Genomic DNA, 461373 nt, shown 5'->3' with positions numbered 1-461373 from the left:
ACTGGCGGAGTCCTTCTTTGAAGCTGCTTGCGCCTACGGGCATGATCATGAATTCCTGAACGTCTACAGTGTTCGCTGCATGTGCGCCGCCGTTTAAAATATTCATCATAGGCACCGGAAGTCTGTTGCTGTTAACACCGCCGAGGAAACGATAAAGCGGAATATCGAGTGCAATAGCTGCTGCTCTCGCACATGCAATAGAAACGGCCAGTATAGCGTTGGCTCCAAGCTTAGACTTATCATTCGTACCGTCCGCCTTTATCATTGCTGCATCTACTCCATAGATGTCAGAAGCATCCATCCCCTTTAAAGTATCATTAATTACCGTATTGATATTATGTACCGCCTTAAGAACGCCCTTTCCTCCAAAACGGTTCTTGTCTGCGTCGCGCAGCTCCAGCGCCTCAAACTCTCCGGTGGAAGCCCCACTGGGCGCTGCCCCTCTGCCCACGGTGCCGTCAAACAGATGAACCTCTGCTTCTACGGTGGGATTTCCTCTTGAGTCGATGATTTCGCGTCCGATTACTTTTTCAATTTCCAAATAATTCATACTTAATAACCATTCCTTTCCCTTGGAGGGATTCCCCCTTTTGCCTCTGCGACTATGCTTATAAGGTTTCAAATAATATAGATAAGGCAAAAGGAGTTGTCCATGATTTATTCGCAATTAGTTAGCGAGAACTAACCACTTACACTATTATAACAACTACTTTAAAAAATTACAAGATGGTACGAAATATTTTTACAGAAAATAATTCTCAATATCTATAAGCTACATTTGGTTCAACAGACCGGAAATGCCCTGCTCTTTAAAAATTTCCTTATAATAGCCGATTTCATCCCGAATCAATCCATCGATTACGCTCATTCCAAGCAGCTCCACCGGAGCCTTATCGTCGGTCAGAAGATATTCTCCCTTTTCATAAGCCGTAAGTCCTGCGTCTACAATCCTTATCATAGCCGCCAGCTCTTCGTTGTTAATTTCAGCGACATAGTCTTTATTATGTTCAGAATTTACATCGGCACTCATTTTCAAATACTCCGCCGCATCCTCATTTAATGTGGCAAAAAGCTCTCTGTTAGTAGCACCCTTAACATTTACCGTGAATACATGGGGGAAGACGTTCGCGATAGTATCCGAAAGATAATCATTAATATTACCTTTTTCTTCAGAATGCATATTCATATTTACCACCATCACTCCGTTATCCTTTAAATGCTCCTTTACCATAGTAAAAAACTCTATGGAAGACATCTGGAAGGGAATCGTAATATCCTGATAGGCGTCTACCATGATGACATCATATTTATCGTCTATTGCTTGAAGGTAAGCGCGGCCGTCGTAAGTCGTCACGTTGACCGCATCGGGCAATTCAAAATATTCTCTCGCCAAATCCGTAATCTTTTGGTCGATTTCCACACCTTCCACGTTTATGTTATCAAAATACTTCATACACTGTTTGGCATATGTTCCCGTACCCATCCCAAGAATAAGTATATCCCCTTCTCCGCGCTCGGCAATGCCTGCCATGACGGGTGCGGCAAGAGCATAATCGTAATACATCCCGGTGAGGGAGTCGTCTTTTTTCATGATCGACTGCACCCCGAATAATACGTTCGTGGAAAGGATAACACTGTCATCGGTTTCCTTCACCTGCAAATAGTTGTAAATGGATTCCCCCTCGTAAACCAGATTCTTTTCCCAAAAGGCGAAACTGTCCGAGTTCCCGAAGATGCCGCATAGTACAAAAAGCACAGTTGCTGCAGCACAGGCCTTCCCTTTTTTCTTCTTGCTAAAGAAATATACCAGTCCGAGAACAAGCAGGATACCCGAGAAAATCAAAAAGGTAATGGAGGTTCCAACCGCCGGAATGGTGACAAAGGTTGGCATGAAGGTTCCGATAATACTTCCGATAGTGTTGAAGGCGCCTAAGGTTCCTACAGTCTTGCCGCTGTCATCCAAGCTCTCCACCGTATATTTCACTAGTGACGGCGTTACCGTTCCGAGTAAAAAAAGCGGAAAAACGAATATGACCATACAGGCAATGAAGCCCGCCAGAATCAAAAAGTTATTATTGACCGTAAATACCAGCACCGCAGATATTCCCAGTATAATATATTTGCCAACAAGAGGAATCGCTGCAATCCAAATAGCGGCAATAATTAATCTCATATACAGCTTGTCCGGATCCGGATTCCTATCTGCACTCCGGCCTCCCCATATATTTCCTAAAGCCATGGCGATCATAATAGTGCCTATGATAATTGTCCATACGATCTGGGAAGAACTGAAATAAGGCGCTAACAGCCTGCTGGCGCCCAGCTCTACTGCCATTACTGCCGTTCCCGCAAAGAATTCCGTCATATAAAGATAATACTTGTTTTTCAAAATGTTTCTTGTTCCCATGCTGTCTCCTGCTTCTTCTTTTTCCCCTTTATTTCTTTTGTCTGCGCCTTAATTTATGATGCATTATCTTATCTTCCGGGACAATTCAATTAATCATATCACGTATGTCCCTATAGAGCAAACATTAATAATTCACCGTTATATTATGGGTCAGCAGTACTTTCCCGCCTGAAAGCTCTTCCGCCTGGACATCCACTTGGCAGGAGGACGCATTCAGCTCCGATAGAACTTGGTTCATATAAGCATCGGCATATACCCCGCTGTTATAAGCGTCATAGCATTGCTGCCATAAATCGGCGCTGTCCACTACGTTCTGGAACTGAACGGAACCGCCGCTTTGCATAATATTGTTATAGCAGTTCTGATAATAATCCTCCAGACCGGTAAGCACTGCATCTGAGGAAAATCCGATATCATCCAGACTCCTCCTGCTGTCCGATGCGCTCTGCGCTTCGTTTTCCTGCGCTTGGTACTTTTGTCCGTTACAAGCGGGCAAATACACTGATAAGTCCTCCCTGACGTGAGTGACAGCAAAATATCCGTCTGTTTTATTGAAATAATCATAAGTATTAGGATCCGTATCGTTCCAGGTGGAATCCACGTTATAGAACTCCCCATCCAGCTTGATGATATTCCAAGCGTGATTTTGGCCGGCATAGCCCGTACAATAATAACAAGGTACCCCAAGCTGCTCCATTAAATACTGAAAAGCCCGTGCATAACCCGCACATACCGTTTGTTCGTTTACTAATGCACTGTAGGCTGTCTGATTAAGAGGCGCGGCCATATTATACTGAATCCTGTCCAGTAAGGCATCGTGAACATATACCTCTTTTTCATAGTCGCTCCCCATATTTCGTGCACCGCTTAAAATTTCCTCGGCAGCTTCTTCGAACTCGGCTTTAGATGCCGATAGGTTATCTGCGGTCTGGTTAAACTGCAGAACGATTTGCATACAGATGCCTCCTGCCGAAAACCTGCCCCGGTACGCAGAGTCCATCCAGAAAATTTCAGGATGGTCATTGAACACTGCCATAAAAACGTTCCTAAGCTGTTGTATCCCTACCTTCTCTACCGGAGTGAATATTCCGTTTAAAGCCATTGCGTTGGCATATATCTGACGGTAGAGCTTTTGCAGCGGCGCGTCCAGCATACCATAATAAGGATAAAGTTCCGTATTGAAGGTCAGGCCGTCGCCGGTTTCACCATAAGCAAGCTGGTTCTCTAAATCCTGCGCTTCGTTATCATCAACCTGCTCGTTTGTATCCTGAACGGGAACATATCCGCTTTTATCAGCAACCTCTTCCGGAACTTCTACTACAGATTTTTCCGGAGGAATGTAGGAGCCGTCTTCCGGCAAATCATCTTTTCCGATTTCCGAAATATCACTTAGTAGTTCATCAGAAGTATAAGCATGCGTATCTCCCGCAGCATCCGATACCGACAGTTCCTTAGGGACTTCTATTTCCTCCTGGAGGGTTTCCTGAGGTAAAATGTCATGAGAATACAAAAAATCCGAGAGCCTATCCGAAAAATCCGGATTAAACGCACTTATAATTATGATTAAGTTTAAAAGAGAAAGTATTCCTAGAAATAAATATAGCAGTTTTTTTACATATTTCATCCTTTTTCTCCGCAACCTTTTTGCTTCAGGCATTGTATTTCTTCCGTTGTCAATTCCCGATATTCTCCCGGCCTTAATCCTTCGTCTAACCTCAGGCTTCCCATAACGACCCTCTTTAAATACAAGACGTTGTTGCCCACCGCATTCAGCATACGCTTTACCTGATGGAATTTTCCTTCTGTAATCGTCAGATGAATACATTGATCAGGCAAAATCTCCACCCGGGCGGGAAGCGTATATTTCTCTTCTCCGATGTCCACCCCCTGTTCCAGCAGACGTACGTCCTCCTCCGTAAGGGCTCGCTCCAACCTTGCAAAGTAAACCTTTTTCACATGTTTTTTAGGAGAAAGCAGATCGTGAGCCAGCGCCCCGTCATTGGTCATGAGCAAAAGACCTTCCGTATCCTTGTCCAGCCGTCCTACCGGAAATAAATCCATATAGCCGGTATCCTTCAAAAGTTCCGTTACCGTGACGTTTAAGTTATCTTTAGTGGCGGATACTATGTCCTGCGGCTTATTCAGCATATAATATACATACCTTCTGTAGCGGCAGGATGCTCCCTTAAAAGCAACCTCATCTTTATTCTCATCCACCTTCGTTTCGGGTTTGGTTATGATCTCGCCGTTTACCGTCACTAAGCCCTGCTTTAAATAAAGCTTCACCTGACTTCGGCTGCCGATATTCATTTCGCACAAAAATTTATCCAAACGCAACATTCCCTCAGCCTTTCTTCCATTCTTATTTCCTGTACCCGCACATATAACTGTAATATACTTCATTTTCGATCTGCGGTGATATTTTTGAAGAAAAATCTAAAAACTTTTTTGCTCACAGTTTTTTTCTTTTTTTTAACGCTATTACTTTTGACTTTTCCTGCGGAAAGTCTTTCCTACTCCTTTATCGGCTTGCAGCTATGGTTCAACAGAATGATACCTACACTCCTGCCGTTTATGATTTTGACAGGAATTATGATCCGCTTGAATCTGACGGAAAGTTTCGTGCGTGTGTTAACCCCTATTCTTAAGCCATTGCTGTCCATCAGCCCTAACGGTATTTATACGCTGGTCATCGGCTTCTTATGTGGCTTTCCCATGGGAGCGAAGGTTATCGCTGATTTGCTTTCCAGAGGTAAGCTGTCGCAAGAAGAAGCCCAGTTTCTGCTGGCTTTTTGCAACAATATCGGCCCCATCTATTTTATGAGCTTCGTACTTCCTGTTCTCGGCCTGCAAAAAAGGGTTCCCTATGTACTTGGGATGTATGGACTTCCTTTTTTATATGGTATCCTGTTAAGGTATACCCTCTATAAAAACATGAATCCTGTAGGGAAGCGGGCACCGATGATGCTGTCCGCTGCTGAAACAAAGCAAACGGACACTCTTTTGGACGCGCTGGACGATTCCATCATGTCCGGCCTGTACGGCATCTCAAAGCTGGGAGGATATATGGTCCTGTTCAACCTGTTAAATCTAATTCCACAGTTTTTTCTGTATAACAAATACTTGTTCGGTATACATCTCTGTGCACTTATAAACTGTCTGCTGGAAATCACAAGTGGAATAAGCCGTATGGGAAGTTCTGCGCCTCTGGTCATCCTGCTCATTCTGCCCTTCGGAGGCTTTTCCTGCATCGCCCAGACTTACAGCATGATTAAGGATACTGGGCTGTCTTTAAAAAGCTATATTTTGCATAAGCTGGCGCTGAGTGCTATTACAGCGGTGTACTACGGAATGTGGTTTTTATTTTCTCCGTCTTCTTTTCTTCTTTGAGCGTGCGGAAATCAAAATCATGGCAAAGGAAAAGAGCACGAATAAAATGGCAATACAGATCAAGATCACTTGAAGGAAATAGATTACTGTTATTTCTTTTTCTTCCTTCGGAGCCTTTTCCTTCAAGTTGTTATCCTGCTGTTCTTCCGGCGCTTCTATAGAGCCGAGCTCCTCTTCGCCTGCGGATGAGCCTGCATTCATATTGCTCGCCTCTACGGCTTCTTCCGTTTCAGGTTCGCCATAAATTAAGGAAGAAAGGTGTATATGGTTGCTCTCGGTGAACTTGTCGAAGCCATTATACGCATTCACCACGATTTCAGGAAGCGTGCCGGAAGGCACGTTCATAGTAAAGCTTATGGTATCCTCTCCCTCTTCCCACTTCTGCAAATCGGAAAAGGTCAATCCTCCGTCATAGCTATAGGAATAATAGAGCATATAGCTGTCATAATCTTGTGCCGAGAGGCTTACGGTAACGTCACCGTTCTCCTCGTTCACATCCTTCACATCGATGATGCAGATATCCGGTTTTGTATCGTCCGGCTTTACGGGAGAGGCAGGAACGGGTATCTCTACATTTTGATAACTGCTGTAGTCTACGCCAAGGATATCCGATTTCAGTCCATAATATCTAGCTACTGCAGTAGCGTCTAAAATACCGAACTTCTCCAGCTTCTCCTGAGAGTTATAAAATTCTTTATCGTTTTCCTGATCCAGATGGCAGTGTTCAATGAGCGCCGCCGGAAGGTCATTTTCCGTAGCGTGGCGAAGAATCCCATAATAATCCGAACCTTCGTCGTTTAATTTCGTCTTAATTCCTCTGGAATAAAGTCCCAGTTCCGTCAACATATCCATTTCTGCACTGGCGAATGTATAGCCCTTTTGATATTCATTATCGAATGCGGAAATCCACACCTCCGCTCCGAACAGATCGTGTTTCACAGACATATTGAAATGCAGGCAGAATAAAAAATCTGCATTCACGGACTTGGCAAAGTCTACCCTCTCTTCGAGGGTCATATCTTTATCCCCTTCTCTCGTCAGATAAACAGTGATTCCTTCATATTTTTCAAGCTCTGCCTTCATGGACTTCGCCACCGTCATGGTCATATACTTTTCTGTATACGCCTCGTATTCTGCTCCCAGATTCTCTCCGCCGTGCCCTGGATCCAGCACTACTACAATAGGAGGCGCCTCCTCCTGCGCGATCTCAGCCGATTGTGCAGTTTCCGTATCCTGCTGGCCCAGCTGTGCGCCGTGGACATTCAGGCTTCCGCCAAAGAACATCAAAATTCCCGCTAAAACATATACCGCTGTCTTTCTCATAACCCTCCTCGTTTCTTACCGTTTCCTCCATATATAAAACCGGCTCCGTCAAAGGCGAAGCCGGTTCAAATAGATCGTTGTTTTCACTTCAGCAAATCGAGATTCAGAGATTCCGCTTCGGCATCTCCTACACCTTCCTTCAATAAATCATCCTCTTCCTGAGGATTTAACTCCGCTCTGTTCGCCCTCACGATTTCAGCATAACTGTTTAGGTTATTGACAAAACTCTCATAATGTGCGGTAGTCATGTTGGCTGTCTGTGCGATTAAGTTCTCAAGATTCGCTAACATCTCATCCGCATACTGCATTACCGCGGACCGAATGTTGTTGGCTTCTATTGTAGCATTGTCCAAAATCTCCTGCGCCTGATGTGACGCCAGCGTAACCACCTCATTAGCCTGCGCATATGCCTGCTGCATAATTTCGTGCTCATTAATAAGTTCGTTAGTATGCATTGTGGCTTCGTTAATCAGGGCCTCCGCTTTGGAACGTGCATCGTTCAAAATGGCTTCCTTGTTGCTTATGATTTTCTGATAGCGCTTGATTTCATCGGGAGTTTTCATGCGAAGCTCTCTGAGCAATTCGTCAATTTCCTCTTTGTTTACAATTATTTTCGTATTGGATAAAGGTTGATATTTACAACTGTCAATATATTCCTCTATCTCGTCTATCAATTGTTCGATTCTACTGCTCATATACAAATCTCCTATTGCGGTCAGCCGCGCATGACAATTTTATTCTCTTATAAATCCATATTTTGCATAGACAAGCTTAGCGATGAATTCCGGCACACACATGGATATATCTCCGTTGAAGCTGGCAATTTCCTTTACACTGCTGGAGCTTAAGTAAGCATATTCCAGACTGGTGGTCAAAAACATTGTATCCAACTGGCCCCCTGAAAGTTTATGGTTCGTCTGGGCAATCTGTAACTCATATTCAAAATCGGTGATGGCACGAAGTCCTCTTACCGCTACATGTACACCTTTTTTCTTCGCATAATCGATCAGCAAACCACTAAAAGAATCTATCTTTATATTAGGGATGTCCTTCGTCGCTTCCTGTAATATCTTAACACGTTCTTCCACAGAAAACAACGGAGTCTTTAAGTGATTATCCAACACACTTACCGTTAATTCGTCAAAAATATTCGCCGTACGCTTTATTACATCCAGATGTCCGAAGGTCACCGGGTCAAAGCTTCCCGGATATATCGCAGATTTCATTTATTTGTCCCTTCTTTTATTATAAATACGTGTTTATTCGTTTTATAATTTTTCGTTTTCCAAATCTTTAATCCAAAATCTTCCAAACTGTTCAAATATGAAAAATCTGTTTCCAACGTTGCTTCCACAACGATCAAAGTGTTTTCCGTCACATAAGGCTTGTCCGACAGTGCCAGCAACACTTCCTTCTCTGCGCCGGAGGCATAAGGCGGATCCATGAAAATAATGTCCGCTTCTTTTTCAGAAAACATGGACAGGGCAGTCAGAACATCCTGCTTTAAAAGCACCGCCTTATCCTCAAAACCGGTAAAACTTACGTTATGAGTAATACAGGAAAAAGCATCCTTTCCGCTTTCCACAAAATAAGCTTTTTGGGCTCCGCGGCTTAAAGCCTCTATCCCGATTCCACCGCTTCCGCTGAACAGATCGATAAAAATGCTGTCCGCTACATATGGTTGTAACATATTAAATAAGGTCTCTTTTATTCTGTCGGTAGTCGGTCTTGTATTCAGCCCATCGACAGTCTTCAATCTCAGGCTTCTCGCCGTTCCTGCTATTACTCTCATATATACCTCCATATTAATCGTTTCAAGGCTTGCGGTCAATCTTTTTGCGAAATATTATATACGAATTTTAATGCCCTTCGTATCTCTCTTTCCCATCTTCAGCTTGTTCAGCTCCACCTTTTTATTCTTGTATTCTACCGAGTTTTCTCCGGTTCCCAGCGTATAATAAACTGCTTCCACGCTGTCTTCCTCGCCGAGCTTCATTCCGCGTACTCCTACCGCGCCTTTCTTCTTTTCAGGAATCTCTTCCACCGGAAAGCGGAGAAAAAATCCGGCTGTGGTCTGAAGAACGATGCTTTTCTGTCCGTCAAAAATCTCCACACTCACTACCTCGTCTCCGTCCAGAAGCTTGGTCGCCGCCACTGTGCGCTTCGTGACATCAAATTCTCCTCCGTCTACGACTTTTAACATAGACAGTTTGGTGGAAAAGATAATCCGGTAGAGATTAAGCTGGGACTGACTGGTAACTAATATGATTTCTTCCTTTCCCGAATTGTAGTTGCTCACATTGTCCACCGGAACGCCCTTGTCCCTGAATTTTCCAAACGGAAGATCCATTACCTTGATCGTATGTAGCTGTCCTTTATTTGTGAAAAGGCAGATGCGCCCCACGTTTTTGCAGGGGAATACAAATCGGTTTTCCGCATCCGCTGCCTCCTTGTTTCTTTCGTAGGTAGGAATATCTATTGTTTTTAAATAGCCGAAGCGGTCCATTAGGCACATAACTTCCATCTCTTCCAGCTTCTTGTCTTCGTATACCGCTTCTGTACCGTTTTCGACCACGGTCCTTCTGGGACGTCCATATTCCTTCTTGATGGAATCCAGCTCGTTCATGATAACCTGCGCCATGGAATCCCTGCGGTCGAGAATATCTTCGTACCGGTAAATATTTGCCATGGTTTCCTCGTGCTGGCTGATTAACGCCTCTATTTCCAGACCGATCAACCGATAGAGACGCATATCCAGAATAGCGTCCGCCTGCTTTTCGGAGAACATGAGCTGTGCCGCCATGATTTTGGATTCCTTAGACCGGAACTTGATTCCGTCCACCACACCATCTATCAGGCAGGCCTTTGCCATGGCCCGGTCCTTGCTCCCGCGCAATATCTCTATGATCAAATCGATAACGTTGCACGCCTTGATAAGTCCTTCTTGTATTTCTTTACGTTCCAGTTCCTTTTGAAGGAGGGTCTCATACTTCCTTTTTGCAACTTCGAACTGAAAATCGACGCTCGCTTTAATAATTTGCTTTAATCCCAAAATCTCAGGTCTGCCGTCTGCAATAGCAAGCATATTGACCCCGAAGGTGTCTTCCAGTCTCGTCTTCTTATAGAGCATATTCGTAAAATTCTCTACATCGGCATCCTTCCTAAGCTCAATGACTATGCGGATGCCTTCCTTGGAAGACTGGTTGGAAATATCCACGATATCCTGGGTCTTCTTCGTCTCCGCGAGGCTTGCCACGTCGGAAAGGAACTTGGAAATGCCCTGACCTATCATCGGATAGGGGATTTGCGTAATGACCAGATTGGTCTTGCCTCCCTTGCCCTTTTCGATCTCGACCTTTCCGCGGACCTTGATCTTGCCGGCTCCGGTCTCATAGATTTCCAGAAGTTCATCCTTATTGATCACGATGCCTCCCGTAGGGAAATCGGGGCCCTTCATGTATTTTATCAACTCTCTTACGGTGATGTTCTCATCCTTCATATAGGCTCTGGTGGCATCGATGACCTCGGAAAGATTGTGAGGCGGAATGCTTGTCGCCATACCTACAGCAATACCTTCTGAGCCGTTCACTAAAAGGTTGGGAATCTTAACCGGCAGCACGGAAGGCTCCTTTTCCGTTTCATCGAAGTTCGGAATGAAGTCCACCACACCCTTGTCGAGATCGGCAAGAAATGCCTCCTGTGTTATCTTCTGAAGCCTCGCCTCCGTATACCTCATGGCCGCGGCTCCGTCTCCTTCGATATTGCCGAAATTACCGTGTCCGTCCACTAAAGGTAATCCCTTCTTAAAGTCCTGCGTCATGACAACGAGGGCCTCATAAATGGAACTGTCCCCGTGGGGATGGTACTTACCCATGGTATCGCCCACGATACGGGCGCTCTTGCGATAGGGCCTGTCGTATTTCATTCCAAGCTCATGCATATCGAACAATGTCCTTCTCTGCACCGGCTTAAGCCCGTCCCTTACATCGGGAAGCGCTCTGGCAATGATAACGCTCATTGCGTAATCGATATATGATTTTTGCATAACCTCCGAATACTCGGTCTTAATAATTCTGCTGTCGTCCATGTTCTACCCCTCTGATTCCTTCTTACACATCCAGCTCTGCATCGGCTGCATGCTCGTAAATAAATGCTTTTCTGGGAGGAACCTCCGTTCCCATCAGCATTTCCGTCACCTCAGAAGCCATTCTCGCATCCTCGATTTCCACCAGCTTCAAAAGTCTGGTCTCGGGATCAAGGGTCGTCTCCCAAAGCTGATCGGCATCCATTTCACCGAGTCCCTTATACCTTTGCAGAGTAAATGGGCCCTTGTGATGCTTCCTGTATTTTTCCAGTGCCTTGTCGTCGTAGAGGTATTCCTCTTTCCCCTTAGCGGGCATGGCTTTATATAAGGGCGGCATAGCGAGATATACGTGCCCTTCAAAGATGAGCTCCGGCATGAATCGGTAAAACAACGTCAATAAAAGAGTGGAGATATGGGCTCCGTCTACGTCGGCATCGGCCATAATGATAATCTTATCGTACCGCAGCTTGGAAATATCGAAATCATTGCCGTAGCCCTCGGAAAAACCGCATCCGAAGGCGTTTATCATCGTCTTAATTTCCGCATTTGCAAGTATTTTGTCAATACTGGCCTTTTCTACGTTAAGAATCTTGCCTCGAATGGGCAAAATCGCCTGAAATGCACGATTTCTTGCAGTTTTAGCACTTCCTCCCGCAGAATCTCCCTCAACTATAAATATCTCGCAGCGGGAAGCGTCTCTGGATTCGCAGTTGGCAAGCTTTCCGTTGGAATCGAAGGAAAATTTCTGTTTGGTGAGCATATTCGTCTTCGCTTTCTCCTCCGACTTTCGGATTTTGGCCGCTTTCTCCGCGCATCCGATAATACTCTTCAAGGTCTCCAGATTGCGGTCGAAGTAATGGACAATCTCATCCCCTGTCACCTTGCTCACCACCTTGGCAGCATCCTGATTGTCCAGCTTCGTTTTCGTCTGTCCTTCGAATCTGGGATCCGGGTGTTTAATGGATACTACCGCCGTCATTCCGTTTCGCACATCGGCTCCGGTGAAGTTTACATCTTTTTCCTTCAGTATATTAAGCTCTCTAGCATAATTATTAATCGCGTTAGTGAACATGGTTTTAAAGCCGGTCAGATGAGTGCCGCCTTCCGCATTGTATATATTATTGCAAAAACCAAGTACATTTTCGTGAAATTCATTCACATACTGAAAGGCCACCTCGACGGATATGCCCTCACTTTCTCCGCTGAAGTAAATGACGTCGTGTATACTCTCCTTCGTCTTATTCATATCGCGGATGAAGCCCACAATGCCTTCGGGCTCGTGATATTCGATATATTCGGCTTCAGCCTTTCTTTTATCCTCATATATAATCGTAAGGGCCGGATTCAAATACGCCGTCTCATGAAGGCGGCTTTTCACTTCATCCTCCTTAAAACGCGTCTTATCGAAAATCGTGTCATCCGGAAGGAAGTTCACCCTTGTTCCCGTCGCCTTGGATTTACCGATAACAGGAAGCAGCCCGTTTTGCAGCTCGATGACCGGATTGCCTCTTTCATATTTATCCTCATAAATAAATCCGCCGTTTTTTACCTGAACCGTCAGATATGCAGACAAAGCGTTTACGACAGAAGAACCCACTCCGTGAAGCCCTCCGCTGGTCTTATAAGCGGAATCGTCGAATTTACCGCCTGCATGCAGAGTGGTAAAGACAAGGCGCTCCGCACTCACTCCCTTTTCGTGCATGCCTACCGGAATACCTCGTCCGTTATCGTCTACGGTAGCAGAACCATCCTCCTCCAGTGTTACCCTTATTGTATCGCAATAGCCGGCAAGATGCTCGTCCACCGCATTGTCCACAATTTCATATATCAGATGATTCAAGCCTTTGGTTGAAACGCTTCCTATGTACATTCCCGGCCTTTTTCTGACCGCTTCCAATCCTTCCAAAACTGTGATGCTCGAAGCGTCGTAGGTACCCTCTCTAGCCATTTACTACACCCTCTCTCATAATTGTATATAAAAACACACAATGTAGTATACCATATACTTTGTACATTGAAAAGTGAAAAAATACTGTATATAGTGTATTATATTAAAAATGCGGCTGCCCGGACAAATACCGGACACGCCGCTTACAAAGCCGTATATTATTTATTTTTCTTACAGCAGGCGACAGCCAAAGCACCCGGCCCGATATGGCAAGCTACGCTAAGAGACAGAGGCGCCACATGTACATCAAAATCCGGAAACGTTTTAAACAGTTCCTCTTTAAATGTAAGTGCTGCTTCATCGTTGTAGGTATAAGCAATCTGAAGCCATATATTATCTCTGTCAGCACCGCCCAAACGGTTGTTCATATCGTTTCTGATCGCCGTAGTCATAACAGATTTGCCCTGTGCGGTAGTTCTCGCTTTCGCAAAGGCATCCAACTTCTCGCCCTGAATCTGAAGCACCGGCTTCAACTTGAGCAGAGTGCCGAGAGCCGCAGCAGCCGGGGTGATCCTTCCGCCCTTTTTCAGATAATACAAGGTGTCCAGCATAATATAAATACTGGAATTATATTTGTCGGCCTCGAGAAAATCTTTGATTTCCTGCCCGCTCTTTCCTTCTTCCGCCAGATTCTTAGCATCTATTGCCGACTGCCTCTGGGTAACCGAAATCCTTTGATTATTGACAACGTGCACCCTCCCATCGTATTCCCTCGCAAGCATCAGTGCGCTCTGACAGGATCCGGAAAGGCCGCTGGACATAGGTATATGCACGACCTCATCGAAATCTTTCAGTAAATTGTTCCATAGATTCATAACAGCCTCCGGGGAAGGCTGGCTGGTGACTACGCTGTCTCCCGCCGCAAGCCTTTCATAGAACTGTCCCTGAGACAAATCGATATCTTCAAAATAAGTCACATCATTAATCATAAAAGGCATAGGCAATACATATATTCCCAGTTCCTTAGCCTGTGCCTGTGTAATTCCGCTGTTACTGTCCGTTACAATTGCAATATTTGCCAATTTCATTTCCGGTATCCTCATGCATAAGATTCATGCAGTGAACACCTCTCCTTCCGCCCTTATGTTTTCTTATTATATATTACTGTCAGATTGTCCTAAAGTCAACTGAATTTAACGCTTCATACATATACCGCTTAAGCGGCAGATGCTTGTCCATCGCCAGCTCTTCATCCTCCAGAAGCAAGGAATCTACGCTTTCCTTCGCCCTTTTTAGGACATCGGTATCCTGATATACGTCTCCTATTTTAAAATCCATGATCCCGCTTTGCCTGATACCGAACAGATCGCCCGGCCCCCTAAGCTTCAGGTCTTCTCCCGCAATAAAAAAGCCGTCGTTAGAATGATTCAGTATATCCAGGCGCTCCATCGTCTGTTTTTTATCGGAACCGCTTACGAAAATACAATAGGACTGATGTTCACCTCTTCCTACTCGTCCGCGAAGCTGGTGAAGCTGAGCCAGCCCGAAACGTTCCGCATTTTCCACCATCATCACTGTCGCATTAGGAACATTGATGCCGACCTCGATAACAGTGGTGGATACCAGTACGTCTATATTGCGCTTCGCAAATTCCTCCATCACCTGATTCTTATCCGCAGGACGCATTTTACCATGAAGGTATGCTGTCTGTATCTTGGAAGAAAGGACGCTTTTCAATTTCTCCGTGTAAGAAATGACATTCTCCGCACCTTCCAGTTCCCCCTCCTCCACCATCGGACAAATCACATAGACCTGACGGCCCGCTTGCACTTCTTTTTCAATAAAGCGGTATGCCTTTTCCCTGTAATCCGTGGGAACCACACAGTTTTTAATGGGAAGCCTGTTAGCAGGAAGCTCGTCCACAATAGAAATATCCAGGTCGCCGTATAAAATAATAGCGAGGGTACGGGGGATTGGCGTTGCACTCATTACGATTACATGTACGTTTTCTCCCTTTCCGGCAAGTGTTTCTCTCTGTCTGACACCGAAGCGATGCTGTTCATCCGTTATCACGAGAGCCAGATTTTTATAGTCCGCCTTTTCCTGAATCAATGCATGGGTACCGATAATGAGATTGGCATGTCCGCATTTTATTTCCTCATAAGCTTCTCTCTTTTCCTTTGCGCTCATAGAACCGGTCAGAAGTACAGGAACAAAAGGCAGCTTATATTTTGCGGTCAATTCTGAGGCTGCTTCGAAATGCTGCCTCGCCAGCACCTCGGTAGGAGCCATCATCGCGCCCTGATAACCGTTGGATACGCACATTAAAAGGGAAAGAAAAGCGAGAATCGTCTTACCCGAACCAACATCGCCCTGAATCAAACGATTCATTACCTTTTCTCCCTGCAAATCCTGCCGAATTTCTTCCCATACCCTTCTCTGAGCACCTGTCAGCGCATAGGGGAGCGCTTCAATGAGCCGCTTTGTCTCTGCTACCTCAAGCATGGGATAGATATTTTGAAGCACCTCGTTGTGCTCTTTACACTTGCGAAGGGCAAGAAGAAACAAGAAGAATTCGTCGAATACAAGCCGTTTCCTCGCTGTGAGCATTTCTTCAAAATCCTTAGGAAAATGAATATCTTCTATGGCATGTTCATAGGAAATGAGCTGTTGTGTCTTTCTTATCTCCTCAGGCAGATAGTCTTCTCCGAAGCGATAATGCGCCAGCGCCTGCTTTACGGCTTTTGTTGCCATATTGTTGGTAAGTCCCGCCGTAAGAGAATATCTGGGCTGCATAACTCCGGTAAGTTTAAAATATTCCTCCGGCTTGTATATTTTCGCCTGTTCCATCACAAGCCGTCCGCCCTTTTTCAAGGGAATCCCTCTAAAAATATAAAATAACCCCTTTTTCAATATGTTTTTCACATAAGGAGTGTTGAAATAGGTCATGAAGATCTGCCCGCTTGCGTCCCTTATCTCAAAATTCAAAATCGTCAGGTTGCGCACCTTTTTTGCGGAGATATTGCCCGCAAGGCATGCCCTTACGGAGCAGACCTCTCCTGCCGGAGCATCGCTTATCATTACCGGTTCCTTAAAAGTCTCATAATCCCTCGGATAATTGTGTAAAAGCCCGCCCACATCGTTAATATTCAGTTTGCCAAAAAGCTTCGCTGTTTTTTCACCGATGCCCTTAATGTCAATAATGTTCGTGCTATCGTTCATAACCATACCATCTGTCTAAAAAAGGACGGCATACGCATCCGTCCTTTACCGTTGTTCTCAATTATTCTGCCGAAACAATATAGTAGTAAATGGGCTGTCCGCCGTACTGCAGTTCTATATCACATTTCGGATAACGGGCTTCTACCCTCGCCTTCAACGCTTCCGCAGTCTCTTCAGAAATCTCTTTTCCATAATAGATGCTGATGAGCTCCTTGTCGTCCTCCATCATATCCTCTATCATCCGGAAGGTGATTTCTATCATATCGGTGCCATTGGATAAAATACCGCCGTCTCCAATTCCCATGTAATCACCGGCTTTGATTTCCTTATCGTCGATAACCGTATCGCGAACCGCATAAGTTACCTGACCGGTACTGACCGCTTTAATCTCTTCGTTCATCGTCTCCGTATTCTCTTCGATGGAAAGATCAGGCACATAATTGATTACAGCCGTAATTCCCTGAGGTACGGTCTTGGTGGGAATTACCACGATGTTTTTGCCCTCCGCCATATGTGTTGCCTGCTCTGCAGCCAAAATGATGTTTTTATTATTGGGCAGGATGAAAATAGTATCTGCATTCACTTTATCGATTGCATTAAGCATATCCTCGGTGCTGGGGTTCATCGTCTGCCCCCCTTCGATGATATAATCCACTCCTAATCCGGTAAAAATCTCGTTAATTCCTTCGCCTACGGAAACCGCAATAAATCCGACTTCTTTTCTTGGCATATCGGAAGATGAGAGTTCCTGATTCTTTTCAGACATCTGGAACAGCTTCTCCTGATGCTCCAATCTCATATTGTCTATTTTCAAATTGGACAGAGCGCCATACTTCAAAGCCTTTTGAATCGCAAGTCCCGGATCATTGGTATGTACATGCACCTTTACCACATCGTCATCCGCAACTACTACAATGGAATCTCCGATGGATTCTAAATATTCCTTAAAGTCCATCTCCTGCTTGATGTTAAAATTCCTGCTGAGCATAATAATGAATTCCGTACAGTAACCAAACTTAATTTCGGCCTGAACCTGGGCCTCCATATTCGTCGTCACTACATAGGAAGCAGCCGGCTTAGCGTCCGGTATCGTAAGGTCTAATTCTTTACCGAGGAAAGCGTCATAAGCTCCCTTTAACACTTGCATAAGACCCTGACCACCAGAGTCAACAACTCCTGCCTGCTTTAATACCGGAAGCATATCCGGGGTCTTGTCAAGGACCTCATCCGCATAACGGATTATTTCGCCGAAATAAATCTCCAAATCCTCTTCGCCGTTATCCACAAGCTCTCTCGCTTTCTGCGCGCCTCCCTTGGCAACGGTAAGAATCGTACCCTCTTTGGGCTTCATAACTGCTTTATACGCGGTCTCCACCGCCTTATCAAAGGCATCGGCAAGGATAGCTGCATCCAGCTCATCGTATTCCCTTACAACCTTTGTAAATCCACGAAACAACTGTGAAAGAATAACTCCGGAATTACCTCTCGCTCCTCTCAGGGAGCCTGAAGAAATCGCCTTGCAAAGCGAAGACATATCAGGATTTTCCATAAGTGAAACTTCTTTTGCCGCAGACATAATGGTCAATGTCATGTTCGTACCCGTATCGCCATCCGGCACCGGGAATACGTTCAATTCATTGATCCATTCCTTTTTTGCCTCCAAATTTTTTGCACCAGCCAAGAACATCTTAGAAAGCATCTTAGCGTTGATTGTATTAGCCACAACAAAATCCTCCTTAATCAATCACTCTTACACCTTCTACAAAGATGTTGATTTTCTCAATTTCAATACCTGTAAATTCTTCCACTTTGTATTTCACGTTACTGAGCAGATTATCAGAAACAGCTAAGATGCTCACCCCATAAGAGACGATTACGTGAAAATCGAGTATCAGCTTGTTATTATCGAGCGCTACTTTAATGCCTCTCGTCATACTATCCATTTTTAAAAGTTTTACAAGACCATCTTTCATATTAACACTGGCCATTCCGACTATGCCGAAGCATTCCATGGCCACCGAACCGGCGTACTGTGCAATTACTTCATTATCAATAGAAATATTTCCCATATGGGTATCCATAGAAGAAGCTTTCATAACATACCTCCTTATTCTTTAATCATAGACATATATATTGTATTATAACCGCTCTTTATCAAAAAAGAAACTACTAATAATAAAAAAATTAGGACATTGAAAATTTGGGCTTGCATTCCCTATTATTTTCTGATATTATACAAATGTTGTGAGTATAAATTCGAGGAGGTGCAAGACGATGGCTAAATGTGATATCTGCAGTAAAGGCGCTCATTTTGGTAATAATGTAAGCCATTCTAATAGAAAAACTAACAGAATCTGGAATTCTAATGTGAAGAATGTAAAATGCAAAGTGAATGGTGCAGCCAAAAAATTACATGTTTGTACGAGCTGCTTAAAGTCCGGAAGAGTTGAAAGAGCTTAAATTTATCGGATTATCTTAATGAAAACGTATCGAAAAAACAGCCTGATCGGCTGTTTTTTTAGTGTAATAGGAATACCGTCCACTGCACAACTCTTATTATATTCTATGCTTGCTTTCCTACATCATACGCCCTTCGCAGCTCTTCGTATTCCCGATTAATAATCTGTACCATTTCGTGGTCTCCTGCCACATTATCAGGATGAAACATCTTGATCAAGTCCTTGTACCTCTTTTTTAATGCGAGACGGCTGTTCACACCCTTAAAGAGCATTCCAGCCAAATCTGAGCGCCCAAAAAATGACGGCCCGTCCTCATACACTTCCTTCTTCGCTTCAAACTTGTCCTTCTCCTTTTGGAATTTATGCCGATCCTCTTCCAGCTGTTCGAACCCTCTTTGAAGAATCTTCATCTTCTGATCGAAAAAAGCGTTTTCCTGCTGCAACCGTTTTTGATCTATTTCCATGGAATGGCTGAGCGTGCGCATCTCATCTTGAAACTGCTTCTTCTCTCCCTCGAACCTATCCTGAAGATCTGATATTTCCCTTTTTAAATTCTCCATTCGCACATGTTCTTTGAAAAGCCAGACTTTTAATTCGTTAAGTTCATCGCCGGAACCATTTTTCAGTATCTCCTCCAAATCGAAGAAAGACTCCCTTTCCTCCTGCAAACTCATCCTGCTACCCTCATCCTGCCGCTTTATAAAGCCATACTAATAACTACACCTTTTCCTGTTAGTCGCAATAATAAAAATTATAACCAACTAACAAAAGCAGTGCGCAAATAATCAAACCGAGAAACCTGCTGGTAAAAAAAAGCATAAGTAACATGCCTACCGCAATCCAAAAAGCGATAAAACCAATCATCTTTTTCATGCAACCATCTCCGCTTATGCCTTTTAATATATCTTATGCAATTTCCCCATAATAGATACCATTACTCCGTTCCCTCGGGAAACGCAATATCTACCGCAGTATCGTCTGCAATCATCTCTTCCTTATCGGAAGAAGAAGTGAACTTATCTACGATATCGGGTATCATGTCAAGAATCTTCGTAACCGTATCCTGATTCTTTATATTGACCAGTTTGGTGGTACCATTCTTGATAACTAATACCGCGCTGGGCGTCATCTTACCGGTAAAGCCTCCTGCTCCTCCGTTTTTATTATCCTTGGAGCTGGCTCCTGCCCCTACACCGAAGGTGACGTCTACAAGGGGAAGGATGATAGTATCTCCAACCTGCGTTGCCTCTCCCACTACTGTCTTCGTCGAAAGCACGGAATCAATGCCCTTCATCAAAGATTCTATTACTCCGGAAAAATTATTATCTGCCATTTAAGAGTCCTCCCTTTTTAATAAATTCAGCAATTGCCTGATATTCTTATCCCGATACAGCCGAAAGGCTGCGATAAGAAGCGTGAAAGCGGTAACCCTGCCCCTTATATCCAAGCTGCCTTCTAGTATCATATTTTCAAAATCCGCCTGTACAATAACATTATTCCCGATGAAGGGATATAACATTCCGTAAATAGCGAGTATCTGTCCCGTACTTGCCGGATCACCGGTGCCTACCGTCAGGTGGACGTCACACTTCCTCGGCCGGACGTTTCTGATAATACGAAAAAGTTGTTTTTTCGAAATTCCAAAGGCTTCCTTAAAAACTTCTCCCTGCAAAAGCTCCGTATAATATCCTATGTTCTCAATAATCTTTTTTATTTTATCACACATAGCTGCTATTGTGTACTCAATATTTCTTATTATTTCCAAAAATTTCTGAAAGAAATCTATTAATTTTCGAAAAAAAGCTATTACCTTAAAATAAAATGCTCTCAGTTTTTTTAAGAGCCCGCTCTCTTCTCCGCATTCTACATTGTCCCCGATGCTGGCATCTGTTTTATCCTTATCTTCGAATACGGTATCTTTTATCACAGAATCATTTCCGATCGTATTATTTCCAGCAGCTTCCTCCGGCTCTTTCTTCTCCGCTGAAGGACCGGGCGGCAGTTCTTCCGTAACCGCTTGGGGTTCTGCCTGCTCTGCCTGCACTTTCTGCTTTTCTTTCTTTGCTTTAGGCTTCTTTTCAATTTTTTCTTTCTTCTCTTTCTTCGGTCTGGAGGAATCGAAAAGAGTGAAAAAGAATATCCGTATCCTAACTCTCACCGCCTTTGAGTAGGTCATAAGAGCGTTTAGGATGTGAAAAAGCCACGTTACTTTGATCCTCACACGAAGAGGCTCGTCCTCTCCCAGCTTTCCGTCTGCTTGAATACGATATCTGACCGGAACAAACAACGCCAGACAGATCATTAGAAGCAAGACGCCCAAGAGGATTGCCAGAGTCACTCCTATTATTTTCAGTATCAGTAATACGATATGCAGCATATATACCTCGCAATCACGTTTCTAAGGAAATAAGAACTTTTTAATATCAGGGCTTCCGCTGGCCTGCAGCGCCTCTTGAACAATTTTTACCACAATGTCCACGGCTTCCTCATAGCCGCTACTGATGCCTATAATATAAGGAGGATGCTTTCCGTAATATTTCTGACGCAAAAAACCGCTGTGATATATCTCCAACTGGTCTCTTCCTTTCGAAAGGACAATCACATATATCGTCGGCTGTACGGAACCAAGGCGCAGCTTCCACTTCACTTTATTCGGATTTTTTATAGTATCACCTACATAGAGATTTTTATAAAATTTCATTCATACACCTATCCGTCCTCTTTTTTGCATACCATCGTTACTATTCAGCGGCCGCCTGAATAGTAATATTATAGCATACTTCACTCAAAAAAACATTGACATTCTTTAGCCATAAATTATACTGAAATTACAAGGTTACTGTTCATACAGCAGCTTAACAGCAAGTGTTAAGCTGCGTAAGGACGTGATTCAGGAGATGATTTCTGCTTCGCGAAGCGAATTCAAATGCAAAAAGTTTGCATTGCAGAACATCATGTGTTGCTGTGAACGGAGTGAACAGTAACATTACAAGAAAACATGTTACCCACCAACAGGAGGGATCCGCTTATGATTAATATTGCCAGCATTGCCCTAAAATCCGGAATGGAAATCGGTGAAGATGTTTTTAATTACAAAAATGAGCTTCTTGTGCCTGCCGGTACGATTATTGAGGACAACCATATCAAGAAGATCGTCCGCCACTGCGTGATGAGCGTCGTCGTGAAAGAAGCTATCGACTACGCAACTACACGTTTTGAAAAGGTGCGATTGAGCGAAGGTTTCAAGAAATTCGATGCCGTTTACAGCGAATACCTTCTTTATTACAAAGAACTTATGGTAGACTTCGTTACAAAGGGCATTCCCTTTCAAATCGACCACCTCATGGACATTTATCGTGCAATTATCCCTTATGCTCAAAGCGGCGAACTTTTATTGGACTACCTTTATCATCAGCTTCCCAGCGAAGACAACATGACTCACGCTCATTGCCTGAATTCCGCTTTAATTGCCGGTGTATTCGCGAAATGGCTCAATCTTTCGCAGGAGGATACTGATATCCTGATTAAATGCGGATTTTTCTATGATATTGGTAAATTAAAGCTTCCCGATGAATTGATATGGAAGTCGGAAAAGCTTACAGACCTCGAGTTCGCTCAAATAAAGACGCACACCCTGGCGGGTTTCGATTTGCTCAAGGATCTCGATTTGAATCCTCATATCATCAATGCTACACTCATGCACCACGAGCGCTGTGACGGTTCCGGCTATCCCTCCGGACTCAGATGTGATAAAATAGACCGTTTTGCAAAATACATAGCGATTATCGATACCTATGAAGCTATGACTTCTTCCAGAATGTACCGCCAGTCCTACCATCCGTTCCAAATCATCGCCGGTTTCGAAAAGGCGGGATTCATCATCTATGAAGAAGCTATATTGCGCCCGATTCTGTCTCATATCGCTGCATATCAGGTGGGGAATGACGTACGTCTGAGCGACGGTCGCGTGGCGGAGGTCGTCTTAATCAACCAAAGGTGTTTATCCAGACCGCTTCTCCGCTCGCCGGAAGGACTCATCGATTTATCGACGGAACCACAGTTACAGATAGAAGCTATTTATTAGGCTACGGCTCCGTACACAGACGAAACCGTAACAAGTTATGTCCGGTTACAAAGCGACTCTCAGGCGCCAAAATATGCGTCGAATATTCTCTTTGCTATAGGAACCGCATAATCGCCGCCGGAACCTGCTCCTTCTATAATGATAGTTACACAGATCTCCGGCTCTTCCACCGGTGCGAAGCCAGTAAACCACGCATGAGAATCTTCTTTTACATTGTTATATTCTGCGGAGCCGGTCTTCCCCGCCGCGGTGTAGGACAAGCCCTTTAGCCTGCTGGCAGTTCCTTCCTCCACTACTCCAGTCATCAATCCGGTCAGAATATCAGATTCTTCTTCAGTCATCAGTCTGCGATAGGAAGACGGTGCAAACTGTTTGATTACCGTTTTTGCACTGTTCTCCACTCGATCGATCATATAGGGCTGCATCACTATACCACCATCTGCAATGGCACTGGTAATCATATTTAGATGAATAGGCGTCATGCCGGTGGTTCCCTGACCGATTGCGGTCTGCATCATGTCTGCGTTAGTGGAGTCTTCATTTACCGTTATTCTGCTTTTGCTGTAATTCATCTTCAGAGGAAGTTCATCGTTAAACATCAAATTCTCTAACGTATCGTCGAATTGGCTCTTATCTAATTTAAGCCCTATATTGGCGAAGGAGGAGTTGCATGATTTTGCGAAAGACAATGCAAAGTCTTCGTTTCCATGGCTTTGTCCATGGTAACAATTGATTCTGTCGGTCCCGTCTGAGAAGCTTCCGGTACAATTAAATGTATAGTTTTTATAGGAATCGGGATTCTCTCTTATATATTCCAGCGCCGTAACGATCTTAAAGGTTGAGCCGGGCGGATACAAACCTTGTGTCGTGCGGTTAAGCAGAATGCTGTTATCCTCATCCACCACCAAATCGTCCCAAATGGCATCTATTTGATTCGGATCGAAATCAGGCTTGGAAACCATGGCAAGAATCTTTCCCGTGGAGGGCTGAGTCACAATGATTGCGCCTCTGTATACTCCGAGCGCATTATATGCCACCTCCTGAAGGTTTACATCCAGCGTGGTATATATATCGTCTCCCGGATATTTTTCGCCTGATACATCGTAGGCCACCTTGTCCGACAAAGGGGCATTGGAATTGATCAAATAATAATTGCCTAAGGCTTCCACACCGGCTCTGCCGTTGGTGGAATAGCCCACCGCGTGGGAAAACAGATTCGCATAAGGGTACTGTCTCGTCTCTTCCCCGTCACTGTCTGTTGCCGTCTCTGCCAACACATCGCCATCCTTGGAATATATGGTCCCCCTGATGTTTTTTGCTATGAGCATTTTCTGCCTGCTGTTATAGCTGTTGTTAATCAGCTCCTGTTTATTAGTTATGGAGTAAAAGCAGATGTATCCCATCATTCCCACAAAAGCACCCACAAATAAAAAGGTCACTATCGCAATCTGAATATTTATTTTTTTTCTGTTATTATCTGCCTTATTCTTCATCGCTCTCATCAAAATCCTCAATGTAAGTTATTTCTCTTTGTTTCTGATTTTTCAGCTTCTTCAACTTCCTTTTTTCTGCCCGAAGCATTTCTTTTTCCTCGTCCTTGCGAATCATACAAAGCCCTTCGATAATGGCGAACATGATGAGTGTCGTAAGGACGGAGCTTCCCCCGTAGCTGATGAGCGGTAAGGTCACTCCGGTAAGAGGAATGAATTTGCTGCCGCCGCCAATGGTGAGGAATACCTGAAATATATAGGTTACTCCTAAACCAAAGGCTATGAGCTGATAAAAGCGATCGTTCAGCTTCATGGAGATATTCATGAACATGATGAAGCAGCTGATACATACGAGAATCATGCACATGGAAAATATGATTCCAAGCTCTTCCGCAATCGCTGAAAATATAAAGTCCGCCTCTACGAACGGAATGGATTCCGGCGTCCCCTGAAAAAGGCCCAAGCCAAACCATCCTCCGCTGCTTATGGCAAACAGCGACTGGGTAATCTGATATCCTGCCGAGTCAATTTGACTCCACGGGTCACTCCATGCCTGAACCCTTACCTGAACATGAGCAAACACCCTATAGGCGATGATTGCCGCACCGGATCCTCCCGCTGCTCCGGCAATCAGATATAGGGGATTCTTCGTGGCTATAAACACCATAAAAATATATACGATAAAAAAGATCAAAGCGCTGCCAAGGTCTTTGGAAATGACCAATATGACCACATGTATTCCCGCTACCACAGCCGTAGTGAAAACTTCGAAAAACGAAGTGGATTGATACAGTGCGCTGGCCACAAAAAATACGAAGATTATTTTGACGAATTCCGAGGGCTGAAAGGTCACTCCTCCAATGGAATAAGATATCTTCGAACCATAGGTCGCCGTTCCCAGAATGAGCACTATTGCCAAAGCCCCGGCTCCCACCAGTGCATAAACCCATGTCAGACTCTTTAAAAATTTAAGTCTGTGTACAAAAAAAGGAATCACCATGGTTATGGCGATGGAAAATGCCACGATGACGAATTGTTTCACGGCTTTTTCATAAGAAATCCTCGTAAGGACTACAAAGCCGATGCTCAAAAGCATACACATATTGTTTACAATCAATCGATTTGCCCGCGGATATATTACATGGAAGAGCACCACTGTTGCGAACAGAACAATTTGCTGGAACGCATAAAAAAACAGATAGCTCATCTCTCCCGTTTCAAAACAAATCACCATAAAACAAGAAAAATGTATCAAAAGCATTAAAATATTCTGCCTTGTGTAAATACCGCTTCTATCCTCTTCGTCCCGGTATCTGAATACCGCGAAACATTCGCAGGCATACAATACCATAAATAAGGTTATAACATATTTCGATAGTTCCGTAATATATAATTCCATAATTCACCCGTACACTTTTTAAGCGTAAATTTATTCTACTCCCCTATTTAAATGCGCGTTTGTATATTCTGCGAATGGAGGCTTTGCTTCGTCTTTCCCGGTATTTTTTATCCTGTTCTCATAGAAGGATATGATATCCTGTACATCCTTCCCCTTTTCCATAGTAAAATCCAGACGAAATGTTGAGACCCCCAGCTTCATCATTTTATAAAGGCTCTGATGCAGCGACAAAGGAACCGAATTATAAATAATATTATAGCAATGTCTGCAATTCAAATATACCGGGAACCTTTTTCGGTACCGATCCGTCAAAAAGGGGGTTCCGCTTATACTTTCTGCTTCCTTGTTTTCCTTCGTTTTCCTGCAAAATCCCATGGTCTTGGAAATGCAGTTGGCAGTTACCATCATTGGTATTCTTCCGTAGGCGATTTGAGACAGAGCATTGCTGCCCACAGCTTCCATCAGTCTGGCAATTTCCTTGAAATTAAGCTCGTGGGGAAGATACCTTTCCACACACTCATCCTTATAAGCCTCATAGGCTTCCTTGTTCCAAATATAGAGATTGGAATCAGTGACAATGTCCTTACTATAGGAAAATTTCTTGAGCCATTGCAGTTCTTCCTGGTTGCGGATCAATACTCCGGAAAACAACTCGCCCTCCAGCAGCGCCTTCATTTTGTCCAAAAATATTTTATCATAATCTCTTATGATATGGGGCATTGCAAGGTAAAAATTTATATCCTTTTTATTATTTCTTAAGGTGGTCTCTATGGCACCGGATGTTTCCAACAAATCAGAGGAAATATAGATTCTTGAAATATTGCTTTTTAGCGCTATGCCAAGCTGTTCCTCGGTCTGTATGGATGCATGCAGCGTTATTTTATTTATCGGGCTGATGGTTGCCGGCTTTCCTGTATTTGAACTCGCCCCTGCTGTTTCTTTGCGCCCCGGATAGGCCAGGCCATTGTTCGCGATTATTTTTTCCGCCAGAGCATCACACGCTATGCGGCGCAGATCGTTCAGTGCCTTTACGGGAATGAAAATATCGGATTCCATATCAATTTCAATACTATCTAAATTAAATGCCGTATTTCCGCTTTTTGAAAGCTGTTTGCGAATGCTTTCCTCATTCATTGGCTGCTTCAAGGCTTCTTCCACAATATTTCCATATACGGCAGCTGTTATATTTTTATAAACAAGGGCAAAATAGGCCGGACTGTTTTTATATAGTCTCGTTTTTCCCGTCACAGCCAAACGATGGTCACCTTGCAGATATTCCTCTCTGATTCTTTGGGACAGGATCTCGTCCCGTCCGCCGTAGCTTGGATTATCCAGCGTTATCATATCGCTGCCATTATGCTTATGATAATATCCTTCACTTATTTCGCTTCGGATATACAAGGAGCGAAGCTCCTCCATGTCCTCTTTTTTAACGAGATATCCTGCGCCCCCGTCATCATAATATTTATCTATATACTTCCGGTAAAGAGCGGTCACCCCCGAAACATACTCGGGGCTTTTCATCCTTCCTTCGATTTTAAAGGAATCAATTCCGGCTTCGATCAGCTCGGGAATCAGTTCTATTGTACACATATCCTTTAGGCTGAGGGGATAGTTTTCCTTCTTGCCTTCCACCGAATAAGGAAGACGGCACGGCTGTGCACACCTTCCTCTGTTGCCGCTTCTGCCTCCGATGATGCTGCTGAACAAGCATTGCCCGGAATAACAATAGCAGACAGCGCCATGAACGAAGGCCTCTATTTCAATATCCACTTCACTTTTTATATTTCTGATTTCCGCAAGAGAAAGCTCTCTGGCCGGTACGATGCGCGTAGCTCCTAAGCCTTTTACATACGCCGCTCCATAAGAGCCCGTCACGGTCATCTGTGTACTGATATGGCGCTCCAATCCGGGAAACCATTTTCCGACTGCGCAAAACACTCCCATATCCTGAATGATGACACCGTCCAGCCCCGCTTGGTAGAAGGGCTGCAAATAATCGTAAATCTCCGCAAATTCGCTTTCCTTTACAAGAGTATTCAGCGTTAAATATATTTTTCTTCCATATATGTGAGCATGCTTTACAGCGTTTATAATTTCTTCTTCCGAAAAGTTGTCCGCATATGCCCGTGCTCCAAATTTGTTTCCACCCAGATAAACGGCATCTGCCCCGGCATGCACTGCACCCAGAAAGCATTCATAATTTCCCGCAGGTGCAAGAAGTTCTACTTTTTTCATCTTTATAACAATGCTCCCTTCAAAGCCTGGAGACTTAGTGCGGGTGTGCCTGCACACCTTAAGCACAAATCTCCGGTTGAAAGAATATTATTCTTTCAACCTCTTACCTTCGATTAGAAAAAGCTGCCTTTTCCTAAGACAGCCCACTTTCTATAATTCCTTTATATTACTTTTTCGCATCCTTCAGTTCCATTTCCATGCGAATCATTTTCTTCGCGTTTTCATTTATCTCCGTCTGTAGACTTTTTACACTTTTCTCCGTATTTTCCAGCTTAATCTGGGAAGTAATCAACTCATGTTTCAAATCGTACAATTCCTTTTCTTTGCTCTGGATATCTTCTTCTAAAAGGCTTATCTGTTTCTTTGCCTTAAAATAATCGTCGGCAATGTTAAGCTGCAGCAGGACGTTCTGGGTGTCCAGAGGCTGCCTTCTAAAGCTGTCGACTTTGCCGTACTCCGTCATCTTATTGTTAATATAAGACGCGACTCTCTGTAGATACTCTTCGCTTTCGTAACCGCTCAAAGTGAATACTTTACCGCCAATGATAACTTCCGTATCTGTCTTCGCCGACATTCCCTCACCCCTTAACACAAAATATGCCCTAATACATTCATAATTTACACAATATTTATTATATAGATATTAAGAGGGAATTTCAAGTCCTAAATGATGATATGCCAAATCTGTAGCTGTTCTTCCTTTCGGTGTACGGTTTAAAAACCCGTTTTTCAAAAGGTAAGGCTCATATACATCCTCCAGGGTGCCCGCATCCTCACCGATGGATGCCGCCAGTGTGTCCAGTCCCACCGGCCCCCCCTTGAACTTATCGATTATAGTAATCAATATGTTCCTGTCTATATAATCCAGTCCCATTCTGTCCACGTCCATAAGATCCAAAGCTGTCTTAGCCACTTCTTCCGTGATGATTCCGTCGTACTTTATCTGTGCATAATCTCTTACCCGCTTAAGCATCCGGTTAGCCAGCCGCGGCGTTCCCCTGCTCCTCCTCGCCAGCTCCTCCGCTCCCTGTTCTTCGATCGCCACCTTCAAAACCCGGGCGGAATGCAGGATAATAACCTTAAGTTCATCCACGGAGTAGAATTCCAACCGGTGAATTACGCCGAAACGGTCTCTCAGGGGAGCTGTCAATAGTCCCGCTCTTGTAGTCGCTCCCACCAGAGTGAACTTTGGAAGCTCCAAACGGATAGACCGTGCCGCGGCGCCCTTTCCTATTATAATATCTATGGCGTAATCTTCCATCGCAGGGTAGAGAACTTCCTCCACCTGTCTGTTCAGACGGTGGATCTCATCCACAAACAATAAATCACCCGGCTGTAAATTATTTAGAATTGCAGCCATTTCTCCTGGCTTCTCGATGGCAGGACCGCTGGTAACCTTCATATTCACGCCCATCTCCGATGCTATGATGCCGGCCAGGGTAGTCTTTCCAAGACCAGGAGGCCCATAGAACAATACGTGATCCAGGGAATCGTTTCTAAGCTTGGCTGCGTCTATATATACCTTCAGATTTTCTTTCACCTTTGTCTGTCCGATATAATCTGCAAGGCACTGGGGTCTGAGAGAGCCTTCGATCTTAATGTCTTCTTCCGTCAGGTTTGTTTCTATCATTCTTCTTGCCATTTATATAACCATTTTCCTTTCAAAGTAAGAGCCTAAACGGTAATTTCTCCGGCACGAATGCCCGGTGACTCCTGCTTCAATACATCTTCTTAAGCGCCTGCTTCAAGATATCCTCGGTATCCATATCCTCCATAACTGTAACCTGCTTTACAGCCTTCAACGCCTCGGAGGCAGAGTAACCCAATGCAGTAAGCGCTTCAATCGCTTCGTTTTTAATGTTTGCATCGCCGGACGATACATCGCCAAGATCGTCGCCCATGCTTTTATTCACAAAGGTATCTTCTATAGAAACCTTATCCCGAAGGTCGAGAATAACCCTCTCGGCTGTCTTCTTTCCAATTCCGGGAGCTTTGGAAATTTCCTTCACATCCCCTGAGATGATAGCAAACCGCAGGCTGTCCGCACTCATTACAGACAAGATTGCAAGGCCGCCCTTAGGGCCGATTCCGTTTACCGTAATCAGCTTCTTAAATATATCCAGATCATCCTTTGTAAGAAAGCCGTACAGAAGAAAAGCATCCTCTCTCACACAGGTATAGGTATATATCTTCACTTCCTCTCCGATTCCCGGCAGCATCCCTGCCGTGCCTGAGGATATTTTAATATTATATCCGATGCTGTTCGCTTCCAAAATAAGATTATCCTCTGTAATATCTGCGATTTCACCCTTTAAATATGCTATCATATCCGCTTCTCCTGTTTTTTGTTTCTTATTTCATATTTATGAAATCAAGTATATCACGACGAACATATGTTTGCAACATTATCCTTCCATAATCTGCAGGGCGCGGATATGCGGATCCTTTATTTTCTCCATAATGTACATCGTATGATTTTCCAAAAAATTGTCCTCACCTACTGTAAGTCCCTGTGAGATAAGTTCCTGAAGCACCAGATTACATATGGCTTCCACGATAATGATTCTTTGATCCTTCGTATTCAGCGCATATAAGTAGTCCTGTGCCCTTGTATTTCCCCAGGCTTCTGCCTGTTCTTCCGTCATGACGAGGAGATTTAGTATATCACCGATTTCGGATAATATGGGAAGTTCCTTCATCCCGCGGTGCATCCATTTATAAAAAGGCGTATATTTCTTATTCAGAAGATATACCATAGAAATCGTACTTTTTGTAAATTCGTCCAGAGAAAGCTGTGCTGCCACATGCTCTCCCCTTTTCATGGCCCTTGCATAGTTATATTGTCCGGCCTGAGCCATAACAGCCGCTCTTGCAGCTATTTTCTTGAGTCTTACATCCTCCGGATAAAATGCCAGCAGTTCATTTCGTATCCGGCTGAATTCCCCCAAGGGATCCATAAACACCTTACCGTTTACCGCACTGCAAAGCCCAGACTCCGGTATCCGCAGCCATTCCATATTGCTTTCGGGAGTATCTTCACAACCAATAAGCCCATAATAAAAATCAGGAATGGAGTGTACCCCCACTCTGCCTTTGCCGTGAGCGCTCACTATTCTTCCTTGCACGCCGCCGAAATCCGCCGGAAGCCTTTCATATTCCCGAGCTACTTTCCCGCCATATTCCTCATAATCTTCTTTGGTCAGCCATATGCAAAAGGATGGGCCGTAATCGTGATCCATGGAAATCTCGTCATCGAAGCCGAGGCATTCTGAACCTTGTCCCACCAATCCAATGGCTGCCCGTTTTGCGACCTCGGGAAATTTTTCTTCTAACATTTTTTTACCATGTACAAGGTAATATTTTTCCGATAACTCTAAACCTTTCATTGCTGCAATCCAATTCTGCTATAAATTTCTTCCACATTCTTTCTATAATATTCAGCTTTTTCCTTGTCCTTCAAGCATTCGCACACTGCAGCGCAATTCTCGCATAGTATGCCATAGCTTTGATTCTCCCCAAAATGCTTTTTTACCTCAGACAGAGCCTTCTCATAGGAGAGCAGGGAATTCTCATAATCTCCTATACGGAAATATGCTTCCCCCACTCCTGCAAGAGCCGCACTGTAATGGGCATCCGTCTGCTCCCCTCCGGTAGCTTCGAATAGTCCCAGCGCTTCTTCCAAAGCTTTTGAAGCCTCTCCCGGCTTATTCATCTTGAAATACAAAAGTGCGAGATTCGTTAAAGTCGTCGCCTGTTCCGCTTCGCTGTTTTCCAAAACACATACGATAGAGAGCGCCTTCTTAGAAAGCTCCGCCGCTTTTTCGTTCTCATTCATCTGCTCTAACAAAATGCTCATATTGTTGTAAAGTCCGGCGAACCGGTAATCGTCTTTTGGAAGCAGTCCCTCGTATATCTGAAGCACCTGCAAGTAATATTTATATGCCGGTCCTAACTCGCCAGCCGCACGATAAGCCGTCGCCGCATTCAGAAGTGTTGTGGCGAAGTGTTCGCTGTTTTCCAGCTGTAATTCTTCTAAAAGTAAAAGGACGTCCTCCGCGATATCGAAGGCTTTTTTGAATTGAGAGACGCTGCGGTAAAAGCCGATCATCTCATTGCCGATTACGATATATGCGGGATAATCTTCTGCTTCCTTGGCTTTTTCCAGTTCCCCCAGCAGATAGGGCTCTACTTTATCTATTTCGTTTCTTTGAAACAGGTTGTCCAGATGTCCCCAAAATTGTTCGGTATTCATTTATGATTTTACTCCTTTTTCATGCATGATCTATTTACAATCGATATTTTAACATACTTTGGGGGATATGGGAAGAAGCCGGAAGTTCAACTCATCCTTGTTGATTTCTCCTATTTGTAGTATAATGCCCTTGTCAAACGACGGTAATGAGACGGTATGCGAATGGCATAATATTTTACTAATATTTTTACTAACATACGAAAGGATAAACATTATGAAAATTATTTTTATCAGACACGGAGATCCGGATTATGCGAACGATATTTTGACACAAAAGGGCTGGCGGGAAGCAAAGCTCCTTGCGAAGAGGGTAAGCAGCTGGAACGTAAAGGATTTTTACTGCTCTCCCCTTGGACGGGCACAGGAGACTGCTTCCTGCAGTTTAAATATCATGAATAGGCAGGCCGTTACTTATGATTGGCTTAGGGAGTTTTATTATCCGATTACCGATCCTACTACCGGAAGACACGGCGTGCCTTGGGATTTCATGCCTTCTTACTGGACGAAGGAGCCGTTGTTCTATGATAAGGACCATTGGCATGAAGCGGATGTTTTGAGGAGCAATAGTGATCTGAAGCCCGCATTCGATGAAGTATGCAGCGGGCTTGACAGTATCCTGGCAAAATACGGTTATGTGAGGGACGGCATGATATACCGCACCGGAATAACGAAGGAGGAGACAGGTGTCTCTTCTCTTACTCCCGATTCAGGAAAGGATGCCGGTACGTCAAAGCTCTTGAAGTCTTACAGCGATGATACTATCGTCATCTTCTGCCATCTGGGCGTTACCTTTGCAATGATGTCATATCTGTTAGGAATCGCGCCTACTTTATTGTGGCAGAATTTCTTCATTGCTCCTGCTTCAGTTACTGTTCTCATTTCGGAAGAAAGGATACCCGGCGAGGCGTATTTCCGTGGCCAGGTGGTAGGGGATACCTCGCATCTGCGGGATGGCAACGAACCGGTTTCACAAGCGGGATATTTTGCAGAGCCGTTTCAGCTATAAAAGTTCTATCTATTGTTAATGTAATTAATCAACCCTTCCGAAGCTATGATCTTCTGCATGAACTCAGGAAAAGCCTGACCTTGGAATGCTGTCCCCTTCGTCAGATTGGTAATAACACCGGTATCGAAGTTCACTTCAACTTCATCTCCAGCCTCAATTCCCTTGGAAGCCTCGGGACACTCGATAATGGGAAGTCCGATATTGATCGCATTGCGGTAAAAGATTCTTGCGAAGGTCTCCGCGATTACGCAGCTTATCCCAGCTGCTTTTATCGCTATCGGAGCATGTTCTCTGGAGGAACCGCAGCCGAAATTTTTGTCCGCCACGATGATATCTCCTTTTTTTATATTCTTAATAAACTCCTTGTCGATATCCTCCATACAGTGTGTTGCAAGCTCGGACGGATCGGAAGAGTTCAGATATCTTGCCGGAATGATAACATCCGTATCCACATTGTCTCCATATTTAAAAACTGTTCCTTTTGCTGATTTCATATATTCCTCCATTCTGCCTTTCGGCAGCTTTTTAATCTTCTATCAATAAACCTTTTACTGCAAACGGCATGGATAGGAAATCTTACCTTCAATCGCGCTGGCTGCCGCCACCGCAGGGCTCGCAAGATAGATTTCCGACTTCACATGTCCCATGCGGCCTACGAAATTACGATTTGTAGTGGAAACACACCTCTCGTCCTCCGCAAGGATTCCCATGTAACCGCCAAGGCAAGGACCGCAGGTAGGGGTACTGACAACTGCTCCCGCCTCAATAAAAGTTTTCAAAAGCCCTTCCTCCATAGCCTGCATATAAATAGCCTGCGTCGCGGGAATGATAATACAGCGCATTCCCTTTTTCACATGTCTTCCCTCGAACACTTCCGCCGCAATGCGCAGATCATCTAATCTACCGTTAGTGCAGGACCCAATGACTACCTGATCGATTGCAATATCCTCTTTAATATCGTCGATAGTCTTTGTGTTTTCGGGAAGATGGGGAAACGCAATGGTAGGTCTTAAGACGCTTAAGTCGATAGTATATTCTTCATCATAAACCGCATCCTCATCCGCTTCATAAATAGTATACGGCTTTTTAGAATGCTCCTTGATATATGCGATTGCAAGATCGTCGACAGGAAAGATTCCATTCTTACCACCCGCTTCGATTGCCATGTTCGCAATTGTAAATCTATCGTCCATAGAAAGATTCGCAATACCCTCTCCTGTAAATTCCATGGACTTATAAAGTGCGCCGTCTACGCCGATCATCCCTATAATATGTAAGATAACATCCTTGCCGCTGACCCACTTGGACATTTTACCAATTACATGGAACCTGATTGCCGATGGAACTTTAAACCACGCTTTTCCGGTAGCCATACCTGCCGCCATATCCGTACTTCCCACACCTGTGGAAAATGCGCCGAGAGCGCCGTAGGTACACGTATGAGAGTCAGCGCCGATAATAACATCTCCGGCAACGGTAAGTCCTTTTTCCGGCAAAAGCGCATGTTCGATGCCCATCTCTCCTACTTCAAAGTAATTCGTAATGTCATTGCGGTATGCGAATTCCCTCACGCACTTACAATGCTCCGCAGATTTAATATCCTTGTTAGGCACGAAGTGGTCCGGCACCAGCGCAATTTTATCCTTATCAAAAACGCCGTTTACTTTCATTTTTTCCATTTCTTTAATTGCAACAGGACTCGTAATGTCGTTGCCGAGCACCAAATCCAAATCAGCCTCTATCAGTTGCCCGGCTTCCACTTTATCGAGTCCAGCATGTGCTGCCAGAATCTTCTGGGTCATCGTCATTCCCATCGTATCATTCCTCCTAAAAATAATCTATTATTGTAATAATTCTACCATGAATATTCTATTTTGAAAAATAGTATATATTCATAGTTTTAATAACTTGTGGTTATACTAATGCAATGTTATAATTACTATTATTCATTCTTTTGTATTAGTAATCCGATGGCACAAAAAAGAAAGGTACTATCGCATATTATGGAGCAAAATCTCAATTTATATCAAATATTTTATGAAGTAGCCAATTGCCGCAACTTCTCAGTTGCCGCCAAAAAATTATATATCAGCCAGCCGGCTATCAGCAAGTCCATCTCCAAACTTGAGGAAGGCTTAAATGTGATGCTTTTTCATCGCTCCTCCCGAGGCGTGACCCTGACGGCTGAAGGAGAAATACTTTATAAACACGTAGAAAATGCCATGCTCGCTCTGCACTCGGGTGAGGAAATGCTGCGCTCATCCACCTCACAGGGTATCAGCCCTCTTTCCATCGGAGTCAGTACTACTCTTTGCAAATACATCCTCCTTCCCCTTTTGAAGGATTTTATTGCAGGAAATCCTAATATAAAAATTACCATCTCCTGCCAGTCCACCTTCGAGACGATTTCCGAGTTGAAAAGCGGAGCAATAGATATCGGACTTGTGGGCATCCCTCCTAAAGAAATATCTAATTCGTCCATGGTCTCCTATCTTCCCGTCAAAACGATAGAAGATATTTTCGTCGCTACAGACACCTATTTAGCGCCATATTCTTATAAAAACAAAGGGGAGTCCTATGAAAATGAGAAACTTTTTAAAGAAGCTTCTTTTATCATGCTTGATAAAGAGAACATATCGAGAAAGCACGCAGATACCTTTTTATCTGAACAAAGGCTTACACTTAAAAACATCATCGAAGTGAACAATATGGACTTGTCCATCGAATTTGCCAGAGCCGGACTGGGTATCGCCTGCGTTATCGGAGATTTCGTAAAAGAAGATTTAAAAAACGGAACCTTGCGCGAATTAAAGCTGGGGCACAAAGTTCCGAAACGTCAAATCGGCTTCGCTTATCCTTCCAAAATACCGATGACAAATACAATGAATACATTGATTCAGTATTATCAGGTGCTTTTGTAAGGATAAGCCCGACCATTTGACTTAATTAATAACTATCAATTAATTATTGATGAGCTTGCTGCTTTCATTGTTCCAGCTGTACAGCTTGCGGATATCCTTACCTACTGTCTCTGCCGGATGCTCAGCAGCTAACTTCCTCATAGCCTTGAAGTGCGCCTGTCCGCCTGCCTGTGACATATCTAACAAGAAGTCCTTGGCAAAGGTTCCGTCCTGAATATCTGAAAGAATTTTCTTCATAGCTTTTTTCGTGTCTTCCGTAATAATCTTAGGACCTGTAATATAATCACCATATTCGGCCGTATTGGAGATGGAATATCTCATTCCTTCGAAACCGGACTGGTAAATAAGGTCTACAATCAGCTTCATTTCGTGGATACATTCGAAGTAAGCGTTTCTTTCATCATATCCAGCTTCTATCAGCGTCTCAAAGCCTGCCTGCATCAAAGCACATACGCCGCCGCAGAGGACTGCCTGCTCGCCGAAAAGGTCTGTTTCTGTTTCCGTTCTGAAGGTCGTCTCCAGAACGCCCGCTCTCGCGCCGCCGATCGCCAAAGCATAAGCTAAAGCCATATCCAGAGCTTTTCCTGTAGCATCCTGATGTACCGCTACAAGGCAAGGAACGCCTTTGCCTTCCTGATATTCGCTTCTTACCGTATGTCCCGGTCCCTTAGGTGCGATCATGGTAACATCCACATCCTTAGGTGCAACAATCTGCCCGAAATGAATGTTGAAACCGTGTGCGAACATGAGCATATTGCCCGCCTCCAAATTGGGCTCGATGGACTCTTTGTACATCTTAGCCTGAAGCTCATCATTGATGAGAATCATGATAATGTCTGCTTTTTTAGCAGCTTCAGCTGCTGTATATACCTGAAAACCCTGAGCTTCTGCCTTTGCCCAAGATTTTGAACCTTCATAAAGGCCGATAATGACATTGCATCCCGATTCTTTCGCATTGAGTGCGTGTGCATGTCCTTGGCTGCCATAACCGATAACAGCAATTGTTTTTCCATCCAGCATGGAAAGGTTACAATCTTCCTGATAATAGATATTTGCCATTTCTTTTTCCTCCACTAAATTAATATTGTTATTTATAACTGAAAGGGTCATTCCCTAAGAGCTAACATATTATGAGTGTCCTTACTCAATTTAAGAGTGTCTTTTGCTCATTAATCCACTAAATAGGTAACATTATGAGAACCTCTCCCCAAACCGGTAATCCCCGTTTTGGCAAGTTCCAGAATCTCGTAGCCGTCCAGCAGACTGATAAATGCTTCTATCTTCGACTGTGCACCCGTTAATTCGATAATCAGGCTTTCCGCAGCAACATCGATAATCTTCGCCCTAAATACATCCGCTACCGCAATAATTGCCTGACGCTCTTTGGCGGCTGCTTTTACCTTAATCAACACCAGTTCCCTGTATACACTGTCGTCGGGTTCCAGCACCTTTATATCCCTGACATCTACTAATTTTGCTACCTGCTTCTCTATCTGGTCCAGTATCTCGTCGTCTCCCGATGCCACAATCGTAATTCTTGTAAATCTCGGATCAGCGGTAACTCCCGCCGTAATGCTTTCAATATTATAGCCCCGTCTGGAAAACAATCCCGATATTCTGCTCAAAACACCGGCAGTATTATCGACCAGGAGCTGGAATACTTTCTTACGCATGGTACTCCTCCATTCTCAATCGTTGCGTTCGACATTTATTTTAGCAACACTAATAGTAAAAGTCAATAAGAATACTTTAATTCTCTAAGACTTTAACTCGTTGAATTGCATTATTTTTGATTCCCGGAGTGTTCAACTCTCCATATCCTTACATTTCTGAAGCGCCAGAGTACCTGTTCTGGCAACCTCTACAATACTGATAGATTTCAGCATGTTGATAAACAGCTGAATCCTCTCGGGAATGTCACACACCTGAATGATCATCATGTTCTTGGACATATCTACGATCTGTGCCTTCATAATATCACAGTTCTCCATAATATCACGGCGATTGTTCTTATTATACTTTACCTTAATGAGCATAAGCTCTCTGCTGATACTGGCGCTTTCATCAAAAGTCTTAACCTTTATGACATCTAGCTTCTTATTAAGCTGCTTTTCTATCTGTTCTATGGTCCTCTCATCGCCGCTGCTCACTATGGTCATGCAGGATACTGCAGAATCATCGGTTTCTCCCACTGCAAGAGAGTCGATATTAAAGCACCTTCTGGAAAAAAGTCCCGCCACTTTACAGAGAACGCCCGATCGGTTTTCTACTAATACGGAATATATTCTTTTCATTTCACTCATCCTCCCATTACCAAATCCATCGGATTTATCAGGCATTCTAACAGCATGGAATTATCCTCTTTTAAAAACCGATCGATAACCTCATCCGCCTTCTCCATATTGTATAAGCGGAGAAAGTCAATATCATAAGCGGCTGCCAGCTTTTCCAAGTCCGGGCTGCCGGATATGTCAACTGCGGAATACTTGTCTTTGTAGGTATAATGCTGGTATTCACGCACCATGCCCAGATAGTTATTTTTTAAGACAACGATTTTAACCGGTACATCATGCTGTTTCATCGTCGCCAATTCCATCATGGACATCTGGAAGGAACCATCGCCGCATACTGCAACTACCTGCTTCTTCTCATCCGCAAGCTTAGCGCCTATTGCCGCAGGAATGGAATATCCCATGGTTCCCATACCTCCGGAAGTCAGAAAGCGGCCATTCTTTACGATATGATAGCTGCAGGACCAAATCTGGTTCTGGCCTACGTCCGCAACATAAATACCGTCGTCCTCCATCTTTCTTGAAAGCTTTGTGATGAACTGGGCAGGATCCACGTAATTCTTATCAGGACTGCGCTTTACCGCCATCGTCGTTTTGTATTCGCTAAGTGCCTTCAACCACTCTTCGTGCTCGCAAGAGATTTCCTGCGCACCCAAATCCTTGAAGATATGTCCCGCATCGCCTACGAGAGGGATATGAGAGCCTACATTCTTGCCGATTTCTACCGGGTCCACGTCGATATGTACGAGCACCTTGTAATTTGTTATCATATTCGGATGGCTGACAGCCCTATCCGCCACTCTGGCTCCTACCATGATCAGCAAATCGGATTCCTTCATGGCACGGTTGGCGCAGGGTGCACCGTTATTTCCGACCATTCCGTAAAACATAGGATGTTCACTCGGCATAACTCCGATTCCCATCATCGTGGAGACAACCGGAATATCGTATTTTTCCGAGAATTCACGAATCTCCTTTTCCGCACTGCTTAAAAGCACTCCTCCGCCAACGCAGATAAGGGGCTTCTTTGCCTTTTCAAGCTCTTTTGCTACTTTTTTGATCTGAACCATATTTCCCTTTACCGTAGGCTTGTAGGTTCTCATATTTACTTTTTCCGGATAATTGAACTTCGAAATAGCTGCATTTTGTATATCGAGCGGCACATCGATGAGCACCGGCCCTTTTCTTCCTGTATTGGCGATATGAAACGCCTCTTTAAATATCCGGGGGATTTCGTTTGCATCCTTAATGAGATAGCTGTATTTTACAAAAGATTCCACAGCTCCCGTTATATCTGCCTCTTGAAAGGCATCGCTACCGATCAGATCGCTCTCTACCTGACCGGTAATACATATAAGCGGGATGCTGTCGGCAAAAGCCGTAGCTATTCCCGTAATAATATTGGTTGCCCCGGGACCTGATGTAACGACACAGACGCCAGGCTCTCCCGATACGCGAGCAAGTCCGTTCGCTGCATGAGCCGCACTCTGTTCCGTCCGAACGAGAATCGTGCGGATATCCGTATCCAGGATACTGTCATAAAAAGGACAAATTGCTGCTCCCGGATAACCGAAAATTATCTTTACGCCTTCTTCCTCCAGACACTTTACCATTGCATCTGCACCAATCATATTTTATACCTCGTCTTTCCATTCAATAATATATTTACTGAATTGCATTGTTATTTTACCGTTTTATCACCATTATTATTCTTCTATGTTCAGAATATGTTTCGTCAGCCTGACCGCATCCGCGGCATCCTTGGAATAGCCGTCAGCACCTATTTCATCCGCATAATCCTGAGTAATGACCGCTCCGCCGATAATGACCTTAGCCGTAACCCCCTGCTCTCTCGCATATGAGATGACTCGCCGCATTTCCTGCATCGTCGTCGTCATAAGGGCAGAAAGAGCTATAACACTGGCATCGTTCTCAATTGCCGCCTGAATAATTTTCTCCTTAGGCACGTCCTTCCCAAGGTCGATGACTCGGAAACCGTAATTTTTCAGCATCAGTGCCACCAGATTCTTCCCGATGTCGTGAATATCTCCCTCCACTGTCGCTATTATGATCGCCGGCATCTCTTTCTCTCCGCTTGCCTCTTTCAGAAGCGGTTCCAAATATTCGATAGCCGTTTTCATCGCTTCCGCACTTGCGATAAGCTGGGGAAGGAAGTATTTTCCTTTATCGAAGAGGTCGCCCACCTCGTTGATAGCCGGAAGGAGTGCATCGTTCAGAATTTCCTGAGGTGCTCGTCCCTCCTCTAATGCCGTTATGGTATAGTCGGTGATTTTTTTCTTATTTCCCTTTAATACGGCTTCGTTTATTGTGGTGAGTATTTTGTACCCATCTATAACAGATGCTTGTGCATCCCTGCTGGTTTTTACATTATCCGTCCCCGAAGGGGGGACGTTCCCGCCTTCCTGAGATTTCTTTTTTGCCTCTATGCCGCCTATCAATTCAATATAGCGAATATCGGCTTCCTCCTTGTTAAGAAGCAAATCGGAAGCGAAGGCGCTGCTTACTAACAATTCCTGTGAGGGATTGGCAATCGCCATTGTAAGGCCATCTTTGATTGCCATCGTCAGGAAGGCCGTATTGATATATCCTCTCTGGGGAAGGCCGAAAGAAATATTGGATAATCCACAAATGGTTGCATAGCCGTTTTCCTTGCAGTAACGTATAGTTTCCAAGGTCTCCAAGGCCGCCCTTTTGTCGGCACCCACGGTAGCCACCAATCCGTCTACGACGATATCCGATTTATTCATGCCCAGTTCCCTTGCCCTAAGCGTGATCTTTTCAATAATGTCCTTTTTTTCCTCTAAACTTTTGGGAAGTCCCGCGTCCGATAAAGGGAGCAGGATGAACATCGCTCCATACTTCCTTACGATGGGCAGCAAATGATTGAATTTCATCTTTTCATAAGAGACGGAATTGATGAGCGCACGTCCTGGATAGCGCCTGAGGGCAGCCTCCAGGACGTCTATATGGCTGGAATCGATAGATAAAGGAATGGAGGTTACTCCTGCTACCTCCTCCAAAGCTCTTAGCATAAGCTCCTTCTCATCCACTCCGCTCATTCCCATATTCACATCCAGAATACCCGCTCCGCAAGCCTCCTGTTCCTGAGCGAATTCAGCTACCATATCCATGTTTCCGGCTCTGAGCTGTTCCTGAAGCTTCTTTTTACCTGTTGGATTGATACGTTCGCCCACAATAATGAAATTATCGTCCAAGCCAAATTCCACCGTCTTACGCTCCGAAGTCAGGTAACGCTTTACAGGCTCCTGCCGCTTTACAAGGCTCATATGAGCGGTACGGTTTTTCAGTTTTTCTATATATTCCGGTGTCGTACCGCAGCAGCCGCCTAAAATGGACGCTCCTGCTTCCACCAGCTTTGCCATACCTTCAGCAAAATCCTTGCTGTTCATATCATAAACGGTATTGCCGTCTTTATCCAGATAGGGCAGACCGGCGTTGGGCTTTGCAATGATCGGTACGGAGGTCACCTCCGCCATTGTTCTTATAATATCCGCCATCTTGTCCGGTCCTGTGGAGCAATTAGCCCCCACAGCATCAGCTCCAAGACTTTGAAGTACTATTGCTGCCGTCTTGGCATCCGTTCCATAAAGAGTCCTGCCATCGGACTCGAAGGTCATGGTTACCATTACCGGCAAATCACAGATTTCCTTGGCGGCGATAAGAGCCGCCCGGCTCTCTTGCAGGCTCATCATCGTTTCTATTACCAGGAGGTCCACATCTCCTCGCACAAGATAGCCTATCTGCTCTTTATAAATATTGATCAAATCCTCGAAATCCATGGTTCCCATGGGGGAAAGCTGCTCTCCCGTCATGGTGAGATCGCCTGCGACAAGGCAACGGCCTCCTGCCGCATCCCTGGAAACTGCAACTAATTCCATGTTCATCGCTTCGATGTCGTTTTCCAGACCGTATTCCGTAAGCTTTACAGAATTGGCCGAAAAGGTTGGGGCATAGACAATATTACTTCCCGCTTCTATAAACTCCTTCTGTAATGCGATTAATGTACTTTTATTTTCTAAAATCCATTTCTCCGGGCAGACGCCCACCGGCATTCCTCTTTTCAGCAAATTGGAGCCTGTAGCACCGTCCAAATAAATTGGATGTTCTTTTATAAAACTTCTGAATTCGTTCTTTGTCATATCTATTTTCCTGCGCCTCCCGGTGAATAAAATAGCCGTACGAAGATTGGTTTAAATCACATGCTACCATATATTTTAAAAAACTACAATATTTGATGTATGTATTCTTAGTTATGGCGGGGAAATCGTTACTCAGAACAGAGTGAGCAGTAACGTGAAATCGGATGATGATCTCAGTTCCAGTATTTATAAGATATATAGAAATATCCGGCAAACATTTGTTCTTTTTCTGCTGGATATTTTTTAGCGGATGTATTATAATGATAATACATCGCCAGAACACGCATTCGAAAGGAGTAGATAAATGGAACTTAACCGAGAAAAGATTAAAAGTGTATTAGAAAAAGAGAAACTCATTTATCTGGCAACAACAAATAGTAAATATCCGGATAACTCTGCTGTTTGTTTTGCATATGATGAAAAATTGCATTTATTTTTTGGCAGTTATTCAGATACGCTGAAATGTAGAAATATATCGCGAAATCCATATGTGGCGATCTCTGTCGGAACATTGCAGATTCATGGGGTTGCAAAAATCGTTCCATATGGGAGTGAAGAATATAGGAGCAAAAGAGAAATATACGATAAACGATTTCCACAGTATGCCTCTGTATTTGAGAAAGTTGATAACGAGTTATATGAAATACTTCCTCTTGTAATATGGAACTACAATCCGTCATTTGGTGAAATGAATAGAGATGAATTAATAATTGATTTAGAGTACTATAAATCAATCTCCCCATACATATTTCACAAATACAATGACCGTTCAGTTTAGTGCATTCTTGCTTTAATTACTGAATAGTAACTTGCTTTCACACACTATATATGGTAACTTATTTTATGGATATCTACAGTTACGGAGGGGATAATGTGAGCAGGAAATTTGTATATATATTTCTTTTTTCCTTTATTGTTCTTTTTTTTGCAGGATGTGGCAGCAAGAAGGAATTGGAAGAATATAAAAATAACATGGATACTTTTTATTCGGACATTTCCGAATATGACAATATTATAAATTCTATAGACGCGGATTCCGAGACCTGTGTTCAGGAGCTCTTATCTGCATTAGACGGCATCGGTGAACGCTTTTCGTGGATGGCTTCTCTTACCGTTCCCGAAGAGTTCTCTTCGGTAGAGGCCCTTTCCGCAGAGGCGAATGAATCTATGACAAATGCCGTCTCTCTTTATCATCAGGCATTTGAAAGTGAGACTTTCGATTCCGATGCCGCAGCCAGCGCGAAGGATTATTACAATAAAGCCAATCAAAACGTACGTGAGATTCTGTCCATTCTGCATGGAAACATTCCGGACGGGGGCGAGGATTATTCCGATTCCGCCGAAAAAATAGACGGAATGGAACCCATTCCCGAATAAGAAAAAATACTTAACAATTCCCTTCATACACATACTTCAAATGCTCTCTTGCCGTTTTTGCAAGAGAATAAACCGTTTCTATCCCGGTAGCCTCTTTGTCCTTCATCTCCCACATGGGAAAAAAGCGGGAAACATGGTAAGGTATATTTTCATCGATAGAAGCCAGCCACGACACGGCCTGCTTAATCTCCTTCACATCATCGTTTTCTCCCGGTATTATAAGCGTCGTAACCTCCACATGGCTTTCCTTCGCTGCTCTTTCAATAAAAGCCTTTACCATGGACAAGCTTCCCCCCACATTCTTATAAAAATGTTCGGTAAAGCCTTTTAAATCTATATTAAAGGCATCCGTATAGGGCAAAAGCTCCTCCAATACCTCAAGCTCTGCGCAGCCATTAGTGACGATTACATTCTTTAGCCCGTTTTTTCTTGCAAGCTTCGCACAGTCTCTCACATACTCATAACCAATGAGTGGTTCATTGTAGGTATAAGCAATTCCAATATTTCCTTTTTCCGTGTAAGCAAGGGCTTCGTTCACGAGTTCCTCCGGCATAAGTATTCCGTAATCAGCCTCTTCCTCCTTTACCATGGAAATACCATGATTTTGGCAAAAGCCACAGGATAAATTACAGCCGTAGCTTCCCACGGAGAGGATTTTACTCCCGGGAAAAAAGCGCCTAAGAGGCTTTTTCTCGATCGGATCGAGAGCATAGGATGTGATTTTTCCATAATTTGTACAGACAATTCTGCCATTTTCATTGCTTCTCGCTCTACAAAGCCCTGTCTTTCCTTCTTCTATTGTACAATGGTGCATGCACACCGGACAAACTGTTTTCATTAATAATGTCTCACCACCTCAAAACGTTCCAGCAAACATTTACCTTCTCTGTAATCCTTTTCGTCAATTCCTGCCTTCTTTAACGAAATACCTATCTGTTCCTCTACCGTTTCTACACCTTCCAGATTCGGAAGCAGAAGTCCTCTCCGGCCTCCCATCGATATGATCACGCCGTATTTTTTTACATCCAGTTCCTCTGCGGATGTAACCGGTTCCGGGGCAGACAGGACATCTACCGTACAAATAATATGGCCCAGTTCCGTCGCCTCCACTTGCGGGAATCTCGGGTCCCACAACCCGGCATTTACCGCATTCTCAATAACTTCCTCCGCCACGCAGTTTTTCGTTTCCTGTATGGTTCCTATACAGCCTCTTAAATTGCCATATTTCTTTAAAGAAACAAATGCTCCCGCCTTTTTCTTAAGCAGCTCTTCGGGCAGTCCGGCCGGCACTGGAAGATTAATACCTTTTCTCAGATAATATTCCAAAGCTTCTCTGGCTAAAGACACATAGGCATCCTGAAAGGCCGCTACCGCATATCCAACTCCAAATGGTCCTTCATAGGATAGAAGTTCCGCCTTAAGAGGCATCCCGTCCATACATCCTGCCATAATAGAAATAGAACGATGTCCGCATTCCCCCGCTTTCCCGCAGAAATCATCCGAAAAATCGAGCGCTTTGGATAAATTGCCCTCCGCAAGGATATCCGTAATTCTCCTGTCATATTCCGGTCCTTCCTTGGCATATTCATATGGTCCGCTATCCAATAAACGATGGGACAGATCCCCGCTGGCAACCACGACAATCCGCCGCCCTGCTTTTTCTGCGGCTTCCCTTATCGTTTTTCCCAAGCGATAGTGTTCGGATAAAGGAAGACCGGATAAGCCTATTCTTACTATTTTAAACTTTTTCGCGTAAGCTTCCTTTATAAAACGAAGGGGTATCATCGTTCCGTGATCCAATTCTTTCTCTCTTTCACCTTCCGTTCCTGCCTGAATTTTATTACAGTGTGCCTTCCTTTCAATCTCTGCCACAAGCTCCGTATCATAATCTGCTTCCAATATGATTTCAGGATAACCGTAACGCGAGAAATTCCCTGACGCATGAACGCCCGGTGAAATATGAAAATAGTCTCTATACATAACAGAATGGGGCGAAATAATCACAATCGTCTCGGGCTGCATCACCTTGATTCTTTTTGCAACATCCTTATATGAATCGATTGTCTTTTGTATTCTGAATTGTTCTCCGTGCCCGATTTCCGGAAAAATAAGAGGCGGATGGGGAACTACAAATGCTCCAGCGATTGGCATAATATACCTCCTGTCACTATGATCTATATATTAGTTTCTAAAATTTGCTTGATGTCGGGAATGCTTTTTCCCTTTTCCCTCAGCTCTTTGATCTCTGCTATTCTTCGCAGTGTCTTTTCCCTTGGGAATCTGCGGGTCAGATTCTCTTCCTCCTGCTCAAAATAAAGCAAACCTTCTTCCGTATAAAATTTCAGCGTGCTATATCGGCATCCCGTAATCCTCACAAGCTCTCCGATCGATACATATTCCGATACCATAATTTTTTCCATTGTTCTCTGTCTGGACATATTTCACCTACCTGTATACCGGCAAAAGCTCTACTCCCTGAATAGGTACTTTGCAGCTGCGGGTAGAAGGCCATATTCTGTAATATGCGTTATCAATTTTTACCATTGTTTCGCTTTCTATCCGTAATTCTTCGCAGGAATGACCGTTTTCACGCAAAAATTGCATTGCTGTCTGCCGCCTATCCCGTACCGTTGTTCCTAAAATAACCATATCGATAAAAATTGCCTGCCTTCTGTCAAAAAAAGGAAAAAGAAGGTTTACCCCCTCTAAATAAGGATTCTTAAAAATATTACTCTTAAAATTAAGAAATTTTAAATAAGTCCGTCTTACTCCGCTATGAAATTCCTGCTCCAGAATAACTTTATATAATTGACTTTCTGCCGAAATCTCTATGAGTCGCGACTCTATTTTCTTCTGTTCTTCTATGGAAAAAATATCATGGAAACATCCGCATTCACGAAAAAGCCAGAGAACGGCTACTGTTTCCTCCGGAACTTCTCCCGGCTCCAATATGACAGCTCTTACGCTTTCTATTATTCTCTGATACGTGCCTTCGTCGGTTTTATATTCCCTCATGGTTACATTCGCCGTATAATAGTTCATATCACATCCCAGCAGATTCGGTACTTCTTCAAGGACCTTTTCGGCTTTTAACATGGACACTGTTTCTTTTTCCAGACTCCGTCTCTGTTTGCCGTTCATTTTTTTGATTTTTTCCAACTGATGGCAAAAACGATTCTTAAACTCATTCACATTTTTTTGCGCATCCTCCACAAGCAAGGTCTGTAAAACACTTGCTGCCGCAATTCCTATAACTGCGGCTTTCTTTGCCGCCGTATTGTGTATGCTGTCCTGACCATCCAGGGCTACCAATGCAAACTGCTCCATTATCGTATAATCCATAATAATACCTTCTTTCAGCTTTGATATATGAGTTTTACTTATTACTTACTACTTATCACTTACTACTTATTATGAATCATAATTCAAAAATAGTCAACTAAAAGTATAAATGATTAGAGCAAGTGCACAGGATATACTCTCAAATGATAAAAGCCATGACGGCCGTCACATTTTATGCAAGTGACTGTCATGACTTTCATTTTTTGTACTATTCTATTTCTATTTTACTATCGCCTTACTGAGCTGGAAGGAATAACTGATATCGTCTCCGGCATTTATACGATAAGCTTCTTCCACATCCGCACCCCAGCTATCGATTCCTCCAACGCCTCTTACCGCTCCCAGAATGGATACTACTGTTCTTCTCGCAGGGGGCAGTTCTTCATGATGAGCAGCGTTTTCAAGCTCCAGCGGAGTGTATGGAATACAGGAAAATGCAAACTCATTCCCCTCTTCCATGGCAGAAAATTTAAGTCCGAAGATCTTATTGTTCTGATCTGCATTGTTTAAAGTCGTATTCCTATATACTTCCAGCCATTTGGTCTTCATATGGACATTACAATCCTGAGGAACCAGATATTTCGTTACCGGCAGCCCTTTTATGTCGTAAATACCGGGAATCCCACCGGCCATCCTATCGGGATAGGTCTCACCGGACAATCCTTCGTACCGGTATCCTATCGCCTTTGTCGGCATAACGAACCGCATTCCGAATACGGGCAGCTCCGGCAGCTTATCATTTCCGTGATACTGCACATGGACATTTATTTTGCCGTCAGCACATACTTCATAAGCAACTTCTGCTTTTGTGGAAGGAACAGTTATTGTTTCATAAAAAAATTTCAGTTGTACTTTTTTAGCACGTTCATTTCCCGTATATTTATTATTTTCCGGCGCGATTGGCAAAGGGATCTCTCTTCCGTCTACCATAACCTCTCCTCCGACACAGGAAATAAAAGAATCGGCTCCCATCCACATTCCAGAACGGAGCGGAAAATCGTTCCCTCTGTCATTATCTGTTACAGCGCGCCAAAAAGCAGGCCCCGGCGTGCGATACAGCCACTCCTTCCCATCGATTACCAAGGATTCCAATCCGCCCTTCACATAGGAAAACAGATAACTGAAGCCCTCTCCATGAAGTCCAAGCACAATATCTCCATATACGATGTGCAGCGTTTCATCGATGTGTTCTTCTTTATTCATATAATCCATAATAGTATCTTACCTCCTGCATCGCGGGTTTTTCCATTCTATCGGCAAATACGATTCCATTGCCGGAAAACTCATAATCGGACGGACGGTCGTCGAAGTCTCCGCCATAGCGCAGCACCTTTTCCCCGCTTACCTCATCCTGAACAAAAAGAGCCTGATCGATATAATCCCATATAAATCCACCCTGATACATAGGATATTTCTCAAGTAAATCGATGTAGGATTTCATTCCTCCGAGAGAATTACCCATATCATGCATATATTCGCATAGGACAAACGGCTTTTTCGGATCGTTTTCCAGGTATTCCTTTATTTGAGCGGGAGACGCATACATACGGCTCTCCATATCAGATATAGTATCTTCATAAGCTCTGTTATGTACCACACCTTCATAATGCACCAATCTGCTTCCATCCGTCTCCTTATAAAAACGGTTCATACTTTCTATTCCATCTCCCGCATAGGACTCATTGCCTAATGACCAGAATAATATGGAAGTATGGTTCTTGAACACTTCGAAATTCGTCTTCGCCCTGTCCATTACCGCCTGCTCCCAGGCCGGAAGGCTTCCCGGCACATTCCAAGAAGGCTCCACTTTCCCCAGCTTCTGCCAGGAACCATGAGATTCCAGATTCGTTTCCGCCATCATATATATTCCATTTTCATCGCACATGCCATACCACGAAAGCTGATTAGGATAATGGCAGGTTCTGACCGCATTGATATTGTTATTTTTCATAACCTGGATATCCCATTCCATTTCTCGCCTGCCGATGCAGCGTCCGCCTTCAGCACTCCATTCATGGCGGTTTACTCCATTTATAATCAGCCGCTTTCCGTTTAACAACATCAGATTATCCTTGATTTCAATGCGACGGAAACCCACTTTATAAGGAACGAATTCCACTTCCTTACCGTTTTCATCTTCTAAGCTTATGGTCAGCTCATATAAATAAGGATCTTTATTGCTCCATGCGTTAATGTTCTTTAACTCCTCCGGCTCCATATGGATATTAGCATTTATGATAGGAAGCCTTTTCTCCAGGCAGACCCTATTCTCCTTATCCATCAGCTTTATCGCCGCAGTTCCGGCCAGTTCATTTCCGGACAGTTTTACATCCAGAGCAAAAGTCCCCGACACATTATCTTCCTTAAGTGTCGGCTTTGCCCATATATCCTCTGCATGCATCTTAGGAAGGGCATACAGCGTTACATTTCTATATACACCAAAGAAGCGGAAAAAATCCTGATCCTCCAAATAAGCTGCCGTGCTCCGCTTATGTACCTCAATAGCAAGCACATTGCCCTTTTCCTTAATGAAAGGGGTCAGATCGAACTCTGAAGGAGTAAAGCTGTCCTCCGCATAGCCTACAAACCTTCCGTTTAACCAAACATACATCGCCTGCTCCACACCCTCGAAGAAAACGACTACTCTCTTGCCTCTAAGGCCCTCCTCCAAATCAAAACGCTTGATATAGGAGCCTACCGGATTATAATCCGCCCTGCTGAAGCTGCCCTTCGCATCATCTTCCTTATGCAGGGCATGGGCCGGTCTTCGAAACATATGCCCTTCCCACGGATACATCGTATTGATATAATGAATCTTATCGTAGCCTGCAATCTCGATATGGCACGGTACCTTTATATCGCCAAATCCCTCTTCTGGATAATCTTCCTCAAAAAAATCTATCGGCCGTTCCATGGCATTCACGGAGTAGCGGAATCTCCAGTCTCCGTTTAACGATTGAGCCAAAGAATTCTTCCCATGCAAAAACTCTTCTCTGTCAGAATAAAATTCATGATCACTATGCGCCGGCAATTGGTTCACGCTGAAAACCTCCGGTTGATCCAACCATGTAATATCTGCTTTCATAAAGCCTCCTCCTTGTGTAATGATGGGTATCAATGATCATTCCTTTACGGCGCCCGCCGCTACTCCTGCCAGTATATACCTCTGAAAAAACACATAAATCACTATGGTAGGTATCATAATAATGATGATACCGGCAGCTAATGTCTGCCATGAACCTAATTGTGCGTTAGCATAATCCATCAAAAAGGTCGTAAGAGTGCGCAGTTTGTTCTTAGGCATATATAAATAAGGGATATACATGTCATTAATAATATTAATGGCCTTTATAATACATACGGTAGCGGTAGCCGGAGCCAGCAGCGGGAATATAATCTTAACGAAAAGCCCGAAATAACTGCATCCGTCAATTAACGCCGCCTCATCGAGAGAAACGGACAGGCCGGAAATAAACTGCCTGTAAATATAAAGCTGCATCAAATCGGAAGCCACATATATGACTATGGGCGCTCCCAGCGTATTATATAAACCGAGGCCTTGAATTACCTGGAAACGGGCAATTTCCGTAACGAAGGTGGGTATCAGCATACCGATAAAAAATAAGGATACTACCAGTTTTTTCCCTCTGAACTCAAATCGCTCTATAATAAATGCAGTTATCGTTCCGAACATAACATTAAAGAATATCGACACCATTAATATAATACCTGTATTTTTAAAACCAATCAATAAATATTTATCGGACAGCACATCTTTGAAATTATCGAAGGTAACTCTCCCCCATTCCGGCAACAATAAAGGCGAAGTAGTAACCATATCCGCCTTCGTTTTAAGCGCGGCAAATAAAGTGAGGATAATGGGTGCCATAACGATCACTACCATACTTGCACAAAGGATCTGTTTAACGATTTGTGTTGAAATTCTCTTTACCATCTTATTTCCTCCTGTCCCTAAGTATCAAGCTGTGGATGATTTTATTCTGAATAACATAAATAAAGACAATCATAATCATAATTGCAACTGCCATCGTGGAGGCCAGACCGAAATTCGAATAAGTAAAGGCCGTTTTTATCGTATACAGCGTAAATGTAGAGGAAGCGTATCCCGGTCCTCCTGCAGTAATTACGAAAGGTATGTCGAACACCTGAAGCGAGCCCCTGATATTGTCGAACAAAACAAAATCAACCATAAGCATAATTCCCGGAACCTGAATATATTTGAATAGCTGCCATGCATTAGCACCATCCACCTTTGCCGCCTCCGCCACATCCTGAGGGATCGACTGCAATGCGGCCATAAAGAGAATTACGTGATACCCGCTGAACCGCCACACCGAGACAAATGACAGCACATAATTTACTATTTTAGGGTCTGACAGCCAGTTCCTGATCAAGAATTCCAGATTCAATGCACCCAAAACGGCATCGAAAGCACCATTGATCGGGGAAAAGAAATAGGAAAAGGCATAGGATACCGCAACACCATTGATAATGTACGGCATAAACACCATCGTCTTATAGAACTTTGCCGCCCGCAGCCTGCCGGTAAGGATAACGGCAAAGCCCAGCTCTACCGCAATCATAAAGAAATGAATGACAAAATAAACAGCATTGTTTTTCAATGACAACCATAAATCCTTATTTTTCAACATAGAAATATAATTGGTAAAGCCTACGATGTCACTCTCTTTTGAATATCCATCCCAATTGGTAAAGCTCATGCGAAATAAATCCGCCGCAGGTATAACAACAAATACAATCAGCAATATAACAGGCACCACTAACGCCGTTATAACGAACTGCATCCTTTTCTTTCTCAATTTACTCATACAAATAACCAAGCCTTTCTTTACTGCCTGCAACCTTTCACACGCAGGTGTAGGGTATAATAGCTTTCCTGAATTTTTATTTTTGAAAATATGAGGACTGCCAAAAGCAGTCCTCATAGACCTTAATCTTACTGAATTTGCAGTTTGCTTCTCGCATCCGCCCATTTTGCATTCAATTCATCCAATGAGGCATTCAGATCAAAGCCATCCGTCATCATCTGAGCGCCAAGTTTTTTATAATCAAAGGTCGTTTCGTTCTGTATTGCAGTAAAATCATCACCGCCGCCATCATACATTACAAGAGTCTTGTCGGGTGTGAGTTCATCTGCCTGAGCCAGCACCGGGTCCTTCTCCTTGGGGAAATTCGTCATGGATGATGCGGAGGATACATAATTGATGTAATCCGGATACCATGCATCCGAGTAAAACCATTCCACAAAAGCAACCGCAGCCTCCTGATTTTTGGAATGAGTGGTCACTCCCATAAAAGAGTCACCCTGTACGATTACGTTATACGGATCCGCCTGCGTGTTTCTTGTAGGTAGATAAAAGGTTCCTAACTGAGAAATATCATCCGTACCATTTTGAATATTCTGAAGCCCCCAGTCTCCCAGAGCGATAATTGCTGCACTTTTTGCTGCGAACAATGAAGTTACCTGATCGTTTCCAAGTCCTAACGGATCCTTGCCCAGTACGCCGGATGTGAACAGATTGTATACCTTTTGATATGCCTTATTGATGTCGCTTCCTTCCGCAAAGGGCGCATCCTGGCTTGCCATGGTATTCCAGTTCTGCCCATTCCCCGATTCCAGTGCAGGCATGAATTCCATATAAGGATAGTCCGGCCATTCATCCTTAAGGCCGCAGGCAATCGCCATAAAATCCGGATTATCTTTTCCATAATAATCTTGCAGCGTCTTTGCTGCCGCTTCGAATTCCAGCCATGTAGTAGGAACTTCAACTCCCGCTTCCTCAAACATATCTTTCCAATAGAATACATATTCGTATCCGGAGGTCATAGGAATACCTAAAACCTTTCCGTCAATGGCATAGCCCGACGCCAGATCGTTGTTTGCACTAGCCTGCGTTCCCGACAAATCCACAAGGTAATCCTTAAATCTGGATAGAGTAAAAGGCTTGTTAAACATAATATCCGGCAATTGGTTCGCCGAAGCTCTCATCTTCATCGCATTCCAATATTCGCTGTCATCCTTGATTTTCTCTACTTCAATATCAATATTAGGATATTGTTCTTGAAACTTTCCTACCATATCGTTATCTTCGATGAATTCATTTAAATTGTTGTCCCAAATGGCAAAAGTAAGTGTTCCGCTTAAATCCTTATCTGAAGCGTTTGCCGCTTCGGTATTTTCGGCTCCTTCCTCCGCATTTCCCGTTTCTGCAGATGTGCCTTGCGTATCCTTTGTTTCCGCTGAGCCCGTGCTTGTGCACCCTGCAAGCAAAGATGCCGTCATCACACAAGTTAATAATGTTGCTAATACTTTTCTTTTCATTGAGCAATTCCTCCCTTTCTTTTTGTGGCTTCAGCATAGCAGTCTATAGAAAATGTTACCATCTCTTATATTCACTTTTATTGACTTTTTTTCAGATTCGGTTTTTTTGCTTTCTTGTTATTTGTAAAGATTTTTTGATTAATCGTAAGAAAAACCATGCATTTTACATGGTTTTTCTATACTGCGAAGGGCTAATCCCATTTATTTTCTTAAACATCCTGTTAAAGTGCTCTGCATTTTGATATCCAGTCATCTCGGCAATTTCGTACACCTTAAAGCTTGTGGTCTTCAATAATTCTCTCGCCTTCTGCATTCTAAGCCCCGTCAAATATGAGGAGAAATTCTCTCCTGCCTCCTTGGTGAAACGGTTTGTAAAATATTTCTCGTTCAGCCCCACATACTCCGCAACCATCCCCAGCGTAAGCTCCGTTTCCTCGTAATGAGCCGTAATATAACGCTTGGCTCTCACTACCATATCCGTCTCTGAAACCTTCAGCTTAGAGGCAGAATAATCCATAATCCATGCAAAATAATTAGTAAGCCATATTTTCAGACTTCTCACGTCTTCTATACGACGAAATTTCTCCACATAGTCATATTGTTTTCCAAATACCTCGGTAAAATTAGAATTATCTTCACTGAACCTGTTTCCTATCGCTAAGACCACCGAACAGGCCAACTGATAAAGCTCTCCCATGCCACGATTAGGAAACATCTCGAATAGTCGCTCCTTTTCCTCCACCATGTTTTTTTCATCCGCAATATAGAGTGCTCCGGCCAGCCTTTCATACTCTCTGGAAAGGATGATAATCTTCTCCCACTGAGAGCTTTCCTCGCTCACATCGATAACCGCGCATTCTCCTTTCAAATGGCGCAGGCACATTTTGCTTCGTATATCCTCGATCCGGTGCCTAAAATCTCCGCAGCCGAAGGCTTCGCGCCCGATAAGGGCACAAATTCCTGCACCAAACTCCGCCTTTGCGGCTTTTTGTAAATCCTGCACCATTTTTTTTATTCCGGATACATAATCCTCTTCCGTAATCCTGTAAAATATAAAAAAGAAATCGGAACGTTCCATGTAGAGGAGGCATCTTGAGGCAAAACGTGGATTGCGTTCAAAGCTATAGGTCAATCGAGAAGTGCCTTTTGTCCCATCCTCTTCCCCATGATAGCCATATACAAAGAAGCCCAATATCGCATAGCGCTCAGCAAAAAATTCAGCAAAGCTTGTATTCACCTCCTCAGGCGTCATTTCTTCTTTAAGCATTGCTGCCAGGTAATCCTTCGGACTCCGCTTCGCACTCCTCACTTTATCCTCGTATTCCTCAATTAATGCATTCAGCCGCCTTACCATGGCATTGAACTGATGAATCATAGTTCTGATTTCAAACTGACCGCTGGGAGATATATGGACTTCCAGATTCCCTTCCTCTACTTGCCGTAAGCCACTGCTGATTTCCTCCACCGGCTTTACAATACTTCTTAAAAAATACCGGGAAAAATATGCCGCAAGTGCCAGAATCAACACCGCCGCCAAAAGAATGAACACTGCATTCTTCCAATAATCGGCAGTAAGCTGCGAAGTTTTGATATAGCTTTCGATATACCACACAGTATCATTGAACTCAATCGGAGTTCTCACGCACGTATATTTTCCTTCCGGAATCTGCTCCGCCTCCTCTTGTGTGGAAAATATGACCTGTCCTTCTTCGTCTGTGATCTGTGCGATTCCAAGCTTGTTCTTTCCTGCCAGATAGTTCGTATTATATTTCCTGATTCGTTCCGCCGCCGCAGTGGAATGATAGAATGTCACCATCTCTATCCTTTGAGAACGGTCCGTGGTCACATCGGGAGCAAGCGCGAACACCAAAACAAGCATATCTTTTTTACCTCCGGTAAAAAGATCATTTAACGAGTTCGTATCATATGAGCCTACAAATACTCTATTAGGATTTTCCAGCGCTGCCTGATACCATTTCGTCTGTTTGATTTCCTCCTCCGAGCGGTGAATATCATTTTTTATATAAGTCTCCCTGCCGCTCTTCATGTAAAAACCAACAGAAACTATATCTTTTACCGGTTCCAGCGCCAGATTACCTGTTTGCGCCAGCTTCTGCGCATTCTCATATCTGATTTCCCACTGCGCCGTATCCGTACCTGCCGCGTAAGCCAATATTTCATTATTGTTAGTATAAATCAAATGAGACAATCGCATGGACATAACGCTTATATCCGATAGTAGTTCCGCGATAACTGTTTGCTGCGCCTGTTCTATGTTCTCCATCGCCTGATTCTTGAACTGCTGGTTCAAAATCAAAAGCGACACCAGCAAAACAATCAGTATAGGAATCATAATAAAAAGAAGAAAAAGCATATTATATATGGTTTTTAAAGGAAGCGTCTTCATTTTTTGTTTTTTAATCATCGCCGTTCTCCACATAATGATCGTGTCTTCAATGTTATTCCTGTTATTCTTGCGTTAAAAATTATATCATAATTGACTTGTAAGCACTATATTAAACAAATACATTTATCTTTTCATACATACCAAAAAGATTTCTTATTATTTTTCATATAGTGGCAGAAAAGCTTTATACTTCATTTGATGCAGCAATTCTGCATCATCTACTGTTGCCAATATTAATTTAATTTTACCATTCATTATTTGCCTCCGTCTCATACAAAAAATCGCATCAAGCATTCTATATGCCTGATGCGATAAGTATAATACAAAATGCAAATATATAAAGAGTAAGCTCACATTTTCATCTACGCACAGACATATAAGACCTATTGCTTACAACCGTGCATCCGATGTGTTTCAGTTATAAGCAAATACGTCTATCATGCATGTACATATATCTAACTATCGAGTTTTTCCCAGTGCAAATAATTCTCCTTGTACTATGTCATTCCATCCAGACATCCTTTCTTGCTTGGAAACGAGAGTTGCCTTGCCGGCACATCCATAAAAGATATCCCATGCCTGAATATACTTAGGATTGGTAATTATTATCCTTAGTTTTGCATAAACACAATGCTGTGATATTAAGGATAATAGTAATTATTACAAGGATAACCGACGCCGCAGAGGTTGCACCAATTGTGTCCATAATAGCAGAGAAATCTTCAATAATCACTCGATGTCTTATTTCAAACAATTGAAAAACCAATGCTATGGCACAGCAAGAGAAACTATAAATCGAAAAACCTGCCAACTTGTATCCTTTGCGATATCGATTAATTGCAACGATTGGAATAATCCAGGACATAATTCCCAAAACAAAACTTCCCAAATTAAAGAATGCCGACATAAACATATCTCCTTTTCAAATGTGACAAATATAAACAATATATAACGTATTTATTCTCGATTAAGAGCTGATTAAACATAAATAGGATGTTGGAACGGCTTCATATTATGCTCATTTAATGCATTTGAAATAGGCGATTGATTGCTCATTGAACAATTCTACTTTAGAATATAGGCCATGTAATACATTTTCTAATTCTTCAAAGGTTTGAAAAGGAGGTGTAAACCATCCCTTTTTTGAAAGAAATGAGCGTACCACAAAATCACTTATCTTATTTTCTCCTTTTATATAAAAGCAACCACAAAAGATACCGCCGTGTTTAAGAACTCTTGTTGTTTCAGAAAAGGCTTTTCCTTTGTCTGGAAATGCATGAAATCCATTCATTGAAAGAAGAATATCAAAGGTGTTGTCCTCAAATTCCAGATTTCCAACATCACCCTGCATACATGTAATATTTGATAATCCCATATCTTCAAAGCGTTTACTGGCCAATGACAGCATATCATCAGAATAATCCAAGCAGGTAATGTCTGCAGAATTTAACATTTTGTATTTTGAGAGTGTAAATACTGCAGTACCAACCGGAACATCTAATATTTTCCCGTTAAAATTATCCGGTATCATTTTTAAAATTCGATTGGCAATCTCAGTATCATCTACGCCGCCCCAAAACATAGAAATGTATAGCTTCGACCACCACTTTTTCTGTGTTAGTGTATCATCATAGATGCTTTTTGATGATTTATAAGCCGTTTTTATATCTCCCATAATGACTCCTTTGTATAGATAGTTTTGTATATTTTATAAATGATTTGATTTTATTATATTGCCTTTGTAAAAAACATTTCCATAGGTTGCTTAAACTTGGAAACATTAACAATCAATCCTCCGGAATCTTGATACCCTATTTTTCTATAAAAATGCTGTGCCTCTTCATCTACCTGAGTCGATGTCATAATCATTTCATAGCCTGCTGACTTCATGTTTTCTTCCCAAAATTTAATAAGTTTTCTGCCATATCCCTTGTGCTGATATTCTTGCTTGACATAAATCATTGTCAAAAAAGGGGTATTATCCCAAAACAGATTGTATCTTAATAGAGCAATAGGAACATTATTCTCTAGGAGTACATATCCCATTTTGTCTCTGATTTTCTTTTCAAACTCACATTGCGATAAGTGTTTATCTAATTTAAACCAGAATTCATTATCTTCTTCTTGTACATATCTAATACTTAGCATATTATTATCTCCATCAATTCCCATGTTTCTATTTTATCCACATTTTCATAACCTTCGTAAATATAGCGGACATGCCCTTCGGAACGTAGTGAAAAGCATATTGTTGCTGCAATGTTCAATCAAATTACCTTGCCTGTCATATAAAAAGTCCTTCTGCTCCGTCTATACAACATTCCCAAACAAAGAAATGCGGCAGATAGTCCTATGTATACCGCGCACATTGGGATATTTGAGCTTAGAGCATTTATCACAGCGCTTGTTGCCCATAATATGGCACAAACAAAATATAATACAGCAGCTAATTTACTCCTTCTCATATTCAAACCTCGCCTAATATAAATAATTCGCCCTTTAAACTGTCAGATAAATTGGAATTTTAGCGTTCTGCAATTTCTTTGGACAATTTACTTATTTTCAGCTCATTATTTATAATTAATTTAATTAGTGTTTTGGAGTTCCTGTAGGAAAGTCTAACAACAAAATAATTTACCTGTTCTACAATAGCAAACAACAAAATAAATAATCCTTTTTTCATCCCTCGCTACCCCCATACAAATTCCCGTTATTATGGAACTTCACGTTATATAAAAATAGGAATATCCCAATACCCGGTTAAATCGGTTACCTTCGTAAAATAATTCCAATAATTACCCGTCCCATGATGAAACAGCTCTGCCAAGTATGTTTGGACAGGGATGAGCAGTAACATCCCAAACAACAGCGGGACGAGCAATTTTAAGACACGCTCTTTCAAATAGGCGCCGCCCGATCGCTTCTGCAGTGCATAGGCTGAGCTCATACCCGCGACGGTGAACAAGACCGGCATCATCCAAGGCCATAGCTCATAAAGTATTCTGCTTAATCCATCTATTTCATTCTCATGAATATAAAAGCTCTCAAAATTATTATAAATCATAAATATATGATAGGGGAAAAGCAACAATACGACCATCCAACGTAGATTGTCAATATATATTTTTCTCATTTTATCCACCACCCTGCTTTAAATATTATATAAATAATTAGATATTCATACTAAGTATAGATCCTTACTCAAATAAATCATATCCACTAATTGAATACCGTTATCAAACATTGGGTGGTCATAATTGTCTATAAAAAAATCCTTAATCCTATGCGAAACCATAAAACCGTTTTTTTCGTAAAACCGTAATATCCATGGGCTGTCACCTGTTCCCACAATCATAGTCATGTACTTGCCTTTGTAATGTAAAAAAATGTAATGCAAAAGTTTGCTGCCATACCCGTTACCATGCCATTTTTCATAAGTGGCTATGTTTTTTAGCTCACATACATCATCACTTTCCCGTGTAACTATGCACACGCTTTTCAAGTCACCATCATATAAGGCAAAAAGATCCCCTCGCTCTAAATATTTATCTATCATGGATTCTTGTTCATCAGCTAACAAGAGTAAATCCAGAAACTGTTTTTTATTTTCGCAAATACTTTTAATCTCCAAAATGCACCATCCAATCTTTTGCCATTAGCAATCGCATCATTCATAGAAATGAAGGTTCCGGCATTTGCTTATTTAATATGTTTTATCGGATGTCTAAGAATTGTCTTGCGTTTTTCCGGAGCACACTTGCGGGCATCGCTTAAATATATTTCATGGTGAAATCTCTCATCATTGATATCAATTTCATACCCTTGTTCCTCCGCATATTTCTCCATCAATTTCACGGTAGCCGGCTCATCATCATACGAACCGATATGCATACATTGCACACACATTCCTTCTTCATAAGTAAAAAATTCTACTTTTGAAAAATCGATTTTTTTCTTTTGTGTTGCTTCCTGCACTGCCCAGTCGAAATCATCCTTCGTAACAAAATCCGGCAATCTGATCAGAGAAATCCACTGAAAAGTTTCTTTATGTTCATAATCAACACCTATAACGTTCTCCTGCCACCAAAAGCCCTCCAGCGGCGGCACGACATAATCAAAAAAGCCTTTAATTTCATGCGTTCCCTTATAGCTCATTTTAATGGTAAATGCAATTCCATAGAGCAAATTTAGTGCTTTTTTATATTCTCCATCTTCCTCGTTCGGATTTCCCTTTCCTCTAACTGCGACAAAATTCATCCTTGGTATCTGTACGATGGCCGGTTTTTTCGCTGGTGCATAATATTCTTTATATTCCTTTTTATAATCAAATGCCATTGCAATCACTCTCCGTTCTAAGAATTTCAAATCCCTTTTTCATTATCTGCTGAATATCTGTAAACAACATTGGAAATTCATTTGTTCGATCCCCCTGATCGGTAAGATACTCAACAATGATATCCTTAATCCTTGAAATGATAATTGCGCCTTCACTAAAAGTGCCGGAAGCCTTCATCATTTTTAAATCCTTATATTCCTCGCCTAACGCCTCCAGTACAACAGAAATCTTGTCAAATCCACCACCAAATTCTACGTCATCCTCTTCGTTGATTCCCTGTAATGCATTTGGTACCGTTGGAACCGTACCAAAAAACTGTACCATATTAAACAGTAAATTATTGTAATCCTCTTTTGAAAGTTCTGTTTTCCAGTTTGGCAGATCCTTTATAAGTTTGTCAAGGCCGCGATAACCGATAAATCCCACAGGAGGATTTAAAAATAAATCACACTTTTTTGAAAGTGCTTCTTTTGCGATTTCATATTTGTCCCTCATACTGCGCATTCTGATTGTACATACTGTATTCGGTTTTGAAAGTCCTGGATAGGAACAGTCCCATGCCAGCCGAAGTTCATCATAGGCTAGCACTTGTGTCTCTTTCTTACCGCAATCATTAATATAGACGCATTGTGCCTCATCATCATATCCAATCATCATGACATAATGAAACGGTATGCTTTTTCCATGATAAAGTTTTGGGTAATATTGTAAGTAATACATATCAAGTGCACCGAGTATACAAGGAAATCCATCATTAATTTCCGCTTTTGCTCTAGTTAATGCTTTCTTAAATGTCTTGAATTCGTGATGTTTGAAGTCAAAGCCGACAATTGGTGCAAGAAATGCATACATTTGTTTTGTACGTCCATCGCCAAGTGCAACCATACGCTTTAACTCTGAATGGTTTGTCTTCATATAGCAAAACGAACCAAATGATGCCAGAGAAAAGAAAAACTTCGGCGGTAAATTTTCATGGGTGTCACGAATATATAAGTCTTCAATTCCATTCCACATACACACATAATCATCAACACGATGCGAAATATTCAGCATTTGTTTCATAAAGTATTCATCCTTTCAAATTCTCTTTACTAAAGAAAGGATAAACCCTTGTATCGTACGAGAGTCAACTACTTTTTTCACAAACCGGAAAACAAAGCTCTGTTACGAACTGATCCTCTGACTGACTTTCCCTTGGAGAATTATAATAGATGGAAAATGCTTTATCACATATTTCATAATGGTTTGTTTCCAGCCATCTCGCAACAAATGTATTGATTCTTCCAATCTGTGAATAGCTTCCTTTGAATATAATGGATGCAACCTGACGTTCAGGCAATTTCCTGAATTTTAAATTTCCACAAGCTTTTTGTTCTTTGTTCGTAGATAGTAATACCTCTACATCTATTTCATTTTTCTGACTGCTAATCATATGCTGTATTGCCATAGCAACAGAATTTGTGTTCACTGCTATATGATATATCTCACACTCTTTCGTGAGTTCTCCCCATAAGCGTCCCTCCTCACTGAATTCTAAAATGGTATCACGATAGCTTACCATATGCATTTCAGGCATTGTCTTCAACACGATGGAAAGTGCATATTCCTCAGCATTTTGTTGTAACAGAATCGTCTTCTCCAAGGTATCGATCTGGTGTTTTAGTATTTTTGCTTCCAGTATTTTACTTTGCAGCTTTTCATTCAAAAGTGCTTCTAATTCCTCCTGCGTCATAGCAAGCGCATTCTTTATTTCTTCTAAACCAAATCCCAGATTCTTCATTGACACGATTTGATTCGCCTGCACCAATTGTTCAATATTATAATAACGGTAGCCGTTGTTTACATCTACATACTGTGGACAGAGCATACCAATCTTATCATAATGACGCAGCATATAAATGCTGATAGAAGATAACGATGCAAATTCTCCAATTTTTAGCATAAGTGAGGATCCCTTTCTAATTAAAGTTCTTATACTTCTATCTTCCTTCGCTTCATAAACATAAACTGTAAAAATCTATAATCTCAAAAAAAGCATCTAAAAGAGAAGAACTCTTCTGAAATCTAACTTATAAAAGAACTAATGTAATTCAAATTATGATTATAATCCTCCTAACAAATTAACATTTCCCTTCATAATATTGGTTAAATTTTTTTGGACGATATCATCATCCCAATTCCACCATTGCAGTTTGATTAATTTTGCTATTACTTCTTCGGAAAAGCGTTTTCTAATTTGTTTTGCTGGTGTTCCGCCTACAATTGTATATGGTGGAACATCCTTTGTTACAACCGATCTTGTTCCTATTATTGCCCCATCCCCTATATGAATTCCTTGCATGATTACTGCTTCATAACCAATCCAAACATCATTTCCTATTAAGATATCACCATTATTGTTCCATGCATCTATTATATTACTACTATTTAATCCCCAATCCTCATAAAATATTGGAAATGGATAAGTTGAAAGTGAGGTCATATTATGGTTTCCAGCTGTAAACATAAATTTAGCACCACATGCTATAGAACAATACTTCCCTATAATTAACTTATCATTATTAACTGGATAATGGTATATAATATTATTTTTTTCAAATTGTGTTGGATCATTTACAAAATCATTATACATAGTATAATCCCCAACAATTATATTGGGTTTTGTAATAGTAGATTTTAAATACACTGTTTCTTTATCGCCCGTTCTTGGATAGACTTTCTTACTATTCATAACTTCCTCCTATATATTTAAAAAATCGTTTAGCATTATTATAAAATAAATCCTCAATCTCTGTTCCGCTAAACGTATTTATTAACTTTTCTTCAAAATCATCATACCTTCTATAACTATCTTCACCAAATACAACAGCATCAGAGCCAAAAAGAATTTTCTTACTTCCACAACACCTAATCGCTTTAATTACATCATCAATTTTTACCATAGTAGTATCTCCATATAAGTTTGAGCATTCTTTTATGTATTGCATTGCACACTGATGGTTTGTCCCCATTTCCATATGTATTGCAATAAAATTGATATCGGAATATTGTTTTGCAACATTATAGACATATTCAATATTTGAAAATCCATCATTCTGTGTATGGATGCAAAATGGTAGTGCTAGTTTCTTACATAATTCTAAATATGTATGGTAATTTTCAAGTGAAAATTTTAAATTCGAACATCGTGGATGAACTTTTAAGCCAACAAACCATTCTCTATTCACTTCCAAGTAGTTTTCTAATTGTCTATCTGCCACTTCCGAATGAGGTCTTATCCAAAATAGTGCTTTTAGTCTTCCTTTATATTTTTTTATCTCTTGCAGCATATCATGATTGATTCTTATTTGGCCTTTATCTGAATTCACTAAATTTAGCTCATAATCATATTCATTTCCGCTTATAGTTGATACAATTCCTTGACTTACTCCAAACTTTCTCATACAGGTCATTAAGGTTTCACACGAACAGTTCCATTGCCCAAATTGCCCAATGTGAGTATGCGTATCTATTATTTCCACTTTGCTCACCCCTTTGATTATATAAATTTGATTCAAAACCTAATCGCAAGTTCACTGCTGATATTACCGTCCAAGTGTCCATTAATCAACTCTGGTTTCACAGTTTTCGCCACTTAAAACCCGTTCATTTTCCATAAATAAATTCAATGCTTCCTTAGAAATCGAACTTGAATCAAAGGTGTTCCATTTTTCTAAGTCTCCGACAAATTCTTTGCCGAAAAGTATATTTGACAGGCCATTGATAATCAGGAATGCTGCATATGGATGTGCCAGGGAGTTATCATTTTTTGATTGATTAATATAAGTTTCTAATTTGTTAAAAGTATCAGGATGGTAAATTAGCTCTACAAGTTTTGCTCGATATTCTAATCCTGACCCATCCAGATTTGGATACTTGGCATAATCACTTAGATGCTGAGCCTCATGTTTCAGAAACCAAACCTGAAAATCAGCAGAATGTGTGTCTATTTTCTTATTGTCAGCATTCACATAATAAATCCCTTCTTCTTTCGCCCAGCCACCTGTGTGATGCTTTCCAAAAGTTGCAAAATGCAACCAACTCAACATTATAAACTCGGAAATAAAAAACACCGTTACCTTTTGGATACCACATGGTAATTCCACTAAAAAGTCTTCTTTATTTGTTGTTTTCCAGATATAAGGGCCTCTATAAGGTGACGTTTTGCCGCCTAAAAAGCAATAACCTTTTTCTCCAAAGATACTCTCCAATCTTGCTTCAATTTCATCTAAATCTTTGTACTCATTCATCATAAGAGTCTTTGCCAAACCGACAATCAGCTGTTTTTCGCACTCTTGTACATCATGATTCGTTAATACAGATATATAGTATTTATAATAACACTTCAAGACTTCTTCAATCCAAGGGTCTTCTGAGTCTATTTTGAGAACTTCATCTTGAGTTATAAATCTATGTAAATACTTTTGTTTCAATTCAAGAATATCTTCATTATTGTTTTCAAAAGACTCCAAATAATTAATGGCTTCAAGAACATTTCCCTGAAAGCACTTTGAATAGAATTTTTTGATATCCATATTTTTCCTCCCATATTGTTATGTTTATAATACAGCACACAATTGAGATAGTAAATCTAATTACTACACCATAAAAGCTAACGCTATAAGTATATAAGAGTACTTAAAATTACGATCCAACAGTAAATATATCACACCATAAATCAATGAAAATGTCATAACTACTATCCCAACATGAAGACTTCCTTGTGACAGAATATGTATTGCACCCCATGTAATGCATAAAATAATACCTCCCCACGGAATTAATCTTATCTTACCCGTCAAAACTTCACCAAATTTTTGACCAAACGCAAGAATTAGAACCACCAATACTACCTCAAATAAATAATAAACATACTGAAACAAAAATAGCAATAATCCTTTACTCTGAAATTCCGCAACCACTTTTAGGACTCCCCAATCAAATGCATTGATCACAATACAAGCAATAGTCAATAGTATACTTATAATGATACCATTTCTAGTAGGTTTTTCTGCCAATATAACGTCAAAATCCAACTTTTTCTTTGAACATTTAATAAGGGAAAACGATATAACGCCCCAACATATTATTGTAAGAATCCAATGAATTATCCGTTGTAAGGATGTATAATCACTGCTACTCACCCCGCCAAATAATATTGGTTCTAACAAGACTATCAGTAATAATTCTATTCCTAAACCGGCAAATGCATATAAAGCATACCATAAGTAATCCCAAATAACTTTTTTCTCTTTCAATATTTTTTTCCTCCAATAGTTTTATATAGGCACATTAAATCCAGACTTTCCTCTATTTCAATATCTCATTAACTTCTTTTACACTGATTTGGATTTATATTATAAAAATGGACAGCTCATGTCCACATGTAAAACCGAAAATCTGTTTTGTTGTGGGGATTCCAAAGGAACTTGACCCTTGGCACACGAATTTGCGGCAGGGAAAGTCGCAAAGGACAGTCCGATTTCAGCAGCGACAGGGCGTATATGAATGCTCAAAAAATCTCTGTTTAGCGATGCTTTAAGATTAATTATACATGATTTTCCTTGCCTTCACAATCTTTTCAATCTCTTTTGCCGTCTCATCATCCACATAATACCTGCCACACATATACTAACTGCCCATAGAGAGACGTCAGCCGCCACTTCATAGTATGTTGATTTCCATAAGAGGGGAAAGACAATTCATTTTACAAAAATACTGATAAAACTCAAGTGCTGCTTCCTTCTGTTCTGTATTTCCAACCAACTGTGTTATTTCGGACAGTATGCGATTCATTACAGTGCCGGAACAATACTTAAATGCCGTATTTCCCCATCTTGGCAGGGTGTCCTGATCTAAATATTCCCAAAACAATAGTGGAGCCTCAGACGGAACCATCATTCGATACCTAGGGTGTCCTTCAATGAGTCCGTTATATACATCCTCACCAAAGAAATCTTCTCCGACCATGAATGCACCTATAATTCGCCGTTCTTGTTCTGTCTGCCCACGCCTGCGTTCAGTCATCAGGCATACTGAATTGGGCTTCAGTCTCTCTACAATTCTTGGCTGTCCTTTGGACGCCCCGCTTAAATATTGTCCCGTCGAAACTATATATGTCTTACAGACATGTTCCACTTGTTCCGGTATAATGTTAAAAACAGCGTGTGAATTGGCCGCTATGGAAAAATTGAGTAATTTTTGCTTTCTCTCCCGTTCTGTTTGCTTTGCCTGACGCAATCGATTTATTTCAGCTTCTTTTTTATCGATTTGTGCTATCATATGCCGCTGCATATTCTTATCCTTCAAAACCAAATACTCTCTGAATGCATCCGGATATACAAACTTTTTCTCTCCTTCCTAGTGTGAAAAGAACTTCTAATCCTGACCTGAAAACCAGATATGGAAGTCCTTTTTAAAAATGTGATGAATAAAAGATTATTGCTCTGTTTTCTCATCAACACGTTTTTTATCACTGTTGCGCAGGACAATATTACCTGCATCGGCTTGTAGTTCGATTTTATCGCTTTGAAATTCCGGGATATTTCCAATTGTAAGTATTGTCCCAATCGGCATATTCTCAAGATTGACCGTAACGGTATCGAGTAGATATTCCGGTTCAGCTGCATGAGGAATCTGCATCTGCTCCAAAACTCCGGACACTTTTTCCTTCTACCTGGATATTCACCTTGCTTCCTATGTGCTTGGTTCGCAGGAGTTGTCTGGCCGTACTCTAATCAATCTGGACGGAGAGCGATTCCTTCAATCCTACACCACAAATAATGCGTCGCGCTTTTGTGTCAAAATATTATTCATCTTAACTCATCCTATTGTTGAAAAATTGATGTCTTATAAAAAAGAAGGGCTTTTCATAGTACGCAAATCAGCGCAATATCAAAAGCCCTTCTCAAAGACGGTTCTTTTATATTTAACTTTCTTAAGCATAACATAGCATTGAGAAAAAAGCAAATCTGTAAGGCATGTATATATAAGACCATATATAAAATTTAAAATTCTACACCCTATAGATCAAACGAAATCTCTATATTTTGATTTTTGTTATTTTCAACATTTATTATTCCTATAATGCAACTATCATGGATTACACTTTTTACAAGGAACATATCCTTGTCCAATAATCTCATCCCGACTCAGAGTTGAATCGCTCCTATTTGTAGTTGGTAAATAACTGCAGCTCGGCAAATGAAATTTCATTGTTTTTACGTTTAACACATAGGTAAGTGAATTGGTATCCTGCTGCACTTCCTGCTTTGGTTCTTCAACAGCCGGTGTGGATTCCTGCTGTTTCGTTTCAGCCTTTGGTACTGCGGCTGCACTGGATTTATTACTATTTGATTTTATATTACTCGCTTTCGTAGGCTCTCCCGCTTTCCATGTTTCGGAAGGGGCTGCATTCCAGGTAATCTTTTTCCCATCGGAAGTAGCGATTAATGATCCTTGTTCATCCGTACGGAATACTTTTACGTTTAAAGCTCTTAAGGTATTCAGCGTTGCTGCATCGGGATTCCCATATTCATTATTTTCTCCGCAGCTTATCACTGCATATTCCGGATCAATGGCTTCTACAAAATCTTGTGTGGAAGATGTTTTACTGCCATGATGCCCTGCTTTATAGACATCGGCGGATATATCGATTCCATTATCGAGAATATCCCCCTCGGCCTCTTCCTCTGCATCACCGGTAAATAGAAACTTTTTATCTCCATGGGAAAGCAAGATACCAACAGAATAATTATTGGCTGCATCCCCATAATCTTCTTTATTCGGAGCAATTATCGTAAATTCTGAATCACCCAGCTCATAGGTGTCACCGACAACCGGATCAGTCACTTTATACCGCTTATTATCCATTGCCTTTATTACATCACGATAGGTGGCTGTATCTTTTGCATAATTGGGCATAATGACCTTACCAATGTCATATTTGGTTATGATAACATCTGCCCCGCCGCAATGGTCTGAATCAGGATGTGTGACAATCAAATAATCGAGACTTTTTACTCCCTGCTTCTTAATATAATTCTGTACCAGAGTCCCTTTATCATCTCCCCCGGCATCTATGAGCATGGACGAATCACCACACTTAATTAATGTGGCATCCCCTTGCCCAACATCAATATAATGGACTTCCAGTTTATCAATTTGAGTTACTTTATTATTTGTTTGGGTTTTTGCTTCAGATGTACTGCCATACAAAGATATTGATATTAAAAGTGCCGACAATAGCACTAGAAATTTTTTCATTATGAAATTCCCCCCTTTTATATTTGGTAATATAATATCATATTTTGATAAAATATACTATTACCATTATTTATCGTTGGCATGCTTTTTGGATTGTTACATTAAACAGTAGAGGCACAAACAGAGAATAGCCGCCCTGCTCTGACATAGTTAGGCGGCTGTCCCTGATAGTTATCATATAATTTGTAAATATCCATCATCAAGATTTACTTGATCGAAAAATACTGCAAGTGATTATCGAGTCTTTCCGCATAATTACTCAACTTTACAGCCATAGATTCTACTTCATCAATATTTTTGCTTAATTCAATAACTGCTTTTTGTGTATGCAGCGTAGATTCAACACTTTCTTCCGACACATTTCTCAGGCCTTCAATATTTTCTATGATTTTATCTTTTTCGACATTGCATACTTGCGTGCGTTCCCGTATTTCAGATATTTCTTGCAACGAATCTTCAATTCCTTCATTTACTTTTTCAAAGTGCTTTTGTGTTTCTAAAAGCTTTGTTTTTTGTTTTTCCACATCAGTTAATACTTCATCCATAATCACGAGCATTTTCCCCGATTCTGTCGAAAGATCTCCAACAATTTCATCAATCTGCTTTGTTGATTCGCTGGATTGGCTTGCCAACTTACTAATTTCTTCCGCAACTACCGAAAATCCTGCACCGTGTTCTCCTGCTCTCGCTGCCTCTATACTGGCATTTAACGCCAATAATCCCGTCTGTTTTGAAATGCCTGCGATCATTTGAAGTACAGAATTAATCTGAGCAGCAGCTTCATATGTTAGATCAACCTGTTGACTGATTCGTTCAATCGCATAATTCGTTCTCTTATTTGATTCATCAAGATCATTCATATTTTTCACAGATTGCCTTCCATCTTCTTTCATTCCTCCCGAGGTTTCTTCCAAGTGTTGTATACTTCTCAGAATATTGTCGATCATGCTGCCTATTTCATCAATATGTACGGATGCCTTATTCATGTTATCACTTTGCTTTTTGGTATCACCGGTAATTCTTTTCATAGCAGAGCCTATCTGTTCTGTAGCTATATTCGTTTCCTCTACTGTCTTTCCCAATACTGCTTCTGAACTAATCAGCTTTTCCGAAATCAGTTGAATATCCGTCATGGAATTATTTAGTTTTTGGCTCAGCGCCATCATCGATTCAAACATAACGCCAATTTCATCTTCTCGTTTGCTTATCTTCTTGTCCACCTCAATATTAAGATCTCCGTCAGACAACTGCAGCATATACTCTTCAATTTTCCGCAAAGGTCCTACAATATTTCTCGTAACCAATGCCAGCTGAATAACACCTACAAACAATATAAAAGCAATTATATTAGCAATCAGCATTTCATTAAACCCATTCATCGCTAATACGGAAACAGATGTTGACATCGCAAGCAATGGACACAATGCAGTTGCAATGATCTGATTTCTAATACTTTTTTTGACCCTCCTGGGCCGCTTCTTATTTTTAACTCTTTCTGCCATAAAACCACCTCTCCAGATATTAATAAATAATTATTGTTCTTACTTAACTTAAATTTTCAAAACTTATGTGCCTTATTTCCCAATCCAACATAGAATAAATCGCTTTGGCCATAAAGCAGAAAACTGCCAATATCAAACCTAACCAAATGATATTTCTTTTTTTCATTTTCTCCTCCTTCCATCTACTGCGTTCTCTCTATATAATCTCTGACAGGCGCAGTAAGCAATATTCTATATAATTGTTTGAGTGTATTATATTTATTTATTATTTAAAAATTATTTATGAATTGTTTAAGAAATATTAATTGTCCTTTCCTCTAGAAATTGTGCATAGAACAAAAATATTGGAATTCGGAGCAGGAGTCTTTTTGTTTTGAGCATATTGACTTGAGACGTTTGCAAAAGGACCTTTTGACACCCTAATACTATAAGATAAAAAACGTCCGGATTTCTCCGAACGTTTTATTCTATATTTTTCATTTAACACTGCATATTTATTATTATCTTTTGTTTCTTATGATATTAACTGTTGTGACTACCATAATTACCATAACTGCCGCAGCTATAATCTTACTCAACATACTTTCACCTCTCCTTTGTTATTCCGCCTTTTACCGCATATACCGCTGTTCTTATTCCAATCCTTTTATGAAGGGTATTAAGCAAAGCAGCGCTGCAATTCCAACAATACCTATTGCAATTCCCAATATCAGATTACTCCATACCATAACGAGGCACATCCCAATTCCCAACAATAACGCTCCGATAATACCTATAAGCAGTCCGCCTATTATCTTTCCTGACAGCCTTATCGGTTCTTTATTTTCCATCCGTCTCCATATCAATATTGTAATTAATAGTACAATGACACCTATAATTCCTACAATAAGCCCTTGCTTAAAAGCATTCCATTCCAATATCAGGCACATGCACATTCCAAGTGCAAACAAAATACCTCCTATTGTTCCTAAAATCATTGCTACAAAATTACTTTTTTTCATTTGACATTCCTCTCTCCCTCTTCTAATGGGTTATTATTTATTTGATAAGGAAAGAATACTGTCTAAATATTTAAGCTGTATTTAAGTATTGTTTCTAAAATATTAATTGTTTTTTGAATGAGTTACCAAGTCTGTACAAAAAAACAGGGTTCCCCAAGCCGGACTATGGCTTGAGAAACCCTGTAAATCAACTATTTGATTAGAACTTGCCAGCTGTAGCTGCTTCCTCGATGGAAACCGCAACAGCAACCGTCATACCAACCATCGGGTTGTTACCTGCTCCGATAAGCCCCATCATTTCTACGTGAGCCGGTACGGAAGAAGAACCGGCGAACTGTGCGTCAGAGTGCATACGTCCCATAGTATCAGTCATACCATAAGAAGCAGGACCTGCCGCCATGTTGTCCGGGTGAAGTGTACGTCCTGTACCGCCGCCGGATGCAACGGAGAAGTATTTCTTACCCTGTTCGATACATTCTTTTTTGTATGTACCTGCAACCGGATGCTGGAATCTTGTCGGATTGGTTGAGTTACCTGTAATGGAAACATCAACACCCTCTTTGTGCATGATAGCAACACCTTCGCATACATCGTTAGCTCCATAGCAGTTAACTTTCGCACGAAGTCCTTCGGAATAAGATTTTCTATATACTTCCTTAACCGTATTGGTGTAAGGATCATACTCTGTTTCAACAAAGGTAAAGCCGTTAATTCTGGAAATTACCTGAGCAGCATCTTTTCCAAGTCCGTTAAGAATAACTCTTAAGGGGTTCTTACGTACCTTATTAGCCTTTTCAGCGATACCGATAGCACCCTCTGCAGCTGCAAAGGACTCATGTCCTGCAAGGAAACAGAAACATTCTGTCTCTTCTTCCAATAACATCTTACCTAAGTTGCCGTGACCAAGACCTACCACACGGGTATCCGCAACGGAGCCGGGAATACAGAAAGCCTGAAGACCTTCACCGATTGCAGCAGCAGCATCCGCTGCTTTTCTGCAGTCCTTTTTGATTGCGATTGCGGCACCTACGATGTAAGCCCAGCAAGCGTTCTCAAAACAAATAGGCTGAATGCCCTTTACCTGATCATATACGTTAAGACCTGCGTCTTTTGTGATTTTTTCCGCTTCTTCGATAGAAGAGATTCCATAGCTGTTCAATACGGAATTAATTTTATCAATTCTTCTTTCATAAGATTCAAATAATGCCATTTTTTATGTCCTCCTATTCTTCTCTCGGATCGATAATCTTAACAGCATCAGCAACACGTCCATACTGGCCCTTTGCCTTCTCCCAAGCTGTGTTCGGATCATCGCCCTTTTTGATGAAATCTGTCATTTTGCCAAGGCTTACAAACTGATAACCGATAATCTGGTCTTCCGCATCGAGCGCGATGCCCGTTACGTAGCCTTCTGCCATTTCAAGATAACGAGGACCTTTCTCTAAAGTACCGTACATAGTACCAACCTGACTTCTAAGTCCTTTTCCTAAGTCTTCAAGACCTGCACCAACCGGAAGTCCGTCTTCTGAAAATGCGCTCTGGGTTCTTCCGTAAACGATCTGTAAGAATAATTCTCTCATAGCAGTATTGATAGCATCGCATACGAGGTCCGTATTCAACGCTTCCATAACTGTTCTGCCCGGTAAAATTTCAGCTGCCATAGCTGCGGAGTGAGTCATTCCTGAACATCCGATAGTCTCTATCAGAGCTTCCTGAACAATACCTTCCTTAACATTAAGTGTGAGCTTGCAAGCGCCCTGCTGAGGAGCACACCAGCCTACACCGTGTGTCAAACCGGAAATATCCTTTACATCTTTCGCCTTAACCCATTTTGCTTCTTCTGGGATAGGAGCACAGCCGTGATTTACGCCTTGTGCTACCGTACACATTTCTTCAACTTCCTTTGAATAAATCATGTGAAAACTCCTTTCAATATGTAACTCGTGAATATTTTGTCATAATCGCAACTACTATTCTCGCATACTTTCTACAAAAAATCCAGTACATTTTCAAATAACACCATATTTTTTATTCTGAAACAGACGGCCAAAATTTTCATCTCTTTAAAGCTTGCTTAATATCGTATATATAAATGATGTCTTTCTCTTTTTCATACCTCGAAGTCCCTCTGCTATGCTGGCCATAACATTTTTGGGAACTTTTACAGATTCCTTATAATGACCTCGCCCTTATCTTTATAAATGCTGTCCGGAGGAATATAACCCCTCACAGAGGAGGTTGGATATATGCTGGAATTTTTCCCTATCACCGTTCCCGGATTCAGTACAGAATTACAGCCTACCTCTACCATATCGCCCAACATCGCTCCGAACTTCTTAAGGCCGGTCTCGATACAGCCGTTCTCAGCTTTTGCCACCACCAGCGTCTTATCGCTTTTTACGTTGGAGGTGATAGAACCGGCTCCCATATGTGCCTTGAACCCAAGTACGCTGTCGCCCACATAATTGTAGTGAGGCACCTGAACCTTATTAAAAAGAATAACATTTTTCAGTTCCGTAGAGTTTCCCACTACCGAGCCTTTGCCCACGATGGCATTTCCTCTGATAAATGCACAGTGACGTACCTCCGCATCCTCATCGATAATTGCAGGACCGGCAATGTAAGCGCTTTGAAAAACGGTTGCTGATTTTGCGATCCAGACGTTTTCCCCTCTTTTCTCATACTTATCTTCGGGCAGAGAATTTCCCAGCTTCACGATAAAGTCTTTGATTTTGGGCAATACCTCCCACGGATAGATGACTCCTTCAAAAATCTCCGAAGCAATTGTCTCCGAAAGCGTATACAAATTTTCAATCTTAAATTGTTCCATCGCATTTCCTCCTCTTTTTTGCCTTTCTTAAAACGAAGTTTACTTCACCTTGTGAAACATATTGCGCCCTGTGGGCAAACTTCACTTTTTATAGTTCTTTGCCGCTATATCGAACTGCATATAAAGTGTGGACTGGTTTTCCATCTGCTTTACGCTGTTCGTCCTTCGTGTTACGAAATCATCAAGCTTACGCATATATTCATCTTCCGTAATGCTTCCTTCCGACACAAGTGTCAGTCCCTTTTCCCAGCTGGCGGTAAGGGCCGGGTCTAGCAACGGCCTTATGGCCCCCGCCACAACATCGTATATCATCTCACCCATCAGGGTGGGGGTAATGATCTGAGTCTTTTTATTCAGTGACAAATATTTAATATTTACCAATTTCTTCAGTATCTCGGCCCGCGTAGCGGAAGTTCCGATGCCGCTTCCCTTTATCTGGGCGCGCAGTTCTTCGTCCTCGATGAACTGGCCTGCATTTTCCATGGTAAGTATCATCGTTCCGGAGTTATAGCGTTTGGGCGGAGATGTCTCTCCTTCCTTGATTTCAAATCCCTTTAAGGACAGCTCATCACCTTTTTTCAGCCGCCTGAGCATGGCCATGAATTCAGGATCTTTCGTATCGTTTCCTTCCTCTTGGCCTTCCCCTTCTTCCGCACCCGCTTCTTTATTCTCTGCATCCTTGCGTTCCGGAGCTTTACTGCTCTCCTCCTTCTTCTTAGCGAAGGAGAATTCCGCCGCCCTTAAATATCCCGGGTCAGCTAATACCTTGAAACTGGCAAAGAATCTCTCTTCCTTCATTCCTATGGTCAAAGCAATTTTTTGATACACGGCCGCCGGATAAAAAATACAGAGAAAACGTCTGACGATAATTTCATAGACCTTAGCTGCTGTAGGGCTTAAGCTTCCCAGATTTCCAAGCCCCTGCCCGGTGGGAATGATAGCATAGTGATCGGTGATCTGCTTATCGTTCACATATCTGGTCTTGGCGATGTTCTTATAGGTACCCTTTTGAAGCACCTCTTCAGCAAGCTCTGCTGTCTGGGAATAGCCTTTGAGTCCGCTTATATTCTTGTATATCTCTTTTGCCACCGCAGTCGACAATACTCTGGCGTCTGTTCTCGGATAAGTGGCCATCTTTTTTTCGTATAGCTCCTGTACGACGCGCAGCGTTTCGTCGGGGCTTATTTTGAAATATTTGGAGCAGTCGTTTTGAAGCTCCGCCAGATTATACAAGAGAGGTGGATTTTTCGTCTCCTTTTTCTTCTCTACAGCTTCTATGACCGGTACTGCCCTGAGAGTCTCCTCCAATGCATTAATGAGCTCCTGAGCGGTCTTTTTTTCCTTGAAGCCATTTTCCTTATAAAGAAGCGGCGAATTAAAATATTTCGTCCCTTCAACCGCTTTCCATTCGCAATCGAAGCTCCTTCCCTCCGTCTCCACTCCGGCTATAACCCGATAGAAGGAGGTCTTCACAAAGTTGCGGATTTCCCGCTCTCTGTTGACTACCATACCCAGGACACAAGTCATGACTCTTCCTACGGAAACCACCGCCTTGTCCGTTTTCAGATACGACTTAATGGAATTGCTGTATTTCAAAGTGAGCACCCGCGAGAAATTGATTCCCATGAGATAATCCTCCTTCGCCCGAAGGTAGGCTGCAGAGCAAAGATTATCATAGGCAGACAAATCCTTCGCCTCCCGTATGCCGCGCAATATTTCCTCTTCCGTCTGGGAATCGATCCACACACGCTTCCTTTGTTTTCCGCTTACTCCTGCCTGTTTCTCCACCAGACGATATATGTACTCTCCCTCCCGCCCGGAGTCAGTGCAGACATAAATGGTGTCCACCTCCGTGCGGTTCAAAAGCCCGCTTACGATCGTAAATTGCTTTTTGACATTTTCAATGACTTCGTACTTAAACTCTCCGGGAATAAAAGGCAGTGTAGCCAAAGACCATCTCTTGTATTTCTCGTCATAAACCTCAGGATAACTCATGGTTACTAAATGACCTACACACCATGTTACGATCGCTTCCTCCGATTCCATGTAGCCGTCCCTGTTGCTCATATTCAATTTTAACGCTTTCGCGAACTCTCTCGCCACGCTGGGCTTCTCCGCAATATATAAACTTTTTCCCATGAAATATTAAAAAACTATCCTCTCTTGCAACAAGCCCTTGCCATAAAAATGACAGGGCTTGCTATAAACAATTTTTATACCGCAGTGTATTTAAGTAATTCCTCAACCTCGTCAGAGGGCATCGGCTTTCCTAAAAAGAATCCTTGAATGTTATCGCACTCAATGGATTTCAAATATTCAAACTGCTCCTTCGTCTCCACACCTTCGGCCACCGTTTCAAAGCCTAGTTTCTTGACCATATAAATAATGGACTCCGTAATTATCTTCGTATTATCGTCAGAGACCACCGTGTCGATAAACGACTTGTCTATTTTCAACGTGTCGATGGGAAGTCCTTTCAAATAAGAAAGGGAGGAATACCCCGTTCCGAAATCATCTAAAGAAATACGGATTCCATAGCTTCTTAAAGTGACGAGCTTGTTCGTAATCTCTCCAAAATCATCAATTAACACACTCTCAGTAATCTCCAGCTCCACCTCTGTAGGCCTCACATCGTATTTTTTCAAGATCTTCATCAATTTACTTACAAAATCCGATTTTCTGTACTGAATAGCCGATATATTCAAGGAAAGAATCAATTCTGACTTATATTTCTTCTTCCACTGGGAATAGATACGAATGCTCTCCTCAATTACCCAGGTGCCTATGGGAATGATTGTCCCGTTTTTCTCCGCAATCGGTATGAATACGGAGGGGCTTATCATATGCCCGTCATCGTCTCTCCAGCGAATCAGCGCCTCCACGCCCCGAAGCTTCTTATCCTTGGCATGGTACTGGGGCTGAAAATACATCATGAAATTCTGATTGAAGGCAGCCTCTTTCAACTTATTTTCAATGATTACATTCTGCAGAAAATCATTCAGTATAGGCGCATCGAAGTATTGTATAGAGTCCTTACCCGTGCTCTTAGCCTTAAACATTACGATTTCAGCACAGTTGATAAGCTCAAGCGTAGTCTTCGCCGCTTCGGGATATTCCGCAACTCCCATACTTACCGTAACGCTCACTTCCATCCCGTTACTAAGGGCAAAAGGCTTATGCAGGCGCTCATGTATCATGCGGAATATATGCTCTACACTTCTGGCTCCGCAAGGATCGTAAATGGCGATACAGTAAATATCGCTGTTAAAATGAGACACAATTACGTTATTATTCTTAAAGGTAGACAGAAACTGGCCAAACTGCTGAACAATTTCATCCCCTATTACAATTCCCAGACCATCGTTGATCTTGCGAAAATCGTCGATGTCTATGAACATGACCGCTACCGCAGCGCGTTCCTCTTCCGCTTTTCTTACATAATCTCCCAAAAGACGTATGAAATAATTCCGGTTGTAGAGCCCGGTCAATACGTCATAGTACGCCATATACATCAATTCTTCATTTTGATTTTTGAACTTCGTAATGTTTTTAAACCGGATTACTTTCTCCTTCGGGTTCTCGTTCTCATCATATGTGACTGCGGTCTCGCATTCCACCCAGACGCCGTCCTTCATGCGGATTACAGCACTTTCGCTTTTTCGCCCCTTTTTTTCAATAAATAAAAGCTCTCTAAGCTGAAGAACATATTTGTCATCTATGAAATCATAAATGCCCGAAATGTCCCTTACTTCATGAATACTCACCTTAAAGAAAAATTTCCAATTGCCAAACGTCCTTACGATATCGTCCTCGAAGCTGTAATATAAAAATGCGCTGCTCGATGTATTACAGAGCATTTGAAACATTTTCTCATCGATGCTTAATTTCTGATTCATCGCATTAAGCAGTTCAAATTGATACTGTAATTCATCCATTTGCTGTCACCCTTCTCAATACATTTTTTCTCCATCTTCCATATTGATTACGTCAATATTATGATTACATCAATATTAATCACTTCACTGCTGAAGATATGCTATACCCCGTATTTATCATATTTCCCACAAAATACAATAAATATTTATCATTATCTTATTTTTTTGTAATATAACCCTGTGCCTTCAAAAGCTCTGCGCAAAGCACCGCCCCACCGGCAGCTCCGCGAACCGTATTGTGTGACAGTCCCACAAACTTCCAATCGTATACGTTATCCTCTCTTAAACGTCCTACGCTCACACCCATTCCCTTTTCGTAATCCACGTCCGCAGTCACCTGAGGACGGTTATCCTCCTTCAGATATTGGATAAACTGCTTAGGTGCGCTGGGAAGCTCAAGCTCCTGAGGTTCTCCTTTGAAGTTAATCAGCTTCTCAATAAGCTGTTCTTTAGTAGCTTTTTTCTTAAGTTTTACGAAAACAGCCGCCGTATGTCCATTCAAAACAGGAACGCGGATACACTGGCAGGTAATGACGGGTGAAACCGCGGGAACGATTTCTCCGTCCTTGATTTCTCCCCATATTCTAAGGGGCTCTTTTTCGCTCTTTTCTTCTTCTCCGCCGATATAAGGAATGATATTGCCTTCCATCTCAGGCCAGTCTTTGAAGTTCTTGCCTGCTCCGGAAATTGCCTGATAAGTGGTGGCAACCACCTCGTAGGGCTCGAATTCCTTCCATGCGGTAAGCACAGGCGCATAGCTTTGGATGGAGCAGTTGGGCTTTACCGCGATAAAACCTCTCGTCGTGCCAAGTCTCTTCTTCTGGAAATCGATAACTTTCATATGCTCAGGATTGATTTCCGGCACTACCATCGGCACATCAGGAGTCCATCTGTGAGCACTATTATTAGAAACTACGGGAGTCTCCGTCTTAGCATATTCTTCTTCGATCTTCTTAATTTCATCCTTCGTCATATCTACGGCACTGAACACAAAGTCTACTCCCGCCGCAACCTTTTCTACTTCATTTACGTTCATTACAACAATATTTTTTACGGCTTCCGGCATAGGCGTAGTCATTTTCCATCTGTCGCCTACCGCCTCCGCATAAGTCTTTCCTGCAGATCTGGGACTTGCCGCAATTACTGTCACCTCAAACCATGGATGGTTATCTAGCAAAGAGATAAATCTCTGCCCAACCATACCGGTTCCGCCTAAAATACCTACCTTTAACCTATCGCTCATTTTCCATTCTCCTCATCTTTCTATATAATAATTTCATATCTTTCATATATTATGATGTCGGGGTCAAAAAGTATTTACCCCTGATACTTACAGATTGTTACGCACTTTATACTCCACATTATGAATTATCTCTTGTCTCCTGCATCCAACTATTTTTTAAAAATTCCATGTTGATAGCAATAACCTCTTTCATCGCTCTCTGTCCCGGAGCGCCGATCGTCAGACGCTTTTCCACACAGGTCTTTAAACTCACCGCATCGAAGACATCTTCCTCGAACACCGGGCTGATTTCTTTCAGCTGTTCTATACTGAGAGCATCGATGCATGTGTTCTTGTCTATACAGTAAAGCACCAGTCTGCCTACGATTTCATGGGCATCTCTAAACGGAACTCCCTTGCCTACCAGATAATCCGCTGCGTCCGTCGCATTGGTAAAGCCGTTCATCGCACTGACGGCCATGACCTCCTCATTAAACTTCATCGTTCTTAGCATTCCGTTAAACAAAGCGAGGCAGCCTTTCACCGTGTCGATAGCATCGAAGGTCAGTTCCTTATCCTCCTGCATATCTTTATTATAGGCAAGCGGTATTCCTTTCATTACGGTCAAAATGGAGATTAAAGCCCCATACACCCTGCCTGTCTTTCCTCTTACTAACTCCGCAATATCAGGATTCTTCTTCTGGGGCATAATGCTGCTTCCTGTAGAATACGCATCATCTATTTCAACAAAACGATATTCGTTAGAATTCCAAATAATGATTTCTTCACAAAAACGACTAAGATGCATCATAATCGTGGACAGCGCGGATAAAAATTCAATCACATAATCTCTGTCTGAAACGGAATCCATGCTGTTGAAGGTCGGACCTTCAAAGCCCATCAGTGCCGCCGTATATCCTCTATCGAGAGGATAGGTGGTCCCCGCCAAAGCTCCCGCTCCTAACGGACAGTAGTTCATCCTTGCATAAATATCCTTGAGCCTGAGACTATCCCTTTTGAACATCTCGAAATATGCTCCCATATGATGTGCCAGCGTAATCGGCTGCGCCTTTTGTAAGTGAGTAAATCCGGGCATGTAAGTGTCCAGATTATTTTCCATAATAGTAAGCAGGGTAGAGAGAAGCTCCTGAATCTCCTCCGCCACATGCAAGACCTCCGCTCTCGTATACAACCTCATATCTAACGCCACCTGATCATTGCGGCTTCTTCCTGTATGCAGCTTCTTTCCTGCTTCTCCTATCCGGTCTATCAGATTAGCTTCCACAAAGCTGTGGATATCCTCATATTCCTCCGTAATGACGAGCTTTCCGCTCTTTACATCCTGCCGGATGCCGGTGAGTCCTTTTACAATGGCATTTTTCTCTTCTTCAGTGAGAATATTCTGCTTCTCCAGCATTACTACGTGCGCAATGCTTCCTTCTATATCTTCTTCAAAGAATTTTCTATCAAAAGAAATGGATGCATTGAAATTATATACAAGCTTATCCGTCTCTTTCGTAAAACGTCCGCCCCAAAGCTGTGCCATGGTATTCTCCTCCACAATATCTAAACCTTGTTTCTGATACTAACATATTTCAACGGGTTTTTCAATCTTTTCCGTTTCTGCCTCTGCATAAAAATTACATACTTTGTCAAATTTCAACGGTATACTGCACACCGTTTTTTACTCCTTCATATAATAGGGTATATATAACAGGAGGATTTCTATGGATAAGCCAATACTGGAATTAAAGGATATTTCTTATTCTTATCATAATTTAAAGGGTGAAACCCCCGCCCTGTCACATATATCGTTTCAGGTGGAGAAAGGCGAGTTCGTCGCTATCGCAGGCCCAAGCGGATGCGGAAAATCCACATTATTATCAATCATCTTTGGTCTGCTCGTTCCGGAAAGCGGGGAGATACTCTTTCATATCACCCAAGGAGAAATGCAGGCCTCCAGACATCAGACGGCTGGGCTATGCCCTAAAATGGGCTACATGCTCCAGCACGACCATTTGTTTGAATGGAGGACTGTTTACCAGAACGTTTTGTTAGGTCTGGAGATCAACCGTCAGTTGACCGAAGACAAAATAGACCAGGCAGTAAAGCTGCTAAAGGATTACGACTTATATAAGTTTAAAGACAAAAAGCCAAGCGAGCTGTCCGGCGGTATGAAACAGCGTGCAGCCCTCATCCGTACCCTCGTCCTGGACCCGGAAATTCTGCTTTTGGATGAACCCTTCAGCGCCCTCGACTATCAGACCAGACTTTCTGTCTCTTCAGATATATGCAACATCATCCGCTCCACCGGAAAAACTGCTATCTTAATTACTCATGACTTATCCGAAGCGATTAGCCTTTCCGACCGGATACTCGTCATGTCCAAGCGTCCTGCTACGATCAAATGCGATATTCCCATCCATCTGACAATTTCAGAGGACTCGCCTCTGGCATCCAGAAACGCGCCGGAATATCAAAGTTACTTCAATCAATTATGGAAGGAGATTTCTGATGAAAACTACATCCAAAGTTCCGCAGCTCTTAAGTAATCAGGAAAAATATGAGCGTTCCCATCGCAGACAACAGTACCTCATCACTGCCGCCCGCTTATTAATCCTCGTTTTCTTTCTCGCCCTGTGGGAGTTTTCCGCACGTAAGGGATATATCGATACTTTCTTTTTCAGCAGTCCCAGCAAAGTGGCGGCCTGCTTCATCGGTATGGTGAAGGATTTATCGTTTTTTTCCAATACTGGTATCACCCTGCTGGAAACAATTATAAGCTTTGCCCTCGTCTTTATGATAGGTATGGTTTCCGCCACGATTTTATGGTATTCCAAGAAATGCTCGGAGATTTTAGAGCCTTACCTTGTCATTTTGAACAGCCTGCCCAAATCAGCTCTTGCCCCTTTATTTATCGTATGGCTGGGGACTGGTATCAATACCATTATTGTAGCCGGCATTTCCGTCGCCATCTTCGGCTCTATCATCAATCTTTATACCGGCTTTAAGCAAGTGGACGAGGAAAAGATAAAATTGATTTATACCCTGGGCGGAGGAAAAAAAGACGCATTTATGAAGGTAGTCCTTCCCGGCTCCGTCCCTACTATTCTGAGTAATATGAAGGTGAACATCGGCCTCGCTCTCGTAGGCGTCATCATAGGTGAATTTCTCGCCGCCAGAAGAGGGCTTGGGTATCTGATCATTTACGGCTCTCAGGTTTTTCAACTGAATCTCGTCATTACCTCTATCATCATTCTGTGCCTTATCGCCATGGGCTTGTATCAGATGATTCAGGCTTTGGAATATTATTATAAGAAAAAAATATAATTTAAACCAAAAATATATTGACAAACAAACACGTAAAGAGTATGTTAATAGTACGTCTGAAAATTTACGAATTAATAAAACTTGGAAAGGAGGAAGAAATTATGACGAATATATATGCTTTTGATTTTGATAAAGACAACAGCCTTCAATTGAATAGCCGTTTTAATGGAATTGCCTCCGGTGACAGGAATAATTGATTCGATATATTACTTTATATATCTTGTTTACTGATGCGGTCCGATTTATTTGACCGCATTTTTTATTCGCTTTGCGTCAAAATTTAAAGCCGCGGCACTTTCTGCCGCGGCTTTTTATATTAAAATCAGAAAAGTCCGCATCGCGTTCTTTTCCTGATTGATTAAACTGGGGAGGGACCTTATGAAAACGAATTATCCAACAAAAAAGCTATCGGCCTACATATTCGAGCATAAATTTACTTATATTTTTGCTATCTTGGCCATGATTATCAGCGTTTCGCTGGATCTGATAGCTCCGCAGCTCACCAAGCGCATCATCGATGATGTCATCGTGGGCGGACAGACCGATAAGCTTATGTATCTCTTAGGCGGTATCCTTATCGTCGGCATCGGACGGTGTATTTTCCAATATCTCAAGGAATACTCTTTCGACGTCGCCGGTATAAAAATCACTGCAAAAATGCGCCGCAACCTCTTCGATCACATTCAATCGCTGAGTGCGGATTTCTTCGAACGGACCAACACCGGAGAGCTGATGGCTCGCATCAAGGACGATATCGACAGGATCGGTGACGGTCTTACCTTTGTAGGAATGCTGATGATCGAAGTCGTTATCCATACTTCCATCGTGCTCTTTTGCATGTTCAGTCTGGATGCGAGGCTGGCGCTTCTTCCTACTGCATTCATGATCATCGCCGGCAGCATTGCTATTATAATGGAAAGAAAGCTGGACTCCGTATACGAAGCGATCAGTGAGGAAAATGCTGTTTTAAATACGGTGGCGGAAGAAAACCTGGCCGGCGTGCGTACCGTTAAAGCTTTTGCGCGGGAAAAGTTTGAAATCAGCAAATTTTTATCCCATAACAAAAAGTATTACGAGCTCAATATGAGACAGTCCAGGATTTTTGTAACCTACTATCCGTATCTTTCCTTTATCACGAAATTGCTTCCCCTCCTTGTTCTGTTATTCGGAGGTGTCCTCGTGATGAAAAAGGAGCTTACCTTAGGCTCCCTCAGTGCTTTCGTTGAATATTCCATGAACATCGTATGGCCTATGGAAATGCTGGGGTGGCTGACTAACAGCTTTTCTTCCGCTGTGGCTTCTAACAGAAAGCTGAACAAGATTTATAAGGAAACTCCGACCATCGTCGAGAAGGAAGAGCCGATTCTTCTTGAACAGGTAAAGGGCGGAATAGAATTTTCCCACGTTTCCTTCAGCAAGACGGATGCCGGCACCACCGCCAAAGTATCCATCCTGAACGATGTCTCCTTCCGTGTGGAAGCAGGCAAGACCATTGGCATCATGGGGGCTACCGGAGCAGGAAAAAGTTCTATCATTCATCTTCTGCAGCGCTTTTATGACGTTACAGACGGCTCTATCCGCATCGACGGCATAAATATAGAAGATATGAGTTTAAAACAGCTAAGAGGAAACATTTCTCTGGTAATGCAGGATGTATTCCTATTTTCAGATACGATAAACGAGAACGTAAAGCTAGGCAAAAGGGATTACCTGGATACCGCCGCTGTAAAGCTGGCTTCTTTCGAAGCCCAGGCCAGCAACTTCATCGAGCGGATGGATAACCAGTATGAAACGGTTATCGGAGAACGTGGCGTAGGTCTTTCCGGCGGTCAGAAGCAGCGGATCAGCATAGCCCGCGCTCTGGCCAAACGCAATCCTATTCTCGTGCTGGATGACTCTACCTCTGCTTTGGATATGGAGACGGAGCAGATGATACAGCAGACCCTGCGCGAGCTGGAACAAACCACAAAAATAATTATTGCACACCGTATCAGTTCCGTAATAAACGCGGACGAAATCATCGTTCTGGATAACGGTGCTATTGCGGAACGCGGGACACACGAAACGCTGCTTAAAAAGGGCGGGCTTTACTATGCCACTTACGCAGCTCAATACGAGGGAGGTGAACAACATGCCAATTAACTCATTTAAGGACGACGAGCAGACGATAGAAGTCAGCAAGCTAAAGACTCTGCTCAGACTCCTCTCCTATCTTTTAACATACAAGAAAGAAATACTGGGGGTGCTTGCCATTATGGCCTTCTGCGTATTCGTTTCCCTTTTGAATCCGCTGATTATGGAATCTGCTGTGGATGATTATATTTCCAAGGGCAATGTCGCAGGACTGTTCAAACTCATAGGCTTTGCCCTCTCGCTTAATATCCTCATGGTCATCGGCATCAAAATCCGTATGTACGTCATGGCTAAGGTATGTAACAATATACTCGTTACCATACGTCAGGATCTATACAGCCACATACAGACCTTGGACTTTCACTTTTTCGACAGCCGTCCTACGGGAAAGATTCTCGCCCGCATCATCGGAGATATCAACTCCTTAAAAGACGTGCTCTCTAACTGTGTTACGACGCTGATTCCCGATTTCATTACGATATGCGCCGTAGTAATCATTATGTTTATTAAAAATCCGGTACTGGCGGCAGCTTCCTTGATCAGTACTCCGCTCATGGCAATATGCCTCTTTCTTATTCAGGTATATTCCCATAAAAGATGGCAGATATTCAGGAAGAAGTCTTCTAATCTAAACGCCTTTGTGCATGAAGACTTTTCCGGCATACGTATCATTCAAAGCTTTACTGCAGAGGAAGAAACGAAGCAGACCTTCCGGGGGCTGGTGAAGGAACACAGGGATTCCTTTATCTCTGCCATCCGTCTAAACGACGCCTTCGGTTCAGTCATCGACTTCTGCTGGGGTATCGGTACCGTCATGCTCTATTATACAGGCATTATGATACTGGGTACTGATAAGGTATCCGTAGGTATCCTCATCGCTTTCGGTACTTATATTTCCATGTTCTGGCATCCGATTATGAACCTGAGTAACTTTTATACGCAGCTCATTACGAATATAAGCGGCGCAGAGCGCGTCTTCGAGATCATGGACACCAACGCGGAAATTACCGATGCAGATATGGTTATCGACATCCCCCCCATCGAAGGAAAAGTATGCTTCGAGCATGTCACCTTTTCCTATGACGGAACTACAAAGGTGTTGGATGATGTGAGCTTTACGGTCGAACCGGGCGAAACCATCGCTCTCGTAGGGCCTACCGGTGCCGGTAAGACGACCATAGTCAATCTGATCAGCCGCTTCTACGATGTGCAGCAAGGCAATGTATATGTGGACGGTCACGATGTGAAGACAGTTTCCATCGAAAGCCTTCGTAAGCAGATGGGCATTATGACGCAGGATAACTTCCTTTTTTCAGGTACTATAAAGGACAATATTCTCTACGGTAAGCTGGATGCGTCCGACGAGGAAATCGTAACGGCATCAAAAACCGTTCATGCCGACAGCTTCATTTCTAAAATGGAAAAAGGCTATGATTCGGAGCTTTCCGAGCGCGGCGGCGGCTTGTCCGGCGGACAGAAACAGCTCCTCGCCTTTGCCAGAACCATGGTGTCTATGCCCAAGATACTTATACTGGACGAAGCCACTTCCAGTATCGATACGCAGACGGAACTTCTCGTCCAAGCAGGCATCGAAAGCCTGCTGAAGGGACGTACCTCTTTTGTGGTAGCCCACCGTCTGTCTACCATACAGAAAGCCGATCGTATCTTCTATATCGATAACGGCCGCATTATCGAGGAGGGTTCTCCCTCAGAGTTAATGAAAAAAAGAGGCTTCTACTACAATTTATATATGTCTCAGTTTTATTGCTGATTTTTCGGTACATTTTTTTGAGTGCCCATAAGGAATTTACTTATTACTGTTCACTCCGTTCACAGCAACCCATGATTTCCGCATTTCAATTCGCTTCCCGAAGCAGAAATCATCTCCTGAATCATATTCTCTGTGTGAACAGTAATATTTATTTCTTATATGGGCGCTTTTTAGTATTTTTATATATTCTTATAAGCATTTCTCCTTATTTTAATGAGCATTTTTACTATTTTTTCGTTGACTTTTCCCCTTAATTCATGTATTATTTACTTTATTGGCGCATTGCGTTAAAGCGCGAAAAATTATTAATAACTATTATTTATTGCATACGGAGAAATATTAAAATGCCTATCATTAATCTATTGGAAAAAAACTGTAAGAAATTCGGAGAAGATATCTGTCTTGTCGAGATCAATCCCGAGGTGAAGGAAAACCGCCGGGTCACATGGAAGGAATATGAGTTGATGGAGCCGAATCCCCTTTCTCACTACCGCAGGGAGATCACATGGAACGTCTTCAACGAAAAGGCCAATCGCTTCGCCAATCTTCTGCTTGGCAGAAACGTAAGGAAGGGTGATAAAGTGGCAATTCTTCTTATGAATTGCCTGGAATGGCTTCCCATCTATTTCGGAATTCTAAAGACCGGTGCCTTGGCAGTCCCCCTCAACTTCCGCTATACTTCCGAGGAAATCCAGTACTGCGTGGATCTCGCCGAAGCGGACGTCTTGATTTTCGGTCCTGAATTCATCGGCCGTGTGGAGGAGAATGCCGATTCCGTCAGCAAGAACCGCCTTTTGTTCTATGTGGGAGAAAATTGCCCCAGCTTCGCCGAGGACTATAATTCGCTGACCGCCAATTGCTCCAGTCAATCTCCTGTAATTCCCCTGACAGACGAAGATGACGCCGCCATCTATTTTTCTTCTGGAACCACAGGATTTCCAAAGGCTATTTTACATAACCACGAAAGTCTGATGCACTCCTGTCTCACGGAGCAAAACCATCACGGGCAGACAAAAGATGACGTTTTCTTATGTATTCCTCCGCTTTATCATACCGGGGCGAAAATGCACTGGTTCGGTTCCCTGCTTTCCGGCGGGAAAGCCGTCCTGCTTAAAGGAACGAAGCCTGAATACATATTGGATGCGGTATCCAAAGAAAAATGCACTATCGTATGGCTTCTCGTTCCGTGGGCTCAGGATATTCTGGAGGCCTTGGACTGCGGAAGAATCTTCCTTGGGGACTACGATTTATCGGGATGGAGGCTTATGCACATCGGCGCTCAGCCTGTTCCGCCCAGCCTTATCAAGCATTGGAAGAACTATTTTCCCCATCATGCCTACGATACCAACTACGGCTTAAGCGAGTCCATCGGCCCCGGCTGCGTACATTTGGGTGTGGAAAATATTCATAAGGTAGGGGCCATCGGCAAAGCCGGTTATGGCTGGGAAATTAAAATCGTGGATGAGAACCGCTGCACGGTCACTCACGGTGAAGTTGGTGAGCTTGCAGTAAAGGGGCCCGGTGTCATGACCTGCTATTACAACGACAAAAAGGCCACGAAGGAAGTACTCTCCGATGACGGATGGCTATTTACCGGAGATATGGCCCAGGAGGATGCGGACGGTTTCATCTTTCTCGTAGACAGGAAAAAGGATGTCATAATCAGCGGAGGAGAAAATATCTATCCGGTACAAATCGAGGATTTTCTGCGCGCTCACAAGGCCATTCACGACGTTGCAGTCATCGGTCTGCCGGACAAGCGTCTCGGAGAAATTACGGCGGCCATTATCGACCTAAAGCCGGGCACAGAATGCACGAAGGAAGAAATCGATGAGTTCTGTCACAAGCTTCCCCGCTACAAAAGGCCGCACAAGGTTATCTTCGCAGATATACCGCGCAATCCTACCGGCAAGATCGAAAAGCCCAGGCTTCGGGAGAGATATTGCGGCGAAAACCTTGTAGCAGCTCAAAACCGCGGTTAAAAATATACGAACAATTCATATTCATGTAACTTATGAATTCATATCACTTATGAGAGGGTAAAACTATGATTATAAAGTTATCGATGTTAATATTATTCTTTGCAATTATGATAGGCATCGGCTTTTATTGCAGAAAGCATGCCACCGATGTCAATGGCTTCGTTTTGGGAGGAAGGAATGTAGGGCCATGGCTTTCCGCTTTCGCCTACGGAACTTCCTATTTCTCCGCCGTTATCTTTGTCGGCTATGCCGGACAATTTGGCTGGAAATACGGCATTTCTGCCACATGGATCGGCATCGGCAACGCTCTGTTAGGCTCCATGCTCGCATGGGTAGTCTTAGGCCGCCGAACCCGTATTATAACTCAGCATCTGAACAGCGCTACCATGCCCGAATTTTTCGGCAGGCGCTTTCATAGCGACCGTCTGAAGATTTGTGCTTCAGCCATCGTATTCATCTTTTTGATTCCTTATACCGCATCCTTGTACAACGGGCTTTCCAGATTGTTTGGAATGGCGTTCAACATCGATTATACGGTTTGTATCATTATTATGGCTGTACTCACCGGTATCTACGTGATCGCCGGTGGCTATATGGCTACTGCCATTACCGATTTCGTTCAAGGCATTATCATGCTTTTTGGAATCACAGCGGTCATTGCTGCAATCTTAAAAAACAACGGAGGCTTTTCTGAAGCCATTAACAGCCTCGCTGCTCTTACCGATGAAACAGTATCCTCCCAGCCGGGAGTGTTCGCCTCCTTCTTCGGTCCGGATCCGTTAAACCTTCTTGGGGTGGTGATTCTGACCTCCCTGGGCACTTGGGGACTTCCTCAGATGGTTCAGAAATTCTATTCCATTAAAAGCGAAGCTTCCATCAAAAAAGGAACTATTATATCTACACTTTTCGCTATCGTCATTTCCGGCGGCTGCTATTTCCTCGGCAGCTTCGGACGCTTGTACTCGGACCGCAGCAATATTGCAGCAGAGGGTTACGATTCCATCGTTCCTACCATGATTTCCAGTCTTTCGCCTGCACTTATGGGATTAGTTATCATATTGGTGCTCTCCGCTTCCATGTCCACGCTGTCCTCTCTTGTCATGGCTTCCAGTTCCACATTGACAATTGACTTTATAAAGGATAATATTATTAAAAACATGAGCGAAAAAAAGCAGCTTTTAAGCATACGTATCCTTATTGTAGTGTTCATCGCCATCTCCGTGGTGATCGCCGTCATACAGTACAAGCAGAACATCACGTTTATTGCCCAGCTCATGGGCGTATCATGGGGTGCTTTGGCAGGATCATTCCTCGCGCCCTTCCTCTACGGCTTATATTGGAAGAGAACCACTGCTGCGTCCGTATGGACCGCGTTCATCTTTGGTTCAGGATTTATGATATGCAACCTGCTCTTGCGCAGCTACTTTCCCGCCATTTTACAATCGCCCATCAATGCCGGTGCGTTCGCCATGGTGGCAGGGCTTATCCTTGTACCCGTTGTCAGCTTGTTTACGCCTAAGCTGGAGGCTTCCTTCATAAACGCCTCTTTCTCCTGCTATGACAAAACGACTCAGGTGCCCGTAAAGGAAGATTTAGGAAAATAAAAGTTCGCAGGCTATAAGAAAGGCATGAGAAATAATATGAAGAAAAAACGCGTTCAGGATTCTATAACAGAACAGATTCACTTCTTGAAATATGAAGATATCAACGGAGAAGGCCGTCTTTTCGGCGGTCAGCTCGTTTCCTGGATCGATGAAGTAGCAGGAACCGTGGCTAAGCGCCATGCCGGTACCCAGATCACCACCGCCTCCATCGATAACCTTCAATTCAAAAGCGCCGCCTATCTTAACGATTTGGTTGTTATCATCGGCCATGTTACCTATGTAGGCAATACTTCCATGGAGGTAAGAGTGGATTCTTACGTGGAAGGCATCGACGGAATGCGCCGCCCGATCAACCGGGCCTTTTTAACTTTAGTCGCCCTCGACGATGACCAGCGGCCCATACCGATTCCCTATGGACTCTTAATTGAAAGCGAAGTACAGCAGTTGGAATGGGATAATGCGAAGAAACGTATCGACTTGCGTAAATACAGACAAAAAGAAGCGTTTTAAAAAACGCTTCTTTTTTTAACCGACATAGTATAGGAACTTTCTACAAAACGTATTTTCTCTTACGCCCACGAAACAATAAGAAGCAGCATTCCCTCTTCTACGGTTATCACACCCTCTTCACCTATGAATTCATTGCTGATGCCAATAGGGTAATCATTGGTTACCGTGGCTTCCCTTAACGGATATTTCATTCCGTCTATCGTAACGCCTCTCGCCTTTTCTCCAAGCGAAAATAACGATAGGAATCCGTTCATTCCTTTATCAAACTTTATGGATTCGCTTTTTATTACGGTCATCATTACATTGGCATCCATGATATATGCTTTCCTGCCGTTATTTTTCAAGAAGCTAAGGCATTGAATATTAGCGATGGTATGCTCCAGCCTTCCGCCCATGGCCCCATATATGCGAAAGTCCTTATACCCCCTTTCCATACCGATGCGCAGGGCTGCCAGGGTATCCGTATCATCCTTTTCAGGGTTTAGCATGATAACTTTTTCAGGATTTTCTTCCTTCATCGCCTCTATTTCCGGCCTGATGTTCTCATCTATGGAATCCATGTCGCCGATGAGCAGATCAACTGCAAGCCCTACCAGCTTGCAATACAAATATCCGCCATCCACCGCGATGCAGAAATCTCCTTCTTTTTTATTGATTTCTATGGGGGTAAAATCTCCTGCCCCGACTACGATACACTTTCCTTCACCCAATCCAGACACTCCTTTAATATGTTTTCTCCCACTGGTAAGGTCCGCCCCAGTCACCGATCATGTCCGTCGTCATTCCTTCCTCCGTCCACGTTCTCGTCTCGAAATGATAATTCATCTCCGCCTCGAAAGAATTCTCCTTCTGTACATTGCTGTACATATAGCTGATGACGTACTGCGTATGAGGGAAATAGCTTTCTCCTTCCTTAGCCGGTTCGTAGGCAATACAGGATCGTTGAATTCCTTCGTCTGTCATCTTATTTCCCCATACCGTTATTATTCCCGCTGTGGTTTCATCGTCCTCGAATTCCGGGAACCGGAAGGTCCATGTTCCGTCTGTTTGTTTCAGGATCACCGTCTCACGGCTTACCGGTATATAGGTTTCTCCGCTCCAGTATTCCATCGTGCCGTTAATGAACGCATCCCGAATCTGTGTATAGTCTTCTGAAACGACAAAATCCTTAGCCGCCTCATAATTTCCGGCATCAAATGAGGCAAATATATCCGCAAAGACGCTTTGAACCGATTCTTCCTTATTCAGGCAGGAAAGCAGCCTGTTTACAGCTTCATTCTCTCCCAGTGCCGATACCTTCTCTAAAAGGCTACGATAAGCTTCCGCATGTGTTCTGCTTATCTTTAGTTCGGGAACATCTATAAGGGCATATCTGAAAATAATATTCTTCACATCTTCAGAAGAACTTGTCCCGTAAATGTCAAATAATTTATCCATTATCTGCTGATAAAGGAGAAACTGGCAGGCCTCCTGTCCATTCACATCATAAAAAAAGTCTGTGTCATTTTTCTCCTGAAATCCCAGAATAACACGTTCGTAAGCGGTGTTCATAAGCTCCAGTGCATCCGTATTATTCTCATCCATCTCAAGTGCACTCAAGATCTTCCGGACAGTCTCCAAGGTGCAGGCACCGTCGTTTATCTCCGCCACCGCTTCGTTCAAAATAGTGGTACAATAATACTTAAGCAGGCCTTCGTCCTGTGTATTCTGCCAGCCCTCAAGAAGTACCTTCGTTGCCTGTTGACTGTCTTCCTTGCTAAAATATGCGTTCGCCATATAGCGGTATGCTTTGACGGAAGTGGAATCTATCTTCAATGCTTCTTCGTAATATGCGATTGCTTCATCGAAAGCTTCCTCCTGAGTGTATTCCTCTCCTGCCTTTAACTCTCTGTCCAGTTTAAGCGCCGGCAGATTCCAGATAAGAGCAAAGCAGCCCCCTGCGGCCGCAAGTACCAATATGACAGCAAAGATTCTTTGAAGAAGGACTATCCTGCGTCTCACTCTTCTCCTTCTCTCCCTTTTTTCGCCTCTGGAAGTCTCTATCCCGTTCGTTTTTTTATTCTTATTTTCATTTCCCATATTTATACCTATGCTTCTTTCAAAGTCTGGAGACTTTGTGCGTAACACAAATCTCAGGTTGAAGGAAAAATATTCTTTCAACCTTATAACCTCAAAAACAATTTTTACACAATTTTCATACTACCATAGAAAAGTAAGCTTGACAATGCTATAATGCTTTTTATGAGCGATATGATTTTATTAAAAAACAAAAAAAATATGACAGTGCAAGCCGACTATGAAGTATTCCGAAGCAAGCGCAAGACCTACTCCATCTCTCTTAACGAAAACGGAATTCTGACGATAAGGGTTCCTCTTTACGTCAGTGACGGCGAAGTGGAGCAGATATTGCGCGGGAAGCAGTTCTGGATTACGGATAGGCTGGCTGAATATGAAGTGCGAAAGAGCAGACGGCCGGCCTTCGAATATACACAGACCCAGCGCCTCGCTCTCGAAAAGCGTTACAAAGAAGCCGCCAGAGAATATATTCCTAAGCGCGCCGACTATTATCTTGCCGCTTATCCTGACTTGTTCCCCCGTTGCTATTCCCGCATTTCCGTGAGGGAACAGAAAACCCGCTGGGGAAGCTGCAGCAGCAAGGGAACCTTATCCTTTAACTGGAAGCTGATGCTGGCCCCTCCTGCTATTTTGGATTATGTCATTGTACATGAGCTCTGCCATTTGGCCCATATGAATCATTCCGAAAGATTCTGGAGCTGTGTAGCGACCATTCTTCCAGATTACAAAGAAAGAAGAAAATGGTTAAAAGAACATGGAAATGAATTAACGCTGTCCTGATAGCTCGGGACAGCGTTAATTATTGTTGCTCATAATTTATATGGCTTCTCTTCTGCTTTTCTTGCTTTTTTCTCTTCCTTTGAAGATTTCCGGTGCTTCTCTGTCTTTGCGGACTCTTTTGTCGTTATTTTTATCCGTGAAACGTTTCTCGCTAAAGCCCTTATCCTTGCTTCTGTCTTTACCGCCACCGTATCTCTTACCATCGTATTTCTTCCCGTCGTCTCTCCTGCGTCCTTCGCCGCCTCGCACGCCCAGACCGGAACCCTTGCCTTTGCCTTTACCGAAGCCGCGGTCTCTCGGACCGTACTTCTCAATTTTGATGTCCTTGATATCGTCGCCCATCTTCAACTTCATAAAGGCCGCCGCAAGCTCCAATGCGGTGTAATCGCTTTCGGCCAGCTTATTTTCAAGAAATTCTATGGTCTTATCCATTTTCTTATTCTGCATCACTTCCAGAACTTCGCTTAGAACTTTCTCCTCTTTTACAGAAGTAATATCCGCTGCAGAAGGGACACTTTTCTCTTTTATCGTAGTGTGGCATATTCTCTCGATTTCACGCAGCTTGAAGACCTCTCTGCCCACCACCAGAGTGAAGGAGCGCCCCGTCTTGCCTGCACGTCCGGTACGTCCGATACGATGAACATAATATTCAATATCATCCGGCACGTCGAAGTTAAATACCGCTTCCACGTTATCAACATCAATTCCTCTGGCAGCCACATCCGTAGCGATAAGGATATCAGTCCTTCCGCTTCTGAAAAGATTCATTACGGTGTCTCTCTGGTTCTGGCTCAAATCACCATGCAATCCTTCCGCCTGATAGCCTCTGTCTTTTAAATGCTCTGTCAGTTCATCCACCATTCGTTTTGTATTACAGAAAATGAGAGAACGCTTAGGATGATAGTAATCCATAAGACGGCAAAGAACTTCTTCCTTATCCTTGCGCTGTATCTGATAATATGCCTGCTTAACTAATGGTATCGTCACTTCCTTCGGCGTCATCTTCAAATATTCTGCATCCGCCTTCTGATATTCTCTCGTAATATCCAGTATCGGCTTGGGCATCGTCGCTGAGAAAAGTGCAGTCTGCCTTTCTGTTGGCATATCCTTAAGTATCGTCTCTATATCCTCACGAAATCCCATGTTCAACATCTCATCTGCTTCATCCAGGACGATAATTTTCATCTGCCCCGTCCTTATTGTATGGCGGCGCATATGGTCCATGACCCTTCCAGGGGTTCCTACTACAATCTGTGTGCCGCCGCTAAGCGCCCGAATCTGTCTGGAAATATCCTGACCGCCATATACGGGAAGCACCTTAACTCCGTGCATATATTTGGCAAATCGCCTCATCTCCTCCGCCGCCTGAATAGCCAGCTCTCTCGTAGGGCAAAGAACAATCGCCTGTAATGCTTTATTATTCACATCGATGCTCTGAATAACGGGTATTCCAAACGCCGCGGTCTTACCGGTTCCCGTCTGCGCCTGCCCTATAATATCTCTGCCCTCCAGCATAACGGGTATTGCCTGCGCTTGAATAGGCGTCATATTCTCGAATCCCATTTCTTCTACCGCTCGAATAATTCTCTCATCAATTGCCGATTCTTTATAACTAATCTGATTTTCTGTACTGCTCATCTAACTCCTGTTCTGTCCGTCAAACGGACTTTTTAATCACATTTCCATCATTACTTTCTCTCGCAAAAAAAGACAACACTCGTTTCAAAAGTGCTGTCTTTCATTTACGAACTTATTCAGTATAACGTGGTTTATTGATAAAGTCAAGACCTATTCTCATTTATATCTTTATATTTTTATTTATAGAAATTACACGAAAAAAAGGTTAAAAAGTTGCCTCCCCGTCCTGCGATATGAGCGAAACATTGTTAGTGTACTCAAGTGCATTTACTTCTCTAATACACTGCGCTTCTTCTTTTATTCGCACCTCGACCACCATGTTCAGGCACTCTGCGTTCATGTTCCTCGATTTTACGCGCACATGAGGGCTGTATTTCCTGACTACTTCCATAATATCCTCTTCTGCCTCTATATTATCGGAATCCACTACCAGCATCATGGATGTCTTCGCCACGGGCATTTTATCCAAAAAGATGATGATAGCCGTCAATACCAACGAAGTGACAATAGCAATTTCAAACAAGCCGGCACCGCAAATAATTCCCACGCTGATCGACCAAAACAGAAAGACCAGATCCATAGGCTCCTTAATTGCCGTACGAAACCGGACAATGGACAGTGCTCCTACCATTCCGAGGGATATTACCACACTGGATTGTATGGAGAGAATAATCGCCGTTGTGATGACCGCCAGGGCTACCAGCGATATATTGAAGTTCTTGTTATAAAAGGAATTCCTTGTCATCACCCTATATATGGTAAAAATATACACCGCAATCAGGCAGGCCACCCCTATCGACAGCAAAACGTCTCCTCTGCTCATGCTGTCTGCCGTAATCTGTAAAAAAGATTTTTTTAATACATCATTAAAACCCATTGCTTATCATTCCTCCTATATTGTATTTTCTGCATAAATAATATTTTGAAAATGTTGTCCGGCGCAGATTCTCCAACTGAAGGCTTCTATAAATATGATCCGGCAAATACTCGTCATATTTTACCTCCAGCAAATGTTGTCCTACCGGCATAATTGGTCTGGAATAAACCCTGTCGTCGAAAAAGCTTTCTTTTCTATTGGAGGAACGGATATTCCTGTCAAAAGTAATTCTAACATTCCCGTTTTTACATACGTAGGGCTCTCTTTCGTATTCCACGATGACCTTCGGTTCCAACAACCGGCTTTTTTGCTGAAGGCAGAATTTCTGAAGGACTGGCGGATCTTCCTTTTTGCAGGACAGCAGCTTGGCGTGTATGACAGCTTCGCACTGTTCCTTCGTTAATATGCAGGAATCCTTATGTATCTTCCCACGTTCTTTACGCTTAAGTTCCAGACGGATCCTCTTGCTGTCTCCGTTATAAATACGAATTCTAAACTTCTCCCGTGGACTGGTCCCCTCCTCATTTTCATAATAGTTTGTATTTCTATAATCATCCAGATAAACGCTTCGGATACTATACATCCCATCTCCGCCTGCATGCTTATCCAATTCCATAAAAGGGCGTATCCGGCTTTTAAGGCATACCATCTGCGCCTCAGACACTACATACTTAAGTTCATTTCTATAGTAAAGAGCCATTTGCTATCCCCTTTCCTCCTGCCATTTTCCCGAGGTCAGGTTTTTGCGGTATACACCGTCTGTCATACCCAAACTTGGAATCTTTATCTTCTCTTGGACACCGCCTCCGGAACACCCCAGAATTACTTCTTCTCCCTTTTTCAGGTTGAAATTCACATTCATAAAGGAATCCTCTCCGGCATAATTCTTACATCCTATCAAAAGGCTTTCTCCCGGAGTCAATACTGTTTCCTCCAGATAATTCATATGGGAGACACTTTCCTTATCCATAATAAAGTATCCCCTCGTGTCAATTTCCTCCTCCGAAACATTGGTCAGAACGATATAATCTTCCTTCCCATTCGACTTGATTTCACTGATTATCAGCCCGTCACCCGCAGCCTCCGTATATAAGGTCACATACACCGAACCGTCAAGAAGCATCCCCTCATCGATGTGCAGCTCCTCCTCCATATAGGTTTCGCCGTTTACTTCCCAGTAAGAGAAAACTCTTCCCTCCGGTACTATGGCGGTAAGCACAGTATCGCATCCGGTAAGATATGTTCCCGTGAATTCCGGCTCGCTTACTTCCAGAGAGTTGACTTTCATCCCTTCACCCGAAAGACATGACGTATACAGAGAATAGGAATCGCCTAACTGCCAAAGCTGTCTTATCCCCTCTAATAAATTATCAGGAGTCACCTCGGCCCAAGCTCTTATACAATCCATCTGCATATCCAAATAGGTTTGGCTGATTTCGGGCAAATCGGAGTTTATAACACTTTCTTCTATATATTCCTGCATCTCGTTCTCCCGCAGGGCATTAAGCTCTTCCAGTACTTCGTTTACATTCTCCTGCGAAAAAGCGCCGTTCATCAAATCACAAATATACGAAGCAAAATATTTCCGGCAATCTTCGCGTTCCATCAATGCAGTGAATAAAGGTGCATAATTCCTTTCCCACAACATCACCAGAGTATCAAAGCTCTGAGACTCATCCAACGTGTCTCTTACCGAGCCGAGTCCCATGGTAGTGTCCACATCGAACAGAAGATAACGGTATCTTCCGTCAAATACCGAATCCTGCTCATATGCTTCGTCCTCCGAAACATAGCGGTAAGCCTTTAAATTGTTATACGGCCAGTCTCTGTTCGCCAGATACACCTCTACGGCAAAATATTGCAAATAGTTCTCCGTATCGATATAATCATTCAATTCTTCAAATACGGCATCCTTCGTCAAATCCTCAGTACTGTACTTATTATAGATTACCGTATATTCCTTCGAGCACTCTACCTCCAGAGCATCTGAAGCGTCCTGCATATTTGTCTCACCGTCGCCGATGACCACCATTTCCCCTTCGTATTCACCGTATTTCTCCTCGAAATATTCTTGGTCATAGGTAGAATGCAACCAGTAAAGCCCCTGATAGACTCCATTGATATATACACTGAGGGGACGGACACTCTGCGTATCGGGAAATCCTGCTTCCTTCGCAAGTGTCATTCCAAGCTCGTCCCGTATAAAGCCCTCCGAGCGGTCATTGCCAGTATTTCTTATTTTCAAGGTCTTATACTTTCCTATTACGCTTCCGTCCACCTCTGAAATTAAGTCTTCAAAAAAAGCAAAGCGGAACTTGTTCTCTTCGTCGTACTCGCTCCTGGCATACAGCTTGAAGGATTTCTGCTCCGATTGCCTTGTGAAGTTACCCGATATGCGAATTCCTCCGTTTTGGGAAATAATACGACTGCCGTCCTGTTCGAAAATTTCTATATGGACGTCCCGCTCGCTTTCCCTTCCGCGCACATTGTAATTTGCCGGAGTATCATAAGTAAGAGCCTCCTCCGGATGCTCGCTAAGCCAGTCCGCACGAAGCTTCCCTTCCACGAAGATCCCGTTCTCATAGCCGTACAGATCTTCCTCTTCTGCGGTGAGGCTCATTACCAGCGTATCGTAGCGCATATCTATATTTTTACCCAAGAAATAAGTATTCGTATATGTTTCAGACTGTGTTCCGTCCTCATAAACAGCTTTATATTTCAAAACGTTAACCGTTTCTTCCTCTCCGGCGGTTAACTCAATCGCTTCCTCATATAAATAGGTATCGTCACTATCTTCTTCCGGCTCCGAACCGTTCAGTGTATACAAAATATGCCCCGGTCTCTTCATATTCACCGTAAGCACAACATCTTCGCTATAAAATCCGCTTTCTGCAGACAATACAATATCCCCGGCATTTACTTCTTCTAATTCATCGAAGGCTTCTTTTTCCGGTGTCTGTCTTTCGCTGTTTAAATCCTCTCGCACAAAAAGAATCAGGACCAGAATCAAAGCTGCAGAGAATACGGCTATCAATCCTTTTCCAGTAATTGTAAAAACCTCTTTTCTTTACAAATATGGTAAATATGCCCTTATATTCTATTAATCTTTTTTCATTAATTCAAGCAAATATCCATTTTTTTAGTGTTGGGATATAATTTTTAATAATTATTTTACTTATTTTTTACGTTTTTTTTATAAAATATATAGTTTGTCCAATATAAAAGCTTATCATACAAATCTGAAAATACCTGCATAACTTTTACACACGGCATCATCAAACATCTATTTGCCCTGCCCGGTACATCATCATATCAGCGCAGGCACTTGAGTTTCCGTAAAATGTAATTTTTAAAAAATATAACTTCTCCTAAAGTACCAATCTGTCTTTTTTTTGAAAAATAAAAGGACAATACTTCGAATAGAGTCACCGAAACAAGCCCCGTGGGAACCGGACTTTGGGAGAAATATTATGTTATCTATTTATGCGATCAGCTTAAAGCAAAGTTGACGGTATGCAGGACGTTTTGTTCTGAACCAAAGCCTGACACCTTCTTTTGCATACGACAGTATACCAGAGATACCTTTCGCTAATCGGTAATAGCAGAATTGAACTTTTTCCTTTATAGGAGCTGCTGTCTGTATGATTGAAACTTTTAGGGCATTTGTTTCTGCTTTCATTGAAACCAGCGCAAGAAATGCCATACACATGGTAATGTAAAAATTTAGAGCATTGATTGCTTTCAGTTTCCGAACTCGGAAGTTTTCGAACTGGAAGACCTGTTTCTTGCAGCGGAAATATTCCTCGATGCGCCAGCGGGAGAAATAAAGTCTTGCAATCCGGATTACATCATCTCTGGATTTTAATTCTTTGTTCGTTGCGAGCATCATCGGATACTCTGTGATGCCATAGACAAGAACCAGAAAAATGTCTTTTCTGGATGCGGTGATCTGAACCTTCACATGGGATAGATAAGCCTCCCGTTTTTTACCTTTATAGAATACAGGTGTCGTGATTTTACCTTTCCGACGATTTCGAAGTTCTGTGGCAGCTACCCATTTGTTATGGAAAAGGAGCTTTCTTTTAGCAGTAAGCCGAATCACATAGTCCTGTTTTAATTCATCAAGCTTAAGGAACATCTTATTATCATCATAGCCCCGGTCCATAACAAAAGTAGCTTTTCCAAACATTGCTTTTCCACGCTCCATGGCATCGAAGGTAACGCTATTGACAGAGGTGAAGGTCTTTTCTTTTGAAGAATGGATTTTGGAGTAAATGCTGACAGGATGATTGTCTTTTGTCATGACACAGGCCTCTGTTACATGGTAGCCTTTCTCGTAGACATTTTTTGTTTTAGTACTTTTGGAACCATCCCTTACCATACCAAGAGCCTCAAACTTATATCCGTCAGGCTTGATGACGTCACTGTCATCGATATGGATTACCGGATCATCGGGCACCCATTTACGAACAGTTTGAAGATAAGAAAGTAAGGCTTGTTTGGAAGTCCCTTTATTTAAATGTCTGGTAAGGCGCTCAACACTGTTGACCTTTTTAGAGTCTTCGTGAAGTTGATCTGCAATATCAGTCAGAAGACAACTACCAGAAGCTAACATGCCATAGGTCATGTCCGAAGTAAACTTTTTGTCCGGTTTGGAAAGCTTACGGGATATTTTGTTTGAAAAAGATAAAATTTCACGTTTCAAAGTGTAGGTTTTTGTAGTAGAATTAAGCATGAGGAATCCCTTTCTTTATTGTTTAGTGTAGATTTTGTTTCGCAACTTAATTCTACTACAAAAGGACTGGTGATTCCTTATATTTTGGGCATTTTCTGAAAGTTGTTCATTGCATTACTAGTGAAACAAGGGGTTTGTGGATAAAACTACGAAAACTCAAGAGCGCAGGCAGCATTGACATCGAAATAGCTCTATGATAAATTTAAAACAATAACTTTGAGGAGGATCAAATGACAACAAATGAAATTCAAGTTTTAATCTCCATGGTACTTTATATGCTATGTATTATCAGTATCGGTCTTTTTTTTATGAAAAAAGCCAACAAGAACAGTGAAAATTATTTTCTTGGAGGCCGTTCTCTCGGTCCATGGGTCGCTGCAATGAGCGCAGAGGCTTCCGATATGAGCGGCTGGCTTCTTATGGGACTCCCCGGCGTCGCATATTTCAGCGGTGTAGCCGACGCTGCATGGACTGCAATCGGACTGGCTGCCGGAACCTATATCAACTGGCTCATCGTTGCCAAAAGGCTGAGACGCTACTCCGCCGTGGCCAACGATGCAATAACCATTCCTGATTTTTTCAGTTTTCGCTATCATGAGGAAAAGAAGATCATCATGATGATCGCCTCGCTTTTTATCCTCATTTTCTTTACCGTTTATGCCGCAAGCTGCTTTGTGACCTGCGGTAAATTATTCTCCAAGCTCTTCGGCGCTTCTTACCACTCCATGATGATTCTTGGGGCGTTATTCGTTATCATATATACATTTCTCGGCGGATTCCTTGCAGAAAGCGCTTCCGACTTCATTCAGGCTGTAGTAATGATATGTGCTCTGAGTACGGTACTTATTCTTGGTACGGTGAATGCGGGAGGCGTGGCTGCGGTCATTTCCAATGCGCAAAACATCGAAGGGTTTTTCAGTTTCTTCACGACGGCTTCACCTTCGTTAAATCCGGACGGAGTCCAGCAGGTTTCGGATGGAATAGCTTTATTCGGCCCTCCTGCCGCTTACGGCTTTTTGACTATAATATCCACGATGTCGTGGGGGCTCGGTTACTTCGGCATGCCTCAGGTACTTCTCCGCTTCATGGCTATCCGCAAAGTGGAGGAGCTTAAGAAATCCAGGCGAATTGCTACTACATGGGTATTGATATCTCTTTTCTGCGCTGTTTCTATCGGTGTTATAGGAAGGGTACTCTATCCTACGGAAGAAGCGCTGTTAACCAGCAGCGGCGCGGAAAGTGTATTTGTCGTATTGTCGCAGAGTATGCTTCCGCCTCTCCTGGCAGGTATCGTTATGGCGGGGATTCTTGCCGCTACTATCAGCTCTTCGGATTCCTATTTGTTAATTGCCGCTTCGGCTTTTTCTAAGAATATTTATCAGAGTATTATCAAAAAGGATGCTACAGACAAACAAGTAATGAAAATATCCCGCATTATTTTGATTGTGATATCTGTTATAGGTATTATAATTGCATTGGATGAGGCAAGCATTATATTCAAGGTGGTTTCTTTTGCCTGGGCAGGCTTTGGCGCGACCTTTGGACCGTTGCTTTTATTCAGTCTTTTCTGGAAACGCACGACAAGAGAAGGCGCTGTAGCTGGTATGCTGTCAGGCGGAATTATGGTATTTTTCTGGAATCTGGTGGTTAAGCCGTTTGGGAAGTCGCTTGGAGGACCGTTTGGAGAGGTATTAGGAATTTATGAACTGTTGCCGGCATTTTTGATTTCCTGCTTGTTTATCATAGTATTTTCACTTATGAGTAAACAGCCTTCGGACGAAATCATAAAAGAATTTGAATTGGCAAAAGCGCAAAGCCGGGGGTAACCGCAAAAACAAGGATTAATTGTAATTATATATAAATATAAAAAAGAACATTCGCTGGAATTAGATGGCCGGATGTTCTTTTTTTAACTTATGAATTCTTCCTCTTAATACTCATATACATTAAGTTAAAAAAGTACATGAACTTCATAATAATTATAAAGTTAGACGCATATAGATAACATCATCCATAGGATTATCATAATAAGGCAGGATTTCTTCAAAACCGTACTTCTGATATAGGTGAATGGCACTTTAGAAAGGTTTTATGGTGTCTAGGACAATTTCCCGATAGCCGTCTTTTCGTGCCTGATCTATGAGGGTTTCAATCAGTTTCTGACCAGTTTGCTCTTTCCTGTATTCCGGCTTCACATACAGTCTCTTCATTTCACAGCGCACAGCGTTATGCCTATGAAAAGCAATACAGCCTATCACTTCATCTTCGTCAGTAACAGCTGCAAAAAGCCGCCCATTTTCCCCTGTATACTTTTCTTCCAGATCTGATAACTCTTCGTCCAAATGCTGGAACTTCAAGTCACGGTTCAGGGAGTTTGTGTATTCTATAATAAGAGACTTGATTTCTTCTATGCAGCTACTTCCTTCCATTATTTTCATGTCATTAACCTTTCTTATTCAAAACATCATTTTCCAATTATTATAAACCATAGAAAAACCCGTTTCAATTAGTCATTTAAACTAAGTGAAACGGGTTTTGAGTTATACATAATTATTTGTAATTTACGATTTTTCCGAAGTCAGGCTTCAAAGCTGCGCCGCCAACTAAACCACCGTCGATATCCGGCTGTGCGAATAACTCGGCTGCGCTGGAAGCGGATACAGAACCGCCATACTGGATGCGGATTGCTGCTGCGGTAGCGTCATCATAAATTTCTGCGATGCAGTCACGGATAGCCTTGCATACTTCCTGAGCCTGTTCCGTAGTCGCAACCTTACCGGTGCCGATTGCCCAGATAGGTTCGTAAGCGATAACAGAGGAAGCTGCCTGAGCTGCCGTTACGTTTAAGAAAGCGATCTTAATCTGTTGGCGGATCCAATCGATAGTGATACCCTGCTCTCTCTGCGTCAAGCTCTCTCCGCAGCAAACGATAGGCGTAATACCATGCTCAAATGCTTTCAATACTTTTTTATTTACAGTTTCATCTGTTTCAGCAAAATATTCTCTTCTTTCGGAATGTCCGATGATTACATACTTCACACCTACATCCGTCAGCATCTTCGGAGAAATCTCTCCCGTATAAGCGCCGCTTTCTTCATAGTACATATTCTCAGCGCCGATATGGATGTTGGAGCCTTTTGCGGCCTCCATAGCGGGAATGATATCGATAGCCGGTACGCAGAATACTACGTCAGCATCTTCCGTAGCTACCAAAGGTTTCAATGTGTTTACTAATTCTACAGCTTCACTGGGAGTCATGTTCATTTTCCAGTTGCCGGCGATAATTTTTTTTCTTGCCATTTTTGTTAGTCTCCTGATTTTTTATTTGTCATTTGCTGCTGCAACACCCGGAAGTTCTTTTCCTTCGAGGAATTCTAAGGATGCGCCGCCGCCAGTGGAAATGTGAGTCATCTTGCTGCCAAAGCCAAGTTGATTAACTGCCGCTGCAGAATCGCCGCCGCCGATAATCGTGGTCGCATCTGTCTCTGCAAGAGATTTCGCTACCGCAATCGTGCCTTTTGCAAGGACAGGATTCTCGAATACGCCCATAGGTCCGTTCCAAACAACAGTTTTAGCAGATTTAACAGCCTCTGCATAGGTTACCGCTGTCTTTGTTCCGATATCAAGGCCTTCTTTATCTGCAGGAATATCTTCGGAATCCACTACGGATACTTCAATTTCAGCATCGATAGGATTCGGGAAAGAAGCTGCAATTGTGGTATCTTCAGGAAGAAGAAGTTTCTTACCAAGCTTCTGCGCTTTTTCCATCATCTCTTTACAGTAATCGAGCTTCTCGAGATCCACTAAAGAATTACCTACTTCGTAGCCCTTCGCCTTTAAGAAAGTAAATGCCATACCACCGCCGATAATAAGGGTATCGCATTTCTCTAACAGGTTAGAGATAACATTGAGTTTGTCGGCAACCTTTGCACCGCCGAGAATAGCTACGAAAGGTCTTTGCGGATTCTCAACAGCATTTCCTAAGAATTCGATTTCTTTCTGCATTAAGTAACCAACTACCGCTGTATCTACCAGGCTTGCTACGCCAACATTGGAGCAGTGTGCTCTATGAGCGGTACCAAAAGCATCGTTTACGAAAACATCACAAATAGAAGCCAGTTCCTTGGAGAAAGCTTCTCCATTCTTCGTCTCTTCCGCTCTGTAACGGGTATTCTCAAGAAGGATTACATCTCCGTCCTTCATCGCTTCTACAGCTGCTTTTGCGTTAGGACCAACCACTTCGGGATCCGCCGCAAATTTTACTTCCTGACCGAGCAATTCGGATAATTTTATAGCAACCGGTGCCAGGGATAATTCCGGCTTCGGTTCTCCCTTAGGTTTTCCAAGATGTGAACAAAGAATAACCTTTCCGCCATCAGCAATTAATTTCTTAATGGTAGGAAGCGCTGCTGTCAAACGGTTTATATCCGTAATAGCGCCTTCCTTGAGCGGAACATTGAAATCGCATCTGCAAAGAACACGTTTGCCATTAACGTTGATATCATCCACCGATTTTTTGTTTAATCCCATAATGATTTCCTCCATTTAATATAATTATTAAAGGTCCGGTCCATAAGACCGGACCCTTATAGGTCTTTAAATACAGTTCACCGCTATATAATTAGCCTAATTCAGCGAAGTATTTGATTGTACGAACCATCTGAGATACATAGCTGTTCTCATTGTCATACCAAGCTACAACCTGAACAAGATTGTCGGAACCAACCATCGTCTGAGTAGCATCGAAGATAGAACCGAATGTGCTGCCGATAACATCGCTGGATACGATTTCATCTGTATTATAGGCAAAGGACTCAGTAGCTGCTGCTTTCATAGCTGCATTGATTTCATCTTTCGTTACGGACTTCTCTACAGTTGCAACTAAGATTGTAGTAGAACCTGTAGGGGTGGGTACACGCTGCGCAGAACCGATCAATTTACCGTTCAAATCAGGAATAACCAAACCGATGGCTTTTGCTGCACCAGTAGAGTTGGGAACGATATTGCAAGCGCCTGCACGGCTTCTTCTCTTATCGCCTTTTCTCTGAGGTCCGTCGAGGATCATCTGGTCGCCGGTGTAAGCATGAACAGTTGTCATGATACCGGATTTGATTGTAGCAAGGTCATTTAACGCTTTTGCCATAGGAGCTAAGCAGTTCGTTGTACAAGAAGCTGCGGAAATAACCGTATCTTCTTTTGTCAATGACTCGTGGTTTACATTGTAAACGACTGTAGGAAGGTCGTTTCCTGCCGGAGCAGAGATAACAACTTTCTTAGCACCTGCTGTAAGATGAGCGGATGCTTTGTCTTTGGAAGTATAGAAACCTGTACACTCAAGAACTACGTCTACGTCCAATTCTCCCCAAGGAAGTTCTGCTGCATTAGCCTTTGCATAGATTGTAATTTTCTTTCCGTTTACGGAAATGGAATCCTCACCGTACTCTACAGCGCTTGCATATTTGTAATTACCCTGAGCTGTATCATATTTCAATAAATGAGCGAGCATTTCAGGACTTGTTAAGTCATTGATTGCTACCACTTCATAACCTTCTGCATCGAACATCTGTCTGAATGCAAGACGGCCAATACGACCAAAACCATTAATTGCTACTTTTACTGCCATTTTAGATTCCTCCTAAAAATGTATTTGTTTATATTATTTTGCAATCTAACTAACTGATTGTCAAAATTTTATCAGCACGTCTATTTTACCTAATTTGTCCCAATAATTCAAGTCGTAATTAGAAAATATTTCTTTTTTGTTTGTTTTTTAATAGTTTACTTACATTTCTTAGGTATAATTGGAGGAAATGCTAAATATAATTCCGGCGTTGCCTTTTCCTTCCATTTCCATTAAACTCTACTTATAGACATAAATTTTCCACCAAGCACAAACTATTAAGAAAGGATCTGCATATGGCTGTTTTATCCGATTATCATTTACACTCCTCTTTCTCAGGGGATTCCGATGCACCCATGGAAGCCATGATAGAAAGGGCTGTCTCTCTGGGCATGAAAAACATGTGCTTTACAGAGCATATGGACATAGATTACGTCTATGTAAAAGAAGAGGATACCGGCATGTTCGACTTAAATACCGATTCCTATCTGTTCGACCTGATTAAATACAAAGAAAAATACGCAGACAAAATCAATATATATTTCGGCGTAGAGCTTGGCCTGCAGTCCCATTTGGCGAGGGACTTGTCCAAATATGTGAAGGAATACGATTTTGATTTCGTAATAGGCTCCTCACACCTTTGTAACAGAAAGGACCCTTATTTTCCCTACTTCTACGAAGGCAGGCCCGAGGAAGAGGCTTACCGCGAGTATTTTTCTTCTATACTGGATAACCTGAAAGTATTCCAGAACTTCGATGTGTACGGTCACCTGGATTACGTTGTCCGCTACGGTCCTAACCGGGACAATGATTATTCCTATGAAAAATATAAAGATGTCCTGGATTCCATCCTCAAAAAACTGATCGATATGGAAAAAGGTATCGAAATCAACACCGGCGGCGTTTCCTATGGGTTGAAGGAATTAAATCCCTGCACCGGCGTTCTTAAGCGTTATAGGGAGCTTGGAGGAGAAATCATCACCATAGGCTCCGACGCACATTCTCCCGACCGCATCCTGAAGGATTTTGACCGCGCCGCAGACATCTTAAAGGCCTGCGGATACAAATACTATACTGTTTTTGCGAAACGGATGCCCGAATACGTAAGGCTATAAACACTATCAGATGATAGTGCCTCCGCCAAGAACATAGTCCTCTTCATAGAACACCACAGCCTGTCCCGGCGTCACAGCCCGGACGGGCTCCTCAAAGCTGCATTTTATTTCATCCTCCCCGATCCTTTCTATAAAACAGGGAGCGCCTTTATGAGCATATCTGATCTTCGCCGTCACTCTTCTTCCTTCCGGTAAAGCCTCCATTCCCATATAATTAATATGATTACAGATCAATTCCTTCGAAAAAACATCCTCATGTTCTCCGATGATTACCTCTCCCGTCTCCGGCAATATCTTCGTTACAAATACCGGATGACCCATAGCGAGATTAAGTCCCTTTCTCTGTCCCACTGTATAATGGGTAATTCCTTTATGCTGTCCTAAAACTTCCCCTTTTACCGAGATGAAATTACCCGGTTCAGGGACTCTGTCTTTCGCTTCTCTGTCGATGAAGCCTGCATAGTCGTTATCCGGGATAAAGCATATCTCCTGACTGTCCGGCTTATGTGCAACCGGCAGTCCCAATTGCTGTGCAATCTGCCTGATTTCATCCTTTGCATAGGCCCCCACCGGCATAAGCGTATGAGCCAGCTGATACTGGGTAAGGTTATAAAGAGCATAGGTCTGGTCCTTGGCCGCCGTCACTGAATTACAGATAGCAAATCTGCCGTTTGCAAGCTTCGCTATCTGTGCATAATGCCCGGTGGCTATATAGTCCGCTCCGATATCCATGCTTCTTTTTAGAAGAGATTCCCATTTTACATAACGATTGCATGCAATACAAGGGTTAGGTGTTCTTCCATGAAGATATTCCTCCACAAAATAATCGGTGACCTTCTCCTTGAACTCCTGCTTAAAATTCATTACATAATAAGGAATCCCGAGAAACTGGGCCACTCTTCTCGCATCATCTACCGCGGTCAGCCCGCAGCAGCCGCCATTTTCCTCCCGCTCTCCTTCTTCTTCATCCTGCCATATCTGCATAGTCACGCCGATGACATCATACCCTTCTTCTTTTAACAAATAGGCAGCCACGGAGGAGTCCACACCTCCCGACATGCCTACCACTACTTTCTTTTTCATGGATTAATATTCTTCCTCTTCCGCTTCTTCCCCTTCGTGGATATCGGATTTGGGCTTTACTAAGCCATCGATCACAATACCGTGCTTCCCTGCGTAATCCCAGAGTGCAGCATGAATTGCCTCCTCTGCAAGCAAAGAACAATGTACCTTAACCGGCGGCAGTCCGTCAAGCGCTTCCATTACCGCTTTGTTCGTTACAAGCAAGGCTTCCTGTACGCTCTTTCCCTTTACTAACTCAGTCGCCATACTGCTGGTCGCAACAGCGGCGCCGCAGCCGAAAGTCTTGAACTTACAGTCTTTTATGATTCCGTCGTCGTCGATGTCCAGATACATACGCATGATATCTCCGCACTTCGCGTTTCCTACCGTGCCGACACCGCTGGCATTTTCTATTTCACCCACGTTGCGCGGATGCTCAAAATGGTCCATTACCTTTTCCGTATACATACTTATTCCTCCAAAATTTATCTTACTTCTTCTGCTTCTTTATGAAGTCTTCATATAGAGGCGACATTTTTCTCAATTTATCTACAATTTCCTTTATCGCATCTATTACCGCATCCATCTCTTCTATAGTGTTCTCCTCGCTCACCGTTAACCTGAGAGAGCCGTGGGCAATCTCATGAGGCAAACCAATAGCCAAAAGCACGTGTGAGGGGTCCAAAGAGCCGGAGGTACATGCCGAACCGCTGGAAGCGCAGATTCCCTTCATATCCAGCATGATAAGAAGAGACTCGCCTTCGATAAACTGGAAACTGTAATTCACATTATTAGGCAGACGTCTTACACCGTCACCGTTCAGTCTGCAATGAGGGACTTCCTCTTTAATTCTCTTTATCAAATAATCGCGAAGCTCCCTTTGCTTTGCCGCACTTTCCTCCATGCGCAAAAAAGACAGCTCCACAGCCTTACCCATTCCTACTATACCCGTTACGTTCTCCGTTCCTGCACGTCTGCCCCGTTCCTGTTGACCGCCGTGGATAAAAGAACGAATCTTGATGCCCGTGCGGATATAGAGAAAGCCGATTCCTTTCGGCCCATGAAATTTATGACCGCTGGCACTGAGCATATCAATGTTCATCTCGTCCACATCGATGGGCACATGCGCATATGCCTGCACTGCATCCGTATGAAAAAGAACGCCATGAGCCTTGGCGATTGCACCTATTTCCTTAATGGGCTGTATCGTCCCAATCTCGTTATTGGCAAACATGACGGAAATCAAAACCGTATCCGGCCTTATCGCTTTTTCCAGTTCATCCAGCTTGACGATTCCGTTTTCATCCACGTCAACATAGGTTATCTCATAACCCTGCTTTTCCAGATAGCTGCATGTATGCAGTACGGCATGGTGCTCTATCTTGGAGGTAATAATATGTTTTCCCTTCGCCTCATAGGTCTGAGCAGTGGCAATGAGCGCCCAGTTGTCCGATTCTGAGCCGCCGCCGGTAAAATAAATCTCATTGTTCTTCGCACCCAGACTGGAGGCTATGCGTTCTCTCACCTTCGTTACAGCCTCCTTGGCCGTTGCTCCGATGGAATAGATACTGCTGGGATTCCCGTAATTCTCTGTAAAATAAGGCAGCATCTCGTTTACTACCTCGGATGCTGTTTTGGTCGTGGCAGCATTATCTAAATATATCAATTTTTGCATATTTTTCGCTCCTCATTTAATTCCTACTAACCCGCTACGGATTCAGTAATTTCACTATATCACTCCTCTTATGTTCTGTCAATAAATCAAATTGCATATAATTATAAACAAACCTCCCCTTTAAGGTAATACATGAAGAAAAAGAATCCTCTCATCGCCGGAACCATCATCCTGACGGTCACCGGCTTCGCCAGCCGGTTCATCGGTTTTTTTTACCGTATTTTTCTATCCCGCGTGTTTGGAGCAGAAGGCATGGGACTCTATCAGCTGATTTCCCCTGTGCTGGCACTTACCTTTTCTGTTACGGTATCCGGCATGCAGACTGCGATATCCAAGTTCGTAGCCAGTGAAACATCCACCCGGGATTATAAGTATACCTTCCGAATCTTATTAGTGGGATTTTCCATCGCTATGTTTTTATCCTTTGGATGTACCTTATATATATACACTTTTTCCGAAATGATTGCTGCCAGGTTTTTATTTGAGCCGCGCACGGCACCTTTGCTGCGTATCATTTCTCTTTCAATCCCCATGGCGACGGTCCATTCCTGCATAAACGGCTATTTCTACGGCATCCGTAAGACTGCCATACCGGCTGCCACCCAGCTGGCAGAGCAAATCGTCCGCGTAGGAAGCATTTTCTTTCTCTATGAAATTATTAAGGCACAGGGCGGTGTCCCTACCATCAGTTTCGCAGTAGTCGGACTCGTTATTGGCGAAAGCGCTTCCATGTTAGTTTCTTTGCTTGCCATTTATCATCGATTTTATACGCTTACTAACTCTCATTGTATGCTGGCTAAGGTAAAGCAGTCTCTTAACGTGTACTTAAAAGACACAAAACAGCTTCTCAGCCTTGCTGTACCGCTTTCCGTAAACCGTACCCTGATCAACTTCCTGCAAAGCATAGAGGCTATTTATATCCCGCAAAGATTGCAGCTATACGGCTACGACAACGCTACAGCACTGAGCGTATACGGTGTTCTAACGGGAATGGCGCTGCCTCTCATTCTCTTCCCCTCCGCCATTACCAATTCCATCTCCGTCCTGCTCCTTCCCTTAGTATCGGAAGCGGAAGCAGTAAATAATCAAAGTGCCATTAGAAAAGCCGTCCGTAAATCCATCAAGTATTGCTTTATTCTCGGTTTTCTATGCACCGGACTCTTTCTAGTCTTCGGAAGGTATACGGGTATGCTTCTTTACAACAGCAGCCTCGCGGGCAGTTTTATCATTACCTTAAGCTTTATCTGCCCCTTCATGTACGTGGCAAGCACCTTGAACAGCATATTGAACGGCCTCGGAAAAACCGGGCAAACCTTCGCCTACAGCATGATAAGTCTTGGCTTCCGCCTGCTGTTCGTCTTCTTCGCCCTTCCGGTTTTCGGCATTCAGGGCTATTTGTGGGGGCTGCTCGTCAGCCAGCTTGTCCAGACCTCGCTTTGTGTTTTTGCAGTGAGAACGTATTTAAAATAAAGGAATGTATAATACTTCATAAAGATTATAACAATCGCACCTCCTCGTTGTCTATTATTGCTGTTGCCTAAATATTTTTATTATATTATAATTAAAATGTTTTATTTGTATATTTATAAAAATATTAAAATCAACAGCATTGGAGGTATCTGAAATGTCATTTGAATTTGTACAAAAGCTGCCCACTCCGGACGAGATACGTGAACAGTTTCCCGTTCCGGCAAAATTGAGCGAGCTGAAAAAAGAAAGAGATGCCGAAATCCGCGATGTCATTACCGGAAAGAGTAACAAGCTCCTCGTTATTATAGGGCCCTGCTCCGCGGACAACGAAGATGCCGTATGCGAATATGTAAGCCGCTTGGCGAAGGTAAACGAAAAGGTCAAGGACAAGCTCCTCCTCATACCGAGGATTTATACGAATAAACCGCGCACCACCGGAGAAGGCTACAAAGGAATCATCCATCAGCCCGACCCGGAGAAGAAGCCTGATTTTCTCGCCGGTCTCATCGCCATGAGGAAGATGCAGATTCGGGCGTTCGAAGAATCAGGACTGACTGCAGCCGACGAAATGCTTTATCCGGAAAACTGGCGCTATCTCTCGGATATTCTCTCCTATGTCGCCATAGGCGCCCGCTCCGTGGAGGACCAGCAGCACAGACTTACCGTCAGTGGATTCGATGTTCCCGCAGGCATGAAAAATCCTACCAGCGGCGACTTCTCGGTTATGCTGAACTCGGTTTACGCTTCGCAGCATCCGCACTCTTTCATTTACAGGGGCTGGGAGGTGAACACCTCCGGCAATGAGCTGACTCATACTGTTTTACGCGGTGCTGTCAATAAATACGGCCGCAGCCTTCCGAACTATCATTACGAGGACCTGAACACGCTTCTTACATTATATAATGAACGCGATTTAAAAAATCCCGCCTGTGTCATCGATGCCAACCACAACAACTCCAACAAGCAGTTTATAGAGCAGGTAAGAATCGTAAAGGAAGTGATGCACAACCGCAAGGTAAACAAGGATATTTACCAATTAGTAAAAGGCGTAATGATCGAAAGTTATCTGGAAGAGGGCTGCCAGAAAATCGGCGAAGGCATCTATGGAAAATCCATTACCGATCCCTGCCTAGGCTGGAAGGACTCGGAGAATCTCATTTACGATATTGCCGAATATGAATAAGATATACCTATTTAATATGGGCTGCTGTACTTGTGTAAAAGTACGGCAGCCTAATGTTTTTAATATTTAATGGATATAAATACACAAGCATTTACTCTCATCCACGCGGATGTGCTTTTGCATATACCTCTCTGATGCGGTTATGATTCATATTCGCATAAACTTGCGTCGTAGAAATGTCAGAATGCCCAAGCATTTCCTGAACGCTTCTTAAATCAGCTCCGTTTTCTACCAAATGTGCCGCAAAGGAATGCCTCAGCGTATGTGGAGTAATATCTGCCGTTATCCCCGCTTTCTTCGCATAATGCTTTATCAGCTTCCAAAAACCCTGTCTGCTCATCGGTTGTCCGGAGCAATTGGTAAAGAGAATATCCGAGTCCGAGCCATGGATCATCGTATTCCTCGCATTCTCCAGATAACGAAGCAGAGCACTTCTCGCCTCTGCGCCAAAGGGAATGACTCTCTCCTTATTCGAATCCCTGCACATGATAAAACCCATTTGAAGATTTACATCATGAACCTTCAGCGAGATCAATTCCGTAACTCTTATTCCAGTAGCATAAAGAAGCTCAAGCATCGCCTTATCCCTGATTTCCTTTGAAGAACTTCCCCGTGGTTGTTCCAAAAGGCGTACTACCTCTTCCGTGGACATAATCTCAGGCAGCTTCTTCTCTATCTTCGGCGCTTTCAAAGCCTCGGATATATCCTCCTTCACGATCCCTTCTTTATGCATGAAATGATAAAAGGCTTTTATCGACGCGATATTTCTCGAAACGGTAGCCGCCTTAAAGTTGTTTTTCTCCAAATACAAAACATAAGAATTTAAATTTGTAACAGTTATTTTCTGTACATCCACAACTCCCTGCTCTTCCATAAAATTCTTTACCTTTGCCAGATCTCTCTTATAAGACATCTCGGTATTCTCAGAAGTTTTCTTTACGTTATGTAAATACAAAATGAATGACGCAATTTCTTTTTCCATCTAATATATAACCCTTCCCCATGCCATTTTATGTCAATCCCCGAGCTGTATAAAGTTCATTATAATAAGAATATGAGAGAAAAGCAAATGGTATTTTTGGCGTTTTTACGCACTTTTCGATAGGTATTTGCACAAAGCACAACATATCGGCAAACACATTTTTACGTCATACCACATGTAGAAAATTTGGTTTAAAATATTTTTAGAAAACGTGAAATCAGAATTGGATTAACATAACTTTCTATCATGCTTCCGATTATGACAACCATCACGATAACAAAAAGCTGTACTATTTTTTTCATATAGTACTGTCTTTTCATTCCATATCCATCCTCATATACCTTATGAGGATAATAGAGACCCGTGCATAGCTGATAGCACCAATTCATAAGCATAATATAAGCAGGAACGAGCAGAAGATACTGGGGCATAACTCCTGCCAATATGAGAAAGATTCCCCTAAGTCCATAACGCATAGCCGCTACGGATAAAAAGATTCCCGCCATCATCCCCATCCATGCTGCATACAGCGCAATCGTCACTGTACCCACATAAGTGGTGGCAAGCAGGCAGAGTATGACAAGAGTTCCTATCCTCTCTCTCAATATGTAAGCGAGAAAGGAGTTTCCGTTGATATCCAGATATTTCAGACGGCTTAAGGAGGCCGCACTCAGCAAATCCATCTCTCCAAAAAAAGTGTTCCTCCAAATATTGATTGATAGTATTCCTATCAGAAAGCCTCCTAAAAATAAATACAGCCAGCTAATATGCCGGCTGTTTGTACCATTTCCTTTATACATCCGCTTTGAAGCACCGCCATATACAAGTTTATACAATATATGTTCCGTGCCTTCCATGAATGACATTCATTGCTATTTATTACAATATTTATCTTTATAGGTCATAACAGCTGAAATCGTCTTCGCATCCTCTATCCTGCCGCTGTAAATCATCCGGCATAGTTCATCGACCTCATAGGCTTCCACATTGATGAATTCGTCTTCATCCAGATTCTGCTCACTCTTTATCAAATGCTTCGCTACATAAATATCGATTTTTTCATTGCAGAAAGCAACTGTCGTACGAATCGTGATCAGCAGTTCCAAATCAGCCGATCGGTAACCGGTCTCCTCTTCCAGCTCCCTCGCCGCCGCCCCTTTTGTCGGTTCATCCGGGGTGTTCAACCCTCCTGCTGGAATTTCAACAGTATAACGATCCAAAGCATTTCGGTACTGCCGTACCATTAACAGCTTGCCGTCATCCATTACCGGAATGACCGCCGCTGCTCCTTTATGCCCGATAAAATCCCATTTTACCACGTTTCCATTGGGAACCTGAACGGTATCCTTATAAAAATCAACAATAGTACCGTGATATACAAGTTCTCTGTCCAGCCGTTTAAACTCGTTAGCCATATACACTCTACCTCATTCTCAAACGGCACATTTTTCTGTTTGAACAGAATCCAGCAGCTTTTCTGTGCTGACCAGCTTTACACATAATACAAACAAATCAGCCGCCTCACACAGCTCTTCTAACGCAGGGAAGGTAGGCGCAATACGTATGTTGCTATCTTGCGGATCACAGCCGTAGGGGAACGCAGCTCCCGCACCGGTGAGCACTACTCCCGCTTCCTTGCATTTCGCCACAATTTTCTTCGCACAGCCGTCCATAGCCTCCAAAGAAATGAAGTAGCCTCCCTTAGGTGTAGTCCACTGAGCGATTTCCAAACCGCCGAGCTCGCCGTCCAATATCTGTAACACCGCTTCGAATTTGGGCCGCATAATATTGGCATGCTTCTTCATATGAGCGATCATGCCATCTAAGTTCCTGAAATATCTCACATGGCGCAGTTGATTGATTTTATCATAACCAATGGTCTGCATGGTCATCGCACTCCGCATAGCGTCCAGATTGGCTTTCGAGGATGCAATAGCCGCAATGCCGGCTCCCGGAAAGCTTACCTTAGAGGTAGAAGCGAATTCATATACCATGTTCGGATTGCCCGCTTTCTCACATTCGCTTATTATATCGAGGATTTTATCCTGAGCATCGTCATATAAATGATGAATCACATAAGCGTTATCCCAGAAAATCCTGAAATCCTCTGCCGCAGGCTTAAGCGCCGCAAATCTCTTCACGGTTTCATCCGAATAAGAATAGCCCTGAGGATTGGAATACTTGGGTACACACCAGATTCCTTTAATCGAAACATCTTCACTTACCAACTTCTCCACCATATCCATATCCGGCCCCTGAGAAGTCATAGGTACAATAATCATCTCTATTCCAAAGTGTTCAGTGACAGAAAAATGTCTGTCATATCCCGGAGCCGGACATAAAAATTTCACCTTATCCAGCTTGCACCACGGTGTACTCCCAAGTACTCCATGAGTCATGGAACGGGAAACCGTATCGTACATAATAGCGAGACTGGCATTTCCGCATACGATAACGTTATCCGCACTACTTACTCCCATCATTTCAGCCATCAATTTCTTCGCTTCGGGAATGCCGTCAACAATGCCGTAATTCCTGCAATCCATTCCCGCATCCGTATTATAATCGGAAGAGGACGTAAGAACATCCATAATGTCCATTTCCACATCCAATTGGGTGGCTGCCGGCTTTCCTCTCGACATGTCGAGCTTCAATCCCTTACCTTTTGCATCTTCGTATTCTGCTTCAAGTTTTGCGTGCAGCTGCAATAATTCTTCTCTACTTAAATCTTTGTACGACTTCATCTTTTCACCATCCTATTAATTATCCGGATACTATAATTCATACATTTATCCACTTCATATTGGGATTGGATAATCGTATACAATCATACATATCCCGTTTATTCTACTACAAGGAATACGATAGCACAAGGACTTTTTTATAAAAGTTCATATAAATAGAAAAACCGTCATAAACTTTACGTTTATAACGGTTTCTTATTTTAGACTTCGTCGAAAAAATTACTTCGCATAGTCTATCACTCTTGACTCTCTGATTACATTGACTTTGATTTGACCCGGATATTCCAGTTCAGATTCAATCTGCTTAGAAATATCTCTGGCCAATAATACCATATCTGCGTCAGTGATTTGATCAGGAACTACCATTACTCGAATCTCTCTACCCGCCTGTATAGCAAAAGATTTGTCAACACCTTTGAAATTGTTTGTGATATCTTCTAATTGTTTCAGTCTGCTTGTATACGTCTCTAACGTTTCTCTTCTCGCACCCGGTCTTGCTGCCGAAATAGTATCCGAAGCTTGTACCAGACATGCAATCAAGGATTGTGGTTCTACATCCCCGTGATGTGATTCTACCGCATTAATTACAGTGGCTGATTCTTTGTATTTCTTACAAAGCTCAACACCCAGTTGAATATGAGAACCTTCCATTTCATGGTCTACCGCCTTACCTATATCATGCAGTAAGCCTGCACGCTTCGCCATTCTCACGTCAAGCCCCATCTCCGCAGCTAAAAGCCCGGATAATTGAGCCACCTCAATCGAATGCTTCAACGCGTTCTGACCATAACTGGTTCTGAATTTCATTTTACCAAGTAATTTTACAAGTTCAGGATGAATGCCATGAACGCCCACTTCAAGCGTAGCAGCTTCACCTTCTTCTTTTATCATCACTTCGACTTCTTTTTGTGCCTTTTCAACCATCTCCTCGATTCTTGCCGGATGGATACGCCCATCCACTATCAATTTTTCGAGTGCAATTCTTGCGACTTCACGTCGAATCGGATCAAAGCCCGATAAAATAACCGCTTCCGGCGTATCATCAATAATGAGATCAACGCCCGTCATCGTTTCAAGGGTTCTAATATTCCTTCCCTCTCTACCGATGATTCTGCCCTTCATTTCGTCGTTAGGAAGCTGTACCACAGATATCGTAGTCTCGGACACATGATCCGCCGCACATTTCTGAATGGCGGTAACCACATATTCCTTGGCTTTCTTGTCTGCTTCTTCCTTCGCTCTGAGTTCCATTTCCTTAATCATTACAGCAGATTCATGTTTTACTTCATCTTCAACAATTTTCAATAAATAATCTTTTGCCTGTTCGGAGGTAAGACCCGAGATTCTTTCCAGTTCCTGTAATCTCTGTTCGTTGAGTTTCGCAACTTCTTCACGCTGTTTGGCTAAAGATTCCTCTCTCACTGTCAAACTCGTTTCCTTTTTCTCAATGGCCTCTGCTTTTTTATCGATGTTCTCTTCCTTCTGCTGAACTCTGCGTTCATAACGCTGCGCTTCGGCTCTCCGCTCTTTGATCTCTTTATCCAGCTCATTCTTTGTACGAATGGACTCTTCTTTGACCTCGAGCAGCGATTCGCGCTTTTTCGTCTCGGCAGCTTTCAAAGCTTCATCAATAATTTCCCTTGCCTTGTCTTCCGCATTTCCAATTTTAGATTCGACAATCTTCTTGCGATAAGTCGTCGCCAAAATTGCGGAAACCGGCACAGAAATAACCAGAGTTGCGAGTACTGCTACAACATACAACATGTACAGGAGCACCTCCTTATTTAATTTTCATTGTACTATTATCTATTTTAGAATGTAACAAACTTAACACATTCTAACAAGCGATTTTACAATAGTTAAATTTTAAACTTAAATTGAAGTTATGTCAAGTAAAAGTACTCTTCTTATTGTATCAGCACCGAATCCTTTTCTGTATAAAAGTGCCGCAAACCGTCTTTTTTCCTCGATAGTTGCCGTATTTGCGTCATATTTTTTCTTTCGCATAAGCTCTGCCGCCATGGAAAATTCGTCCGGTTCGTTTCCGTCTTCCCTCATTCTTTCGAAGGCCTCGAATATAACATTTTTATTGATTCCCTTCTTTAGAAGATCCTGTTCCATCCGTTTCAGGCTCTTATTCTCCATATTATATGCGATGAAGTCATCACAATACCGCTTATCGTCCACATAACCATAAGATTTCACATATTCCAAAGCTATTTCTATGAGTTCCTGTGTATACTCTCCCTGCTTTAATTTATCACGAAGCTGTCTTTCCGTATAGGATTTAGATTTTAAAAGGTTCATGCAGCGAAGCTTCGCCCGTTTAGGAAGCACCTCGGACATCAGGTCATTGTATACCTTCGCATCGACTTCTTCCTTTTCCTTTAAACCGTATAGACGCAATTCGCCTTTGTATACTACAAAGGCGAATTCATCATCGATATATACCTTAACTCTTTTCTTATCCAACTCTTCTATCTTTGTTACAACCATATTTTCATACTCAACTTTTTATTCCGCTTTTTTCTTCTCCGAAGTTTTCTTCTTTTCCGACGTCTCATCCGCCTTTTCTATCGAATCGCTGCTTAAGCCGAAATGCTCCCGCACCTTCTTCTCGATCTCCGCACACACCGCCGGATTGTCCTTCAGATACTGCTTCGCATTCTCTCGGCCCTGTCCCACCTTATTTCCCTCGTAAGCGTACCATGCTCCGCTTTTATTGACAATATTGACTTCCGATGCCAAATCCAGCACATCGCCAGCAAAAGAGATTCCTTCTCCGAACATAATATCAAATTCCGCTTCTTTAAACGGAGGGGCTATTTTATTTTTAACAACCTTTACCCTCGTTCTATTTCCAACAATTTCTCCGCTCTGCTTCAGCGATTCGATTCTTCTTACGTCAAGGCGGACGGAGGAGTAGAATTTAAGTGCGCGTCCGCCGGTAGTTGTCTCCGGATTCCCGAACATAACACCTACTTTCTCACGAAGCTGATTGATAAATATTACCGTACAATTGGATTTGCTGATTACCGCCGTCAGCTTTCTAAGGGCCTGCGACATCAAACGCGCCTGAAGTCCCACATGACTGTCGCCCATATCGCCGTCTATTTCTGCTTTAGGCACAAGTGCTGCCACCGAGTCCACTACAACGATATCAATTGCCCCGGAACGCACCATCGTCTCTGTGATTTCCAGCGCCTGCTCACCGTTATCAGGCTGGGAAATATACAAGTTGTCTACATCCACCCCGATATTCTTCGCATAGGCAGGGTCCAGCGCGTGCTCTGCATCGATGAAACCAGCTATCCCGCCTCTCTTCTGTACTTCTGCAATCATATGTAAGGTAACTGTGGTCTTACCGCTGGATTCCGGCCCGTATATCTCCACGACTCTTCCCTTGGGTATTCCGCCCAGGCCCAACGCGATATCGAGACTTAAGGCCCCCGTAGGAATGGTTTCCACATTCATCTGTGCGCTGGAATCTCCCAGCTTCATAACCGCACCCTTTCCGTACTGCTTTTCTATCTGTACCAGTGCCGCATCAAGCGCTTTCAATCTTTCTTCTCTTTCCATCTCTTTTCTCCTTAACCTATAATTAAAACACAACCCTGTGTTTATATGACACAATCAGAACATAGGTTCTTTCTATAAAAATAATAAAACAAATGTTCGATTTTGTCAATGTGTTTTCACTCTTTTATCATAAAATATTAAGAGTTCCTTCCTCATCCCTTTTCCAACATTATCTCAATATTCTTCGCATCTTTATGGAACCTTTGGCTGAAACGCCGGATTTGCATTCTAATATCGCTATAGTTTTCATGAACAGTTCTCCTTTAATTTATCATATCTTTCTCTAAATAACAATACCGGAAGCTTTTATCTTCCGGTAATTATTAATAATTTTATTTCAATATTTCTCCATATAAGGCTTATAATCATCAAAGGTAACCGTAATGAAACCGTCGTCATAATTCATCCCCACCTCCATGCCGAGAGGGGTATAGAAGATGATCGTACTTCCTTCCGTTAAATGATACATGAGCTCCTGATCCGACATTTCATCCAGTGCACCACCGTTCTGGACTTCGCTCTTGTTCCTGAAAGCCTGCAGGAATTCATCATTGACTCTAAGAATGCTGCCGTTATCAATGACCACTCCGTTCTCCATATCTATATTGATGCAATATAGTTGATAGTCCTGCCAGTAGTCCGTATAAATCTCCTCACTGAACACCACGCTCATGATTTCCTCATCCATGTAGGTGACGTAACCGCCGGCATATACATAAAAGTACTCATTGCTTAGCATATACTTTGAATATTCTCTTATATACTCCTCGAAATATACTTTCTCATCCTCAATAATACCATTCAGAATATCCTTGTTCGGCGCATCCCCTTTAATTATAGGATAATCAATTTCAATACTGATATTTCCGTCGTTCTCTTCATAACTATAATTTTCCCACAAAATGGAATAATCAAGATCAGTGCGTATGGCATCCTCTAATTCCATATAGTAATCCAAAGAACCTCCGCTCTCCCACTCCGGATAAGCAAAGTCGGAATACGGTTCATCTTCCATATACGGTATGTTTTCCTGTATATCGACGCCGCTTCGTTCCTGCATTTCCTTTCGCCCGGATATGTCATCAATAAGAAATACCGTCAGTAAAAAAGCTGCAAGCAGCATGATCACTGCCGCCGACACGGAAAGTATAAGCACCGAATAGTCTGTCTTATCTTTCCCGTAATTTGGCATTCGAGGAAAAGGATTTCGAGAATAATTACTTTGTGAATAATTTCTATCAATAACAGGTCTCCCGGATATCGCTTTCTGAGTAAAAGATTTTTCAGGCAAAGGCTTTTCAGGCAGAAAATTCTTCGTATTATCCTGATAATAGCTTCCTGAATAATTATTCCTATTATAATTATGTAAAGGCGGTGTATACGGCTGGCCTTGGTCATTATTCCGCACTCCGCTGAACACCCCGTTCTCGTACTTTCTATTGCTGCCGTCTTCTAAACCCGGTTGTTCCATAATCCATCCTCCCCATGATGTTCTTATTTCTTACCGAAAGCAATCTCTTCATCATGCTCCAAGATACACTGTCTCATGAGAATCAATGCGTTAGACACCGTCGTTTCCCTTATCTTAGCTCGATTTCCACTAAAATGGTATCGCTTTACCGTCACCCTGCCGCACACGTTACATGCGATATATACAAGGCCTACCGGCTTCTCCTTTGTTCCGCCGTCCGGTCCTGCAATTCCTGTAACCGCCACCGCCACGTCAGCTTTTGAAATTCCTGCCGCTCCTTTTGCCATAGCCTCCGCCGTCTCTTCGCTAACTGCACCTTTTTTCTCAAGCAAAGACTTCTTCACGCCGAGGACCTTTCTTTTGGCCTTATTGGAATAAGTGATATATCCTGATTTATAAGTGTTGGATACGCCGGGGACGTTGATAAGCCTTGCCGCCAGCATCCCTCCCGTGCAGGACTCCGCCGTGCTCACACTCAGATGCCTTTCCTCAAGCAGATCGACTACCGCTTTTTCTAAGGTTACATCCGTATCCATAGTATAGATAGTATTTCCGAACCGTCTCGTCAGCTCCTCGAGCATAGGCATAAGGAACATCTGTGCCTCCTCTTCATCCGCAGCACTGGCCGTAACACGAAGGTGTACCTCGCTGTTTTTCGCATAAGGGGCGATGGTCGGGTTGCTCTGCCCGTCGATTAAATCCTTTACCACCGTCTCCACCTTACTCTCCCCGACACCGCAGATTTTTACCGTCCGAGAATAAATGGTCCCATTTTTTTCACCAGATAAATAAGGTATAATACTTTTTTCGAACATCGGTATCAATTCGTTCGGAGGGCCGGGAAGAAGAATTACTTTCTTGCTTTTCCCTTCTATGATCACTCCGGGAGCTGTACCATTCTCATTGTCTACAGCAATGGCTCCCTCCGGTATCAGTGCCTGCTTCCAGTTATTTTCTGTCAGCTCCAGATTTCTCCTCAGGAAAAATTCCTCGATAGACTTTCTGGAAGGCTCGTGCATCTCTAATTTTCTGCCCATCACCTTCGCCGCAGTCTCTTTTGTCAAATCGTCCGCCGTGGGTCCTAATCCACCGGAAAGTATGACGATGTCCGAACGCTCAAGTGCGGTTTTTATTACATTCGCCAGACGATCCTCATTGTCCCCGACCACGCTCTGATAAAAGCAGGACAATCCCAAATCTGCACATCTTTCGGCAAGATAAGCAGCATTAGTATTTATTATATTGCCGAGCAATAACTCCGTTCCTACCGCAATTAATTCCACTACCATCTTTCTCATCCTCTTTGCAGCCTGCATTGGCCACTATTTCACATCTATCATTATTTCTTTATTCTTTACGATATAATCTACCAGAGAAACTATTGTCAATATGAGCGCAACCCACATAACGATAGTCGTAAGCAGATTTAAAGGCTCCAGATCTGCAATCATAAGGCAAATCATTATCATTTGGAAGGTGGTCTTAAATTTCCCCCAATAACTGGCCGCAATAACCACACCATTATCGGAAGCCACCAAGCGGAAACCGCTGATAATAAACTCACGGGCGATGATAACGATGACGATCCAGGACGGAATGCTCTTAAGTTCCACCAGACAGATGAGTGCCGAGCATACGAGCAGCTTATCTGCAAGGGGATCCATAAATTTCCCGAAATTTGTTACGAGATCATTCTTCCTCGCAAGATATCCATCCAGCCAATCCGTAAGGCTTGCTATAATAAATATGGCCAAGGCTATCCATTTACTCGCCTCTCCTGCAACGGGAACCAATGTGAAAAACACAAAAAAAGGAATCATAATTACTCTGAAAATAGTTAACTTATTCGGTAAATTCATCATATATCTCTCCTATCAAATCATATTCATAAGAACCAGTCACTCTCACCTTTACGAAATCTCCGCTCATCAAAGTCTTATCCGTATTGATGAACAAATAGCCATCCACATTAGGTGCATCCTTATAAGTTCTGGCAACATATGCGTCCTCATCCGCCACCTTACCCTCTATCATGGCATACAGCACCTTCCCTACCATATTTTCTGCCGCCTCATAAGCGATATCCTGTTGCAGCTCCATAAGCTGTGCTTTTCTGTCTTCCTTGACTTCCTCCGGTATCTGGTCCTCCATCTCAGCCGCCGGCGTATCTTCCTCCGGCGAATAGGTAAATACCCCCAAACGGTCGAATTTCATCTCCTCAACAAATTCTAACAGTGTCTCGTGGTCTGCCTCCGTTTCTCCCGGGAAACCGGTAATTAACGTCGTCCGCAAGCATATATCGGGAATGCTGCTTCGCAGCTTCATAACAATATCCCTTATTTCCTGCCTGTCCGTCCTTCTCCCCATGAGCCGTAAGATAGTATCTGAGCCATGCTGGATGGGAATATCCAGATAATTACAGATTTTCTTTTCCTGCTTTATGGTTTCTATCAATTCGTCCGTGATCTCTTCCGGATAACAGTACAGAATACGGATCCAGTAAATCCCCGAAACCTCACAAAGCATGCGGAGTAATTGAGACAGTTTCTTTTCTCCGTACAGATCCTTGCCATAAAGAGTTGTCTCCTGGGCTACCAGCACGAGCTCCTTCACACCGCCCGCCGCCAGCTTCTCTGCCTCGGATACGAGCTTTTCCATGGGAACGCTTCGGTAACTACCTCTCACCTTGGGAATGATGCAGTAAGTACAATGCTTTTCGCACCCTTCTGCGATTTTCAGATAAGCATAATGCCCGCCCGTAGTCACAACGCGCTTTTTATCTCCAAGGGGCTCTGAATCCAAAGGTTCAATATGATTCTCACCCTTTCCTGCCAGTACCGATTCTACGGTTTCCACGATCTTATCGATGGCCGACGTGCCGATAATTGCGTCCACTTCCGCTATTTCTTCCTGAATCTCCTTCTGGTAACGCTGTGCCAAACAGCCCGTCACAATTAAGGCCTTTAATTGTCCGGTCTTTTTTAACTCCGCCATCTCCAGAATCGTATTGATGCTTTCCTCCTTCGCATCGCCGATAAAACAGCATGTGTTGACCACAATAATGTCGGCCTGCGCCTCATCGTCCGTAAAAGAGTACCCCTTTTCCGACAGCATCCCCAGCATCACCTCGGAATCAACCAGATTTTTATCACATCCCAGTGATACGAATAAAATTTTCATATGTGCTCCTCAAAATGAATATGCCCGCATAATTCACGGGCACAAAATTTACAATCGGTTATTTTTCAGACTGAGCTTCGTCCTCGCTCAAAATCTTTATTTTCCCCTGATTTAATTCTTCTACCGCAACAGACAGAGGTTTCTTCCCTTCGTCGTCTACCAAAGCATCTTCGCCCGCAATCAACTGTCTCGCACGCTTAGAAGTCGCCATAACAATGGAATATCTACTGTTAACTACCGGAGCCTCTCCCGGCTCTACCTCGCTATTTACTACTTTCATTAAATCAGAATAAGATGGATGTAACATTATTTTTCTCCTTTCACAAGCGCCTGAAGCTCTTGTCTCATATTTTCTATAAATTCTTTATTTCTAATGGGGGCATCATGTGCTGCCGTAATCAAATTATGCAATTGCCTCGTACATGATTCCAAATCATCGTTAACTACGATAAAATCATATTTTTCTATTCCCTGTGCCTCTTCCGTCGCCCTGCTTAAGCGCTTTTCGATTACCTCCGGCGGCTCCGTCCCCCGCTTAGTCAGACGATTTTCCAATTCCTTCGCCGACGGCGGCATAACGAACAATAAAAGGGCCGTGGGAAATTTCTCCTTTATCTTAAGAGCTCCCTGAATCTCTATCTCCAGAATAACGTCCTTGCCCATATTGAGCTGCTCTTCCACATACTTTCTGGGCGTGCCGTAGTAGTTCTCGCAGTAGGTCGCGTATTCGATCAGCCCGTCCTGCTTTATCTCTCCCTCGAAACTTTCCTTCGTCACGAAAAAATATTCTCTGCCCTCCTGCTCCTTCGGCCTCGGCGCACGGGTCGTCATCGATATGGATAATGAATAATTATCATATGTCTTAAGAAGCTGCTCCATCAAGGTTCCTTTGCCGGCCCCCGAAAAGCCCGACACTACCACCAAAATTCCTTTACGTTTCATCTGTCTCTCCACTTTCTGCCTGTGCCCTGTTCGCAATTGTCTCCGGCAGAAGCGCCGATAATACCAACTGATTATTCTCCATAACAAGCACCGCTTTCGTTTTTCTCCCCTGCGTTGCATCAATTGCCATTCCAGATTCCTTGGCATTTTGCACCATACGCTTTACAGGCGCAGAATCCGGACTGACGATTGCAATTATCTTACCGGTATTTACTATATTCCCAAAACCAATATGAATCAACTTATTCATGGTATTTTATCCTACTCTATATTCTGTATTTGTTCACGGACTTTTTCTATTTCCGTCTTCAATTCGATAGCACGGTTAGAAATCTCCAAATCGTTGGCTTTCGACAGTATCGTATTGGCCTCTCTGTTCATCTCCTGCGCGATAAAATCCAACTTTCTTCCAATGCTTCCGCCCTCGATCAACGTGCTCTTTGTAGTCTCAATATGGCTCTTTAAACGCACCAGTTCTTCATCCACACATACCTTATCCGCAAAAAGAGTAACCTCCATAAGGAGTCTGTTCTCATCCATCTGCGTATCCTCTAAAAGTTCCTTTACTTTTTCACGGAGCTTGTCCTTATATTCGGCAACCAGCTGAGGGGAACGCTCAGTAATAAATTCCACGTGGGAAAGCATTACATTTAGTTTACTGATCAAGTCTTCCCTGAGATTTTCGCCCTCTTTTATCCTGGTCTCTACAAAATTCTCCGAAGCCCCTTTAATCGCCTTATCCAGAACCTTCCATATTTCCTCTTCATCAGGGCTCTGCTCTTCCATCGCCAGCACCTCAGGATATCTGGAAAGAGCGGAAACGCGAATGTCGTTATCCAGATGAAAATCCTCCGCCATCTGCTCTAAGTATCCCATATATTCGGCAGCAATGTCCTTATTATATTTAATGCAGACGTTGTTTTCCGTAAAGTCCTCATACGTAATGAAAATGTCGACTTTTCCTCTCTGGATATAATTTTTCAGCTCAGCGCGGATTGCCGCCTCGAAAAAGTTGAGCTTTTTGGGCATCTTAATATTTACATCCAAATATCTGTGATTAACGGATTTCATCTCTACCGTAATCTTGCGGTCTGCCTCCGCCGCTTCGTATCTCCCGAAGCCAGTCATGCTCTTGATCATCGATTTACCCTCTCCAACTGCACGCTCTATGCGTACTTCATATTATTATAGAATACCAATTCCGCCTCGTCAAGATGAACCCGCCGAAAAACACGCACATTCAGTTGAAATACAATGCAAAATATTGTAGAATCAAAGCCGTAGCACTATTTTATTTAATTGAAAAGAGAGGTACTCATATGGCATTCGATGGAATTACCATTGCAAATATTGTAAAGGATTTAAATGACAGCCTTATAGGAGGGCGCATATATAAAATCGCACAGCCGGAAAACGACGAACTGCTTCTTACCATAAAGGTCAGCGGCGGTCAGAAAAGATTATTCATTTCAGCAGGTGCTTCCCTCCCTCTGATTTATTTGACGGATAGCAACAAGCAAAGTCCCATGACCGCACCGGGCTTTTGCATGCTTCTTAGGAAACATATTCAAAACGGCAGAATAATCAGCGTTACCCAGCCGGGACTGGAACGAATCGTTCAAATAGAAATTGAACATCTAAACGAGCTGGGCGATTTATGCACAAAGAAACTTATCGTTGAGATTATGGGAAAGCACAGCAATATCATTTTTGTTAATGACGAAAATATAATCATCGACAGCATAAAGCATATTTCGGGCATGGTCAGCAGTGTGAGGGAAGTACTTCCCGGCAGGCATTATTTTATACCGGAGACCATGGACAAGGCTGATCCGCTTACAGCATCCGAGGAAGATTTCACTCGTCAAATCAGTAAAAAAAGTATGCCTGTATACAAAGCCATTTACAGTACCTATACCGGATTTTCGCCGACGATTTCCCATGAGCTTTGCTGCCTCGCGAAAATTGACGGGGATTATCCCGTAGCTTCTCTTTCTCCCGAACGCATGCACACCCTTTATGCAGAGTTCTCCGCTCTTATCTGTGCTGTGAAAAATGGTGATTTCTTTCCTAACATCATCTATGATAACAAAACTCCGGTGGAATTCGCATCCGTTCCGTTGACCATGTACGGGGAAAGCCAAAGGGTTCTCTGCGATTCCATAAGCCATGTACTGGAGGAATATTACGCCCGGAAAAATGCGGTTACAAGAATCCGTCAAAAATCTGTGGACCTGCGCAAGATTGTGCAGACTGCGCTGGAGAGAAATATCAAAAAGTATGATTTACAGCTACGTCAAATGAAAGATACCGAAAAGAGGGAAAAATACAAGGTGTACGGAGAACTTCTGAACACTTACGGCTATGAAGTGAAACCTGGCGCAGAATCCATGGTTGCATTGAATTACTATACCAACGAAGAAATCACAATTCCTCTGGATCCTACTTTAACTGCCACGGAAAACGCGAAAAAATATTTCGAAAAATATAACAAATTGAAACGGACCTTTGAAGCCTTGTCTGAATTGACACTTGAAGTAAAGGCGGAAATCGAACATCTGGAATCCATCAGTACCGCACTGGATATCGCCCTCCTGGAGGAGGACCTCGTTCAGATCAAGGAGGAGCTGATCGAGAACGGTTATGTCCGCAGAAAGGGCAGCGCAAAAAAAGAAAAGATCACGAGCAAACCATTCCATTATATGAGCAGCGACGGCTTCCATATTTATGTAGGAAAGAATAATTATCAGAATGAAGAAATCACCTTTAAGCTGGCTTCAGGAAACGACTGGTGGTTTCATGCCAAGGGCATTCCCGGCTCCCATGTCATTGTAAAAACAGGCGGTGCAAAGCTGCCCGACCGTACCTTTGAAGAGGCATCCAGGCTTGCCGCCCACTATTCCAAGGCTAAGGGGCAGGATAAGGTGGAAATCGATTATACGGAAAAGAAAAATATTAAGAAGCCTAATGGGGGAAAACCCGGTTTTGTCATATATTATACTAACTATTCCATGGTAATCGATTCGGATATCAGTTCTTTGCAGCCTGTAAACGAATAGATGAATATTTCCGTAAAGATTGGCGCGAGAATAAAAAAAGAGTTCAAGGAGTTGTATGTAATGGTAAATAATAGAGAAAATTCAGTAATTAAGAAATTAACCAGGGAAGAATTGATTTCCGTATATACTACACATTCTGTGAGACATTTTCCGGCAGATGAGAGGAAGCCTGTTTCTTCCATTAGCCGGATGGCTGAGGAGGGTATTTATGCCGGCTATGGGTTATATAAGGAAACGGATACCGAGCTATTGTGTTATGCTTTCTTTACAGTTCTTCCCGGATGCCGAAATATCTTGTTAGATTATTTTGCAGTAATGGAACAATACCGCAGCGAAGGAATCGGTTCTTATTTTCTTGAGAAAATGAAACACTCTCTTCCGAATTGCGACGGTATATTGATCGAGACAGAAAACCCAGATTATGCAAAAGATGAAAGCGAACGGCTTGTCAGAGATAAACGAATTTCTTTTTATGAGAGAAACGGGGCTTATTCTGCGGGTATTCTAGCGGAAATATTCGGCGTGCATTATAGAATTCTTTTTCTTCCGGTTCTGAAATCTCCCGCACAGGGCACTTTACTTTCGGATTTCGATTCCATTTACAGATATATGGTACCGCCGGAATATTATAAGAAGTATATTCATATCTCCGATATATAGTTATGTAAAAACGGCGTCGCTTACCGCATACGCCGTTTTGAATTAATAATAAGTTTTATAAAACTCCGCTGGTAAATAAGGTTTTTACATGCTCTACTTCTTCCTGTGTTGCCTTGGAAGCCGGTACGTAGTATGATTTTTCTCTTGCAATCTGATATAATTCTTCCTGCGACTGTTCGCATGTGTTCCTGAATTGCTTTAATGTCTGCTTCAGTTCCTTGTTTTCCGTCTGAGGAATCATCTCGCCGAAACGAACGAGTTCTCCGTTAATACCTGCCAAGGTATCCGCTACCATTGTTTTTTCCTGCATTCTCTCACCCTCCTACTGCAAAAATTTCATAAGCTGCTGTTTATTGTCCATCGCCGATTGCGCGCCTTTTTCAAAAAATTGTTTCACATTGGAGTCGGTGGCGCATTCCGCATATTCTGTCAGCTTGCAGTGAGTAGTGTCATACCCGCCAATTAAATGACGAAGATTCTGTAAGTCTAATTCAGATAAATTAGTCATGATCTTGTGTAACCTCCTAATAAAATATTTTCATTCCTATTATTACCAGAGGGTTCATTTCTATACATGTAATTCTTTCTATTCTTAATAAAGTTCACCTTTTAAATTTAGAATATTCCAATATGCTCTGCTAAAATCTTTATCCCCAGCAATATCAGTACTGCGCCTCCCGCGATTTCCGACTTTGCCTTATATTTCATCCCGAATCGGTTCCCTGCTTTCACGCCCGCCATGGATAAAATAAATGTAACTGTACCGATAACGACTATTGCCGTAAAAATATTCACATCCAAAAAAGCAAAGGTAATTCCTACCGCCAGCGCATCGACACTTGTAGCCGCTGCAAGAATGAACATTTCCTTGGGCGCAAGGGAATCATTGCTCTCTTCCGTTTTCCCCCATATTGCCTCTCTAATCATATTGGCACCAATTAACAATAGTAAAAGGAATGAGATCCAATGATCCACTGCCGCAATTTCATCCCGGAACCGTATTCCCAGCATATATCCGACGGCGGGCATTAATGCCTGAAAGCTTCCAAACCATCCAGCTACTGCCGCCGCTTTTTTTATCGTCATCCTCTGCATAGCGAGTCCCTTACAGACAGCTACTGCAAAAGCGTCCATGGATAAGCCTGCGGCAAGCGTAAATAATGTAATCAAATCCATTTTTCTTTTGCCTCCGCCGTTTACTACCTGTAAATAATATAGTATAATTTTTCTTATAACTTTTAAATTTGAAACGAAACAAATTTGAATAATATGGGGGAACATACATGGAAACAATTAACGCAGACATACAAAAAGAAATAAGTCTACCAAGATTACTTTGCTATATTTTTATTCCTACTTCGTTACTGACCGCAGTTTATATTTTTATAGGATTTTTGCAAAATAAAATCCCTTCACTTTTATTGTTCTTTCTCTTGGCAGTCTTTATCTTATTTCCAATTGAATTAGGTATTGTTCTATATTCAAGTAAAAAAGAATATGGCAGTTATTCATTAAAAAGCTCGTTTTTATTTCATAACAGAATGAGCTGGTGGAAAATACTTCTATATGGTTTTTTCCTATTCGCTTTTGCAGGCATTATGTCTGTAACCATAGCTCCTTTGGAAAATCTCCTGTTCGCTCCGGTATCCAATCGTCTGGCACCACTTATTCCCGTATATTTTGATTGGACTAATATCGAATATCTCAAGCAATATCCTAATGATATATTAATATTAACTTGTATTGGATATTTTATTCTCAATGTTATAGTTGGCCCGATTATTGAAGAGCTCTTTTTCAGAGGCTACCTCACATCAAAAATAAGAAGATTTGGGGCTTTTGCACCATTGATAATTACTATGCTGTTTTCCTTATATCATCTATGGCTTCCCTTCAATAATCTATTTAGAATTTTTGTATTTCTGCCTGCCTCATTTATTGCTTGGAAGAAGAAAAACATCTATATATCAATAACATTTCATTGTATGTGCAACTTGTTTTCAACTATATCCTTTATTACTGCAGTATATTCTATATAAAGCACATTAGGATGACGCTGACCAAGCTATTGTTAATGCTGTTCATATAAGGAGAATTACGTGTGAATTTATATCATTATTTTGAAAAGGAAAAAGGACCATTTGTCAATCTTTCAGAATTACCGTTGGATGAAGCTCAGAAAATTCAAGATAACTTACAAAATGAGGGGAAAGTCTTTGCGACAAGAAGAAATCCACAGTACCTCTCCCGCAGAAGATATTTAGAACAACTGACTCGAAAAATGTTCATCGAAAAGGGGGGACTTCCTATCAGACAAACTCCATATTATATGGTTGTTGAAGAATGTCTCTGGCTGAATACATGGTATAAAACCGCGGATCATATTAGAATTCCAATAAGTGAATTTGACTTAAAAACCTTATCGTTTACTTACGGAGATACTTTTCCTACGTTCAGCCCTAAAGTTACGGATCACTTGGAATTCAGAAAAACTGTTTATACTTATGATGAAATACTAAAAGTTATCAACAAATATGGGCTCCCTCAAAATGATTGGAAGGAGCCCATATTTGCACAACCTGCTTACGTTGAAGTTCAGGTATGGTCCGACTGGCCCATCGCGCAATATCGATCGCAGGAGTAATTTATCGCTTTTATCTGACTCTTTTTGCGATTTTTCAAAAATTTATCCATTCGTTGATAAGGCCTTCATGGTCATTCATCCAACTATGTGCCGCATCCAGCGGTTCACCGTCATATTCTTCGATCACACCCATAAGATCACCAAGTTCAGCCTCTGTCATTTTAAAATTCTTTAGAAATGCCGTAACCTCCGGCATATCTTCTTCCAGACCTTTTCTGGAATATTTATGAATATTCTCAACCTCACCAAATACACCTTTGGGATCCTCCAGCACTTTTAAATCCCACTTTGCAAACATCCAATGAGGTGCCCATCCGGTAACTACAATAGAGCTGTTTGCATCAATTGCTTTTCCTAATGCGGCCGTCATGGTCGGTCCGCTGCCGGTCAGGAGTTTATAATCCAGAGCATATTCCTCTACCGCCTTTTCTGCAGCTGCCATCAAACCTGCGCCTGCGTCTATTCCTATGATCTCGCCGCCAAACATACCTTTATTTTCATTAAGCTCTTCAATACTGTCTATTTCAACATATGAAGGTACGATTAATCCCAGAAGCGCGTTTTCATATGATATACCCAAATCCACCATATCATCCCCATATTTTTCAATATAGCTTTCATGAGTTACCGGGAGCCAGACATCCAGGAAAGCATCGGTATTTCCGCTTGATACAGAAGTGAATACAGGAGCAGCATCAGCCATAGTCAGCTCAACCTCATATCCCATTTTCTCCTCGAGCACAGCTGCCGCAAGGTTCGTCATTGCGATACCCTCCGCCCAATTGACATATGCCAGTTTAACAGTTCCTTTCGTGTCCTTATCTTCTGTTCTGCCACACCCTGTTGCGGCCACGGCTATTAATAACACTGATATAAGCATTAAAGTTATTTTTTTTAACATAATATCCTCCTGATTTCTTGGCTTGATTTATTGTAAGGTCATTTACCCAGTAATTTTTTTATGAACTCTTTTCCCGACTTTTGTGGTGTTGAGCCGAGACATTGTGTAATACGGTCAAGCAGCATAGCCATGATGACTACAGCCAGCCCCCCTTCAAAGCCTTTCCCGATATTCATTTGTGTTATGCCTTCATAGACGGTTCTGCCAAGACCGTCGGCTCCAATCATAGCCGATATGACTACCATGGAAAGAGAAAGCATGATAGTTTGATTCAGCCCTGCCATAATAGTAGGAACCGCAAGAGGGATCCGAACTTTAAAAAGCAGCTGTGCAGGGGTCGAGCCAAATGATTTAGCCGCTTCCACTACATCCGCAGGCACCTGACGGATTCCGAGGTTTGTCAAGCGTACGATAGGCGGCATGGCAAATATGATGGTTGCTACCGCACCGGGGACAGTACCCAGATCAAAGAAATATACCGCCGGAATTAAGTACACAAAGGCCGGCATCGTTTGCATAAAATCCAATATCGGCCGTATGATCTTGTTTGCTGCATCGCTTTTCGACATAAGAATACCAAGAGGCAAACCGATAAGCAAAGCAATCAAAGTTGAGGCGCCGACTAAGGCCAGCGTTTGCATGGTCTTATCCCAAAGGTTAAGATTATATATGAGAGAAAGACCAATTCCGGCAAAAATCGCAAGCCCCTTTCCTGCAATCCACCACGCGAAAAGAACGACCAGAATTATAAAAACAAAAGCCGGTATAATGGTAAGAAGCCAGCTTGTGCCATCAATAACTCCGGAGAGAGCTTCCTTTATCGAGGTAAAGAATCCACTAAAATTTTGTGTCATCCAGTCAATGCCTTTTTCCACGAAACTACCCACTGGAAGTTTTTCACTAAACATAGTAAGGTTCCCTCCCTTCTCCTGCAATACCGGCAAGCACAGTAGACTTAAAAATAATTCCTTTTAACTTTTTATCTGTGTCCACCACCGCAACGGGATAATTTGAATACAAAAACAACGGGATAATTTCATCAATTGACGATTCGGGGCCTACTGTTTTAATGTTGTCATCAATAATAGATGCCAGATCCTCCTTACCTTCCTTTATCAGCGAAGACACCTGTTCAATTGTGACGATTCCCAGCAGCATATTGCTTTTATCTGTTACAAAAAGGCTTGAAATGCCTAAATCTTTCATTTTGCGAACAGCCATGCGAATTCCCGATTTTTCGAGAACCAGTGCTTCAGCATCACGCATGATTGCAGAGGCTGTAATAATCTTTGCCCGGTTTACATCCTGTGTGAATTCACGGACATAATCATCCGCAGGACTTTGAAGAATTTCTTCAGCGGTACCGATTTGAACAATATTGCCATCCTTCATAATTGCAATTCTGTCTCCGATTTTCAGCGCTTCGTCCAAATCGTGTGTTATAAATATTATTGTTTTTTTCAATTTATGCTGCAAGGACAGAAGTTCATTCTGCATGTCCTTACGAATCAACGGGTCAAGGGCACTGAATGCTTCATCCATCAGAAGAATGTCTGCTTTTGTTGCGAGAGCTCTTGCAAGTCCCACCCTTTGCTGCATGCCGCCCGACAATTCATTTGGTTTTGCATTTCCATATCCTTTTAACCCTACAGTTTCCAACATTTCCTGCGCTTTTTGTTTACGTATTTCCGCTTTTACATCTTGTATTTCCAATCCAAATGCCACATTTTCCAGTACGGTTTTATGCGGCAAAAGTGCAAAGTTCTGAAAAACCATCGCGATTTTTTTTCTCCGCACTTCTCGAAGATGTGCGGCAGATACTTTCGTAATATCTTGATCATCAATGAAAACACTACCTCCCGTGGGCTCTATTAAACGATTTAAACAACGTATAAGCGTCGACTTTCCGCTGCCTGATAAGCCCATAACAACAAATATTTCTCCTTCTTCAACCGTGAAGGAAGCATTATTCACACCAACACTATGCTTGTGCTTTTTTAAAATATTGGCTTTATCCGCACCGTCTTGCAACATAGTTATGACTTGTCTTGGCGTCGGACCAAATATTTTGTATAGCCCTTTGATTTCAACTTTTGGCATACATCTCCTCCTTATTTTTTCAAAGTAACAACACTATATTATTTTCAAGTTGTTTCTTTAATGCTAACATAAATAAAAATATGTGTCAAATTTAAAGCATATACAAAATAAGTAAGATTTCAGCACTATAAATATCATTTAGACAAAAAAGCAGATTCTCCGTTATGGAAAATCTGCTTGATATACCAGTTATTTATTTTGAATACAAAAAATTCTTCACTCTCTCATGACAGTTTTCATCACCGACGTAATAAAGGATATCTCCCTCTGTGATTACCGCATATGGTCCGGGGGATATAATAATTTGTTCTCCGCGCCGTATCGCAATGACAGTTGCCGCAGTATTATGCCAAAAATTACTTTCCGAAAGGTTTTGACCTATATAAGATGCCTGTTCCGTAATAGCAATTTCAAAAGGTGAAAATGGATTCACTACACGAAAACGTTCTGTTTTGTACATCAACTCGGTAACCATCGTTTTTAACTCGGTGCTTTGCGTAATTTGTTGCTCTATACTGTTTAGAATATGCTTTTTCAGCTCACTCATCTGACTGACTGAATCAAACTTATTAATGAAATCCATGGCTAGTTTTCTGGACTTAATAAGAACTCCGCTGCCCTTTGTAATTTCCACAATTTTCATATCCGACAGCACGCATACTGCACGCCTGGCCGTTTCGGAGGAAACTCCATATTGGCTTGCTAAAGAGGAGCGAACATATATCTTTTCGCCTTCCGAATAATCACCATAAGCGATCTTGGCTGCGATATCTGCAGCAATCTGCTGATATTTTGGAATGTCAATTTTCATGTTAAACCTCAGTTATTAGTAAATAATTATGGAAGCGATAATACAGTCTGTATCGTTATCGATATATAGTATAAAACAATCCATGTGATTTTACAAGATATAAAATATTTGCTGATTTCAATTTCTCATATTGTTTTATAAGGCCTGTTGATTCATTATTTTATCCATAAATCTAAATACAGAAAAATGTTGCAAAACAATAGCATAACAAGGTAATATATTTAGATAAATAATATGAAAGGTGAAGAATTATGGGAAAAGTAAAGTTGACTGTTGTTAGCAGTAAATGCAGATGTGGATATAGTAAAACGGGAGACGAATATATCATCGATGACATCTGCCCGCCCCTATGCCACGAGCTTTGGAACTGTGCTTATCCAATGGTGTATGCACTCAAAAACGGTGCTTCTCTCGATTATGGTAATCAAACAGCTAAAATGTTTGATGTAAAATGCCCGGACAACGGCAGAGTCGTTCTGCACGGGGAAGCGATTGAATAATTAAAAATGACATTTCGTCTCCCTTATTGCGGCAGCGGCGCGTCTTTAAAATCATATAGAACACCGTCTGCGATTTTCTGTATGGCAGCCCACTGCTCCTTTGACGCTTCATCAAACACTCCATATACAACCATTCCAGCTAGCTTAGCACTCTGAATCGCCTGCAAAATATCCTCGAATACCACACATTCCTTAGGCGCTGCACCAAGTTTATCCGCAGTGTACAGAAACACCTCGGGACTGGACTTGCCCAAACCCACCTCATCTGTGGAACAAACGACATCAAACATCTCTATAATACCGTGCCCTCGAAGCGACGGTTCGTAAAGAGCTGCAGGCAGACTGGTAGCTATGCCAAGTTTAACGCCTCTCTCTTTGACTGCAGTAAGAAACTCCCTGGCATACGGCTTTAGCGCAACGGTATGACCGTATGCATGTACCGCCATAGCATTCCATGCTTTCAGCAGTTCATCTACGCTAACCGGAAGGCCGAACCTCTCAATAGTATATGCTGCGGTCTCCTGAAAGCTGAGTGCGCAGACAGCACTAATATAATCAGGCGGCATCTCTATTCCTCGTTTGGTCAGAAATTCCGCATCAATCTGCTCCCATACGCCCATGGAATCCAGCAGGGTACCGTCCAGATCGAATATATATGCCTTCATGCCCTGCTCCTCCCTTTAAGGAATAAGTTTTTCAGCTCGTGTGCCGCACCTGCCGTATCCTCTTGGGAAACAATGGCAGAAACTACTGCCAGCCCGTCGATACCTATGCCATGAAAAAGCGGTATCGTTTCTTTGTTAATTCCCCCAATCACGACAATGGGAAGCCGAACCTCCTCCCGTATGCGCCTCAGTACCTGTATAGGAGTAATATTGGCATCCGTTTTCGTTCCCGTAGCGAACATGGCACCTACTCCCAGATAGTCTGCACCTGCATCAGCGGCGGAAATCGCCTCGGTAAGACTGCCCGCCGATACCCCGACGATCCGATCCGGCCCGACCATTTTCCGTATTACATCGACAGGAATATCCCCCTGTCCCACATGCACTCCGTCCGCCTCCACTGCGAGAGCAATATCCGCCCTATCATTAATGATAAGCGGCACATCCAGCCGGGATGTTACCTTTCGTACTCTTACAGCCGTTTCATAAAACTCCCGGGAGGATACCCTTTTCTCCCTAAGCTGCACTAATGTGCAGCCGCCTCTGACTGCCTCCTCCACCGATTCCTCTATGGTTTCCTGGACCATAAGTTCTCTGTCTGTAACAAGATATAGGGTATAGTCGATATCAGGCTTCATATAGCCTTGCCCTCCTTCCAAGAGTTTCCCCATCCAATTTGCTCACTGCGTCATGCAAAGCCGCATGAAAGCTGCCGTTACCGTTATGCCCTGCCCGTTCAAAGGCGAGCTCTCCGGCAATACCCATAGAAAGCAAGGCCGTGACCGCAGCCTCTAACGGAGATTCCGGGGCCGCTCCGCAAAAGGAGCCTATCAGCGAAGAACACATGCAGCCGGTTCCCGTGAGATTTGCCAGCATGGAATGACCGTTTTCTATACAGACACTTCTCCCCCCATCCGATACCACATCTACTGCTCCGGTAATCGCAACCACACAGCCTGACCGGACTGCCATTGTCTTTGCCACAGATATGGCATCCTCTATATTTTGCAGATCGGCTTCGTCCGCATCCACACCTTTTGTTTCCGCATGCAAGCCCGCGAGAAACCGTACTTCTGAAATATTGCCGCGCAGGACGTTGATTTTCATCTCCCGCAAAATTCTGACAGCCGTTTCATTGCGAAGTTTAGAAGCCCCGGCTCCTACCGGATCGAATACAACCGGAACTCCCGCCTCGTTTGCCGCCCTGCCTGCCGTGATCATTGCGGGAATGGTGCGCTCATTAAGCGTCCCCATGTTCAGCACAACTGCCGAGGCTATGCCGGCAATATCCGCGGCCTCCTCCAGCGCATCGGCCATGATGGGCGATGCTCCGATATCCAGCGTAATGTTTGCGCAGTCATTTACCGTAACGTAATTTGTAATATGGTGTACCAACGGCTTTTTCATGCGTACCTGCCCCACAAGATCCATGTATATTTTTCTCATGTAATATCCTCCCTCCAGTTTTTCACATCTGATAATCCATGTTGAAACAAATCGTAAAAATGGTGCGTCGGTCCGTTGCCCCGCCCGATTTCCAGAGCATTGGCAATAGCCGTAGTAACATACTTCTTAGACCGTGCGACAGCTTGCCGTATCGGCAGCTCCAATGCAAGATTAGAGGCAATAGCCGAAGAATAGGTGCAACCGGTACCATGGGTGTTTTTGGTTGGGATACGCGGAGAGGAAAAACTGTAAAACTCGCTGCCGTCAAATAAGATATCCGTAGCGTCACCCTCACTGTGTCCTCCCTTCACCAGTACCGCCCTGCAACCCATATCATGGATGATCCGAGCCGCTTTCCTCATATCCTTCTGCGTATAAATGCGTATTCCAGCCATCTTCTCTGCCTCGGGAATGTTAGGAGTAATTACATCGGCAAGCGGCACCACCTCGGCAATCAATGTATCTATGGAATCCGGGTCCATGAGCGCACAACCGTTTTTTGCGTACATTACCGGGTCAATAACCACATTGGACGGCTTCCATTCACGAAGCTTGCCTGCCACCGCCAGCATACCTTCCTTACATGACAGCATACCGATTTTCAGCGCATCGGGCGGAATGTCCTCGAAAACAGCATCGATTTGTTTCTCGATGATATCGGGCCGTATGTCCTGATATTCAATAACCCGAAAGGTGTTCTCCGCAACCACCGAGGCAATGACTGTCATGCCAAACACTCCATGGGCGGAAAAGGTCTTTAAATCAGCCTGGATGCCGGCACCGCCGCTGCAATCCGAGCCTGCAATACTCAATACCTTTTTCATATTCAATCTCCTATATTTTTTGATATTAAAAAGAGGTGCTTTTGCCGAAACAAAAAACACCCCTATATGTAAAAAGGACGCTTCGCGTATACACAAAGCGTCCGAATCACCCAAAAGATGATTTGCTTCCCTACGTCGGTATTAACCAACAGGTTCAAAGGGTCAGGTTCTGCCTTCTCAACTCCAAAGAGTCCCCCCGCAAACTTGTATGCTATTCAATTATAATATAGCAGTTTACATCGTTTTATCCAAAAAAGCAAGCTCATTCGCGCAAATTTAATTCACATCCATGCTTTCAAAGCCAGAAACTCGTCGATAAAAATACAATGAGCCAAAGTGCCGTCTCGCATAGCGGCGAGGCATTTTTCGTAATCCATCCATACCACAGACTCGATCTCCTCTTTTTGCAAGTGAAAAGAGGAAACCGGAATATCCAAAGATAAGACATAGACAGCGCTGAACTCATGGTTGTGGAAGGGATTGCCATAAAATGAGGTCACGACTTCTCCGTCGTGATAGCCGATAAGCTTTAAGTCTTCGGGCAACGCAGTAATTCCCAGCTCTTCTTCCAGTTCCCGTAAGGCGGATTCCAGATAATCCATTCCTGCAGGAATGTGCCCTGCGGAGGAAATATCGAAGCAGCCGGGAAAGGAGTCCTTGTCGAATGCTCGTTTCTGCAAAAGCACATCGAAGCTGCCTCTTTCGTTCCTGCGAACGATCCATACGTGGGCAGTTCGGTGCAAATCGCCGTAACGGTGAACAAGAGAACGTTCCCTCACCCGTCCAGTAGGGATCCCATTTTCATCTACAATGTCGAAAAGCTCCATCTCTTTGCCGTTTAGAACGGCTCCCTTTAATATATTATCTATATAGTGTAACTTCAAGGAAAAGAAGGGAACATTTTCCTCCAGGAGCCGGAAAAAAATAAGATCACCCTCCCATAAATTCAAAGATGGGATTCTATCCTTCGCTACCCACTCTAACGTTCCTTCATTACAGCTTTTCAAATCTCCTTCAAAGCCATCGGCAGTGTATATGAATATATAATAATCCGTAATGTCGTCGCACAGAAAAGTCAGGACTCCGCGAAGCCGATAAGAGGTGAGTGTCAGCCCGGTCTCCTCCTTCGCTTCCCGGACTACGCAGTCGTCCGGACTTTCATCGGCTTCAAAATGGCCGCCGATACCGATCCATTTATCCTTGTTAATGTCATGTTCCTTTTTGATACGATGGAGCATAAGATAGGAGTCATCTTTTTCTATGTAACAAAGAGTTGTCAATGTCATAATAATCAACAGAGCCTTTCTAAAAAAGTTATGATTTTTCCGCAAGCTTTATATTATCATCCAATAACCTTATATTTCAAGCGAATATAGGAATCTTCAAGAACATCACATGCTTCGAGCTTTAGAATCCCCAACTGCTCAAGCTCCTCAGACTTAGAAAGAGAAACTCCGTCTACCAGAGAGGCAGTTTCCTTTCCGCCGATGAGAACAGGCGGTATAACAATATCTATATAATCAAAAAGCTTCTCACGGAGAAACAGCCCATTGAGAGTTCCTCCCGTCTGTATGGTAATTCTGTCACAATTATATGATTCTTTCAATATTTCTAACATTTCCTTCAGATTCAGCTTCTCTTGCAGGATAATATGCAGATTATCTTCCTTCAGGGAGAATGCCGGATGCTCTTTATTTGTCGTTACAAGTACAAACGCCTTCGACAGCGAACAAAAATAACGAACACCATGCTTCGTCAGGTGCTTGTTATCTATTACTACAAAAGAAACGGGAGTCTTATCAGGAAACTCTTTCCGGTTCACTCCTATTTTTTCTTGTACACGCCCGGAATTCAACGACCATAGATCTGTTGTCCGCTCTATTTCATAGTATTGGTGGAGTCCTTCCCTGACACCTTTCAGTTTGGGAAAGTCACAGTCAACATCTAAAATATCCGATGATCCCGTACTAATTTTTCCATCTACAGAACTAAGCATAAATAATGTTGTAACAGGTCGCTGCTTCATCGATATATCCTCCTGCGCATTATAAAAACAGATAGTTTACATAACTTTAATGTTTTGCTTGTTTCACTGATATTCTACTATATTTTCAAACCTTTGGGAATCGCTTTCTTTATTTTATCCCTGACCCCGAAAAAAAAGAGACAGCCACCGGGACACTGATGTTCCCGGCATTTGCCTCCATATAAATTCATATCTTATTTGTGTCATCTATAACAACCGCAGCTTCTTTGCGGCTTTCACTAATAAATGTCCTTTGGGAAGCCCCTTCAGATCCTTCTCCTTTACCGCCTTTAGTTTAATAATCAACACGAAATAAATAGGAACTGCAGACCCTATCGTTATGATCAAAGCGATTAAATTGATAAAATATAAGGAAGACATAAACATCTCCAAAAGGTACGAAGCCCCTTCATAAATCCCAAATGCCGCCGCACCCATAATCAGTGAGGAAAACATAGGTCTTGCAAAGGTCTTATCGAATTCCTGCTTATAATCCAAATATTTTCGCAAAGATATGCTATTTAATATGCACATCATGAGCGAATACATCATCGTGGCCAGCATCACACCGTAAATCCCTAAGTCCGTAAACCATATGACGGGAACTAACATCGCTGTTTGCAAAATGAGAGCGATCGCCGCATTGATGACCGGAGTGTTCACTCTACCAATCCCTTGTAATACCGCATTAGTCAGCGTAGATAATCCATAAAAAATAACCGTTACCGAAAGTCCTGTCAACAGCCTGGACGCCAGTTCTAAAGACTCTAACTGGGGAAACAATGCCAAAACCAAGGGCTTTGACAACACGCCGATTCCCACCGCCGCCGGTATTGAAATCAGCATCGTCACCTTTATTGCGGAAGCGGTCTTCTTCTTCGCCTGCTTAAATGCCCCCTGCGCATAGACCGAAGCTATGGTCGGTATGATCGCCGAAGACATGGCAGAAGCCAGAGCGATGGGAATATTGGAAATCGTCACCGCCTTTTGAGCCAGAATTCCATAACTCGTGGATGCCTCTGAAAAGTCCATATCCTTTAAATGCACCATAAATCTCAGGTAAATGGTCTGATCCAGTGCCGTTACCAAATTGTAGATACAGGTACCCAGAATAAAAGGCGTCACTACCGAGGTTATGGTCTTAAATATTTCCTTATAGGATTCCTCATCCGTTGTCATATCACGCTCAATGCGTTTGCCTATCGTCTTACGGTTCATTGCATATACCGCGGCCATGAATAAAAGGGCAATCAACACGCCGCTGCCGGTCCCCAGCGCACTGCCGATAGCTCCGTACATAGCCTGCTCGCTTCCGTCCTTCCCGGAAGCACTTGCCGCCCACATAAGAAAATATGCCGCCCCCATGCTCACCGCCGCATTGAGTATCTGCTCTAATATCTGGGATACGGAGGTCTGCATCATCGTCCTGTGAGCCTGAAAATATCCTCTGAGAACTCCCAGCAGTCCATAGAAAAAAATAGTTGGCGCAAAAATGCGAAGCACCGGAACTGAGTGTCCCATAACGATATATGGCGCACAGATAAACAATATGAGACTTGCAGCCCCTCCGACTACCATAACATATAGCACAGAGCACTTAAAGATTCTCTGTGCGTTACGGTATTCTTTCAGCGCAAGTCTCTGTGCGAGCACCTTTGCAATTGCCGACGGAATGCTGTAAGATGAAACCAGAAGGATAATCGTATAATATGTATACGCCGTCGCGTAATAGCCGTTGCCTTCGTCTCCGATAATGGCTGTCAGCGGACTCTTATAAAGCAAACCAATAATTCTGCATATTATGGACGCTGCAGCGAGTATTCCCGCCTGCATAATAAATCCGTCTTTTTTCTTATTGTCAGACATAATGGTATCCGTCCTCTATCCTATCAGCCAATCATACATTTCCTGATATTTTTTCGCAGATACGTGCCAAGAAAAGTCTGCCGCCATTCCTCTGTCGATAATCTTATTCCACTCACGTTTCCTATCGTAATAAATACGCTCCGCATAGCGAATCGTCGCCAGCATCTCATGGGCATTATAGTTGGAAAAGGAAAATCCGGTTCCTTCGCTCTCGTATTCGTTATAAGGTTCTACTGTATCCTTCAATCCGCCGGTCTCCCTTACAATCGGTACCGTTCCGTAGCGAAGCGCCATGAGCTGGCTGAGTCCGCAGGGCTCGAACAAGGACGGCATGAGAAAAGCGTCACACGCCGCATAAATCTTATGGGACAGCGCCTCGGAGTAAAAGATATTGGCAGAAACCTTATTGTTATATTTCCAGTCAAAATGACGGAACATATTTTCATATTGCTCCTCACCGGTTCCTAATATCACGATTTGAACCGCATCCTGACACATTTCTTCCATCATATAGCTGATCAGGTCAAAACCCTTCTGGTCCGTCAGTCTGGATACGATGCCAATCAGCATCTTCTTATCATCCTGCTCCAAACCGAGTTCCGCCTGAAGTGCGCGTTTATTCTTAATTTTTTCCTTTCGGAAATTCACCGCATTGTAATTATGTTCAATATATTTATCGGTCTCGGGATTGAAATCATCGTAATCAATACCATTTACGATTCCCCGCAGGTCCTTTTCTTTCGCACGAAGGAGTCCGTCCATGCCTTCCCCGTAAAAAGGAGTCTTAATTTCCTCCGCATAAGTATCGCTTACCGTAGTTATTGCGTCCGCATATACGATACCTCCCTTTAGTAGATTCGCATCCTTATATGCTTCCAGCTTATCCGGCGTGAAAAAATAATCCGGCAATCCGGTAATTGACTTTACGGTCTTCACATCCCATTTCCCTTGGAACTTCAAATTGTGAATAGTCATTACGGACTTTATTCCGCGGAAAAATTCGCTCCCCTGAAAACGCTCTTTTAAATATACCGGAACGAGTCCTGTCTGCCAATCATGACAATGAATCACATCCGGTCTGAAATCGATGAGCGGAAGGGCAGATAACGCAGCCTTGGAAAAGAAGGAAAACTTGGTGACCTCCTCCAAAACATTGTCACTATATGGCCTAAATCCTGAAAACATGGTTTCATTGTCGATGAAATAATAAGTTACTCCATCCTCCTTCGCCTCCATGATTCCCACATATTCATTCTTCCAATTAAAATCCATATGAAAGTAAGTCTTAAACGTCATTTTTTCTTTCATTTCTTCCGTTATACAGCTATATTTGGGAATCATGACTCTGACGTCAAAATACTCTTTATCTATACATTTCGGCAAAGAACCGACCACATCAGCCAAACCGCCGGTCTTAATGAAGGGTACACCCTCCGACGCCATAAATAAAATTTTCTTCATAGCCTAACCTCCAATATACTTAGAGTCATTATACATCATATCGGAGTGCTTTGAAAGTATTAAAAACACTAATTTCTGTTATTTCATCAGTTTTTGTACTGCAAACGAATTTTATCTGCAATCAGCGCAATGAACTCCGAATTAGTCGGTTTTCCTTTACCCGTATTGATTGTATAGCCGAACAGTGCATCCAAGGTTTCCATTCTTCCCCTGCTCCATGCTACTTCAATGGCGTGTCTGATTGCTCTTTCCACGCGGCTGGAAGTAGTCTGATATTTTTTCGCAATGGAGGGATAAAGTACCTTAGTAATGGAATTGAGCATCTCCGTGTCCTCCACCGACATCATGATAGCTTCCCTTAAATACTGATAGCCTTTAATATGGGCCGGAACGCCTATTTCGTGAATCATTTCAGTAACATCCTTCTCCAGGTCCCTCTCCGTATTAATGCTTTTCACAACTGTCTCCTGCCCTGCCATGGAGGAGTCTTTATGACCGGACGGTACCGTTATCATAATCTGAAATTCCTTATCCATATTCATCAGGTCACCAAGTATTTTGTATACCCTTTCATTATCCTTTGTTGCTGTTAGATTCAGTTGCTCCATATCAAACCTCCGACTTTTTTCTTTGCTAATATCTGAAAATCCAATTCAAATGATATTTATTTCCAAATATTGCTAGTGTCTATTATAAAGGAACACTATTTGATGATTCAACAGTAAAGCATCGCACAAAAGATAGAAAAGCTTCCATTTCCGCATATATATGCGGTCTGGAAGCTTTTTTAATTCTTATTTTTTTTAATGCAGCAGCATATTTTCAATAAAAATGCCGTATCCGCTGGTCGCGTCCTGAACAAGTACATGGGTTACCGCTCCGATTATTTTTCCATTCTGCACAATGGGCGACCCGCTCATTCCCTGTATAATTCCTCCTGTTAAAGAAAGCAGTTCCTGATCCGTAATTCGAAGGACGATACCTCTGTTTATATTGTCATTATTCAGATGCACCTCCAATATTTCTATATCATAATACTTTGGCTGTCCCTCGATACTGCAAATGATTTGTGCCGGCCCTTTTTTTATCTCCTGTTTCAAGCCGATGGGGAGCTCCCCGAAGGGCACCTGCGCCTTTATCTGCTCATTGCAGTAGCCGAATATGCCCTCCGATGTATTCTCGGTTATCTCCCCTATAATCTTAGAATCATCGTATTCGATATATCCTGTCAATTCTCCGGGAGAACCGTTGCTCCCTCTCGTAATGCCCACAATTTCAGTCTGATACAGCTTGCCCTCCTCCAGATTCATAAGTGTGCTCGTATCTACATCGTTTATTCCGTGTCCCAATGCGCCGAAGCCGGAGCCTTCATTTAAGTAGGTCATCGTTCCTACCCCCTGCGCGTTATCTCTGATCCATACCCCAATTTTATAATCTCCGGCTTGATTCGTCTCAGGCTTTACCTTTAACGTGAGTATCTCTTCTTCTCTCTTTACTGTAAGAACCATCTCCTGTCCCTCGGAATGCTTTACTATATCCACGAAGGTTGTCTTACTCGTTATCTTCTCCTCATTGACCTGCGTAATATAGTCTCCCGATTGCAAAATATATTGGGAAGGAGAATACTTCTGTCCGTCCTCCCCAATGAATTCCCCTACGCCGATTACCAAAACTCCTTCTGTCTTCACATAAATGCCAATGGGTATTCCTGCCGGGATCAACGTCTTATCCTGAATCACCTGAATATCCACCGTCTTAAGCGGGATGATTCCAAACAGCTTCAAATCCAGTACATATTTATTGATTTCATTGGCTTTAATTGTTACCGGCTTGGCTAAATCTATGTGAATACTGTCTCTGGGAATATTGGATGCCGTAAGCCCGCTCACCTCTATGGCATCCTTATACAGATCCCCCGAAGCGGGAAGCTGTAAATCCAACGTTTGATCTACTCCGGCCTTTATTTTGATATTGGAAGGCACCATTTTCCATAAGGTAAAATAGCAGGTGCATATGAGTGCGGCCGTGCTGCAAAACAGCGCAAGGTACAGAAATATTCTATAATTATCGATTCTGTCTCTCTTTTTATCTTTTATGCTCTTCAAGTCCTCACATCCTTTCGTCGTTCGCAGCCAAACGATAAATGATTTTTAAACAAACGAGGGATGCAGCCTATATGAAATTCCTTCCGGAATTCCATATGACATACATCCCTCTTAGTATGTGATAAACTTGCACATTTTACTTTAGTATTGTTTTGTATTTCTTGCCAAATCTTTCATTTCTTTTGCATTTTGAAGCGCCGCCTCCGTAAGTCTGTCGCCTCCCAGCATTCTGGCAAGTTCTTTCAGGCTATCCTGCCCTGTAATTTTATTTATAGTAGTAACCGTCCGCTCTTCTTTTTCATTTTTTTCTATTAAAAAATGAACATCCGCTCTTGCTGCAATCTGCGGAAGATGAGTAATGCAAATGACCTGATGGGACATTCCCAAGATTCCCAGTTTTTCGGAAACCTTCCATGCAGTCTTCCCACTGATTCCTGTGTCTATCTCGTCAAAAATCAATGTCTGAATATCGTCCTTATCTGCGAGAACAGTCTTAAGCGCCAACATGATTCTGGATAGCTCGCCGCCGCTGGCCACCTGACTTAAGGGTTTCATTGCCTCTCCTCTGTTGGTAGATATCATGAACTCCACATCGTCATAGCCATCCGCCGCCATATTCTCGGTATCAGGCCTGATCTGTATATCAAACTCCACATTTTCAAAATTTAAATCTAACAGAGCTTTTTTAAGGCTTCCGGTAAGCTCTTTCGCATATTTTATGCGGACAGCAGATGCTTTTCCACATAAAACAGTCAGTTCTTCCTTTGTTTTTTCGTATTCGATAAGCTTCCCTTCACAGTAAGCTTCGTAATTTTCCAATACACTTAGCTTTTCTTCTCCGGCATCTTTATATGCAAGTATTTCTTTTATATTATTTCCATATTTTGACTTCAAATGATTAATTAAATTCAGACGGCTTTCCGTATGTACGAAGTCCTCCTCGTCGAACTCCAAATCCTCCAAATAGTCTTTTACGGTACGGTTGAAATCATTCAAAATGCCGTCTATATCCTGAAGCTGCTCTTCCATACCGGACAGCGCCTCGTCATAACCTGATATATTCCTTATTTCCTTTAGAGCCCTTCCTATATTTTCCCCCGCACTTTCTTCTTCATCATAGCCGGTCAGTCGATAGACAAAAGAAACCGATTCCTTTATTTTACGGCCGTTAGTCATCAGGCGGTACTGCTTTTCCAGCCGCACATCCTCATCTTCTAAAAGCGAGGCATCCTCAATTTCCTTTATTTCGAAACGAAGTAAAGAGGTCTCTTTTTCTCTTGCGGTTTCATCAGAATTCAGCGCCTTTAGTTCCCTTCCGATTTGCTGATAGTCATTATATTTCCCCCTGATGTTATTTTTAAGCTTCGAAAGAGAATCTCCTGCATAACCGTCTAAAATTTCTTTATGCTTTTTCGTCTGAAGAAGGGACTGGTGTTCGTGTTGCCCGTGGATATCCAAGAGGAGGCCTGCGATTTCCTGAAGCTGCTTCGTCCCTGTCGTTTCTCCGCACACCTTGCACACGCTTCTGCCTGCCATTATCTTCCTCTGAATGAGCAGAATGCCGTCTTCCTCAGGGAAAATATCCATTTTCTTTAATTCTTCTTTTTGTTCATCATCCAGTTTAAACGTCAATTCAATCAAAGCGTACTCGGCTCCCGTACGAATCAAGTCCTTATCTGCCTTGGCTCCCAGTGCAAGGTTCACAGAACCGATAATAATCGATTTACCCGCTCCGGTCTCGCCGGTCAGAATATTAAGACCTTCCTCGAAGCAGATCTCCTCTTCATCGATCAAAGCCAGATTTTTTACATGTAAACTTACTAACATCTTCCTACTCCTTATTTGATTGGGGCAAACATCATAACATACGAACATTTTAAGCCGGCGGCTAATTCCCTATCATCTTTCGGATTTTGTCCATCACGATAGCCGTATCGTCCACAGTCCTTATGGCCATCATAATCGTATCGTCGCCCGCGATAGAGCCTACGATTTCTTTCATCTTCATGGCGTCAATAGCAGCAGCGACTGCCATTGCCATGCCGGAGACCGTCTTGATGACGAGAATATTCTGTGCCATGTCCATGGAAACAAAGCCGTCTCGCAGCACTCTGATAAATTTCTCGCCCAGATGACTGTCATCCTGTCTGAACACTACATATTTTTGTTTTCCGTCTCCCGTAGGGATTTTCGATAGTTTCAGTTCCCTTATGTCCCTCGAAACGGTAGCCTGCGTCACCGCAAATCCGGCCTCCTTCAGCTTGTCTGCGAGCTCATCCTGCGTCTCTATATTATAATGCTCGATGATCTCGACAATTTTACCATGTCTGCTCTTTTTCATACCTTTTATCCTCCCCTTTTAAGCCAAACAGTCTATACTGCCCATGCACTTTAATCGCTCATTTTCTTATGCAATACTTCTAAAAAGCTGACCTTGCTCAATTTCACAATACCGGTCGTCTTCGCCGCTCTTTTTATTTTTACTCTGTCTCCGGTATATAAAGTAAGCTTGTGGCTTCCGTCAAAGTTCACTTCTACCTGCTGGACGGAATCCTCTCTGCCGGACACGATTTCTATCTCTATCTCATCCTCGGGCGCTAAAACTATGCTTCTCGTATTCAGGGTATGGGGACAAATAGGCGTCACCAGCAGAAGCTTCGCCTTAGGCTCCACGATCGGCCCCCCTGCAGACATATTGTAACCGGTAGAGCCCGTAGGCGTTGCAACGATCACTCCATCCGCATTATACCGGTTTAAAAACTGTCCGTTCACATAGAGATTAAACTTAATGATCTGCAGACTACCGCTCCTCGTAATGACAATATCGTTCAGGGCATAGGAATCATTCCTGTCATAATCCAGGATCCCCTTTTCCTGATGGAGGTTTTCGTGGAATTCGTTCCTTTTTACGCTTCCGCTTAGCATCATTCGTTGTTCGATTCCGTATTCGCCCTTTAAGAGCTGTTCTAAGGCCGCCTCCAGCCCGGCTTCCTCTACCTCCGCTAAATAACCGAGAGTTCCAAGATTGATCCCAAGAAGGGGCGTATCCCTATCGATCATATCTCTGGCCGCCTGAAGGAGCGTCCCATCGCCTCCCAGCACGAGCACACAGTCCGCATTCTCGGGTATCCCGTCCCCGCCTATGCCGGTCCTTTTACCATGGGCTTCCAGATATGTCCTTATATAATTCGTCTTCTCCAAATTACAGTCTTTATGATTGTTCGCAATAATATAAAAATATTCCATACCTTCCATACTCTCTACAATTCCCGGTGCGCTTCCCTTACCGTTTCTGCAATTCTTTCTTTTTCTTCCTGCACAGTCTCAGACTTCTCTTCCTCTTTTTCGATATACAGCAGATATTCTATATTACCCTCCGGTCCCTTGACCGGCGAATATTGAAGTCCCAGAATGTGAAAACCCACAGACATTGCATAATCCATCACCTTCTCGATTACCTCTTCGTGAATCTCCGGTTCCCTGACGACTCCTTTTTTCCCAACTTTCTCTTTACCCGCTTCGAACTGGGGTTTTATCAGGCATACCATCCGTCCGTTCGTTTTTAGCAAATCCCTGGCAGGAATCAGTATCTTCGTCAGGGAGATGAAGGATACGTCCACCGATGCAAAATCGAGAATGTCCCCGATATCCTCCGGTTTCACATAGCGGAAGTTGGTCTTTTCCATGCACACTACCCGTTCGTCGTTTCTAAGCCTCCAATCCAGCTGTCCGTGGCCTACGTCTACAGAATATACCTTTACTGCGCCGTTTTGCAGCATACAGTCGGTAAAACCGCCCGTAGAAGCCCCAATATCCATGCAAATCATGCCCTCTAATGAAATATCGAAGGACTGAATCGCCTTTTCCAGCTTCAGACCTCCTCTGCTCACATACTTGAGTGCACTACCTTTTACCTCGATAACCGATTTAGCCTCTTCGAAAGAGGTGCCGGCCTTGTCCTCTCTCTGCCCATTTACGAAGACATTTCCGGCCATAATGATCGCCTTCGCCTTTTCTCTGGATTGGGCATATCCTAATTTGACCAGAAGAACATCCAAACGTTCTTTCATCCTTTGCCCTTCCTCATTCCATTATTTACTTCAGCACTGCATATTCCGTAATGATACGTTTTACGACAGAATCTTCGTCTATACCGATTTCCTGCCTCAAAAGATCCACATTGCCATGCTCCACATACTCATCTGGAATTGTCACCGTAAGCAGCGTCTTGCCAATTTCCTTCCGGTCCATGAATTCTCTGACCTTCTCTCCGAAGCCGCCGCTGGCTACATTCTCCTCCAGCGTTACAAAAAGCTTATGCCCCGTCGCCGCCTCTTCTATCAGTTCCTCATCGATAGGCTTTACAAATCTGGCATTAACCAAGGAACAGGAATATCCCTTCTCCTTTAATTCCTTCCTCACCTGTTCCGCCACCTTCACCATACTGCCTACCGCAAGAAGGCAGATATCCTCTTCTTCATAGATATATTCGCCCTTTCCGTATACGATAGGCGCCCGGTATTCCTTCAGACCGTCATAGGCCTCTCCTCTCGGATAACGCAAAGCAATAGGAGCTTCAAAGTCGACCGCGAACTTCATCATATCGGACAGCTCCCACTTATTCTTAGGAGCCATAATATGCATATTGGGTATGGATGAAAGGTAGGACAGATCAAAAATCCCCTGATGTGTCTCTCCATCGCTTCCTACCAGTCCCGCCCTGTCGATAGCAAAAACTACCGGCAAATTCTGTATGCAGACATCGTGCAGTACCTGGTCGTAAGCCCTCTGCAAAAAGGAGGAATAAATAGCCACGATAGGCTTAAGCCCGCCCGCCGCCAAACCCGCCGCAAAGGTAACGGCATGCGCCTCGGCAATTCCCACGTCAAAAAAGCGGTCGGGGTACATATTTTTGAACCGTTTCAGTCCGGTTCCGTCAGGCATAGCGGCTGTAATCGCAACTACCTTTTCATCCCGCTGTCCCAGCTTTGTCATTACCGTAGAGAAAATATCCGTATAATTTGCCTTCGTCCGCGAACGAAGGGGAAGTCCCGTCTCCACATCGAAAGGCTCCGCTCCATGAAATCTCGCCGGATGCCGCTCCGCAGGCTTATATCCCTTTCCTTTCTCGGTAATCACATGAATCAGTACGGACTTCTTTATCTTCTTCGCTTCCTGAAATACGCGCACCATCTGGCCGATATTGTGTCCATCCACGGGGCCTAAATAAGTAATTCCCATGTCCTCAAAAAACATCCCCGGAATGACCAGCTGCTTGAAGCTGTTTTTTGCCCTTCGGATGAACTTCACCATCTGTTCTCCGTATTTAGGCATGTCTTTTAACGTATTATATACACCATCTCTCAAATCCAGATAGCTTCCCGCAGTCCGAATGTTGTTCAGGTACTTAGACACTCCTCCAACATTTTCAGAAATTGACATGTTATTATCGTTTAATATTATCATGAAATTGGTTTCCTGCCTGGCGGCGTTGTTCAGCGCCTCATAGGCCATTCCTCCCGTTAAGGAACCGTCCCCAATAACGGAAACCACAGTATGTTTCTCACCGTTTAAGTCTCTGGCCTTTACCAACCCCAGTCCTGCCGATATGGAGGTAGAGCTGTGCCCCGTATCGAAACTGTCACAGTTACTCTCCTTGCGTTTGGGAAAACCGCTCATTCCGCCGTATTTGCGCAGGGTTTCAAAGCCGTCTCTTCTTCCGGTCAATAATTTATGGGTATAGGATTGATGACCTACGTCCCATATGATCTTATCATCGGGAAGCTTTAACGCCAGATGCAGTGCCATAGTAAGCTCTACGGCTCCCAGATTGGAGCCCAGATGACCGCCCGTCACGCTTATCTTCTCTATAAGAAATTCCCTTATTTCCCCGGCTAGCGCCGGATAATCCTTTTCATCGATATTTTTAATATCATTAACTTTTTGAATATTGTCTAACAGCATGTCTGCACCTCATCTATTTTTCTCTGGTAATCAACTGTTTTATCAGAGCTTCCAAAAATTCATTTCTGTTATCAAACGAACTTAAGATACCTGCGGCTTCCACCGAAAGACTTTCCACCTCCGCCTTCGCCCGTTCCATCCCCTTCAGCGCAACATATGTTGACTTATGATTCTTCTCATCGCTTCCAGTCTGCTTACCTAATACCTCAAGACTGCTCGTGATATCCAGAATATCATCCTGGATCTGAAATGCGATGCCTACGTTATAAGCACATGTTTCGATCTTAAAAAGCTCCTCGTCCGAGGCTCCGGCTAACGTTGCCCCTATCATCATCGCACTCTGAATAAGAGCCGCCGTCTTATATCCGTAAATGAACAGAAGCTGATCCTGTGTCACCTCACCACCCATATTCTCCGCTTCAATATCCGCAGTCTGCCCGCCGATCATTCCGTATATGCCTGCCTTGCCTGCCAAAATGGAAAGTGCCCTGTACACCCTTTCCATCTCCTGCGCATTCTTCGTCCTTGAAAACGCTGAAACCGCCGTCTCAAAAGCGAAATTCAAAAGTGCGTCCCCCGCCAGCACCGCCATGCCCTCTCCATAAACGGCATGGGTCGTCTTCCTTCCTCTCCGGTACTCATCATCGTCCATACACGGCAAATCGTCGTGTACCAGGGAATAGGTATGTATCATCTCCAGAGCAGCCATAAAAGGCTCCTCCAGGCCTTCTTCCCCATTGAACATTTTATAAGTTTCCTGTAAAAGCATAGGACGAAGTCTTTTTCCGCCGGCCAGAATACTATAGTTCATAGCCTCTATCACCGTCTTCTGATATCCCTTTTCTTCCGGCAGAAAGCGACGAACAATTTTTTCTATCTGACCGGTTTTCTGTGCCATCTCATCTTTAAAATTCATTCACTTCACCATCTTCATTTATCTGAAGAACCTTTTTTTCCACTTTGTCAATCTTGTCGTTGCAGTATTTCAGTATGTTCATCCCTTCCTTATACACGAAGAAGGAGTCCTCCAATGAGATATCTTCAGATTCCAGCTTAGCCACGGCTTCCTCCAGCTCGGAAAATGCTTCCTCTAATGTCAGTTCTTTTTTTTCTTCTCCCATACAACACTCTCCTTATCTACTGCTTTCGCTTTGATCAGTCCGTTTTTCACGTGGACATGCAGCATATCGCCAATTTCCACGCTGTGAATATCCGTCACAGTTCTGCCTGTTTCATCTGAAACGTAGGAAAATCCCTGATTCAGCTTGTCCAAGGGCGACAGCCCCTTCAGTCTCTCTATATAGACCTCCAGTCTATGCCTCTTTTTGGATACTTTACCGCGCATAGCTTCTTCCAGCCGCTCCTCCAGCTTAAGTGCGAGAGTTCGTTTTTCCCGAATCTGCCCTGCGGGACTCAAGTATCTCAATTTTATTTTTAAATTGTCCAGCCTGCCCTTGTATAAGTTAAGCCTATTCCTAAGCAGGCGCTTCAATGTATAATCATAATCTCTAAGTGTTTCTTCATATTTCCTATATTCATATACTGCCAGCTCCGCTGCCGCAGAAGGCGTTGGCGCACGCAAATCCGCCACGTAATCTGCAATCGTCGTATCCGTCTCGTGGCCTACCGCAGAAATGACCGGCACACTGCAGTCGAAAATCGCCTGTGCCACCGTCTCTTCGTTGAATGCCCATAAATCTTCTATGGAGCCTCCTCCGCGTCCTGCGATAATCACATCCACACCATAGTGCTCAAGCGTCCTTATTCCCTTCACTATGGAGGAAGCAGCCTGTTCTCCTTGTACGATTGCGGGATATACCACGATCTGCACGTATGGATTTCGTCTGGATGCGATGTTGATTATGTCTCTTACCGCAGCTCCGGTAGATGCCGTAACCACTCCCAACATTTTTATATATTTAGGAATCGGCTGCTTATAAGAGCTATCGAACATCCCTCTTTCTTCCAACTCCCTTTTTAACCTCTCAAATCTTTCGTACAAAAGCCCTGCGCCGTCTAATACGATCTGTTTGGCATAAAGCTGATACTTTCCGTCCCTTTCGTATATATCTATCGTTCCGCCGGCAACTACCGACTGTCCTTCCTGCATCCGAAAAGCAAGACCGGAACGGTTTCCTGCAAACATAACACAGGAAATCGTTCCTTTCTCATCCTTTAACGTAAAATAAATATGCCCCGAAGAATGATATTTGCAATTGCTCACTTCGCCTCTGACGAATACCGATTGCAGCATAAAATCCTGCGTAAACATATTTTTAATATATGAATTTATTTGTGCTACAGTATACACATTCTGCATAACTATCCCGCCTAAGCAAATTTAGCAAGTACTCCGTTAATAAATCCGGGAGAATTATCCTGCCCAAACTTTTTTGCCAATTCTACAGCTTCATTGATCGCCACTCCCGTAGGAATTTCGTCATCATATTTTATTTCATAAACAGCAAGACGAATAAGAGTCAGATCTACCTTCCCCATACGGGAAGTATCCCACCCTTTCGTTTCTTTATTAATCATCTCGTCAATGATGTCAAGCCTGGAAACAATATCTTCATACTTCTTCAAAATATAGCGTTCGCTTTCTTCATCCGCCGTATTCTCATCTTCAAAAAACAGCTTTTCCTGCTCCGGCATATCCTCTCTCGCATTGAATTCGACGCGAAAGAGCAACTTGAAAATCTGTTCCCGCAGTTCTCTTCTTCCCATGGGTATACTCTTCCTATCTGTCTTTTTGCATATTCACGCCTGCGATGCGGATGTTCACGCTGGATACCTCGAGTCCTGTCATATTTTCAATGGCATTCTTCACCTTCTCCTGAACCTTACGGCTGGTTACGGGAATATTGAATCCGTATTCCATGATAAGCGCCAAATCGACTTCTACAACCTTATCAAGAACATCGACCTTTACACCCTTCTTCATATTTTTCACGCCGACCATGCTCATCAGCTCGTTGGTCGCATTTCCCGCCATAGACGCAACACCTTCTACCTCCGTAGCCGCGATTCCTGCTATCATGGCAACCACATCATCCGCTATTTTAACTGCCCCGGTGCTTTCATCATCCTGTAATACATACGTGCTTCTATCTAATTCCTTTTCCATTTAAACGACCTCCATTCAGTGCGAAACTTAATTCTGATTAAATATATCTATTTGTATAATATACCAAAATTTACGACTTTTGCATAGACCTTTCTTTCGCGGCAAACGGGTAAAACCGCAAGCTTTTTACAGCCAAAAGCTTAGGCTTAGCTGTTCCTTGTTGTCTGCATAGGCGATAACTCCGTCCGGGCTGTCCAGATATTCGAAAATCTCCTGCTCTTCGATCAACGCCTCCTCCATCTCCTCGTACACTGTCTTGTCGCTGCACTTTAACGTGACGTAGGTGCTCCCCTCTTCGTATTCTTTTATGAAGAGCTCTTTTAGCTTGTCCCTATCCACGGAAGAAAAATACGCCCCTTCCCGCACATAATAATTCGCAAGCATGGAATTGCATTCCGGCAGGGCTACCACATTTTCTATGGTATGTGTTTTGCTTAACTGTTCGGTGGTAACGCACAGGTAGTCGTAATTGATAGTCGGCAGATGCTCTTTCTCATATCCCGCGTCACCCTGTGCCTCCTCCATCTGATAAGAGGCATCCCCCCACGTAGGGTCTACATAATAATAATTTCCGTCTATCATTACCAGATTCCATGCATGGCCTTCCCCGTCGGAGACCCTTCCGATTACCAACGTAGAAAAAATATCCAGACGCCCAAGCAGATATTGCATAGCCTTCGCATAACCCTGACACACCGACTCTCCGTATAAAAAGACGGAACAGATATTCTGATTATCGGCAGCCTGCGAATTATATTCAGTGGCACCTATGATATATTCATAAATATACTTCACTTTTTCGTATTCATCCGAATCTGCTGGAAGTCCCGCCAGACATTTCTCCGCATAAGCATCGATGAGTTTCTGTCTGCGCTTCGCCTCTTCCTCATCGATGTGATAGGTCCCGGTAAACGTAATCTTTTTCAATTCCTCGCCCAGTGTATATTTGGTAAAGGTATACCCATCTACATAGAAAATTTCAGGATGGTCGTTTAAGACACACTGAAAAACTTTATCTATGCTGCCCGTATCCATGCTGGAAATGAGCACATCCTCTCCCCGACCCGAAAGCACCTGAAATATTTCCGTATAAATAATTTGCTCTTCTTCGGTAAGCCTTTCGAAATTGTAATTTCCTTTTTGTGCGGCAATAAGTCCCGGCATTTCTTCTTCCGTAAGGCCAAGCGCAGCCCGGACAGCATTATCGTCCTTCTCCGACTCCCCTAAGGTCTGAGGGGCCTTTGAGCTTTCCTCATTTGTCTCTTCCCCGCGTGTTTTGTACTCATTTTCTTCCGCATTTTTTTCTTCAGCCGTCGTTACGGGCGCTTTTTCTGGCGATTTCACTTCCGGAGCGCATCCCATGAGCAGAAGAAATACTAGTAAAAAGGCAATCCGATTCTTTTTCATCATTTAATCACGTCCAAATTCAGATAATATTAATCCTTCATTTCTGTCGAGTGTCATACCGATACTCCATTGATTGATAAAGAGAAGCAAGGGATTCCCCTTCATATCCTTCACCTTTTTCATATCGGAAGTTCCCGTCAGCTTTACCATATCGATATCTTTATTCTCTACCCAGCGAATGTATTCATAGGGAAGATTCTCAAGCCTTATTTCCACATTATATTCTTTTTCCAACCGGTATTTTAAGACCTCGAACTGCAGTACTCCTACCACGCCTACTATGATTTCCTCCATACCGGTATTAAATTCCTGAAAAATCTGAATTGCGCCTTCCTGCGCAATCTGTGTAATCCCTTTTACGAACTGCTTACGCTTCATCGTATCCATCTGGCGTACCCTCGCGAAATGCTCCGGTGCAAAGGTAGGTATTCCTTCATACTGAAATTGTTCCTTAGGCATGCAGAGTGTATCTCCAATGGAGAAAATTCCCGGATCAAACACTCCGATAATATCTCCGGCATATGCCTCATCCAATATCTTCCTCTCGCTTGCCATGATCTGCTGAGGCTGAGACAGGCGCATGATCTTCCCGCCCTGAATATGCTTCACTTCCATGCTTGCTTCGTATTTCCCGGAGCAGATTCTCATGAATGCGATTCTGTCCCGATGGGCCTTATTCATATTTGCCTGAATCTTGAATACAAATGCGGAAAAGTCGTTCTCCACCGGATGTATCAATCCTATATCCGCCTTTCTCGGAAGCGGTGTAGTCGTCATCTTAAGGAAATACTGCAAAAATATCTCCACACCGAAGTTCGTCAAGGCGGAGCCAAAAAATACAGGAGTCAATTCACCGGCCTGCACTACCTCCAGGTCGAACTGCGCACTGGCTCCGTCTAAAAGCTCGACTTCCTCTAAAAACTGCCCCTTCAAGTCCCCTCCTATATACTTGGAAAGCTCGTCCTCTTTCTCAATAGGGATTACAGTAATCTCCCCTTCCTTCGTCCCTTTTTGCGTATCCGCATACATGACTACGTTTTTTTCTCCTCTGTCATAAACACCTTTAAAGTTCTTGCCGGAGCCTATCGGCCAATTGATCGGACATGTGGCGATACCAAGCTCCCGCTCTATTTCATCCAAAAGTTCAAACATATCACCGGCGTCCCTGTCCATCTTATTAATAAAGGTAAAGATGGGAATTTTCCGCATGACACATACCTTAAAAAGCTTTCTCGTCTGAGCTTCTACACCCTTGGAAGCGTCGATGACCATAACTGCGGAATCCGCCGCCATCAGGGTACGATAAGTGTCCTCGGAAAAATCCTGATGTCCCGGGGTATCCAATATATTAATACAATAACCATCATATTCAAATTGCAGAACGCTGGAAGTAACGGAAATACCTCTCTCCTTTTCTATCTCCATCCAGTCGGAAACCGCATGCCTCGCGGTAGCCTTTCCCTTTACACTTCCGGCCAGATTGATTGCTCCTCCATAGAGCAGAAATTTCTCCGTCAAAGTGGTTTTTCCCGCATCGGGATGCGAAATAATCGCAAAAGTCCTCCGCTTGTTTATTTCCTCTGCATAGTTGCTCACATTTTTATCCTCCTGTTTCTCTTTTACGTTACTGTTCACTCCGTTCACAGCAACGCATGATTTCTGCATTTAAATTCGCTCTGCGAAGCAGAAATCATCTCTTGAGTCACGTTCTTACGCAGCTTAACAGCAAGTGTTAAGCTACTGTGTGAACAGTAACTCTTTTACAGCATCGTTTTTCCGTCAAACTGAGGCTCTATTTCAAAATAATCGAGTACCGTTGCACCGATATCCGCAAAAGTGTCTCTCGTACCCATGTTCTTCGGTTCTATATTTTTTCCGTACATAAGAAACGGCGTATGCTCCCTCGAATGATCCGTCGATACCGTATAGCCCGGATCGCATCCGTGGTCCGCCGTAATCATAAGCGCATCCTCAGGCCTCATTTTGCGAAGAATCTCAGGCAGTCTCGTGTCAAAGTAGGTGAGAGCCTTTGCATACCCATCGATGTCGTTTCTATGTCCGTACAGCATATCGTAGTCTACCAGATTGATGAAGCACAGTCCACAAAAATCTTTTTCCATCATTTCCAGCGTTTTATCGATTCCATCCTCATTGCTTTTCGTATAGGTGAATTCCGTGATTCCCTTTCCTGCAAAAATATCATTTATCTTTCCTACGGCAATAACGTCTCTGCCTTCCGCCTTAAGCTGGTCCAGCATGGTAACTGCCGGCGGCTCCAGAGAATAGTCATGTCTTCCCGAAGTGCGCACATAATTGCCGCTAACTCCGGCAAAAGGTCTGGCGATCACTCTTCCTACCCCGTGTTTTCCGGCAAGCAGCTTTCTTGCTATGGCGCAGTATCCATATAAGGTTGCAAGGGGAACGACATCTTCATGGGCAGCGATTTGAAATACGCTATCCGCAGAAGTATATATGATGAGCTTTCCGGTTTTCACATGCTCATCGCCGTAATCCTTTATTACCTCCGTGCCAGAATATGGCTTGTTACACAGTATCTCTTTTCCCGTCAGGGCTACGAATTCATCGATGACCTCCCCCGGAAATCCGTCGGGATAGGTGGGAAGCGGCTCCTTCGACAGGACTCCTGCGATCTCCCAATGTCCGATCGTCGTATCTTTTCCCTTAGATGCCTCTTTCATACGGGCAATTCTGGCCGCCGGATTCTCAGTCCTCTCCCCGCAGGTAACTCCATCTATGTTGAATAATCCCATGTCTCTCATATTAGGCATGGAAAAATAAGGACTGGATGCGGCAGAAGACAGGGTATTGGTACCTTCATCCCCATATTCCTTCGCATCCTCCATCGCTCCAATTCCTACACTATCGAGTACAATTAAAAATATACGTTTCATAAGTACACCTCTCTGCTTCTCTTTGCATGGCGCATCCGCCTGCCGGATGCGTCCAAATTACTGACTAGCGTTACATATTATAGCACATCTTTTCTCTCAAATAAACTCTTATATTTTTGCCGAAAAGCTCTCTTACAGACGGAAGCTTATTTTCTTATTTTGACTTCCTAATTACTCTGCTTATTCTGCCGCGGTCGTGCTTATAATAATCGTTTCAGGCGCTACTCCGGTTTTGCGGATAATGATGTCTTCGATCTGAGCGCGCTGCGCCTCTGACAACTCTGTCGCATTCACTACTACGTCCACGCCGGTGTCGCTGATGCTCACTACTACATCGGAAAAGCCTTTTGCTTCCAAAAGAATCTCGGCAGCGGTCTCTTTTTCCGCAATATCCGTAAGGGCTATCATATTATCAACGGCTTCCTGTTTCTGGCTCTCAGTAATATTGGCGTTGTTGATGATTTCCAATAATGTTTCTTTATTTTTTGCCCTTGTTTGTTCCTTTAACAGCTTAGCACCGGAAAGCGAGCTCGTGCTGGCGGTGGAAGTAAATACAGCTTCACCCGGCACTCCACTATCAGCAGGAGTGGTTTCATCTACGTTCTCCGCCATTCCTTCATCGAGATAATCAGCAACAACTACATCCCCATCGGAATCGAGGCTCTCAATATCTCCATAGGCGGAATCCAAAGCCGCATCTTCATCAGAAATATCAAAGAGCGAAGCAACATCCGTATCCACCGTATCGGAGTCAGCGCTATCTGCATTCAAACCGTTATCGTCGCTGACCACCGTGTCGCTTTCTACTGTCATTATATCCTCTTCTGTAACCTTCGTACCTGCAAAATTCAGGTAACCTGCAACAGCAATCATAATTGCAAGTGCAGTAATCATAATCTGGTTCTTTTTAAGCATATTTTTCACGCGATTCTCCCCTTTTCTTTATTCGGTTTCCTTATTCGGATTTCATTTTAATTATTTTAATTTTATGTGACTCTATATCAAATAATGCCACAATTGCTTCAGTAATATTTTTCCTTACCTCAGGTTTGTCACCTCCCTGAACTACGACCACTACACCTTCTATTTCGGGCTGTAAGGTTTTCACTACATAAGGTGTGCTGCTTCCGTCGCTTTCTTTCACATATACTGTTTCTTCCTGAATATCGGATGCTTCTATATTTCTGCTTCCGCCCCCTGCATCGTTTTCTGCCGTAGTACTCTTCGTCTCCGGAATATCCTTCTCCACAACGGCCTCCTTCGAGGTACCCGCCGTTATTGCCACCTTTGCTTTTCCAGCCCCCTCCATTGAGGAAATTACCTGTTCTAATTTATTCTCCATATATTGCTCATATGCCTCAGCGTCTCCTTTTATGGATGCCGGGGCATATATTTCTTCGTTATTAATATTTTCTTCCGACTCTGCGTTCTGCGTTACTTTCATTTTATCCGAATCCATGCTCCATATTCCTGAGTCCTTAGAATTTTTTTCCGAGGTCTGGGCGGTGGGAAGCGCAATGATAATAAGCAGGATTCCTGCAAGAATAAAAATAACGAACTGATCCTTCCCCGGCCGTTTTCCCTCTTTAATTTTTTTCCATATGCCGATTTTATTTTCTCCTTCCACCAGAGCCTCCTATTCCACGATTATTTCCACGTATGATTCATCCGTTCCCAAACGGCTGCAGAATTCTTTTTTCATTTCTGCTATTTCTCCTGCCTCTTCGCCTTCTGCATTCATATATGATCCTTCTGCTTCTTTTTTATCTCCATTCGAATATGTTTCTGTTTCTTCCGAAAGAGAATCTGAAACTTTCACGTCAATCTTCACCTCATCTACCATATCAATACCATAGCCACTGCCTTTTTCTACACCAGCAACTCCTACATATCCACTCTTTTCATGAAATATCTTTACCTTAAGTTTAGGCGGCTCTTCATATAAAAAGACCTCTCTTACCCCATATCCATAATTTTCCGCGATCTCCTCCAGATTCTTTTTGATTTCTTCCTGAAGTGCCTGCGTAAGTTCTCCATCTTCCTCTTCTTCATATACGATTTCGGCATCCTCCATCGCCTTATCCATTTCTATTTGAAATTCCTCTATGGCCGACCATATTTCTCCGTTGTCTGCCCCTAAAAGCAATGCTCTTACAGGAACAATAAACTGTGCCAATATCATGATACCGACCAAAATTTTCACATACCTTTCATAGGATTTCTCTGCCGCAAAGTGCAGAATGCTCTGTGCACATATAATAAAAATTCCTATACGTTTCATGAATTCCAAAAAAGAATATCCCACAGTTACATCCCCTTACCCGTCGTATATGCAACGACCGCTATTGTAATGATAAACAGTGCCACCGATGTAAATGTCGTGCGAAACAGCAAAAAACTTCCGTCCCCCACCCTGTCCGTACATCCCGTAATTCTCTTATCGCTTACAATTCCAACTAACGCCGCACTTCCTTTCATAATGCAGGCAATGATAAACAGCTTTGCCAAGGGAATAAGGCAAATAGCGAGAAGCAGGAGCAGCATGAGAATGCCGATGCTGTTTTTTATAAGTACGGCAGAACCTATGAGCATTTCTGTTACTCCCTCCGCAAGATTTCCAATTCCCGGTATGGCAGATACCGCTTTCTTCACTGCTGTCGCTCTAAGCGAATCTATAACAGGTGTTATCATTGATTGAAATAAGCTCAAACCCGTGATTGCTCCCATTGCCACTTTAAGCCCCAGCACAATTCCTTTTTTTAAAAACTCCAGCATAAGGGTAAGCCGTTCCTCCGCCCATATTCCATTCATCAAGGCTAGCAGCACGTAGCTGTATATAAGAGGCATCATAATACATAACAGTAGTTTTTCTACTCCATATACCAAGAATAACGTAAATTGGTAATATACTGCAGCTGTTGCCGCTCCGGTAGCCGCTCCGATTGCCATGAAATAAGTGGGAATGAACATCTTGATGAACAGCACAATATTTTCCACTGCCCCGGAAGCAATTTCAGCCGCAGCCAGAAATGACTTCATTAGCACCGCCATCAGCAGTAAGTAGAGAAAGTAAAAGCCGATATCCGCTATCTGATGACTTTTGAACATATCGGAGAAATTGGAGAAAAGTGCTGAAATAATGCCCAGAATTAAAATGGACACGAAGATGTTTCTCATTCCGGCCAGCTCGTTAAAGAGCATTCCCTTTACTCCGTCCCAAAGCAGTTTGATAGCGTTCCATATATCCCCCTTCAATATACTGGACAAGACCTCTTGTACGTCAAATTCGTAATTGGGCAGTATCCGGTCCAGATTATCAGATATTTCATCCATTCCATATTCTCCCCATATATTGGAAAAATCCACCGCGGCCTCCGCGGCATATACAGGCCTGTCCATGAAAAAAGAAAGAGCTAACACGAGCACTGCGCTGAGCAATATTTTTTTCATTATCCTCTTCCTATTTTTATTCATCCTGCAATCTCCTGAATACTTTTAATAATTGCCAGCAGAATCGGCATACCTGCAATAAGTACCGATAGCTTTCCAAAGATTTCCACCTGCCCGGCTATGGAAGAATATCCTGCATCTTTGCATATTCCTGAACAAAACTCACAAATATAAGTGATGCCTATTACCTTAAGCAAGATCTGGAAATATGTATTATTGGCGTTCATATATTGCTTCAGTTCTCCCATACTATTAAGCAATGAGCTAAGCCCCAGGACCGCCGCGGAAAAAATAATCAGGCACACGGCAAAGCCGATATATAGGCCGTATTCCTGCTTGTTCGATTTGAATTGCAAAGCAATCATAACACCTGCTATCCCTAACATTCCTACCTTTAGCACATCCATAGAAATACCATTCCTTTCTACTATAATTCGAACAGATTTTGAATCATGGTAAACAAATCGTAAATGTATGGAACGATCCATGTCAAAACGAGTATTAAGCCGGCCAGACTTATCAAAAAGGCATGCTCTTCCCTGCCGCTGTGCTTTAATATCTGGCTCAAAATGGTTATCAATATTCCTACTGCCGCAATTTTAAATATTAGACTAACGCCCATATTTCCCCCTTATGTACCGGTCATATTAGTATAATGGCGACAAGCAGACCGCCCATTACGCTTAAACTCATAATTACCTTGCTTTTATTTATCATATCTTCTTCCAGCTTCTTCACCGACAGCTCCAGGCGATGTAAATACTGCTCAATTGCTTCCGCCTGCATCTTCCCGTCCATATATCCGGCACAGTCTGCAAAGTCCAGACACACTCGCTTCTCTTCTTCAGACAGTGCCGTCCCTTTTAAACACTTTTTCATGCATTCCTTCCATATTTCAGAGAAAGAACACCCGCTATTTAATAGCATCTTTTCGTATATATCATGAAAAGCTCTTCCGTAAGGCTCTTTTATCCTGCTCCCTATTCTCCGGCAAGCTTCCGGCAAAGGTGCCTTGCTGTATGTAATTTCATTTTGCAGCATCTTGAATATCTGCTGTACCTGATATAATGCATTTAGATTATCTTTCATCCGGTTTTTCATAGATAGGCCGAGCCCAAAGCTTCCACCCACCAAAAATATGATTCCTATCAACCGTAACATAATTCGAAACTCCTGTTATAAATGGCTTTTATGCCACATCTTCCACCTACTTTTTCAAGCAATATGTAGCGCCCGAAACTTTTATTTTTCTTTAAATCGAATAAAAAACTCTTATTCATTACATCCTCCAAAGAATCCCCGTGTATAGTAGCTATTACTTTGCTCCCGCACTGCATGACCTGATATACCGCTTTCATGTCCTCCTCACATCCCAGCTCGTCTACTGCTACCGCCTGAGGGGACATAGATCTGATCAGCATCATCATTCCCAGGACCTTCGGGCAGGCGTCCAAAATATCCGTTCTCATCCCAATGTCGTTTTGAGGTCTTCCAAGATAACTGCCTGCAATTTCCGAGCGCTCGTCCACTACCCCCACCGCCATCCCTTTTCCATAGAGGTTCCCGTCGGATATCTGCCTTATCATATCCCGAAGCAGTGTGGTCTTTCCACAGCCTGGCGGAGAAATGAGTAAAGCATTAAGCAGTCTTCCCTCTTCGTATATATATGGAAGCAGCATATCTGCCGCTCCTTTGATTTCATGGGAAATACGTATGTTCATATAGCTTATATGCTTCATATTTCGTATAATATTGTTTTCCTGCAATATAACTTGTCCGGCAAGTCCGATTCTATGCCCTCCGGGTATAGTAAGAAATCCTTGTTTTATTTCATCAGCAAAAGCATACACAGAATATTCGCATATGTGATTCAATATAGCTTCCATATCCCTTTCTGACATGAGGCATGCACCCTCCTGCTGTCTCGTGACCTGTCCATCCTCCGATAGATACCATTCCTCATTTTGAAGAATAACGATGACTTCTCTGCCGATTCTAAGCCTTATTTCCTGCAGATTATCGGCTTGCTTTATAACGATTCCCCACTTGTCCCTCATATAATCGGGAAATATATGCAGAATTTCTTCTCCCTTTGCCACGCGCCTTCGCCTCCGTCCTCTTATCTCAATATATGAAATGTTGTCCAAGTTATTCCAAATTTTTTGTATCAAAAAAAATACATCCATTTTTTGAATTTCCATAGACAATATCATTTGCAGGTGATATGATTATCACATAAAACAGTAACGATTATTATTATCAAAACATATAAATAGAAAGAGAGGTATTTTTTATGACAAACTCATCTCAAATTGATAACTTAGTAAGCTTATTGGACGGCTATGCAGAAAAAGGCGGTCACCACCTGAATGTCAATGTATTGAATAAAGATACGCTCCTGGATGCTCAGAAGCATCCGGAAAAATATCCTCAGCTGACTATCCGCGTCAGCGGCTATGCGGTTAATTTTATTAAATTAACGCCCGAGCAGCAAAACGACGTTATAAGCAGAACCTTCCATGAAATCATCTAATTCTCCTCTATGCGATAGAATTACAGAAAAGTCTGCCGTACTGAATTTGTACGACAGACTTTTATTGTTGAAATCACCTTCAAGTGTGCAATTGATCAAATAATGCCGGAAGATTGTTAAACGGTGCGGAACAAACACCGTTATGACACAAGTAATACGTCGTTCCAGTTTCCGGAATCGGATAGCTTGACGTAAAAGGGGCTGCACGTTCCAATTCATCCTTATTTTCATTTGTTTTAATGAGTAATGACAAATTGGGTAAAGGTGTTCTTTTCAAACAGGTGACTAATTCCTTTGGAACATTTTTTTCCGAAGTTACACAGACAAGTTCAAAAGAAGAATAAACTGCCTGAGAGACCGCAAGCAACGCCATGCTGTGTCCGGCAGGATAATCCTGTATTGCCCCGGCTAAAAAGCAAAATTGCCGGTAACTCATTTGCTGCCACTTTGTATCACCTGTCAATTTTGAAAGGCATTCCAGCACAACTGCCGCTACCGAATTGCCGGATGGCATCGCCCCGTCATAAGTTTCTTTCGGACAACTGACCAACTGCTCACTATCTTTGGAATAGAGGAAAAATCCGCCTCGTTCCTGATCCCAGAATAGATCGGTCATCCGTTCTGAAATGTTGATAGCCTGCTGTAGATATTCAATTTCAAACGTGGCTTTATACAATTCAAGTAAGGCATAGGCATAAAACGCATAATCATCCAACTGACCGTCATGTGCCGCCTCACCTTCACGCCAACGAACCTTTAATTCACCATTCCCATCAGTCAGAGTATTTTGCAGAAAGTACTGCCCTTCCTTTGCTCTTTGTATATATTCCGGTCTGCCAAACAGCCACCCCGCTTTTGCCAAAGCTGCGATCATAAGTGCATTCCACGAAGTAAGCACCTTATCATCTTTATGCAGCTTAGTACGGTTCAGTCGGTAAGTGTACAGCTTATGAGAAAGTTCTTTTATACAGGAATCCTCCTCGGTATATTTAGGATTGTCCAGTAAATTTAAAATGTTCATTCCTTCGAAATTCCCATGCTCAGTGATCCCATACCATAAGCAGAAAATGTCTCCGTCCTGTTCACCCAATATATTAAATACTTCCCGTTTTGTAAATACATAATATTTACCCTCGACACCATCGCTGTCTGCATCTTGTCCGCAATAAAACCCACCTTTTTCATCATGCAGTTCGCGCATCACATAATCCAGAGTACGTTCTGCTACCATTTGAAAAAATATATCATTGGTGATATGGTATGCATCCAAATAGGCAAGCGTGAGCAAGGCATTGTCATAGAGCATTTTTTCGAAATGAGGTATAAGCCATTTTTCATCGGTGGAATAGCGGGAGAAACCGCAGCCAAGGTGGTCGAATATACCGCCGCGGAACATTTGAGTAAGCGAGTGCTTTACCATTTCTAACGCAGAAGAGTCTTTCTCCAGCAGAGAATAACGTAAAAGGAATAACAGATTGTGCGGTGCCGGGAATTTGGGGGCTGTTCCGAATCCTCCCCACTGCGTATCATATATTCTCTTAAATTGTTCAGCCGCTTTTGCCAAAAGAGCTTTATCAGGTTCCATGTTCTTTCCGAGGATTCCCTGCTGTTCATTTAATAAGGCTGTAACTTGTTCTCCCTTTGAAAGAAGCATCTTCCGGTCCGTTTCCCACAACTGTTTGACCGCTGTTAATAGTTCCATAAGTCCCATTCTGCCATAGGCTGCCGTTTTAGGCAAATAGGTTCCGGCCCAGAATGGTTTTTGCGCCGGCGTCATGATAACAGTAAGGGGCCAGCCGCCTGATCCGGTGAGCATTTGACATGCCGCCATATAGACTGCATCAATATCAGGACGTTCCTCTCGATCTACCTTGATACAGATATAATCGCCGTTAAGGACTGCCGCTACATCGGCATCCTCAAAGGATTCATGCGCCATGACATGACACCAGTGGCAGGTACTGTATCCAATACTTAAAAAAACAGGTTTGTCTTCTCGTGCTGCCCGCTCAAAGGCCTCCGGCTTCCAAGGAAACCAGTTTACAGGATTCGCGGCATGCTGGAGCAGATAGGGGGATTTTTCTTTACCTAATTTATTCAAACTGATTCCTCCGATAACTTTTTATTCCACCACGTGAAAAGGTGTTATGTGAATATACAAATCTATTTATTTTCAGTATTCATATTATATCAGTTCTTATACACTATTTATCAATAATAATATTTTTTTAATCTCATTAATCCATCTGGAAATATAGCTGCTAAGGCACAGAAATCCAGGATTATTTCTTTTGTTATTTGAGTCCGTTAAAAATATATATTTATTCAAAAAGTCTGCCGCACTTAAATTTGTACGGCAGACTTTTGAACTTAGAATGGTAAATCAAATCTGACAGAGACACCGATTTTAGACATAAAATCAATACCTCTTCTTAATCTCTAGATAGTTCCAACAATTGTTCCTTCATATGTTGCATTCGTAGATTTAGGAAAATGTGGCCAAATATCATAATTATACATCTTTAAATATAATGTACCACTCATATTAGTATTCCAGTCACTCTCATAGCCAGAATAACTAAATGTTGCAGGTGGAGTAATATGCCCTTCATATGAAATCATGTACGTCTTAGTCTTTGAAACTACAATAAATGGAGTAATCTCATTGAGATACAATCATTGTTGCCTTTTTACAATCTCTTGTTTCAATGATTTCAAAGAGGTCACGGCACTTATCCATGCTTAGTTCCATAAGACCGAAATCATCAATTACCAGCAAGTCATAAGCTGCCATCTGATTTGTATAATCGTAGGCATGACCAAGTTGACGTGCCTTTTCACTTTCTAGAAGAAGTGCATTGGCTCTGATATATTTTACTGTTCGTAGCTGTTGTAAAGCGGTAATGCATAGTGCATTCGCGATATAAGTTTTGCCTGCCCCAGCGCTACCAGTAATCAATAGATTTTTAGGTTCGTCAATCCATTCACATTTTTGTAGTAACTCAATGGTGTGAGTATCCAGCATACGATCTGATTCGTAAAGACCAGAATCAAAGTCTGCAGTCGGATATTTCAAGGACGCTTTCTTAAGTAGCTTGTTGAACTTTGTGTTCTGACGCTGATCCCATTCATAGTGAATAATCTCAGATATACGGGTATGAAAGTCCTCGAGTGCCGTGTTGGGGTTAAGGAACTGCTTCTCCAATGCCTCCGACATGTGGGACAGGCGGAGTTTAAATAGTTTGTCCAATAACAGATTTTCATCAGTGCTTAGCTTGTCATTGTATGTATAGTTTTTTTGTGTATAAGCCATAATTCTCACCTTACTTATAGAAGCCCTTTCCTCGGATGTTTTCGTGTTCAGGAAGAACTCCTGGACTAATCGGATTGCTTTGCATTCGACTTAATACCTGCTTAAATGTTTTGTAACGGCAGGAGTTCATTTGAATACACTGACGTGCTGTTTCTTCTACGATTCCATGCGGCATTTCTTTTACCGTATGAAGAAGCCCAGCACACGCATTATAGGCTTGTTCCTCGTGTTTAGAAGCTTTCAGTAGCCTATCAATGCATTCTTCCATGTTAGGTCCGAATACTGAAGCCCAGCGCCTATAGTAAGCACCATCCTTTTCATTGACTTCCTTGTAGTAAAGGTGTTCCGGTCTCATATGACTATCTTCTGTGATGTATTTGGGAAAGTCCTTGTAAGACCGTTTGTGTTTGCAGATCAATCTGTTGTATCCATCGCAGATACGGATTTCTGATGCTGTTGCCTTTATAATTGCAGGTTTTCCACAATGGGTATACACTACTGAATAGTAGTGATCGTCATACTCGATGTGGTAATTATCAGGAATTCTTGTGACTGTTTTGTAATCGCATACCGTGAAGCATCCGCCTGGCAGTGGTTTCATACACGGTTTGTCGTACTTTACAAATGCGTCGGCTCTTGAGTAATTCTTGTTTTGAAATTTCCTAGAGTTGAGGGTCGCTACTATTTTTTGTATGTCAGCGTTCAACTCTTCCAAAGAGATATAAATGTTCTCTTTGAGTTTTTCTACAAGATGGGTTTCAAGATAGCGCACGTGATTCTCCACGGTAGGTTTCCCTTTCGGTTTTCGAGGCGGTGGAGGGAGTACGATCGTATCGTAGAAATCTTCCAGATCAGAATAAGCAGACTGTAAAATCAGCTCATCCTTGGTATGCTTTGTAACAGCAGCTTTTAAATTGTCAGGAACAAGATACTTAGGTATCCCTTCATAGAATTGAAGTGCATGAACCGTTCCTGTCGAGAAGCTTTGCAACTTTTCATCTAAGAATGCTTCCGCATAGATATAGCTGCTAAGTCCCATCGTGGTTACGAATAAATGTACCTTCCGTATTTCGCCGGTTTCTGGATCCATTAATAGCTCTGGTTGGTCACCGACCCAATCGATGTACATTTTTTCTCCGGGAACGCGTTCCACTGCCATCTTGACATCACGCTTTCCAAAGTTTTGTTCTACGAAGCGGTTATAAAGTTCGTAGAACTGGGATTGTTCGTATCCATCAGGATGTTCCTGTTTGTATTCCATCCAACAGTAAGATACATTCACCTTACTTCCTTTGGAATGAATACGATTGAAATAGTGCTGGAATTCTGGTAGTTGGATGTCTTTGCGTTGTAGGTTCTCGGGTGGATAAAACAGCATCTCAACCTCAGGTGGTTCCATGGATTTTAGTTGCTCCAGGGCGAAACCCGAAGCATTGTAACGTTTTAGAATAAGCTGCACCGTTCCGGAGCCGATATGATATCGGTCTTGGATCACACTGATTGAGCACTTATTCTGGCGCATTTGAATCACGCAAATAATAGTGTTGTAGTCTTGCATTTGCATGCCTCCTTTCGTAGTTTGTTTTATGACTACGAAAGAACTATAACACGTTGAAAATATTTATGCAGTTAAAGCGGAAAGGCGTGCAGAACCGGTCGGAAGTGCCATGCAGTTGCTATCGGAATCGGCATGCAGATTGACCGGAATATGCAGAAAAACAAATAAATTATTTAAAAGTAATTATATTTTTTAGATTGAATCCTCTTGCAAAGTCTCATCAAGCCCCAAAAAGCAGAATTTCGCATTGTAAATTCTAGTAAAATGTTTATGACCCAGAAAGTCAATACCATAATCCTCGAAAACTCAAAAATATTAAAGAGATATAATATTATTAAAAAAATGATTATTCCTACCAAGTTTGCCCAAAAAATATTCTTCATTTCCCAACGATACCCATGAATATATTTTGTAATATAAGCTTTAAAAAAATAATATAAAACCAAATAACCTGGTATGATAAAAACCAGACCAAACATATATTTTCCAAATGATAAATGTAAATTTCCTCTTCCATACAGACCACTGCCAAGACATAAGTAATATGCCAATAGGTACGATACACCGATTATACATATATCTACAAAGGGATATATTATACTAAATTTCTTATAATTATCCTCTTTTTTTTCATCCAGATCTTCATAAGAATTTATAATGTCCTCTGCTATTTGTTTGACATTGCCCAAACTATAAACGGCATTTTCTTCCGTCATACCATTTTCCATTTTATCCAAAATTATTTCTTCATAGTCATTAATGCTCTTTTTTCTCTCATCTTTCGTCAAACGCTTTAGTTCATGATTCAATTCCTTTAAAAATTGATTCTTCATTTTTATTTGCCTACTTCCCAATAAAATCTAAAATTTTAATTATTTGCTCCCTTTCTTGACGAAACATACCTAAATATATATGACCCTTATCCGTTAAATGAAAATATTTACGCAACCGATGGTTATGTTCTACCATATATGAGATTACATTATTCCCTGCTTCCATTCTCCGTAATATAGTATACAAGGTTGCCTCTGAAATCTCGATATGACACGATATATCCTTTATAATTTGATATCCATAAGAATCTTGCTTTTCCAAAACAGCCAAAACACAAAATTCCAAAAATCCTTTTCTTAGTTGTGCATCCATATAATACCTTCTTATACATAATACTATATATTACATAGTATAATCTGTCAATATATTTTATAATATATGTTTAATAAAAAGGAAGCTTTATACATCAAAGCTTCCTCTTGTCATATTTATTGCTATCTCTTCAATTATACCTGAGCTACGTCCTTCATAGAAAAGCTGAGTCTTCCCATCTTATCCTTGCCAAGGCATACTACCGTCACCTTGTCTCCGAGAGACAGTACATCCTCCACACGATTGATTCTTTCTTTTGCAATCTTGGAAATATGAACCATTCCTTCTTTACCCGGCGCAAATTCAACAAATGCTCCGAAATCCTTTATGCTGACAACCGTCCCTTTGAAAATCTGTCCTTCTTCGAAGTCAGTCGTGATGATTTTAACAATTTCCACCGCTTTATCCATCATCTCGGCATCTGTACCGCAGATAGATACTTTTCCATCATCGGTAATATCGATCTTAACACCGGTGCGCGCAATAATTTCATTAATGGTCTTGCCGCGCTGTCCTACCACATCACCGATTTTCTCCGGATCGATCTGAACAGAAATAATCTTAGGTGCATACGGTCCCACTTCTTTTCTGGGTTCCGCGATAGCGGGAGTCATGATCTCATTAAGAATATACTCTCTCGCTTCCTTCGTCTTTTGAATCGCTTCCTCTACGATAGGTCTGGTCAAACCGTGAATCTTAATATCCATCTGAATGGCAGTAATTCCATCATGAGTACCCGCTACCTTGAAGTCCATATCTCCAAAGAAATCTTCCAAGCCCTGAATATCCGTAAGCACGATATAGTCATCGTCGCCTTCTCCCGTCACAAGACCGCAGGAAATACCTGCAACCGGTCTGCGAATGGGAACTCCGGCAGCCATAAGGGACATGGTGGATGCACAGACAGACGCCTGAGAGGTAGAGCCATTGGATTCAAACGTCTCAGATACCGTACGGATCGCATACGGGAATTCCTCTTCCGTAGGAAGTACCGGAATGAGAGCCTTCTCCGCCAGTGCTCCGTGTCCTATTTCCCGGCGTCCGGGCCCTCTGCTGGGCTTCGTCTCTCCTACGGAATAGGACGGAAAATTATAATGATGCATATATCTTTTATTTACTTCATTTTCATCCAAACCGTCAATTCTCTGCATATCAGACAGGGGTGCCAGCGTCGTCACCGTACAAATCTGTGTCTGGCCGCGCGTAAACATCGCTGAACCATGCACTCTGGGAATCAAATCGATTTCGGCAGCAAGATGTCTGATCTGCGTAATAGCACGACCGTCCGGACGCTTATGGTCCTTTAAAATCATCTTACGCACTGTCTTCTTCTCATACTGATAAATAGCTTCACCTAAAATAGCAAGCCACTCTTCGTTCTCCGCAAAGGCCTCTTCTAATTTTGCCGTAATCTTTCTTATATTCTCTTCACGCACCTGTTTCTCGTCCGTGAATACTGCTTCTTCCATTTCTTCAGGAGTTACTATTTTCTTCATCTCCTCGAACATTTCCGCCGGTACTGCACAGCTTGTATATTCGTGCTTCGCTTTTCCTACTTCGTCAACGATCTTGTTGATGAATGCGATCAGCGTCTGATTGATTTCATGGGCCATATAAATCGCTTCAATCATCTTACCTTCGGGTACCTCGTTAGCACCCGCCTCAATCATAATAACTTTTTCGGCGGTAGAAGCTACGGTAAGATTTAGATCACCGATTTTCCACTCCTCTTGGGAAGGGTTGATGACGAACTCACCGTCTATCATGCCTATCTGTGTCGTTGCGCACGGTCCGTCAAAGGGAATGTCTGAAATACATGTTGCAACTGCGGAACCGATCATAGCTACCAATTCAGGACGGCAGGTCGGATCTACAGACATTACCATATTGTTGAGAGTGACATCATTTCTGTAATCCTTAGGGAAAAGAGGTCTCATCGGTCTGTCGATAACGCGGCTCGTCAAAATGGCGTTCTCAGAAGCCTTACCCTCTCTTTTATTAAAGCCACCGGGAATCTTTCCTACTGCGTATAATTTTTCTTCATATTCTACGCTTAAAGGGAAGAAATCGATTCCTTCTCTCGGCTTCTCAGAAGCCGTAGCCGTGCAAAGCACGGTAGTCTCACCATACTGCATGAACGCGCAGCCGTTTGCCTGCTTGCCGACTCTGTCTATATCGATGCTCAGAGTTCTGCCAGCAAGATCCATTGTAAAAGTTTTGTAATTTTTTTCCATTTACTCTTTTTCTCCTTTTTTATACTTAAAAGGCAAGAGATACCGAAACTACTGATGTACTCTCGAAGCAGAAAACATTTTAAGTTCGAGCTCACATCAGTGGTCTCGGAGTATCCCCTCCGCCTTTTATTAACATATCCTATTTACGCATAAAAAGACGGACACTGCAACCTATCAGTCTGTATCCGCCTTTTTTCCATTTAATAATTACTTTCTGATTCCAAGTCTTTCAATTAAAGAACGGTATCTCTCAATGTCGGTTTTCTTCAAATAACCGAGAAGACCACGTCTCTGTCCAACCATTTTGAGAAGCCCTCTTCTTGAGTGATGATCCTTCGAATTGCTCTTCAAATGCTCTGTAAGCTCCTGAATTCTCGCTGTAAGTACCGCAATCTGTACCTCCGGTGAACCGGTATCGCCTTCTGTTCTGGCGTATTCCTGAATAATCGATGTTTTCTTTTCCTTTGAAATCATTTGATTTCCTCCTTCTTGTCTTAACGCCGTATACTAAGATGGGGTCGGAGTCGTCCCTAATCTGAGTATCGGTTCCATATCATACTTTGTCATTTTAACACATTTTATTCTTCATGTAAACACTACAAATCAATCTTTTGGCAAAACCCGTACTATTTTTGCAGGAGTTCTATAATTATATTGGGAAATCTTGATTCCCGTCTTAGGACTGCTGGCATGCACCACCTGCCCCCCGCCGATATACAACGCTACATGATTGATGCTGCCGCCCTTCGCATAGAAAATCAAATCACCGGGCTGCGCTTCAGAAATGGATATTTTCGTTCCTGTCCCCGCCTGTGACCCTGAATTTCTAGGCAGAGAGATACCAAAATTCTTAAATACGCTGAGCACAAAACCGGAACAATCCGCGCCCTTGGTCAGGCTGGTTCCGCCCCACACATAAGGATTCCCTACAAACTGCTTTGCATATTGGCACAAATCCACACGAACATTGGACACACCCTGCCCATATAACAACTCAGTCATCGTAATAGCATTTGCAAGCTTCTCCTCTACGCTGACATATTCTGCCGCAACATAATTCTCCTCATCGTCGATTAAAATCTTAACCCAGTCGCCTTCTACTGCTACTACGTCAAGTTCCTCTCCTTTAGGAACCATGGTAATCACTTCACAGTCCGTATTCGGCTTTTCCCTGACCTTTAAGCTGTCGCTATTGACTACTGCAACTACGGCCATAGCTTCGTTGGCACGCTTTTTTGCATTCCAGCCATTCAATAGGAATTCGCTCTTCACATAGCCCTCTACCTTTCCGGACTTGATAAGCGTCCACTCACCTTCGTTCTTTATTATTTCACATGCCGCATTCTTCGGAAGCTTCCCTACCAGTTTTCCGTCATCTGCAGGCGTTTGTCTTATATTTAAATTATTGTCCACATTGGAAATACCGAGATTCGTATATCCCCAGAGCGCGCCCTGAGCCTCATCTGCCGCAGCGATATATTCTTCCTGCGTCTTTTCCGTTTCCAGCAAGGCCGCTGCTCCTACCGGCTGTGCTATGGATTCCTTTATAGGCTCCGTGACCGCAATCGCTTTCGGCTTGAACACACTGGCCGTAGTAATGCCTTCGGCTATGGAATAATTCGTTCCCAGTTCATTGTTTGCAACAGTGGAAACCTCTTTCGACAAAAACAGCTTCTCCAGCGCTTCACTGCCTTCTATTGCATGTACCGGAGTATTCTGCAGTAAGATCATTCCCGTTATGCACATACTGGCAATGCCCGTCATTTTATATTTCATGAAAACCTCCGCGATATATTACAGAATTATTAAATATATTACAGGGTTATTATAGCAACAGAGCATACTGCTGTCAAATAAAAAAAAGCGGGAAACTTTGGAAGTTTTCGCGCTTTTTCTACATTATTCTGCATTGCGTCCTTACGCCTTGCTCTCCCCGCTGACACGAGATTCACTATCCGAAATGAAATGCCTTTCCTTCTTCGATATCTTTTATCATCTGCTCCTTTAAAGCAGCTTTACCGTCAAATTTTTCCTCCGGCCTCTTATAGGAAAGCAGTCTTACCGTCATCTCTTCTCCGTAAATATCCTCATCGAATTCATAAATAAAGGTTTCCACACCCATTTGCTTTATATCGCTTACTGTGGGCTTGTAACCGATATTCGTTATCCCGGCATATCGCATTTCTTTTATGAATACCTCGGAATAATAGACCCCTCTTGGAGGCAATAGCTTAGTCTCAGAAGGCAGAAGATTAGCCGTAGGCATTCCGATTGTTCTGCCAAAACGGTTTCCATGGACTACCGTCTCACTTATGCCATAAGGGGCTCCCAGCAGTTTTGCCACAGTTTCCATATTGCCTTTTTCCAATTCTTCACGCACGTAGGTGGAACTGATTTCCCGTCCATTAAAATAAATCTTATCAATAATCTCCACCTGATATCCAAAATGCTTTGCCATAGAACGCAAGAGCATGTAATTTCCTGCCCCTTTATCGCCGAAGGACACGTCGGCTCCCGCTGCTATGTATTCGGCACGAAGCCTCTTTACCAGAATATCCTCGATGAAATCCTCGGGCAAAGTGGCTGCAGTCTGCGCTGTCAGCGGGAATTCTATGAGTACATCAATTCCCATCCGATCAAAGGCCGTTCTTTTCTCCTTTTTCGTCATCAGTTCCCTATCGTCCGCTCTTCCAAAAAGTACGGAGGGCGGCGGATCGAAAGTGAATACAACCGCTTTCTGACCTTGTTCTTTTTGCTCCAATATATTGCCAAGCAATTTCTGATGCCCCAAATGGATACCGTCGAATTTACCTATGGAAACCGCACTCTTTTCGCTTAACTCGAATTCTGTCGTTCCTTGAATAATTTGCATTTTATTTCTCCAAAAACATTTTCACAGGAGTAAACCGCTCGTCCCGCGAACAATATTCATATATGCCGTAAAACTTTCCTTCACAGCCGTACACCCGCACCGGTTCTTCATCCCCGTATGCGCCCGTCTCCGTCAGCATACCGGCATAAAAGGAATTCCCGTTGTCGATAAGTTTCTTAAACTTTTCCTCTACCATTACCGCTTTATAATCCTTAAATACCGCATCCACCGGAAGTATGTATTTACCTACAGTGCCCTGCACTGCAGCTTTCTCTATATCGCCGAGTGTCATGGAATCCGCTAAAACGAATCCGCCTGCACGGGTCCTCTCCAAATGTGTCATCACGGCTCCGCAGCCTGACTTTTGACCGATATCATGGCATAGTGTCCGGATATAGGTACCCTTTGAACAGCCTACCGTCATTGCAACTTTAGGAAGTTCTATACTATTTATCGTTATATAATCAATGTGTACCGACCTTGCCTTCCGCTCTATTTCCCTGCCTTCGCGCGCAAGCTGGTACAGCTTTTTTCCGTCTACTTTAATTGCAGAATACATGGGCGGGACCTGATCATAGGCTCCAACGAAGGACAAGACAGCCTCCTGCACCTGTAATGCAGTAACGTCTACCTCTCTTTCTGAAAGAACCTTACCCGAAATATCCTGCGTATCCGTTATCTTTCCAAGCAGAAACTCCGTCCGGTATTCCTTGCTCTTATCCGTAAGCATATCGCACAGCTTAGTAGCACTTCCAAGACAGACCGGGAGCACTCCTACCGCATCCGGATCCAGCGTCCCCGTATGCCCTATCTTCTTCTGCTTCAATATTCCACGAAGCTTCGCCACCACGTCATGAGAGGTAAAGCCTGCTTCTTTATATACATTGATAATTCCGTTATACATCTTACCTCTCCATAATCTTTTGCATGTTTTATCTCATATTCTTCTGAAGTTCTTTTTCAATATGCAGAGATAGATTATTCACTACGTCGTGGAAGGTGCCGTTCATTGTACAGCCTGCCGCACGTACATGCCCTCCGCCGCCGAAAAATACGGCAATCTGCGCCACGTCTACCATTCCCTTGGAGCGCAGGCTTACCTTGTATTCCATCGTTCCCGTCTGATACATGAAAATGGTGCACTCCACGCCCTCTGTATGATTAAGCTGACTTACGATGCCCTCCAAATCCTTAGAATCCGCATGATAAAAAGCCAGAGTTCTCTGATGTATCGCACTAACAATACATTTTCCGTCCATAAATGTGATACTTTCCAAAAGCGCACGCCCCAGCAGAAGGTTCTGCACATATGACTTTTCATAAAAGGTCTTTTCTATGATTTCGGAAAAATCAAAACCGAAAGAAATCAGCTTAGATGCTATTGCAAGCGCATCCGGGGTGGTATTGGAATAATTGAATACTCCCGTATCGTGTATGATGCCGATATAAATTGCCTTAGCGATTTCTTCATCCAGCTTTTCTTCGTCTAATACCTTGTAAATCAGCTCGCTGGTGGAGCTGGCCTGCGCATCGATATAGTTCGTGCCACCGCAGCCTTTATTGCTGATGTGGTGGTCGATATTTATCTTCTTACCCGCATTGTCAAAAAACTTCTCCGCTTCTCCCATACGCTCTTTCACCGTGTCGAGGGCAATAAAAGCATCGAAGCGTTGAAGCTCCGTTTTAAAATCGGTCCGTATTTCTTTTATGTCCTTGATACAGTTAAAAACCTCAGGAGGCTGCTCCAGGAACACTTCCACCTGCGCCTCGGGAAATTCCTTTTTTAAATACAAATATAAAGCCATACAGGAGCCGACGCAATCTCCGTCAGGTCTGATATGTCCGCTGATGCCAATGGTCTGCGCCCCTTTTAATTCTTCTGAAATTTTCATCGTCCGCCCCCTTTCTCCGCCTAAAAAGGCGGAAGTCAAACATTTACCCCTACTCCTCTTCTTTACCGCCTTCCTTATTCACTTCGTCGATCAGTTTGGACATGTTCACCCCATAAGCGATGGACTGGTCCATAATAAAAGTGATTTCCGGCGTATTTCTTAGATTGATTTCTTTTGCCAGCTGGTTCTTAATATAGCCGCTCGCGCTTCTTAAGCCTGCCAGCGTGCTCTTTAGGGCATCTTCTTCTCCCAGCACGCTGATCCATGCCTTGCATGTCTTTAAGTCCGGAGACACCTCTACCGATACCACCGAGGTGAGAGGGCTGATACGCGGATCCTTGATTCCTCCACGTATGATCTCAGCCAAAGCTCTCTGTACTTCCCCGTTGATGCGTGTATTCTTTAAACTATTTTTTCTCATATCATCATCCATTTCTTTCAAGGCCGTACCAGAAGCCATAGACTCCTTAGCGAGGTACCTCTACCATAATATAAGCCTCTACGACATCCAGCTCCTGCATCTGATCAAAGCCTTCAAATACAAGGCCGCACTCGAATCCGGCTTTTACTTCTTTGACGTCGTCCTTGAATCTCTTAAGAGAAGCCAGCTCGCCTTCGAAGATCTGCTCGCCCTCTCTCGTAACGCGAACCTTGCAGTCTTTTCTGAACATACCGTCCAGTACATAAGATCCGGCAATGTTGCCGATCGCAGATGCCTTGAATATCTGACGCACCTCCGCATGACCGATTACCTTCTCTTCGAATACGGGATCTAACATACCCTTCATCGCTGCCTCTATATCCTCTATCGCCTGATAGATGACTTTATAAAGCCTGATATCTACGCCTTCCCTCTCGGAAATGGTCTTGGCCATCGCATCCGGTCTGACGTTGAAGCCGATAATAATCGCCTGCGAAGCCGATGCCAGCGATACGTCCGACTCGTTGATAGCACCTACTCCTCCATGAATACATTTTACTACCACCTCGTCGTTGGAAAGCTTGAGAAGGCTTTGCTTTACCGCCTCAACGCTTCCCTGTACGTCGGCCTTTACAATCAGATTAAGTTCCTTCAAATTGCCTGCCTGAATCTTTGTAAAGAGATCGTCAAGAGACATCTTGGCTTTAGTATCTTCAAGCATCTTTTCTTTATTCTGAGAGAGATAGGTTTCTGCATAAGTTTTTGCAGTCTTGTCATTTTCATGTGCAATAAACACTTCGCCTGCACTGGGTACATCGGAAAGTCCCAGAATTTCTACCGGCGTAGAAGGAAGCGCTTCTTTTACCCGTCTTCCCTTATCATCGATCATAGCTCTTACCTTACCGTGACATGCGCCTGCCGAAATAAAGTCTCCTACATGAAGCGTACCCTTTTGTACCAGTACAGTGGCAACCGGACCTCTTCCCTTATCCAATTCAGCCTCGATGACGAGACCTCTTGCGCGTCTTTCAGGATTTGCCTTAAGCTCCAGAATTTCTGCCGTAAGCAAAATGGTCTCTAACAGTGTATCGATGCCTTCTCCTGACTTTGCAGAAACAGGTACGAACTCTGTCGTTCCGCCCCAATCAACAGGAATCAGCTCATATTCTGTCATTTCCTGTTTTACCCGATCCATATTGGCACTGGGTTTATCTATCTTGTTGACAGCCACGATAATTTCGATGCCTGCCGCCTTAGCATGGTTGATTGCTTCTACCGTCTGAGGCATTACTCCGTCATCCGCCGCAACTACGAGAATAGCGATATCCGTGGAGTTCGCTCCGCGCATACGCATTGCTGTAAAGGCCTCATGACCTGGTGTATCGAGAAACGTAATCTTCTGACCGTTAACATTTACCGTATAAGCACCGATATGCTGCGTAATGCCGCCGGCTTCCTTATCGATGACGTTGGTTTTACGAATAGCGTCTAACAGTGAAGTTTTCCCGTGATCGACGTGACCCATAACGCATATAACCGGAGGTCTCGTAGCCAGTTCTTCTTCGTTTTCGTCCTCTTCCTTTAACAGTTCCTCGATGACGTCAACCTTAACTTCTTTTTCACAGATAATATCGTATTCAATCGCGATATTTTCCGCCTCTTCAAAGGAAAGCTCGGAATTCACCGTTACAATCTGACCCTGAAGAAACAGCTTTTTAATGATGGCAGAAGGCTGCAACTTCATTTTATCCGCAAAATCTTTAATCGTGATAGATTCAGGCACTGTAATTACTTTAATCTGCTCTTCCTTCGCATCTTCCACTCTCTTTTCCGGTTTGATAAACCTCCCGGCCTTATTTTTGTTCAGCGTTTTTGTATCTTCTTCATAAATAAAATCTTTTTTGGAACGCTTATCCTTTTCCTGACTGATTCTGCGCTTTTCTTCATCTCTGTGCTTTTCAGTGTCCTTTACCGGACTTTCCGGTACGAAGCCTTTGGAAGACGCAGGTTTTCTGAACCTATTGTCCGCCCCTGCATTGCCTCTGCCACCGCCTTCATTATTGTTAAAAGGCCTATTGCCCCTTGTATTAGAAGAATAATTACGCCTATCGCCTTGATTCTCCTGATTGCCGCCATAAGGAGGGCGATTCGTTCCTCGGTTATCATTTCTATTGTCACTCCGATTTTCATTTCTGTTATTGTCGGGCCTGTTGTTATTATATGGTCTGTTTCCGCCATCAGGTCTGTTGTTATTATACGGTCTGCTTCCGCCGTCGGGCCTGTTATTATTGTTATTATACGGCCTGTTTCCGCCGTCAGGCCTGTTGTTATTATACGGTCTGCTTCCGCCGTCGGGCCTGTTATTATTGTTATTATACGGCCTGTTTCCGCCGTCAGGCCTGTTGTTATTATACGGCCTGTTTCCGCCGTCGGGCCTGTTGTTATTATACGGTCTGCTCCCACCGTCAGGCCTGTTGTTATTATACGGCCTGTTTCCGCCGTCGGGCCTGTTGTTATTATACGGTCTGCTTCCGCCGTCATTTCTATTATTATCGGTTCTTCTTTGAGACTCCGTATTGCCGCTGCGGTTATCAGAATAGCTTCTTCTTTCAGAAGTATCCCTTTCCGTCGGTCTTGCTGCCGCTGTCTGTGTCTCAATTACAGAATCTGCTTCCTGCATCGATTTCGTCTCTTTTTTAGGTGTACCGGCAGGCGATACCATCGTCACGGGAGGTGTAGGCGAGGGTGGTGTCAACGGTTTTACCGGACGATATGGCTCTGCAGCCTTTTTCTGATTCGAATTCGTCGAATTGCTATTACCAGGAGCCGAGGTTGCTTTTCTCTCTCCGCCCTGCTGCTGGGGCTTTTGTCCCGGCATCTTGCTGTTGTGAGGATTGCTCACAAAAATAATCTTCTTCTTTTTCTTAGGTATATCTGCTGTCTCCTGCTCTGCTTTTACAACTTCCTGCTTCGTCGTCTCAGCCCTCTCTTTCCCAAATTGTTTTCTTATAAGAGCTACCGAATCGTCCTCGATGGAGCTTTGCGGCGCCTTTGCCTCTATTCCCTTTTCTTGTAGAAAAGAGATAATATCTTTACTCTGTTTATCTAATTCTTTCGCAAGCTCATGTACTTTCATTTTCGCCATGCTCACTACCTCCGTTTTATTCTTCTGATGCTTCCAAATGCTTCTTTATGGACTGTGCAAATCCATTATCTGTTACTGCTAATGAAGAGCGCATTTCTTTACCCATGGCGTGCCCCAGTTCCTCTTTCGTTCCATATTGAAAAAACGGCACATTATAAAAGTCACACATATTGCGAAACATTTTTATGGTATTATCGGAAGCGTCCTTACTGACTATTACCAATACCGCGCTTCCCGTCTTCACTGCTTTTTCTGTTGCTATCTCTCCGCTCACTACATTTCTGGATCTGGCAGCGAGGCCGAGTAATGAATATATCTTATTCATTCTCCTCTAAACTCCTTCTCCAGCTTTTCATAAACCTCGTCTGGAATACTCATTTTAAAAGACCGCTCAAGCCCTTTATTCTTCCTTGCCTTTTTCAGGCACTCCTCAGAAATACAAACATAAGCACCCCTTCCATTCTTTTTGCCTGTTACGTCGAGAATAATGTCGTTTTCCGCTGTTTTTAAAACCCGCATCATTTCCTTCTTGCTCTTCATCTCACCACAGCCCACGCATTGTCTCAAAGGGATTTTCTTTGCCATATCATGCCCTTTCTAAGCTTATCGTATCAATTTGATACAAAAGCCCTCTATTCTTCTGCCGGAATTTCTTCCAAACTATCCTCTTCTACATACTCGCCGTCATACTCTTCATCATATTCCTCGTCATACTCGTCATATTCATCCGCGTAATCCTCATAACGGAAGCCCGGCGAATCCTTCGCCTGCGTCTCACTCTTGATGTCTATCTTATATCCGGTCAGTCTCGCTGCGAGCCTTGCATTCTGTCCTTCCTTACCGATCGCCAGAGAAAGCTGATAATCCGGTACTACGACCTTTGCCGTCTTTTCATCAGGATCTGCGAATACCGCAACGATTTTTGCCGGAGACAAAGCATTCTGAATGAGATTGCCGGGGTTTTCGTCCCAGTTAATAATGTCGATTTTTTCTCCGCGCAGCTCCTCCACAATGGAATTCACTCGCGCGCCATTTAAACCGACACATGCACCTACAGCATCCACATTGGGATTATTGGACCAAACAGCCATTTTAGTTCTGCTCCCCGATTCCCTGGCAATGCTTTTGATTTCAACCGTGCCGTCCTTGATCTCCGTAACCTCGGACTCAAACAGCCTCTTTACCAGTTCGGGATGGGTACGGCTAACGAGAATCCTCGGTCCCTTAGGCGTGTTCTTCACTTCCAAAATATAAACCTTAACCCGTTCCGTAGGTTTGAAAACTTCACCCTTTACCTGCTCGGTCTCATTCAATATTCCGTCCGCTTTCCCTAAGTTTATGCTAATGTTCTTTCCTACATAACGTTGTACGATTCCGGTTACCACATCTTTTTCTTTTTCATAATACTGATTATAGATAACGCTTCTTTCTTCTTCTCTTATTTTCTGCAGGATAACATTCTTCGCATTCTGTGTTGCAATGCGTCCGAATTCCTTGGATTTGATTTCTACGTGAAGAAGGTCTCCAAGCTGCGCCTTTTGCGAAAGCTCTTTTGCATCCGCAAGCGTAATCTGACAGCAGTCGTCCTCTACTTCCTCCACTACTTCTTTCTCCGCATAGCATAGAAAATCGCAGGTCTCTCTGTTAATTTCAACTTTGATATTATCCGATTTTCCAAAATGATTTTTGCAGGCTGTAATCAATGAATTCTCAATGGCATCAAACAATGTTTCTTTGCTGATTTCCTTTTCCTTCTCCAGAATATCTAATGCTTCCATCAATTCTTTGTTCATTTTTCTCTTTTCCTTTCTGCTATCTCGTACCGAGATTATCCTCTCTAAAAATCAAGTGCTAATCTGATTAATGCGATATCTGTTCTTTCAAAAACCAGTTCCTTCTCAGCCTCTATCGTTACGGATTTCTCATCGTATGCTTTCAATACGCCTTTGAACTCCTTACACTTGTCTATCTGCTTATATGTTTTAATTTCTACTTCTTCTCCGATACTTTTCTCCAAATGCTTATCTTTTTTCAATGTTCTTCCAAGCCCCGGACTGCTCACTTCCAAAATGTAGGCATCGCTTATAAAGTCTTTCTCATCTAACGCATCCGACAGCGCACGGCTCACCGCCTCGCAGTCATTAATATTCACTCCCTCCGGCTTATCGATATAAGCACGAAGATAAAAATCGCTCCCCTCTTTTACATATTCCACATCGTAAATCTCTACGCCAGCTTCCTGCACTATCGGCCGAAGCAGCTCCTCTGTCCTGTTTTCATATGTTTCTTTTCTGGACATCTATTCACCCGTTCCTTTCTCAATTTCTGATAGAAAATTTCTATCAGAAATTCCCGTCAGAAAATCATTACCCGCAAAAAGAGTGGACTCGCAAGTCCACTCTAATTAACAGTAACATATATTCTTCCTATACTATAGCACTACATCACACTAATTGCAAGGATTTTCGAAAAAATAATTAAAGCAGCTCGTAGGGGAATCGAACCCCTGATTCCGCCGTGAGAGGGCGGCGTCTTAACCGCTTGACCAACGAGCCAGAACGAATACAAACCGAACATTTTTTCCTGTTCATTTGCCGACTTGCTTATTTTATTATAAAACGACTAATAATGCAAGCACTTTTTTTTAAAATTTTGTATTTGTTCTGTCTTTTTAATTTCCCCTCCATTTATCGGTCATTTCGCGCCTTATTTCATCGCTCCAACAAGCGGTTTACCGCTTCGATTACATGTTCCGCCTCGAAAGGCTTGGTAATGAAATCGGCAGCACCTTCCTTAATTGCCTTGACCATCTTCTCCTTCTGCCCGGCGGCGGTAATCATAATAACCTTCACCTTCTTGTCCTCCTCGATCAAGTGTTCAAGCGCCTCCAAACCGTTCATCACCGGCATGGTAATATCCAAGGTCACTAAGTCCGGCTTCAATTCTCTATATAAACCGACTCCTTCTTCTCCGTTCGCAGCCTCACCAACCACCTTATGTCCTGCGCTCTCCAACACTTCCTTCAAAATCTTTCGGGATGTCCTCGAATCGTCTATAATCAAAATACTTGCCATAATTATGTCCTCCTATTGATATATATCTATGTTATACGGAAACGTTAAGGTTTGTGTCCATCGCAATAAAAACTTCTATCTTGCTGTTCTTAATGTATAAAGGGATAACGAGCGCTTTCCCGTCAACTTTTATTCTTCCCTTCTGATAAAACATGGGAGGAACCATATCCACTGAAACTCCCTCTACACTCAACGCGGAAGCATACAGCCCGTTTACACAGTTAATGAACTCACATACCGAGTCGAAAGCATACAGATCCATCTCGGTAAACTCTTCCTTCGCAAAAGCGCTGGCGATTGCAAGCAGACTGTTCTCTTCTCCCGAAAGCCCTAGAGTTATATTGTACTCCCCCTTTACGTCCTGTAAAGCTATATCTTTGAATTCATAATCTTCGACTTCCTCGGAGGGGCCGATTGCTATTCTGGAATCTATCAGGCGGATCACCGTGCGGATAGCTACTCCCGCAAGCGCCTGCGCCCGCTCATCGTCGCTCCTTATGAAAAGAGGTACGATACGATCCGCATCGCCGCTCTTCAAATCCTCGATATCGGTAGCCGTAAATCCAGTCTCTTTCCGGTACAGCTCCATCGCTTTCTCTATTTCCTCAAGCGTCATAATGCCATTCTCCGTCATCGACTGTACGAACACCAGATAAGGATTACCCTGAAGCTTTAAAAGCCTCTCTACCTGATTCTCAGTCAGGTAACCCTGTTCTACCGCAATATCGCCGAAGCGCTTATCTTCCCCTGCCTGCCTTTTATTAATTTTTTCCGCTTCTTCTTCGGTTAAAAGCTTCTCGGAAACAGCGATAAGCCCCATTTTTACGCGGACCTTCTGCTGATATTCCAATGCCTTTTCCAGCTTACTCGCCGAAATCAAGTTTTTTCCCACTAAATATCTCCCAAAAATCTGACTAAACATATGTACCCTCCATCTGACGTCTTATGTACTACCAAAACTTCCCTTTTATTATATAATATTTAGGATACAAAATCAAATAAACTTATTTGATTCGACTCCGGAAGATTACCTAACAAATTCAAGGTGTCCATCAGCTCGATGACCGTTTTGGAGACCTTCGTTCTCTGTCTGAAATCGTCCTTCGACAAAAAAGCGCCGTCCTTAGCAGCCTCTACAATGGCGTCCGCCGCCTTCTCTCCCAAACCATCTATGCTATTTAGCGACGGCATGAGCTTGCCGCCCACGACTTGGAACAGGCGGGACTGTGCGGAAAAAATATCGATAGGAACGAATTCAAATCCCCTGGCGTACATCTCCTGAACAACCTTCATATCACGGAATGAGTCCTGCTCCTTTTTTGACAGCGTATCACTTCTGCGCTTATAATCCGTCATCATTTTCTCCAAGTGATCCCTGCCCTGACACATCAGCTCATAGGAAAAGGCAGAGGCACGGATGCTGAAAAAGGCCGCATAAAAAGCAAGGGGATAATTGATCTTACAATAGGCGATGCGCCAAGCCATCATAACATATGCCGCCGCATGGGCTTTCGGGAACATATACTTGATCTTCTTGCACGACCATATATACCAGTCGGGCACATCCGCAGCCACCATGGCTTCCTCCATCTGAGCGGTCAGGCCCTTTCCTTTCCGCACGCTCTCCATTATGTTAAACGCCAGAGAGCTCTCCACTCCCATACCGATCAAATAGACCATGATATCGTCTCTTGTACAGATTGCCGTGGAAATAGTCGCCTTTCCTTCCTGAATGAGCGTCTGTGCATTTCCAAGCCATACGTCCGTACCGTGAGCCAGCCCCGCAATTCTGACCAAATCGGAAAAAGCCTGAGGCTTCGTATCGATCAACATCTGCATGGCGAATTCCGTACCGAACTCCGGTATTCCCAAAGCTCCCAGCTTACAGCCCCCGATCTGGTCGGGCGTAATTCCAAGTGCCTCCGTATTCTTAAACAGAGACATGACCTGTTTATCGTCCAAAGGAATCTTTACCGGATCGATTCCTGTCAAATCTTGAAGCATACGAATCATGGTAGGATCGTCGTGCCCAAGAATATCCAGCTTCAATAGGTTATGGTCTATGGAGTGGTAATCGAAATGGGTCGTTACGGTATCCGTGGTCATATCATTAGCCGGATGCTGCACAGGCGTAAAAGAGTTGATATCCTCACCCAAAGGCAATACGATAATGCCTCCCGGATGCTGGCCAGTACTTCTTCGAATTCCTGTGCACCCTACGACAATGCGGTTGATTTCGCAGGTACGCTTTCTCCATCCGCGCTCTTCGAAATAATTCTTCACATAGCCGAAGGCGGTCTTATCCGCCAGGGTACCTATCGTCCCGGCCCTGTATGTCTGCCCCGCTCCGAAGATAACCTCCGTATATTTATGTGCCTTACTCTGGTATTCACCGGAAAAGTTAAGGTCAATGTCCGGCTCCTTGTCTCCCTTAAAACCGAGGAAGGTTTCAAAAGGGATATCGAAGCCGTCCTTCTTAAGCGGCGCACCGCAGACCGGACATGCCTTATCCGGCATATCACAGCCCGCCCGCCCCGCATAAGCCTTTACCTCTTCGGAATAGAAATCATTATAATGGCATTCTGAGCAATAATAGTGCGGGCTTAATGGATTTACCTCCGTGATACCTGCCATAGTCGCCACAAAAGAGGAGCCTACCGATCCTCTGGAGCCTACCAGATACCCATCCTCCACCGATTTCCAAACAAGCTTTTGGGCAATGATATACATTACTGCGAAGCCGTTGGTTATAATGGAATGAAGTTCCCTCTCCAATCTTTTTTCCACGATATCCGGCAACATATCCCCGTATATTTCATGTGCCTTATTATAGCAAATATCCGTCAGCGTCTTGTCGCTGTCAGGAATGATGGGTGCGCATTTATCCGGTCTTACCGGAGACATGGTTTCCACCATATCCGCAATCAGATTCGTATTGGTAATGACTACCTCCTGCGCTTTATCGCTTCCCAGATATTCGAACTCCTCCAACATCTCCTCCGTAGTGCGAAGGTAGAGCGGAGCCTGATCATCCGAATCGGAAAACCCCTTTCCCGCCATAATGATACGTCGGTAAACCTCATCCTCCGGATCGAGGAAATGCACATCGCAGGTCGCTACCACCGGCTTTCCAAACTGCTCTCCAAGCTCCACGATTTTCTTATTGATGTCCATAATATCATCCATGGAGTTGATATTCCTTACCTTCTCCGACTCGATCATAAACTTGTTGTTGCCAAGAGGCTGTATCTCCAAATAATCATAGAAATTAACAAGCCTTGCAATTTCTGCATCCGCCTTGCCGTCTAGCAGAGCCCGATAAAGCTCTCCCGCTTCGCACGCACTGCCAAGAATCAAGCCTTCTCTATATTTGAGAAGCAAGCTCTTTGGAACCCTCGGCCTCTTACTATAAAAAGTTAAATGAGATTCCGAAACAAGACGATATAAATTAACCCGTCCCGTATCGTTCTTGGCAAGAATGATCGCATGGTAGGTGGGAAGCTTCTTTACAATATCCGGGCTGGAGGCTCCGAGAGCGTTAACTTTCTTTAACGTATCGGCGCCTTCTTCTTTAAGCATCGGAATGAACTTTACAAATATTTCTGCGGTAGCTTCCGCATCATCCACTGCACGATGATGGTTTTCAAGGGATATTCCCAGTGTTTTTGCCACCGCGTCCAACGTATGTCTGGCCTGATGCGGCAGAAGTATTCTCGCGATGCCTACCGTATCCACGTAAGTAAATTCCTTCTCCAAGCCTAACCTTCTGGCATTTTCTATAATAAAACTCATATCGAAATTCGCGTTATGGGCTACCAGCACTGCATCCTCACAGAAATCAAAAAATTGCGGCAAAATCACATCGATCATAGGAGAATCCATAACCATCTCGTCGTTGATACCCGTCAGTTTCTCTATTTCGAAGGGAATCGGCACATCCGGATTCACAAAGGCAGAATATCTGTCCGCAATCTGTCCGTCAATTACCTTCACTGCGCCAATTTCTATAATTCTGTTATGTACCGGAGAAAAGCCCGTAGTCTCGATATCGAATACAACAAAGGTGCTGCTGAAATCCTGCCCCTTATCACCCGTCACGATTTCCTTCAAATCATCTACCAGATAGGCTTCCATTCCGTAAATAACCTTGAAGAAGTCCTGCTTATCGGGATTCTTATCTCCTGCCTCCTTCCGTTTCGCCTTCTCTGCCTTCCACAAATCCTCCCATACGTGATTGGCATCGGGAAAGGACTGCACGACTCCATGGTCCGTAATGGCGATAGCCGGATGTCCCCACTTATAGGCACGCTTAACAATATCCTTCGCCTCAGAAACGCCGTCCATATCACTCATTTTGGTATGACAATGAAGCTCCACTCTCTTTCTGGCACTGTTATCCGACCGTGAAGAGGTGAAATCCGGTATTCTCTTTACTCCACTAATAGAGCCTATGGTCAATTCGTTATCGAACTTATCGATGACAGCCATACCTTTAAGCTTCACGAACGCCCCAGGCCTCATTCCTTCCGTTATTTCCGCCACCTGCTCGTTGCCCGCAAACAGTTTTACCGTCAGAGTATCCGAAAAGTCCGTAATATCATAAAAAAGAATAGTCTTCTCATTCTTTATCTCACGCTTATCCATGTTGATGATCTTGCCGCGGATCGTCACCTCTCCCATTTCGCCAATGATGTCTTCTATAGGCATGGCTTCTTCGTCAAAGTCCCTGCCGTACAAGACGTCCGGATTATCAGAGCGCTTTACCGCCCTCCTGAAGTCACTCTTATCACCGTCTTTTCTTCCGGTGCGGAAACTTCCCCTCATTCCAGACTCGATCGGCTTCGTCACACCGCCTGACTTAGGTTCCGCAGGTGAATTAGCCTCTGCCTCCGATTCATTCTGCGCATCCTCGCCGGGAGATAATCCTCCTACTCTAGCCGCAATATCCGCAACCTGCCTTGCAATCTTCAGATCATCTTCTTCTTTATATTTTCCAGATTTCCCTTCCTTATAGTCTACGGAAATATCTACCTGAAATTCGAACCTCTCATTATATATCTTATCCAAGATACGGAGCAGCTCCTCAGACTTGCTTCTCGCCGGTACGGAATCCTCTATGGTAAGTCTGATTTTATTTTCCGAAGGATATTCAATGTCTGCATTCTTGAAGATATTGTATTCCACCGGACTATATTCTCTAAGTTCCAGCAAAATACTATCCTTATATATATGCATGAACTTCTCTGGGTTATATTGTGCCGACAGATGATATTTTTCATATATCTTTATTGTCATGGAAAAGCTGGGGAAGAGCTGTTTTTTTATTGACTCCTCCACCTTCATAACATATTCCTTGCGAATAAGTCTGTCGCTGGAAATATAGATACGCAAAAAATCCTTTCGCTTAGTAGCAGAGATTCTTTCCACCTCCACCTGACCGAACAAATCCTGCAGCTTATCCTCCAATTGTAACGACGGGAAAACCTCAAAAAACTTTTTCAACTCTCATCAACCCTATTCTTTGTTCCAATTTAACAGTTCTTCCTTTAATACGGAAAGAAGCTGATCCTCCGGTACCTTTTTTACGATTTTGCCCTTTTTGATTAACAGCCCTTCTCCGGTACCGCCCGCAATACCGATATCTGCCTCTCTCGCTTCTCCGGGGCCATTTACCGCACAGCCCATCACTGCTACCTTGATGTCTAACGGTATATCCTGGACCATCTGTTCCACCTCATTGGCAAGCTGGATCAGATCGATTTTCGTTCTGCCGCAGGTAGGGCAGGAAACTACCTCTATCCCACCTTTTCTAAGCCCCAGCGTGCGCAGAATCAGTTTCGCCGATTTGATTTCCTCCACCGGATCACCGGTCAGGGACACCCTGATTGTATCACCAATCCCCTGATATAAAATGATGCCAAGCCCCACTCCCGATTTGATATTTCCTCCTAAGAGCGTTCCCGACTCTGTAATTCCTACGTGAAGCGGGTAACCGGTCTCCTTAGCCAATATCTCATGGGCCTTTACGCACATAAGCACATCGGAGGATTTGATACTGATCACCAGATGATCATAGCCCAGCTCCTCTATCATCTTCACCTTATCCAGCGCACTTTCCACGATTCCCTGTGCGGTGACACCGCCGTATTTTTCAATCAGATCCTTTTCCAAAGAGCCGCTGTTTACACCGACGCGAATGGGGATATTCCGCTCCTTCGCCACCGTTACGACAGCGGCGACATTTTCCTTTTTCCCGATATTTCCCGGATTGATTCTTATCTTATCCGCACCGTTTTCCATTGCTGCAATCGCCATCCGGTAATCGAAATGAATATCGGCTACTAAAGGTATGGATATTTGCTTTTTAATCTCTTTTATAGCAAGCGCCGCCTCCATAGTAGGCACCGTGCATCGAATGATTTCGCAGCCCGCCTGCTCCAGCCTGTGTATCTGCGTAACTGTGGCTTCCACATCCTCTGTCCTCGTATTTGTCATAGACTGGATCAGAATGGGATTCCCACCGCCAATCACCCTATTTCCTATATGTACAACCTTCGTATTATCTCTATACATGAATACCTCCCTGCCGGAGTTCTCCGACAAACTGTACCATCGATTGACAAGATCTTACACGCCCTGAACCATGAGTTTTGCATGAGTCAATCGATGGTATGATAACTTGAAGTCTATCATACCCCTATTTTAGTGTCAAGGTGCGGGAAATTTCAAGTAAAAAGTTCTGCTTCTTTCGTCCTTTGTATCAAGCTCGGTACAAATAAGAGTAAGCTCGTATTCTTTCCCGCCTTCAAAACTGTCCGCCGGTACTTCTAATTTCATATCTCCCGGGGGACTGTACACAGTATCATACCGGATGATTAACTTCTGTCCCTTTTCGTTCCGGATGACTACAGGGAAGATCTCATCCTTTTCAGAAGCCATACAAGGGGCCGCCAGAAGAAAGGAAGCCATTACGATACAAAAAATCATCATAAGCCCTCTGTTCTTTTTAGCGGAAAGGTAAACAGACTTTATCTGCCTTACCTTTTTGCACGGCCCCGCTCTCCTGCTTCCAAGTACCGTTTTTATAAGGCAAAGAGCAATAATAACTCCCGCTGTAACTTCCACTTTCCATTCATTGCCGATAAGCCTCTCTTCTCCATATCTTATATATAACTCCCACAAGTTCAAAAATATACCCCCTGCGATAAGCAATAATATATAATAAATAACGCCTGCCACTGCATACATCCACTTCCGCCTCTTGTCTGCCCCATTCTGCTTCTTTAGCGCTTCCTCCATTTGTGCTATGTTCTGATACCGTCTCTCCCTCTCCTTCTCTGTTGCCTTCTTAATTACTTTTTCCAGTCCGGGTGACAATGCTGCATTGTAAAATCGAAGGGGCTGTATCAGAAAAGGAGGCAGAGATGGATCGCTTCCCGTAAGCATATAGTGAAGGGTTGCTCCCAGACCATAGACATCACTCCTCTCATCCACAACCGATCCCGCACTTCTTCCAAACTGCTCCGGCGCCGCATAGCCGTAGGTACCCGTGCATATCTGTTCCTGCCTCTCCTCATATTTAAAATATGCGCTGCCAAAATCGATAAGCTTGGCTTCGCCCCTATCGTTTATCATCACATTAGAAGGCTTCATATCCCGATAGATTACCGGTTCACCTCGCCCATGCAGATAATGGAGAACCTGCGCAAGTTCACCTGCCCACACGAGTGCCTGCTTTTGACAGATAGGTCCAAATTTCTTCACATAGCTTTCAAGGGTCACCCCTTCTATGTATTCCATGACAAGATATTTCTTCTCTCCCGCCACTATATAATCAAAAATATCAGGAAGCGCCTGGTGTTTCAATTTCTTGAGCAGTTCGATTTCTTTTCTTGCATATTTGCCACCGTGAAATTCCTTCACTGCCACGGTACGTCCTAAGCGTTCATCCTGTGCCTTATATACGATTCCGCTTCCCCCTTTTCCGATTTCTTCTTGTATACGATATTTTTCTATCAGAAATTCTTCTATCTTACATTTTCCTATTTGCAATCCTTCCATCTGATATTTTTCTTCCGGTATTTCCTCCAAATTTCCTAATTCATTTTCCACGACATTGTCCTCCTTTACCCGGTTTTGATAACTATGGCAGAAATATTATCCTTCTCTCCCCGCCTTTTGGAATAATCAGCAATTTCCTTTATTCTGCGTCCTATTTGTTCTTTCGAGGTGAGATGGGACGGGAGCAGCGTCTCTGTTAGCTTTTCCTCTGAGATTACATGCCGGAAACCATCGGAACAGAGCAAAAAGGTGTTTTTTTTCTTTATTCTTCCTATATGGCTGTCCGGTTCCTTCCACACGAAGCTTCCAATACATTTCGTTAAGATATGCTCATCTGCCGAGTGATCTCTGGTCAGGCGTTTTAGAACTCCTTGGGAATTCATTCTTTCGTCTTTACTTGTTTTAATCATTTTCCTTTTCAGGGAAATGCGGTAGGCTCTTGTATCCCCGCTGTGCCAGAGCAAGTAATGTTTCTTGTAAAAAATCATCATGGTGATTGTTGTTCCAAATTGTATCTGCTCCTGAGATGCAAATTTTCTCATTTCTTCGTTACAGGCATATAGGCTTCGTATTCCTGCCCGCTTTATTTTTTTCATTTTTTTGTATCGTGCCATCATAGGGAGTGCCTCTGCGTAAAACCATTCGGTCATTCGCTCCGACACAAAGCCGCTGGCCTGCTCTCCTCTACATAATCCGCCAATACCATCACATATGAGGGCGAATACTGCGCGTTCGCCTTTTATATACACTTCCTGGAGGGATAGGGAATCTTCATTTGAGGGGCGGAAACCGGTATTCCAGTATAGCTCGGTGAGGTAGTACATTTTTTCTCCTTTCCAAAAGTTACGGGTTTCGCAAATGCACATGACAATAGGGAATGCGGTGAGCGTACATCTGCAAATACAGATAAGTTGACAGCAAAATGCATCCATGTGCCCTGCCGGGTTATGAAATGACAAGTGAAGTTTCCTGCTTTTTTAGGATAAAAATCTACAGAAATTGTAGGATTGCAAGAGGCTTTGACTCAGACTCTCACATCAGATAATTTACTTTGATTTCTGAAGGTCGAACACAACCTTCGATATGGTTTATTATATAGAGCTTTAAACAAAGAAACAAGTATGCAATATGCACAAATTTTTTGATGCAGCATTAAGGCCGCATAGTACATGAAAGTACTTTGCGGCCGGCTCGGTTATCTCCACACCTCAACTGCTACGAAAACAACCGCGAAATATCATTAAACAGCACAAATACCATAAGTATCATAAGCGCGGCCATTCCCGCCAAATGTACTATTCCTTCTTTTTCCGGCGGAACCGGCTTCCCTCTAATTGCTTCTATCAAAAGAAATACCAGCCTTCCACCATCCAGAGCCGGGAAAGGAAGAAGGTTCAATATACCTAAGTTAACGGAAAGAAGAATCGCAATGTTCATCATGGAGAATACGACAGAACTAATTCCATAAGGCTTTACCTCTTCATAGGTCTCTCCTACTATCTGCGCTATTCCCACAGGACCTGCCATATCGTCCTTCGTTACCTGACCCGTAAACAGCATTCCCAAGCTCTTGAATGTAGCCCTTACCCAATATTCCAACTCATAATAGCTGTATTGGAACACTTGAAGGGCATTGCATTTGAAATATTCTCCCGCTCCCGTTAAGCCGATGTAATAGCGGCCTGCCGAACTGTCGTAAATGGGAGTAAGGGTAACGCTGTATTTCTCTCCGTCACGCACAAAATCGATGTTTAAATCCTCCCCATGGTTCAGCGCAGAAATGAGATTTACCTGCCTGTATAAATGAATTTTTTCTCCGTTTATCTTTGTGATTAAATCTCCGGCTTCCATTCCCGCCGTCTGTGCCGCTCCGCCTGGAGTTATCTCTTGGATCACCGGTCTGTCCGAACCGGTGAACGCCACAATGATGAGCGCTAAAAGAAAAGCCAAAAGAAAATTGAACAGCGGCCCTGCGGCAACCGAAGAAATTCTGGCCCAAACGCTTGCCGACAAGAAAGAGCCTTCATCCTTTTCTCCGTTCTCTGACTTAACTCCATCTTCACCGTCGAATATACACGCTCCTCCGATCGGGAAAATCTTAAGACTATAAACCGTCTCTCCCCTTTTAAAGTGAAACAGCGTCGGCCCCATACCAATTGCGAATTCCACCACCCTGATTCCGTTCTTTTTCGCCAGTAAAAAGTGACCCAGCTCATGGGATATTACGATGATACCAAAAATGATTAGAAATAAAATTATCGTTATTGTCAATTTACCACCTGCTTTATATATTCATAAGTTTCTGCTTCTGCTCGAAGTATCTCTTCCACCTTGGGGTTCTCGATGGGCTTATGCCTTTCCATAGAGGCTGCTATCAGCTCAGGGATATGCATGAACCCTATTTTCCGATCCAGAAACAAGCTGACGGCTTTTTCATTCGCCGCATTGTATACAGTAGGCATGCTGCCGCCGCGATTCGCCGCGTCGAATGCCAGCTTCAGCCCTTGGAAGGTTTCCAAATCCGGCTTCTCGAAGGTAAGTTGCTTTAAGTCGAAAAAGTTTACTCTTTTTCCATCCATAGGACGTCTATCCGGATAAAAAAGCGCATAAGCAATTGGAAGCTTCATATCCGGTGTGCCCAGCTGAGCAATTACTGCACCGTCGGCATATTCCACCATCGAGTGAATGATGCTCTGAGGATGAACTACCACCTCGATCTGAGAAAGCTCAGCGCCGAAGAGCCACTTGGCTTCTATCACTTCCAAGCCCTTGTTTACCATAGTTGCAGAATCTATGGTAATTTTTCGTCCCATCGCCCAGTTGGGATGCTTCAAGGCATCCTCCACTCTCATATCCCTTAGCTGCTCCTTCGTCTTTCCTCGAAACGGGCCGCCGGAGGCCGTTAAAAATATTTTGCTCATGCGTCTTTTGTTTTCGCCGTTCATGGATTGGAAAATCGCGCTGTGCTCGCTGTCTACCGGTAGGATATCCACATGATGTTTGGCGGCTAACGGCATAATAATGTGCCCTGCCGTTACCAGCGTCTCCTTGTTAGCCAGTGCGATAGTCTTTCCATTTTCTATCGCAGCTATGGTGGGCTTAATACCAATCATTCCCACAATCGCTGTAACCAATACATCCGCTTCCTCCATGACAGCTATCTGGAGAAGTCCCTCCATGCCGCTAAGCACTTTTACCGGAGTATCCGCTACTCTTATCTTCAATTCCTCACAGGCTGTCTCGCTCCACATCGCAGCTATGGACGGAGAAAATTCCCGAATCTGCTTTTCCATCAATTCCACGTTACTGCCGGCGGCCAAAGCCACTACCTGTAAATCATCATTGCTTCTTATAATTTCCAAGGTCTGCGTTCCGATGGAACCCGTGGACCCTAAAATTGCTATCTTCTTCATATCGTTAACCATGCCTCTTCTTTATCGTACCAAATACATGTGAAAAATTTATGTTCTCTTGCCTTCTATATCTGCTTTATCAAGAGCACCGCCAAAGCATATATCATCGGTGCGGTAAAGATAACACTGTCGAAGCGGTCCATGATTCCTCCATGTCCCGGAATCAGGCGTCCATAGTCCTTGATCTCATGATTTCTCTTGATTGCGGAAGCCGCCAAATCTCCTATTTGGGATATTACCGCCCCCATCATGCTGATAATCACGAATATCCAAGTGATTTCTTGCCCTTCCACTACTTTTTCCACAACGAAATATCCGTACAAGCCTCCCACCAACCCGGAGCCAAGTATTCCTCCCACAGAACCCTCTATCGATTTCTTCGGGCTTAGTTTCGGTGCCAGTTTATGCTTTCCAAAAAGCATTCCGCTTACATAAGCGCAAGTGTCACAGATCCACGAGCCTACAAAAATCATCCATACGATATATACGCCATTAGGAAGTTCCCTCGTCAAATAAATAAAGGAGAACATTACCGGCGCGTATACGAAACTAAAAAACGCGGACATAATTTCCCCTGCCTGATACTTCGGAAAGGAAAATACGTATACAAACATATATGCCACAAGAACGAATAAAATACAAAGGAGCTGGAATACCGCCTCTTTTGCAAATACTACCGTCCCGTAATAGCATATGATTCCGGCGTATCCTATCACAAGAGGAGCCTTGATCTTCTGCCCCTCCTCACATATCTTACAAGCTCTGCATAATTCATAATAGGCCACAAGAGATATGAATAAAAGAATGGCTGCTAGCAGATAACCTCCCTGCAAAAGAGTAATGAGCGCAATAATAACGAGCACTGCACTGCTGAACAAACGTGTCATAAACATACATCATTCCTCCTTAAGCAAGCCATATCGTCTGTCTCTCATAGTATATGCTTCGACGGCTTTTACCAATTCTTCTTTTGTAAAATCCGGCCAGGGAACAGGCGTAAAGTAAAGCTCCGTATAAGCCAGCTGCCATAGCAGGAAATTGGAAATCCTCTGCTCGTTGCAGGTTCGGATCAATAGATCCGGCTCAGGAAGCTCTTTCGTATCCAGCGCTGCACTTAATGTTTCTTCCTCAATATCCTGCACCTTAAGTGCTCCGCTTTGCACTCCGCGTGCGATTTCCCTTACCGCCCGCAGGATCTCATCCCTGCCGCCGTAATTCAGCGCTATCTGAAAATGCAAGCCGTCATTATCCTTCGTTGCAGACTCCAACTCGTCGATCCTCTTTCGGATATCTTCGTCCAGCCTCGACTTATCGCCCAGAATCCTGACGCACATTCTATTTTTCTCCGCAGTCTTTAAGCAGGTCTTCAAATAATTGCGCAGAAGCTTCATCAAGGCATCTACCTCATCCTTAGGCCGGTTCCAGTTCTCCGTGGAAAAGGCATAAACGGTAAGATATTGTATTCCCATCTTATATGCTTCCTCACAAATGATCTCCACCGCCTTCGCGCCCTGAACATGTCCATAATTTCTGGGCATTCCCTTGCTCTTCGCCCAGCGTCCGTTTCCATCCAGAATAATCGCTACATGTTTTGGAATTTTCAAATCCGTCTGATTCTTGTTCTCCTGCATTTCCTGCTCCTATTTCTTCTCACGAACGAATGCTTCTCTCGTGATACCTACAAAAGGGACAATGCGATTTCTATCGACTGTCCCTCTTCATTTTATATTATTATACTTTAAGGATTTCCTTGGACTTTTCATCGATCAGCTTATCGATATCCTTAATGAACTTATCCGTCATCTTCTGCAGTTCATCCTCAAGCTGCTTTATCTCATCCTCTGAAACATCGCCCTTTCCTAACTTCTTGAAGGCTTCGTTCCCGTCTCTTCTTATATTGCGGATTGCGACCTTGCCGTCCTCACCCTTTTTCTTAACATCCTTTACCAGCTCTTTTCTGCGTTCCTCCGTAAGCTCGGGGAAAACGAGACGAATGCTTATGCCGTCATTACTAGGCGTAATTCCTACATCAGAAGCCATAATCGCCTTTTCGATATTTTTAATAAGGGATTTTTCCCATGGAGCGATCTGAATAATTCTCGGTTCAGGCACCGTAACGTTACCCACCTGTTGAATCGGAGTAGGTGTTCCGTAATAGTCTACCCTGATCTTATCCAACACATGGGGATTTGCACGTCCTGCGCGAATGGAAGCATAGTCCGCTTCTAAAAATTCGAATGCTTTTTTCATTTTCGCATCATAAATTTGTAATTTCTCGTTCATATGTCAACCTCCGTAAATGATTCTGCTTTTTCTGCTATCTCTATTATTTCTATAACCTCTATCTATACCGTTACCTTTGTTCCGTTAAAATTTCCCTTCACAGTATTTACAATACTGTTTTCCTCATTCAAACCAAACACCCACATAGGCATCTTATTATCTCTCGCTAAAATAGAAGCGGTCATATCCACCACCTGAAGGTTCTTGGCGATTACCTCGTCGATAGTCACTTCCCCGTATTTTTTCGCATCCGGATTCTTCCTCGGATCGTCATTATAAACGCCATCCACCGCCTTTGCGAGCAGAATGACCTCGGCCTCCACCTCTACCGCACGAAGAACCACTCCCGTATCCGTGGAGAAATAAGGATGACCCGTTCCTCCAGCGAAAAACACTACCTTTCCCTGTGAAAAATATTTATTGGCCCTGTCCTTCGAAAAAAGCTTCGTAAAGGAACCGCATTCAAAGGGAGTAAGTATCTCCGTATTCATTCCGGCAGAACGAAAAATTTCGGAGGTATATATACAGTTCATCACTGTAGCCAGCATACCTATCTGATCCGCCTTTGTTCGGTCGATATTTTCGCTGGAGCGTCCCCTCCAAAAGTTACCTCCTCCGATCACGATTCCGACCTGAATACCGTCCTCTACAAGTTGCTTAACCTGCAATGCCACTTTTCTGACCGTTTCTTCATCAAACCCCGTTTTCTTATCGCCGGCAAGAGCTTCACCGCTGAGCTTTAATAAAATTTTTTTCATGTTATTTCTTCCCTTTATTGAATTCTTCGAAGAAGTTCGCCGGAATTATATCGGAATAGCACTGCGAACACATACCCTCGATAACCGCTCCGTTGTTGATCTGCACCGACTTCGAACGGATATTGCCCATGACAATCGCTGAAGAATCCAAAAGCACTGGACCGTGTACATCGATGTCTCCCTTTACTGCTCCAGCGATTACCGCGCTGGTCGCAAAAATATTACCTATAACGACAGAGCTGTTTCCTATCTTCACGCTTCCCTGACTGTTAATCTCCCCTGTCACCTTGGCATTTTCAGCATAAATTTCTGAAGCCCTGGAATCGCCTTGTATACACCCCGTAACGTTCAGCTTTCCGAGCACCTCTATGTTACCGATGACCGTTCCGACCAAGTCCATGGAACCCTCCGAAGAAATGTCACCTCTTACCGTCATTCCTGCGGTTATTATAGCTACTTCATCCGACACTTTTCTCTCTGTCGTGTCCGGCTCTGGCGTATGATAATTTACCGTATCCGGCTTTGGTTGGATATCCGACGATTCGTTTAAATCCGTCATGCCAAACTGCCCTTTCGAATTCTCCGCTTCAGTCTGCGTAGTCACAATTTCCGGCTTGACAGGCTCATCGGGAGCCTTTCCATCCGCCGGCATCAGCTCGTTCACAGCCTGCGATAAATCATCTTTTAAATCCGTAAAAAAACCCATACCATTCTCCTCCATCTGTTCCGGATACTTCTTTCGTCATTGCTTTACACAATTCTAATATATTGTATCACATCTATTCTTTAGTGGAAAGAGAGAAAATGAAAAAAGAATGCCTAAGCATGCGGAAGTCTCATAATCATCTCCGTGCCTTCTCCCTGCACGCTGTCGATATCCAATCTTCCCCCTATTTTCTCAAGTCCGCCCACTACGGCATCAAGCCCTACTCCTCTACCAGAATATTCCGTCACCTTCTCCTTTGTGGTAAAGCCCGGATAGGTAAGGAACCGGTAGATTTCCTTGTCCGTATATTCGTTAATATCCTTATGTACAAGTCCCTTTCGGCCGGCCTTATCGAATATTATCCTCTTATCGATACCCCTTCCATCGTCCCTCACACAAATAGAGAGAATGCCGTCATCTAACTTTGCATCTATAGAAATCCTGCCTTTTTCTGTCTTCCCCGCCTGCGAACGCTCGTCCGGTCCTTCAATTCCATGATCAGCAGCATTGCGCACCAGATGAATCAGCGAGTCGGAAATGCACACGATCGTTTTTCTGTCAACCTCCAGATCCTCACCCGAAACGCTTAGCTCTATCTCCTTGTCCAGCTTTCTGGAAACGTCGTATACGAGTCTGTTCATTCTGCGAAAGGTTCCTGCAAGGGAGGTCCTTCTCATCTGGATTACCGTATCCTCCAGCTCATCCGTTATTTTCAAGAGCTTTTCTTTCATTTCCTGCCAATCCGATTCCTCCGGCGTATTTTTCTCGGCCTCCATCAGGTTTTCCACAAGCCTTGTCAGCCTATCCAGTTTTCCTTCGCTGACACCTATGATAGTTTCTTCCTTTTGTACGCTGTTTTTGATTACATAATCTCCCGGACTTGGCTCCACCCCCAGATCGATGATAGAAGGCAGTTTATCCGAGCGTTCTTCGGCGGGAGCTATATAGAACTGGCTGGGTTCCACATACACGTTTTCAGGAGGAAGTTCCCCTCCCTCTTTCCGTATTTTCGCCTTCCATTTCACTAAAAACATATCGATACATTTTATGATCTCTTCCGGATCTCCATCCGGATTTCTCACTTCCTTTATCTTTATCAGCTCTTCTTCGATGAAATCCGATACCATAAAGATGTATTTCGTCAGCTCCTTTGCCGCTATCTCCTCCGAATAGGCCTCCCTTAAGTAATAAAAAACATCCTCCAGTTTGTGCGCCGCAGCCGCTATATTATCGTACATCATAATGCCGGAAGTACCTTTTATCGTATGCATGATCCTGAAAATTTCCTGAACGCTCTCTTCATCCAGAAACTCTTCGTTCTTTTCCAGAAGGACTATCGTCTCCATCTGTTCCAGCAATTGAAAACTTTCATATAAATACATATCGAGCATTCCGTCGGAACCATAGCTTCCTTCCATTGTCTTCCTCCTCCAGTAAGAATGTTCTATGTGATCAAGCCTATTTTCTTCAAAAGAAGCTCAAATTTCTCCGTGTCGACAGGCTTTCCTGAATAAGCGGTGCAGTTCATGTTAAAGGCCTTCTTTACGTTTTTTTCCTCATTTAACGCTGTGGTCATAATGATTTTAACAGCTTTGTCTCCTTTTATCCCTTTCTCTTTTTCAATTTCCCTAATTTTACAAAGAGCCTGATAACCGTCCATTTCCGGCATCATAACATCCAGACAAATAAGCTGATAAGGGTCTCCTTCGGCGAGACCCATTTGAAAAGCCTCCAATGCCTCTAGCCCGTTTACTGTGATGTCACAGTCTCCGTAACGGCTCAAATATTTGTACATAAACTTTCTGCTGGCAAAGTCGTCTTCCGCTAATAGTATCTTCATTATTTTCCCCCCTCTTCTACTCCAACAGGCTATAAATCTTGTGGGCTATATCACATAAAGGCAACTGGTATCTCACCGCACCAATATCATAGGCTACTCTAGGCATCCCGTATACCACGCTGGTCGCCTCGTCCTGTCCTATGGTGACAGCTCCGCTGTTTTTCATTGACTTCATGCCTTTGGAACCGTCACCTCCCATGCCTGTCAGTATGATACCGATGGAATCTGCTCCCGCCGTCTTCGCTACCGAATCGAACAGCACGTCCACCGACGGACAGTGTCCACTGACTTTTTGCTCTTTTTTACATTCCACACAGTATTCTGAGCCGGATTTCACAAGGCGCATCTGATAGCCGCCCGGAGCGATAAGCACTTGTCCTCTTTTCACCGCATCTCCATCCTTGGCCTCCTTTACCTCCACCACGCACTGATTATTCATTCTGGCTGCATACATCTCAGTAAAGCCCGCGGGCATATGTTGAACAATAACCACTCCCGGAATATCTTTATGAAAATGCTTTATAATATCATAAATAGCCTCAGTCCCTCCGGTAGAAGCTCCAATAGCTATGATACAGTTTCTATTGCTCAGCCTGTCCCATCTGACCGGCCTGCTCACTTCCGCTCGATGCAGTTTTCTCACATCTACGGAGGCGGCAATTTTTATTTTGGCAATCAGCTCCTGCCTTATGAACTCATTGACAGTGGTTCTCGACATGTTCACCGGTTTGTGAGCGAAATCCACCGCTCCCGCTTCCATTGCATCGAATACCTTATCGTCCATGCCGCTTAGCATGATTACCGGCATTGGATACTGAGGCATCATCTTTCGAAGAAATTCAATCCCGTTCATCTTGGGCATTTCGATATCAAGAGTCATAACATCCGGTTTACACTGCGGGATGAGGTCCTTGGCCTCAAAAGGATCTCCCGCCACGCCAACTACATCTATATTTGGATCTTCATTCAGTCCTTGTACCAAAAGATTCCGAAATACAACGGAATCCTCAACAATCAATACTTTTATCTGACGCATATCCTGTCCTTTCTTCTGCCTGAAAATATGTGGTGCCGCCGATTAATTATGACGCAGCTGCTTATGTACCTTCATAAATATGTCCACAATGTGGGGGTCGAAATAGATTCCCTTGCATTCTTCAATAATCTTAAGGCTTTCCTCTATCGTATATGCTATTTTATAACACCGCTCACCCGTCAGCGTGTCAAAAATATCGATGAGCGAAACAATTCTTGCGCAGAGGGGAATATCCTTTCCCTTAAGACCTTCGGGATAACCAGTGCCATCCCACTTTTCATGATGATACTTTGCGATATTGATCGCCATCGGAAGAAAATCATTCTTCTCCGCATTCTCATGAATTTCCTCCAATATATGAGCGCCGATTTCCGCATGCTGTTTAATGACCTTACGTTCCTCGCGATTGAGCTGCCCGGGTTTTAAGAGCACCTCGTCGGGGATTTGTACTTTTCCGATGTCGTGAAGCATCGCCGCAACACCTATCTTTTCGATGAACCCTGCTGTGATCTCCTTCTCGAAAAGGGGACTAAACTGAAGGCTCTGCGCTAAAATCCGGCTGTTGTACCTGATGTTTTCCAGATGATTGGTTATGGAATTGTCTCTTCCCTCCGTAACCTTGGCAAGAGCATACAAAATATTCTTCTGCTCTGCTTCTATCCTCTTCATCTGCTCGTTCACCAGACAATTGAGCTTATAATTATAGGCTTTCATTTCCTCCTGAAGCTTGTACATCTTCAGGTGATTCTCAATTCGCATGGTAACCTCTAAGGGTTCAAAAGGCTTTACGATAAAATCTACCGCCCCCGCTTTAAAGCCTCTGATTTTGCTTTCACTGGAATCCATCGCAGAAATGAATATAACCGGAATATCTCTGGTCTTCTTATTTTTCTTCAATATCTCACATACTTCATAGCCGCTCATCTCCGGCATGGCAATATCCATCAGGATAACCTGGGGAGAGGATGATCTGACAATTTGCAGCGCTTCCTTCCCGTTGGCGGCCAAAAGCGGCTCATGACCCATCTTCCTTATGATTTTTTCAAGAAAAAGGATGTTCATCTTTAAATCGTCGACTACGAGTATCTGCGCATTTTTCTGATTCTTCATTTCAACATCCATAGTGCATCTCTCCGGTTCTCTCCAAAATCAGCCGTTCCAGATCTTCATAGAGCAGCATACTCTTATCGTAATCTTCTTTTCTGACTGCCATTTCCAGCTTAAGAGCGGCCCTTTTTACATCCGTATCTGCGTTTTTAAGCAGCTTGGACAGTTCTCCCGCCCAGAATTCCGCTTTTTCCCACGCCCCCAGCTCAATGCAGAGCACTAATTTTTCCATTCGTCCAGCCAGCTCATTTTTGTTTTCCTTCGAGCCGAAGCAATAACATTCTTCGATTTGTTTATATTGTGCCTCCTCACTGTGCTGTCCGAGAAATTGCTTGATTTCTTTTTTATATTCCGCCCTGCAGTCTGTCATCTCCGCCGTATGGAGGCGTACCGAGAAGGAGAAATTACTGCCCCGCCCTTTCTCACTCTGCAAATATATCTTGCCGTTCATAAGCTCCACCAATTCCTTGCTGATGGTAAGCCCAAGCCCCGTTCCTCCGTATCTTCTCGTTATAGACGTATCCACCTGAGAGAAGCTCTGGAACAGACAATCCTGCTCCTCCTTTGAAATACCGATTCCAGAATCCAATACCATAAAAAACAGCTCTATTTCATCGCTGAACCTAAATGTCACAGCAACCTCAATACGGACAAAGCCCGCAGCGGTGAACTTCACCGCATTAGACAGCAGATTGTTCAATATTTGTGTCAGACGAAGCTCGTCACCGATCAGTATCTGCGGAACGCTTTCATCCACGTTTACAGTCAGCTTAAGCCCCTTTTCATTTATCGTCGCAAGATTTGCCGACACAATATCTTCCATCATCTCCCGCAAATCGAACTTACGATTTTCCAGTTCGAACTTGCCCGACTGCAATTTTGAAAAGTCTAAAATGTTGTTGATGATCGAGGACATGTTGTTGCAGCAATGCTCTATGATATCCAAAGTTCGTCTCTGCTGCGTTGTAAGATATGTATCCTTTAAATTTTCCACATGTCCCCTGATTCCGTTTACCGGAGTCCGCAGCTCATGGGTGATATTGGCGACAAAATCGTTCTTAACCTCCATCGCCCGGGAAGCAACTTCCTTGATACGTGATACTTCGTTGGCCATCTCCCGATTGACTTCCATATTCAAAGCGAACAAGAAATATCTGCAGTTTTCATTGTCATATTCTATATGGAGCCTGACGCTAAAGCAGGTGCCGTTGTCCCTGTAAACTGCCGTCTCCTTCCGGTTCTTCAAGTATTCCATCACAGTTACAACATCGCTCCCGCCTTCGAATTCCTTCCGCAGCACTTCCGCGATATTGATACCGCATAGTTCCTCTCCATATCCCAGTTCTTCACCGGCGGCCTTGTTATATTTCAAAATATTTCCATCACAACCGAAAACTATAATGATTTCCAGCGCTTCCTGCATGAGAATTTCCATCACACTCTTTTGTTCCATATATATCGCCCCCGCCCATACTTACTGTTACTATTTTACCAAACAAGTTATCAAAAAAACAGCCCTTCTTTCGAAAAGCTGTCTTTTTTATATTAATATAACAGATCAATATATTCAATTTGTTCAATCAGCGCGCGCCCTTATCGTAAGGAATACCGGAGGCTCTCGGAGCCTGTGAATTTCTAGAAGTAAAGATGAGCACTACGAGAGTCGCAATATAAGGTATCATCTTATAGAGATAACTGGGTATGCCCAGTCCTTCCAAAAAGGGGATCCCGGAATAAGCTGCTGCTATCGCCTTCATCAGGCCAAAAAACAAAGAGGCCCACAGAATCTTCACCGGTTTCCACTGTCCGAAAATGAGTACCGCCAAAGCTAAGAATCCATAACCTGACACCGTAGCGTTGAAGTTGGTGGAAGTAGGTACTACGAATACCAGTCCCCCCAGTCCTCCCAATGCTCCCGATAAGACAACGCCGGCATACTGCATTCTGTACACGTTGATTCCGGCCGCATCCGCCGCCTGAGGATGTTCTCCGCAAGCACGCAGCCTGAGCCCGAACCTCGTCTTATACAGAACAAGCGCCGATATGCCGAGCACCGCGAATCCCAAATAGGTGGTAATATATGTGTTCTTAAAAAGCAGATCACCGATTACCGGAATATCCCCGAGAAGGGGCACCTTTGCAACACGGAAAGTATTGGTGAACTGAACCTGCTGTACCCCCTGAATAACTCTGGCTACGAAAATTGCGAAAGCCGGCGCAAAAAGGTTAAGAGCTGTACCGCTGATAGTCTGGTCCGCCTTCATATTAATTGCAGCATAAGCATGGAATAACGCGAATATCCCTCCCGTCACCATGGAAACGACAACGGCAATCAATAGCTGCCCCTGCCCGCTCATACTGCCTCCCGTCAGATTCAGAAAAAGAATTCCGGTAAATGCGCCCATGGTCATAATCCCTTCCAAAGCGATGTTGACAACGCCGCTTCGCTCGGAAAACATACCGCCCAGAGCCACTATCAAGAGAGGGATCATAAAGAACATCGTCTGCTGGAAAATAAAATATACTACACTCATTCTCCCTTCCCTCCCTTCCTCTCACTCTTCGCCTGCCTGCGGCGCGCAGTCTTTGCCATGAAGGATTTCACGATCAGTGCAAAAGCACTGAAATAAATAATAACGGCTACGATAATGTCGATAATCTCGGTGGAAAATTCATATAACTGTAAATAAAAGCCTCCCGCCGTCAGATAAGCGATAAAGATTCCTGCGAACAAAACACCGATAGGATGGCTGAGTCCCAGCAGGGCTACGGAAATTCCGGTAAAGCCCTCTGACGCCAGCACATCCACGATTTCAATATGTTTGCCGGTACCGGCCAAATAAAGAAGACCTCCCGCAAGTCCTGAAATCATACCTGCTATCATCATAGAGAAAACAATGTTCTTCTTTTCATCGATACCCGCATAACGGCTCGCTTCCCTGTTAAATCCTACTGCACGCAGTTCAAAGCCGAAAGCAGTTTTATTTAAAACTAGATAAATAATTAATACCACCAAGATAGCGATCAAGATACCCCCATTTACGCTGGAACCGGGAAATAGTTTATCCATTCCCATCTTAGGTATCTGGGCGCTTACCGCCACATTCTTTGATTCGTTCCGCATGCTGTTGAATAACACCTTATCCGCCTTTACACTCCAGTTCACCGCATACATGCCGATATAGTTCATCATGATGGAAGAAATCACTTCATTTACATTGAAAAATGCCTTTAGCAAACCGGGAACAACTCCCCATACGGCACCGCACACCGCACTGACCAACACCGCCACGATCCAGTGTACGGAGCCCAGAGAAGTGAACACTATGCCTACATACACCGCTCCGAATGCGCCTACAATAAACTGCCCCGGTGTTCCGATATTGAAAAGGCCGGTCTTAAATGCAAATCCCACAGATAAACCGGTAAGAATGATCGGTGTTGCGTAGTAGAACACCTGTCCCACACCCTTAAGCCCATGAGTAAAAGCTCCCGTCAGAATGGTCAAAAAACCCGGAACCGCCTGAGAAGCGTTGCAAAACAGCAATACGACAAACCCGAACAGAAGTCCGATGACGATTGCAAATACCGAAGATACCGGTCCGGTCAGATTTATATTTCTCTTCTTTTTCATTACAAACCTGCCTCCTCTTTTTTTACCTGCCTTTTAGAACCCGCCATGTAAAGTCCTAATTCCTGCACCGTAATTTCCTTCGGGTCCAGTTCCGCCACGATGCTTCCTTCAAATATGACGAGAATTCTATCACTCAAGTTCATAACCTCATCAAGTTCCAATGAGACTAATAAAATACCTGCTCCCTCATCTCTCTGCTTGATGAGCTGCTTGTGGATGTATTCGATTGCCCCCACATCCAGACCTCTTGTGGGCTGGACTGCCAAGAGCAAATCGGGACCTCGTCCGATTTCTCTGGCTACAATGGCTTTCTGCTGATTGCCTCCCGACATGCTTCTAACGATAGTTGCCGTTCCTTCCCCGCTTCGGATATCGTACTCTTCGATCAGCTTATCTGCATATTCATATATTTTCTCGTTCTTAAGAAAACCGGCCGTTTGAAATTCCGGTTGAAAATATTGCTGTAAAATAAGGTTGTAAGCCAGATTATAATCGAGCACCAAGCCGTGTTTATGTCTATCCTCAGGGATATGAGAAAGGCCGTGGGTGTTTTTATAGCGGATGCTCTTGTTTGTCACATCCTCACCGTTTATCATCATCTTGCCCTCGCTCATACGCTCGATACCGGCAATCGCATATACTAACTCTGACTGACCGTTACCGTCGATTCCAGCAATACATACGATTTCACCTTTTCGAACCTCAAAGCTCACATCATTTACCAAATCCTTCGTGTGACCTTCCTTTTTGGTCTTAACAGACAAATGCTCTACGGAAAGCACTACCTCCTTTGGCTTCGCAGACTGCTTATCGATGGTCAGATTTACCTTGCGCCCTACCATCATCTCGGACATCGTCTCCTTGTCCGTATCCGCCACTTCGATAGTGCCGATATATTTGCCCCGGCGCAGTACCGTACAACGGTCCGCTACCGCTTTTATTTCATTTAATTTATGAGTAATAAAAAGGATGGATTTACCTTCCTTCGTCAGATTTTTCATTATGATCATCAATTCATCGATTTCCTGAGGGGTGAGTACCGCCGTAGGCTCGTCGAATATCATAATTTCGTTATTGCGGTAAAGCATCTTCAGTATCTCTACTCTCTGCTGCATTCCTACCGTAATATCGGAGATAAGAGCATCAGGCTCAATGAACAGATTATATTTTTCACTCAGTTCCACTACTTTCCTGCGGGCATCTTCCATGCGAAGGATACCGCTTTTCACAGTCTCTATGCCGAGCACGATATTTTGAAGCACAGTAAAATTATGTACCAGTTTAAAGTGTTGGTGTACCATACCAATTCCCAGAGCATTGGCATCCAAAGGCCCCTTTATCTTAACCTCCTGGCCCTTTACCTTGATAATCCCCTTCTCCGGCTGGTACATACCGAAAAGCACGCTCATCAGAGTAGACTTTCCGGCGCCATTTTCTCCAAGCAGCGCATGAATCTCGCCCTTTTTCAACTGCAGGGTAATATTGTCGTTAGCAATAATCCCCGGAAATTCTTTTGTGATCCCCATCATCTCAATTACATAGTCCATATGTTTTCCCTCATCCATTCCTTCTGAATATTTCTATCTAAAATCAGACTTTTCATATGGCTGGTCTGAACCAGTATTCTGGTTAAAAAAGGGTGCTTATTCAAATAAGCACCCTTTTTGGCTATAACTCAAATTTCCTTTAAATATCCTAACACTTAAGTTTATTCAACAAAGGTAACCTTTGCCGAAGATAAAGTAAGGTCTGCTGTCGTCGTATCGGATACATCATTACTAATCGTAATGGAACCGTCTACAAGACTCGCAACAATTGCATCATAGTCGGCCTGTGTGAAGTTGGTAAATTTGGAAGTATCCATAGGAAGTCCGATACCATCGTTCTCTGCTGAGAAAATAGTTGTAGAACCACCCGGGAAGCTGCCGTCATAGAAAGCCTTGATTCCGTCATATACGGAAACAGAGAGCTTTTTCATTGCAGAAGTGATTACAGTGTCGGATTCATAGGACTGATCTACGTCAACGCCGATTACTTTCGCATTAGCTTCCTCTGCCGCTGCCATTACGGAGTTACCTACCGCACCACCGCAGCCAAAGATAACTTCGGTTCCGTTCTGGTACCAGGAAGCTGCCATAGCCTGTGCTTCCGGAGTAGCCGCGAACGCCCCCGTATAATGATACATAATATCTACATTAACACCCATCTCAGTAGCAGCCGCATCAGCACCCTGAACGAATCCATAACCAAAACGAACTACTGCCGGAACAGCCATACCGCCCATGAAACCGAGCTTCGTCATTCCATCCTTCACAGCCGCATAACCTGCAAGATAACCCGGCTGGTCTTCCTGGAATAAAATAGCCATGGTGTTGCTTCCTGTAACATAGTCAGAGTAATCCTCGCTGTGAGGTTCACCGTCCAACAAAATGAAGGTTACATCAGGATATTGCTCCTGTGCTATGTAAACAGGTGTTTCAAATAAATATCCGGGACATACAACAAGCTTCGCTCCGCCTTCAACTGCAAGACCAATAGTCTCTACATAGGAATCTGTGGTAGCTTCCTGAGGCTGATAGTACTTGTAGGTAACGCCCGCTTCTTCTGCATACTGGGTAAGACCTTCCCATGCACCCTGATTGAAAGATTTGTCATCGATCGTTCCAAGGTCTGTTACCAATGCGAGTTCATAACCGCCTGCCGATTCTTCGGTTGCAGCTTCTGTCGTCTCTTCGGTCACTTCCGCTTCGGGCTCAGTTTCAGCTGTCTCGGTAGTCTCCGTTTCAGCCGCAGGGGCTGTCTGTGTACTTCCGCATGCCGCTAACGAGAGAACCATCGCGCCCGTAAGAAGCATAGCTAATACTTTCTTCTTCATAATAAAACTTTCCTCCTTGTTTTTGAAATATATTTCCTATAATTTCAATACAAGTATTTTAACATGTTTTGCATGACATCGTCAATGAGAGCTTAAACTTATTTAAGCATTTTCTTACGTATTCGCGATAATAACTGCTTCTACCGCATCTGCCAAGTCCTCGCAGCAATCACATACCGTTTCGAAGGAGCGGTAAATCTCCCTCCAAGCCATTACTGTATAGGGATCAGCATTCTCTATGGAAAGCTTTCTTATATTTTGGATATAAAGATCGTCGCCTTTTTCCTCCAGACGGTTGAGCTCAATGATATGATCCATGATCTTTTGTGACTTCTTATAATCGTGCACCTCTCCCAAAAGGCCCTCCGCCGCATCACAGCAGCTTGAAATGAGTTCTGCAAAGGGAACCACGTCCGGTCTCAGTTCCATAATATTCCACGTATATAAATTAATAATGATATCTTCGATAGAATCCGTTACATCGTCAATGCAGTTGCTTATCTTTACGATATCGTCACGATCGATGGGAGTTATAAAAGCCTTAACGATCTCCCTCGTCATCTCATGCTTCTTCGAATCGCCCATATGCTCAATTTCATGAATCGCAGCTACATCCTTTTCGATAACGCTGTGATTATAATTTCTTATAATATCCTGCAGCTTGTCGGCCGCCATTTTAGAAATGCGGATACTCTCCAAAAAATTCTGAAAATAAAAACTATCTTTTCCCTTTGCCACTTTAAATCCTCCTTTTGTAATCAACCGAACAAATTAAAAATTTTCACTGCCACAAATGCGATAAGACCGCACCCCGGAAATGTCAGGATCCATGTGAATACCATCTCCTTCACCACTCCCAGATTGACTGCCGACAGTCTCTGCGTAGCACCTACTCCCATGATAGATGTAGTCTTGGTATGGGTAGTGCTGACCGGAATACCTGTAAGCGATGCCACCAGCAAGGAAAGCGCTGCGCCCAAATCAGCGGAAAAGCCTTGATAAGTATTCAGCTTTACCATATCCATACCTACCGATTTTATAATCTTACGTCCTCCAATAGAGGTGCCAAGTGCCATTATCGTAGAACAAAGTACCATCATCCAAATAGGAAGCTGTACGTTTCCCGTAGTCTCGCTTCCGTTTGCCAGAAAAACACCGAGCATCAGCACTCCCATGAATTTCTGACCGTCCTGCGCACCATGCATGAACGACATGGCCGCTCCTCCGAAGACCTGAGCCCCTTGAAAGAAGCTTACCGTCTTTCTTCTGTCCGCATTTCGGAATAAGAACTCTGTCAGCTTCGTGCATATGAAACCGCTGGAAAATCCTAATATGGTGGAAAGTACGAGGCCATAAATAACCTTCATCCATTCCGAACCGTTTATGCCGCTGATTCCGCCGTGCAATGCGATGGCTGCTCCGGATAAGCCGGCAATCAGGGCATGGCTCTCGCTGGTGGGTATTCCGAAATACCATGCTGCCACAGCCCATATAATAATCGCAAAAAGTGCTGCACACAGCGCGAGAATCGCCTCGTCCGTAGCTCCGTCAAAATTTACCATGTTTTTAATCGTCATGGCCACCGTGGAGTTAATGAGGGTCATAACAAATACTCCGAAGAAATTAAACACCGCCGACATCATAATCGCTGCCCGGGGCGGTATGGCGCGAGTCGCGATACATGTCGCGATTGCGTTCGGAGCATCTGTCCATCCGTTTACAAATACCACACCGCAGGTTAAAATAACGGTAATCAAAAGTACGGGGTTCTGTACGACCTGCGAAATGAAGTCAACAATGTTCATATTACGTCTCCTTATCAAGCTGTATATGTTGTTATAATTCCCCTAAACAAGCATACTATATTCAACAAAAAACTACTGCCGAAATCAAAGTACCACGTTTACTAGAATATCACAAGCCGACAAATGTATCAACAAAATATTCAAAATTCAGCTAATTAAATCCAAAATTTTATGCTCTATTGCCTATGCATCGACTTTTGCTTATGCAATAGGAGGTAATCCTATTGCATAAGCAAAAGCACCGCCATACCTTAGTATCGGTAATCTCCGGCGATGCTTTTAGCACTATATCAAAATTACAATTACTCCGCTTCGGGATATTCGTTGCAAAGGAATCTATAAGGAACAATATCCTCTTCAATTGCAGGAAAACGGCCTACCGGCGGATTAAATCTATTATCCGTATTGTCATCGTTGCACATAGATACCTCTCCGATCAAAACATCCCCGGTTCCCGGTTTCACATCGAAGTCATGGTACTGGTAAGGCCAAAGCGTAATGCTTTCTCCGGGCTTAAGTTCTACTCCGGTTCCCGCAGGAACATAATAGGAGCGTCCGTCGGAATTGACACATACGTCAGTGTCTGCCAGTTCTTCCTTGTCGTCGCTGTTGTACACATGAATAATTAGAGTTCCGCCGCCTCTGTTAATAATATCCTCCGATTTCTTCCAGTGGAAGTGCATAGGGGAATGCTGGCCTTCCTTTAGCATCAAAAGCTTCTCCGCATACACTTTTTTATACTTCGGGTTATCCTGTCCGCCGTTTCTGAGCGTGATCAGAGCGAAACCTACCTTTTCCCAATTGCCAAGGCCATAATCCGTTATGTCCCAGCCCAGCATATTGTCCCTTATTTCGTCATATTCATGTCCCTTTTCTCTCCATTCCTCAGGAGTCCAGCCGCAAAAGGGCGGCAGATGAAATCCATTTTCTCTTACAAGCTTTTCCATTTCCTTGATACGCTGATTGATTTCCGAACGTTTCATAACCTTTCTTTCCTCCGTCTTTTTTATATTCTTCTGTATTTATCAACCGATGTCGTAAATGCTGCGTACTCCTACTCTCTTCGCCTTGCCGGATATAATCCTTACTCTTTTTTCTCCAGCTTCCATATCGAAATAGTTATCGGACAGAACCCAGTCCTCCTCCTCATTCAGAAGCTCTACAGAAGCGGCGTAAGCTTTGGCGGTCACGACGATTTCCTCTCCTTCTATACGGGCCGTAAGCTCGGGATCAGCATATTTATGGAACTTCGGCATGGAAAAAATTACGCTTCCCTCCGAAATCACTTCACCTTCCTGCACACACGTATAAAAAACATGATCCTCATACAGCCTTGCGTGAGGCAAATCCTCTTTTTCCAGCCACACGCTGCTCAGTGCCGGAACGAATACTTCCTCTTTCATCTCTTCTCCGATGACGCAAGAATACTTGTCTCTTAAGCTGTAGCATACGGTAACTCTTCTATCCTCTCTCGTCTCATTGGCAACGTTCAGATGAATACTTTTTTCCACCTCGTAAGGCCGTGCGTTGGGATTGGGGTTCTGGGTCAGAAGCCCTTCTTCGCAGCAGGATACCAAAACAGGTGCAAAAAATCTTTTTTCAAAATAGTGCAATGCTTTCCAGCGCCCAAAGTAGTCGATAGAGGACCACGACGCCACCGGCCAGCAGTCATTAAGCTGCCATACGATAGCTCCCATACACTGTCCCCTGTGCCGTCTCCAATGCTCTACTGCGTAGCGCATCGCCTGCCCCTGCATCAGTTGGGAGGCATAAACCAGCAAGGAGAAGTCTTTGGGATATTTAAAATACTGGGACATATAAACCATCATTTTTGCATATCCGTTCTCACTTCTTTGATGTTTCTCCATCACATAGGAAAATACGTTCCTATCCTCAGGCAGAGTAAAGGCCTCGATGGTCTTTAAGGACGGGAGAGACTCGAACCCGAATTCCGAAGCGTAACGGAAGTTATGCTTTCTGTAATCGGGAAAGGGCTTGTATCCATGCCATACCTGCCAGTAATGAGCGTCTCCTCTCGTCTCGTCCTGCGGCTCGTCGAAATCTCCTCCTGAAGAAGGGCTGGACGGCCAGTAGAAGGTATCCGGATCTACCTTTTTCACTATTTTAGGAATGACGTAGCTGTACATCCGCGTATAGTCTCCGCGAAGTCTGGGAATCTCCGTATAGCCGCACAGTATCATATCCTCCATTTCGTTGTTTCCGCACCAAAGCCCAAGACAGGCATGATGGCGGATTCTTCGGACATTCTGCGCTATTTCATGGGAAATATTTTCTTCGAACTCCTCTGTAAGAAGATACGTAGAGCAGGCGAACATAAAATCCTGCCATATGATGATCCCCAGTTCATCGCAGGCATCATAAAACCAATCGTCGGGATAATATGCGCCGCCCCATACACGAAGGGCATTGTAATTGGCAAGAGCACATTGTTCCAGAAGCTTCCTCGTCTTCTCCTCTCTGATTCTCGGCAGAAGGGAATCCTCAGGGATATAGTCTGCTCCCATAGCAAATACAGCTACTCCGTTCACTTCATGAGCGAAACTCTCTCCCCACTGATCCTTTTCCAGACGCATTTTCATCGTGCGGAGGCCGATACGGCGTTCCCACATATCCTCTGTCTTTCCGTCTATCACCGCCTCCACCTTTATCGTATATAGGTCCTGCTTTCCATATCCTCTGGGCCACCAGAGGGAAGGACTGCATATTTCTGCTTCCTTCGGCGAATTCTTAAGTACAACAGATTCTCCGTCGGGAGAAATGATGGTGACACGGTAGCTGCTTTCCTCCGCCTTCCACACCTCCAAATCCACATGGAAATAAAGCCACACTCTGCCATTTTCATGTTTCTGTCGCAGATGCACGTCCAAAAGCCTTCCGTTTTCTCCGCCAAGCAGGGTAACCTGTCTGAAAATCCCCATATCGGGAAGCTTAGGCGCCCAATCCCAGCCTGACATACAGCTTGACTTGCGAAGGAAAGGGAAGCCGTCCAGCGTATCCGTATTGCAGGGAATCGCTCCGTGCAGGGCAATCTGCTCCTCCATATAGCGCGTAGGAGAATACAAACGCACTTCCAGCAGGTTCCCCTTTTCCTTCAGTATATTTTCTAAAGGAAATTCCCATGTTCTGTGCATGTTAAAGGTCTTTCCCAAGAAAACTCCGTTTAAGTATATTTCAGCCAGCGTATCTATGCCCTCAAAATTAAGCCACTGTTTTCCACAGGAAAGCAGCGTTTCCTCGGCATCGAAGGTAAGCCTGTATATATAATCCTTTTCAGACAGCGGAAAGGCCTCCTTCTCGTTGTCCCGGTAAAAGGGATCCTCTATCTCTCCATGAGAAAGCAAGTCCGAATACACGGAAAAGGGCACCTGCGTGTCCAAAAGCCTATCGTTCCATAAAAGCTGCCAGCCAGTCGTTAATTGTTGTTTCTTCATTCCTTATCTCCAATCTCAAAGATATCCTATCTTGGATATTCTAACATGGATATATTATCCTAATCCGATATCCCCGCTCCATAAGTCCTTTTCGCCGTCCCAAAGCATTATGCGGGCCCTTCCAGGGTCTGTCTTATATTCCATTTTCCTGTTCCAGCTAAAAAACGTTTCCTTTCCCAATTGAATCCTCGCCCGTACTCTCTCCCCCGGTGCAAGTCTCCGCTTGTCAAAGGCAATCAGTTCTTTAGCTCTCGGTATAACACTACCCCTAAGACGGTTTATAAAAACCATCGGCACGGCCCATACGGTACGGTCTTCATCGTTTTTTATATCGAATTCCAGTACCATATCGCCTTCACATGCTTCATCCGGTCGTAATTTGAAGTCCGAATACTTTGCGTCCCCGTATCCTAGTCCATAGCCGAAAGAAAAAAGCGGTCCGTCCTCGCCGTCGCAGTAGTGCATGGCGTCATAAGAACTCCTGTAATTATAATACGCCGGAAGGCGCTGTGCACCGCGAGGAATGGATACAGGCATTCTTCCCGAAGGCGAAACCTCACCGAATAAAAGCCCGGCAAGCGCCTTCCCACCTTCCGGTCCGGGATAAAACGCGTACATAAGCGCGTCCGTTTCCTCTATAATTCCCTGAAGATCATAGGGTCTTCCTGCAATCACAACCGTTACCGTCTTTCTCGCAGCCTGATATACGGCCAGCGCCAGCGCCAGCTGCTCTTTCGGAAGCTTGAGTGAGGATAAATCCACGCCTTCGCCGCAGTCCATCTTCGCCTTCTTCTTCCGATCCGTTATGACCGCTCCATTTTTATCGAACTGCGCTTGCCCGAAGCGGCTGGAAGAACCGCCAAGCACTAGCAGCGTAACATCGCTTTCCTGCGCAGCTTTTATTGCCTGAGAGAACAATCCTTCACGGTCAGGATACGGTTCACCACAATGTGAAAGCTGTTCCTTATCATCTTCTTCGCCGCAGCCTTTGCACACTGTGACACGTATCTTTCCTTTTTTTTCTGCAAATTGTAAGATTCCCTCCGCAACACTCGAACCCGTCCCGGGTCTCAACGGCGGAGTATAATCTCCCAGCTGAGAATAAATGTAAAGCGCATCCGGGCCAATTACCGCAAGACTGCTTATTCCGTCCTCACTAAGAGGAAGAATGCGGCTGTCATTTTTTAATAGGACAACGGACTCCTCTGCAAGATACCGGTTCTCTTGGCAAGCCGAAAAATCAAATTTTCTTTTTTCCTCCTCCAGATAAGGATGCTCGAACAGCCCTCTTTCAAACTTCAGCGTCAGTACTCTAAGCACCGCTTCATCCAGCCTCTTTTCCTCAGCCAGTCCGCGGCTTATCGCCTCTTCCAGCAAAGTAAAACCGTTATCCCACAAGGACATATCCACACCGTTCATAAGGGCGCCGGCGCCGGAACTCATCGTATCGCCGGTAAGCATATCCAGCCGATCCACGGCAAAGCCGTCCGCCATGACAATTCCATCGAACCCCATTTCCTCCCGCAGCACCTTTTTCAACAGCCAGTCATTGGCATGGCAGGGAATTCCGTCTATTTCATTATAGGCCGCCATAATTCCAGCAACCTTTTCCTCCACGCTGGCTTTCGCCGCAGGCAGGTGAATCTCCCGAAGCTCTCTCTCACCGATACGCGCCGCGCTGGCATTCACTCCTCCGGTAGTCTCACCTTGGGCAGCGAAATGCTTCGCCACCACACCTACTCCCTCCGCCTGCACGGCTCTCACCACTGCCGCCGCCATAACGGAAGCAAGATAAGGGTCTTCGCCAAAGCACTCCTCACTCCTTCCCCATCTGGGATCTCTGAGCACATCCAGCATGGAGATGAGCGCAAGATCCACGCCCATTTCCTTCATCTGTATACCGCAGATATGATATGCCGCCTCTACCAGCGCCGGATGAAAGGTAGCACCCATCGCCAGATTGACAGGAAGCAAATATCCATCCAAAGCCTGATGCCCATGAGGACATTCACTGGATAAGAGCGCAGGAATCCCGAAACGGGAATGGACTATGACATATTCCTGCATTAGATTATAGGCCTTAATCGCCGTTTCTCCAAAAAGTCCGTTTTCATAATCTTTTCCAGACCAGGGATCGGCCCGGTACAGCCCGTAAAGAGCTCCCAGCCCTCCCCACAGCTCCACCTCCCGCTTAAACTCATCGGAAAGTTGCACGTCCTCCCCCATGCGGAGGTAGGCATTAAAGCCATAAAGCCGTTGATTGAGCTGTCCAACCTTTTCCCTCAGGGTCAGCCTGCTCAGCAAATCCAGCGCTCTCTCTTTCGCAGGGCGTGACACATCCTTATAGATACAGACCTCTTGTCCGTCCTGAAATATCTTGTCCTCTTGCACCATGATACCATGCCTTTCTCATAACTCACTCACTTACAAAATCACCTTGTAGGTTTTGATTTCAAAGGGCTTTATGGTAAACCGGAATTCTTTGTCCGTATATTCTACCAAATTATCTTCTTTCTCTTCTATAAGATTGCACTCGCAAACCTTTTTGATCGTCTTGCCCATCCCAAAGGATACCGTACCTCGGGTCTTTGCATTTTCATATTCGTACATACGGATGATGATTCCCTCTCCGTCCTCCGACACTTTTACCGTCTCTATCATGACATTTTGTGCATCCACCGAAAGAAGGGATTCCTTAACGCCCGCCTTACCGGATTCCACAGACAAAAGCGGCACATTCAGGCAGTAGCTTTCTTTTATTGTATCACATTCTCTCAAGCTGCCCGCATGAGGATATAAGGAGTAGGTAAAGAAATGCTCCTCCTGGTCCGTTACCGGATTCGGCTCGATACCGGACTTGATCAAAGTAAGTGTCATAACGGAATCCTTTACTGAATATCCGTACTTGCAATCATTTAGTAAGCTGACGCCATAGTGTCCTTCCGAAAGGTCCATCCATTTCTGCCCGCACGACTCGAAGCGCGCCATATCCCAGCTCGTATTCGTGTGAACCTTTCTCGTAAGATTGCCGAACTGGATATCGAAGGATGCCTCATCCGTATGGATGTCCACCGGAAAATGCACCTTCAGAAGATGCTGATGCTCCTTCCAGTCCACATATGTCTCGAAATCGATTCTCGGGCTGTCCGCATAGAAATAAATCTTCTGATTTATCAAGGAATTGCTCACCTCGCGTTCTATGCTAAGAACCGTACAAACCGGTCCCTCTTCCAGCCATTCAAGCTTCTTGACAGCTTCTGCCTTCCAGCTTTTCTCAGTATGGTAAATATCGATATCCCAGTTATCATAATAAATGGGCTTATCCTCATACATCTTAAAGAGATTGCCTCTTTCCCCCTCTTTCAACACTTCTCTTTCATTCTTCTTATCATAAATGGAAGTAAAGAGACCGTTTCCGTCAAGCTCTACCTTATAATAAGGCGTTTCCAGACTTCCGCCCAATCGTTTGAAGGGACTTTCCACAGCTTCTCCCGCCGCCATTTCAAAACTTTTGAAGCCTTTAGAGGGTATATCTGCAAGGAAAGCGACTGCTTCATTTTCCATGTTCTGAATCGGATATACATGACCCTGCGCATCCTTTAATACGCCCTTACACTCCTTAGGAAGACGCACGATATCATTTCTGTCAAAACCGAGGGTATTGAGTACCGTAACCGCTTTTCCTTCTCCGGCGAGCGCCTCGATTCTCTCTGTAAGCAGTTCATTTCCCGTTACAGCCAATTCCTCATACTCCTTCTTTGTCACTTCATATACTTCATGAATGGAGGAACCGGGAAGAATATCGTGGAATTGATTGAGAAGTATCGTCTTCCACATTTTATCGATTTCTTCTTTCGGATAGGCTATGCCCTTCCAAGAGGCCATTAAGCCAAGCAGCTCCAGATTCATCATCAAAAACTCGCTCTTTCTGTTAGCGCGCTTATTTCTTGCCATGGAGGTATAAGTTCCCCTATGATATTCGAAATACAGCTCACCCTCCCAGGTAGGAAGCCTTCGGTTATCCTTAACACGTTCAAACAGTTCTTCGAAATAAGTACCGGAGAATTCCTGACGCACCTTAGGTATGCCTTTGATTCCCTTTTCCATTCTTTTGGAGGTTTCCAGCATTTCTCTCGTAGGACCGCCGCCCCCGTCCCCGTACCCGAAGGAAATTAAGATGTCGTTATTTATTTCCTTATTCTGGTATCTCTTCCAGCCGCCCATAATCGCGTCAGGATGAAGCATTCCGTTATAAGTGGTAAAGAAGTCATCGCTGCTCTGACCTACGCCAAGCGTCGTTATCAAATGAGTAAATACAGATGTTCCGTCGATGCCCTTCCAGTTAAAGGTATCGTAAGGCATCTTATCTATTTGATTCCATGCCAGCTTCGTGGTCATGAAATAGTCGATGCCGCTCTTTTTCATAATCTGAGGCAGAGCTCCCGAATATCCAAATACATCAGGAAGCCACAGGATTCTACAGTCCACACCGAACTCTTCTTTGAAGAATTTCTTTCCGTACAGGAATTGGCGTACCAGAGACTCACCTGAGGTTAAGTTGGTGTCCGCTTCCACCCACATACCGCCTTCCGGTTCCCAGCGGCCTTCCTTTACCCGTTCCTTTATCCTCGCATATAAATCAGGGTAGCGCTCTTTTAAGAAATCATAGAGCTGCGGCTGGCTGGACATGAACTTATAGTCAGGGTATTCTTCCATCAGTTTCAGTACCGTGGCGAAGCTTCTTCCTACCTTCTCTCTCGTCTGCTCTACGGTCCACCACCAAGCTACGTCGATATGAGTATGTCCGATACAGGTTGCGATTACCTCTTCGTATCCGCCCATATCTTCATACAGTGCCTTTTCCAGATAAGCATCAGCCTTTTTTATGCTTGTATAAAAAGCTTCTGAATAGGGTGTGCGAAGATCCAAAAGATTCACCGCTTCGTTAAGCACCGTCTCAATATCCATTCTCACCTTATCATCTTTCTCCATGCGGCTGAATGCCTGGAGCGGAACGATCAAGTCATAATACAGCTTTTCTATTTCAAGATCCACCTGCTGCATCTCCATGATCATATCGAACTCCGCATGCAAGGTTCCCGTATACGCCTGTATGTCCAGCTTCCATGTCTCACCCGCTTTAGCTCTTGCGGCAAGCGAAACGGTGCGGTGGTTCATATCTAAACCCTGCGTCTCTTTTCCGTCTACAAATAATAGAAACTGAGGATTCTTCCCGTCGTCCCATTCCTCGATCTGAGTCTTTACATGAAGCCGAAGCGCTTTTTCATTCCATTCTCCGGGAACGGTATAATCTGCCTTAAACCAGTAGTGCCCGTCAGGACCGTACCACTTCATCGTCTTAGGGCAGAATTCCTCCCAAGGAACTTCGCTTTTCTCTGCTTCGGACGGATAGAAATATCTGCCCTTTTTATAACTGATGTTTTCTATGGGAGAAGCCTTTACAATCGTAAGCCTCTTCAATTCATCACAGATTACCTGTATTCTTTTATCGATAAACCACATATGACTCTTCCTCCTACAATCCTTTCAAATCCCTTAAATAATCGGCATACCAGAAAATCACCTCTCCAATGCGGTAAAGTTCCGATTCCCTGCTTACCGTGTGCCACAAAAGCTTATATTGATAATACCACTTTTCCAGTTCCTCCGCAGCCTGAAATACATCTTCTGTAACATAGCTTTCCGTTTCGGCGTTCACAACGATTCCCCCGATGCGGTTAAACAGCTTCATTCCTTCTGCCGCCAGTAAATAGGGATAAATTCTCTTTCGCATTGTGCCGTCCATGAATTTCGTGCATCCCGCAAGCTCCTGTACGCAGACATCTATTTCCCGATTTTTCTCCGGTATGGTTTTCACCCGTTCTGCAGCTTCTGCCAGAACTTCTTTCTTCCTGGAGACATCCGATTTAGAGCCTTTTTCCTTCCAGTAAACAGCGTTTCCCCAGCCAAAGCATTCCTGCTCCCCCAGCCTTCCTGCTATATTTAACAAAGTGCCGGAGGAATCTCCATACTCCAGGGAAGAAATGGCCTCATTCATCTCCTCGTAAGAAGGAAGGCCGCCGTTCCACGAAGCCGCCGCACCGTAAATAAGCCCCGGAATGCTGAATGCCGGATGGTTGATATGACCGAAATCTCCCCAATCCGTATTGAGCATCCCTTCGGCTTTATATTTCATTGCATATTCACACATCCTGGAAATGTTTTCGTAGGAATTCCTTTGCAGGTTCAAAAGCTGGTTCCATCCCGCTACACCGGGACATACATATTGTCTCACTCCGTTTTCCGCATAAATGCGGGTAGAATCCTCTGTCTGATTATATGCATAGCCCCAGTTCAGGCATACCGTCCCCTCCGGCAGCCGATTAGCAAATTCGGGGAAATCCAGCATGACATCACCCCAAAGCATAGGAATGCGACCGTTTTCAGCAAGAAATCCGCACAATTTCTCCACATATTCCATGTAAAGAGCATCAACACCCTCCTGCGAGGCCCTTTCCTTATTTCTTCCTTTTCCCAAATCGAAGGTTTCATCCGCACAAATATTGAATTTCCCCGAGGAAAATAACGGCATATACTCGGCGATCATTTGCTTGACCAGAGAAAAGCTCTCCTCGTTAGAGACATCTATGGTATGATGGGCCATTCTGTCCATAAAGCTGAAGGGTTTCCTTCCCGCATCCGTCAGCTCACAAAGATATCTGTATTTTTTTGTATTCAGAAGCTTATACAAATGTCCAAAGGTAGAAAGGGAAGGAATAAGTTCAATCCCCCTCTCCATACAATAGGCATCAAGCTCCATGATCTCCTGCGCGCGCAGAGGAGTATCGTCCCTCCACATCTCACTGAGCTGCGCAAAAAGAAAGCTGTGCTCTATATAGAGCTGCATCTGATTCATCTTATAAAAGCTCAGCGTATCCGCCAAATTCTTCAGCCACTCAAGCGTCGGTACTCTGCCCCTCGTCACATCGTGAAAAAAGCCTCTGTTAGGAAGAGACGGATAATCCTCCATGCAAAGGCAGGGAATACAGGCACCTTCCTGACGAAGAATCTGCCGAAAGGTCTGGATTCCATACAGAAGTCCGTTCTCATCTCCGCCTTGTATATAAATGCCTTCTTCACTGACATCAAACAGGTAATGCTCACTCCCAAGAGTTTCCCTCACGCTGAGATTTATCGTTCCTTCTTTCGTTCCTTTTACGATCCCATAGAAAAAGCCCAGTTCGTCTATAATATCTTCCTGGAGCAGCTTCGCAAAACCATAAGCCCTTTGCGAGCAGGAAAGCGGTATTTCGACGGTTCCGCAGTAAGGCAGATAATAGAATCCGTCATTTATTGTCAATGCTTTTGGTTCAGGAATCAGATACATTTCACACCCCATACTTTTTAAAAAGGAGCATTCTCCTAATGCTATTGAAAATGCTCCTTTGTTAATATAAGAGCAATCCGTGAAGCTTGTTGCTCATTATTTCATATTTTACTCCGCGGCATCAACCTGCTTCTGAGCTTCCACGCGGATGGTTTCCCAGCCTGCTGCATCCAGTTCGCCCTTAATTACTTCGATCAATTCTCTCGGGTCCCTGGCTCCGGTCCAGAATTCGGATTTGTATTTCTCATATACCGCACGGCAGCTTGCCAGCTCGGTCTCTACACTGCTGGTATCCATATCGAAGCCCAGCATAACGGAAGGTTCCGCGTTTGCATTCAGTTCCTTTACTTCATCCCACTGATTTACTTCTGTCTCTGCAAGCTGGGAAACATTGAAGAAAGTACCCTGCGTATATCCAGCCATGCTCCAGTCGGAGTTCAATTTCTCAATTTTGCCGTCATCCGTATAGTTAAAGTTCTCGCCTTCCACGCCGTAATATAACCAGTCACGTACTTTGGAGTCGGTATTTACAAGCTGTAATAGCTCAAGCGCCTTATCCGGATGCTCACAGCCCGAGTAAATGGCATTCAGGGAACCTCGTACTGAGGTGTTGGATACTACCGTATCGCCGTACTGTACCGCTACGCAGTCTTCAATTCCGTTGTTCGGTCCCCATGTGGAAGCTGCCGCTCCACTCCAGCCCTGTGCTGTGAAGAACGTTCTATATTTATTCGCATCGTCCGCTGTCGGAGCGTCACCGTTTATAATTCCTTCCTTATACATCTGATGTATGATATCGAGATTTTTCAGAATGTCCTCATCCTCCAACGGATTTACAACAGTCTTCGTATCATCATTGTATTTGACACCGAGAGCAGAAAGACCTGCACCCAATTGATCGAAATAAGCCGTCACAAGGAAATCGGCTCCCGATTTCGACATATAGTAGGGCTCAGTTCCTTCGCCGTCCTTAATAGTCTTAAGCGCATCATATAAGCTCGTGAAATCATTTACCGTATTGATATCGATATTGTATTTATCCGCTACTGCTTTATCCCAGATAAAATATTCGGTTACAGAGCTGTCTTTATAGGTAGGTACTCCGTAAACTTTTCCGTTGATGGAAGCCGCCCGCCAATAATCCTCAGGAATCATTGAATACAAATCCGGTGCCGAGGTCTTTAAAAGGTCGGTCATATCTAGGAATGCTCCTGTCGCTACTTCCGAATTATATCTCGCCTGGTCTGTAAAAAGAATGTCGAACGCCTCTCCCGAGTTAACGATTACGCTGCGGCGGTTATCCCAGTCGCCCCAAGGTACGATTTCCATATCCACATTCACTCCGATTTTTTCCTCTAAATAAGGATTGATCTGAGCCAGCCATGCGTCGTAGTTGGTAGGCATTCCGTTTCCTACCTGAATCCATTTTAACGTAACGACCTCGCCGCTATTGCTGCTTTCCTCACCCGCCGCAGGCGCTTCAGTAGTTTCCTTGCCTGCCGTCTCATTGCCCGTGCCAGTCTGTGCTCCGCCATTGCTTCCGCATCCTGCAAGAAGGCCGATTCCCATAACACACGCCATTGCCATTGCTACAAATCTCTTTTTCATACAACCTCTCCTTTTCTTTTACTTTTATATCATTTAAAAGTGTTTCTTTCAGGAATACTTTCGCTCCCTGAAAATAAAACGCAAGCGTTTTCAAAATTTTTATCAACCCTTTACCGCTCCTACCGTCAGTCCGGATATAAAGTATTTCTGGAAAAACGGATAGGTACATGCGATAGGAACGATGATGATAATCGCCATAGCCATTCTCGCGCCTTCTTTGGGCATAGAATTCATATATTGCTGCATCGTGACTCCCAGAGTCGGATTATTCGCCATCATCTGAATGTTCCTCTGCACATGGTCTAAAAGGGCCTGCAGGGAAAACAGTTTCGTATTCGTAATATACAGAGAAGACTGGAACCAGTCATTCCAATATCCAAAAGTCAAAAACAGCGCTATAGTGGCTATCAAAGGTTTAGACAGCGGTATGGCTATTTTACCGAAAATAGTAAGCTGGGATGCGCCGTCAATTTGTGCCGATTCAATTACCGAGTCGGGAATATTCGTCTTAAAAAAAGTCTTACATATAATTACATTAAAGGAAGAGACACACAGCGGGAGAATTAAAGCCCATATGGAATCCTTCAGGTGCATGAATTGCGTATTTACCACATAAGAGGAAATCATACCTCCGTTAAAAATCATGGGAATAAATACTATCATCGTGCAGAAACCCTTCAGCTTATAATCGCTCCTCGAAAGCACATACCCCATCAATGTAGTAAGCGCTACGCCAAGCACCGTACCCACTACCGTAACGAGAATGGAGATACCAAGAGCATGGACTATCATTTCTCCTTCCCTGAATAAAAATAGATAGGAGTCAATAGAAAAAGCTTCCGGTATAAAACGGTATCCGTTCATCTTAATAGACTGCTCGGATGAAATGGATATGATAAATATGAATACCACAGGTATAATGCACATCAAGGCAACAATCGTAAAAATAATGTTGAAAAATGCGTTTGTTTTTCCTGCAATCATGTTAAGCCTGGAGGCTGAATTTTCCGCCTCTTTATTTTTTCCCATATTCCATTCCTCCTTTCTATATGATAGCGCTGTCTTCATCGATTTTTTTCACAATAGCATTGGCTACAAGAATGGTAATGCAGCATGCCACCGACTGGAAGAAGGTAGCCGCCGAAGTCATTCCAATTGGAGTCGCCGACTGGAGCGCGTTAAATACATAAGTATCGATTGTAGCCGTCGCGTTAAATATGGAACCGCTGGCTCCTTGTGAAAGCTGGTAGAACAATCCGAAATCCGAATAAAATATCTTTCCCACATTCAGGATGAACATCATAATAATGACGTTTTTAAGGCAAGGAAGTGTAATATACCATACCTGCTGGCGTTTGTTGGCCCCGTCTACCACCGCGGCTTCATACAAGGTAGTGTCGATTCCTGTAATACTGGATAAGTAAATGATCATGTTGTATCCGGTAGACTTCCACAGATACATAAAGATGAGTATAAATGGCCATAGCCCCGCTTTCATGTACCATTGAATGGGTGTATTTCCCGCATCCCTGATCATTCCGTTAACGAGTCCGTTGCTCTGATTCAAAAAGGCATCCAGAAAATATGCTACAACGACCCATGACATGAAATAGGGAAAAAACATCAATGTCTGATAGACTTTTGACTTCCTCTTATTGTGCAGCAGGCTGATCATAATCGCCATACCTACGGAAAGTACCATCCCCAAAACAATAAATGTCAAATTATATAAAATAGTATTGCGCAGTATGATGTACAGGTCATTCGATTTAATTAAAAACTCAAAGTTCTTGAAGCCCGCCCATTCGCTGTGGATCACATTATAAATGAAGCTCTTTCCGCCCGTAATTTTATAATTCTTAAACGCAATGACCAACCCGAACATCGGCAGGAAACAAAAAAGTATATACCATACCGTGGTGGGAAGCGCCAATATCGAAAGCTCGGTATCATTTTTTGTCCAATGTCTCTTTTTCCGTTTCGTCCGAACACTTTCACTTCTCAATTGCTTTCTCCTCCTTTGCCTTTATGCGGCTGCCGCATCTTCATTTATTTAAATCTTTGACAGAGTTTCTGAAAATATTTTTGCCTACCACCCGGTAGACCTCTCCGCCCTTCTTACTCGGATTATCCATGTGCCTGATGATTCTCCTCGATACTACCTTACCAATTTCTTCCATATTAACGGCCACCGTCGTAAGCTGAGGCTCACACAGCTCCGCATAAATATCGTTATCAAAGCCAACGATAGATATGTCATCCGGAATGCGAAGATTCCTTTCCTTCAAAACCCTTACCAGACGAAAGGCCGCTTCATCGCAGTTGCACAAAAAAGCACTGGGAAGCGTATCGGGGAGTTTAAGATCTATCGATTCTCCCTCTATCGTTCTATCCGGTATCAGCCACTGCGGGTTAGGATCTACTCTCTGTTCCATAAGAGCCCGCATATATCCAAGATAACGGTCCGTAATGCTGGTGGTGGCTCCTACCGTACCTACGAATCCAATATTTTTATGTCCCATCTGCATAAGGTATTCCGTCATCTCATAGGTGCTGTAGATATTCTCCGTTACTACGGAATCGGACTTATGCGTCTCATCGTATACGTCCACATAGACCTTCGGCAGCTCGATGGAGTCCACCTTATCTCTGACTACATGGTCCAGAATCCCCAATAGGATGAGACCGTCAAACATTCCTTTTTTCTCAATCGTCTCTAAATCTCCCATGAGACTGTTTCTGTTAGGAGTAATCATAACGCTGGTACAGGATGCCTTTCTCAGTTCACTAATGATTCTCTCATACATTCCTATATAAAATTTCCCGCTGTCCGACATAGAGGTGAACCGGTCACTCATGATGACCCCGACCTTCCTCGTCTTCCGCTGTCCGTAGTCGGGAAGGATATAGCCATATTGTTCCGCCACCTGAAAAATTCTATCCTTCAGTTCATCGCTTACGCCGTCTTTTCCGTTCAGGGCTTTGGAAACTGTTACCTTGCTGATGCCCAACTCATCCGCAATGTTCTGCATGGATATTGGTTTTTGCGCTGCCATATCCGCTCTCCTTTTCAAAATCATTTGTTAGCTTACATTTGTTATATTTAACTTAACATATTTTTTACTTTTTAGCAATAGCAAGTTAGCAATTTGTATATTTTTTATTTTTATGTTTTTATTTTCTATCCATATTATCTAATTATCGTCGATTTTTGAACATGCAAAAATTAATAATTTTGTTTTATTTTACTTTTTTCTTTTTTCATTCTTTTTTATGTTTTTGTTTTATATTTTTTGTTACCTAACATTTTATTATATAAATCAATTTCTTTCGACTTTATATATCTCACCGTCCTATCCCGAATTCTCGTTTGAAAAGAACAAAAGTGTGCTCTGCTCACTGTCTTTTCTATGAAATAAAAAAACACCGAAAATCTTAAAGTTCTTAAGATTTCCAGTGCGTTATAATTTGCTTTATTACGTCATCGTTATTCAATTCCTTTTTGAAAAAGCTCCAATTCCCTATTGAAGGCATCGGCCACTCGCTTATCATTCAACCACGTAATTACATATACGGAAACGAATACGAGCATAATAAAGAGAGTCAGAATGACAGAAAGTCCCGGTGAAAAACGAACTCCCGAAGCATAGTTAAGTCCGAAAATCATCGCTTCGATCAAAAACAGATGAAGCCCCTTCCTTACAATAGCTTCGACTACACTAAGTTCTCTCTTGGAATAACTCACGATACCCAGGAGAGAGGACAACACCCCTATCAGAGGCGGAGAAAAAAAGGCATAATAGCCGAAGGTGACCTCTCTAAGATAAACACTGCCTATGATAGCACTGCCTATAGTTATTAGAGTTGTACTGATGAAAAAGGCCGCAGCCAAATCGGATATCAAATTTTTACATTTCATTTTATATTTCCTCCAAACACAGTCTCTCTGATAGAACCTATATACTGCCTTGAAATCATCACCTTCTCGCCATTTTTCAAGTGGGCGAGAAAACGGCCGTTCAGTGCCGGACTGATGCTCTTTAGCTGCATGAGGTTCAGTACCACGGACTTGGAGCAACGAATGAAGTGATAAGGAGCATAAGCCCTCTCCGCCTCATACAGCCGGAGCTTTATCTCAAATACCCGATTCTGTGTATAGGCGAACAACTTTTCATCTACCGCTTCAAAATAATATATTTCTTCAAGCTTAATTTTTATAATATGTCCGTTTTCCGCACCTGACAGCTCGATTCCTTTTGATATGGCATAGGTGTAAATATCCTTGATTTCCTGCGTCAGCTCGACACATTCAATGATCACCTGCTCCTGCTCTTTGTTGTCTATCTTCCTTACCGTCACCCTCATGTCAATATTCCTTTTCTATTGTCAGCGTCCCTTCTCCCTTCAGGTAATAATCGAAAAAGGCAAGTACTACATAATTTACATTCTCCATACATTTTCTGGCATCCACATCACCCACACCGAGCAGCCTTGCAAGCGGTGGTGAAACGATCGGCAAATCCGTAAAATTCAGATGGCCCGCATCATCGAAAATCACTTCTCTATAATCAAGCGCTCGTTCGCCTGTATAAAAATTCACATATCCATCTCCCGGTACTTCCAAAGCCAAATCGTGTATTACCTTAGAATTCACATCCAGCAAGGGAATTGGATACGGCTCTTCATTGAATATTTCCGTACCATCCTTAAATCCGGCATATTCGCCTAACATAGTACCTTCCAAATCGATGACCGCATCAATATCCTTCCGCTCTCTTCCAACCTGAACGGATGCCGCTCCGCCGAGAGAATGCCCGAATAAACCAATCTTATTTCTATCGATCATGGAAAAGGGAACCTCATTTACGGTATCCGCTTTCTCCAAAATAGTATCAAGAACAAAATTCATATCCTCTGTCCTCACCTTCATCCATTCCCGGCTGTTCAAATAGGTCGTCATTTCCTTATCCGAATCATCTTCACCCTCCGGCGTTTCATCCGAGTTCATGGCATAAATCTGCTCAATGAATTCCTTGGAGGCATAGGTCGTCTTTCCGCTTACATCCTTGACAAACATCGCATGGTAAGGATGCCCTATACTAACCACAACATATCCATGGGAAGCCAGCTCAGTATAAGTGGAGTTGTTGCTGTCAATAACGCCGAATGCTCCGTGGGAAAAAACAACTAACGGATAAGCTCCTTCCTCGGCAGGATACCAGACCTTCACAGTTACTGACCTGTTTTCGCCAATGTCTGAAAAGGTTTCAATGCGGTTCTCGTCTGCATAAGTATACTCCGCAATTTCCACAGCATGTTTGCCCGTTACCGCAAGCGGATTATACTGGGGAAATAAAAATGCCGGGAGCAATGCCAAAAGATAAACTGCGATATTGACCAGAAAAAGCGCTGTCATCGTTACTTTTCCATAGGGCTTGCCTTTACGCCTGCGCTCTGTAAGCAAACCCATGCAAGTCTGAAAAAGCAAGACTAACAGTATCGCACCATATCTCGAAAGCCCTTCCATGACACCGGCAATAAGCAATAGTGCTAAAATCGTAGTACAGACTGCCTTCCAAATATATTTTTCTCTTCTCTTAACGTTTCCCGTTTTGAGCGCCCAAAACAAAAAAATGATTTCTCCCATAATCAGCAGAATCAATATTACAGTTTCCATTTAAAAGCCTCCTGTGTTTTGTATAATTTATCTTATACAAAACATAGCACATCCGCACAGTTAGGGCTATCATTCGCCGGATAAGATGCTTCTTGAATGGGTGAAATGCATTTTCAGCTTATAACTTTTTTAGTTTGACAGGAATAAAGCTTTCCATCTGTGCCCACCCCTGCGCCTTTATTATTGGCTCAGGAGTTATAATGTGACCCATCGCATAGTGGCCGGCGCGAACATCCAGTTCCAGTATTTCAGATTCCTCGATATACTTAAGCGCTTCTTCATATAACCTTCCGCCGGTTTCCTCATCGCCGTCTTTATATACATAAGTAAGGTAATAACCGCCTTCAAAGTCAATGATCTCATTTCCTCCGTCATCCATACCTTCGCTCAGGGCCCACATCCATATCATTCCTTGTTTATCCTCATCGAAATACAAAAAATCACGTGGCATAAAACTATCCCTGTCACTTGGCTTTATCGCTGAAAAATAAGTATCGAACTTTCCTAAAATACCTGTCGGAGAAAAATCGAAGTTCTTATCCGGCTTCGAAGACGCCGCCCTAAATGGGGGCAATGCTATTACTCTAAATTTCATGTATTCTCCCTCCCTAATCCGCATTTTCCATACATAATATTTATGCATGCTTCTTTTTGAGTATTTTATCATACTCTTTGGAGCTTTACTACTTACGGATTACATCGTCTATATAATATTAATATATTGCACAGTATATTGATTCACTATTATAATAAAGGAGATCCCAAATTTATTTGTATCGTAACGCGATAATTGCAAAGGCGTTGAATCGTTATAAATAAATTATGAAAATATAAAATGGAGAAAAATTATGAACGAAAATGAAATTTCGGAGCTGGCGAGACGACAATCGTGGAGTTAGTGGTTTTACCACCACTGATATGCTTGAAAATACCAAGATCTATGTAATGGCATATTATCCCGTCAATGAGGTGGATAAGTTATCAGATAATGAGACAGGAGGATTAACCTTTAAAAACAGAAACAATGAAACCATAAGAAAAGTTAATCTCGAAATCGAACAAATGGCGAAACAATTATGCTGTCGTTTTATTAATGTCAATTCAGGACTGACAGATTGTCAGGGAAGGCTCAAGAAAGAATATACGATTGAAGGTATTCATATGTATGCTAATGCTTATCACAAAATATTACAAAATATGCTCCCTTATATAGTGAAATATTGAGGTCTGTTAAGCAACAAGAACTGACGTGAAATTTTAGTAGTTATTATGGAGCAAAACATATGGTTCAACCTGATGAAATAAACGATGTATTAGGTTCCACTATTTATATATGTTAATATAATAATATTAATAATTATGTCTTTTTTTGGAGAAATTAAATGGATTATTCTAATCAGAACGACTTTTCAGATGCTAAGCGAAGAGAACAAGCGAGAACTCCTACGCCCCCACCTCCACCGCCCCCATTTCCAGGGATACCTAGACCAGGTTCCGGAACTGGACCCGGGCCTGGATTCGGACCCGGACCCGGGCCTGGATTCGGACCTGGACCTGGGCCTGGATTCGGACCTGGACCTGGGCCTGGATTTGGACCCAGACCTGGGCCTGGATTCGGACCCGGGCCTGGACCTGAAGGCCCCCGTTCAGGCGCCCCCACATCGGCGCCTCCAAACTACACCCCTTCCAGGCAGATAACTACCTTCCGGGTTGATCCTTCCTCCATTCGAAACTGTCTGGGACGATTCACCTATGTCTGGATGAGTAACGGGGATGAGTTCTGGATGTTCCCTATTCAGGTGAGCCGCAATACCGTAACCGGGTTCCGTTGGAACCGATTCTTCCGATGGAGCTTTTTTGGGGTTTCTCTCAATAGAATCGACGCGTTTACGTGCGTATAGTTTATAATGAAAAAGGCTTGTGGGGAAATCTGAATAATGCTTTCTCCACGAACCTTTTATCAAATCAATCATTTTTCGGGAAGCTTTGGATGTTCTGCGTTAAATCTCTAATTGTTTCTTTATAATAATCACCGTTTTACGATAAACAAAATAAATAATTAATATGACTATCATAAGGACAGCACCACAGACTAATAGTCCAACCATTTCATCCACAGAAAACTTACCATCATTGGCGTACATGAGCATGCAATATAATAGAAACATAGTGCTGATTCCTACTACAGAAGGCGTTCGGAAAACCTTTTGACACTGCATTTTTACTTCTTTTGTAAGAAATTCAGGTGATGCACCAAGCCGTTTTAGATCATCGAACACATAACGGTTATTTATTGCAATGGTCTGACACCGGGTATAACTGATGATCAGGGCAGATAAGATACACACGATGAAAATAAAAAGAAATACCATTAAATACACCGCAAAATTACGCAGGAAATCATTGTAATCCAGAATCCTGAACTTAGGCATATATGTCCAATAGGCACGGAAATCCGAAGAATCAGGATGCTGGAAGCTGATTTTAGTCATTTGTCCAGTATCTCCCCAGTATATTTCTCCGCGTTCATTCTCTGAGATTTTGGTAACAGTGTCATAGTACGCCGGAAGCTCACAGCTAGAATCGAAAGACGATACAAATGTACGGAAAAACTCATTGGCAAAGGCATAGTTATCAGCACCTTCTACATTAAATATCATGATCATTCCCTTCCATTCGTCAGAGAGTCCGGCGGCGGCCTCTCTATAATCCTTATCATCCAGAACGTAATAACCTATCTGATCCGTCAGCATATCATAGTGTACCATGCCTGCAAATTGCGTATTTAGTACTTGCCTGTTCACCATATTTGTAAATACTTTGGCATCCGTCTGCAGCCAGTACGTGCCTGTTTCTGCCGTATTACTGACCGCAAGGTATGTACCGGAAAGAACATCCACATTTTGGCCTGTCATATGATTATAATCAGTTTCTGCCAGGAACTTGCCCTGCTGTAAAAGCGTTCGGTACTCAAGATGGAAATGGCCGTTTGCTTCCTCTACCCTTATATTTCCGTCAATGCCAAGTGTTATATATTCGCATTCGCCCCAGTCCTTTGTCATTATATCATAGCGGGACGCCATATTTTCAATATCCAATCTTTCCGGCACATTTTGATCTGACCGGTAATGAAACATATAATCATAAGGTCTGGCCTTCACACCGGTAAGCTGGCCAGTTGCAAGCATCGGAATATAAAATACGGCAAAGCAGGCGCCGGCAATCAAGACAGTGCTTACAAGGAGATTATTTACCGTCTGCTTTCCCTGAAACTTCATCATACTTCGGGAAATAATGTTCTTATATGGCTCTTTTTTACGGGAACGCCAGCCATAAACGACAGTGTGCAGCATTACCATATATAATCCTATAAAAACAGGAATATAGAATAAGTTGATCAGTGCAGAAGGATATGCCGAGAATACGCTAATGTATAATCCCGGTGCCAAGTAGCCGGAGACGCCCCCTGCAAACAACAGAAGAAGTCCCATAGGACCGCACCACCTTCCCAGTTCTTTCACCGGTTCGTTTCTATGCTCTTCTTGTATAATATCAATAATATTTGTGCGTTTCAAATATTGTCCTGCTGTTATGCAGGCAAACAGTATAACAATAAAAGCAAAGACAAAAGCAATCAACAGACACTTTAAGTTAAACCGTAGTTTCATTTCTGCACTGTCTACGACAAAAAGTCTAAAACAGTTCCAAAGAATCCATACAAAAGGAAAGCCCGCTGCGATACCCGCAAGGGATGAAAAGGAACTTAAGGTCAGCACCTCTTTAAAGAGCCCGGGCTTTAATGCTTTTCTGGAGGCCCCCATCGCCATCAGAATGCCAAGTTGTCCGGACTTTTTTCTAAAGAACAGACTGGCGGCATACACAGTAAATACCGTGCATCCAAATAGCGTCAGTACAAATATCATAATCATCTGCTTCCGGCTGTCTCCTCCTTCAGGCAGTACATTTAATACCGTGGGAGAAAGCATCATTACTGAGTAGGCTGAAATTAACATAAGTGCAATAAAATTACAGAATAAATAAATTCTTGCCTGTTTATAATCCGCAAGTTGTAATTTCTGTTCCAACTCTTTCATTGTCGTCATTGTTCACCACCCATTTCTTTCATCGTATCCAAAAGCAGACTGTGGAATGCCTCGCGTTCTCCCATTTTTTCCAACTGCCGGTAAATAACACCATCCCTTAATAAAATGACGCGGTCACAAAATGAGGCAGAAAAACTGTCATGGGTTACCATAAGGATAGTAGCACCCATTTGTTTCCTCGCATTTTCAAAGGATTCAATGACCGTTCTGCCGGATTTGCTGTCAAGATTTCCGGTAGGTTCATCTGCAAGAATCATCAATGGGTTGTTAATCAGGCTTCTTGCCACTGCAGTTCGCTGACGCTCGCCTCCCGATATTTCGGCTGGATATTTACCGGCAATATGCTCTATTCTGAAAAGCGAAATTAATTGATCGGCCCGTTCTTCACTTTCTTTATCCACGCTTCCTTTAATGATACGGGGCACGAGAATATTCTCACGGACGGTTAACCCGTCTAAAAGCATGAAATCCTGAAAAACAAACCCCAGCTTCTCATTCCGAATCTTTGAAAGCTCCTCTTCCTTCAAGTTTGCTATTTGTTTTCCGCCCAAGGTAATACTGCCTTTCTCAAAAGGAATATAGCACGAAATGCAATTGAGCAGCGTGCTTTTCCCCGATCCGGACGGACCCATGACTGCAACAAATTCTCCATTCGCAACATGAAAACCAGGTCCTTTCAGCACAGAGTATTCTGTTTTTCCTATCATATAAGTTTTATATAAGTCTTTTACATATAACATAATAATTACCTCCTTTTCTGTTTCTCATAAGTATAATATAGAAAATAATTTTTATTTAATGACATGCGATTTTCTGTAGTTCTTATGTAAAGTTTTGCTCTTATCTGTAAAATCTGTAAAGCTTTGCACGCCTGATGTAAAGTTTGAAAACCGACAGATTGCAAAATGCTACCCCGAATGTTAATCTATAAATGTTATATAAATGATATACAGACATTTGGAGGAAGGAAGAATCCTATGCTTAGAATAGCTATATGCGATGATGAGACAGATTCGAGAGACTCGCTCAGAATACAGTTGGAGAAGATAATAAACAGTGAGTCGGAGGATATTGTCTATGAGTTCCTTTCCGGAGAAAGGACAGTAAGTTTTCTGAAAAAGCACCCCGGAGAAATCGATCTCTTATTTCTCGATGTGGAAATGAGTGGAATCAATGGCATGAAAACAGCTGGGAATATACGGGAATTCGATAAAAGTCTTATGATTGTATTCGTGACTGGGTACGCAGATTACGTGTTTGACGGTTATCAGATAGGCGCACTGGACTATCTGATGAAGCCTGTTACCATAGAAAAGCTTTTGCCGGTTTATAAAAGAGTGCGTGAACTTTTACTTCAAAATGAAGGGGCAAACTTTGTGCTTAAAAATACAGAAGGACTGTACCGGTTCCCCTATGAAGATATTCTCTATTTTTACAGCGATAGAAGGCTTGTGAATCTGGTGACGGCGAAGGGTAGTTATCCTTTTTATGGGAAGCTGGATGTCATTGAAGAAAAAGTCGGGGTAAGCTTTGTGAGAATTCATCAGAGATACTTGGTAAATGAGATAAAAGTAAGGCATATCGGAAACAGCTCCATTATAATATCGGGGGTCGGAGGTGAAACCGCAGAACTTCCGGTCAGCCGGGCGCTGAAAGAAGCAGCTACTGAAAAATTAGCCAGGGCCATGCTAAGGGGATAACAAGATGGAACATGTCACATTTATCATTAAGTTTATATTATTATTTATAGGAACATCTACCATTAACTTTCTGACAATCGTACGGCTTTTGAAGGTAAAAAGAAAGTGGTGGGCAAAAGCAGTTTTGTTTGTGATTACTTGTTTGATTTCCGGCATGATTATCTATATATCGGATTGGGGCAATCTGCCACTTACTTTTCTGATTTTTATGGCAGGAATAATGGTTTCCTCTGAAGGTTCTTTGACAGAAAAAATGACTATCGGTCTTATGATATCAAGCACCATATTTTCCGGCAATGCCATTATTGATAATTTTTTGACAATGCATATCGACGGCAAATCAGAATTTCGTTTGCTGATGGCAATCTTATTATATCTGGAAATCAGAGTTTTCGCGCCAGTCAGAAAAAGTGATTTATCTCCTTCCATGTGGAAGTTACTGCTGCTTTTGACAGCCACCCCTATCGGTATTGTCTTAAGCGTTATCCTTTTATCTGAGTATCAGACTAATTTTATGGAAAACAAAAATTTATATTTTACTCTTTTGCTTATAGCGCTATTTTCTTTTGCGGGACTTTTATGGACCTTTACGATGCTATCAAAGCAGAGAAGTCTGGAACAGCAAATCATGTATGAAGAGATCAATCGAAAGTATTATGATGCAATGAAACAGCAGCACTTCGAGATACGAAGACTAAAGCATGATATGGCGAACCATCTTCATACCCTGTCCGCATTGCCATCAGATAGAAAAGATGTATACATTCAGGAGTTACTTGAAAATGATGCGGTTACCAAGGCATTAATCTATTGCGGCGACCCTACAGTTAATGCCGTATTAACTGTAAAGGAAGAGAAAATGAAAAAGGATAACATACATTTTAACGCAAAAGTGGAGATACCTGGAGAACTGCCGCTCAATAAGGCAGACGTTTGTGCACTGTTTGCCAATGCGCTGGATAATGCAATAGAAGCATGCAATAATATTTCGGATGAAAGCAGATATATTATTCTGGAAAGTCACTGGCAAAAGGGCATGTTCGTTCTTTCTATGAAGAATCCCACGACAAATATCGTAGTAGACGGAAATATCCCCATAACCACGAAGCTTGATGTCAAAAATCATGGCATCGGCCTGGCAAGTATTCAGGAGATTGTAAAACAGCAGAATGGAAATATCCAAATCAAGACGGAAGGCAATTTATTTGATTTATTCTTGTATTTTCCGGTATAGTCGCAAAAATACATAAACAAGCATTTTCAACATAAAATTAGTCCCCCGACTGCTTAGCTAATGAAAAACTAGGATTTCGGAATCAAATACTTCCCATTATATCCCTTATTTGTTATATAACTTTTCTTAATTAAAACCAGTAAAACACCTCCGCTGATTATCAAAAGAAATGAAAGAATCTGAGACACCCGTATTTCTCCAAATAAGTAAAGGCTGTCTGTTCTTAATCCCTCAATAAAAAACCTGGCCGATCCATAACCGATAAGATAAGTTGATAGCAATACCCCGTCCTTTTTAGTTTTTCCGGAAATAATAAGCACAATTATAAGCAACAATAAATTACACATACTCTCATAAAAAAAAGTGGCCTGATGCCATTCCGACACCGCATCAATATATACTCCATAGGGGAAAAACCGAAGCTTTGGATTCATGATAATTGCACCATATGCTTCCTGATTCATGAAATTGCCCCATCGTCCAATTGCCTGTCCTAATATTAAACTAGGTATCGCTAAATCGATCAATTTAAAAATCGGAAATTTATTAATCCTGCAAAAAACTACTGCGCATAAAAAGCCTCCGATCACGCCACCATAAATAGCCAGTCCGCCTTCTCTGATTGCAAATATCTTTAATGGGTTATTCAAATACTTCTCCAATTCAAAAAACACAAAGTATAAACGAGCACAAATAATAGCAATTGGAAGCGCAATTAGAATAAAATCAAAAATCAAATCCGATTTGTATCCATTTTTCTTCGCCCTGTAATCAGCAATAAATACCCCCAACAACATAGCAAATCCAATAATCACTCCATACCAGGCTATATTAAAGCCCTCAATTCCAAACAAATCTTCCACTGCAAATCTATTCAACTTATCCTCCAACCTTACCATTTCTAAAAAATCATGAATACTGTTTCATTCAACCTACTTGTAAAAACTATTATAACCACATTTCCCACCGTTTGACAAGGTTTTACCATTATCATAATAGTTTTTATCAACTTTTCTTCAAAGGCAGGTGATATTCTGCGATATTTTACAACAATTCAAAAATGCGTAAAAGGAGCCGGAAAAACATCGTTTTCCGGCTCCTTAGATTTATTTCTCAATGTGAGATCAATTTCCCATCTGCTTTGCAACTTCCTCTGCAAAATTCTCTTCCTTCTTCTCAAGACCCTCGCCCGTCTCAAAACGAACGAACTTCTTCAGTGAAAGATTGGCACCGTTCTCCTTAGCAACCTGCGCAACATACTGAGCAACGGTTTGTTTTCCGTCATCAGCTTTTACATAGGTCTGCTCTAAGAGGCATACCTCTTTCAGTTCTTTGTTCAGACGTCCTAATACTGCGCCTTCGATAACCTTCTCCGGTTTACCGGCCATTTTCGGATCCTGAGCGATCTGAGCTGCAATGATTTCTTTCTCGTGTGCTTTGTATTCTTCTGAAACCTCTTCAGTAGATACATATTTCGGGGAAAGTGCAGCAACCTGCATAGCGAGGTTCGTAAGAGCTTCCTTTACCGCATCGTTCACAACATCCGTAGTTGCTTCTACGATAACGCCGATTCTTCCGCCGCCATGTACGTAAGTTACTACACAGCCGTTCTCAGCTACCACTTTTTCAAATCTTCTGATATTCAAATTCTCGCCGATAACAGAAACCTTTTCTACCAACGCTTCTTTTACCGTCTTAGAAGAATCCTCTTTCCACGCCTCAGTCATAAAGGCGTCAATATCTGCCGCATTGGATGCTACTGCCTGCTCTGCAACATTCTCAACGAACTTCTGGAAGTCTTCGTTCTTTGCAACAAAATCCGTCTCGGAATTAACTTCAACAACCGCCGCACATTTGTCGCCGTCCGTAGCTACGCGACAAAGTCCTTCAGCCGCAATTCTTCCAGCTTTCTTCTCAGCCTTAGCCTGACCATTCTTTCTTAAATATTCTATGGAAGCTTCCATATCGCCGTTGTTCTCGGTAAGCGCCTTTTTACAGTCCATCATACCTGCACCGGTCAATTCTCTTAATTCTTTTACCATTCCTGCCGTGATGCTCATTTAAATAACCATTCCTTTCTTCGCACTATTCTATACTATGGCTTATTCTGCCGCAATTTCTTCAATATCGGTTGCTTCTGTAGCCTCAGCAGTCATTTCTTCAGCCACTTCTGTGAAAGCTTCCTCTCCCTGATTAGCTTCAATTACAGCATCAGCCATCTTGGAAACGATTAATTTTACGGCTCTGATAGCATCGTCATTTCCCGGGATGATATAATCAAGTTCTTCCGGATCGCTGTTCGTATCGCCGATTCCAATCAACGTAATGCCCAATGTATGAGCTTCCTGCACACAGATTCTTTCCTTCTTAGGGTCTACTACGAAAATAGCATCGGGAATTCTTGTCATATCTTTGATTCCACCCAGATTCTTCTCTAACTTCTCCCACTCTTTCTTGAGTGCAATAACTTCTTTCTTAGGAAGAACATCGAAAGTTCCGTCCTGGGACATCTGCTCGATCTTCTTTAATCTGTCAATTCTGCTGCGAATCGTCTTGAAGTTGGTGAGCATGCCGCCTAACCATCTCTCATTTACATAGAACATTCCGCAACGCTCTGCTTCCGATTTAACGGCATCCTGTGCCTGCTTTTTCGTACCAACAAAAAGAATTGTCCCGCCCTGAGTTGCGATATCAAATACCGCTTTGTAAGCTTCATCTACCTTGCCTACAGACTTCTGTAAGTCAATGATGTGGATACCATTTCTCTCCGTAAAGATGTAAGGAGCCATCTTAGGGTTCCATCTTCTCGTCTGATGTCCGAAATGAACACCTGCCTCTAATAACTGTTTCATTGAAATAACGCTCATGTTTCTACCTCCATTTGGTTAATTTGCTTCCGCATATCTTATACTCCATTGCCTACCTTAAGCGTCAAAAGCACCGACAATGAATGGATACACGTGTTTTTTAGTCACAACATTCGAATTATAACATAACAAAAACCCTTCTGACAAGGGCTTTTGAATAATTTGCTGAAATTATTGTATTAATTTTTATGGCACTGCATTCTCTATCTTTCCGCCCGTAATAATTGTTGCGATGTCCTCTTCGGAAGCTCCGGAAGGTATTTTATATTCTGCCGCGACGATCTTCCTGTCATACCCATTATTTAGTAAATACGTATCGAAGTCATCCGCTGATGAAATCAAATCGATTTCTACAAGCCTTTTGCATATACTATAGGGAGCTTCTCCTTTCTTCACGGAGAAAATCGTAGGCTCGGGTTCCTCCGCCTCCACATCCACTGTGCCGGCAGCCTCGTCCTCCAAAGCTCTGTCAGAATCAGCTTTAGCCGTATCAGTGTCCAAATCGCTCAAAGTATCTTTCAAGTCCGCCGCATCATCAGCTTCTTTTCCTGCCTCATCCATAGACAGAATTTCCTGCTCCTTTACAGCAGCCTTCGTCCCTGCATTATCCACCTCATTATCAGTGCTTTCCTGCACATCTCCCTCTTTAACCTCTTCGGTATACTCCGTCAGGACTTTATTCTCCACCATGCCGAGAGCCCTCGCCCTCGTTATTATTTCCTCGTTCGTAAGCGCTTCTCTTTTTCCGCCCGTCGCAAGTCCCATAATAACAGCGGTAATGATTATGCCCAAGCCAAGCCCTCTCAAATAATATTTCAAATTCATATCCGTTCCTGCCCGTCCTACTTTCGGCCTGCGTGCTTTAAGCCTGCTCAAATAAATCGATGACCAGCTTCACCTCTCCGACACCGAGTCCTAATTCCTTCGCTATCGCAGTTTGGGATTTTCCTTCCTTGTGCAGACTCAATATTTTTTCGTTACTGTTTCTGACCGTTTCTTCTTTGCCACCATGCTCAGACTTAGCCGGCTCACTCTTTACTTCGACCTCACCGCCTACAACCTTCGTTTTCACCGCATCCGCAGCTTTGCGTCTGCCGCTCTTTTTAACAGTCACCTTCTCCGGAGCAATGGGTACGAACACTTCTGCTTCGCTTTCCACCTTTTTCTCGGCCACAGTTTCTTCTTTAGGAAATTTTGCCGCTGCAGGAACAGATTTTTTCTCTGCCTTGCTTATTTCTTCCTCAGGCTGCTTTACCACTTGCTTTATTTCCTTCGCGACCTTACCGGCTTCACTTACAGTATTCACAAGGTTTTCGTGCTTATCGTTGAGCATGTCATACAAAAAAATTACTTCATTATGATTCTTATTAATATTTTCCAGTACAAGATCCGAGTATTCGTTGACTGCCATGATTTTCTCATTTGCCAGCCGCTCCATACTGCGCTCCGTTTTCTCCATGGAATATGTGACCGTCTCATCGACGATATCGCCGATACGCTTCTTGGCCTCTTCCACTTCTTTTTCTACCAGTTCTTTTATTTGTCCTTTATCTATCTGCGGCTCTTTTTTCTCCGTTTTCTCCTTCCAAACAGGCAAAACAAAGCTCAATACCAAAATGATACCGCCAATAATAAGAAGAACAATTTCCGCTGTAATCATAGATTGTCTTCTCCTAAATCTTTATATCAAACCGACTCATATTTTTAATCATAACCTTCCCGTCAGGACCGCCCTTCTTTTCCTCATCCTTTTTACGGTGCTGTCCTCCGTCGCCTGAATATTCGCCATTCCCCTTATCCTTGGCATCAAAGCGCTTGTTTTGCTTTTCGGTATTCTCCCCTTGATGCACCTGCGTCATACGATCATCCACAACTTTGCTGAAGTGTTTCTGGAAATTGCTCTGATCGACCATTCCTTTATTGTCTTCATTGTGCTTTATCGTAGTATAATCCTGCGCACGGGTTATCTGTCCCTGCAACTCAATACGGCTAATCGACATCGTTATGACCTCCTTTTTCACTAAAGTGCCGTCATTTTTACCTCGCCATCCATTTTAATGAATTTGCAATACTGCATTTCATTCTTAATTATCATGGATAAATCACCTATACAAACACGGGTTCCTCCGTATACCACACCAGTCACGTTGACACATGCTCCCGACATATTACCGATAAACTCCTGAAGCCCATCCATTTCCGCCGTCTTTTCTTCTATCTCCTTCGTCTTCTCCTTGCTTAAGAAAATCAAAGACTTCATGTACTGTATTTGTTCCGGAGACAGCTTTACTCCCTTCGCCAACTTCTGCTGCGTGGACGTTAGTATCGGCTGAACCGATTTAACTACCTTTGTCGCCTCCAGGATTTCCTTTTGTAACTCTTGAATACGGGTCTTCGTGGTAGGATTGGCGCCTACCTCTACTATGGTATCCACACCCATCGGAGATCCCAACGTCTTTACAGTTATCGCATTCGTAGCGCATACCCGTCCGCCCGTTATAAAGCCTCGTTTTCCGCTTACCGTCACCTCAGTTCCTGCTTGCACCGTACTGTGCAGAATAGATTCTGAAGACACATATCCACCTGCCGTCGCCGTGGTATTCTCCATATACTTCGCAACGATATTTCCCCTCGCCCGCAGTATTCCCCGATTCATACCGTTCATACCTCTGGCAATGGTGATATCACCGTCAGCCTCTAGATAAGCGCCCTCTACCACCCCTTGAACCTCGATGTTTCCTTTTGATTTCACCGAGAAATTTGCACATACATTTCCTCTGACTTGAATACTTCCATCATATTCTATATTTCCCGTGGCGTTATCCACATTATCGACAGATAAGACGTCGGAAACGAACACCTTCTCATCCACTAAGGTAACATGCCCGTCCACCTCAGAAATCATGCTGAGCTTGTCCTCAGAGAGCGTGACATTTCTGCTGTATTTCAGCATCTTTTTCTTTACATCCCGCGGCTTCAGCCTCTCTCCCATCAGATTGGTGCCAGATTCCCCCATGTCTTCAGGAAACAGCCTGGCAATCACATCACCCTTATGACAATGATTGATTGTATTTAGATTAAAAAAATCTACGCTTCCATCATCTTTCAATGTAGGTTTTACTTTTAAGTCTGTATTAAAATAGTATTCTATATAAGCGTCTGTCCCGTGACGGGGCTCTTTTCCCCTCGCAACGATGATATCTTCACAATAACGTCTGTTTTCAAAGTACTTGCTTATTTCTTCTTCCTGTATTCCGAATTTTATCCCTTTAAAGCCAAGATCGTCGATAAATTCGCTTTTAGTCATCTTTCCGCCGTTTACAGAAGGAGGATAAAAACGAACGGTAGCCGTCATTTTATCCGAACTCACCATCAGTTTGTAGCTCTCACGTTCTTCCATGTGCGCCACACTATTAATAATTATCACATAAGGCTCCTGTTTTCCAATGACAGAATGCAGTGCCTGATTATCATATACGATATTTCTGCTCGATAAATATTCTACAATTTCCCCTAAATTAACTGGCTCTCCGGCGTTTGTCGGTGGAAATACTTGTAATCTCGTTATACCTTCTTCACAAATAAGTTGAAAATATCCATTCATAATAAGCTAACCCCACTAACTCATAGTCAATATTCCTATGTAGTTCCCCATTTTGGTTTTCATTTTCTGCAAACCCCGCGTATGCAGTTGCGAAATTCTCGACTCTGACACTTCCAATATACTGCTTATCTCTTTCAGCGTTAATTCCTCATAATAATATAATTCAATCACTCTGCGTTCTTTTTCCGTAAGCAGACCTAGTGCCTCTCCTAATACCACCTTTAACTCTGCTTTTTCAATCACCTCTTCCGGACTGTAAAAATGTGAATTTTTATTATTTTCGGAAGGCACCTCGCTTCCCTGTTCCATGAACTCGTTCAGAGATACCACATTCGTAATCTTCATCTGCGACTGCCACTCACCGTACTCCGTCTCGGAAATTCCAAGGGACACCGCAATCTCCTCTTCTGTCGCATTTCTTCCGTGTATTGCCTCGATTTCTTTTATCGCATTCTCAACCTTCTTCTGGCGCTGCCTTATCGTTCTGGGTATCCAGTCCATCTTGCGTATCTGATCGAGAATTGCTCCCCGAATGCGCAGACTGGCATAAGTCTCAAATTTGACCTCCTTCATACTGTCAAATTTATCGATGGCATCTATCAATCCGAAAATACCGTAACCGACCAAGTCATCGTATTCAACGTTATACCCCAAATACATGCTGAGTCTGCCTGCTACCAGCTTTACGAGCGGAGCATATTCCAAGATAAGTTTCTCGCGTACTTCAGTTGACTTTCCTCTCCCGTATTCCTCCCACATCTTTTTTCTGCCTGCTTCGTCCATACTCTCCTCCAGTTACCCTTAAGATTGCCTTCTCTATGAGTCCACCTGTCCTTCTTCCTCCGCTGCTTCTTGTATCTGCTCCTGTGCTTCCTCCGGTGCCTCAGGCACCACATTCTGCTTATCGAAAACATCCAGCATCCATTTCAGCAAACAGCCTATTATGTAGAAAATGACCAATACTCCAAGTAAAATGGAAAGCATAGTCCTGGTTTCATAGTGAAGCGCCCACATAGTAATACTGGTTATCGCGCCTGCAAACAGCATCAAAAAAGGTGGTATTAATTTCCTTCTCATTGCCGTTACCCCTCTTTTCTTCTGTTTCTTATATTACTCTCTGCTCCTTACCAACCGCACGAATTACAAAATCGCCCGTCTCCGGATAAAATATAACCGTCCTTCCATAACTGTCGCCGGTATCCTGTGCCAAAACCGGTATTTTTAGCTCTGCCAGCTTTTTCTTCGTCGCTTCTACATTCCTGTCTCCAATACGCACCATATCCGATTTATTTTGAAAAGCGAACATCTGTGCCCCTCCTGCTATTTTCGCCACAAGACGGCTTTGATTCGCGCCTTTTGCGACAATCTGGCGTACCAGCTCGATAATTCCTGTATCCGCGAACTTAGGAACATTGCTGTTGTTTTTTATCTGCGTGCTGTCTGGCAGCATGATATGCGCCAATCCTCCTATTTTAGTTATGGGGTCTCGAATTGCGATTCCAACACAAGACCCCAAGCCTAAAGTTGTAACGACATCCGGACTCACGCATATTTTAAGATCCGCCATTCCGACTTTTATTGTTTCACTCATATCTCTTCCGAGTCTCCTATTTTTCTTTGGTACAAACTGTCCTCACACAATTCCAAGAGAAGACAATATCTTTCCGTAAGACTCCAAATCAGGAATAAGGATAAAATAACCATCCAATTGAATCTCATCAAAAAACTGCGTCTGTATTAATAGGATTTTATCTCCCAAAGTTCCGAATTCGATTGCCGGAACGCTTAAAATAGCACCTGCCATATCTATTGCTAAGGACGGAATCGTAGGATAAATACATAACCCGGTAAGTGAGGATAGGGAATTCAGATAAGAACCTGTTATAATATTTCCTACCTCCTGCAGTGCCGACATCTCCATTTCCGAAAAGTCTTCACCTTCCAAGTGCATTCCCATAAGCTTGCTTACCAAATGCCTGGCCGAATCCTTCTCCAGCAAAAACATAATGCTTCCCGTAATATCTCCATCTACGCCCAGATAGATTCCTGCCATAATCTGCTCCTCACCGCCCATAAGGGTAGCGACATCCTGAAACTCCAGAAGCCTGACCTGCGGCACTGACATATCGACCTTACATTGCAGCATTTGTGCCAAAGCAGTTGTTGCATTTCCAGCTCCGATATTTCCCAATTCCTTTAATACGTCGTAATACTCCTGAGACATAGTCTCCAAATCCAGATTAGCCACAAGAAACCTCCTATGCGTTCTCTTTATCCAAAACAACCATGTTTAAATCGAGAAGGGATATCAACCCTCCGTCCTCGTATTTACCAATGGCGAAGATAAAGTTTTCCCGCTCTTCTTTGCTGTCATATGCTACCTTTTCGATCTGAGAGTTATCCAATGTTACTACTTCCTTCACTTCATCCACGATGATTCCGATGTTTCCCTGCTGTTCCAGCTTTAATATGATGATTCTCGTAGCTTTCGTATATTCATCCAGTTCCAAATCCATCTTTACGCGTATGCTCATAACAGGAATCACTTCGCCTCTAAGGTTAATAACGCCCCTTAAATATTCCTGCACCTTAGGAACTCGCGTAATATGCTGCATGCGCACAATGTTGTCCACATATTTGATATTTATGCCATATTGCTCCTCACCCAGTCTCACTACAATGAACTGAGTGGTCTCATTTTCTAAACCGACTTTTAATTCTTCCATTTGTTATTCCTCCTTAAAACAACGCATTCGTATCGAGAATCAGTGCAACTTCACCGTCGCCTAAAATAGTGGCTCCGCTGATTACTTTACATTTCGTAATATATCTGCCCAAAGACTTGATAACGATTTCCTGCTGTCCCATAAGTTCATCTACTACAAGGCCTGCCATCCGACTGCCCTTCTTAACGATGACCACTGTCATGTTATCTTCAGGGTTTTTCTTGCTCGTGACATCGAGCACGCCGCTCAGCCTTATAAGCGGAATAACGATTCCTCTCAAATGGATTACTTCTTTATTCTGTACCGTCTTGATTTCACTCGGCGAAATATCCTCGATAGTCTGTATGGAACCGAGGGAAACCGCATATTTCTCGCCGCCCACGTCTACCATCAAAGCCTGAATAATAGCTAATGTCAGCGGAAGGCGAATCGTCCATGTGCTTCCTGCACCCAGCTTGCTCTTAACCTCTACCTCGCCGCTAAGCGCTTCGATCTTGGATTTTACCACATCCAGACCAACGCCTCTGCCCGATACGTCGGACACTACCTCCGATGTGGAGAAGCCTGCATGGAACAGAAGGTTCATAATCTCCGGCTCGGACATATTCTCGCCCTGATCCGCAGTAATAATTCCCCTGCTTACCGCCTTATTCTTTACCATTTCAGTATTGATCCCGGCACCGTCATCCCGCACCTCGATCACTACATTATTACCATCCTGATAAGCGTCTAAGAAAATAGAGCCTACCTCCGGCTTGCCATTTTCCTTACGGATCTGAGCCGTTTCCAACCCGTGGTCCGCGGCATTACGCAGCAAATGCATCAAAGGATCGCCAATTTCGTCCACTACGGTACGGTCTAACTCCGTCTCCTCGCCAGACATGTACAATTCCATCTTTTTATCCAATTTCTTAGACAAATCGCGAATCATTCTCGGGAACTTATTTACAACGCTTTCGATAGGAACCATACGCACCTTCATAACGGATTCATGAAGATTCGTCGTTACACTTTCCAGATATTCAATCTGCTCATTGAAGCTGGAGTTATTTCCTCTTTCTCCACCGGAAGCAGATACTAAGGAGTTCTTCGCTATAATGAGCTCGCTCACCAGATTCATGAGCACGTCCAGTTTCTCTATATCCACACGGACCGTTCTGTTTACTACAGGCTTCGATACCTGAGTTTTCTTCTCTGCCGTTTTTGTGCTGCCTGCCATCTGCTGCAGCGCTTGTCTTTCTGAGGAAACAGTTTCCACGCTTCCGGTCTTTTCAGAAGCCATAGGCAAATCCATTTCCATGCTGTCGCTTCCAGACACATATGCCAATTTTTCTTTATCGATTATGGAGCCTTGCACATCTTCGATTTCCGAAACATGCTTAATCGCATCCACTACTCTCTCAAGCGGGCTGTCAGAAATGAAAACCAAGCTAAATTCGAGATCAAATCGTTCATCTTCAATGTCCTGAACCGGCGGATCGGATACGATGATTTCTCCCAGTTCTTCTAATGACTTGAATACAAGAAATGCTCTCGCCGCCTTCAGTATGCAAGTTTCCTGAACCTTTACAGTAATTCCGTATACATTCTTACCCTGTCTAAGCGCTTCGTTCAGTACGCGCTTTTGTGTATCGTCAAAAGCGATATCATGAACAACAATCTGCTTTGATACATTGTCAGTGGAACTATCTTGTCTTTTCTCTGCCTTAGAAGCAGCTTCACCATCACTTCCTTTGCTTTCCAATACTTCATTGAGAAGCTTAATAAGCGCCGCGTTGTCGTTAGTTCCCTCATCGCCGGATGCCTGAATCGCATTCAAATATTCCTCCAGCGCATCCAGACATTTGAAAAGGATATCGATCATATTCCCTTTCACCTTGATTGTGCCATTACGCACCTCTGAAAATACATTTTCCATATCATGAGTGAGCGCCTGCATCCTCTTATAGCCCATGGTTCCTGCCATACCCTTTAAGGAATGCGCTGCCCTGAATATTTCATTGATCGTATCCGCGTTCTCCGGATCCTGCTCAAGATTTAATATTTCAGTATTCAAGCTCTGTAAATGTTCTTTTGTTTCATCAAGGAAAATTTCGAGATATTGGCTTACGTCCATTTTAAATTACCCCCACGTTCGTGATTATTTCCTGCGCAATGCGTTCAAGAGGAACTATTTGATTGGAAAGCCCGGCATTCACTATATTCTTAGGCATTCCATATACCGCACAGCTCTCTTCCTCCTGCGCAATGACATGTGTTTTCTTTTGTTTTTTCAGATAAGTGATTCCCTTCGTTCCATCAGCGCCCATTCCTGTCATAACTACACATACTACTTCGCCATACCGGCTTTCCGACAGCGATTCATACATATAGTTAGCGCACGGCTTTACGCCCTCTCTATTCGGTTCGTCCGTATAATATACCACATGACGGTTCCCCGAATAACGGATGTTGAGATGCTTTCCGCCTTTGGCAATATAAACGCTCCCTGCCGCCAGAACATCTCCTTCACTGGCTTCCTTTACATTTAACTCACTCAGCGTATTTAACCGTTCCGCCAAAGATGCCGTAAATCCAGGCGGCATATGCTGCACGATAACTATCGGAGCGTTCAACTTTGCCGGCAACTTCGTAATCACTGCCTGTAAAGCTTTCGGTCCGCCGGTAGAACTGGCGATCGCCACGATCTTACCGCCCGGTACCTGACCTATACTCATGTTCATAAGCTCCACTATCCTTTTTCGGCTCTGCTTTTCACTTGGAATCTTTTACCTATAATGATTATATCATAGACCGCCCTTCTCATGAGTGCAAAGTCATCAATAGTCATCATTTTTCGGTATTTTATGTCAAATTATGAAAAGCAGCCTGAATCTATAGATTTTCACCTTTCTTCCTCAAGTTCTTTCTTTCTTCACCGAAAATAAATCGAATGATTTCTTCCCGCACATCTTTATCGATATTCATATACTGTACCCGATGCTCGTATACTTCCTGGCGATTCTCCACCTCTTTCACGCTGAGAACTTTTCCAGTCAATTCGTATACTCTGGTACCATTCTCCGTATCCAACTGATATTTGCAAAGCAGCATGCTGCCCGCTTCATATTTAAAATCTGCCACAAAGCGCAACCCGCCTCCGCTGATATCCACGATGATACTTTTTTTAAGCGGCAGCCCCGGAGTATTGAACTCCTTCTTATCCCTTTTTTCCAAAGCCTTTATCTCGTCCGGCTCAAGAACTCTGGAATTCATCTCCAGTGCACAACTGAACCTGAAATATTCCCGCCTCTGATCCCTCCTTAAATCACTGATCAAATCCATAGTCAAAAGATAAGTGCTATTTTTCTTATTTCTGTTGACTACCTTCGCACGGCATCGGTAAACACTGTCCGTCAAATAAAAATACAAATCGAATTCACTGCCTATCGAAAGTAGAATAATCTTCGTCTTTTCCATAGGCATCACAACTTCTATTCGGTCCTCAGAAAGAACGTCATACACATGACTTTGATAGATTCGAGCCTCAGTCTCATCTTCTTTCCCTTTTTTCTTTCGCGTCTCCCTTATATCAACTCTATTCCCCGGTATCACATATTTCGATAATATTTTACCTGCCATGATTCACCATCTCTTTGCCTATTTATCTCTTTCCTAATATATGAGAAAAAATTGCCGCCATTCCCCGCATGCTTGTATTCTTATTCATTTCTTTATTCATCAGCTTAGCCGCTATTTCCTCATAAGCTAACGCTGATTTCGCACCCGGATTTTCCAAGGATACTGGCTTTTGCTGCATTACCGCCTTGGAAAGTTGTCCGTCCTCCGGTATCTCCCCTAAATATTCCATAGGAGTTCTGAGATAATTCTTTACAACAGAATACAACTTGTTATAAAGATTCTCACCCTCTCCTGTTTTTCTCACTCTGTTGGCAATCATCCTGACCTTCGTTTCTTCCTTGGAGAAATCAGGATGTCTGCAAAGCGCCTTTAACAGTGAATAGGAGTCTGTGATGGAAGTCGGCTCCGGAGTAGTGATCAGTAAAATTTCTTGACTCGCCACAAGAAATTCCAGTACCGCATCGGAAATACCCGCTCCCGTGTCAATGATGATCGTATCCGCGAGTGAATCCAACTCCGCAAGATTCTGAATAATATAAGACAGGTTATCTTTAGTAATGTTAGACAATGCCGCAACTCCTGAACCTCCGGAAATGAATCCCACTTCCATCGGCCCCCGTGTAATGATTTCCTTGATATTTTTCCCCTGATATATCAAATCGCTCAAATTGTGCTTTGGCACCGTTCCAAACATAATTTCGATATTCGCAAGTCCAAAATCAGCATCGAGTATAATCACTTTCTGCCCCATCTTACGGAACTGAATTGCTAAATTAATGGACGTATTGGATTTACCGACTCCCCCTTTTCCGCTGGTAACTGTGATGACGCGAGCCAAAGGTCTTTGTGGATGACTGTTGGCCTTAATAATGTTCCTTAACTGTTCAGCCTGATCCATAATCCTGTCCTCCTAATTTTGTCCGCCAAGTAATTTTTTTACAGTCTTCTGGGGATTGAACTCTTCTATGTCATCCGGCACGTTCTGCCCGCAAGTAACATAAGATAATGAAGCGCCCGTATATAGCTTGATATTCAGTAGATTTCCCATCGCCGAAGTCTCGTCCAGCTTTGTAAATATCAGCTTATAATCTGTAACTTGCGAATAGGAATCGACGATACGGATCAAATCTCGGTATTTGGTGGTAGCACTGAGCACTAGAAAGACTTCTTTTTCAGCCAGACCATCCGCTGAATGAATCAGCTCGTTGGTATTGGCCTTCTGCTCCTCGTTCTGGTAGGAGTGCCCCGACGTATCTACAAAAACATAATCATAATCCGCAAAATTCTCCAAAACCTGCGCAATTTCCTCTGGAGCATATATCACACGAAAAGGCACCTCTAAGATATTAGCGTAGGTGCGAAGCTGCTCTGCCGCCGCAATGCGGTATGTATCTGCAGTTAAAAGCGCTACCTTTTTCTTATCGTCCACGATGAATTTGGAAGCTATTTTCGCTATGGTAGTAGTCTTTCCCACTCCGGTCGGACCTACGAAGAAGATCACTTTTACCCCGTTTTCAGGAGGCGTTATGCTTGCCGGCTTGCCGAATTTGAGAACCATCTTTTGGTAAATGCTGGAAAGCGCATAGTCGAAGGGCATGTTTGGCTTCACATTTTTCTCAATTTCGTCTATGATTTGATTGGCATTCTTCTCGCTTACTTCATTATCCAACATTGTATTGTATAAAATCTTGGTGAATTTCTCAAGTTCACTATGTACTGCCTCTTCTTCCTCCACCTTTTCGCTCTCCGGACGCTGGAGCTGCTGTTCCAAAAGAATGTGAAGATTATCCAGCTTCTCCTCCAGCAAAGTGCTTTCTCTTTTTTCCTCATCAAGATTTTCGACAAAGAGAGATCTGGAATTTTGAATCTCGTTATATGGAGACGGATAAACCACCTTCGATGGACTTGCCGATTCCTTTTTTTCTTCTTTCCTCAATGGATAATATCTCTCATTTTCCTCCTCGAGAGCGATCGTCACCTCCACCATATCCGAACGGAAAAAGCGGAAAAAGCCTTTCTTTTTCACGCCCTTCACATTCATTATAACGATATTTTTTCCTAGCTCTCTTTTTGCCGCTTCTACGGCTTCGTTTTCTGTTTTTCCTTGGAATTTCTTAATTATCATGCTATCGTCACCATCCCAACAGATTGTAATTCTACATTTGATTCGATTTCATTATAAGAAACGACAATCAAGTCTCTGAAATAATCCTCCGTCAGCCGTTTAAAATACATGCGTACGATAGGCGAAGTGATAATAATAGGATTCTTACCCAGATTCTCTAGCTTCTGCACTTCGTCTCCTACCGACTTGATGACCGTCTTCGTCTTTTCCGGATCGAGAGTAAGGTATGCCCCCTGCTCTGTCTGCTTTACGCTGTTCATAATCTCCTGTTCCAGCTTCGGATCCATGGTCACCACGCTGGTGGTCTCGTTAGAAGGAAAATACTTGCTGGAAATAGCTCTCTTTAAGCTTTGCCTTACATATTCCGTCAAAATATCCGTATCCCTCGTGGTCGCCGCGTAATCCGCCAGCGTCTCGAAAATGGTAAGCAAATCCCGGATGGAGATTCCTTCCTTCAACATATTTTGCAATACCTTTTGAACCTCGCCGACACCAAGCAGTTTCGGAACAAGTTCTTCCACCAGGGAGGGATTCGTTTCCTTCATGTTGTTGACAAGATTCTGTACATCCTGTCTTGTGAGCAGCTCGGAAATATACTGCCTTATAACTTCTGTCAGGTGCGTCGCGATAATGGACGGAGGGTCTACTACCGTATAGCCCAGACTTTCGGCCCTTTCCCTCTGCCCCTCGGTAATCCAAATCGCCGGCAGATGGAAAGAAGGTTCAAAGGTAGGAATACCTGTGATTTCCTCCTCCACATACCCGGGATTCATGGCCATGTAGTGATCGAACAAAATCTCTCCCTCGCTTACTTGTACACCTTTTATCTTAATAATATATTGGTTCGGATTCAGCTGTATATTGTCTCGCAGGCGGATAATTGGTACAACGGTCCCAAGTTCCAGAGCTATCTGCCTTCTTATCATAACAACGCGATCTAATAAGTCGCCGCCTTGATTCACATCAGCAAGAGGGATAATTCCATAGCCGAATTCCAGCTCGATAGGATCCACCTGTAAAAGACTGGTCACATTCTCCGGCTGTCTGATTTCCTCCGCCGCCATTTCGTCCATATCCACTTCTGCCTCTATCTTCGCGGTCTCGATGGTTCCTGCCATGACTCTTCCGCTTACGATAAATACTAATCCCATCGCAATAAAAAGAATGTCATTTAATGGAGTGACAACACCTAACACCGCTAAAATGGTTCCAACAAAATACAATACCTTCGGCACACCGAACAACTGGCGGATGAGCATCGAACCGAAATCGGCATCCTTGGAGCCTTTCGTTACAAGAATACCGGTAGAAAGCGAAATGAGCAGGGAGGGAATCTGGCTGACGAGACCGTCACCGATAGTAAGGATTGTATACTTATCTACCGCCCCTCCTATATCCATTCCCTGGCGGAGCACTCCCATCGCGATACCACCCACAATATTGATTACGGTAATGATGAGTCCGGCTATCGCATCTCCCTTAACATACTTCACAGCACCGTCCATGGAACCAAAGAAACTCGCTTCCTCCTGAATCTTATCACGCCTTCTCTTCGCTTCCACATCCGTAATCGCGCCTGTATTAAGATCCGCATCGATTGCCATCTGTTTACCGGGCATAGCATCCAACGTGAATCTCGCCGTTACCTCTGCAACTCTTTCGGAGCCCTTATTGATAACCATGAACTGAATGAGAATCAAAATAATGAAAATGATAACACCGATTACGAGATCGCCCCCACCTACATAGTTACCAAATACTAAGATGACATTACCCGGGTCGCCGGAAGATAATATCAGCTTTGTAGAAGACATATTCAACCCAATTCTGAATATAGTAGTAAACAGTAACATCGTCGGGAAAAATGACAGATCCAATACTTCTTTTACAAACATACAACCGAATAAGATAGTAAATGCCAACGCTATATTAAAAGCAAGAAAAATATCGAGCAGCCACGCCGGAATAGGCACGATAAACATAACAAACGCAGACACCACAAATAATGCAATACTTATATCCGCCCTTTTCATACCTTACTCCTCCTCTCTTCTTACGTCTTTCCCTTCAAATGATATACGAATGCGAGCACCTCGGCTACTGCCTGATACAACTCCGGAGGTACCAGCTCGCCCACATCTACATTCGCATACAGCATTCTGGCAAGGGGCTTATTTTCTACAATTTCTATGTGATGCTCCTTCGCCGCATCTTTAATCTTCTGCGCGAGATAATCCTCTCCCTTTGCAATGACCAAAGGAGCCTCATATTTATCAGGGTCATATTTGATTGCCACCGCATAGTGGGTAGGGTTGGTAATTACCACATCCGCTTCAGGCAATTGCTGCATCATACGGCGCTGAGAAGCTTCTCTCATGCGCTGTCTTTGCTTTCCCTTAATTTTAGGATCACCCTCCTGATCCTTATACTCATCCTTAATCTCCTGCTTCGTCATCTTCATATCTTCTTTAAATTTATGCTTCTGATAAGCGAAGTCCAGAACTCCTATGAGTATATAAATAGCAGAAACTCGTATTCCTAAATCTATGACCAATTCTCCAATAAGCAAAATAGCCTGGTTTAACGGAATATCATATAATAGGAAAATGTAATCATACTTATCCTTCAAATAAGAATATGCCACATATATGATCAAGCCCACTTTGAGCAATGATTTTACCAGTTCCATCAGGGAATCCTTGGAAATAATCTTCTTAAATCCCTTCAAGGGGTTAAGCTTACTAAGCTTAGGCTGCAGAGTCTTTCCTGTTGGGCTCCATTTCACCTGTGCAACATCGCAAATGAACGCTACCAGTAATCCTATGATAAGCACCGGACCCATTATGAGAATCATCTCAAGAACCATATTGTTGAATACGGCACGCAGACTGGTAACAGGAACCTCTCCGTTATAGTTCTTTATCAGACTCGGTATTTGTCCGTAAATGCCATAAAAAACTTCTAAAAAGCTGTTTCCCATACTTCCCACATAGAACTTCAGCACTAAAAATAAGGCGAGAAGTCCGAAGGCATTGCCAATTTCCTTACTCTTAGCTACCTGCCCTTCTTTTCTGGCATCCCTTAACTTTTTATCGGTAGCAGGCTCCGTTTTTTCTCCGCCCGGACCATCTTTCGCAAAAAACTGGAGATTATACTGTAAAATCACATTAGTCCCTCTACAAATGACACTACTATTTTTTTCATCTGTTCAAAAATAAAATTAGAAGCTACGGGCAGCATTCCTGCCGTTAAAAACAGTACCGATAGACCTACCAAAATCTTGATCTGAATACCGACAGCGAACATATTGAGCTGGGGCGAAACCTTCGCCAATATGCCAAGAATGACGTTCAGCATTACCATAACAAGAAATATGGGAAGGCAAATGCGAAAACCTATAATTATATAATCGCTCATAAAACGAACCACCGACGTCGTCAGAGAGTCAGTCCTAAATACGGCACCATTTATCGGTATCAGCGTAAAAGTATCCACCAGAGCCTTTAAGAGATATTGGTACATCCCACTTACAATGAGCATAAGAGTTATCATGTATTGATAGAACACACCGGAAATACTTGTAGATTCTTTCGTCGTGGGATCCATGATCGTAACCATGGCCAATCCCGTCTCCATATCAATAACATGTCCCGCAAAGGATACGATGGAATTGCACAAGTTCGCGCCAAACCCGATGATAAAGCCAGTCAGGGCCTCCTTCATAACGATTACCGTATAGCCTAACCAAGTGTCGTATTGAAGCGGTTCGGAAGGAGCCAAGACAAAGAAAACAAGCAGTGATACGAAAAAGCTGATCCCTACCCTTATCTGTCTCGGCGTATTATTCATACTGAAAAACGGTGCGATAAAGACAAAGCAGGTCACCCTGGTGAAAATCAATAAAAAATATTCAAGACTTGCATATGTAAAAGCATAATCAATCATAATGCTACCTTATATAGACACTGAAATCAGACCACAGACTCACCATAAACTCCGACATGCCGTTCATCATCCAATGCCCCAACACCATAATCGACAAAAATACACAAATGATTTTCGGAACGAAGGTAAGCGTCTGCTCCTGAATCGATGTAACGGTCTGAAAAATACTGATAATTAAACCTACAATAAGCGACACGAGCAGAACAGGAGCCGATGTCTTTATAATCAAATATAATGCAGTCGAAGAAATCGCGGTTATGTCATCAATTGTCATACATTACTCCCTTTCGCTTTTATCATTTAATAAAAGGTCTTTACCAAACTTCCTATAATTAAGTTCCAGCCGTCTGCCAGTACGAACAAAAGTATCTTAAAAGGCATGGAAATCGTGGTGGGCGGCAGCATCATCATACCCATACTCATGAGCGTCGAAGCCACAACCATATCTATGACGATAAATGGAATATAAATCAAAAATCCTATAATAAACGCTGTCCGAAGCTCGCTGATAATAAAGCTGGGAATCAGAACGCTGGTTGGAATACTGGCCAAGTCTCCCTGCCATTCCGTATTACTGATCTCCATGAACAGTCTTACATCCTTCGCAAGTGTCTGTCCGTACATGAAATCCCTAAAAGGCTGTATACCGACCTCCAAAGCCTCGGCCTGATCCATTTCTCCTGCTTCGAAAGGCACTACCGCCTCCTCGTATACCTTTGACAAAGTAGGCTGCATAATGAAAAAAGTCAAAAACAAAGCTAACCCAATCAACACCTGATTCGGGGGCGCCGTTTGGGTATTCAAAGCCGCCCTCGTAAAATGCAGAACGATAATAATTCTGGTAAACGAGGTAAGCATTATAATCAGCGTTGGTGCAAGCGCTATCAAGGTAAGCGTCAAGAGAATTCTCAGGCTGCCATTTAATTGTCCGTTCCCCTCATCATAAGTAAGGGTCACGGTATTCGCTATATTAAGTTCCTTTAAATCCTCCGGCGTCTGTGCATCGCCCGGATTACTGATATTGGTTCTTTCATCAGTAGTACCTGTCAGATTCGATTCCCTTGTATCCGCTGCATAAGCGGAAACCGGTCTGGCTGCACACAATAATATGCCCACCGAAAACAGCAGGCATATTATTTTTATCATCCTTCTTCCGGAAAAAATTGTTCTCATATATCTCGCCTATTCTTCATTTCTTTCGGTCTTTATCCGTAATCTTCGCTTTTTCAAATATCTTCTTAAAATCGGGCATAGTATCCCCCGCTTTATCCGGTAAATGAATCTGCTCGGCGGGTATCTCTGCAAGCATCGTAATCGTATCTTTTCCTATTCCTATAGCAAGATACTTATCTCCGGTCTTTATTATCTGAATATATTTATTTGCAGTAATTTTGTACGTCTCTATAACCTCTATATTCGCTCCGTACGTCCTTCCCTTCTGCAGATTGGCCATCCATCTGGTAAAAAACCAAGTGATTCCCAGCACGAAAACAAATATAATGAGCACCGTCAAAAACTGCAAATACGAATTTGTACTATTTGATACGGTAAGCAGCATCATTATCCAACTACTTTCTTAACAGCCTCCAAAACACGATCCGCTTGGAAAGGCTTAACGATAAAATCCTTTGCTCCTGCCTGAATGGATTCGATAACCATCGCCTGCTGACCCATTGCAGAGCACATGATTACGAGAGCGGAAGGATCTGCCTCTTTAATTTTCTTCAATGCCATGATTCCGTCCATTTCCGGCATGGTAATATCCATAAGGACAAGGTCGGGATTCAATTCGCCATACTTCTCCACTGCCTTCACTCCGTTTTCCGCTTCACCCGCAACATTGTATCCGTTTTTCGTAAGGATATCTTTAATCATCATACGCATGAATGCAGCATCGTCGCAAATTAAAATGTTCTTTGCCATATCTCTTTCTCCTATTTCTCTTCTTATTTAATAATTTCTGTTACTCGGATACCGAAACTTTCTTCGATTACCACAACTTCACCTTTAGCTACAAATTTGCCATTTACCAAAACATCTATCGGTTCTCCGGCAATCTTGTCGAGTTCAATAATTGTACCCGGAGCGAAATCTAAAATTTCAGATATCGATTTACTCGTTCTGCCCAGTTCAACAGTTACTTCTAGCGGTACGTCCATGATTAAGCCGATATTTTCATTGCTTTGAATCCCGCTGTAATCGGTTGTGAAATTCTGGAACTGTGCAGGCTGAACATTCATATTCTGCATCTGTGGCATAGCCACTTGCGGCATCCCCATCATTGCCATCTGCTGCTGCATTCCGTTGCCTCCTATTGCTGCCATCTGCGGCGGTATATTCTGTATCTGCGGCGGTTCCGGTGCCGGAATTGCTGTAGGTACAGGCTGTGAATTTTCCATTTGGTTATTTATAAAAGTCTCATATAACGTCTTTGCAAAATCGATTGGATATAACTGCATGATCGTGCTGTCCACCAAATCTCCAATTTGCATCCTGAAGGAAATTTTCACAAATGTGCCATCCAAAAAAGAAGCAATATCACTGCCCGACTTGAATGCATTCAAGTCGACAAGACTGGCATCCGGAGGGCTGATATCGATCATCGTACCGAGCATTGTAGAAAGAGAAGTAGCCGCAGATCCCATCATCTGGTTCATTGCTTCGGAAATCGCACTAAGATGCATCTCTCCCAACTCACCATCCGTGTTTGTTCCATCGCCGCCCATCATAAGGTCGGTAATAATCTTAACATCATGCTCCTTTAGCACTAAAATATTGGAGCCTTCCAAGCCCGAGGTATACCTTATCTGAATAAAAACGCAAGGCCTCTCATAATCCTCCGTCATATTCGCCCAATTGGATAACGTCACTCGGGGAGTTGTAATATTAACTTTTCGATTAACTAAAGAATACAATGTCGTTGCTGACGATCCCATGCTGATATTGGCGATTTCTCCAATGGCATCCTTTTCCACTTCGGAAAGTAAGCTATCGTCTACATAAACGGCTGATACAGCCGAAGCCGACGATTCTTCTCCTCCATCTTCCTCCGATAGGTCCATCCCGTTCAATAACGCATTTATTTCGTCTTGAGATAACATTCCATCCATGTTATTCCCCCTCTCTGATTACCGAGGTGACTCTTACCGCATATTTATCTTTGCTGGAGCCCGGTAACGCGGTGAATTTCTTTATATTTCCGACATAAACGCTAAGTTCATTGTCGACCCTTTTATCCAGCCTGATAATATCGCCCGGCTGTAAATTAACAAAATCATTGACCAAAACACTGCTTCTTCCCAGAATCGCTTTCACCGGGATATCAACCCTCCGAATCAGTGCTTCGATGTATTCTTCATAATTCTCGTCGTTCTTTTCCTGCATGGTGGAATACCAATACTTCGTATTCAGCTTGTCCATGACATCTTCCAGCGTGAAGTAAGGAAGACATATATTCATTAATCCCTCTACATCGCCGATTTTCATATTCAAAGTGACAATCGCTATCATATCGCTCGGTGCAATAACCTGTGCGAACTGCGAATTCGTCTCGATTCTTTCCATCATCGGATTCACATCCACAACATTTTTCCACGGCTCCCGCATAAGCTGCATGCAGACTATCATTATCTTCTCTATAATAGTCATCTCTATTTCGGAAAAATCTCTGTTCTTCTCCAATGCACCTCCCGATCCGCCCAGCATTCTGTCTATCATCGCAAAGCCCAGATTACAAGACAACTCCACGATAATACTTCCGGGCAGCGGCGAGAAATTTACGATTCCCAGAATAACCGGATTGGACAATGCATTTGAAAATTCCGAAAAAGTAACCGCTTCTGAACTCGCCACGCTGACTTGTATATTTTTACGCAAATAAACCGGCAAGTTCGTAGATATCAATCTTCCATAATGCTCATGTATAATTTCCAAAGTTCTCAAATGTTCCTTGGAGAACTTCGCAGGACGTTTGAAGTCATAGTTCTTCACCTGCTTCTCACCATGCTCCTGCATATCATCTACATCCAATTCACCCGTACTTAATGCTGCGAGCAAATTGTCGATTTCGTTTTGTGACAGCACCTCACCCACTCAAGTCACCTCCTGCCTATTTCTCCTAGCAGATTATTGGAACTTAATATCACTAAACGAAACATTATAAACAAATTCCGAATCAAACATACGCTGAATTCTTCTCAAGATTTCCCGCTTGACCTCATTCTGCGTATCGCTTGTCATAAGCTCATCCATCGTATAACTTCCAATTATGTCTATAATTTCACTCGTAACAAGCGGCTCATAAGTCGCCATACTTTCAGAGCTTCCATAATCCTTATATCCATCTGCCTTTGTATTCAGGGAAAGTGCTACAGATGCCAGACAATAGTGGGGAGTTCCATCCTCACTACCTTTCAGAGTAACCGTCATAGGTTCCGAGATATTATACACTTGCGTCTGTGACAGCGGAACAGCTTCCGCATCTCCCGCTTCTCCTAATTCCAAACGAAGTACTGATGCGATATCCGTCACAAGTTCTGTTGTCTTCTTAGAAGCACCGGTCACGCTGAACATCATAATAGATGTTAATACAATATTCACGATCAGCAAACCGAGTACCAGTACAGACAATAAATTATTCTTCATTTTAAAACTTCCTCCCGCTCGTTTAATAGGAACTTAGCGAATTGTAAATTCTTATTTCTACCCTTCTGTTCAGTGCCCGGCCCTCAGCAGTGGAATTGTCCGCTATAGGAACATATTCTCCGCGACCGGAATGTTTAATGATTGCAGGGTCAAGATTCGCATGTTCAATCAGGTAATTGAATACCGAGAGCGCCCTTCCGCTGCTCAATTCATCATTGTTGGAATACTTTGATCCCGACATCGGAACATTGTCCGTATGCCCTTCTACCTCTATCGTGCTCTGCGCATAACGTTCCAGCATAACGCCTATCTTGTCTAATACCGGTAAGGATTCCTCCTTGAGCACGGTACTTCCGGAGTCAAACAACAAGGACCCTTGAAGCGTAATCTGAACATATTGAGAGGTAAATTCAACATCCAGCACATCGCTGAGACTTTGTTCGGCAATCGCCTCTTCCAACCTCTCGGAAAGCTCTTCCGATTCCCTTAACTTGGCTTCTTCAATCTTCTTCTCAGCTTCACTGAGAGTGTCTGGAGTATCCTCCGGAGTAATCTCCCCTTCTTCTATCTCTCCAGAACTGTTTATGTATTGCTCCAGCTCAAAAAGCTGGTTAACACCATTGCTAATTAGAATACCGCCTTTTGATGAGGCTCCGCCGCCGTCGAATATACTGAACGCCTGACTGAATGATTCTGCCATCAAACTGAATTTCTGCGCATCCACTGAAGACATGGAAAAAAGCAGAACAAAAAAACATAGAAGCAGATTCATGAGATCGGCGAAAGTCGCCATCCATGCCGGCGAACCCTTGGGCGGTTCCTCTTTCTTATTTCTAGCCAACCGGTTCACCTCCGTTTTCGCTGTCCCAGCTTTCTCTGTCCTTCGGAGACAGGAATGCTTTCAATTTCTCTTCTATAACCCGCGGGTTCTCACCCGCTTGAATGGAGAGAAGTCCTTCAATCATGATTCCCTTCAAACGAGCCTCTTCCGCATTGCTTTCTCTCAATTTACTCGCAACCGGAGTGCAGACCCAGTTTGCCAAAAGCGAACCGTATAAAGTCGTAATAAGTGCGGTCGCCATACCAGGACCCACTGCTGACGGATCGCTCATCTTATTGAGCATATTCACCAGACCGACAAGGGTACCGATCATACCCCATGCAGGTCCCATCGCTCCGAGCGCGTCCCAAAAACCTATCTTTGTCTTATGTCTTTCCTCTATGCTGGCAAGCTCCGTATCCATTATGGCGCGAACCAATTCCTGATCTGTACCATCTACGATGAGGAGAATTCCCTTCTTCAAAAACTCATCATCAAGATCTGCCGCTCTCTCCTCCAGTGCGAGGAGTCCTTCCTTGCGGGCTATATTGGACAGCTCAATAATCTTCCTGATTGTAACAGATGTATCATTATCAGGCGTTTTCAGTACCAAGCGAAAGCTCATAAGTCCTTCCTTAAAATTCTGCAGTGAATATGACGCCAACACACAGCACAAAGAACCTCCGAAAGTAATAAAAATAGAAGGCACATCCAAGAAATTGCCAAGCGCTGACACTCCCCCGCTGGTTAAAATACCAAATATAAACACGACGCCGCATAAAATAAGACCCAATATCGATGCTATATCCACAAGTTGTTACCTTATTTCCGCGTTAATCCGCAAAAATATCCTTTCTATACGATTTTACTAGATTTTTCACCTCTTGTCTACTTTCTTTTACAATTATTTTGCGGCCTGTAGTAAATGAAACGACTGTATCTGGTGTCTCCTCCACCAGTTCGATCAAATCCGGATTAATCAATATTTTTGCTCCGTTTATCTTTGTTACCTCTATCATTTTTACCCTCTCCTCTCCTGGACTTAAAGGCCCCTCCAGCCCGCAGCCCTACAAGATGACGGGGAACCTGGTTCCAAGTTCCCCATTATGCTGTGTTCCTTTACATTATATTACTAACGTTTAAGGTTTGTCAATTCTTCTAACATTGTGTCGGAAACTGTAATTATTCGACTGTTTGCCTGAAAACCTCTCTGCGTCGTAATCATTTCCGTAAACTCCTGAGACAAGTCTACGTTACTCATCTCGAGAACGCCGGTCTGCATATAGCCGCCGTTAGCTGTAATATCTACGCCCGTGCCATCGAAGGCGCCGGAGTTCATAGTAGCAGAATACAGGTTATCGCCCTGCTTCTCCAAACCGGATGGATTCGCGAATACTGCGGTCGCGATCTGTCCAAGGCACTTACTCTGCCCATTGTCATAGGATGCGGTAATAATACCATCCTTGCTTATGGAAATAGCAATCATCTCGCCTGTTTTTCGTCCGGCACCGAGTCCGTCGGAATCTCCGCTCGTCATAGCCACCGTACTGGAACCGTTATTATTTACGTTTTGTGTAGTTGAAAAATCAATATTAATCGCAGAAAAATTGCCAAGCGATCCAAAACTCATGCTTATAGTCCCCGCACTGTTACCACCTACAGATGTGAATTTTCCATTCGATGTACTATACGTAAGATATGCTGCATTTTGTACCGTCTTAGACTTAACAGTCAGCGTTCCATCCGCCGCTACTGTTAATGCCGTTACTCCCTCCGCATCGATATCCAACCCATAAAGCGTTTTAAAATTGGCTTTATCTTCGTCAGTAAATGTAGTGAGTTCTCCTCCCGGCGGTGTAAAGGTCATAGTTAAGGTTCCGTTCGTTACTGCTACCGAGGCCGCCTCAAACGTGCCGCTGCTTGCCGTTGCTGTCGTACCGGCCGCGGCTCCCGCATCTACCGTTAATTGACCGTTCCCATCAATTGTAAATGACGTAACCTCATCGAAATCAATATCGCTGTAAGCAGCTTCCAGCGCCGCTCTCTCAGGCGTTCCATCTAAAGGCACTGCTGTTACCGGAGTACCCACATTCCCACTGAATGTATTCGTTCCGCTTGTAATCGTATATGCTCCGGATCCGGTGGCTGAACCGTTCACAAGAGTATACGCCTCCGACACGGCTACATCCAAGGCTCCGCCGAAAGATACCTCATCCAAATCAGCTCCTATACTACTGCCATTAGAATCCAGAATATCATCTAACTCGATATAGTACTGTCCGGCTGTTGTTGTAGAGTGAATACTATATTTAGCCGTATACTTATACCCCATATCATCATAGAATTCGAAGTTCATGATCCTCCCGGAAGTGCTGTTTACCTTCGTATCATTTTTATCGATGATACCCGTCACTCTCGCCTCGCTGGTCGCTTCCGGAGGATAGGTCATATTCGTATCGTCCATGATTTTAAGTGCCGTTACCGTATCCGCTTTCGGCTCTCCGGTGGTCGGATCCACCTTCCACCCCATAACATTATAGCCGGTGCTGGTCATGGCGAGGTTTCCTGCACCGTCCACATAGAAAGAACCGTCTCTTGTAAAGAAATTCTCCGTGCCGTTACTCACTACGAAGAAAGCGTCGCCCGTTATCATAATATCAAACGGATTGTTCGTCGTCTGCGCAGATCCCTGCTGAGAAATAGCCGTATTGATCGCTCCCGTAACTACGCCGAGACCGATCTGCTTGGCATTAGTACCGCCTACACCTGTCTCCGCATTCGCTCCGGACGCTGCCTGTGTCGTCTGATACATCAGATCTCTGAATGTCACAGACTGTGATTTATAAGCTGTCGTATTGACGTTAGCGATATTGTTACCGATAACATCCATTTTTGTCTGGTGCGCTCTAAGTCCCGCTACACCAGAATACAATGATCTCATCATAATGAATGACCTCCTTTTTATACCGCACGATGCCGCCTCGTTCCTTCTGTCATTCCGGAACGGCAGCCCCCTTGTAAGGTCCGGCTCACATAATTACCGCGCCATCGATATTGGTAAATACATTTTCATCTGTTTCCGTCTGTTTCATAGCCGTCACTACCGTATTATTGGGAACATTTACGATAAAGGCCAGTTGGTCGACAAGCACCAGTGACTCATGAATTCCTTTCAATCCTGCTTTCATCGTTCCTACCTGCAGCCTCTCCTTCTGGTTATCCGTAAGCTCTATGTTTCGCTCCGCCAGACGATTTACCGCATGTTTGGAAAATTTTACTTCCCCTGCACTCTCAGCCGCTTTTGCAGTTTTATTAAGTAAATCAGAAAAAGAGACTCCGCTCTCTCCCGCGATTTTACGGCTTTGTTCTGCCTGCGTAAAATATTTTGCCTGCAGTTGTTCTATGGAAAGGAATTGATTATTTTGAATCTTCATAATCTTCTCCTCCTTGAGCTTCTCCCATCCTTGGCATCTAAGACCGTCCCGACTAGCTTCAAAGCTCTAATCATCACTATCGTCGTCTAATCCGGCATTATTTTCTTCCTGATCCTTGACCAGTTCCTCAATGCGTTCAGTATACTCCTTCAGCTTGGTTACATAATCAGATGCAATAAAGGTCTTCTGGTAAGCCGTCATTCCGTTGTAGGTTTCATTCAGCTCGTCAATCTTTTCCTTGTTGTCCAGAGTCAGTTTTTCTTTGGATGAAGGCAGCTTGGCCATTTCAACCGCAAAACTCACTGCTAAATCATAAGCATCCAAATATTCCTGATCGGCAACTCCATATACATCGTCCAGCGAATAAAGAGCACCTCCTATGGATACATAAGCTTTGCTATTTTCATAAACTACGTAATCCACCTTGCCTTGAATCTGCGTTGTCTGACCACTGCTGTTCGTCGTATTGACACTAACTACTTGTCCTACAAGCGTAGAGGCTCTGGACAGTTCCAATGTAGCACTCATATTTTGCATCTGTTCCAAGGATGAAAACTGTGCGTACTGCGCAACAAATTCCGTATTCGAGGTAGGCTCAAGCGGATCCTGATATTTCATCTGTGCTACAAGCAGACCCAAAAATGCATCCTTATCAAGAGTTGATTTATCTTTTGATGTACTATTTGCCAGGGAAGACGCCGATGTGCTTTCTACTACTTTTCCGTCTTCTATTTTTGCTGTTACTGACATACATTCTCCTTTCCGTAAGTGTTTTTCTTACATTTCATATTAGTCTAAAAAATAATACTACATAAAATTCTTAATACATGAGGTTAAGCCGTGAAATCTACTGTACTGCCATCCGCTGTCATCATCGCTACAGCAATTTGTTCTTCTTCGTTCAGTTCCACTTCACTTTCTGGATTCAATTCATTCAGATTGATCTTCCTAATGCCCTTCTTCTTTCCCTGCTGCGCTTGCTCCTGCCCGCTTCCATCGCCATTTAGATTTCTTTCAAACTGGTGACTTTCTACGGTGACTTCTACCGCTTCCACTTTCAGACCCTGTTCTTCGAAGTTATTTCGAAGCTGCACTATCTGGCTTTCGATTGCCGCTTTCACCGATTCGTTCTGCGTTAAGAACTGTGCTGTAATCACGCCGTCCTTGGCTGTAATGTTGATGTTGACCGTACCAAGACTTGCAGGGTGAAGTTGTATTTCCATCTGCGTCATATCCGTCTTTATTTGAACCTTCATGTAATCCATGATTTGATTCATGATGTCCTGTGTATTTGCCGTCTGGCCCGCCATGGTGCTTTCGAATACCGCATCTGAAGCGGACGTAGTATTATTTCGGTTCAACAAGCTTTCCAACAATACATTATCATAAATATTACTTCCGTGGGATGAAGAATCTCTCTGTGAAGAACCATTCTTAGGACTATCCGCTGTCTCTTCCTCAGGTGCCTCCACCTTCTCAGAAACCAATTCAGGGCTTTCTTCCTTGACGCTCCCATCTGCTTTTACATTGATTTCCACCGCTTCACCGTCGTGCTCTACAGTTACGGTATAATCCTTCTGCTCTTCGGGCACCGCTTTAGTGGCTTCTGCACTCATAGCTTTTACGTGATCATCCGCTTCAGGTTGCATTTCTTTAGAAGCCGCCTGCTCTAGAATTGCTGTGATTTCCTCCTGCGTCAGGCCAGTCTGCTCCTGCAAGACGTTCAGCGTTTCATTCACTTTTCCCAAAAGATTCTTGAGAGAATTATAAAGCCCTTCGTCCGTCATTACCGTCAGCATGTCTGCGCCTTTAAGCGTCAGAACCAGCTGTGTCATGTTATCAGGATTCAGCAAATCTGCCATGGTAAGCCCTAGGGTCTCCATAGCGGCTTCAACTTCCTCCACCGAGATGCCCAGTTCCTGAGAAACTTCCTTGGCTAATTCCTCTCCCGCCTTGCGCACCGTATCCGCTGTGGTCTTGTCCACGCTAGTGCCTTGTACATTCTCCACCTTTGTTTCAGCACTGCTGTCTTTGGTGTCCAAACCTCTCTTATCGGTACGACTCACCTTTACCTGAGAGCTCTTCACCGTATTGTCGTTAGAAAGAGACGTATCCTGTATGTCCGTCTGACCCGACGCTTTGTTGAAAGTATCTGAAAAACTTCCTGCCAGATTGCCAGGTATACTTCCCGTCTGCTTCGTGGATACGTAATTCATCAACGGATTGATACCTTTTACCGGTGTACTCATCGCGTTCTACCTCCTTTCTTATTAAATTTTTATGTACATTTATATATAAATGCGGTTTCCCACCTTATATATCATCATTAAGACTCAGGGTCCATAATCTTGGTAATGCGCGCTGCAGTAGCGGAATCCATCGCTCCTAAGATTTTTCCTCTGTCCTCTGCACTCATCACGGAAAGGATTCTCGATGCCAGACCGAGATTGTCGGTCATAGACTCAAAAATGGCCGCGGCCTCCTTCGGCTTCATCTCCGAATACGCCTGCGCATATTCCTTCACATCGTCACTTTCCTCTACCTGCTGTACCACTTGCTTGTATAGATATTCTGCCGTAGTAGGGTCGATACTCTCGTAATATTTCTTATATTCCTCTGCTCCAGGCCCATTTTCCGCATATACTACTTCTTCATAGAACTCCGTCTTGATTCTCTGGAATTCCACCTGATTGTTCTCGAAGGTCTTTAATCTTTCAACTTCCGCCTTTAGATTTGCAACCTCTTCTGAACTCGTGGATTGTGCTGATTGTGCGCTCTGCAGTTCAAGCTCCAATTCCTTAATGTATCTGACTGCTTCCGCAAGGCTCTTATAGCCGCCGTAGTCCTCCCCCGTTTCCATCGTCACATCAGTAGCGCCTTCTGTCGACGGGAGAATCTTATTAATTACCGGTACATCTTTCAAAACAGGTGCGAGCACTCCAGAACCGAAACCACCTACATCCAGCTTCACCAATAAGCAGAGAATAGCTATCCACACCACTACAATGAGCGCCGTTACCAGAAAAACCGATACGCCGCTGGCCCCACTGTCATCATCCAGCTGTGCCTCCTGAAGATAAAGCTCCTTGGCCCGCCTTTTCGCTTCCTTTTTCTGCTCCTTTTGATCTGACTTGAGCCGCTTTTTTTCTTCTGCCAGCTTCTTTTTATCTGTTATCTGGTCAATGTCTGTAATAACCTCTGTATTTGGCATTTTCTCACCTTCTTCTCCGTCCATATGTATAACTGGTCAGTTCATCTACTTCCTTGCTTTCCGCAGAGTTTTCTTCCTTTATGAATTCCTCAAAAGCCTTTTCCTGCAGTTTCTCCTGCACCTTGCGCTCCTGCATGATCTCCTGAAGCTTCTTCCTCTTCCTTTCCAGTTCATCCTCTGCGCGACGCACTTCGATTTTTTGATTCTCTATATAATCGTTCATCTGCAAAATTGCATTCTTATTATCCATGATATCCTGCACGTTCAAATTATGTTCCCTAAGTCTGCGGCCTTCTTCTTCATAGTACGCTTTTCTTTCAAAGAGGCGTCTTAATTTCTCCTCCTCCTCATCCAAGCGCATTCTGGCAGCGGCAAATTCCATTTTCACCTGCTCTTCCATCTTATATTTCAGACTCAGAATGCTCTGCATCCTATATATAAATTTCGGCATAAGACCCTCTAATCTTTAAATAAATCTTCCATATTTCTCACGGATTCTTCGAAACTGTATTTTTCCTCCACCGCCTGCGTCAAAAACGAATTCACGGCATCGATTTTTTGAATAGCATAATCAATGTTGGCATTGCTGCCACTCTTATAAGCGCCTATATTAATCAAATCCTCCGCTTCATTGTACGTAGCAAGGACGTTCTTCAGCTTGCCCGCCGTCTGCTTATGCTCACGGTCTGCAATCTGGCTCATACAACGGGATATGCTCTGTAAAACATCGATTGCAGGATAATGATTCCTATGTGCCAGCTTTCTGCTGAGCATGATATGTCCGTCCAGAATACTCCTCGCCGTATCCGTAATAGGTTCGTTGAAGTCATCACCATCTACAAGTACTGTGTACAATCCCGTTATGGAGCCCCTTTTAGATCGTCCCGCACGCTCCAAAAGCTTCGGCATTTCAGAATATACGCTAGGCGGATATCCTCTCGAAACGGGTGGTTCTCCGCTGGCAAGACCAATTTCCCTCTGTGCCATGGAAAAACGGGTAAGGGAATCCATCATAAACAAGACGTCTTTTCCCTGATCCCTGAAATATTCCGCAATAGCGGTAGCCGTCTTAGCAGCTTTATTACGTTCAAGGGCCGGTTTGTCCGAAGTCGCCACCACTACGACGGAACGTTTCATCCCCTCCGGGCCCAAATCTCTTTCTATAAATTCACGAACTTCCCGTCCTCGTTCTCCAATCAGCGCGATAACGTTAATATCCGCTTTCGTATTCCTCGCGAACATTCCTAACAATGTGGATTTGCCCACTCCCGAACCGGCGAATATACCGACCCTCTGCCCTTTTCCAACGGTCAGAAGTCCGTCCACCGCTTTTACTCCCAAAGGAAGAACATCGTCGATAATGTCTCTGCTAAGCGGATCCGGAGGCAACGCTTCTACAGAATAGGTCCGTCCGCTTACAGTCACGCCCTCTGAAACCGGTCTCCCTAAACCGTCCAGAGTCCGTCCTAAGAGCTCCTCGCTCACTTGTATTGTAAGAGGAGCTCTTGTATTCTCCACTATACTTCCGAAGCCAACGCCCTCCATAGGTTCATAAGGCATTAAAATCGTCTTCTTGTCTTTGAAACCTACTACTTCTGCCATCACCGGCTTCGCGTCCTCTCCCGTATCGGGATATATCAGGCAGATATCGCCAAGCTTCGCATCCGGTCCTAACGACTCGATCGTCAGTCCAACGAGGTTGACCACTTTTCCCTTCATCCTGTAGTAAGTACCTTCTATCAATTTTTCATATTTAATAAAATCAATTGTTGCTCTCAATATCGGCCCACCTCATATGTATTTATTACTCCCATTGGTAATGCTCAATACAAAATGTTCGTATTACTATTCTTTCGCATAAGATAGAAGCCTGAGTTTCTGTGAAAGCTCCTCCAACTGCGTCCCTAATCCACAGTCGAATACTCCTCCATCCGTCTCTATCATACATTCGTTTGAACAGAGCGTTATATCTTCTACAATCTCTATGGATGCTCCGGAAGATACCGCACTGGCTAACAGCTCTTCCTTCTTCATGCTGACATAAGAATAATCCTCCTTGGAGACATGAATCAGATAATTACTGCTCCCCTCTATTTTGTGCATCGCAGTGGATATCAAATGTACGATGATATTCTGTTCCTTCGCCAAATCCACTTTGAATATTTTCTCATAAATATCGGTCAGGCTTTCTACGAATCTCGGTTCCAGCGTCTTTACAAGCTCCTGATAATCCTTTTCCAGACTAACTCGTTCCTCTTCCAGCTTTTTTCTCTGAGCTTCTATTTTTGCCATGCCCTCATTATAACCATCGTCGTATCCCTTCACTTTTCCTTCCTCAAAAGCGCGCTGTTTCAGTTCCTCGCTCTCCTGTTGCGCTCTCGCCAGAGCCTCAGACTTAATGTCCTCCGCTTCGCCGTGCGCCTTGTCCAAAATTTCCTGAACCTGTGCGGATACTGTCTGTAAGGACTCTCCTGCGTCTTCACCTTCCGCATTCTCCGGCTGAACAGCCTTTATCACGGAACCTCCCTCGTCGTCTGCAAGCAAAGCATCCACTTGCCCCGCATTCAGACCCGATGAAAAACCGCCCAGTGTATCTGTACCGCTCTCGCTCCCCGCTTCCTTTAGCATCAGGCCCTCCAGATACTCTATTTTCTTCGCGACCTTTTCATTATTATCTATCATCAAAGCATCATCGTTTTGTACGGTAATCTGATTGAATTTATAAATATTCTTAGACAATAATCTCGTCACCTCCACCTCTGGAGATAACAATTTCTGCCGAATCTTCCAGTTTTCTTATGATATTAACTATCTTCTGCTGAGCCTCTTCCACATCCTTCATACGTATAGGCCCCATGAATTCCATATCTTCTTTAATCATAACAGAAAGGCGTTTGGACATATTGTTAAATATCGTATTCTGAACCTGTTCATTAGAGCCTTTGAGTGCAATTGCAAGGTCATTATTGTCCACGTCGCGCAGGACTCTCTGAATCGCTCTGTCGTCAAGCAACAAGATATCCTCGAATACGAACATCTTCTTTCTGATTTCGTCCGCAAGTTCCGGCTCTTCGATTTCCAAAGTCTCCATAATATGCTTCTCGGTACCACGGTCTACCGTATTCAAAATGTCTACTACCGCATCTACACCGCCGATAATCGTGTAATCCTGATTTACCAAAGATGCAAGCTTGGATTCCAGCACTTTCTCCACCTCTTTTATTACATCCGGACTGGTTCTGTCCATTACTGCAATACGCCTTGCCACGTCCGCCTGTCTGTCCGGGGGCAACGCCGATATGATGAGCGCAGACTGCGCTGATGACAAATATGACATGATAAGTGCAATCGTCTGCGGATGCTCGTCCTGAATAAAGTTGAGAAGCTGCGATGCATCCGTCTTCCTGATAAATTCGAAAGGCTTAACCTGTAAAGATGCGGTCAGCTTACTGATAACATCCATCGCTTTTTCCGAACCCAGAGCTTTTTCCAAAAGCTCCTTCGCATAACCGATGCCGCCCTCTGCTATATACTGTTGAGCGAGGCAAACCTGATAAAATTCGTCTAATATTTCTTCTTTTAATTGCGGTGTAATACTTCTCGTATTCGCTATTTCCAAAGTTAACTCTTCTATTTCTTCTTCCTTCAAATGCTTAAATATCATCGCAGACCGTTCCGGTCCCAGCGCAATCAGCAAAATGGCTGCTTTCTGAAGTCCCGCGATTTTTTCATCCCCAGTTCTGGACATTCCCTTTACCCCCAGTCTTCATTCAGCCAGTTTCTAAGCAGGCTGGCCGCTGCTTCCGGATTCTCACTTACAAATCTGTCAATCATCTTTCTCGTCTCGGATTCATTTTCCGGTCCAAGGCTTTCAAGTTCTACAATCGGAGTAGATTGAAGCAGGGACTCCACGGAAAGCTCCTCCTCCACTTCCCTTTCTTTCTCTCCGCGCATACTTCTCAGTATTACAAAAGCGAGAAGGGCGAGAATTACAACAACCAACAATATCTGAATCACATCCGTAGCCGTCATATTAAGTCCTTCGCTGTCGAAGAACAGATTCTCACTATAAGCCACAATCGTAATAGCTTCCGAATTGATGCCGGTGGCATTAGCTACTACATCATACATTTCCGCTTCCACGTCTACTTTCGTTCTTCCTGTATTGGCCGACTTGTATTCATCCCATGATATTCCATCCAAAAGTCCCTGTCTCTTAGCATCTTCTTCGTGCACTACTTTATAAACGATTCCCGTAACTGAAACAGAAGACTCGTCATAGTTGATGCGGCCCGCAGGGGTGCTTGCATTGGTTATGGTCTCGTTCGGAAGATAATCTCTGGACTCCTCCGTTACGGTAGAACTGCTGTTGGCATTGTCCTGCACTACGTAGGTCGTCTGATCATTGGAATCCGTTCCGGGCACACCTCCGTTGGAATTGGTAGAATCCGAACTGTAAACATCCTCGTGGCTGAGTACCCCCTGGGTCTGTCCATCCGCAGGAGTATAGGTATGCTCCGTAGTATCCGTAGTCGAAAAATCCAACACTAAATTGCTTGCAACCTCGATATTATCAAACTCGTTGGTCCCAAGCAGCACTCTTTTCACTTCATTCTTCACAAGGCTTTCCGCCTGTGTCTTTACATTGAGCTGGGAATTAGCCAGACCCGATGTAGTGTAATTGTCATCTCCCGAAAACAGCATGTTCCCTTCCGTATCGAGGATAACCACATTATTGGTCGTAGTGTTTCCTATAGCAGTCGCTACCGCTCTCGCTAAATACGCCGCATTATCTGTAGTAAATTCTCCGTTTAATTCGAGCAGAATGCTTGCAAAAGCTTCCTCCTCAGTAGAAATGAGAGTTCCGTCATTTTCCGGTATGGACAATTCCACGCTGGCGCTTTTAATTGCGGAAAACTTCTGTATAAATTCTTTTTCCAGCCTTGTCTCCATATAAAGCTGGTATTTCTTCTGCTTATCCGATTCAGTTGTACTGAAGCCCCCATTCGTTACATTATCGATGCTATATGCAGCGGACTGGATGTCGTTAGCACCTAGAAGAAGGTTCGCGTCCGACTGCTGTGATTTCAAGACTTCAATCTGATACCCATCATCGGATACCTGATAATCGATGCCGCCTCCATCCAAAAGTTCTGTCACTTCCGCCGCTTCCTTTGTTGTTTCGCAATTGAGAAGCAAAACATATTGAGGTCTCGTAAGAAGCGCTATCAAAATTGCTATAATCAGTATAATTCCGGCCGCCGCCGAAATGATAATCGTTTTTTGCTTCGCGGTAAATTTATTCCACCACTCAAGAACTTTACCTAAAAGTTCTTTCACCTTATCTGCCATGTTAAAGTCTCCTTATCTGACGTATTTCTATCAGATCTTTTAGATTTGTATTTGCATAATCTCTTTGTAAGCGTCTAACAACTTGTCGCGGACTGCCACCGTGTACTGTAATGCGGTCGAAGCCTTACCAAGAGCTATCGTGAGATCATGTGTATTCTGGGTCTCTCCCAGCGCCCACTTGATCTCTTCGTTTTCTGCATCTGACAAATAACTGTTCGTGGTGTTGATATTCTCCATAGCCTTAGTAAGAATACTATCAAAAGAAGTATCTTCCTGCCGGGGAGTTAATTTTCCTATTGCACTGCTTTCAGCCGCCTGCTTTACGGCGCCCGATGTCACGTTGTATAAGGATGTAATATCCATTGTTTCCCTCCATTATTAAGAAATTTATTCCAGACCCTAATTACTATTTATTACCCCTTGCCCATTTCCAACCCCTTCAAGGCTATGGACTTGCTTGCTGTAAATGCTGTAGCGTTCGCTTCATATGCGCGGCTTGCGTCTATCATATTCGTCATTTCTGTAATAATATTGACATTAGGATACGATACATATCCATCCTCATCCGCATCAGGATGGGACGGATCGTAAGCCTTTACCATTTCGGTCCACGTGTCCTCATAGACACCGTTTACCTTTACTCCGGTTCCCGAATATCTGTCAGTCGCCGTATTCAACACTCTGCTGAAGGGCGTCTGGGAATTCTTCTCCGAAAAGGTAACCACCTTCCTGCGATAAGGAGTTCCATCCTCCGTACGCGTAGTATTTGCATTTGCGATGTTCTGCGAAATAATATCCATCCGGTATCTTTGAGCGGTCATTCCAGATGAATTAATGTTAAACGATGTAAAAATATCGCTCATTTACTGCTCCCCCTATCCCTTATTTCATAACCATCTGAAGATTTTTAAGTTCCTGCGTCATACTGTCAACCAAACCGTTATACCGCAGCTGGTTCGCCGCAAGTGTCACATTCTCCGTCTCGACGTCCACATTATTGCCATCCGAACGGTAAGAAAAATTTGCCGAATCAACATATGTACGCGGCTTCAGCTTATTGATTTTCAAATCACTAACTTTATCGTCCATGGAAGTGTATTTGGAATGCTCCAAAGCCCTTTTCAATTCCGACTCGAACTCCACATCCTGTCTCTTATATCCCGGAGTGGATACATTCGCTATATTGTTAGCAATCACATCGTTACGAATCCATGCTGCATCCGCCGCCTTGTCCAGTACATTAATATAATCAAATGTATTGCTGTTAATCATAACCTTCTCCTTCGTAAGCAGTTTCTGGTCTACATCTTGGATAAAAATTCAAATCCCTTCCAAATTACCCCAAAATATAGCTCTTCTAATCTACTATTTTCTATTATAAATTATTTATTAAAAAACACAAGATTTTTTTACAAAAAAAGACAAAAAATGCGAAAAGGATTTATGAATACTTCAATAAATCCTTTTTGTTTTCTTTCTTTTTCGATATTTTCCTATTATTTTCTGCTTTCTTTTTTAATTCTATCAATTTCGTCAAACACTACATCGTTAAGCACTTTAATATAAGTCCCCTTCATTCCCGAGGATCTGGACTCAATAACACCCGCACTTTCGAACTTTCTTAACGCATTAACGATTACCGACCTGGTGATCCCTACGCGATCCGCAATCTTGCTCGCCACCAAAATCCCCTCTGTTCCGCCAAGCTCGTCAAATATATGGGTAATCGCCTCTAATTCCGAAAATGAAAGAGTACTGACCGCTGAACGCACTACTGCGACCTTCCGGCCTTCCTCTGCACTTTCTTCGTTCACAGCCCGCAGCATCTCGAGGCCGACTACCGTAGTTCCGTATTCACACAGGATAATATCGTCGATGTCGTACTGCTCGTCACCTTTATAAATGAATAACGTACCTAGCCGCTCTCCTGCTATATCGATAGGCGTAATTATCGCCTGAATCTTCTTCATATCAATATTCTCAAACCCAAGCGTCTCCAGATTCACGTTTTCCTTCGTGGATAAGACGGCAAGCATTCTCTCATTCAGCATAGAATCAATAAAACCGCCCACCTTGCCGACAATCAGCTCGTTGATGGAATCCACTCCCGGCGCGGTTCCCACGCCGAGCACTTTTCCTTTCTTGCTGATTACAAGAACATTAGAATACAAAATCTCGCACAACACACTGCATATGTCATTAAAAACCACCTTGCTGGAATTATTGTTGTGCAATAACTTGCCTATTTTTCTTGTCTTGTCCAACAGTTGAACACTGCTCATTCCCCTACCTCCAATTTTCCTTTTTGTATTCGGCAGCCGCCGCACATAATGGGGGAAGAAAAGTACATAAAAACCCCCGGAATTGTTGCTTAATACGCTAATTGTATCACAATGTTTTCGTAATATCAACGATTCCGAGGGGAATTATTTAAAAATTTGTCGAAATTTAGAACAATTTCTGAAATTGCAGCAGCCGTTTTTAATTTTGCGGATTATTGGGGCGGTTCATCACGTGTCCACAGTTCTCATTAAAACAAACCAGCTTGTTCCCCTTTTCCAGCATGAGAGAGCCGCATTTTTCACACTTTATTTCGGAGGGCTTCTGCCATACCATAAAATCACATTCCGGATTGCCCACGCAGCCATAATACTTTCTGCCCTTTTTTGTCTTCTTCAGTACGATATCTTTTCCGCACTTAGGGCACGGAATTCCAATCTTCTCCAGATAAGGTTTCGTATTGCGGCATTCGGGAAAGCCCGGACAAGCCAAAAACCTGCCGTGAGGTCCATACTTAATTACCATCTGCTTTCCGCATAAGTCGCACACCTCATCCGACACCTCATCGGCTATCTTAACGTGCTCCAGCTCTTTTTCCGCCTTCTGCACCGCCGTCTCCAAATCAGGATAAAAATTAGAAACAATGCTCTTCCACTTCACGCTTCCTTCCTCTACTCCATCCAAAAGGACTTCCATATTAGCGGTAAAATTCACATCCACAATGCTGGGAAAAGCCTCCTTCATCATATTATTTACCACTTCTCCGAGTTCTGTCACATACAGATTCTTGTTTTCCTTCACCACGTACCGCCTTGCCAAAATCGTCGTAATAGTAGGTGCATAGGTACTGGGACGGCCTATTCCCAGCTCCTCTAAGGCACGTACCAAGGAGGCCTCTGTATAGTGAGGTGCCGGCTGAGTAAAATGCTGCTTATAGTCGAAGGCTTCAAATTCCAGCTTCGTATCCTTATCAATGCCTTTGATGAGGGTATTGCCCTCTTCTTTTTCTTCTTCCTCTGTATATACGCTCATGAAGCCATCGAAGATAATCTTTGATGCGGCAACAGTAAAGCGATGTCCGTTCCCGTCGATCTTAACCGAGGTAGTTTCATATTTCGCCGGATTCATACGGCTGGCCGCAAACCGCTTCCAAATAAGCTGATAAAGGCGGAACTGGTCTCTGGATAAAGAATCCTTCATTTCAAAAGGAGTTCTTGCTATATCCGTAGGACGAATCGCCTCATGGGCGTCCTGAATCTTCTGGGATGTCTTTTTCTCATTAGCCGATACGGCAGCATATTCACTGCCATAGACCGAGTCAATATATTCCCTTGCCTGCCTCTCCGCTTCCTCGGAGACTCTTGTGGAATCCGTACGAAGATACGTGATAATACCTACCGTACCGTTCCCCTTTATATCCACGCCTTCATAAAGCTGCTGAGCGAGACGCATCGTTTTCTGAGTGGAGAAATTGAGCACCTTGCTGGCTTCCTGCTGCAAAGTGGAAGTGGTAAAGGGCAGAGGCGCTTTTTTCGTCCGTTCTCCCTTTTTCACTTCTGCAACTTCATATTTGGCATTTTTTAAATCTTTTATAATATCGTTCAATTCCTCCTCGGAGGAAATATTCACTTTTCCTTCAGCAGTTCCGTAATATTTGGCTGCCAGAGGCTTCTTTTCCCCCGGAACGTGTAAAAGAGCGTCCAACGTCCAGTACTCCTCCGGAATGAATGCGTTAATTTCATCCTCTCTGTCACAAATAATGCGGAGCGCTACCGATTGCACACGGCCCGCACTCAGCCCTCTCTTTACCTTTGCCCACAGCACCGGAGAGATACGATAGCCCACCATTCGGTCCAATACTCTTCTGGCCTGCTGTGCATCCACCAGATCCATATCCACCTTACGCGCGTTCTTAAGCGATTCCTTTACCGCAGTCTTGGTAATTTCGTTAAAGGTAATGCGGTACACCTTCTTGTCCTCCAGCTTAAGCGCCTTTGTAAGATGCCACGAGATCGCTTCACCTTCGCGGTCGGGGTCGGTTGCCAGATAGATTTTTTCCGCCTTCTTCACTTCCTTGCGAAGATTTGCAAGAATATCTCCCTTTCCCCGAATCGTAATATATTTCGGTTCATAATCGTTTTCTATGTCAATTCCCAACTGGCTCTTCGGCATGTCTCTCACATGTCCGTTACTCGCGGCAACCTCATAATTAGGTCCCAAGAATTTCTTAATCGTCTTTACTTTTGCTGGCGATTCCACAATCACTAAATACTTTGCCATATTTTTTCCCCTGTTCATCTGCTATAGTTTCTTCTATATATAAGGCCGCATAAGCACACTGTGCCGTCTGGCCTGCAACTTGCATCACTATACAATAATTTTTCTGCGCTTGCAAGTAATATTATGAAAAATTTAGAAATTTTATTCATTTATTCTATATACGAATATCATATTTTCCAGCTTTTTGATAAAATCCTGCAGACACTTGCTTTACCTCTCCGTCCATACAAAGATTCATGAGGCGGCATATGATTTCCCTATATTCCATACCGGATTCCTCCTGAAGCTGTTCTATGCTCTTAGGATAAAAATCAAGGCATTTTTCAAGCTTTGTATGTCCCTTTTCCCCTTCGTCAGCCTCTGTGCCGGACAATTCTTCTTCCCATCTCCTCTTTTTTTCACGCAGTCCGGTCTCCTCAAGCATCTCAGAAACGGAGAGCATAAGCCCTGCTCCCTGTTTAATTAACCGGTTACAGCCCTCGCTCAGGCGGTCCGTGGCCCTGCCGGGAAGTACATATACCTCCTTCCCTTGTTCAAGTGCCATATCGGCGGTAATCAAGGTACCGCTCTTCTCCCTCGCCTCAATGATTACTACCACATCCGAAAGTCCGCTGATAATCCGATTTCTGGGTGGAAACAGCTGAGGCTTAGGGCCGGTACCCGGAGAATATTCGGAGAGTATCCCTCCCTGCGTCTTCATCCTCTCATAAATTTTTCTATTTTCCGCCGGATAGCAAATATCCGTACCACAGCCTAACACCGCATAGCTGTTTCCTCCGGCTTCCAGCGCCGCCCTCTGCCCGATACTGTCGATTCCTCTCGCCATTCCGCTTATAAGCGCCACACCCTCCTGCGCCAGCTGACTTCCCCACAATCCCGCCATATACCTTCCATATTCCGAACATTCTCTTGCACCGATTATCGCCACGGAGGGTACGGACTTACTCGGCAGCCTTCCATAAAAATACAGCCCGAAGGGAGCATCCTCTATTGCTGCCAGCTTTTCGGGATAAGAGGTTTCTAACAGACTAACGAAATTCACTCCTTCCTCCTGAAGCTTTCTATATTCTCCTTCCACATCCCAACGCCTTCGCTCCCTTACCATTTTCTCCAGTTTCGGGGCTGAAAGGAATTGCATCAGCTCCTTTTCCGGCATCTCATATACCTCCCTGGCGCTCTTCCCATAAGCTGAAAGCTTACGCTTCATTCTATTACCGATTCCCGGGACGTTTGCCAGCCAATAAGCATACGGCTCGTCCCAACTGCTTTCCCCATTCATATGTCTTTTACCTCTCCCAATATTTATTCCCTTCCATGCGGTAACTGATGGCCTCCGCTAAGTGTACCTCTTTAATTTGCTCGCTCTCATCCATATCCGCAATGGTGCGCGCAACACGGAGAATTCTATAATAGCCTCTGGCACTAAGCTGCAAGGAGGTAAAGGCCCTCTCCATCAGCGTCTCTTCTTTATCACCCAGTAAACAAAACTTCGATATATCCTTCGCTGTAAGTCCTGCGTTACACTTATATTCCCTTCCTCTATACCTTTCTTCCTGTCTCTTTCTGGCGCTCATCACCCTCTTTCGTATAGAAGCACTCGACTCCCCTTCATTCTTTTTGGTCAACTCCTTCATTGCTATTTGGGATACCTCCGTGCACAAATCAATCCTGTCCAGAACAGGTCCCGATATACGGCTTTGATATTTCTTAATATCCGCCTGAGTGCAGCGGCATCTGTTCATATCCGGATAATACCCGCAGGGGCAGGGATTCATAGCTCCTACTAGCATAAAATCTGCTGGATACGTATAGTTCCCTCCAATTCTTGCGATATTAATCTGCTTCTCTTCCAAGGGCTGTCTTAGCACGTCCAGCACACGCTGGCCGAATTCCGGCATCTCATCCAAAAATAGCACTCCCTTGTGGGCGAGGCTGATGATTCCGGGCCTGGGAATTCTCCCTCCGCCCGTGAGGGAATGTATCGTTACAGTATGGTGAGGGCTTAAAAAAGGCCTTTTTTCGATGAGGGTCTTCCCGCTGCTCAACTGTCCCGCAATGCTATAGAGCGAGGAAACCTCCATACATTCCTCGCTCGTAAGAGGTGGAAGAATGCCCGTAAGCCTGTTTGCTATCATCGTTTTACCTGATCCGGGCGGCCCTACGAGCAATAAATTATGAAAACCCGCAGCAGCGATTTCCGCCGTCCGTTTCGCCGCCGCCTGCCCGCTTATTTCCGAAAAATCAGGCGTTTTTTCTCGCTTTCCTTTCCTGCTTGCCACAACTTTTTCCTTCGTATTCTCCTCCTTCCGCTCTCCCTTTAAATAACTGAGTGCGTCTTGCAGGGAAACAGCACCTATTACCTCTATCCCGGATATTACTGCTCCCTCCTCCTTATTTTCTTCGGGTACCAGACACCGCTTTATTCCTTCCTCTTTCGCCCGCCTTACCAATGGAAGAATTCCCTTTATGGGATTGACCTTTCCATTAAGGCTAAGCTCTCCCACAATCATAATACCGGCTACTGCATCTTCCTCTATACAATCCATAGAGCGAAGCATACCTACCGCTATAGGAAGGTCAAAGGCTGTGCCTTCCTTTCTTATATTCGCCGGAGATAAATTGACCGTAGTCCGCATAGGAGACAGCGCGATACCGGAATTTTTCAGTGCTACCCTTACTCGTTCTCCCGCTTCCTTCACTTCTCCGCTCAAATAACCCACCATTAAAAAGCCAGGCAGGCCTTTCGCCATATCCACCTCCACATGTACCAGCATGGCATTCATACCGCATATAGCTGCTGATATTATAGTACTAAACATTAAATACAACCTCCTCCGTTAATTTTATGTGTCCTTTCATGGCCTCGCAGTAATTTCCCACGGTGTGTTTGTTTTTGCCTCCTTCATAGAGCGGCTTGTATTTTCTTAAGGGAATCTGATGTCCTCATGGTAAGCACCGCAAAGATGTGCCATTTAGTCTATACAGCCGTAAACGCAGGAGAAAAAAATCCACGTGGAAAGTTCCTGATAAACCCTAAAGGGCATTCAGCTTTTCATGATATAACAGTGTTACATTCCTCTACTCATATTAAAAATAAATATAATAAAAATGGAATTATTGGGGGAATCCCCTGATGTTCCTTCATACGCCCGGCTAAGACGCCGGACGCAGGGAACTTATGATAATAAATAAAATCCTATGTAATTCTAAAAAACTATTAGAAGAACTGTCCCGGAATATACTCTTCCACTTCCGTGCCTTCTTCTGCAATTCCGGTGTGAATCTCTGCTTCCTTGAGTTCCGGTACATTGATGCCGTGCTCCCGCAGCGTCTTCGTATCAATGATGCAGCGGTTATCCATCGTCTTCATAATATCGACAACCTCCAGGTCACTGTAAGATTTTTCCGCTAAATCCATGATATTATTGTCCTTAAAGCCTAAGACCATCGGGCGAAGAACATTTTCTTCGTTATTTCTGATTACGATTGCCTTATCACCGGTATTTAACTCTACACTCACACCAGGCACCAGAATATTCACAGATTCAATGAGAGCGTCCACAATCTCCGGCATATAAATCTCCGGGTGGTTCAGCAAATGCTTAAGAGCTGCAACCTCCGAAACCGGAGCTCCATTCAAGTGCATCGCTGTCATCGTATCGTAAGTCTCGGCTACGGTAAGCACCTGTGCCCCCCTCACCGGCCTAAACCTCTTATCTTCCACGCCGACTTTAAAATTATCCATCATCTTCTGAGACTGCACGCAGATACGCTTAATATTAGGCTCTGCGGAAAATACCCTGCCGATCAGTTCGAATCCTGCTGTCTTATAGGAAGCGATCATCTCCCTTTCAGCATCGTTATTCTCTTCTTTCTCCGATACCGTTTTAGGTAATGACAACATTCCGACGTCGTGTACCAACGCCGCCATAACAGTGTCCATCTGCTCCTCGAGCTTTATATTCAGCACATGCGTTATCATCGCACAAAGAATAGCCGTGTTTAACGCGTGCTTGTATACATGATCCTCTTTACTTCTCAAATTCTGGATAAAATTGATACTTTTATCGAGATGGCCATAACGCCTAAGAATGTTATTCACGATTACCTGAAGCTTCGGTCCCCGTTTGCTGTCCTTCAATTTATTCAATTCCTCGCTCAGCGCGAACACAGTCATCGTCTGAAAACGCTCGAACAAAATATCCTCCTGCGTCATCGGCGGAACTGGCTCAGCCGGCTCCAGAATGAACAAACCGATTAAACCGAACGTATGAATACTCTGAATGCCTTGTGCCGTAAGCTTAGAACTGCGCTCATAAAGCAAGACCCCATCCTTGTTGTAGATCGGCCTTGCCAATCTCATTCCCTTCTTTAACTTCTCTGTTTTCACAAAAAGCATATACTGTCCCCCTTTATCTGACGTTAAGATTCTTTTTCGAATCCTCTTTTAAGCTTACCCAGAGCCCTTTTCTCAATACGGGAAACATAGCTTCTGGATATTCCCAGCCGTTCCCCGATCTCCCTTTGGGTAACCTCTCTCCCCGTTTCAAGTCCGTACCTTAAAAAAATAATTTCTTTTTCTCTGCCCTCTAACTTCTCCAACAAGCGTGCCAATTTTTTCAAATCGCTGCACAGCTCCATTCTGTCTATCACATCTACCTGTTCAGTCTCAATAATATCGAGTAAATTTATCTCATTTCCTTCTTTATCCGTTCCAATCGGCTCATATAAGGATACTTCTTTAGACGTCTTTCTCTTGGAGCGAATCAACATTAACAATTCGTTGTCTATACAGCGCGAAGCATATGTGCTGAGCTTTCCCTTGCTGGCATCAAAAGATGCCACCGCTTTAATAAGCCCAATCGTGCCTATGGAAATCAAGTCTTCCATGTCCTCATCCACGTTCTGATACTTCTTGGCGATGTGGGCCACCAGGCGTAAATTGCGCTCAATAAGAATTTCTCTCGCTTCCCGGGCTTTCTCACTGCTCCCTTTTTGCAGGTTCTGAATATAGCAGGCTTCTTCTTCTGCGGTTAAAGGTTTTTGGAAAGTTTTCAAAAAGCGCCCCCGAAGTCAATTTATTATATTCTATGACCTCGCTGCCCTTCTAGTGCCTTTCCATTTAAATTAACTATATTATACAAATTATTACCAAAAATAGCAACAACTTAAAAGAGAAATTGGGCCATAACATAATTACTTACATCTCTCCCGTAAGAAGTGAGTTTTACCCGTTCTCCTGTATCGATCAGGCCGTTATCAAGAAGCTGTTGCAAAACCGGCCCGTATATTTTCTCCATATCCTCGTGAAAAGCCTCAAAAAATTCCGCTCTGCTCACGCCCTCAGTCAAACGAAGTCCCAAAAACATGAACTCCTCCATCTGTTCTGCTCTGCCCAGCCTTTGAATCTCTTCCTTTACGTTCCCATGAATCTTCCCTTTGCCATAAGCGTCTAAGTAGGTCTGCATCCTGGCGGTATTCTTCCAGCGCACATTTTCCACCATGGAAGAGGCTCCCAGTCCGAACCCGGCATAATCGTGTCTCCTCCAGTATGTGGTATTATGTCTGCATTCTCTTCCCTTTAAAGCATAATTGGAAATCTCGTAGCGGCAATAGCCCGCCTCCTCCAACCGCTTTCCGGTTTCTTCATACATCCGGCGTTCCTCTTCTTCCGACGGAAGACCCCTTTCCACTCCGTTTTCTCCCTCTTTCTCGCCATACATATCAAAGAAGGGGGTTCCCTCCTCGATAATGAGGCTATAGGCAGAAATATGCTCCGGTTTAAGGCCTGTCACCTTAAGTAAAGTCTCCAGATAGCGTTCTGCAGTCTGCCCCGGAAGTGCCGACATCAGGTCCACATTTATGTTATCGAAACCGGCCTCTCTCGCCATATGAAAGGCGGCGAAGAAATCGGCGGCATTGTGGATCCTGCCCAAAGCCCTGAGCTCAGAGTCCTGCACCGACTGGGCACCGATGCTGAGTCTATTGATTCCTGCGGCTTTGTACCGGCTGAGCTTTTCCTTATCTACCGTGCATGGATTTACTTCTATGGTTATTTCCGGCTTGGAGGAGAAACGGTAGCAGTTCTTCAGCGTATCCATTATCTTTTCAATATGGGCTGTCTGCAGAATCGAGGGAGTTCCTCCTCCCAAAAAAACGGTATCCACAAGGCGTTCTTCATACCGGAAAGCTTCCGTCTCTATTTCCTTAAGCAACGCCGCCGCATAGATCTCCTTATCCCTCTCCGAAGCCGGAAAGGACAGGAAATCACAGTATAAACACTTTCTTACGCAAAAAGGAATATGAATATATATACTTAACATTTATTTATCATCCAATTTAAGCACACTCATAAAAGCTTTCTGAGGAATTTCCACGCTGCCTATCTGACGCATGCGCTTTTTTCCCTCTTTCTGCTTTTCAAGAAGTTTCTTTTTACGGGTAATATCACCGCCGTAGCATTTCGCAAGCACATCCTTTCGCATAGCCTTTACCGTCTCTCTGGCTATGATCTTGCCGCCTACCGCCGCCTGGATCGGAATCTCGAACAGATGTCTGGGAATCTCGTCCTTAAGCTTCTCACACATCCTGCGTCCGCGCTCGTAAGCACTGTCCGCATGCACGATAAAGGAAAGGGCATCCACCTCTTCGTGGTTGATCAGGATGTCCAGCTTCACCAGTTTGGATTCCTCATAGCCCTTCAAATCGTAATCAAAGGAAGCATAGCCTTTGGAGCGGGATTTCAGAGCGTCAAAGAAGTCATAAATGATTTCGTTTAACGGCAGCTCGTATTTGAGCAGTGCCCTCGTCTCCTCCATATATTCCATTCCCAAATAACGTCCTCTGCGCTCCTGGCAAAGTTCCATGATGGAACCGATGAACTCTGTGGTCACCATGATCTCCGCGCTCACTACCGGCTCCTCCATATATTCGATTTCCGTAGGGTCCGGTAAATTAGAGGGATTGGTCAATTCTATGACCTCCCCATTGTTCTTATGCACTTTATAGATAACACTCGGCGCCGTCGTCACCAAATCCAGATTGTATTCTCTTTCCAAACGCTCCTGAATGATTTCCAAATGCAGCAATCCCAAAAAGCCGCAGCGGAAACCAAAGCCGAGAGCGATCGAGGTCTCCGGCTCGTAATGTAAAGATGCGTCGTTTAGCTGAAGTTTCTCCAAGGCGTCCCTAAGGTCAGGATATTTCGCCCCGTCTGCAGGATACATCCCGCAGTACACCATGGAATTTACCTTTTTATAGCCAGGCAAAGGCGCCGCGCAGGGATTTTTTACATCAGTTACCGTATCTCCCACCGCCGTATCCTTTACATTCTTGATGGAAGCAGTCATATAGCCTACCATGCCCGCAGACAGCTCCTCACATGGAATGAACTGACCCGGCCCGAAATAACCCACCTCCACAACTTCTGCTTTCGCACCGGTCGCCATCATCAATATCTGCGTTCCTCTCCGCACCCTGCCCTCTTTAATACGGCAAAACACGATAACTCCCTTGTAAGAATCGTAAAGGGAGTCGAACACGAGAGCCTGAAGAGGGTTGTCCGCACTTCCCGCAGGAGCAGGTATCTTATGTACCACCGCTTCTAACACCTCTTCGATGCCGATTCCGCTCTTAGCGGAAATAAGAGGCGCATCCTGCGCCTCAAGGCCGATAATATCTTCAATTTCATCCTTCACGCGCTGGGGATCCGCGCTGGGCAAATCTATCTTATTAATGACAGGAAATACATCCAGATTGTGATCCAACGCCAAATATACATTAGCTAATGTCTGAGCCTCGATTCCCTGAGCCGCGTCCACCACAAGGATCGCTCCGTCGCAGGCCGCAAGACTTCTGCTGACCTCATAGTTAAAATCCACATGTCCGGGTGTATCGATCAGGTTGAAAATATACTCCTCTCCATTCTGCGCTTTATATACGATACGAACGGTCTGTGCCTTTATAGTAATTCCCCGCTCTCTCTCCAAATCCATATTGTCTAAGACCTGCGCCTGCATTTCGCGGCTTGTCAAAAGACCCGTTTTCTCTATAATACGATCCGCCAAAGTAGATTTTCCATGGTCGATATGGGCCACAATACAAAAATTTCTTATTTTACTTTGATCTATGCCTGACATTTGTTTCCTCCGCGCCGAATGGCATTTATTATTATTGTAACAATATATCACAATTCCCCCTTTAGCACAATGGAAATTACATGTGCCAGAGGATCGCAGGCATTCATGATTTCTTCTACCGTATTTGTCTGCGCCCCCAGCTCTATCAGAAGCGTTTTTGCCCTAAGATGCATATTAAACCGATAAGCTTTCAGATAAATCCTTCTGGCTATGCCGGGATAATATTCATTGCTGGCAGTCTGCGCCTGAAAGGAGAAAGCCAGGTTATCATCAACATACGGATTTTCAAGGTAAGAAAGATCTCCCTTTTCCCTGCTTCTGCTAAGTCCGTTGAAAAACATAAATTGTGCGGTAGGCCTTCCCTGAAGATCGATGACCAGTTTCTTGTGCTCCGGCATGGCGTCTCTGTGTAGATCAATAACTACTTCTATAGTAGGATTCTGAGCCAACACCTGCTCGATGGCGGGAAGGGCATTGGAATAGGCATAGTCTCTCGATTCTACATCGTATTCTCCTGTATGATGAATCACGTTGAAACCATATTGCTCTCGCAATATCTGCGCCAGCCGTTCTCCCGCTCCCACCACAGTGGTGGATTCATCGCCCGGTACAGAATCCACAAAGGCCTCCTGGGAATGGGTGTGGTAAATTAATATCTGTGGATTTTCCGGCGATGCCTTCATCGTCATATCCTTTCCCAACAGATTATCCAGATTCAGCTGGTCATCGGTGATAGATGTAGTTTTGTCTATGGCGTAAAAGGCTTTTACGATATCTTCATACTCCGTAAGCGACGACCAGTCATATTCGTAACTTTTCGCCTGTGCCTGAAGAAAGCCGCTTTTCTCTTTCCCCGTATCGTTTTCCTTCCCTTCGCCCTGATCCTTTTCCTCTTCCGGTTTACCTTCTTCCGATCTATTATGTAAACTATTTTCTTCTTCCATGGCCCGCTCTAAATCTCCGTCAATGTGCAGTGCATCGTCGCCATATTCCAGGGAGCCATCTTCAATCTCCTTGCGTTCCTCGTCCGAACCCTCCTGCCTGATGAGCAGATCGTAAGTGTCCTCATCTTCTATACTCACATATCCTTTGGCCTGCTCCTCGCTGTAGCCGTAGATGGGAAGCTGTGCCGCAATCAGTGGTTTTATCAAATCCATGGAGCTTCCAATGCCTGTCTCTTCTTCCATAAACGCAAAAACAGGCATGTATGTCTCCATCATCTGCTTTCTCAGCCAGTCCGCCGCTTTTTCCTGTATACCAAAATCTTTTTCTTTTCTATCTACCGAAAAAGAAGAGTATACAGCACATGCGAAAGCTGTTCCGATCAGGATTACCGCACAGCCTGCCACAATTTTCTGTTTTATTTTGTTCCTTCTATTAAAATTACTGTTCCTGCCTTCGGAATACAATCGCCTCACCTCAGCTTCTTGCTGCAAAGTTATACTAGGCAATTATATGCCGAAAAGCAATCTATAATTCCAGAGCTTCGTTAAGCGCATCACAAATGACATGGCTTATCTGTTTTATTTGATAATCCACATCCTTGCTGGTCACATACATGTTGTTAAGCTCTGCCAGATTTACCTTCATTTCTCCCGATACCGCATCGTTGACTATAGTTGCCGCATCCACCACCGTAGGCACGCCGATTGCAATGACAGGAACCTCCAGGCTTTCCTTCGTCAGGGCATTTCTATGATTTCCTACTCCCGAGCCCGGATGGATACCCGTATTAGTCACCTGAATCGTCCGATTCAGTCTTTTGGTAGAGCGTGCTGCCAGCGCATCCACTACAATGACCACGTCAGGCTTTGTCTGGTCGATAACTCCCTTGATGATTTCTGCACTTTCCATACCGGTCTTCGCCATAACACCAGGTACGATGCTGCTCACCATATTCATTCTCGATTTGCTGTACGCCGCCTTCCCATATTCCATTACCACATGTCTCGTAATGAACAAATTGTCGGCTACGTTCGGCCCCAAAGCATCCGCCGTCACATCCCGGTTACCAAGCCCTACAATCAGCACCGACTGTTCCTCCTGGGCCTCAGGAATAATATCCTTCAGCTCCTTTGCCAAGGCGGAGGAAATTTCCTGATGATAATTTTCATCCGGTTCTACCATCCTAGGAGCTTCCAGCGTAGTATAGACACCTATGGGCTTTCCCATGGCCTTCGCCCCGTTTTTCGTTTCGATGATCACTCTGGTAACCCTTATTTCGTTTTTTTCATCATAGGTCTCCTCTACGCTGACCCCTCTGATCTCCTCCGCTTCTCCTATGCTTTCTCTGGCCTCCAGAGCTAAATCTGTTCTTACCTGAAAACAACTCATCTGTCCGCTCCCAAATCCTTTTCTTTGTTTAATTTATGCAGGTAAAGTTTTTTGCTGCAAAAAAAACTTCTCTACCACGTATTTTTTACAAAAACTAGCGAATTATGTATTGACATCTTCAAACTCTTAATTTACAATAATATACGCGTGTTTCATTAAAACGTCCGTGTCCGGATTTAATGAAACCTTTCGTAAAAATTGATCGATAGAGACAAATAGGAGGTGTGGGTCTTGGCTAACATCAAATCTGCTAAAAAGAGAATTTTAGTTAACAACGCAAAAGCTGATAGAAACAAAGCTATCAAGTCCGGTGTTAAGACGGCTGTGAAGAAAGTAAATGCTGCAATCGAAGCGAACGATAAAGCTGCTGCTTCTGCTGCATTATTAGCTGCTACTTCAGTGATTGACAAAGCTTCTACTAAAGGCGTATATCATAAGAATACCGCTTCTAGAAAAGTATCTCGTCTGACACAGGCTATTAATAAGATGGCTTAATTCTTCGATATAAAAGAGAATGTGAACGAACATAAAAACAACCCATACCGTCATGTGGGTTGTTTTTTTATGTATTAGAATCTTCTATACACATATGGAAGAAGAACAGCCTAACGGCTGTGTCCGCCTCCGCCATGATGTCCTCCGCCGGAATGACCTCCGCCTCCTGAATTTCCTCCGCCGCTTCCGCTGCTCCTTTCGATATGCCTTCTCGTCACTATCTTATTGACAAGGACATCTTCTTTCCTCCTCAAATCAGGCCTGCCTCCGTTCACATAGGTTGTAGCCATAGTAGTTCTGTTTCCCTTTTTACTGCTCCAATGCACTGCTATAAACACGATAGCTATGATGGCTGCAGCCGCAAAAGGAGACCAGAACGGTAACGATTCCGTCAATTGTCCCGTACCTGTCATATCGTGATAGAACTCGTTCACATAGGTTGCGTATGCCTTATAGGGATCATCCTCCACATACAGATATACTTTGTCCAAAAGATTGTCCACCATGGAGCTGCTGTAGTTCTCTTCTGCCCTTCCCACCGTACTAAGCCATGTATAAATCCTTCCGTCGTCCTCCCGAAACCAGTTATCTACCAAAAGGATTCCATCACCAATAGGCTTATCGTAACCGAATTTATTCTCATCATAAAAATCCTCGGCATATATCCGTACAAATTCGTCGTAAGAGACATCCGGCTCTTTTTCTCTCGCATATTCCTTAAGGGATTCGTTAAGTGTCACGAGTACGATATCACATCCGGTCTGAGCCTCTCTCTCAGAAATCAGTTCCCGCAGCTTGCTTTCTTCCTCCTGCGTCAGCACATCTCCATAATCAAAGACCCGCTCTTTCGTGAGGCATTCCGTGTTCGCACGCGCTTCGATCTTCTGCGCCGCCTGATAGATCAGCGTTCCTGCGTAAATTATTCCCAGAAGTGCTGTTATAAGAAAAACCCATTTAAAATAATTAAGATATTGTTTCATCTCCTACACTACCTCCAGTATTCCCAGGATAAAGGTCAACGCTATACTGGCGACAGCAAATACCGTAGCACCGTATGTGAGCACCTTCGCCTTAGATACGGGAGTCGAACCTACAATCTTGCCCGTCTGTCCATTCACATAAAAATCATAATCCTTATCCTGATATTTATACAGGTAACGCCAAACCGGAAGCAGCGCGTAGTGGATGCCTTCCCTTTGTATGGAAATCTCTCTGTTCTCTGTAGTTACCGAGGAATATCCTGAGATCGTCTCGCGAAGCAGCTGATCCAGGTCCTTGTTCGCCTTCGCCTTTGCCCTTTCCTCTAAAGTATCCGCATCCTCATTGTATATCTCACCGAAGAAGCCCGACATATACTTCTCCGTAAAACCCTCTAATCGATTATAATCATAAGGCTCCATCAAATCCATAATGTCGTTTTGCAGGACGGATGCATCTACAGGAATTTTGTCAAATGATACATCCATATCCCTTTCTATCCGATAGTAGGAAGTCTCCGTATATTCCGTATCTCCGGCCACCCATACCCTGACCTTCGTTCCCTTGCCCGTATATTCATACCTGGATGCATAATCATACATCCAGAACGGAACATAGATTCCCTTCATATCTTTAAGGGTGGCCTCCGAAAGAAAGCTATCCGGCGTGAAAATCCTCCTTTTAAACTCATTCCGGAGCATATTCACCACATTCTTCTTATCTATTTTGAAGGGCAGCATCAAATCCGGGCGATAGATACCGTGCACTCTGTCGTCCAATATAATATAACTTCCGCAATACTCACACTGACACGTGGAGGCATACTCTTCTATGTTCAGCGCTGCACCACAATTTAAGCATTCTGTCTGTGATTTTGCATCCTCTCTCTCCTCGCTGTCAACTCCGTCACAATGAGGACAGTACATCTTCCCTGACGCAGGGCTGTATATTGCATTTCCCCCGCAGTTTTTACATCTGAATAACATCTTTTCTCCCCGTCTTCCTTTTTCTTTTATTTCAATATACGATCCTGTTTCTTCCGGCCTCTTTTCCTTTATACAGTTTCACATCCACATCGTTAATGGAATGGTCCATGTCCTTCTGGAAATCGAATTCGCTCAGTCCGAAAGTCATCGTTACTTTTACAGTTTCTCCTTTGTAAAGCACTTCCAGCTTCCTTATCTTCTTTTGAAGCTCCTCCAGAAGAATCAGCGAGTCGTCTCCGTTGACATTATCGAATACGAACAGGAACTCTTCTCCGCCCCAACGGCATACCCTCCCCTTTTCGCCTGCTATTTCTATAAATATGGACGCCAAATGGCGCAGCATGATATCTCCGCATTCATGACCATAGTTATCGTTTACCACTTTAAAAAAATCGATATCTCCAAGGGCTAACGACAAGCTGTCGATTTTCCCTTCCCTGCATTCCCTCTCCTTTTTCTCCAGATATTCGCTCATACTCCGTCTGTTGAAAAGCCCGGTAAGAGGGTCTATGGCTGCCAGTCTGTGAAGCTTTTCGTTGTATACGACAAGTTTCTTCTCCATCTCCTGAGAATCCTCGGTAAACACTGCCAAAATCGTCGTCGTGGCGATAAATACGAAAACGGTATTGATAATCTGGAATATGATATAGGTCTGCAACTCCAAAACATAAATCGGTTCATACAAAAGGGTATAAGAATACAAAGCCAGTCGGAACAAGCAAAGTGCCGTACCCATCAATATCTTCCAATGAAGCTTGCTATAACTGGTAGTGAAATTCAGCGCCAGCAGCACGAATACGAAATGCTGTACACCACAGTCCCAGCCGAATCCCCTGATGAAGGCGACAATCCAGATTCCCATCAGTATATGAACGAATATGACAGACATCTTCGTTCTGTTCATATATGTCGTATAAAAAGATGCTACATAAGCACAAAATAACGGCACACACAAAACGATTGGTTTCATATCCCCCGTCACAAAAAAAGTGCATAGAAGCAGAAGAAAATAAATACACATAATGATGGAGTTAAGCCTGAGTATGATGGAGGCCTTCTTAGTCTCATTTTCGCTCTTCACATCCTGAAATAACACTTTCGCAAACTTATGAATCATCCCAAACCTCCGGTATAAGGCTGTCCCTGCACGTGTCCCTATATGACGATATTATAACTTACCTTCTACCATTTATCAAACAAAAAAAGCATCTATGGAACAATCACTAACAAACTATTGTCCCACAGATGCGATATGTCATCTGATTTTTTCTTTTTACAATGTTATCCTATGCAGCTTGTTACTATCCGTGCACATAATTTTTGTACTCCACCGCAAAAGAATGAATATCCTCCTGCAAATAGCTTTCCGCTTCCTCACAGAAGTCCTTCTCCTCTCGCTTGCGGTACTCCAGCTCCATAAATAAATGCAGCAGCGTCTTCATCTTATGCTCTAACTCTTCCACATTTCCCTTATATGCCTCCTCTTCCCGTTCCAGCATTTTCCCTACGATGTATCGCATGACGACAGAACTTAAATTGAGAAATAATTCCTTATATCCCTTGTGATATTCCTTCTGTGCCTCGATAACATAGGTTCTGGGAAAGGCCTGAAGAAAGCGCTGCTCCAATTGTATTACTTTTAAATAACTGCAGATCAGGTCCACGCCGCAAAGCTCGTTCGGCATATTTACAAGCAACGGATAATCCAAAGTCAACAGATGATTCTGAGGAGAAAATCTCGCATCGTAATGTACAAAAAATGCCGGCATTCCCCTCGCAACCGTATCGTAACAGCAAAGGCTTTCATAAGAATCGAAGTTTGCCATGATTTCTTCATATATGCTCTTCGCTTCTCTCACCTTATCCATAACAAGCTGAAGGCCTTCCTTATACGCCTCCATGGCGCTCTTTTTCGCGCCGCTTTCGACAATTTGTATCTGTTCGGATGAATCATCTCCTCCCTGCAAATGTTTCTCTCTTTCCTCGATGCAGTACAGCACCGCTCCCATAAGCTGCTGCGCCTTCTCATAGGTTATGGAAGTGCTTTCCTTGCTGGTGTATTTCTCCGTCAGATATTTCACAACCGGCAGTAATTCTTCTATCCCGTATTCCATAGTGTTCCCCTTTCTTTGGGACCGCAGGCTTTTCAACTCAGTTCCTCATACAGCACCTGAAGGTATAAATCTCTGTCCCAGCGCTGTTCCTCCGAAAATGCCTCGTAATCCCCCTTACCTCCGCTGCTTATATATCCCCGATAGCCGGCACGCACAGCTCGGGCAAACCTCTCTAAGCAGGTTTCCTGAAGGTACTCAGCGGAGCCGAAACAGATCTCTTCATATAACTCTCTCATCACCTCGACCAATTCATCATCCGTCAGATTGTCCTCCGCCTCATTTTTATACAAGTAAAAAATATCCTGAAGCTGCACCAAGGTGTCCGCATAGTTGTTCCTATCAATATACTGGGAATCACAGAAAGCTTGTATCAGCTGCGGCAGTATTCCCTCTCCAAACTCCACCCTCCTTTGCTTTTTCAAAGCATCCTGCCTGCACTGCACCAGCATCCGGGCTTCCTCCTGTGTCAGTGCCAGCCCGAACCTCTGTGTCTTTTCGTTGCATGCGATCACTCTTTCGAGCTCCTGCTTTTGCCCCGCTGCCGCGAGTACTTCAAATAATTCCTCCTGCATACATAACACCCCTTTTTTCATCTTCATTACTTAAGTAATTATTCATTTTATACCAAAGATATTTAAATACAAGAATTGAAAAAAACTAATTTTTGTGGTATTATATATATGAAAAGAGAGGCGAAAATTAATCGCTTTTCTTTTTTTAGTGCATTGTATTGACTTCTTTTCTTTCTCTCCATCATATGCGGTTCCCCGGCAATCAAAATGCACAAAATATCAATATAAAATTTATGTTAATTATATATATTGTCCGGCCGTACATAGATTTGTATTGATAAATCATATCCTCTGATACATAATAAAAATGTACTTATTTTCTTATGACATTACTACTTATAAAGGGGGACAAATGCAATGCCTCAATCCGAGACACTTCAAAAAATCATAAGCAATATGGAAACTGTCATTGTCGGTAAACGCAGTGTTATCGAGCTTTCTCTTATCACTCTGCTTTCCGACGGCCATCTTCTGTTAGAGGATGTTCCGGGGGTTGGGAAAACTACCTTGGCAAAGTCGTTGGCTCAGTCCATCGAATGCAGCTTTTCCAGAGTCCAATTTACTCCTGATACGCTTCCAAGCGACGTTACCGGCATGACTATATATAACATGCAGACGGGTGAGTTTCGTTACTGCGCAGGAGTCATAATGAACGATATTCTTCTTGCCGATGAAATCAACCGTACCTCGCCGAAGACACAGGCCAGCCTCTTAGAGGCTATGGAGGAGCATCAGGTGACAGTGGACGGCAATACTTATTCCCTGCCTCAGCTTTTCATGGTAATCGCCACGCAAAATCCTATCGAACAGCTGGGCACCTATCGCCTGCCTGAAGCCCAACTGGATCGCTTCATGATGAAAGTTTCTATGGGTTATCCCGAAAAAATCAAGGATGAGACGGATATCGTCCTGCGTATCGTGGAGGGCGAGCCTCTAAAAAGCCTCCTTCCCGTCACGTCGAAGGAAGAGCTTCTTTATATAAAGGAAGAAATCAGGACAGTGACCATACATGAAGATATTATTACCTATGCGGTAGAAATCACCCGAAACACGAGAAAAAACCGCTATCTGACGCTTGGTGCCAGCCCCAGAGCTGCCATCGCGCTGACCCGCGCGGCAAGAAGCCGGGCTTATCTTCTTGGACGTTCTTATGTTACGCCTGAGGATATTACCGTACTTACGGAGCCGGTGCTAATGCACCGCCTCATTCTTTCCTCCGAGGCGAGGCTGGAAGGAAAAAAAGAGAAAGATATTTTGCAGGAAGTGCTTCATCAGACAAAGGTCCCGATTCTATGAGAAAGATAATATATTTATTTTTTTTATTCGGTTCCATCGTATTAGTCAGCTTTCGGGGAGGAAATATTCCATATCTGTTGTTTTACTTCGCCTTGCTTATTCCTGTTCTTGCGCTAACCTATTCTATATATGTTTATTTCCGGTTTAAAATTGTGCAGGAGGTTTCCCGGGCCGTGGTGAAGGCAAAGGAGGTTCCTTACCGCCTCATTCTGGCGAATGAGGATTTCATTCCTTTTACCGACATTACTCTGCACTATTTTTCCGATATGGTAACAATAGCGGAGAGCAGGGATATAAATAACCTATGCCTGCTTCCCCATCAGATTCTCCGCGTAGATACGAAGATGTACTGCAAATACAGAGGGACCTACCCTGTAGGCGTAAAAAGCGTCTCCGTTACGGACTTCTTAGGGCTGTTCACCATTACCTACCCTATGACGACGCAAGTCAGACTCACCGCCATGCCCCGTATTCTGCCTTTAGATCTTCTTATGGCTGACCTTCAGAAAAAAGATCCAAAGAACACCCTTTTCTCCGTTTCCAAGCTTCAGGAGCTTCCCGATTACGAATCGCGGCCATATTGTCCCGGAGATCAGCTAAAATACATACACTGGAAGAATTCCGCCAAAACCGGCGAGCTTCTCGTTCGAAAGCAAATGCCGGAAGAACTGTTCGAAACTGTGATCATCATGGATTTGTCCCCTATTCCGGGAGAGATGGATATTCGCCTGCAGACGGAGGATAACATTGTCGAATGCGCGATCGCTTTTGTACACGACTATTATTTGAAGCAGATTCCCGTTCGTGTCGTATATATGGAGGATGATAAGCTGAAAGAGCTTCTAATAAATGCCCGGACCGGCTTCGAGCGTTTTTATGAGGTTTGCGCCGCCCTTTCTTTCCATTCTTCTCTTCCTCCAGAAAAGGTATGGGCAAAATATAGCTTCCAAGCAGCTCATTCCCATGCCGTCATTCTCATTACTGCCTCCGTCTCAGGGGATTTAAGGAGCTATATGGAGGAAAACGGCAGAATTGGCAATGAAGTAGTTCTAATCGATACCGGAGGATTGTCCCTATGAAAAATTGGATTGTCAAAAAGACCGGAAGCTTAAAAAAATATTACGAGATACTCTATTCGGCTGCTCTTTGCGTCGGTCTTATTCTGATTGCGGACAGCTTATTTACAATTCCGTATCGCACTGTTTTTTTCCTGCTTTCTTCCCTGTTCTGGCAATTTTTCATTTATACGACAGAAGAGAAAAATCTCCGTTTTCCATTATGGAGCGGAATGGGAATATTGCTCGTCCTCTTCTATCTGTTCCTATATGCAGGAGACAAAAATCTCATTCCTTATTTCTATTTTCTCGGATTAACAGCGATTTGTATTCCCCTTTCCATCCTATGCTATCTCGCAGGCCGGAGGCTATGGCTGAAATCTTTGCTCTGCCTTTCACAGCTCATTTGCCTGATCGTTTTCAGTATACAAAAAATTTCCCTTTCAAAATGGGCCGTATGCCTTATTTTGTTCTGCTTTCTGATCTTTCTCGCAGAGCTTTCCTGCGCATTTTCTGAAGGAAAAGCAGGCCAGAAAATACTTTACCTGACCCCCTTCTTTTTCCTAGCAATGCTGCTCATGCTCCTGCTGCCCGTGAAGGAAACTCCTATCCGGTGGCATGCAGTGAAAAGTGTGGTTAAAGCAGTGCGTGAGGAGCTGACCGCTCTCATTATAAATGCGGAATATTATTTTTCCGGCGGCAGCGGCAGCTATTCCTTAAACTTTGCAGGCTATGATGAAGATAACGGAATCGGAGGCAGGGTCCTTTCCTCTGACAGTCCGCAGCTCTCCATCATCGGTGACCAGACCAAGGCTCCCCTCTATCTGGCCGGAACCATACGCGACTTTTATAACGGTCACGAATGGGAACTTCGTGCTGCAGATAAGTCTTACGAGGGAGAGGAATACCTTCTGCAATACGACGGATTGATGTCCTCCCTCACGCAGAGCATTTATTCTCAGGAGGATATCGAGGAACTGGTAAGCTACAGCTATTACGATGTTACCTATAAGGGCTTGAAGACAAAGAGTCTGTTCTTTGCTCCATTTACCCAAAATGTTCTGCTTTTTAACGACAAGCCTACCGCCTTTTCTTACGGTGACGGACTGAGGCTTTCCAAAGCACAGGGCATGGGATTTCGTTATCAGCTCCATCTTATGGAGCTCAACTATTCCGATGAAAGGGTAAAACAGCTTTTAAGAGGGCAGGCGTGGAATGGCATTCCTTTCCTTACGGAAACCGCTGCCGAGAGACAGCGCTTCGTTCATGAACACTATACGTTCCTTCCCGATACACTTCCTTCCCGTGTCTACTCTCTGGCGGAGGAAATTACATCTGAGGCAGATAACGATTATGACCGCATGAAGGCAATCGAGGATTATCTGAGCGAATATACCTATACCACTTCGCCCCGGCCGCTTCCAGAAGAAGCAGACGTAGTCGATGAGTTCCTCTTCGAAAGCAAGAACGGCTACTGCACATATTTTGCCTCCGCCATGGCCGTTCTCGGACGCTGTGAGGGCATTCCTACCCGCTACGTAGAGGGTTTTGTTTCTAACAGCTCTTACCATTATGACAACCGCGTTCTGAACCTTTCCGGCAACAATGCCCATGCATGGGTGGAGGCATATATAGACAACATAGGCTGGATTCCCTACGATCCCACACCTCGCTACTACGTAGTCGCTAACACGGCATGGCAACAAAACGGGGAAGTAACTGCTGCCTCCATTACTCCACCGGCCGTTCCTTATACAGAGTCTTCCGCTGCTTTCGAAGAAGACGAGATATCTGAGATAAGCTATTCCTCCGTCCTGGAAAGCGGGAAGAAGCTTTTATTCTTCATTGTGGAAGGGCTTCTCCTTATATGTATCGTAAGCTTCATGATCTTCCTTTTCCTTCTCTTACGGAACCAATTGCTGCATCGCCGTTACATGGCTGGAAACGACTATGAGAAGATACAGTTTCATATGAAAAAAGCCTTCCTGTTCGGAAGGCTGCATGGTTATCCTATAGAAGCAGGAGAAACCCTTTTGGATTATGGTGCCCGGACAGAAGGCAGCCTGGACACATCCGAATACTCCTTTTTAGAAATATGCGATTTGTTCCAAAGCATCCGCTTCGGAGGCCGCCCTATCTCAGAAATGAATATCAAGGTGATGGAGGCTTATACCCTCTCCTTACAAAAAAAATATCTGAAGCAATGCGGCCGGATGAAACGTCTGCTGTATTTTGTAATGCCTGTCGCATAAAGTGAAATTAACATATTCCTCTGTCGTCAGCCTTCGTCCGGTGGACGGTTCCTCTCGAATGTGCCGGCGGCGCATAGACAGAGGAAAGCCTAAGAGGACTTTTACCTGCATTGATTATGTTATACCAAACGCCTGCCGGTATGAAAACCGAATCGCCTGCACACAGATGCTGCTGAAAATCCAACCGCTCCTTATAATTTCCTATTTTAACGAGTCCCTGGCCTTCCTCCACACTGACAAGCTGATCCGTATCCCGATGTATTTCAAGACCGGTTTCTCCTCGTGCCGGAATACACATAACCGTCATCTGCAAATTGGAACCGGTCCATAAGGCCGTGCGGAAACTCTGATTCCGCTTGGCCTCCTGTTCCACATTTGTGGCAAAGGGAAGTGGTCCGTAATCGTTACTGTTTATGCCACGATAATAATTCATAGGAAACTCCTTTTCCCATTCTTAGAACATCATATGCTGTAGAACATCCTATTGTGATGATATACGCGCTTTACCTCTCTCCCATTATTTTTAGAGAATATCATCTGTCCATTCAATATCTACGTCACCGCTACTGCTGTCGCCTCCGTTATCTCCACCACCGCTGTCTCCACCGCTCCCACTGTCGGGCTGACCGCCTCCGCTATTCGAATTTCCGCCGCCTGAGCTTTGACCTCCGCCGCTATCCGAACTTCCCCCGGTACTTTGGCCTCCGTTGTTTGTACTTCCGCCTCCGGCGCTTTGCCCTCCGTCATTACTCTGGCTGCTTCCTTCCGAACCGGAAGGTGAGACAATCGGTGCTGCCGGTGCTGTAGTGCCAGACGCAGCAGGAGCTGACGATGTTTTACTTCCTCCTGCCTTGGAGGACTTAGATGTGCTTTCCTGCACATCTTTCTTTATAATTCCCACACCTCTGTTCCCGTAAACCATGGATTTGCCGTTATCTGTTTCCACGTCTCCATCGTCCACAGAGAATTCTTCTTTCCCATATACCTCGAAGGGGTCTGACTTTCGATAATCCTCTACCGCTCCCAACACATGCCATCTGCTGCCATCGAACCATTCGATATTGGAATCAAAGATTCTTACCTTTACAGCTCCACTATCGATCATCTGCCCCTGAGACTGCGAATCATTTTGTATCTGCGGCTCATATGGAGTAATTTCGGGATAGGACATTATTCCCAGCACAGAATAATCGAAGACAAAAGAATCCGTTGCCGCTTCCTCCGGTACATTCAAGAACAAATATCCATTCTTATCTGACGTATAGGCGTATACAATATAATTTTCCTCATCGTTCCCGTCTTTTACCACGTCCCTCTGGCTACTGTCCATCTGTGATACCGTCGTTATACCGCCGTCTGCAAATGCTCCTGTATACTCTGTCATATCCATATCTTCCCTGCTGCTCCATAGCGCGAACAGATCGGATGCCTCATGACCGTAACTTACCTGCGCAGTATAATCTCCGGAGCAAACGCCGTTTTCGAAGCTTCCCATCTCATGATATACGTTTCCGCTCTCCGCCATACAAAGCCATGCTTCAAAAGCCCCCTGGTACTTTCCGTCTACGAGATTGGAAGTCAGCATCTGCAGGCTATCCTCTCTTCGCATCATACTCGATATGCTGCCGTCGTCTGCTACGTACCATACGCTTGAATACTTCTCACCGGCTTCGTCATAGCCTACCTCAAAACAAAATGTAATCTTACCCGTCTCATCCGCCATATAATATCTCCTGCTGCCATCCCGCAGTTTCGGCATCATAAGGCTTTGCCAGTCATCTCCAAGAAGTATTCCTGCGGCCTCGTTCAAATATTCGGGGGTGCTTATGTTCGAAAGCAGGCGTTCTGCCTCCGCCTTTATCCCATCGCTTTCCTCCTCTATGTTTACCGTTATATCATTTAATAGTTCTATGCATTGCGCATCATCATATAGACGGTAGCATTGCTCCAGCAGGTCGCGCTGTCTCTTGCGCATTCCTTCTTTCCCATACAACTCGGCTAGCTCTTTATAATCATCAGACGTAAATTCTCCCGAAGCATACTTTATTTCATATTCCTCTATAGCGCTTTTTTTTCCTCCGGGATTCGACTCTGCAGAACTTCCGCCCATTTGCTCCGAAGCCGTTTCTTTATTGTTTTCTTCCTCCCCCTTATCTGCTTGCGCACATCCGCCTGTAAGCAGCAGAAGCGATGCGGCGCAAACAGCTGCAATCCTCATTTTACCGTTCATCGCTTTACACTCTCCTCTTTTCATCTTCTTCCTGTCAGCCTCCAGCCTTATCTGCATCCTCGATCAATTTCCTAAGAAATAAATCGGCGCTTGAATTCTTCTCATATTGACCGCTGGAGAGTACTTGATTCGCCAGCGAATATATACTCTTCCATACAGTAGGCCCATATAAGGTCACCTCCGAATTATCCTTGGCAAGGATAATATATCCGCGAAAGGCATATTCCGTTTTATACTGATTGGCGGGCAAGCCTACCAGCACTGAGGTAAACCGATGCCTTCCCGAGATGGTTTCGTATATTTTATCCTCCAATATTCCGTTCGCATTTCTGCCATATGACATACCGCTCAGGACCTTTTCTCCGCCCTTCACAAGAGGATACTGCGCTCTGTTAGCATTGTTCATCACAAGCGTTCCATATTCCTTCAGAACATATCCGGCCGTTCCCTTTGAAATAAGCTGAGACCGAAGGCTTGACGATATTCCCGTCTTAAAACGAATACCGGACTTTCCTGTAATCCTGATGGAAAAGCCATGGTACGAAAGAATATCCTCCAATTCCGGAACCGCCGCCGCTTCATAGGCGGACCCATTATGCTTAAGTGTCCAGACGTACATTCCTATCGGAACGTTTGCTCCGTTATATTTATACATTACGGCGGTTTTCGCGTTTCCGTTTGCCGCTGTTACCACATACTTTCCGTCTCGCACAATCGCCGTATACCCGATTCCATCCAGGTAAATATTTGCATCCGTATACCCCGCAGGAGGCGTAAGCGACACACTGTAGGATACGGTAGGTATAGGACATGCATCCGACGGCATATTGCTATAGACCGGTATCTTAAAAACGAATGTATTGTCCAGCGAGCCGGTACTGTTATATAGCTTGCGTATGTTCTCTCCCTCATTAGCCGGAGCACATATATTTTGCATATACTGGTGCCAGAACAGGCCGTTATAGCTCCCATCCACATCGAACTTCTGTAAATACAGGGTATCCTGCCCTTTTAATATATAATTTTGAGAGATAACTTTAGCACCGCCTAAAATCGAGGTATATCCATCTGTCCATCCCTCTGCTTTCGCTTTGGCAAGCCCGCTTTCTATCACTGCATTGTCGCTGTTTCCCGTCGCTCCGATATTAAAATAATTGTAATATCCTATGTACCCGGGATAGGTTCCGGAAATCAAAGAAGAGGTTCCTTTTCCCTGTTCCTGGTATACTCTGCAAGCGAGATGGAACGGGCTTACTTTTAACGATGATCCTACCGTCCAAAATATATTAGCATAAGTAAGCGAGGTCCCTGGAGCCGTACCGGCCATGAATGTCTGATTCAAAAAACTCTGAACGGCCGCTTGTGTATGATAGGATTCGTTATATGTAAGGAGTTCAAACTGGAAGATGCCGGACTCATTCAGACCATTCCTGGGATCGAGATAATGCTCTAACGCTCCCTTTGACGCATAAGACCAGTTCTCACTGTATTTGCCTTCCTGCATATAAGCCGGCAAATAAGATTCTACCAGGCTTCTTCCATCCTTTATTTCTTCCGATACGACATAATTCCAGTCTAAATTGGTATTCATTTTTACAAAGGTCCATTTGGGATGCGTTTGCTTTAACGCCGTCAGCGCCGCCTTATAGCTATCGGGAAATTGCTCGATGTCCGCATAAAACTGAACAGTGTTTCTGGCCGCAAAGGGAAGCATTTTACCAGAATCGCTATTATAAGATTCCTCCCATTCCAGAAACAGTTCATCTGAACATGCAAGATAAGCTCTGGGAATATATCCGTTATATTCTGCTTCTTGGAAATACAGGGTAACATACACCCACAGCTCACCATTTTCATCCTCAAGAACATCCTTAATCTGCACCTGCTGCCCACTGGGAACTGTTACCGCCACGCCGCTGTCATACGAAGCTTCTGCTCGTATAGAATATTCATCGCACAAATAGACGAGTGCTATTACCGTATGGTCTTCTAAAATATTCTTTAAAGCATTCGATGCTTCTTCCATCCGTGCCGCCGCTTCTTTTGTTTTGTCTGTATCTGCTGCTGCAGAAGTTACGGATTCTTCCTCCTCCGGCGGTTTCTCTAATTCTGTCCCATTTAGAGTATCCGCTTCATCCATTATAGTATCTACGTCATTTACGTCATTTTCACTTACCGAACTCTTCTCCAAATCAGAGTTCACTTCTGTCACCACCGGAAAAGCTGCTGCCGGAACGGGGAATAAATATGCCAGTAAAATCGAAGCCGCTAACAGTGCCGTAAGTTTTCTCATATAATACTCTTGCCTTTCTTATCGCCTGTACCTTCCCCTTTACAAACACCCTTTCATTATACAAAAGGCGACTATAAATAACAATTCTCGCGGGCACTCCAAATTATGTAAATTAATCCGCTCAGCAAATATGGATAAAAGCATAAACGAAGAGCCTTACTATCTTGCCATTTCATAGATCGCAAGCATATCGGCCTCGTAAAGCACTTTCGCCGAGCCTTTTCGTCCTCCAGCCGCCGTGCTGCACTTTTTAGCCATAAGCTTCATTTCCTGCTCCGTAGGCTCAATCTCCAGATCGTGAAAAGAGGTAGGCATCCCGATAGAACGGAAAAAGATTTCCATCGCCTCGATGCCCTTTAGAGCGATTTCTTCCAAAGAACCTTTGTCCGCTATTCCCATTACATTTACCGCAAAGCGATAAAACCGCGGTAGGCAGTCCTTATGAACATATCTCGCCCAGCTTCCCCATAACGCTGCCAAACCGGCCCCATGGGCCACATCAAACAATCCGCTGACCTCATGCTCCAGTCCATGAGTGGCGAAGTCATCTCCTCCGTTTCCACAGCCTGTCAATCCATTATGAGAAAGGCTTCCTGCCCACATGACCTCAGCGCGGGCATTATAATTTTCAGGTTCGTCCAAAAGAATCCTTGCATTGGAGATAACGGTGCGCATCAGCGCTTCCGCAATGCCGTCGGTGATTTCCATATTGCCTGCGGAGGTGAAATAGCGCTCCATGGTATGCATCAGTATATCCGTACAGCCGCATTCCGTCTGAAAGGGGGGAAGAGTCATCGTCAGCTCAGGATTCATGATGGCGAATACCGGGCGGCTAAGATTGTTGTTATAGCCTCGCTTACTCCAGCCAGTCTCATTAGTAATTACCGAGGAGCTGCTCATTTCACTTCCGGTAGCCGCAAGCGTCAGCACCACTCCGACAGGCATACAAGCCGAAGCTTCCCTCTCATGAGCATAAAAATCCCAGACATTGCCGCTGTTTACCATTCCGTAGCCGATGGCCTTTGCCGAGTCTATGACGCTGCCTCCTCCTATAGCGAGAATGAAATCCACGCCCTCCTTTTTGGACAGTTCGATTCCCTCATAAACGAGAGATAATCTCGGATTGGGAACCACGCCGCCAAGTTCGGTATAAGCAATTTGCTCCGCTTCCAAAGAAGCTTTTATTCGCCCGAGCAAGCCCGATTTCTCCACGCTGCCTTTGCCGTAATGAATCAGCACCTTCTTACAGCCTGTCTCCTTTACAAGTGCCCCTGCCTGATTCTCCGTTCCTCTGCCAAAAATGACTTTCGTAGGAGTAAAATACTTAAAATTGTTCATAACGTTATCTTCCTTTCTTTTATAGGACGTACTTCCCTATTACAATCAGAACCACGCCTAAAAGACGTGGTTTGCTCTGAGGCTATAAGCCTCTGTTACCGGCCAGCGCCTAAAGACGCTGGCTTTCACTTTGTTCAAGCCACTACGCCATTGACTCGTCGCAGCCGCTGAAGCAGCGCTTGTATTACTCGGCTACCCCTTAAAGGGGTCCTCATACTCCTTCACACTTATTTTATCTTGTAGTATGTCTGCTTTTTCCTGATCCTGTATATACTTTTTTATTGTTGCCTCGTTAAGTCCTACTGTGCTCACATAGTATCCTTCTGACCAGAAATGTCTGTTCCCAAATTTATACTTCAAATTTGCGTGCTTATCAAAAATCATAAGTGCACTCTTGCCTTTTAAGTATCCCATAAAACTTGAAATACTCATCTTAGGCGGTATGCTCACTAACATATGGATATGATCGGGCATAAGATGCCCTTCGATAATCTCCACTCCTTTGTAAGAACATAACTGTTTCAGAATATCTCTGATACTTTCTTTATATTGATTATATATTATTTTTCGTCTATACTTTGGAGTGAAAACAATGTGATACTTGCACATCCACTTTGTATGTGCCATGTCATTACTTTTGTTTGCCATTAAAATCACCTTTCCTTTCGTTATTGTAGTAGCTTGAACAACTCTATCATAACGGAAAGGTGATTTTTTTGTATAACAATCTGCCTCCCCCCGCAAAGCAGGGGGATTTTTGTTTCGTATGTCTACGTTTCTCTTTTGAGAAACTCCGTCACACTCAACAGGCTAAAGCCCATATACAAAGTCTGACGGATAATATGAAATCCGTCAGACCACTGAATTCTGTCGTGCACATGAAAATTACATTCTTTTTTCGTATAAAGCGAGGTTACTCCCGTTCACCTCATAAGTTCCCGTATCTGTATAACGGGCAACAGATTTTCCTTGAAATACATCTGCAAGGAAATCCAGGGACATACTTCCCCAAGAGAATGCCCGCTGTGCAATCGCCACATCGATTCCGCCTCTCTTTATCTGTGCGGCAATATCGGCGGTGAAATCTACTGTTACGATCTTAATGCCCGTGCCTTGATGCCCTGCAAAGCTTCCGTAAGCCACACCCCAGAGTACGTCCGTAGCGTAAATTACTTTTACATTCGGATAATCCTTCCGAATCCGACTCATCACAGCCTCCACATCCTTCTTGGTGGGATTGCTTGGAATATCTATTTTATGTACGGTAATGCCTTCCTTTGTCAATGCGTCCACAAAACCCTGTGCCCTGTTTTCTATGGATTGAATCTTGATATCTGACCAAAGTCCAACTATTGCCTCCCCGCCGCCGCTTAAAAGCTGCTTAGCAGCCTTCGACGCATTTTTACCCAGCTCGTAACCGTTAGTTTCTATCAGCGCTTCATAATCCACGCCCTCCAAGGCGGAATTAATGAAAATAATCTTCGTTCCGTTTTGTGATGCCGATTTCAGCAACTGGCGAATCTGCGGACTATCAATAGGGCTTATGACAATGGCATCGAACTTTCTTTCCACGAAACTTTCCAGCGCTTTAAGCATTTCCTCCGCTCCCTGGTTTCTGGACTTCGGAGCAAAAATCTCCAGCTCATAATGCAAAGCCTTAGCTGTTTTTCTCGCGTCCCTCGCTGTCGGCTCCCAGAAATCGCAGTCGATGTCAAAAATCATAGCTATCTTCTGCTGTCTTCTTTCTTCCTTCTTTATCTGGATCTTGGATAAGTCAGAGGATAATACTCCAACGCCTTCGTTTAGCTTACCTGCCATCTTCTCCATAGTCTTTACTGTGCTGCTCTGGCTCATGGTAAGAGACGCCACCTCTTCCGTAGAAGCCACGGACTCCTGATTTACTGCGAGGATATTTCTAAAGGAATCCAACAGGCTCTCCTTCTGCTCTCCAAGTCCGTTAACTTCTCTGTAAAAGAGCTCCTGATCGGATACAAAGCCTTCCACATGATTATCAATTCTGCTGAATGCCTCGATCACCTCAGTTACTGCTTTTTCCTGCTGCTCGAAAGTATCTCTTGAACTGTCTACCGCCGATTTCAACTGGTTAAGCTGCTCCATGATCTCCGTTATATTCCGGCTGATCGTCTCACTGGCGCGATGGCTTTCGTCAGACAGCTTTCTTATCTCATCCGCAACTACCGCAAAGCCCTTTCCCGCTTCTCCCGCTCTCGCCGCTTCTATAGAAGCGTTCAGGGAAAGCAGATTAGTCTGGTCTGCGATTTCATTGAGCTGCTCCGTAATGCCGGTGATATTCTTGGTCATTTCCAGCAATTGATAGATTTCCGTAATGATCGCATTGTTCACGGTCTGGTTACTGTTCTGGCTAAGTGTCAGATTCTCCACGGCAACCTTACCGCTATCGCTGATTTCTCCCATCTCTTTCGCGGAGTCGATCAAATCCTTCGATTTATCTCCCATCATATTGATCTTGTCCGCTAATATCTCCGCGATATTTTCGCAGGAATTGATTTCCTCTCTCTGCCGCTTGGAACCGTCCGATATGTATTGTGCGGCAAAGCCGATGCTGTCCGAGGACTCCAACATTCCTTCAATGATTCCTTCAAATTGCTCCGAAATAATCTTGACCGTATCGAAATCCCCGCAGAAGCGGTAAAAGAAATCCTTATATTGCTTCCACAACTGCCCGTAAAGCTCTTCTCCTTCCGGTGTATCTGACTCGTCCATAAAGTCCCACCGGGAGAGCTTTTCCATTAACTCTTTACTGCTATAACCCCTTTTTCTTCTCTTCATCTTACCTTCTCCTATTCTCCTTGTACCTTCTATTCCCATTCCCATCCATAAGCAAAATGTAAAATCGAATTCGGACTATGCCCCTGCGGACATTATACCACGAATATAAGTACATTTCAAAGTCGAATTATGAGACAATTATATCGATAAGTGCATAAATAACACTCTTTTTACCCGCTTTCCTTTTTTAGCAGCAACCTCCGGCTACCCTTATGCTGTCATTCATCCGATTCAGTTCGCAAGGCTTTCAATACCCCATCGCGCTCTTTACGATATTTTTCTTGCCTGTGAAAATCTCTGATCAGATTTAAGGCTCTACCGCCTTAGGCGCAAACCTGACTAACGCTTCCTTTACTTTCACTCTCCATACCATGTGATGGAAGCCCTCGCCCCAGTAATTTTCCAGATAATACGCCGGGCTGCCGAACCTTTTACACCATATACCCTGAGCTATCTTATATCCGCTGTCAAAGCAGACTTCCTCCACCCTCTTTTCCTTCAATTCCTCGAACAGCGAATACATTAATAAGACAGAAATGCCTCTTTTCTGCCAATCAGGACGCACAAAAACCGTACCGATTTCCAGCATGTCCTTAAACTCCCCTCCCGTACACGAATTCAACAAATCATTGGAAGGCCCGTATTCGATGGAACCGATGATTTCACCTTTATGCTCCGCCAAAAGGAAAAACCTTTCCTCCCCCTCCGTCTCGAAATCCTGTGCAATATATCTTTTTTTATCCAAAATCTCTTCCTGAAGCAATTCCTTCATATCAGATACATTATTTTTCTCAAATGTATCCACGAGCATCTCTTCAAAAAAGGTATGGATGCTCTCGCGTTCCTCTATTCCAGGTCTTCTTATTGTTATATCTTTCATGCTTATAGCTATGCTCCTTCTAAAGTCCGGGTATCTTATGCAATATGCCTGCATACCTTGTGCACAAAGCCAGGTTAAATAGTCTGTAATATCAGCCAGCTGCGTGCTTATCCATTTATAATATACTATGGCAGAATGAAAACACAACACCTTATCATTCCGCCATAGAAATTTATCATAGAAATAGTTATTAAAATTAAAATTTCAAAAGCTTGCGCAGCCCTGCGATATAACGTCCGTTGAGAAATTCAATAATTCCCTCCATCACATGCTCCGGCAGCATTTCCTCCCCCGAAGCTGCCATTGCGAAAAATGACATTTCCCTGATAGTCGCCGCCATCATTCCCTCCTGCTCCTTTTCCGCTTTCGATACCTTCCTTGCCGTCCAGTTCGCATACATCATAATGATTTTACCTATAAATGTATGTGCCACATCTTCCAAAGTATTCTCCGGACTGTAAGGACGGCTTGCCCTCCCGCCGCTTTTAGGAGGAGTCCTCCCGTACAGCGTCGCAAATTCCTTTTCATCGATCGTGAATTCCTTGTTTTCCAACCGGTAGTAGGAAGGAGCACTCTTCGTAAAATCAGGCTGGGGCTTTGCGGGACTGTCTATTCGTATGCTTCCCGCAAGTCTGCAATCCCTTGAGGATGAACCAATTATGACTTCGTATTCTCCGCTTTCACAGTACCAATCCTTTACCGCTGTATTATAGTAGCCTAAAGTGCTGGTATCGAGAGTCATCGATATCCTTTTCGTTTCTCCCGGCTCAAGTTCTACCTTGATAAACTCCCGAAGCTCCTTTTCCGGCAAAAATACAACTTCACTTTTATGAGCCATGAATATAAACGATATTTCCTTCGCCTTTCTGCCGCCGCAATTTAAAAGCTCAAAAGAAAGAGTAAAGGTACTCCCGAACCGGCAGACTTCTTCGCTCAACTCTAAGCCTGAATAGGAAAACTCTGTATAGGTAAGCCCGTATCCGAAGGGAAACAACACAGGTTTTCCTGCTTTTTCATAATAACGATACCCTATATAGATACTTTCCCGATACTCCGAGGTAAGTCTTTTGCCCGGAAAATAATGATAGCAGGGGATATCCTCTAACGCGATGGGCCATGTTTCCGCCAGTTTTCCGCTTGGTACCCTGTATCCCAGCAGCAGATTTACGATCGCTCTGCCTGCGCCTTCTCCTCCCAGGTAGGCCAGCAATACCGCTTTTACCTTATGGATCCAGGGAAGCTCCACGGGCGCGCCTCCGATTAAGATTACCACCACATTTTCATTTTCCTCACAAATTGCATCAATCAAAAGATTCTGTGAAGGAGGAAGGCTCATATTTCCTCGATCGAACCCTTCCGATTCATAACCCTCCGGCAGTCCCGCGAAAACATATACGATATCTTTGCCTCCCGCCGCTTGGCAAGCCTCTTCCCTCAAGCTCTCCGCCTCACCGTTTACAGGCTTTGCTTCCAGAGAAAATCCTTTTGCATACGTGACATCGGCACCGAATTCTATGAACATTTCCCACGGATTTTCTATTTTCAACGGATGTATCTTAGAGCTTCCTGCTCCCTGATATCTCAATGTTTTTGCGAAGGCGCCAATAACCGCCGCTTTTTGTCCGATATGCCCGGGCAATAGCTTACCTTCGTTCTTAAGCAGCACCGCCGATTCCTCCAGCGCTTTTACAGCCAGAGAATGATGCTCCTTTTTATCGTATCGAAAGTCTTTCTCTTTATTTGCCAAACCCTTTAAGATGAGAGTACAGGCATTCTCCGCCGCCTTATCCAATTCGGTAAGCGAAAGGCTCCCGTTCTTGACCGCAGCAAGCACTTTTGCATCGTTAACCCCTTGGTTTCCGGGCATCTCGATGTCCAGCCCTGTTTTTATCCCCAGCACTCTGTCGTGTACGGCTCCCCAGTCGGAAATCACCGTATTCTCAAACCCCCATTCCTTTCTTAATATATTTGTTAAAAGATATTCGTTCTCGCTGCAATATTCGCCATTCAACCTGTTATACGCGCACATGACCGTATCGGGCTTTCCTTTTTTCACTGCTATTTCAAAAGCTTTCAGATATGTTTCCCGCAAAGTCCTTTCATCGATGACCGCGTTGATTGTCATTCTGCGCTTTTCCTGATTATTTACTGCAAAATGCTTGAGAGAAGCACTGACACCTGTACTTTGAATTCCCTTTATCATGCTTGCCGCCAATTCTCCGGAAAGCAGAGGATCTTCGCTGAAATATTCGAAATTACGTCCGCATAAGGGACTTCTTTTCTGGTTGACACCCGGCCCCAGAATAACAGAAACCTGCTCCTGCAGGCATTCCTCTCCCATAGCTTTTCCTATTTCATATAAAAGCTCTTTGTTGAAACTGCAGGCAAGGGCGCTCGCTGTAGGAAAGCATACCGCCGGAACGCTCTCCCCTATTCCCAGATTATCCGCCTCCCCTATCTGCTTTCTAAGGCCGTGGGGGCCATCCGACATCATAACGGCCCCCAGCTTAAGCCGCTCTATGGGCTTCGTATTCCAACAGTCCTGTCCGGAGCACAAACCGGCCTTTTCTTCCAATGTCATTTCCGCAACCAGTTCCTTTGCTCTGTCCCTGAAGTCCTTTATATCCTGTCTCTCTTTCATATTTATACCCATGCTCCTTTCAGCATTTGGAGACTTTGTGCAGTATTTTATCAGCTTAGAATTTCTTTTTACACTTATACCTCATGTCCGCTTTTATCCAAGCCTCCTGCTTTGCCCGAAAGCCTCAAAATACATATCACAGACAGCACCAGACAAAGTGCCGGCATCCCGCTCATCAGAATACGTATGCCAAAAATCGTCCCTTCCGACTGCACTGCTGCAGCGCCTCCCGTACTTTCCGCATAACCGAACCAGCCAAGTGCCGCCGTCACAAGCGCGACAATAATTGCGGAGCTGATTTTATATAAGAGCATGGTTGAGCCGTAAATAATGCCTTCTCTTCTGCTTCCATTTACCGCTTCATCCACCTCCACTACATCCGGGAGAATGGAAAATACCAGGACCTGAGAAGCAGAAATACCAACTCCGATAAAAATCGTAACAGCCGCAGTCAGCCCGATATGCTCTGACGGAATAAACATGCAGGAGAACAAGGGAAACAAAAAGTAAACCGCCGAAATCACGTAAGTCTTTCTTTTCCCCAGCTTACCGCTGATTCCCACCCACATGGGCGTGACAATAACTGCCGCCACTAATGGAATAGCCATAAAGATATAGCTTAGACTGTCGGATATTCTAAGTACATACTTCATAAAGTAAATGTAGAGAGCCATGATAATATCAAAAGATACCATATTAAAAATGAATACGCCCAGCACAAACCGGTATTCCCGCAGGCCGAGGAGCGACCTCAGGTTCTTTAAAAGACCGTCTTGCTTTTTCTTATCCGGATCCGGATTGTTCTCTCTCACCCGTTCTTTGGTGCCTGCAAATGCCAGCAGGATGCAGACTGCAAGTATAACCGCCAGTACCCTTCCCATAACGGGGAAGCTTTGCATATACATGCCTTTTCCGGGATAAATCGTATCGACGATCAATGTTACTCCCATGGCTGACAACAGAGAGCCAACAAAGGAAAAAGCCATCTTATAGCCGGAAATGCTCGTACGTTCGTTATAATCCTGAGAAAGCTCTGGCAGCAACGCATTATACGGAATCGACACAAGCGAATATAATGTATTAAACAGAATCCCGATCAACGTATAGTACATAATCATTTGCATTGTCCCCTGAAACGGCACTGTCCACAGAAGTGAAAATCCGATTGCAAGCGGTATGGCACCGAAGAGCAGAAATGGCCGCCGTCTTCCAAAACGGGTTTTCGCTCGGTCGGAGACAGCTCCCATAACCAAATCGCAGACCGCATTCCATATACGGGTGACCATGAAAATATAACCGGCCCATAAGGGCGATATTCCCGCTACATCCGTAAGAAAAAACACAAAATAAAATCCAACCGCACCATACGCCACATTGTTTCCCATATCCCCCAAACCATAGGAAATCTTCTCTCTTTTTTTAAGTACATTGCCCATAAACACCTCTCCCTGACATTTGATAAGTTTTTCATATCTGATGAATTTTTTATCCAAGAACTCTGATAGACTCATTCTAGCATTATGCTGAAATAATCTATATTATAATTTCGCTTTTTATATTATAATTTCTTGACTTTAAATATGGGACTTATTATATTTGTGATATGACATACTATAAAGAAAAATATGGAGACTCTTATGTGTTTAACATTATCTGAAAAATTAATTATGGAAGAGCTATATGAATATAACAGAATTCCTCTTTGGATTTTCGATAAAAATGCGGAACTTTGCACTTGCTTTTTTTCCGGCGGCTTCCGCAATTTTAATGCGGTCTTTCCTTCCCATATGAAAAGCATTCTTACCAGGACAGCCGATGTTACCTTCGATGTACTATGCTATGAAAATGAACTGTATTACCTCTTTTCCTTCGAGAGAAACGCAGAGACCTTTTATCTGCTGGGCGGCCCTATGCTGCTGTCCGGCTTTTATCATACGGCACAGATGCGTACGCTCTCATTTTCAAAAGACATGCCGGCAGAAGCATTAAAATCCCTCGTTGAAAATTTACCCGTCATCTCCTTTACTTCTTTCAGCTCTTGTCTGCGGATTATGATGCTGCTCTTAAAAAATGACGCTCCTGAGATAGATGAAATCAACAATTATAAATTCTCAGCACTGGGTGATACTTTGGACCGCATGTTTGTTTATGAACTTTTCGAAAATAACGAAGATGCCCGAATTCATACCTCCTACATCCAGGAACTCGCTGTTCTCCAATGTGTGAAAGACGGCGATACCGCAAGGCTGCAATCTACGTATAAGACGCTTCCTCAGATAAAATACGGAAATATGTCGAACGACCCATTAAAGCAGTTTTTTTACGGTTGTATCGCAAACACCACCCTCGTAACGAGATATGCGATAGAGGGTGGACTGGAGGAAGAAGCCGCCTTTACCTTAAGCGACATATATATCAAGCGTATGGAAAATTTCCGGACGCTTTACGAGCTGAATCTGTTAAACGAAAAAATGGCCCTCGATTTCACATCCCGCGTCTCGAAGGCCAAGGCTTTAAAGCAGTTTAATTATACAAAAACAGTAAAAAAATGTATCGATTACATTTCAAGAAGCATACACCAAAAAATTACATTAGACGCTCTGGCAAAAGAAGCGAATCTCACTCCTAAATATCTATCCGCTCTCTTTAAAAAGGAAACCGGACAAACGCTGAGCGCGTTCATTATGGACAAGAAAATCAACGAAGCCAAGACCCTGCTGGCCTACTCTGATCATTCTTACTTCCATATCAGCGATTACTTGTCATTTTACTCCCAAAGTCATTTTATTGCGGTCTTCAAGAAGTATGTGGAGATGACACCTAAGGAGTACCGGGAGAAGTATGGCAGCCGGTAAAGAAACTAAGCTGCTCTTCTTTTAACGACTTTATCTTTCTGTCCGTAATATTATCTTCCGGCCCTATGCGTGTGCACAGCAGGGGTGAATTTACGTCATAGAGGACGGCGTTTCTTTTCACCTTCTCATTGCTGAAATTCGCATAACAATACTTGCATCCGTTTCTACAAGTATGATAAGTGCCTACTTCTACGCTCTCCAGGCATCCGCATTCCTTTCTCTGGCCCTTGTCCTTATTTCCTGCGATTTTACACCCGACGATTCTCTCAACTATCTTTCTGTCGATACAACTGCCGTGCATTACACCGATATGGCTAAGCTCGATTTGTTCCGCGCAGGTTTGTATTTCCATATGATTCTTATTGGCGATCTTAACCATGTCCCTCGCCAGTCCGGCCATTTCAGCTTCGGTTATTACCTTAACATTCAGTCCTGCCGTATTGCGCACTGTCTTAGCATACAAATCCACAAAGCTTATTATCACCCTTTCCGTATACCCCTTTAAGCTATTCGATATTTCTTCAAACGCTTTGATATGATACTCCATAGTATACCTTTCACTCAACAAGACCGGGTCGTACCGCCAAATGACCTTATCGCTCCCTATTTTTTCGGACAACCGTTTAAATGTGGGTATCAGCTCCTTTTGCTTATTCGGAAGCTCAGGTTCCATATCCTTCCCATAGCCGGTGAGAGTAAATTGAAAATAATATTTGTAGTCGTTAAGCTCATTCAATCGCTCTAGCATCGGTGCCGGATTCTTAGTCCAGAAAACAATACAATCGATTACCTCCGGCGATAAATCGATCCTGCTGATCTGATGCTCATTCATAGGATTTCTGACATATAAAAAGCCTTCTTTTATCCTGTTAAGGAACCATTCTGAATAATAATTAGGAATATCCGTTCTTCTGCTCACGCTCAGTATCATCGCTGATCTCTCCCCATAAAACCCAAACATTTACTTTAATCTTATACAGACTCCAATCGATAGACTCTTGAACTGAAATCTCTTCCTTTATTACACAAATCCGCTTTGTTAATTATCATTCCGGCATGCATTAACTCATCTCCGCCATACCATGCAGAATGATCTCCATCGAAAATATATCTTTTATTCTTATCCAGGCCGGATAGCTTTAAGCGTACCCACTCTTCATTGGCTACATTCAGTATTTTATAAAAGCCAATTAAAGCTTCATTTTTATCTTCTGATACGACCATCCATGCTCCTGATTTTTTTTCAAAAGGGTTCTGTAATCTATAAAAATCACCACTCATGAACAATTTTTGATATTTTTTATGAAACTCCACCTGGCCTTTTATAATTTGCTGCTCTTGTTCCGTTAGTTTCCGCAAATCCAATTCATAACCAAGCATTCCGAATTGTGCAACATTTCCCCTGGTTTCCAGCGGTGTTATTCTTCCCACCTGCTGATTAGGAACCTCTGAAACGTGGGCGCCCATACTGCTTAATGGATAAACATACGATGTCCCATATTGGATTTTAACACGTTCTATTGCGTCTGTATTATCACTGGTCCATGCCTGTGGCGCATAATAGAGCATTCCCGGATCGAATCTGGCCCCTCCGCTGGAACAGGATTCAAATAATATTTCAGGGAACTTTACTATCAATCTTTCATATAATTGATATACTCCAAGAATGTATTTGTGGAATACTTTTCCTTGCTCATCTGTTTTTTGAGCTATGGAATAGGTTTCCGTAAGATAGCGGTTCATATCCCATTTTACATATGTAACAGGAGCATCCATCAACACTCGCTCCATCAAACCATAGACATATTCTACCACTTCCTCACGTGTGAAATCCAATACAAATTGATTTCTGCTTGGGGATGCACTCCTTCCCGGTGCACATAGAATCCAATCCGGATGCTCCCTATATAAATCAGAGTCTTTGTTTACCATTTCAGGTTCAAACCACAAGCCGAATTTCATACCCATGGCATTAATCTTCCTAGCTAATCCCCCTATTCCCTCCGGAAGCTTATTGTAGTCTGTTACATACCAATCTCCAAGGCATGATTTATCATCATCTCTTTTTCCAAACCACCCATCATCCAAAACAAAAAGATCTATTCCCATTTGTTTTGCGGCAGACGCTATATCGAGCACCTGCTGCTGCGTAAACTGCGGCCCGGTAGCCTCCCAATTATTTATTAAAACAGGACGCTCCCTGTCTCTCCATAAGCCACGTGCCAGACGAGTGCGATAGATTTTGTGAAAGGTCTGGCTCATTCCATTCATTCCCTGATCGGAATAAACGAATACCGCCTCGGGACTTTGGAACAATTCTCCCGGATTCAGCAGCCATGAAAAGCCATCGGGGTGGATCCCGATTTGAATCCTTGCCATATTACAAGTATCCACTTCCACTGATTCTATATGATTTCCGCTGTAAATCAAACTGAATCCTATTGCTTCCCCGGAGAATTCATTTGTTTCCAGTCGTTTAAGTGCTATAAAGGGATTTTGTTCCGCACTGCTGATTCCCCGCCTGCTGTTAATCCCCTGTATTCCCACATTTAGTTTCCGGCAGATGATATCTCTTTCTCTCGCCCATGCGCCCGACAACTGCACCATTTCATATTCCGCATCAGGTAAATCGATGCTTGCGCTAAATACTCTATCCAACAGCACCTTTTCAGTTCCATGATTAAAAAATTTTACACTTCGCGAAATAACAGGGTAATCCCGGAAAAGACTGTACAGTAAAATACAATCTACATTTAATAATGTATCCGTTAAAGTAATCTCTATCGTTTCCGCCTCATCCTCATCCTCTACATATAAGGCCGGAAGGCCCGAAAGCTTCTGTTTTCCTCTGTAAATAGAATGAGCCTGATATCTGAAATCAGTAATCCTGCTCCCATTTTCCTGAACGACTTCAAAAGCCGGTTCTCTAAAATCACCCCTTCCGGTGTCCGGATATTCCATCCTTGTATACTGAGGGCTAAAAAAATATTTGTTTTCCTCAGTATATACTGCCAGAGACCGGTGTCCTCCTTCTAAAAGATAGGAATAATCGTCTTTATGTTGTATTCTTTTCCCATAGTATAAGTTGCCTATCTTCCCGTCAGGTAATACTTTCATAATATAACTGATCTGATCATTGTATAAGTGAAACTCCTGTGTTTGTTCTGAATATATAATAGCCATTTACAGCTTTCCTCCCGATGTTGCTACTCCTTCAATAAACTGCTTCTGGAAAATAATATAGATCAGCATCATCGGCCAAATCGCCAAAACCGCCGCCGCCATAAGCTGGGGATAGTTTACGGAATATGCGCTTGAAATTTTGGCTAATGCGGAAGATAATGTAGCCGCATCGGAATCTGAATTGACTATCATTGGCCACATTAAATCCTTGAATGAAAAAAGAGCTGTAAAAATAGCCAGTGCTGTCAATCCGGATTTGGTCAATGGAAGCATGACCCTCCAAAAGGTCTGTCCAATATTACATCCGTCTAATCTGGCAGCCTCTTCCAGTTCTTTTGGAAGTCCCATAAAGAACTGCCGTAAAAGAAATGTTCCGAACGCGCTCACCAATCCCGGAAATACCAGTGCGAATATTGTATTACGCAGCCCCAGTTTATCAATCATTAAATATTGCGGTACAATAAAAATTTGTACAGGTACCATCATCTGAAATAATACAAGGCTAAAGAAAAAATCTCTTCCCGGAAATTTTAGTCTCGCAAATGCATAGGCTGCCATTGCACTAAATAGCACTGCACAGAACACGCGAATAGCCATCATTGCGAAAGTGTTAAAATATAACCGGATAAAATCATTCTGTTGAATTACTGTCATATAATTATCCCACTGTGCTTCTCCGGGAAAAAAGACAAAGGGATTCATCGATGTCGATTCGCTTATTGTTTTTAAGGATGTTACCACCATCCACAAAAATGGCAATATCATAATGCATGCACCAAGAATCAAAATAAGGTGTATAAATGAAGTAGTAATTGTTTTTCTTTTTTTCATGTCCGCGATCCTCTCTACATATAATTTACCCATTTCTTCTGCAGCTCCGTCTGCACTACTGTAATCAGCATAATAATCAGCAAAAGGAGCATGACAATAGCAGAACCGTATCCTTTATTTGAGTATTTGAAAGAATTATTATAGAATAAGTAAACCAGTGATACCGTACTATCATAAGAAGGATTTGTAACACTGATCATCATATAAATCACATCAAACACCTGCATTGAGGTAATAATACTTGTAACAAGCACAAAAAACAGCGTTGGTGAAACTAACGGCAGCGTAATATTAAAAAACTGACAAATTCCGCTGGCTCCGTCTATATCAGATGCCTCATAGTAATCTCTTGGAATTTCCTGTAATCCTGCAAGAAGCAAAACCATACTGTATCCTATCGTACTCCAAATTCCAATGATCGAAACGGAAAGAAGCGCTATATTCGGATTATCAATCCAATTAACAGCATCCATTCCCAATTTATTTAAGAGATAATTGATCAGTCCGTATTGATTATTGTACAACCATTTCCAGACCATAGTTACCGCCGCCGGTGCTGCCACCATAGGAATAAAATAAATTGTCCTATATATTCCTTTTCCTTTCATTTTTCCATTCAATGCTACAGCGAGAAGCAATGCAATTATAACCGTTACCGGAACAACAAGGCAGGTATAACCCAATGTATTCCTCACGGCATACCAGACTTGAGCGTCCTGAAACATTTTTTTATAATTTTCCAGTCCAACAAATATATTCCCCTTTCCAAATGCCCCACTCTTAAAAAAACTAAGATAAAATGTTTCAAATATAGGAATGATATTTAATATAATGAGTCCTGCGATGGTAGGAAATATCATTCCCCATCCCCAGCACCATTCACTCCATGTTTTCACTGAAATCTTCATTTTTGTCGTTTTTTTACTTCTCATTTATTCCTACCTCAACAAAAATACGGCAGCATTGCTACTGCCGCATTTATTTTTTTATTCTTCCGAAATAGCCTGATTCATCATTTCCGCAACCTTGATACATGCATCTGTCGTTTCTTCTTTTCCTGCATAGGCGTCCTTCAACAATTCATACGCCTTATCTTCCCAAACACTTGTCTGATTGGAATAAGGACGGATCTGCGCATAGTCAACCATATCAATATAACATTTTGTATTGAACATAGAATAAGCATTCGTAAACATATCTGCCGTTCCGTTATATGCCGAGATAGCAACTCCAAGCTCCGCCTGGCGCTCTTGTCCTTCCTTGCTGCTTAAATATTCAACCCACTTCCATGCTTGATCCGGATGTTCACATGTTGAAGCGATTGCATTTCCAAGTCCGTTAAAAATGGATGCTTTTCCACCATCATTGGACATCGGCAAAACTGCACAATCAAAATTCTCTTTCATAAAATCAGATGCCGCAAATCCGGAAAGATTCCAGGAACCAAACAATCCCATTGCACACAGTCCGTTTTGAATTGCTTCTGCACGCGCCTGATCATCGTAAATCTCAGGAGACAGACCTTCTTTTACAAAGCTGAAGTACTCTTCAATACCAGCGATTGTTGCTTCTTCATCGTATCCTGATTTTTTGTCACTCGTAATTATTTCTCCGCCGCTTTGATATACAAAATTATAATAGCCTTCCTGATTATGTAAGCCGGCGCAGAAACCATACTGACTTCCATCATCCTTTGTCAATTTCCTCGCGGCTTCTTTCAGGTCATCCCATGTCCATGTATCGTCGGGATAGCTGATACCAGACTCATCAAACAATGTCTTATTATACCAAAGAGCAATAGTATCGTAGTCTTTTGGAATTGTATACTGCTTGCCATCAATGTTATAAATTCCATTTAATCCTTCCGGATAATTAGCAAGATCAACTTTATCACTGCCCGCAATATAATCGCTTAAATCAAGCAACTGATCATTTGCTCCATAATAGTAAATATTATTGGAATGCATCCAGAAAGTATCCGGCAAAGAGCCTCCTGTTCCGGCGGCCTCCAGGCCCGTCCAGTAATCACTCCATCCGCTTACCTGAATATCAATTTTAATATCAGGATTTTCTGCTTCAAATTCATCTGCCATTGTCCGGATCAAATTAGCCTGATTAGAATCCCAGCAAGCATAGGATATTGTTACTGTATCCCCAGATGGCGTTTCCTTTGTCTGATTTTCGTTTTTAGCTTCTTTAGCGGTTTCTGTTTTCTCTTTTACATCCTGCTCATTAGTCGTCATAGCACTATTTGTGGTATTGCCACATCCTGCTAAGGTTGCCGTAAGCATAGTTGTGCAGAGCAATGTACTAATAATTTTTTTCATCATTTCTTTTCCTCCCAACTAAAAATGGTTTGTTTTGATATTGTCATTTAATCATATATTTCTTCCGCCATAAATGTCATGTTATGACTTTTATATGTCATTTTGTGACTTTTTGTTTATTACTTAATTTACTAACATAGCTTACTATATTATAATAAAAATAGGTTATTCAAACTTTTACACTACTATTTCAAAACAGGAGTACCATATGAGTGAGATAAGAACATATGATGAATGTTACTTTTTAAACTATCATCAATGCAGCGATCTGCAGCTTTATGAGATAGGCAAGCAAAAATGCCCTTCTTCTTATGCCTTTGGTCCCGTTATGCGCAGGCACTATATTTTTCATTATGTATTCAGCGGAAGCGGTATGTTATTCTTAAATAATGAACAATATAAAGTATCTGCTCATCAGGGTTTTGTTATTTCACCTAATGTTCTTGCATATTATAAGGCAAGCGAATCAGACCCTTGGGATTATTCCTGGGTTCATCTTGATGGACCAAAAATCGTGGAATTATTTCAACAATCTGGTATGTCCATTGAACAGCCATTATTTATGCCCGCAAATTATTCCAATAAAATATCTTCTATCATGCAGGAACTTTTGGAAAACAATAGCAGAGAACTATATTGCATAGGAAAAATATACGAACTATTTGACAATATTATTTATTATTCAATTAATTCTGTACATATGGAACATAACACAAAACTCTCTTACATTAAAAAAATTATCAGTTATATCAATATCAAATATAGTGAACCAATACGTATGGACGATATTGCTCATGCCTGCGGACTGGACCGAAGCTATATGACAAGACTTTTTAAGGAAGCTACCGGAAGAACACCTCAGGATTATCTTATGTCATATCGCATGAAGTCGGCTTGTACAATGCTCGAAAAAGGAAATATATCCATACAAAATATTGCTTACTCTGTCGGATATAGTGATTACGCTACTTTTTCCAAAGCATTCAAGCGCTATATAAAAGTATCTCCTAACGAATATCGTATGAAATACCAACAGAAATAGATAATTAGAAAAGACTGATTTTATACATGGAAACATCGGAACAGATAGTATTTCATAACATCGATCACCGGCACGCAAAATAAAACAATGCCCAATATACTCAGGACTACTCCGATATTTACTGCCGGAAGGATTCCTCCAAATACGCCAAGCAAAGCAAAAGCAATGATGGCAGCAATATTAATCGCCAGTAAATATGCGCTGGGCCTGGAGGACCAAAAATGCTTTCGTTCCCTTACGATCAGCATTCTAAACTGTGTATTAAAGACCAGTGCCAGCAGCACCACTGTCTGCAATTGTTCAAAGGAAAGCCGAAACAGATATGTCCCAATCCATATAATCAGTAAATCCTCAAGTGCAAACAAAATACCCAGAAAGATTGAAGAAGCCGTAATATTGCGCAAATTCCATTCATTTGGAGACTCTGTGGATTTCACCCGGTCGGTAGCGATGGACATTGTGACAAAATCATTGGCAAAGACCAACAATGACATTCCAAGCAACGACACCAGAGAATCCTGCAGCCAGAAAAACCCAATTGTAAATAGAATGACCACTTCAACAACCTTAGTAATCTTATTGATTACCCAGGTCAGCATTCTCTGATAGGTTTTTCTGCTGACATCAACAGCATCAATAATTTCTCCCAGTCCCGGCTGCGTAAGAATAATACTTGCAGAGGCCCTGGCAACATCCGTTGCTTCGCATACTGCCGTTCCAAGCTCCGCCTGCTTAAGTGCCGGGGAGTCATTTACACCGTCTCCCGTCATTCCTACCATATGACCGTTTTCCTGGAGCAATTTCACAATCTGGTATTTATCTTCGGGATATACCTCAGCAAAACCGTCATTCTCCCGAATTAGTTTAAGCTGCTCTTCCCGGCTTCGTTCTTTAAATTCACAAGCCCGCAAAATCCGATTTCCGATTCCGACTTTCTCTGCAATTTCTTTTGCTATGGGCGTACTATCCCCTGTTATCATAATAGGTTTTATCCCCAGGCTGCGAATCTTAGAAATCATACGTGAGGAATCCTCCCGCGGCGGATCCGCTATTGCCAGCAATCCTGCAAAATGAGTCCGGCCGGCAGCTGCAACGGCAACAGCAATAGACCGGTACCCTTTTTCTGAAAAAGAGGCATCTGTCTGATTGATGGTCTCTGTCATGATGCCATCCACACCATCGCAAAGAGACATAATCGTAGGAACGGCTCCTTTCAGAATACGAATTTCTTCTCCATACTCAAGAATAACGGCTTCTGTTCTTTTGGCTTCCGGACTGAATGGTATAAACTGTGTTCGGTTTTCGTAATTGAATGTATAACCGCATTCTTTTGCATACGCAATAATTGCAGAATCTATAAGATCCATTCCCTCTTCTTTGGACGCCTGTGCCGCCAGACGTATTAATTTATCTTTCCGGTAATTTCCAAATGGGACGCAGTCGACGACTGACAATAAATTCTGCGTTATGGTTCCGGTTTTATCAAAACAAAACATATCGATGGAGGCCGCATCCTCAATACAATCAAGTTTGGTAACAAGAACGCCTTTTCTAGACAGCTCCATTGCTCCTGCCGCCTGGACAATGGTAAGGACGGCAGGAAGTGCAACCGGTATCGCTCCGATCAGGAAAATAACTATAAAAGAGAGGATGAACAGAATATCTTTGTGCAAATAAATGCCGTAGACCGAAACGATTATGGAAGCCGCAATTCCCAGATACATCATATATTTGACAATAGTCAGCATCAGTTCTTCCTGCTTTGATTTCGGCTTTGCTACTTTTACCAATTCCACGGTCTTTCCAAAGTAGGTATTCACACCGGTATTCAGCACTATGCATTTGGATTCTCCGCGCTTTACAATGCTTCCCGAGTAAATAATATCCGATGGCATGGCCTCAAAAGGCATCGACTCACCGGTCAGTGCGGACTGATCTACTGATAGTCCTCCGCTGTAAAGACAGGCATCTGCCGGAACCACATCACCAAGCTTGAGTGTAATAATATCTCCCGGTACTATTTCCCGGGCATTAAGTAAAGACCATTTTTTATCCCGAAGAACCTGAACCTTAATTTCAAGCTTCTTTTTAAGCATCTGAACAGCTTTGTTTGAATTCCTGGATTGCAAATAACCGATGACGGCATTGATTGTCAGAAGTGAAAATATAATAATGCTTTCTGTATAATGTTTCAATATTAATGTAAGAACAATAGATATTTCCAAGAGCCACGGCATAGGTCCCCAGTATCGCTTCAAAAACTCCAAAACGGGATTTTTCTTAACCTCCTGGATCTCATTGTACCCAAACTGCCCGATCCGGTCATTTACAGCCTCTGTATGAAGTCCTCCTTCACATGTTTCTAATTTCCTCATAATCTCTTCTTCGGATATTGTTTTATATTCAGATGCATTAATCGCCTCCATATTCTTCACTCCTTTCTGCAATCAAACAATTTTCGCTTTACAGCAATGACTCATGACCAATGCTGCCGAACCAATTGCTATGGTATTTTCCTGGAATGCTCCGCCCTTACTGAATAATATCGTATCAGCATAAAGATAATTGTTATAGAAACTTTTAAGACATTCCTGATAATAATCTTCCAGATTCATCACAAGCGGACCGCTTAGGATGATCACATCCGGATTCAAAAGGCGTGAAAAATTGATAAGTCCAATGCTGAAGAAAATAGCTTTTTCACGAATGATTCTCTTAACGGCCATATTCTCTTCCGGCAGATTTACCAGCACCTCTTTATAATTTTCTTCATTCAATTTAACGCTGTCAAGATTCAATTCATCAGTAACCGCATGAATTACTGCTCCCAATGCAGAAACCTTTTCGACACTGTTCATACACCCGGATTCCAAGAACATATCCATGCTGCCAAGCGCATCCTCCCGATCGTTCATTGTTCGAACGATCACGCCATCCTTGATCACCGCAGACCGGATACCGATACCGCAATGGATGTATGCAATACTTCGTTTATTTTTCCCGATACCGAACAAATATTCCACTAATGCGGCAGCATTTGCGCCATTATCAATATAACAAGGAATAGAAAACCTGTTTTCTATACATTCCTTGACCGAGACATTGCCCCAGCCGGGGAATGGAAATCCCTGGGGGGCGAGCATGACCCCGTGGTCACGGTCCAGCGGACCTACCGTTCCTACACCGATACCAAGAATTTGATCCGAAGATATGGATCTTTCTTTTATTATTCTTTCAATCCGATACAAAATGGAATCAATGACCTTTTCTGCAGAATCATGTTCATGCAAGAAAAATACTTCTGTTTTTAGAACCGTCAGTTTTAAATTGGTGAGGACTATATTCACATAAGTTCTGGACAAGTCGACACCAATCAAATATAACCCATGGTGAATGATGTCATAAGTAAGCGCTTTTCTTCCCCCGGTCGATTCTGCCTCGCCAAAAGAGACAATCAGATTCTTTTCATCCAGTGCCTTCATTGCTCTGTTCAATGTTGTCAACTTTAAATTCATGGATAACTGAATTTCTTTTTTTGTCAGTGGGCCCCTTTGGTAAAGCTCATAAAATATACTTAATGTCCTGGAATCCAATCCGTTTAATTTTTCTGACATACGCATCACTCTTTCTTTTTTCACAGCAAATATATCGTACACTCTTTTGACCAAAATGGCAATAAGTTTATGAAAAGGTCAATGTAAAAAGAAAAGTGCATCTTCCACACGAAAGAACGCATGGTAAAATGCACTTTGTTATTCCTGCCAATCATGGCTTAATTATTATTTTAATTCAATCAGCTCTGCTATCCTATCTTCCACAAATCCCAAATCTTCCGTAGGTTCAAACCTTTCCAGTACACGGCCTTCCCTATTCACGAGAAACTTCGTAAAGTTCCACTTGATATCCGGCTCATTCCTGTAATTGGGATTGAGTTCGGACAGTTTTTTTTCCAAGACAGGAGTCATCTTGCTCTCCGGGCTGAAGCCCTCGAAACCTTTCTCCTCCACCAGGTACTTATACAGCGGAATCGCATTTTCGCCGTTAACCTCTATCTTAGAAAACCGGGGAAAAGTAATTCCATAGTGCATGTCACAGAAACTTCCAATTTCTTCGTTGCTTCCGGGCGCCTGATTTCCAAACTGATTGCAAGGGAAGTCCAAAATCTCAAAGCCTTCTCCCTGATACTTCTCATATAAATCCTGCAGAACATCATATTGAGGCGTAAATCCACATTGCGTAGCGGTATTGACAATTAAAAGAACCTTTCCTTTATAATCGGCCAAAGAAACCTCTGCACCTTTTGCATTTTCTGCCCTAAAATCATAAACACTCTTCATAATCCTTTTTCTCCTTTCGCATTCTCAAATTTTATACCCTTAATTTTGCTTCCTGATACTGTTTGTTTCATGTATTATTTATTTCATTTTCTTAATTATACCTTATTTTCTTCTATTATTCTCTATTTTTCTTTTTTCAATAATTCCTTAACCTTCTCCTCCAGCTTCTCCGGTGTAGTCGCTGAACCGAACCGCTCCGTTACATTGCCATCCCTGTCTACCAGGAACTTCGTAAAGTTCCACTTAATATTCTTCCCCATAACACCGCCCTTCTGGGATTTCAAATAAGTATATAACAGTGCCTCATCGTCACCGTTCACATGAATCTTGGCAAACTGAGCAAACGTAATTCCATAGCGCAGACTGCAAAAGCTGGTGATTTCATCATCGCTGCCGGGTGCCTGATTCGCAAACTGGTTACAAGGGAAATCCAAAATTTCAAAACCTTCTTCTTTATACTTTTCATATAAGGTCTGCAAGCCGTTATACTGCGGTGTGAAACCACACCCCGTCGCCGTATTCACAATTAACAGCACCTTTCCTTTGTAATCGGACAAAGAAACTTCCTTTCCATCTTTGTTATTGACCGTGTAATCATAAATGCCCATATCACTTACCCTCTCTTTTAATTGTTTGCAATATAATTGCTTTCTATTTATTTTAGATTGTACACAATTTATTATGATTTGTCAATCCTTATCTAAAAAATAGTGTGAAAGCCGTTCTTTAAGAGATAAAATATTATTCTCAATCTTCCATATAACTTCAGCAAATTCATCATCACTCTTTCCCGTAGGATCGTCCAGCCCCCAATCTTCACGCTTCTTACATGGCAGATACGGGCATTCCACATTACAACCCATGGTGACCACCATATCTACAGGCGGAATATCACATAAACGCTTACTATACTGTACGGCTTCCATGTCAATTCCATAAAACTGTTTCATCAGCCTCACGGCATCCTGATTGATCTGCTGCTTCGTTTCCGTTCCTGCGGAATAGCTTTCAAAAACATCACCGGCAAGATACCGTCCCAGCGCTTCTGCAATCTGGCTTCTGCAAGAATTATGCACACAAATAAACGCGACCTTTATCATCTTTATACTTGCCTCCTTACAGTTTCAGCAGCTGGTACAGGGAACCAATGGCGGGTCTTATCGATAAAGCGGACCAATAAAAGCATAACAGGCACCTCGGTCAATACTCCTACGGTACAGGCAAGAACAACCGGAGAATCAGGACCAAACAAAGCGATCGCTACTGCCACTGACAATTCAAAAAAATCCGAGGCTGCGATCAAAGAGGCAGGAGCCGCGATATTGTGAGGCTGCTTTGTCCATCTACACAGCAGATAAGTGAAATTGGCAGAAATCACATTTTGCAGAATCAACGGAACTGCAATCAGCAAAACGTACAGCGGCTGTTCTAAAATAATGTCGCCTTGGAAGGAAAAAATAATGATCAGGGTAAGAAGCAGCCCTAATGTAGTTATGCGATCAAATTGGGGGACAAACTTTTCATTGAAATATTGCTCACCCTTTTTTTGAATCATCAGAAAACGTGTGAACACACCGCCTACCAGCGGTACTACAACGAATAAAATAATAGAAAACACAAGTGTATCCCATGGAATATGAACGCCATTCACACCGAGCAATAATTGTACCAGCGGTACAAACAGTACGAGGATCAATAAGTCATTTATAGAAACCTGCACAAGAGTATGTGCCGGATCCCCCTTCGTGAGATTGCTCCACACAAATACCATCGCCGTGCAAGGTGCTGTTCCCAGCAATACGGCACCTGTTACAAAGTCCTGTGCCAAATCAGCAGGAATGAAGGCTTGAAAAATCACCTTAAAAAACAAGGTCGCCAGTCCAAACATGAGAAAAGGCTTGATAAGCCAGCTGCTGCCACTAGATATAAGAATACCCGAAGGATGTTTTCCGACATTTTTGATGGACTGAAAATCTATTTTCATCATCATGGGGTAAATCATAACCCAAATGAGAACAGCAATCGGAAGGTTCTGGCCCGCATATTGAAATCTCTCTAAAACTGCCGGAATTGAGGGCAGGAACTTTCCAATCATAATACCTGCTGTCATGCACAGCATCACCCAAATGGTAAGATACTTTTCAAAAAAGCTGATTCCTTTGTTTTTTTCTATACTCATATCATATCACCGGCTTTCTCTTTTTCTCTGCAAATGCATTTTCCCTTTTGGGTTGTGATGAAAGTAAAAAACTGCTTTGTCTTACCGATAGTTTCCTCATCCAGAGAGTAATACGTCCACTTACCTTCCTCCCTTGCCTTGACGATTCCACTTTTACATAAGAGTCTCATATGATGAGACAGCGTGGATTGGGACATTTCAAACTTTTCTAAAATTTTGCAGGCGCACAGTTCCCCGCAGGATAGCATATCTACGATCATAGCTCTCTTGGGATCGCCCAATGCTTTGAATACTTTTATATTCTCCAAATAGTAGTCCATATTATCACCTCAAATCTATATTTTTCGATATGATATATTATATGCATCATATCGAAAAATATCAATATGAAATTGATATTTTAATATAAAAAAGGCGGAACCCGTTTTTAGGTCCGCCTCAGCTTATCAATTTCCAATTATATTTTGGTTCAGTCCATTTCAACCGCCTATTATACTATTTTCGAACATAGCCTTTCTGCGCTCCGCCGTCATGCCGATTTTTTCGATATTTTCTACCAGGTCATGAGTTACCGAAGTAATCTTGTTCGTTGCCTGCTTACAGTCGGTCACAAGACCTTCAAATTCCAGCATCGCATTGGTAGTCTCCCTTGCGCTTGCCGTATTCCTCTCAGCCGCATCCGCCAAAGAAACGATACCATCCTTCATCACATCCTTATGGCCATCCAGTGTATTGACCTCAGTATTGATACCATCGATGGAAGAACCAACGCTGATAATCTCCTGATTAAGCTTTGCAAAAATATCCTTTGTCTGGCGGATCTTCTCGTTCTGCTGTACAAACGCATCGGATACCTTCTGAGTAACGTCCACGCTCACGTTCGAATTCTCGATCAATATGTTGACGATCTTGCTGATATGCTCGGAAGATTCTCTCGACTGGTCCGCCAAGGTACGTATCTCCTCGGCAACCACTGCGAAGCCTTTTCCCTGTTCCCCGGCTCTCGCCGCCTCTATGGAAGCATTCAGTGCAAGCAGATTGGTCTGGCTCGCAATTCCCGCAATGATTTCTGTAGCCTGACGAATTTCCAGTGCCGACTGATTGGTAAGATCCGTCTGGCTTCTGACATTTTCAATCGACTCGCTGTTCTCCTCGCTGATAGTTACAAGCTCCTGCATAATTTCTTCGGAGGATTGATTATAATCCTTCATCTTATCCGCACTCTCGGTAAGTGCCTCTATGTTCGCCGCAATGGTCTCTATTGCATGACTGATGTCCAGTATCTCGCTTTCAATTTCTTTCGTCTGGTCAGCCTGCGATACGGTATTCGAAGTGATGCTCTCTACCTCACGGCCTACCTGCTCCATAGCCTTCGCCATGTTATCAAAGGATTCACGAAAATCGCCGGAAACAGAATCCAAAGAATCTACGGCATTCTTTATTCCCACTACGACCTTTGCAAAGGACTTCATCATCTCGTTCACATTTCGCATCATCTGTCCCAGCTCATCTTTACGCTCCGTCAGCTTATTGCCGTCTAACGTCATCGTTCCGTCCGCGATCTTATCGAAGTTCTTAGCCATTTTCCCCAGATTTCTCAAAATAGCTTCAATAAAGCCGAATATTACCGCCCCTAACAATACCAAAAGTACGGCGAGAACCAATATCGCAAATCCAACGGTCATCCTTTGCCCCGCTACCTGCATCAGTATAAAAACAGTTATCAGACCGAAGGCGATTACCGGTCCGGCAATCATACACAGAAGACGTATCCACGCTTTATTTTTCTTTGTCACATCCATTTCCATATGTATGTTTCTCTCCTTTTTCTCTTGTAAGATAGATTCATTATAATACTTTTTCCATTTTTTGTCTTGTGTTTCCGCGTGAATCTATTATTAAATTCTTATTATCTTTATTAAAATCTTATTATAGCTATTTACAGCAGATGCAACCGAACCTGCTGTAAAAAAATAAAGGCCTCTCAGCAGCAGCGCTGAGAGGCATACATAAAACTATATGATCGATCAGATTATATACAGGCACAGCAAACTATAAATCTAGCTGAAGCTCACCGTTTCATTCATGAAATAATTCTCTAATACCTTTTTAGCTCTTAATAGAATTTCTTTGATTTCCAGCTGTTTTTCATCGGTACAGCGGAATACCGGAACCGCTACACTGACGCTGGCAATGATCTTACCTGACTTACGGATTGCCACCGCCACGCATTGTACATCCTTGTTGGATTCTTCGTATTCATAGGACACATCATCCCCGCGAAAACCGGTAAGCTGATCGTGGAGCATATCGAAATCGACGATGGTATTCTCCGTCATCTTGTGCAGCCCGTCGGGATATATCCTGTGAAGCTCCTCCAGGGAACAGTCCAAAAGCAGGGCCTTCCCTATCCCCGTAGCATAAGCGGGCAAGGTTTTTCCAACAGAGGAAGTCATCCGGATCGCCTGGGGCGAGTCCTTTTTTAATAAATAGACTACATTACCCTTATCCAGAACTGCAAAATGGACCGTCTCCAGACATTGATCAACGATATCCTCCAACACCTTCTCCACATATTTCAAAGTGCCGCCGTTATTCACGAACGACATTCCGACTTGAAATGCGGCAGGCCCGATTTTGTATAAGCCGGTGTGTTCCTCCTGCCTCAGGAAATGGAATTCTTTCAAGGTCTGTATCATCGGGAAAATGCTTCCCTTCGGCGCATCCAAAAGCTCCGCCAGCTTAGATAAAGTATATCCTTCTTCCTTTTGCGCCACCAGTTCAAGAATCCGCAGAATCCTTGCCGTAGACCTATGCTCCGTATATGCCATATTCCTATCCTCTTTCTCTTCGTTTTCCACCATCCGTACATCCATCCGGGCAGCCGGTACCGATGATTCATTTTATCACATACTTCAGATTTTGTCAGTATTTCCCAAACCGGGAAGAAGAAAATCCGTAACAGTTCAGCCATCAGCCTTGAACGAACCTTCCTGACCTTATTTTTTATCTTCTGAAGGACTCCACCAGTCTTCTGGCATAATCGCTGATTTTTCCAAAGTCCCTGTCCTCCGGTATCTTACACAGGCTTCCTCCCACTCCGATTCCAAAGGCTCCGTTTTTCCTATATTCTTCGCTGTTTTCTGCATTTATGCCTCCCACAGCAATCAGCTTCGCTTTATCATAAGGTGCCAGAACATCCTTAATATATCCTGCCCCCAGCCTTCCCACGGGAAATACCTTCACGAATTCGCTGCCAAAGCGCATGGCCTCTTCGATTTCAGTAGGGGTAAGCGCCCCCGGAGTGATGAGGATATCTTTGGAGACACAGTAGCGTATAACATCGGCGTCGATATTAGGCGTAACGATAAACTCCGCCCCCGCTGCCACGGCTTCCCTCACCGCCTTCAGATTCGTTACAGTTCCCGCTCCTATGTGCATCTTTCCGTCGAAGGTCTCCCTCAGGCGCTCAATGGATAAAAGGGCATCCGGTGAGTTCAACGTCACCTCCGAAAACATAATTCCGCCCACACAGATGGCCTCTGCCAGTTCCTCCAAATCCTTTCCTGCGGCACCTCTTAAAATAGCAATGACTCTTGTGTCATAAAAATGTTGTTTTAACATATTTTCTCCGCCCTTTCCGCTTCTTCCAAACAGTTTGACAGAATTGTGCGAATACCATTCAGACTAAGCTGTTCGCTTTGTGCAAAGCCGATTTCTCTTATGCAGATTCCATCCGGTACGATTTCTTCCCAAAGCGGTATACAGATTTTGAATGCCTCGATAAAAGTTTCTCTGCCATAAAGAACTATTTTATCCGTCTTTTTCGTCATAAGCTCAGAGAATGCCTGGAAATCGATAAAGGTCATGGCTCCGTATAAATAGGATTTCACCTGTCCCGGGGTGGCTTTGTTCATTACCTGATGAATCCTCGCTACGAACAGCGCTCTCGAAATATTGTTCCTCTTCGTCTCATAGTACCCCAATTTTACATATTCCTCATCCATTTCAAAAGCCTCTTTAAAGCTGCCGATCGAGCTCTTAAGTATTGTTTCCTTGGCAATCGCCCAAATCAGCTCACCGCTTATCGTCGTAACAGCATTGCATATTACGCCGTTTTGAACGGATATCAGCTTATTATGGGAACCGAAATGTATGAACATAACTGATTTATGGAAATCTTCCGCCTCCAGCGCCCCGAATATTTCCACCTCTTCGCCCCGCATCATATCGATTCCGATTTCCCGCTGGTTCTGAAACTTTACTCCGGGTATAAAGTGAAATTCTATGTTCCCTCCGACCTCTGGCAGTATCACTGTCTTGATTCCGTTTCTTATGTCCCCGGCCGTGGCAGGAGCTTCGATATGGGAAAGCTCGTACAGTCCCGCATTGGAGGTAATCATTCCAGAAGCGTAGATTTGCTTGATCACGCATTTATTTTTTTTCTGCAATTCGGTGATTGCAGCTTTCACGCTTTCTTTCAGCTTTTCATTGGAGGACAAGGAAGCGGCATCCGTCGCTCCCACCCTGCGCTCCATTCTCGCAAGCACTTTTCCGTTTTTTGGATTTACCAGCACAAAACGGGTATTTGTCGTGCCTCCGTCGATTACTAAACAGCATTCTTCCACCTGATTTCCCCTCTGTTCCTTTCTACCATTCTGCAACTGTTCCATCAAGATTTCTCCACACAAGATTCTTCCAGCTATGCCCTGTCTTATCCAATTCGCGCACTACATCCTCATCGATTTCGATACCGAGCCCCGGTCCTGCCGGCAGGGATACATACCCGTCTTCATATTTGAATACTGTCTTGTCCTTCAAGAAATCCAATACGTCGTTTCCTTTGTTATAATGAATTCCTATGCTCTGTTCCTGAATCACCGCATTCGGTGTACATGCATCCAGCTGAATGCACGCAGCCAGAGCAATCGGTCCGAGAGGACAGTGGGGCGCTACCGCCATATCGTAGGCTTCCGCCATCGCCGCAATTTTCTTACATTCCAGAATACCTCCAGCATGGGACAGATCCGGCTGGATGATATTGACTGCGCCCTGCTCAAAAATTTTCTTAAAATCCCATCTCGTATAAAGGCGTTCCCCCGTAGCAATAGGTGCGGAGGTATAAGATGCGATTTCAGAAAAGGCTTCGTAATTTTCGCAAAGCACCGGCTCCTCGATAAACATCAGGTGATATTTCTCCAATTCCTTTACCATGACCTTCGCCATAGGCTTATGTACCCGCCCATGAAAGTCTACGGCAATTCCAAAGTCAATTCCGCATGTCTCGCGGATGGTGGCAACTCTCTCCACCACTCCCATCACCTTGCTGAAATCATCGATATAGTTCATTTCTCCGGCAGCGTTCATCTTAATGGCCGAAAATCCCTGCTCCTTTTTTTCCTTCGCAAGCTTCGCTACCTCGTCCGGCTTCTCGCCTCCTATCCACGAATAGACCTTTATCCTGTCCCTGCATGCTCCTCCTAATAACTCATAAACCGGTGCGTTGTAATACTTGCCCTTTATGTCCCAAAACGCCTGCTCGATACCGGAAATCGCCGATGTAAGAACCGGACCTCCACGATAGAAGCCGCCTCTGTAGAGAACCTGCCACAAATCTTCTATTTTCATGGGGTCTGCTCCAATCAAATAAGTGCTAAGTTCCATGACCGCAGCCTTTACCGTATCCGCTCTTCCTTCCACTACCGGCTCGCCCCAGCCTGTATATCCTTCATCGGTTGAAATCTTGAGAAACAACCATCTGGGCGGCACTTTAAATAATTCCAATTTCGTGATTTTCATTCTATCTTCACTCTCCTTTCAAGCTTTCATCCTTCTATAAATCCGTCAAACAATCGAACACCGGAACCGCGCGTATCCCGTGAATCTGGGCTACTGCCTCATCATATACTTCAAAACGTGCAGCCATCTCAGAGTCCGAGTTCACATGACTGCCCTTACGCTTAGGCGAAACATATATGTGAAAGCCTTTTTCAACGATTTCCTTTTCATATGCTTTAATGCCGAATTCCCATACCGCTCCGTTGCTGAAATTGTCGTTGATTAAATCTCCGTCTGAAAATGCGTATCCGATATCTCCGATATAATCTACTTGCATCAATATTTGTTTGCAATTATCAAAGGCCTCCTCAGGCATAGTGACCTTTGCTCTGGCGTTGACAATTTTCGTGGATGTAATGGGACTTCCGATTACCGGACGCTTCAAGCCTCCGCTGCTTGCCTTTTCCTTGGAGCTGATGTCCTCCCACTGAAATTCCACTTCATTCTTTCCGTATGAGACTTCATAATAGGTGAAAATCTCTCCTTGTGAAACTGCCTCATAGCCTTTGCCGCCCACGGTAACCGGTTGATCGCGCTGAGGAAATACCGCAATAGTCCCGCTTTCTTTTCCGATACTTTCTATCCTTATCTTTCCTCTATCCTCCAAAACGGTCTCATCGGAAAGTATGAGCATCTCTCCGTCTTTTCTGTCAATTTTCCACAGCCTTAAGCTGTCCTGGCGATTGAGAACACAAAGGACAATTTCTCTTCCATCCTCTCCGCGGATTACCGTCCTGCTGCTCTTATCCTCCGGCACATAAATCGTATCCCTTCCTTTCAGCTTAAACTCAGGCTTCATTCCCTCGGGAACGAAGAAAAAATAATGCCAAATGCCGTTATCCTGCATTTTCAAAATAGGCTGTGCCGTAGCGTATTCCAGCAGCTGTCCATCCAGGTCCATATTAAAAGGCAGGATACAGCTCGCCTCCTTCCTAAGCGACATTCCACCGGCCTGCGGAATACGCACGGACTCCTCTCCCGTCTGCACCATAACAGAAAAATCCTGCTGATCGCTCATTTCCACGTGATCCTGAAAATTATTGATGAAAAGGAAACCGCTGTTTTTATTGCTTCTGACACAATATCGAAGCGTCGTTGTATCCTTCTGATCCATATCGGCCGCTTCCTGCGGCAATACCGTTTTCATATTGCAGAGCTGCTCCTCAAAATCCTTATAAAAATAATGCAGAAGCTTCACTCGTTTATAAGAATCCCTAATCTGACCATATTCGCCTACTGCTGCCTGATAATCATAGGAAATCTTAGGAAGCGCACATTCATTTAAGAAAGGTACCCGTTTTCCTTTGGGATTGCTTCCTCCGTGAAACATATAATAGCCTAAGAAATTGCATCCGCTTGCAGTCTTGATATTCGCTAACGCCTCTACACTCCTAAAGGGAAGCTGAAAGCGATATCTATAATAATTCGCCATACCGCCTCCCATTTCGCAGCAGACGAAAGGGAAATCTTCCGGCGGATATTCGGGATCAAAATTATAGTATTTGGGCGCATAATTGTTATGAAAGTCTTTATATATGAACTCTGTCGTAGCCGGATGTTCCTTGATGTCGTCCCCATAGAAAATCCACGGCCAGTATGCATAGCCTCCCCACAGGGGCAGGACGGTCTCTATAGGCGCACATGCTCCACCCCACGCCGTAGTACTGTAAAGCGGCGTGATCAGCCCTTCCTCTATCGCCATATCCTTTAGTATCTGTAAATGAGAACCGCCCTCATTGCCGCTGGCCGTCCATTCTCCGCTGTTTTCGGTGGTGAGCTCCCAGGGAGAAGACGCATGTTCGTATTCATTTTCTATCTGTACGCTGACAACCGGACCTCCGTCTTTGAACATCAGCCCTTTGACTTGTTCCCCAATTTCCTTAAAATATCTTTTTACATAAAAAAGATACTCCTCGTCGTTGCTTCTTACATCATACTGTGCACCGAACATCCAATCCGGAAATCCGCCGTTTCTACACTCTCCATGAGAAAAAGGCCCTACCCTCAGGATAAGAAAGATGCCGTGTTCTTTGCACAGCCTTGTAAATTTACGGATGTTCTTATTTCCGCTCCAGTCAAAGACACCTCTTTCTTCCTCGTGATGGATCCAGAACAAATAGGTTGATATCATCGTAATACCGGCCATCTTCATCTTAATGATCTCATCCTCCCAAAAGCGTTCCTCGATTCTGGAAAAATGCATTTCTCCTGAGACCGCATAATAAGGCCGCTTATTGTATTCCATATAATAATTGGAAAAATCTATGGTATCTCCGTTTGGATTTGTTCCGCTGTAAGGAACAGGGCAGGGATATATAGCAGGAGCTATATTTTTTGTGTCTATGTGATAGGATGTAGTCATCGTGTTTTGTCCTTTCTATATCTTTTGCTCTATTTGCTTGCGCCGAGGATACCACTGACAAAATGCTTCTGCATCGTCATGAATATCAGTATGGTCGGCAGGGTTGCGATTACAACAGAAACCAGTATTTGCCCATAGTCCACGTAATAAGCGGAGGATATGGAGGATAGGAACAGCGTCAGTGTTCTGTTTTCACTGGATTGAAGGGTAAGTAACGGCCACAGGTAATTGTTCCATTCTTTCATGAAGGCGTAGATAAAACCTGCCGCGAAGGTAGATTTCATAGGAGGCATGGCGATTCGGAAGAATATCCCGATTTCGCTGGCTCCATCGATTCTCGCAGCTTCGATCATTTCATTTGGAAGGGCCTTAAAGCTCTGCCTGAAGAAGAAAATCAAAAAAGTATTCGATAACGCAGCTACGATTACGCTCACTTTTGTATCGATCAATCCTACATCGAATACAAAATTAAAGAGCGGAATCATGATTGCCGCAAAGGGAATCATCATTGTCAGCAGGAATACGTTGAATAATTTATTTCTTGCCTTGCTCGGATATTTTTCGAAGCCGTAGCCTGCCATGGAACAGATCAAAAGAGCTAACGGAACCTGAATGATCGTAATAGTAGCCGTGTTGAGGATTGCCTGAAAAATATCTGCCGTATCTTGAACCGCCCGGAAATTATTCATGAATTCCGTTCCAAACCAAAGCTTTCCTTTCGTAATGTCCTTCGAAAGATTCGTCGCTCCGACAACCATCCAGTAAAATGGAAAAAGACAAATCAGAGAAGATATCATTAAAAAAGCATGTTTCAATATTAATTTTATTTTTCTCATATTAGTCCTTTCCCACCTTGAACTGTACGAATGCCAGCAGCGCCACCAATGTTACGATTACATAGGACATCGATACGGAATAGCCGAAATTAGGTGCATAAACGAATGCGTTGTTATATATATACTGTGACATTGTAGTCGTCATTTCCGCCGGACCGCCTCCGGTAATATTCATCGGCTCGTCGAATAACTGCAATGTACCATTTGTCGTCATTATCGTCGTCAATAAAATAATAGGTTTTAGCTGCGGTATTGTAATCTTAAAGAGGGTCTGTACCGCGTTCGCACCGTCTACCCTCGCGGCCTCATAGGTTTCCGCCGGAATATTTTGCAGTGCCGCCAAATAAAACATCATATTATAGCCTGTCCACCGCCATGTCATAGCGAGAATAATAACTACTCTTGCCCAAAACGGATCGTTTAAAAAGAAAATCGGTTCGTCTATCAGGTGCAAATTTACCAATAAGTAATTGATGATACCATCGTTTGCGAACATTAATTTGAACAATACGGAATATGCTACCAGCGATGTAACGCAAGGCACAAAGATCGCCGTACGGTAAAAAGTCCGAAATCTCAGCTTGGGGGCATTCAGAATAGTCGCATACACCAACGCCAGCATGAGCATGAGCGGGGCTTGAATTGCCAAAAAGAGAAACGTATTTCCAATCGTTTTATGAAAAATCTTATCGCCCAGCAAACGTTTTATATTCGTCAGGCCGCCGAAGACATATTCTCCGTCCCTCAACACCTTAAAGGAAAGGCTTAAAGATTCTATCATCGGGTAAAGCGTAAACAATACAAAAGCAAGCATCGCGAAAGAAATAAAGAACCAACCATATTTATTATAGTTGACCGTATTCTGCGTTTTTTTCATGTCATCACCTTTCTTCTCAAAGCAGTGCTATGGATTCACCGGACGCTACGGCGTACCGGTAAATCCATATATCTATCCTGCCTTCATTTCTTACTGAATCTGGTTCTTTAATTGGTCCTCTGCCTGCGTCAGGGCCTCTTCTACAGTAATATCTCCCTGCAAGTAGCTAAACAGAGCAGTGTTTACCGCGGTATTTGCTTCCGGCACGTTCTTGCCATACATTACGGAAGGTACTTCCGGCAGCCAGCCAGCAAACTCTGCAAACACTTTCTGACCTCCGAAGAACTCGTCTTCGGTCTGATATGCCTGTCCCTCCTGTGCCGGGAGATAGGTGCCTACTGCTCCTTGATTTACTAGAATATCGCTGTAAAAGTCTACATCGCCCGCATATACTGTTTTGAGAAAATCTGCAATTGCTCCCTTATCCTGTCCATTGTCCAAAACATACCAGCTTGAACCGCCCGTATTCGATGCATTTACGGAATTAGCATTGTTCAGTCTGGGAGTGGAAGCAACCGCCCATTTTCCGGACTGTTCCGGTTCCGCTTTTATGGTGGATACTCTCCATGCCGCGTTGATGACCGACGCTGTGGTTCCGTCATTAATAGCTCCCGCAAGGGTGGAATCATCTGCACATTCCAAGATAACTCCTGCATCGCGCATTTTCTTAATCGTCTCTAAAGATTCTTTTAAAACATCGTTATTCGTAATCGTCAACTCTCCGTTGGAATCGCAGTACCATGCTCCCGCAGACTGCATCATCGTACGAAACAGCGAGGAATAGTTGGTACCATTTGCTACGGTCATCTTCACCCCGGTCTGCTCCTCTACCTGCTTACCGATTTCGATGAAGCGGTCCCACGTAATATCTTCCAGATCCGCTGCCGTAAAACCTGCCTGCTCTAAGTAATCGGTACGGTAAAAGAGTCCTGTTACTCCTGCGTCGAAGGGAACGCCGTATGCCTTGTCATTATAGGTCATCACCTCTACCTTATACGGGGAGAACTGGCTGTAATCCAAGTCATCGCTCAAGGGATAAAAATATTTAGAGTAAGAATTTAAGTATTGGTATATGCTGTAGTCTTCAATCAGACAGATATCAGGCAAGCTCTTACCGCCGGATGCCAGACCCGTCTGCAGCTTCTTATAAATATCCTCCTTGGAGTTGGAGATTACTTCAATTTCTACCTTTGCATCCGGATTCAATTTCTTATAATACTCCGCCGCAGTCTTCATGACAGCAACGTTGAAATTATCATCCCACGCCCATACTGTAATCTTCTGTGTTTCCTCTGCCGCAGCTTCTTCCTTCGTCTCAGCAGCTCCGCTTGCTCCGTTTTCCTTGCTGCTATTGCCGCAGCCGGCCAAAATCATGCTAAATGAAAGCATTCCCGTTGCCAGCAGCAATCCTAACCTTTTCTTCATTTTATTTCCTCCTTGTTTTATCTTTGTTTGTATATCCGAACAGTGTTCGTATATATCGTTTGTAGGCATATAGTAACATACCATAAGCATATTCGCAATAAGAATCCCCAACATTTCAAAAAATTATCATTATTCACAAAAATCATCGTTTCAGATTGTGAAAAAATACAGAAACAATAAACGAGAGGATTTTCTTAATTGCACAAAAAAATAAGGTCATACCGCAGCATCGGAACCGGAATCTTTCCGCTCCAAAAGCTGCTCTGACCTTACTCGAACAATACCATTATTTTATTTCAATTTCATATGCGACAATCTGCATCGGATATGACTCCGCAATCTGGCCCGAAAACCAAATTTTCACTTCTGTACCCGCAGCAAGTGTTTCCAGCGCTTGGCCTCTATAATCGGAATCAAAATAGACAATATACTCACCGCCTGCTTCATCCTGAAATAATATGCTGTCTTCCCGGATTTCTACAATCGTTCCCGCTATACTGCTTTCAGTCTGCTTAGTATTTTTTTTGAACTGCATAAACAGTACAAGAAACAAGCATACCAAAAGTAATCCTATTACAATAAAGAGAATAAACAATTTTTTCTTCTTGATTTGCATATCTATTTTCCTTTTATTCATTTACTGATGTGATAGTTTACTTATAATTATAGATTATATCATAATCCCGTTTCGCTTCGCAACCGGTATGTTTTTGCCATTTCTTGGGATTACGCCCACATGTTGTTTTTTGAACATGCGTGTATTATAATTTATAACTAAGAACAATACAAGCTGCAATTACCGCATGTTAATATATTATATCTGCGGGCAAGATTAGCCGGTAACGGAAAGGGCGTGGTTATTGCTATGACAAATATTTTAATTATTGAAGATAATCTGGAAATTGTCCAAAATCTTCGCATTTTATTAGAAGACGAGGGCTTTAAGGTCTACAGTGTAATGACCAGAGAAGCCGCGCTTCAGGAAATTGATCAAAACGTTTTTGACTTGATTCTTCTCGATTTGACCTTACCTGACGGAAACGGTTATTCTCTTTGTACAGCCATAAAGCGTAAGGGCGAGACTCCTGTCATTTTCCTGACTGCCATGGACGATGAGGCAAGCATCGTAACAGGATTTGACTTAGGCGCCGACGACTATATTACAAAACCATTTCGGCCAATGGAATTAATATCCAGGATAAAAAATGTTCTGCGCCGCAACGGGAAAGGCCCTGTTGTATTCGAAACCGCAGGACTGAAGATAGACACTTTGAAAGCTGTTGTTTCCAGGAATGGACACGAAATACTTCTGTCTCCGCTGGAATATCGATTATTATTAGTGTTCTTTAACCATCAGGGCACCGTATTGTCCAGAAACCGTCTGCTTGAAGAAATCTGGGATATAGCCGGAGATTATGTATATGACAATACCTTAACCGTCTATATCAAAAGGCTTCGCGACAAAATCGAAGAGGATCCTACTTCCCCAACAATCATAAGAACCATCCGGGGATTAGGATATATGCTGGGAGAATAAATTAATATATTGGAAAGGGAACGGTCATTGATATGCATCTTCTTAGAAATCCTGAGATAAAAAATTTATTAGCACTCTATGCACTATTTACCTTATTTGCCGTCTCTGGGTCCTTTTTGCTCAGCGCTTCGGCGGCCGTCTATGTTTTAGCAGTATGTGCGGTTGCCTTATCATTGTTTATGGGATTTACCACGAAGCGGTACAAGGCTATTTCTTCATTAAGCAATCAGGTGGACTCCATTCTCCATAGCAGGCAAAGAACGAATTTCGCTCCGGATAAGGAAGGCGAATTGGCTCTGCTTTCCAGTGAAATATATAAAATGACCATGCGTTTACAGGAACAAACCGAACTGCTGCAAAAGGAGAAAAGTCACTTGAGCAGCTCCATCGCCGATATCTCCCATCAAATCAGAACGCCCCTTACCTCCATCCGCATGCTCGTTCCACGTCTTGGACGGAAAGAATTGCAGCCGGAGCAAAGAAGCGAATATATAAGGGAAATCGTCAGTCTCCTCACCCGCATTGAATGGCTGATAGCCGCTTTGCTGAAGATAGCCCAGCTGGAATCCGGCGTCGTTGCCTTCGAACAAACTCCCATAAAGGTAAAAGAGCTGATTCAGAAATCTCTGGCTCCTCTGGAAATCTTGCTGGAGATAAAAGACATAGCCCTGGAAATCACCATAGCAGATAACGTTTGTTTTAAGGGAGATTTCTTCTGGTCTATGGAAGCGATAGGCAACATCCTCAAAAACTGTCTGGAGCATATACCGGAAAATGGAGCCGTAAAAATTACAGCTTCCGAAAATCCTCTTTACACAGAAATCATCATATCGGATACCGGCTCAGGCATTGCCATCGAAGACTTACCCCATTTATTTGAACGCTTTTACAAAGGGAAGAATTCAGGTCCGGGAAACATGGGAATCGGATTGGCTCTTTCCCGCATGATCATCAGCAGACAAAACGGGACAATAAAAGCACAAAACAGCAATCCTTACGGAGCCGAATTTCATATACGTTTTTATAAAGGAGCTGTTTAATCAAAGCTTCTTTTTTATTTCACAGGAACGATCTTGTAAAGCTGTGCTGCCGAGGATTTGTCCGCGAGAGTGTGCGAAGCACACTTTCGTTCGTGACAATTTTGTAATAAAACAGTCATGGAGCTGTCACATAGGAAATGCTATAATTATTTTAATTTATTTTAGGAGGGTTTCGGAGGGCTATCATGGAAATATTAAAAATCGAAAACTTATGCAAAACCTACGGCAGCGATGAGAATAGAGTAACAGCTTTAAACGACATTTCTTTTTGCGTAGAAAAGGGGGAATTTGTCGCAATCATAGGACAATCCGGCTCAGGGAAATCTACCCTGCTTCACTTAATCGGAGGGGTGGAAAAGCCCAGCTTGGGAACAATAACAATAGACGGTAAAGAAATCTTTCAGAGAACTCCGGAGGAACTGGCGATTTTCAGGAGGCGGCAGGTTGGCCTGGTCTATCAGTTCTACAATCTCATTCCCATATTGAATGTAACAGAAAACATAACCCTTCCACTGAAGTTAGACGGCCAAAAAGTAAATGAAGAACGTCTAAACGAGCTGATCGGCATTTTGGGACTGCAAGATCGCAAAACGCATTTACCGAAGCAATTATCCGGCGGACAGCAGCAACGGGTTTCCATCGGACGGGCGCTGATTCATGCCCCCGCTCTCGTATTAGCCGACGAACCTACCGGGAATCTGGATAACAAGAACAGTCATGATATTATCGAACTGCTAAAATACTCCAATAAAAAATATAACCAAACTCTTCTCGTCGTAACCCATGACGAAAATATTGCTTTGCAGGCCGACCGAATCCTCCGCTTAGAGGATGGTAATATTGTGTCGGATGAAAGAATCAGGAAATAACAGGAGGAAAAAAACATGTGGATGGAGTATTCGATCCGATATATCAAACGAAATAAGTTAAGCAGTATTTTTTTGGCTGCGATTTCCTTCTTATCCGCTATCTTATTATCGCTGGTCTGCGGAATTTTTTATAATATATGGATAGACAGAGTATACCGGAAATCTCTGATGGATGAGAATTCTACCGGGAGTATAGAGCCGCTCGTTGTCGCTTATGTTTTTATCTTAATCGTCATCTGCCTCTCGCTTACGGTTATGATACACAATGCCTTCGAAGTCTCCATGAACAGCCGCTTGCATCAGTTAGGTATCTTGCAAAGCGCCGGAGCAACCCCTAATCAGATACGCACATTCTTATTGCAGGAAACTCTTATTCTCTGCATCGCGCCTATTGCAGCAGGTGTATTATCCGGAATCGGACTATGTTACGGCTTTATGCAGCTTATTATCTTTGTAACGGCGTCCGTAAGGAAATACGAAGTGGTATTTCGCTATCATGCCGTCATTATGGCGGCTGCTCTTCTGCTGTCTATAGCGACCGTTCTCATCTCCGCATGGTTACCGGCAAGGCGAATCAGCCGTTTGACGCCTCTCGATGCAATCCATTACGGTGGGGAACCGCCCGTAGAAAGCATGAAGCCTTACCGCGTGTTTTCTTTTTTATTTGGAATTTATGGAGAATTATCCATAAAATCAATCCACTCACGTAAAAGAGTGTTCAGGACATCTACCCTGTCGCTGACCTTATCCGCCCTGGCCTTTATAAGCTTCCTCAATCTGGAGGCCATTTCAGGTATCAGCACGAAGCATACTTACTTTGAACGTTACCGGGATAAGTGGGATATGATGCTTTCCGTTCCGGATATGGATGAGGAAGAGAATTTACTAAGAGAAATCAAAAATCTTGATGGCGTGGAAAGTTGTATCTTATACAAAAAAATCACGGCATCTACAAGCCTTTTACCCAATATGCTGAGTGAAGAGTTGTTGAAACTAAGTATTGATAACCTTTCAGACAGTATAAAGGCTGAAGGTGATGGGCGCTATTCTTTCGACGTACCGATTTATGTTTTGGATAACGAAAGCTATAAGGACTACTGCTCCAGCAAGGGGCTTTCCGCAAAGGACTCTACCGCTGTAAATATTATCTGGGACAGCTTCCATAGTGACCGCCTAAATAGAATGTATATCCCTTTATTGAAGGAGGGGATGCCCTTAACGCTGCAGCTTCGAAATGAAGCTATGCCTGACAGAGGAGATATGCCTGTCACCGTATCTGCATTTACAACCACTCTCCCTGCGATAAAAGAGGAACTTATCGATTATTCCTTATCCTTAATAATTCCGCAGGATTTTTACGTTAACTTAGCCGAAAGCTTTCCCTATACTGAAAGCTTCTATAACATAAAGCTCGTTTCCAAATCTTACGATGCAGCCGTACAAAATGATATTAAGATCCTTTTACAGGAAAAGAACAGCTATACCTTGGACAGCAAACTGACAGAGGAGATTTTTGACTCCTCTGTCAGAAGGGCCCATAGGTTCTTAATGGGGGCTTTTGCGGGATTATTATCATGTATTGGGATCGCAAATGTATTCTCTTCTACGCTGGGGCAGATTTATCAGCGGAGAAAGGAATTCACAAGATACCTTTCCGTCGGTTTGTCTCCGAAAGGAATGAAAAAAATTCTTGCTATGGAAACGTTGATTGTCGCCCTCCGCCCGATTGTTTTCAGCCTGGTCATAAATATCCCTATTGTGGCAGCCGCCTTGAATACCGCCTCCATTCCGGTAAAGGAATTCATTGCTGCAGCGCCGATAATTCCAATACTCATTTTCACAATATTTATCCTGCTTTCTGTCAGCCTCGCCTATTATCTGGGAGGCCTGAAAATCTGCAATGCGGATATCGGGGATATTCTGAAGGATGAAACTATGATTTAGGAATTTCACCAGTTGCTAAATCACCCTATTTCCCGGAGACAGCTTATTATTTATAAAATCGATAACATTTTGAACAGCGGCTCTGTTCATTTCGTCGAAGTTCTCACTCGTATAAGATGCAGTATGTGGGGTGAGAATAACGTTGGGACATCCAATTAACGGAGAATCCGTACATGGTTCCGCATCGAATACATCGATTGCAGCACCGCGGATTCTTCCTTCCTGCAATACCTGCTTCAGCGCTGCAACATCCGCAACCGGCCCGCGCGCAGTATTGATAAATATGCTCTCCGGCTTCATCTTTCGAAACAGCTCCTCACCGAACATTCCTCTGGTTTCTTCTGTCAAAGGAACATTTACCGAAACGTAATCGCTTACCGACAATAGTTGGTCCAAGTCACAATAAACGGCATGATATTCCTTCTCCCATTCCTCTTTCGGGTGCCTGCAATAATAAATTACTTTCATGCCAAACGAAACGGCTCTTTTAGCGATTTCCATACCGATCCCGCCAAAACCGATCAGTCCCAAGGTCCTTGTCTTTGCACCCGCCATCATAATTCTGCTCCACTGCCTGTCATGCATCGCCATACTCTGCATTTCCACATTGCGCGCAAAATGAAGAATATATGCCATAACATGTTCCGCTACGGCTTCCTCTACCATTCCTGCGGTTCTCGCCAGAATAATTCCTCTTTGCTTACAAGCTGCCAAATCCACGGAGTCATATCCAATACCCCTCCGGGATATCATTTTTAACTTAGGACACCTTCTAATCACTTCCTCGTTATAGGGTTCCAGACCGGTAATCGCGATATCCGCATCTTCTGCTGCCCTATATACGATATACTCCGCGGTACCTGTTCCCATACTTTCCCCGCTGTAATCGGCCACCTCATGACCAGCCTTTACAAGTCCTTCCAGTAAGCCTGCATCGTGTACGGAAAAGTCTCTTGCTGTAATTACTATTTTCATCTTTTGTCACCCTTCTTGTCTTCCGGTACCGTCTCCTACAGGTTATTCGCCTTATTATGCCCTGCTTTAGCCTTTCCCTGGATCTCGGGTACCGGTTCCGTTTCATTCTTTTTTATTTTCATTTTTTTATTGCTTTCTGTTCCATGCGGCTCCTTCGGATCCGGTCTTCTCATACCTGCTTTCGCCATAATTCACCATCCTTACTTAACGATTTTATACCCATTATGATTTGCAAAAGGTACGTTTTTATACGTGTGGCTGCACAATGCTATTTCTGTATAATATTTTTTTACCTGCACATACTACCATCGTTTGACAAAGTCTTATCCGATCGTGAGTGACCTTGTCAAACGATGGTAACTTTATCAATTTTAAGGAGAATAAATATGGCAAAAGATTCACAACTTGACCCCAAGTCAATCCGTAAGAAAAAATCAAATGGCGGTCCTACCTTAGCCGAGAGCGCATTAGATGGAGAAAGCCGAAATGCCAAGAAGCAATCCGGCAGCAGAAAAAATCCCGGCGATGACAAAAAATAATCTATTTATATAAATAATAAATATAAAGGAGTCAATTATATGAACCGCGATAAACTCATAGACCAGGTGAAAAACGAATACGCACGGATCGCTTCTTCCGAATCAAGGCAGCATTCCTGTCAAACCACAACCGATATAACTCCTGAGGCATATTACGAAGACCTGTTAAGTAAAGCCATCAGCGAAATCAATAACGGAACCTTTGATAATTTCAAATCCGGAGAGGAAGTAGTAACTGCCATCGCAAATGACAAATCCTGGCTTTCAGGCTGGAAGTAGTTCTATTTATTCCGGTTCTCCATAAAATTCTTCCCGCTCTTCTTCCGTCAGCCGGTCTGTATACCACGACGGCTGAATGTTATCCGCAGACCGGATCACATGGTTGGATACATACTGTACCCTTCCATCCGTCAGCGGACGAACCACTATCTCATGTGAAAATGCGCAAGATATTTTTTCCACCGGATACACGACATTAACAGTCAGCGTAAGAGTTCCATCCGCATTTTCCTCATATTGCACTACCTCAGGATATGGGATATTCGGGCTATTTCCCCAGTCGTTAAATCCTCTTGTTCGATATTCATAGACCTTACTGTCCTCAAGATACCTCGTCTTACTTCGCAAGGTTTCACTGTCAATCTTAAAATAAGACATTACCACTCTTTCAAATTCTTCCTGCGGAACATAGTATAATTCTCCTTCATAAGATACCTCGTAAGGCGTCGGCATTCCATATACTAACGGGTATAAAATATGAAACATATCATAAAAATCCAGTTCTTCGTAATCCTGTTCATTCCACTCCGTAATAAACATATTATTTGATCCATATCCGATCGGAAGCAGATATTGGCGGTTCAGCTCTCTGCACCTTTCATCCAGTTGATCTACCCGCAAAGCGGTATAACCGGATGCTCCGTCATATCCTGACATATGATTTTTTTCGAAGAACAAATACCCTTCCTGCGAATAATCCCAATTCTCAGCACGATACCTCTCTTTCGAATTAATCTCAGGGCTTTTACCATTCCACAAAAGATAGCTCCGTGTTACCCAGACCGCTTCCTCCGATGTCTGAAAGTCAAACCGGGTAAAGCCCCCGGCGGCCGCTACACAGATTATGGTAAGTTCCGCATCCACATTCCCTTCAACATCTCCGATAAATGCCTTTACTTTTTCAGAATTAACCATATTAACCTGATTTTCAGCATCCACTGCCGCATATCCGGCGTCTCCCAGACATTCTACAATCTTTTTCGCAGTGTCCAACGTTCCAAGCATGCCAGCTTCTACTGCCTGCTCGTAAATCCCCCGATAACACTCCGCTATTTCTTTTGACTCTCTCTCAATTTCCTCATTCGTTCCCTGATTATCCTGTATCTCTTCACTTGTTCCGCTCTTCGGAATAGACTGAGATACATTGCCGCATCCCACAGCTCCAAATATCAGCAAAGCAAGCCCCAACAGCAATTTCTTATATTTGACTAAAGAATTTTTGGTATACATAGTCCTTTATCCTTTCAATACCTTATTATCACATTTCCATGTTCACTTCTTAACAAGGTGTTCTGCATGGGTTCGTCTGACCAATTCTCCGTGCTTCTGTATCTTGTAACCATTCTTTCTTTTTTCTAATATATCGTCTTTACACAGCTGATCCAGCAACCGGAACAGATGGCGATAACTCATACCAATTGAACAGGACACATCTGACAATACATCGGAAAAATAATTGCGATGTGAATTTTTCAGAATATAGGAACAAAGTCTCTGTTCCCCGGAATGCAATGCTGAGGCAACATAATTCTCTTCGCTCTCTGACATTTTCCTTGCAAGGATAGCACCAATTTTGTTGGAAAAAACAAGATTCTTTTCCAGTTCTTCCATACACTTTCTATATTCTACCGTCACACATTCAAAATCTGAGATAGCAACAACAGTAGTTGTAGCAATACTCTGCCCTGTCAAAAGTTCAATCTCTCCAATTACACCTTCCGAAATATAGTAGCACAAAATCAGGCTCTTCCCGTTTAATGCAGTACGACATATTTTAGCACGCCCTTTTGTTACAAGTGCCAGCCTGGAAATAAGAGAGCCTTCTTCCGTAACTCTCTCTCCTGCTTCATACCTTATACATGTGCAATCATTCACTGATATATCCTGCAAACCATACACCTGTAGTATGGCCCTATGTTCTTCCGTAAACGGAATCTTCTTCATATACAATCACCCTTTTTTATTATATCAGACTATTGTTAAAATACCATGACAAATGTCCTATGCGTTTTTCATACGAGTGCTATATTCTTATAATAAGAGGTGTTTAACTATGTATCAATTATTAGCTTTATTAACCGGTATCCTATTATCCATCATGATATCAGTAAATGGGAATCTGTCAGATCAATATGGCGCGATTCTTGCTGCAGTCATTATTCATGTGGTCGGTTCCATATCTGCTTTCCTTCTTTGCCTGACACAAAAGGAAAAGAATCCGCTCCATGGTCATCATCCCAAATGGATTTATCTAGGTGGTGCCATTGGTGTTTGCACAACTGTATTTAATAATCTTGCCTACGGACATATCAGCGTGACAAGTATCGTAGCTTTGGGTCTATTGGGGCAGACTGTCACTTCTCTATTCATCGATACTTACGGTCTGTTCGGGATGAAAAAGCAATCCTTTAACAAGAATTCCATTCTTGGATTTGCGGTCTCATTTCTCGGAATACTGTTAATGCTTGACCAAAGTGTTGCAGGGGCAATCATCGCTGTTTTCATTTCTTTTTGCGCCGGTATCTCCGTTGTTCTATCCAGAAGTGTGAATGCACGTCTGGCTGAAAAAACCGGTGCACTTCGTGGTTCGCTGATAAATCATCTGGTCGGCTTACCCATCACCATTATTGTTGCACTTTTTGCCAAGCAGTTTTCTTCCATTCCTTCAATTTCCGCCTTTCATCCATGGATCTACTTTGGCGGCATATTCGGTGTGGCAGTTATCTTTCTTTGCAATCTTACCGTTCCAAGGATATCTGCATTTTACCTGACTCTGCTTACCTTTGTCGGTCAGGTATTTACAGGAATTCTGTTGGATCTTATATTTGGCGATCACTTCTCAAGAGCTTCTTTTGTCGGTGGAATTATAATTATCTTCGGAATTGCAATAAATTTTATTATCGAAAGAATTCATACATATAAGAATGAAAAAGAACGCGCTTACTGGTCTAAGATAAAGCGTGCAGAGGAAGAACATCGAAAAGTTCTTCTGAAGATATATGAGGAACAGCAAACGCCTGATATCATTGCTAAAAAATAAACAGTATATAAAAAGTTTAGTATTCCTTTAGTTCACAAAACCTCCGGCATCCTGTAATAACTGCCGGAGGTTACTTATTTTACAACCGCTGATTTATCTTCCGCTCATATATTTCTTCCCTACACTAGAAAGATACTAGCGGAGTATCCACTCTGAATTGCTCACTTACATATTTCGCATAAGTTTCGTGACTTCCAACGAGCTCATCATGGGTTCCGCTCCCTGTAATCTTGCCTTTCTCAAGGAAATAAATCTTATCGCTGTCAACAATAGTGGCAAGTCTGTGGGCAATCACCAAAGTAGTACGCCCTTTCATCAGATTAGCTAACGCACTCTGCACCATCATTTCCGATTCACTGTCAAGACTGGCCGTTGCTTCATCCAGCATTAGTATTTTGGGATTACGTAAGAATGCTCGGGCAATGGCAATCCGCTGCCGCTGACCACCGGAAATCTTAACACCTCGTTCACCCACTTCAGTCAACAATCCATCCGGCATTTCTTCGACAAACTTACGAGCGTAAGCAAGTCCTAAAACATTCCATAATTCATCATCACTAAATTCTTTATCTAATCCATAAGTAAGATTATCTCTGATCGTACCCGCCATAATCGCACTGTCTTGCGAAACAAAACCTATTTGGCTGCGATAATCCGTCAAATTAATATCTTGGATATTTTTATCTCCAAATTCTATAACGCCGCGACCAGGATCATAGAATCTTTCAAGCAAACTGAATATTGTTGACTTTCCTCCGCCAGACGGGCCGGCAAAAGCAATAATCTGATTTGGTTTTGCCTCAAAAGACACACCGGTTAAAATCGGTTCATCATTTTCATACGCAAAATCAATATTAGTAACTTTAAGCTTTTTACCGGACAAATCGATAATTTCTCCGCCCTGCAGATCTTCAGGCTCTTCGTCCAGTAATTCTTGAACCCGCTTCGTTGAGCCGGCCGCTTTTGCCATCTCGGTAAATAGGGTCGCAACACTCGGCATTGCTCCGATCAGATTAAACAAGTACATTAGGAAACTCATCAATGTCCCGATCGCCATTGCCCCAATAGCAATTCGATGCATACCATAAGCTAATAAGCCAAAGATCATGCTCATCATCACCATCATCATAATTGGTTGCATTGTTGCATCGAAGACCGCCTCTTTTTTGCCGACTTTGAATAACTTATCCACTTCGTGATTAGCGCGCATTTGTGCCTGTTTTTCTGCATTAGAAGTTTTTACAAGGCGAATCTCACTTAATGTTTCGCTGGCAATCCCATTAAACTCCGCAAGAGCGTCCTGTCTCATATGTCCGACTTTTGTTCCAAATCCAAAGATCGGCAGCATAATGATCAGTACAATCGGAACAGTTACCAGCATTGCCAAGCACATTTGCCAATCCATTTTAAGCATCATATAGACAGAACCTAAAACCAGGATAATGCTGGATATGGTTTGTGGAAAAGTATTAGCAAGTAACTGTTTTACTTGTGATGTATCATTTACTAAACGGCTTGAAATCTCACCGGCTTTAATGGCATCAAAATAGTTTACCTTTAACGTTGTCAATTTAAACCAGAGATTTTTTCTCAGGTTTTGAATGACATTTTCCCCAAAAATACCAAGAACCGTTCCGCCAATTGCCGAAATAATCGCAGAAGATACGAACAATAAGACTACCTTTAACAGCAACGGATAATCGATTCCTTTTGAAAAGTTATTGACTAATGACGATGCTAACTGGGGTACATAAATTTGAACACTTGAGGATACTATTAACAGCAGTATTCCTATTATCAAAAGAAAATACTTTGGTTTCGTTGTTGCGATCAGCCCGACAAATTGTCTAAGCGAAAACTTCGTGCTATCTTTTCTGACTGTATCATCCGGTCTTCCGCCACCCATTATCTACGCCCCCTTCCAAAGAATTTACCATCTCTGCCAAATCCGCCATGAAAATCCTCTCCAAATCCACCAAAGCCGCCGAATCCATTACGCTCTAGCATTTGTTCACGTGCACGCCCGAGGTGAGCTGACATTTGGCCAAAATGTTGCCAACGCTTATCATCACCGAAAATCTCATTTAATTTTAATCGGAACTCATCGCTTGAAATGTTATCTGCAATACGTGATAAATATTCATATAACTTTTCCAGTTCTTCTTCAGCAAAACCTCTGAATAACTCATCTTTAAGACTTGAAGAAATCTCGCCGCGATCTTTTATACTTTCATAACCCTTCTCAGTCAGCTTGACAAACGTAACCCTGGCATCTTCTTCTGATTTCACACGTTCAGCCGTTCCTGCCATTTCAAGCTTTTTGATGATTTGAGTGACGCTTGATGGCTTGATATCTAAGAATTCAGAAATACGCCCTGCCGTCACACCATCTTCTTTTGATAATAACCGCAAGGTTTCAAAAGCATTATCCGTCTTTTCTTCTACCTGATTAGCAAAAATCAAAAAGGGTTGATGGGTGATCTCCATTAACTTATTCAATATATTATTTGTATTCATATCGTTTACCTCCATTTTAATTTATTTAGTTTATTTGTTGTATAACAAAACAAATTATAGTTCTTTTTATTTTGTTTGTCAACTCTTAAACTAAATAAATATATATCATATATTCTATCAAATCAACTCTAACGCCGTGTTCTCTCTTTCACCGCTTTTCACACACTAATAACACAAAAAATCCGGGAACAAAGATTTGCAAATGACAAATCTAAATTCCCGGATATAATTCTCAAATCATTTCGCCTGCACTCGTCCAATCACGGTTGACATCTTACTGTTCAGCTCGTTTTAATCTAAGTGCTAAACGGCAATCGTTTCATCAGATAGCGCATAGTATCGCCCCTGCTGATCGTTCCCACAAGAACACCATTTTGCGTTACCGGAACTTTGCTCAGCTTGTGTTCATAAAACAGTTGGCAGACCTTTGATAGCGAAGTGCTGAGTTCCACCGTTATAGTGCGCTTGGTTGCGATCTCCATTACGTTTCTTTGCAAAAACTCTCTGGCTTTGGTCACAAACTCTTCGTTGTCAGGCAGCACGATAGAAAATGACTCCCCGATAACATGCACATCTTGTTTTGCCATATACCGCAGAACATCTCCATCCGATACATAGCCGATAATGTGCCTTCCATTGTCTATGACAGGCAACCCGCTTGTGCGGTATTCAATAAATTTCTCAATTACCCGTTCAATTGAATCACCGGACGACACAGTGTATGGGTTTGAATGCATTGCCGCATCTAGCTCCGATATCATTTTGCTTTCGAAAATACTATCGCTCTTCTCCCGGTCTTTTACCTTAATAATAACCAACACAAGACCGATAACGGCGATTACAATGCTGAGATAAAATGCAACATGAATCCCTATTAGCTGCGACTTTACAAAATTATCGGAGGCGTATAAATTTGTGGCCAGCGACATGGCGGACACCATCAGCGCCACCCCAAAGGTCGAAGCGACTTGACGCATAGCACTTGATACCGCATTTCCATGATGCAGAATCTCATCCGGGAGATTGCTGATTGACCAAATGTTAATCGGCGTATTGGCAATCATCAAGCCAAAAGAACGGGCACAGTAAACAATAATCATTAATGCGATGGGAGTTTCAAATCCCCACAACGCCATTCCCAAAGAGCCGATCGACAACAATGCTACTCCTGCAATCGAAAGGTAACGCGCCCCGAATTTATCATGTAAATTTCCTGCAAAGTATCCTCCAATTGCGCCCAGAATCGAACCGGGAACCATAATCAGTCCTGAAATCGTAGCTGAAAATCCGCGTACGGTTTGGACATAAATCGGAAGGGTGAGAGACACTGCCGCAAGGGATGCTGATATCAGCATGGATATCACAATCCCATATAGGAACTGCTTATCAAAAAGCACTTTAAGCTCTAAAAATGGCTCTGTAAGCTTAAACTGGCGGCGAGCAAAGGCAATAAGTGTCCCGGCACCCAAGACGATCAGCACGACCGCGGCAGGCAATGTTTCAATCTTACCAAACATAGAAAAGCCGTAAAGAAGGAAAAAAAGACCCAGGGATGACTCCGCAACTGATATTTTATCGAGACAAACCGGCTTTGTCTTGCCGAAATTTTTTATTGAAAATGCTGCAATAAGTATAATGATCGCCGCCAACACCGCCATAATCAGAAACATAACGTGCCAGCCTACCATATCTGTAAGGATGCCGGAAATTGCAGGACCCATTGCGGGGGCGAACATTATAACAAAGTTATACATTCCCATTGCACTGCCGCGCTTTCCGTGAGGAAAAATGAGGAGCAGCACAGTCATTGACATTGGCAGCATAACGCCCGCACATACCGCTTGCAATATGCGTCCGGCGAGCAAAACAGGAAAATTGATTCCCCAAGCTGCAAGCAGGCTACCGGCAAAAAATAAGCCGAAAACGGTGATGAACAATTTCCTCGTAGAAAACCGATCCATTAAAAACGCCGAAACAGCCACTATAATGGCGTTTACCAAAGTGAAGCCTGAAACCAGCCACTGTGCAGTGGTAGCATTAATCTTCAGCTCGGTCATGACCGAGGGGATAGCCGGATTCATTAATGTTTGGTTTAATACCGACAAAAAAGCACCACAGATTAAAACGATGACTGTGGCTTTCTGACCTTTTTCCATATTATATTACTTCCTTTCAGTTCCCGTATTATCAATATTGCAATAGATTTATTAAAACTATTCCAATAAATAGCCGCACAAACGGTTCACATATAATTTTGCGGCCGTCAGCATAGCTGTCCTCTCCTCTTCATCCAGGCTTTCCATTGCTTTACTTTCCGCATTTTTGATCTTTTGAATCATTTCAAAAGCAAATGCCCGCCCTTTGTCTGTAAAATGAATGACCTTTTGCCTCCTGTCGGAATCGAGTTCGACCATTCTGATTACTCCGCGACGCAGCAAGCCGGTCACGATAGCATTGACCGTCTGTTTGGGAAGAAAAGTGTATTCACAGATGGTCCTCTGCGTACAATTCCCATCGTGTTCCAGGATAATCCGAAGTGCACATAATGTGCTGTAAGACATACCAAGACTTTTCGCGTATGCTTCATATTGGGCATTAAGTTCAAAGTAAGTACGTAAATACTCATTCGCATTCTTTTCTTCTCTGGTCACAGTCGGCCTCCTTATTTAGTCTTATTATATACCGTCCCAAACGGGACTATTATAGCATACTATGATACTGAAATGAAGTCAAGACTTACATATCTCATTACACAAAGTGGGATTAGGGTTTTATAAACTAAGTATCCCCATATGCTCAAGCAATATCTTCCAACCCATTAAAACCAATATAATACCGCCGGCAAGTTCAGCCTTCGATTTGAATTTTACACCGAAAATATTACCGATTTTCACGCCCAGTACAGATAAAGTCAGTGTAATAATCCCGATGGATAAAATTGCCGGGACAATATTAACATTAAGGAACGCAAATGACACGCCTACCGCCAGTGCATCAATGCTTGTAGCAAGAGCAAGAGGCAGCATTTTCCCAGGTTTTAAAGAGACTTCTTCCTTTTCGGGGCGTTCTCCGCTGGGGCATCCTCTGTCCGTACATGTTTCAGCAGTACATTCCCTGTCTGCACAACCTTCTTTTTTAAAGCTTTCCACGATCATTTTGCCGCCGATAATGCTGAGCAGGGCAAATGCGATCCAGTGATCGAACGCAATTATTTTATCAGCAAACTGTGTGGCAAGCCAATATCCGGCAAGCGGCATAACCGCTTGAAAAAAGCCAAAGTACAAACCGACAATCAATGCTTTTTGTATGGTTGCTTTAGGCATGGTCAGTCCGAAACAGGCGGCTACGGCAAAAGCATCCATAGAAAGCCCAATGGCAATAAGGAGTAATTCCATCAAATTCATCGTATGTTCTCCTTTACAAGATGTTATTTGCAAAAGAAAAAACCCAAGCATTACTCATACGAGCATATACTTGGACTTTGATAAATAATAACGACCATGTATAGCTGTAAAAGTTATACATGAGTCTCGTTTTTTAAGACAAGCCAGACCGTTGCCGGTCAGCATGTTGACTTGCCGCACATATTTGCGCTAACTACTCCCTCACGGGTATTTTCAGTTTTCAGTAGTGTATCATGATTTCATGTGAAAATCAAGCCAAAACAAATAAAATGCCATACTGCAAAAAGCAATGTTGTTAATACTACATTTTACCTATCTCAATCACCGAACGCGCCCTGAGTAACGCAAGACCGCTGACAAATATGACTATACCGGACGCGATCAACAGCCACTCAATTCGCACCAAATCACCCAAGGGACCGAATACAACCATTCCGAGCGGCATTGCCAACCCACCGAACATCATCATCACGCTGAATACCCGTCCCATTTTGTCCGGCTCAATTTTGCTCTGGAGCAAAGTCATACTCGGCGTGTTGAACAACGGCATAGTAACTCCGCAGATGAGCATTACACCTAAATATATCCAGAAATTCGGCACTACACCGAGCAGAAAACCTGTCAAGCCGAATAGAGCACAAGCCATGACAATAGTGTGCGCCTTGTTTTTGAAACCGCCCCACACAGAAATTAATATGCCGCCTACGACTGCGCCGATTGAAAATACAATTTCAATCGCAGTCAGCCTCCATACATCATCGCCGAATGTGCGGGCTGTCTGAAGTGGAGTAAGCAAAGCGGCGGGCGATGCGAAAAAGCTGAAGAACGCACTGTAAATGATAATAAGTTTCAGCCACGCCTTGGAATTGATATATCGCAGCCCTTCGCGCAGTTCGTGAAAATATGCCTGTACGCCATGCTTTAATTCCTCTGTGCGGGGAACGCCGGACACCTTAACAAATATCAAAACTATGCTTATGCCTATTGCCGCAGTTACCACATCAACGAAGAAAATATATTCAATCGATAGGAACGACAGCAATGCACCTGCCGCCATCGGTGCGACAAACATATTCAACGACTGGATTGAGCTTTGTATGCCGTTGAATCGCTGCAAACTCTCCGTCGGTACGATTTGCGGTATCATTGCAGATACTGCGGGCTGCTGTATACCTTGTCCGAACGACCTCGCAATTACAACTATGAACATAAGCCAGATATTTTTGTATCCGGAGATGTACGCGACCGCCAAGCCGAGCGTTATCAGCGCGATGCACGCATCGGATATTATGATAAGGTGCTTGCGATTGTGCCTGTCCGCCCATACACCCGCAAACGGCGAAATAAGCGTCATTGGCAACAGCGCGGCGCAGGTGAACAGCGTCATGATCACACCCGATTTGGTTTCGAGTGTAATTTGCCATGTTATAGCATGCTGCACGAGCATCGAGCCGAACATTGACACGAACTGCCCAATGATATATAAAGTTGCATTACGTTTCCAGTTAGTCATTTCAGTACCTCGCCTTTATTGACAGTCAAGTAATCCATTTACGATCCTCCCAATTTCCTTAATCTTATGCAATTATCCCACAAAGAGCCAGTTTACATTCATACCACTCAATACCAGTTGATAAGATTTAATTTGGATGCCCACTCATGGCGACACGTCATAAATCGGAATTAAAAAATAGTAGAAAATCTCATTTTGACTATTCTACCATAAACTTATAAATTATGATATAAATATTCCTTATAAAAAGGGCAAAAGAAAGCTGCCAAATCTTTTGACTTGGAGACATTATTTTACTAACTTCTTTTCTTTCTGTTCTAATAACTTAACCCTCGTCGCTTTATATAAGCAACGAGGGTCATCTTAAAAATCATATTATCTCACTATTTTACAGCAAGAACTACTTCTGTTAATTTTATAACTGAGGCCCTGCAGAAACTAATGCCTTACCTGCCCCATTTCCTTCATACTTCACAAAGTTCTTCACAAAACGCTGTGCCAAGTCTTTGGCTTTAGTATCCCAATCAGAAGCATTTGCATAGGTATCACGAGGATCAAGAATCTTGGGATCCACGCCCGGCAGCTCTGTCGGAATATCAAAATTAAAGTACGGCAGCTTCTTCATCGGTGCGCTCGCGATGGAACCATCCAGAATTGCATCGATAATACCACGTGTGTCACGGATAGAGATACGCTTCCCTGTACCATTCCAACCCGTATTAACAAGATATGCCTTCGCACCGCTCTTCTGCATTTTCTTAACGAGCTCCTCCGCATATTTGGTCGGATGAAGTTCCAGAAATGCCTGACCGAAGCAAGCGGAAAATGTAGGTGTAGGCTCTGTGATTCCACGTTCTGTACCGGCAAGCTTCGCAGTAAATCCAGATAAGAAATAATACTGTGTCTGTTCCGGAGTTAAAACGGATACCGGAGGAAGAACACCGAATGCATCTGCCGACAGGAAGATAACATTTTTTGCCGCCGGAGCTGCCGAAACCGGACGAACGATATTCTTAATATGATCAATCGGATAAGATACACGAGTATTCTCCGTTATGCTCTTATCAGTAAAATCGATCTTACCGTCAGCATCAAGCGTAACATTTTCTAAGAGAGCATCTCTCTTAATCGCGTTATAAATATCCGGCTCTGATTCCTTGTCCAAGTCAATAACTTTAGCATAACATCCGCCCTCAAAGTTGAATACACCCTTGTCATCCCATCCGTGCTCATCATCTCCGATAAGAAGGCGTTTCGGATCTGTAGACAATGTAGTCTTACCTGTTCCGGAAAGTCCGAAGAATATCGCAGTATTCTCACCGTTCAAATCAGTATTTGCAGAACAATGCATAGAAGCAATACCTTTCAGCGGCAAATAGTAGTTCATCATAGAGAACATACCCTTCTTCATCTCACCGCCGTACCAGGTATTTACAATAACCTGTTCGCGAGTGGTTATGTTGAACAATACACCCGTCTCAGAATTAAGACCTAACTCTTTGTAATTCTCTACTTTTGCCTTAGAAGCGTTATATACAATGAAATCAGGCTTAAAATCTTCCAGTTCCTCAGCGGTAGGCTGGATAAACATATTCGTAACGAAGTGAGCCTGCCATGCAACCTCCACGATAAAACGAATTGCCATGCGGGTATCCTTATTAGCACCGCAAAATGCGTCTACAATAAAAAGCCTTTTATTGGAAAGTTCTTTCAGAGCGATTTCCTTTACAGTGTCCCATGCTTCCTGAGTAGCAGGATGATTGTCATTCTTATATTCATCGGAGGTCCACCATACCGTGTCCTTGGAATTCTCATCCATAACGATGAACTTATCCTTAGGTGACCGTCCTGTATAAATACCTGTCATAACATTTACTGCACCAAGTTCACTTACCTGACCCTTTTCAAAGCCCTCTAGACTTGATTTTGTCTCTTCCTCAAATAACATTTCAAAAGAAGGATTTCGAACAATTTCTGTAACTCCGGTGATGCCATATTGGCTCAAATCAATATTTGCCATTTTTAACCAACCTCTCTTTCATTTTTATTATGTCCCGTTTATTGTCTCACTTTTCGAATAGGATGTCAATAAATGGGATTTATTAAGCCGAAGTTGTCATCTCAATATGATTTCCTTCGCTATCTTCAAATTCGGCTACCCAGTTATTCCCTATTTTAGTGGCGGGAAAAATAATTTTAAGGCTTTCCAATTTTTTATTGAATATACTTATATTTTCTACTGAAACGCTCGGCAAACAATTATTTCCAAAGGTATGCACTTCCTGCACTTTCTCAAATGCAAACAATCCCAATCGAAACCCATTAATATCAAAAATACTATATATATCGTCTTTATGTGTAACTTTTTGTTCAAAAAATGATTCATAAAATAAAATTGCTCTTTCCATGTCAGTAACGCATAAATATAATGAATTAATATTGCAATTCATGAAGCTCACTCCTTTTCGGGCTCAATCGGATCTTAATCTTTCTTTTAAAATCATCGGTAAAATACCATCATTCTGATAGTAACGGATATCCGCTTCCGAATCGAAACGAACTACCGCTTCGAATTCAAGCAACCTTCCATCCGGCCGTTTGGCAGTAACCTGTACATGTTCTCTCACCCTGGGATTTGCAGGAAGATGAATCGTAAAAGCCTCTTTACCGGTCAAGTCAAGCGTTGCAGTCGTCTGATTCGGCAAATACTCCAGTGGCAGCACCCCCATCATCACTAAATTAGAACGATGAATTCGTTCATACGACTCGGCAATAACAGCCCTGACGCCCAAGAGCTTTACACCCTTTGCCGCCCAATCTCTGGAGGAACCCATACCATAATCCTTACCGGCTAAAATCAACAATCCGGTTCCATTTTTCTGGTAGAGATAGCTGGCATCATAGATACTCATAATCTCACCGGTAGGAAGATAGCGGGTAAAGCTGCCCTCTTTGCCGTCAGCCAGCTCATTATGCAGGCGGGTATTAGCCAGTGTACCGCGAAGCATTACATGGTGATTGCCTCTGCGGGATCCATAGGAATTAAAATCTTTCTGTTCCACACCATGCTCCTGTAAGTAAACTCCTGCAGAGGAGCTTACTGCAATGGTTCCTGCGGGTGAGATATGGTCAGTCGTAACGGAATCTCCCAGCTTGGCAAGCACCTTCAGGTTGTTCAGTGGGGCGGCAGTCGTCCTGCCGGCGATCAAATCATCAAAATAAGGCGGATTCGCAATATAGGTGGAGTTCTTGTCCCAATTATATGTGTGAGAATCTGTAATTGCAATATCGTTCCAACGCCTATTTCCGCTATAGACCTCACCATATGCCGTACGATAACTTTCTGATGTGACGTGCATTCTGACCTGATTGTGGATTTCCTCAGTTGTAGGCCAGATATCCGCTAAATAGACTTTTTCTCCGTCGGCATTCACTCCAATTGGTTCAACCGTCAGATTTATGCGCAGATTACCAGCCAGTGCATAGGCAATCACCAGCATCGGAGAACCGAGATAGTTGGCCTTAATAAGGGGATGAATGCGGCCTTCAAAGTTACGGTTGCCACTAAGCACCGCACCGGACACCAGATTGGATTCTTTCAAAGCGGCCTCAATTTCAGGCTTTAACGGCCCCGAGTTACCGATACAGGTGGTACAGCCGTAAGCCACAATATGAAACCCGAGCTTCTCCAGATATGGGATCAGTCCGGAACTCTCTAAATAACGGGTTACTGCCTGTGAACCGGGCGCAAAAGAGGTTTTCACCTTTGGGGAAACCGTCAGGCCCTTTTCCACCGCCTTTTTAGCCATCAACGCGGCACCGAACAAGACTGTAGGATTCGAAGTGTTGGTGCAGCTGGTAATTGCTGCGATTAAAACATCACCTGTTTTCAAAACCTCTTGTTTTCCGTCCAGTTCAAACACATATCCCTTTTCCAGCTCGTCTTCTCCAAGCCCGAACCCCTGATTCCCCATCGGGCTGACAATCGCGCGTTCAAACGCCATCGATAGCTGATCCACGGGTACCAGGTCCTGTGGGCGCTTCGGACCGGAAAGACTGGTCGTCAGATGAGAAAGATCCACATCAATTACTTTACTGTACTCCACAGTATCATTGGAGTCATAGAATAAATGATTCGCCTTCAGATAAGCGGAGATTTTTTCGATTTCTTCCGGATTTCGCCCGGTCAGTTTCAAATAACGGAGAGTTTCCGCATCCGGAGGGCAATAACCACAAGTAGAGCCATATTCGGGCGCCATATTTGCAATGGTGGCACGATCAGCAAGCGAAAGGCTTTCATAGCCGTCTCCAAAATATTCCACGAACTTTCCTACTACATGGTTCTCACGCAGTACATGCGTAATCTTCAGCGCCAAATCAGTTGCCACAACACCGACAGGCATGCGGTTAATCAAGCGTACGCCGATGACTTCGGGCATAGGGAACACGGAAGGCTCACCCAGCATACAAGCCTCCGCTTCTATTCCACCAACACCCCAGCCGAGCACACCCAGACCGTTGATCATCGTGGTATGAGAATCTGTGCCGAAAACCGAATCCGGCTGAAGAAAGAACGCATTCTCTATTTTCTTTTCAGTCACCACCGGAGAAAGATATTCAATGTTGATTTGGTGAACAATACCGGTATCCGGGGGAACAACTCGCAGATTCGCAAACTCCTTCTGAGCCCATTTCAGCATCTGGTAGCGTTCCATATTTCGCTCAAACTCCAGCCTTGTATTATCAATTGCCGCACGGTCAGTACCGGCCATATCAATTTGAACAGAGTGGTCAATAATAAGGTCTACCGGGATTTCGGGATTAATCTCACTTTCTTTCAGCCCCAGCTTAACAGCGGCATCGCGCATAGAGGCTAAATCGGCGATGCAAGGTATCCCTGTATAATCCTGCAACAAAATTCTGGATGGATAGAACTCGATTTCAGAGTTGATATTTTCTTTCCAGTTCAGGACCTTTGAAACATTGATCCGTAATTCTTCCTCTGTCTTGGAATTTCTTATGACATTCTCGAGTACAACACGAATCGAATACGGTATTTTCTTCAAATCAGTACCAAACTCTTCCGCTGCCTTTTCTAAATCGCAATATTCATACTCCTGTTTCTTTACCCCAAGCTTTGAGTTAAAAAAATGACGCACTTTTTTCCCTCCTTCTCAAAATTATTGTCGTCTGATTTATCAATACCAAATGGCATATTTACCGCCATAAAAAGCTGTTCACTTTTCCATAGTAGAATCTCATTTTAATTATTCTACCATAAACTTATAAATTTTAATATAATTATCCCCATAAAATGGGCGGAAGAAAGCCCCCAAGTCTTTTGACTCGGAGGCTTTCTTCCACTCACTCAATTTTATTATTGCTCCAATCGGAGGATTTTATCATCCCCGGGACCCGGAATCCCCCTGCCGTCCAAGTTGCTTGTAGTAAGGTATATGGAACCATCCCGCGCCTGGTAAGCTTCCCTTAATCGTCCGTAACGACCCTGCAATAACTGTTCCACGTTAGCCACTCGTGTCCCGGATTCGTCGAAGATGATTGCCAGGAGCATACTCCCTCTGAGTGTCGATACGAGCAACTGACCCATTCGGGGGCCGGCAGTCATAAAGGCCATTCCCGCAGGGGCCCAGGTATTATTCCCGCTTTGTATGACAGGCTTGATAAAATCAGATTCCTGAATTTCCTCATCACCAACAACAAAAGGCCAGCCATAGTTGCCGCCCGGTTGTATGATATTAATTTCATCATGGGCTGTTTCTCCATGATCCGAGGCATATAATATCCCCCTGTCATTCCAGGCCAAACCCTGAGGATTTCTAAGCCCCAAGGCGTAAACTGGTGAACCGGGAAAAGGGTTATCAGGCGGAATACTTCCATCTAATCCAATCCTCAGAATCTTACCTGCCAGACTGTTTATATCCTGTGAAAGATAACGTTCACCGGCATCCCCGGTAGTTATATACAGGTAACCATCGGGGCCAATTTTTATCCTTCCCCCGTTATGGGACTGACCTGCCGGAATTTGGTCCAAAATAATTTCTTCCCCGGATGCCGTATTGTCCCCGACATGCATACGTACCACACGGCTATAAAGTCCTCCGTTTTCCTGATAGGTATACATAAGATAAACATATCCGTTTGAAAGAAAATCCCTGTCCAAAGCAAGTCCCATAAGCCCGCCTTCTCCAGTACTGATAAAAGGAGGTTCGAATGTATATACCGGCACCGGATTTAATATCCCATTCTCTATGACACGCAGGTTACCGCTGCGCTCCGTAAAAAACAACCTGCCGTCTTCACTGATGTCTACTGCCCAAGGTATATAAAGATTTTCTGCAATAGTCCCAATCTGAAATGAGTTATTCCGAGAGTTAAGTACGCCGAACCGGATATAATCCGCCTCGCTTAATGTGATAAGTCTTCCACTAATCATGGCTTCTTCCTTAATACTCCTTACCGGCATTGTCCACCGTATCTTTCTTATTACTATATGTAAGGAAGCATAATTATGTGCGCGGTTGTTCTATACGAAATGCTTACGCATCCCTCATTCGTCATACACACTTATAATCTTTTTTCTGCGAATAGAATCAAGGGTTCTGGGCAGAACACTATCAAAAGTATGTTTGCCTAAAACTGATAGGTACAAATACTTTTTTTCTACTCCGTTCCCGCTTTCAATGCTTCGCTCATCGGAATTCGCGCCACCTTTTTTCTGCACATCCATTTGGCGAACTCATACGTCGCCATCACAATAATAAAACCAAGCAGAATATATAATACGTTCAATTTGACTGGCAGAACAATCTGCAAGCTTTCCGTCAGAGAGCCGTAGAACGCCCCCACCGTCCCCAGCAGGGCGGGGATGCCGAGCAAATACCCCAATATTACAATAAAGGTATTGCTGCCAAGTATCAGTTTGCCGATTTCCTTTTTCCGATATCCGAATACCTTCATAAGTGATATGCTTGACCGGCTTTCGTCTACCACCAAGCCTGTCACGACATAGATAATGATTAGCCCCAAGATGAAAGCGGCGGCAATCAGTCCGTAAATCATAGGGCCCATTTGATCAAGCAGCTTACCAAAGCCAGCAGCGATGGCGTCGATGGATTTCGTACTCTGGATCTCTCCTTGCGCGAAGGTCATCGCTTCATCGCTCCATATACCGATATAAGCATTCGCGGGCCGCCCAAACTCCGTGTTGAACTGTTCAAGTGGCATAAACAGGAAATCTCCCGCATAGGTGTCGGCCATTTTCTCAATAGTAAATGTGTGTTCTTTACCGTTTTCCGTATCGAACACTGTCACACTGTCGCCAATATTTACGTTCAGCTTTTGCGCCAGCGGAACCGTAATCGTGGTCCTCTCCGGTCTGAACCTTTGTCCGTAAGTATCTTTTAGCTTAATCTTATCGGTGTCGGGCAGAACCCCGGTGACATAAAAGCTAATGTCTTCATTATCTGCAAGGCTCACATACGAAGCATTAAACTTTTCGGTTCCCACTGGAGGTACACCATTTTTTTCCGATATGAAGACATACTCGTACTTGAGGTTATACAATTCGCCCATCCCCTCGTCCAGCATATAGTCGACGGAGCTTTTCATCGTTAATCCATACAGCATGAGCATCGTAGCGACAACGACACCAAACAGCAGAAAGAGGGTTCTGGACAGGCTGCGCACCTGCTCTCGGATCTTAAATTTCGTGCCAAACCCCAAGCGGTCAATGCGCAGTCCCCGCTCTATAAAATTAACCTTACCCTTTGTTTCCCCGCCTTTCATGAGTATTGCCGGAGCCGTTTTCAGTGTTCTGCCGATGATCGCCCATGTAACGCCGCAAAGGATCAGTACCGGAAGAAAAATCGCGAAAATGGCCAGCAAGGGATTTATTATTGTTTCATAAACCGGCATAGGGAAAGCGGTCAGCATGAAACTGAACATGCTGTTCACCAGCAACAACCCCAATACAGAGCCTATTACAGAGCCAATCACGGATATCAAAAGGGGAAACATCAAATAGTGCCGGCGTAATTCCCGCCTCCGATAGCCTTGGGCATAAAAAGTTCCGATGATGACCGATTCACTTAGAATCATCCGCCACATCAACATTCCCAATAAGATACAGGTAAGAGCAAGCATAGCAAAGGGCACGGCAGCACTCATCGTGGACAGTACACTGACTTCCATGGGAACATAAGATACGTTGATTTTCCTCTCGGTGCTCTGCCAGTTCGTTATTTGGACGCCCTGCGAACGCAGCGCATTTTTTACGGAAGCCTCCTGGGATTTTATATTTTCCCTATCATCAAAACGAATGGCGTAAACCTGTTTTCTGTCCGGCAGGGTGTCAAAATCCGATTTGCCTACAACACCCACGCCGAAAGCACTTGGGTCGTTCATCATTTGTTCCTTCGATTTGATCACATAGATAAAATTGGGCAGAAGCGTATATCCCGAAACGGTAAACTCCTTACCAGCCACAGTGATGGTATCGCCGATTTTGTATCCGTTTGTCTTAGAAAACAGGCGGTCTAGCATAATCTCCGAATTCTCCGGCAGCTTTCCTTCCTGAACAGCGGGGATATTAACCGCGTTCATCATGGAGAACACCCGAAGCGTCTGACCGGGGTTTACTTCACAGTCAGCCGTGCCGCCGGTCTCAATTGAAGCAGCAAATTGCCGGCCGAGAGCGGTCACGTCGATTTCTGTATCGGTGGAAAATTCCGCGTCGGACAATGCATTTTTCCCGGAAAATGTCGTGAACGTATTGTCCAGATTCACAGACGTCATATTCATCATCACGAACATCATACTGCTGATTATGAGCAGCAGCATGGAGCCGATGTACCGGGCTTTTTGCTCCAGCATGGTCCGTATTACTTTTTTAAACAGTGTCATTACCACTCAATCCTTTCCGCTGCAACCGTTTCGTCATGACGGATTGTTTCAACGATTTCTCCGCTGCGCAGCTTGTAAACCACATTCGCCATATCGCCAATGGCAGTGTTATGGGTGATCATCAAGATACTCGTTCCGAATTCACGGTTGACTTTTTGTAAAAGGGAAAGCACATCTCGAGATGTTTCATAATCCAACGCACCGGTCGGCTCATCACACAAAAGGAGCTTAGGGTTCTTGACAATAGCACGGGCTATGGCTACACGCTGCTGTTCCCCTCCTGAAAGTTCTCTCGGGAAACTCCTCCTTTTTACTTCAAGACCAACCGCTTTCAGCACCGTATCAATATTCAGCGGGGCCTTGGATATGTTAGAAACTACCTCTATGTTTTCCGTAACAGTAAGATTAGGTATGAGATTATAGAACTGAAAGATAAAACCGACCGAGTCCCTACGGTAGTCCGTCAGCTTATCGTCGTCAAGTGCTGTTATTTCCAAGCCGTCGACATGGATACTACCGCTGTCTGCATGGTCGACGCCCCCGATAATGTTCATCAGTGTTGATTTCCCTGAGCCGGATGGACCGAGTATCACGCCTATTTGCCCTTTTTCAAGCTCAAGGCTTACCTCTTTTAATATCTCACTTTTATTTTCACCCGCACTATAGCTCTTTTTCAATTTTTTTACTATAATAAACATACTTACCTCTCCATTCCTTGTTTTAATAATGTAACCATGCTTTTCACAAGACTTTCTGTCTCGACAAGCTGTTCTTCCGTAGGCTCAGACTCAAAATTCTTAACCTTTGCTAAAATTTCCATATTGAATTTTTCAGTTACCCCTTGAAAAAACAACAAAAGAATTTTATCATCCAAGTCATCACGAATCGTTCCTCTTTTTTTACCATTGGCTATCAATTTCAGCTCATATTCTTCGCCGACCTGTTTTAACTCTCTGTTTATTTCTTCCGCCAGACTGCCGTACTTTCCATAGGTAAAGTCAATGGCAAATGAAACCAATAAAGGTTCCTTTCTTATCATTTCAAAACGTTCGCGGCTTCCTGAAAGAAAATACTCATAGACATCCATGTCCTTCATAGGAGTCTGCCTGTCGATCATCTTCATAAAATTCTCTATCGCCCATGTGACAGAATATAAGAACAGCTCCTTTTTATCATCAAAATATTGATAGATGCTGCCTTTGGCGACTCCCGCATTTTGGGCAATGCCTTCAATTTTCGCACTTTCAAATCCATGAGCTTGGAATTCTTCAATCGCTGCCCGCATAACCTTTTCTTTTTTGTCGTCATCCAGACGATTAAATGTTCTTTTTGGCAATAAAATATCCTCCTTTTTCATGCTCCATGACCTTTTGGTCATAAAAAATGAATTCACAGTCATATTATATGACTGTGAATTCATTTTGTAAATGGAGATAAGGCATTGATATGCATGACATGTGCCTTGGGGTATCCGGTTTGGCAGCCTCGATAATTTCAACTGCCGGCCAGATGCCGGCAACGATTTCGCTCTTGGCATAGATTCCGTCTATCACATTACGTTCCTTCCCGTCGCGCGAAGCAATTTCTACTTTGCCAGTTCCCGATCATGCTCATAAAAGTGGATTATGAATATTTGTGTAACAAATCTTTAGGGATGTGACAATAGTCATTAGGGCACCTATCTAATCTATCTTGATGCTCCTCTGCACTTTTAACGTAATTTATCAGTGGAAGAACTTCCACTGCAATTTTATCCCTATCTGCTCTTTTTGCTATATAATTCTTCGCTTCTTCCAAATGTTGGGGTACTTTACTATATACGCCTGTACGATATTTTTTTCCCTCATCATTACCCTGTTTATTTACACTGTAAGGATCTATGATCTCAAAAAAATAGTCCATGAGTTGAAAAATAGTTACAATTTCAGAGTCAAATTCTGTTTTTACGCATTCAGCATAACCATCATACTCACCTTCAAGAGTATTTGAACATCCATTTACTCTTCCTGCTTGAGTATGAATAACACCCTTTAATGTTTTGACAAATGCCTGTACTCCCCATAGACAGCCACCTGCAAAATATATTGTTTCTATCATAGAATTCACCTGTTTTCTTTCGTCAGATATAAATAATGTGCAGTTCAATCTGCCTGACAAATTTAAGTTGCCGGAGTTTCGCGTGAAATCAACTTTTTACTTCATCGAGCCCAGCGTGCCCCAGTTTTCAAACTCGCTGTAGGTGAGATAGATACCGTCCTGCGGCAGGCCGGTCGTCTGTTGCACGGCCTCGAACGCGGCCTCGGTGAACGCCTTTTTGCTTGCGAACTCAGTCGAACCGTAGCACTTAACGTCCACATAGGCAAGCTCGCGCTTTTCGCCTGCGAAATACATGGTGTGACTGTCGGAAATGTCGATCATCAGCTTGCTTTCGACCTTTCCGGGGATGACCGTGATTTTCTCGCCCAGCGCGGTCTTGAGCGCCTCCTTCTGTGTATCGGACAGCAGTTTCGAGGTGTTGATCGCAATATATGGCATGTTTTGCCCTCCATTTTTTAAGATTGGTTTTATTATGGCATTTTCCGCACTAGCAGTGATGCCCCTTTTGTGACAAGACCTTATCTTGGTCTGACTTGGTCGTACTTAATAAGTCTCTGTATGAATCTTTGCCTGGTCTACTTCGTCTAATTTATGTGCAGGTCTTGTCCCGCTCGGATATCCCACTGCAATAATAGAAAGCACTGCCATATGTTCCGGAATCCCAAGGAGTTTACGCACATATTCTTCACTGCTCATTCCCTGATTGGATTCTCTTAAACGAATCTGCACCCAGCAGGAGCCAAGACCTAAGCTCTCTGCTTCCAACTGCATGATTATAGAGGCTATAGAGGCATCCTCTATCCATGTATCGGTTTTCTGTGTATTGCCCAATACCACAATAGCAAGAGGTGTTTCCGGTAAAAACGGATGCTTTGGATTCCGACAGTTACCAAGTTTTTGAAGTATTTCCTTATTTTCGATAACTACAAATTCCCACGGGCGGCTATTCTTCCCTGTAGGTGCAAGCTGTGCTGCCTGAAGAAGCTTTTCCTTTTTCTCCTCTTCCACAGCCTTATCTTCAAATTCCCGGCAACTTCTCCTTGCAAGTAGCATTTCTAACATAAAATTCTCCTCACTTTCTAATATGTTGTTACCATCAAACTCAATTTTTTCTATCAGTTCAGTCACTCTATATTGTTTCTAATTTTTCCACGAACTTCTCATAAGTCATCTTACCTAGTGCAAACTCCATTATTTCTCTTTGAAAACGCCTCATAATAACGTATACCAAATTTTCTTTGTGAAATCATTATTTCTCTATGGATACATTTTTTTACCACTTTCTCCTAATCGCAGATTGATATTTGGGCCTTCTTCATCCATCACACATAGTTTCGAACATATGCCAATCTATATTGATTATATCATCAATCGGAATCAAATTACCATCCATCATAATAAGAATTCTCATATATAGATCTACCTTTTTTACTCTCATAGTGACAGTGACATAAGTACCACCATCCTTTTTTCCATCCGGTCGGAAATAGGTAACTTCAATTCGTGGCTCTTCTTTTATATTGTCCACAATAATCTGGAGCCGCTCACTCATAACATCCTTTTCATATTCATCTAACTCTATCCTCTTATCCGTCAATCTTGCCGTTTCCTTAATGGCCGCATCATGGCCGGTCAATGCAGCAAAAGGGGAAAACTGTGCCGCCCGGTCAATAATCTCCATATGTGGATGTGTGCCAGAAATATGATGTGGTAGATGAATCATATCATCATATATGCCCGTCATGCCTTATGACCTCCAATCTGTCTGTTCCGAAGCATCGAGGTAGCACCCTCTTCTAAATTCATACCTCTTAGAACCGCATTCTTTCCATATCTATGCTTGATTTCCAGCATCGCTCTCTGCACTCTCTTCTCCCTTTCAAGTTCGGCATCCCGCTTTTCCTTTTTCGTCTGTTCTGCAGCATAATCTGTGAAGAGATCCAATTGTTCAAAACAAACCGAATTTTGTACAGTTGATTCCTCTACCACGTGATTGGCTGAGATATTCACTCTTCTTATGAAAAGATTCTTATCCACTATCTCCTCAAACAGTTTCGTAATAGCATCCAGCATTCGCTTTGTAGAGGATGTCGCACCTCCAAGATTTATCGTTCCATGAGCAGATTTGGGAACGGAACGTCCATAGCGATCCGTAGTAATCTCACCATGATACAAGCTTCTTCGACTTGTATCTGTGAGATTATCGATATCATAGCCAACCGTCAGCACAAGCTGGTCTGTCACAAGACCTCTATCGACCAAGTCAAGGGACAATAAATCTGTCATCTCCCGAACTACCAGTCTTGCCTTATCAAAGGGATAGGCATATTGCAGAACCTGTCCAGAACCAATACAATTCGTACTAGGTCTATATGCCTTCACATCCGCTATGGTACACGGCTCCCATCCCCATGCATGATCGATTAACAGTTCTGCATTGATTCCAAATATCTTGTATAACAAATCTTCGTTATGGTACTCATTGGGTTTACCTAAAGAACATCTCGCAATATCTCCCATAGTAAACAGTCCTTGTTCTTCCAACTTTTTGGAATATCCCCGCCCTACGCGCCAAAAATCTGTCAATGGCTGGTGGTTCCACATCAGCCGCCGGTAACTCATTTCGTTCAGCTCTGCAATCAGCACCCCATTTTTATCTTCATGAATGTGTTTTGCATAAATGTCCATAGCTATTTTACAAAGGTACAGGTTAGTTCCAATCCCTGCAGCCGCTGTAATCCCTGTCGTTTGTCGAACTTCCTGAATGATCTTGGTTGCGAGCTCACGGGCTGTCAGCTTATAAGTATCCAAATAATCCGTTACATCCATGAATACCTCGTCAATCGAATAAACATGCATATCTTCAGGAGCGATATATTTTAAGTAGATATTATAAATACGTGTGCTGTAGTCTATATAAAGGGCCATCCTCGGCGTAGCTGCAATATAATCTACAGAAAGCTCCGGTGAAGATTTTAGTTCAAGGTCGTTAAACGACGCTCCTACAAAGGTTCGTCCTGGCGCATTCTGCCGTCTCTGGGCATTTACCTCCCGAACTTTCTGTACCACCTCAAACAGCCTTGCTCTGCCGGGAATTCCGTATGCTTTCAAGGATGGGGAAACAGCGAGACAGATGGTTTTTTCTGTACGACTGACGTCTGCTACCACAAGGTTTGTAGTCAGTGGATCAAGGCTTCTTTCAATGCACTCCACAGAAGCATAAAAACTCTTAAAATCAATTGCGACATAGGTTCTGTTTTTCATAGGAATTCTTTGGCTCCTCCTTCATATCATCTATAAAAAATATTCAAATTTATGTTCGACTCTGGAGTAATTATACCAAGAACATTTGTTCGTGTAAATAGATGCATGAATATTTCCTCTAACTTCCATATAACTCTCCGGATTGAAATGGGTCCCCCCTCCTGCACTCCGCTTTAATAATCGTTCTATGTCCGCTGTACAACCGCCGCTGCCAGGAATCTCCTCTGTTCTTCCGTAAGCTCGATTTCCGGCGAATTAGACAAGTCCGTGTCCCTGTTTTCAACAATCAACACCATAGTGTCCCTGCTTAGAGTATGGGAGTGCCAAGTGGATTTTTTCACATTGTATAGCTTATTCTTTTCCATAGATTGACTATAAATGGCTCCCACTGTATCCGTTCCTTCCGCCACGTAAAGCATACATTCTCCCTGTAATAAGACAAATATCTCGTCCGTCTTCTCATGCTTTTGGAATTTATGTATATTCTGAGGTTCGAGTTCTTCACAATAATTCAGTATGGCCACTCGCCATGTACCGAAATCAATTACCGGCGAATAACCTTCCTTCGTATATTCCTTAATTTCCAGCAAATCATTCTGCTCCCTCATACCAATCCTTCCTTTCTTCCAGCTCCGCAGTCAGTCTGTATACCCGGCCTCCATCCAGCTTTTCCAAACCTTCTCCGCTGTTCTCATACACATTGTTTTTTCTTTATTCACCAAGTATAATGTATACAAATAGCGTTAGTATATATTAAAAATGTGATTTTCTATAACAATGTTGTCTACAGGATAATTCTTTTTTCTATCATACTACATGACAGAAGTAAACTGATGCATTCTTAGGCGGGGTAAGCTTTTACCCCGCCTGCTGCTGTTTCCCCTGCAAAATCTTTTAATTAATGGCAAAACCAATTGCCCGACCTTACAAACTGGAAGTTCTAAATATAACTGGAAATTTATGTTTCATTCGTACTACCGATTTCAAGTAGATTTCCCTCAGGGTCGGCAACATAAAAGTTACGAATGCCAAAAGGATAGGTGATGGGTTCGCCTGTAGGAAATTGTAGACCCAGCTTTGATAGCCGCTCATATTCCATATCCACATCAGCAAAGCTGGGCAACCAAAGGGCAATTTCAAACGTCTGATTGATTCCTTTTGGTGGAATATAATTTTCCCCGATTGCCTTCACGAACTCTTTCCTACTATACATAAATAGGGATAACACACTGCTTGCCGTCTCAAACTCTGCGAAATCCCCACCCGTCCACTCCGTATGAAAGCCTAAGGTATCTCTGTAGAACCGAACCATACTGTCTATATCGTCAACTAATAGACCCGCACCTATCCTTACATCTTTTCCGTTCAAAATCATCATCTCCTTTATATTAGAAAGTTAATTTCCCTTACCTCACCACGGTAACCGGAAGCATATTTCACCTTGCTCAATCACAAAAGCATACCTGCATATCCTGCCCAACTCCCTGAAACCCTTTGATTTACTGGGCTTTCCGTTCCAACAACACCACCGTCTCCACGTTCCTTGAGTGTATAAAAATGATGCCTGCGAGGCGTAAATATGTCTTGACAGAGGCATCACTTATTTTAATCTATTCATTTCTTTGTGATTTATCACCAATGTCATTTTTACATTCTTTAAAACTATTTTAAATAGAATATTAGCAGCAATATTCATCTGTTTACTATTAACACTTTAGATAAAAAACTTTCTTTCATCTTTTGGTAAAAACGCCAAAGACATAAATAAGTCACGTTGCCCTCAGTCCGAGATTATAATATTTTAGTATTCCCATATCAACAGCTATAGCATAATACTATATTAATAATAGTCAACCCTATCTATAAGCCTTGGCCCTCTCCATTCTGAATCAGGCTCGTCTAAATATACGGATCCATACATTTCATATAAATCATAATTAAGTGAAATGTCTTCTATAATCATATTTTTGTATCTTTCTATAATTTTGAGAAAAGACTTCCAACTGTCTTTATTCACTCCGCTAGGTGTTTTTACGTTATCTAATATATTATCATATCTATCTCGAGCTGTTGGATGAGTTTTATAATCCCAAGAACTGCTAGGATAAATAGCATCATATGCCGCTTCATATATTTGAAGCGAACCAAACCATAACAAAGATGATTCATATAATTTCCTATATTCATCGGCAGGTAATCTTGGAAAAGATAAGGACTTTATATCTGCATCAAATTCATCACGTTGCGATTGATTATATACTTTTACTTTTTCATAATTTTCATTACACTCTGATATATCATAATATATATAACAGTCAGAAACATTAGTTTCTGATAAATGGTTCAATAAATAATGAGCGAATTCGTGCCCAGCAATAAATTGTAACTGATAAGGTATGGGTGTATGAATAGCTTGAACGATATCTTCCGGGACTATCCCTCTAGGGTCCATCAAAAAATCCATTGTTTCAGTTTTAAGCATAACTCTAATAGCAATACGTAATGCATTTAAACAAACCCGTTCAGGAACTCTTCCATTAAAATCTAATAAGGCTAAATTCATAAATTTAAAAAAGAATCTAAGCGAATCACTTATCGTAATCGCGGGACCATAATCCGTCTTGAATATTTGACCATTAGGAATATTTGAAAAAATATCACCATATGTGATTGAGTCACAGCGTTTTCTCAAATTTAGAGGTATACTTTGTAAGAAATTCGTATAATGATCTATCTCAAATGATTTTTCAAGCGACCATTCCCCTTCAAGGGATAGCGCTCTATTTCTATAAACTCTAAATAATCGCATATTATTAACTATTGTATCAGCACGTAGCTTTAATAAATAATCTTGAGCTGTCCTTACATTTAAAACTCTATCAATTTCATCTTCGTTGCATATTGGAAAGTAAAATAATCTACTCAACATTTTATCATCCACATTATTCTTATCCCCTGATATATCCATTTTCCTCCCAACCAAATTTAATGCTATTAACTGCACAAATAAAAGCCTTATTAAGGTACAACATTATAGCTTTTCTCAATTATAATTAACTGACTTATCTAAACTTTTTGCAAAAGTTCCATACTGAAAATTTTGATGCCACCCCATCTCCATATAAATTTCAGTAATCACAAAGGTGTCTTCTATCAAAACGATACATATTTTTTAGAAAACAACTATGTAAAATCAAAGTCTTTTTGAAAGCAAACAAACCGTCTCCACATTCGCCGTCCAAGGAAACTGATCCACTGCTACGGCCCTTACTACCTCATACCCATTCTCCAAAAACACCTCCAAATCCCGTACCAAACTGGTAGGCTTGCAGGAAATATAAACCAATCGTTCCACTTTATAATCAATAATCTTCTTCAGTGCCTTAGGATGAACTCCATCTCGAGGCGGATCCAGGATAATCAGATCCGGCTTTTCTTCAATTTCATCAAGGACCTTCAGTACATCTCCTGCTATAAACTCACAGTTATGTAAACTATTCAGTTCCGCATTTTTCTTAGCCGCTTCTACAGCTTCTTCCACGATTTCCACTCCGATTACTTTCCCGGAGACCGGCGCCATCATCTGTGCAATCGTTCCCGTTCCACTGTATAGGTCGAAAACGACCTTATCCGGTTCCCCCTCCGGTGAAAGGGAGCCAATATACTCCCGCGCAGTCTCATAAAGTACCTCCGCGCCAAAAGTATTCGTCTGGAAAAAAGAGAACTGCGAAATCTCGAATTTCAGACCTAACAACTCCTCATAAAAAAAGTCTTGTCCATAAAGAGTAACCGTTTCGTCGCTCTTAACCACATCGGCTACAGAATCGTTTTTCGTATGCAAAATACCAACGATTCTCCCTTCCAATTCCAACCCCAACAGCATCTCCTTAAATTCTGTTAAATCATATTCTTTCTGCGTAGTCGTAACAAGGGCGATTAGTATTTCCCCCGTTTGAGCAGCCTTTCTTACAAGCATATGCCGTAAATAACCTTCATGGCTCAACCTATGATAAAAGCTCATCCTTCTTTCTGCAAAGAAATTTCTCGTTCCCGTCAGAATCTTTCTATAATCTTCATCCATGATCTTGCAGTCAGAAACCGTCACAATGTCATAGAAACTTCCCCTTTTGTGCATACCAAGAGCAAGAGGCCCATCCTTGATCTCATCTCCAAAAGAAAACTCCATTTTATTTCTATAGCCATACATCTTCGGACTTCCTTTGATTCCCTCGAATTCGTAACCGGATTCTTGTTTACATAACACAGAATCCAACAACTTCTTTACCTGTTCCTCCTTCAAAAGAAGCTGCTCTTCATATGGCAAGGACAGATAGGTACACCCGCCGCAGATCCCGAAGTGTTCACAAGGACTTTCCATTTCGAGAGGAGACCTTTCCAATGTCTCAATCAGCCTTCCCTCCGCTTTTCCCTTTCTCACCTTATTAATCCTGCATAAAACTCGTTGTCCCGGAAGCGTATTCTTTACCACACATACCCCTTCTTCACATTCTACTATCCCCTTATTCGGAAAATCAACTCTCCTAACAACTCCTTCTATTGCCTGTCCTTTTTTCATTCTCGTATTCTTATCCTTTCAGCTAAACTAATATTTAAACGACGAAGCTCGTCATCTTCTCAAATTTTATGTACAATTTCTCAGCCTAACTTAGTCTTTCTTCGGTAGATTAGGTTTCTGTTCGTATAGTGAACGGCTTACATTTTCTTAAGGAAACTTTCAACATCCAGGAAAAACGCCGCAAGGATGCGGTGTTTAGGCAGCATAGTACATGGATGTACTTTGCTGCCGGCCCGTCCGCCTTCATTATATTTGTAGTTTCCTTTAGAAAATATAGCCGTGAACGTTGGAACAGAAACCTAATCCACCGAAGAAAAGGGTTCACACCCTCAAAATTGTACATAAAATTTTCACACGCCAACCAGTTTCGACGTCTTCTCAAATTTACTAACCGATTATACAATACCAAAAACGGAATGTACGCACAAGTACATTCCGTCCTATTACCTATCATCTAAAATAATTACCATATGTGGCACGGCTTTCACTACTTCTCCGTACCCTCATCAAAACCATCGTCTTCATCTTCAAAGAAATCGTCGTCAAAGTCCTCATCGAAATCATCTTCGAAGTCTTCCAAATAATCCGGAGTAAAATAGCGATATACCGCATACGCAATTCCTGCAACGGCGGCAATAGCACCAATGATTGCAAATGCCCAAAGAACAGTATTACATTTCTTCTTCTCCTCTTTTCTTCCCAGAAGCTCGTTGATTCTGGACATATCAATATATTCTTCCAATTTGCTTAATTTGTTCATAGTACATACCTCTCTTTGCCTTTATTCGATTTATTGTTACCGTTTAGAACTCAGTTTATGAATTATTTCTATGAAATATTTCTTTGAATGATGGCATTATTAACTTTTGTATTTTTCAAAAGCAATCCTATTAATAATATAACACCAATTCCCATATTTTACTATAATTTTTTCATTAAATTTAACTCAACATTATAACCGCTCAACACCTTCAACGCTGCCAATTCGCGATTATAACTTTTTCAATTTTGCGAAGGCAGCATACATAATCTTCTGTCCAGCTTCATCGAACACCACCGTAACCTGATAGTCACGGGGTCCTTTTTCCATTTTTGTAACCGTGCCTTCCCCATACTTAATGTGACGTACTCTGTCACCTACGCCATAGTTTAACGTTCCCGCTTCCGGTGCCCCCTTTGATAAACCGCTTACGCCGCTTAAGCTTCCGGCGGCGCCTCCCGCTATAAAGGGCCTGTTTTCCGCAGGCGTCCGCTTAGGAACCGCAATCGCTTTGGGCTTTGACTTGACGGACTGTGCTGACACCCCTTTGTCGAAAATCCTCTGGTAGCCTCCCGACGCCCCTTCTCTTGAAAAGACGGACTGTTCTGCCTCAGTTCTTCTATAAGAGACTTCCTTATCGCCGCTTTTTTCTGCTGTCCCGGCTCCATATTGAGACATATAGCTCATGCCGAAGGGCTTTGCCTTGAAATGACTGCGCTCATAAGAATCCTCCTCGTATTCCGTATAATCCCGGCTTCTGACGGATGGCAGTCTGCTGTCCAGCAGTTGCTCCGGTATCTCCTTTACGAAACGGCTGATTGGGTTGTACTGAGTCTCTCCCCGCAGCATTCTCTGCTTTGCATACGTAATCGTCAGATCTTCCTTGGCTCTCGTAATTCCTACATAGGCAAGGCGCCTTTCCTCCTCGATATCTTCGGGATTATCGGAAGTGATGGTCATATAGCTTGGAAATACACCATCCTCCATTCCTGCTAAATACACATGAGGGAATTCCAGTCCCTTCGCGCTGTGTAAGGTCATAAGAAGCACTCGGTTCCCATCGTCCTCTATCCTGTCGATATCAGCAACCAAAGCGACCTCCTCCAGGAATTCGCTTAGATTCGGCTCCTCGTGAGTTTCCTGATAGGATACTATTTTGCTGATAAGTTCATCGATATTGTTGATTCTGTCCTCCGCATCCTCATCATCGGATTCCTCCAGCTCCTTCACATAGCCGGTGGTCTCGATGACATCCTTCATCAACTCCTCGAGACTATAATATTCCAATTTGCTGCGAAAGGTCTGTATCATTGTAACAAAAGGCGCAAGCTTCGCAGCGCTCTTTCCTATCGTCATGATCTGATCCGCTTCCCTCAAGGCATCATAGAAGCTGATATTTCTCATATCAGCATATTCCTGTACCCGAACGATTGTGGTAGCGCCGATTCCCCTTTTGGGCACATTGATAATTCTTTTCACTGCAACGTCGTCTCTGCCATTGTCGATGGTTTTTAAATAGGCAAGCATATCCTTTATTTCTCTTCTGGAGTAAAAGTTCGTACCTCCCACCACATCATAAGGAATCCCCTGCACCACAAATCGCTCCTCCAACATACGCGACTGCGCATTTGTCCTGTAGAGAATAGCACATTCGCCGTAGGAAGACATCCCTTCTCTTTTTTTCTTTGCCACATCGTCACAGATATATTCTGCCTCCTCAAAGGCTGTATCGAATTGTCTGAAATGAATTCTGCTTCCTTCTCCCTTTCTCGTCCAGAGAGCCTTATCCTTTCGGCTGACGTTATTCCGAATAACGGCATTCGCCGCGTCCAGCACGTTCTGGCTAGAACGATAATTCTGTTCCAGTTTGATAACGGTGGCCTCCGCATACACCTTTTCGAAGTCCAGAATATTTCGGATATTAGCACCCCGGAACTTATAAATGGACTGATCGTCATCTCCCACTACGCAAAGATTACGGTATTTATCAGCCAAAAGACGGATAAGCTCGAACTGGGCCGTATTCGTATCCTGATACTCATCCACCATGATATAGCGGAAGCGATCCTGATAACTCTCAAGTACCTCCGGGCATGCCTTAAAAAGCTCTACGGCTTTTACGATCAAATCATCAAAATCGAGAGCATTATTTTTGCGAAGGACTGCCTGGTATTCATGATAGACTCCTGCAATTTTCGCTTTATTATAATCACCCATCGCCTGAAGCTGATAATCGACAGGGGAAATCAGTTCATCCTTTGCAGAGGAAATTGCACTTAATAAGGTTCTTTCCTTTAACATCTTCGTATCAATCTGAAGACGCTTGCATATATCCTTCATTACGGTTTTCTGATCGTCCGTATCATATATGGTAAAATTATTGTCGAAGCCTAATCTGTCTATGTATCTTCTAAGAATTCTTACACAGGTGGAATGAAACGTGGATACCCATACCTGCTCCGCCCCATGACCGATAATGCTGTTCACACGTTCGCGCATTTCTCCTGCTGCCTTATTTGTAAAGGTGATCGCCATAATATTCCATGGCTGAACCCCGAATTCATCGATCAAATATGCGATTCTATGGGTCAACACCCTCGTTTTACCGCTTCCTGCTCCCGCAAGCAGCAAAACCGGGCCATCCACCGTGAAAACCCCCTGCTTTTGTTGTTCGTTCAATGTGTCGTAAATACTCATGCTTCTTTATCCGTTTTCCTTTCAATCGATGTGGTAAAGGCTTACTACTGCACTTTTATCACATCGCTAAATCCTGTTTCAAATCAGGAATAATGCACAATGCTGACTGTTCTGATTTTAAGCAAAGTCCTCTTGCAGGTATCCGCTTACAAGAGGACTGTTTGTTCTTTATATTTTCCTACTGTCTTACGTCATCCTCATTAAAGGAATCGCCGCATTCAGGGCAGAATTTCGGTGGATTCCTGGGATCTTCCGGTTCCCATCCGCACTTGTCGCATTTATACAAAGGCTCACCTGCCGGCTTTTTCAGACCGCACTCACTGCAGAACTTTCCTTTATTAACAGCACCGCAGGAACATACCCAGCCATCCACGGGCTTTGGAGTGCCGCATTCCGCACAAAATTTACCTGTATTATCCTTTCTTCCGCAGGAACAGTTCCATCCCTCCGCAGGCTGCTTCGTCTGTACCGGGACCTCCTCCTGACTGCGCTGCTGCCCTGCCATTTCAAACAACGTACTGGCATTCATTCCACCGGCCATATTCGCCATATTCATTCCGGCAAAGGCCATCATCGGTCCTGCGGATTCATTGGACGCTGCCGACTTCATGGCCTCCGCCTGCGCTCCCGCCAAGATGCCCGCAGCCATATCGGGAGTTCTGAGTACCGCAGATCTTTGAAGCTGCTTGATCATATCCTCATCCTCTTCCGAGGCCTTCACGGAGTTAACGCCAAAAGAAACGATAGAAATACCTCTAAGCTCCGACCATTTCGCAGATAACACCTCGTTCAAAGCATCCGCCAGCTCCATAGTGTGAGCCGGCACAGCACTGTAGCGGATCCCCATGTCGGAAATCTTAGCGAATGCCGGCTGCAATGCAGTCATAAGCTCAGCCTTTAACTGGCTGTCAATTCTGTCTCTTGTATAATCATCCGTCACGTTTCCCGATACATTCGTATAGAACAAAAGCGGATCCGTAATCCTGTAGGAATATTCCCCGTTGCAGCGGATAGCTATGTCCACATCCAGACCGATGTTGCGATCCACTACGCGAAAAGGAACCGGACTGGCCGTACCATATTTATTTCCCATGATTTCCTTCGTATTGAAGAAGTAAATTCTCTGATCCTTCGCCGCATCCCCTCCAAAGGTAAAACGTCTGCCTATATTATCGAAGGTAAGACCTATGTTTTCTCCCAGATCTCCATAGAATAACGTGGGCTCCGTAGACATATCATAAATGAATTCTCCCGCCTCTGCGCAGAATTCCACAATTTTTCCCTGCTCTACGATAATCATGCACTGTCCTTCGTTAACAGCCACAACGGAACCGTTGGTAATAATATTCTCTTCACCCTTCGTATTACTGCTTTTTCCTCTGTTAATCCGCTTTTTCCCTTTGGTTACTAACACATCACCGCTTAGGGCATCACAGTAAAAATATTCTCTCCACTGGTCTCCTAAAGCCGTGCTCACGGCACTTGTAATAGCCTTAATCAATCCCATATTCTATTTACCCTCCACACAACCGGAACATTCCGCTTCGGTCGCTTCTTATATTTGTATTTATAAAACATTATAACTATTTTGACAGTTATTGTCCAGCCAAACAAGAAGCCCCGGACAAACACATTTTCATTCTTCCCTCATATAATAAACCATCGATATTTTATGGAGGAATTATGAAAAAATGCTGAAACATACCTCATTTTCTTTGACTCGTAAAGTTATTTCTCTCGTCCTGTGCCTGCTGTTTCTGGCAAGCTGTCTCACCGGATGTCAAAAATCAGGAACCAGTGCGGTTCCCGGAAAAGACTTGACGAAGGTTACTTTAAACGAAGTAGCACACTCGATTTTCTATGCTCCCATGTACGTAGCAATCGAGGAAGGCTATTTTGCCGAAGAAGGAATCAATCTAGATCTCGTTACCGGATTCGGCGCAGATAAAACGATGACCGCTGTCCTTACCGATGAAGCGGATATCGGCTTTATGGGAAGCGAAAGTACCATCTACACATATATCGGAGGCACGCAGGACTATGTAATCAATTTCGCACAGCTTACCCAGCGCGCCGGTAACTTTCTCGTATCAAGGCAGCCTATCGATAATTTTTCATGGGATATGCTGACGGGCAAAAAGGTGCTTGGCGGAAGAGCCGGCGGAATGCCTGAAATGGTTTTTGAATACATTCTGAAGAAGAATAATATCGATCCGAAAGCCGACTTGAACATCGACCAAAGCATCGATTTCGGTTCCACAGCAGCTGCCTTTTCAGGAGGGCAGGGTGATTTTACCATTGAATTCGAGCCACACGCTACCTCTTTAGAGGCAAAGGGTGACGGTTATGTGGTAGCCTCTCTGGGCAAAGATTCCGGCTATGTTCCTTACACCGCCTTCAGCGCCAAGAAAAGCTATATCGACGCTAATCCCGAAATCCTACAGTCCTTCACCAATGCTCTGCAAAAAGGCATGGACTACGTAAACAGCCATAAACCTGAGGAAATAGCGAAGGCAATAGCTCCGCAGTTCGAGGAAACAGACTTGGATACCATTACCGCAATCGTTACTCGTTACTACGACCAGGATACGTGGAAAGACAATCTGATATTCGAAGAGGATTCCTTCACCCTTCTTCAGAACATTCTGGACGAAGCGGGCGAGTTATCGGAAAGAGTTCCTTATGATACACTTGTTAATACACAGTTCGCAATGGAAGCGGCAAAATAATCTCACACACCCGCAAAAAACAGGAGGGCGTCCGATGTACATTTTCCCATCGGACGCCCTTTCCTGAATAACAGAAAAATCTATTTTTATTTCAATTTAAGCCACGCGATTTCTTCCTGCATCATCTGAGCCTGAGCCGCCAGCTCCTCGCTGGAAGCAGAGCTTTCCTCTGCCGTCGCCGCATTGTTCTGCACTACGGATGCAACCTGCGACAAACCTTTATTGATATGTTCAATAGCTCTCGTCTGTTCTGAGGAAGCCACTTCCACCGCCTTAGTTGTCTGCTCGACGAATACGGTGGTAGCTTCAACATTTTCTAATATTTTAGCCGTTTCAGCGGATATTCTTTTTCCTTCCGCAATGGATTCTACCGCATGCTGAATCAATTCGTTGGTCTGTTTTGCCGACTGGGAGGCCTTCTCCGCAAGGATGCGTACCTCATCGGCAACTACTGCAAAGCCCTTGCCCGCTTCTCCAGCCCGGGCCGCCTCAATTGCTGCATTTAACGCTAACAGATTAGTCTGGGATGCGATATCCTGCAAGGATTTCGTGATTCCTGATATTTTCTCGGAATCCTCGCCGATCTGATCCATAGCGCCCTCCAGCTTCTTCATATGTGCATTGCCTTCTTCTACACCTTCTCCGGTCTGCTTTACATATTCTGACGCTTTTTTCATATTCTCAATATTCTTCTCGGACTGTACGGCCACCGAGGCAACCGATTCGTTCAGTTCTTCCACCGATGCCGCCTGATCGGATGCGCCGGTAGCCAACTCCTGCGCCGCTGCCGCCAACTGCTGCACACCGCCGGACATTTGTTCTATTGAGTTTCTAAAGTTCGCAAAAATCTGGTTTAAGTTGGTGATAATACCCTCCAGCGCCACTTTTATCTCAACGAAATCGCCTTGATATTCCAGATTGGATACGACGGTACAATCTCCCTTTTCCAAGGAACTGAGTACAGAAGAAGTCTCTCCGATAATTTCACTCAGGGAATTAACCGTAAGTGTCAGCGATTGAGACAGTGTTCCTATTTCATCCTCGGTGCTATACTGAGGAACATCCGAACGTAAATCGCCCTGCGCCAAAAGCTCCAGTCGCTTTACCATACTTATAATAGGATTTACGATTGGATTAGCAATTCTTTTCATAATGGCTACCGCAACGAATACCGAGCATACGAAAAGAATCAGGGTAATCACAAGGGATATATAAAAGTTTTTCATTAACTCCGATGTCTTTACCGCGACACCCATGGACCAACCGTCGGTACCTGGAATCGCCGTATATCCTACCGTTATCATCGATCCGTTTAATCTGGCCGTATTCGTGCCTGTTTCACCTGCTGTCATCTTCTGAATTACCGATGCAATATCCGCATAGGAGGAATCCTCCTTCGCCAGCTCAATATAGTTGGTCTGGTTTTCTACGACCTCCTGATTGCCGTGCGCTATAATCTTGCCATTCTTATCCGTGATGAAACCATAGCCGGACTTTCCGATTGCGATATTCTTTACCATCCCGCTGAAAGTATTGCTGTCAAGCGTAGCGATCGCGATGCCGTCAAAACCTGTATGAAGCTTTGCAGATACGATGAGCACCGTTTTTCCCGTAGCATTGCTGACCTGCGTCGTAGATATGTAGGTATGTCCCGCCATGGACATCGTAAAATATTCCTGTTCAGCCACATTCGTTCCATCCGTGGAATCCCCTGTGTTATCCGCTATCGAAAGAGTATCGAAGCCGTATTCATTAGCCAAACGTCCCATAAGGTCAATTCTTCGTTCCAGAGACTTCTTTTGGTCCACTATAGAGGTATCATCTATCATTACAGCCATTCTGGTCGTGTAAACCCGAATCGCATTTTGGACGGATTGGCTGTATGCCGCCGTCGTTTCCTGAATACGCATATTCATGTTGCTTACCGCATCGCTATATAAGAGCACTCCGCAGACTACTCCCCATATGAGCGAAAGCGCAGTTACCACCATTGCACTGGTCACCTGCAGCCTCATTTTAATCGATTTCTTTCCTGAAAGCTTTTGAAACAACTGAACCTTCTCGAGTTTTTTAGCCTTCTCGAGTTTTTTGGTCTTTTTAACTCTCCATTCAGTTCTCTTTCTCATCACTCTCTCCTCCTTAGCTACCTTTTATTTTATAAAGCATACGGCCACAACTCTGCCCTCTGCCAATACCCTTCAAGCTCTTTGCCACAAAAAAAGTTATGCCTCGGTAATGGCAGGCATATCGTACGGACACCTCCCTATCGGGCATAAATCTCAATACCTATTGTTTGTAAATGTCCCCTGGTTCTGTCTTCATAATAAAACGTCCAATCCTCATTTGCCTTCCAGATTTATAAAAAGCTAAAACCTGCTGCTTTCGTCTCTTTTATCAAATCGTTTTTAAGGCCTTTACATCAAGAAAATTTTTTACTTGTAGTTAAAATGCTTGTCATAAAAGTTATCAGTATCTAGAAATCCTTAAAAATTTTCTTTTATTGTGCATTTTTCATATTTTCCAAAATCAATATCAAGTAATTCTACAGCATTTTTTGATTATTTTTGAAAATTTCCAATAAATTCTTTATTATTAATTTAATACGCCGACATAAAAAAGTCAATCCCTATCGTGTAACTTTGTAAAATAATTTTACAAAAGTTTCTATTGACAAGGACCTAAAAAGCTTTTTTCAAGCCTTTTTTCTTTTAACAGTTTGCTTTTATCAAGTTTTATCGCAAAAAAACACTTGCTGAAAGGCGGCTGAATAAGGCCTTTTGCAAGTGTTCTCTCGTTCATTTATATAGTTTGACGTTACTTCCTGAGAAAATCCGCCTTTTATTAGTTACTGTGATCCAAAAACAGGAAATAAATTTTCTTTACATCGATGATTTTGATTTACATGACACGACTGAACTGTATGAAATAATCCACCGAAGCCATGAGCATTGCAAAGAAGCTAAGGCAAATCATCAAAAATATTGCCGCCTTATCATAGATGAACTGAATGCCGCCTTCGTTAGCGGCCTCCGTCCTGGATGCCTTATAATTGCCTGCCAGCACCTCCAGACCTAAAAATATGAAGATGACGGGCCACAGCTTAAATATCAATTGGTAATTTAACTGGGGAACAAAAATATTGAGTAAAAACAGTATTCCAAACATCACTAATAGAATACCGCAGGTCATTGTGCCTATTCTATGCGTTTTGGTTATCTGATTTTGTTCCATCCTGACTCCCTTCCAATATCACTTCTGCCTCAACTGGATGTGTCCCTTCGCTTTCCGCCATGGCTGTCTGTTTGCTTTCTCTTTCCTCCGCTTCGATATCTATGATGATTTCGTTTAAAGTTTCCTTTTTTCCTTTAATCATATAAAAACCTGCTATAATAATTGCTACCCCGACAGCGACGCGGGGAATCGTATAGGCTATCATGTATGCGCCTTCCGGCAGATAGGAATAGCAAATGTCCACAAACTCGTTCCACAAAAGAATAACTCCTATTGCTATAAGCACGGTTGCAATTATCTTTCTATGCTTTCTGGCACTGTCCATATCCATCTTAAAAAATCTGTCCAGGTTAAACAAATATTCATCCTTTGTACCCGCAAGCTCCGCTTCGGAAAGTCCTGCCAGATTGTTCACGTGGAAGAAACTGTAAAACCATATAACTCCTGCGATACACGCAATAAAACCCAGCTCAAGAAACTGCATAAGCGCCATCGATCCTAAAAACAACGCCATCAGGCTTACCCCCATCTTCATAAATCCTAAATACATCTCTCCCGCTCCCGGAATGAGCGAAAAACAAAATGTCCAAAATCTGCTCTTTTTCCTTCTGATCATCCTATTCTACCTCCATCTTTTAATTTCAGACCGTTCCACATACGGAAAAGTTCCTCCGATTTCGTGTCGATCACTTCCTTCCAATCACTTTTTTGAGTTCTCTCAAGCAGCTTTTTATTCCTTTCTTCATGCCTTTCCATGTTTTCATCTATTCTGCGCTCAACCCGGCTTCTATCCGCCGGAGCATAACCTGTGGAGAGGTCCAGAGGCACTACCGTCAGACAGAATACTGCCACCGCTGCTGCCGTGAAGATTTTCAAGCTGTATGTTATGAACTGCAGCTTCGCCGCCCTCTTCCGCTTTTCGGCATCTATAGAAATCACTTTAATTCCCCGTGCGGCATCCATAATGCAGTCCTTTAAATATACCGGAGGCGCAACTCCCCCGCTGCCTTCCACCTCTGCAATCAGGTCGTTCAATTCTTCTTCACTCAAATATCCCTGTTCTTCCTTCATGCGCTCTTCTCCTTTCCATAAAGCTTTCTTAACATATCCCGTGCTCTGTAAATTTGTGTCTGCACGGTTTTTATATTCTCGTTCCTCTTTCTCGCGATTTCCTCCGCTTTCATCTCGTCATAATAGACCGCTTTAGCGATTTCATCGTAGGGAGGCTTTAACTTGCTGCAATATTTAAGCAGCCGCTCCCGAACTTCTTCTTCCAGACATATTTCCTCGGGAGAGCCCCTCGTCTCGCTTTGCTGCTCAAAAAACGCGTCCTCTGTAGGCACCGCCTTCCTGCCGGCGCTTCTCAAATAGTCGATGCTCTTATTGGTAGCGATTCTGCACAGCCAAGCCTTTTCGTTGGTCCCTTCAAAGCCATCCAAGCCTTTGTAGGCGGCCAGAAAGGCCTCTTGCGTTAAATCCTCGGCGGCGAAATAATCTGCCGTCACTTTATAACAGATAGAAAAAACAAGGTTCTGATAAGTATCAATCATCGCCGACAGTCGTTCTTCTTTATTCATTTGATTAATACTTCTCACCCCTTCCTTTTTCCTCTTTCATCTATTATAACGCAACGTCTCCTGCAAAATCTTCAAATATTTTTATTTATATTATCCCTTTATTTTTATCATTTTTATCAAAAAAAGAATTGCCGAAAACACTGACAATTCCAATACCCGCCTTTTTATTTTGTTTCTTTCGCCGACGGTTCGAAAACGCTCTGAAGAAAAGCAACCAACTCCTCGTATTCCACGATAAGAACCTCTCTTCAAAACCTCGATATACAAATCCATATCCTCTGCACATATTTTCATCGCCTGCCCGATATTGAATTCCTTTTCTTCAAGCAGCTTCGCGAGTTCTTCCTTATCCCTCGTTTTATCCCCCATAAAAATCTCCGTATATCTAATTCTTCTTATTTTGTTCTGGTTCCGGCTTTTCCCTCTTCGCGTCCTTTTTTTTACCGTCCGCAGCCTTGCCGAAACTGTCCACCATCTTTTCAATCAAAAGCTTTTTCACGTATACATCAAAGCTCAGCATACAAATAAAGGAAAATAACTGTAAAAATTCCCTGCTCTCCTCAGGCGCATCCTCAAAGGTATCCTTCGATACATGGAATTTGCTAATCACGTCTTCCTTCAGCACATCCACCTGCTCCTTCTCCAGGCTGAATACTTCCTTATAAACATTCGAAAGCCCAAACTCTTCATTGCCGAAAAAGCGCTCGCTCAAAGGATTCAGCAGTGTCTGGATATCGCTGATCGTCAATATTCCTTTATAATAATAGATAAAAATCAAGAGAAGTATATGCTCCTTCGAATACTTTTTCTTTTCCGGAGGAGGCAGCAAATCATTCTTGGCATAATTGTTAATCATCGTCTTCGTCAGGATCTTATCGTCTTCCGGATTTCTCGTCGCACTCTTCAGCTTTTTATCCATAAACGTCGTTACCTGATCCATATATAAATCTATGTTGGGAATATCCTCCAACTTTATATACTGTATACGATCCAGACTTTCTATTATGCTATTCAACAAATCATCCTTATCAATCGTCATAATAACACCTCTATGCCTTATTATATAGTATTAAAAACCACATGGCAAGTACAAACTTAGATCCCTCTGGTATCCATATACTTTTAAAGTCTCTCCTTTACTTTACGACTTTAATATGATAAAATAAAATATATTTAGCTGTAAAACTTTAAAGCAGAAAAGTATTCGGAGGTACTGCAACATGAATAAAAAAATAAGGACGGACGCTGTCGACCATCTATTTGATGGCTTTCTTAGTTTGAAGGATAAGGAAGAATGCTATAGCTTTTTCGAAGATTTATGTACGGTCAACGAATTGTTGTCCCTTTCACAGAGATTCGAAGTAGCAGCCATGCTTCGCGACCACAAAACTTATCTGGAAATTGCGGAGAAAACCGGTGCTTCTACCGCTACCATCAGCCGCGTCAACCGTTCCCTCAACTACGGCAACGACGGCTACGAATTAGTATTCGGAAGAATGGATGAAAAATAATAAAAAATCACTTCAGCGACATTGCCGAAGTGATTTTTTATTATCGCATATTTTACGGCTCGGTTTATTTCTTTTCCGCCGTATCTTCTTTTGCAGCTCCTGCCTTATATTCAGCCGCCTTCAATACATTTTCCTGCGTATTCATCGTGCATTGCCCCTGGAAAACGGCGTTCTCATCGATGATGAGACTCTTCGTCTTGATATTTCCGTTAATCCTTCCGGTAGCGGACACCTCGATTCTTCCGTTAGAATCCATGTCTCCCTGAATCGTACCGCTTACCATTATGCTGCTTCCCTTCACATTTCCGATTACCTTACCGGAAGAGCTGACAATTAATATTCCTTCCGAGCTGACATCGCCTTTTACCGTTCCTTCTATGCGGATCGTTTCCTTTGCGGTAATATTTCCTTCCATTACCATATCAGCACCTATGACGCTGCTGATTTTTGCATTTAAATGCTCCGTAGTCTTTTTACCCAACATATGTTCCTCCTAACCATTGATTTCAATCATTTCCATTGGATCGATGTATGTGTCTTCCTGCTTAATGCTGTATGCCATATCCGTATTCTCTTCCGCTATGACGTACAATATGGAGCCGCGCGTTATCTCGTCCCCAACCTTTACCATAGGATTGCCCGCGTTGCGGTAAATAGTGATATAGCCGTTTCCATGATCGATACTGATAGAATGGCCGTACTGCACGTCCGTATCCACCGCTGTTACCGTTCCTGCACCGGAGGCTATTACATTAATGCCTGCCGCCGCCGTAAATATTATTTCCTTTGTATCCGCATTCACAATTGTATTTTCCTGCTCAGTATCCTGATTCTCTTCCTCAGCCGCTTCACCTGCCGCTGCGCCCTCCGCCGTCTTTATCTGCGCCGAACCGCTGAGCGGAAAGCCCTTAGGAATGCGGCTTTCTTCTTGCTGCGCCGCCAAAGCCTGCTCTGCCTCTACCTTCTGGTTGACGGTTTCGCTTAAAATAGAAACCTTTTCCGTCAGCTCCTCATTGGAAACTTCCAGCTGTGTCTTTTCTTCCCTCAGCTGCGTGATCTGTTCCACCTGCTTCCTACTCCGCTCAAGGGAATCGGATAAAGTGATAGAACTGTATACCACATAGCAGACGAGAGCAACAAGCGCTACAAAAACAATACCCGTTATGACGCCTACCGCTCCCGCTCTCAGGTGAAACTGTTTTATATGATTCTTGGCGGAATCGGAGATAATCATGACCGTGTAGCTTATCTTACTCTTTCTCCTTTTGAGATCCATAATTAAAGTCACCTCCAGTAAACTCTCCATATTTTACCATAAGTGACCTTATAAAAACAACTTTATTTAATGTTTTTGTTATATTCTTGTAATACTTTTACTCAGTTTCGATTCTATTTTATCTAATTTCTATTATTTTATTAAATATCCCTTATTCTGAAGTGCATTCCCTATCCTGTCGAGTATCGCCTCCGAGTCAGCTTCCACCGTGTGAAAGTGGACTCCATAGGTCAAACCATTCAAAGGCTTCGTCTTATATTTCAAGGTCTGCTTCACGAAGGCATCCGCATCCGCCCTGCTGTTAATGATCAAATCCGCTGAAATCTGTCCATAAATATCGTGCTCAACCACCACATCAAGAATCTTTCCTCCGAAATCTACGATCGTATTCAGCTCATCCAAAATAGCCTCATCCGCATGCTTTACCTTAAACGTTCTTCTTTTCCGATTGGATTTTTCGACGAACAAAACGTACCCCTTATTCGTAGACAATATATTCTTATCCGTCGCACGCAAAAGAGCGATATCCTGAACGATTACCTGCCTGCTCACACCAAGCCTTCCCGCCAGTTCTGTTCCCGACACCGGCAGAGATTCCTTATGCAGTATTTCTAATATTGTTTTCCTTCTCGCATCGCTTTCCATCGTCACAACCATGCCTTTCTCATTCACTTCCCCTAAATCAAAAAATACGCGATGTAAATTTTTCTGATATTAAGCAAAAAAGACACTTACCGAGGCAAGTGTCTTTTCCATGTAAAAGGGGAATTTTACATTTGGATTACTGATTAATCCTTTATCAGATTATCATACGAATCTCGAAATGTATTTGGATTTTTTGCATAATTTTTTGATAAATTTTATTTATATTTTTCTTCCATTTTTCTTAACATTTATATTTACTTTTTCGTTTACTTATGCTATTCTATGGATGTCGTGTAATGGTATACGATATATTTATTTTGTTGGAGGTATCTCAAATGAACAAAGGTACAGTAAAATGGTTTAACAACCAAAAAGGTTACGGCTTCATCTCTGATGAGCAGGGCAATGATGTATTCGTGCATTACTCAGGACTTAACATGGACGGCTTCAAGTCTCTTGAAGAAGGCGCTGCTGTTGAATTCGAAGTAATCAATGGCGAAAAAGGTCCTCAGGCTGTTAACGTATCTAAGTTATAATTAGCGCTTCGCTATTATAACAAGCTTTAATCAGTATCAACATGTGCCTTTTCATATATAAATAATGTACTTTATTATTTAATAATATATTATTATCATATATATACTATTATTAATAATGATTCTTATTTAAAATTTGTAATATGGTAACAGATTTGGTAACGGATTAAGGAAAGAACCTATCTTTGCATCAGATAGGTTCTTTTTTGTTTGCAATATATTCTATGACTTCTTCCCACTTCAGCTCTCCTCCGAATAAATCGAGGGCACTGCCTATCGTCACATTTATTTTGTTCTTCCCTAAAAGCCTTAGCTTTTCCAGATCGCTGAAGCTATGCACTCCACCTGCATAGGTGATAGGAATCTTATTCCATCCTCCGAGAAGCGCTGCAAGCTCTTCTTCAATGCCGCTCGCTTTGCCCTCTACATCCACCGCATGGATTAAGAATTCATCACAGTAATCGGAAAATTGCTCGAGTGTTTTTTCTTCAAGCTTAACATTTGTATAGTTCTGCCACCTGTCGGTAACAATATAATAACTTCCGCCTTTTTTTCGGCAGCTCAGATCAAGGACTATTTTTTCTTTTCCAATTCTTTCGATTAATTTTTCCAGATTTTCATATTTTATGCTGCCATCCTTAAAAACATATGAGGTTACGATAACATGGGAAGCGCCTTTTTCTATATATTCCCCTGCGTTGTCAGCAGTAATGCCTCCGCCTATCTGCAATCCTCCGGGATAGGCCCTAAGTGCTTCTACCGCCTGCCTCTTCGTTTCTTCGAAAAAAGAACTGGATGGAGCGTTGAGCAGAATAATATGACCGCCTTTTAAATGGTATTTTTTATAAAATTTTGCATAAAATGCCGCATCTTTTTCAGAAACAAAGTTCTCATTCGCCGAATCGCCTTCGTCTCTTAAAGTGCCGCCTACGATCTGTTTCACTTTACCGTTATGAATATCAATACAAGGTCGTAATTCCATTTTGTCTTCCTGCTTCCGTATAATTTTTTCCCTTCATGAGAACAATACTTAAGGAACACCTATCCGTTCCGGGCATTGTTATGCTCGATATTCACGGACTTTTTATGTCCTGATAGTTATGTGTTCAGGCATTGATATATTCAAGGTGTGATATGTTTTAAAAAAATGAAAAAATGGAGGGAATGTTATGAAAAACGGTAAAAAACTGATATCGGTTTCTCTTATTGTCCTCATGCTCGGCTTCGTTGCCGCATGCGGTAATGTCGGTACAACAGGCACCACAGGCGATACCGCTACCGGTACCACCACGAACGGCACTGATAACGGAACCGGCCTCGGCACAACAACAACTAATGGAGACAATGCCACAACCGGCACAACTGATACCGCGAACAATGCAAACGACAACGGCGCGGATAATAATAATGGTGTAAAGGATAACAACGTTAATACAACCGATACCACCAATAATGCTGGTACAACTGATACCACGGACAACGTCGCTAACGGAACCGACACCACAACGAACAATACGGTTGACAACGATACAAATACCGGCTCCGTACTCAACGATGCGGGCGATGCGGTAGGCGATGTAGTGGATGATGTTGCGGACGGCGTATCCAATATTACTAACGATGTAGTAGGAAACAATAATAAAAATCCTTAACAATTCATTATCGTCTGTTCAAAATAGGGGGACTTATAGTCTCCCTATAATTTTATAATGCTTTTTCGACAATAGTTCCGTTCCGGTATGCTTTTAACAGCTCTTCCAACTGATAGATACTTTCCTTAAGCTCCGCTCCCACATCCGTATCCGCAACGCTTATTCTCGTCTTGCTCGTCTCAAGTATCATGGAATCTGAAAAGATATCGGACTCATGCAATATAGCGGCCTCCGTAGATTCGAATGGCTCATGGGCTACCAAGCGCATTCCATGAGAATTGGCGACCAACGTATAGCCTGCAATTCCGGTTTTTCCCTGATATGCTTTGGAAAATCCACCGTCTATGATAAGCAGCTTACCATTGCAGCGAATCGGTGACTCTCCTTTTTTCAGCTCCACAGGCACATGTCCGTTTACGATATGGGAATTCTCCGTATCCAGCCCAAATTCCGTCAGAATCTTATTGATCGTATTTTCATCATCCAGAAGACGATAGTAACTGTTCTTCAACTCCGCATGCGTTTTTTTGTCCTTTACAAAATATCTTTCAAACGTCGCCATTTTATCTTTTCCGAATACAGGCGATGTCGGTCCGGCCCAAATATACCATATGATGTCCTGCCCTTTTTGCATCTCGGCAGGATTATTCCTGGAATAATATCCCTTTCTCGCATAGTGATCGAAAATGTCATAAAGCGCTTTTCCACAGTACTTTACACCATCGATGGTAAGCTCGCTGAAATTCCCGTTCTCATCCATAGGCATACAGCCGTGATATAGAAGGTTTGAGTTATGTACCTTATATAGCCCGCCTTGAGAAAACAAAAATCTGACATGTTCCTGAAGCTTCTCACACTTCACAAACGCCTGCCTCAGGCGTTCCATAACCTGCTCTTCCTCCGGTGTTAGCTCGTAGGGCTTTTTAGGATTCACTGTAGGAAATTCCACATCGCTCATCTCATAGGTTTGTCCGTCTATGGTAACCGTCTTGTTCTCATAATTAATCTTGTCCAAGAGCAATCTGTCCTGCATGAGGAACTCCGGACGCCTCATAAGGAGGTTTCCCTCCAATTTGAACTGAATAATGGAAATCGCCTTGTGCATCTTCATATCCAGACTCAGATCTTTCGTATTGTAATCCGTATTATACTTAATGGAAAAGGTGTCACAGTTCACATCTTTATAAGTCTCCAGCGCGAAAGCGGCTAAGGGTATGAGATTAATACCGTACCCCTCCTCCAGGGTGTCCAGATTACCATAACGTGCCGACATGCGGATAACGTTGGCAATACAAGCCAGATGTCCGGCTGCCGCTCCCATCCATACGATGTCATGGTTTCCCCACTGTATATCCACAGAATGGTATCTGCTCAAGGTATCCAATATGATATGGGGGCCCGGCCCTCTGTCGAAGATATCTCCTACGATATGAAGGTGGTCTATGACCATTCTCTGAATGAGGTTGCCCAGTGCGACGATGAACTCCTGCGCTCTGTCTATGCGGATAATAGCGTTGATAATCTCATTATAATAGGCTTCCTTGTCCTGCACTTCCGACTTCTCTGTTATCAGCTCTTCAATGATATATGCGAAGTCCTTCGGCAGCGCCTTTCTCACTTTGGAACGGGTGTATTTAGAAGATACCCGCTTCGTTATCTGAACGAGACGATGAAGCGTTATCTTATACCAATCCTCGATATTCGCCTCTTCCTGCAATACAATATCCAGCTTTTCTTTAGGATAATAAATCAAAGTAGCAAGGCTCTTTTTGTCCTTGCTGCTAAGCGTATTTCCGAATTCCTCATCAATTTTTCTTTTTACAGATCCGGAACCGTTCTTGAGCACATGATTAAACTGCTCATACTCTCCGTGAATATCCGTCAGGAAATGTTCCGTTCCTTTGGGCAGATTAAGAATCGCCTGCAAATTAATAATCTCCGTGGAGGCTGACGCAATGGTCGGATATTGATGCGACAGACTCCTCAAATATTTCAGTTCTAAATTATCCATTTAAACCTCTATCCGGTCGGCTCTCTTCTCTCGGCTGCCGTACCCTTCTCACATTTATCTAACCGATAACGTGGCTCATGTCGTATAGGCCGGCCGGTTTCCCTGCCAGGAACTTAGCTGCCTGCACCGCCCCTTTTGCAAATATCGCCTTGGTATATGCGGAGTGGGAAAAAGTAATCACCTCGTCCGTTCCCGCAAAAATTACGTCATGGTCACCCACGATCGTTCCTCCCCGCACTGCCGAAATCCCGATTTCTTTCTGAGGACGCTTCTCCCTGCGGGTGCTTCTGTCATAAACATATTCATATTCGTTCCCCAGCTCTTCGTTAATGGAATCGGCCAACGCAAGCGCTGTGCCGCTGGGAGCATCCACCTTTAAGCTGTGGTGCTTCTCCACAATCTCAATATCGAAGCCCGCCGGAGCCAATATCCCTGCCGCTTCCTTCAGAAGCTTAAGAAGCATATTGACTCCAAGGGACATATTCGCAGATTTTAACATTGCGGTTTCCTTTGCCACTTCCTTTATTCTGCTTAGCTGCACCTCGGAAAGCCCCGTGGTGCAGAGCACGCATGGCATTTTCCTCTGCGCACAGTAATCAAGAAGTCCGTCTATCGCCTTCGCGTTGCTGAAATCGATAATCGCATCCGCCTCAATATCACATAACCCGATACTGGAGAATACCGGATAGGAGTTGATCCCCTCATCGAAAGCATCCACTCCTGCTACAATTTCTATTCCTTCATCCGCGGCAATTATTTCCGTAATGGTCCTTCCCATCTTGCCGTTACAGCCGTGCATAATTACTTTTGTCATACCGTATGCCTTTCTCCTTATAAAATGCCAAAGCTTTTCATTGCTTTTTCTAACCTGGGTACATTTGCCTCATCCATATCCGATAAGGGCATTCGAAGAGGACCTGCTTCCATATTCATCAGATTCAGTGCTTTCTTAACGGGGATTGGATTCACTTCACAGAACAAAGCATCACACAGCTCGATGGCCTTAAGCTGCAAATCCCTGCTTCCTGCCACATCTCCCTGGAAGTATTTCTCGCAAATATCGTGAGTTTCCTTCGGTGCCACATTGGATAAAACAGAAATAACGCCTTTTCCGCCCAGAGCAAGAAGAGGAACTATCTGATCATCGTTGCCGGAATACAAATCCACCCTGCCCTCCGCAAGCGACATCAGCTTCATCACCTGGGAAATATTTCCGCTGGCTTCCTTTACTCCTACGATATTCTCTACCTCCGTGCAGAGCTTAACCACAGTCTCCGGCAAGATATTACATCCCGTCCGGCTAGGTACGTTATAAAGAATCACCGGGACTTTAACGGAATCCGCAATCGCTTTGAAGTGGTTAAAGAGTCCCTTCTGGGTCGCCTTGTTGTAGTAAGGTGTCACTGTAAGAAGAGCATCCACTCCATATTTCTCCGCTTCTATAGAAAGGTAGGTAGCCGTCTGCGTACAATTGGATCCCGTTCCCGCTATAACCGGAATTCTTCCGTTCACCTTTTCCACGCAATATTTTATCACGTCCAAATGCTCCTCATGAGTGAGAGTCGATGCCTCTCCGGTAGTTCCGCATACGATGACCGCATCCGTTCCTTCCTTTATCTGGAACTCTAAAAGCTCCGCGAATTTTTCGTAGTTTACCTCTCCGTTTTCCTTAAATGGTGTGACAATCGCAACACCTGCTCCCGTAAAAACAGCCATTTCTTTTCCTCCTTAAATGAAAAATATAACGGTAGGTCTGGCTTCCCTGCGCGTTTATCCTTAGAAGTTAAAACTTCTAAAAACATAAAAGCCGACACAAAATGCGCCGGCTTATGATTACTAAAATATCCGGAAAAGTACCTATTATCTTACTCTCCCTATTTCCCATAACCTCGGATAGCGCCCCATCTCATCGATGACAGTCATACAGTTATTCACTGCATGCCCAAGCACAAGACTACACGGCATCCTGCTCTTTCGGCGTCTTTTCCTTTCATTTTTCTTCTCCTGTGCCTGCCACATCCAAAAAATTACTAATAAAATACGCAACCTCTACCTCTTAACTTTATAAAGTTATCATATCACTGTACGGTTTAACTGTCAACGCCCGTTTTACATTACTGTTCACTCCGTTCACAGTAACGCATGATTTCTGCATTTACCATACTTTAAATTTAACGGTATCCATTCTGGTGACCTCATCCGCCAGTGCACACACATCGTCATTCAGCGTGATCCCGGTTATAATGATATCGGTCTCTTCGTTCGTTCTGGCCTCTAACAGATTTTTCAGTTCTTCCACCGTTATAATATTATTATCGATAAGTCCAAGCACTTCGTCCAGAATAAGCAAGTCGCACTCCCCCGTAGACAGCACCTTCTTCGCGAAATTATATCCATTCATAATATTGCCGATTTCTTCCGCCTTTTGTTCTTCGGATAGCTCTGCAAAATTCTCATCCGACTTTTCAAAACGGAATAATTTGATTTCGGGTTCCAGCCTCTTCAAAAAAACGGAGTCCTCCAACCCTTTACCTTTCAAAAATTGGATAATTACCACACTTTTCCCGTGACACGCCACTTGTACAGCCCTGCCTAGTGCGGCAGGCGATTTACCATGGCCGTCGCCGCTGTAAATATGTATTGTTCCTTTTTTCATATCCGGCTCCAATCTCCAAATCTGGATATACAACCTTTTCTTATGCAATAATAAACAACGTATGGCCTATAATATCACACAAACTTGTGAAAATCAACTATTAATCTTCTATTAATTCTAATTTGCTTACCGATACTTCGTAAGCAACCCTTCTTTCCAATTGCTCCTCCGAAAGCTTCTTCATATATTCTCTGCTCTGTATCCTTCCCCATACAGCGCATCTTGCTCCTACCTCAAAGCCGTTGGCAAATCTGGCATTCCTTCCCCAGCATATGCAGGGAATGTAATCCGATTTCCCATAAGGTCTGTTTACTGCAAGCAATAAATCGGCGATTTCCCGTCCGAGAGGAGTCTTTCTATAAATAGGCTCCTTGCAAATATAACCGTCCAAATAGATCTGATTGGATTTCGTATTCTCGCATATTTCGTCTACAAATTCGATTTCTCTTGCAAATACGGAAAGCACCAGTTTGTTTTTTCTTTCTTCGTGCCTGTTGTAGGAGCGGAACTGTCCGTTTACTACTATGTACATCCCCTTGTAATCTCCATTCACATCGATCAACCTCTCCGATACCATTAACGGAATGTTATCCATGGAATCGCTCAGTCTTTCTACCCGGACATCGACCATATAGAATCCTTCTCCGAATATTTCGTGGCTGAAAGTAAAATCACTTACAATTTCACCCATAATCACCACTTGGTTGTTCTCAATTACTTTATCTGTCATTTTTTGTTCTCCCTTCTTACATCTTTAAGAATTTTTTCCCATAATGTAATACTAATATATCGCATTTTGGGCAAAAAAGAACTGTAAGGCACCGCGCAACTATCCTGCTTCGTTCTAAATTCTCCGCCTCTTTCGCGCATTTATGCGGGTTTTTCTTCAATTTTTCCCCGATTTTGCGCGATTATTTCTTGCAACTTATAAAAGACAATGCTATACTTAACAAGTTTATAAAACACAGTAGATAAACCGCATAGAACCGGTTAGATTGAGGAGTAACTTATGAAACAGAACAGAGACGATGTAAGAAATGTTGCGATTATCGCTCATGTAGACCATGGTAAAACCACCTTGGTGGATGAGCTTTTAAAACAAAGCGGCGTCTTCCGCGAAAACCAGGCAGTAGCCGAGCGCGTGATGGATTCTAACGATATCGAACGCGAGCGCGGCATTACTATTCTTTCCAAAAACACAGCAGTCACATATAAGGATACGAAGATTAATATCATCGACACCCCGGGACACGCCGATTTCGGCGGCGAGGTGGAACGTGTCCTTAAAATGGTAAACGGCGTTATTCTCGTTGTTGACGCCTTCGAGGGCGCTATGCCCCAGACGAAATTCGTCTTGAAAAAAGCGTTGGAGCTTCAGCTCCCCGTTATTGTCTGCATTAATAAAATCGACAGGCCCGAAGCAAGACCAAGGGAAGTCATCGACGAAGTCTTGGAACTTTTCATTGACTTGGATGCTAATGAAGATCAGCTGGACTGTCCTTTCGTCTTCGCTTCCGCTAAAACGGGAATTGCCTCCATGGACATCGATAAAAAAGGTACCGACATGATTCCCCTTTTTGAAACTATTCTAAACTACATCCCCGCGCCCCTGGGCGATCCCGACGCAGGCACACAGGTGCTCATCAGTACCATCGATTACAACGAATACGTTGGCAGGATCGGCGTAGGCAAGGTGGATAACGGAACTGTCAAAATAAATCAAGAGGTCGTGATCGTAAATCATCACGAGCCCGATAAGATGAAAAAAGTAAAAATCAGCAAGCTGTACGAATTCGACGGCTTAAATAAGGTAGAGATAAAGGAAGCTGGCATCGGCTCCATCGTTGCCATCTCCGGCATTGCAGATATTCATATCGGAGATACCCTCTGCTCTCCCGAAGCCCCTGTTCCGATTGCCTTCCAGAAAATATCGGAACCTACCATCGCCATGCACTTTATTGTTAACGATTCCCCTCTTGCTGGAAAAGAGGGAAAATACATTACCAGCCGCCATCTGCGGGACCGCTTATTTCGTGAACTGAACACCGATGTCTCCCTTCGCGTGGAGGAAACTTCCACCACAGAGGCCTTCAAGGTATCCGGCCGCGGAGAGCTCCATTTATCCGTATTAATAGAGAATATGCGGCGTGAAGGCTTTGAATTCGCAGTGAGCAAGGCAGAAGTACTGTACAAGACCGATGAAAACGGCAAAAAACAGGAGCCTATGGAGTTAGCATATGTCGATGTTCCCGAAGAATTTTCGGGTACGGTTATCGAAAAACTGAGCCAGAGAAAAGGCGAACTTATCACCATGGGTGTTGCTTCGGGAGGCTATACCCGTCTGGAATTCTCTATTCCAGCAAGGGGATTGATCGGTTACCGCGGCGAATTCATGACCGACACCAAAGGAAATGGCATTATGAACAGCGTATTTAACGGCTACGGCCCCTATAAGGGCGATATCCAATACAGAAAACAAGGCTCTCTCATCGCCTTCGAAACCGGAGAAGCGATCACTTATGGCCTTTTCAACGCACAAGAGCGTGGTATTCTGTTCATCGGTCCCGGCGAGAAGGTTTACTCCGGCATGGTAATCGGACAAAACGGCCGGGGAGAGGATATCGAACTTAACGTATGTAAGAAAAAGCAGCTTACCAACACCCGTTCCTCCAGCGCCGACGAGGCCCTTAGGCTTACGCCTCCCAAAATCCTCAGCTTGGAGCAGGCTCTGGAATTCATCGACACAGATGAACTGTTGGAAGTCACTCCTTCTTCCTTAAGAATCCGAAAGAAAATCTTGGATCCTACTATGAGAAAACGTGCTTCCATGAAGCAATAACAATAATAGTATTGGAAAAGTTTCCTAATTACAGAAGAAAAGGTGAGCCTGTGACCGCTCACCTTTTTTTGTGCTTATACAGTCTGTGTCGTTTCTACTCTCTCATCGCTTTGATAAATACGGTATGCAAAATATGATGTTATGAGGGTAATGACTATGATAATCGCTTCCATAATTATTATGTTCGTTATCACTCCCCTCTGATATAAAACGGCGAATATGTCAAGAAAAGTGTGCAGAAGAATCGCCGCCGGATAAAAGTACCACTTTCCCGGGCGCTTTACCGCAATAAATACGAAAACGGATAAAGCGATATGGAAGGCAATCGTAGCTACTCTCTCTACCGCCCCCAGCAAATACACATAAGGCGCCGTAGTATACAGGCTCATCAGGCTGCTTCTCACCACATCCTGTGATTCCTCCGGAACAAGTGCCACATAATTGTCAATTCCCCCCATAGAATTCAGCGTGGAAATAAGGAAAATAGAGCTTAGCATAGAAAATCCCACCACGAGAATGGATTCAATGCCTCCATGTCCGATTCCATAAGTAACTGCCGATTCTTTATCATCATTGTTCTTCATGAAAAACTTAAAAGCGACAAAACGCCCCGTTTCTTCAAATATTCCTGCCGCCAGCGCTCCGTAGAGAACATATGCCCATGTATTTCCATTTACAAAACGGGAAAGACCCGAATCCTTGATAATAAAAATGCTATGGCTGATATTCTCCAAAACAAGTGCAAATACGATAAAGATAAGGGCTCCTACAAAAAATGGCGCAATCCTCACCTTCATCTTTTTTCTCCACATAATGAGGAGTACGATCGGCAGAAAGATAGAAACCACCGCCGTAATCCACATATTCATCGTAGTAACTTGTGATACTTCATACATCATTTCATTCCCCCTTTCTCATATATATTTATGATATAATTAAGCCCATCAGCTCAAATGCAGCACATGTGTCGCGATCGAGAAATAAATCATCAGCGAAAGCGCATCCAGCACCGTGCTGATAAACGGACTCGCCATAACTGCCGGGTCGATTCCCACGCGTTTGGCAAATATCGGCAGCGTACAGCCGACCACCTTGGCAATGGACACCTCTGCAATAATCGTCAGACAGATTACTATAGCTACGTCGATTCCCGACTTGTCAAAGAGCATCAGTTTGATAAAATATGCCGCCGCAAGGGTAACTCCACAGATAATCGCTACCCGCAATTCCTTCCATATAATTATAAAAACATCCCGATAGCTGATTTCGTTCGAGGACAGACCCCGGATGATCGTGGCACTTACTTGTCCTCCTGCATTTCCGCTGGTACTCATCAGCATAGGAATAAAAGCGGTGAGCATCGGAACGGCGCTGAGCGCATCCTCAAAAGAGGTGATAATGCTTCCTGTAAAGGTCGCAGAAATCATCAATAATAAAAGCCAGGGGATTCTCTTTTTTGAGGTCTCGAAAATTCCTGTTTTCATATACGGCCTGTCACTGGGTACGATAGCCGCCATCTTCTCGATATCTTCCGTCGCCTCCTCCTGCAGGATATCCACAACGTCATCGACGGTAATGATACCTACAAGCCTTCCCTCGTTATCCGCCACGGGCATAGAGGTGAAGTCGTATTTCTGGAACTGCCTCGCAACCTCCTCCTGATCCATCAGCGTATTAAGGTATATGACGTTCTCATGCATAATATCCCCGATTACCGCATCCGGCGGGCTGATCAGCAAATAGCGCAGCGCCACCGTCCCCACTAACGTTCTCTTAGGATCCAGAACGTAGCAGATATTAATGGTCTCACTGTCTACGCCAATCTGGCGAATCCTCTGTATGGCATCCTCTACGGTCATGTTCTCCTTTAGGTCTACATACTCTACCGTCATGATGCTTCCGGCAGAGGACTCAGGATAACGCAGCAAATGATTGATATCCCTTCTCGTATCCGCACTGGCATGGGAAAGCAGCTTTTTTACAATATTGGCAGGCATTTCCTCCAAAAAGTCCGTAGCATCATCGGCCATAAGGTTATTGATGATATTAGCCGCTTCTCTGTCGGATAAGGATGTAATAATATATTGCTGGCTTTCTACCTCCAGATAGGAAAATACATCCGCCGCCATGCTCTTAGGAAGAATACGGAAGGTCTTTAGCAGCTCTTCCTCTCCTAGTTCCTCCAGAATGATTGCAATATCCGCAATATTAATGTCTGACAGCTTCTGGCGGAGTCTTGTGTACTGCTTGGTTTCCAATAGTTCTTCAATAACATCTAAATCCTTGATTTCTTCCATAGCAATGTTCCTCCATATGTGATTTTTATGCTCCGCCCGGGGAGAGGTATATCTGAACCAGATGAACTTATACTCGACTTCATAAAAACCACCACCTTTCTTAACATTGCATTGATACAACTTTTTTAGAAACTGAACAACTCACTACTTTGAGTATAATTGCAACTTTTTATTTGTCAACCGGTAACAAAATAATATTTTTTAATTTTTTCTAATTTTACTTTTCCGGCCGTAGCTTCGGTCAGGTCCGTATAAAGCTGCTCCTCTTCCTCATATGGGACCAAAAGCTTGAGCCTCACTGCATCCGTATATTCCGCCTCCATAACAGGAAGCCCCTTCTGCCCTAATATGTACTGAATCCTGCCTATTCCATTATAGTCTGTAGTCACGGAAAGCTCCGTGCCGTAGCGCATAGTAACGATCTCAGATGCTTTAATCCCTTCCTGAACCGCCTGCGTATATGCCCGTATCAGCCCTCCCGTTCCAAGCAAAGTCCCGCCAAAGTATCTGGTAACCACTACCGCTACGTTTCGTATTTCTGAGGCAAGCAGCACCTCCAGCATGGGCTTTCCTGCTGTTCCGGCAGGTTCTCCGTCGTCATTGCATCTGGTAAGCTGCCCTCTTTCCCCAAGGACAAAAGCGGAGCAGTTATGCCTGGCATCCCAATATTTCTTCTTCATTTCCTCAATAAAAGCAGCTGCCTCCTCTTCTGTCTCCGCCGGAGACAGCGTGGCTATAAATCTGGATTTCTTTTCTATAATCTCACTGCTTGCGCCTTTTTTCAATACTTTATAAGGTAAAAAGCTCTGTTCTTTTTCTATCACTGCTGCTTCGCTCCATACTTGTCTAATGTACCAAAACATTCGATACATTCTATCACAAAACGGAATAAAAGTGTATCTAATTGTGAACAATTCTTAATATAAAGCAATTAATTGGTAAAAAAACTTTATTTAACATCCATACTTTGTTATAATCGTAATGTTAGTTGTGCTTTATTATGCACACTTCAAGGAGGCAAAATTCATGAATTATGGAAAAAAGGGTGTCCGTAACAAACAAAAGGCACTCCATTCTAAATCTGCGAAGTGGGGGAGAAAATTTGCACTTACGTTTTTTAATGTTATCATAATCGCTATCGTTGCTGCAGCGATTATCGGGGTGAGCGCAGGGCTAGGCGTTTTCCGGGGAATTATTGACAGCGCGCCTGATATTGGCAACATCAATGTGCAGCCAACCGGTTTTTCAACTTTCGTATATGATATTGACGGCAATCAGATCTCTAAGCTGATTTCCGAAAACTCGAACCGTATTCCGGTCACGATGGACATGATTCCGGAATATCTGCCGCACGCTTTCGTATCGGTAGAAGACGAACGTTTCTATGAACATAACGGCATCGACATCCAAGGTATTATTCGTGCGGGCGTCATAGGCATTACTTCAGGCACCTTTTCGGAGGGAGCCAGTACCATCACCCAGCAGCTTCTGAAAAATAACGTATTTACAGACTGGGTAACGGAGGATAGCTTCGTAGAGAAGGTGGAGCGTAAGATTCAGGAGCAGTACCTCGCTTTGGAGCTGGAGAAGGTTTCTACTAAGGATGATATTATCTTAAATTATATGAACAGCATTAACTTGGGGCAGAATACACTCGGGGTTCAGGCCGCTTCCCAGCGCTATTTCAATAAGTCGGTAAGTAATTTGACCTTATCCGAATGCGCGGTCATTGCCAGCATTACCCAGAATCCAAGCCGTCTCAATCCCATTTCTCATCCGGACGCGAATGCTGTAAGGCGCGAAAAGGTGTTGAACAACATGCTGAAGCAGGGATATATCGATCAGTCGGAATACGATATTGCTTTGGCTGACGACGTATATTCACGCATCCAAAGCACCAATAAGGAAGTAGAAGACACTTCTGTCAATACATATTTTGTGGATGCTTTGACAGACGATGTGCTAGAAGACTTAGTGGCTGCCGGCTACAACGAAACTCAGGCATATACCCTGCTCTATTCCGGCGGTTTAAAGATCTACTCCACGCAGGATCCTGAAATTCAGGAGATTTGCGATGAAGTATTCAGCAATCCAGAGAATTATCCGGAAAATGTTAAGTGGTATTTGAATTACGAGCTGACCGTAGAAAAAAAGAACGGTGATATGGAGAATTACAGCACGGAAATGTTCAAAGAACATTTCAAGGAATCAAACCTTAAATTCAACCTCATTTATTCTTCTCAGGAAGAGGCGCTGGCGGCAATCGAAGAATATAAGGCAGCAGTAATGGTTACAGGCGATGAAGTATATGCCGAAAAGATTAATCTTACGCCTCAGCCCCAGGTGTCCCTTACCGTAGAAGATCAGAGCACCGGAGTCGTGGTGGCTTTGGTCGGCGGACGAGGTGCCAAGGAAGGAAGCCGTACTTTAAACAGGGCTACGGATACGGTAAGGCAGCCGGGCTCTACTTTCAAGGTCGTATCTACTTACGCACCGGCTCTTGACAGTGCAGGCCTAACGCTGGCCAGTATACAAAATGATGCCCCCTTCAATTATGCGGACGGCACTCCCGTAAGAAACTGGTACGGCGAAGCCTACCGCGGGCTTTGCTCTTTACGTTTAGGTATTCAGGACTCTCTGAATATCGTTGCAGTAAAAACCTTGACTCAGATCACTCCCCGTCTGGGCTTCGATTATCTGCAGAACTTCGGCTTCACTAGCCTTGTGGAGAATGAAGTCATCGGCGGCGAGACGAAATCTGATATCGTGCAGTCTCTGGCTCTCGGCGGTATTACAAGAGGCGTTACGAACGAAGAACTGAATGCAGCCTACGCTACTATTGCAAATCATGGCGTTTATATCAAGCCGAGACTGTACAATACGGTGGTAGACCATGACGGCAATGTTATTTTGGACAATACTCAGCCTGAAACCAAACAGGTGATTAAAGAAACTACCGCATTCCTCTTAACGGATGCAATGGTAGACGTTGTTACAAAAGGTACCGGCGGTTCTGTTAACTTCGGCGGCATGGCGATCGCCGGAAAGACGGGAACGACCTCCGACTACAACGACGTATGGTTCGCAGGCTATACTCCTTACTATACGGCTACCACATGGGCTGGTTTCGATAACAACACCAAGCTTACCGGTGAGGAAAAGAATCTTGCCAAAAAGCTTTGGAGATCGGTTATGGCAGAAATCCATACGGATTTGCCTAATGAAGCTTTTTCTGTTCCCGCAGGCATCGTAACCGCAACCGTATGTTCTAAATCCGGCAAATTGCCGATACCGGGATTATGCGATGCTACCTTGACCACAGAATATTTTGCAGAAGGCACAGTTCCCACGGAAAGCTGCAATGTTCACTACCAGGGCTCTATCTGCCAGTACAGCTCCTTACCGGCTACCGAATTCTGTCCGTTTAAGGTGGAAGGCGTTCTGGAGCTCACTCCTATAGAGGATGTGTCCTTACAAAGCGGTTCGGCTACTACTGCACAGGTAACGAATCCCGACGGAAGCGTATCCACGGTGACCGTACCGGCTAACCAGACTAATCTCTGTCCCCACAATGCCGAATTCTTTGCTACTCCCGGCTACGAGGCCATTATAGAGCAGCAGCGAAGCGAAATACAGCAGCGTAACATTGCTGCCCAGCAAGCAGCTCTGGCGGCGCAGCAAGAGGCTGCACAGCAGGCGGCGGAACAACAGCAGACGGCAGAACAGCCACAGCAATAATAAACTGTAAAAATTAATGAATAAAACCTATAAATAAAAAGGAAAGCATCTTACATTGGTCTATTTGACTACGTAAGGTGCTTTCTTTATATGTTTCCTTTAAAAACTTTATGTATAATTTCCTATTACTATTATATAGGTCTTTCTGTGCTCTTTTTATACGCCTTTAATATCGCGTATTTTCTTTTCCAGAGCTTCTACTCCATTTTTCGCATTGGAAATAGCCGTACACTGCTCTGCGAATTCATTGTACTCCGCTTCTTTAAACTGTTCATAATACAGTCTGCCGATTTCCGTGTAGTTTTTCTTAATTACCTCTTCACAAGCATTGATCTGGCTTCTCAGATTGGCGATCTCTGCAAAATCCTTCGCTTTATCCGCTACATCCTTTCCCGCTGTTACAACCGTCTCTCCTACTTTTTCAAAAAAATCCATTCCTTAATCCTCCTTATTTTTGTCGTTTTTATAGGTTCTTCCTTCTTCTACATATTCTGCCGCATTATGCAAATTAGTCTGTACTTCCTCCTCCGTCACCTTGCGCAATATCTTCCCCGGACATCCTATGATCAGGGAATTGTCTGGAACAACCATATTCTGCGGCACTAAAGCTCCAGCCCCGATAATACAATTCTTTCCTATTCTGGCCCCATTCAAAATAATGGCACCCATACCAATCAGTGTATTATCTTCCACCGTGCATCCATGCACGATAGCGCCATGGCCAACTGTTACGTTCCTTCCTATGTGTACCGGGAATCCGGTTTCCACATGTACTACGGCATTATCTTGTATATTGCTTCCGCTTTCGATTACAATCCAATCCCTATCCGCTCTGACGGTGGAATTAAACCAAATACTGGAGCCTTCCCCAACGGTTATATCGCCAAGTACAACCGCACCATCGGCGATAAAAACGCTATCGTGAATCTTTGCGTCCTTCATTACAATCCTCTTTTCTCTTTTTAGCATATTCTTATTTTACTACGATTCCGCTGTTCTTTTCAATACTAACCTGCTCACTTTCAGCATGTTATTCCTCTTACTGCCGGCCGAAAAAATTTACCGATATTTTTTATAATAAAAGGTGGATTTTCACGTTGACAAAATTATCTTCAGATGATACAATAGCCTTCGGTATTGCTGATGTGGCACAGTCGGTAGCGCACCTCATTGGTAGTGAGGAGGTCACGAGTTCGATTCTCGTCATCAGCTTGTCTTATAATGGTCTGAAAGCCTTGAAATTGTGGAGGTTTTCAGATTTTTTGTATCAAACTTAATGATTACAGTTGATTACAAAATATTGACTTTTGATAACAGATCGTTTTTGTTTATAACCCCTTTTATATAACTTTTATTTCTAATGGAAAACTCATAATATTTATGGGTTGTTGTACTGTCCTTATGTCTTAACTGTGCCTGTGCAATCTTTTCATCAACACCATTTGCTAATAAATAGGACGCATATGTCTTTCTTAGCTTGTGCATAGATCGAAATGGTATGTTTAGGTTATTGCATATCTTCTTCAATTCTTTATTAAAGAAATAAGATTTTAATCTCCCATACTCTTCATCAAAGAATACATAATCGCTTTTTATACCATTAGACATGTTGATTCGCTTGATTAAGCCAAAAACATCAATAGCCGAATTGGAAAGTTCTATACCATTCATACTGCATTCAGTTTTGGGAAATTCCCTTACATCATAAACGGTCTTCCCATCCGCATTCTTATATTTAACTTCTGTTCTTTGAATATATAGTATGTCTTGTTCGCAATCAGAATATTTGAGGGTACACAACTCCCCTACTCGAAGTCCCGTAAGAAGAGAAAATAAAACTCCTAATTCCCTAATAGTTTTATAGTTTGCGATAATGAAGTTTGCTATTTTAATAGCTTCATCTTCATTGAATACCTGCTGCGCATCCTTAACTATATTTTTCTTGAACTTTTTATCAGATACCTTGAAATCCTTTAATGTATATGTCATTGAGATACATTCAAGATTTCTTTCTGATTTTGCATAACTAAAAAGTCCATTTAAAACTGTTTTTAAATTGCTGAAAGCTTTTCTAGTTATTTTGTCATCACGATTTATTGTATCTTTTAGAAAAGAAATTACGTCATGTGAAGTAACATTCCTTATGTCCATTGACGCAAATTCTGTATTAACAATAAACTTATCGTAATCATTGTAATATCTATCAGCAGAATTCTTCTCGATATCTTTCTCCGATAACGCATAGGCAATCCACTCTTTAAATAGATGCCCTACTTCTGTATTGTTTTGATTATACTTTTCATATTCTGAAATAAGATACTCTTCCAGCTCATTTTTCGTTTTCTTGGCAACAATCCTCCTTTTATTGCTTTTACTTTCATCATAAATATAAGTCTTTACTCTACCGTCACCGGCCTCCCAAATTTTATATGGGTGTTGTTTTAACATTTCCTGTTTTTTCAAATCATTCATATTGTTTTGCACATCGTCAAGATTTATTTTATACTGATTTATCATAAATTGCAAAACTGATTTATCTGAAAAAGACAGACTTTCTATATTTGAAGCGCTATTTATTATTAATCATCGCCTTTCGTATTTATTTCATAAAAGACTAGGAGTGTAATATCCTAGCCTTTTTATTTTTATAACAAACTCTTTATCGTCAACAAACTCTCAAACAAAGCTACCAATCTATAATCTTTACTTACAATCTCTTCTTTAATTAAGGAACTTCCATGATAAGATCCGTCAACATAACGATACAAAATTCCATCTTTAACTTTATAATCTCCGAGATTATCCTGTGTCAACATTTTCAATCCAACTTCTTCACACAACGCTTTGAAGGCATCAAATTTATCAATATTCCCTTCTATCACTGTTCTAATTTGTACTTTTGCCATATTTTATCACCCAACTTTCTATAGCAAATTGTGTCGTTTTCCGGCATAAATCTCTTCCAAAATTTTTTGGTTACTGGTAATTTTTTGGTTACTCATTATTACATACTAACTCTGTCATCGATTTCCTTATTTTTTGCAGGATTGTATCGAGTGTCTCCATGTACGCGTGTAAAACCTAAGTATCCATTCATTCTGTCGATCTTAGTAATCATCTTACTGCCACACTGAGGGCAAACATCCATTTCCACTTGTTGATACCCGCAATCTTCGCAATAACATAATGCAAGATTTACGCCTTCATAAAAACCTTTTTCCATCGCTCTTAAAATTAATGTCTTGATAGCTAATTTATTATAATTTAAGTTATATCTACAATACTGTATCTTACCACCATTAAACATATCCCAAAAACGTTCTTCTTTATCCTGCTTCTCTATAGGAGATATTTGTTCTGTAACATGACAGTGGAAACTATTGCTTACATACGGTTTATCAGACACATTCTCTACAACTCCATATAATTTACGAAACTGTTCAATCTGTAGTCCGCATAACGATTCAGCGGGAGTACCATAAATGGCATAAAGAATTTTATCTTCCTTTTTTATTCTGTCGATGTAATCATTTATGTATCTCATAACTTCTAAAGCAAATTCGCCATCTTCTCTAATAGATTTTCCATTAAAGAGTCTTTGTAGCTCGTTAAGTGCTGTTATACCATAAGATATTGTCATAGGATTAAGAATACTTTTGATTTTATCGTCAGGCTTTAAATTTCCACCATAAGCGCCACCTTCACAAAACATAATTGGATTTGTAGATGCTCTTAATTCGCCAATATAATCCATGGTTCGTTTATGTAATCCTCTGATTAATTCGAGATAATAGTTTAATACCTCATAAAAATCTTTGGATTCTTGTCTGGCTTTCGCCAATATCATTGGCAAATGTAATGAAACAGCACCACAATTAAATCTTCCTTCAAATACTGGTTTATCATTTTCATCTTCCGGCTCCATTCCCCCACGTTCATACCACGGAGAAAGAAATGCTCTACACATAATTAATCCACTATCACTAGTGGTACTGACTAGCTTTTCCCTCGGAGATGTTCCTACTCTCTTCATAGGGCGGTATCTTTGGAAATGGCGCTTATCTCCATTTCTACACGGTTACACTCATCACCGTTAGTCGATTCACTTTATTTCTAAAGCACAGCTTCATCTATAGTTCAAACGAATCTCTTCTCCTATAGACCTATCTGTTAGCAGTCATAATAACCACACCTGTTAAGCAACAGTTAAATACCGTTTTACATGGGCTGATTTGCACTTACCCATAGGACTTACAACTCTATCATATTTTTTATACATCTCTGGCACGTACCCTTCACCAGTAAGACTCAACCAATCTGGATACATTGTCTTGCTACTACATTCAATTCCTGCGTTAAATACATCTGCGCTCGGATACTTATCACTCCCATCGCCATGTAATTCCTTATCATATAAAAATACAATCTTAGGAAATAGCACGGGTTTCTTGAATCCTTTTTTACCCTGTCCTTTAGCATGTACATCTAATAATGTTATAGCTGCCATTTTTCCAAATTTTGACATAGACAAACCAAGCGTCATTGTGATGAAAGGATAATCTCCTCGCGAACTACCAACCGTGTTTAACTTATACTCAATCCCTTGCCAGCCCTGTTCAAAATCACGTTTGACATCGTAGTCCGCTTCTTCTTTTGATGCGCTATCTGCTTGCGACCATAGTTCATCCATAATCGATTTAGACAAAGAAGCCCATTCTATACCTAACGATTTCACCGTCTTTCTTTTATCACTCATAAGTAATTTGAAATATTTTTTATATTGTTTACTATATGTTTTTTGTGCATATGGAGAGAGAATCTTATCAACTTCTGGCACGGTAAATCCGCCATACTCTTGAGCAGCGGTTGAAAGAATAATATCACCCATCACATCAAAAGCTGTATCAAGTGAATTAGGTTCGTTATACCAGACGTTACCCATCTCAAAACCGCCACGCATGACATCCCCGACTTTCGCCAAACAACAATTAAACGAATCCAGTCTTGCGCTTCTATCATGAATATAAATATACCCGTCTTTCATAGCTTGTTTTTCAGCGTGCGTAAGAAAGAACTTTTTATATAACTCACTACTTAATTCGTTATATATAAGGCTTCGTTTTGTAGCTACTAAAGCCGAGTCTGTATTAGCATTACTTTTATCTCCAATATATCTTATTGCTTGGCTTCGTTCATATACTTTGTCCATCATATGTACGAAGTCTTTTTTATAATTTCTGTATTCCTTATACATCTTTGCAATTAAAGGAAAATGTTCTTCTAATACCGATTCTACAATATTATGCATCTCATATATTTCAGTATCTTCCATGTCACTCTCTACAAGTCTTTGCCAGACAGACGAACAAATTAACTGATAGTCTTCATCAGATAAATTCACCATCGCCCTTCTTGCCGCCTTGTTACAAGCATCTATTATTTTTTGTTCGTCATATTCTTCTAAAGTTCCATCTTTTTTAATTATCTGCAATATTTACCCTCCGACTAATTTACCATTTGTTCCATTCTAATAATGTCATAAACATCATATTCTCTTGGTGGCTGATGATACAAATATACATTCCATGCAATAATAATTAACCCACAAATAATCCACCAAAAGAGATTACTATTCTTATTAACAGTACCCATAATAATCCTTTATGTAATTCATAGCCCACTCATGAGCATGACTACCCGTTTCGATCCTGTCCACCATCTCGTAAATCCACGAATGAAACAGTGATTTCTTGTCCTTATTTTTCAATTTTTTATCTCTGTTATAGAATCCAATGACCGGAATATTATTAACAAACGCTTCATGTATTTCTACAATACTGCCTACTGACTGTCTAATACTATCTAAATTAACCAGCACTACGTCCGACTCTCTAACTTTACGCAGCAAAAATCTAAAAACTTCACTATCTGTTTTATGGTACGATTTATCGTACTCAAAATAATCATTTGGATTGATACAAATAAATCCTTCTGCATTTTTCTCAAACCATTCTTCACTCTCAACCCTCCACTTCTGACTTTCCTCGAAACTTACCTGCTCACACGCTCCACATAAGTATATCTTCTTCATCTACCCTCCAAATATTTCACAATAGTATTTACCACATCGTCAATATTATTGGACTTATTGTTGTAGACAATCTTGCCCACAATGTTTTCAACTCCCTTAAAGTCTTCATTATCGTGTAATAGCCTACGTTCAGCTTCTTCTTTATTATCTCCTCGCTTCTTCAAGCGTTCTTTTATGGTCTGATTATTAGCATAAATATAGATGGCGGTAAGTTTTGGGTCTAAGGTGTTCAGCACATCCCTATATCCATCTGGCGTAAGTATGATGATAGTTTTTTTATCTGAATTTATGTAAGATTCTTTTGAGGAGCCATATTTACAAATACCAAATGCTGTTTCATAAGTTTTGTACTCTGCAAAGAATCCTTCTTTTACTTTTGCATCGAACTCATAATCGTTTATAAAGTGATATGTGGAACCTTGAACTTCTCCGTCTCTCATAGGACGGGTTGTATATGTAATTGCCCTTTTAAATCCATGCTCTTTTACAAGTTTATTTACAATACTGTCCTTCCCCGAATTTGTCTTTCCCAACATAGTAACCACTTTATCACACCTCAAACTTTCTTATTTTCTCAATAAATCTGTCTATCTCATTTTTATCTTCACTAATCATTTCCACCCTTACAGACTTACTTTGACTAAGAGAAAATACAGAGATAATTGATTTTGCATCAACCGCTATACTTCCATCGTAAATATTAATGTCACTAATAAAAGAACTACATATATTAATAAATTCCGTAGTATCTTCCGGTGACTTGAATTTTATTTCCATGCTTTTCACTTTTTCTCCTCTAATCGGTATAAATTGTGTGCTCCGTCGTTCCTGACAAAGCTATAATTTAACGTTCCGTTGCTGTCAAAAAATAAACATCCATCCGTGGTATCATCTATTTCAAATGCAAATTCACACGCTAGAATAGTGTCTTCAGATACCTCTACTTCTAAATATCTACCGTTTGCAATAGTCGTAAATTGATCTTCCGTCAGAACACCAAGCATACTATCATCACCAAATTCTCCATTTTCTATTCTGTTTAAAATAATGCTTGCAACATTACACTTCTGTTCAAACGAATATTCATCACCAACTTCGGCTTGAACAACACGAAACAATAAATCCAACTCTTTTTCCGTGTAATAATCGTATATTGTTTCTGGCTTATCAATGAAGAGGTCGTATTTTGTAAATATACTTTTATAATCTAAATACCACTCTTTCAAATCCGTATAAAAACCCTTTTGATAATCAGCTATAGCAGAAATATATTCGAGTTGTGCCATTTCATAAACATTCAAATCTCGAATTGTCTTCGACCTATCATCTGTTTGTTCTTCAACAACTTCTGTTTCTGGTTGCTTCTCTACTTCCAGTTCAATAACTTCTCGTCTTTCTTCCTTATTGTGCGACATAACACCAAACAGTAGAGCAGTGTCAACTAAAACTATTGCAAAGATAATAAAAACAACTATATTCTCCGCGTTTCTCATTAATATTGTTACTATTTTTTTCATTCATCCTCCGTTATAGAGGATACCGGTATCCATTTATTTTTCTGTGCGTCCACAGTGCATAATTCATTTTGGGATTTTGAATTATCTTATATGTATATTCTCTGTTTGATGCGCCAACATCATTAATAATTAATCATTTTCATAAACTCTTCTTCTGTAATAACTGGAATTCTTAATTCAAAAGCTTTCTTATTTTTCCCACTATTTGATGTGGAGTCATTATTTATCAAAAAGTCTGTTTTAGTACTCACACTTCCTGATACCTTCCCACCAAGGGATTCAATCAGTTCTTTAAGCTCATCTCTATTTTTAAAGCGATTGACGCTACCAGTTATTACGAATGTTTTTCTATCCAAAGTATTCAAAACATCTTTTTGCTGATTAAGTTTTGGTTCATTAAAAACAAACTCGTCTGCCAATTTCTTTACCCATAGGCAATTGTGTAGAATAAAATTATTCATACTATCATTCATAGTTGCTCCAAAATCATCAAGTAAAGTCCAGTTATAATTATTTATCCACTTATCAAAGAAATCTTCAAAACTTCCATTCAGATACTTTGAAATAGTTTTACTTGCTGTTTTTCCGATAAGCGGTATTGATAGCGAATATATAAATCTATCAAGCGCAGTATTTCTACTTTTTTCTATATTATCAATCAGCTTATATACTGACTTCTGACCGAAACCACTACATTTAATCCATTCACCTGTATATTGTTTTAAATCGTATATATCTTTAAATCGTCTTATCCATCCCTTATTTACAACAAACTCAATCGTTGCTTCACTCATATCTTCTATGTTAATAGCGTTCTTTGAACAGAAATGAACTATCCTTGCGAGTAACTTGGCGGTACAAGCGTCGTTGCAACAATGGAGTGTCTTACTTCCATTCTCATTGTGGATTTCTGCTTCTCCACCACAGCATGGACATTTATCTGGAATCATCCATGTATTACTCTTTGTAAGATTTGCATGTACCTTAGGTATTACCATGTTGCTTCTGTAAATTTGTATCGTGTCGCCAATTCCTAATTCTAAATCTTCTATATAAGATACATTGTGTAAGGTGGCTCTCGTGGTAACAGCCCCTTCAAGGTCTACCGGATTAAAAATAGCAACGGGGTTAATTAGTCCCGTTTTAGATGTGTTCCACTCAATATCCGTCAATATCGTCTCATATAATTGATCCTGCCATTTAAAAGCCAACATATCAAGAGGGTGATGCGAAGTGGTTCCAAGGGATTTCCCATACCCTGTATCATCATAGCGGTAAATTAGACCGTCAACTGGTAGTCTAAAATTTTCTGGATTAAACTTTCTAAAACACTCTTCTAAATTTCCACTAACCATACAATGTTCCACAACCGGCATATCCAAATCTGATGCATAGGCATAATTCCCTATTAGATTTCCAGATTCAAATCCATCCACCACATCGAACACGTAATACTCTAACTTCCGTTCAATAGCAATATTAGCGTCTAACTGTCTTAGTGTCCCGGCTGCAAGATTACGTGGATGAGAATACGTTTCTTCTAATTCGGAATTAATTTCTTCAAATGTGCCCCACGGAATTACACATTCTCCTCTAAACGTAATGTTTGCTGGCTCTCTAAGTTTAACTGGAAGATTGATGCAATGCTTAAATGTATGAGTAACATCCTCTCCGACTATACCGTTCCCTCTAGTGACCGCCTTGTAAAGCATTCCATTTTTATACTCCGCTACCACTGTTAATCCGTCCAGCTTCCACGACTGAATCACATCGTTGTCTCCAATAAACTTACGAACTATTGCTAAGTCCTTTGTTTTATTAGATGAAAGCATTGGATATTTATGTTCTACTTTTACAAGAAAATCAACGACATCTCCCTGAACTTTCTGTGTAGGAGATCCGGTTAATATGTATCCTGTTTCATTTTCAAGAGCGAACAACTCATCGTACAAGTCGTCGTACTGTTTATCTGTCATAGTTAGATTATCGTACTTATAATAGGCATTTGCAGCTTTGTTAAGTTCTTCCACTAATTCATTAATTCTATCTACTTTATTCAACAACATCCTCCTTTAATTAATCCTACAGAAACATATCTTCCGGAATATCTCCAAATAATTGTGGACATCCATAATCTTCGGCATATTCTTGATTTATGTAGTACTCTTTATAATCAATACCAGTGATATACGCAAGATGAAAACCATTACTTCGTTTATCAATATATTCGTTAATTGCTTTTGCAAAATCACAAGGTTCTAATCCATGTCCTTCATACCCTGTAAATTCTCCATTGATATATAGCCAAAACCAATCGTCACTTGATACTGTACATACTTTCAATATAAACTGATTAATATTATTCAATCATTACCCTCCTTTGAAATCCCCGATTCATGACTTTTTAGAAATACCTCTTCGCCTCGTTGGACGTGTGAACGTCGTTTGGTTTGATAATGACCTTTCTTGAAAAGAAATATCTATCGTCACACACAAGCACATACATATATGTCATGTTTTCAAAATCATCAACTACCTTGCCAGCCATGTGTCCAAAATAGATCGAGTCTTGATCTAATGGCTTAAAGCAACACAATCTGCCAATTGGGATTTCGCACTCAATAATATCGCTTTGATTCTTATTCTCTTTTTTACTATGCTCAAACGCTCTTAACTCATCTTTGGATAGCCATTTCGCCCATGCTCCGCAATCATCACAATATAAACCAGTGTTATTGCCCTTTACCTCTGTGTGGAGCGATGTGCTACCACACTTTTTACAACAGTTCTGATACATTATTCGTCCTCCTCATCACAAGATTCAGCATTCAACACCCGAAAACTAGTAACATCAAATCCTAATTCATTTTCTGCATTTGATATTGCCTCATTTTCATTGTTTGCCTCTACTTCCACTTCAACCTGTGCCGTCACTACCCACGTTCCCATATAATAGACCTCCTAATTTTCTTTATGAAAAATATGTTTCAAGGCAAAAATATAAATTATTTCAGTATCTGCCCCATTAAAGCACTGTAGCAAATCTCATAAATCATAAATCCCATATTCTCTTTATTAATAAAATTAATATAAATGTTTGCAACCTTTTGAACCCCCAACAATCTTCTAATAAAAGCAAGTTCATTGTACTCTGACCGATAATTATGGCTAACAATATCATCTAATCTATTATTCTCTATTAGAAGATAAGAATTTTTGATATTAATCATCCTGTTCAGTTCCTTAAAGAATCTCTCATCATGTTCTTTGATATTACCTGCCAATTCATCAACGGAATTCTTTCTTTCAATACACAATTCATCTGTAAAATATGTATCTTTTGCAAATCCTAATTCTGGGCAAGATTCTATCATAAATGAATAGTCTCCTGTCTTTAGAGCTTTTGCTTTGTGTTTAATACATCTTTTATCATAATAGTCTAAAATATGTTGGTTCTTCTGCTCATTGGTAGTATGAAGGATAACGAGGTAAGAAACCAGTTCCTTCAATTGCTTGTCAGTATAATAATATTTCAATCTCCCACCTCGTTTTCAATATCATTTTTTATAATAAATCTGCTCAACCAGTATTCAAATTTATCAGGTATCTCTTTATAAATCTTTTTTCCGGTGTCTGGATTTATTTCACCTGTTGGCTCTTTTTTGTTCTTTTTCTCCAAACAGGTTATATATAAAATATCACCTAATTCGAAGTGACTCCTAGTATACTGACTCGACCACATTTTTACTTCTCTAGCTTTACCACTATAGATTTCAAATAATTTTACATTTGTAATTGACTTCTTGACCTCTAATTCAGAGACATAATATAATCTCTTATCGGCTTTCTCTTCGTAACTAGATACAATTCCCAATACCTCTCTTTCATTATCCAGACGTTCTTTTATAGTCAATTCTTGATACTTGATGTTCTGAATTAGTTCATTTAACAAACCGACTGAATTAATCTTATTGAATTGTTTCTCTGTTTCATTTCCGTATTTTTTCAAGATATCAAATGAGAGATTGTTTTTCTCAGCCTTTGACTTTGATATGGTCTTGGCTTCAAAGACTAAATCATAATATTTTGTTATCCACAAAAGAGTATTAACATCACCGTATTTTTTGAAATAATTGATTCTAATCAATTTATCAATAACAGTTTTGTTTATTGAATTTGAAAACAGAGTTACCAAAACATCAGTAAAATTGTCATATTCTTTTTGTCCTAATTCAAAAAGTGTTTCAGATACTCCCTCTCCAAACCCTTTAATACTAGATAGATTAGGATAAATCAATCCAAATTCCTCATCAATCGTAACTTTTCTATTGTCTGCTCCAAATTCGTAATCTCCTAGTTTATACCCATAAAACTTTATAGCCTCTTTCACGAGTGCATCAATTTTGTTCTTCTTATTTTTTTCTTGATAGTGGTTAATGGAGACCTCATAAAACTCTTTTGTATGATGCGCTTTAAACCACGCTTGATATGCGCTATCTCCTCCCATACTGTAAGCATGAGGTGAGTTGAAAGCGTATCTAGCTGAATCCTCAATAACATTCCACACATTATTAAAACTATTAGTGTTATGGAATTCTTCTTTCCATGATGTAGTCAGTTCATCTAATAAGCGTTGTTTCTTTTCTCCCTTCAATTTTTTCTTTGAAATGGACTTGATTACACCATATGTTTCTCCCATTTCTAATTTCAGGAATGATAAAACTTTCATAATTGATTCTTGATATATCATAAAATGAGCAGTATCTGACAGTAAGTCATCAATTTTTGATTCTCCTGTTGTATACTGATCCCTATTCAAAAATGTGCTCAATAGAGATGCAAATCCAGGGCGTATAGCGGCTATAAAACTACTCAATTCTCGTAAATTTTGTGGTTTATATTTCTTAACTCTATTAGTAGTAGCTTCTTTTTCACATTGATTCACACAACAAGTAATACCCTTTTCGTATATTTTCCATGTGAGTTTATCTCCGTCTATCATTTTTCTAAGTTCATCAAATGTTGGAACTTTCATACCAATACTGCCAAAAAACTTATATGTAAGATAAACACTATCAACAATAAGAAAATCTTCTTTTACATATCCAAATTCATCAAGGTATCCACCTTCAATAGCAGCACAAAGAGTTCTTTGACCAGTTGTTTCAGAAACAGCACTGATGAGTCCAATTTCTCTACGAACATCTCCATTAAAAATTATGTGTCCACAGGCATGACATTTTAAATTGATTGTAATCCCCTGATATTCGTTACTTTGTTTATATAATTCCAGATAATCATCGGGGATATAGTCTTCAACCAAAATCAAATCTTTTTCTTCGTCATCAGCATATTTTAATGCTTTATTGTATTCATCTAGGTACTTTGAGATTTGATTTGCATCATCAGGGCTAACATCATTTGCACCAGCGTATAATTGCCATGCAGCCTTTTCTTTTAGTTTTTCTATAGCCATTAATGGATAGCAGCCATGTTCTCCCAATAATTTCTTTGTCGCTTTTACAAACGGTTCTTGAGTAGCTACGTTTAAATCAATATCAGGCATCATACCCGCAACCACACGTTCTTTTGTTAAAAACCTTTCTGGATAAATAGGGATATCGGCATTGAATCTATCAACGGTTGTAAGTCCTAATAATTTATTTGTAATAAATGAAGCTGCACTACCACGAGAAGTTGTTGTTAATATACCTCCCTCATTGTTCACTGCATCATCAACAATAGCCTTGCTTGTTAGGAAATAATCTACAACACCAGAATCCATAACTTCCTTGGCTTCGTACCTTACTCCATCTGCCTTTTTTTTTGACTTTTCCTTTTCTTTTGCATAAGCGATATTTAGTTCATGTTTGTATATCTTGCACTTTTCTTCATATGTCTTACCTTGATAGACAGTGGGAATTTTGAATGATTTATCAAGAATAATCTCTCTGCACTCTGTTACAAACACATTAGTGTTCATAATAGATCTATAAATATCTTCTTCGGATAAGATACCCTGTTCTTTAAATCTCTGGATTACCGTCTTAGTATCCGGCCAATCCATGTACCATCCTTCTTCGTCTGGATAATTTACTCCCTTATATTTAAGAATCTGATCACGTTTTATTGATGACTTATCGTTTAAAAAGTGACTATCCATGCCAGCTATAATCTGGATATTGTTATCCTTGGCAATTCTAAGAATCTTCTGGTTAAGTTTCTTTTGTTTATCTGTATTATGTGGTTGAACTTCGAGATAAAAATTATCGCCAAAATAGTTGTGAATTTTAATCCAAATATCTTCAGCATCTTCGTAATTCCAACCTGCAATACACGCAGAGGTAACAATTACATTATCCTTTGGAATATCAAATAATAATTCCAAGTCAATTCTTGGTTTATAGTAATATCCGTCCTCATTTGCTCTTGATAAGGCAAAATTAATATCGCCCCTACCATCTGCGTTCTTGGCGACAATAACCATGTGACAATTTTTTCTATCTTTTTCATGCCGGTTCTTCACCCAATAGGCTTCTGTTGAGTGAATATATTTCAATTTTTCATTTTCGGAAGTTTTATAGACTAAGAATTGATTTCCCTGGGAACCATGATCTCCTGAAAACAGACACTTCGACCCATATTCATGAGTCAGTTTTGCATAATTCTCAATAGATTCTGCACAATCAGGAGTACTTGTATTACTAAAATCTTTGTGGCAATGATAGTTTTCAAGATATAAATTTTCTACATAATCCTCGACTAAATATGGAAATTTGAAATTCAGCGTTGGAATAATTGTTTTGATTAATTCTAAAGTCCCTATTCTATGCCACCACCTTTACTTCATCACATATTATTTTTAAGGAAAACGTTCTTCCTAACCAACCAGAATCCAATTTGCCAATTACAGTTATTGGTTCTTCTAATATCGCATTATCCTCCATATCATCAAAAGAACCATTCCAATTCCATTTGATAAGTTGTAAATAATCTGTTGGTTTTAACACAAGATGTTTCCCTTGAGACATACTACCCACCTCATATTCCGTAATATCAGATACTTTTACTGTTATTGGTTTAAAACCTGTTCCAGATATTTTATCTATAGTCTTAATTTTGTCAATTAAATCTCTTGTTATATCAGATATATCTAACTCAATATCCACAGTTCTTGCCATCTTAATTTCAATGTTTTCTAAAGACTCTTCAAGTTTGGAAATAAAATCTCCATATTTCTTTGCCTTTACCTGTATCCCAAATGCCAACTCATGTCCATTTGCTTCAGCAACACCAGTTTCATTACAAAGTTTTCTAAAATCATCGATACCAATCGCTCTTGCAGATCCCGCATAATATTTTTCTCCATCTATCTCTATCTCTTTTAAAATCAACAAAGGTCTTTGATATCTTTCAAGTAGTTTGTTCCCAATCAGTCCAGAGATTCCATTTTCACTATTTATAAAAATAGATATGACTTTTTTATCTAATTGTCCATCTGCTTGAACAATAATGTTATCCATTAATTTTTCAACTTCTTCATTTTGTTCTTCTTTGCATTTCTTTAATTCTTTTATATACTTAAGAACCTCCTTATTGTCGTCTGCTAAAAATGCATTCATGGCCGTCACATTTCTATTCATACGGTTTGCTGCATTTATCAGTGGAGCAATACTGAAGGAGATAGCTGTACTATTAAAAGGAAAACTCCCCACAATTTTTTTTATTGCGGGATTTATCATTCGATCTAAACCAATCTCAATTATGTATCTATTCTCCATGCTGTTTTCAGAAACGTCCATCATATCTGCCACAAGCCCACAGGCCGCCAGATCAACATAGTCATCTGCATAATCTTCCATAAAATATTGGTCAAGGTATTTACAAAACTTCCACACAACACCTGCGCCCGACAGATTGAGATTATCATAATTTCTCTGTGAGCTAACTAATGTGATATATTCATCATATGGTACATCTTGATCGATGGCATGATGGTCTAAGACCACAACTTCTTTACCCCTTGATACTAATTCTCTATATTGAGTTATATCTTTATCCAGACTATCCACAATAATCACAATATCGCAATCATTGAATCTATCAATATCTTGTCCAATCAATCCATGGGATTTCCCCTCATTAATAAATGGAGACACAGCTTTTGTAAAATTCATTAAATATCTGGTCATTATTGCACCTGAAGTTGCTCCATCAGTATCTGTATCCCATAAAATGCCAAAGTGAAAGCCACAATCAATTCCGTTTTCAACAATTTTTCTCGCCATATCAACATTTTCTAAGGAATCTAAAGGTAACAAATCACCTTCATTTGGATTCAAAAAATGCTCTACATCTTTAATTCCTCTATCAGAAATAATTGTATTTATTATTTCATTCTCACACATTCCCCGACAATCAGAAATTACATTATAAGTTGTCTTCGCTTTCATCATCTCCAATCAATAAAATTTCTGTATTTATAATTCTCTCTAATTCGGTTTTCCCTAAATCAGAGGGAGATATCTTCCCTTCATATCCATAGTCAAAGTAATTCCAATACCCTAATTCAATTTCCGAAAATCTTGAATATGATTTTACCAATAAGATATTTCTCATAATATTTTCTAAGTCAAATCCAACATCATGCATAAAAATTACTTTACTTGGATTTAGTTCATATATCATCTGCACTTGTTTTGAACTAATAGAACCACTCCCTAGTGCGACACAGTTCCTTATTCCATATGAATGACATTGCATCACTGATTTCTCAGACTCAAATATAAACACTGTATTTTCCACTAAATAGTTATAGTTCTGTGAATACCCATATAATGTTTGAGACATTGCACATGGAATCAAATAGTAATATTTCTGCTCACCATCTGAAACCTCAAAATTCACCCTGGTCTTTATACCTATGAGTTGCCCTATTTGATCGTATATTGGTATTACAATTCCTTGTGACTCAACATCATATCTAATATTAAAAAACTGTTGAGTGTTTATTGATATGCTATCTTCAAGGAATCTTAAATTGCCGTATTTTGCATAATTGTCTAAGATGGATTCATTATATGTATTGACTTTGTATGTGCTTTTTTTTCTAATGCGTTCATAAAACCCACCAAAAATTCCCTTTTTACTAAAATATTCACAGTAGTCAGATATACACAATATCCCTTTTAGTCCATGCAGCACTTCTGAAAATTCAATTTTTCTTTGTTCGCTAATATAACTAAATAAGTCTTTTTGAATATTCCTTGCATAATCAGTCACATACAGATACTGGTTATTTTCCAGTTTAACAACTAGAGACTTTTTTGATGAATATTCATCTCTACCAAACTGTAAATATTTTGTTCTAACTATCACATTACAATAACCAAAATGTTTTAAGACTTCCTTGAGTTTTTCAGGGTGATTAATTAACTCCTTTTTAATTTCTGATAACATATCTCACCACTCTACTTCTTATTATTGTATATATCCGTGTTTAGGATAGCATTGTGCTACCTCTCTAAAGATACAGTGATCTCCTGAAAACTTTAACAAATATGCTATCCCATTATCTGATGAATTTGCCCCACTTCTAGTTTTATCTGGAAATACCATTCTCCAAACAGCATTCCTATCACACACATATTCTTCTTGAATCCATTTATCATTTACCTTTTTCAATTTGAAAGGCTTACAATAATATTTTTTATTATCAGGATCTAGTTCTTCATCATATACATTACGCATAAGATATAATCCTTCTAAAACTTCTTTTATCTGTTTGCTATTCGATAAAACAGAACTGTCAAGAAATAACTTTCCTATTGTATTAATAGCAAGCTGTAGAGAGGCCAATCCAATTACATTATACTTTTTACATAATGAATCCAACTCACGGCTATCTTTTATCAGAGATAAATCTTGCCTGGTGCTACCAGCAGAGTCAAAATCCAGTTTGAATGTGTCATATAATATTGTGTCGTATCCATATCTAAGGATATTTTCCCTAGCTTTCTTCTTTACTGTTGACATATTTGCATCGGCCAATGAAATGAATTTAACTCTTCCTTTGTAATTCTTCCTCCAATAATCCTGAACTGAGGACAACTGTTTTCTGTCCTCTGCATTCAAGTCTCCGCTCATTAATTTTTTCTTTGTTAATTTAAAGTATCTGTTTCTCTTGCCAAGCAACCAAACCATGAATTTAATTTTGAATTTCTTAACATTTTCTTCGTTAGATATTATCAGCACTTTCCTATCTCTATAAAGGAGTGCCATTATAACTGTTACCCACCAAGTAGATTTACCTGTGCTACTATATCCTCCCATCATGGTAAGAGTCCCTTCTAATAAACCATTTACTTGCCTTGATAGAAACTGAAAGCAATTCATTTCTTCTCCATTTATGTCATACCCAGCAATATCAAAAGGAACACCATTTTCTAATCCTTCTTGGCAATTATTAATAAATTCATCATCAAAATCAATTTCTTCTTCCTCAATAATCTTGCTTGAATATCCAGTTCCATAAGAACTAATTCTTGCTTCATACCAATCGGTTACAGATTCAGCGTCCATTTTACGGAACATACTAAGAGGTGATATTTCTTTTCCATTAACGTCAATCTTTTTTAAAAGATTAAAGCCGTCCTCATGCATGTGTAAAATAATGTTTTCTCGATATAGGATATCTATATATGTATCAAAATTTTTCTCATTGATGATATCAATTTGATGCTGAATGGAATCCCATCCGCCACAAGACTCATATCTTTCAATTACATCTTCATTCATATTTGACAGAATTGTAACCTCGTCAAGGGAATAAAAGCCTTTTCCTCTTAGCTGATTAAGTAATGAAAAATAGAATAACCCATCACTTGTAATAAAATCTTTCTGTTCTAGTGTGATTTCATCTAGTAAAAGCATATCTTTGAACAAGCAACTAACTACGTTTCCCTCTACCTTTACTCTTCCTTTTAATAACTGTAGTGGGTATTTATCTGTGACTCCTGTAAGAAATTCGCCTATATCTGCTCACCAACTTCCTCCTCGTATTCAGACAATGATTTTTTCCTTTTCTTTCTACTAAATTGATTATTAGAGACATCAGGTATATCCAACCTATTGATTTCCACTTTTGATTCGCCATCATATTGAAAATCAGTTAAGCTGTTCTTTAAGATTGCTGTAAAATATCTAATTTGAGCATATTCACTTATAAAAGTTTTCTTTATAACACTTGTTAGATAATTTTCATTATCTATGAGATATGCCAATATTTTTTCATATGTATAAACATCTGCAAGCTCAACAATTTCTTTGTATAAAATTGTATTAGTTACTTTTCTATCAAAAATCTCATAAATCAGATTATATGTCCTATCCTTTATATCTTTCTTTTTTCTCCATTCAGTATATTCATTTTTGTTGCAGTAGTAATGATTTTTCCCATCAACTACTACTTTATATGCTTCATTTCTATCTGCCTTGCTTCCACATATTTTGCATTTGACAAGCATCTTCCCACCACCTTAATAGTATTGGGTGGCTTGCAAGACCACCCAATCTGATTATTTTATAAACATAGCTATTTCAATTTGTCATAAATTTCTTTCAAAGCACTATCGTCACAATCATTTAATTTACCAAAAGAGTTGATAATTGTTTTTACTTCTGCTTTCAAGTCCTTGTCCTTGCACTCCTTGAACATGACTCTGATGGTTTCCTCTAGGTTATCCGGATAATCGGAAGTATTAGTTTCTTCTTCAAATGGTGGTGTTGTATCAATATCATCTGCCGATTCTTCTAGTGGATCTGGTTTCTTTTCTTCCTTCTTGGATTTTGTTGATGTCTTTGGCTTATCAAATGTTGTCTTAGATTTTTCCATTCCCTCTTCTACAACTTTAATGAATTCCGAACCCATATCAGGTTTATCAAATATCATATACTCTGGTACGGCCCCATCCGCAAATCGTCCACCAGCATCAATCAAAGTAGTCCCTCTGAAATACAATTTACGAACAGTATCAGTTGTATATTTCTTAGTCTTGTCTCCTACTTTCTTTTCTTCTAAATCTCTATCAATTACACCAGTGAGAACCACATCAAAAATATCACCAAATGCGGCTTCGTAATCAGCACTCATATTAGAGGATAACTGCATGTAGCCATCTTCCTCAAGTCCACCCTTTTCCTTGATTGTCTTAAATTTCGTATGTGCAATAGCCCACACCCCAAATCCAGCTTCTTGCAACTTTGTCATATATGGCTTAACCAAATCATTAGCTGAATATTTTTCTCCTGCTGTGTATCCACCAAATGCGGCTTTTACAGACTTACATTTCTTATTCGGGTTTTCAATGTTGCTCTGCCTGATTGTCTCAGTATCTGTAATCAGTGTAAGTTCATCTCCAGTATCAAAAGCGATAATTTCAATATTATGCTCTTTCCCCTTTTCTTTGATTAACCAATCTGAAAGTTCAATCATATCCTTATATGTTTTGACCTGAGTAACATTTAAGTTATCAAGCATTTTATATCCAACTTCGTTCCCACAACCAACCAAAAGTCCTCTTGAAGCATCTCCATATTTTGCAAGAATTACATCTCTGAAAAGTGTTGTCTTTCCAAATTTCTTAGTTGACCTTAGATAGATTGATAAATTTTTAATATCTGGTTTAATTACATTAATCTGTGGTTTCTGCATTTAATAAAAATCTCCTTTTATGTTAATACTTTGTTTGAATTTTGAGGAATTATCCTATATTTTACAGATCGTCGTCATTATCTGCTATGTCTTCGTCCTCAAACAAATCTTCTGTACCTTCCGATAATTCTTCTTCGATTGGTCTGATTACCATATCATCATCGGTGTATACTGTTTCATTCCTTCCCTTAGTAAAACCTCGTGCAATTTTCAAGAACTGATATTCCTGAATTCTATCTCCATACACACTTCCGCCAAGCTCTGAACGAATATCGTCAAGAGTAATGAGACCACAATCTAAATCCTCTTTCTGTTCGTCTGTCAGCATATCATCTGTGATTTCAACCTTCTGAGCACCATTGAGCATCTTTACTTCAACACCAAGTTCTTTATATGTATCATCTTCTACAGTGAATTTTCGCTTAATGCCCTCAACGAATTTCTTATCCTTTTCACTTGAGTCTTTCGCTGCCACCGGAATTGTAATTGTTATAGGAACAGGAATATTGGATTTACGATTATTATCATATTCCATCATATATCCATTCACATAATACTTACCCTTTTCTTCAACGCTCATAGAATCAAGACTCTCGGCATTATAAATTATTTTGATAGTTGCAGTTGAGGACTCTTCAGCATCTTCCGCTGCGAGATAGATTCGCTGTGGAACATAACTTTCATATACTTGCTGCTTTTTATCTGAATACTGATAATTACTATTTCCTCTAATGAAAAACTTGCTGTCTTTATACTTTCCACTTTCAATAACCTTCTTGATAAATTCAGCAAAATCCCATTCAGAAATAAATTCATGATGCTTCTTCTTACTCTTTTCAAGAGCTTCTACTACCTCTGATTCATTCTCTAACCCAACCTCTTTCAACTCATCATCAGTAAGACTTGTACCCTCTTTGATTTTTTCGGCAGCTTTTTCTAGTTTATACCGTCTTCCCGGCTTTTCTAAATCAAATATAAACTTTTTAAACTCAGCAACTTCCGCCAGTTTTTTTGATGTGAGTCTATCTTTAAATGGAATTTTTAAAGATTCACCTTTTACTTTATTACCACTACCATCAATAGAACCTTTGCTGAAAGTATAAATGTCTCCATGTCCATCTGCAAAACTGCCGGCATCTACCGTGAGCAAATGTCTGTTATCACCACAAACTACATTAAACATAATCTTTCTTTTAACCCATCCTGAATCATATGTTGTTTCTAAATATGGTTTAAATTTTTCTGTTTCTTTACTGAGTCCAATCTTGCCTGTCATTTCAAAATTCATTAAATAAACTACCTCCGTTAATTAAAAATTTTTGTATGTTAAATATGTAAAACATAAAAACATCTATTACATCAACGCATGTCTCCAAGCGATACATAGGGAAATCACTCTATATAAATAATCCATCTATGTCAAAACAGCTATTTATGGACAAACTCTCCCAAGGGTGAGCTATTTCAGCACCCGTACAGATATTCTCTGTTCAGTTTTTAATTGTTATAATGAATTTGTGAATTACACTATATGTATTATTTTATCAGTCGCCAAACTGATTTGTTTCTTTACTTAGTTTTCTCCTATGAAACAGGAGTTTCTTACGCTTTTTTATCTATATATGGTGTTTCTCATATATCAAACGCTCTACATATTGTATACGGAATGCTATTTTTCAGCTTTTTCTTTCTTTAATGCTTCGGCATATGCAAATAGTCTATTGTACTGTTCTACATTATCAAAATGCCGCTGCTTCTTCTTCATTGTGTTTCTTGGAGTATTGTCAGAAAGAACATTTCCGTCATCATCTTTAACAACAAATTTCTTTTCTCTAAAGTCACTCCAAGCATTAGCGAAATTTCTTTTGATGCTTACCTTTTCTTTTGTTAAACTTCCTTTAACTACGCTTCTTTCTAATTTTCTCAATGTACTCAAATATGTATTCTCCTTTTTTAATTACTTAATCTATAATTTTTCTATCACACTTAATAACCCTGATAGAAGCTATCATATTTAATAGTTCGTTCACTGATTCAACCCCAATAAATAACTTTTCGCCAGTCTCATCATAAAATGCTACTTCTCTACCATCTTCCCCATCTCTGAAATCATGTGATCCGTCTCTAAACCACTCATCAAACATATCTTCAATACTTTCATGTGATTGTCAATAAAAAAGTCCCAAAAATAGCGGAGAAAATTCCCCACTTTATTTACCCGGGAAAAAGCACCGCTATGGATGCTTTTTCCAGTTTTTTACTGTCTTTTTACACCATGGGTAATACGCCATGCCATAATTCATAATCAGGAATTGCGATATCATTCTTCATAAGCAATAATTCCAGCTCTTTATTACGCTGTTTGAGCAGTTCAGCTTTTCTTTGCTCATCATCAAGCATATCTCTCAGTATATCCGCCGCTTCTATCGCTTCGTTTCGTGTCAGCCTGTTTTCTTTCATCTCATAAATCCCCGCTTTCTTCGGTCTCTTCCATTTCGCTCAAACCTTCCTTTGTTCCATTTCCTGAACTCTCTTTTTTCGGTCTGCCCCGCCGTTTCACAGCGCTGATCCGTTCCCGTTCTTTCATCCGGTAGCTTTCACCTTCTATAGTTATAAAGCTGCAGTGGTGCACAAAACGGTCAAGAATGGCCGTTGCCAGTACCGGGTCAAAAAGAATGCTCCCCCATTCATCAAACTGCTTATTGGAAGTAATGATGGTAGAGGCTGTCTCGTATCTTTTGGAAATCACTTCATAAAGATCGTCCACATTTGTCTGGCCCAGCTTCTTGAGCCCAAACTCATCAATTACCAGCAGATCCGGTGAAATGTATTTCTTCAGTTTCTGGCGGAAAGAGTTGTCCGCACGGGATATGTATAAATCCTCCATCATTTCCGAAAGCGTGGTGAACAGCACCGTGTACCCCTGTTCAATCGCTTTTATGCCAAGTGCGATGGAGAGATGAGTCTTACCGGTTCCGGGAAGTCCGATAAAAGCTATATTTTCTTTTTTCCGGATAAACTCGCAGGTCCCAAGGGCATAGATGACCTGACGGTTCAGGCAGGGCTGCCATGAAAAGTTGAATTCTTCCATTGTTTTATGCTGGGGCATGCGCGAACGCTTCATCCGATCGTTACGTCTGTTTCTTGAGCGGTTAAGATTTTCATCATTTATGAGCAGTTCAAGAAATTCGATATAGGACATCTGTTCCTTTGCTGCCTGTTGGGCCCGCATATCCGCTGTTTGGAGAATTCCGGCAAGATGGAGCTTTTTTATCTTTTCCTGTAAGGAATCATTCATGGGAGATCACCCCCAGTCCTGTCATTTGACGGTAATCCGACAGTTTCCTGATTTTGCTTCTTCCTTCCATGGACAGTTCCTGTTCATCCTCCAGTGGAAGATGGTACAGACCGCTTTCACAGATCTTTTTTACTGCCCGGTAGGTAATGTTTCCATAATGGCATGCCCTTTGGCAGGCCTTGTCTACGGCATCCTCCCCATATTTTTTTCGGAGTGCCAGGATACCGGAAATGCTCCGGTAATGATGGCACTGGTACATCTCCGTATCCTTAAATGCTTCCAGAAATGCCAGCGCGCCTGTCCCCACCTGTGCCATTTTTTCGCGATAGCTTGACAAAAGCTCCTCCTGTGTTATTGTTTTGGTAGATGGGTAATGACTCTTATCCGTCACATGTTCGCCCTTTGCATTCCCGCACAGACTGTGGAGGGCGATCTCTTTTCCGGCATGGTAGATTTTCAATAAATGATTCACTTCGATGACATCCACTTCCATTCCGATATAAGTGTAAGGCACGGAATAATAATTGCCGTCATGAACGATATGGCAGTCTGTCCTTACGGTGGCGGCCCCGGATTTTGAAAAGAGAAAGTCCTGCGCAGGAAGCGGCTTTAAATATGCTTTTTCTGTCTCAAGATATACGGTTTCCGGTTTTCGGCTTGTAGTCCCGTGTATCCGACGGTTTGCCGTTTCTTTCAGCCATGACAGGAGAAACCGCTTTGCTTCTTCGATTTCTTTAAAATCCCGTCCCTTAAAGCAGTTTTCTTTTACGTATCTCACGTTCGATTCTACTTTCCCTTTATCGGTTGGTGTGTATACCCGGCACGGATTGGGAAGGAAGCCATAGTGCCCGGCAAAAGCGGCATAGGTGCGCTGCACGGTCGGCTCATAAAAGTCTGCCTCAACGATAGCAGCCTTTAAGTTGTCGATCTTTACGGTCTGGGGAACTCCGCCAAAGTACCGGAATGCCTCTGTGTGGCACCGGATGAAGGTCTGCACGCTCTGATCCAGAGTAACAGCAACGTACATGTAGCGGGAGTAGCTCAAAGACATGACAAAGATCCATGCTTTGCGCGGTGTTCCATTTACTCTCAAGGTTCCGATATAACCGAAATCTACCTGTGCCTCTTCGCCCGGCAGGGAATGCAGCACCATGTAGGCGTGAGGCTGGGATTTCCTTATTTTTTTCACATAATCGCGCAGGGTGGTATAACCGCAGGCAACGCCGAACTCTTTTTGCAGATCCTGGTGGATGCGGGTAATGGACAATTCCTTGGATAACTGGATTTCTATGTATTCCTTGTATTCATCCAGCATGGACGGCCAGGTTCCCTCCTGTGTTTCCTGTGGCAGCTCCTTTCCCTGCGTTTCTTCTCTGAGCACTTTGCGTACTGTTTTTCTGTCAATGCTAAGCATCTTCCCAATCTGGGTTTTGTTGTATCCTTTCTGATACAGAGTCATGATTGTAGTTTTCATGTCTACCTCCAGCATAATAAAATTTTCCTCCTTATGGGGAGAGTCCTTTGTTACGCTTTCAGTATAACTTGGTCTTTACGTTAGGCATAACAAGGTGGGGAATTTTCTCCGCCAAAAGTGGGTATTTTTATTATGCCATTCACACTTTCAACATGGTCAAAGAAAGAGGATGACCAATGACCTTCTGTTTCATATGGTACTGTTATATATCTTACAAATCCATCACTAGCAACCAATACAATTTCATATTCCACTGAATAGTGTACATTGCTTGCGCGGTCAACAGCATTATCTATTACAGTAGGTTTCATAGAACAGTGGCCTTTTACCGCATATGGAATAAAGTAATCTGTTGCATGTTCCATTTTATTGTCTCTGCGAATTGAGACACTCTTTTCAAGCAGACTCATATCGTTGCGTAGCTTATCAAAAATTTCCGTGTTATTACCTTCTCTATCTTTTTTAAATGCAGATTTTACTTCTCCACTTTGATAAATCCTACCAACCCACGTAGCATATCTATGTCCCTCCCATATCTCACCATCTTTTATAGACACACTAGCAATGTTTGGTTCTAGCCCGGTATACTCTGGTACTTTTTCAAAAGATACCATTTCAATATCTTGTCCCAATTATGTATTCTCCTTTACTCTCTTATTCTCCAAATGAAAGAAACATTTAGTCCGATTTTACTAATCCATATCATAAGAAGTCGCAGCCACCTGTTCTATTTGTATATTGGGAACCTCACCAGGACTCCATTCAATGCCAAACGACGATGTTAAATTATTTGTAAGCTCTTTACCATTGCGAATAACCATCGGTATTTTTCCGTCCTCACTAAAAATAAATAACCCGTGTTCATATTTATTACAAAGTGCTTTTGTCAATTGTTCGATGGTTTTTTGTTGTGAGTCAATGACACCATTAATTTGTTTTGTTAGGTATTCGTTTTCTTTTTTCATATATCCAACTTTGTCATATACGCCTTTTACAAATTCACCATAATGACCCGTAACGTTACTGTTGATTGTATCTAGTTTCTCATATAACTTTGTAAACATTTATTTATTCTCCTTTTCTATACTAATCTCAAAAGACCTTCATGTCTCCAAGCAAGACTAACTAATCCTTATAATTTCTCATAAGACAAATCAGGTTGTTTTGAAATCTTATACAGTGACCTAATATGTTGTTTATATGCATTCAATTGTTCATAGCTGCATATTTCAACAAAGAAATCATCATCGTCCATACAATATAATGAAATTACACCATATGAATATTTATTTAATAAATCATCTAATTCTGTTTCTTCGGTAATTAATAAATCTCTTTTCTCTTCGAGATCCCATATTCTTTTATAGGTATTAACATCTTTTTCTGTTAATATAAGTGACGAATTTCCACATTCCTCACAACAGAAGTCATATTTCTTTTCTGCCACCCCTATAGACACTAATAAGTTCAAGTCCTCTACAGATAATTCAAACTTATCTACATTGTCTTCATAAATGTAATATCTCACACTATCCCTGGCTGACTTATCTAATCTTAACTTCTCTTCATCGGAAATATCCAATAAATCAATTTCAGGATAGTATGTAGGCTTTGACATTTCTGGATATCTTTTCAGCTTTTTACTAGCCAAAATCGTGTCAAAAGAACTTTGCTTTACATCGTTCAGTTTATATTTAATTTCACGATAGAGATTATTGGCTACATCATAATCTAATTTCTCTATTTCTGCATCGGTTATTTCGTTTGCCGCTATTTCGATTTTTTCATTGATAGTTTCCAATTCTTTTTCAAGTATTTTCTTATCACCTAAATAAATTAATACCTTTTCGACATTACTCAATCTTGTAATCCTTTCTCCACACATTTATAATGAAACTTCAAAATAACCATCCCCTCCTTCTAACTCCTTATGGTTACCGTCCAACACAATCTCACACTTAAGTTTGTACACGCAAGCAAAACCGAATCCAACCGGAACATCTTCCTTTTTAACCAATAGCCGAACGTCCTTCTTATCTACATCATAACTATTTGCTATTTTTTGCATAATATCGGATGCATTTAGTTCTATTAATTCCCTCAATTTTTCACCTCCCCTATATCCTCCAAACGAAATCGAAGTTTTAATAGATTAAAATGGTGTAGTTTCGACATGTGACATTTTTACATAGCCTTTTAATACTGGCTGCTCATTTTCTATCTCATGAAGAATAACCATTACCATACCGTTATCTACATTAACTTCATAACCATCATAAATTTCAGTATCAATTAACATATGTATATTAATATCATTTTCAAACCCTAAATCTATTATTTCTGCTCGTCCAGTTACGTTCAAAAATGTTTGCCTTGTCTTATTGATAAATTCTATTTCATATGTAATATTCTCTTTTGGAATTCCCCATGCTTCAAAAAGCATCACCTTGTCATTATTTAATTCTTTTGTAATTACTGGTCTATCGTAATCATTACCAATCCACATACATTCGTACTCCTTTTCATATTTACTAAGTATATTTAGCATATTATCATTAAAATTATTTATATATTTATTCAGTATTTCTTTTTGCCATTGACTAAGTTCATTAACATTACTCCATTTACTACTTACATATATCAGTTGATTGTTATTATATTTTTTCGATTTGTCTAAATCACCATATCCAATATCGACATAATAAATCCTCGTTGATGGGTTATCATTTTTATCAAATAATCCGTCATTATTTTTCAATGGCATGATTTGAGGAGTTATAACACAATCGATAACATCAATATCCGTTTCATTATCAACGATTGCTCCATTAAACCTACACCCTCTTGAATTTTCATTTGCTGGAACAATACTTATTTTATTACCATTATCAAAAATGACTTCAGAGCTACACTGATCTTTTCTTAACCTAATTAAATGGTTTGGCACTGGAATAATATTTGATAAAACATCCATAACTATTTTTCTTCGTTCTTGATTTGTAACATAGATTCCACATTTATAATTTCTCTGTTCTTTACAGAATTTTATCTGTTTTTCTAGTGCTTTAATTAAATCTATTTTTATTACCTCCTAACAATAAAATAATTTAAAAATCTTACTATGAATGACGTGTTTCATTTCATTTCCAAACAATATTCTTATCCTCTAATAGAGCAACTGTTTTATAAGCTTCGTCAGCTAGTTCATTTTTAGGTTTGTTATCATAACTTAAATCAGTAGCTATATCAAATAATCTTTGTTTTGCATATTCCAATTTTTTGATGAGAACCATTTTCTCCAATAGAACATTTATGGTGTCCATTAAAATTCCTTTCTCTTGTAATGATTTATTATTGTATTAAAAGATTCAATTATTTTTATTTGATCTTCTGTTAAAATAATTTCCACACATACTTCTTCATCTTTATCCATGCTCCAACCACGCTTCGTATAATTACACAATACTCTATCTACTTTCCATTTAAACTTCACGTCATATAAATATTGATAGTCTTTTATAATTTTTGCTTTGAATATATCAAGTTCATTTTCAATTAATTCTTTTTCATTGATATATAAACCAGTTCCTATCTTCAACTAAACACTTCCTTTCCTCATTTGCCACCAAAAGAAACCCACCTTTCATCAGTTTACTTATACTTCCTTTTCATAACTTTGGACACAGCTTTCCTTTGCCAATATGAAAGCTTTAATCCAAGAAACTCCTCTAAAAAGGTCGCTGGGTTATTCGTTAACCTATATTTAAAATTCCTGTATTTACTATCATATCCAGCGTTAATACCATCTTTATTCTGATAGTCATCTCTCATTACAACATTGTCTTCTCTAACTATTTTCACTTTAGAATATTTACATGTCATGCAGTCCGTCGGCGTACACAGCCCTAAAGGATCAGCGCTAATGCAGGTTTCATCTGTAGGAGTGGTTATTGTAACCTTATATTCTATTGTTGGTTTATCTTCCATTACCCTTTCCCTCCCACATTTCATATACTTCTTCCTGATCCAAGCTTTTGCAAATATCACATGTATGTGGTGGTGGATATTCTACGTTGTTCTTGCAAGTAGAGCAATCTTTAATCTCATTATTTATATTTGTTTCATATAAGTGATTAAGCTTACTAATATATCCTCTCGGAATATATATTTCTCCATTCCAACTCAAAGAAATCATAAAATCAATATAATAGCCGTTTCCGTCATCATCAATAGACACTAAGTATCCGCTATCTTCAAATATCTTTGCAAGATTCATACATTCTTTTAATAACTCTTCTTTAATAAAATTAATACCTTTTTTCAGATTTATAGTGTAATAGGTACTTCCTTTATTAGCTTCTTCTTCAATTCTTTTTATTACGTGTTCTTCCACACCATCCATAATATCTAATACTAAATCCGGTATTTTGCTTTTAGTTATCCTCATTAATTCTTCCGCTGTTTTCATAATGTTTTCTCCTCACTCAGCGTCTAATACAATACGTCCGTTGTAATCCTCATATATAAAGACATTATCAATTCTAAATTCTATAGCGTTATTAGTAGATCCAACATCAATTAATATTTTCTGTTCTGGATTATCTTGTTTTAATCTATCGAATGTTCTTATAAAATCTTCTCTATCCATTTATTTATTCTCCAAATAAAATCAACATTTAGTCAGTTTGTTCGCATAACTTGAACATATGTTTTGGCATAATATCTATTTCATGTTCTCCAACATATATAATTTCAAAACTTTTACTATTACCACACATATCAATTACCGTAGCTTTCTGCCCCTTCTTATAAAAATAAGTATCTTCAATTAGTTCTATAATATCTCCGTTTTTCATCCTATCACCTCTTTTACAAAAAATTAAAAGTCACATTCTATTTACACTCTACCTGTTTATTTTTACTGATACTTTGAACTTGCAATTTATTATTGTTCGCCTTATAATAAGTCTATATCTTTTAAATTTGTATAAGAAAGGGGAACTATTATGTCATCAATAGCCAAAGTTATTATCGTACTTGAGTCAAGGGAGGATACTCCTGGGGCTGATCAATTGGTTTCAGTTGATACCTACGATAAAGATGATAATTTAATTGAATCCGACCAATCTGATTGTGGAAATTATTTTCATAGTGAACAAGAAGCTATAACATTTTATTCTAAAAATTTAGGATTGGATAAATCTGTATTTACTGTTGAGTTTCAATAGCGAATCTTACAATAAACCCTATTATTAATGGGGTTTATTTTATTTTCCGCATAAAGTTATTACCTTTCCGTCATCCCATCTAGGATTTTTACTATTGTACATACAAAAATCTTTTTTAATATCATAATAATAACAGCCCGTGCATTTTTGACGTTTTACTATACATGCTGTAAGTCCGTTTGTGCTATCTAATAATTCAAACATAAACTTATTAAGTATTTTAGAACCGTTCTTTCTGTCGCGTAAAATTCCTCTAATAAATTTAAATAACATTCTGTATTTTCCTTTCAAATTTTGAACCTATGTTATATGTATTTTAGTTTATCTGACCACTAATAAAAATAAATCAGGTTGAAAGATTTGCTTCCTATGATGCCTAATCACTTACATCCAGTATCTTTATGTTGGTTACACCCCAAGCTGTACCATCAAGCAATTCTTTAATCATCTCTACCATTTTGTCATCTGAAATAACTTCATTGTCATCTAACCAAAAGTCCAAAGATATTGTATACGTCATAATATTTTTCTCCAATTCATCCACATAAAACGATGGTTTCAGTTCTTAATCTTCCATCTCCATTAATACATCACACTTTACACATTTGACCTCCACATCAGGCTTTGCCTTTATATCTAATCCGCAATGAGGACAAACGTACTTAAATGTTTTCTTCTCCCTGGTTTTACTTGCTTTTAATTCTACAGAACGAAAATAATCAAAGACTTCGCTTTTGGGATTAATTTTTTCAGCGATGTATTCCTTAAATGAGTTACTAAGCTCTGTAAATCCCCACCCATACTTTTTACTCTTCTCACATATCAGTCCAACACTTTCGGCCAATACCTTAAACTTTTTATTATGTATTTGTCCATTACAGTCTTTTATTTCAGATAGCTTGTTCGCATAATGAACCATTTCATGCTGCACAGTTCCTATAATCTCCTCTACCGAACGATTAAGATTGATTGGGTTTATATTAATTTCATACTTGGAAAGCTCTTCATTACTTTCTTCGTTCTTATTCTTCCATACCTTACCCAAAGTAAAATGTCCAAGGTTATTCGGTCTAGTCTTTTGTATGGTGATAACCGGATCAGGTAGCTTACTCTCAAAATAATCCCTATTTAAAATCTCAAAATACCTATATAACTCATCTATTGCCAATCCAATAATATTCAATAATTCTCCTTTCACTTGGTATAAAACCAAGATTTCCTATCTATTAACATTTTTGATTCTTTGCCCTATATTCCATAACTTTACTCTGCAAATATGACGGCTGCACAGGGTACTCTAATCCGAAATTATCTACTACATCTTTATCATATCCAAGCAGTCGAATAAACCTTAATGCATCATCATAATCAAAATATTCTAACTCTTCTTGTATATCGAAACGTCCATATCTTATAAGGGCAGAATCTATCCTATCTTTATAATTGGTTGTAGCTATGTAAATGGTATTGTCTGTTGAATATACGCCGTCTAGTAATTGGAATAAACTATTTTGATTTGTAGCAGAATCCTTTGGTTGAATTGATTTTAAATCCGAATTGTTAGTGGACTGAGATTCTACTTCTTCTTCCCTGCTCTTAAAACATAAATCAAAATCTTCAATTAAAACAATTATTGTACCGTCGTATTTTTTTCGAGTTCTTAATATTCCGTTAACTGAACACATTACATTACTGGGATCTATAGTTAATATAGGAGCGTTGTCAAACATATTACTAATGGCTTTTACAATGGTAGACTTCCCGGTTCCTGGTTTTCCATATAGAAATACTCCAATTTTATGCACTAATTGATGTTCTTCATACCAATCTTTACTATTAATCCAATTGGATAATCCTTTTGTTATTCTTTCTTTTACGCTTCTGTTAAGTACAATGTTATCGAAACAGTGCGGAATTACATCACAAGACATCTCGTTCTCATTAAGGTAAAGAACCCTTATGTGTTTTTCATCTGTCATCTTTAAGGCGTTTGTTAAAAATTCTTCTCTGTATTTATACTTCTCTTTACCGAAGAACGATATTCTTAATCTATGTTCTGGATATGAGGTCTTTTCGTTTTTGTCTCTGTAAGTCTCAACTTTCAGATAATTGTTGTTTTTCAACTTTATAAAATAGGAGATATTTTCGCTTAATTCATAAAACTCTTTATTTGTAGTGGGAGTCCTGTGTTTTACGTAAGTTTTAGGTTCTATTCTATAAAGAAGTTTGTTGACATTATTATATGAATTATCCCACTCACCAATTTGAATGGTTGATGTTTTCATACTTTTCACTATCTGAAATATTCCTGTAATTGCACTTATCCCAAGAGATACCGCAGTTCCGGTTACTACTTGTTTAATAATTCCATCGTTTTTGTTCATTCGTAATTGGATTCTTACCACCTCTTTCCTAACAAAACTCGACTTTCCTCTTAGTTTTTATTCAACCGTAATTGTTTTGACTCCAACTATCTTATAAAAATGTGGTTCATTACCGGTTTCTTTTAACCACTGATTCACACATTCAGTAAGTCGATTCGATAGCTGATCAATTAACTCCTTTTTATAATCAATCCAACTCTCAGCGGCATCTCCACATTCTTCATAGGCGTTCTCTTCTAAGTTTTCAAGAATTGTTTCAGCATCTACACTTACCACATATGGCTCTACTATTCCAACAGCAATTGTATCATCTGCGCCTATGCCATAATTTTCTTTTGCGTCCGCAATACAATCCTCTATGCTATCAAAAGTATCATGCTGCCATAGTTCATCATTTTCACTATATGACCATGTATATTCTTTCTCCAAATCAACCTCCATTTATCTTGAAATATCGTTTTCTTCCGCTTTATAGTAACTCAGGAATCGCATTTAAATACTTTTCCTTTAATTTATCCGTAAGTGTTTCTTTCAACATCAGATGATCTTTCATATCAGCAAGCTTTACCCAATAGGCTTCCGGGTGTGTGACATAGTGTTCTTTAATATTTTTAAGATAATCTTCATAACTTACTTCTTTATTTCTGGTAAGTAGTTGTAAACACTCCTCTAAATATGACCCAAGAACATAGTCGTTTGCTTCGTAACTTGTATCTTCTAGTAGATCATGCATAATAGCCAAAACTATACAATTATCTTGTTTGCTAGCTGGTATCAAGTTATTTTCTGTAACATAAGCCGCTACTCGTATAGCGTGATATAAAGTATTTTCGTCATAATATTGTCTTCCCTTTTGTATTGCATACCCAATTAAATTCATAAATATCGTCTCCTTTTATTTTATTTTTCCGTAGGAAAGTAAAGTTTCTTCCGATAATTAATTTATTTTGATAGTTCACTCCAATTCTTAGAAAATCCATAGCAATGCACAGCTTCATAGTCACTATTTGCTATATAGAATTCTTTCATGGTTTCCGAATTATCTCCATCTTTATTCCAGACAACCTTGTCCCCACTCATCACAATATCAACCTTGCTTGCTTCTAATTCTTTCAGTCTCCATTCGGTGAGATCATGATTTGCAAAACTACGATTAGAACATCCGTGACTACCAATTACCGTTCCATCTTCCAAAACTAAGTCATACTTTCCTGATTTATCAAATGATGAACTACCATTACATAAAATATATGCTACTTTCATATATTCATATTTCCTTTCTCTTTCTTATTCAAATGTTCATCAACTCTATTTTTACCTATACTAAATATTTCTCTATCTTTCTCGAAACATATGTAATTTCTATTCGTATTAATAGCTGCCACTGCAGTCGTAAAACTTCCACCACAGCTATCAAGTACCAATTCTCCTTCATTTGTATAAGTCTTAATTAAATATTCAATTAAAGCCACAGGTTTTTGTGTTGGGTGCAAAGATGAATTTTGTGTATCCGTTGAAAATACCTGTATGCTTCTTGGATATCTTTCAGTTGATTCATATGTATAATCATTTTTCATTTCACCGTAAACATCCGTCTGCAGTTCTTTTGACCGATACGACTTTTTTTTATTGTGTCCATAAGTCTTTTGTGGGTTGTAAATACATTGCTTCTTATAAAAGACACTTATTAACTCATGATTTCTCATTGGTTGCCTTCTTGCATTTAAAAAACCTGTACCTTTTACTTTGTCCCATACCCAATCATATTTATAATTCTTCAAATTACTTAATCGTAATTGACTTCCAAATGGCTCTGTATTAAATAAAACAATTGCTCCGTTATCTTTAATAATTCTATTGTACTGTTCCCAAAGTGGTTCAAACGGAATAATTACATCCCATTTACATTGTGTCGATCCATAGGGTAGGTCTGTTATTATACAATCAATCGACTTATCTTTAATCTTGTTCATTCCAACAAGGCAATCTTCATTATATAAGGTGTTTGCTTCAATCATTGCTTTCACCGCCTTTGTACATAAAAAGTTTTTCAGTGGATTTGCTTTTATCGGCAGCTTTAATACTTCTGCTTACCTCTTGTTCCCAAATACATTCAAAATCTTCGGGAGCATTTTGTTCACTGATTAAAACAATATTATTGTCTGACCACTTTCTCATAATTTGCCAAAACTCTTCGTAATCAAAATCAGTAGCATTTACATACTGCTTTGTGTTTGCGTAGGGCGGATCACAATATATAACTGTATTTTGTGGTTTCCATACCTTATAATCTAAAACAGAAAAATCAATAGTATTAAAATCATTGGATTGCTTCAAAATATTATTTTTTGCTTCTTGGTAGTAATCTCTATATCTTTTGCCGGTTTTTGTTTTCTCATATCCTGGCTTTGCATAGCCACCATCAAACCATCTACCATTAAACGAGGCTATGAACCCAATATTGCCAACTTCCCAATCTTCAAATTCAGATGTGTCTCCGTTATTAAATGCTGTTCTTGCCTTGTCATATAAATCTTTTGATACGGAGTCATATAATTCTTTTCCATCTTTTACTCTATTCAGTAATGCAATTAAATACCTATTTTTATCAGTTCCATATTTTATTTCACAACTGATTTTATCAATTACATTTGCCCCACCTACAAAGGGTTCTATATATGTATTTATTTTATTTTCATTTATGTGTTGTTGGATAATCGGAACTATATGTTTCGCTATCCTACTCTTACTTCCCATATATTTCAAATATGTATACCAGAAAGGTAGAATATTCTTTTATCTGCGCAGACCTTAATATTCCTTTCTGTATTATTTATAACTAATTATTCTCCGTTGAAATTCGTATTTCTTACGGTTAATTCTCTACCGGCATCCACTTTTTCATTTTTACTTCTCTTAGCTCTACTTCTGTACAATCAATCTCATCTTCATATTCCCAAGGGCTTTCGTCTTGACATTCGGTAGCACCCTCGGAATAGTACGCCTGATAAAATTTGCCCTTATCTTCAAATACAATTCTATGATGGATTGACCACCTAGAAGTCTCAACAATTTCATCAACAATTGCACTATAGGGTAAATCAAGTTCATTTTTAAGATAATCTTTACTAAGTTTTATCGTAGCCATTTATTCAACCTCCACAACTCCCCAACCCTGACATTGAGGACATTCACAATATTTTTTATTAATATTAATCATAATTTCATCTAAATAGCTGTTAACCTTTTTCTCTAAATCTTTATAATTTTCTCCTATTATTGGAGAAGGAATTACACAATCTTTTCCATAATCACTTGAACCGGGTGTCTTAATATTTAAGATAGGAACAGATTTATCAGATACCATTTTTTCAACCCATTTTGGCTTTCTTCTTTTATTCATCCAAGAACTATTTGTATCAACCATCTTCGTATATGGATTAGCAAGTCCTATATTTCTTGTTACCTCAAAGTGAAAATCATAATCAGAAGTCACTTTTGCAATAGACGTGTTGATATTGGCTTTAACGTGTTCCCTGATCAAGTCAAAAACTTGCTTAGAATCCAATTTGCAAGGCATATCCTGATAAACTTCTTCTGGATATTCAATTTCTGTTAATAATCCTACGGTTGCACAATATGTATTTGGAACAAACTCAAAGTCCTTCTTTGTGTAAATTTTATCAATGGTAAATTCTATATCTTCGTAACCGCCATCTACTTCATCATATTTTAATGAATAACAACCAATTATCTCGTCATACGCATCTGTGTTATACATTTCCATTGTGATAATCTGTGGCATCAATTCCGTGGCAGCGTAACCAGATTTTAATTCATACCTTTTGTTTATTTGTTCATTTGGTTTTTTAACAGTTACACTTTTGGGAATGTGGGGTAATTTGTACCAATAATTCTTATTCGTTATTTCTGCCTTTTCCCCATCAAAAAGTAAATTATCAATAGCTGAGTTATATCTTTCATTTTTAGAAATATAAATATAATCAATACAATCTATGATTTTAAAGTCCATCCATTTCCCTTTCTATTCTTTTGAAATCCCAATACCACTACATTTTCTATTCTCAATTGTTTATTCTCCGTTTAAAATCCTTATTGCCCTATCCACGTGTTCTTGTTGCAAACCACCTTCAGACAACTCTTTACAGAAAAATTTTGTATCTATCAAGCAATCTTCTATACCGTATTCTCTATATTGTTCCTTACTAAAATCATCATCCAGACTAACAAATTTAATATCATCCCTATCAACTCTCTCATCTAACCATGTTTTAATTTCTAATGGTCTGTTGTGATTAATGATTGGAGTTTTTGACATGATTTTTATATCGTATTTTGCAAGTGAATCTTCAAGGTATTTATACATTGCGTATGATTCTGTATGTTTTGAGTCATCAAGAGTTCTCCATGTCGATGACAAGACAATGTAAGCATCACAGGCGTGATATATCTTGGACAACATACGGAGATTATAGTCACTTATCTCGTCATGGTGTGGTCTATACTTTTTCATGCCCAATGATTCAAAATATGCCATAGAATTAAGTACCCCATCCACGTCTAAAAATATTACTTTTATACCACTACACCTCTTAACTTTCCTTTGAAACTAAAATTTCATTTCAATCTACGTCACATCTGTAAAACACTCCAATAATAGCTTTTCACTAATTTCAACCGTCATCGTAGGAGTGTTTAATATAACATTTCCTACTTGCGGTTTATCATTTGAATCAGTCCACCAAAAACTATTGTGTTCAATTACAAAATCAGAAATTTTACTATTCTTATGATTTAATAATGGCACTGAAAAATCTTTTTTACATGCATACCATTTACCTGAGTTTGACATTTTGTATACCTCCATAAATCAACGGTCTTTCATATGTAATCAACTTTTCAATAATAAGATCCTTTGAAAGTAAATCTCTACAGAAATAAGCTGTTGCAAACGGACTTCCTTTTACTACGCTATCCATATGTTCTTTATCGTGATAGCTAACTCTCGCATCAAAACTAAGAATCTGAATGCCTTCTTTGAAATATTTATATCTTTGTTTTCCTTGTAAGGAATTGAGTGGAAGCAATATTGCAAACGGTTTATTAAAGGAGTATAATCGTTCCAAAACTTTATCCTTTACTGAAAATGGTGGATTGGAAACGATAATATCCCACTCATCTGGCTCATACTCAAAGAAATTTTGTCCTTCCATCAAACAACTTCTTACAACGCTAAACCCTTCTTCATCTAATCTTCGATAAAATGCAGACCACTCTTCGTCAAATGGACACCAAATAATCTTATCTTTAGGTAAATATTTAATGATGTGATCTACTATGTAATAAGGAGAAAATAATTCATTATCTTCTATATCAGAAGTTAAATATCCTATGTTTAATCCTATTTTAATTCACCAAATCTATCGCTGCGCAGCTCCACCGGTGAATAAATTATTTTCCTTTCTTATTGATTATTTTTTTCTTATAAACGGCTTTATAGCCTTATTGATTGCTTTCTGTTGTTTTTCGCAACTACTCTTTACAAACTTACATTTGGCATCCATATATATTCTTTTCAATGGTGACAATTTAGTTCCCGTATGGTACTCATATAATTTGTGAGGGTGTTTTATCATTTCTCTGAAAAATCATTATATTTTTCTTGTGCAGACGAAGTATATATTAATGCAGCATCGTCTACAGGATTAATCTCTACTCTCTTACCACGTTCCATTAAAATAACCTCATCTCAACCGATGAATTCAGTCTTTCATGTTACATTTCTTTCAACTACCACAATCGTGTCGTTATGCCAGCCACCATGTGGGACTAAAAGAATTTCTTCTATTTTAAATCCATACTTTTTGCCAATTCCGCCGCTATTCCAACTACAAGTAATAACGACTCCATCCTTCTTAACAATTCTACCAATTTCTTCTTTTTGTTTAGACCAGTAAGAAGCCTGAGTAGTTTGCATATTAACTGTTTGTCCTAAATTTTTATAACACTCACTTATTTGTCTTGGCGAGTACGGTGGGTCATACAATACTGTATCTATAGAATTATTATCAAACATTTTTAGAAAGTCTAAGGCATCCATGTGATAATCAGTATCGTATTGAGTGTCTAAATCATTAGTGACGGTTGCTATCTGATTTCCGTTTGCAAATGGATCAATAATTTTTCCATTAGCATATTTATGTATTAATTCTCTTATTGGCTTGATAGAAAATGTATTTTTATTTGGCATTTGCCAAACTCTGTTTATTTCCATTATGTATAAGGAGTAAGTTGCAACTTAGTGGTATACCAAACCTCTTTCCTCCTATAATTTTTATTTCTCTATTTTTGGACTTGAAAGCATTAATTCATCCTAGAACTTCTAAGTTTGTAAAGCCAACTAAGGTTTACTGGACAAGAATCCTGCCCTCTATCCAATTGATTACTCTTTTGGAATACTTATTTTAGGATAATCTCGGCTTGACTAAGCCATTTCAGAATTGATATAATATAGAATATCAACTCAGAATTATCTCTAGTTGTGTTACGAGAACAGTCTGTCAGGTCGCCAAACTTACACAGGCTGTTCTTTTATTTATTCTCTTTTCATCACTAACAATATCATTAAAACCAAAATTTCCACTATAAGTATCAAATACATTCTTACATTTGTTACACTCAAATAATCCGATCATACTCTTGTCCATAGATATTTCGCTATTTCCACATCTAGGACAAACAATTACATACTTCATAACTCATCCTTTCTATTCTATTTTCTAACATTTAAACAAACAAAAGAATCCCTACAATAATTATGCCTACTATTAACACAAATAAGCTCAATATAAAACCATTACTTATTTCTCCATTATTCATCAAATTACACCTCATATCATTGATAGTTTTCACTCAATATGTTATTCTAATATTAATATTATGTTTAAGGGGATTAAGATGAAAACACTTTTTTACAATACCGAGTTCTTTATTAGCACTCTCTTGGGTATACTCGGACTTATATTATCTATATATTTTTATTATGTTGGTCGAAAATTTCGACAAATATCATATACGAGTAATACCACATGTGTTTCAATTAAAAACGATTATTCTTCAATTAATAACATAAATTTTATGTACAAAGACAAAAAGTTAGATTCAATTTCAATAACAGATTTGTTAATTTGGAGCAATGGAAAAGAGGTAATTAACCGTCTTGATGTTGCACCATCATCGCCACTAACTGTTTATGTTACTAACCAATCGAAATTATTGGAATATCAAATTATTCACGAAAACGAACTGTCTAATAACTTTAATTTAACTCAAAGTGAAAATAAAATTATTGCTGATTTTGACTATCTAAGTAAAAATAATGGTATTGCAATAAGAATAATTCATACGGGTACTAATGATGATATTTTAGTAGGATGCAAGTTAAAAGATGGTAGAAAAACCACTTATGTAGGGCAACGCAAAGGTGTTGTTTCTTGGTTAATTCAAAATAAATATATTAAAAAAATACTATCAAAAAAAATTACAAGCTTTATTTTCATTGTATTTACAATTTTTTTATTTCCTAATGCTTTTGTTCAATCTGCAAATTATGCTAATAACAACTATTTTGGAATACCAAATGATAGTATTTTAATGAATTTAGATTCAATAGTAATATTTGTTTTATGTGCTACTTCGTTTGTACTTTCACTTCCCCATATATATAATTTGTTTAAAACTGATCCACCAAAAGACTTGATAAAGTGTTCTTGCTGCGAGAGATGACTTCTCTCGCATTTCTATATAATTTTATTTATTAAATGCTTTTACAATCATTGATATGGAATATCCTACTATATAAATCAATACAAGCGTCATAAGGAAAACATCGGTTGATGAAAAAATATATTGTATAATCCCTAGCATTCCGTCTCCTCTCTTATTGTTAATTCACCTAACATACATAAAACATAATCCGATTCATGTGACGGCTTTGTCTCATTAATCCCACAATCTTCAAGCATATTGTCAAACTCCTTTGGTGTCATATTGTTAAGAATATCTCTGATCCTATTCAAATCTGAATCTATCATAATTGTTCCTATCATTCTACTTTCTCTACCTTAGTCAAACGCTTAGACTCAACAACTTCTTCATATGTCACATCAGCTACAACATTGTCTTGAAAATCATCATCTGTATAACCATATTTCTCGTAATCATACCAAAAAGGCATCTATACCGTTTCCTATCATCATTTTTTATCACTCTCCAAATGTGCCAAATCTAGGTCTGGAATATTAACTATTAGACACTCTCCTTCTTGTCTAAAAGAGTATTTTTCGCGTATCTCATTTAAATAATTATTTCTAACTTCTAAAAATTCCTTGTCACATCCAGTTAACGATTCCAACAACTTTATAGTCGCTTCTCTTGTTAATATAATGTCATCATTATAGAAATTATCCATTAGTCTACTCCTATACCAAAGAAATCGTTGATTCATTTTACAAATAAGCCATCAATAAATATCCATACAACGCTCTTGAATACGTTTTACCAGTGTTAGATGTTTAACTGGATATCTTTTTCTATTCGATGTAATTGTCATAGTATATTCCATAAGATTTATAGCTTTTACAATAACATCTAGCTTTGATTTGCTTGACAGTTATGCTCCTTTCAGTCGCTAGGACAGTGGTTGCTCACGGGTAGGGCTTACGCCCATACCCTGAGTGTTGGCAACCCCTTAGTCTCTTGGCGAAGATACAAAGATTGAAGATTTAAGGATAAAAAACGGACGCACGCCACCGTCACAAATATAGCCGTCGTAGCACACACCGCCACTAGAGTCGACACACCGAACATAACCGGTCGACCATCCTGAAGGTGTACTATCGGGTGTAGCCAGCCACCACCAATTTTTCATATTATCACCGAGAATTTTTCTATATTTTCGATACTGATCTATAGTCAAAAGACTAATCTTATCTCTGCTTGAACCGTAATCATCTAATCCATCCATAGATAGCAAGTCCACCATATGTTCCACGATACTATCTGCTCCAAATTCTTTTTCAACATCCTTCAGATATTCATTGTTAAGATAATTTCTTACATTGCTGCTTCTCCAATCATTATTAGAATCACCAAAATCCATAGTTTTTTCTAATAATTCTTTTCTTATTACTGCCGTAGCTCCGGACTCAAAATGTTCCAACACTATGTATTTATCATTGATAATATCTCCTGGTTTTACCGATGAAAGAACTACCTTATTTAATCCCAAAACCTTTCCCAAGTCTGAATTAATATTAATAACCAACCGGTTGCCCTCAATCTTCATATCTGTTTCATTTACTGTAATCTGCATATTTTTCTCCTTTTTCTTTATCTTTTATTTTTATATTCTCCAAACGAAATCCTGATTTCTTCGGACTTAATTATTATTAGTATTAAGCTTTCTTTTAATTGCTTCTTCAATTAATTCAATCCTATCTTCTCTTAAAATTCCCATGCATTTATTTACTGGTTCTCCAAGATAATGAGCCAAAACTCCCCATGAATCTCCATTTCTAAAAATAATTGCTTTATTACCATTAATTTTAATATTATATAATCCGTTAACTGAATTATCTAAATTACTTTTAAAATGTTCAAAAATTTCTATAACTTCTATATTAATTTGATCTAGCATTTAAACATTCTCCTTTAAAATTAAGTTTTTATCTGTTCTCACCATAGTATTATGTACCTGGTAAAAGACCAGAATAACCCGCCAAATAATATAATACCTAAAATTATCTTACTAATTACCTCACTCACTTTGGGTTTATAAAAATTCTTCTTTTTATATCCTTCATATGCGTTATTTCTGCAACTGATACAATCGCTATGTTTACCATCCCCGACCCAAATTGAGTAACCGGAACATTCTTCTTTATATATACAAATTATTTTGTCTTTGATACAATGTGTTGCCACTAAATTTACCTCTCAATCTAATAGGAAATATTCGTTTGTTGGGATTATGCTACATTATTGATCGTTACCTTATAACTAAGTAATGCATCATAAACAATGTCTGGCATAATCTCTTTGTACTCATTTGCTATTTCTTTTATTACTTTCTCTTTAATTTTCTTATATTTCTCACAAGCCTCAAAAAGATTCTTGCCAACACCATATGATTTACCTTGATAAGACACTCCATAACCCGTTGCTGTTTTTGAAATTCCCTCTGGCAAGCCATATCTGTTTGGAGAATGAGCTACAAATAACATATTTATTCTCTGTGGTACCAACAGGCAGGAGTCTGGATTATATTCTTTACATTCAGGATATAATATATCTTTATCTAAATGTAGTCTTCCCCTAACACTGTATTTGTTTTTGTTATACCACTTAGCAAAATTCTGAAAACACAGCCATTCATTACAAACACTACAAGCCTCAAAATACGTTGGATGAAGCTCTTTTTCTTTTTCGTAATAACACCTTACTATCATATTTTTCCATACAACATATTCTTCAGTATGTTTCCCATTCTTCCAGCAAACATAATCACCATCTCCGAGATATCCAATACCACATATTGACTTATCGTAAGGATTTTTAATTTCTCCTTTTATAAAATTCCTATACATGTTATGTCTCCAAATATAACCATGTTCGTCTAAAAATTGTACGTCAATATCACTTTTCTTTCTTGCTGCGATAATCTTCATCGGCGTTCCAAAATTATTAAACCCTTCTAATCCTATGTATTCTTCAGTTCTAATCAAAGTTCTTCTCCTTTTAAAAATTAATAGTTGTTACACTATTTAATTCTCTATTACAAAAGAAGAATTCCTTTGAATTTTGCATTTCTTACTTAAATTCAATTTCTTTTAACTTTCAGGTTATTGAGTCTCGTAATATTCAAAAATCTCTCTTGCCCTATCAATTATTTCTGCACAAGTATCTTCAAGTTGGGTTCCTTTTGAAATTATCTCAAGCGCGCAAAGCAAACTTTCTTCTGCGTTTTCCCGATGAGCAATTGGTACTCCTAAATGATAAGAACCGCGTTGCATATCTCGTATCGTAGGAATTGAAACAGAAATATCTATGAGCTTTTGATGTTTCTTACTTAGTTCAAATTTCCCTTTTGGCATCTCTTTCTCCTTAAATTTTAATTTATTGAACTAATAATCTTCATCCCCGCCAGTCCAACCGCATTTTTCGCAACCACAACCAGCTCCCCAAAAGTAATTATCAATATTGCTTGTGTGTCCATAGATTCTATTTGAATTTGGGGATTGACGCGCGACTACGCTTACTTCAACATATACTTTTCTGCTCCCGCAGGCAGGACAATAATATTTTCCGTTCTTTTCAATAAGTCCCATAAATTTACCTCGCTAAATTTTAATTTACACGATTACAGAGCCATACATATCAGCAAGTGGTTGCAGACCTTCTCGCATCCCATATGGGACACCTACAAGCTCAACACTTCCGCAATAACCCTCGTAAATCCTATGTTTGCCCCAAATAGCATACTTCCCCTTTTTAGAGAGGTAGCACTTCAAAAAGCCAGACACCCAATGTCCATCATCCGTCTTGCATGATATTTGAATTGCTCCGTCAGGATATTTGGCCGCAGCAAAATTAACAAACTCAACTTTATCTATACGAAGCGGGTATTTTTGCTCACTGTATTCATTCCCCCAGTTTGATACTTCATACTTTTGCACAGTCCATCTTCCTTCCCCGACTCACAGCCGTTAACTCTCAGTTTAACGAATTATCGGCTTACCACATTCTGGACAAAGTTTTGGAACAAAATCTCCAAATTTCTCGCCACACACAGGGCAATGAGGAACAAATCCGTATTTGTCAAATTCCTCGCCACCACAATCCGGAGGACAGATATATGTTTTCACATATTTATCTTCTGGCACTACCGGAATGGATTTCTTCAACTCGCTAATTGCCATGTTAAATGCAATTAAAGCACTTGCATCTTTAGAAAAGAACCAAGGCTGTTTTTCATAATATTCCAAAATTTCCACTGCTTCTTGTTTTTCCATAAACACTATCCCTTCTTATAATTTCTATGTTTGATGTAATTTACACTTTTCTGTATCCCAATATTCACAACTTGTAACATCTTCTCTACACTGTTCATCACAATCTGTTAATTCGAAATAGGCTGCTAAGTTTTTCACTGTTATTTCAATCCATCCAAAATCATCAGCTCCGCTTTTGCACTCCAAATGTATCTCGCCACCAAGAATATTGGATGAATCATCTTCATACCAAATTGAACCAATCGGAACTGTTCCATATCCACAAATACTACAACCATCCCCGTCATATTTTTCTAATATCAATTCTTTTATACACCGATATTCCATTTTTTCCCTTCCCGGTTCCCGTCCGTTAAAGTTATAATTAGTCAATATACTACTTTAAACTGCCTTTCCATTTCCTCTTCTGTCCATTGTTTTTGATCATCACAAGTTACCACTCGTAATGTAACTCCACAAAACGGATAAATGAATTTTGGTTTTCCGTACAATAGTTCATCTATTTCTGATGCTTTTTTAATTAATCTATATATTTTTTCTGTAACTTCAATATACCTTGGTGTCTTAGGTATTTTATCTACTTTAGATTGCATTAATTTTAAATCATCTAATAACCCCATATGATTCCTCTCCAATATAAATTTTTCTTATAACTTGCCTTATTTTCGTAAATACTGATCTAAAGGAGGTCATGCTTATGAAATCAACTAATAAAAATAAGTCTATTCCAACCACCCCTGATGGTATCTGGGAGGGCACACCATCCAAACAAAGTATTAAGTGTCCCGGAACACTAACAACCGATCTGCAATATAACGGTTATCCAGACATATTAGAGCACCCCGAAGAGGAAGAAAGTCCGAGAGAGGATTAATATCCTCTCGGTACATAAACTCATTTAATGAAATCTGCGATTCATTCTCTTTCTTCACTTCTGCCACATAAGTAAATAACGTTTGCCAGAATTACTATCAACCAAAATTGCCATGTATATATACCATATCCAGAGTATGCCATGATAAATCCTATGCTACCAAAGCACAGTAATCTTAATATAATTGCCATTATATGTGCATTTCCATCCACTAAGCTGCCTCTCCCTTCTTAATATAATTCTCTAAGCACTGTTTCATATGTATATAATTCTCTTTTTGATTAGCTATAAAATTGTTATTACCATTAAAATATTTAACTATCCAATCATCCAAATCAATGTCGTTATCAAACGAATAAGCTATTAACGCTATTAGTGACGGCTCATTCTCCCAAGATAGTAGTTTTGAATGTTTGTCTATACTATATCCGTCCAACATACCATAATAATCATCGATATCATCCTCCGTGACATTGGGTTTTGCATTCTCTCTTACAAAATCTATTACCTGAATTTCTTCATTAGATTTATCTTCCTCGTCATTTACTTCTGACTTAGTAATATGTAAGAACTCATTCATCAAAGTTTCCAGATGTTTAATCTTGCTAATAACAACATTCTTGTCCTTTGTAGATTTTCCATTTAAATCATCGTAAGTTACACCATCAACTTCTTTACTATGTAAAGCTGAAAACTCAGCTATAAACTCAACAAACCTTTCATCATCAAGCCCCGTATTTACAAATCTTGCGAATAACCCAAAGTATAAAAATGAATCCTTAGAATTAAACATTTCAAAAACTTCATCTGTGCCAACTTTACTAAGTCTATCAATAACGTCCTCAAAATTTTCAAACATTTCAGTAGTTGCATTCTCTTTCATATATGAGCACATATCGTTTTGATCTTTCCGCCATTCATTTAAAAAGTTAGATGCCATCACACTTTCAATTACTACGCGATCAACTGTACCATTTGAATATTCAGCGCCCGTATAAGCCCCTTTTTCCCTAAAGAATGGCATTGCTGAAATACTTTTAACCATTGTTGCAAACTCTTCTCCGATTCTAATAATTCCCTTTTGAGAGGCCGACATGCTTTTCCCCTCATTGTAACGAGCCAAATGATATGCAATATCATCACTTTTACAATTTAGATAATGTACTATTTCAAAGTTATAGTCTAAAAACTTATCTTTTAATTCTTCTGGCAAATCAGAAAACTTTTTCCCTCTAATGTCAAAACACTTCTGCTCACATTTCCGGAAACCATCTTTATCCAAATCTGGTTTTCCGTTTTCATCTTTTACAATTGCCTGATAGTGTATGTTCCAGCGTCTTACATTTTTTGTAATCTTAAAGCCATCATTTTTGTAAGAGTACACATTTGTGGATCTTTGCTTTCCATCAAGATTCCAAACGGTGGCAAGCCCATTGATAACTTGTTCTGCAAAAACAAGGGGTGGAATGGGGTTATCTTGCAATATATCTGATATTAAATTACCTTTCATAACGGAGCTCCACTGCTCGCTTTCTCGCTGAAGAGGATGGTCAAATCTAATTGTATAGTTATTGATTTTCTTAATAATAGATGCAACACTCCACCTATCAGGTTTACTCTTCTCTAATGTCTGTGTACAATATTCCATCTCCTTGTCCTCCTCAATTTGAACGTTTGATTTGTTGTAATTAATTATGATTTGCTTCTCAAAGCTACTCATGTTTTTTAATAACCTACTATATTTTTTCTCCGAAAATCCTAATTTTTCTTTAATATCCGAATGCTCATATCCTTGAATGATTAGAGTAGCTATCTGCTTTTCTGTTTCGTTAAGAGAGGCTAAATAGTTTTGAACATTTTCCTCGGAAGAAATCACACTTTTCTCTGATATTTCATTCTCTATATCAAAATCTGACTTCAAAATATCTTCTAAAGTGGACTCATCTTCACCAATAGGTGTGTTAATAGATATTGACAACCTGTCTGCTTTTCGCTTAATTCTGTTTAATCCAGTCATTTCAGTTTTAAACTTTCTAGCAAGGCAGCCTTTTAAATATCCTTCAAACGGAATTCCCATTGATTCGTCAAATATTTCAGTTGCTTTCCATAACTCTTCGTTTGCTTTACTATAAAAATCATCATGATCCTGTTCTGATATACCGCCAAATTTTTTAAATATCGAGTATGATATTTTCCGTAACTTTGCCATATCATTAGCCGCATATTCTTCTAATAGTTTTTGTTTTTGATTATCATCCATTTGCGCACCTACCTATTTGCTCAGATTTATCCCAATATTTCCAACGCAATCTCATAATATTCAGTTCTACCCTTGTAATCTGAATACTTAGCCTTACTAAGTTCCAACTTTATTTTTCCAATATCATACTTATATGTAATAGCATCTTGCATAACCCTTATGTAATTTAGACATTGTTTTATTTTTTTGTGCTTATCCCGGATGTCGTCGAGTAAATATCCTATTTTAGCTATTTTGTGGGCTTGCGGCTTCTTACCATTATTATCTTCTTTGTATTTTTGAAGAGCATGGCTTATATCTGATTCGGCACTGTCGTATTTTGAAAGAGCTGCCTCTAATAGATTCTTATATGTATTTAATTGTTGTGCATCCCACCCAGCTAGTCCCAATATAGATTCTGTCTCTTCTACAATCTTTCCCAAAATAGATTCGTCGAAGTCGATGTCCTTTTCTCCGATATATACACCCCCATTACCCTTGTAGTTCGTTTTGACCAAGGATTCACCTGTATTAGTATCTACTATCTGATATTCTCTAATCCACGAGTATTTCTTTCCCTTTCTTTGTTGCAACCCTCTTGCCTGTTTGTACGAAAATTCCGTTGCTTGTACGGGCGAAGTTGTACTAAGATATTCACCCATTTTCATTGGGTTCTCCATTACATAATTTTTTCCATCTGTTAAAATAAACATTTTTCCTTCCTTTCATTTTTAATTTTGCCATCAATTAATAAGCCTAATTGATTTACCACTTAGGTTTGTACAAGTTGTTGTTATCTGGGAATTAAAGGAAAATAAGATAATTTGACATACAAAGAAAAATAGATTAAAATATGTATGTCAGAGGTATCTTTCAATATCTCTCACTTTAATTCTTTGCTCATTCGAGCGGAATTATATTATATGTATAAGAATTGCAGTCTTTTTTGTTAGGCGCGCCAACGCCAGTGATCAAAATTTGACTGCAATTTTTTGTTCGAACTTGGTTATAATTATACTCCGAACAAATGTTCTAGTCAATATGAAAACAGAACAAATGTTTGTCATAATTTTTATACACTATTCTTTTAACAGTATGGTACTTAATTTACCATATGGATGTATATTCATTATATCTATTTGTTTTTTAGTGTAACATCTTAGTTGGTTAACAAAATCATCGTATACTCTTGCTATTGTTTCAGCTTCATTAATTATTCTCTCGCATTCATAAATATCTCTGCTAATAAATTTAGAAGATATATTATTTTCGTCTTCTAAATTACTTACTGCTACAAGTAGTTTTCCGCCGTTCTTTTTTGAATATTCAATAGCTTCTTCTGTTGTCATTTCTATTACTAGTTGCATATTCCACCTACTCTCCAAAATTTGCAAGATACACTTGCTTAATATTGTATTTCTCCATTTCATCTGTAACCTTACCAATATATTTGATTATGCGCTTTTCTGAAATCTGTCTCATACATTCTCCTAGTAATAAAGAGTCTTGCCTTAAACCAGACTTACCTTTCTTTAAGAGGGTATGCGTTGGCTGCTTACGATTTTTGTATGTTTTAGTTGATAACGGCATAACAATGGTCGTACCACTATAGTAATTTCCCACATCATTCTGAATAATAAGACCAGGTCTTATCCCACCCTGCTCTCCGTCAAGTACGTCGTCGCCAAAATCTACAAGTACAATATCGTATCTTTTCAAGTCAAGTGTCAATTCACGCATCCTCCTTTCTTTTAACTATTATACTTCGTATTATAGCGTAAGCACTAATTATTGTCAACACTAATTATTGCAAAAACTAATATTTTTTGATAAAATATTAATATTAAGAATTCAGGAGGCATAATGTGATAATAAAATTGAACGAAACCCTTGAATTAAAAGGAAAATCTCAGTATTGGCTTTCAAAACATACCGGCATAGCAGCTTCTACAATAAACAATTTATGTAATGGTAAAACGACAAGTATACAATTTGATGTACTTCAAAAAATATGTGATGCACTTAATTGTGAAATAACTGACATTATAGATAAAGACGATACCGTTAATTAGTATCGTCTTTCTACTTACATAATTTTATCTTTCAACAAGTATTCTTCTATAATATCTTTGGCTTCCATATAGTGCTTACAACTCATGCCCCGATTACATTCTCCACTCGCTATATGACTACATGCCATTTGGCTCTTCTTATATCCGCCTGATGTCTTTATGTATTCTACCGGCATTAAACAGGTGTATTTTGCAACATCACAGTAAATAGCTGATGTATATCCATATTTTATTTCATCCATATCTATGACCTTTCTTAGGAATTCTTTCTAAATTCTTTATTCCTTATATCTTTTCCATACAACATGACGCTTACAATACAAAATAATAGCTCTGATTCTCTGCGCCGACAGATTGTATTCTCTTGCTAACGCCGCCATTGAATTACCAGTCATAAACTTCTTCACTATTTCTTTATCTCTGTCTGATATGGTAAGTTTATAAAGCACTTCTTCTATATGTAAATCAGATAAAATCTGTCTCATGTTTGCACTGCTCATAACGTTCCTTCCTGTGTAATAATCTTCATATAATCTCACACTTCTTTTAAAAAAAATACCGGAATTCATATCAATAATTAGTATTTCACCTTGTTACCCTTTTCTTTATCTCTCTGATACAATATTTTATGAACAGACTCGAAAGGAATGCCCGGACAATACTCAATATTATACTGCCAACACTTTTCTATATAATCAATATACACTTCTATACACCTTTGACTCCTAGACAGATAAGCCGGAAACTCCTTCCCAGTCAGTTCACGGTATGATCTTTGATCAATTATCGGAAATATATTGGGATAATAAAAGTGAAGAATCGTGCTAGCAACAGCTAGTTTTATACCTTTTGAAGAAAGCAAATCCTCTATTAGCTTATATACGGTTTTATCGTTTAAAACGTCACTTGGTTTATTTAAATATCCAATAGAATTTAACATTGATATAGTCTGATCAGAAATATGTATACTCCTATTTAACTTCCACAATACAATCTCGTTTATAGCAGCAATATTATCAGTAGTATTGTCTTTATTCATATTAGAGATTCTTGACTTAATATCCGTATCATCTTCATATGTATATCTGCCTAGAACCGCCTTATTTTCATCATCCAAAGTTGACATCTCAAATTACCTCTTATACTATTCTCCAACCATTCCGTCACCATCTCTGTCATCCATATACTTATATAACCAATGATCAGAATAGATGGGCATCGAGTAACCGGCAGCTTCAGCTTCGGCAATAGTCACTTTGCCATTTCCATTAGTGTCTATTGATGATAAATCGTTTTCTTCCGTTGCGACAGGTGTTTCCTCAGTTTGTTCAGCAAAAACACTTTCTTGTAATGCTGCATTGCCATCTGTTTCTGATGGTTCAGACGTTTCTTGACTCAACCCAGCATTCACTTCATCAGGATTTACATTATCAAAATCATCTACTATACTTTCTCCATTGAGCACGTATTCATAATGATAATGTGAAGGAATTTGAGTTGTCGTATCTGGATATGTAATAGTGGCCACAAAGCTTACACAGCTACCTGCGTCACGAATAACTTTTTCCATATATGCTTGATCGCCATGCCTATTTAATGTGCTGTTTTGTGGAGTAATATTATAAGCATTTGATACCCCTCCCAATGAATCTGCTATGACATGTCCCTCATCTAAATCTTCTTGCTCTGTTCCGGGTACTTTAGCTTCATCTTCGTAATATCTTCCATCTGAATTTACCAGTTCGGTAGAATCGTCCTGTAAAATAATAGTATCTGCCGTCACATAAACCAGTTGTCCATAATCATTTGTAAATGCCCAATAAACTCTGTCCCCAAACCCAATATCTACAGCAGCGTTGGGTTGTCTTTCTCCCGACAAATCCCCACCATCAACTTCTATGATTTTGTACTGGACTCCGTTGTACTCTTTATACTCGTCATTCTCAATATCTACATCGTCTGTCTCAGGCAGCTCTTGCGCCGAATCTTCAACAGTTGGTTCACTCCCAACCAGATTGTTAACACTACTACCTATTGTATTACTTTCATCACCTTCACTTCTTTTACTTGCAAAAGATCCAATTACAAGTAATATTACTAAAATACCTATGATTTTTCCTTTGGACGTTTTCTTTACAGACATTTCGCTATTCCCCTTTTATTATAATTTACTTTGTTTTAAAATCTCATTAACTTCTTTTAGGCTGATTCCCCAAATAAAAGCCACCTTCTTTTTATCTTTATACTTCTCATAATCCTTAATAATGTCCTCATTCGTCCATTCATAGGGAATTGGTTTATTCATTAAACCTTCCATTAGATCCTCCAATTAATCTTTCTTTTTATAGTATTGTTCATACCATCGCGGCTTTCTAACAAATTCCCTCTTTAATTCTTGCTCCTCATTTTCTTGAAAGGAACACTTTTTACTATTCTCACACCCTAAAGTATCTACAAGATAAAATGGGCAATTATTTACATCTTTTTCCAGTGAACACTTCATATAGTCACTCCTTTCTTATTAAATTTATTTTATCACGAAAGGCGCTTTTCATCTACCATAGATAATAGCTGATTCATAATTTCAATATCGTTTTCTTTGCTAATATTCTCTCTTCCCATCAGATATGCTTGTTTCAATATATCCCTCAAATCGTTTGTTTTTAAGGCAATAACCGGAACATTATCTATAGCCGGTACTATTCCACTATCAATATCAGAAATATACTTTCCGACATCATTAAACATTTTCTCTGCCTTTTCTGCCATTATATCAATATATATCTTTGTTGTTTCAAGATCAGCGTGTCCTAACACAGTTTGAAGAGTAGGTAGACAGTCAGGGTCAAACTTATTAATTTCATGTGCTATGCGTCCAAAAGACTTTCTTGTACTATGCGTGCTTACACCTTCGATACCATTATATTTAGCAGCGCTTTGAAATTGATACCTGTAAGCAGCTTCTTGTTTTTCAATGGCTTTTCCATACTCCTCATCAGTATAATTTTGAGGCAACTCATCTTTTTGCTTACATCTAAAAATATCCTCATTTATATGTTCCATTGGATTAATATTAGCTGCGTCGCAGTACCAGTCAATATATTTCCATGCAACATCAGTAATTGCTATATCAATTATTTTATCGGTTTTATCTTCCAGTAAGGTATTAAGTATTTCCTTCTTTCTACCGTTTTCATAATATAAATCTGACCATTTCAGAGTAAGAGTATCGCCTATACGCCTTGCAAAAAATAGCCCCAATACAAATATAAGAAACTCATCATATTTTTTCTTATCTCTGAAATAGTCCATCATACTTTTAATTTCTTCAACGGTTCTAAAGGCGCGTACCTTAGTCTTTCCTTTCTTCTTTGTGCAAAACGTAATGTCCGATATAAGATAATCCTCATTTTCTCTGATGTATTTAACCCATATTTGAGATTTAGTATTGGTATATTTGAAAATGCCCTCCTCGTTATCCTCATCACATTCTATGGGAAAATATTTATTTTCTTCAAGGATTTTATCTATTTCTTCGTTTGTGTAAATGTTTCCGATATGATCTTCTTTTAATTTGTCTATTAATTTCATTTTATAAGTCCTTTCTATAATAAATCGGCTTGTGACATTTTACAGTCCCAAGCCGTATGTAAAGCGTAAATTATGTTATATGTTATACTTCTGTATATTCCCATTCAGAAATAAAGTCAAATGCTTCATTATAATATATGGGATTTAAATCCTTATATGAGCTGCCACACTCAAATTGAGATTTTAAACCGTTCCAAAGGTTTATAAAGTAGCTTTTAGCATTAGTTTTATACTCTCTACTATGAGCACCGCCTAACAGATAATTAATTCTGTCTTTAGCTGCCTTATAAAGCTTCTGTTGTTGTCTGGTAGAAAGTGTCATATTTTCAACCACTTTATCAAGCTTTTCTGACTGTGTTTCTAATATGTTTTCCATGTTATTGATCTGTACTTGCATAACCTCAATATGACCTTCTAAGCCCATTCTAGTATTGAATGTGGATTTCTGTACTTCTGTCTCATAAAATGCTTTATGGAGTGCGTCAGACGCTTCTAACTGGTATTGTAATAACTTTTGTACAGCTTCTGGATTTTTCTTCTGCATCGATGGAGTAAGATTGATTTGTGCTAACCACATAGGTACAAATCTTTCCGCGATTACAAGCGTTTCTCTGAACTGAGTCTCAAATTTAAGACTCAGCTTCTTGCAATTATCTTTAAGCAATAATGACTCTTGCATTTTTAAAACCTCTGCTCTTGCTTGTGCGTCTGTTAGTCCTATATCCCTACACGCCTTTCTAACTCCAAGCCATATTTGCCCGCTTGCATCTTTTACACCTAATAAGGTATTACCATTAAAGGGTATCTCTTTTACTTCTGTTTTTATCATAATCATTTCATTCCTTTCTGTTTATCCGTTACACACTTACACAGCGGACTCACGGTATTCCGCTTACGGTTACTCTTTCATATTCTCCGTTTGTGGATGGATTAAGTTGTCAATGTGCACTTTATTGGAAAGATTGACTTGAAATAGTCATAGAAATACGATAGAATATAATCGACTTAGGACTTAGTTCCAAGTTGTGTGTGGCGGTTTTCGTTCTTTGGTCGGAGTGAAACCGCTATTACTTTTCCAATAGTTTTTCAATTTGTAAACCAAACAAATTTTGTAAATGTATGGCTACTTTTAATGATGGACTTCTATTACCATTTTCAATATTAGAATAAGCTGCTTTGGTAATACCAATCGTATCTGCTATATATT

Annotated in this window: 457 protein-coding genes, 2 tRNA genes, 3 pseudogenes and 2 riboswitches (2 of these 464 cut by a window edge); of the genes and pseudogenes, 52 read left to right on the top strand and 410 right to left on the bottom strand. The window is 42.2% G+C overall.

What is annotated here, in order from left to right:
* From eno to V6984_RS11420, 4 genes are all read right to left on the bottom strand, one after another.
* Positions 1-550, bottom strand: the 5' end (the start) of a protein-coding gene (gene eno, locus V6984_RS11435) for a phosphopyruvate hydratase (protein WP_342755770.1). 734 nt of this gene lie to the left of the window's left edge; 550 of the gene's 1284 nt are visible here — the first part of the coding sequence; the start codon lies at positions 548-550; its stop codon lies off the left edge, out of view.
* A gap of 222 nt (positions 551-772) precedes the next feature.
* On the bottom strand, positions 773-2407 hold the full coding sequence (locus V6984_RS11430) for a fused MFS/spermidine synthase (protein ID WP_342755769.1): 1635 nt from the start codon (positions 2405-2407) through the stop codon (positions 773-775).
* A gap of 124 nt (positions 2408-2531) precedes the next feature.
* Positions 2532-4031 carry a transglutaminase domain-containing protein gene (locus tag V6984_RS11425; RefSeq protein ID WP_342759915.1) on the bottom strand — a complete coding sequence of 500 codons (1500 nt, stop codon included), beginning with the start codon at positions 4029-4031 and terminating at the stop codon, positions 2532-2534.
* Positions 4028-4747, bottom strand: a complete 720-nt coding sequence (locus V6984_RS11420; RefSeq protein ID WP_342759989.1) for a pseudouridine synthase — start codon at positions 4745-4747, stop codon at positions 4028-4030. The genes V6984_RS11425 and V6984_RS11420 overlap by 4 nt, the downstream gene beginning before the upstream one ends.
* A 234-nt stretch (positions 4748-4981) precedes the next feature.
* Between V6984_RS11420 and V6984_RS11415 the strand changes: the two genes are divergently transcribed.
* On the top strand, positions 4982-5797 hold the full coding sequence (locus V6984_RS11415; protein WP_342759914.1) for a hypothetical protein: 816 nt from the start codon (positions 4982-4984) through the stop codon (positions 5795-5797).
* Here V6984_RS11415 and V6984_RS11410 read toward each other — a convergent pair.
* From V6984_RS11410 to V6984_RS11365, 10 genes are all read right to left on the bottom strand, one after another.
* Positions 5768-7120 carry an N-acetylmuramoyl-L-alanine amidase gene (locus V6984_RS11410; RefSeq protein ID WP_342759913.1) on the bottom strand — a complete coding sequence of 451 codons (1353 nt, stop codon included), beginning with the start codon at positions 7118-7120 and terminating at the stop codon, positions 5768-5770. The two genes, V6984_RS11415 and V6984_RS11410, sit on opposite strands and share 30 nt — an antisense overlap.
* Before the next feature lie 83 nt (positions 7121-7203).
* A complete protein-coding gene (locus tag V6984_RS11405) occupies positions 7204-7815 on the bottom strand; it encodes a vacuolar family H+-ATPase subunit H (protein ID WP_342759912.1) in 612 nt (203 codons plus the stop codon).
* 39 nt (positions 7816-7854) lie between these two features.
* Positions 7855-8346 (bottom strand): pantetheine-phosphate adenylyltransferase, encoded by a 492-nt coding sequence (gene coaD, locus V6984_RS11400; RefSeq protein WP_342759911.1) that lies wholly within the window; start codon positions 8344-8346, stop codon positions 7855-7857.
* Positions 8343-8912, bottom strand: a complete 570-nt coding sequence (gene rsmD, locus V6984_RS11395; protein WP_342759910.1) for a 16S rRNA (guanine(966)-N(2))-methyltransferase RsmD — start codon at positions 8910-8912, stop codon at positions 8343-8345. The genes coaD and rsmD overlap by 4 nt, the downstream gene beginning before the upstream one ends.
* Positions 8913-8966: 54 nt before the next feature.
* Positions 8967-11207: a DNA topoisomerase (ATP-hydrolyzing) gene (locus tag V6984_RS11390; protein ID WP_342759909.1), complete on the bottom strand. Its 2241-nt coding sequence runs from the start codon at positions 11205-11207 to the stop codon at positions 8967-8969.
* A 22-nt stretch (positions 11208-11229) separates the two neighbouring features.
* The gene (locus tag V6984_RS11385; RefSeq protein ID WP_342759907.1) at positions 11230-13152 is read right to left on the bottom strand and encodes a DNA gyrase subunit B; all 1923 of its coding nucleotides are present in this window, start codon (positions 13150-13152) and stop codon (positions 11230-11232) included.
* Positions 13153-13310: 158 nt separating this feature from the next.
* Entirely contained in the window at positions 13311-14180 is an 870-nt protein-coding gene (locus V6984_RS11380; protein ID WP_342759905.1) for a DegV family protein, read from the bottom strand.
* A 79-nt stretch (positions 14181-14259) separates the two neighbouring features.
* Positions 14260-16314 carry an ATP-dependent DNA helicase RecG gene (gene recG / locus V6984_RS11375; protein ID WP_342759904.1) on the bottom strand — a complete coding sequence of 685 codons (2055 nt, stop codon included), beginning with the start codon at positions 16312-16314 and terminating at the stop codon, positions 14260-14262.
* A 61-nt stretch (positions 16315-16375) separates the two neighbouring features.
* Positions 16376-18013: a DAK2 domain-containing protein gene (locus V6984_RS11370; protein WP_342759988.1), complete on the bottom strand. Its 1638-nt coding sequence runs from the start codon at positions 18011-18013 to the stop codon at positions 16376-16378.
* A gap of 37 nt (positions 18014-18050) precedes the next feature.
* Positions 18051-18410: an Asp23/Gls24 family envelope stress response protein gene (locus tag V6984_RS11365; protein WP_342759903.1), complete on the bottom strand. Its 360-nt coding sequence runs from the start codon at positions 18408-18410 to the stop codon at positions 18051-18053.
* 178 nt (positions 18411-18588) lie between these two features.
* Here V6984_RS11365 and rpmB point away from each other — a divergent pair, with 178 nt between their 5' ends.
* Positions 18589-18774 carry a 50S ribosomal protein L28 gene (gene rpmB / locus V6984_RS11360; protein ID WP_342759902.1) on the top strand — a complete coding sequence of 62 codons (186 nt, stop codon included), beginning with the start codon at positions 18589-18591 and terminating at the stop codon, positions 18772-18774.
* A 103-nt stretch (positions 18775-18877) separates the two neighbouring features.
* Here rpmB and V6984_RS11355 read toward each other — a convergent pair whose 3' ends face one another.
* The 5 genes from V6984_RS11355 to V6984_RS11335 form a co-directional block, all read right to left on the bottom strand.
* Positions 18878-19447 (bottom strand): hypothetical protein, encoded by a 570-nt coding sequence (locus tag V6984_RS11355; RefSeq protein ID WP_342759901.1) that lies wholly within the window; start codon positions 19445-19447, stop codon positions 18878-18880.
* A 58-nt stretch (positions 19448-19505) separates the two neighbouring features.
* Positions 19506-19646: a hypothetical protein gene (locus V6984_RS11350; RefSeq protein WP_342759900.1), complete on the bottom strand. Its 141-nt coding sequence runs from the start codon at positions 19644-19646 to the stop codon at positions 19506-19508.
* Between the two features lie 61 nt (positions 19647-19707).
* Positions 19708-20106 (bottom strand): GerW family sporulation protein, encoded by a 399-nt coding sequence (locus V6984_RS11345; protein WP_342759899.1) that lies wholly within the window; start codon positions 20104-20106, stop codon positions 19708-19710.
* Entirely contained in the window at positions 20107-21150 is a 1044-nt protein-coding gene (locus V6984_RS11340; protein WP_342759898.1) for a DUF2953 domain-containing protein, read from the bottom strand.
* A 21-nt stretch (positions 21151-21171) separates the two neighbouring features.
* On the bottom strand, positions 21172-21474 hold the full coding sequence (locus V6984_RS11335) for a hypothetical protein (RefSeq protein WP_342759896.1): 303 nt from the start codon (positions 21472-21474) through the stop codon (positions 21172-21174).
* Between the two features lie 327 nt (positions 21475-21801).
* Between V6984_RS11335 and V6984_RS11330 the strand changes: the two genes are divergently transcribed.
* Positions 21802-22857, top strand: a complete 1056-nt coding sequence (locus V6984_RS11330; protein ID WP_342759895.1) for an HD-GYP domain-containing protein — start codon at positions 21802-21804, stop codon at positions 22855-22857.
* Positions 22858-22916: 59 nt separating this feature from the next.
* Here the strand turns inward: V6984_RS11330 and V6984_RS11325 are convergent, their stop codons facing one another.
* From V6984_RS11325 to V6984_RS11290, 8 genes are all read right to left on the bottom strand, one after another.
* Positions 22917-24359: a peptidoglycan D,D-transpeptidase FtsI family protein gene (locus tag V6984_RS11325; protein ID WP_342759894.1), complete on the bottom strand. Its 1443-nt coding sequence runs from the start codon at positions 24357-24359 to the stop codon at positions 22917-22919.
* Positions 24340-25746: an FtsW/RodA/SpoVE family cell cycle protein gene (locus V6984_RS11320; protein ID WP_342759893.1), complete on the bottom strand. Its 1407-nt coding sequence runs from the start codon at positions 25744-25746 to the stop codon at positions 24340-24342. Before V6984_RS11320 ends, V6984_RS11325 begins: the two co-directional genes overlap by 20 nt.
* Before the next feature lie 30 nt (positions 25747-25776).
* Positions 25777-27984 (bottom strand): U32 family peptidase, encoded by a 2208-nt coding sequence (locus tag V6984_RS11315; RefSeq protein WP_342759892.1) that lies wholly within the window; start codon positions 27982-27984, stop codon positions 25777-25779.
* A 166-nt stretch (positions 27985-28150) separates the two neighbouring features.
* Complete coding sequence (zapA, locus tag V6984_RS11310; protein ID WP_342759891.1) at positions 28151-28558, bottom strand: cell division protein ZapA; 408 nt, start codon at positions 28556-28558, stop codon at positions 28151-28153.
* Positions 28559-28627: 69 nt separating this feature from the next.
* Positions 28628-29626: a Holliday junction branch migration DNA helicase RuvB gene (ruvB, locus tag V6984_RS11305; RefSeq protein WP_342759890.1), complete on the bottom strand. Its 999-nt coding sequence runs from the start codon at positions 29624-29626 to the stop codon at positions 28628-28630.
* 76 nt (positions 29627-29702) lie between these two features.
* Entirely contained in the window at positions 29703-30311 is a 609-nt protein-coding gene (ruvA, locus tag V6984_RS11300; RefSeq protein ID WP_342759889.1) for a Holliday junction branch migration protein RuvA, read from the bottom strand.
* 78 nt (positions 30312-30389) lie between these two features.
* Positions 30390-31370 (bottom strand): DUF4037 domain-containing protein, encoded by a 981-nt coding sequence (locus tag V6984_RS11295; RefSeq protein WP_342759888.1) that lies wholly within the window; start codon positions 31368-31370, stop codon positions 30390-30392.
* Positions 31367-32236, bottom strand: coding sequence for a tetratricopeptide repeat protein (locus tag V6984_RS11290; RefSeq protein ID WP_342759886.1), 870 nt, complete (start codon positions 32234-32236; stop codon positions 31367-31369). Before V6984_RS11290 ends, V6984_RS11295 begins: the two co-directional genes overlap by 4 nt.
* Positions 32237-32450: 214 nt before the next feature.
* Here V6984_RS11290 and V6984_RS11285 point away from each other — a divergent pair, with 214 nt between their 5' ends.
* A complete protein-coding gene (locus tag V6984_RS11285) occupies positions 32451-33242 on the top strand; it encodes a histidine phosphatase family protein (protein WP_342759884.1) in 792 nt (263 codons plus the stop codon).
* A 5-nt stretch (positions 33243-33247) separates the two neighbouring features.
* On the opposite strand, the gene leuD is transcribed toward V6984_RS11285, so the two are convergent.
* Positions 33248-33736, bottom strand: coding sequence for a 3-isopropylmalate dehydratase small subunit (gene leuD / locus V6984_RS11280; RefSeq protein ID WP_342759883.1), 489 nt, complete (start codon positions 33734-33736; stop codon positions 33248-33250).
* Between the two features lie 54 nt (positions 33737-33790).
* Positions 33791-35056, bottom strand: a complete 1266-nt coding sequence (leuC, locus tag V6984_RS11275; protein WP_342759881.1) for a 3-isopropylmalate dehydratase large subunit — start codon at positions 35054-35056, stop codon at positions 33791-33793.
* A gap of 189 nt (positions 35057-35245) precedes the next feature.
* On the opposite strand from leuC, the gene V6984_RS11270 reads away from it, so the two are divergent.
* On the top strand, positions 35246-36163 hold the full coding sequence (locus V6984_RS11270) for a LysR family transcriptional regulator (protein ID WP_342759880.1): 918 nt from the start codon (positions 35246-35248) through the stop codon (positions 36161-36163).
* Positions 36164-36202: 39 nt separating this feature from the next.
* On the opposite strand, the gene ilvC is transcribed toward V6984_RS11270, so the two are convergent.
* The 5 genes from ilvC to V6984_RS11245 all read right to left on the bottom strand — a co-directional run bounded on the left by ilvC (position 36203) and on the right by V6984_RS11245 (position 42635).
* Positions 36203-37222 (bottom strand): ketol-acid reductoisomerase, encoded by a 1020-nt coding sequence (ilvC, locus tag V6984_RS11265; protein WP_342759879.1) that lies wholly within the window; start codon positions 37220-37222, stop codon positions 36203-36205.
* A 110-nt stretch (positions 37223-37332) separates the two neighbouring features.
* Complete coding sequence (gene ilvN, locus V6984_RS11260) at positions 37333-37836, bottom strand: acetolactate synthase small subunit (RefSeq protein WP_342759878.1); 504 nt, start codon at positions 37834-37836, stop codon at positions 37333-37335.
* Between the two features lie 132 nt (positions 37837-37968).
* Positions 37969-38457, bottom strand: coding sequence for an acetolactate synthase small subunit (gene ilvN, locus V6984_RS11255; RefSeq protein WP_342759877.1), 489 nt, complete (start codon positions 38455-38457; stop codon positions 37969-37971).
* A gap of 5 nt (positions 38458-38462) precedes the next feature.
* Positions 38463-40085: a biosynthetic-type acetolactate synthase large subunit gene (gene ilvB / locus V6984_RS11250; RefSeq protein WP_342759876.1), complete on the bottom strand. Its 1623-nt coding sequence runs from the start codon at positions 40083-40085 to the stop codon at positions 38463-38465.
* 75 nt (positions 40086-40160) lie between these two features.
* Complete coding sequence (locus V6984_RS11245; RefSeq protein WP_342759875.1) at positions 40161-42635, bottom strand: homocysteine S-methyltransferase family protein; 2475 nt, start codon at positions 42633-42635, stop codon at positions 40161-40163.
* A gap of 304 nt (positions 42636-42939) precedes the next feature.
* On the opposite strand from V6984_RS11245, the gene V6984_RS11240 reads away from it, so the two are divergent.
* Both V6984_RS11240 and V6984_RS11235 read left to right on the top strand, forming a co-directional pair.
* Positions 42940-43413 carry a pyridoxamine 5'-phosphate oxidase family protein gene (locus V6984_RS11240; protein ID WP_342759874.1) on the top strand — a complete coding sequence of 158 codons (474 nt, stop codon included), beginning with the start codon at positions 42940-42942 and terminating at the stop codon, positions 43411-43413.
* A gap of 95 nt (positions 43414-43508) precedes the next feature.
* The gene (locus tag V6984_RS11235) at positions 43509-44012 is read left to right on the top strand and encodes a hypothetical protein (protein ID WP_342759873.1); all 504 of its coding nucleotides are present in this window, start codon (positions 43509-43511) and stop codon (positions 44010-44012) included.
* 10 nt (positions 44013-44022) lie between these two features.
* Here the strand turns inward: V6984_RS11235 and amrS are convergent, their stop codons facing one another.
* The 36 genes from amrS to argH all read right to left on the bottom strand — a co-directional run bounded on the left by amrS (position 44023) and on the right by argH (position 80801).
* Positions 44023-44850, bottom strand: a complete 828-nt coding sequence (amrS, locus tag V6984_RS11230; RefSeq protein WP_342759872.1) for an AmmeMemoRadiSam system radical SAM enzyme — start codon at positions 44848-44850, stop codon at positions 44023-44025.
* Positions 44850-46163, bottom strand: a complete 1314-nt coding sequence (gene amrA / locus V6984_RS11225) for an AmmeMemoRadiSam system protein A (RefSeq protein WP_342759871.1) — start codon at positions 46161-46163, stop codon at positions 44850-44852. Before amrA ends, amrS begins: the two co-directional genes overlap by 1 nt.
* Before the next feature lie 23 nt (positions 46164-46186).
* The gene (locus V6984_RS11220; protein WP_342759870.1) at positions 46187-46432 is read right to left on the bottom strand and encodes a helix-turn-helix domain-containing protein; all 246 of its coding nucleotides are present in this window, start codon (positions 46430-46432) and stop codon (positions 46187-46189) included.
* A gap of 25 nt (positions 46433-46457) precedes the next feature.
* Entirely contained in the window at positions 46458-47354 is an 897-nt protein-coding gene (locus V6984_RS11215) for a hypothetical protein (protein ID WP_342759869.1), read from the bottom strand.
* A gap of 219 nt (positions 47355-47573) precedes the next feature.
* Entirely contained in the window at positions 47574-48566 is a 993-nt protein-coding gene (locus V6984_RS11210; RefSeq protein WP_342759868.1) for a beta-galactosidase small subunit, read from the bottom strand.
* Positions 48550-50439 carry a glycoside hydrolase family 2 TIM barrel-domain containing protein gene (locus tag V6984_RS11205; RefSeq protein WP_342759867.1) on the bottom strand — a complete coding sequence of 630 codons (1890 nt, stop codon included), beginning with the start codon at positions 50437-50439 and terminating at the stop codon, positions 48550-48552. The genes V6984_RS11210 and V6984_RS11205 overlap by 17 nt, the downstream gene beginning before the upstream one ends.
* A gap of 36 nt (positions 50440-50475) precedes the next feature.
* Positions 50476-51309, bottom strand: coding sequence for a carbohydrate ABC transporter permease (locus tag V6984_RS11200; protein ID WP_342759866.1), 834 nt, complete (start codon positions 51307-51309; stop codon positions 50476-50478).
* Between the two features lies 1 nt (position 51310).
* Positions 51311-52204: a sugar ABC transporter permease gene (locus V6984_RS11195; RefSeq protein ID WP_342759865.1), complete on the bottom strand. Its 894-nt coding sequence runs from the start codon at positions 52202-52204 to the stop codon at positions 51311-51313.
* Positions 52205-52332: 128 nt separating this feature from the next.
* The gene (locus V6984_RS11190) at positions 52333-53718 is read right to left on the bottom strand and encodes an ABC transporter substrate-binding protein (RefSeq protein WP_342759864.1); all 1386 of its coding nucleotides are present in this window, start codon (positions 53716-53718) and stop codon (positions 52333-52335) included.
* A 163-nt stretch (positions 53719-53881) separates the two neighbouring features.
* A complete protein-coding gene (locus V6984_RS11185) occupies positions 53882-56143 on the bottom strand; it encodes a helix-turn-helix domain-containing protein (RefSeq protein WP_342759863.1) in 2262 nt (753 codons plus the stop codon).
* Between the two features lie 571 nt (positions 56144-56714).
* A complete protein-coding gene (locus V6984_RS11180) occupies positions 56715-57032 on the bottom strand; it encodes a hypothetical protein (RefSeq protein ID WP_342759862.1) in 318 nt (105 codons plus the stop codon).
* A gap of 111 nt (positions 57033-57143) precedes the next feature.
* Positions 57144-57800: a class I SAM-dependent methyltransferase gene (locus tag V6984_RS11175; RefSeq protein WP_342759861.1), complete on the bottom strand. Its 657-nt coding sequence runs from the start codon at positions 57798-57800 to the stop codon at positions 57144-57146.
* Positions 57801-57853: 53 nt separating this feature from the next.
* Complete coding sequence (locus V6984_RS11170) at positions 57854-58297, bottom strand: GNAT family N-acetyltransferase (RefSeq protein WP_342759860.1); 444 nt, start codon at positions 58295-58297, stop codon at positions 57854-57856.
* A gap of 352 nt (positions 58298-58649) precedes the next feature.
* Positions 58650-58808 carry a hypothetical protein gene (locus V6984_RS11165; protein WP_342759859.1) on the bottom strand — a complete coding sequence of 53 codons (159 nt, stop codon included), beginning with the start codon at positions 58806-58808 and terminating at the stop codon, positions 58650-58652.
* Between the two features lie 45 nt (positions 58809-58853).
* Positions 58854-59258: an acyltransferase family protein gene (locus V6984_RS11160; RefSeq protein ID WP_342759858.1), complete on the bottom strand. Its 405-nt coding sequence runs from the start codon at positions 59256-59258 to the stop codon at positions 58854-58856.
* Positions 59259-59303: 45 nt separating this feature from the next.
* Complete coding sequence (locus V6984_RS11155; RefSeq protein ID WP_342759857.1) at positions 59304-59756, bottom strand: GNAT family N-acetyltransferase; 453 nt, start codon at positions 59754-59756, stop codon at positions 59304-59306.
* Between the two features lie 68 nt (positions 59757-59824).
* Positions 59825-60460, bottom strand: coding sequence for a GyrI-like domain-containing protein (locus V6984_RS11150; protein ID WP_342759856.1), 636 nt, complete (start codon positions 60458-60460; stop codon positions 59825-59827).
* Positions 60450-61523 (bottom strand): BtrH N-terminal domain-containing protein, encoded by a 1074-nt coding sequence (locus tag V6984_RS11145; protein WP_342759855.1) that lies wholly within the window; start codon positions 61521-61523, stop codon positions 60450-60452. Before V6984_RS11145 ends, V6984_RS11150 begins: the two co-directional genes overlap by 11 nt.
* A gap of 64 nt (positions 61524-61587) precedes the next feature.
* Positions 61588-62403 carry a MerR family transcriptional regulator gene (locus V6984_RS11140; RefSeq protein WP_342759854.1) on the bottom strand — a complete coding sequence of 272 codons (816 nt, stop codon included), beginning with the start codon at positions 62401-62403 and terminating at the stop codon, positions 61588-61590.
* Positions 62404-62562: 159 nt separating this feature from the next.
* Positions 62563-63192: a CatB-related O-acetyltransferase gene (locus V6984_RS11135; protein WP_342759853.1), complete on the bottom strand. Its 630-nt coding sequence runs from the start codon at positions 63190-63192 to the stop codon at positions 62563-62565.
* The gene (locus V6984_RS11130; protein WP_342759852.1) at positions 63185-63982 is read right to left on the bottom strand and encodes an amidohydrolase family protein; all 798 of its coding nucleotides are present in this window, start codon (positions 63980-63982) and stop codon (positions 63185-63187) included. Before V6984_RS11130 ends, V6984_RS11135 begins: the two co-directional genes overlap by 8 nt.
* Before the next feature lie 81 nt (positions 63983-64063).
* The gene (locus V6984_RS11125) at positions 64064-65035 is read right to left on the bottom strand and encodes a hypothetical protein (RefSeq protein ID WP_342759851.1); all 972 of its coding nucleotides are present in this window, start codon (positions 65033-65035) and stop codon (positions 64064-64066) included.
* Positions 65036-65098: 63 nt separating this feature from the next.
* Positions 65099-65758, bottom strand: coding sequence for a hypothetical protein (locus V6984_RS11120; RefSeq protein ID WP_342759850.1), 660 nt, complete (start codon positions 65756-65758; stop codon positions 65099-65101).
* Between the two features lie 406 nt (positions 65759-66164).
* Complete coding sequence (locus V6984_RS11115; protein ID WP_342759849.1) at positions 66165-66809, bottom strand: hypothetical protein; 645 nt, start codon at positions 66807-66809, stop codon at positions 66165-66167.
* Between the two features lie 129 nt (positions 66810-66938).
* The gene (locus V6984_RS11110; protein ID WP_342759848.1) at positions 66939-67151 is read right to left on the bottom strand and encodes a hypothetical protein; all 213 of its coding nucleotides are present in this window, start codon (positions 67149-67151) and stop codon (positions 66939-66941) included.
* Positions 67152-67595: 444 nt separating this feature from the next.
* A complete protein-coding gene (locus V6984_RS11105) occupies positions 67596-68765 on the bottom strand; it encodes a ComEC/Rec2 family competence protein (protein WP_342759847.1) in 1170 nt (389 codons plus the stop codon).
* Between the two features lie 206 nt (positions 68766-68971).
* Positions 68972-70267, bottom strand: coding sequence for a methyl-accepting chemotaxis protein (locus tag V6984_RS11100; RefSeq protein ID WP_342759846.1), 1296 nt, complete (start codon positions 70265-70267; stop codon positions 68972-68974).
* Positions 70268-70310: 43 nt separating this feature from the next.
* Positions 70311-70433: a hypothetical protein gene (locus tag V6984_RS11095; protein WP_342759845.1), complete on the bottom strand. Its 123-nt coding sequence runs from the start codon at positions 70431-70433 to the stop codon at positions 70311-70313.
* A gap of 466 nt (positions 70434-70899) precedes the next feature.
* On the bottom strand, positions 70900-71268 hold the full coding sequence (locus V6984_RS11090) for a hypothetical protein (protein WP_342759844.1): 369 nt from the start codon (positions 71266-71268) through the stop codon (positions 70900-70902).
* 199 nt (positions 71269-71467) lie between these two features.
* Complete coding sequence (locus tag V6984_RS11085) at positions 71468-72478, bottom strand: GGGtGRT protein (protein WP_342759843.1); 1011 nt, start codon at positions 72476-72478, stop codon at positions 71468-71470.
* Between the two features lie 13 nt (positions 72479-72491).
* A complete protein-coding gene (locus V6984_RS11080) occupies positions 72492-73184 on the bottom strand; it encodes a hypothetical protein (RefSeq protein ID WP_342759842.1) in 693 nt (230 codons plus the stop codon).
* 245 nt (positions 73185-73429) lie between these two features.
* A complete protein-coding gene (locus tag V6984_RS11075) occupies positions 73430-74098 on the bottom strand; it encodes a UDP-N-acetylglucosamine pyrophosphorylase (protein WP_342759841.1) in 669 nt (222 codons plus the stop codon).
* A gap of 81 nt (positions 74099-74179) precedes the next feature.
* Positions 74180-76237: a DNA topoisomerase gene (locus V6984_RS11070; RefSeq protein WP_342759840.1), complete on the bottom strand. Its 2058-nt coding sequence runs from the start codon at positions 76235-76237 to the stop codon at positions 74180-74182.
* Positions 76238-76311: 74 nt separating this feature from the next.
* Positions 76312-78033, bottom strand: coding sequence for a bifunctional diguanylate cyclase/phosphodiesterase (locus tag V6984_RS11065; protein ID WP_342759839.1), 1722 nt, complete (start codon positions 78031-78033; stop codon positions 76312-76314).
* Between the two features lie 157 nt (positions 78034-78190).
* Positions 78191-79276 (bottom strand): aspartate-semialdehyde dehydrogenase, encoded by a 1086-nt coding sequence (asd, locus tag V6984_RS11060; RefSeq protein WP_342759838.1) that lies wholly within the window; start codon positions 79274-79276, stop codon positions 78191-78193.
* A gap of 118 nt (positions 79277-79394) precedes the next feature.
* Positions 79395-80801, bottom strand: coding sequence for an argininosuccinate lyase (gene argH / locus V6984_RS11055; RefSeq protein WP_342759837.1), 1407 nt, complete (start codon positions 80799-80801; stop codon positions 79395-79397).
* Positions 80802-80982: 181 nt separating this feature from the next.
* Here argH and V6984_RS11050 point away from each other — a divergent pair, with 181 nt between their 5' ends.
* From V6984_RS11050 to V6984_RS11020, 7 genes are all read left to right on the top strand, one after another.
* Positions 80983-81807 (top strand): ABC transporter ATP-binding protein, encoded by an 825-nt coding sequence (locus V6984_RS11050; protein WP_342759836.1) that lies wholly within the window; start codon positions 80983-80985, stop codon positions 81805-81807.
* Positions 81770-82585 carry an ABC transporter permease gene (locus V6984_RS11045; protein WP_342759835.1) on the top strand — a complete coding sequence of 272 codons (816 nt, stop codon included), beginning with the start codon at positions 81770-81772 and terminating at the stop codon, positions 82583-82585. Before V6984_RS11050 ends, V6984_RS11045 begins: the two co-directional genes overlap by 38 nt.
* Positions 82586-82963: 378 nt before the next feature.
* The gene (locus V6984_RS11040) at positions 82964-84727 is read left to right on the top strand and encodes an ABC transporter ATP-binding protein (protein WP_342759834.1); all 1764 of its coding nucleotides are present in this window, start codon (positions 82964-82966) and stop codon (positions 84725-84727) included.
* Complete coding sequence (locus tag V6984_RS11035; protein WP_342759833.1) at positions 84717-86489, top strand: ABC transporter ATP-binding protein; 1773 nt, start codon at positions 84717-84719, stop codon at positions 86487-86489. Before V6984_RS11040 ends, V6984_RS11035 begins: the two co-directional genes overlap by 11 nt.
* 344 nt (positions 86490-86833) lie before the next feature.
* Positions 86834-88471 (top strand): class I adenylate-forming enzyme family protein, encoded by a 1638-nt coding sequence (locus tag V6984_RS11030; RefSeq protein WP_342759832.1) that lies wholly within the window; start codon positions 86834-86836, stop codon positions 88469-88471.
* Positions 88472-88536: 65 nt separating this feature from the next.
* On the top strand, positions 88537-90075 hold the full coding sequence (locus V6984_RS11025; protein ID WP_342759831.1) for a sodium:solute symporter family protein: 1539 nt from the start codon (positions 88537-88539) through the stop codon (positions 90073-90075).
* A gap of 36 nt (positions 90076-90111) precedes the next feature.
* Positions 90112-90585, top strand: coding sequence for an acyl-CoA thioesterase (locus V6984_RS11020; protein WP_342759830.1), 474 nt, complete (start codon positions 90112-90114; stop codon positions 90583-90585).
* Positions 90586-90644: 59 nt separating this feature from the next.
* On the opposite strand, the gene V6984_RS11015 is transcribed toward V6984_RS11020, so the two are convergent.
* Together V6984_RS11015 and V6984_RS11010 are read right to left on the bottom strand one after the other, a co-directional pair.
* Positions 90645-91295 carry a thiamine diphosphokinase gene (locus V6984_RS11015; protein WP_342759829.1) on the bottom strand — a complete coding sequence of 217 codons (651 nt, stop codon included), beginning with the start codon at positions 91293-91295 and terminating at the stop codon, positions 90645-90647.
* 13 nt (positions 91296-91308) lie between these two features.
* Positions 91309-92664 (bottom strand): tetratricopeptide repeat protein, encoded by a 1356-nt coding sequence (locus V6984_RS11010; RefSeq protein WP_342759828.1) that lies wholly within the window; start codon positions 92662-92664, stop codon positions 91309-91311.
* Positions 92665-92826: 162 nt separating this feature from the next.
* Here V6984_RS11010 and V6984_RS11005 point away from each other — a divergent pair, with 162 nt between their 5' ends.
* Entirely contained in the window at positions 92827-93441 is a 615-nt protein-coding gene (locus V6984_RS11005; protein WP_342759827.1) for a SprT family zinc-dependent metalloprotease, read from the top strand.
* A 36-nt stretch (positions 93442-93477) separates the two neighbouring features.
* Here the strand turns inward: V6984_RS11005 and V6984_RS11000 are convergent, their stop codons facing one another.
* The 5 genes from V6984_RS11000 to V6984_RS10980 all read right to left on the bottom strand — a co-directional run bounded on the left by V6984_RS11000 (position 93478) and on the right by V6984_RS10980 (position 100661).
* Positions 93478-95079 carry a DEAD/DEAH box helicase gene (locus tag V6984_RS11000; RefSeq protein WP_342759826.1) on the bottom strand — a complete coding sequence of 534 codons (1602 nt, stop codon included), beginning with the start codon at positions 95077-95079 and terminating at the stop codon, positions 93478-93480.
* Positions 95080-95284: 205 nt separating this feature from the next.
* Complete coding sequence (locus V6984_RS10995; RefSeq protein ID WP_342759825.1) at positions 95285-95956, bottom strand: DUF4956 domain-containing protein; 672 nt, start codon at positions 95954-95956, stop codon at positions 95285-95287.
* Complete coding sequence (locus tag V6984_RS10990; protein ID WP_342759824.1) at positions 95946-96656, bottom strand: polyphosphate polymerase domain-containing protein; 711 nt, start codon at positions 96654-96656, stop codon at positions 95946-95948. Before V6984_RS10990 ends, V6984_RS10995 begins: the two co-directional genes overlap by 11 nt.
* Positions 96657-96659: 3 nt before the next feature.
* Positions 96660-98990 carry a CotH kinase family protein gene (locus V6984_RS10985; RefSeq protein ID WP_342759823.1) on the bottom strand — a complete coding sequence of 777 codons (2331 nt, stop codon included), beginning with the start codon at positions 98988-98990 and terminating at the stop codon, positions 96660-96662.
* A gap of 447 nt (positions 98991-99437) precedes the next feature.
* Positions 99438-100661, bottom strand: a complete 1224-nt coding sequence (locus V6984_RS10980; protein WP_342756217.1) for a transposase — start codon at positions 100659-100661, stop codon at positions 99438-99440.
* 260 nt (positions 100662-100921) lie between these two features.
* On the opposite strand from V6984_RS10980, the gene putP reads away from it, so the two are divergent.
* Entirely contained in the window at positions 100922-102517 is a 1596-nt protein-coding gene (gene putP / locus V6984_RS10975) for a sodium/proline symporter PutP (RefSeq protein ID WP_342759822.1), read from the top strand.
* A gap of 252 nt (positions 102518-102769) precedes the next feature.
* Here putP and V6984_RS10970 read toward each other — a convergent pair whose 3' ends face one another.
* The 4 genes from V6984_RS10970 to gap all read right to left on the bottom strand — a co-directional run bounded on the left by V6984_RS10970 (position 102770) and on the right by gap (position 106314).
* Positions 102770-103129, bottom strand: a complete 360-nt coding sequence (locus tag V6984_RS10970) for a GNAT family N-acetyltransferase (protein ID WP_342759821.1) — start codon at positions 103127-103129, stop codon at positions 102770-102772.
* Between the two features lie 112 nt (positions 103130-103241).
* Positions 103242-103991 (bottom strand): triose-phosphate isomerase, encoded by a 750-nt coding sequence (tpiA, locus tag V6984_RS10965; RefSeq protein ID WP_342759820.1) that lies wholly within the window; start codon positions 103989-103991, stop codon positions 103242-103244.
* Positions 103992-104012: 21 nt separating this feature from the next.
* Complete coding sequence (locus V6984_RS10960) at positions 104013-105221, bottom strand: phosphoglycerate kinase (RefSeq protein ID WP_342759819.1); 1209 nt, start codon at positions 105219-105221, stop codon at positions 104013-104015.
* A 91-nt stretch (positions 105222-105312) separates the two neighbouring features.
* Positions 105313-106314, bottom strand: a complete 1002-nt coding sequence (gene gap / locus V6984_RS10955) for a type I glyceraldehyde-3-phosphate dehydrogenase (protein ID WP_342759818.1) — start codon at positions 106312-106314, stop codon at positions 105313-105315.
* Between the two features lie 293 nt (positions 106315-106607).
* On the opposite strand from gap, the gene V6984_RS10950 reads away from it, so the two are divergent.
* Positions 106608-107426, top strand: a complete 819-nt coding sequence (locus tag V6984_RS10950) for a histidinol-phosphatase HisJ family protein (RefSeq protein WP_342759817.1) — start codon at positions 106608-106610, stop codon at positions 107424-107426.
* 6 nt (positions 107427-107432) lie between these two features.
* On the opposite strand, the gene mnmA is transcribed toward V6984_RS10950, so the two are convergent.
* Genes mnmA through nifS form a run of 3 tightly spaced genes read right to left on the bottom strand, consistent with a single transcriptional unit; the run spans position 107433 to position 110163 of the window.
* Positions 107433-108509: a tRNA 2-thiouridine(34) synthase MnmA gene (mnmA, locus tag V6984_RS10945; protein ID WP_342759816.1), complete on the bottom strand. Its 1077-nt coding sequence runs from the start codon at positions 108507-108509 to the stop codon at positions 107433-107435.
* A 3-nt stretch (positions 108510-108512) separates the two neighbouring features.
* A complete protein-coding gene (gene nifU, locus V6984_RS10940) occupies positions 108513-108956 on the bottom strand; it encodes a Fe-S cluster assembly scaffold protein NifU (RefSeq protein WP_342759815.1) in 444 nt (147 codons plus the stop codon).
* Positions 108957-108978: 22 nt separating this feature from the next.
* A complete protein-coding gene (nifS, locus tag V6984_RS10935) occupies positions 108979-110163 on the bottom strand; it encodes a cysteine desulfurase NifS (protein ID WP_342759814.1) in 1185 nt (394 codons plus the stop codon).
* Positions 110164-110295: 132 nt separating this feature from the next.
* On the opposite strand from nifS, the gene V6984_RS10930 reads away from it, so the two are divergent.
* Together V6984_RS10930 and V6984_RS10925 are read left to right on the top strand one after the other, a co-directional pair.
* Positions 110296-111633 (top strand): polysaccharide biosynthesis protein, encoded by a 1338-nt coding sequence (locus tag V6984_RS10930; RefSeq protein WP_342759813.1) that lies wholly within the window; start codon positions 110296-110298, stop codon positions 111631-111633.
* A 154-nt stretch (positions 111634-111787) separates the two neighbouring features.
* Positions 111788-112816, top strand: coding sequence for a 3-deoxy-7-phosphoheptulonate synthase (locus tag V6984_RS10925; RefSeq protein WP_342759812.1), 1029 nt, complete (start codon positions 111788-111790; stop codon positions 112814-112816).
* A 97-nt stretch (positions 112817-112913) separates the two neighbouring features.
* Here V6984_RS10925 and xerD read toward each other — a convergent pair whose 3' ends face one another.
* The 15 genes from xerD to V6984_RS10850 all read right to left on the bottom strand — a co-directional run bounded on the left by xerD (position 112914) and on the right by V6984_RS10850 (position 126854).
* Positions 112914-113798, bottom strand: coding sequence for a site-specific tyrosine recombinase XerD (xerD, locus tag V6984_RS10920; RefSeq protein WP_342759811.1), 885 nt, complete (start codon positions 113796-113798; stop codon positions 112914-112916).
* A gap of 191 nt (positions 113799-113989) precedes the next feature.
* The gene (locus V6984_RS10915) at positions 113990-114655 is read right to left on the bottom strand and encodes a stage II sporulation protein M (protein WP_342759810.1); all 666 of its coding nucleotides are present in this window, start codon (positions 114653-114655) and stop codon (positions 113990-113992) included.
* A 15-nt stretch (positions 114656-114670) separates the two neighbouring features.
* Complete coding sequence (locus V6984_RS10910; RefSeq protein WP_342759809.1) at positions 114671-115213, bottom strand: NUDIX hydrolase; 543 nt, start codon at positions 115211-115213, stop codon at positions 114671-114673.
* Between the two features lie 18 nt (positions 115214-115231).
* Positions 115232-116542: an aminotransferase class I/II-fold pyridoxal phosphate-dependent enzyme gene (locus V6984_RS10905; protein WP_342759808.1), complete on the bottom strand. Its 1311-nt coding sequence runs from the start codon at positions 116540-116542 to the stop codon at positions 115232-115234.
* 219 nt (positions 116543-116761) lie between these two features.
* Entirely contained in the window at positions 116762-118306 is a 1545-nt protein-coding gene (gene rny / locus V6984_RS10900; RefSeq protein ID WP_342759807.1) for a ribonuclease Y, read from the bottom strand.
* Positions 118307-118414: 108 nt separating this feature from the next.
* Positions 118415-119038, bottom strand: coding sequence for a regulatory protein RecX (locus tag V6984_RS10895; RefSeq protein ID WP_342759806.1), 624 nt, complete (start codon positions 119036-119038; stop codon positions 118415-118417).
* Between the two features lie 18 nt (positions 119039-119056).
* Positions 119057-120121 (bottom strand): recombinase RecA, encoded by a 1065-nt coding sequence (gene recA, locus V6984_RS10890; protein ID WP_342759805.1) that lies wholly within the window; start codon positions 120119-120121, stop codon positions 119057-119059.
* Between the two features lie 337 nt (positions 120122-120458).
* Positions 120459-121592 carry a hypothetical protein gene (locus V6984_RS10885; RefSeq protein ID WP_342759804.1) on the bottom strand — a complete coding sequence of 378 codons (1134 nt, stop codon included), beginning with the start codon at positions 121590-121592 and terminating at the stop codon, positions 120459-120461.
* A 23-nt stretch (positions 121593-121615) separates the two neighbouring features.
* Positions 121616-122881, bottom strand: a complete 1266-nt coding sequence (locus tag V6984_RS10880) for a competence/damage-inducible protein A (RefSeq protein ID WP_342759987.1) — start codon at positions 122879-122881, stop codon at positions 121616-121618.
* Positions 122882-122914: 33 nt separating this feature from the next.
* Positions 122915-123451 carry a CDP-diacylglycerol--glycerol-3-phosphate 3-phosphatidyltransferase gene (gene pgsA, locus V6984_RS10875; protein WP_342759986.1) on the bottom strand — a complete coding sequence of 179 codons (537 nt, stop codon included), beginning with the start codon at positions 123449-123451 and terminating at the stop codon, positions 122915-122917.
* Complete coding sequence (gene rimO, locus V6984_RS10870) at positions 123435-124772, bottom strand: 30S ribosomal protein S12 methylthiotransferase RimO (protein WP_342759803.1); 1338 nt, start codon at positions 124770-124772, stop codon at positions 123435-123437. The genes pgsA and rimO overlap by 17 nt, the downstream gene beginning before the upstream one ends.
* A 58-nt stretch (positions 124773-124830) precedes the next feature.
* Positions 124831-125079: a DNA-directed RNA polymerase subunit omega gene (gene rpoZ / locus V6984_RS10865; protein ID WP_031390158.1), complete on the bottom strand. Its 249-nt coding sequence runs from the start codon at positions 125077-125079 to the stop codon at positions 124831-124833.
* The gene (gene gmk / locus V6984_RS10860) at positions 125079-125714 is read right to left on the bottom strand and encodes a guanylate kinase (RefSeq protein ID WP_342759802.1); all 636 of its coding nucleotides are present in this window, start codon (positions 125712-125714) and stop codon (positions 125079-125081) included. The genes rpoZ and gmk overlap by 1 nt, the downstream gene beginning before the upstream one ends.
* Entirely contained in the window at positions 125704-125964 is a 261-nt protein-coding gene (locus V6984_RS10855) for a DUF370 domain-containing protein (RefSeq protein WP_342759801.1), read from the bottom strand. The genes gmk and V6984_RS10855 overlap by 11 nt, the downstream gene beginning before the upstream one ends.
* 11 nt (positions 125965-125975) lie before the next feature.
* Positions 125976-126854 (bottom strand): YicC/YloC family endoribonuclease, encoded by an 879-nt coding sequence (locus V6984_RS10850; RefSeq protein ID WP_342759800.1) that lies wholly within the window; start codon positions 126852-126854, stop codon positions 125976-125978.
* A 179-nt stretch (positions 126855-127033) separates the two neighbouring features.
* Between V6984_RS10850 and V6984_RS10845 the strand changes: the two genes are divergently transcribed.
* Positions 127034-128773 (top strand): Rqc2 family fibronectin-binding protein, encoded by a 1740-nt coding sequence (locus tag V6984_RS10845; protein ID WP_342759799.1) that lies wholly within the window; start codon positions 127034-127036, stop codon positions 128771-128773.
* Between the two features lie 60 nt (positions 128774-128833).
* On the top strand, positions 128834-129433 hold the full coding sequence (locus tag V6984_RS10840) for a GNAT family N-acetyltransferase (protein WP_342759798.1): 600 nt from the start codon (positions 128834-128836) through the stop codon (positions 129431-129433).
* Between the two features lie 55 nt (positions 129434-129488).
* Here the strand turns inward: V6984_RS10840 and V6984_RS10835 are convergent, their stop codons facing one another.
* From V6984_RS10835 to V6984_RS10825, 3 genes are all read right to left on the bottom strand, one after another.
* Positions 129489-129743, bottom strand: coding sequence for a spore coat protein (locus tag V6984_RS10835; protein WP_342759797.1), 255 nt, complete (start codon positions 129741-129743; stop codon positions 129489-129491).
* 12 nt (positions 129744-129755) lie between these two features.
* Entirely contained in the window at positions 129756-129941 is a 186-nt protein-coding gene (locus tag V6984_RS10830; RefSeq protein WP_342759796.1) for a hypothetical protein, read from the bottom strand.
* 107 nt (positions 129942-130048) lie between these two features.
* Positions 130049-130609 (bottom strand): manganese efflux pump MntP family protein, encoded by a 561-nt coding sequence (locus tag V6984_RS10825; RefSeq protein ID WP_342759795.1) that lies wholly within the window; start codon positions 130607-130609, stop codon positions 130049-130051.
* Positions 130610-130716: 107 nt separating this feature from the next.
* On the opposite strand from V6984_RS10825, the gene V6984_RS10820 reads away from it, so the two are divergent.
* Positions 130717-131472: a CPBP family intramembrane glutamic endopeptidase gene (locus V6984_RS10820; RefSeq protein ID WP_342759794.1), complete on the top strand. Its 756-nt coding sequence runs from the start codon at positions 130717-130719 to the stop codon at positions 131470-131472.
* Between the two features lie 62 nt (positions 131473-131534).
* Entirely contained in the window at positions 131535-132077 is a 543-nt protein-coding gene (locus V6984_RS10815) for a hypothetical protein (protein ID WP_342759793.1), read from the top strand.
* Between the two features lie 34 nt (positions 132078-132111).
* Here V6984_RS10815 and V6984_RS10810 read toward each other — a convergent pair whose 3' ends face one another.
* The 4 genes from V6984_RS10810 to V6984_RS10795 form a co-directional block, all read right to left on the bottom strand.
* Positions 132112-132978 carry a glycine betaine ABC transporter substrate-binding protein gene (locus V6984_RS10810; protein ID WP_342759792.1) on the bottom strand — a complete coding sequence of 289 codons (867 nt, stop codon included), beginning with the start codon at positions 132976-132978 and terminating at the stop codon, positions 132112-132114.
* A 38-nt stretch (positions 132979-133016) separates the two neighbouring features.
* Positions 133017-133886: a proline/glycine betaine ABC transporter permease gene (locus V6984_RS10805; RefSeq protein WP_342759791.1), complete on the bottom strand. Its 870-nt coding sequence runs from the start codon at positions 133884-133886 to the stop codon at positions 133017-133019.
* The gene (locus tag V6984_RS10800; protein ID WP_342759790.1) at positions 133879-135078 is read right to left on the bottom strand and encodes a glycine betaine/L-proline ABC transporter ATP-binding protein; all 1200 of its coding nucleotides are present in this window, start codon (positions 135076-135078) and stop codon (positions 133879-133881) included. Before V6984_RS10800 ends, V6984_RS10805 begins: the two co-directional genes overlap by 8 nt.
* 193 nt (positions 135079-135271) lie before the next feature.
* Positions 135272-135889, bottom strand: coding sequence for a GntR family transcriptional regulator (locus V6984_RS10795; protein WP_342759789.1), 618 nt, complete (start codon positions 135887-135889; stop codon positions 135272-135274).
* A gap of 251 nt (positions 135890-136140) precedes the next feature.
* Between V6984_RS10795 and V6984_RS10790 the strand changes: the two genes are divergently transcribed.
* Positions 136141-136389, top strand: coding sequence for a TIGR04076 family protein (locus V6984_RS10790; protein ID WP_342759788.1), 249 nt, complete (start codon positions 136141-136143; stop codon positions 136387-136389).
* 23 nt (positions 136390-136412) lie between these two features.
* Here V6984_RS10790 and V6984_RS10785 read toward each other — a convergent pair whose 3' ends face one another.
* From V6984_RS10785 to spoIIIAA, 31 genes and pseudogenes are all read right to left on the bottom strand, one after another.
* Entirely contained in the window at positions 136413-137054 is a 642-nt protein-coding gene (locus tag V6984_RS10785; protein WP_342759787.1) for an HAD family phosphatase, read from the bottom strand.
* Entirely contained in the window at positions 137051-137692 is a 642-nt protein-coding gene (gene thiE, locus V6984_RS10780) for a thiamine phosphate synthase (RefSeq protein ID WP_342759786.1), read from the bottom strand. Before thiE ends, V6984_RS10785 begins: the two co-directional genes overlap by 4 nt.
* A complete protein-coding gene (gene thiM / locus V6984_RS10775) occupies positions 137682-138500 on the bottom strand; it encodes a hydroxyethylthiazole kinase (RefSeq protein ID WP_342759785.1) in 819 nt (272 codons plus the stop codon). The genes thiE and thiM overlap by 11 nt, the downstream gene beginning before the upstream one ends.
* The gene (gene thiD, locus V6984_RS10770; RefSeq protein WP_342759784.1) at positions 138497-139324 is read right to left on the bottom strand and encodes a bifunctional hydroxymethylpyrimidine kinase/phosphomethylpyrimidine kinase; all 828 of its coding nucleotides are present in this window, start codon (positions 139322-139324) and stop codon (positions 138497-138499) included. Before thiD ends, thiM begins: the two co-directional genes overlap by 4 nt.
* A 109-nt stretch (positions 139325-139433) precedes the next feature.
* Positions 139434-139532: riboswitch (TPP riboswitch) on the bottom strand.
* A 73-nt stretch (positions 139533-139605) separates the two neighbouring features.
* Positions 139606-140610 (bottom strand): NUDIX domain-containing protein, encoded by a 1005-nt coding sequence (locus tag V6984_RS10765; protein WP_342759783.1) that lies wholly within the window; start codon positions 140608-140610, stop codon positions 139606-139608.
* A 56-nt stretch (positions 140611-140666) separates the two neighbouring features.
* Positions 140667-141350 carry a dihydrofolate reductase family protein gene (locus V6984_RS10760; RefSeq protein WP_342759782.1) on the bottom strand — a complete coding sequence of 228 codons (684 nt, stop codon included), beginning with the start codon at positions 141348-141350 and terminating at the stop codon, positions 140667-140669.
* Positions 141351-141557: 207 nt separating this feature from the next.
* Complete coding sequence (locus tag V6984_RS10755) at positions 141558-143216, bottom strand: polysaccharide biosynthesis protein (RefSeq protein WP_342759781.1); 1659 nt, start codon at positions 143214-143216, stop codon at positions 141558-141560.
* A 15-nt stretch (positions 143217-143231) separates the two neighbouring features.
* Positions 143232-144677, bottom strand: coding sequence for a glycogen synthase GlgA (glgA, locus tag V6984_RS10750; protein WP_342759780.1), 1446 nt, complete (start codon positions 144675-144677; stop codon positions 143232-143234).
* 86 nt (positions 144678-144763) lie between these two features.
* A pseudogene (gene spo0A, locus V6984_RS10745) lies at positions 144764-145114 on the bottom strand (sporulation transcription factor Spo0A); the annotation flags it as partial.
* Positions 145115-145480: 366 nt separating this feature from the next.
* Positions 145481-146782 (bottom strand): SpoIVB peptidase, encoded by a 1302-nt coding sequence (spoIVB, locus tag V6984_RS10740; protein WP_342759779.1) that lies wholly within the window; start codon positions 146780-146782, stop codon positions 145481-145483.
* 141 nt (positions 146783-146923) lie between these two features.
* Positions 146924-148609 (bottom strand): DNA repair protein RecN, encoded by a 1686-nt coding sequence (gene recN / locus V6984_RS10735; protein ID WP_342759778.1) that lies wholly within the window; start codon positions 148607-148609, stop codon positions 146924-146926.
* Between the two features lie 61 nt (positions 148610-148670).
* Positions 148671-149123, bottom strand: a complete 453-nt coding sequence (gene argR / locus V6984_RS10730) for an arginine repressor (RefSeq protein ID WP_342759777.1) — start codon at positions 149121-149123, stop codon at positions 148671-148673.
* Between the two features lie 50 nt (positions 149124-149173).
* On the bottom strand, positions 149174-150028 hold the full coding sequence (locus V6984_RS10725) for an NAD(+)/NADH kinase (RefSeq protein ID WP_342759776.1): 855 nt from the start codon (positions 150026-150028) through the stop codon (positions 149174-149176).
* A 14-nt stretch (positions 150029-150042) separates the two neighbouring features.
* Positions 150043-150852 (bottom strand): TlyA family RNA methyltransferase, encoded by an 810-nt coding sequence (locus tag V6984_RS10720; protein ID WP_342759775.1) that lies wholly within the window; start codon positions 150850-150852, stop codon positions 150043-150045.
* 25 nt (positions 150853-150877) lie between these two features.
* Positions 150878-152746 carry a 1-deoxy-D-xylulose-5-phosphate synthase gene (dxs, locus tag V6984_RS10715; protein WP_342759774.1) on the bottom strand — a complete coding sequence of 623 codons (1869 nt, stop codon included), beginning with the start codon at positions 152744-152746 and terminating at the stop codon, positions 150878-150880.
* Positions 152747-152759: 13 nt separating this feature from the next.
* Positions 152760-153662 (bottom strand): polyprenyl synthetase family protein, encoded by a 903-nt coding sequence (locus tag V6984_RS10710; protein ID WP_342759772.1) that lies wholly within the window; start codon positions 153660-153662, stop codon positions 152760-152762.
* Entirely contained in the window at positions 153652-153867 is a 216-nt protein-coding gene (xseB, locus tag V6984_RS10705) for an exodeoxyribonuclease VII small subunit (RefSeq protein ID WP_342759771.1), read from the bottom strand. Before xseB ends, V6984_RS10710 begins: the two co-directional genes overlap by 11 nt.
* Positions 153843-155066, bottom strand: coding sequence for an exodeoxyribonuclease VII large subunit (gene xseA, locus V6984_RS10700; RefSeq protein ID WP_342759769.1), 1224 nt, complete (start codon positions 155064-155066; stop codon positions 153843-153845). The genes xseB and xseA overlap by 25 nt, the downstream gene beginning before the upstream one ends.
* Positions 155067-155077: 11 nt before the next feature.
* Positions 155078-155473 (bottom strand): transcription antitermination factor NusB, encoded by a 396-nt coding sequence (gene nusB / locus V6984_RS10695; RefSeq protein ID WP_342759768.1) that lies wholly within the window; start codon positions 155471-155473, stop codon positions 155078-155080.
* A 13-nt stretch (positions 155474-155486) separates the two neighbouring features.
* The gene (locus V6984_RS10690; protein ID WP_342759767.1) at positions 155487-155873 is read right to left on the bottom strand and encodes an Asp23/Gls24 family envelope stress response protein; all 387 of its coding nucleotides are present in this window, start codon (positions 155871-155873) and stop codon (positions 155487-155489) included.
* Positions 155874-155999: 126 nt separating this feature from the next.
* Positions 156000-157283: a transglutaminase domain-containing protein gene (locus V6984_RS10685; protein WP_342759766.1), complete on the bottom strand. Its 1284-nt coding sequence runs from the start codon at positions 157281-157283 to the stop codon at positions 156000-156002.
* On the bottom strand, positions 157284-158876 hold the full coding sequence (locus V6984_RS10680) for a peptide chain release factor 3 (RefSeq protein ID WP_342759985.1): 1593 nt from the start codon (positions 158874-158876) through the stop codon (positions 157284-157286). It abuts the gene before it with no gap.
* A 164-nt stretch (positions 158877-159040) separates the two neighbouring features.
* Positions 159041-160192: a phosphopentomutase gene (locus tag V6984_RS10675; protein ID WP_342759765.1), complete on the bottom strand. Its 1152-nt coding sequence runs from the start codon at positions 160190-160192 to the stop codon at positions 159041-159043.
* Between the two features lie 180 nt (positions 160193-160372).
* A complete protein-coding gene (locus V6984_RS10670; protein WP_342759984.1) occupies positions 160373-161107 on the bottom strand; it encodes a SpoIIIAH-like family protein in 735 nt (244 codons plus the stop codon).
* A gap of 40 nt (positions 161108-161147) precedes the next feature.
* Entirely contained in the window at positions 161148-161819 is a 672-nt protein-coding gene (locus V6984_RS10665; protein ID WP_342759764.1) for a hypothetical protein, read from the bottom strand.
* Positions 161820-161828: 9 nt separating this feature from the next.
* Positions 161829-162497 carry a stage III sporulation protein AF gene (locus V6984_RS10660; RefSeq protein WP_342759763.1) on the bottom strand — a complete coding sequence of 223 codons (669 nt, stop codon included), beginning with the start codon at positions 162495-162497 and terminating at the stop codon, positions 161829-161831.
* A 2-nt stretch (positions 162498-162499) separates the two neighbouring features.
* Positions 162500-163666, bottom strand: a complete 1167-nt coding sequence (locus tag V6984_RS10655) for a stage III sporulation protein AE (protein WP_342759762.1) — start codon at positions 163664-163666, stop codon at positions 162500-162502.
* Positions 163663-164049, bottom strand: coding sequence for a SpoIIIAC/SpoIIIAD family protein (locus tag V6984_RS10650; RefSeq protein WP_342759761.1), 387 nt, complete (start codon positions 164047-164049; stop codon positions 163663-163665). The genes V6984_RS10655 and V6984_RS10650 overlap by 4 nt, the downstream gene beginning before the upstream one ends.
* A gap of 20 nt (positions 164050-164069) precedes the next feature.
* Positions 164070-164264, bottom strand: a complete 195-nt coding sequence (spoIIIAC, locus tag V6984_RS10645; RefSeq protein ID WP_342759760.1) for a stage III sporulation protein AC — start codon at positions 164262-164264, stop codon at positions 164070-164072.
* A 20-nt stretch (positions 164265-164284) separates the two neighbouring features.
* Positions 164285-164803 carry a stage III sporulation protein AB gene (locus tag V6984_RS10640; protein ID WP_342759759.1) on the bottom strand — a complete coding sequence of 173 codons (519 nt, stop codon included), beginning with the start codon at positions 164801-164803 and terminating at the stop codon, positions 164285-164287.
* A complete protein-coding gene (gene spoIIIAA, locus V6984_RS10635; protein WP_342759758.1) occupies positions 164791-165741 on the bottom strand; it encodes a stage III sporulation protein AA in 951 nt (316 codons plus the stop codon). Before spoIIIAA ends, V6984_RS10640 begins: the two co-directional genes overlap by 13 nt.
* Before the next feature lie 194 nt (positions 165742-165935).
* Here spoIIIAA and grcA3 point away from each other — a divergent pair, with 194 nt between their 5' ends.
* Positions 165936-166175 carry an autonomous glycyl radical cofactor GrcA3 gene (grcA3, locus tag V6984_RS10630; protein ID WP_342759757.1) on the top strand — a complete coding sequence of 80 codons (240 nt, stop codon included), beginning with the start codon at positions 165936-165938 and terminating at the stop codon, positions 166173-166175.
* A 79-nt stretch (positions 166176-166254) separates the two neighbouring features.
* On the opposite strand, the gene V6984_RS10625 is transcribed toward grcA3, so the two are convergent.
* The 55 genes from V6984_RS10625 to V6984_RS10355 form a co-directional block, all read right to left on the bottom strand.
* On the bottom strand, positions 166255-168276 hold the full coding sequence (locus V6984_RS10625; protein ID WP_342759756.1) for a thioredoxin domain-containing protein: 2022 nt from the start codon (positions 168274-168276) through the stop codon (positions 166255-166257).
* A 561-nt stretch (positions 168277-168837) separates the two neighbouring features.
* Positions 168838-169488 carry an ATP-binding protein gene (locus V6984_RS10620; protein ID WP_342759755.1) on the bottom strand — a complete coding sequence of 217 codons (651 nt, stop codon included), beginning with the start codon at positions 169486-169488 and terminating at the stop codon, positions 168838-168840.
* A gap of 10 nt (positions 169489-169498) precedes the next feature.
* On the bottom strand, positions 169499-170983 hold the full coding sequence (istA, locus tag V6984_RS10615; protein ID WP_342756614.1) for an IS21 family transposase: 1485 nt from the start codon (positions 170981-170983) through the stop codon (positions 169499-169501).
* Between the two features lie 236 nt (positions 170984-171219).
* Positions 171220-171879, bottom strand: a complete 660-nt coding sequence (locus V6984_RS10610) for a DUF1700 domain-containing protein (protein WP_342759754.1) — start codon at positions 171877-171879, stop codon at positions 171220-171222.
* Between the two features lie 10 nt (positions 171880-171889).
* The gene (locus V6984_RS10605; RefSeq protein ID WP_342759753.1) at positions 171890-172192 is read right to left on the bottom strand and encodes a PadR family transcriptional regulator; all 303 of its coding nucleotides are present in this window, start codon (positions 172190-172192) and stop codon (positions 171890-171892) included.
* Positions 172193-172326: 134 nt separating this feature from the next.
* Positions 172327-174426, bottom strand: a complete 2100-nt coding sequence (locus V6984_RS10600) for a polyribonucleotide nucleotidyltransferase (RefSeq protein WP_342759752.1) — start codon at positions 174424-174426, stop codon at positions 172327-172329.
* A gap of 207 nt (positions 174427-174633) precedes the next feature.
* Entirely contained in the window at positions 174634-174900 is a 267-nt protein-coding gene (gene rpsO, locus V6984_RS10595) for a 30S ribosomal protein S15 (RefSeq protein WP_342759750.1), read from the bottom strand.
* A gap of 129 nt (positions 174901-175029) precedes the next feature.
* The gene (locus V6984_RS10590; RefSeq protein ID WP_342759749.1) at positions 175030-176202 is read right to left on the bottom strand and encodes an NlpC/P60 family protein; all 1173 of its coding nucleotides are present in this window, start codon (positions 176200-176202) and stop codon (positions 175030-175032) included.
* 175 nt (positions 176203-176377) lie between these two features.
* The gene (locus tag V6984_RS10585; RefSeq protein ID WP_342759748.1) at positions 176378-177298 is read right to left on the bottom strand and encodes a bifunctional riboflavin kinase/FAD synthetase; all 921 of its coding nucleotides are present in this window, start codon (positions 177296-177298) and stop codon (positions 176378-176380) included.
* A 1-nt stretch (position 177299) separates the two neighbouring features.
* Entirely contained in the window at positions 177300-178202 is a 903-nt protein-coding gene (gene truB, locus V6984_RS10580; protein ID WP_342759747.1) for a tRNA pseudouridine(55) synthase TruB, read from the bottom strand.
* Positions 178203-178230: 28 nt separating this feature from the next.
* Entirely contained in the window at positions 178231-179190 is a 960-nt protein-coding gene (locus V6984_RS10575; RefSeq protein ID WP_342759746.1) for a bifunctional oligoribonuclease/PAP phosphatase NrnA, read from the bottom strand.
* A gap of 49 nt (positions 179191-179239) precedes the next feature.
* Positions 179240-179611 (bottom strand): 30S ribosome-binding factor RbfA, encoded by a 372-nt coding sequence (gene rbfA, locus V6984_RS10570; protein ID WP_342759983.1) that lies wholly within the window; start codon positions 179609-179611, stop codon positions 179240-179242.
* Positions 179612-179657: 46 nt separating this feature from the next.
* Positions 179658-182756, bottom strand: coding sequence for a translation initiation factor IF-2 (infB, locus tag V6984_RS10565; protein ID WP_342759745.1), 3099 nt, complete (start codon positions 182754-182756; stop codon positions 179658-179660).
* 16 nt (positions 182757-182772) lie between these two features.
* On the bottom strand, positions 182773-183081 hold the full coding sequence (locus V6984_RS10560) for a L7Ae/L30e/S12e/Gadd45 family ribosomal protein (RefSeq protein WP_342759744.1): 309 nt from the start codon (positions 183079-183081) through the stop codon (positions 182773-182775).
* Positions 183078-183341, bottom strand: coding sequence for an RNase P modulator RnpM (gene rnpM, locus V6984_RS10555; protein ID WP_342759743.1), 264 nt, complete (start codon positions 183339-183341; stop codon positions 183078-183080). Before rnpM ends, V6984_RS10560 begins: the two co-directional genes overlap by 4 nt.
* Before the next feature lie 47 nt (positions 183342-183388).
* Positions 183389-184549 carry a transcription termination factor NusA gene (gene nusA, locus V6984_RS10550; RefSeq protein WP_342759742.1) on the bottom strand — a complete coding sequence of 387 codons (1161 nt, stop codon included), beginning with the start codon at positions 184547-184549 and terminating at the stop codon, positions 183389-183391.
* Between the two features lie 44 nt (positions 184550-184593).
* Positions 184594-185055 carry a ribosome maturation factor RimP gene (gene rimP, locus V6984_RS10545; RefSeq protein ID WP_342759741.1) on the bottom strand — a complete coding sequence of 154 codons (462 nt, stop codon included), beginning with the start codon at positions 185053-185055 and terminating at the stop codon, positions 184594-184596.
* 184 nt (positions 185056-185239) lie between these two features.
* Positions 185240-185311, bottom strand: a tRNA-Glu gene (locus V6984_RS10540).
* Positions 185312-185467: 156 nt separating this feature from the next.
* Positions 185468-185830: a response regulator gene (locus V6984_RS10535; protein WP_342759740.1), complete on the bottom strand. Its 363-nt coding sequence runs from the start codon at positions 185828-185830 to the stop codon at positions 185468-185470.
* Positions 185831-185861: 31 nt separating this feature from the next.
* Positions 185862-186752, bottom strand: coding sequence for a chemotaxis protein CheX (locus V6984_RS10530; protein ID WP_342759739.1), 891 nt, complete (start codon positions 186750-186752; stop codon positions 185862-185864).
* 59 nt (positions 186753-186811) lie between these two features.
* Positions 186812-191332 carry a PolC-type DNA polymerase III gene (locus V6984_RS10525; RefSeq protein WP_342759738.1) on the bottom strand — a complete coding sequence of 1507 codons (4521 nt, stop codon included), beginning with the start codon at positions 191330-191332 and terminating at the stop codon, positions 186812-186814.
* Positions 191333-191344: 12 nt separating this feature from the next.
* Positions 191345-192403: a flavodoxin-dependent (E)-4-hydroxy-3-methylbut-2-enyl-diphosphate synthase gene (ispG, locus tag V6984_RS10520; protein ID WP_342759737.1), complete on the bottom strand. Its 1059-nt coding sequence runs from the start codon at positions 192401-192403 to the stop codon at positions 191345-191347.
* A 135-nt stretch (positions 192404-192538) separates the two neighbouring features.
* Entirely contained in the window at positions 192539-193942 is a 1404-nt protein-coding gene (locus V6984_RS10515) for a serine/threonine-protein kinase (protein ID WP_342759736.1), read from the bottom strand.
* Between the two features lie 14 nt (positions 193943-193956).
* Positions 193957-194640 (bottom strand): PP2C family protein-serine/threonine phosphatase, encoded by a 684-nt coding sequence (locus V6984_RS10510; RefSeq protein WP_342759735.1) that lies wholly within the window; start codon positions 194638-194640, stop codon positions 193957-193959.
* Positions 194641-195106: 466 nt separating this feature from the next.
* Positions 195107-196156 carry an RIP metalloprotease RseP gene (gene rseP / locus V6984_RS10505; protein ID WP_342759982.1) on the bottom strand — a complete coding sequence of 350 codons (1050 nt, stop codon included), beginning with the start codon at positions 196154-196156 and terminating at the stop codon, positions 195107-195109.
* Positions 196157-196158: 2 nt separating this feature from the next.
* Complete coding sequence (dxr, locus tag V6984_RS10500; protein ID WP_342759734.1) at positions 196159-197304, bottom strand: 1-deoxy-D-xylulose-5-phosphate reductoisomerase; 1146 nt, start codon at positions 197302-197304, stop codon at positions 196159-196161.
* 65 nt (positions 197305-197369) lie between these two features.
* Positions 197370-198197, bottom strand: a complete 828-nt coding sequence (locus tag V6984_RS10495; protein ID WP_342759733.1) for a phosphatidate cytidylyltransferase — start codon at positions 198195-198197, stop codon at positions 197370-197372.
* A gap of 3 nt (positions 198198-198200) precedes the next feature.
* Positions 198201-198935: an isoprenyl transferase gene (locus V6984_RS10490; RefSeq protein ID WP_425324242.1), complete on the bottom strand. Its 735-nt coding sequence runs from the start codon at positions 198933-198935 to the stop codon at positions 198201-198203.
* Between the two features lie 100 nt (positions 198936-199035).
* A complete protein-coding gene (frr, locus tag V6984_RS10485; protein ID WP_342759732.1) occupies positions 199036-199587 on the bottom strand; it encodes a ribosome recycling factor in 552 nt (183 codons plus the stop codon).
* Positions 199588-199649: 62 nt separating this feature from the next.
* Entirely contained in the window at positions 199650-200345 is a 696-nt protein-coding gene (gene pyrH, locus V6984_RS10480) for a UMP kinase (protein ID WP_342759731.1), read from the bottom strand.
* A gap of 1 nt (position 200346) precedes the next feature.
* Positions 200347-201051 carry a polymer-forming cytoskeletal protein gene (locus V6984_RS10475; protein WP_342759730.1) on the bottom strand — a complete coding sequence of 235 codons (705 nt, stop codon included), beginning with the start codon at positions 201049-201051 and terminating at the stop codon, positions 200347-200349.
* A 113-nt stretch (positions 201052-201164) separates the two neighbouring features.
* Positions 201165-202469: a chemotaxis protein CheA gene (locus tag V6984_RS10470; protein ID WP_342759729.1), complete on the bottom strand. Its 1305-nt coding sequence runs from the start codon at positions 202467-202469 to the stop codon at positions 201165-201167.
* A gap of 26 nt (positions 202470-202495) precedes the next feature.
* Entirely contained in the window at positions 202496-202891 is a 396-nt protein-coding gene (locus tag V6984_RS10465; protein WP_342759728.1) for a response regulator, read from the bottom strand.
* Between the two features lie 16 nt (positions 202892-202907).
* On the bottom strand, positions 202908-203927 hold the full coding sequence (locus tag V6984_RS10460) for a chemotaxis response regulator protein-glutamate methylesterase (protein ID WP_342759727.1): 1020 nt from the start codon (positions 203925-203927) through the stop codon (positions 202908-202910).
* A 42-nt stretch (positions 203928-203969) separates the two neighbouring features.
* Positions 203970-205049 (bottom strand): HD domain-containing phosphohydrolase, encoded by a 1080-nt coding sequence (locus V6984_RS10455; RefSeq protein ID WP_342759726.1) that lies wholly within the window; start codon positions 205047-205049, stop codon positions 203970-203972.
* Positions 205039-206487, bottom strand: coding sequence for an ATP-binding protein (locus V6984_RS10450; RefSeq protein ID WP_342759725.1), 1449 nt, complete (start codon positions 206485-206487; stop codon positions 205039-205041). Before V6984_RS10450 ends, V6984_RS10455 begins: the two co-directional genes overlap by 11 nt.
* 127 nt (positions 206488-206614) lie before the next feature.
* Entirely contained in the window at positions 206615-207568 is a 954-nt protein-coding gene (locus tag V6984_RS10445; protein ID WP_342759724.1) for an ABC transporter permease, read from the bottom strand.
* Entirely contained in the window at positions 207565-208668 is a 1104-nt protein-coding gene (locus tag V6984_RS10440) for an ABC transporter permease (RefSeq protein WP_342759723.1), read from the bottom strand. Before V6984_RS10440 ends, V6984_RS10445 begins: the two co-directional genes overlap by 4 nt.
* Entirely contained in the window at positions 208668-210215 is a 1548-nt protein-coding gene (locus tag V6984_RS10435; protein WP_342759722.1) for an ABC transporter ATP-binding protein, read from the bottom strand. The genes V6984_RS10440 and V6984_RS10435 overlap by 1 nt, the downstream gene beginning before the upstream one ends.
* A gap of 161 nt (positions 210216-210376) precedes the next feature.
* The gene (locus V6984_RS10430) at positions 210377-211543 is read right to left on the bottom strand and encodes a BMP family ABC transporter substrate-binding protein (protein WP_342759721.1); all 1167 of its coding nucleotides are present in this window, start codon (positions 211541-211543) and stop codon (positions 210377-210379) included.
* A 114-nt stretch (positions 211544-211657) separates the two neighbouring features.
* On the bottom strand, positions 211658-212281 hold the full coding sequence (locus tag V6984_RS10425; protein WP_342759720.1) for a DUF47 domain-containing protein: 624 nt from the start codon (positions 212279-212281) through the stop codon (positions 211658-211660).
* A gap of 20 nt (positions 212282-212301) precedes the next feature.
* The gene (locus tag V6984_RS10420) at positions 212302-213348 is read right to left on the bottom strand and encodes an inorganic phosphate transporter (protein WP_342759719.1); all 1047 of its coding nucleotides are present in this window, start codon (positions 213346-213348) and stop codon (positions 212302-212304) included.
* Positions 213349-213650: 302 nt separating this feature from the next.
* Positions 213651-214331, bottom strand: a complete 681-nt coding sequence (locus V6984_RS10415; RefSeq protein ID WP_342759718.1) for a D-lyxose/D-mannose family sugar isomerase — start codon at positions 214329-214331, stop codon at positions 213651-213653.
* Between the two features lie 42 nt (positions 214332-214373).
* The gene (locus V6984_RS10410) at positions 214374-216800 is read right to left on the bottom strand and encodes a beta-mannosidase (protein WP_342759717.1); all 2427 of its coding nucleotides are present in this window, start codon (positions 216798-216800) and stop codon (positions 214374-214376) included.
* 54 nt (positions 216801-216854) lie between these two features.
* Entirely contained in the window at positions 216855-219194 is a 2340-nt protein-coding gene (locus V6984_RS10405) for a beta-glucosidase family protein (RefSeq protein ID WP_342759716.1), read from the bottom strand.
* A gap of 30 nt (positions 219195-219224) precedes the next feature.
* The gene (locus V6984_RS10400) at positions 219225-222323 is read right to left on the bottom strand and encodes an alpha-mannosidase (protein WP_342759714.1); all 3099 of its coding nucleotides are present in this window, start codon (positions 222321-222323) and stop codon (positions 219225-219227) included.
* Positions 222324-222336: 13 nt separating this feature from the next.
* Positions 222337-224199: a beta-N-acetylhexosaminidase gene (locus tag V6984_RS10395; protein WP_342759713.1), complete on the bottom strand. Its 1863-nt coding sequence runs from the start codon at positions 224197-224199 to the stop codon at positions 222337-222339.
* A gap of 96 nt (positions 224200-224295) precedes the next feature.
* Positions 224296-225795: an ABC transporter substrate-binding protein gene (locus tag V6984_RS10390; protein ID WP_342759712.1), complete on the bottom strand. Its 1500-nt coding sequence runs from the start codon at positions 225793-225795 to the stop codon at positions 224296-224298.
* A 102-nt stretch (positions 225796-225897) separates the two neighbouring features.
* Positions 225898-226824, bottom strand: coding sequence for a carbohydrate ABC transporter permease (locus tag V6984_RS10385; protein WP_342759711.1), 927 nt, complete (start codon positions 226822-226824; stop codon positions 225898-225900).
* A gap of 16 nt (positions 226825-226840) precedes the next feature.
* Entirely contained in the window at positions 226841-227800 is a 960-nt protein-coding gene (locus V6984_RS10380) for an ABC transporter permease (RefSeq protein WP_342759710.1), read from the bottom strand.
* A 40-nt stretch (positions 227801-227840) separates the two neighbouring features.
* Positions 227841-228851 carry a LacI family DNA-binding transcriptional regulator gene (locus V6984_RS10375; RefSeq protein ID WP_342759709.1) on the bottom strand — a complete coding sequence of 337 codons (1011 nt, stop codon included), beginning with the start codon at positions 228849-228851 and terminating at the stop codon, positions 227841-227843.
* A gap of 431 nt (positions 228852-229282) precedes the next feature.
* On the bottom strand, positions 229283-229714 hold the full coding sequence (locus tag V6984_RS10370; RefSeq protein WP_342759708.1) for a DUF3021 family protein: 432 nt from the start codon (positions 229712-229714) through the stop codon (positions 229283-229285).
* The gene (locus V6984_RS10365) at positions 229711-230160 is read right to left on the bottom strand and encodes a LytTR family DNA-binding domain-containing protein (protein WP_342759707.1); all 450 of its coding nucleotides are present in this window, start codon (positions 230158-230160) and stop codon (positions 229711-229713) included. Before V6984_RS10365 ends, V6984_RS10370 begins: the two co-directional genes overlap by 4 nt.
* 1 nt (position 230161) lies before the next feature.
* Positions 230162-231472, bottom strand: a complete 1311-nt coding sequence (locus V6984_RS10360; protein ID WP_342759706.1) for a hypothetical protein — start codon at positions 231470-231472, stop codon at positions 230162-230164.
* Positions 231473-231590: 118 nt separating this feature from the next.
* Positions 231591-232067, bottom strand: coding sequence for a hypothetical protein (locus tag V6984_RS10355; RefSeq protein ID WP_342759705.1), 477 nt, complete (start codon positions 232065-232067; stop codon positions 231591-231593).
* A gap of 263 nt (positions 232068-232330) precedes the next feature.
* On the opposite strand from V6984_RS10355, the gene V6984_RS10350 reads away from it, so the two are divergent.
* Positions 232331-232696, top strand: a complete 366-nt coding sequence (locus V6984_RS10350; protein WP_342759704.1) for a hypothetical protein — start codon at positions 232331-232333, stop codon at positions 232694-232696.
* Positions 232697-233472: 776 nt separating this feature from the next.
* Here the strand turns inward: V6984_RS10350 and V6984_RS10345 are convergent.
* The gene (locus V6984_RS10345; RefSeq protein ID WP_342759703.1) at positions 233473-235575 is read right to left on the bottom strand and encodes an ABC transporter permease; all 2103 of its coding nucleotides are present in this window, start codon (positions 235573-235575) and stop codon (positions 233473-233475) included.
* Entirely contained in the window at positions 235572-236315 is a 744-nt protein-coding gene (locus V6984_RS10340; protein WP_342759702.1) for an ABC transporter ATP-binding protein, read from the bottom strand. The genes V6984_RS10345 and V6984_RS10340 overlap by 4 nt, the downstream gene beginning before the upstream one ends.
* Before the next feature lie 237 nt (positions 236316-236552).
* Between V6984_RS10340 and V6984_RS10335 the strand changes: the two genes are divergently transcribed.
* Positions 236553-237275: a LytTR family DNA-binding domain-containing protein gene (locus V6984_RS10335; RefSeq protein WP_342759701.1), complete on the top strand. Its 723-nt coding sequence runs from the start codon at positions 236553-236555 to the stop codon at positions 237273-237275.
* Between the two features lie 4 nt (positions 237276-237279).
* Positions 237280-238509, top strand: coding sequence for a GHKL domain-containing protein (locus V6984_RS10330; RefSeq protein WP_342759700.1), 1230 nt, complete (start codon positions 237280-237282; stop codon positions 238507-238509).
* A gap of 68 nt (positions 238510-238577) precedes the next feature.
* Here the strand turns inward: V6984_RS10330 and lgt are convergent, their stop codons facing one another.
* The 53 genes from lgt to gpr form a co-directional block, all read right to left on the bottom strand.
* Positions 238578-239387 (bottom strand): prolipoprotein diacylglyceryl transferase, encoded by an 810-nt coding sequence (gene lgt / locus V6984_RS10325; RefSeq protein WP_342759699.1) that lies wholly within the window; start codon positions 239385-239387, stop codon positions 238578-238580.
* A gap of 246 nt (positions 239388-239633) precedes the next feature.
* Positions 239634-240569, bottom strand: coding sequence for a translation elongation factor Ts (tsf, locus tag V6984_RS10320; RefSeq protein ID WP_342759698.1), 936 nt, complete (start codon positions 240567-240569; stop codon positions 239634-239636).
* Between the two features lie 42 nt (positions 240570-240611).
* A complete protein-coding gene (rpsB, locus tag V6984_RS10315) occupies positions 240612-241376 on the bottom strand; it encodes a 30S ribosomal protein S2 (protein WP_342759697.1) in 765 nt (254 codons plus the stop codon).
* A gap of 186 nt (positions 241377-241562) precedes the next feature.
* Positions 241563-242201, bottom strand: a complete 639-nt coding sequence (locus V6984_RS10310) for a hypothetical protein (RefSeq protein ID WP_342759696.1) — start codon at positions 242199-242201, stop codon at positions 241563-241565.
* A 37-nt stretch (positions 242202-242238) separates the two neighbouring features.
* Complete coding sequence (locus V6984_RS10305; protein ID WP_342759695.1) at positions 242239-243036, bottom strand: DUF6115 domain-containing protein; 798 nt, start codon at positions 243034-243036, stop codon at positions 242239-242241.
* 13 nt (positions 243037-243049) lie between these two features.
* The gene (locus tag V6984_RS10300; protein ID WP_342759694.1) at positions 243050-243376 is read right to left on the bottom strand and encodes a hypothetical protein; all 327 of its coding nucleotides are present in this window, start codon (positions 243374-243376) and stop codon (positions 243050-243052) included.
* A 20-nt stretch (positions 243377-243396) separates the two neighbouring features.
* On the bottom strand, positions 243397-244980 hold the full coding sequence (locus V6984_RS10295) for a FapA family protein (protein WP_342759693.1): 1584 nt from the start codon (positions 244978-244980) through the stop codon (positions 243397-243399).
* Between the two features lie 15 nt (positions 244981-244995).
* Positions 244996-245763, bottom strand: a complete 768-nt coding sequence (locus tag V6984_RS10290) for a FliA/WhiG family RNA polymerase sigma factor (RefSeq protein ID WP_342759692.1) — start codon at positions 245761-245763, stop codon at positions 244996-244998.
* Positions 245764-245796: 33 nt separating this feature from the next.
* Positions 245797-246057: a hypothetical protein gene (locus V6984_RS10285; protein ID WP_342759691.1), complete on the bottom strand. Its 261-nt coding sequence runs from the start codon at positions 246055-246057 to the stop codon at positions 245797-245799.
* Positions 246058-246085: 28 nt separating this feature from the next.
* Positions 246086-246571 (bottom strand): chemotaxis protein CheD, encoded by a 486-nt coding sequence (locus V6984_RS10280; protein ID WP_342759690.1) that lies wholly within the window; start codon positions 246569-246571, stop codon positions 246086-246088.
* A gap of 42 nt (positions 246572-246613) precedes the next feature.
* Positions 246614-247228, bottom strand: coding sequence for a chemotaxis protein CheC (locus V6984_RS10275; RefSeq protein ID WP_342759689.1), 615 nt, complete (start codon positions 247226-247228; stop codon positions 246614-246616).
* Positions 247229-247238: 10 nt separating this feature from the next.
* Positions 247239-247706 carry a chemotaxis protein CheW gene (locus V6984_RS10270; RefSeq protein WP_342759688.1) on the bottom strand — a complete coding sequence of 156 codons (468 nt, stop codon included), beginning with the start codon at positions 247704-247706 and terminating at the stop codon, positions 247239-247241.
* A gap of 13 nt (positions 247707-247719) precedes the next feature.
* Positions 247720-249822 carry a chemotaxis protein CheA gene (locus tag V6984_RS10265; protein WP_342759687.1) on the bottom strand — a complete coding sequence of 701 codons (2103 nt, stop codon included), beginning with the start codon at positions 249820-249822 and terminating at the stop codon, positions 247720-247722.
* 1 nt (position 249823) lies between these two features.
* On the bottom strand, positions 249824-250423 hold the full coding sequence (locus V6984_RS10260) for a CheB methylesterase domain-containing protein (RefSeq protein ID WP_342759686.1): 600 nt from the start codon (positions 250421-250423) through the stop codon (positions 249824-249826).
* 157 nt (positions 250424-250580) lie between these two features.
* A complete protein-coding gene (locus V6984_RS10255) occupies positions 250581-251327 on the bottom strand; it encodes a flagellar brake protein (protein WP_342759685.1) in 747 nt (248 codons plus the stop codon).
* A gap of 22 nt (positions 251328-251349) precedes the next feature.
* Complete coding sequence (locus V6984_RS10250; RefSeq protein ID WP_342759684.1) at positions 251350-252225, bottom strand: MinD/ParA family protein; 876 nt, start codon at positions 252223-252225, stop codon at positions 251350-251352.
* 12 nt (positions 252226-252237) lie between these two features.
* Positions 252238-253452, bottom strand: a complete 1215-nt coding sequence (flhF, locus tag V6984_RS10245; RefSeq protein ID WP_342759683.1) for a flagellar biosynthesis protein FlhF — start codon at positions 253450-253452, stop codon at positions 252238-252240.
* A complete protein-coding gene (gene flhA, locus V6984_RS10240; RefSeq protein ID WP_342759682.1) occupies positions 253449-255485 on the bottom strand; it encodes a flagellar biosynthesis protein FlhA in 2037 nt (678 codons plus the stop codon). Before flhA ends, flhF begins: the two co-directional genes overlap by 4 nt.
* A gap of 20 nt (positions 255486-255505) precedes the next feature.
* Entirely contained in the window at positions 255506-256618 is a 1113-nt protein-coding gene (gene flhB / locus V6984_RS10235; RefSeq protein WP_425324241.1) for a flagellar biosynthesis protein FlhB, read from the bottom strand.
* Entirely contained in the window at positions 256615-257397 is a 783-nt protein-coding gene (locus V6984_RS10230) for a flagellar biosynthetic protein FliR (RefSeq protein ID WP_342759681.1), read from the bottom strand. The genes flhB and V6984_RS10230 overlap by 4 nt, the downstream gene beginning before the upstream one ends.
* Before the next feature lie 4 nt (positions 257398-257401).
* Complete coding sequence (gene fliQ, locus V6984_RS10225; RefSeq protein ID WP_342759680.1) at positions 257402-257671, bottom strand: flagellar biosynthesis protein FliQ; 270 nt, start codon at positions 257669-257671, stop codon at positions 257402-257404.
* Between the two features lie 26 nt (positions 257672-257697).
* Positions 257698-258570, bottom strand: coding sequence for a flagellar type III secretion system pore protein FliP (gene fliP / locus V6984_RS10220; RefSeq protein WP_342759679.1), 873 nt, complete (start codon positions 258568-258570; stop codon positions 257698-257700).
* Between the two features lie 16 nt (positions 258571-258586).
* A complete protein-coding gene (locus V6984_RS10215) occupies positions 258587-258958 on the bottom strand; it encodes a flagellar biosynthetic protein FliO (protein WP_342759677.1) in 372 nt (123 codons plus the stop codon).
* Complete coding sequence (locus V6984_RS10210) at positions 258958-259320, bottom strand: response regulator (RefSeq protein ID WP_031390278.1); 363 nt, start codon at positions 259318-259320, stop codon at positions 258958-258960. The genes V6984_RS10215 and V6984_RS10210 overlap by 1 nt, the downstream gene beginning before the upstream one ends.
* Before the next feature lie 23 nt (positions 259321-259343).
* Positions 259344-260507 (bottom strand): flagellar motor switch phosphatase FliY, encoded by a 1164-nt coding sequence (gene fliY, locus V6984_RS10205; RefSeq protein ID WP_342759676.1) that lies wholly within the window; start codon positions 260505-260507, stop codon positions 259344-259346.
* 1 nt (position 260508) lies between these two features.
* The gene (gene fliM / locus V6984_RS10200) at positions 260509-261489 is read right to left on the bottom strand and encodes a flagellar motor switch protein FliM (RefSeq protein ID WP_342759675.1); all 981 of its coding nucleotides are present in this window, start codon (positions 261487-261489) and stop codon (positions 260509-260511) included.
* 33 nt (positions 261490-261522) lie between these two features.
* Positions 261523-262041 (bottom strand): flagellar basal body-associated FliL family protein, encoded by a 519-nt coding sequence (locus tag V6984_RS10195; protein ID WP_342759674.1) that lies wholly within the window; start codon positions 262039-262041, stop codon positions 261523-261525.
* 22 nt (positions 262042-262063) lie between these two features.
* Positions 262064-262891, bottom strand: coding sequence for a flagellar motor protein MotB (locus V6984_RS10190; protein ID WP_342759673.1), 828 nt, complete (start codon positions 262889-262891; stop codon positions 262064-262066).
* On the bottom strand, positions 262875-263672 hold the full coding sequence (locus V6984_RS10185) for a motility protein A (protein WP_342759672.1): 798 nt from the start codon (positions 263670-263672) through the stop codon (positions 262875-262877). The genes V6984_RS10190 and V6984_RS10185 overlap by 17 nt, the downstream gene beginning before the upstream one ends.
* A 22-nt stretch (positions 263673-263694) precedes the next feature.
* Positions 263695-263880 carry a flagellar FlbD family protein gene (locus V6984_RS10180; RefSeq protein WP_342759671.1) on the bottom strand — a complete coding sequence of 62 codons (186 nt, stop codon included), beginning with the start codon at positions 263878-263880 and terminating at the stop codon, positions 263695-263697.
* 113 nt (positions 263881-263993) lie between these two features.
* Positions 263994-265805 (bottom strand): flagellar hook-basal body complex protein, encoded by a 1812-nt coding sequence (locus tag V6984_RS10175; protein WP_342759670.1) that lies wholly within the window; start codon positions 265803-265805, stop codon positions 263994-263996.
* An 85-nt stretch (positions 265806-265890) separates the two neighbouring features.
* Positions 265891-266295 (bottom strand): TIGR02530 family flagellar biosynthesis protein, encoded by a 405-nt coding sequence (locus V6984_RS10170; protein ID WP_342759669.1) that lies wholly within the window; start codon positions 266293-266295, stop codon positions 265891-265893.
* A gap of 66 nt (positions 266296-266361) precedes the next feature.
* Complete coding sequence (locus V6984_RS10165; RefSeq protein WP_342759668.1) at positions 266362-267045, bottom strand: flagellar hook assembly protein FlgD; 684 nt, start codon at positions 267043-267045, stop codon at positions 266362-266364.
* An 83-nt stretch (positions 267046-267128) separates the two neighbouring features.
* Complete coding sequence (locus V6984_RS10160; protein ID WP_342759667.1) at positions 267129-268544, bottom strand: flagellar hook-length control protein FliK; 1416 nt, start codon at positions 268542-268544, stop codon at positions 267129-267131.
* Positions 268545-268621: 77 nt separating this feature from the next.
* Positions 268622-269530 carry a hypothetical protein gene (locus tag V6984_RS10155; protein ID WP_342759666.1) on the bottom strand — a complete coding sequence of 303 codons (909 nt, stop codon included), beginning with the start codon at positions 269528-269530 and terminating at the stop codon, positions 268622-268624.
* Positions 269511-269957 (bottom strand): flagellar export protein FliJ, encoded by a 447-nt coding sequence (gene fliJ / locus V6984_RS10150; RefSeq protein WP_342759665.1) that lies wholly within the window; start codon positions 269955-269957, stop codon positions 269511-269513. Before fliJ ends, V6984_RS10155 begins: the two co-directional genes overlap by 20 nt.
* Positions 269958-269965: 8 nt before the next feature.
* The gene (gene fliI, locus V6984_RS10145; protein ID WP_342759979.1) at positions 269966-271225 is read right to left on the bottom strand and encodes a flagellar protein export ATPase FliI; all 1260 of its coding nucleotides are present in this window, start codon (positions 271223-271225) and stop codon (positions 269966-269968) included.
* Between the two features lie 126 nt (positions 271226-271351).
* Positions 271352-272245 carry a FliH/SctL family protein gene (locus V6984_RS10140; protein WP_342759664.1) on the bottom strand — a complete coding sequence of 298 codons (894 nt, stop codon included), beginning with the start codon at positions 272243-272245 and terminating at the stop codon, positions 271352-271354.
* Positions 272238-273254, bottom strand: coding sequence for a flagellar motor switch protein FliG (gene fliG, locus V6984_RS10135; RefSeq protein WP_031390293.1), 1017 nt, complete (start codon positions 273252-273254; stop codon positions 272238-272240). The genes V6984_RS10140 and fliG overlap by 8 nt, the downstream gene beginning before the upstream one ends.
* 5 nt (positions 273255-273259) lie before the next feature.
* Entirely contained in the window at positions 273260-274858 is a 1599-nt protein-coding gene (fliF, locus tag V6984_RS10130) for a flagellar basal-body MS-ring/collar protein FliF (protein ID WP_342759663.1), read from the bottom strand.
* A gap of 39 nt (positions 274859-274897) precedes the next feature.
* Positions 274898-275221: a flagellar hook-basal body complex protein FliE gene (gene fliE / locus V6984_RS10125; RefSeq protein WP_342759662.1), complete on the bottom strand. Its 324-nt coding sequence runs from the start codon at positions 275219-275221 to the stop codon at positions 274898-274900.
* A gap of 50 nt (positions 275222-275271) precedes the next feature.
* Entirely contained in the window at positions 275272-275721 is a 450-nt protein-coding gene (gene flgC, locus V6984_RS10120) for a flagellar basal body rod protein FlgC (protein WP_342759661.1), read from the bottom strand.
* 19 nt (positions 275722-275740) lie between these two features.
* Positions 275741-276130: a flagellar basal body rod protein FlgB gene (gene flgB / locus V6984_RS10115; RefSeq protein WP_342759660.1), complete on the bottom strand. Its 390-nt coding sequence runs from the start codon at positions 276128-276130 to the stop codon at positions 275741-275743.
* A gap of 224 nt (positions 276131-276354) precedes the next feature.
* Positions 276355-277140 (bottom strand): GTP-sensing pleiotropic transcriptional regulator CodY, encoded by a 786-nt coding sequence (gene codY / locus V6984_RS10110; RefSeq protein ID WP_342759659.1) that lies wholly within the window; start codon positions 277138-277140, stop codon positions 276355-276357.
* Positions 277141-277339: 199 nt separating this feature from the next.
* A complete protein-coding gene (topA, locus tag V6984_RS10105; RefSeq protein ID WP_342759658.1) occupies positions 277340-279418 on the bottom strand; it encodes a type I DNA topoisomerase in 2079 nt (692 codons plus the stop codon).
* Positions 279419-279572: 154 nt separating this feature from the next.
* The gene (dprA, locus tag V6984_RS10100) at positions 279573-280697 is read right to left on the bottom strand and encodes a DNA-processing protein DprA (protein ID WP_342759657.1); all 1125 of its coding nucleotides are present in this window, start codon (positions 280695-280697) and stop codon (positions 279573-279575) included.
* Positions 280698-280704: 7 nt separating this feature from the next.
* Positions 280705-282237 (bottom strand): YifB family Mg chelatase-like AAA ATPase, encoded by a 1533-nt coding sequence (locus V6984_RS10095; RefSeq protein ID WP_342759656.1) that lies wholly within the window; start codon positions 282235-282237, stop codon positions 280705-280707.
* A 398-nt stretch (positions 282238-282635) separates the two neighbouring features.
* The gene (locus V6984_RS10090; protein WP_342759655.1) at positions 282636-283817 is read right to left on the bottom strand and encodes an HD-GYP domain-containing protein; all 1182 of its coding nucleotides are present in this window, start codon (positions 283815-283817) and stop codon (positions 282636-282638) included.
* A gap of 23 nt (positions 283818-283840) precedes the next feature.
* Positions 283841-284476: an RNA polymerase sporulation sigma factor SigK gene (gene sigK, locus V6984_RS10085; protein WP_342759654.1), complete on the bottom strand. Its 636-nt coding sequence runs from the start codon at positions 284474-284476 to the stop codon at positions 283841-283843.
* A 110-nt stretch (positions 284477-284586) separates the two neighbouring features.
* Positions 284587-285741 (bottom strand): radical SAM family heme chaperone HemW, encoded by a 1155-nt coding sequence (gene hemW, locus V6984_RS10080; RefSeq protein WP_342759653.1) that lies wholly within the window; start codon positions 285739-285741, stop codon positions 284587-284589.
* Entirely contained in the window at positions 285742-287556 is a 1815-nt protein-coding gene (gene lepA, locus V6984_RS10075) for a translation elongation factor 4 (RefSeq protein WP_342759652.1), read from the bottom strand.
* Between the two features lie 47 nt (positions 287557-287603).
* Complete coding sequence (locus tag V6984_RS10070) at positions 287604-288974, bottom strand: stage II sporulation protein P (protein ID WP_342759651.1); 1371 nt, start codon at positions 288972-288974, stop codon at positions 287604-287606.
* 52 nt (positions 288975-289026) lie between these two features.
* On the bottom strand, positions 289027-289890 hold the full coding sequence (gene gpr, locus V6984_RS10065) for a GPR endopeptidase (RefSeq protein WP_342759650.1): 864 nt from the start codon (positions 289888-289890) through the stop codon (positions 289027-289029).
* A 231-nt stretch (positions 289891-290121) separates the two neighbouring features.
* On the opposite strand from gpr, the gene rpsT reads away from it, so the two are divergent.
* Entirely contained in the window at positions 290122-290385 is a 264-nt protein-coding gene (gene rpsT / locus V6984_RS10060; protein WP_342759649.1) for a 30S ribosomal protein S20, read from the top strand.
* Positions 290386-290495: 110 nt separating this feature from the next.
* Here the strand turns inward: rpsT and V6984_RS10055 are convergent, their stop codons facing one another.
* From V6984_RS10055 to V6984_RS10035, 5 genes are all read right to left on the bottom strand, one after another.
* The gene (locus V6984_RS10055; protein ID WP_342759648.1) at positions 290496-291365 is read right to left on the bottom strand and encodes a TPM domain-containing protein; all 870 of its coding nucleotides are present in this window, start codon (positions 291363-291365) and stop codon (positions 290496-290498) included.
* A gap of 3 nt (positions 291366-291368) precedes the next feature.
* Entirely contained in the window at positions 291369-292349 is a 981-nt protein-coding gene (locus V6984_RS10050) for a hypothetical protein (protein WP_342759647.1), read from the bottom strand.
* Positions 292350-292380: 31 nt separating this feature from the next.
* Positions 292381-293466 carry a GGDEF domain-containing protein gene (locus tag V6984_RS10045; protein WP_342759646.1) on the bottom strand — a complete coding sequence of 362 codons (1086 nt, stop codon included), beginning with the start codon at positions 293464-293466 and terminating at the stop codon, positions 292381-292383.
* A 184-nt stretch (positions 293467-293650) separates the two neighbouring features.
* The gene (locus V6984_RS10040) at positions 293651-294463 is read right to left on the bottom strand and encodes a DUF6179 domain-containing protein (protein ID WP_342759645.1); all 813 of its coding nucleotides are present in this window, start codon (positions 294461-294463) and stop codon (positions 293651-293653) included.
* A 32-nt stretch (positions 294464-294495) separates the two neighbouring features.
* Positions 294496-295035, bottom strand: coding sequence for a DUF6323 family protein (locus V6984_RS10035; protein WP_342759644.1), 540 nt, complete (start codon positions 295033-295035; stop codon positions 294496-294498).
* 357 nt (positions 295036-295392) lie between these two features.
* Here V6984_RS10035 and V6984_RS10030 point away from each other — a divergent pair, with 357 nt between their 5' ends.
* Genes V6984_RS10030 through V6984_RS10020 form a run of 3 tightly spaced genes read left to right on the top strand, consistent with a single transcriptional unit; the run spans position 295393 to position 299638 of the window.
* Positions 295393-296331 carry a MoxR family ATPase gene (locus tag V6984_RS10030; protein WP_342759643.1) on the top strand — a complete coding sequence of 313 codons (939 nt, stop codon included), beginning with the start codon at positions 295393-295395 and terminating at the stop codon, positions 296329-296331.
* Positions 296328-297410: a DUF58 domain-containing protein gene (locus V6984_RS10025; RefSeq protein WP_342759642.1), complete on the top strand. Its 1083-nt coding sequence runs from the start codon at positions 296328-296330 to the stop codon at positions 297408-297410. Before V6984_RS10030 ends, V6984_RS10025 begins: the two co-directional genes overlap by 4 nt.
* Entirely contained in the window at positions 297407-299638 is a 2232-nt protein-coding gene (locus tag V6984_RS10020; RefSeq protein ID WP_342759641.1) for a transglutaminase domain-containing protein, read from the top strand. The genes V6984_RS10025 and V6984_RS10020 overlap by 4 nt, the downstream gene beginning before the upstream one ends.
* A 7-nt stretch (positions 299639-299645) precedes the next feature.
* Here the strand turns inward: V6984_RS10020 and V6984_RS10015 are convergent, their stop codons facing one another.
* The 9 genes from V6984_RS10015 to V6984_RS09975 all read right to left on the bottom strand — a co-directional run bounded on the left by V6984_RS10015 (position 299646) and on the right by V6984_RS09975 (position 313267).
* The gene (locus V6984_RS10015; RefSeq protein WP_342759640.1) at positions 299646-300071 is read right to left on the bottom strand and encodes a cupin domain-containing protein; all 426 of its coding nucleotides are present in this window, start codon (positions 300069-300071) and stop codon (positions 299646-299648) included.
* Between the two features lie 90 nt (positions 300072-300161).
* On the bottom strand, positions 300162-301925 hold the full coding sequence (locus tag V6984_RS10010; protein ID WP_342759639.1) for a hypothetical protein: 1764 nt from the start codon (positions 301923-301925) through the stop codon (positions 300162-300164).
* Positions 301903-304161, bottom strand: a complete 2259-nt coding sequence (locus V6984_RS10005; RefSeq protein ID WP_342759637.1) for a hypothetical protein — start codon at positions 304159-304161, stop codon at positions 301903-301905. The genes V6984_RS10010 and V6984_RS10005 overlap by 23 nt, the downstream gene beginning before the upstream one ends.
* Before the next feature lie 159 nt (positions 304162-304320).
* Positions 304321-305499: an iron-containing alcohol dehydrogenase gene (locus V6984_RS10000; protein ID WP_342759636.1), complete on the bottom strand. Its 1179-nt coding sequence runs from the start codon at positions 305497-305499 to the stop codon at positions 304321-304323.
* A 192-nt stretch (positions 305500-305691) separates the two neighbouring features.
* Positions 305692-306147 carry an IS200/IS605 family transposase gene (tnpA, locus tag V6984_RS09995; protein WP_342756422.1) on the bottom strand — a complete coding sequence of 152 codons (456 nt, stop codon included), beginning with the start codon at positions 306145-306147 and terminating at the stop codon, positions 305692-305694.
* A 237-nt stretch (positions 306148-306384) separates the two neighbouring features.
* Entirely contained in the window at positions 306385-308310 is a 1926-nt protein-coding gene (locus V6984_RS09990) for a methyl-accepting chemotaxis protein (protein ID WP_342759635.1), read from the bottom strand.
* Positions 308311-308617: 307 nt separating this feature from the next.
* A complete protein-coding gene (locus V6984_RS09985; RefSeq protein WP_342759634.1) occupies positions 308618-309190 on the bottom strand; it encodes a GNAT family N-acetyltransferase in 573 nt (190 codons plus the stop codon).
* A 196-nt stretch (positions 309191-309386) separates the two neighbouring features.
* On the bottom strand, positions 309387-311831 hold the full coding sequence (locus V6984_RS09980; protein WP_342759633.1) for a glycoside hydrolase family 3 C-terminal domain-containing protein: 2445 nt from the start codon (positions 311829-311831) through the stop codon (positions 309387-309389).
* A 74-nt stretch (positions 311832-311905) separates the two neighbouring features.
* The gene (locus V6984_RS09975) at positions 311906-313267 is read right to left on the bottom strand and encodes a glycoside-pentoside-hexuronide (GPH):cation symporter (RefSeq protein ID WP_342759632.1); all 1362 of its coding nucleotides are present in this window, start codon (positions 313265-313267) and stop codon (positions 311906-311908) included.
* Positions 313268-313468: 201 nt separating this feature from the next.
* Between V6984_RS09975 and V6984_RS09970 the strand changes: the two genes are divergently transcribed.
* Positions 313469-314686, top strand: a complete 1218-nt coding sequence (locus tag V6984_RS09970) for a helix-turn-helix domain-containing protein (RefSeq protein WP_342759631.1) — start codon at positions 313469-313471, stop codon at positions 314684-314686.
* Here the strand turns inward: V6984_RS09970 and V6984_RS09965 are convergent.
* The 5 genes from V6984_RS09965 to V6984_RS09945 are packed head-to-tail and all read right to left on the bottom strand — an operon-like array spanning position 314652 to position 321030.
* Positions 314652-315617, bottom strand: coding sequence for a DUF1848 domain-containing protein (locus tag V6984_RS09965; protein ID WP_342759630.1), 966 nt, complete (start codon positions 315615-315617; stop codon positions 314652-314654). The two genes, V6984_RS09970 and V6984_RS09965, sit on opposite strands and share 35 nt — an antisense overlap.
* A 41-nt stretch (positions 315618-315658) precedes the next feature.
* Positions 315659-317869, bottom strand: a complete 2211-nt coding sequence (locus V6984_RS09960; protein ID WP_342759629.1) for an alpha-galactosidase — start codon at positions 317867-317869, stop codon at positions 315659-315661.
* Positions 317870-318700: a carbohydrate ABC transporter permease gene (locus V6984_RS09955; RefSeq protein ID WP_342759978.1), complete on the bottom strand. Its 831-nt coding sequence runs from the start codon at positions 318698-318700 to the stop codon at positions 317870-317872.
* 14 nt (positions 318701-318714) lie between these two features.
* Positions 318715-319632 (bottom strand): sugar ABC transporter permease, encoded by a 918-nt coding sequence (locus V6984_RS09950; RefSeq protein ID WP_342759628.1) that lies wholly within the window; start codon positions 319630-319632, stop codon positions 318715-318717.
* A gap of 54 nt (positions 319633-319686) precedes the next feature.
* Positions 319687-321030 (bottom strand): sugar ABC transporter substrate-binding protein, encoded by a 1344-nt coding sequence (locus V6984_RS09945; protein WP_342759627.1) that lies wholly within the window; start codon positions 321028-321030, stop codon positions 319687-319689.
* Between the two features lie 205 nt (positions 321031-321235).
* On the opposite strand from V6984_RS09945, the gene V6984_RS09940 reads away from it, so the two are divergent.
* Entirely contained in the window at positions 321236-322069 is an 834-nt protein-coding gene (locus V6984_RS09940) for an AraC family transcriptional regulator (RefSeq protein WP_342759626.1), read from the top strand.
* A 20-nt stretch (positions 322070-322089) separates the two neighbouring features.
* On the opposite strand, the gene V6984_RS09935 is transcribed toward V6984_RS09940, so the two are convergent.
* The 17 genes from V6984_RS09935 to V6984_RS09855 form a co-directional block, all read right to left on the bottom strand.
* A complete protein-coding gene (locus V6984_RS09935; protein WP_342759625.1) occupies positions 322090-324495 on the bottom strand; it encodes a plasma-membrane proton-efflux P-type ATPase in 2406 nt (801 codons plus the stop codon).
* A 21-nt stretch (positions 324496-324516) separates the two neighbouring features.
* On the bottom strand, positions 324517-325584 hold the full coding sequence (locus V6984_RS09930) for an ROK family protein (protein WP_342759624.1): 1068 nt from the start codon (positions 325582-325584) through the stop codon (positions 324517-324519).
* Between the two features lie 264 nt (positions 325585-325848).
* The gene (locus V6984_RS09925) at positions 325849-326406 is read right to left on the bottom strand and encodes a glutathione peroxidase (RefSeq protein ID WP_342759623.1); all 558 of its coding nucleotides are present in this window, start codon (positions 326404-326406) and stop codon (positions 325849-325851) included.
* Positions 326407-326528: 122 nt separating this feature from the next.
* Entirely contained in the window at positions 326529-327014 is a 486-nt protein-coding gene (locus V6984_RS09920) for a glutathione peroxidase (RefSeq protein WP_342759622.1), read from the bottom strand.
* A gap of 81 nt (positions 327015-327095) precedes the next feature.
* Positions 327096-327506, bottom strand: a complete 411-nt coding sequence (locus V6984_RS09915; RefSeq protein WP_342759621.1) for an arsenate reductase ArsC — start codon at positions 327504-327506, stop codon at positions 327096-327098.
* A 2-nt stretch (positions 327507-327508) separates the two neighbouring features.
* Positions 327509-328585 carry an ACR3 family arsenite efflux transporter gene (gene arsB / locus V6984_RS09910; RefSeq protein ID WP_342759620.1) on the bottom strand — a complete coding sequence of 359 codons (1077 nt, stop codon included), beginning with the start codon at positions 328583-328585 and terminating at the stop codon, positions 327509-327511.
* The gene (locus V6984_RS09905; RefSeq protein ID WP_342759619.1) at positions 328582-328905 is read right to left on the bottom strand and encodes a metalloregulator ArsR/SmtB family transcription factor; all 324 of its coding nucleotides are present in this window, start codon (positions 328903-328905) and stop codon (positions 328582-328584) included. The genes arsB and V6984_RS09905 overlap by 4 nt, the downstream gene beginning before the upstream one ends.
* Positions 328906-329064: 159 nt before the next feature.
* Positions 329065-330393 carry a methyl-accepting chemotaxis protein gene (locus V6984_RS09900; RefSeq protein WP_342759618.1) on the bottom strand — a complete coding sequence of 443 codons (1329 nt, stop codon included), beginning with the start codon at positions 330391-330393 and terminating at the stop codon, positions 329065-329067.
* A gap of 252 nt (positions 330394-330645) precedes the next feature.
* Complete coding sequence (locus V6984_RS09895; protein ID WP_342759617.1) at positions 330646-331461, bottom strand: IclR family transcriptional regulator; 816 nt, start codon at positions 331459-331461, stop codon at positions 330646-330648.
* A gap of 130 nt (positions 331462-331591) precedes the next feature.
* The gene (locus V6984_RS09890; protein ID WP_342759615.1) at positions 331592-332209 is read right to left on the bottom strand and encodes a bifunctional 4-hydroxy-2-oxoglutarate aldolase/2-dehydro-3-deoxy-phosphogluconate aldolase; all 618 of its coding nucleotides are present in this window, start codon (positions 332207-332209) and stop codon (positions 331592-331594) included.
* On the bottom strand, positions 332203-333258 hold the full coding sequence (locus tag V6984_RS09885; RefSeq protein WP_342759614.1) for a 2-dehydro-3-deoxygalactonokinase: 1056 nt from the start codon (positions 333256-333258) through the stop codon (positions 332203-332205). Before V6984_RS09885 ends, V6984_RS09890 begins: the two co-directional genes overlap by 7 nt.
* Complete coding sequence (gene dgoD / locus V6984_RS09880) at positions 333236-334384, bottom strand: galactonate dehydratase (protein WP_342759613.1); 1149 nt, start codon at positions 334382-334384, stop codon at positions 333236-333238. Before dgoD ends, V6984_RS09885 begins: the two co-directional genes overlap by 23 nt.
* A 34-nt stretch (positions 334385-334418) precedes the next feature.
* Positions 334419-336785: a beta-galactosidase gene (locus V6984_RS09875; protein WP_342759612.1), complete on the bottom strand. Its 2367-nt coding sequence runs from the start codon at positions 336783-336785 to the stop codon at positions 334419-334421.
* 29 nt (positions 336786-336814) lie between these two features.
* Positions 336815-337621 carry a carbohydrate ABC transporter permease gene (locus V6984_RS09870; RefSeq protein WP_342759611.1) on the bottom strand — a complete coding sequence of 269 codons (807 nt, stop codon included), beginning with the start codon at positions 337619-337621 and terminating at the stop codon, positions 336815-336817.
* Between the two features lies 1 nt (position 337622).
* A complete protein-coding gene (locus V6984_RS09865) occupies positions 337623-338498 on the bottom strand; it encodes a sugar ABC transporter permease (RefSeq protein ID WP_342759610.1) in 876 nt (291 codons plus the stop codon).
* Between the two features lie 90 nt (positions 338499-338588).
* Positions 338589-339923, bottom strand: a complete 1335-nt coding sequence (locus tag V6984_RS09860) for an ABC transporter substrate-binding protein (protein ID WP_342759609.1) — start codon at positions 339921-339923, stop codon at positions 338589-338591.
* A gap of 286 nt (positions 339924-340209) precedes the next feature.
* Positions 340210-340539 carry a DUF3221 domain-containing protein gene (locus tag V6984_RS09855; protein WP_342759608.1) on the bottom strand — a complete coding sequence of 110 codons (330 nt, stop codon included), beginning with the start codon at positions 340537-340539 and terminating at the stop codon, positions 340210-340212.
* Positions 340540-340788: 249 nt separating this feature from the next.
* On the opposite strand from V6984_RS09855, the gene V6984_RS09850 reads away from it, so the two are divergent.
* From V6984_RS09850 to V6984_RS09835, 4 genes are all read left to right on the top strand, one after another.
* Positions 340789-341460 (top strand): response regulator transcription factor, encoded by a 672-nt coding sequence (locus V6984_RS09850; RefSeq protein WP_342759607.1) that lies wholly within the window; start codon positions 340789-340791, stop codon positions 341458-341460.
* Between the two features lie 179 nt (positions 341461-341639).
* Positions 341640-342500 (top strand): HAMP domain-containing sensor histidine kinase, encoded by an 861-nt coding sequence (locus V6984_RS09845; protein WP_342759606.1) that lies wholly within the window; start codon positions 341640-341642, stop codon positions 342498-342500.
* Between the two features lie 185 nt (positions 342501-342685).
* Positions 342686-343369 (top strand): ABC transporter ATP-binding protein, encoded by a 684-nt coding sequence (locus V6984_RS09840; protein WP_342759605.1) that lies wholly within the window; start codon positions 342686-342688, stop codon positions 343367-343369.
* Between the two features lie 21 nt (positions 343370-343390).
* The gene (locus tag V6984_RS09835) at positions 343391-345313 is read left to right on the top strand and encodes an FtsX-like permease family protein (RefSeq protein ID WP_342759604.1); all 1923 of its coding nucleotides are present in this window, start codon (positions 343391-343393) and stop codon (positions 345311-345313) included.
* A gap of 15 nt (positions 345314-345328) precedes the next feature.
* Here the strand turns inward: V6984_RS09835 and V6984_RS09830 are convergent, their stop codons facing one another.
* Both V6984_RS09830 and V6984_RS09825 read right to left on the bottom strand, forming a co-directional pair.
* Positions 345329-346288, bottom strand: a complete 960-nt coding sequence (locus V6984_RS09830; RefSeq protein ID WP_342759603.1) for an NAD(P)-dependent oxidoreductase — start codon at positions 346286-346288, stop codon at positions 345329-345331.
* A 35-nt stretch (positions 346289-346323) separates the two neighbouring features.
* Complete coding sequence (locus V6984_RS09825) at positions 346324-346476, bottom strand: hypothetical protein (RefSeq protein WP_342759602.1); 153 nt, start codon at positions 346474-346476, stop codon at positions 346324-346326.
* A gap of 198 nt (positions 346477-346674) precedes the next feature.
* On the opposite strand from V6984_RS09825, the gene V6984_RS09820 reads away from it, so the two are divergent.
* Both V6984_RS09820 and V6984_RS09815 read left to right on the top strand, forming a co-directional pair.
* The gene (locus tag V6984_RS09820) at positions 346675-346827 is read left to right on the top strand and encodes a hypothetical protein (protein WP_342759601.1); all 153 of its coding nucleotides are present in this window, start codon (positions 346675-346677) and stop codon (positions 346825-346827) included.
* A 39-nt stretch (positions 346828-346866) separates the two neighbouring features.
* A complete protein-coding gene (locus tag V6984_RS09815) occupies positions 346867-347106 on the top strand; it encodes a hypothetical protein (RefSeq protein WP_342759600.1) in 240 nt (79 codons plus the stop codon).
* A 6-nt stretch (positions 347107-347112) separates the two neighbouring features.
* On the opposite strand, the gene V6984_RS09810 is transcribed toward V6984_RS09815, so the two are convergent.
* Both V6984_RS09810 and V6984_RS09805 read right to left on the bottom strand, forming a co-directional pair.
* On the bottom strand, positions 347113-348336 hold the full coding sequence (locus V6984_RS09810) for a DUF6070 family protein (RefSeq protein ID WP_342759599.1): 1224 nt from the start codon (positions 348334-348336) through the stop codon (positions 347113-347115).
* Between the two features lie 42 nt (positions 348337-348378).
* Complete coding sequence (locus V6984_RS09805) at positions 348379-349050, bottom strand: cyclic nucleotide-binding domain-containing protein (protein ID WP_342759598.1); 672 nt, start codon at positions 349048-349050, stop codon at positions 348379-348381.
* A 109-nt stretch (positions 349051-349159) separates the two neighbouring features.
* On the opposite strand from V6984_RS09805, the gene V6984_RS09800 reads away from it, so the two are divergent.
* Complete coding sequence (locus tag V6984_RS09800) at positions 349160-350146, top strand: DMT family transporter (protein WP_342759597.1); 987 nt, start codon at positions 349160-349162, stop codon at positions 350144-350146.
* A gap of 124 nt (positions 350147-350270) precedes the next feature.
* Here V6984_RS09800 and V6984_RS09795 read toward each other — a convergent pair whose 3' ends face one another.
* From V6984_RS09795 to V6984_RS09670, 26 genes are all read right to left on the bottom strand, one after another.
* Complete coding sequence (locus V6984_RS09795; protein WP_342759596.1) at positions 350271-352052, bottom strand: ABC transporter ATP-binding protein; 1782 nt, start codon at positions 352050-352052, stop codon at positions 350271-350273.
* A complete protein-coding gene (locus tag V6984_RS09790; protein ID WP_342759595.1) occupies positions 352052-352663 on the bottom strand; it encodes a MarR family transcriptional regulator in 612 nt (203 codons plus the stop codon). The genes V6984_RS09795 and V6984_RS09790 overlap by 1 nt, the downstream gene beginning before the upstream one ends.
* 296 nt (positions 352664-352959) lie before the next feature.
* Entirely contained in the window at positions 352960-354819 is a 1860-nt protein-coding gene (locus V6984_RS09785) for an MDR family MFS transporter (RefSeq protein WP_342759594.1), read from the bottom strand.
* Positions 354820-354876: 57 nt separating this feature from the next.
* The gene (locus V6984_RS09780) at positions 354877-355314 is read right to left on the bottom strand and encodes a MarR family winged helix-turn-helix transcriptional regulator (protein ID WP_342759593.1); all 438 of its coding nucleotides are present in this window, start codon (positions 355312-355314) and stop codon (positions 354877-354879) included.
* 120 nt (positions 355315-355434) lie between these two features.
* Complete coding sequence (locus V6984_RS09775) at positions 355435-356067, bottom strand: manganese efflux pump MntP family protein (RefSeq protein ID WP_342759592.1); 633 nt, start codon at positions 356065-356067, stop codon at positions 355435-355437.
* A gap of 301 nt (positions 356068-356368) precedes the next feature.
* Positions 356369-357514, bottom strand: coding sequence for an MFS transporter (locus tag V6984_RS09770; RefSeq protein WP_342759977.1), 1146 nt, complete (start codon positions 357512-357514; stop codon positions 356369-356371).
* Positions 357515-357995: 481 nt separating this feature from the next.
* On the bottom strand, positions 357996-359600 hold the full coding sequence (gene pckA, locus V6984_RS09765) for a phosphoenolpyruvate carboxykinase (ATP) (RefSeq protein ID WP_342759591.1): 1605 nt from the start codon (positions 359598-359600) through the stop codon (positions 357996-357998).
* An 82-nt stretch (positions 359601-359682) separates the two neighbouring features.
* Complete coding sequence (locus tag V6984_RS09760; RefSeq protein ID WP_342759590.1) at positions 359683-359988, bottom strand: VOC family protein; 306 nt, start codon at positions 359986-359988, stop codon at positions 359683-359685.
* A gap of 63 nt (positions 359989-360051) precedes the next feature.
* Positions 360052-362739 carry an aconitate hydratase AcnA gene (acnA, locus tag V6984_RS09755; protein WP_342759589.1) on the bottom strand — a complete coding sequence of 896 codons (2688 nt, stop codon included), beginning with the start codon at positions 362737-362739 and terminating at the stop codon, positions 360052-360054.
* 218 nt (positions 362740-362957) lie between these two features.
* Positions 362958-364034, bottom strand: a complete 1077-nt coding sequence (locus V6984_RS09750; protein WP_342759588.1) for a PQQ-dependent sugar dehydrogenase — start codon at positions 364032-364034, stop codon at positions 362958-362960.
* Positions 364035-364261: 227 nt separating this feature from the next.
* Entirely contained in the window at positions 364262-366502 is a 2241-nt protein-coding gene (locus tag V6984_RS09745) for an ABC transporter permease (protein ID WP_342759587.1), read from the bottom strand.
* On the bottom strand, positions 366502-367200 hold the full coding sequence (locus tag V6984_RS09740) for an ABC transporter ATP-binding protein (RefSeq protein ID WP_342759586.1): 699 nt from the start codon (positions 367198-367200) through the stop codon (positions 366502-366504). The genes V6984_RS09745 and V6984_RS09740 overlap by 1 nt, the downstream gene beginning before the upstream one ends.
* Positions 367201-367202: 2 nt before the next feature.
* Positions 367203-367838: a TetR/AcrR family transcriptional regulator gene (locus tag V6984_RS09735; protein WP_342759585.1), complete on the bottom strand. Its 636-nt coding sequence runs from the start codon at positions 367836-367838 to the stop codon at positions 367203-367205.
* Between the two features lie 64 nt (positions 367839-367902).
* Positions 367903-368055 (bottom strand): hypothetical protein, encoded by a 153-nt coding sequence (locus tag V6984_RS09730; RefSeq protein WP_342759584.1) that lies wholly within the window; start codon positions 368053-368055, stop codon positions 367903-367905.
* Positions 368056-368125: 70 nt separating this feature from the next.
* Positions 368126-368599 (bottom strand): peptide-methionine (S)-S-oxide reductase, encoded by a 474-nt coding sequence (locus V6984_RS09725; protein ID WP_342759583.1) that lies wholly within the window; start codon positions 368597-368599, stop codon positions 368126-368128.
* Positions 368600-368695: 96 nt separating this feature from the next.
* On the bottom strand, positions 368696-369037 hold the full coding sequence (locus V6984_RS09720; protein ID WP_342759582.1) for a phenylpyruvate tautomerase MIF-related protein: 342 nt from the start codon (positions 369035-369037) through the stop codon (positions 368696-368698).
* Between the two features lie 105 nt (positions 369038-369142).
* Complete coding sequence (locus V6984_RS09715) at positions 369143-369661, bottom strand: nitroreductase family protein (RefSeq protein ID WP_342759581.1); 519 nt, start codon at positions 369659-369661, stop codon at positions 369143-369145.
* Between the two features lie 253 nt (positions 369662-369914).
* Positions 369915-370343, bottom strand: coding sequence for a hypothetical protein (locus V6984_RS09710; protein WP_342759580.1), 429 nt, complete (start codon positions 370341-370343; stop codon positions 369915-369917).
* Entirely contained in the window at positions 370340-371863 is a 1524-nt protein-coding gene (locus V6984_RS09705) for a DNA methylase (RefSeq protein WP_342759579.1), read from the bottom strand. Before V6984_RS09705 ends, V6984_RS09710 begins: the two co-directional genes overlap by 4 nt.
* Before the next feature lie 185 nt (positions 371864-372048).
* On the bottom strand, positions 372049-372471 hold the full coding sequence (locus tag V6984_RS09700; RefSeq protein WP_342759578.1) for a hypothetical protein: 423 nt from the start codon (positions 372469-372471) through the stop codon (positions 372049-372051).
* Between the two features lie 350 nt (positions 372472-372821).
* Positions 372822-373232, bottom strand: a complete 411-nt coding sequence (locus V6984_RS09695) for a VOC family protein (protein ID WP_425324240.1) — start codon at positions 373230-373232, stop codon at positions 372822-372824.
* Positions 373233-373703: 471 nt separating this feature from the next.
* The gene (locus tag V6984_RS09690; RefSeq protein ID WP_342759577.1) at positions 373704-374831 is read right to left on the bottom strand and encodes a hypothetical protein; all 1128 of its coding nucleotides are present in this window, start codon (positions 374829-374831) and stop codon (positions 373704-373706) included.
* Positions 374832-375056: 225 nt separating this feature from the next.
* Positions 375057-376439 (bottom strand): 23S rRNA (uracil(1939)-C(5))-methyltransferase RlmD, encoded by a 1383-nt coding sequence (gene rlmD, locus V6984_RS09685; protein WP_342759576.1) that lies wholly within the window; start codon positions 376437-376439, stop codon positions 375057-375059.
* 487 nt (positions 376440-376926) lie between these two features.
* Positions 376927-377199: a hypothetical protein gene (locus tag V6984_RS09680; protein WP_342759575.1), complete on the bottom strand. Its 273-nt coding sequence runs from the start codon at positions 377197-377199 to the stop codon at positions 376927-376929.
* Positions 377200-377430: 231 nt separating this feature from the next.
* Positions 377431-379896 (bottom strand): ATP-dependent helicase, encoded by a 2466-nt coding sequence (locus V6984_RS09675; RefSeq protein ID WP_342759574.1) that lies wholly within the window; start codon positions 379894-379896, stop codon positions 377431-377433.
* 178 nt (positions 379897-380074) lie between these two features.
* A complete protein-coding gene (locus V6984_RS09670; protein WP_342759573.1) occupies positions 380075-381403 on the bottom strand; it encodes an SPFH domain-containing protein in 1329 nt (442 codons plus the stop codon).
* Between the two features lie 208 nt (positions 381404-381611).
* On the opposite strand from V6984_RS09670, the gene V6984_RS09665 reads away from it, so the two are divergent.
* Positions 381612-382625 carry an ABC transporter substrate-binding protein gene (locus V6984_RS09665; protein ID WP_342759572.1) on the top strand — a complete coding sequence of 338 codons (1014 nt, stop codon included), beginning with the start codon at positions 381612-381614 and terminating at the stop codon, positions 382623-382625.
* A gap of 86 nt (positions 382626-382711) precedes the next feature.
* Here V6984_RS09665 and V6984_RS09660 read toward each other — a convergent pair whose 3' ends face one another.
* The 7 genes from V6984_RS09660 to V6984_RS09630 all read right to left on the bottom strand — a co-directional run bounded on the left by V6984_RS09660 (position 382712) and on the right by V6984_RS09630 (position 388472).
* Complete coding sequence (locus tag V6984_RS09660) at positions 382712-384751, bottom strand: methyl-accepting chemotaxis protein (RefSeq protein WP_342759571.1); 2040 nt, start codon at positions 384749-384751, stop codon at positions 382712-382714.
* 772 nt (positions 384752-385523) lie between these two features.
* Positions 385524-385856 (bottom strand): LiaI-LiaF-like domain-containing protein, encoded by a 333-nt coding sequence (locus V6984_RS09655; RefSeq protein ID WP_342759570.1) that lies wholly within the window; start codon positions 385854-385856, stop codon positions 385524-385526.
* On the bottom strand, positions 385825-386472 hold the full coding sequence (locus V6984_RS09650; RefSeq protein WP_342759569.1) for a hypothetical protein: 648 nt from the start codon (positions 386470-386472) through the stop codon (positions 385825-385827). Before V6984_RS09650 ends, V6984_RS09655 begins: the two co-directional genes overlap by 32 nt.
* Complete coding sequence (locus V6984_RS09645) at positions 386469-386927, bottom strand: hypothetical protein (RefSeq protein ID WP_342759568.1); 459 nt, start codon at positions 386925-386927, stop codon at positions 386469-386471. The genes V6984_RS09650 and V6984_RS09645 overlap by 4 nt, the downstream gene beginning before the upstream one ends.
* Positions 386924-387433 (bottom strand): sigma-70 family RNA polymerase sigma factor, encoded by a 510-nt coding sequence (locus tag V6984_RS09640; RefSeq protein WP_342759567.1) that lies wholly within the window; start codon positions 387431-387433, stop codon positions 386924-386926. Before V6984_RS09640 ends, V6984_RS09645 begins: the two co-directional genes overlap by 4 nt.
* A 90-nt stretch (positions 387434-387523) precedes the next feature.
* Positions 387524-387802, bottom strand: coding sequence for a hypothetical protein (locus V6984_RS09635; RefSeq protein ID WP_342759566.1), 279 nt, complete (start codon positions 387800-387802; stop codon positions 387524-387526).
* Between the two features lie 16 nt (positions 387803-387818).
* The gene (locus V6984_RS09630; protein WP_342759565.1) at positions 387819-388472 is read right to left on the bottom strand and encodes a DUF1836 domain-containing protein; all 654 of its coding nucleotides are present in this window, start codon (positions 388470-388472) and stop codon (positions 387819-387821) included.
* Positions 388473-388653: 181 nt separating this feature from the next.
* Between V6984_RS09630 and V6984_RS09625 the strand changes: the two genes are divergently transcribed.
* A complete protein-coding gene (locus tag V6984_RS09625; protein ID WP_342759564.1) occupies positions 388654-388944 on the top strand; it encodes a YerC/YecD family TrpR-related protein in 291 nt (96 codons plus the stop codon).
* A gap of 64 nt (positions 388945-389008) precedes the next feature.
* On the opposite strand, the gene V6984_RS09620 is transcribed toward V6984_RS09625, so the two are convergent.
* From V6984_RS09620 to V6984_RS09610, 3 genes are all read right to left on the bottom strand, one after another.
* The gene (locus V6984_RS09620) at positions 389009-389428 is read right to left on the bottom strand and encodes a polymer-forming cytoskeletal protein (protein WP_342759563.1); all 420 of its coding nucleotides are present in this window, start codon (positions 389426-389428) and stop codon (positions 389009-389011) included.
* A gap of 9 nt (positions 389429-389437) precedes the next feature.
* Positions 389438-390220, bottom strand: a complete 783-nt coding sequence (locus V6984_RS09615; protein ID WP_342759562.1) for a M23 family metallopeptidase — start codon at positions 390218-390220, stop codon at positions 389438-389440.
* A gap of 132 nt (positions 390221-390352) precedes the next feature.
* Positions 390353-390877, bottom strand: a complete 525-nt coding sequence (locus V6984_RS09610; RefSeq protein ID WP_342759561.1) for a transcription repressor NadR — start codon at positions 390875-390877, stop codon at positions 390353-390355.
* Positions 390878-391200: 323 nt separating this feature from the next.
* On the opposite strand from V6984_RS09610, the gene V6984_RS09605 reads away from it, so the two are divergent.
* Positions 391201-391401: a cold-shock protein gene (locus V6984_RS09605; RefSeq protein WP_031390490.1), complete on the top strand. Its 201-nt coding sequence runs from the start codon at positions 391201-391203 to the stop codon at positions 391399-391401.
* A gap of 190 nt (positions 391402-391591) precedes the next feature.
* Here the strand turns inward: V6984_RS09605 and hisA are convergent, their stop codons facing one another.
* A complete protein-coding gene (gene hisA, locus V6984_RS09600; RefSeq protein ID WP_342759560.1) occupies positions 391592-392383 on the bottom strand; it encodes a phosphoribosylformimino-5-aminoimidazole carboxamide ribotide isomerase in 792 nt (263 codons plus the stop codon).
* A 187-nt stretch (positions 392384-392570) separates the two neighbouring features.
* Between hisA and V6984_RS09595 the strand changes: the two genes are divergently transcribed.
* A complete protein-coding gene (locus V6984_RS09595) occupies positions 392571-393053 on the top strand; it encodes a hypothetical protein (protein ID WP_342759559.1) in 483 nt (160 codons plus the stop codon).
* A gap of 52 nt (positions 393054-393105) precedes the next feature.
* Here V6984_RS09595 and V6984_RS09590 read toward each other — a convergent pair whose 3' ends face one another.
* From V6984_RS09590 to V6984_RS09570, 5 genes are all read right to left on the bottom strand, one after another.
* Positions 393106-395064 carry a fructose-1,6-bisphosphatase gene (locus tag V6984_RS09590; protein ID WP_342759558.1) on the bottom strand — a complete coding sequence of 653 codons (1959 nt, stop codon included), beginning with the start codon at positions 395062-395064 and terminating at the stop codon, positions 393106-393108.
* 58 nt (positions 395065-395122) lie between these two features.
* Positions 395123-395878, bottom strand: a complete 756-nt coding sequence (gene dapB, locus V6984_RS09585; RefSeq protein WP_342759557.1) for a 4-hydroxy-tetrahydrodipicolinate reductase — start codon at positions 395876-395878, stop codon at positions 395123-395125.
* 17 nt (positions 395879-395895) lie between these two features.
* On the bottom strand, positions 395896-396780 hold the full coding sequence (gene dapA / locus V6984_RS09580) for a 4-hydroxy-tetrahydrodipicolinate synthase (RefSeq protein WP_342759556.1): 885 nt from the start codon (positions 396778-396780) through the stop codon (positions 395896-395898).
* 170 nt (positions 396781-396950) lie between these two features.
* Positions 396951-397124: riboswitch (Lysine riboswitch) on the bottom strand.
* Positions 397125-397219: 95 nt separating this feature from the next.
* The gene (locus tag V6984_RS09575; protein ID WP_342759555.1) at positions 397220-397720 is read right to left on the bottom strand and encodes a cob(I)yrinic acid a,c-diamide adenosyltransferase; all 501 of its coding nucleotides are present in this window, start codon (positions 397718-397720) and stop codon (positions 397220-397222) included.
* A 100-nt stretch (positions 397721-397820) separates the two neighbouring features.
* Positions 397821-398450 carry a single-stranded DNA-binding protein gene (locus tag V6984_RS09570; protein ID WP_342759554.1) on the bottom strand — a complete coding sequence of 210 codons (630 nt, stop codon included), beginning with the start codon at positions 398448-398450 and terminating at the stop codon, positions 397821-397823.
* 279 nt (positions 398451-398729) lie between these two features.
* Between V6984_RS09570 and typA the strand changes: the two genes are divergently transcribed.
* Positions 398730-400559, top strand: a complete 1830-nt coding sequence (gene typA / locus V6984_RS09565) for a translational GTPase TypA (RefSeq protein WP_342759553.1) — start codon at positions 398730-398732, stop codon at positions 400557-400559.
* Positions 400560-400633: 74 nt separating this feature from the next.
* Here typA and V6984_RS09560 read toward each other — a convergent pair whose 3' ends face one another.
* The 3 genes from V6984_RS09560 to V6984_RS09550 form a co-directional block, all read right to left on the bottom strand.
* The gene (locus V6984_RS09560; protein ID WP_342759552.1) at positions 400634-401458 is read right to left on the bottom strand and encodes a YhfC family intramembrane metalloprotease; all 825 of its coding nucleotides are present in this window, start codon (positions 401456-401458) and stop codon (positions 400634-400636) included.
* 45 nt (positions 401459-401503) lie between these two features.
* Positions 401504-402856 carry a magnesium transporter gene (gene mgtE / locus V6984_RS09555; protein ID WP_342759551.1) on the bottom strand — a complete coding sequence of 451 codons (1353 nt, stop codon included), beginning with the start codon at positions 402854-402856 and terminating at the stop codon, positions 401504-401506.
* 176 nt (positions 402857-403032) lie between these two features.
* Positions 403033-403719 carry a YigZ family protein gene (locus tag V6984_RS09550; protein WP_342759550.1) on the bottom strand — a complete coding sequence of 229 codons (687 nt, stop codon included), beginning with the start codon at positions 403717-403719 and terminating at the stop codon, positions 403033-403035.
* Positions 403720-403882: 163 nt separating this feature from the next.
* On the opposite strand from V6984_RS09550, the gene V6984_RS09545 reads away from it, so the two are divergent.
* Positions 403883-406594, top strand: coding sequence for a transglycosylase domain-containing protein (locus V6984_RS09545; protein WP_342759549.1), 2712 nt, complete (start codon positions 403883-403885; stop codon positions 406592-406594).
* Positions 406595-406750: 156 nt separating this feature from the next.
* Here the strand turns inward: V6984_RS09545 and V6984_RS09540 are convergent, their stop codons facing one another.
* Together V6984_RS09540 and V6984_RS09535 are read right to left on the bottom strand one after the other, a co-directional pair.
* Positions 406751-407029, bottom strand: a complete 279-nt coding sequence (locus tag V6984_RS09540) for a zinc ribbon domain-containing protein (RefSeq protein WP_342759548.1) — start codon at positions 407027-407029, stop codon at positions 406751-406753.
* A gap of 3 nt (positions 407030-407032) precedes the next feature.
* The gene (locus V6984_RS09535) at positions 407033-407563 is read right to left on the bottom strand and encodes a gamma carbonic anhydrase family protein (RefSeq protein ID WP_342759547.1); all 531 of its coding nucleotides are present in this window, start codon (positions 407561-407563) and stop codon (positions 407033-407035) included.
* 170 nt (positions 407564-407733) lie between these two features.
* On the opposite strand from V6984_RS09535, the gene V6984_RS09530 reads away from it, so the two are divergent.
* A tRNA-Thr gene (locus tag V6984_RS09530) sits at positions 407734-407806 on the top strand.
* A gap of 78 nt (positions 407807-407884) precedes the next feature.
* Here the strand turns inward: V6984_RS09530 and V6984_RS09525 are convergent.
* From V6984_RS09525 to V6984_RS09350, 36 genes and pseudogenes are all read right to left on the bottom strand, one after another.
* Entirely contained in the window at positions 407885-409066 is a 1182-nt protein-coding gene (locus V6984_RS09525; RefSeq protein WP_342759546.1) for a site-specific integrase, read from the bottom strand.
* A 173-nt stretch (positions 409067-409239) separates the two neighbouring features.
* Positions 409240-409500 carry a hypothetical protein gene (locus tag V6984_RS09520; protein ID WP_342759545.1) on the bottom strand — a complete coding sequence of 87 codons (261 nt, stop codon included), beginning with the start codon at positions 409498-409500 and terminating at the stop codon, positions 409240-409242.
* Between the two features lie 98 nt (positions 409501-409598).
* Positions 409599-410558, bottom strand: a pseudogene (nrdD, locus tag V6984_RS09515) (anaerobic ribonucleoside-triphosphate reductase); the annotation flags it as partial.
* 276 nt (positions 410559-410834) lie between these two features.
* Positions 410835-412088: pseudogene (nrdD, locus tag V6984_RS09510) on the bottom strand (anaerobic ribonucleoside-triphosphate reductase); the annotation flags it as partial.
* Between the two features lie 144 nt (positions 412089-412232).
* On the bottom strand, positions 412233-412685 hold the full coding sequence (locus V6984_RS09505) for a hypothetical protein (RefSeq protein ID WP_342759544.1): 453 nt from the start codon (positions 412683-412685) through the stop codon (positions 412233-412235).
* The gene (locus tag V6984_RS09500) at positions 412682-413221 is read right to left on the bottom strand and encodes a guanylate kinase (protein ID WP_342759543.1); all 540 of its coding nucleotides are present in this window, start codon (positions 413219-413221) and stop codon (positions 412682-412684) included. The genes V6984_RS09505 and V6984_RS09500 overlap by 4 nt, the downstream gene beginning before the upstream one ends.
* 13 nt (positions 413222-413234) lie before the next feature.
* Positions 413235-413471, bottom strand: coding sequence for an HPr family phosphocarrier protein (locus V6984_RS09495; protein ID WP_425324239.1), 237 nt, complete (start codon positions 413469-413471; stop codon positions 413235-413237).
* Positions 413468-414202 (bottom strand): cell wall hydrolase, encoded by a 735-nt coding sequence (locus V6984_RS09490; RefSeq protein WP_342759542.1) that lies wholly within the window; start codon positions 414200-414202, stop codon positions 413468-413470. Before V6984_RS09490 ends, V6984_RS09495 begins: the two co-directional genes overlap by 4 nt.
* 122 nt (positions 414203-414324) lie before the next feature.
* Complete coding sequence (gene ligA, locus V6984_RS09485) at positions 414325-416262, bottom strand: NAD-dependent DNA ligase LigA (RefSeq protein WP_342759541.1); 1938 nt, start codon at positions 416260-416262, stop codon at positions 414325-414327.
* A 22-nt stretch (positions 416263-416284) separates the two neighbouring features.
* On the bottom strand, positions 416285-416569 hold the full coding sequence (locus V6984_RS09480; protein WP_342759540.1) for a hypothetical protein: 285 nt from the start codon (positions 416567-416569) through the stop codon (positions 416285-416287).
* 37 nt (positions 416570-416606) lie between these two features.
* Entirely contained in the window at positions 416607-416999 is a 393-nt protein-coding gene (locus tag V6984_RS09475; RefSeq protein WP_342759539.1) for a hypothetical protein, read from the bottom strand.
* A complete protein-coding gene (locus V6984_RS09470; protein WP_342759538.1) occupies positions 416999-417151 on the bottom strand; it encodes a hypothetical protein in 153 nt (50 codons plus the stop codon). The genes V6984_RS09475 and V6984_RS09470 overlap by 1 nt, the downstream gene beginning before the upstream one ends.
* A gap of 56 nt (positions 417152-417207) precedes the next feature.
* On the bottom strand, positions 417208-417738 hold the full coding sequence (locus tag V6984_RS09465; protein WP_342759537.1) for an ERCC4 domain-containing protein: 531 nt from the start codon (positions 417736-417738) through the stop codon (positions 417208-417210).
* Positions 417735-420875: a PHP domain-containing protein gene (locus V6984_RS09460; protein ID WP_342759974.1), complete on the bottom strand. Its 3141-nt coding sequence runs from the start codon at positions 420873-420875 to the stop codon at positions 417735-417737. The genes V6984_RS09465 and V6984_RS09460 overlap by 4 nt, the downstream gene beginning before the upstream one ends.
* 154 nt (positions 420876-421029) lie before the next feature.
* Positions 421030-422658 (bottom strand): DHH family phosphoesterase, encoded by a 1629-nt coding sequence (locus V6984_RS09455; protein ID WP_342759973.1) that lies wholly within the window; start codon positions 422656-422658, stop codon positions 421030-421032.
* Positions 422633-423661, bottom strand: a complete 1029-nt coding sequence (locus V6984_RS09450; RefSeq protein WP_342759536.1) for a hypothetical protein — start codon at positions 423659-423661, stop codon at positions 422633-422635. Before V6984_RS09450 ends, V6984_RS09455 begins: the two co-directional genes overlap by 26 nt.
* Before the next feature lie 21 nt (positions 423662-423682).
* Entirely contained in the window at positions 423683-425134 is a 1452-nt protein-coding gene (locus tag V6984_RS09445; RefSeq protein ID WP_342759535.1) for a DnaB-like helicase C-terminal domain-containing protein, read from the bottom strand.
* Between the two features lie 98 nt (positions 425135-425232).
* Positions 425233-425727: a hypothetical protein gene (locus tag V6984_RS09440; protein ID WP_342759534.1), complete on the bottom strand. Its 495-nt coding sequence runs from the start codon at positions 425725-425727 to the stop codon at positions 425233-425235.
* 68 nt (positions 425728-425795) lie between these two features.
* Positions 425796-426914 carry an AAA family ATPase gene (locus V6984_RS09435; RefSeq protein WP_342759533.1) on the bottom strand — a complete coding sequence of 373 codons (1119 nt, stop codon included), beginning with the start codon at positions 426912-426914 and terminating at the stop codon, positions 425796-425798.
* Positions 426915-426975: 61 nt separating this feature from the next.
* The gene (locus V6984_RS09430; RefSeq protein ID WP_342759532.1) at positions 426976-428202 is read right to left on the bottom strand and encodes a hypothetical protein; all 1227 of its coding nucleotides are present in this window, start codon (positions 428200-428202) and stop codon (positions 426976-426978) included.
* 381 nt (positions 428203-428583) lie between these two features.
* The gene (locus V6984_RS09425) at positions 428584-428850 is read right to left on the bottom strand and encodes a hypothetical protein (RefSeq protein ID WP_342759531.1); all 267 of its coding nucleotides are present in this window, start codon (positions 428848-428850) and stop codon (positions 428584-428586) included.
* 25 nt (positions 428851-428875) lie between these two features.
* A complete protein-coding gene (locus tag V6984_RS09420; protein ID WP_342759530.1) occupies positions 428876-429058 on the bottom strand; it encodes a hypothetical protein in 183 nt (60 codons plus the stop codon).
* Between the two features lie 124 nt (positions 429059-429182).
* Positions 429183-429374 carry a hypothetical protein gene (locus tag V6984_RS09415; protein ID WP_342755954.1) on the bottom strand — a complete coding sequence of 64 codons (192 nt, stop codon included), beginning with the start codon at positions 429372-429374 and terminating at the stop codon, positions 429183-429185.
* A 1-nt stretch (position 429375) separates the two neighbouring features.
* On the bottom strand, positions 429376-430212 hold the full coding sequence (gene istB / locus V6984_RS09410) for an IS21-like element helper ATPase IstB (RefSeq protein ID WP_342755953.1): 837 nt from the start codon (positions 430210-430212) through the stop codon (positions 429376-429378).
* A complete protein-coding gene (gene istA / locus V6984_RS09405; RefSeq protein ID WP_425324244.1) occupies positions 430205-431686 on the bottom strand; it encodes an IS21 family transposase in 1482 nt (493 codons plus the stop codon). Before istA (V6984_RS09405) ends, istB begins: the two co-directional genes overlap by 8 nt.
* 80 nt (positions 431687-431766) lie before the next feature.
* Positions 431767-432318: a hypothetical protein gene (locus tag V6984_RS09400; RefSeq protein WP_342759529.1), complete on the bottom strand. Its 552-nt coding sequence runs from the start codon at positions 432316-432318 to the stop codon at positions 431767-431769.
* A gap of 60 nt (positions 432319-432378) precedes the next feature.
* Positions 432379-432750 (bottom strand): hypothetical protein, encoded by a 372-nt coding sequence (locus V6984_RS09395; protein ID WP_342759528.1) that lies wholly within the window; start codon positions 432748-432750, stop codon positions 432379-432381.
* Positions 432751-432818: 68 nt separating this feature from the next.
* Complete coding sequence (locus tag V6984_RS09390; protein WP_342759527.1) at positions 432819-433571, bottom strand: hypothetical protein; 753 nt, start codon at positions 433569-433571, stop codon at positions 432819-432821.
* On the bottom strand, positions 433572-433790 hold the full coding sequence (locus V6984_RS09385; RefSeq protein WP_342759526.1) for a hypothetical protein: 219 nt from the start codon (positions 433788-433790) through the stop codon (positions 433572-433574).
* A gap of 48 nt (positions 433791-433838) precedes the next feature.
* Positions 433839-434660 (bottom strand): hypothetical protein, encoded by an 822-nt coding sequence (locus V6984_RS09380; protein WP_342759525.1) that lies wholly within the window; start codon positions 434658-434660, stop codon positions 433839-433841.
* Positions 434661-434826: 166 nt separating this feature from the next.
* Positions 434827-435009, bottom strand: a complete 183-nt coding sequence (locus V6984_RS09375) for a hypothetical protein (protein WP_342759524.1) — start codon at positions 435007-435009, stop codon at positions 434827-434829.
* Positions 435009-435284 carry a hypothetical protein gene (locus V6984_RS09370; RefSeq protein ID WP_342759523.1) on the bottom strand — a complete coding sequence of 92 codons (276 nt, stop codon included), beginning with the start codon at positions 435282-435284 and terminating at the stop codon, positions 435009-435011. Before V6984_RS09370 ends, V6984_RS09375 begins: the two co-directional genes overlap by 1 nt.
* 53 nt (positions 435285-435337) lie before the next feature.
* Positions 435338-435673 (bottom strand): hypothetical protein, encoded by a 336-nt coding sequence (locus V6984_RS09365; RefSeq protein ID WP_342759522.1) that lies wholly within the window; start codon positions 435671-435673, stop codon positions 435338-435340.
* A complete protein-coding gene (locus tag V6984_RS09360; protein WP_342759521.1) occupies positions 435663-436154 on the bottom strand; it encodes a hypothetical protein in 492 nt (163 codons plus the stop codon). The genes V6984_RS09365 and V6984_RS09360 overlap by 11 nt, the downstream gene beginning before the upstream one ends.
* 12 nt (positions 436155-436166) lie before the next feature.
* Positions 436167-436334, bottom strand: coding sequence for a hypothetical protein (locus V6984_RS09355; protein WP_342759520.1), 168 nt, complete (start codon positions 436332-436334; stop codon positions 436167-436169).
* Positions 436335-436362: 28 nt separating this feature from the next.
* Complete coding sequence (locus tag V6984_RS09350) at positions 436363-436542, bottom strand: hypothetical protein (protein ID WP_342759519.1); 180 nt, start codon at positions 436540-436542, stop codon at positions 436363-436365.
* 150 nt (positions 436543-436692) lie between these two features.
* Between V6984_RS09350 and V6984_RS09345 the strand changes: the two genes are divergently transcribed.
* A complete protein-coding gene (locus V6984_RS09345; RefSeq protein ID WP_342759518.1) occupies positions 436693-436914 on the top strand; it encodes a hypothetical protein in 222 nt (73 codons plus the stop codon).
* A gap of 39 nt (positions 436915-436953) precedes the next feature.
* Here V6984_RS09345 and V6984_RS09340 read toward each other — a convergent pair whose 3' ends face one another.
* The 15 genes from V6984_RS09340 to V6984_RS09270 all read right to left on the bottom strand — a co-directional run bounded on the left by V6984_RS09340 (position 436954) and on the right by V6984_RS09270 (position 445593).
* Complete coding sequence (locus V6984_RS09340) at positions 436954-437187, bottom strand: hypothetical protein (protein ID WP_342759517.1); 234 nt, start codon at positions 437185-437187, stop codon at positions 436954-436956.
* A gap of 103 nt (positions 437188-437290) precedes the next feature.
* Positions 437291-437458, bottom strand: coding sequence for a hypothetical protein (locus V6984_RS09335; protein ID WP_342759516.1), 168 nt, complete (start codon positions 437456-437458; stop codon positions 437291-437293).
* Between the two features lie 21 nt (positions 437459-437479).
* Positions 437480-438112, bottom strand: a complete 633-nt coding sequence (locus tag V6984_RS09330; protein WP_342759515.1) for a SprT-like domain-containing protein — start codon at positions 438110-438112, stop codon at positions 437480-437482.
* Between the two features lie 28 nt (positions 438113-438140).
* Positions 438141-439298 carry an AAA family ATPase gene (locus V6984_RS09325; RefSeq protein ID WP_342759514.1) on the bottom strand — a complete coding sequence of 386 codons (1158 nt, stop codon included), beginning with the start codon at positions 439296-439298 and terminating at the stop codon, positions 438141-438143.
* Between the two features lie 57 nt (positions 439299-439355).
* Positions 439356-439727 carry a hypothetical protein gene (locus tag V6984_RS09320; protein ID WP_342759513.1) on the bottom strand — a complete coding sequence of 124 codons (372 nt, stop codon included), beginning with the start codon at positions 439725-439727 and terminating at the stop codon, positions 439356-439358.
* A 40-nt stretch (positions 439728-439767) separates the two neighbouring features.
* Complete coding sequence (locus tag V6984_RS09315) at positions 439768-440178, bottom strand: hypothetical protein (protein ID WP_342759512.1); 411 nt, start codon at positions 440176-440178, stop codon at positions 439768-439770.
* 62 nt (positions 440179-440240) lie between these two features.
* Positions 440241-440561, bottom strand: a complete 321-nt coding sequence (locus V6984_RS09310; RefSeq protein ID WP_342759511.1) for a hypothetical protein — start codon at positions 440559-440561, stop codon at positions 440241-440243.
* The gene (locus tag V6984_RS09305; RefSeq protein WP_342759510.1) at positions 440558-441316 is read right to left on the bottom strand and encodes a site-specific DNA-methyltransferase; all 759 of its coding nucleotides are present in this window, start codon (positions 441314-441316) and stop codon (positions 440558-440560) included. Before V6984_RS09305 ends, V6984_RS09310 begins: the two co-directional genes overlap by 4 nt.
* Positions 441309-442055 carry a DNA adenine methylase gene (locus tag V6984_RS09300; protein WP_342759509.1) on the bottom strand — a complete coding sequence of 249 codons (747 nt, stop codon included), beginning with the start codon at positions 442053-442055 and terminating at the stop codon, positions 441309-441311. The genes V6984_RS09305 and V6984_RS09300 overlap by 8 nt, the downstream gene beginning before the upstream one ends.
* Positions 442056-442173: 118 nt before the next feature.
* Positions 442174-442446, bottom strand: coding sequence for a hypothetical protein (locus V6984_RS09295; protein ID WP_342759508.1), 273 nt, complete (start codon positions 442444-442446; stop codon positions 442174-442176).
* Positions 442447-443331, bottom strand: coding sequence for a hypothetical protein (locus V6984_RS09290; RefSeq protein WP_342759507.1), 885 nt, complete (start codon positions 443329-443331; stop codon positions 442447-442449).
* A 60-nt stretch (positions 443332-443391) separates the two neighbouring features.
* Positions 443392-443856, bottom strand: coding sequence for an HAD domain-containing protein (locus V6984_RS09285; protein WP_342759506.1), 465 nt, complete (start codon positions 443854-443856; stop codon positions 443392-443394).
* A 90-nt stretch (positions 443857-443946) separates the two neighbouring features.
* A complete protein-coding gene (locus V6984_RS09280; protein ID WP_342759505.1) occupies positions 443947-444171 on the bottom strand; it encodes a hypothetical protein in 225 nt (74 codons plus the stop codon).
* Positions 444155-444532: a hypothetical protein gene (locus V6984_RS09275; protein ID WP_342759504.1), complete on the bottom strand. Its 378-nt coding sequence runs from the start codon at positions 444530-444532 to the stop codon at positions 444155-444157. The genes V6984_RS09280 and V6984_RS09275 overlap by 17 nt, the downstream gene beginning before the upstream one ends.
* Positions 444533-445089: 557 nt before the next feature.
* A complete protein-coding gene (locus V6984_RS09270; protein ID WP_342759503.1) occupies positions 445090-445593 on the bottom strand; it encodes a hypothetical protein in 504 nt (167 codons plus the stop codon).
* 683 nt (positions 445594-446276) lie between these two features.
* Here V6984_RS09270 and V6984_RS09265 point away from each other — a divergent pair.
* Positions 446277-447104, top strand: coding sequence for a hypothetical protein (locus V6984_RS09265; RefSeq protein ID WP_342759502.1), 828 nt, complete (start codon positions 446277-446279; stop codon positions 447102-447104).
* A gap of 134 nt (positions 447105-447238) precedes the next feature.
* Here V6984_RS09265 and V6984_RS09260 read toward each other — a convergent pair whose 3' ends face one another.
* From V6984_RS09260 to V6984_RS09205, 12 genes are all read right to left on the bottom strand, one after another.
* Positions 447239-447427: a hypothetical protein gene (locus V6984_RS09260; protein ID WP_342759501.1), complete on the bottom strand. Its 189-nt coding sequence runs from the start codon at positions 447425-447427 to the stop codon at positions 447239-447241.
* Entirely contained in the window at positions 447424-447555 is a 132-nt protein-coding gene (locus V6984_RS09255; RefSeq protein ID WP_342759500.1) for a hypothetical protein, read from the bottom strand. Before V6984_RS09255 ends, V6984_RS09260 begins: the two co-directional genes overlap by 4 nt.
* 18 nt (positions 447556-447573) lie before the next feature.
* Positions 447574-447789: a hypothetical protein gene (locus V6984_RS09250; RefSeq protein ID WP_342759499.1), complete on the bottom strand. Its 216-nt coding sequence runs from the start codon at positions 447787-447789 to the stop codon at positions 447574-447576.
* 279 nt (positions 447790-448068) lie between these two features.
* The gene (locus V6984_RS09245) at positions 448069-448692 is read right to left on the bottom strand and encodes a DUF6273 domain-containing protein (RefSeq protein WP_342759498.1); all 624 of its coding nucleotides are present in this window, start codon (positions 448690-448692) and stop codon (positions 448069-448071) included.
* Positions 448693-448758: 66 nt separating this feature from the next.
* Positions 448759-449016, bottom strand: coding sequence for a hypothetical protein (locus V6984_RS09240; protein ID WP_342759497.1), 258 nt, complete (start codon positions 449014-449016; stop codon positions 448759-448761).
* 331 nt (positions 449017-449347) lie between these two features.
* Entirely contained in the window at positions 449348-450103 is a 756-nt protein-coding gene (locus V6984_RS09235; protein WP_342759496.1) for a hypothetical protein, read from the bottom strand.
* A gap of 117 nt (positions 450104-450220) precedes the next feature.
* Positions 450221-450472, bottom strand: a complete 252-nt coding sequence (locus V6984_RS09230) for a hypothetical protein (RefSeq protein ID WP_342759495.1) — start codon at positions 450470-450472, stop codon at positions 450221-450223.
* Between the two features lie 30 nt (positions 450473-450502).
* On the bottom strand, positions 450503-450706 hold the full coding sequence (locus V6984_RS09225) for a hypothetical protein (protein WP_342759494.1): 204 nt from the start codon (positions 450704-450706) through the stop codon (positions 450503-450505).
* Between the two features lie 24 nt (positions 450707-450730).
* Complete coding sequence (locus V6984_RS09220; RefSeq protein ID WP_342759493.1) at positions 450731-451054, bottom strand: hypothetical protein; 324 nt, start codon at positions 451052-451054, stop codon at positions 450731-450733.
* 42 nt (positions 451055-451096) lie between these two features.
* Positions 451097-451390 (bottom strand): hypothetical protein, encoded by a 294-nt coding sequence (locus V6984_RS09215; protein ID WP_342759492.1) that lies wholly within the window; start codon positions 451388-451390, stop codon positions 451097-451099.
* Positions 451391-451414: 24 nt separating this feature from the next.
* On the bottom strand, positions 451415-451717 hold the full coding sequence (locus V6984_RS09210) for a hypothetical protein (protein ID WP_342759491.1): 303 nt from the start codon (positions 451715-451717) through the stop codon (positions 451415-451417).
* Positions 451718-451758: 41 nt separating this feature from the next.
* A complete protein-coding gene (locus V6984_RS09205) occupies positions 451759-452010 on the bottom strand; it encodes a hypothetical protein (protein WP_342759490.1) in 252 nt (83 codons plus the stop codon).
* A 77-nt stretch (positions 452011-452087) separates the two neighbouring features.
* On the opposite strand from V6984_RS09205, the gene V6984_RS09200 reads away from it, so the two are divergent.
* Entirely contained in the window at positions 452088-452264 is a 177-nt protein-coding gene (locus V6984_RS09200) for a hypothetical protein (RefSeq protein WP_342759489.1), read from the top strand.
* 211 nt (positions 452265-452475) lie between these two features.
* On the opposite strand, the gene V6984_RS09195 is transcribed toward V6984_RS09200, so the two are convergent.
* The 4 genes from V6984_RS09195 to V6984_RS09180 all read right to left on the bottom strand — a co-directional run bounded on the left by V6984_RS09195 (position 452476) and on the right by V6984_RS09180 (position 456243).
* A complete protein-coding gene (locus tag V6984_RS09195) occupies positions 452476-454524 on the bottom strand; it encodes a hypothetical protein (protein WP_342759488.1) in 2049 nt (682 codons plus the stop codon).
* 26 nt (positions 454525-454550) lie between these two features.
* Positions 454551-455216 carry a hypothetical protein gene (locus V6984_RS09190; protein ID WP_342759487.1) on the bottom strand — a complete coding sequence of 222 codons (666 nt, stop codon included), beginning with the start codon at positions 455214-455216 and terminating at the stop codon, positions 454551-454553.
* 366 nt (positions 455217-455582) lie between these two features.
* Complete coding sequence (locus tag V6984_RS09185; RefSeq protein WP_342759486.1) at positions 455583-455852, bottom strand: hypothetical protein; 270 nt, start codon at positions 455850-455852, stop codon at positions 455583-455585.
* Between the two features lie 25 nt (positions 455853-455877).
* Positions 455878-456243 carry a type II toxin-antitoxin system PemK/MazF family toxin gene (locus V6984_RS09180; protein ID WP_342759485.1) on the bottom strand — a complete coding sequence of 122 codons (366 nt, stop codon included), beginning with the start codon at positions 456241-456243 and terminating at the stop codon, positions 455878-455880.
* Positions 456244-456368: 125 nt separating this feature from the next.
* Between V6984_RS09180 and V6984_RS09175 the strand changes: the two genes are divergently transcribed.
* On the top strand, positions 456369-456575 hold the full coding sequence (locus V6984_RS09175; RefSeq protein WP_342759484.1) for a helix-turn-helix transcriptional regulator: 207 nt from the start codon (positions 456369-456371) through the stop codon (positions 456573-456575).
* 14 nt (positions 456576-456589) lie between these two features.
* Here V6984_RS09175 and V6984_RS09170 read toward each other — a convergent pair whose 3' ends face one another.
* The 9 genes from V6984_RS09170 to V6984_RS09130 form a co-directional block, all read right to left on the bottom strand.
* Entirely contained in the window at positions 456590-456817 is a 228-nt protein-coding gene (locus tag V6984_RS09170; protein WP_342759483.1) for a hypothetical protein, read from the bottom strand.
* Between the two features lie 36 nt (positions 456818-456853).
* Positions 456854-457075: a Mor transcription activator family protein gene (locus tag V6984_RS09165; protein ID WP_342759482.1), complete on the bottom strand. Its 222-nt coding sequence runs from the start codon at positions 457073-457075 to the stop codon at positions 456854-456856.
* A gap of 77 nt (positions 457076-457152) precedes the next feature.
* A complete protein-coding gene (locus tag V6984_RS09160; RefSeq protein ID WP_342759481.1) occupies positions 457153-457701 on the bottom strand; it encodes a hypothetical protein in 549 nt (182 codons plus the stop codon).
* An 18-nt stretch (positions 457702-457719) separates the two neighbouring features.
* The gene (locus V6984_RS09155) at positions 457720-458718 is read right to left on the bottom strand and encodes a DNA/RNA non-specific endonuclease (RefSeq protein WP_342759480.1); all 999 of its coding nucleotides are present in this window, start codon (positions 458716-458718) and stop codon (positions 457720-457722) included.
* 18 nt (positions 458719-458736) lie between these two features.
* Positions 458737-458892 (bottom strand): hypothetical protein, encoded by a 156-nt coding sequence (locus V6984_RS09150; RefSeq protein ID WP_342759479.1) that lies wholly within the window; start codon positions 458890-458892, stop codon positions 458737-458739.
* Between the two features lie 12 nt (positions 458893-458904).
* Positions 458905-459078: a hypothetical protein gene (locus V6984_RS09145; RefSeq protein WP_342759478.1), complete on the bottom strand. Its 174-nt coding sequence runs from the start codon at positions 459076-459078 to the stop codon at positions 458905-458907.
* Positions 459079-459110: 32 nt separating this feature from the next.
* Positions 459111-460166, bottom strand: coding sequence for a tyrosine-type recombinase/integrase (locus tag V6984_RS09140; RefSeq protein ID WP_342759477.1), 1056 nt, complete (start codon positions 460164-460166; stop codon positions 459111-459113).
* 82 nt (positions 460167-460248) lie between these two features.
* Positions 460249-460995 (bottom strand): phage antirepressor N-terminal domain-containing protein, encoded by a 747-nt coding sequence (locus V6984_RS09135; RefSeq protein WP_342759476.1) that lies wholly within the window; start codon positions 460993-460995, stop codon positions 460249-460251.
* Between the two features lie 238 nt (positions 460996-461233).
* Positions 461234-461373 carry the 3' portion of a helix-turn-helix transcriptional regulator gene (locus V6984_RS09130; RefSeq protein WP_342759475.1) on the bottom strand. Its footprint extends 46 nt past the window's final position, so the window shows 140 of its 186 coding nt (coding positions 47-186); its start codon lies off the right edge, out of view — the gene reads right to left on this strand; it ends in the stop codon at positions 461234-461236.

Origin of the sequence: Kineothrix sp. IPX-CK (genome assembly GCF_039134705.1) — a bacterium.
Lineage (GTDB): Bacteria > Bacillota > Clostridia > Lachnospirales > Lachnospiraceae > Kineothrix > Kineothrix sedimenti.
The sequence above is the reverse complement of the archived record's forward strand: the minus strand, read 5'-3'. Positions and strand labels throughout refer to the sequence as shown.

What these genes read in the sequence shown, in the direction of transcription:
- V6984_RS09325 (WP_342759514.1), bottom strand. Translation starts at nt 439,298, where the DNA reads ATGAACAAAAACGATGGAATTATTAAACAAGTAGTAACCGGAACTGCG.
- V6984_RS11075 (WP_342759841.1), bottom strand. Translation starts at nt 74,098, where the DNA reads ATGGAACAATTTAAGATTGAAAATTTGTATACGCTTTCGGAGACAATT.
- V6984_RS10165 (WP_342759668.1), bottom strand. Translation starts at nt 267,045, where the DNA reads ATGTCAGTAACAGCAAAAATAGAAGACGGAAAAGTAGTAGAAAGCACA.
- V6984_RS10015 (WP_342759640.1), bottom strand. Translation starts at nt 300,071, where the DNA reads ATGAATTATTATCGTGGCATAAACAGTAACGATTACGGACCACTTCCC.
- V6984_RS09840 (WP_342759605.1), top strand. Translation starts at nt 342,686, where the DNA reads ATGGAAATATTAAAAATCGAAAACTTATGCAAAACCTACGGCAGCGAT.
- V6984_RS09635 (WP_342759566.1), bottom strand. Translation starts at nt 387,802, where the DNA reads ATGGGGGATAAAACGAGGGATAAGGAAGAACTCGCGAAGCTGCTTGAA.
- V6984_RS10035 (WP_342759644.1), bottom strand. Translation starts at nt 295,035, where the DNA reads ATGCAGGAGGAATTATTTGAAGTACTCGCGGCAGCGGGGCAAAAGCAG.
- V6984_RS09150 (WP_342759479.1), bottom strand. Translation starts at nt 458,892, where the DNA reads ATGGAAGGTTTAATGAATAAACCAATTCCCTATGAATGGACGAATGAG.
- V6984_RS09155 (WP_342759480.1), bottom strand. Translation starts at nt 458,718, where the DNA reads ATGTCTGTAAAGAAAACGTCCAAAGGAAAAATCATAGGTATTTTAGTA.
- V6984_RS09190 (WP_342759487.1), bottom strand. Translation starts at nt 455,216, where the DNA reads ATGTTTATTTTAACAGATGGAAAAAATTATGTAATGGAGAACCCAATG.
- V6984_RS10880 (WP_342759987.1), bottom strand. Translation starts at nt 122,881, where the DNA reads ATGGTAGTGGAATTAATTGCGGTAGGAACGGAGTTATTGCTCGGCAAT.
- V6984_RS10445 (WP_342759724.1), bottom strand. Translation starts at nt 207,568, where the DNA reads ATGAGTGTAGTATATTTTATTTTCCAGCAGACGATGTTCTTTATGATC.
- V6984_RS10010 (WP_342759639.1), bottom strand. Translation starts at nt 301,925, where the DNA reads ATGCAGATAAGGCTGGAGGCTGACAGGAAGAAGATGAAAAGAGGAGAG.
- V6984_RS10210 (WP_031390278.1), bottom strand. Translation starts at nt 259,320, where the DNA reads ATGGCAAAGAACATTTTAATTTGCGACGATGCTGCATTCATGCGTATG.
- V6984_RS10465 (WP_342759728.1), bottom strand. Translation starts at nt 202,891, where the DNA reads ATGAAGATACTATTAGCGGAAGACGACTTTGCCAGCAGAAAGTTTATG.
- V6984_RS09650 (WP_342759569.1), bottom strand. Translation starts at nt 386,472, where the DNA reads ATGATCAGAAGGAAAAAGAGCAGATTTTGGACATTTTGTTTTTCGCTC.
- fliI (WP_342759979.1), bottom strand. Translation starts at nt 271,225, where the DNA reads ATGAAGGGAAAAGTGGTCAACCTCGTTGGACTGACGATCGAGTCGTTA.
- V6984_RS09750 (WP_342759588.1), bottom strand. Translation starts at nt 364,034, where the DNA reads ATGATTAGTGGAAGACTTATCACATTAAGCGAGGCGGATTATATCCGG.
- V6984_RS10230 (WP_342759681.1), bottom strand. Translation starts at nt 257,397, where the DNA reads ATGATTGATTATGCTTTTACATATGCAAGTCTTGAATATTTTTTATTG.
- V6984_RS09710 (WP_342759580.1), bottom strand. Translation starts at nt 370,343, where the DNA reads ATGACGGGCATATATGATGATATGATTCATCTACCACATCATATTTCT.
- V6984_RS09820 (WP_342759601.1), top strand. Translation starts at nt 346,675, where the DNA reads ATGGCAAAAGATTCACAACTTGACCCCAAGTCAATCCGTAAGAAAAAA.
- V6984_RS11170 (WP_342759860.1), bottom strand. Translation starts at nt 58,297, where the DNA reads ATGGGAATTGATGGAGATAATAATATGCTAAGTATTAGATATGTACAA.
- V6984_RS10995 (WP_342759825.1), bottom strand. Translation starts at nt 95,956, where the DNA reads ATGGGTTTTAATGATGTATTAAAAAAATCTTTTTTACAGATTACGGCA.
- frr (WP_342759732.1), bottom strand. Translation starts at nt 199,587, where the DNA reads ATGAACGAGAAATTACAAATTTATGATGCGAAAATGAAAAAAGCATTC.
- V6984_RS11390 (WP_342759909.1), bottom strand. Translation starts at nt 11,207, where the DNA reads ATGGACGACAGCAGAATTATTAAGACCGAGTATTCGGAGGTTATGCAA.
- V6984_RS11355 (WP_342759901.1), bottom strand. Translation starts at nt 19,447, where the DNA reads ATGAGTTTGCAGGAGGAAAGGGAGTCTTTCTTCGATTTGGAGGAGATA.
- V6984_RS10470 (WP_342759729.1), bottom strand. Translation starts at nt 202,469, where the DNA reads ATGGAAGGAAGCTATGGTTCCGACGGAATGCTCGATATGTATTTATAT.
- V6984_RS10260 (WP_342759686.1), bottom strand. Translation starts at nt 250,423, where the DNA reads ATGAGTATAGGTCAGGTACCGGGCGGTAAGATCGTGGCGATCGCCAGT.
- rpoZ (WP_031390158.1), bottom strand. Translation starts at nt 125,079, where the DNA reads ATGTTACATCCATCTTATTCTGATTTAATGAAAGTAGTAAATAGCGAG.
- V6984_RS10710 (WP_342759772.1), bottom strand. Translation starts at nt 153,662, where the DNA reads ATGAATTTTAAAGATGAGATGGCACAGAAAACCGGTCAGATAGAAAAA.
- V6984_RS09265 (WP_342759502.1), top strand. Translation starts at nt 446,277, where the DNA reads ATGAAAACACTTTTTTACAATACCGAGTTCTTTATTAGCACTCTCTTG.
- V6984_RS09760 (WP_342759590.1), bottom strand. Translation starts at nt 359,988, where the DNA reads ATGGAAAGAGCAATTTTATTTTATGAATCATTTTTTGAACAAAAAGTT.
- V6984_RS10905 (WP_342759808.1), bottom strand. Translation starts at nt 116,542, where the DNA reads ATGAAGTCGTACAAAGATTTAAGTAGAGAAGAATTATTGCAGCTGCAC.
- infB (WP_342759745.1), bottom strand. Translation starts at nt 182,756, where the DNA reads ATGGCGAAAATGAAAGTACATGAGCTTGCGAAAGAATTAGATAAACAG.
- V6984_RS10005 (WP_342759637.1), bottom strand. Translation starts at nt 304,161, where the DNA reads ATGAGAAAACTTACGGCACTGTTAGCGGCTTCGATTTTACTGGCATAT.
- V6984_RS09620 (WP_342759563.1), bottom strand. Translation starts at nt 389,428, where the DNA reads ATGTTGGGTAAAAAGACTACGGAGCATTTAAATGCAAAAATCAGCAGC.
- V6984_RS10960 (WP_342759819.1), bottom strand. Translation starts at nt 105,221, where the DNA reads ATGGGATTAAACAAAAAATCGGTGGATGATATCAACGTTAATGGCAAA.
- V6984_RS09950 (WP_342759628.1), bottom strand. Translation starts at nt 319,632, where the DNA reads ATGAGAAGTAAAAAAACGACAAAAATGAAGATTTCAGTGAAAACATGG.
- V6984_RS09845 (WP_342759606.1), top strand. Translation starts at nt 341,640, where the DNA reads ATGGGATTTACCACGAAGCGGTACAAGGCTATTTCTTCATTAAGCAAT.
- V6984_RS10180 (WP_342759671.1), bottom strand. Translation starts at nt 263,880, where the DNA reads ATGATAGAGGTAACAAAGATAAACGGAGCAAAAATATTGATTAATCCG.
- V6984_RS09955 (WP_342759978.1), bottom strand. Translation starts at nt 318,700, where the DNA reads ATGAAAAAAAGAAAAACAATTACTACTTCATTTATACACCTTATTTTG.
- V6984_RS11315 (WP_342759892.1), bottom strand. Translation starts at nt 27,984, where the DNA reads ATGAAAAAAGTAGAACTTCTTGCACCTGCGGGAAATTATGAATGCTTT.
- V6984_RS11245 (WP_342759875.1), bottom strand. Translation starts at nt 42,635, where the DNA reads ATGACAAAGAACGAATTCAGAAGTTTTATAAAAGAACATCCAATTTAT.
- dapA (WP_342759556.1), bottom strand. Translation starts at nt 396,780, where the DNA reads ATGGCTGTTTTTACGGGAGCAGGTGTTGCGATTGTCACACCATTTAAG.
- V6984_RS10360 (WP_342759706.1), bottom strand. Translation starts at nt 231,472, where the DNA reads ATGGAAACTGTAATATTGATTCTGCTGATTATGGGAGAAATCATTTTT.
- V6984_RS09305 (WP_342759510.1), bottom strand. Translation starts at nt 441,316, where the DNA reads ATGATTGAAGCAAACACCTTATATAATGAAGATTGCCTTGTTGGAATG.
- V6984_RS09895 (WP_342759617.1), bottom strand. Translation starts at nt 331,461, where the DNA reads ATGGATGTACGGATGGTGGAAAACGAAGAGAAAGAGGATAGGAATATG.
- V6984_RS11185 (WP_342759863.1), bottom strand. Translation starts at nt 56,143, where the DNA reads ATGATTAAAAAACAAAAAATGAAGACGCTTCCTTTAAAAACCATATAT.
- V6984_RS09540 (WP_342759548.1), bottom strand. Translation starts at nt 407,029, where the DNA reads ATGGATTTTTTTGAAAAAGTAGGAGAGACGGTTGTAACAGCGGGAAAG.
- V6984_RS10670 (WP_342759984.1), bottom strand. Translation starts at nt 161,107, where the DNA reads ATGCTTAAAAAGAACCAGATTATGATTACTGCACTTGCAATTATGATT.
- ilvN (WP_342759877.1), bottom strand. Translation starts at nt 38,457, where the DNA reads ATGAAAAGAATATATTCCGTATTAGTAGAAAACCGATCGGGCGTTCTC.
- istB (WP_342755953.1), bottom strand. Translation starts at nt 430,212, where the DNA reads ATGAATGATTCCTTACAGGAAAAGATAAAAAAGCTCCATCTTGCCGGA.
- V6984_RS09810 (WP_342759599.1), bottom strand. Translation starts at nt 348,336, where the DNA reads ATGTATACCAAAAATTCTTTAGTCAAATATAAGAAATTGCTGTTGGGG.
- tsf (WP_342759698.1), bottom strand. Translation starts at nt 240,569, where the DNA reads ATGAGCATCACGGCAGGAATGGTAAAAGAATTAAGAGAATTGACCGGT.
- V6984_RS10290 (WP_342759692.1), bottom strand. Translation starts at nt 245,763, where the DNA reads ATGGACGAAGCAGGCAGAAAAAAGATGTGGGAGGAATACGGGAGAGGA.
- V6984_RS10675 (WP_342759765.1), bottom strand. Translation starts at nt 160,192, where the DNA reads ATGAAACGTATATTTTTAATTGTACTCGATAGTGTAGGAATTGGAGCG.
- V6984_RS11320 (WP_342759893.1), bottom strand. Translation starts at nt 25,746, where the DNA reads ATGGAATTATATATTACGGAACTATCGAAATATGTTATAACCTTATTT.
- V6984_RS09500 (WP_342759543.1), bottom strand. Translation starts at nt 413,221, where the DNA reads ATGTTGGGAAAGACAAATTCGGGGAAGGACAGTATTGTAAATAAACTT.
- argH (WP_342759837.1), bottom strand. Translation starts at nt 80,801, where the DNA reads ATGGCACAGCTTTGGGGCGGACGTTTTACGAAAGAGACGGATAAGCTT.
- rsmD (WP_342759910.1), bottom strand. Translation starts at nt 8,912, where the DNA reads ATGAGAGTAATAGCAGGAACGGCGAGAAGCCTGAGATTGAAGACTGTC.
- ispG (WP_342759737.1), bottom strand. Translation starts at nt 192,403, where the DNA reads ATGTATAGAGATAATACGAAGGTTGTACATATAGGAAATAGGGTGATT.
- V6984_RS09870 (WP_342759611.1), bottom strand. Translation starts at nt 337,621, where the DNA reads ATGAGAAAAATAAAATTAATATTGAAACATGCTTTTTTAATGATATCT.
- V6984_RS09430 (WP_342759532.1), bottom strand. Translation starts at nt 428,202, where the DNA reads ATGAATTTTGAAATGACAGGCAAGATTGGACTCAGTAAAGAAACAGAA.
- V6984_RS11085 (WP_342759843.1), bottom strand. Translation starts at nt 72,478, where the DNA reads ATGGCATTATTTGAATCTTATGAAAGAAGAATTGATAAAATTAATTCC.
- V6984_RS11335 (WP_342759896.1), bottom strand. Translation starts at nt 21,474, where the DNA reads ATGAAATTTTATAAAAATCTCTATGTAGGTGATACTATAAAAAATCCG.
- rpsB (WP_342759697.1), bottom strand. Translation starts at nt 241,376, where the DNA reads ATGAGCGTTATTTCAATGAAACAGTTATTAGAGGCAGGTGTTCATTTC.
- V6984_RS09960 (WP_342759629.1), bottom strand. Translation starts at nt 317,869, where the DNA reads ATGGCTATTATATATTCAGAACAAACACAGGAGTTTCACTTATACAAT.
- xseA (WP_342759769.1), bottom strand. Translation starts at nt 155,066, where the DNA reads ATGCAGAATGTGTATACTGTAGCACAAATAAATTCATATATTAAAAAT.
- V6984_RS10475 (WP_342759730.1), bottom strand. Translation starts at nt 201,051, where the DNA reads ATGGGTTTTTTTACGGATTTAAAAGATGATTTATCGCAGGCTGTGAAC.
- V6984_RS09180 (WP_342759485.1), bottom strand. Translation starts at nt 456,243, where the DNA reads ATGCGTGAATTGACACTTGACTTGAAAAGATACGATATTGTACTTGTA.
- V6984_RS11135 (WP_342759853.1), bottom strand. Translation starts at nt 63,192, where the DNA reads ATGAATAGTAAGAAAGTCTATCCAAGAACGGGCGATAAAGAAACAGTG.
- V6984_RS09360 (WP_342759521.1), bottom strand. Translation starts at nt 436,154, where the DNA reads ATGAAAACAGCGGAAGAATTAATGAGGATAACTAAAAGCAAAATACCG.
- V6984_RS10025 (WP_342759642.1), top strand. Translation starts at nt 296,328, where the DNA reads ATGAGAAAGATAATATATTTATTTTTTTTATTCGGTTCCATCGTATTA.
- rimP (WP_342759741.1), bottom strand. Translation starts at nt 185,055, where the DNA reads ATGTCCAGAAAAGAAACATATGAAAACAGGACAGAGGAGCTGCTTCGG.
- V6984_RS10280 (WP_342759690.1), bottom strand. Translation starts at nt 246,571, where the DNA reads ATGAGTGAAACAATAAAAGTCGGAATGGCGGATCTTAAAATATGCGTG.
- V6984_RS09570 (WP_342759554.1), bottom strand. Translation starts at nt 398,450, where the DNA reads ATGACAGATAAAGTAATTGAGAACAACCAAGTGGTGATTATGGGTGAA.
- V6984_RS10405 (WP_342759716.1), bottom strand. Translation starts at nt 219,194, where the DNA reads ATGGTGCAAGAGGACAAGATATTTCAGGACGGACAAGAGGTCTGTATC.
- V6984_RS10370 (WP_342759708.1), bottom strand. Translation starts at nt 229,714, where the DNA reads ATGAAATGTAAAAATTTGATATCCGATTTGGCTGCGGCCTTTTTCATC.
- V6984_RS09890 (WP_342759615.1), bottom strand. Translation starts at nt 332,209, where the DNA reads ATGTTAAAACAACATTTTTATGACACAAGAGTCATTGCTATTTTAAGA.
- V6984_RS11180 (WP_342759862.1), bottom strand. Translation starts at nt 57,032, where the DNA reads ATGTCGGCATTCTTTAATTTGGGAAGTTTTGTTTTGGGAATTATGTCC.
- V6984_RS09140 (WP_342759477.1), bottom strand. Translation starts at nt 460,166, where the DNA reads ATGAAATTAATAGACAAATTAAAAGAAGATCATATCGGAAACATTTAC.
- V6984_RS09900 (WP_342759618.1), bottom strand. Translation starts at nt 330,393, where the DNA reads ATGGAAATGGATGTGACAAAGAAAAATAAAGCGTGGATACGTCTTCTG.
- V6984_RS09560 (WP_342759552.1), bottom strand. Translation starts at nt 401,458, where the DNA reads ATGATGTATGAAGTATCACAAGTTACTACGATGAATATGTGGATTACG.
- V6984_RS09545 (WP_342759549.1), top strand. Translation starts at nt 403,883, where the DNA reads ATGAATTATGGAAAAAAGGGTGTCCGTAACAAACAAAAGGCACTCCAT.
- dxs (WP_342759774.1), bottom strand. Translation starts at nt 152,746, where the DNA reads ATGCTGTTAGACAATATTCAAAAAGTTAATGATATTAAAAATATCGAT.
- V6984_RS09470 (WP_342759538.1), bottom strand. Translation starts at nt 417,151, where the DNA reads ATGGGAACGTGGGTAGTGACGGCACAGGTTGAAGTGGAAGTAGAGGCA.
- V6984_RS09390 (WP_342759527.1), bottom strand. Translation starts at nt 433,571, where the DNA reads ATGTGTGGAGAAAGGATTACAAGATTGAGTAATGTCGAAAAGGTATTA.
- mgtE (WP_342759551.1), bottom strand. Translation starts at nt 402,856, where the DNA reads ATGGAAGAAATCAAGGATTTAGATGTTATTGAAGAACTATTGGAAACC.
- ilvB (WP_342759876.1), bottom strand. Translation starts at nt 40,085, where the DNA reads ATGATTGGTGCAGATGCAATGGTAAAGTGTCTGGAGGAAGAAGGCGTA.
- V6984_RS10395 (WP_342759713.1), bottom strand. Translation starts at nt 224,199, where the DNA reads ATGGGGTGTGAAATGTATCTGATTCCTGAACCAAAAGCATTGACAATA.
- V6984_RS10095 (WP_342759656.1), bottom strand. Translation starts at nt 282,237, where the DNA reads ATGTTTAGTACTATAATATCAGCAGCTATATGCGGTATGAATGCCATG.
- rny (WP_342759807.1), bottom strand. Translation starts at nt 118,306, where the DNA reads ATGTTGTATGTTGTAGCAGTACTCGCAACTCTGGTTATTTCTGTGCCG.
- V6984_RS09525 (WP_342759546.1), bottom strand. Translation starts at nt 409,066, where the DNA reads ATGAATGATTTGAAAAAACAGGAAATGTTAAAACAACACCCATATAAA.
- V6984_RS11385 (WP_342759907.1), bottom strand. Translation starts at nt 13,152, where the DNA reads ATGGCTAGAGAGGGTACCTACGACGCTTCGAGCATCACAGTTTTGGAA.
- V6984_RS09230 (WP_342759495.1), bottom strand. Translation starts at nt 450,472, where the DNA reads ATGCCAAAAGGGAAATTTGAACTAAGTAAGAAACATCAAAAGCTCATA.
- V6984_RS10795 (WP_342759789.1), bottom strand. Translation starts at nt 135,889, where the DNA reads ATGAAAATTGACATTCCAAAATATCAGCAGATTGCTGCAGATATCGCA.
- V6984_RS09475 (WP_342759539.1), bottom strand. Translation starts at nt 416,999, where the DNA reads ATGTATCAGAACTGTTGTAAAAAGTGTGGTAGCACATCGCTCCACACA.
- V6984_RS10330 (WP_342759700.1), top strand. Translation starts at nt 237,280, where the DNA reads ATGGAACATGTCACATTTATCATTAAGTTTATATTATTATTTATAGGA.
- V6984_RS09575 (WP_342759555.1), bottom strand. Translation starts at nt 397,720, where the DNA reads ATGAAAAAAGGAACAATACATATTTACAGCGGCGACGGCCATGGTAAA.
- V6984_RS09980 (WP_342759633.1), bottom strand. Translation starts at nt 311,831, where the DNA reads ATGAAAGAGAGACAGGATATAAAGGACTTCAGGGACAGAGCAAAGGAA.
- V6984_RS09455 (WP_342759973.1), bottom strand. Translation starts at nt 422,658, where the DNA reads ATGATGAAAGCGAAGACAACTTATAATGTAATTTCTGATTGTCGGGGA.
- V6984_RS09940 (WP_342759626.1), top strand. Translation starts at nt 321,236, where the DNA reads ATGAGTGAGATAAGAACATATGATGAATGTTACTTTTTAAACTATCAT.
- V6984_RS09355 (WP_342759520.1), bottom strand. Translation starts at nt 436,334, where the DNA reads ATGGATAGAGAAGATTTTATAAGAACATTCGATAGATTAAAACAAGAT.
- V6984_RS11220 (WP_342759870.1), bottom strand. Translation starts at nt 46,432, where the DNA reads ATGGAAAAAATTATGGTATCGGAATATGTATCGATCGGAGAGCTTGTG.
- V6984_RS11175 (WP_342759861.1), bottom strand. Translation starts at nt 57,800, where the DNA reads ATGGGAGATATAAAAACGGCTTATAAATCATCAAAAAGCATCTATGAT.
- V6984_RS10195 (WP_342759674.1), bottom strand. Translation starts at nt 262,041, where the DNA reads ATGAAGAATAATTTATTGTCTGTACTGGTACTCGGTTTGCTGATCGTG.
- V6984_RS09345 (WP_342759518.1), top strand. Translation starts at nt 436,693, where the DNA reads ATGTCATCAATAGCCAAAGTTATTATCGTACTTGAGTCAAGGGAGGAT.
- V6984_RS11415 (WP_342759914.1), top strand. Translation starts at nt 4,982, where the DNA reads ATGATTTTGACAGGAATTATGATCCGCTTGAATCTGACGGAAAGTTTC.
- typA (WP_342759553.1), top strand. Translation starts at nt 398,730, where the DNA reads ATGAAACAGAACAGAGACGATGTAAGAAATGTTGCGATTATCGCTCAT.
- thiM (WP_342759785.1), bottom strand. Translation starts at nt 138,500, where the DNA reads ATGAGAAAAATATACATGGATCTTGTGGGGCAGGTACGCATGAAAAAG.
- V6984_RS11425 (WP_342759915.1), bottom strand. Translation starts at nt 4,031, where the DNA reads ATGAAATATGTAAAAAAACTGCTATATTTATTTCTAGGAATACTTTCT.
- hisA (WP_342759560.1), bottom strand. Translation starts at nt 392,383, where the DNA reads ATGGAATTACGACCTTGTATTGATATTCATAACGGTAAAGTGAAACAG.
- V6984_RS09135 (WP_342759476.1), bottom strand. Translation starts at nt 460,995, where the DNA reads ATGATAAAAACAGAAGTAAAAGAGATACCCTTTAATGGTAATACCTTA.
- V6984_RS11350 (WP_342759900.1), bottom strand. Translation starts at nt 19,646, where the DNA reads ATGAAAAAGATGATTGGTTTTATCGCTTTTTGGATTGCGGTAGGCATG.
- ruvB (WP_342759890.1), bottom strand. Translation starts at nt 29,626, where the DNA reads ATGGCAAGAAGAATGATAGAAACAAACCTGACGGAAGAAGACATTAAG.
- V6984_RS10490 (WP_425324242.1), bottom strand. Translation starts at nt 198,935, where the DNA reads ATGCAGGAGAACAAGAATCAGACGGATTTGAAAATTCCAAAACATGTA.
- V6984_RS10610 (WP_342759754.1), bottom strand. Translation starts at nt 171,879, where the DNA reads ATGAAGAATCAATTTTTAAAGGAATTGAATCATGAACTAAAGCGTTTG.
- V6984_RS10825 (WP_342759795.1), bottom strand. Translation starts at nt 130,609, where the DNA reads ATGGATTTGATTACATTATTTACGCTTGCCGCAGGCTTATCCATGGAC.
- V6984_RS09280 (WP_342759505.1), bottom strand. Translation starts at nt 444,171, where the DNA reads ATGTCAAACTCAGGTAAATGGTATGCATGTAAAAAAGATTTTTCAGTG.
- tnpA (WP_342756422.1), bottom strand. Translation starts at nt 306,147, where the DNA reads ATGGCAAACAAAAGTAATGACATGGCACATACAAAGTGGATGTGCAAG.
- V6984_RS10805 (WP_342759791.1), bottom strand. Translation starts at nt 133,886, where the DNA reads ATGTTTAGTGAAAAACTTCCAGTGGGTAGTTTCGTGGAAAAAGGCATT.
- rpsO (WP_342759750.1), bottom strand. Translation starts at nt 174,900, where the DNA reads ATGATTTCAAAGGAAAAGAAAACATCGATTATTCAGGAATACGCCAGA.
- V6984_RS10930 (WP_342759813.1), top strand. Translation starts at nt 110,296, where the DNA reads ATGAAGAAAAAGAATCCTCTCATCGCCGGAACCATCATCCTGACGGTC.
- V6984_RS10170 (WP_342759669.1), bottom strand. Translation starts at nt 266,295, where the DNA reads ATGAAGATTCAAAATAATCAATTCCTTTCCATAGAACAACTGCAGGCA.
- V6984_RS10375 (WP_342759709.1), bottom strand. Translation starts at nt 228,851, where the DNA reads ATGGCAGCGCAAAAACCAATATCCATGCAGAACATTGCGGATGAGTTG.
- V6984_RS10460 (WP_342759727.1), bottom strand. Translation starts at nt 203,927, where the DNA reads ATGCGTCAGATAAAAGTATTGATTGTTGAGGATTCCGTTGTATTTCGG.
- V6984_RS09210 (WP_342759491.1), bottom strand. Translation starts at nt 451,717, where the DNA reads ATGGAATATCGGTGTATAAAAGAATTGATATTAGAAAAATATGACGGG.
- V6984_RS10365 (WP_342759707.1), bottom strand. Translation starts at nt 230,160, where the DNA reads ATGAGGGTGACGGTAAGGAAGATAGACAACAAAGAGCAGGAGCAGGTG.
- V6984_RS11240 (WP_342759874.1), top strand. Translation starts at nt 42,940, where the DNA reads ATGGAACTTAACCGAGAAAAGATTAAAAGTGTATTAGAAAAAGAGAAA.
- V6984_RS10925 (WP_342759812.1), top strand. Translation starts at nt 111,788, where the DNA reads ATGTCATTTGAATTTGTACAAAAGCTGCCCACTCCGGACGAGATACGT.
- V6984_RS09850 (WP_342759607.1), top strand. Translation starts at nt 340,789, where the DNA reads ATGACAAATATTTTAATTATTGAAGATAATCTGGAAATTGTCCAAAAT.
- V6984_RS10340 (WP_342759702.1), bottom strand. Translation starts at nt 236,315, where the DNA reads ATGTTATATGTAAAAGACTTATATAAAACTTATATGATAGGAAAAACA.
- V6984_RS10250 (WP_342759684.1), bottom strand. Translation starts at nt 252,225, where the DNA reads ATGGATCAGGCTGAACAGTTAAGGAACATTATTAAGGCCAACAGTCAT.
- V6984_RS09790 (WP_342759595.1), bottom strand. Translation starts at nt 352,663, where the DNA reads ATGAATACAAATAATATATTGAATAAGTTAATGGAGATCACCCATCAA.
- V6984_RS09925 (WP_342759623.1), bottom strand. Translation starts at nt 326,406, where the DNA reads ATGAAGAGTGTTTATGATTTTAGGGCAGAAAATGCAAAAGGTGCAGAG.
- V6984_RS09420 (WP_342759530.1), bottom strand. Translation starts at nt 429,058, where the DNA reads ATGTTTGATGAGTGGTTTAGAGACGGATCACATGATTTCAGAGATGGG.
- istA (WP_425324244.1), bottom strand. Translation starts at nt 431,686, where the DNA reads ATGAAAACTACAATCATGACTCTGTATCAGAAAGGATACAACAAAACC.
- V6984_RS10850 (WP_342759800.1), bottom strand. Translation starts at nt 126,854, where the DNA reads ATGATCAAGAGCATGACTGGCTTCGGGAGATACGAAGCGGCGGAGGCA.
- rlmD (WP_342759576.1), bottom strand. Translation starts at nt 376,439, where the DNA reads ATGAAAAAAGGACAGGCAATAGAAGGAGTTGTTAGGAGAGTTGATTTT.
- amrA (WP_342759871.1), bottom strand. Translation starts at nt 46,163, where the DNA reads ATGCCAATCGCTGGAGCATTTGTAGTTCCCCATCCGCCTCTTATTTTT.
- V6984_RS11325 (WP_342759894.1), bottom strand. Translation starts at nt 24,359, where the DNA reads ATGAGAGCGATGAAGAATAAGGCAGATAATAACAGAAAAAAAATAAAT.
- V6984_RS11190 (WP_342759864.1), bottom strand. Translation starts at nt 53,718, where the DNA reads ATGAAAAGAAAAGTATTAGCAACATTATTAACTTGTGTGATGACGGCA.
- V6984_RS10530 (WP_342759739.1), bottom strand. Translation starts at nt 186,752, where the DNA reads ATGTTTAGTCAGATTTTTGGGAGATATTTAGTGGGAAAAAACTTGATT.
- V6984_RS11005 (WP_342759827.1), top strand. Translation starts at nt 92,827, where the DNA reads ATGAGCGATATGATTTTATTAAAAAACAAAAAAAATATGACAGTGCAA.
- V6984_RS11025 (WP_342759831.1), top strand. Translation starts at nt 88,537, where the DNA reads ATGATTATAAAGTTATCGATGTTAATATTATTCTTTGCAATTATGATA.
- fliG (WP_031390293.1), bottom strand. Translation starts at nt 273,254, where the DNA reads ATGTCCAGAACTGGGGATGAAAAAATCGCGGGACTTCAGAAAGCAGCC.
- V6984_RS11105 (WP_342759847.1), bottom strand. Translation starts at nt 68,765, where the DNA reads ATGAAAAAATTTCTAGTGCTATTGTCGGCACTTTTAATATCAATATCT.
- asd (WP_342759838.1), bottom strand. Translation starts at nt 79,276, where the DNA reads ATGAGCGATAGGTTAAAGGTAGGTATTTTAGGCGGAACCGGTATGGTT.
- V6984_RS10845 (WP_342759799.1), top strand. Translation starts at nt 127,034, where the DNA reads ATGGCATTCGATGGAATTACCATTGCAAATATTGTAAAGGATTTAAAT.
- dapB (WP_342759557.1), bottom strand. Translation starts at nt 395,878, where the DNA reads ATGACAAAAGTAATTATGCACGGCTGTAACGGCAAGATGGGAAGGACC.
- rbfA (WP_342759983.1), bottom strand. Translation starts at nt 179,611, where the DNA reads ATGAGAAAAAATAGTTTAAAGAATACACGCATCAACGGGGAAGTACAG.
- V6984_RS09625 (WP_342759564.1), top strand. Translation starts at nt 388,654, where the DNA reads ATGAATAAAAAAATAAGGACGGACGCTGTCGACCATCTATTTGATGGC.
- V6984_RS09590 (WP_342759558.1), bottom strand. Translation starts at nt 395,064, where the DNA reads ATGGATAATTTAGAACTGAAATATTTGAGGAGTCTGTCGCATCAATAT.
- V6984_RS09640 (WP_342759567.1), bottom strand. Translation starts at nt 387,433, where the DNA reads ATGAATAAAGAAGAACGACTGTCGGCGATGATTGATACTTATCAGAAC.
- V6984_RS10430 (WP_342759721.1), bottom strand. Translation starts at nt 211,543, where the DNA reads ATGAAGAAGAAAGTATTAGCTATGCTTCTTACGGGCGCGATGGTTCTC.
- V6984_RS09815 (WP_342759600.1), top strand. Translation starts at nt 346,867, where the DNA reads ATGAACCGCGATAAACTCATAGACCAGGTGAAAAACGAATACGCACGG.
- V6984_RS09595 (WP_342759559.1), top strand. Translation starts at nt 392,571, where the DNA reads ATGAAAAACGGTAAAAAACTGATATCGGTTTCTCTTATTGTCCTCATG.
- V6984_RS10255 (WP_342759685.1), bottom strand. Translation starts at nt 251,327, where the DNA reads ATGGCAGGTAAAATATTATCGAAATATGTGATACCGGGGAATAGAGTT.
- V6984_RS10990 (WP_342759824.1), bottom strand. Translation starts at nt 96,656, where the DNA reads ATGGCTCTTTACTATAGAAATGAACTTAAGTATGTAGTGTCTGAGGCG.
- V6984_RS11065 (WP_342759839.1), bottom strand. Translation starts at nt 78,033, where the DNA reads ATGGATGAATTACAGTATCAATTTGAACTGCTTAATGCGATGAATCAG.
- V6984_RS10435 (WP_342759722.1), bottom strand. Translation starts at nt 210,215, where the DNA reads ATGGACTATGTAATTGAGATGATGGGGATCACAAAAGAATTTCCGGGG.
- V6984_RS09440 (WP_342759534.1), bottom strand. Translation starts at nt 425,727, where the DNA reads ATGCTTGTCAAATGCAAAATATGTGGAAGCAAGGCAGATAGAAATGAA.
- argR (WP_342759777.1), bottom strand. Translation starts at nt 149,123, where the DNA reads ATGAAAAAGAGCAGACATGGTAAAATTGTCGAGATCATCGAGCATTAT.
- V6984_RS09290 (WP_342759507.1), bottom strand. Translation starts at nt 443,331, where the DNA reads ATGGACTTTAAAATCATAGATTGTATTGATTATATTTATATTTCTAAA.
- fliY (WP_342759676.1), bottom strand. Translation starts at nt 260,507, where the DNA reads ATGGATGGAATGTTATCTCAAGACGAAATAAATGCGTTATTGAACGGG.
- spoIIIAC (WP_342759760.1), bottom strand. Translation starts at nt 164,264, where the DNA reads ATGGGCGTTAGTCTAATATTTAAAATTGCGGCAGTAGGAATATTGATA.
- V6984_RS09195 (WP_342759488.1), bottom strand. Translation starts at nt 454,524, where the DNA reads ATGGATGATAATCAAAAACAAAAACTATTAGAAGAATATGCGGCTAAT.
- V6984_RS09745 (WP_342759587.1), bottom strand. Translation starts at nt 366,502, where the DNA reads ATGACACTGTTTAAAAAAGTAATACGGACCATGCTGGAGCAAAAAGCC.
- recN (WP_342759778.1), bottom strand. Translation starts at nt 148,609, where the DNA reads ATGTTAGTAAGTTTACATGTAAAAAATCTGGCTTTGATCGATGAAGAG.
- V6984_RS10415 (WP_342759718.1), bottom strand. Translation starts at nt 214,331, where the DNA reads ATGAAACGTTCGGAAATCAATCAGCGTATCAAGGAAATGGAAAAGCTT.
- V6984_RS09450 (WP_342759536.1), bottom strand. Translation starts at nt 423,661, where the DNA reads ATGTTATCAGAAATTAAAAAGGAGTTAATTAATCACCCTGAAAAACTC.
- V6984_RS10450 (WP_342759725.1), bottom strand. Translation starts at nt 206,487, where the DNA reads ATGGAACAAAAGAGTGTGATGGAAATTCTCATGCAGGAAGCGCTGGAA.
- V6984_RS10090 (WP_342759655.1), bottom strand. Translation starts at nt 283,817, where the DNA reads ATGCTTTTTGTGAAAACAGAGAAGTTAAAGAAGGGAATGAGATTGGCA.
- V6984_RS11340 (WP_342759898.1), bottom strand. Translation starts at nt 21,150, where the DNA reads ATGCTGCATATCGTATTACTGATACTGAAAATAATAGGAGTGACTCTG.
- V6984_RS10535 (WP_342759740.1), bottom strand. Translation starts at nt 185,830, where the DNA reads ATGGCAAGTATTTTGATTATAGACGATTCGAGGACATCCCGAAAGATT.
- rimO (WP_342759803.1), bottom strand. Translation starts at nt 124,772, where the DNA reads ATGAAAATTTTATTCGTATCACTGGGATGTGATAAAAATCTGGTTGAT.
- V6984_RS09350 (WP_342759519.1), bottom strand. Translation starts at nt 436,542, where the DNA reads ATGAAAAACGGAGATATTATAGAACTAATTGAAGATACTTATTTTTAT.
- V6984_RS09550 (WP_342759550.1), bottom strand. Translation starts at nt 403,719, where the DNA reads ATGTTTTGGTACATTAGACAAGTATGGAGCGAAGCAGCAGTGATAGAA.
- V6984_RS09795 (WP_342759596.1), bottom strand. Translation starts at nt 352,052, where the DNA reads ATGGGTGGCGGAAGACCGGATGATACAGTCAGAAAAGATAGCACGAAG.
- V6984_RS10305 (WP_342759695.1), bottom strand. Translation starts at nt 243,036, where the DNA reads ATGATTACAGCGGAAATTGTTCTTCTTATTATTGGCGGTATCATTTTG.
- V6984_RS10300 (WP_342759694.1), bottom strand. Translation starts at nt 243,376, where the DNA reads ATGTCGATTAGCCGTATTGAGTTGCAGGGACAGATAACCCGTGCGCAG.
- recG (WP_342759904.1), bottom strand. Translation starts at nt 16,314, where the DNA reads ATGAACGATAGCACGAACATTATTGACATTAAGGGCATCGGTGAAAAA.
- tpiA (WP_342759820.1), bottom strand. Translation starts at nt 103,991, where the DNA reads ATGGCAAGAAAAAAAATTATCGCCGGCAACTGGAAAATGAACATGACT.
- V6984_RS10045 (WP_342759646.1), bottom strand. Translation starts at nt 293,466, where the DNA reads ATGATTCATAAGTTTGCGAAAGTGTTATTTCAGGATGTGAAGAGCGAA.
- V6984_RS10575 (WP_342759746.1), bottom strand. Translation starts at nt 179,190, where the DNA reads ATGAAAATTTCAGAAGAATTAAAAGGGGCGCAGACCATTGGCATCAGC.
- V6984_RS10605 (WP_342759753.1), bottom strand. Translation starts at nt 172,192, where the DNA reads ATGGATGCACAACTAAGAAAAGGATTTTTGGAATTTTGTGTTTTGGCT.
- amrS (WP_342759872.1), bottom strand. Translation starts at nt 44,850, where the DNA reads ATGAAAACAGTTTGTCCGGTGTGCATGCACCATTGTACAATAGAAGAA.
- V6984_RS09885 (WP_342759614.1), bottom strand. Translation starts at nt 333,258, where the DNA reads ATGGAACAGTTGCAGAATGGTAGAAAGGAACAGAGGGGAAATCAGGTG.
- V6984_RS11095 (WP_342759845.1), bottom strand. Translation starts at nt 70,433, where the DNA reads ATGAAAAAAAGAAATATCATTTGGTTAGGTTTGATATTGGCAGTTTTC.
- V6984_RS09855 (WP_342759608.1), bottom strand. Translation starts at nt 340,539, where the DNA reads ATGCAAATCAAGAAGAAAAAATTGTTTATTCTCTTTATTGTAATAGGA.
- rpmB (WP_342759902.1), top strand. Translation starts at nt 18,589, where the DNA reads ATGGCTAAATGTGATATCTGCAGTAAAGGCGCTCATTTTGGTAATAAT.
- V6984_RS11285 (WP_342759884.1), top strand. Translation starts at nt 32,451, where the DNA reads ATGAAAATTATTTTTATCAGACACGGAGATCCGGATTATGCGAACGAT.
- V6984_RS11200 (WP_342759866.1), bottom strand. Translation starts at nt 51,309, where the DNA reads ATGGTAAAGAGAATTTCAACACAAATCGTTAAACAGATCCTTTGTGCA.
- V6984_RS10000 (WP_342759636.1), bottom strand. Translation starts at nt 305,499, where the DNA reads ATGAACAATTTTAAGTATTTTACTCCTACGAAAGTCATTTTTGGCAGA.
- V6984_RS09975 (WP_342759632.1), bottom strand. Translation starts at nt 313,267, where the DNA reads ATGGGCAATGTACTTAAAAAAAGAGAGAAGATTTCCTATGGTTTGGGG.
- V6984_RS09825 (WP_342759602.1), bottom strand. Translation starts at nt 346,476, where the DNA reads ATGGCGAAAGCAGGTATGAGAAGACCGGATCCGAAGGAGCCGCATGGA.
- V6984_RS11270 (WP_342759880.1), top strand. Translation starts at nt 35,246, where the DNA reads ATGGAGCAAAATCTCAATTTATATCAAATATTTTATGAAGTAGCCAAT.
- V6984_RS09630 (WP_342759565.1), bottom strand. Translation starts at nt 388,472, where the DNA reads ATGACGATTGATAAGGATGATTTGTTGAATAGCATAATAGAAAGTCTG.
- nifS (WP_342759814.1), bottom strand. Translation starts at nt 110,163, where the DNA reads ATGCAAAAATTGATATATTTAGATAATGCTGCCACGACCAAAACAGCA.
- V6984_RS09520 (WP_342759545.1), bottom strand. Translation starts at nt 409,500, where the DNA reads ATGGCAAAAGTACAAATTAGAACAGTGATAGAAGGGAATATTGATAAA.
- V6984_RS10970 (WP_342759821.1), bottom strand. Translation starts at nt 103,129, where the DNA reads ATGAAAATAATGGAAGGAAGTAGCTGCATAGAAGAAATCAAGTCTCTT.
- V6984_RS10355 (WP_342759705.1), bottom strand. Translation starts at nt 232,067, where the DNA reads ATGAAATTTAGAGTAATAGCATTGCCCCCATTTAGGGCGGCGTCTTCG.
- V6984_RS10800 (WP_342759790.1), bottom strand. Translation starts at nt 135,078, where the DNA reads ATGCCAAAAGTTGAAATCAAAGGGCTATACAAAATATTTGGTCCGACG.
- V6984_RS09680 (WP_342759575.1), bottom strand. Translation starts at nt 377,199, where the DNA reads ATGAACAAATTAAGCAAATTGGAAGAATATATTGATATGTCCAGAATC.
- fliF (WP_342759663.1), bottom strand. Translation starts at nt 274,858, where the DNA reads ATGGCAGATAAGGTGAAAGAACTTTTAGGTAAAGTTCTTGAGTGGTGG.
- V6984_RS10390 (WP_342759712.1), bottom strand. Translation starts at nt 225,795, where the DNA reads ATGAAAAAGAGATTTGTAGCAATGGCAATGGCGTGTGTTATGGGAATC.
- V6984_RS09700 (WP_342759578.1), bottom strand. Translation starts at nt 372,471, where the DNA reads ATGAGGGAGCAGAATGATTTGCTGGAAATTAAGGAATATACGAAGGAA.
- V6984_RS09800 (WP_342759597.1), top strand. Translation starts at nt 349,160, where the DNA reads ATGTATCAATTATTAGCTTTATTAACCGGTATCCTATTATCCATCATG.
- V6984_RS10835 (WP_342759797.1), bottom strand. Translation starts at nt 129,743, where the DNA reads ATGCAGGAAAAAACAATGGTAGCGGATACCTTGGCAGGTATTAACGGA.
- V6984_RS09340 (WP_342759517.1), bottom strand. Translation starts at nt 437,187, where the DNA reads ATGTTATTTAAATTTATTAGAGGAATTTTACGCGACAGAAAGAACGGT.
- V6984_RS10640 (WP_342759759.1), bottom strand. Translation starts at nt 164,803, where the DNA reads ATGTTACGGTTGATAGGAATCATATTTTTGGTGGGTGGAAGCTTTGGG.
- V6984_RS11150 (WP_342759856.1), bottom strand. Translation starts at nt 60,460, where the DNA reads ATGGCATTTGATTATAAAAAGGAATATAAAGAATATTATGCACCAGCG.
- thiD (WP_342759784.1), bottom strand. Translation starts at nt 139,324, where the DNA reads ATGAAAAAGGTATTGAGTATTGCAGGCTCGGATTGCAGCGGCGGTGCC.
- topA (WP_342759658.1), bottom strand. Translation starts at nt 279,418, where the DNA reads ATGGCAAAGTATTTAGTGATTGTGGAATCGCCAGCAAAAGTAAAGACG.
- V6984_RS10895 (WP_342759806.1), bottom strand. Translation starts at nt 119,038, where the DNA reads ATGGTTGTAACAAAGATAGAAGAGTTGGATAAGAAAAGAGTTAAGGTA.
- V6984_RS10560 (WP_342759744.1), bottom strand. Translation starts at nt 183,081, where the DNA reads ATGAATAAGATATATTCATTACTCGGCCTCGCTGCCAGATCCAGAAAT.
- V6984_RS11125 (WP_342759851.1), bottom strand. Translation starts at nt 65,035, where the DNA reads ATGGATATCAAAAAATTCTATTCAAAGTGCTTTCAGGGAAATGTTCTT.
- V6984_RS10690 (WP_342759767.1), bottom strand. Translation starts at nt 155,873, where the DNA reads ATGGAAAAGGAATTAGATAGAAGCACGTATGTATTACAGGATGATGAA.
- V6984_RS09770 (WP_342759977.1), bottom strand. Translation starts at nt 357,514, where the DNA reads ATGCTCGTGCAGCATGCTATAACATGGCAAATTACACTCGAAACCAAA.
- V6984_RS11080 (WP_342759842.1), bottom strand. Translation starts at nt 73,184, where the DNA reads ATGATTTATTCAAAGGAAGTTGAAGAAATGTGTACGGTAGCACAAGGC.
- V6984_RS10590 (WP_342759749.1), bottom strand. Translation starts at nt 176,202, where the DNA reads ATGAAATATAAAATGACGGGCATTGCCAGTATGTGCATAACGGGAATG.
- V6984_RS10410 (WP_342759717.1), bottom strand. Translation starts at nt 216,800, where the DNA reads ATGAAGAAACAACAATTAACGACTGGCTGGCAGCTTTTATGGAACGAT.
- ilvN (WP_342759878.1), bottom strand. Translation starts at nt 37,836, where the DNA reads ATGCGTAAGAAAGTATTCCAGCTCCTGGTCGATAATACTGCCGGTGTT.
- V6984_RS10830 (WP_342759796.1), bottom strand. Translation starts at nt 129,941, where the DNA reads ATGACTAATTTATCTGAATTAGACTTACAGAATCTTCGTCATTTAATT.
- leuD (WP_342759883.1), bottom strand. Translation starts at nt 33,736, where the DNA reads ATGAAATCAGCAAAAGGAACAGTTTTTAAATATGGAGACAATGTGGAT.
- xseB (WP_342759771.1), bottom strand. Translation starts at nt 153,867, where the DNA reads ATGGGAGAAGAAAAAAAAGAACTGACATTAGAGGAAGCATTTTCCGAG.
- flgB (WP_342759660.1), bottom strand. Translation starts at nt 276,130, where the DNA reads ATGATTAACAGCAATACATTTGATTATATTAATGTACTGGACAAGGCG.
- V6984_RS10175 (WP_342759670.1), bottom strand. Translation starts at nt 265,805, where the DNA reads ATGATGAGATCATTGTATTCTGGTGTAGCGGGACTTAGAGCGCACCAG.
- V6984_RS09615 (WP_342759562.1), bottom strand. Translation starts at nt 390,220, where the DNA reads ATGGATCTCAAAAGGAGAAAGAGTAAGATAAGCTACACGGTCATGATT.
- flhF (WP_342759683.1), bottom strand. Translation starts at nt 253,452, where the DNA reads ATGATAATTAAGAAATTCCAAGGAAAAACAGAAAACGAAGCCGTAGAA.
- V6984_RS10585 (WP_342759748.1), bottom strand. Translation starts at nt 177,298, where the DNA reads ATGCAAATTATTCAAGGAACGACAGAATTCGAGTTAAGCGAAAAGAGT.
- V6984_RS09165 (WP_342759482.1), bottom strand. Translation starts at nt 457,075, where the DNA reads ATGAGCAGTGCAAACATGAGACAGATTTTATCTGATTTACATATAGAA.
- V6984_RS09990 (WP_342759635.1), bottom strand. Translation starts at nt 308,310, where the DNA reads ATGAAGAGAAGAAAAAGGGGTTATAGCAGTAAAGAGTTAATGGAAAAG.
- V6984_RS10720 (WP_342759775.1), bottom strand. Translation starts at nt 150,852, where the DNA reads ATGAAAGAACGTTTGGATGTTCTTCTGGTCAAATTAGGATATGCCCAA.
- dprA (WP_342759657.1), bottom strand. Translation starts at nt 280,697, where the DNA reads ATGAATGGGGAAAGCAGTTGGGACGAGCCGTATGCTTATTGGCTGGCA.
- V6984_RS10455 (WP_342759726.1), bottom strand. Translation starts at nt 205,049, where the DNA reads ATGGATGTTGAAATGAAGAATCAGAAAAATGCGCAGATACTCGTAGTC.
- V6984_RS10755 (WP_342759781.1), bottom strand. Translation starts at nt 143,216, where the DNA reads ATGTCTGACAATAAGAAAAAAGACGGATTTATTATGCAGGCGGGAATA.
- V6984_RS10055 (WP_342759648.1), bottom strand. Translation starts at nt 291,365, where the DNA reads ATGAAACAATATCTTAATTATTTTAAATGGGTTTTTCTTATAACAGCA.
- V6984_RS09655 (WP_342759570.1), bottom strand. Translation starts at nt 385,856, where the DNA reads ATGGAACAAAATCAGATAACCAAAACGCATAGAATAGGCACAATGACC.
- V6984_RS09720 (WP_342759582.1), bottom strand. Translation starts at nt 369,037, where the DNA reads ATGCCATATATTGCGATCAACACCTCGAAACTGCTGTCCGATACACAG.
- coaD (WP_342759911.1), bottom strand. Translation starts at nt 8,346, where the DNA reads ATGAAATCTGCGATATATCCGGGAAGCTTTGACCCGGTGACCTTCGGA.
- V6984_RS09945 (WP_342759627.1), bottom strand. Translation starts at nt 321,030, where the DNA reads ATGATGAAAAAAATTATTAGTACATTGCTCTGCACAACTATGCTTACG.
- V6984_RS09705 (WP_342759579.1), bottom strand. Translation starts at nt 371,863, where the DNA reads ATGAAAAACAGAACCTATGTCGCAATTGATTTTAAGAGTTTTTATGCT.
- gpr (WP_342759650.1), bottom strand. Translation starts at nt 289,890, where the DNA reads ATGAGTTGTTTTCAGGTAAGAACAGATTTAGCTCTGGAGGCCAGAGAA.
- V6984_RS09935 (WP_342759625.1), bottom strand. Translation starts at nt 324,495, where the DNA reads ATGGAGGCGATTAATGCATCTGAATATAAAACAATATCCGAAGAAGAG.
- V6984_RS10400 (WP_342759714.1), bottom strand. Translation starts at nt 222,323, where the DNA reads ATGTGGTTTATCGATAAAAGAATACAGGTAATCTGTGATGAATTGAAG.
- V6984_RS09875 (WP_342759612.1), bottom strand. Translation starts at nt 336,785, where the DNA reads ATGACTACATCCTATCACATAGACACAAAAAATATAGCTCCTGCTATA.
- glgA (WP_342759780.1), bottom strand. Translation starts at nt 144,677, where the DNA reads ATGAAGAAAATTTTATTTATGGCGTCGGAGGGTGTACCCTTCATTAAG.
- V6984_RS11330 (WP_342759895.1), top strand. Translation starts at nt 21,802, where the DNA reads ATGATTAATATTGCCAGCATTGCCCTAAAATCCGGAATGGAAATCGGT.
- V6984_RS09785 (WP_342759594.1), bottom strand. Translation starts at nt 354,819, where the DNA reads ATGGAAAAAGGTCAGAAAGCCACAGTCATCGTTTTAATCTGTGGTGCT.
- V6984_RS09865 (WP_342759610.1), bottom strand. Translation starts at nt 338,498, where the DNA reads ATGAAAAAAACGCAGAATACGGTCAACTATAATAAATATGGTTGGTTC.
- V6984_RS10420 (WP_342759719.1), bottom strand. Translation starts at nt 213,348, where the DNA reads ATGAACATTGTTGACTTCATTTCGCAGGTCGTACAGAACCCCGTACTT.
- V6984_RS09970 (WP_342759631.1), top strand. Translation starts at nt 313,469, where the DNA reads ATGTGTTTAACATTATCTGAAAAATTAATTATGGAAGAGCTATATGAA.
- V6984_RS09245 (WP_342759498.1), bottom strand. Translation starts at nt 448,692, where the DNA reads ATGCAGATTACAGTAAATGAAACAGATATGAAGATTGAGGGCAACCGG.
- V6984_RS11160 (WP_342759858.1), bottom strand. Translation starts at nt 59,258, where the DNA reads ATGAGAAAAATATATATTGACAATCTACGTTGGATGGTCGTATTGTTG.
- V6984_RS10440 (WP_342759723.1), bottom strand. Translation starts at nt 208,668, where the DNA reads ATGAAAAAGAAGAGAAATATAAATCTGACCGGACCGGTATCTTCGGTA.
- V6984_RS11410 (WP_342759913.1), bottom strand. Translation starts at nt 7,120, where the DNA reads ATGAGAAAGACAGCGGTATATGTTTTAGCGGGAATTTTGATGTTCTTT.
- V6984_RS10760 (WP_342759782.1), bottom strand. Translation starts at nt 141,350, where the DNA reads ATGAAGCAGCGACCTGTTACAACATTATTTATGCTTAGTTCTGTAGAT.
- V6984_RS09535 (WP_342759547.1), bottom strand. Translation starts at nt 407,563, where the DNA reads ATGCTAAAAAGAGAAAAGAGGATTGTAATGAAGGACGCAAAGATTCAC.
- V6984_RS11000 (WP_342759826.1), bottom strand. Translation starts at nt 95,079, where the DNA reads ATGAGCAGTACAGAAAATCAGATTAGTTATAAAGAATCGGCAATTGAT.
- V6984_RS10650 (WP_342759761.1), bottom strand. Translation starts at nt 164,049, where the DNA reads ATGGATGTGCTAAAGGTAGGAATGTTAGGGATAGCAGGTGTTATGATT.
- putP (WP_342759822.1), top strand. Translation starts at nt 100,922, where the DNA reads ATGACAACAAATGAAATTCAAGTTTTAATCTCCATGGTACTTTATATG.
- V6984_RS10725 (WP_342759776.1), bottom strand. Translation starts at nt 150,028, where the DNA reads ATGGAATATTTTTATATTATTGCGAACAATCATAAAGACTGTAATTTG.
- V6984_RS09725 (WP_342759583.1), bottom strand. Translation starts at nt 368,599, where the DNA reads ATGATAGAAACAATATATTTTGCAGGTGGCTGTCTATGGGGAGTACAG.
- V6984_RS11430 (WP_342755769.1), bottom strand. Translation starts at nt 2,407, where the DNA reads ATGGGAACAAGAAACATTTTGAAAAACAAGTATTATCTTTATATGACG.
- V6984_RS10600 (WP_342759752.1), bottom strand. Translation starts at nt 174,426, where the DNA reads ATGGAAAAAAATTACAAAACTTTTACAATGGATCTTGCTGGCAGAACT.
- V6984_RS10840 (WP_342759798.1), top strand. Translation starts at nt 128,834, where the DNA reads ATGGTAAATAATAGAGAAAATTCAGTAATTAAGAAATTAACCAGGGAA.
- V6984_RS11090 (WP_342759844.1), bottom strand. Translation starts at nt 71,268, where the DNA reads ATGAAAAAAAGTAATTTTGTAGCAATGATTTTAGGAACAATAGGAGGT.
- V6984_RS09490 (WP_342759542.1), bottom strand. Translation starts at nt 414,202, where the DNA reads ATGAAAAAAATAGTAACAATATTAATGAGAAACGCGGAGAATATAGTT.
- mnmA (WP_342759816.1), bottom strand. Translation starts at nt 108,509, where the DNA reads ATGAAAAAGAAAGTAGTGGTAGGCATGTCGGGAGGTGTGGACTCCTCC.
- V6984_RS10620 (WP_342759755.1), bottom strand. Translation starts at nt 169,488, where the DNA reads ATGGCTTATACACAAAAAAACTATACATACAATGACAAGCTAAGCACT.
- fliQ (WP_342759680.1), bottom strand. Translation starts at nt 257,671, where the DNA reads ATGACAATTGATGACATAACCGCGATTTCTTCGACTGCATTATATTTG.
- V6984_RS09610 (WP_342759561.1), bottom strand. Translation starts at nt 390,877, where the DNA reads ATGGTTGTGACGATGGAAAGCGATGCGAGAAGGAAAACAATATTAGAA.
- ilvC (WP_342759879.1), bottom strand. Translation starts at nt 37,222, where the DNA reads ATGGCAAATATCTATTATCAGGAAGATTGTAACCTTTCCATGCTGGAT.
- V6984_RS09310 (WP_342759511.1), bottom strand. Translation starts at nt 440,561, where the DNA reads ATGAAAGTAGCATATATTTTATGTAATGGTAGTTCATCATTTGATAAA.
- V6984_RS11195 (WP_342759865.1), bottom strand. Translation starts at nt 52,204, where the DNA reads ATGAGTAAATTGAGAAAGAAAAGGATGCAGTTCGTTATAACGGCGTTA.
- pgsA (WP_342759986.1), bottom strand. Translation starts at nt 123,451, where the DNA reads ATGAATTTACCGAATAAGTTAACTATTTTCAGAGTAATTATGATTCCT.
- gap (WP_342759818.1), bottom strand. Translation starts at nt 106,314, where the DNA reads ATGGCAGTAAAAGTAGCAATTAATGGTTTTGGTCGTATTGGCCGTCTT.
- V6984_RS09660 (WP_342759571.1), bottom strand. Translation starts at nt 384,751, where the DNA reads ATGAGAAAGAGAACTGAATGGAGAGTTAAAAAGACCAAAAAACTCGAG.
- V6984_RS09835 (WP_342759604.1), top strand. Translation starts at nt 343,391, where the DNA reads ATGGAGTATTCGATCCGATATATCAAACGAAATAAGTTAAGCAGTATT.
- V6984_RS09315 (WP_342759512.1), bottom strand. Translation starts at nt 440,178, where the DNA reads ATGAATTTAATTGGGTATGCAATACAAAAGGGAAGACAATATTATGAC.
- V6984_RS09170 (WP_342759483.1), bottom strand. Translation starts at nt 456,817, where the DNA reads ATGGATGAAATAAAATATGGATATACATCAGCTATTTACTGTGATGTT.
- V6984_RS09160 (WP_342759481.1), bottom strand. Translation starts at nt 457,701, where the DNA reads ATGTCAACTTTGGATGATGAAAATAAGGCGGTTCTAGGCAGATATACA.
- V6984_RS10790 (WP_342759788.1), top strand. Translation starts at nt 136,141, where the DNA reads ATGGGAAAAGTAAAGTTGACTGTTGTTAGCAGTAAATGCAGATGTGGA.
- flhA (WP_342759682.1), bottom strand. Translation starts at nt 255,485, where the DNA reads ATGAAAAGGGCGGATATAAGTATTGCATTATTTGTGGTGTCTGCGTTT.
- V6984_RS09145 (WP_342759478.1), bottom strand. Translation starts at nt 459,078, where the DNA reads ATGAAGTGTTCACTGGAAAAAGATGTAAATAATTGCCCATTTTATCTT.
- V6984_RS10495 (WP_342759733.1), bottom strand. Translation starts at nt 198,197, where the DNA reads ATGTTTATGACACGTTTGTTCAGCAGTGCAGTGCTCGTTATTATTGCG.
- V6984_RS11140 (WP_342759854.1), bottom strand. Translation starts at nt 62,403, where the DNA reads ATGCTAAAAATTGGAGAATTTGCATCGTTATCTTCTATCAGCATTTAT.
- V6984_RS09740 (WP_342759586.1), bottom strand. Translation starts at nt 367,200, where the DNA reads ATGTTTATTATAGTAAAAAAATTGAAAAAGAGCTATAGTGCGGGTGAA.
- V6984_RS09295 (WP_342759508.1), bottom strand. Translation starts at nt 442,446, where the DNA reads ATGGCTACGATAAAACTTAGTAAAGATTATCTTAAAAATGAACTTGAT.
- V6984_RS11370 (WP_342759988.1), bottom strand. Translation starts at nt 18,013, where the DNA reads ATGCTTTCTAAGATGTTCTTGGCTGGTGCAAAAAATTTGGAGGCAAAA.
- V6984_RS10270 (WP_342759688.1), bottom strand. Translation starts at nt 247,706, where the DNA reads ATGGAAGAATTAAAAGTCGGTTTAGAAAATGAGACCACTCAGTTCATT.
- V6984_RS09380 (WP_342759525.1), bottom strand. Translation starts at nt 434,660, where the DNA reads ATGGATGTTTTATCAAATATTATTCCAGTGCCAAACCATTTAATTAGG.
- fliJ (WP_342759665.1), bottom strand. Translation starts at nt 269,957, where the DNA reads ATGCCGAAATTTATATATAGGATGCAGAGCATTCTGAGTCTGAAATAT.
- V6984_RS09830 (WP_342759603.1), bottom strand. Translation starts at nt 346,288, where the DNA reads ATGAAAATAGTAATTACAGCAAGAGACTTTTCCGTACACGATGCAGGC.
- V6984_RS11030 (WP_342759832.1), top strand. Translation starts at nt 86,834, where the DNA reads ATGCCTATCATTAATCTATTGGAAAAAAACTGTAAGAAATTCGGAGAA.
- leuC (WP_342759881.1), bottom strand. Translation starts at nt 35,056, where the DNA reads ATGGGAATGACGATGACCCAGAAGATTCTGGCAGCACATGCTGGACTC.
- V6984_RS09285 (WP_342759506.1), bottom strand. Translation starts at nt 443,856, where the DNA reads ATGGCATATTTTGAATCATTGGGCATGAAAAAGTATAGACCACACCAT.
- V6984_RS09445 (WP_342759535.1), bottom strand. Translation starts at nt 425,134, where the DNA reads ATGCTTTTACTAGATGAAATCACACTAGAACAGAAAGATTTTATTACA.
- V6984_RS10385 (WP_342759711.1), bottom strand. Translation starts at nt 226,824, where the DNA reads ATGGGAAAAAATAAAGAGGCGGAAAATTCAGCCTCCAGGCTTAACATG.
- V6984_RS11210 (WP_342759868.1), bottom strand. Translation starts at nt 48,566, where the DNA reads ATGGATTATATGAATAAAGAAGAACACATCGATGAAACGCTGCACATC.
- V6984_RS09930 (WP_342759624.1), bottom strand. Translation starts at nt 325,584, where the DNA reads ATGAATTTAAAGTTGACAACATTGAACAGAGCAATGAAGGCACTGGAT.
- V6984_RS11010 (WP_342759828.1), bottom strand. Translation starts at nt 92,664, where the DNA reads ATGGGAAATGAAAATAAGAATAAAAAAACGAACGGGATAGAGACTTCC.
- V6984_RS10335 (WP_342759701.1), top strand. Translation starts at nt 236,553, where the DNA reads ATGCTTAGAATAGCTATATGCGATGATGAGACAGATTCGAGAGACTCG.
- V6984_RS09365 (WP_342759522.1), bottom strand. Translation starts at nt 435,673, where the DNA reads ATGGAAGATAAACCAACAATAGAATATAAGGTTACAATAACCACTCCT.
- V6984_RS09905 (WP_342759619.1), bottom strand. Translation starts at nt 328,905, where the DNA reads ATGGACTACTATTTGGAGAATATAAAAGTATTCAAAGCATTGGGCGAT.
- V6984_RS11205 (WP_342759867.1), bottom strand. Translation starts at nt 50,439, where the DNA reads ATGAAAGCAGATATTACATGGTTGGATCAACCGGAGGTTTTCAGCGTG.
- rnpM (WP_342759743.1), bottom strand. Translation starts at nt 183,341, where the DNA reads ATGGCAAAGAAAATCCCTTTGAGACAATGCGTGGGCTGTGGTGAGATG.
- V6984_RS10685 (WP_342759766.1), bottom strand. Translation starts at nt 157,283, where the DNA reads ATGATGAAAAAGAATCGGATTGCCTTTTTACTAGTATTTCTTCTGCTC.
- V6984_RS11345 (WP_342759899.1), bottom strand. Translation starts at nt 20,106, where the DNA reads ATGGCAGATAATAATTTTTCCGGAGTAATAGAATCTTTGATGAAGGGC.
- V6984_RS10030 (WP_342759643.1), top strand. Translation starts at nt 295,393, where the DNA reads ATGCCTCAATCCGAGACACTTCAAAAAATCATAAGCAATATGGAAACT.
- nifU (WP_342759815.1), bottom strand. Translation starts at nt 108,956, where the DNA reads ATGTATACGGAAAAGGTAATGGACCATTTTGAGCATCCGCGCAACGTG.
- V6984_RS10950 (WP_342759817.1), top strand. Translation starts at nt 106,608, where the DNA reads ATGGCTGTTTTATCCGATTATCATTTACACTCCTCTTTCTCAGGGGAT.
- V6984_RS11215 (WP_342759869.1), bottom strand. Translation starts at nt 47,354, where the DNA reads ATGGATTATACGATAATGGAGCAGTTTGCATTGGTAGCCCTGGATGGT.
- V6984_RS09275 (WP_342759504.1), bottom strand. Translation starts at nt 444,532, where the DNA reads ATGGAAGGACAAAATTTCTTTGAGTATGAGCCAGATGAGTGGGATATT.
- V6984_RS10265 (WP_342759687.1), bottom strand. Translation starts at nt 249,822, where the DNA reads ATGGACGTAAGCCAATATCTCGAAATTTTCCTTGATGAAACAAAAGAA.
- V6984_RS10285 (WP_342759691.1), bottom strand. Translation starts at nt 246,057, where the DNA reads ATGAGAAGGAAATTAATACCACCTTTTTTGATGCTGTTTGCAGGCGCG.
- V6984_RS09185 (WP_342759486.1), bottom strand. Translation starts at nt 455,852, where the DNA reads ATGACAACAGAAGAAGCTATTGAATATTCAAAAAAGAACGGCGGAAAA.
- V6984_RS10310 (WP_342759696.1), bottom strand. Translation starts at nt 242,201, where the DNA reads ATGAATTTGAAATATTATTTGAGAGGGCTTGGCTTGGGCATAATCATT.
- ruvA (WP_342759889.1), bottom strand. Translation starts at nt 30,311, where the DNA reads ATGATAGCATATTTAAAGGGTGAAATCGCAGATATTACAGAGGATAAT.
- V6984_RS09690 (WP_342759577.1), bottom strand. Translation starts at nt 374,831, where the DNA reads ATGGATATATCAGGGGATAAGAATAATGTGGATGATAAAATGTTGAGT.
- V6984_RS11020 (WP_342759830.1), top strand. Translation starts at nt 90,112, where the DNA reads ATGAAGAAAAAACGCGTTCAGGATTCTATAACAGAACAGATTCACTTC.
- V6984_RS09200 (WP_342759489.1), top strand. Translation starts at nt 452,088, where the DNA reads ATGAAATCAACTAATAAAAATAAGTCTATTCCAACCACCCCTGATGGT.
- V6984_RS09260 (WP_342759501.1), bottom strand. Translation starts at nt 447,427, where the DNA reads ATGATAGGAACAATTATGATAGATTCAGATTTGAATAGGATCAGAGAT.
- V6984_RS09985 (WP_342759634.1), bottom strand. Translation starts at nt 309,190, where the DNA reads ATGAAAGATATAACAATAAGAAGACCTGGAATAGAGGAACGCGAGAGC.
- V6984_RS11145 (WP_342759855.1), bottom strand. Translation starts at nt 61,523, where the DNA reads ATGAAACAAATGCTGAATATTTCGCATCGTGTTGATGATTATGTGTGT.
- xerD (WP_342759811.1), bottom strand. Translation starts at nt 113,798, where the DNA reads ATGGAAAAAGAAATTGCGTCATTCATTTTGTATTTACATAACGTAAAG.
- V6984_RS09270 (WP_342759503.1), bottom strand. Translation starts at nt 445,593, where the DNA reads ATGGAAATAAACAGAGTTTGGCAAATGCCAAATAAAAATACATTTTCT.
- V6984_RS09805 (WP_342759598.1), bottom strand. Translation starts at nt 349,050, where the DNA reads ATGAAGAAGATTCCGTTTACGGAAGAACATAGGGCCATACTACAGGTG.
- grcA3 (WP_342759757.1), top strand. Translation starts at nt 165,936, where the DNA reads ATGACAAACTCATCTCAAATTGATAACTTAGTAAGCTTATTGGACGGC.
- lepA (WP_342759652.1), bottom strand. Translation starts at nt 287,556, where the DNA reads ATGTCAGGCATAGATCAAAGTAAAATAAGAAATTTTTGTATTGTGGCC.
- V6984_RS11045 (WP_342759835.1), top strand. Translation starts at nt 81,770, where the DNA reads ATGAAAACTACATCCAAAGTTCCGCAGCTCTTAAGTAATCAGGAAAAA.
- V6984_RS10345 (WP_342759703.1), bottom strand. Translation starts at nt 235,575, where the DNA reads ATGACGACAATGAAAGAGTTGGAACAGAAATTACAACTTGCGGATTAT.
- V6984_RS09255 (WP_342759500.1), bottom strand. Translation starts at nt 447,555, where the DNA reads ATGCCTTTTTGGTATGATTACGAGAAATATGGTTATACAGATGATGAT.
- hemW (WP_342759653.1), bottom strand. Translation starts at nt 285,741, where the DNA reads ATGTTAAGTATATATATTCATATTCCTTTTTGCGTAAGAAAGTGTTTA.
- codY (WP_342759659.1), bottom strand. Translation starts at nt 277,140, where the DNA reads ATGAGCAGTGTTCAACTGTTGGACAAGACAAGAAAAATAGGCAAGTTA.
- V6984_RS09435 (WP_342759533.1), bottom strand. Translation starts at nt 426,914, where the DNA reads ATGCAGAAACCACAGATTAATGTAATTAAACCAGATATTAAAAATTTA.
- V6984_RS11405 (WP_342759912.1), bottom strand. Translation starts at nt 7,815, where the DNA reads ATGAGCAGTAGAATCGAACAATTGATAGACGAGATAGAGGAATATATT.
- V6984_RS09375 (WP_342759524.1), bottom strand. Translation starts at nt 435,009, where the DNA reads ATGGACACCATAAATGTTCTATTGGAGAAAATGGTTCTCATCAAAAAA.
- V6984_RS11070 (WP_342759840.1), bottom strand. Translation starts at nt 76,237, where the DNA reads ATGGGAAAAAGTTTATATATTGCGGAGAAGCCCAGCGTGGCGAGAGAG.
- V6984_RS10350 (WP_342759704.1), top strand. Translation starts at nt 232,331, where the DNA reads ATGAAATTTCGGAGCTGGCGAGACGACAATCGTGGAGTTAGTGGTTTT.
- V6984_RS11365 (WP_342759903.1), bottom strand. Translation starts at nt 18,410, where the DNA reads ATGAAAGCTTCTTCTATGGATACCCATATGGGAAATATTTCTATTGAT.
- zapA (WP_342759891.1), bottom strand. Translation starts at nt 28,558, where the DNA reads ATGTCGGCGAAGACAGATACGGAAGTTATCATTGGCGGTAAAGTATTC.
- V6984_RS09605 (WP_031390490.1), top strand. Translation starts at nt 391,201, where the DNA reads ATGAACAAAGGTACAGTAAAATGGTTTAACAACCAAAAAGGTTACGGC.
- V6984_RS10040 (WP_342759645.1), bottom strand. Translation starts at nt 294,463, where the DNA reads ATGGAATACGGGATAGAAGAATTACTGCCGGTTGTGAAATATCTGACG.
- thiE (WP_342759786.1), bottom strand. Translation starts at nt 137,692, where the DNA reads ATGAAGCCTGATATCGACTATACCCTATATCTTGTTACAGACAGAGAA.
- V6984_RS11035 (WP_342759833.1), top strand. Translation starts at nt 84,717, where the DNA reads ATGCCAATTAACTCATTTAAGGACGACGAGCAGACGATAGAAGTCAGC.
- V6984_RS10910 (WP_342759809.1), bottom strand. Translation starts at nt 115,213, where the DNA reads ATGGCTAACGAGTTTAAACGGCTGGACAGAGAACTTGTATATCACGGT.
- V6984_RS09715 (WP_342759581.1), bottom strand. Translation starts at nt 369,661, where the DNA reads ATGTTAGAAATGCTACTTGCAAGGAGAAGTTGCCGGGAATTTGAAGAT.
- pckA (WP_342759591.1), bottom strand. Translation starts at nt 359,600, where the DNA reads ATGGCAAATATTGATTTGAGCCAATATGGCATCACCGGAGTTACAGAA.
- V6984_RS09240 (WP_342759497.1), bottom strand. Translation starts at nt 449,016, where the DNA reads ATGCTAGATCAAATTAATATAGAAGTTATAGAAATTTTTGAACATTTT.
- V6984_RS09300 (WP_342759509.1), bottom strand. Translation starts at nt 442,055, where the DNA reads ATGGGAAGTAAGAGTAGGATAGCGAAACATATAGTTCCGATTATCCAA.
- V6984_RS09675 (WP_342759574.1), bottom strand. Translation starts at nt 379,896, where the DNA reads ATGAGTATTTACGACACATTGAACGAACAACAAAAGCAGGGGGTTTTC.
- V6984_RS10050 (WP_342759647.1), bottom strand. Translation starts at nt 292,349, where the DNA reads ATGTTATTCAGATGTAAAAACTGCGGGGGAAATGCAATATACAGCCCT.
- V6984_RS09965 (WP_342759630.1), bottom strand. Translation starts at nt 315,617, where the DNA reads ATGATACTGAGCGTGAGCAGAAGAACGGATATTCCTAATTATTATTCA.
- nusA (WP_342759742.1), bottom strand. Translation starts at nt 184,549, where the DNA reads ATGAACAAAGAATTGATGGAAGCATTAGATATTCTGGAGAAGGAAAAG.
- V6984_RS10785 (WP_342759787.1), bottom strand. Translation starts at nt 137,054, where the DNA reads ATGAAGGCATATATATTCGATCTGGACGGTACCCTGCTGGATTCCATG.
- dxr (WP_342759734.1), bottom strand. Translation starts at nt 197,304, where the DNA reads ATGAAGAAGATAGCAATTTTAGGGTCCACGGGTTCCATCGGAACGCAG.
- V6984_RS09395 (WP_342759528.1), bottom strand. Translation starts at nt 432,750, where the DNA reads ATGTTTACAAAGTTATATGAGAAACTAGATACAATCAACAGTAACGTT.
- pyrH (WP_342759731.1), bottom strand. Translation starts at nt 200,345, where the DNA reads ATGAAAAAAATTTTATTAAAGCTCAGCGGTGAAGCTCTTGCCGGCGAT.
- V6984_RS11380 (WP_342759905.1), bottom strand. Translation starts at nt 14,180, where the DNA reads ATGAAATTGGCAAATATTGCAATTGTAACGGACAGTAACAGCGGAATT.
- V6984_RS10655 (WP_342759762.1), bottom strand. Translation starts at nt 163,666, where the DNA reads ATGAATAAAAATAGGAAGAGGATAATGAAAAAAATATTGCTCAGCGCA.
- V6984_RS09225 (WP_342759494.1), bottom strand. Translation starts at nt 450,706, where the DNA reads ATGGGACTTATTGAAAAGAACGGAAAATATTATTGTCCTGCCTGCGGG.
- V6984_RS10765 (WP_342759783.1), bottom strand. Translation starts at nt 140,610, where the DNA reads ATGACATTGACAACTCTTTGTTACATAGAAAAAGATGACTCCTATCTT.
- V6984_RS09415 (WP_342755954.1), bottom strand. Translation starts at nt 429,374, where the DNA reads ATGAAAGAAAACAGGCTGACACGAAACGAAGCGATAGAAGCGGCGGAT.
- V6984_RS09205 (WP_342759490.1), bottom strand. Translation starts at nt 452,010, where the DNA reads ATGGGGTTATTAGATGATTTAAAATTAATGCAATCTAAAGTAGATAAA.
- V6984_RS09860 (WP_342759609.1), bottom strand. Translation starts at nt 339,923, where the DNA reads ATGAAGAAAAGGTTAGGATTGCTGCTGGCAACGGGAATGCTTTCATTT.
- V6984_RS11420 (WP_342759989.1), bottom strand. Translation starts at nt 4,747, where the DNA reads ATGTTGCGTTTGGATAAATTTTTGTGCGAAATGAATATCGGCAGCCGA.
- V6984_RS10915 (WP_342759810.1), bottom strand. Translation starts at nt 114,655, where the DNA reads ATGGAAGGCACGGAACATATATTGTATAAACTTGTATATGGCGGTGCT.
- V6984_RS09215 (WP_342759492.1), bottom strand. Translation starts at nt 451,390, where the DNA reads ATGGAAAAACAAGAAGCAGTGGAAATTTTGGAATATTATGAAAAACAG.
- V6984_RS11165 (WP_342759859.1), bottom strand. Translation starts at nt 58,808, where the DNA reads ATGAAAAAAGGATTATTTATTTTGTTGTTTGCTATTGTAGAACAGGTA.
- V6984_RS10820 (WP_342759794.1), top strand. Translation starts at nt 130,717, where the DNA reads ATGGAAACAATTAACGCAGACATACAAAAAGAAATAAGTCTACCAAGA.
- V6984_RS10020 (WP_342759641.1), top strand. Translation starts at nt 297,407, where the DNA reads ATGAAAAATTGGATTGTCAAAAAGACCGGAAGCTTAAAAAAATATTAC.
- V6984_RS10215 (WP_342759677.1), bottom strand. Translation starts at nt 258,958, where the DNA reads ATGATGCTGCTTACCGTATCAAATAGTACAAATTCGTATTTGCAGTTT.
- V6984_RS09920 (WP_342759622.1), bottom strand. Translation starts at nt 327,014, where the DNA reads ATGGGCATTTATGATTACACGGTCAATAACAAAGATGGAAAGGAAGTT.
- V6984_RS10155 (WP_342759666.1), bottom strand. Translation starts at nt 269,530, where the DNA reads ATGGACGGAGAAGAAGGTGAGAAAATGCCAAATACAGAGGTTATTACA.
- flgC (WP_342759661.1), bottom strand. Translation starts at nt 275,721, where the DNA reads ATGAGCGATATTTTTACATCGTTTAACATTAATTCATCTGGAATGACC.
- V6984_RS11040 (WP_342759834.1), top strand. Translation starts at nt 82,964, where the DNA reads ATGAAAACGAATTATCCAACAAAAAAGCTATCGGCCTACATATTCGAG.
- fliP (WP_342759679.1), bottom strand. Translation starts at nt 258,570, where the DNA reads ATGAGAACAATTTTTTCCGGAAGAAGGATGATAAAAATAATATGCCTG.
- V6984_RS09250 (WP_342759499.1), bottom strand. Translation starts at nt 447,789, where the DNA reads ATGGATAATTTCTATAATGATGACATTATATTAACAAGAGAAGCGACT.
- V6984_RS09775 (WP_342759592.1), bottom strand. Translation starts at nt 356,067, where the DNA reads ATGAATTTGATGGAATTACTCCTTATTGCCATTGGGCTTTCTATGGAT.
- recA (WP_342759805.1), bottom strand. Translation starts at nt 120,121, where the DNA reads ATGGAAAGAGAAGAAAGATTGAAAGCGCTTGATGCGGCACTGGTACAG.
- V6984_RS10810 (WP_342759792.1), bottom strand. Translation starts at nt 132,978, where the DNA reads ATGTTAAAAAAAATAACTTTAATGCTTATATCAGTGTTATTAATAGCC.
- V6984_RS09645 (WP_342759568.1), bottom strand. Translation starts at nt 386,927, where the DNA reads ATGAAGGAAGAACAGGGATATTTGAGTGAAGAAGAATTGAACGACCTG.
- V6984_RS11290 (WP_342759886.1), bottom strand. Translation starts at nt 32,236, where the DNA reads ATGAATACCGAACAATTTTGGGGACATCTGGACAACCTGTTTCAAAGA.
- V6984_RS11100 (WP_342759846.1), bottom strand. Translation starts at nt 70,267, where the DNA reads ATGGCAGAAAGAGTTAAAAATAAGAAGCGGCCCAGGAGGGTCAAAAAA.
- V6984_RS10885 (WP_342759804.1), bottom strand. Translation starts at nt 121,592, where the DNA reads ATGGAACAACCGGGTTTAGAAGACGGCAGCAATAGAAAGTACGAGAAC.
- dgoD (WP_342759613.1), bottom strand. Translation starts at nt 334,384, where the DNA reads ATGAAAATCACGAAATTGGAATTATTTAAAGTGCCGCCCAGATGGTTG.
- fliE (WP_342759662.1), bottom strand. Translation starts at nt 275,221, where the DNA reads ATGGATATTACATCCTTATACAACGTGACATCGGGCGCCGTAAAGCAG.
- V6984_RS10160 (WP_342759667.1), bottom strand. Translation starts at nt 268,544, where the DNA reads ATGAGTACACCGGTAAAAGGTATCAATCCGTTGATGAATTACGTATCC.
- gmk (WP_342759802.1), bottom strand. Translation starts at nt 125,714, where the DNA reads ATGAAACGTAAAGGAATTTTGGTGGTAGTGTCGGGCTTTTCGGGGGCC.
- V6984_RS09915 (WP_342759621.1), bottom strand. Translation starts at nt 327,506, where the DNA reads ATGATAAAGGTCGCGTTTATTTGTGTGCATAATTCTTGCAGAAGCCAG.
- nusB (WP_342759768.1), bottom strand. Translation starts at nt 155,473, where the DNA reads ATGGGAAGAAGAGAACTGCGGGAACAGATTTTCAAGTTGCTCTTTCGC.
- V6984_RS10295 (WP_342759693.1), bottom strand. Translation starts at nt 244,980, where the DNA reads ATGAATGGATATTTTCAACTTATTTGTGAAGAAGGTATAACGAGATTA.
- truB (WP_342759747.1), bottom strand. Translation starts at nt 178,202, where the DNA reads ATGTATAACGGAATTATCAATGTATATAAAGAAGCAGGCTTTACCTCT.
- V6984_RS09670 (WP_342759573.1), bottom strand. Translation starts at nt 381,403, where the DNA reads ATGGGATTGATTAAGGCTATTACAAGTGCCGTGAGCACGGCTTTAGGA.
- V6984_RS11050 (WP_342759836.1), top strand. Translation starts at nt 80,983, where the DNA reads ATGGATAAGCCAATACTGGAATTAAAGGATATTTCTTATTCTTATCAT.
- V6984_RS09505 (WP_342759544.1), bottom strand. Translation starts at nt 412,685, where the DNA reads ATGAAGAAGATATACTTATGTGGAGCGTGTGAGCAGGTAAGTTTCGAG.
- V6984_RS10855 (WP_342759801.1), bottom strand. Translation starts at nt 125,964, where the DNA reads ATGAATAAGTTGATTCATATTGGTTTTGGGAATATAGTAAATACCGGT.
- arsB (WP_342759620.1), bottom strand. Translation starts at nt 328,585, where the DNA reads ATGAGTATAGAAAAAAACAAAGGAATCAGCTTTTTTGAAAAGTATCTT.
- V6984_RS11295 (WP_342759888.1), bottom strand. Translation starts at nt 31,370, where the DNA reads ATGAAAGGTTTAGAGTTATCGGAAAAATATTACCTTGTACATGGTAAA.